Below are 413,220 nucleotides of genomic sequence, written 5' to 3'. Positions count from 1 at the left end.
GTCAATAATCCAATCCCGCCCAACCCAAGTCGGGCAAAAAAACCAGCGTCTCAGCCAATTTTCAGAGATTTTCAAGAGCGAAGGACTTCGTCGCTAGCAGCGCCGCCGCCCTCGTCAGTGAGCGGATGTATAGATTCGCTTCTCCAACCAGTCAACAGGCTGGTTTCACAAAAGTGCAAAAAAGTCGCCAACTGATTGATAATACGCGATTATTTTCTGGAGGCCCGTCTGGGGGTAACAAATGAGACTATCTGTGTCGGCATTTCTGCCCGCGTGAGCGTCCATCTCCTGCGCTTTCCTGCGGTCTTGCGCGTTTGCAAGCCATGCCGGCCTTGCTAGGGTCTGCCTCTCATTACCGGAGTCGACCCCTGATGCTCATTCTCGACCAGATCCAGACCAGCCGCTGCCTCGACTGGGACGCACTCATCACCGCATTGGCCGCCATGTTCCAGGGCGACTGTGTCATGCCCGTTCGCCACCATCATACTGTCAGCGTGCCCGGAGAGGCCGATGCGACACTCCTGCTGATGCCGGCCTGGCAACCTGGTCACTATATAGGTGTGAAGCTGGTCTCGGTGTTTCCCGACAATGCGACGCGGTCCCTGCCCGCCATCCATGGCAGCTATCTGCTTTCTTCCGGACAGACGGGCGAATTGCTCGCCGTCATCGACGGCGGGGAACTGACCGCCCGGCGGACAGCCGCCGCATCGGCACTCGCCGCGCGGCATCTCGCCCGAAAGGACGCATCGAACCTGCTCGTCGTCGGGACAGGTCGGCTTTGCGTCAATCTGGTGGAAGCTCATAGCCGTGTTCGACCGATCAGCCAGGTCTCCGTCTGGGGACGCGACAAGGAGAAGGCTGAACGGTCGGCAGCCGATGCCCGCGCGCTCGGTTACGCGGTCAAGGTTGTCAGCGATCTCGAAGCCGCCACGCGGGAAGCCGACATCATCTCCTGTGCGACGCTGTCGCGCGGTCCGCTGATCAGAGGCGAATGGCTGAAGCCCGGGAGCCACCTCGACCTGATCGGCGCCTTTACCAAAGAGATGCGCGAGAGCGACGACGAAGCCGTGCGACGGGCTCGTGTCTTTGTCGATACGCGCGCAGGCGCATTTGCAGAAGCCGGCGACATCCTGCAGCCGATCGCTTCCGGCATCATCTCGCGCGATCATGTGCAGGCGGAGCTGGCGGAACTCGTGCGGGGCGCCGAAGGGCGCACGAGCCCGGACGAGATCACCCTGTTCAAATCCGTCGGGGCAGCACTCGAAGATCTCGCCGGGGCTATCCTTGCCTATCAAACCGCCATGCGGGACAGCGCCGGATCGTGACCCTTCCTGCACTTCCCCTTCTTCCGGTCACGGACAAACTCGGGCCTCTTGCCGCGGCGCTCGAGGCTGGCAATCGTGCCGTGCTCTCGGCGCCTCCGGGCGCGGGCAAGACGACACTCGTTCCTCTGCACCTTCTGAAGCAGGCGTGGCGTGGCGACGGGCGCATCATAATGCTCGAACCGCGGAGACTTGCGGCCAGGGCTGCGGCATCACGCATGGCCTCGCTGCTCGGAGAGACGGTCGGGGAAACAGTCGGCTATCGCATGCGGCTCGACAACAGGATCAGCGGTCGGACACGGATCGAGGTGGTGACCGAAGGCGTCTTCGTCCGGATGATCCTCGACGACCCGGAACTGCGCGGCGCCGCGGCCGTGATCTTCGACGAGTTTCACGAGCGCTCTCTGGACGCCGATCTCGGCCTTGCACTCGCGCTCGACGCCCAATCGGCGCTCCGACCGGATCTTCGGCTCGTCGTGATGTCGGCGACGCTCGATGTCGATCGTATCGCGTCTCTGCTTTGTGAGCCGCCGGTGATCATCAGCGACGGGCGAAGCTATCCTGTAGAGATACGCCATCGCGACAGGCCCGGCGACGAACGTGTCGAAGATGCCGTGGCCGCGACGGTGCTCAAGACGCTCGCCGAAGAGACAGGGTCGATCCTCGCCTTCCTGCCGGGCCAGGCGGAAATCCGGCGGGTGGCCGAACGGCTCGAGGGAAAGATCGCGACCGATGTCATGATTGCTCCGCTCTACGGATTGCTCAGCCAGGCCGAACAGGACGCCGCGATCCGGCCCGCAAGGGCTGGCACGCGCAAGGTGGTCCTATCCACATCGATCGCGGAAACTTCGATCACCATCGATGGTGTGCGCGTGGTGATCGACAGCGGCTTGCAGCGGCTTCCCGTCTACGAGCCGTCGACGGGCATCACCCGGCTGGAGACGGCTCGCGTTTCGCGGGCATCCGCAGACCAGCGTGCAGGACGCGCCGGCAGAACGGAACCGGGTATTGCGATCCGGCTCTGGCACGCAGGACAGACGGCGGCGCTTCCCGCCTTCACGCCGCCGGAAATCCTCTCGAGTGATCTCTCCGGTCTCGCGCTGGACATGGCGCATTGGGGTGTTGCCGACCCAGGCCAGCTCCTGTTGCTCGACATGCCGCCCGAGGCGGCGCTCAAAGAGGCCCGGCAGCTCCTGGTGGGGCTCGGCGCGCTGGACGAGTCCATCCAGCTGACGGCCAAGGGTCGCCGCATGCGCAATTTCGGCCTGCCGCCGCGGCTCGCGGCCATGGTGCTCGGCGCTTCCGAACACGGCCAGGGACGGGCCGCCGCGGAACTGGCAGTGCTTCTCACCGAACAGGGGCTGGGGGGGAGCGATCTCGATCTCGACGAAAGATTGCGGCAGTTTCGCCGGGACAGGGGAGACCGGGCGCGCAACGCCCGCAATCTGGCCCAACGTCTTGCGGCGGGATTTGCCGATCACACGGATGATGCGACGGATGTGCCGACAAGTTCGGCCGGTGCACTCCTGATCCATGCCTTTCCGGACCGGATTGCACGGCAGCGTGGCGGACGCGGCCGTTTCGTCATGGCCAATGGGCGTGGTGCCGAGATCGGGGCCAGCGAGAGACTGGCGGGCGCCGAACTGCTGGTCATTGCCGATCTCACCGGAAAAGCCGCACAGGCGCGCGTGCTCGCGGCTGCCGAGATCACGCGCAGCGATATCGAACTGTTCACCCCGCATGCCATCCAGACCGCCGATGAAAGCGGATTCGATCCGGCGAGCCGGCAGGTGCGCGCGAGGCGGGTGACGCGACTGGGCGCGATTGTCTTTGACGAACAACCCCTCGCCAAGCCCAAGGGAGACGAGGCCGCCAGGGCGCTTGCCGACGGGGTCCGGATGGTCGGCCTCGCCGCACTGCCTTTCTCCAAGGCGGCTGAACAGCTCCGCCAGCGCCTGGGCTTCCTGTATCGCAGCCTCGGCGAGGCCTGGCCGGATACCAGCGACGAGGGTCTTCTGGCGCGGCTCGACGCGTGGTTCGTTCCCTTTCAATCCGGGGTAACGCGCTTTCCGGAGGTGACTGCCGGCAGCCTGCATGACGGTCTCATGGCGCTGGTGCCCGGGGGATCGCAGCGGGAGCTCGACAGGCTCGTGCCGACGCACTTCACGGCCCCGACAGGACAGTCGCACCCGATCCGCTATGATGGCGAAGAACCTGTCCTCCAGATCAGGGTGCAGGAGCTCTTCGGGTTGAAGTCGCATCCGACAATCGGCGGCGGCAAATTGCCACTGCTTCTGGAGTTGACCTCGCCTGCGCATCGACCCATTCAGACCACGCGGGATCTCCCGGGCTTCTGGGCCGGATCCTGGAAGGATGTGCGCGCCGAAATGCGGGGTCGCTATCCGAAACATCCCTGGCCGGAGGAACCTGCTTCTGCGCAGCCCACGGCACGAGCGAAACCCCGCGGGACCTGAGGACGCGGCAAGGAAGGCAATGGAAATGAGCATGGATCTTGCCGCCAAATTCGGTCCCAGCAGCCGGCGTCTTCGGCTCGAAACGCTGGTGAAGTTGCGCTGGGTCGCCGTCGCCGGCCAATTGCTGACCATCCTGATCGTGGCGCTGTGGTTCGATTTCACATTGCCGCTGATGACGTGCCTCGGCCTGATCGCGGCGCTCGCGGCCGCCAATTCGGCGCTCTCCGTCGCTTTTCCGTCGACCTATCGTCTGGAGCCGGCGGCGGCCTTTGCAGTGCTGGCGCTCGATCTCTTCCAGATGGGGGCGCTGCTCTTCATTACCGGTGGCCTGAACAATCCCTTCGCGCCGCTGATCTGCATTCCGGTCATCATTTCCTTCGCGTCACAGCCGAGCCGTCATTCGATTGCCCTCTTCATCACGGCGCTCGCCTTCATCACGCTTCTCGCCTTCACCCCCTATCCCCTCCCCTGGTTCGAAGGCCGGACACTCGAAGTGCATCCGCTGTTGCAGCTGGGCATGTGGAGTTCCATCGTGTCGATGACGGCCTTCGCCGCCTTCTATGCCTATCGCGTTTCGCAGGAGGCGAGCCTGCTCGCAGACGCCCTGACGGCGACAGAACTGATCCTTCAGCGTGAAAAACACCTGCATCAACTGGATGGGCTCGCCGCCGCCGCCGCCCATGAACTCGGTACGCCACTGGCGACGATCAGCGTGGTCGCCAAGGAAATGGAACGGGATCTGGGCCAGGACGAGCGGTACCGGGAGGACGTGCAGCTGCTGCGCAGTCAGAGCGAACGCTGCCGCGACATTCTGCGACGCCTGACGTCCCTGGCCTCGGACGGGGAGGCACATATGCGCGCGCTTCCCCTGTCATCGATGATCGAAGAGGTGATCGCCCCGCACCGGGAATTCGGCGTGAAGGTCGAACTGGTCGAGCTTTCCGAACGCGCGCGTGAGCCCATCGGGACCCGCAACCCCGCCATTCTCTATGGTCTCGGAAACCTGCTCGAAAACGCCGTGGATTATGCGCGTTCCAACGTGACGGTCAGTGTCGAACATACGGCAAGCGATGTGACTGTCACGATCGAGGATGATGGGGCCGGATTCTCCGCAGGGGTCTTGCAAAGAATTGGTGAGCCCTATGTTACCAGCAGGCAGAGCGACACCCGTGCCGGTGGCCTCGGGCTCGGATTGTTCATCGCAAAGACTTTGCTCGAACGGTCCGGTGGCACTCTCCGGTTCGAAAACCGCAGTCCCGAGGGTTCCGGGGCGCGCGTCGTGGTCAACTGGCCGCGCGAATACATGGAATTGAACACGTCGTTATGACTTTGCCTGTGGGGGCTTTGCCCGCATAAGGTAGACAGCGCAGTTTTTCGAACAGTCGCAGGAACAAGACAATGGCAGACGCAGCATCACAGGTGGCAAAACTCACCGCTGGCACGCAAGCAGCGGGCAATGGCGATCTTGGTCCTGATCCATCACTCCTGATCGTCGATGACGACGCACCGTTTCTGCGCCGTCTGGCGCGCGCCATGGAAAGTCGTGGCTTCGTGGTCGAGTTGGCCGGTTCTGTCGCCGAGGGAATCGCCAAAGCCAAGGAAGCCGCTCCGAGCTATGCGGTCGTTGATCTGCGGCTCGGTGACGGCACCGGGCTTGACGTGATCGAAGCGATCCGGGAACGCCGCTCCGATACCCGCATCATCGTCTTGACCGGTTATGGCAATATCGCGACGGCGGTCACTGCCGTCAAACTCGGGGCGCTCGACTATCTCGCCAAGCCTGCCGATGCAGACGATGTCTATCTGGCGCTGACGCAGCGGCCCGGGGAAAAGGCCGAGATCCCCGAGAACCCGATGTCTGCCGACCGCATCCGCTGGGAACACATCCAGCGCGTCTATGAAAGCTGCGAGCGGAACGTGTCGGAGACGGCGCGGCGTCTGAACATGCATCGCCGCACATTGCAGCGCATACTGGCGAAGCGGGCACCGAAATAATTCAGCCCGAGGTGAGCTGGGCCGCCCATTCGGCAGCGAGAAGCCTCTGTGCGGCTGCCCTCGAGAAATCCAGGGTCACTGATTTTCGCGTTGCGGGGGCGAGCCGATGTTCTGGTGCTTCCCTCAGCATATGGCCCGAGTATCCGTCCGACAGGAACAGGCCACAGTCTTCGGGGAAGATTTCCAGAGGCACGCCGGCATGCGTGGCGAAGAAGAGGCGGTCGCAGTAGCGGCGATAGTCGGGCCACTTCCTGTCGACGCGAAAGTCCTCGATCGAGGACTTGATCTCGATGATCCAGATCTCTCCCTTGTCCGACAGAGCGATCAGGTCGGCCCGCCGTCCGTTGGACAGCGTCAACTCCGGCAAGATGGCGAAGCGCATATCGGCCAGAAGGATCTGTACGCCGCGTCGAATCATCATCGCACGGTCGGACTGTCGTCCATCGATTAAGGGGTTGTTTACCGCGATAGAGACTAAGGTCATGGATAACTCCGCTCCGCGTGCTCAAGTCTGTTGCAAAAAAGCAATGCGGAGTCATTTTGCATCGCCGAAAACAATCGGCGGAAGTACGGCACTTGCGTTGCCGAGGTTAATCCAAAATAAACCATAATCAATGATGGTCACAAGACCATCTCCCCGCCATCACCCACGAGCTTTCTCATGCGCTTCCGCAATATACTGACCGCGCTCGGCCTGGTTACGTCTCTAGGCCTCGCGGGCTGCACGACGACGACCGGCGACAAAACCGAAGTCGCCGAAACCACGAAAGTCCAGATCTTCAGCGATTCCTACGGCTCCGTGACGGATGCAGGTTACGCCCTGCCCGCCATTCCGATCCAGAAGGTCGACAAGAAGTTTCATCGACAAATTGTCGATTATGCGACCACCGAAAAACCCGGCACTGTCGTCGTGAACACGCGCGAGCGCTTCCTCTATTACATCATGCCGCGTGGCAAGGCCGTTCGTTACGGTATCGGCGTCGGCAAGCAGGGGTTTGCCTGGCAGGGTGAAGCCTATATCGCCTGGAAGCAGGCCTGGCCGACTTGGCACCCGCCGAAGGAAATGGCCGAGCGCAAGCCTGAGGTCGCCAAATATGTCGAGAAGGGCATGGATCCCGGCCTGCGAAACCCGCTTGGGGCGCGCGCCATGTATCTCTTCAACGAGAAGGGCCAGGACACGCTGTTCCGCCTTCACGGCACGCCGGAATGGGCCTCTATCGGAACAGCGGCATCCTCGGGCTGCATTCGCATGATGAACCAGGACGTGATCGACCTTTATAACCGGGTGAAGCCGGGCCGTAATTCCAAGGTTGTCGTCCAGCAATAGACTGCTGGCATATGGATTGACAAAAAGACCCGCCGGAGCGATCCGGCGGGTCTTCTCGTTTCAGGTCTGCATCACGGATTGCCGCCGCTTCAGGCGGCAGCTTTCGCCTTGAGTTCGATGCGGCGGCGATGGAGGACCGGCTCGGTGTAACCGTTCGGCTGCTCCCGGCCCTTCAGGACGAGCTCAAGCGCCGCATGGAATGCGATCGAACCGTCATAGTCGCCGGCCATCGGCGTATAGGCTGCGTCGCCGGCATTCTGTCCATCAACGACGACGGCCATGCGCTTCATCGTCTCCACAACCTGTGCTTCCGTGACGACACCATGATGGAGCCAATTGGCCATATGCTGGGCCGAGATCCGCAGCGTGGCGCGATCTTCCATCAGCCCGACATTGTTGATGTCAGGGACTTTGGAGCAGCCGACGCCCTGATCGATCCAGCGCACGACATAGCCAAGGATGCCCTGGGCATTGTTGTCGAGTTCGCGCTGGATCTCCTCCGGCGTCCAATTGGGACGGGTTGCAACCGGAACCGAGAGAATATCGGCCAGTTTTGCGCGCGGCCGGGACGTCAAACTCTTCTGCACGTCGGCGACGTTGACGCTGTGATAATGAGTAGCATGCAGTGTCGCTGCGGTCGGTGACGGGACCCAGGCCGTGTTTGCGCCTGCCTTCGGATGAGCGATCTTCTGCTCCAGCATGGCTGCCATCAGGTCCGGCATGGCCCACATGCCCTTGCCGATCTGGGCGTGTCCGGACAGGCCGCATTCGAGGCCGATATCGACGTTCCAGTTTTCATAGGCCGATATCCAGGCTGCCTGCTTCATGTCGCCCTTGCGGATCATCGGTCCGGCTTCCATCGAGGTGTGGATTTCGTCACCGGTACGATCCAGGAACCCGGTGTTGATGAAGACGACACGGTCACGGGCGGCGCGAATGCACTCCTTCAGATTGACGGTGGTGCGGCGCTCCTCGTCCATGATGCCCATCTTGATGGTATTGGGCGCCATGCCGACGAGTTCTTCGACCGCCGAGAAGATCTCGCAAGCGAAGGCGACCTCTTCAGGCCCATGCATCTTCGGCTTGACGACATACATGGAGCCAGCGCGAGAGTTTTTGCGGCGGCCGTTCGGGCCGATGTCATGCAGCGCGATCAGGGCCGTGACGGCCGCATCCATGATGCCTTCAGGCACCTCGTTTCCATCGCCGTCGGTGATCGCCGGATTCGTCATGAGGTGGCCGACATTGCGGATCAGCATCAGCGACCGGCCGGGCAAACTGATGGAAGCACCATCCGGGCCCGTCAGCGTGACGTCGGCGTTCAGCGCGCGGGTGAAGGTCTTGCCGCCCTTCGAGACATCTTCCGTCAGATCGCCCTTCATCAGGCCGAGCCAATTCGAATAGATGACGACCTTGTCTTCCGCGTCGACGGCTGCGACTGAATCCTCACAGTCCATGATGGTCGTGATTGCCGATTCCAGGCGGCAGTCATTGATGCCGGCGGGATCGCTTTTGCCGATGACACCGGTCTTGTCGACGAGGATCTCGACATGAAGGGCGTTCTTGCGCAGGAAAATACTGGAAGGCGCGGAGGTCTCGCCGAGATATCCGGCAAATTGGGACGGATCGGCAAGGCCGGTCATGCCCCCATCTTCGAGACGAACCGAAAGCGCGCCGTTCTCGATCGAGAGCGTGGCGACCTTGTCCCAGGCGCCGGCCGCGAGCGGTGCGGAACGATCGAGGAAGCTGCGGACCCAGGCGATGACCTTGCCCCCACGGACGGGATTGTAGCCCTTGCCCTTCTCCGCACCCTCCGTGTCGGGAATGGCATCCGTGCCATAGAGGGCGTCGTACAGGGATCCCCAGCGAGCGTTGGCGGCATTCAGGGCATAGCGGGCGTTCATGACGGGGACGACAAGCTGCGGGCCGGCCGTGGTCGAGATTTCCGGGTCGACATTGGCCGTCGCAATCTTGAAGTCGGGCCCCTCGGGCAGGAGATAGCCGATCTCCCGCAGGAATTCCTCATAGGCGGCGAGATCGGACGGCGCACCGTTCTGGCGGTACCAGGCGTCGATCTGCGCCTGCAAAGCATCCCGCTTTGCAAGCAGCACCCGATTCTTCGGTGCGAGTTCGTGAACGATCTTCGAGAGGCCGGCGAAGAATGAGTCGGCCTCAACCTGCGTTCCAGGGATCGCCTGGGAAACGATGAAATCGTGCAGGCGCCTGTCGATCGAAAGTCCATGGGTTACAACTGATGTCATGACGTCACTCCTCGCACTCATGTCGCTGTGGCTTACAGCATCCCCGAAACGCATTTGCAGTCAATCTGGCATAAATTAGAAATATTCTTTCCAAATTGGAAAGTCAGCTACGGGCCGTTCTCGGCCGGCCCGTAGCCGTTGCCGTGACGCGCGCTTCCACCAGCTTGCGCCGCCCCTCGATTTCCGGGGCGTCGTGCTCTTCCTTGAGGAGCAGCACGACATCGATTGCGCCACTCGCCTCAGCCCTTGCACGCGCGAGTCCGGTTGCACGGTGGCGCGCGGCGACAAGGGCCTTTTCCTCGTCTGCGACGCGCTCGCTATCGCCGCCGCCGGTGATGATGAAGAGCCCTTCCTCCGGCGAGGTCACCGTCACAGCGACGCTGCTGCGCACCTGTCCGACCACAGCGCCCACGGCGTTGGCCACATCGGCATCTCCGGGCACGGCGAAATCGGAGGCCAGCATTTCGGCGATTGCCGGATAGTAGACGCCAGCGGACGCACCGAGGCCGATCAGCGGACGATCGAGGGAAAGGCTGAAACGAGCAATGCCCGACTGGCGCCGGAGGGCGCGGTCTATCAGTACGGATTTCGCAGGCTCGACGTCTGCGAGCCCATCTTCGGCAAGGGCCGCCGAGAGAATGACCTCCGCAGACTGGCGCGTCAGGCGGTCGACGATGAGCTGAGAAAGGACTTCAGCTGATTTGGCAATCGGTTGCCCCGCTCCATCTTTCTGGCGGATCGCCAGCAGCATGCCAAGTTCGGCGGCCTCACGGTTCCATTGGCCCTGACGCCCGAGGACATGCATGGCATCCGAGGGTGTAAGCCCGCAAATATGGACGAGGCCGCGCGCGACGAGCCGATCGAGTGTTGCCTTCTGCTGGGTGAAGCTGATCAGCTGGTCGAGCGGCAGCGGGACAGCGCCGATCTTCTGGAACAGCGCTGCCTCCTGTGGCTGGAGGCCGGCTGCGAGGTGATCGGGCACGCCGGTGCGCACGGCGAATCGCCCGTCATGCCGACCGAGATGCGGCGCGCGAAGCTGGCGCTCGAGCACGTCGGTGATGGCCGTTCCGTGCAGGGCTGCCGCGAGGCTCAAGGGAACGAGGCGCCGCGGGCCAAGCTCGATTTTCGCCGCGAGACCTCGGTCATCGAAACGGACTTCCGAATCGCCACCGAGGCCGAAAGTCCGCATGGCCACAGCTTCCACCATGGTCCTGTAACCACCGACCACCGCACCGTCCTGATCGAGGCTCGGTTGGCCCGCCTCCATAACGGCGACATCGGTGGTGGTGCCGCCGATATCGGACACAACGGCATCGTCGAGGCCGGTCAGGTGGCGAGCGCCCACAAGGCTTGCGGCAGGACCAGAAAGAATTGTCTCGATCGGTCGGAGGCGGGCTTCGCCAGCGGAAATCAGCGCACCATCGCCGCGCACGACCATCAGGGGTGCGTGAATTCCACGATCCAGAAGGTAACGCTCGGCCGAGCCAATCAACCGGTCGATCATGGCAACGAGACGGGCATTGAGAAGCGTGGTCAGCGCCCGGCGCGGCCCCCCGAGCTTCGAAGAGAGCTCGTGGCTGCAGGTCACCGGCAGGCCGGAATGGCGGCGGATAATGTCACGCGCCCTTTGTTCGTGCGCCGGATTGCGAACGGCGAAATAGCCGGCGATCGCAAAGGAGGAAACATTGGCCGAGAGTTCGGGAAGGGCGGCCTCCAGGGCAGCGGCATCAAAGGGCGTTTCATTGCCATGGACATCGTGGCCGCCGGCAATGAAAAGCACCGGATCATTGCCGAGCGCATCGGCCAGACCGTCGCGCTTCAGATCTTCCGGCCCGAAGCCGATCATGATCAGGCCGGCGCGACCACCCTGCCCCTCCACCAGAGCGTTTGTTGCGAGTGTCGTCGAGAGTGAAACCAGACCGATGGAAGTCGGATCAATCGCCGATTCGGACAGGACGCTTTCGAGTGCGCCCGATATGCCGATCGACAGGTCGTGGCGGGTGGTCAGAGACTTCGCCTTGGCGACAATCCCATGCTCCTCGCTGTAGATCACGGCGTCGGTATAGGTGCCGCCGGTATCGATGCCCAGCATGTAATCGGATGTCACGCAGTCTTCCCCATAGTGCCCGCCGGTATGGCGCCGCATCCCTTATGGCACAGGCCTCGGTTCGATTTCCAGCGAAGGAGCGGCAGGATGACGCCGCATTACGGCTTGCGCGGGATGATCCGCATCGGAAGCCCGCCGGCCGGCTGGGTGGTGAGCTTCTGCACGGGCCATGGATTCGTCTGCGACGTTGTCTCGAAGCGGAAACGGTGCATGAGAACGGCGAGCGCAATGACTGCCTCCTGCAGCGCGAAGGTGGCTCCAATGCAGACGCGCGGCCCTGCCCCGAAAGGCAGATACTGAAAGCGGCCGATCTTTTCCCGCTCCCCGGGCAAGAAGCGCGACGGATCAAAGAGCCTTGGCTTGTCCCAGTAGAGCTCATGGCGATGCAGCGTCCAGGGCATGACCAGGACCGTCGTCCCCTTGGCAATCTCCACGACTTCACCGTTGGGCGCCGTATATCGATCGTCGGCAATGGCGTCGCGGTTGATAGAGGGTGCAGGCGGATAGAGCCGCATGGCTTCCTCGAAAGAGGCCCGCACATGCGGCATCTGGTCGAGCCACTCCACCGGATCGACGCCGGATGCAGTGACGGTATCGATCTCACGCTCCATCGCCTCCCGGACGTCAGGGCAATGCGCTACGCAATAGAGTGTCCAGGCCAGGGCGCGCGCCGTGGTCTCGTGGCCAGCCCCTATAAAGGTCAGGATATTGTCTTCGATTTCCTCAGAGGTCAGGCCGTCGGGCCGCTCAAGTTCAAGCAGGAGCGTCAGGAAATCATCCGGTGCCTTTTCGCGCTCCGTTCTGATGATCGCACGACGATGATCCATCGTCCGGCGCACCAGCTCGCGAAACTTGCGAAGCACACCGAGACCCCGAATGCGGGTCAGACGCGGGATCCACTTGGGTGCCTTCAGCAGGTCCAGGGGGTCGATCCGCCCCATGCTGTGCAGCAGATCGTCGACATCCCTGGCGAAATCGCCCTGCTCGGAGACGATGCCGCCCGAGAACAGGCATTCGGAGAGGATTGCATAGGTGAGTTCAGTCATGTCGACAGCGACGTCACGAACAACACCTTGCCCATCCGATTGATACCGATCGAGGAAAAGCTCACTCTGTTCGCGCATCTGGCGTGCGAAGCCGCGCGCGTGGCGCGGGGTGAAGACGGGAGCCATAGCCTTGCGGGAACGCCTCCAGACAGGTCCCTCGGCCGTCAGCAGACCATCGCGCAAAATGGGTCTGAGCACGAGCTGGCGGATCTCGGACATTTCGTAGTTCGACGCATTGTCGACCAGCACATGCCGGATCAGGCCGGGATCATTGGCGATAATGGTAGTCTGGCCAAAGAAACGGGTGACAATCCACGGCCAGGTGTAGGACGGCGTGCCCCAGAGTTCGAGCGGATTGCGCAGCACAGTTCGGATGATTTCGAGCCGGCTGGGCGGGACCGTGCGCGGCACAGGTGCCGGCGGCTCAAAGGTCGATTTCCGCACACTGGCGTCCATGTCATGCTCCTTCGAGGGCTTAGACGCCCCCTCAGGAGTTAGAGCAGAGCCTCAAGCTCGTCCAGCCGATCGTTGATCAGCCAGCCATAATAGTTTTCCTCCGGCCAGTTGGCCGAACCACCCGCCCGCCGGGATGCAAGCGCCTGTGCACGCTGCTGCGAGCCACCAATGTTGAAAAGCGTGGCCGTGATGCCGGGGTTCCCGGAGATGTCGACATCCGCGATCTGACGGTAATCATCGATGGACTTGCGGATCACGGCAGCCATGAAGGCGAGTGAAATATCCGGATCCATGATCGCCTTGTAAACGTCTGCTGCATCATCTTCGTCCAGCTTCCGATAGCCGGATTTTTCATGCACCAGATCCGACAGCATCAACGCCGTCAGCGGATTGATCTGACCCAGACCGAAAGTCTGGCCGGCATAGAAGGGCTGGAAGAAGACGGCGCTGAAGCGATTGTTGGGATAGGACACACCGCTTACCGACTTTCCACGAAAGCTGTCCTCCCAGACATTCTCCCGGCAGGTCCACAGGCGATAGGAATCCGAAAAGCCGTTGCATTCAGCAAATTCCGACCGGCTGACGAAGTCGGAAATGCTTTCGTCCTTGTAGCCAAATCGGAAGGTGTTGCCAGCATAGGAAGCCGCCTTCACATAGTAGCTCTGCAGGCTGTCATAGGCGTCGACATTATAGGTATGTTCACCCACGATCGCCCCGACCATGTGAATGGGCGCAATACCGTATGCGGAGGCGGTCTTCTTGATCTTCCCAACGAGCGCGGAGTCCGTGCGCAGGAGATCCCGGACCTTTTCATACTTCACGTCGAAACTGGTCTTGCCGGCCTTGGTGCGTCGTACCGAGGCGCCCGGGATGGCCGGCTGCTCTGCATTGCGATTGCCCGAAGGCACCTTGTCGGCAGCGAAGGTCACTGCGGGAGCGAGCCCGGACAGCCCCAATGCGACGACGATGATCCTGGTAATGTTCAGCACGATGCGCGGCCCCTCGGACATTTGTCCTTGAACGGATTGGCGACGCATGGTGGCCGACACCCGACAGCGGCACTCCTTACATAAGGCCTGCCTGTATTGTCGATACGGGACGCTTTCACTTTCCCGGCACGTCCGGGGTGAAAGCGACCCATAGATGCACAAAGATCACAGGATAAAGCGGCTCAAGTCCGTGTTGGCAGCGAGATCGCCAACATGCTGCTGAACATAGGCCGAGTCGATCATGACAGCCGAACCGCCCCGATCCGGTGCATGGAACGAAATCTCGTCGAGAACACGCTCCATAACCGTCTGCAGGCGGCGGGCGCCGATGTTTTCGACCGTTTCATTGAGCTGGACTGCCACATCTGCAAGTGCATCGATTGCGTCTTCGGTGAAATCGAGGTTCAGCTCTTCGGTCGCCATCAGCGCTTTATATTGGCGGATCAGACTTGCTTCGGTTTCGGTCAGGATGCGGCGAAAATCTTCCTTTGTCAGCGGCTTCAGCTCGACCCGGATCGGCAGACGGCCTTGCAGTTCCGGCAAGAGGTCCGACGGTTTGGAGACGTGGAATGCGCCCGACGCGATGAAAAGGATGTGATCGGTCTTCACCGGTCCATACTTGGTCGCAACCGTCGTGCCTTCGACGAGCGGCAGCAGATCACGCTGCACGCCTTCACGCGATACGCCGGCGCCCATTGCGCCCTCCCGGGCGGCGATCTTGTCGATTTCGTCGAGGAAAACGATGCCGTCATTCTCGACAGCCCGCATCGCTTCGCGCTGGATAACTTCGTTGTCGATCAGCTTGTCCGATTCGTCACGGATCAGGTCGCCATACGACGCCTTGACCGTGGTCCGCACCTTCTTGGTGCGGTTGCCCATGGCCTTGCCGAACATTTCGGACAGGTTGAGGATGCCGATATTCGCACCCGGCATGCCGGGGACCTCGAAACCGGGCGCGCCGGAGCCGCTGTCGGCGACCTCGATGTCGATTTCCTTGTCGTCCAGTTCGCCACTGCGCAACTTCTTACGGAAACTGTCACGAGTGGCCGGTGATGCAGTCGCTCCCACCAGAGCGTCGAGCACGCGCTCTTCGGCCAGCTGATGCGCCTTGGCCTGGACTTCCTGCCGCTTCTTGTCACGGACGAGCGCGATGCCGATCTCCACCAGATCACGAATGATCTGCTCGACATCGCGGCCGACATAGCCGACTTCGGTGAACTTGGTGGCCTCGACCTTTATGAACGGGGCGCCTGCGAGCTTGGCCAGGCGACGGGAGATCTCCGTCTTGCCGACACCGGTCGGTCCGATCATCAGGATATTCTTCGGCATGACCTCGTCGCGGAGATCTTCCGAGAGCTGCTGACGACGCCAGCGGTTGCGCAACGCGATCGCGACGGCACGCTTGGCGTCATGCTGGCCAATGATGTGGCGGTCGAGCTCGGAGACGATCTCGCGCGGGGAGAAATTGGTCATTCAGGGTGCTCCTCACGATGCTGCAGAGCCGCGCATCGTCGCTTGCAGTGGGGTTTCCGGTAGTGGTCAGACGGCGTCCAGGGTTTCAACCACCATGTTGTTGTTGGTGTAGACGCAAATCTCGCCGGCGATGGTGAGTGCGCGTGTCGCGATGTCTTCCGCCGAGCGGTCGCTGTCCATCAGGGCGCGTGCGGCGGCAAACGCGAAGTTTCCCCCGGAGCCGATTGCAATCGTACCATGTTCTGGCTCCAGGACGTCGCCGTTGCCAGTGATTGCGAGCGTGATCGACTTGTCGGCGACCAGCATCATGGCCTCAAGATTGCGCAGATATTTGTCGGTGCGCCAGTCCTTGGCGAGCTCGACGGCGGCGCGCATCAATTGGCCGGGATACTGCTCGAGTTTCTTTTCGAGACGATCGAGAAGGGTGAAGGCATCGGCCGTCGCGCCGGCGAAACCGGCGATCACCTCGCCGCCCTTGCCGATACGGCGGACCTTGCGGGCATTGCCCTTCATAACGGTCTGGCCGAGGCTCACCTGGCCGTCACCCGCCATCACCACCTTGCCGTCCTTGCGTACGGTAATAATCGTTGTCATCAGTCACCTGTCACCCGCCCTGGCGGGCCTTGTGGAACGGGCTTTAAGCCCGGGTTTGTCGGTTCCTATGTAAGTGGGCTTTCAACGATTGCAATCTGCTGCAAAAGCTCCAGCGCCGCCTTGCGGCAGCGCAATGTAACTTCTGGATATTTCACCGCCCTGCTGTTATGGGAGGGCCGAGATCCTCATGGAGCAGCCAAATGGCAGAGCGTAAAGGCGAAGTTTCCCGCAAGACCAACGAAACCTCGGTCTCGGTTTCCGTCCATATCGACGGCACCGGAACGGGCAAGATTTCGACGGGCGTGGGCTTCTTCGACCATATGCTCGACCAGCTCTGCCGCCACTCGCTGATCGACATGGTCATCGACGTGACGGGTGACCTGCATATCGACGATCATCACACGGTCGAGGACACGGGCATCGCGCTCGGCCAGGCGATTTCGAAGGCACTGGGCGACCGCAAGGGCATCACACGTTATGCCTCAATCGACCTTGCCATGGACGAGACCATGACCAAGGCGGCCATCGATGTCTCCGGCCGGCCGTTCCTGGTCTGGAATGTCGATTTCAGCGCGCCGAAGATCGGCACATTCGACACCGAACTGGTGCGCGAATTCTTCCAGGCATTCGCCCAGAACGCCGGGATCACGCTGCATGTGCTGAACCATTATGGCGCGAACAATCACCATATCGCCGAGACCTGCTTCAAGGCGGTCGCGCGTGCCCTTCGGTCGGCAACCGAAGTCGACCCGCGGCAGGCAAACCGTATCCCCTCCACCAAGGGCACCCTGGTTTAAGGGGTATCTTCCCCGAGGGAAGCTGCCACCTTGCTCCGGTTCGCACGTTGAACCCGAACCGTCGAGCAGAAAGGACTGGAAGACATGCGTGTAGCTATCATCGACTACGGCTCGGGCAATCTGCGCTCGGCCACAAAAGCCTTTGAACGGGCCGCCCGCGAGGCTGGCCTCGACGCCGAGATCGAGCTTACGGACAAGGCCGAACGCGTTGCCACCGCCGACCGGATCGTGCTTCCGGGTGTCGGTGCCTATGCCGATTGTCGGCAGGGTCTCGATGCCGTACCCGGCATGCATGACGCCATCGCTGAAGTTGTCGAGGCAAAGGGACGCCCCTTCTTCGGTATCTGCGTCGGCATGCAGCTCATGTCCTCGCGCGGGCTCGAGAAGACAGTGACCAACGGCTTCGGCTGGATCGAAGGGGATGTCGTTGAAATGACGCCGTCCGATCCTTCTCTCAAGATCCCCCAGATCGGCTGGAATACGCTGACGCTCAATCGTCCGCATCCGCTATTCCAGGGCATTCCCACCGGGCCGGACGGGCTGCATGCCTATTTCGTGCATTCATACCATCTCGCCGCGCACAAACCCGAGGATGTGATCGCAACGACCGATTACGGTGGTGCCATGACCGCCTTTGTCGGGCGCGACAATATGGTGGGTGCGCAATTCCATCCCGAGAAGAGCCAGGCACTCGGCCTGAAGCTCATCGCCAATTTTCTGACCTGGACGCCCTGAAGGGCACGGATACTCCCATGATCCTCTTTCCCGCCATCGACCTCAAGGACGGCCAGTGTGTTCGCCTCAAGCTGGGCGACATGGAGCAGGCTACTGTCTACAATCCCGACCCGGCAGCCCAGGCGCGTGCCTTCGAGGACCAGGGCTTCGAATGGCTGCATGTCGTCGATCTCAACGGCGCCTTTGCCGGTGAAAGCGTCAATGGCGCTGCCGTCGATGCGATCCTCAAGGCAACCACGAATCCGGTGCAGCTGGGCGGCGGCATCCGCACGATCGACCATATCGAAAGCTGGCTGGCGCGCGGGTTGTCGCGCGTGATCCTGGGTACGGTGGCCGTGCGTGATCCGGCTCTCGTCATCGAAGCCTGCAAACGCTTCCCCGGACAGGTTGCGGTCGGCATCGACGCCAAGGGTGGCAAGGTTGCTGTCGAGGGCTGGGCCGAGGCATCCGAACTCGGGGTGATCGAACTTGCAGAGCGTTTCGAAGGCGCTGGCGTCGCGGCGATCATCTATACCGACATCGACCGTGACGGGATCCTGACCGGGATCAACTGGGCCTCGACACTTGAACTCGCCGCTGCCGTTTCGATCCCCGTGATTGCGTCCGGCGGCCTCGCCTCGATCGAAGACATCAAGCGCATGCTTGAGCCGGATGCGAGAAAGCTCGAAGGTGCGATTTCGGGCCGCGCGCTCTATGATGGGCGTATCGACCCCGCAGAGGCACTTGATCTGATCAAGGCTGCGAGAGGCTGAGGACAAGACCATGACACTCAAGGCCCGTGTGATCCCCTGCCTCGACGTCAAGGACGGCCGTGTCGTCAAGGGCGTCAATTTCGTCGATCTCATCGATGCCGGTGATCCGGTCCAGGCGGCCAAGGCCTATGACGCTGCCGGCGCCGACGAACTCTGCTTCCTCGACATCACCGCGTCTTCCGACAACCGCGACACGATCTTCGACGTGGTTGCCCAGACGGCGGACCATTGCTTCATGCCGTTGACCGTTGGTGGTGGCGTCCGCGCCGTTGCCGACATCCGCAAGCTCCTGCTTTGCGGCGCCGACAAGGTTTCGATCAATTCGGCAGCGGTGAAAAACCCCGATTTCGTCGCGGAAGCCGCCGACAAGTTCGGCAACCAGTGTATCGTCGTGTCGATCGATGCAAAGAAGGTTTCTGCAGCCGGCGAAGCGGATCGCTGGGAGATCTTCACCCATGGCGGACGCCAGCCGACCGGGATTGATGCGGTCGAATTCGCGTTGAAGATGGTTGAGCGTGGAGCCGGCGAACTGCTGGTCACATCCATGGACCGGGACGGGACTAAAAGCGGTTACGATATCGGCCTCACCCGCACGATCGCCGACAGTGTTCGCGTGCCCGTCATCGCGTCCGGTGGCGTCGGCAATCTCGATGATCTGGTCGCCGGCATCCGCGATGGTCATGCAACTGCGGTGCTTGCAGCCTCGATCTTCCATTTCGGCACCCATTCGATTGCGGAGGCCAAGGCCCACATGGCCGCAGCCGGAATCGCCATGCGTCTCGACTGACGCGGAAAGGCCCGCCATGACCACATTTACACTCGCCGATCTGGAAACGATCGTTGCCCGCCGCGCGGAAGCCGACCCGGGCGAATCCTGGACGGCGAAACTCGTGGCAGGCGGCCAAGGCAAGGCAGCCAAGAAGCTCGGTGAAGAGGCGATCGAGACTGTGATGGCTGCGGTCAGGCAAGACCGCGAAAACCTCGTCTATGAGAGCGCGGACTTGCTCTATCACCTGATGGTCGTATTGAAAATTGCGGACATCCCTTTACAAGCAGTAATGCAGGAACTTGAGCGCCGGACCGCTCAGACGGGCCTGAGCGAAAAGGCCAGTCGGCAGGATCCATGACGGTAGCTATGCGGGACCCCGAAACGCCAGACGTCCTCGATCATTTCCAGGCGAACGGCTATTCTCCCTATCACTTCTTCGGTTCCGAGGAATGGGCGCATTTCCGGGCTGACACCCCATTGACGCTGACAGCTGACGAAGTCCATCGCCTGCGCTCGATCGACGACCCGATCGATCTCGATGAAGTCAGGCGAATTTATCTCTCTCTGTCGCGTCTTCTCTCTTCGCACGTGGAATCCTCGCAGTTGCTGTTCGAGCAGCGCAACCGCTTTCTAAGCCTGTCGGATGTCTTCAAGACACCCTTCGTTATTGGAATCGCCGGATCCGTGGCCGTCGGCAAGTCAACGACCGCGCGTGTGCTGCAAGAGCTTCTTGCTCGCTGGCCGTCCAGCCCGAAGGTCGACCTCGTCACCACCGACGGTTTTCTCTATCCCAACGCTCATCTGGTGAAGAACGGTATCCTGAACCGCAAGGGTTTTCCGGAAAGCTACGATGTCGGCGCGCTGCTGCGCTTCCTGTCTGCCATCAAGGCCGGATTGCCCAACGTCAAGGCGCCCAGCTATTCGCACCTCACCTATGACGTGCTTCCGAACGAGCATCGGGTGATCGATCGTCCCGATATCCTGATCTTCGAGGGCATTAACGTCCTTCAGTCGCGCAACCTTCCGGCCGACGGCAAGATCGTGCCAATGGTCTCTGACTTCTTCGATTTTTCGATCTATATCGACGCCGATGAGAACGCGACACACCGCTGGTATGTCGATCGCTTCATGAAATTGCGTCAAACCGCATTCCGCGATCCCAACTCCTACTTCCATCGTTATGCGACGATCAGCGAGGAAGAGGCCAACGAGATCGCCGAGGGGCTCTGGACGAACATCAACCTGAAGAACCTTCGGGAGAATATCTTGCCCACCCGTCCACGCGCGGATCTGATTCTCCGCAAGGGCGCCAATCATCTCGTCGAGACGGTAGCGCTCCGAAAACTGTAGGCGATCGATCGCCGGCTATGGATTGACCCGGCGAAGCGTCAGGTTGATCCGGCCGCCGGATTTGAGCAGGGTCGACGTCCCGGGATAGATCCGATCAACGCCGTGGAAGCACAAACGACCTTCACCACCGAGAATGAACACGTCGCCGCTTTCGAGCTTCAAGGATCTCGTCCGGTCCGTCCGGGATAGACCGCCGACACGGAAAAGACAGGTGTTTCCAAGCGAGATCGAGAGGACGGGGGCCGAGAGATCAGCTTCGTCGCGATCCTGGTGCAGCCCCATCCTGGCGTCGTCGGCATAAAAGTTGACGAGGCAGGCCTCGGGGTCTTTCTCGAAACCGGAGAGCTCCCGCCAGAGGTCTAGCAGCACCTGCGGGATACCGGGCCAGGGGCGACCTGTCAGAGGATGCGTCGGCTGGTACCGATAGCCACGCTCCTTGTCGGTTACCCAGCCAAGCGGTCCGCAATTCGTCATGCGCACCGACATGGAACGACCGGAGCCGGGCATGACGGGAACATAGAGCGGTGCCTCGGCGACGATGGCGCGGATGATATCGACAAGGTTCTCCTGCTCGTCGCGCGAAAGACGTCCCGGCAGGTAGGAAAGACCGGGCTGGAGGCTGATCTCGGCTTTCGTTGCGGCCATGCTCAATCCCCCGACGGCTTGCCGCGCATCTTCTTCACATCCGAGCGGCCGGACTTTTCCTTGAGGCGCCGTTCGATCGAGCCCTTCGTCGGCTTTGTCTTCCTGCGGGGCGGCGGTGGCGGCTTGGCTGCCTCCAACAGCAGTTCCTTGAGGCGATCGCGGGCATCCTCGCGATTGCGGTCCTGGCTGCGGAAGCGGCTGGCCTCGATCATCAGCACGCCTTCCTTGGAAAGGCGCTTGCCGGCGAGCCTGACAGCGTTCTGCTTCACGCGATCATTGAGCGCGGGAGATCCGAGCAGATTGAAGAAGAGCTGGACAGCGGTCGAGACCTTGTTGACGTTCTGACCGCCCGGGCCGCCCGCCAGCACAAACTGTTCCGTCAGCTCCCAGCCGGCGATCGTGATGCGGTTGTTGATCTCTAGCGGTTCGCTTGCCATGTCATCGGTCTCTTTCTCGGCTTCCATATCGGCCGCAAAGACTTCAAAGGCAAGCCTGAAGCGAAAGAGGCCCGGCAACATGCCGGGCCTCTTCTTCATCGTCAAATCAGTGCATCATTCGGCCGCGAGACGGATGCCCGGGGCTGCGTCACGGACCTTGCCATCAACGTGAGCTTCGAACTTGGCGAAGTTGTCGATGAACATGCCGACCAGCTTTCTGGCTTGCGCGTCGTAAGCCGTACCGTCTGCCCAGGTGGAGCGTGGGTCGAGGATCTTCGTATCGACGCCAGCAACTGCGACCGGGACGGCAAAGCCGAAATTGGCATCCGTGCGCATTTCGACCTTCTTCAGCTCCCCGGTCAATGCAGCGGTCAGGAGGGCACGCGTTGCCTTGATCGGCATACGGTTTCCGGTGCCATAGGCGCCACCGGTCCAGCCGGTATTGACGAGCCAGCAATCGACTTCATGCCGTGCGATCAGGTCGCGCAGCAGGTTACCATATTCGGTCGGATGACGCGGCATGAAGGGTGCGCCAAAGCAGGTCGAGAAGGTGGCTTCCGGTTCTGTCACGCCCTTTTCAGTGCCGGCCACCTTCGCCGTGTAGCCCGACAGGAAGTGGTACATGGCCTGTTCCGGCGTCAGCCTGGCGATCGGCGGCAGAACGCCGAAGGCATCGGCCGTCAACATGATGATCGTCTTCGGATGCGGCGCGATGCCGGTCTCCGATGCATTTGGAATGAAATGCAGCGGGTAGGCGCAGCGGGTGTTTTCCGTCAGCGAGCCATCGTTGAAATCCGGGATACGGTTTTCATCGAGCACAACGTTTTCGAGCACCGTGCCGAAGCGCCTGGTCGTGGCGAAGATCTCCGGTTCAGCTTCTGCCGAAAGACGAATGGTCTTGGCGTAGCAGCCACCTTCGAAGTTGAAGATGCCGTTTTCGCCCCAACCATGTTCATCGTCACCGATCAAGGTGCGCTTCGGATCGGCCGAGAGCGTGGTCTTGCCGGTGCCGGAGAGGCCGAAGAAAACGGCGGCGTCGCCATCAGGGCCGACATTGGCCGAGCAGTGCATCGGCATGACACCCTTGGCCGGCAAGAGGTAGTTGAGGACGGTGAAGACCGACTTCTTCATTTCGCCAGCATAGGACGTGCCGCCGATGAGGACGATGCCATTGGTCAGGTCGCAAGCGATCACCGTCTCAGTGCGGCAGCCGTGGCGGGCCGGGTCTGCACGGAAGCTCGGCAGATCGATGATGGTGAGCTTCGGCAGAAAGCCTTCCAGGGCTGCGCGCTCCGGACGGATCAGGAGGTTGCGGATGAAGAGAGAGTGCCAGGCAAATTCTGTCACGACACGCGTCGGCAAGGCATTTTCCGCGTCTGCGCCACCAATGAGGTCCTGAACGAAGAGGTCCTTGCCTTCGACATGGGCCAGCATGTCCTGGTGCAGCACCTGGAAGTGCTCCGGCGACATCGGCTTGTTGTTGTCCCACCAGATCTGGCCATCGGTCATTCCATCGCGAACGACGAACTTGTCCTTGGCCGAGCGACCTGTGTGCTGGCCCGTCAGGGCGCGCAGGGCGCCATCTGCCGTCAACTCGGCCTCGCCCCGGCGAACGGCCTCTTCATAGAGAGCCGCCTCAAGGAAATTGTAGCGAATGCTGGCGGCCTTCCCCAAGCCGATATCCGTGATCCCCGCAACGGGGTTCCTCACGCCGAATTCCTCCATGGGTGCGCCTTCCTCTCACATGGGCCAGAACTGAATGCGCGAAAATTAAACGCCGGGACACCAAAACGCAAGGTGGCGCACCAAAAAAATCAATAATATCAATTATTTAATCGATTTAAAATGAGAAATGACCTTTTTAAATCGTTTAGTTCCGCTTCTATTCCATCGTGAAATGAAGCGATCGAAACAGCAAATCTGACATTTGGCCTGAATCTGCCCGGCACGCCCCTTCCCCTCTGCCACAATTTGTTCCACCTTTATCCCCATATCGCACTGCCATGGAACCAGAGCTGGGCTGGACAGACCAGGAGCAGCGCAACGATGACGGAGACGTATATCATGCAGACGATCGCCCTCGTGGATGACGACCGCAACATTCTGACTTCGGTGTCCATTGCGCTCGAAGCAGAAGGTTACAAGGTCGAAACCTACACCGACGGCGCCTCGGCTCTCGACGGCCTTATCGCCCGTCCGCCGCAGCTTGCCATTTTCGACATCAAGATGCCGCGCATGGACGGGATGGAACTGCTGCGCCGCCTGCGTCAAAAGTCCGACATTCCGGTGATCTTTCTCACATCCAAGGACGAGGAGATCGACGAGCTCTTTGGCCTGAAGATGGGCGCCGACGACTTCATTACCAAACCCTTCTCTCAGCGCCTGCTGGTCGAGCGCGTGAAGGCGATCCTGCGTCGGTCAGCGAGCCGTGAAAGCTTTGCGGCCGGCAACGGTCCTGCAAAGGGCAGCCCCGAGCAGCAGGCCCGGACGCTCGAGCGTGGCCAGCTCGTAATGGATCAGGAGCGCCACACCTGCACCTGGAAGGGTGATCCGGTGACGCTCACCGTGACGGAATTCCTGATCCTGCAATCTCTCGCGCAGCGCCCTGGTGTCGTGAAGAGCCGCGACGCGTTGATGGACGCGGCCTATGACGAGCAGGTCTATGTGGACGATCGCACGATCGACAGCCACATCAAGCGGCTGCGCAAGAAGTTCAAGATGGTCGATACCGACTTCGACATGATTGAAACCCTTTACGGCGTGGGCTACCGCTTCCGCGAAGCAGCATGAGATCTCGTCGACATGGCGCCTGACGACGAACAGGTGGGCTGTCGAGACGGGCGAAAGGCAAAGGTTTGACCCAGCAGGTTGACGAAGGACACATGGAGGAGCCGGATTCCGGCTCCGAACAGCGTCGGCTGTTCACCCATCCCTTCACGCTCATCCGGCGGATCTTCGGCCACGCGCTCTTTTCGAGCCTGACGCGCCGGATCGTCTTTTTCAACCTGGCCGCGCTCATCGTTCTGGTTGCCGGCATCATGTACCTCAATCAGTTCCGCGAGGGGCTGATCGACGCCCGCGTGGAAAGCCTGCTGACCCAGGGCGAGATCATCGCAGCGGCCGTCTCGGCCTCAGCCTCCATCGATACGAATTCGATCACCATCGACCCCGAAAAGCTGCTCGAACTTCAGGCTGGCCAGAGCATCACGCCGGTGCCGAAGGATGAGGATCTGGAGTTCCCGATCAATCCCGAGCGCGTGGCGCCGGTTTTGAGGCGCCTGATCTCGCCGACACGGATTCGCGCCCGCCTGTTCGACGCCGACGCCAATCTGCTGCTCGATTCACGGCATCTCTATTCGCGCGGTCAGGTGCTGCGCTTTGACCTGCCACCCGTCAACAACGATTCCAGCAGCTTCACCGACTGGATCACGCGACTCTTCAACACGATCCTGCAGCCTGGAAATCTGCCGGTGTACCGCGAGGCACCCGGCGGCGACGGTTCGATCTATCCCGAGGTCATGAACGCACTGACCGGTGTGCGTGGCGCCGTGGTCCGCGTGACGGACCAAGGTGAGTTGATCGTCTCCGTTGCCGTTCCCGTCCAGCGATCGCGAGCGGTCCTGGGCGTGCTGCTTCTGTCGACGCAGGCCGGCGACATCGACAAGATCGTGCATGCCGAGCGACTGGCCATCCTGCGCGTGTTCGGGGTGGCGACGCTTGTCAATATCGTCGTTTCGCTCTTGCTGTCGTCAACCATCGCCAATCCCCTACGCCGCCTTTCGGCCGCCGCCATTCGTGTGCGTCGCGGGGCGAGGGAGCGCGAAGAAATCCCGGACTTTTCCATCCGCCAGGACGAGATCGGCAATCTCTCGATTGCGCTCCGGGAAATGACGACTGCGCTCTACGACCGGATCGATGCCATCGAAAGCTTTGCCGCTGACGTCAGCCACGAGCTGAAGAACCCGCTCACCTCCCTGCGTTCCGCTGTCGAAACGCTGCCGCTGGCCAAGACCGACCAATCCCGGCAGCGGTTGATGGACATCATCCAGCACGACGTACGGCGCCTCGACCGCCTGATCAGCGATATTTCGGACGCCTCGCGTCTCGATGCGGAACTGGCTCGCTCGGATGCCAAGCCGGTCGATCTCGAAGTCCTGCTCTCTAGTCTCGTCGATATTTCGCGGGAAATCCGCAGTGGCAAGAAGGCCGTGAAGATCGAATATGTGATCGACCAGAAGCCCGGATCGAACCAGCATTTCGTTGTAAACGGTCATGATCTTCGCCTCGGCCAGATCGTCACCAACCTGATCGAGAACGCGCGATCCTTCGCGCCCGCAGACAGCGGCCGTATCCTCGTGAGGCTGTCGCGCAATCGAAGCCGCTGCCTTATCCAGATCGAGGACAACGGCCCGGGCATCCAGGCCGAGGATATCGACCGTATCTTCGAACGCTTCTACACCGACCGGCCGGAGGGCGAGAGCTTCGGCCAGAATTCGGGCCTTGGCCTGTCGATCAGCCGCCAGATTGCCGAAGCCCATGGCGGTACATTGAGAGCCGAGAATGTCATGGATCCGGCTACCGGGCGTATCACCGGTGCGCGCTTTATGCTCTCCCTGCCTGTCGAGACATCAACGTGAACACGGCCCCCGCCAACATTCACGGCACTGCTATTACCGTTGACGGCATCGGGCTCCTGTATCTGGGGCCGTCGGGTGGCGGCAAATCGGGCCTCGCCTTCGACTGTCTGGCAGAAGCTCGGCTGCGGCAGCTGCCCGGCGCGCTGGTTGCGGATGATCGTGTCCTTATTCTGCAAGACGAGGACAGGATCATCGCCAGTTGCCCCGATGCAATTCGTGGACTGATCGAACTCCGATATTCCGGCATCGTCTCTGTCGACTACGTTGCTGAAGCCGAGATTCACTTCGCGGTCTTGCCGGTTCCCTCCAACGAAGGTGATCGACTGCCGCCGGACAATGAGAAAGCCGATCTGGCTCCCGGCATTCGACTGCCGGCCATCCGGGTGCCTCTCTGGAGCCGATTTCCACTCAGCCTGATTTTCGCGCGTATCCAGACGCTGAAAGGGAACGGCTAGGCCACACGCTGTTTTGGCTTGCACTTCGCGCTTTCATGGACATGATGGCGTCCCACTGATGGACGAAACGCCAATCTTGAGCTATTTGGCGAGAGATACGCTAAGAGGCAGTTGAGAATGATCGGACTTGTGCTTGTCACACATGGCAAGCTGGCTGAAGAGTTCCACCATGCGGTGGAACATGTCGTAGGCCCACAGAAATGTATCGAGACCGTTTCCATCGGCCCCGAAGACGATATGGACCAGCGTCGCCAGGATATTCTTGATGCCGTGCTGCGTGCCGATGATGGTCACGGCGTGATCATCCTGACCGACATGTTCGGAGGCACGCCCTCGAACCTCGCCATATCAGTCATGAACACGGGTCGGATCGAAGTGATCGCCGGCGTGAACCTGCCCATGCTGATCAAGCTTGCCGGTGTCCGCGGCGACAATGACATGGACCGCTCCCTCATCGAAGCCTCGGAGGCCGGGCGCAAATATATCAATGTCGCAAGCCGTGTTCTCAGTGGTAAGTGACGTCATGATTGATCCGATCTCGCGCGATCTCCTGATCATCAACAAGCGCGGCCTGCATGCCCGAGCCTCCGCGAAATTCGTCCAGACGGTAAGCGGGTTCGATGCAAAGGTCAGCGTATCCAAAGATGGCACGACCGTGGGCGGCACTTCCATCATGGGGCTGATGATGCTCGCCGCGAGTCCCGGCTGCTCGATCTCCGTCTCTGCTTCGGGCAACCAGGCACACGATGTGATGGAAGCGCTCGCGACGCTCGTCGCCGATCGCTTCGGTGAAGAGATGTAAAGCATCGCGACATAAAGACATAAAGACTTCTTTATGTCAGATTGCGTCCGATGCCTTTCCCTGCTAGAAGACGAGACAAGCCCCGCAGACAAATCTGCGGGAGAGCCAGTCAAACCATCCGCATCAAATGCGGATCGGGTCGCATCCAGCCGGAGAATCCCATGAGCAAACATGATTACGTGATCGCAGATATCGGTCTTGCCGATTTCGGCCGCAAGGAAATCAGCATCGCCGAAACCGAAATGCCGGGCCTCATGGCCTGCCGTGAAGAATTCGGCGTCAGCCAGCCGCTGAAGGGTGCGCGCATTACCGGTTCGCTGCACATGACCATCCAGACCGCCGTGCTGATCGAGACGCTCGTCGCTCTCGGCGCCGAAGTGCGCTGGGCATCCTGCAACATCTTCTCGACCCAGGACCATGCGGCGGCTGCCATCGCTGCCGCCGGCATTCCGGTCTTCGCGATCAAGGGCGAATCGCTCACGGACTACTGGGAGTATACCGACAAGATCTTCCAGTGGACCGATGGCGGCCTGTCCAACATGATCCTCGATGACGGCGGCGATGCCACCATGTACATCCTGCTCGGCGCCCGCGCCGAAGCTGGCGAGGACGTTCTTTCCAATCCGCAGTCGGAAGAGGAAGAAATCCTGGTCGCGCAGATCAAGAAGCGCCTGGCTGCAACGCCCGGCTGGTTCACCAAGCAGCGCGACGCCATCCAGGGCGTGACCGAAGAAACGACGACCGGCGTTCATCGTCTGTACGAACTCGCCAAGAAGGGCCTTCTTCCCTTCCCGGCGATCAACGTCAACGATTCCGTCACAAAGTCGAAGTTCGACAACAAGTATGGCTGCAAGGAATCGCTGGTCGACGGCATTCGCCGCGGCACCGACGTGATGATGGCCGGCAAGGTCGCCGTTGTTTGCGGTTATGGTGACGTCGGCAAGGGTTCGGCCGCATCGCTCCGCGGCGCTGGCGCCCGCGTGAAGGTGACGGAAGTCGATCCGATCTGCGCCCTGCAGGCCGCCATGGACGGCTTTGAAGTGGTCACGCTCGAGGACGTCGTTTCCTCGGCCGACATCTTCATCACCACCACCGGCAACAAGGACGTCATCCGCATCGAGCACATGCGCGAGATGAAGGACATGGCGATCGTCGGCAACATCGGCCACTTCGACAACGAGATCCAGGTCGCATCGCTGAAGAACCTGAAGTGGACGAACATCAAGCCGCAGGTCGACATGATCGAGTTCCCGAAGGGCAACCGCATGATCCTGCTTTCGGAAGGCCGCCTTCTGAACCTCGGCAACGCGACGGGACATCCGTCCTTCGTCATGTCGGCCTCATTCACGAACCAGGTTCTTGGCCAGATCGAGCTGTTTACGAAGAAGGATGAATACAAGCCGGGCGTCTACGTCCTGCCAAAGCACCTCGACGAAAAGGTCGCTCGTCTGCATCTCGAGAAGCTCGGCGTGAAGCTGACACAGCTTTCCGACGAACAGGCGGCCTATATCGGCGTCACGGCACAGGGTCCGTTCAAGTCTGAACACTATCGCTATTAAATTATAGCTGGATAATATCTACATCTAGTAGGCGGCGCCTTGACAAGGGCGCCGCTTTCTTTTTTGGGGCCCGGCCTTCCCGACCCTATCCATCGAAGGTATTGTTTTTGGACTTGATTCGTGAACTGCACGAGCGGTCCGCGGATACGGATGTCTTGTCGACGATGCGGCACATAATAAGACGGAGACAGACCGAAAATGTCGGTACATCAACGAGCCCCGCGTCAGCGGGATACGGCTATGACGGCCGGTTCTCCAAGCCTCTGGCGGCCAGCTACAGACCTGACGACGAGTGTGCTGCGTAAAGTGGCACAGCGTCCCGCCGTGGCAGCAATGCGACGCTTGTTGACCTGCGGCAGCGCCCTTGCCGGCTTCCTCGCCCCTGGAATCGTTCTTGCACAATCTGCCGGCGCACCAGTCCCTGCCTTCGACAGCATCGATGTGGCGGGTTATGCGGTGCTTTTGGGCACGATTTCCGCTTCCCTCATCTTCGCCGCAGTGCTCCTTCGGCAGCGCAACAGGCTCGACGTCGAGGTCCGCGAACTGCGCTCCGCCTATTCCGACAGCCAGTACAAGATTTCCCGCTACCAGACCCTTATTGCCGACAAGAACCGGCGCACCGTGATCTGGGAAGGCCACAACGGCAAGGCAGAACTGCTCGGCCAGCTTCCCGCCGAAACGGGTGCCCCACAGCAGGATCCAGATTTCCTGGCATTCGGGCGATGGTTGAAACCGCAGTCAGCAACCGAGGTCGAACGCGCCATCGAAGCTTTGCGCCTGCATGCCAAATCCTTCGAGCTGGTGGTGGAGACCCAGCGCGGCGAAGTGCTCGATGTCCAAGGCAATCTCTATGGCGGCCGCGCCTATGCCCACTTCGTTGCTCTCGACAACCTGCGGGCGGAACTCGCCGAGCTGAAGATTGAACGAAATCGGCTCCGGAGCTCGATTGCGACCTTCGAGTCGCTGCTTGATTCGATCGAACAGCCGGTCTGGCAAAGAGATGCCGAAGGTCGTCTCGTCTGGGTCAACCAGGCCTACAGCGATGCCGCCGAGGCTTCCTCGCCCCAACTGGCGGTTCAGGAAGGACGCGAGATCTTGGGCACCCTGACCCGCGAGAAGATCAAGGCGTCGGCAACCCCGGAATCGCCGTTCCACGACACGGTCTCGACGGCGGTGCGCGGCGCGCGCACCTACTTCGACGTGGTCGATGTTCGTGGCCCGACGGGTTCCTGCGGCATGGCGATCGATGTCTCCTCGGCCGAGACCCTTCGGGAAGAACTCACCCGAACGCTCAAGAGCCATGCCGATACGCTGGACCATCTGGCCACGCCGGTCGCGATCTTCGACGCCGACCGCAGCCTGCAGTTCTACAACCAGGCCTTCCAGCAGCTTTGGGGCCTCGAAGCCAAATTCCTCGAAAGCCGGCCCGATCATGCCGAACTGCTCGACCGGCTTCGGGCAGCGCACAAGCTGCCGGAACAGCTGAGCTGGAAAGCGTGGAAGGAAAACTGCCTCTCGGTCTATCGCGCGCTGGAGACCCAGACGGATCTCTGGCATCTGCCAAACGGACAGACGCTTCGCGTGATTGCATCTGCGCACCCGCAGGGCGGCGCGACCTGGGTCTTCGAAAACCTCACAGAGCAGGTCAATCTGGAAACCCGCTACAACACGCTGGTCCAGGTACAAGGCGAAACCATCGACCATCTGTCGGAAGGCGTGGCCGTTTTCGGGCCCGATGGCCGGATCCAGCTCTCCAACCCCGCCTTCCGCGCGCTCTGGGGTATCACCGAGGCGCAGGCCGCCTTCGGGACGCATATACGCCTGCTCGAAGCGGCCTGCGGCCCGTCCTATGACAAGCCTGATGGCTGGAAGGCCTTCGGCAAGATGATCACGAGCTTCGAGGACGAGCGACCTTCGAGCCAGGGCACGCTGGAACTCTATTCGGGCCTCGTGCTCGATTACGCCGTAACGCCGCTGCCGAATGCGCAGACCATGCTGACCTTCGTCAACATGACGGACAGTGTTCGTGCGGAGCGGGCACTCAAGGAGAAAAACGAGGCGCTGCAGAAGGCCGACGAGCTGAAGAACGATTTCGTCCAGCACGTCTCCTACGAATTGCGCTCGCCTCTCACCAACATTATCGGCTTCACCGATCTGCTCAAGACCCCGACAATCGGCCCGCTCAACGAGCGTCAGGCCGAATACATCGACCATATCTCGACCTCGTCTTCGGTGCTCCTGACCATCGTCAACGACATTCTCGATCTCGCAACGGTCGATGCCGGCATCATGCAGCTCGACTATTCTGAAATCGATCTTAGTGACCTTCTCGATGATGTCTCGATGCAGATGACCGACCGTCTGCAGGAGGGCGGCGTGACGCTGGAGATCGCCGCTCCGGCGCAGCTCGGCAATATGATTGCCGACCGGCAGCGGTTGAAGCAGATCCTCATCAAGATCCTCACCAATGCCGTGAACTACGCCCCCGAAGGCTCGGTTGTCTCGATGAAGTGCTGGAGAGAAGCCGATGACTTCGTCTTTTCGGTCCGCGACAGCGGCTGCGGCATGAGCGCGGATCTCGTCTCCTCGGCCTTCGACCGCTTCTCGACAAGCGCAAGGGGCGGCAAGCGGAGCGGGCCAGGCCTTGGCCTTTCGATCGTGCAAAGCTTCGTCAATCTGCACAATGGCGACGTCAAGATCGAAAGCGAGCCCGGAAACGGGACGACGGTCTATTGCCGAATTCCCTCTGCCAGTCTACCGCAGTTGATCGCCGCCGCCGAATGAGCGCCGAGGCCACCCCGCTTACAATCCACCTCGCCGACGACCGTGCCACCGCACTGTTCGGCGAGGACTTGCTTCTCGCCCTCCAAGTCGGCGACTGCATCGCCCTGGAGGGTGATCTCGGCGCCGGGAAATCCACGCTGAGCCGCGCCTTGATCCGAGCCATCGCGGGGGACCCGGAATTGGAGGTTCCGAGTCCGACCTTCACTCTTGTCCAGAACTACAACCTCAGCATCCGCGTCGCGCATTTCGATCTCTACCGGCTGTCTGACCCAAGCGAGCTCGACGAGCTGGGTCTTGACGAGGCACTGGCAGACGGCATCTGCCTGATCGAATGGCCCGACAAGGCGGGCCGCGCGCTGCCGAAGAACCATGTCGGGATCACATTTCAATTCGCTCCGGACGGTGGGCGCAATCTGACAATCCAGGCACCGGAAGCGAAACTTGCCCGGCTGCGGCGTGTGATGGACATCCGCCGATTTCTCGAGGACAACGGTTACATCGGCATGCACAGGCGCCACCTCACCGGTGACGCATCCAACCGTGCCTATGAGTCAGTCTATCCGGCCAACGGGACCACGCGGCTTGTGCTGATGGATGCCCCAAAGCGGCCGAATGGTCCGCCAATCCGTGATGGCAAGCCCTATTCGCAGTTGGTGCATCTGGCAGAAGATGTCCGGCCCTTTGTCGCGATCGGACAGGCGCTCAGGGAGCGGGGTTTTGCAGCTCCCGCAGTGCTGGCGCAGGAACTCGATGCCGGACTGCTTCTGTTGGAAGACCTCGGAGAAGAGGGCATTCTGGACGATCTCGGCAAACCGATTGCCGAACGGTACCGTGCCAGCGCCGCCTGTCTTGCCGCCATTCATGATACGCCCTTCGAGCGCGAGATCATCATCCCCGGCGGGCACCACCACATCATCCCGGACTTTGATCGCGCTGCGATGAAATTCGAGGTCGAGTTGCTGCTGGACTGGCACCTCCCCTGGAAACGCGATGGCCAGGCGGTCTCGACGGCAGAGCGCGAACGCTATCTCGACATATGGGATCATCTGATCGACGAGCTGGCGAATGCCGACACATCGATCGTGCTCCGCGATTTCCATTCGCCGAACATCCTCTGGCGGGGGGATCGCGAGGGGCATGACAGGGTCGGATTGATCGACTTCCAGGATGCCATGATCGGGCCGGCGGCCTATGATGTGGTCTCGCTGGTCCAGGATGCGCGGGTCACAATCGAGCGCCCCCTCATGGATCTATTGATGGCCGATTATCTTTCTGCGCGAGCAAGGATATCGGGCTTCGATGAAGCCTCCTTCCTGAAAAGCTGGGCGATCATGTCTGCGCAGCGGGCCTGCAAGCTGAACGGGCTCTGGGTGCGTCTCAGGGATCGAGACGCAAAGCCCGGCTACATGCGCCATCTTCCCCGCACGCTCTGGCATCTCGCGGTGGCTTTCGAACATCCGGTCCTCGCCCCCTTGCGGAACTGGTGCATAGAGGCTGGAATCGAACTTCCCGAATCACCGGCCTGAAAGAGATGATCATCAAGCAAGCCATGGTGCTGGCGGCCGGACTCGGTACGCGGATGCGCCCCATTACAGAGACGATGCCGAAACCGCTGGTCCGCATCGGTGGAAAGCCGATGATCGATTATGTGCTCGACGCGCTGATTGCCGCCGGGGTGAGGACGATCGTGGTCAATGTCCACCATCATGCCGACCAGATGGAAACGCATCTGGCAAAGGAAAAGCGCGTCGAGATCAGGATCTCGGACGAACGCGACCGGCTGATGGACTCCGGCGGCGGCCTGGCGAAAGGGCTCAAATTGCTCGACCAGGATCAGCCTGCTCTGGTGATGAATGCCGACCTCTTCTGGGTCGGCGAACCGGACGGTGAGCCGGACAACCTTTCCAGGCTTGCGAAACAGTTCGATGCCTCTCGCATGGACATGTCGATGCTCTGCGTCGAACAGGACCAGACCACGGGTCACAACGGCAAGAACGATTTTTCGATGGCGCAAGATGGTCGGCTCACCCGCCATGTCCCCGGGGCCGCGAATCCGGTCGTGTATGCCGGGGCACTGGTGCTGATGCCGCATATGCTCGACGACGCGCCCAAGGGTCCCTTCAACCTCAACATCTATTTCGATCGTGCGATTGCCGCCGGTCGCCTGTACGGCTCAGGCCTCAAGGGTCAGTGGCTCACCGTCGGGACGCCTGATGCGATCGCGCCTGCTGAAGCTGTGGTCGCCCGATACGTCAGGAGCGCCTGAGATGATGGCAAAGGCGCCGCGTCTGCTGACAATCCCTCCGGGCCGGCCCTTTCTCAGGACACTGACGGAGGCACTGCTCGACGGACGTCTCACCGACGGCTTCCGCTACGATCCGGATGATCCCCTGGCGCTGGCTGCGGTGACACTACTCGTGCCGACCCGACGGGCGGCCCGCGTCCTGCGCTCGGAATTCGTGGACCTGCTGGGCGGCCGCGCTGCCATTCTGCCCGATATCCGGACACTCGGAGAAACCGACGACGACAGCGGCTTCTTCGATCTCAATGCTCCCTCTCTCATGGATCTCGCACCGCCCGTCAGCGGGACCGTCATGCTTCTGGAGCTGGCGCGCCTGATCCTCGCATGGCGCAACCAGTTGCCTGACATCGTGCGGTCGATCCATGCCGACACGCCGCTCGTCGCGCCCGCCAGCCCGGCCGATGCCGTCTGGCTGGCCCGTGCGCTCGTCGAGCTGATCGAAGCTGCAGAGACGGAGGGATGTGACTGGAGTGACCTAGATAAACTTCAATCCGCAGACTTTGGGTCCTGGTGGCAATTGACGCTGGAGTTTCTCAAGATCGCGACCAGTTTCTGGCCGGCGCGCCTGGAGGAACTGGTGCGATCCTCTCCGGCCCGCCATCGCGATGCCGTGCTCAGGGCCGAGGCAGAGCGTTTCCGCAGACAAGGTGCAGATGGCCCGGTCATCGTTGCGGGTTCGACCGGCTCGATCCCGGCTGCAGCCGAGTTGATCGCCGCAATTGCCGAACTCGACCACGGCGTCGTGGTGCTGCCGGGGCTCGATCTCGACATGCCGGACGACGACTGGGAAAAGCTGAACGATCGGGATATCTCTCTGATGCGACAGAGCCCGGCCGTACGGGGGCATCCGCAATATGGCCTTGCGCATCTGCTTCGCCACATGAAGCTCGAGCGCGCTGATGTCCAGGTGCTCGAACCCGCAATGCAAGCCCTCAGAGATCGAGCCGAGTTCCTGTCTCGTGCCATGGCGCCTGCGGAGGCGACAGACACTTGGAAAGCCTGGCGCGGGGGTATGGATGATCACCGAGTACTCAACGCTTTCCGCGATGTTGCGCTCATCGAGACGGCGAACGAGCGCGAGGAGGCAACCGCCATCGCGATCGCCCTTCGTCTAGGCCTGGAGCAGGCTTCGGACAATCCCGAAAGTCGCGTGGCGCTGATCACACCCGATCGCGCACTGGCGCGCCGCGTGATGTCCGAACTTGCGCGATTCGGAATCGAGGCGGATGATTCGGCGGGTACGCCGATGACCGGAACACAAGCGGCGATGTTGACCCAGGTGGTCGCCGAGGCATGCCTGCGTCCGGGCGATCCTGTGGCAATCGTGTCCCTGATCAAGCATCCGCTTGCGCGCTTCGGCTTCGCCGCCGAAGACATGCGCAAGGCCGCTGACACATTGGAACGGATCGCGCTGCGTGGTGGGCTGGCAACTCTCGATCTCGCGGAGATGGAGCCGCTGTTCGCAGGCGGGCTTGAACTGCATCTTGCAGACCGCCACAAGCCGCAGTGGCGTATCGCGATCAGCCCCGAGGAGATCGACCTTGCGCGAGAACTTGCCAAACGCGTGACGGCGGCGGTCGAACCGCTGGTCTCATCGCTTGTGCGGTCGCGCGATGGCCACATCCTCTCGCAAAGGCTCACCCTCAGCGACTGGGCAGAACGCACAGGACGCGTGCTGGAATCCGTCACCATTGACGAGCGCGCGGATCTCGCAGGTCTCTGGGGCGATGCGGCGGGCGAGGCACTTGCCCGGCTTCTCGCGGACGTTCTGGAGACGGATGGCCAGATCGAGGCAGACGGGGCGCAATGGGTCGACATCCTCACTGCGCTAATGGCAGGACAGGCGGTCAAGCCGCGGGCCATGCGGCATCCGCGTGTCTTCATCTTCGGCACGCTGGAAGCGCGCCTGCAGAATGTCGACATGATGGTGATTGGCGGTATGAACGAAGGCAGTTGGCCCGGCCAGACCAAGAACAATCCCTTCCTCTCACGCGTGATGAAGACTGAAGTCGGGCTTGAACCGCCGGAGCGGCAGATCGGCCAGGTGGCTCATGATTTTCAGATGGCTTGTGGCACCCGGAACCTGATTTTCTCACGTGCGCTTCGCCAGGGGTCCGCGCCGACGGTCGCCTCCCGCTGGCTGCAGCGCCTGATGGCGCTCGGCGGAACGTTGCTTGAAGACGCCATGAGAGAGCGTGGTCAGATCTATCGTCGCTACGCCGACCTGATCGACCAGGGGGAGAGCCAGGCTCCGGCGCAGCGACCGGCACCGCGCCCGCGTGTCGATCTGCAGCCGCGTTCCTTCAGTTTTTCCGAAGTCGGGCGGTTCAGGCGCGACCCTTATGCCATTTATGCGAGGCGGATCCTGCGCCTCGATCAGATCGACACCTTCAATCAGGATCCGGGTGCGGCCGAACGCGGAACACTCTATCATCGGATCGTTGAGCGCTTCATCCGCGAGGGACATGACCCCGATCGTCTCGACGCTCTGGAGATCCTCCACCGGATCACCGACGAGGAATTCCTTGCCGAGGCCCTGCCCCTTCATATCGATATCGTCTGGCGGCAACGTTTCTACAGCGTCGCCTCGGCCTTCCTCACCTGGGAGCGACAGCGCCGACCGGAAATCCGGCGATCGCTGACGGAGGTGCGGGGCAATGTGTTGCTGCGTCCGATCGACATCACCATCAGCGGCATTGCAGACCGCATCGACATACGAGGGGGTGGATTCGCCGACATCATCGACTACAAGACCGGCCTCAATCCAAGCGCCAACCAGGCGCGCAGCCTGCTCGACCCACAATTGGCACTGGAGGCAGCGGCCCTTCTCGAAGGCGCCTTCAAGCCGGCCGGTGACGTGAAACCCCTTAACCTCGTTTACGTGCGACTGCGGCCCGGCGACCGCTTTTCGACAGACCAGGTGAACAACGAGATGGCCACGCGCGGCGACAGCAAGAAATCGGCTCTCGAGCTTGCAACGCAATCCGTCGATGAACTCGGTCGGTTCGTTCAGGCACTGCAAAGCGGCGAGCGCGGTTATGTGTCCCGTCTCATCCCGGCGGAACAGAACAGCTACGGCGGCGAATACGACCATCTTGCGCGTGTCGCGGAGTGGTCGACGGCGGAAGCCGAAGAAGGAGCCGGGGATGAGTGACCTGCAATTTTCCCTGGATGCGCTTCCCACGGGCAGCGATCCGGCTACCTGGCTTGGCTGGACGACACTTGCCCAGTCACGTGCCTCGCATCCCGGCCAATCTGCCTGGGTGTCCGCCAATGCAGGTTCGGGCAAGACGCATGTCTTGACACAGCGCGTGATCCGGCTGCTGCTCGCCGGTGCCCGCCCCTCCTCTATCCTGTGCCTGACCTATACCAAGGCGGCTGCGTCTGAAATGTCGAACCGCGTGTTCGAGCGGCTTGCCGAATGGGCGACGCTGGACGATGCGGAGCTCGCGAAGCGCATCACCGCCATCGAGCAGAAGGAGCCCGACCGGGCGACACTTGCGGCTGCACGGCGGCTCTTTGCCAAGGCACTGGAAACGCCTGGTGGTCTGAAGATCCAGACGATTCATGCCTTTTGCGAAGCCCTGCTCCACCAGTTTCCGCTGGAAGCGAATGTCGCCGGCCATTTCAACGTGCTCGACGACAGAGCGGCAGTGACCGTGCTCGCCGAAGCACGTCGATCGCTGCTGACAGCGACCTCGACGGAGAATGACGCAGTTCTGGCGGAAGCCTTCTCGCAAGTCCTCAGCATCGCCGACGAAAGTGGGCTTGAAGCGCTGATCTCCGACACCGTGGCCAATCGGCATGCGATCCGCGCCTTCAGACAGCGTGCGGAACTGGCTGGCGGTCTGGACGCCGCTCTACGCACAGGGCTCGACATCGGCCCGCTGGAAAGCGAGGCCAGTCGCGCGGAAAACTACTGGCCCCTCGCCGGTCTGTCGGGCGGCAATTTCAGCCGCTATATCCAGCTCGCTCTCGAAAAGGGCGGCGAGAAAGTGCGCGCGGTAGCGGAGGTGCTGGAGAAGGCGCTCGTGGAAACGGATGGGGTGGAGCGGGCAAGACTGCTGGACCAGGCCTTCCTGACTGGCCAGGAGGCGCCGAAGGCCGACAGTTCGCTGATCGCGGCTGCCATGACCAAGGCCGCCCCTGACCTCAAGGATGCTGTGATTGAAGCGCGGGATCATGTCGTTGCCATGCGCGATCGGCTGCGGATCTTCAGGATGTACGAAGCGACGCGCTCAGCTCTCGCCCTCGCCTTTCGTCTCGACTGGGACTACGAGGAGCTGAAGAAGCGGCGCTCGCAGCTCGATTTCGAGGATCTGATCGTTCGCACCGCCCGGCTCCTGACGCGGGGCGATGTCGGCGCCTGGGTGCATTACAAGCTGGACCAGGGCTTAGACCACATCCTCGTCGACGAGGCGCAGGATACGAGCCCGGTGCAATGGGACGTCATTCGGTCCCTCAGGGAAGACTTCTTCACCGGCCTCGGTGCCCGGCCCGGCATCCGCACCTTCTTTGCAGTGGGCGATGAGAAGCAGTCGATCTACTCCTTTCAGGGCGCCCGGCCGGAGCAGTTCTCGCAGGAAGCACGCCAGACCGCACAGGCCGTGGCCGAGAGCGGGCAGAACTTCAACACGGTGCGTCTACCGCTCTCCTTCCGCTCGACGCAGTCGGTGCTGGCGGCCGTCGATCAGGTCTTCAGCTTTGCGGAAAACAGCCGGGGCCTGAGCGCCGGGGGCGATGCGGTCGTGCACCAGTCGAGCCGGATCGGGCATCCCGGGACGGTCGACGTCTGGGACATGATCGTGGCTGAAAAGCAGGAGAAGGACGAAGACTGGACCACTCCCTTCGACGCGACGCCGGAGAGTGCGCCCTCCGCCATTCTCGCCCGCCGCGTTGCATACCATATCAGCCAGATCGTGGCACGAGAGACGATCATCGAAAAGGGCCAGAAGCGGCTGATCCGCCCCGGCGACATTCTGGTTCTCGTGCGCAAGCGCGACGGGTTCGTCAATGCGCTGACCCGCGCCCTCAAGCGTCCGCACAACATTCCCGTTGCAGGCGCCGACCGCCTAAAGTTGACGAGTCACATTGCGGTCCAGGACATGTTGGCGCTCGGGCGCTTCCTTCTGCTTCCCGGCGACGACCTCTCGCTCGCTTCCTTGCTGAAAAGTCCCCTCTTCAACCACAGCGAAGAGGCATTGATGGATCTCGCGGCCGAGCGGCCGGAAGCCCAGAGCCTCTGGGCAAGACTGACCGAGCGCGCAGAGACCGACGGCGCCTGGCGAAAGACGCATCACCTGCTCGGCCTGTTCCTCGATCAGTCGCGGCAGCATTCGGTCCATGATTTCTATGCACGTGTTCTGAGCGTCCATGGTGGCAGACGGTGTTATCTGGGCCGCCTCGGCTCCGAAGTCAGCGACATTCTCGACGAATTCCTGACCTTTGCCCTGTCCTTCGAGACCAGCGGGCTGCCCGGCCTGCAGTCGTTCGTATCGACGCTCGAAATGGAAGCGCCAGAGGTCAAACGCGAGCAGGACAAGGAACGCAACGAAGTCCGCATCATGACGGTGCACGCCTCCAAGGGTCTGGAAGCACCCATCGTCTTTCTGATCGACGGGGGCTCAAAGCCGTTCAACTCCAATCATGTCGCGAAACTCAGGATCCTCGAAACGTCTCAATCGGTCCCGCTACCGATCTGGGTTCCGACCAAGGCGCTCGGCAACTCGATCTCCGCAAGCGATCTGGAAAGGCGCAAGGATCAGGCCGAGGAAGAGTATCGTCGCCTGCTCTATGTCGCGATGACCCGGGCTGCCGACCGCCTGATTGTGGGCGGCTATCGCGGGGTGCAGGACACGGGCGAGATCTGGCACAAAATGATCTCCCGCGCGCTCGGCGCGGATGAGGGCCGTTCGCGGCCCGCTGAGTTTCATGGTCCTGACGGCAGCTGGAGCGGATTGCGGTGGTCGCTCGGGGAGGCTGAGCGAGATTTGCCGCTGGTCGACCCGATTGCCGAGACCGAAGAAAAGCACAGCCTGCCGTCGGCCCTCGGAAAGTCGCTCCCACCACCGGTCAGCCTGCCGAGGCCGCTCAGTCCCTCAGGTGCGGGCAGCATCGTGGTGGATGACGACGAGGATGCGGTGACGGCGTCCGCACTGTTTGCAACCGAGGAAAAAGCCGATCTTGCCCTGCAGCGCGGGCGGCTCATTCATCGGATGTTGCAGAACCTCCCCGGAGTTACAGTAATAGAAAAGCGGGAGGCCGCAACGCGCTATGCGGAACGGGCCGCGCGGTTCTGGCCGGCCGAGCAGCGCGAGAAGCTCGTTTCGACAGTCATGTCTGTTCTGGAGGACGAGAACCTTGCTCCACTCTTCGGCCCAGGCAGCAGGGCAGAGGTTTCGGTCATGGGCACGATGCGGCTCAAAGGGGAGCTTCGCGCGGTGTCGGGCCGGATCGACCGAATGGCCGTGCTTTCTGACAGGGTCATTATCGCCGACTACAAGACGAACCGGAATCCGCCCTCGGATGCCGACCGGTCACCGCTCTCCCATCGGGTTCAGCTCGCGATTTACCGTGAAATCCTGCAGCCGCTCTATCCGGGTAAAGAGGTGGAATGCTGGCTGATCTATACCGAAAACGGCAGCCTGATCCGCCCCGACGAGGACTTGCTCCAGCGGTCTCTTGCCGACCTCGAGACATCGTGAGATACCGCATATTGAAATTGCTGCCGTGCGGCATCACATATCTTGTCAAATCCGTGTTTATGAAGGGAGAGCCCCATGGCTACCGTTAAAGTCGACAAGTCCAATTTCCAGGCCGAGGTTCTCAACGCTTCCGAACCTGTCGTCGTGGATTTCTGGGCCGAATGGTGCGGCCCGTGCAAGATGATTGCCCCGAGCCTCGAAGAAATCTCCAACGAACTCGCTGGCAAGGTGAAGATCGTCAAGCTCAACATCGACGAAAACCCGGAACTGGCCGCACAGTTCGGCGTTCGCTCGATCCCGACGCTTGCTGTTTTCAAGGGTGGCGAAGTGGCGGACATCAAGGTCGGTGCTGCACCGAAGACTGCGCTGTCCAGCTGGATCGCTGGCGCCGCCTGAGTTCCAAGCCATTGTAACAAAAGAAAAAGCCCGGTCTTCGCCGGGCTTTTTTCATGCCGGGACGGTGCCATTCTCCGCCAGCACATTGCCCGCGAGATAAAGTGAGCCGCCAATCATGATGCGCGGAGGGACCGATCCCTCCATCTTTTGCCGGATTGCATCGAGCGCTTCGCCCACGGAACTCATGGGCAAAGCCTTCAAACCCGCCTCGGCAGCGGATTGGGCCAAGGCTACGGGATCAAGCCCCACATCCGAGCCGAGGATCGGCACTGTGTAGACGTTGTGCGCAATATCGACGAAGGCGCGCAGGTAGCCGATTGGATCCTTGGTGTTGATCATGCCGATCACCAGACACAGCGGCCTTGCCTGACGCTCTTCCATGGAGACCATGGCTTCCGCGATCACCTCACCAGCCCCTGGGTTGTGGCCACCATCGAGCCAGATCTCGGACCCGGACGGCGCCCTTTCCACCAGACGACCTTCGGTCAGCCTTTGCAGGCGGCCCGGCCATTCGACCGACAGCATGGCCTTTTCGGCGACCTCTTCCGTCACCGGATAGCCGGCTGCCTTCACGGCGCGAATGGCAGTTGCGGCATTGCCGATCTGGTGACGACCTGGAAGCCGCGGCAGTGGCAGGTCCATCAGGCCGAACTCGTCCTGATAGACGAGCCGACCAAATTCCTCATAAGCGAGAAAATCCTGGGCAAAGACGGTGAGCGGACAGCCGAGGCGCTCGGCGGTGCCGATCAGCACATCCTTGGCTCCATCGAACTCCTGATGGCCGATCACCACCGGCACACCCCGCTTCATGATGCCCGCCTTTTCGGCGGCGATCAGCTCGACACGGTCACCGAGATAAGCCTGATGATCGAGCGAGATTGGCTGGATGATCGAGACCGCCGGGTTTTCGACCACATTCGTTGCATCGAAGCGGCCACCAAGACCGACCTCGATAACAGCAACGTCGGCTGGCTGCTCGGAAAAGAGAATGAACGTTACTGCCGTCAAAATCTCGAAAACGGTGATCGGTTTGCCGCCGTTGGCTTCGGCGACGCGGCGGAGCGCATCGGCGAACAGAGCATCGTCGACGATCTGTCCGCGGCCACCCTTGACCCCGATGCGATAGCGCTCGTGCCAGCGCACCAGATGTGGCGACGTGTGAACGTGGACGGAAAGTCCCTGAGCTTCGAGAAGCGCCCTGCAGAAGGCAGTGGCTGAGCCCTTGCCATTGGTCCCGGCCACATGAATGACCGGCGGCAGCTTCATGTGCGGATTGCCCAGCACTTCGAGAAGGCGGAGGATGCGGTCGAGCGAAAGATCATAGCCTTTGGGGTGCAGCCCCATGAGCTTTTCGATCTCGGCGTCGGCCAGGCTGACGATGGGGGCTGTCATCACATTCGTTCCGCTGCCGCGGCCTCACAGAACACGCAGATCAGGCCGAGGCCTTCTCAGCCGGCTTCTCCACCGCGGCGGGCACGGTGATGTCTTCGGCCGGGCGCTTGGTCATGATCTTCAGAACCCGCGCGAGCGTGTCGGGAATGTCATGGCGCTTGACGACCAAGTCGACCATGCCGTGCTCGAGGAGATATTCCGACGTCTGGAAGCCTTCCGGAAGCTTCTCGCGGATCGTCTGCTCGATAACGCGCTTGCCGGCAAAGCAGATCTCAGCGCCAGGTTCGGCGATGTGAAGATCGCCCAGCATCGCATAGGAGGCAGTGACGCCGCCGGTGGTCGGGTTTGTCAGAACGACGATATAGGGCTGGCCGGCTTCCTTGAGCATGTCGACAGCCACGGTCGTGCGCGGCAGCTGCATGAGGGAAAGGATGCCTTCCTGCATGCGCGCCCCACCCGAAGCCGGGAACATGACCAGCGGGCACTCTTCCTTGATGGCGCGCTCGAAGGCCTTCACGATCGCTTCGCCGGCGGCGATGCCGAGCGAGCCGCCCATGAAGTTGAATTCGTGGACGACGGCGACGAGCTTCAGACCCTGCACGCTGCCGACGCCTGCAACGATCGTGTCTTCCTGGTCGGTCTTGATACGACTGTCTCTCAGGCGATCCGTGTATTTTTTGGAATCGCGGAACTTCAGAGGATCCTGCGCCACCTTCGGCTGCGGCAGTGCCTCATACTTTCCACCATCGAAGAGATCGGTCAGGCGGGCCTTGGCCGGCATCTTCATGTGATAGCCGGAGGCCGGGATGACCCATTTGTTCTCTTCCAGATCCTTGTGGAAGACCATCTCGCCCGTTTCCGGGCACTTGATCCAGAGGTTTTCCGGAACTTCGCGGCGACCCAGCATGGAATTGATGCGCGGGCGCACATAGTTGGTGATCCAGTTCACGCGGCTTACTCCTGATGTTTCGGGCCCATATGGGGTGCTTATTCGGCGGCAGCAAGGCGCGCTGAGCGCACCCCGCTTGCCAGACCGCGCACCAGGGTGACGACAGCCTGAACCGTGTCCGCCGTCGCCTTTCCATCGGCTGTGAGATTGGTGGCAACCTGATTGACGATCGCGGTCCCGACCACGACGCCATCGGCATTGGCGCCGATCAGGCGCGCATGCTCGGCGGTCTTGACGCCAAAACCGACGCAGATCGGCAGGTCGGTGTGAGCCTTGATCCGCTGGACGGCGCCGGCGACGCGCGAGGGATCCGGCAGCGACGAGCCGGTGATGCCGTTCATCGAGACATAATAGACAAAGCCCGAGGTGTTCTGAAGAACGGTCGGCAGGCGCTTGTCGTCCGTGGTCGGTGTCGCCAGACGGACAAAATTGATGTCGCGGCTGCGGGCCGGAATGCAGAGTTCGTCATCCATTTCCGGCGGCAGGTCGACAACGATCAGGCCGTCGATCCCGGCAGCCAGTGCATCATCGAGGAAACGCTCGACGCCATAGACGTAGATCGGGTTGTAGTAGCCCATCATCACGATCGGCGTTTCATTGTCCGTCTTGCGGAATTCGCGCGCGAGATCGAGTGTGCGCACGAGGGTCTGGCCGGCCTTCAGTGCACGCTGGCCGGCGAGCTGGATTGCCGGGCCATCTGCCATCGGATCGGAGAATGGCATGCCAAGTTCGATGACGTCGGCGCCGGCTTCCGGCAGGGCCTTCATGATCGCAAGTGACGTGTCATAGTCCGGATCGCCGCCCATGAAATAGGTGACGAGTGCCGGTCGGCCTTCTGCCTTCAAGGCAGCGAAACGTTGGTCCATACGCGCAGTCATGATCAGAGCCCCATACCGAGAATCTTGCCGACAGTGAAGATGTCCTTGTCGCCGCGGCCGCAGAGGTTCATCACGATGATCTGGTCCTTGTCCATGTCAGGCGCGCGCTTGATGACTTCGGCCAGAGCGTGGCTCGGCTCGAGCGCCGGGATGATGCCTTCGGTGCGCGTCAGAAGCTGGAAGGCGGCGAGCGCCTCGTCGTCCCTGATCGGCACGTATTCGACGCGTCCCAGATCCTTCAGCCAGGAATGCTCCGGACCGATACCCGGATAATCCAGGCCAGCAGAGATCGAGTGACCTTCCTTGATCTGGCCATCGCCATCCTGCAGCAGATAGGTGCGGTTGCCGTGCAGAACGCCCGGAGATCCTGCTGTCAGCGAGGCGCAGTGCTCCTCACCCTCGAGACCCTTGCCCCCGGCTTCCACACCGACGATGCGGACACTCTCGTCGTCGAGGAAGGGGTGGAACAGCCCGATTGCGTTCGAACCACCGCCGACAGCGGCAACCAGCATATCCGGCAGGCGGCCTTCGGCTGCGAGCATCTGCTCGCGCGTCTCGCGCCCGATGATCGACTGGAAATCGCGAACCATCTCCGGGTAGGGATGTGGTCCGGCTGCGGTACCGATCATGTAATAGGTGTCGTCGACATTGGTCACCCAGTCGCGCAGCGCCTCGTTCATGGCGTCCTTGAGTGTGCCGTGGCCCGCCGTCACCGGCTTTACCTCGGCGCCCAGAAGCTTCATGCGGAAGACATTCGGCGCCTGGCGCTCGACGTCGGTTGCGCCCATGTAGACGACGCAAGGGATGCCGAAGCGGGCCGCAACCGTGGCCGAGGCCACACCGTGCTGGCCAGCGCCGGTTTCCGCGATGATCCGGGTCTTGCCCATGCGCTTGGCAAGCAGGATCTGGCCGAGGCAATTGTTGATCTTGTGCGAACCGGTGTGGTTCAGCTCATCGCGCTTGAAGTAGATCTTCGCGCCGCCGAGTTCTTCCGTCAGCCGTTCGGCGAAATAAAGCGGGCTCGGACGACCGGTGTAATGGGTGTTGAGATGCGCCAGCTCGGCCTGGAATTCCGGATCCGTCTTCGCCTTTTCCCATTCTGCCTGCAGGTCGAGGATCAGCGGCATCAACGTCTCGGCAACGAAGCGGCCACCGAAGATGCCAAAACGGCCGTCTTCGTCGGGACCTTCACGGAAGGAATTGGGTTTGGGTGACTGGTTCACTTGACACTCCCTGAAACCGGCTGCGCACGACTTGCTTCGGCAACGGCCGCAAAAAACTCGTCCATCATCTGCAGATCCTTGATGCCTGGCGCGGATTCGACGCCCGAGGATACATCGATGGCCCGCGCTCCGGTTTCCCGAAGCGCTTCCGCGATGTTGGCCTTGTTGAGCCCCCCGGAAAGCATGTATTCCACGCTGTCGTCAAGCGAACGCAGCAGGCGCCAATCGAAAGTAACACCATTGCCGCCCGGCAAATCTGATCCGGCAGGCGGCTTTGCATCGAAGAGAAAACGATCGGCAATCCCTATATAGGGCTCGATACGCCTCAGGTCATCGGCATCGCGGATGGAAAATGCCTTCATGATCGGAAGCCCGGTCACGGCTTTCACGGTCAACAGGCGTTCCGGGCTTTCGTGGCCATGGAACTGAAGGATATCAGGGCGCATCAACGCGATGATCTCGTCGAGATCGTCATTGTCGGCATCGACCGTGACGGCAACATTCTTGACACGACCGCGAACCCGGTCGGCGAGCACACCTGCGATATCGGGCTCGATGTTGCGCGGGCTTTTGTCAAAAAATATGAAGCCGATGTGGCTCGCGCCGCGCTCGGCCGCGCGATCGACCGCCTCCGGCGTCCTCAGTCCGCAGATCTTGATATCGGGTCTCATGGCAGCGAAGTCGCACGAAATCAAAAAAGAGTCGAGCCAATTTGCGACAAAGGCTGAATGGTCGCGGATCACTCAGGAAAAGTCGATTGCATGCAATGCTGAACCATGACGCTTCAGCCAGGCCTTGGCCTCGTCCATTTCGGGGCAGAGTTTGCGGCAGAGCGCCCAGAAGGCCGGACCATGGTTCATCTCGCGCAGGTGCGCAACTTCGTGAGCGGCGAGATAGTCGATTACAATGGGCGGCGCCATGACGATGCGCCAGGAAAAGCTGAGCTTGCCATCCCAGGAGCACGAACCCCAGCGGCTGCGGGTGTCCTTGAGGGTCATGCTCTTAACCGGCTTGCCGACATTCCTGGCATGATGTTCAACCAATCGCTCCAGATCGCGGCGTGCTTCCTTCTTCAGGAAATCGGCAACACGCCGCGAGAGGTGATCTTCAAGACCACTGACGCTAAGCACATGACCAATCTCGCTGTCGATCGACTGTGTGAGGCCGCGCAATTGTCCCGTATGAACGATCCGGTGGGGCACACCGCGCAGGAGGATCTCGCCGCCATCCTCGATACTACCAGCCGGTTTCTGCCGCTTGAGCTTCGTACTGAGCCAGCCCTGATGCCGATCTAGGAAGTCGTCGATGTCCTTTTCACGCAATCCGGGCGGTATGGTCATCTTCAGCGCACGGCCACCCGGTTCGATCCTGAGCGTGATGCGGGTTGCGCGGCTGTTCTTGCGAATGGTCAGCGGAATGGATCGTCCATCCACGGCAATTGCGCGGTCCAGCTGGATTGCCGGGGCTTTCTGCGGTCTCAGCTTCTTGAGCAGGGGAAACATGATGCGTGTTCTAGCCGATTCGTGGTCTCTGGCCGCTACAAAAAAGGCCGGCGCAACAGCGCCGACCTCGAACTCATCATTTGCGCATCCGTCGCGTCAGTTGCCGGTGAAGCCCTGAGTCGGACCGGATTCGCCCGCAGTCTTCATCTGCTGGCGGTCACGCATGAAACGGTCGAATTCTTCCTGGTCCTTCGCCCGACGAAGCTCGCGGGCGTAGTTGTCGAATTCGGCGCGCATCTCGTCGAGACGGCGACGTTCTTCATCAAGACGCCCGAGTTCTGCCTTGCGCCAGTCGTCAAAGGCGACATTGCCGGTCGAGCTGGGGGCGGTGTAGCTGTTGGAGCGGCACCAGGTGAAAGCGCTATCGGCCTTCTGATTGGCCTCCCGCTTGAAGTTCTGGAACTTCTCACCGAACAGGATGTAGGCAAGCATGGCCAGACCGAGCGGCCAGAAAACCATGAAGCCGAGCACCATCAAGGCGACGGTTGCCGGAGTCCAATCCGGCCGAAGCAGTGCTGACTGGTTCATCTTCGATAACCTCGTTTTCCGCGGACAGCGGAATGCCGTCCGATGGATTCGATGTGGGAAATGAAGCCCTGCCCTTCAAGAAAAAAGCGGATTCAATCGGAGAACCGACTGAATCCGCTACTTAAATTCGAAACATCGAAAGTATCAGAGAGACTTGCCACCCTTGATGACGCGTTTCACCGGCGTCGTTGCCTTCAGGCTCTTGCCGTGGGTCGTGGCGAACTGGACAATGCGCGGCGCGATTTCACGGCGGAAACGCGAGCCGTTGAAGACGCCATAGTGACCAACATCCGGCTGCATGTAGTGCATCCGCATATGCTCGGGAATGTTCGTGCAGATCGTCTGCGCCGCCTTCGTCTGTCCAAGACCCGAAATGTCGTCGTTCTCGCCTTCCACCGTCAGCAGAGCAACGTTGCGGATGGCGGTGGTATCGATGCGCTTCCCCCGATGCATCATCTCACCCTTCGGCAAGGAATGCTTGATGAAGACGGTATCGACAGTCTGCAGATAGAATTCCGCCGTCAGATCCATGACCGCCAGGTATTCGTCGTAGAAGTCGCGATGTTTTTCCGCGGAGTCCCCGTCATTCTTGACGAGATGCATATAGAACTCCTTGTGGGCGATCATGTGCCTGTCAAGGTTCATCGACATGAAGCCCGAAAGTTGCAGGAAGCCCGGATAGACGTTTCGCATGACCCCCGGCTGCGGCCACGGCACCTGCATGATGACATTGTCGCGGAACCATTCGAGCGGCTTGTCCTGTGCCAACTGATTGACGGCAGTCGGATTGATACGGGTGTCGATGGGCCCACCCATGAGCGTCATCGAGGCCGGAGCACAGGTGTCACCTTCGGCTTCCATCACCGCGACAGCAGCCAGAACCGGCACCGAGGGCTGACACACGGCGACGACATGCGTGTCCGGTCCGAGGTGGTGAAGCATGTCGATGACGTAATCGATGTAATCATCGAGGTCGAAGTCGCCTTCGGTGACCGGCACCATGCGAGCATCGATCCAGTCGCTGATGTAGACGTCGGCGTTCGGGAGCAAGGCTTCCACGGTACCGCGCAACAAGGTGGCATAGTGGCCCGACATCGGCGCCACGATGAGAATCCGCGGGCCTTTGTCTGCGCCGGCCGGCAGGTGACGCTTGAAATGGATCAGATCGCAGAAGGGCTTGCGCCAGACGATTTCTTCCTCGACCGTGACACTCTCGCCATCGACTGTGGTCGTCGGCAAACCGAAAGCCGGCTTGCCGTAGCGGCGCGTCACACGCTCGAAGACTTCGAAACCGGCGGAAAAGGTACGCCCGACGACGGTATGCGACCACGGATTCAAAGGGTTCTTCCAGGCAAGATTCATCGCGTCGGCGCTGGCCCGGAATGGTGCCATGAAAGCGTGGTTCAGTTCGTAGAGCTGATAGAACATGAAGTTGGTACCTCTGCCTCAGACCAAATTGGTCTGCGTTCATTCGCTAGACTAACAGACTTTGTGCATTGCAAAAGCTCGGATTTCTCCTTGACCAACAGCCTGATGTCAGTTGACTGCCTATGATGATGGCCAACAAGGCTTAAGGTTCCACCCTCAGCACTGAATTAATCTGTCATCACAGCGCTCGCCCGATCTTGCAGGCCCTGGCCTTTCCGAGGCTTGCGATCTTGTGTCTGTGCCCAGACGTTGTTCCAAAGACGCGCTTCAAGGAACATCATCACCGCCAGAACCACCGACAGCCGAATACAGTGTCGAGCCGATCTTCCTCGATCGATGCTCACCACGTGCCTTCGTCGGCAGCGTCTGCGTCCCAGGGAAACTCCGAACGCTCGCAAACCGCTGCCCGGGATCGCCTTCGGGGTCCACTTCCAGACTTACAAATTCATCGTTTCACGTGAATCACGTTAACCATGACGGCGGAAATGCCACTTCATAAAGAAAGGGCCGCGTCACCAGACGCGGCCCTCTTTTATTCGAGGTAAAATCGGATCAGATGTCGAGATTGGCAACGCTCAGCGCGTTTTCCTGAATGAAATCACGACGCGGCTCGACTTCGTCGCCCATCAGGCGCGAGAACAAACCGTCTGCATCGGTCGCGTCGTTGACCTTGACCTGCAGCAGTGAGCGAACATTCGGGTCGAGCGTGGTTTCCCAGAGCTGCTCGGCGTTCATTTCGCCCAGACCCTTGTATCGCTGCATGGAAAGGCCCTTCCGGCCCGTGGCGAAAATGGAGTCCAGCAGCGCACGCGGGCCCGACATCTCGCTGCGGCCATCCTTGCGGGTCAGCACCGGCGGTTCGGAATAGATCTCGCGCAGACGCGCGGACATCTGGTCCATGTGGCGCGCATCGGCGGAACCTATCAACGCCACGTCGACGGATGCCACTTCCTTGACACCACGGACTACGCGCTCGAAGCGAAGACCGCCTTCGTCGGTGACGAAACCCTGCCAGCCGCGCTCGGTCTCTTCGGCAATCATGTCGAGACGGCTTGCGACCAGAGCTGCAGTAGCCTCGGCCTGCTCGCGGTTTCCGGTCAGCTCCGGATTGAGAGCGCCGGCGATAGCCGCCTGTTCGATGACATTGCGGCTATAACGGGAGTGCAGGCCGTCGATCAGCGAGCGCAGACGCAGCGCATCCTGGATCACGTCTCGCAGGTCCGGCCCAGCGCGCACCTCGCCACTGGCAAGCGTCAGCGTGGCTTCCTCGAGACCCATTGTGATCAGGTAATCTTCCAGCGCCTTTTCGTCCTTCAGGTACTGAACGGACTTGCCGCGAGCTACCTTGTAGAGCGGCGGCTGTGCGATGTAGAGATGGCCGCGCTCGATCAATTCCGGCATCTGGCGGAAGAAGAAGGTCAGCAGCAGGGTTCTGATATGGGCGCCATCCACGTCAGCATCGGTCATGATGATGATTTTGTGATAGCGCAGCTTGTCGGCGTTGAATTCGTCCTTGCCGATCGATGTGCCCAATGCGGTGATCAGCGTGCCAATTTCCTGGCTCGACAGCATCTTGTCAAAGCGCGCGCGCTCAACGTTCAGGATTTTGCCTCGCAGCGGCAGGATTGCCTGGTTTTCGCGAGAACGGCCCTGCTTTGCGGAACCACCTGCCGAATCACCCTCGACGAGGAACAGTTCGGACTTGGCCGGATCACGTTCGGAGCAGTCCGCCAATTTGCCTGGCAGTGAGGCGATGTCCAGAGCGCCCTTGCGGCGCGTGAGTTCACGAGCCTTGCGCGCGGCTTCACGGGCCACAGCTGCCTCGACGACCTTGCCGACGAGGATCTTGGCCTCGGTCGGATGCTCCTCGAACCAGGTGCTAAGGGCCTCATTCACGAGGTTTTCAACAACAGGGCGAACTTCTGACGAAACAAGCTTGTCCTTGGTCTGGGACGAGAATTTCGGATCGGGAACCTTGACCGACAGAACAGCCGTCAGGCCTTCGCGGCAGTCTTCGCCCTGCAGCGAGACCTTTTCCTTTTTCGTGATGCCTGAACTATCGGCATAGGAAGTGACCTGACGGGTCAGCGCGCCACGAAACCCGGCCATATGCGTGCCGCCGTCGCGCTGGGGAATGTTGTTGGTGAAGCAAAGGACATTCTCGTGATAGCTGTCGTTCCACCACATGGCGACTTCGACAGTGATGCCGTCCTTCTCGCCCCTGATGGCAACCGGCTTGTCGACGAGCGGCTTCTTGGAGCGGTCGAGATAACGCACGAAGGCTTCCAAACCGCCGTCGTACAGCATTTCTTCCTGACGGATGTCCGACTTGCGCTTGTCGGTCAAAAGGATCCGAACGCCAGAATTCAGGAAGGCGAGTTCGCGCAGGCGATGCTCGAGCGTTCCATAGTCGAAATCGACATTGGTGAAGGTCTCGGTGCTGGGAAGGAAGGTCACTTCCGTTCCCGAGCGACCTTCATATTCGCCGATCACCTTCAGTGGCCCATCGGCCACGCCATGGGTGAAGGTGATCTCGTGCAGCTTGTTGTTGCGACGGATCTTCAAATTGAGCTTGACCGAAAGCGCATTGACGACCGAGACACCAACGCCGTGCAGACCGCCGGAGACCTTGTAGGAGTTCTGGTCGAATTTGCCGCCGGCATGGAGCTGCGTCATGATGACTTCTGCCGCAGATACGCCTTCGCCGGTATGAATGTCCGTCGGAATGCCGCGCCCATTATCGGTCACCGTAACCGAGCCGTCAGCATTCAGCGTCACGGTGACGATGTCGGCATGACCGGCCAGAGCCTCGTCGATCGCATTGTCGACGACTTCGTAGACCATGTGATGCAGACCAGAGCCGTCGTCCGTATCACCAATATACATGCCGGGGCGCTTGCGGACGGCATCCAGTCCCTTCAGAACCTTGATCGAGTCCGCGCCGTATTCGGCCGGTCCATCATTTTCCGCGATCGGCAAGTCGGTCATTCAGCAATCTTTCCAGTCAATTCTCAAAGGCCCGGCTGACCCGAATCAGCAGCTTCAAGTGGCACGACTATAGGGGTTTTGGCCTGAGTTCCAAAGGCGAGGGCGTTGTTTCTCGTGGATAGACAAGGCTTTTCAACCCCATCACGGCCGTTTTTTGGCGGTATCCAGAATATCCTGCATTTCTCGTATCACATCGGGAGAGAGCTGGCGAATCAGCTTGGCCAGATCATTGGCAAAGGCGGTGTATTCCGGCTTCATTCCGGAGGTATCGACGACGATCCGGGGATCGGACCGACCGGCGGTCGAGAAGAGCTCCTCGGCCTCGTCCCAGATGATGTTGAAGTATCCGGCCACGCGCTGCAGGAAGTCGAAGTTCGGAAGGCCGCGCTTGCCGTGCTCGAGTGCCGAGAGATAGGCGGGCGATACGCCGATGGCCGCCGCCATTTCTTTCTGTGAGACGCCCTTTCGCTTCCGCAAATGCCGCAGCGCATCGCCGAATGGTGTCATCGGCGATCCTGCCCGCGACGGGACAGCCGCACATAAAGGGCACCCTCCCCGCCGTGCTGACGACCGGCCGGTTCATAAGAGGAGATGATGAAACGAAACTCCGGCATGGCGAACCACAACGGAACTGCGCGCTTCAGCGCACCTTCGCTGCCGAGCGAACTGCCTTTGCCCGTGATGACCAGAACATGCCTCAGGCCACGCTCATGGGCACGAAGCAGGAAGTCCAGAAGCATGCCATGCGCTTCACTCTGGATCAGTCCGTGAAGGTCGATACGAGCTTCCAGTGCCAGGTGACCGCGGGAGAGCTTGCGTTTGACCGGCTTCTCCAGCGGATGATGCACATGCGGTGCAGGTTTACGCTCGGCTTCACCCTTGATTGCCGGCGACGACAAGGCGGCCCGGTTCAGAGCAGGCACATCCTTTTCCGCAACGGGCATCTCGAACTGTTCCTCGAAGCCCAGTAGTTCTTCCATGCGTCCAGGCATCGGGCGGGTCGAACGCGCGACCTTGCCCCAGAGGATCCGATCTTCCGAATTGAGCTTTGGTCCACCCGACACTCAGACAAACCTCTCTGCCGCCTGCTTCGGGATCAGTATATAGAAGTCAGCCGCATTGCGCACGGCACCGGCCAACAGCCCGGCCTCATCGCCCGACCCCGTAAAGATGTCGCCGCGGGCAGGCCCCACAATCGCGGAACCCGTATCGAGCGCAAGCATGGCGCGTGCGAAATCACGCCCGCCATCCATATGGGTCAGGCCTGCGGCATGGATGAAGAAGGGAAATCCGAAGGTATGGATCTGGCGATCGACCGCAAGAGACCGTCCGGCAATCAGTGGCACCTTGGCCGCCGCAATTGGCCCGCGCGACAGATCGTCCACTTCGGCTTCGCGAAAGAAAATATAGGACCTGTTGTGCCAAAGGATTTCGTCGACCCTATCAGGGTGTTCGGCCAGCCACGCCCGGATTGACTGCATCGAAATCTTCGCTTCCGGAATCTCACCGAGATCAATCAGGAGACGGCCGATCCCCGAAAAAGGATGTCCGGCCTTCGCGGCGTAAGTTATCCGCCTAAGCCGCCCATCGGGATATCGAAGACGGGCGGCGCCCTGAACATGGGCGAAAAAGACATCGACCTTCGAACGAGCCCAGGCGATTTCAAGATGCCTGCCCTCAAGCCAGCCCTGATCGATCGCCCGCCGGTCGGGATAAGGCACAAGCCCTTTATCCGTCTGCAAGGCGAAAGCGTATGACGGATCGAGGGCAGCACTCGTTCGACCGATGTCGTCTACATCCACGAGGTCGGTGGGGCGGCGGTAAAATGGATGGCGATATTCGTGATCCTGCGAACCACTGACATCCACCTCCGGCTCGTAGAATGCTGTGACGAGACCTGATCGTGAGCTGGTGGGCTCGATCAGAAAAGGACGGGTCTCGCCCTCGAAGAATGACCGCGCCTCGGCAGCATTGCGCGGAGCGGTCTGGCTTGCGAGTTCCAGTAGCGGCCGCAGATCCTCTGCGGTGAGCCCCAAAGCGCCCGCCTTGTATGATTTGACCGACTGCAGGTAATTCCGGCAGTCGGCCATGGCAGACCAGAGAGATGAAGGATCGTCGAGGCTCCAGCCCGGCAGATCCTGGAACGGCACCGGCTTCAGGCGAAAGGCAGAAGCAGCCTTGCTCATTGTTCCGCTTCGGTCGCGATCAGCTTCCAGTTCGGATCGCGCGAGCGAACGTCACGCGCGAACGTCCAGACGTCGTTGACCTCAGACACAGCCTCTGCGTCACCATCGATGATCGTGCCCTCCTTGTCGAAGGTCGCCGTGATCAACTGGCTGACGATGCGGACCGTCACCTGCTCCTCGTTGTCGCGTACGGACGCCTGGGTGATCTCGGACTTCTCGATGCCGACGAAAGTCGATTTTACGGTTTCGTCTCTGCTTTCGCGGTCCGCGATCGCGCTTTCAAAACCTTCAAACACTTCGCGGGAGAGAAGTCCCTTCAGCGTCTTTCGATCACCGTCTGCATAGGCCATGACGATCATCTCATAGGCAATTTTCGCGCCGTTGAGAAATTCCTTGGGATTGAAGCTCGGATCGTGACGCAGAAGCTCGCGAAGCTGATCGTTCAATGGGGTGCCGGCGGGTGCATAGGCATCGACCGCGATAAACCGTTCATCGCCATTTGCATCTTCACGGCGCGGCAACGTGACAACCTTGCCGTCGTCACCGGCTGCACCCTTCGCCAAATCGCGTTGGGTAAAGGGATCAAAGGGCGGCTTTTCGTTGCCCGTGCGGCGACCCAGAACGCTGCGAAGCTGGAAAAAGATCAGCACCGCGGCGACCAGGAAGAATAATGTAACGAAATCGCTAGATCCCATGAATACCGCCAGGCTTGATTGAATTTGGTTTTTCTATCTCCCATATAGTCTGCAGCGCCGCATCATTCAAATGGCGAGACGCATTCTTTGCAGCGAGTGTGCGCCGACTCTTGCGATATCCGGATCACAATGGCGTTTGGAGTCGTCTATGCGCCTACCCCTGGTGCTCTTTCTCATCGCACCGCTTGTCGAAATCGCCAGTTTCATCATCGTCGGTCAGGCAATCGGTATTCTTCCAACGCTCGGGCTGATTGTGTTGTCAGCCGTTGCGGGCGTGGTGCTCTTGCGCTTGCAAGGCGCAGGCATTCTTCGTCGGCTGCAGAGCGAGGCTCAGAAGGGTGTCGATCCAGGGCGTGAATTGGTTCATGCGGCTCTGCTGGCCGTTGCAGCCTTTCTGCTTATTGTGCCCGGCTTTTTCGGGGACATCATCGGCATCCTCCTCTTCATCCCCATCGTCAGGGACATCGCGTGGAAACTGATCAAGCCGCGGATCGTGGTGAGCAGCACATTTGCAAGCGGAGGCTTTCGCACGGCACGGCCAGCGGACGATACTGTCGTTGATCTGGAGGACGACGAGTTTCAGCGAGAGCCAGGCCCCAACTCGAAGAACCCCGACACACCGTGGCGCGGTCCCCGCATCGGCCGTGATTGACGCAGCGCGACCCTTGCCGGCCTCAGGGTTGTAAGGCGAAGGTTCAAATGTTAGATGGCCTTAGCATTTCATCTCGAAGGACAAGCCCTATGGCCGACAACAATCAGGGAACGACTTCTCCGTCCCTCAACATTCTCGCCCAGTACATCAAGGATTTCTCGTTTGAAAACCCGGGTGCACCGCGGTCGCTCCAGGCGCGCGACAAGGCGCCGGCCATCAACATCAATGTGAACGTCAACGCCAACCCGCTCTCGGACAACGACTTCGATGTCGTGCTGACCTTGAATGCGGAAGCCAAGGATGGTGACAAGGTCGTCTTCGTCACCGAGCTGGTCTATGGCGGCGTTTTCCGGATCGCTGGATTTCCGCAGGAGCACATGTTGCCGGTTCTCTTCATCGAGTGCCCGCGTTTGCTCTTCCCGTTCGCCCGTCAGATCATTGCCGATGCTACCCGCAATGGCGGCTTCCCGCCGCTGATGATCGACCCGATCGACTTTGCCCAGATGTTTGCTCAGCGCGTTTCGGAAGAACAGTCCCGCACAAAGAGCCAGGTATCGCCGAACTGAGTTTCAGCCACCCAATCATCGATATCAAAAGGGCCCGAAACGGGCCCTTTTTCATGCGCTGTATTTGGACCAGATGGCCTTGTCCTTCAGTCGGGCTACGAGTTTGGAATGGCTTTCAACCTCTGCCGCGGAGAGACGCGGCGACAAGGGCCTCGGTCGGCTGTAGCTGATTTCGGCGAGGTCGGAGATTTCCACCGACTGGTTCCGCCGGGTATCGACCGAGGTCAAGCCCAGGGCAGCCTGGCGACCGCCGAGCATCTCGATATAGACTTCCGCCAGAAGTTCGGAGTCGAGCAAGGCGCCGTGTTTCGTCCGGTGTGAATTGTCGATGCCATAGCGACGGCACAAGGCATCCAGAGAATTCGGACCCATCGGATGTTTGCGGCGCGCGAGCGCGAGTGTGTCGATCACCAGGTCCGACGGCACCGGCGGGATAGAAAGCCGATCGAATTCGGCGTTGATGAAGCCCATGTCGAACGTCGCATTATGGGCGATCCACTTGGCGCCTTCGAAGAATTCCTGGAGGTCTGCGACGATGTTCGCAAAAACCGGTTTGTCCTTCAGGAACTCATCCGTGATGCCATGTACCGCCAAAGCGTCCGGGTGAACCTTGCGGTCACCAGGGTTGATGTAGACATGGAATGTGCGACCTGTCGGAAAATGGTTGAGCAATTCGATGCCGCCGATTTCGATGACCCGGTCAGCCTTGTTGTCGAGGCCCGTGGTTTCCGTATCGAAGATGACTTCACGCATGGTTGGTCGGGCCCGCCTGTTTGCTCAATTCGCCGAGGATGGATTTCACCTGCGCACGCGCGCTGTCAATCCCATGCCCTGTGTTGATCACATAGTCTGCACGGGCGCGTTTCTCCGCATCGGGCATCTGACGCGAGAGCATGGTCTCGAATTTGTCCGGCGTCATGCCGGGTCTCGAAAGAACCCGTTGGCGCTGGATCTCGGCCGCGCAACTGACTACCACGATCTTGTCCATTCGCGCTTCACCTCCGGTTTCGAACAGGAGGGGAATATCCAGCACGACAATGGGCGTCTCCAGCTCGCGCTGAAGATCGAGGAAAGATTGCTCGCGAGCGCGCACCAGGGGATGAACGATGCTCTCGAGAATTTTGAAGTTAGCCGGATTCTTTGCCAGATTCTGCGAAAGCAACTGCCTATCCACGATACCGTCGACGACAACGTCGGGGAAAACTTCGGAGATCGGTTGCACCGCTTCGCGCCGGTAAAGTTCATGGACGACCTTGTCCGCATCGTTGACCGGGACGCCTTCGTCAGCGAAGAGACCCGCCGTTGTCGATTTGCCCATGCCGATTGATCCGGTCAGTCCGACGATGATCATGCAGGTGCCTCGATGTCTGCGAGTACGAGGTTCCGCAGTTCTTCGGTGACCTCGGGCATCCGGCCGAACCATTTCTCAAAGCCCGGGGCCGCCTGATGGAGCAACATCCCGAGACCATCAACGGTGCTCAATCCCGCCTCCTCCGCCTGTCGCAGAAAGGGTGTCTTCAAGGGGACGTAGACAATATCAGTCACGAGCGCATCACTCTTCATCTGTTCAAACGGGAGCAACGGGGCTTCGCTCCCATCCATACCAAGTGAACTCGTATTCACGAAGAGGCCGGCGCCATCGATCAGCGACGCCAAGGAGTCCATCCCGTGAGCTTCGATCGGTGCACCGAAGCGATGCGCGAGTTCGCGGGCGCGTTCCAGGGTGCGGTTGACGACATGGATCTCTGCGATTCCCCGATCGCGCAGGGCCTGAAGAACGGCACGGCTTGCGCCCCCTGCACCGAGAACCACCGCCCTCTGCGCGCGGTCCCAGCCAGGCTGGCGCGCGTCGAGATTGGCGAGGAAGCCATTACCATCGGTGTTCATCGCATGAAGGCGGCCTTCTTCACGCCAGAGGGTGTTTGCGGCGCCGAGTTCTTCTGCAAGGGGATCAACCCTGTCAGCAAGAAGGCAAGCGGCTTCCTTGTGCGGGATCGTGACGTTTCCCCCATAATAGGGAGAGGCACTCGTCTTCAGCGTAGCAATGAAGTCGGGAAAGTCGCTCGGGGTAACTGCGATCTTCTCGTAGGACCCCTCGATGCCATATGTGGCAAGCCAGTGACCATGGATCAACGGAGAGCGGGAATGCTTGATCGGGTAGCCGGCGACAAAAGCGCGGAGCCCAATTGTTTCACGTGAATCACGCATGGTTAATTCCATGTTGCCGCAGGGCAGCCAGGAGTGGCAGGAGTGGCAAGCCCAGGATGGTGAAGTAGTCGCCGGCGATGGCATCAAACAAATGAACGCCCTCCCCCTCCAGCTGGTAGCAGCCGACGCTGGATAAAATGGCTGGGCCGTTCCTCTCCAGATAGCCGGCCAAAAACGCGTCCGAGAAATCGCGCACCTGCATGCAAGCGCGCGACACATCGCTCCAGAGCACTCTGCCATCCTGAATCAGGCAGACTGCGCTGTTGAGAAAATGGGCTTGTCCACGCAAGCTTCTGAGCGTCTCACCAGCCTCGTCGATGGATGCCGCCTTGTGGAAGATCCGGGAGCCTAGTGACATTGTCTGGTCGCAACCGATGACCAAGGCGCCGGGGTTCAGCCGTGACACTGCCGTCGCCTTGGCGATCGCGAGATGTCTGGCGATCGTCACCGGATCTCGGTTCGCCACCGGCATGCGTTCTTCGATTGCCCGCTCATCAACCGATGCCGGAACCGCAACGAACTCAAGACCGGCGTTTTTCAAGAGCGTCTGGCGCGCCTTGCTGCCGGACGCGAGAATCAAGGGTAATCCCATTGTGGAAACCTTCGTTGGCTAGTTCTCCCGCTTAGCGCGGCTTGGGGCGAAGGGCAACGATTGCGGCGGCCGTCTCTTCTATCGAGCGGCGCGTCACATCAATCACCGGCCAATTGTTGCGCGCGCAAAGCGATCGCGCATATTTGAGCTCCTCAGTGATCGAGGCACGATCGACATACTCGCTCCGGTCATAACCCGGAGTGGCGCCGAGTATCCGATTTTCGCGGACCTGAGAAATTCGGTCTGATGTAGCAATTAAACCGACGATCAGGGGCCGCTCGGCCGCAAGCAGCGAGTCTGGCAATGGCACACCGGGTACAATCGGCAAGTTTGCCGTCTTGATACCTCTGTTCGCCAGATAGATGCTGGTCGGTGTCTTCGACGTACGGCTGATGCCGATAATAACCACGTCGGCCTCGTCATAGTTTTCCGTCGCCTGGCCATCATCATGATCCATGGTGAAGTTCAGAGCTTCGATGCGTGCGAAATACTCCGCATTCAGGACGTGCTGTGCACCCATTCGGCCCCGGGACGGTGCGCCCAGATAGGCCTGAAACTTCTCGATGATGGGTGCGAGAACGTTCACGCAAGGCAGACCGAGTTCGTGGCAACCGGTCTCGATCAGAGCTGCAAGGTCGTGGTCGACAATCGTATAGAGGACGATGCCGGGTTCGCGATCGATGGCCTCGATCAGCGCCTTGATCTGCTTCTTGCTCCGGATCAGCGGATAGACGTGCTCGATTGCATTCGAACCGCGGAATTGCGCGGCGGCCGCTCGGCCGGCCGAGATCAGAGTCTCCCCGGTGGAGTCAGATATCAGGTGGAGATGGAAGAAGTTTTTCCGGTTCTCCACGATGTTCTCCGTGCCCTGTTGATAGTTTGGGATAAACAGAGGTAGCGGCGGCAGGTCGCCGGGGGCAAGAGGAAAAGTGCCGATTTATCCACAATTCGACCTTCGGGGGCATCGCTTTTCCGCGGGCTGTGAATTGTGGTGATGACTGTCGTTAACGACGCAGCCATCGACTCCTCATCCCCAATTAACGGGCTGGCGACCCGGAGCCGAAATCCTTGAAACCACCGGTTAATTTCGACTTATCCCCATTATCCCCGGCTACTGCCCGCATCTCTGTATCGAGAACGGCAATTTCTCCCGAGGGAGGAACAAGCTGTGATCGAGGATTAATCCTTGATAGTCAGAGACTCTTAGAAATAGAAGAAGATTCAATATCTCTTTTCTTTATTGAAAGGGCTTGAGCTTTGAGCACGCCGAACCGTAAAGTCCTGGACGTTCTGAATGGGAAGACCGTCACTCCGCCTCCGATCTGGCTCATGAGACAGGCGGGCCGGTACCTTCCCGAGTATCGGGAAACGCGGCGGAAGGCTGGGAGCTTCCTCGATCTCTGCTATTCGCCGGAGTTTGCGACAGAGGTGACACTTCAACCCATCCGTCGCTATGGCTTCGATGCGGCCATCCTGTTCTCCGACATCCTGGTTATTCCCGATGCCTTGAAGCGCAATGTCACGTTCACGGAAGGCCACGGTCCGCAGATGGACCCGATCGATGTGGACGGAATTCTTCGCTTGTCTGCGGAGGCTGTCCTGGATCACCTGAAGCCCGTCATGGAAACGGTGTCGCGGCTTCGTTCCGAGCTTCCCGAAGAGACGACCCTGCTTGGTTTCTGTGGTGCGCCCTGGACAGTGGCAACCTACATGATCGCCGGACATGGGACGCCCGATCAGGCTCCTGCCCGTTTATTCGCCTATCGCCATCCTGAAGCGTTCAAACGCCTGCTTGACCTGCTTGCGGAAATCTCTGCCGATTATCTCGTCGCGCAAATTGATGCCGGCGCCGACGCTGTGCAGATTTTCGATTCCTGGGCGGGCGTCCTCGGAGAGACCGAATTTGACGCTTTCGCCGTGAAGCCGGTCCGACGCATCATCGAGTCGGTCCGAGCACGCAGGCCTCAGGCCAAGATCATCGCCTTTGCGAAGGGAGCCGGGATCCTGCTGAAGCGCTACCGTCAGGATACGGGTGCGGACGCGATCGGGCTGGACTGGTCGGTTCCGTTGAGCTTTGCCGCTGAGCTTCAGAAGGATGGGCCAGTTCAGGGCAATCTCGACCCAATGCGTGTGGTTGCTGGTGGCGCCGCGCTGCGGGACGGGATCGATGCCATCCTTCAGGTCCTCGGCCAGGGGCCACTGATCTTCAATCTCGGCCATGGGATCACTCCGCAGGCTGATCCTGCCCATGTGACCGATCTGGTGCGCCAGGTGCGCAATTTCCGGTGAAATGATGGAAAAGCAGATTGATGCAAATCCTGGCGCGCGGGCTGCACGAAAGGCTGCCGCTGCCCTCGCCTTCTTCGTGATTGTCGGAGGCGCGATCATGATTGCCGGCCCAGACCAGGCCTATCCCTGGATCAAGGCCCTGCACATTATCGCAATCATTTCCTGGATGGCCGGCATGCTCTACCTGCCCCGGTTGTTCATCTACCACGGCGATTGTGACCCCTCGTCGTCTCAAGCCCAGACCTTCGCCGTGATGGAAGCTCGGTTGATGAAGGTGATCATGAACCCTGCGATGATCGTATCCTGGGTCCTCGGGCTTTATCTCGCCTGGCAGGTTTTCGAGTTTCAGGGTGGCTGGCTTCATGCCAAGATTGCTGCCGTGATCGCGCTGTCTGGGGTACACGGCTATTTTGCCAAGGCGGTCAGGTCATTCGGTCGCGGTGACTACATTCGCACGCCGCGTTTCTGGCGGATGATGAACGAGGCACCGACTCTGCTGATGATCGTCATCGTCGTACTCGCGGTGGTGAAACCCTTCTGAGCCTTTCAAGTTCGCGCGCTTTATTTTGCCCATTGCCGGCTTTTCGCTTGCGATCGAATCGGTGAGTCGCTATTTTCGCGCCACCTCCTCTATTGGCTTGCGTATTATTCAGTCATTTGCGGCCTACGCGATCGTACCGAATTCCACCAGCTCGCCGTTCCCCTTGAAAATCTATCTGACGTGGTCCTCTCTTCATGGCTGAAATGAAGCTACAAGAACTTAAAAGCAAATCGCCGACCGATCTGCTGACTTTTGCCGAGTCGGTTGAAGTCGAAAACGCGAGCACGATGCGAAAGCAGGAGCTCATGTTTGCTATCCTCAAGATGCTGGCGAGCCAGGATGTTGAGATCATCGGCGAAGGCGTCGTGGAAGTTCTTCAGGATGGCTTCGGTTTTCTTCGCTCCGCCAATGCCAACTACCTGCCCGGTCCGGACGATATCTATATTTCGCCTTCCCAGATCCGTCGCTTTTCTCTGAAGACGGGTGACACGGTTGAAGGCCCGATTCGTGGACCGAAGGAAGGGGAACGCTATTTCGCCCTTCTCAAGGTCAACACGATCAATTTCGAAGATCCGGAAAAGATCCGCCACAAGGTTCACTTCGACAATCTGACGCCGCTTTACCCCAATGAGCGCTTCAAGATGGAATTGGACGTTCCGACGTCCAAGGACCTGTCAGCCCGCGTCATCGATCTGGTTGCGCCGCTGGGCAAGGGACAGCGTGGCCTGATCGTTGCGCCGCCGCGCACCGGTAAAACCGTTCTGCTGCAGAACATTGCCCATTCGATCACCGCCAATCATCCGGAATGCTACCTGATTGTTCTGCTGATCGATGAACGTCCGGAAGAAGTCACGGACATGCAGCGTTCGGTGAAAGGCGAGGTCGTATCGTCGACCTTCGATGAACCGGCTGTACGGCATGTGCAAGTGGCGGAAATGGTCATTGAAAAAGCCAAGCGCCTCGTCGAGCACGGGCGTGACGTCGTCATTCTGCTGGACTCGATCACGCGCCTCGGCCGCGCCTACAACACGGTTGTGCCGTCTTCGGGCAAGGTCCTTACCGGTGGTGTCGACGCCAATGCGCTTCAGCGACCGAAGCGTTTCTTCGGTGCCGCGCGTAACATCGAAGAAGGCGGATCTCTGACGATCATCGCCACGGCGCTGATCGACACCGGTAGCCGTATGGACGAAGTCATCTTCGAAGAGTTCAAGGGTACCGGCAACTCGGAAATCGTGCTCGACCGCAAGGTGGCAGACAAGCGTATCTTCCCGTCCATGGACATTCTCAAGTCTGGTACGCGTAAGGAAGACCTGCTTGTGCCCCGCCAGGATCTGCAGAAGATCTTTGTCCTGCGCCGTATCCTCGCCCCAATGGGGACGACCGACGCCATCGAATTCCTCATCGACAAGCTCAAGCAGACGAAGAACAATGGCGACTTCTTCGATTCCATGAACACCTGAGCTATCGACGGATCGCCTCTTCCGTATTCGGTGGCGGCTGCGGGGTGATCGGATGAGCACTCGTACTGAAACCATCTTCGCTCTGGCGTCCGGAGCACTCCCAGCCGGCGTCGCTGTCATCAGAATCAGCGGGCCGGCTTCGCTGTCCATGGTGCAGGCTCTTGTGGGCGAGCTGCCCGTCCCGAGGCATGCAGCCTTGCGCACAGTAAGTCAGTCTGACGGGCAATTCCTCGACCGCGGACTTGTACTGATCTTTCCCGGTCCAAATTCCTTCACGGGTGAGGACTGCGCCGAGCTCCATCTGCACGGGGGTAAGGCTGTCGTTCACGCTGTTCTCCAATCATTAGCCGGATTCGACAACGCCAGACTTGCGGAGGCCGGGGAATTTTCTCGGCGTGCCTTCGAGAACGGCAAGATGGATCTCGTCGAGGTGGAGGGATTGGCTGATCTGCTCGCTGCCGAGACGGAAATGCAGCGAAGGCTCGCGAGCGAACAGGCCGGGGGCAACCTATCGGCGATGTACGACACATGGCGCGAGAAGCTGATCTTTGCCCGCTCCATGCTTGAGGCCGAGCTCGACTTCAGCGACGAGGGTGACATCCCTGGTTCCGTGTCTGATCGTGTCTGGCAGGATGTTGCTGTTCTCAAGGAACAGATTGACCAGGCAGTCGCCAACCTGCGAGCCGGCGAGATCATCAGGGATGGCTTCAAGGTTGCTCTGGCGGGGCCCCCGAATGCGGGTAAGTCGAGCCTCATGAATGCGCTTGCGCAAAGAGACGTTGCGATCGTTACGCCGATCGCCGGAACAACGCGTGACATCATACGATGTGAACTCGACCTTGATGGGTACAAGGTCGACCTCTTCGACACTGCAGGGCTTCGTGATACGGAAGACCCGGTCGAGCAGGAAGGCATCAGACGGGCGCATCGCACGATCCATCAGGCCGATCTGGTTCTTCAGCTGGTCGATCTTTCAGACGCCAGCGCCGAGGCAGAAACCCTTGTTCCAGGGGCAGTCCGGATCGGAACCAAGATGGACCTGGTGGATCTCCGACAAGACACCGGCTCAATGCGGTGCGCGATCGGGGTCTCCTCTCTCACTGGCGAAGGGTTAGAGGCTCTACGCCAGCTTCTCGTGGATGAAGTCAGGCGCAGCACGAACTTGGGAAGTCTTGCAATTCCGAGCCGTTTAAGGCATGCAGAGCGCCTCAAGGCAGCGTCTTATTTCTTGAACGACGCTTTAAGTGAGCGTCTGAAGCCGTTGGAGCTTCGCGCAGAAGATTTGCGATTGGCATCCACTGAGCTTGCGCGGGTGACCGGTCGAATCGATACCGAAACGCTTCTGGGTAAAATCTTCTCGGAATTCTGCGTCGGCAAGTGATTCACGTGAAACAGGTTTATCAGAGCATGTCTGACAATACATACGATGTGATCGTGGTTGGTGGCGGTCATGCTGGCACAGAGGCTGCCGCTGCTGCTGCTCGCATGGGCGCAAAAACAGCGCTGGTGACGCATCGGGCTGATACGATAGGGGTAATGTCGTGCAATCCCGCGATTGGTGGACTTGGCAAGGGCCATCTCGTTCGGGAAATCGATGCGCTCGACGGCATCATGGGCCGCGCAGCTGATCAGGGCGGAATTCAGTTCCGCATGCTGAACCGGAAAAAGGGCCCGGCCGTCTGGGGTCCTCGCACGCAGGCTGACCGAAAGCTTTACAGACAGGCGGTGCAAAGACTCCTGTCCGAATATGAGAATCTTCACGTCCTCGAAGCTGGCGTTACCGGACTCGTTCGTGACTCCTCCGAAATAAAAGGAGTCATCCTTGATGATGGACGGTCGCTTCGTTCCGCCGCAGTTGTCCTGACGACGGGTACGTTTCTGAATGGTCTGATTCATATCGGAGACCGAAAAATTCCTGCAGGCCGCGCGGGCGAGCCCCCTGCCCTTGGTTTGAGCGCCGATCTGGCCGCTCTTGGTCTGAAACTGGGACGGTTGAAGACGGGTACTCCGGCGCGGCTGGACCGCAAGACGATCAACTGGGACATCCTGGAGATGCAGGAGGCGGATGCCGACCCTATTCCCTTTTCTTTCCTGACGGATTCAATCTCGACACCGCAGATTGCCTGCGGGATCACGCGAACGACCCCGTATACCCATCGTATCATTCGGGAAAACATGCATCGGTCTGCGATGTATTCAGGACAGATCGAGGGGGTCGGGCCGCGGTATTGCCCTTCCATCGAGGACAAGATCAACCGGTTTGGCGATCGCGATGGTCATCAGATTTTCCTGGAGCCAGAAGGCCTTGACGACGATACCGTCTATCCGAACGGGATCTCGACATCTCTTCCGGAGGAGGTGCAAAGTGCGTTCATTCGGTCCATTCCCGGGCTCGAATCCGTCGAAATTCTTCAGCCCGGCTATGCAATTGAATACGACTTCGTCGATCCGCAGCAGCTTGACCTTTCGCTCGCGGTCAAAGGCGCGCAGGGTCTCTTTCTCGCGGGGCAGATCAATGGAACAACCGGATATGAAGAGGCTGGTGCACAGGGTCTGCTCGCCGGTTTGAATGCTGCTCGTCTTGCGGCCGGCAATAATGCGATCTCTTTCAGTCGTACTGATTCCTATATTGGTGTGATGATCGACGATCTGACGTCACGTGGGGTTGCTGAACCCTATCGGATGTTCACCTCTCGTGCCGAATACCGGCTCTCGCTGAGAGCGGACAATGCCGATATGCGTCTTACGCCGCTCGGGATCGAGCTGGGCTGTGTGCGTTCCGAGAGACGACAGAAATTCAGAGATTACGAAACTGCGCGCCTGGAGCTCTATGCCAAACTCGAGACACTTGTCGCTTCCCCAGCAGAGATGACCGCGGCAGGCGTGCCAGTCAACCAGGACGGCCGGCGCAGGTCCGCGCGAGAGGTCTTGTCTTATCCGGATCGCTCCTGGGACGACATTGTTCGGATCTGGCCGGATCTTGCACGCACGGATCGTAAGGTCGCGGATCTGGTAGCGATTGATTGTCTTTATCACGTCTACCTGGAGCGGCAAAATGCGGATGTTCGCAGTGTGCGGGCGGAAGAAGACAGACCAATTCCCGGGGATTTTGACTATATGGCGCTGTCGGGTCTATCCAACGAGCTCAAGTCCAAGTTGGCAGCGCAGCGGCCATTGAATGTCGCGCAGGCTTCACGGATCGAGGGCATGACTCCGGCCGCCGTTGCGCTGTTGCTTGTACACCTCCGCAAGGTTCCTCCAATTGGCTTGGCTTCGTGAATGCAGAACTTCCCCGGCGCTGAATATAACCTCATTGTTTCACGTGAAACGCAGGAGCGGCTCGAACGCTTTGCAAAACTCTTCCTTAAATGGTCGAAAAGCATTAACCTGATCGCACCGTCGACGATCCAGCAGTTGTGGACGCGGCACATTGTTGACTCGTTGCAACTCCGTAACGTTATCGAGATTTCCGGACGCTGGATCGACCTCGGCAGTGGCGGTGGCTTTCCGGGAATCGTCACGGCAATCCTTCTGGCGGAAAATCAAGAGGGATGGATCGATCTGGTCGAAAGCAACCAGAAGAAATGCAGTTTCTTGCGCATGGCGCTTGCCGAAACCGGTGGCAGAGGTGCGGTTCATCCTGCCAGGATCGAGAGCGCCGCCAAAACACTTCCAGCCCCAGACTTCATCTCCGCGCGTGCACTGGCTGAACTTGATCAGCTTTTCGAGTACGTCCAGCCATGGACAACAAGAAAGCCCGACATCAAGCTGATCTTCCACAAAGGACGGGATTATCGATCCGAAGTCGATAAAGCGCGTGGTGGCTGGGACTTCGATCTGGTAGAACACCAGAGCGTGGTCGAGACGGACTCCGTAATCTTGGAAATTGCCTCGCTCATGCGCAGGGTTTAACGCTTCGGGTGCCAAATGAGTCTCGAAAAAAACCGCATCATCACCATCGCCAACCAAAAAGGTGGTGTGGGCAAGACGACAACAGCCATTAATCTGGCGACCGCTCTCGCAGCAATTGGCGAGCGCGTTCTCATTGTCGATCTGGATCCCCAGGGCAATGCAAGCACTGGTCTTGGAATAGACCGGCGTGCGCGCCGTCTTTCGTCCTATGATGTTCTGATCGGAACCCATACCGTATCCGAGGCTGTGCTCGAAACAGCCGTGCCGAACCTTTCCATCGTGCCTTCGACCATGGATCTCCTCGGTTTCGAGATGGAGATCTCGCAGCAGCCGGACCGGGTGTTCCGGCTCAAGAAGGCACTCAATCTGGATGACGCGCGTAGCTACAGCTATGTGCTCTTGGATTGCCCGCCTTCCTTCAATTTGCTGACCATGAACGCCATGGCCGCCGCCCATTCCGTGCTTGTGCCGCTTCAATGCGAGTTTTTTGCCCTCGAAGGGCTCAGCCAGTTGCTCGATACGATCAACCAGGTGCGTCAGACGGTCAATCCGACTCTCGACATCCAGGGTATCGTCCTGACCATGTTCGATTCCCGCAACAATCTGGCACAGCAAGTCGTCAGCGATGTTCGCGAACATCTGGGTGAGAAGGTCTATACGACACTAATCCCTCGCAATGTTCGAGTCTCTGAAGCGCCTTCATATGGTAAGCCGGCTATTCTTTATGACCTCAAATGCGCCGGCAGCCAGGCCTACCTGCAGCTCGCTTCGGAAGTCATTCAGCGTGAGCGGCAGCGCAAGGCAGCCTAAAATTCGTATAAGGGTGTATGAGTATGAGCGAAGACGTATCGAAAAGGCGCCTCGGCCGTGGACTTGCGGCACTGATCGGGGAAATGGATCAGCCTGTTCCGGTCGGTGAGCCCCGTTCGACGGTCAATCCCGATCGTACGATCCCCATTGAATTCGTTGCCCGCAGTCCAAAAAACCCCCGTCGATACTTCGATGAAGCAGAATTGCAGGATCTTGCTGGTTCGATTCGGCAACATGGCATTGTTCAGCCCGTCGTCGTGCGCACCATCAGCATGGATCGCTATGAGATCATTGCAGGCGAGCGGCGCTGGCGCGCTGCGCAGCTCGCCGGTCTCGTGGAGATCCCGGTTATTGTTCGTGATGTCGACGATCGGACCGCACTTGAGCTGGCTATCGTCGAAAACGTCCAGCGCGCCGATCTCAACCCACTGGAAGAAGCATTGGGTTACGAGCAGCTGATCGCCGAGCACGGCTATACCCAGAACGATCTCGGAGAGATCATCGGCAAGAGCAGAAGCCACGTCGCCAACAGTCTGCGCTTGCTGAAGCTGCCTGATCCGGTGCGTGACATGCTGGCGGATGGCAGCCTGTCTGCAGGGCATGCGAGAGCCTTGGTTTCGACGCCTGACCCGGTAACCCTGGCCAAGACGATCGCCCAGAAGGGCCTTTCCGTTCGCGATGCGGAGAAGCTGGCACAAAACCACATCAAGGCACAGCACGATCCAGCGCCCGCCGAAAACCGGGAGCCGAAGGATTCGGATACGATTGCGTTGGAACGGAGCCTCTCCGACCGGCTCGGACTTTCCGTCTCAATCAGCCACAAGGGCGGCGGCGGACAGCTGAAGATCAATTACAAGACACTCGATCAGCTGGAAGAGATTTGCCGGCTCTTGGAAGCGCGCTGATCAAGTTCGTCTATTGCGCCGCGCCGATTGCAGGGTCGTGGCGAGCAGTGTCTGGATCGCGACGTCGTCCTCGAGAGATGCGTTCTGCCGGCTTTGGAGGATTGCCGAATTCAAGCGGGCAGTCTCGCGCGCAAGGTCAGAACTGTTCCAGTTCCGTAACGCTTTCTCGACAACCGGCTTGCGCTTGAAATGAATGCCGCGCCCGAGCGTTTGCATGACCTGAGGGGCTTGCTGTTGCCGCTCCTCCATCTCAAGGCGCATCAATTCCAGGCTTTGCAATTGCTTCATCGTTCCTTGCAGAACGAGAAAAACCGCAGTCTTTGATGCGATGACCTTCTGTACGGCGTGCAGGAAGCCATCCGGATCGCCAGCAAGAACGGCATCCACGACTTCGTCTATCGAGACTGCGCTGGCATCGCCGACAATGTCGAGGACGTGAGCTTCGTCGATTAGCTCATCCTTCATGCAGTACAGGATCAGCTTCTGAACTTCGTTGCGAGACGCAATGCGATCGCCGCCAATCGAGTCGAGCAGCAATTGTCTTGCGGCGGGTGTGATCCGCATGTTTGACGCTGCCAGCTCTGTGTCGATCAAGCCGTTGAGTGCCCTTGCGTCATCCTGGTAGCAAGCGATACAGGCAATGCGGCGCTCACTCTCGGCGACCTTGCGAAGGGCCGAGCCCTTCTTGAGATCACCGGCCTCGACGAGCACATAACTACCCTCGGGAGGCTGCGAAGCTATATGCGCCAGACCGTCTACCAGCTGCTTTTCGTTCGCCGCCCCACGGATCCAGATGAGCTTTTCCCCTCCGAAGAGGCCGAAGGCATTGACTTCGTCGAGCAAGCGACCTGGATCGGACTGAATATCGGACGCATCGAGCTTGATCAGTGCAAACCCATCTGCCAGATCCACGCCCGTGGACTTCGCTATTTGCGCTCCGCGCTCTGCAACAAGACCGCGATCAGGACCATAGATGACGAAGATTCGGTAATGCCGGACCGATTTGTGCAAGAATCCTTCGAACTCGTGAGACTTGATTTCACTCATGGCCGCAGTCAGCGACCGAGCGCCATGGCAAGATCGGCATAGATGAGTTCCGCAAGTTCCCGCGCAGCACGAGTTTCCGCGTCGCGTGCGGACCGCAACTTTGCGAATTCCTGTTTCGGGTAATCGAAAAGCGCAACAGCTGTCCGCCTGCCGGTTTTCAGAACTGTGTCGTCTGAAATCCGCTTGAGCGTGTAGGTGCCGACAATGGCGGCACGTCCAGCATTGGGTGTATCGGCTCCTTCTTCGAGAAGGACCCCTTCGACACCACCGCTGACCGTCAGATCCAGGCTGTATTCGGGTGTCTTGGATTGATCACCGCCACTGGTGAGGAAGATCAGACGGTTGCGAGTCTCGAGCCCAACGCGGCTGGAGGCTTCGGAATAGGCTATTGCCGCCAGAGCGCCTCGCGCTTCACCATTCGCGTCCTGGTAAAGAGGACGCGCCTGGCAGCCTGCGAGAAGCAAGGCCGCACCAATCAGAAGCGAGCGCCGAAGCACTGTGGATGGCTTGAGTTCACAGGACAATATTCACGATCCTTAGCGGGACAACGATGATCTTCTTCGGGGCCTGACCGTTGAGGACGGCCTTGACGGCGTCGAGAGCCAACACGGCTTCCTGGACTGCATTCTGGTCTGCGTCGCGCGCGATTGTCAATTCGGCGCGCTTCTTGCCATTGATCTGCACAGGCAAAACAATCTCGTTTTCGGCAACCAGTGCTTCATCAAACTGCGGCCAGGCGGCCTGGGCAACAAGACCCTGATTTCCAAGGACGGACCAGGCTTCCTCGGCGAGATGTGGGGTCATCGGCGCTATGAGCTGGATCAGGATCTCCGCGGCGTTGCGGACAGCCGCAACATAGCTTGCATCACCCTGCCCTGCCGCGACATTCGTCAGCGGTGCAGCCAATGAATTCACGAGCTCGTAGATACGTGCGATCGCCTTGTTGAAGGCCAATTTGTCCAGATCACCCTGAACGGCCTTCAGCGTCTTGTGCGCGACCTGAGAGACCGGGAGCCCGTCCCCGTCCTTAGCCGGATTCGGAGCAACCGAGTTGAGACGTTCCGCTGCTTCTGAAATCAGTCGCCAGACACGCTGGACAAAGCGGTGTGCGCCCTCGACGCCGGACTCCGACCAGATCACGTCGCGGTCCGGGGGGGAGTCCGAGAGAACGAAGAAGCGTGCGGTGTCTGCACCATAGGAATCGATGATGTCATCTGGATCGACGACATTCTTCTTCGACTTCGACATTTTCTCGATCGAGCCGATTTTCGCTTCCTGGTCACTGCTCAGCAGGTAAGCGCGACGCGTTCCGTCGGTTTCGTCGATCCGCAGATCCGCCGGCGCCACCCATTCGCGCTGAAGTCCTTCTCCAATGCTGTAGGTCTCGTGAACCACCATGCCCTGGGTGAAGAGACCCTTGAAAGGCTCCTTCAGTCCGACATGCCCCGTTTCCTGCATGGCTCGAGTGAAGAAACGGGAATAGAGCAGGTGAAGGATCGCGTGCTCGATGCCGCCAATGTACTGATCGACTGGCAGCCAATGGCTGGCGACCGCCGGATCCGTCGGATTGTCTTCCCACGGGGCGGTGAAGCGGGCGAAGTACCAGCTGGAATCGACGAAAGTGTCCATCGTGTCAGTCTCACGACGGGCATCCTTGCCGCAGCAGGGGCAGGCGACATGCCGCCAGCTGGCATGGCGATCGAGCGGATTGCCAGGCTTGTCGAAGCTGACGTCATCCGGCAGCTTGACCGGCAGATCCTTCTTCGGGACCGGTACGACGCCACAATCGTCGCAATGGATGACGGGGATTGGGCAACCCCAGTAGCGCTGACGGGAGATGCCCCAGTCGCGCAGACGGAAGTTGACCTTGCGTTCGCCTTGCGGGGCGCCGTTCAGCTGCTGCGACGACAGTCGGTTAGCAACCTCTTCGAAGGCTTCGGTGGTCGAAAGCCCATCCAGGAAGCGCGAGTTGATCATCACCCCGTCGTCGGTGAAGGCAGTGTCCCCAATCTCAAAGCTTGCGGCATCACCATCCCCAGGCATGACAACCGCCACGACCGGCAAATCATATTTGCGGGCGAAGTCCAGGTCGCGCTGGTCTCCGGAAGGGCAGCCGAAGATGGCTCCCGTTCCGTATTCCATCAGGACGAAGTTGGCGACATAGACCGGCAACTCCCAGCTCGGGTCGAGCGGATGTTTCACGCGGATGCCGGTATCGATGCCCTTTTTCTCGGCGGTCTCAAGCGCTGCCAGAGACGTGCCGGCGTTGCGGCATTCCTGGCAGAAAGCGTCGATCGCTTCGTTGCGCGCAGCCACTTCCTTCGCCATGGGATGATCCGCTGCGATCGCCAGGAAGGAGGCGCCAAACAGCGTGTCTGGACGGGTTGTGTAGACGGTGACTTCGCTGGCTTCACTGCCGGATGCGACTTCCCAGCGCACCGCCATGCCTTCAGAACGGCCAATCCAGTTCTTCTGCATCAACCGGACCTTTTCCGGCCACTGATCGAGATCTTCGAGTGCGTCGAGCAGATCCTGGCTGAAGTCGGTGATCTTGAAGAACCACTGCGTCAGCTCGCGCTGTTCAACGAGTGCGCCGGAGCGCCAACCGCGACCGTCGATGACCTGCTCGTTGGCGAGCACGGTCATATCCTCGGGGTCCCAGTTGACCTTGGAATTCTTGCGATAAACGAGGCCCTTTTCCAGGAAATCCAGGAAGAGGTGTTGCTGGCGATGGTAGTAATCGACGTCGCAGGTGGCGAATTCGCGCGACCAGTCGAGCGACAGACCCATCGATTTCAGCTGACCACGCATGGTGGCAATGTTTTCATAGGTCCAGGCCTTGGGATGAACCTTGTTCTTCATGGCCGCATTTTCAGCGGGCATGCCGAAGGCGTCCCAGCCCATCGGATGAAGCACGTTGTAGCCGCGGGCACGCTTATAGCGTGCCACGACATCGCCCATCGCATAGTTGCGGACGTGACCCATGTGGATGCGCCCGGAGGGATAGGGGAACATCTCGAGGACGTAGTATTTCTCGCGCGGATCGGCATTGTCGGTCTCGAAGACCTTGTCTTCGGCCCATTTCGCCTGCCAACGGGGCTCGGCGTCGCGCGGATTGTAACGTTCGGTAGCCATGGATCGCATTTCCGGGAATAAGCATCAAAAAGAGAGGGCCGACCTTCATCATGAAACCGGCCAAGCGTCAAGTTTTTGAGGCATCCGCGCGGCCTTTCCGGGCGAGTGCTTGCCATAGCCGGAGCGAGCGATTACCCCCTTGTAGAAAGGTCTGGTGACGCCAGATATCGGTCAGGTAATGACGAGGGTAGGCATGACGGTTGAAGAGCGGCTTCAGGATGTTCGGAGCAAGATTGCAAAAGCGGCGGCGGAAGCCGGTCGTGAGCCGGATTCCATCTCTCTTGTTGCGGTATCGAAGACCTTTGATGCGGAGCACATCCGCCCAACCATCGATGCCGGGCAGCGGGTTTTCGGAGAGAACCGGGTGCAGGAGGCACAGGGCAAGTGGCCTGGGTTGAGAGCGCAAGCCCCGGACATCGAGCTTCACCTCATCGGTCCCCTGCAGTCCAACAAGGCGGCAGAAGCGGTGGCGCTGTTCGACGTCATCGAAACGGTTGACCGGGAAAAAATTGCGCGCGCATTGGCTGAGGAAGTCAGGCGGCAGGGTCGTGAGATCCGCTTCTACATTCAGGTCAACACAGGCCTTGAGCCTCAGAAGGCGGGCATCGCGCCTGACGATGTGGCTTCTTTCGTCGCGCTTTGCAGGGATGAGCTATCGATGCGGATCGAGGGCATGATGTGTATCCCGCCGGCCGACGAAAATCCCGGACCGCACTTTGCTCTGCTCGCCAAGCTCGCGGATGAGAACAGCCTGTCGAAGCTTTCCATGGGGATGTCGGGTGATTTCGAGACCGCCATCGGCTTCGGCGCAACGAGCGTCCGCGTGGGGTCGGCGATTTTTGGCGTGCGCTAGTTCGCCTTAGACCTTCGGCATAGCGCTTTGGTCTCTCTTCCCTCCCCTCCCCGTCGATCCTAAAATGATCGCAAAGGCGAAAGCCGATGCGTTGTCATGGGAGGATCGACATGCGCGAGAACTATCAGGACATCTATGACTCCTGGGAGGCGAACCCGGAGGGCTTCTGGGGCGCCGCTGCGGAACAGATCCATTGGTACAAGGCGCCCGAGGCCGTCTTCAACCCTTTGGAAGGTAGCTATGGCCGCTGGTTTACGGGTGGCGAGACAAATACCTGCTTCAACTGCATAGACCGACACATCGCGGCGGGCCGGGGTGCAGAGACGGCGGTCATTTACGACAGCCCGATGACCGGTCAGACGGCGCGCTACAGCTATGACCAGATGCTTGTCGAAGTTTCGGCGATCGCCGCTGTGCTGCGCAATCATGGAGTGGTCAAAGGCGATCGGGTGATCATCTACATGCCGATGATCCCGGAGGCCGTTTTCTCGATGCTTGCCTGCGCCCGCATCGGTGCAGTGCATTCCGTCGTCTTTGGCGGGTTTGCAGCGCATGAGCTTGCCACGCGCATCGACGATTCTGGTGCTAAGGTTGTCATCGGCGCGAGCTGCGGCCTCGAACCGGGACGGGTCGTTCCTTACAAACCTCTGCTGGACCAAGCCGTCGACATGGCGAAGGTCAAGCCGGATTACTGCCTCGTGCTGCAACGCGACCAATATCATGCGCCGCTGCGATATGAGCATGGCGACGTGGATCTTGCCCTGGCGATGGAGCAGGAGAAGATCAACGGCGTCACCGTCGACTGTGTGCCGGTTGCGGCAACCGACCCGCTCTATATTCTCTACACCTCCGGCACGACAGGCCAGCCCAAGGGGGTGGTACGCGACAATGGGGGGCATATGGTCGCCCTCAACTGGACGATGGCGAATATATATGGTGTCAAGCCTGGCGAGGTGTTCTGGGCCGCGTCGGATATCGGCTGGGTCGTCGGCCATTCCTATATCGTCTATGGCCCACTGCTGGCGGGCAATGCCACGGTCGTCTTCGAAGGCAAACCTGTGGGCACGCCGGATGCGGGCACATTCTGGCGGGTGGTGAGTGATCACGATGTGAAGGTTCTCTTCACGGCGCCAACAGCCTTTCGTGCGATCCGACGCGACGATCCCGAGGGTGACCATGTTGCCCGCCACGACTTGTCCGGGCTGAGAGCTCTTTTCCTCGCTGGCGAGCGGGCTGATCCCGAAACCTTGAAATGGGCCGAGCGGATCCTCAAGATCCCGGTGGTCGACCACTGGTGGCAGACGGAGACAGGCTGGGCGATTGCGGCCAATCCGGCGGGTCTTGGACTGCTTCCCGTGAAACATGGATCTCCAACGAAGGCCATGCCCGGCTATGCGCTCGACGTGCTTGATGATGCGGGACATCCCGTCGCAGCGGGGACGCTCGGAAACATAGTCGCCAAGCTTCCCCTACCCCCTGGGTGTCTCGTCACATTCTGGAATGCGGATGAGCGCTTCCGGTCGTCGTGCCTCGAAGAATTCCCGGGCTACTACAAGACGGCGGATGCCGGCGTCATTGACGAGGACGGCTATGTCTTTGTCATGGCCCGGACCGACGACATCATCAACTGCGCCGGGCACCGCCTGTCTACCGGGGGCATGGAAGAGGTCTGTGCCATGCATCCGGATGTGGCCGAATGCGCGGTCATCGGGATTGCCGACGAACTCAAGGGCCAGATCCCCTGCGGCTTTCTGGTGCTGAAGAAGAATGTGCATCGCGACCATGCCCTGATCGCGAAGGAAATCGTTCAGCTGGTGCGTGACGAGATCGGTCCCGTGGCGGCCTTCAAGATGGTGCTGATGGTCGATCGCCTGCCGAAGACCCGATCGGGCAAAATCCTGCGGGGTACCATGCAGAAGATTGCGGATGGTTTGCCCTGGAAGATGCCAGCGACGATCGACGACCCTGCAATCCTGGACGAAATCACCGCCGTTCTGCAGGCGCATGGACAGGTCTCTGCGTCGGCCACATCTGCCGCAAGCGCCTGAGCTTAACTTCGGGCAATAAAAAACCCCGGCCGCAATGAGCAGCCGGGGCAAAATACGCGTCGCAATTGATCAGTATTGATCGTCTTCCTCGTCGCTTGGACGATCGGATTTCAGCGACTGGAGCTTGGCAAAGACAGCGTTGGCGTCGATTTCCTTCTCTTCCTCGCGCTCATAGCTGAAACCGGCGTTCTCGGTTTCGCTCGTAGACTGGAGGGTCGCGCCGAGTTCGGCGGCGGTCGGGAGTGGCCGGCCCTTGGATGCCTTTTCCACTTCCAGGTCGAGATCGATCTGGCTGCAAAGGCCAAGGGTTACGGGGTCCATGGGCGCCAGGTTGGCGGAGTTCCAGTGGGTGCGGTCGCGGATCTGCTCGATCGTCGATTTCGTCGTGCCGACGAGGCGAGAAATCTGGGCATCCTTCAGTTCCGGATGATTGCGCACGAGCCAGAGGATGGCATTCGGGCGATCCTGGCGCTTCGAAACCGGCGTGTAACGCGGGCCACGGCGCTTCGAGTCGGGGACACGCACCTTCGGCTCGGAGATCTTGAGCTTGTAGTTCACGTCCTTTTCGGCCCGGGCGATTTCGTCACGCGACAGCTGCCCGGTTGCGATCGGGTCGAGACCCTTGATGCCCTGTGCTGCTTCGCCGTCCGCAATTGCCTTCACCTCAAGCGGGTGCAGCTTGCAGAACTGCGCAATCTGGTCGAATGACAGCGCGGTATTGTCGACGAGCCATACAGCGGTCGCCTTCGGCATGAGCAGTGTCTGGGCCATGGATACAATCCTTCTGAGGGTCCGCGCCGGTTGTCGCGGGCCGTGGGTTTAAACCACTATTTCCGGGAATTCGGCGTCCTTATAGCGATTATGTAACGAAATTGCAATTCGCGAAGTCACGAATGACCTTTGTCTAATTGCTGGCCGTTTTTCAGCTGCTATGAATGTCGGCGATAGGCCGGGGAGGACGGTCCTGGTCGCCAGTAGTGGCCCGTCAACATGAGGAGGAATTCATGTCAGCCAAAACCTATCCGGTGTTGAAATCGGCAAAAGCCCGCGCGCTGATCGATGAAGACAAGTACCAGAAATGGTATGAGGAGAGCATCGAAGACCCAGAAAAGTTCTGGGGCAAGCATGGCAAGCGCATCGATTGGTTCAAGCCTTACACGAAGGTCAAGAACACCTCATTCAAGGGGAGGGTCCCGGTCAAATGGTTTGAGGACGGCCTGACGAACGTCTCCTACAACTGTATCGACCGTCACCTCAAGACGCATGGCGAACAGACCGCCATCATCTGGGAAGGTGATAATCCCTATATCGACAAGAAGATCACCTATAACGAGCTGTACGAGCATGTCTGCCGCATGGCGAACGTGCTGAAGAAGCACGGCGTCAAGAAGGGCGACCGCGTCACGATCTACATGCCGATGATCCCGGAAGCTGCCTATGCAATGCTCGCCTGTGCGCGCATCGGGGCAATACATTCGGTCGTGTTCGGCGGCTTTTCGCCGGAGGCTCTGGCAGGCCGCATCGTCGACTGTGAGTCGACATTTGTGATCACCTGCGACGAGGGCGTGCGCGGTGGGAAGCCGGTGCCGCTCAAGGAAAACACCGATATCGCCATCGACATTGCAGCGAAGCAGTATGTCCTCGTCAACAAGGTTCTGGTCGTGCGCCGCACCGGCGGCAAGATCGGCTGGGCCCCGGGCCGCGACATCTGGCATCACCAGGAAGTGCACACGGTCAAGGCGGATTGCCCGCCAGTCAAGATGAAGGCGGAGGATCCGCTGTTCATCCTCTACACCTCTGGTTCGACGGGAAAACCCAAGGGTGTCATGCACACGACGGGCGGTTATCTCGTCTATGCTTCGATGACGCATGAATATGTCTTCGACTATCAAGACGGGGACGTCTACTGGTGCACCGCCGACGTGGGCTGGGTCACCGGCCACTCCTACATCGTCTACGGCCCGCTTTCGAACTGCGCCACGACCCTGATGTTCGAAGGTATTCCCACCTTCCCCGACCAGGGGCGGTTCTGGGAAGTCATCGAAAAGCACAAGGTCAATATCTTCTATACGGCGCCGACGGCTATTCGTTCGCTGATGGGGGCCGGGGACGATTTCGTCAAACGTTCGGATCGCTCCTCGCTGCGCCTTCTTGGCTCGGTCGGCGAGCCGATCAATCCGGAAGCGTGGGAGTGGTACTACAATGTCGTCGGCGAGCAGAAGTCGCCGGTCGTGGATACCTGGTGGCAGACCGAAACCGGCGGCATCATGATCACGCCGCTGCCGGGAGCAACGGCACTCAAGCCCGGCTCGGCATCCAAGCCGTTCTTTGGGGTGAAGCCGGAACTGGTCGACAATGAGGGCAATGTGCTGGAGGGGGCCACCGACGGCAATCTCTGCATCACCGACAGCTGGCCAGGTCAGGCGCGGTCCGTCTATGGCGATCACGATCGCTACGTGCAGACCTATTTCTCGACCTACAAGGGCAAGTACTTCACCGGTGACGGCTGCCGTCGTGACGAGGACGGGTACTATTGGATCACCGGCCGCGTGGATGATGTGCTGAACGTTTCGGGTCACCGCCTGGGCACTGCTGAAGTCGAATCGGCGCTGGTGTCGCACCATCTCGTGTCGGAAGCGGCGGTTGTCGGCTATCCGCACAGCATCAAGGGGCAGGGCATCTATTGCTACGTCACTCTGATGTCGGGACAGGAGGGCAATGATGCCCTGCGCGCCGACCTCGTGAAACACGTCCGCACGGAAATCGGCCCGATCGCAACGCCGGACAAAATCCAGTTCTCGCCGGGGCTGCCAAAGACCCGTTCGGGCAAGATCATGCGCCGCATCCTGCGCAAGATCGCAGAGGACGATTTCGGTGCGCTCGGAGATACCTCGACGCTGGCCGATCCTGCTGTCGTCGACGATCTGATCGCCAATCGCCAGAACAAGAGCGCCTGACGAAGATCATATCACCGGGGGCCCATAGGGCTCCCGGTGTTTCAGCATCCGATCACGCGGCGGATCTCGTTGACCTGCTCCCGTGTGGAGCAGACGTTTTCACAGGGAATGCCGTCACCATCCCCGTCCGCGCGCCGGTAGCCGTTGCACCATAGAATCACGGCGTCCTCACAGGTCGAAACCTGTTTGCAGGTTCGTGCGGCTGATTCTGCACTGGCTGCCCATGCACTGGTGGCAGGGCCGTGGAGCGCTAAAAGAAGCGAAAGCAGCAGAAATGCGAAGCGCTGCCGAAAATCTCGAACAATAGACATGTGGCGATAAAGCAGTCCCGGGCAGTGATTGTCCACAATCCATATACAACTTGTCAGCCGGGGCAGGCGGACCGGAGCTTTCGCTTTCCCTCGTAGGGTTCAGCCAGCCCACGTTCCATGAGCTCACGCGCGAGATCCCGGCCATCATCGGTCTTGAGGGTTGCGACGACCCTGCCAAAATACTTGTCGCCGGTGATTGCCGTCAGGGTCACACTCTCCCGGCCTTCGACCATTGTGATGAGCGCTTGCTTCGCCAGATTTGCCGATCGCCGAAACGCGGGGCACGGCGAATTCATCTCGGCGGAATCGATGCCGCGTAGTCGAACATAAGTCCTTATCCGCTGGTTCGGCCAAGGCAGCGCATCAACCAGGATGGTGTCGCCATCGATGACGCGGACAATGTCCGCCTTTACCGGGCCGTACAGATCGTGGGCTTCTGTCGAGACTGGCGATCCCAGGGAGACAGCTGCAAGAAATCGGATTAGAACGGCGCGGGGTCGGAACATAATAGGAACATATTCCGATCAGCTCCCGCGATCAATAGGTAATTCTTCCTGTCAGAAATCGATTGCGCGACCCTTGATCTCCCAGTCACCGAAGCGCGCAGGATCCGCACCACCGCGGCCACCGATCTCTGTGGGCATTTCGGCAGATGCTTGCCTGCGGCGTCGCTCCTCTGCTTCCGCGAGTGCCCGTTTTGCGGCTGGGTTCAGTTCACGCGGCTGTTCCTGCACGCCGCCGTGGTCGGCTTCACGATCTTCTGACATCACATCGTCCTCCGCTGAGACCCCATTTCATGCGCAAACATTGAAATTGGGGTCGCCGCTTTTTAAATCAACAGGCGAAAACGGCAACAGTATTGCCGGACGCACTGCTGTTAGAGGACCACGACATGAATACAATGCGGACTGCAATGCTGCTCGCCTTCATGACAGCCCTCTTCATGGGCGTCGGCTTTCTGATCGGCGGTGGGGGTGGAATGATGATTGCCTTCGTCGTGGCGGCGGGCATGAATATCTTCTCCTACTGGAATTCGGACAAGATGGTGCTGCGTGCCTATCGGGCACAGGAAGTCGATGAGCGTACAGCGCCAGAATTCTACGTCATGGTGAGAGATCTGGCGCGCAATGCCGGCCTGCCGATGCCGAAGGTCTATGTCTTCGACAATCCGCAGCCAAACGCTTTTGCGACGGGCAGAAACCCACAGAATGCCGCCGTTGCGGCATCGACCGGGCTCTTGCAGCGGCTGACACCGGAAGAAGTGGCCGGTGTCATGGCCCATGAACTCGCCCATATCGAGAACCGCGATACGCTCACCATGACGATTACGGCAACGCTTGCCGGCGCAATCTCGATGCTGTCGAACTTCGCCTTCCTGTTCTCCAGCGGCCGCGACGATCGCAACAATCCCTTCGGTTTCATCGGGGTCATGATCGCCATGATCGTGGCGCCGCTCGCGGCGATGCTGGTCCAGATGGCAATCAGCCGAACGCGGGAATATGCAGCCGATCGACGTGGCGCCGAGATCTGTGGCCAGCCCCGCTGGCTCGCATCCGCGCTACAGAAGATCGCGGGCGACGCATCGCAGATCGAAAACACGGCTGCCGAACGTAACCCTGCGACCGCCCACATGTTCATCATCAATCCCTTGAACGGCCAACGGATGGACAATCTTTTCTCCACGCATCCGGACACCCGGAACAGGATCGAGGCGCTGCTGGCCATGACCGATATCCGCGCGGGGGGATCGACGCCGCCTGAAGCCCCTGTTAAGGCAACGCGCACTGCGCGTTCCGTTCCGACCACCGGTTGGGGGCGCGGCAATGCCGAACCACCCAAGGGACCATGGTCTTGAGCGACACATCGACGGGCAAACCGAAAAACAGACAGGCGGGAAACAGGGGGCACGGGGAAAGATTGTCCCGACAGTCCATGAAGCCGGGGCTTGAGGCGCGCATCGCCGCGACCCGCATCCTGGCTGCCGTGATCGATCGCAAGACCTCGCTCGACGGTATGCTTGATCCGGAGCACGGCAATCCGGCCTTTCTGCCGCTGAACGATGCCGATCGCGGCCTCGTCAAGGCGATCCTGCAGAGTGCGCTCAGGCACTCGCCGCGGATCGATGCCATCATTGCACAGCTCCTGGACAATCCTTTGCCGGAGGGCGCGAGATCGCTTCACCACCTGCTGGTCGTGGCAGCCGCGCAGATGCTCTATCTCGATGTTCCAGACCATTCCGCGGTGGACCTTGCCGTGGAGCAGGCGTCCGGCGATCCGCGCAGCCGCCGCTTTGCCAAGCTTGTCAATGCCATCCTCCGAAGGATCGGACGCGAGAAGACCGGCCTGCTCACGTCGGTGGAGGATCTTCCCTGCATGCCCGACTGGTTCATGCAGCGACTGACGGCAGTGTATGGTCAGGAGCATGCGCAGGCGATCGCGGCGTCGCAGCTCGAGCCGCCGACGATCGACCTCACCGTCAAGAGCGACGCCAGCGCCTGGGCTGAAAGGCTCGGTGGACAGGTCATGCCGACCGGCAGCATCCGGCTCGATAGATTTAAGGGATCGATCCCCTCGCTCGAGGGCTTCGATCAAGGCGCCTGGTGGGTTCAGGACGCCGCTGCCGCTCTTCCTGCACAGCTGTTCGGGGATCTCTCCGGCAAGCGCGTCGCGGATCTGTGTGCGGCCCCCGGTGGCAAGACGGCACAATTGGTCATGGCCGGCGGCGATGTCCTTGCCGTGGAGCAGTCAAAGTCGCGGCTGAAGCGGCTTGAGGGCAATCTCGCTCGGCTGGGGCTGACGGCCGAAATCCGTTGCGTCAATCTGATGGCCATGGATGCGGCGGAGAGCTTTGACGCGATCCTCCTGGATGCGCCGTGCTCGTCTACCGGCACGACGCGGCGTCACCCGGACGTGCTCTGGACCAAGGAGCCCAGCGATATCACAAAACTTGCGTCCGTGCAGGAAGGCTTGCTTCGGCATGCCCTCACGCTCTTGAAGCCGGGCGGGCGACTGGTCTTTTCGAACTGTTCTATCGATCCGATCGAGGGGGAGGATGTGGTTTCGCGCGTTCTCGCTGATGATCCGAGCTTGATGTTGTTGCCGATCAATCCGGCGGACTGGCCGGGTCTCGAAGCTGCGATCACGCCGAAGGGGGAGTTTCGGACAACGCCGGCCATGTTGCCGGACCTCGGCGGCCTTGACGGTTTCTACGCAGCGGTCATTGCTAAAACTTAACTAATATCTGAATAAACTTGTTGGGAAGTTCGCTGTCCCCGCCGTCCCTGCTCTGCAGGCGCGGCGTATGTCGCTATGAAACGGAATTGCACTGCTGACTCCAGGTGTCAGATGTGAAACCGGCGGATCATTTCGATCCTTCCGACAGGATACAGAATGCGATTTGTCGATCGCCGCAAGTTGGTCACACTGCACGTCGCCGAAGGGTGGCGCCGGTTGCGGCTGGCTGCCGCGGTGTCCAGGCCATCGAGCCTGTCCTCCGGCAGCTTCCGGATTACACGTGTCATTGTCGCGCCCACCGATCTCAGGGCGGTGGATCCCTTTGTGGCAGAAGAAATCCTGAACGGGCGCTTTCCTCTGGCCGGCCGAGTGCTCGACACTGGTGTCCAGTCGCCCTTCACGCTTGAACTGCCATCACTGCAGTTTGCCCGGCGGCTGCACGGCTTCGGCTGGCTGCGCCATATGCGGGCGAACAAGACAGCCGACAACTGCGCCCACACGCGATCAATCGTGGACCAATGGATTGCCATGCATGGAGGCCGTGCCGCTGGCGTTGCCTGGGAGCCTGATGTCGTTTCACGCCGCATCATCAGCTGGCTCTCCCACTCCCCAGTTGTTCTGCACGATGCCGAGGCCGGCTTCTATCGCCGCTTCACGGCATCCCTCAGTCAGCAGGTCCGGTATCTGCAGCGCCGTGTCGGCTCGCTCCCCGAGGGATTGCCGAGGCTGACAGCACGGATTGCCATCGCCATGGCGTCCATCGCCGCGGAGGCGCGGCCGACGGCCGTGCGTCGCGCAGGGCGGATGCTGGATCGGGAGCTGGAACGGCAGGTCTTGCCGGACGGGAGCCACTACTCACGCAATCCGCAAGCCTCGGTGGAACTGCTTTTCGATCTTCTGCCGCTCCGACAGAGCTATATCAACCTTGGGCATGACGTTCCGCCGAAACTCATCCCGGTTGTCGATCGGATCTATCCCGCGGTGCGGTTCTTCCGGCATAGCAGCGGTGATCTCGCTCTGTTCAACGGGGCCTGTTCGTCACTCGCTACCGACCTGATGAGTGTCCTGCGCTATGACGAAACCGCGGGGCAGCCGTTCAAGGCCCTGCCCCATGGCGGCTATCACCGGCTTGCCGGTGGTGAAACAATCATCCTGGTGGATACGGGAATCCCGCTGTCGGCGCGTCTCTCTGCCACTGCGCATGCGGGCTGTCTGTCATTCGAGCTCTCCTCCGGGCGCAACCGCTTCATCATCAATAGCGGTTCACCGCGTTTTGCAGGTGAGCGTCTTCGCCAGCTTGCCCGAACAACGGCGGCACACAGCACGCTCTGCATCGGAGACATCTCTTCGGCGCAGTTCGCGCGTATGTCCCACCTCGGTCCTATCATGGCGACGGGGCCGAGCCGGGTCGGGGTCGACCGGCAGACCGGTCCTGACGGAGGCGACCGGTTATCGGCGCGCCATGACGGATATGTGGAGCGGTTCGGCGTTGTGCACGAACGCGAAATTCGCATCAACGAACAGGGCAACAAGATCGCGGGACGGGATCGACTGTTGCTTCCCGACGGGCTTCCCACTGCCAATCTTCCGGGTGCTGAAGTCGTCGCGCGCTTCCATATTCATCCGTCGATCACCATTGAGCGCGCGGACGAGCGAAAAGTTCGGCTCGTTGCCCCGGACGGAGAAAGCTGGACGTTTTCCATTCCCGTGGGCCAACTGGCCGTTACAGAGGATGTCTTCTTTGCCGACGTCTCGGGAATCCGCCAGTCGCAGCAACTCGAGATCGTCTTCGAGGGGCCGGAAATTCGCTGGTTTCTTGCCCATCACGCCTGAAGGCGACGATCTTGCGGTTTCATCGGGGATGAAGCTGTGCTAGGCGGCGGCATCGCGCCCGCTGCCGCTTCTCCGGGCGCCTGCCAGCTCGGAGTGTGAACCATGGCCGTCGTATCCAAGAAGATCCCCGCCCCCGACCTCGTGCGCATCCGCACCGCACTGCTTTCGGTCTCGGACAAAACCGGCATCGTCGAATTCGCGAGGGCTCTGCATGAGCGTGGTGTGCGCCTGCTGTCGACCGGCGGCACGCACAAGGCTCTGGCAACGGCCGGTCTGCCTGTAACCGACGTATCCGAAATCACGGGTTTTCCGGAAATTATGGACGGGCGCGTCAAGACCCTTCATCCGCTTGTGCATGGTGGCCTTCTTTCCATCCGTGACGATGCCGAGCATGTCGAGGCGATGAAAGCGCACGGTATAGAAGCGATCGATCTCTCGGTCATCAACCTCTACCCGTTCGAACAGGTTCGGGCCGCTGGCGGCGATTATCCGACGACGGTGGAGAACATCGATATCGGTGGGCCTGCCATGATCCGCGCTTCGGCGAAGAACCATGCCTATGTGACCGTTGTTACGGACGCGGCGGACTACTCCGAAGTGGTCGCAGCACTTGGCGAAAATGACGGCCAGACGACCTACGCCCTGCGCCAGCGACTGGCCGCCAAGGCCTATGCCCGAACGGCTGCCTATGATGCTGCAATCTCGAACTGGTTCGCCGAGGCGCTGGAAATCGAGATGCCGTCCTATCGCGTTGTCGGCGGTGTCCTGAAGGAAAAGATGCGCTACGGCGAGAACCCGCATCAGAGTGCCGGTTTCTACGTCAATGGCGACACTCGCCCGGGTGTTTCGACCGCCACCCTGCTCCAGGGCAAGCAGCTCTCCTACAACAATATCAACGATACCGATGCAGCCTTCGAACTCGTTGCCGAATTCCCGCCGGAGAACGGTCCGGCCTGCGCGATCATCAAGCATGCCAATCCTTGCGGCGTCGCGACCGGCGACAGCCTCGTCGAAGCCTACAAGCGTGCACTCGCCTGCGACAGCACGTCGGCGTTCGGCGGTATCATCGCCTTGAACCAGATCCTGGACGCCGAGACGGCTCAGGAAATCGTCAAGCTCTTCACCGAAGTCATCATCGCGCCGCAGGTGACGGATGAAGCCAGGGCAATCATTGCCGCCAAGCCGAACCTGCGACTGCTGACGACCGGCACCCTGCCCGATCCGCGCTCTCGCGGTATCATGGCGAAGACTGTTTCCGGCGGTCTGCTGGTGCAGAGCCGCGACAATGTCATGGTCGAGGACCTCGACCTGAAGGTCGTCACCAAGCGGGCACCAACAGCGACCGAGCTCGAGGATATGAAGTTCGCCTTCAAGATTGCCAAGCATGTGAAGTCGAATGCGGTGATCTATGCAAAAGACGGTCAGACGGCCGGCATTGGTGCCGGCCAGATGAGCCGCGTCGACTCGGCCCGGATCGCAGCTCTCAAGGCCGAGGATGCGGCAAAGGCACTCGGACTTGCCGAGCCCCTGACGAAGGGATCCGCCGTGGCTTCCGAGGCCTTCTATCCCTTCGCCGATGGCCTCCTGGCAGCGATCGCTGCCGGCGCCACTGCGGTTATTCAGCCGGGTGGCTCGATGCGGGATGATGAAGTGATCGCTGCGGCGGACGAACATGGCGTGGCGATGGTCTTTACCGGTATCCGCCACTTCCGCCACTGAGCGGCAGCCTGGAATGCTACAAAGGGCCGGCGGAGTGATCCGCCGGCCCTTTTGCGTTTTCAACCCGCGAGATCAGCGGTCGCTTGCCGGGTAGCTCGTCCGCCAAAGCATGACCAGACCGGTGACTAGGAAGATCAATAGCGTGGCCATGCCGGCACGCGCCGAGCCTGACCAGGCGGTGACAATCGAGAAGGAAAGCGTGGCGAGGAAGCTGGTCGCGCGTCCCGACAGTGAATAGATGCCGAAATAGCGGCCCGCCTCATGGAGTTCGACGCTTCGCGCAAGATAGGAGCGCGAGGAGGCCTGAACGGGACCAAACGAGACGCCGATCAGCAGTCCGTACAGGATATAGGCTTTCTCGGCCGGTGTGGCGAAGAGGCCTTCCGTGCTGATGACGGGAAGGCTGACCAATCCGAAAAGTGTGAAATCAACGCCGGTCGAGATGATGCCAAAGGTTGCGATAATCAGCAGGGAAAGGGCCAACAGGACGACCACCTTGGAGCCCATTGCCCGGTCCACGCGGCCAGCAATGAGGCAGCCGAAGATCGCGACGACGTTCAGGATGATCCCGTAGATACCGATTTCCATGGTCGACCAGCCGAACATGGCGGCGGCAAAAACCCCGCCCAGTACAAGAAGGCCGTTGACCCCATCCTGATAGACCATGCGCGCAATCAGAAAACGCAGGATATTGCTCCGATGCCGGAGTTCGCGCAGCGTTGCCCGGATCTCACGAAGGCCGGAACCGACGGCCAAACCGAGCGACTTTCCCTTAGCCGCATCGGGGGTGAACAGGAACATCGGCAGGATGAAGAGGAAGTACCAAACCGCCGAGATGGGACCCGTGATGCGCGCATCTTCCCCAGAGGCCGGATCGAGTCCGAAAAGGGGATCAATTCCGATCAAAGTCTTGCCGGTGGTCGGGCTGCCCGCGAGGAAGAGAACGACAAAGATCAGCACGATCATGCCGCCCATGTAGCCCAGTCCCCATGCGATGTTGGAGACCCGGCCGACATCCTGCTGGCTGACGAGACGCGGCATCATCGAATCGTTGAAGACGATGGAGAACTCTGCAGCGACACTCGCAAGGATGATCAAGAGCATTACAAAAGCCACGGATGAACCGGGAGCGGCCGTCCATAGCAGGGCAAGGCAGATGATCTTGACGACCGCGAAAACGGCAATCCAGGGCTTTCGGGCCCCGGATTCGTCCGCGATGGAGCCGAGGATCGGTGCGAGCAAAGCGATGATGACGCCGGAAATCGTCGCCGCATTGCTCCAGGCGGTCTGCGCGCTGACCGGATCATCGGTCATGCGCGCAACAAAATATGGGCCGAAGATGAAGGTCGTCACGACAGTAAAGAACGGCTGGGCCGCCCAGTCGAAAAACATCCAGCCACGGACCCCTTTGTCGATGGGGCGGTGGCTGGATCCTACGTTCACACTTGTCGTCACGCGCACCCCCAAAAGGCTCTCAGGCCCGGGACAGTGTCACCTCATGTGGTCTTGCGCAAGATCGCCAAGCAGCCCGGCGGCGACCGCAAGTTTGGAGATGCTCGGTTCACCGCTATCGACGATCGAAGCGAGTTCCTTGCCGATCCGTTCGACCCGGGTCCTGTCGGTGGCAATCCACGCATCGACCGGCTGTGCCTCTTTGCCATGGCTTGTCAGGGCTGTGCAGACGATCTGCCGGCGCGCCTGGCCGATCCGATCGAGACTGCGTGTCAGAGCCAGGCTGTCATAGTGATCCGTCGTCTGGATCCGACCGGCGTTCTCGACGATACGCCCGATGCGGAAGGCCTCCGACACGGCGAAGAAGCCGCGCATGGATGTCGCGAAGTCGGCTCCCGTCCGTTCGGCGATCTGCAGGATTTCCGGCAGGAGCTGCATGGTCTGGAGGTTGACCACTTCGGTGGCCAAGGCCGATGGCGCACCGGCCTCCATGAGCACCCCGATCTGGTCGTCGAAATGCTGCCGTAGCGGGGCAGGAACTGTCTTTTCGAAGACCGGTCCTGCTGCTGCCACGGCTGTGGTCAGCTGTGCGACAGCATCGCCGACTGGTCCCTTGGCGAGGCCAGTTTCCAGCAGGAGCCGGGTCATCGTCGAGTAGACCTCGGAAACGATCGCATAGAGCCTGTTCTGAGTGCGCCCCGGAATTCTGGCGTCCAGCGCGTCGATCTTGTCCCAGAGTGCAGTGAGGCCGAGGGCGTCACGTGTCACGAGCGCTGCCTTGACAACCTCGTCCGGTGAGCTGCCCGTCGCGTCGCAGACCGATACCACGAAGCCCGGACCACCCCGGTTGATCGCATGATTGGCGAGCACAGTCGCGATGATCTCCCGGCGCAGGCGGTGGCTGGCGATATCGGCGCCGAAGGTCTTGCGCATCGCGGCCGGGAAATAGTTGGCGAGCGTCGTTTCACAGTAGGGATCATCCGGCAGTGCGGATTCGGTCAGCTGGTCGAAGAGCACAATCTTCGCATAGGAGAGGAGCACGCCGATTTCCGGCCGGGTGAGGCCCTTGCCCGAGACATAACGCTCTGCAACGGCAGCGGCATCCGGCAGTGTCTCGACCTTGCGATTGAGGCGCCCCATGCCCTCGAGATAATCCATCAGCCGGCTCAGTTCCTCCCGGTTGCCCGCCTCCTTGGCTTCCGTCAACGAGATTGCCAGCGACTGGAGATAGTTGTTGCGCAGGACCAGATCGGCGACTTCATCGGTCATCTGGGCCAGCAGTACATTGCGCTCCTCGCGGGGCAGGCGCCCCTCCAGCATGGCAGGGCTCAGTGCGACCTTGATATTGACCTCGACGTCGGAGGAGTTCACGCCGGCCGAGTTGTCGATCGCGTCGGAATTGCATCGACCGCCGTTCAACGCATAGGCAATGCGACCCTTCTGGGTGACGCCGAGATTGGCGCCCTCGCCGATGACCTTGGCACGAACATCGGTCGCATTGATGCGGATTGCATCGTTTGCGCGGTCACCGACCTCGGCATCCGTTTCCGCTGCGGCCTTGATGTAGGTCCCGATGCCACCGAACCAGAGAAGGTCGACCGGTGCCTTGAGGATCGCGGTGATGATCTCCATCGGTGTGGTGGATCCACTGCCCAGGCCGATGGCAGCTGCGGCCTCCGGCGTCAGCTTCACGGATTTTTCCGCGCGCGAGATGATCATGGCGCCCGGAGACAGGGTCGAACGGTCATAATCCTGCCAGCTGGAACGAGGCAGGTCGAACACGCGCTTGCGCTCCGCAAAGGAGATGGCCGGATCTGGGTTGGGATCGATGAAGATGTCGCGGTGGTCGAAGGCCGCGATCAACCGGATCTTTTCCGACAGCAGCATGCCGTTGCCGAAGACGTCACCAGACATGTCGCCGACGCCTGCTACCGTGAATGGTGTCGTCTGGATGTCGGTGTCGATTTCGCGGAAATGCCGTTTGACCGTTTCCCAGGCTCCGCGCGCGGTGATACCCATCTTCTTGTGGTCGTAGCCGGCAGACCCTCCCGACGCGAAGGCGTCGTCGAGCCAGAAGCCGGCCTCCTGCGCGAGACCGTTGGCGGTGTCGGAGAAGGTTGCCGTGCCCTTGTCGGCCGCGACAACGAAGTAGGGATCGTCGCCATCCGGCCGAAGCGTATCGGATGGCGGGACGATTTCGCTGGCGACAATGTTGTCGGTGATCGACAGCAGAGTGCGGATATAGGTCTTGTAGGCCTCCGTTCCGGCGGCAAACCAGGCTTCACGGTTGCTGGCGGGCGGCAATTGCTTCGGGAAGAAGCCGCCCTTGGCCCCAACGGGCACGATGACGGCGTTCTTCACCTGCTGCGCCTTGACGAGACCGAGCACTTCCGTTCGGTAATCCTGGGCGCGATCCGACCAGCGGAGGCCGCCACGGGCGACCTTGCCAAAGCGAAGGTGCACGCCTTCGACCTCGACGCCGTAAATGAAGATTTCGCGGAAGGGGCGCGGCTCCGGCAGCCCCTCCAACTGGTGGGGATCGAACTTGAAGGCGAGCATGGGACGATCGCTCTGGCGGTAGCCCATCTGGAAGAAGTTGGTGCGCAGCGTCGCCTCTATCACGTTGATGTAGCGACGCAGGATGCGGTCCTCATCGAGGCTCTTGACGTCTGTCAGTTTGGTCTCGAGAGCCTGCAATAGCTCACTCTGCCTGCTTTTGCGGATCTTCTCTGCCAGCGCAACATCGAAACGGTTGCGGAACAGGGTGACGAGATCGGCGGCGATAGCCGGGTGCTTCGTCAGCGTTTCTGCCATGTAGGTGAGAGAATACACTGCGCCGGCCTGGCGCAGATAAGCGGCATAGGCCCTGAGAACTGATGCCTCACGCGCGTTCACGCCGGCTGCGAGAATAAGGCGATTGAAGGCATCGTTGTCGACGGCGCCGGTGAAGGCGGCGATGAAGGCTTCCTGCACCTGATTGCCATGCCGTGCCATGTCGAATGTGACGCCGTCTGGCGTTTGCAGCTCCATGTTGTGCAGGACAACGGTGGGCTGCGTCCCATCGGATTGCCTGACGTCAATGTCGAAGGTGCGCTCGCTGATGACGCGGAAGCCGAGGTTCTCCAAAAGCGGCACCCGGCGGGAAAGCGGCAGATGGTCCCCGGCGTGAAAGATCTTGAGATAGAGGAGTGGTCCCTGTTCGCCTGCGACCTGGTGGAATTCCAGTGAAAGCGGAGCCCCGGCCAGGCACGCCTTGATGTGCTTGAGGTCGCTGACGGCTTCTTCCGGGGTAAAGGCTTCCTGAAAAGCCTGGCCCACGTCGAGTGCCGGTGCTCCGGCACCGGCCAGCGCTGAAAACCGATCCGTCCAGCGGGCGGTGATCTCACGAACTGCGTCCTCAAGGGTCGCCTGGGGGATCTGCGGCGTGGCGCCCTCGCGCCGGCCAATGATTATGTGTACGCGTGCGACCCCGCCTTCCGGGAAGGCCGGGTAAAAGGCGGAAACATGGCCGTTGTAAACGGACTGGAAATAAAGGCCGATCTTTTCGCGGACCATGGAATTGTAGTCTTCGCGCGGCACGTAGACGATCAGAGACACGAAGCGGTCGAAATGGTCGATGCGCGGCAATACGCGGACGCGGGGGCGCTCTGACAGGTCGTTGATCTGTTCACAGAACTTCGCCAGAAGATCCGGGGTGATCTGGAAGAGGTCGTCGCGGGGATAGTTTTCCAGCGTGTTCTGCAGCATGCGCCCCGAATGGCTGCGCGGGTCAAAGTCGAAATAGGAGACGACCTTCTCGACTTTTGCCCTCAGGAGCGGGATCTGATTGATGGATCTGGTGTAGGCGGTTGCCGTGAAAAGACCGACGATGCGAAGTTCGCCGACAACCTTGCCGTTCGGACCAAAACGCTTGATCCCGACGTAGTCCATATAGGCGCGTCGATGAACGACTGATTTGACATTCGCCTTGGTGACGATGAGGAAGTCCGGTCCCTGAAGAAAGGCCAGAATCTCCGGCGTCGTCGTCACATGATTTTGACCCTGGCGCAGTACCAGAACATTGGGATCGGAAAGAATGCCGAGGCCACTGCCCTTGTCGCGCTCCACCGTCGCATTGGCGCCATCGCCCGAATAGACATATTCACGCATGCCGAGAAAGGTGAAGTTGTTGTTGCGCAGCCATTCCAGAAACGCGACGGCCTCGTCGCGCTCCGGTTCGTTCCTGCCGGCGGAGAGATCGCGCAGGTCCGAAAGCGCATTCTCCAGCAGGCTCAGCATCGGCTTCCAGTCGGTCGCTGCCATCTTGACTTGGCCAAGTACGTGCTGGAGCCTCTGGATGAGGTCGGTGGATTGTTCTTCAGTCAGCGGCGCGAGATGGAGCTGGATATAGCTCACCTTGATTGCGCCTTCGGGAACCGAGTCCGGGTTCGACAGTGAGATCTCACCGCGCGGAGTCACGGCAAGGATTGGATGCACCGCCATATAGATGTCGCGAAAGTGGCTGGTGACCTCGCCCATCAGCGAATCGTAGAGGAAGGACTTGTTGTGGTCGACGATCGACAACACGCTTACGGGTACGCCGAGGGGGCTCACGCCGTCGATGGCCTCGATCCGGATGTGCGGGGTCTGGCGATCCCAGCCCGCGATATCGCCAGCTGCCCTGGCTGCCGACCGTGCGAGCATGGATGCGTCATAGCGATCGATATCGTCGTTGCTGGCCCTGCCGAAGATCACGGCGGGTGCAAGGAATTCTCCACCGAGGCTGCGGGCCGTTTCCGCCGCCTTTTCCAGAAGTTCGTCCCGCTTGGTGATGCCCGTCCTGCCCATTTACCCCTCCGAAGCTTGCGTCGTTTCGCGTAATGTCGCGCAAATGATTTGCGAAAGTATGTATGGATCATGCATATGAAAAAATCAGGCAAAAATATGCGGTTGAATTTGTGCTTTCCGAGAAATTTTGTCAAAAATGGCCGATGTGACGGGCCTTATGACCGGTTGTGGAGCGGAATCGCGTAAAATGAACCGAAAACCCGATGGAGCCGTCATTGTCATTTCCAGTCATGTCGTTCGTGGATCGGTGGGGAACCGGGCGGCTGTATTTGCGCTGGAGACCCTCGGGCACCCGGTCTGGGCCCTGCCTACGATCGTCCTTCCCTGGCATCCCGGCCATGGGCCGTCCACGCGTCTGCAATTTTCCGATGACGACTTCGACCATGCCATCGACGATCTGATCAGGGCCCCGTGGCTCGGTGAAGTTTCGGCCGTTTTGTCGGGCTACTTCGGCTCGTCGCGCCAGCCGGTTGCCGTCCAGCGTCTCGTTGCGGCCGCCAGACAACAGAATCCTGATCTCATCTATGTCTGCGATCCCGTCATGGGAGATCTCGGAGGTCTTTACGTTCCCGTCGAGACCGCTTCGGCGATCCGCGACCACCTGATCCCGATGGCCGACATCGCTACGCCCAACCGATACGAACTGCAATGGCTGGCAGGCGGCGCCGAACTCGCGAGCAATCAGGCTATCATCGATTCTGCGCTGACGCTCGGCCCGAAACGCATGCTGGTTACCTCGGCCGTGCCCATGATGGCCGGTGGCACCGGCAATCTCCTGCTCAGTGGTCGCTCTGCCCTGCTTGCAGAACACAGGCTCATCGACAATCCGCCGAACGGCCTCGGAGATCTGCTTGCTGCGGTTTTCCTTGCGCGCCTTCTGGCCGGCATGGACGAGGAGAGGGCACTTCAGACGGCGACGGCCAGTGTATTCGAGATCCTTGCGCGTACCGCAAAGCGAGGCGGTGATGAACTCGCGCTGGAGAGTGATGCCTCAAGCCTTTCGACACCCATGGCCATGGTGCAAATCCGTCGTCTTATGCACCCGGCTCAACGGAAACCGGGCAGACCGCAGTGAAGCCTCCGTGGAAACGCCGTTTTACATGTGTTGCCATGCTCTTTCTTGCGCTGTAATCGATAGCTATGAGCCAATTTCCTTCTGCACTTCTCACCGGTTATCGCAACTTCATGGGCGGCCGATATCTCGACCAGCGCGATCGCTATCGGGCACTCGCAGAGCAGGGGCAAAAGCCTCACACGCTCGTGGTTGCCTGCTGCGATTCCCGCGCCGCGCCGGAGATGATCTTCGATTCCGTGCCGGGCGAACTCTTCGTCGTTCGCAACGTGGCGAACATGGTGCCACCCTATGAGCCGGACGGGCAGTATCACTCGACGTCAGCCGCGCTGGAATTCGCCGTGCAGGCGCTCAGGGTTCGTGACATCATCGTCATGGGACATGGTCGTTGTGGCGGTATAACGGCGGCCCTTGATCCAAATTCCGAGCCCCTGTCGCCCGGCGATTTCATCGGGAAGTGGATGAACCTGGTCGCACCGGCGGCGGAGCAAATCCAGGGCAACTCGCAGATGACCTCGGGCGAGCGTCAGACCGCGCTGGAACGGATCTCGATCCGAAACTCCATTTCCAATCTGAGGACATTCCCCTGCGTGCGAATTCTCGAGGGGCGCGGCAAGCTGCGTATCCACGGAGCCTGGTTCGACATCAGCAATGGGGAATTGTGGCTCATGGATCCGCAGACGCAGGATTTTGCCCGGATCGAGCCTGAGGAAAGCCTGCCTGTCGAAGGCCTGGACGCGACCTGACCATAAAACGATGACGGCGGCCCGAAGCCGCCGTTGAAGGTTCAATAGAGCCAGTCTTACTGGGCGTCGATCTGCGCGCCGATATGGGCGATGGCCTGCTGATAGACCTTTGCGGCATTCCAGCCCTGGATGGCAGCAAAGTTCGGTTCGCCCTGCTGATAGCCCGCGCCCGGCTGCCAGCCGTGACCCCTGAGGAAGTTCGCGGTCGATGCGAGCGCATCCGAGCGTGAGCGAACCATATCGATATGGCCGTCGCCATCCCCATCCGTGCCAAACCGTACGACGTTGCGCGGCAGGAATTGCGTCTGGCCGATCTCGCCATGAGCAGCGCCCTTGGCGTTCACGTCGAGATTTCCGGCCTGGACGAGTTCCAGAGCCGCATAGAACTGGTCGGTGAAGAATTCACTGCGGCGGCAATCGAAGGCCAGGGTGGCGACGGCAGACAGGGTGTGTTCCTTGCCGAGGAAGGAACCGAAACCCGTTTCCATGCCCCAGATCGCAATCAGTGGGCCGGCGGGAACACCGTAGCGCTGCTCAAGTCGCGAGAACAGAGCGGCGTTGTTCTTCTTCATTGTCTTGCCGCGATTGATGATCGTCTGGCCACCGCGCTTCTGCATGAACTGCTCGAAGGAAAGCTTGAAGCTCTTCTGGCCGCGGTCGGCGCTGATCGTACTGCGGCTGTATCTGACCGTCGAAAAGACCTTGTCGAGCATGCGCGGGTTGAAGCCCTGGGCCGCCGCTCCTTGCTTGAAGGCTGCGCTCCATTCCTCGAAGCCTGCTGAGGTGTTGCTGCAAGCGGCGGCGTCTGCCGATCCCGCGCCGGCCGTCAAGGCGACTACGGAAATCAGGGCTGCCGACAGGGTTGATGTCAGTCGCATTCATGCCTCGTTACGGACTGTGGATCTTGTCGATTCGGCCGCACCATGCCAGCGAAAGTGGATCGTGTCATCCATCCGACGCTAATGTAGGGCCTCGGAGGTCTCAATTTGGATCACATTCGCCTGAAGGGTCCGGTCGAGGCTTCCCGTTGTGTGAACGGGAAGCCTCGGCGATTGGCTGTCAGGCGGTCGCGCGCGGCTTGATCAGACCGCGATTGACCAGAAGTTCCGCGATCTGGATGGTGTTGAGAGCCGCACCCTTGCGCAGGTTGTCGGAGACGATCCACATGTTGAGGCCGTTCTCGACGGTGGCGTCTTCACGAATGCGGGAAATATAGGTCGCGTCTTCGCCAGCGCATTCGACGGGGGTGATGTAGCCACCGTTCTCATGCTTGTCGATGACGAGGCAACCCGGCGCTTCGCGCAGGATGTCGCGGGCCTGGTCTGCAGTGATTTCGTTTTCGAATTCGATGTTGACCGATTCCGAATGGCCGATGAAGACCGGGACGCGTACGGCGGTGCAGGTCACCTTGATCTTCGTGTCGAGCATCTTCTTGGTTTCGGCCAGGACCTTCCACTCTTCCTTCGTGTAGCCGTCTTCCATGAAGCTATCGATGTGTGGAATGACGTTGAAGGCGATGCGCTTGGTGAACTTCTTCGCTTCGACGGGATCGGCGACAAACACGGCGCGGGTCTGGGTGAAGAGTTCGTCCATGCCTTCCTTGCCGGCGCCGGAAACGGACTGGTAGGTCGAGACGACGATACGCTTGATCTTGGCGAAATCATGCAGGGGCTTCAGCGCCACGACCAGCTGTGCGGTCGAGCAATTCGGGTTGGCGATGATGTTGCGCTTCCTGAAGTCTACGATGGCGTCCGGGTTCACTTCCGGGACGATCAGCGGAACGTCGGAATCGTAACGCCAGGCCGAGGAGTTGTCGATGACGACACAACCCTGAGCGCCGATCTTCGGCGACCACTTCTGCGAGATCGTGCCGCCGGCCGACATCAGGCAGATGTCGGTGTTGGAAAAATCGTAGTTGTCGAGGTTCGAAACCTTCAGGACCTTGTCACCGAAAGAGACTTCGGTCCCCTGGGAACGGGCTGACGCGAGCGCCACGACTTCCGATGCCGGAAAGCCACGTTCGGAAAGGATGTTCAGCATTTCGCGACCGACATTGCCGGTGGCGCCTACGACTGCAATCTTGAAACCCATGTCAATGCTCTCTTTCTGTCTCTCCGCGGATGGTGAGGGGGAAGTTCGCGACGGGTGCGCAACCTTCCTTGTCCCCGGCCGTGCCGGGGAGAGAGCGGTGGCCGAAGACGTCAGACGGTTTTCGTCGTCGTTTTGGCCTTGGTCGTGGATGCAAGAGAAAGGCATGCGCAGCCTGCAGCGGAAAGCTGCAGGAGTTGGAAGACCGCAAAGGGTTGCCCGAAAGCGTGCATGGACCGAATTCCTCTTCGCGGCGAGGCATTACAAGGTTTTCGGCGCGAGTCAAGCCGAGCACCGGCGGGCTTCGTCGAAAAGCGAATGCCGACCGGTTGAGTGGCCTTTTATCACCACGACACGGTCGCGCTTGTCTCGACATTTCCGGCGTGAAAAAACAGTCGCAATCACCGGAGCATATTGCATGAGCCTTGAAATTCGTGAGTTGAGATCTGGGGACCTTCCCGCCGTGACGGAAATCTACGCCGACGCCGTCACCCACGGGACGGCGAGCTATGAGTTCACACCGCCTACCCTCGACGAGATGTCATCGCGGCATCGCGACCTCACGGAGAAGGGGTATCCCTACCTGGCTGCGATCGATCCTCGCGGGCAATTGCTGGGATACGCCTATGCATCGGCGTTTCGCACCAGACCTGCCTATCGATGGCTTGTGGAGGATGCCATCTACATTCACCCCTCGGCCCGTGGGCGCGGCGTCGGGAAAACCTTGCTCGTGACACTGCTCGATCAATGCGAGGCCCTGGGTTTCCGGCAGATGGTCGCCGTGATCGGTGGCGCGAGCGAGGCGTCAATGGCCGTCCATCGCAGTTGTAGCTTCGAACTCGCTGGCACTTTGAGTGCAACGGGCTTCAAGCACGGTCTCTGGCTCGACACCGTCTTCATGCAAAAAGCATTGGGCGAGGGCAGTGCGACCATGCCGGACCTGTCTGCCTATCCGGGCACGATGCGTTGAGCGTCAGTCCAGTGCCTTGAGCGCCTTGTCGAAGACCTTCAGCACCTGGCGCAGATCATGGCCGCGCTTGAGAATTCGTCCGTCTGTGGCGATGACGGAGAATGCGCCCTGCTTGGCGGCGAGCTTCGGATTTTTCTCAATTCGGTAGAGCGGAAACTCGCCCGACCGCTTGAAGACGGAAAATACCGCCTTGTCCTTCAGGTGATCGATCGCGTAGTCGCGCCATTCGCCCTCTCCGACCATGAGGCCGTAGATCCAAAGAATGGCGTCGAGTTCACGGCGGTGGAAGGTGACGGGTAAGGGGTCGAGCGCCTGTCTATAGACACCGAGATCAACGACAGAAGCGGCCGTCGTGTCTGCCCCCTCGTCGTCGTGGCGCTGCCCCTCCGGCTGCTCTGTCGTCAATGCTCCACGGGCTCCGATTTATGACGGATAGGTAACAGTGTGCCTGACATGCCCGAAATTGCAAGCATGTCGGGTGTTGCGACGTCCGGCGTCGGGGTCGTTTCAGCGCCCCCTGCTGAGGAAGTGACGGAGCAGGAGTTCGCGAAGCCGCGCAGCGATCGGCGACAGGCGCTTACCGCTGAGGGTGATCAGGTGATAGGGCGTAACCTCGATGGGCGTGTCCAGTCGCAGCGTGGTCAGATCACCGACGGGGGTCTGCCGGCAGAGAAGATCCGAGACCTCGCGTGACATGGGTGCGATCGCGTTCGACGAGGCCAGCATCGCAATCATGACAAGCAGCGAGGTCGTATTGACGATGTTGCGCGGGATCGGCACGCCTTCTTCGATGAAGACATTCTCCACCGCCTGGCGCAAGGGCGTCCCTGGAGCCTGCATCACCCAGGGGAAATGCGTCATGTCGGATATATTCAGGCTGTCGACGTTCACCAGGGGATGTGTGCGATGGACGACGATCTCCATCTCCTCCATCGTTGCCCCTTCCACGTGAAACTGGCGTGCGTCGATGCCCGCAGGAATCCGTCCCAGCACGAAGTCGTACTGCCCAGACAGCAGGTCGCGGATCATTTCGCCACTGGGCGCCACATTGACGTGGATGTCGACCGTCGATGTCTCCGCCTTCAGGGCACGGATTGCAGGGACGACATGCCCGACAGCGCCTCCCGTGACCGCTCCTATCCTGACCTTGCCCGTCAGCCCCCGCTGGATTGCTTCGACTTCGCGCGCCGCTTCGCGCATTTCTTCCAGTACGTTCTGCGCGCGGCGAGCCAGCGCGCTGCCGACGGCGGTCGGCTCCATCCCCTTGGGTGTGCGAACGAAAATGGGCGACCCGACGTAGCGTTCGATCTCTCCCAGCATGCGGGAAGCCGCCGGTTGGGTCAGCGCAAGCTCCTGAGCGGCCAGACTCAATTGGCCCAGTTCGGCAATGGAGCGAATGAGATTGAGGTGCTTCGGTTGCAAGCGATGAACGTGAATCTCGGCCATAAATCACATATCAACCATGGTATGGAGAAAGTCAAAATAATCATTTGATCGGTATATCGGCCGCGATAAGACTCGCCACGGAGCTGGGGGGCTGCTGGGTCAGCCGTCCGTTCTTGTTTCAGCGAGTGCCAGGAGGAGCTTGGCCCCGCACGGTATGACCAGGGAGGTTACCATGAAGAAACTTGGAGCCATGATTGCGTCTTTCGCAATCGGCATCGCATCCTTTACGCCAATGTCCTTCGCACAGGACAAGGGCATGGTCGGCATTTCCATGCCGACGAAGACGTCTACCCGTTGGATCTCGGACGGCGAGACCATGGAAAAGCTGTTCTCGGAAGCCGGCTACACCCCGGACCTGCAGTTTGCTGACGACGACATCCCGAACCAGCTTGCCCAGATCGAAAACATGGTCACCAAGGGTGCCAAGGTTCTCGTGATCGGCGCCATTGACGGCACGACCCTGTCCGACATCCTGCAGAAGGCTGCAGACGCCGGCGTAAAGGTCATCGCTTATGACCGCCTGATCCGCGATTCCGGCAATGTCGACTACTACGCCACCTTCGACAACTTCCAGGTCGGCGTTCTCCAGGCAACCAGCCTCGTGGACGGCCTCAAGGCCAAGTTCCCGGACACCAAGCCATGGAACGTCGAACTCTTCGGCGGTTCGCCGGATGATAACAACGCCTTCTTCTTCTACGACGGCGCAATGTCGGTTCTCCAGCCCCTGATCGACAGCGGCGACATCGTCGTCAAGTCGGGCCAGATGGGTATGGACCAGGTCGGTACCCTGCGTTGGGACGGCACCGTTGCCCAGGCGCGCATGGAAAACCTGCTGTCCTCGACCTACACCGAAGACAAGCTGAACGGCGCTCTGTCTCCGTATGACGGTCTCTCGATCGGCATCCTTTCGGCTCTTAAGGGCGTAGGCTACGGTTCGGGCGACATGACCATGCCTGTGGTCACCGGTCAGGACGCCGAGCTTCCGTCGATCAAGTCGATGCTCGCAGACGAGCAGTACTCGACCGTGTTCAAGGACACGCGCGAACTCGCGAAGGTCGCCGTTTCGATGGTCGAAGCCATCATGGAAGGCAAGACCCCCGAGATCAACGACGACAAGACCTACAACAATGGCGTCAAGGTCGTTCCGTCCTACCTGCTGAAGCCCGTCGCGCTTGACAAGGCCAATGCCAAGGACGTTCTGGTCAATGCCGGCTACTACACGGCCGATCAGATCGACAACTGATCCCTCGGATCATGTCCGGGTCCGCGATTCGTCGCGGACCCATTTTCTATACGCATTGAGGGAGCTCGCGTCGTCGGCTAGATCTTTCAGGGATCGCTGAATGGGCGCCGGAATTCTGCACATGGACAACATCATTCTCGAGATGCGTGGCATCACGAAGACATTCCCCGGCGTCAAGGCGTTGGACAATGTCAGCTTCAAGGTGCGCGAGGGCGAGATCCACGCACTGGTCGGCGAAAACGGCGCCGGCAAATCCACGCTGATGAAGGTACTGAGCGGCGTCTATCCCGCTGGAACCTATGACGGCGACATCTTTTATGACGGGAAGGTCCGTCGTTTCGGCCGGATTTCCGACAGCGAGGAACTCGGCATCATCATCATTCACCAGGAACTGGCTCTCGTGCCGCTCCTGTCGATTGCCGAAAACATCTTCCTCGGCAACGAGATCGCCCAGAAGGGTGTGATCCACTGGCCCCAGACCTTTGCGCGGACGAAAGAGCTGCTGGCGAAGGTGGGGCTGAAAGACGCGCCCTCGACGCGCATCACGGATATCGGCGTCGGCAAGCAGCAGCTCGTCGAAATCGCCAAGGCCCTGTCGAAGAAGGTCAAGCTGCTGATCCTCGACGAGCCGACGGCCTCGTTGAACGAAACGGATTCCGACGCACTGCTGACGCTTCTGATGGAGTTCCGCAAGCAGGGGATGACCTCGATCATCATCTCCCACAAGCTCAACGAAATCCGTAAGGTTGCCGACCAGATCACCATCCTGCGCGATGGTGGCACGGTCGAAACGCTCGACTGTCACACCCAGGAGATCACGGAAGACCGGATCATCAAGGGCATGGTCGGCCGGGACATGGAAGACCGCTATCCGAAGCGCCAGCCGAAGATCGGCGATGTGCTGCTCGAGGTGAAGAACTGGAACGTATTCCACCAGAACCACCGCGATCGTCAGTTCCTCCACGATGTCGCGTTCAACGTTCGTGCTGGTGAAGTCGTGGGTATTGCGGGCCTGATGGGTGCCGGGCGCACCGAGACCGCGATGAGCATTTTCGGCAAGTCCTGGGGCCACAGGATTACCGGTGACGTTTCGATGCACGGCAAGCCGGTCGATGTCTCGACGATCCCCAAGGCGATCGATGCCGGCCTCGCCTATGTCACGGAAGACCGCAAGCATCTCGGTCTCGTGCTGCAGAACAACATCAAGGAAAACACCACGCTCGCCAATCTCAATGGTGTGTCAAACGGCACCATCATCGATGACCGCAAGGAAGCCAAGGTTGCTGCCGACTATCGACAGAAGCTGCGGATCCGGTCGCACTCGATCTACCAGGAGGCCGTGAACCTTTCCGGCGGCAACCAGCAGAAGGTCGTGCTGTCGAAGTGGCTGTTTACGAACCCTGAAATCCTCATTCTCGACGAGCCGACACGCGGCATCGACGTCGGAGCCAAATTCGAAATCTATACCATCATCAACCAGCTTGCCGCCGAAGGTAAGGGCATTCTGATGATCTCGTCGGAGATGCCCGAACTGCTAGGTACCTGCGATCGCATCTACGTCATGAACGAGGGACGCATCGTCGCGGAACTGTCCAAGGAAGAAGCAAGCCAAGAGACCATCATGCGTGCCATCATGCGCTCTGGGGAGAAACACTAATGGCCATCGACACAAGAACCGAAACCCCCAAGGTCTCCGTAGGCGACTACCTGCGCAACAACATCCGCGAATATGGACTGCTGCTCGCGCTCGTCGTCATCATGCTGCTGTTCCAGTTTTTGACCAACGGCGTTCTCTTCCGCCCGGTCAACATTACCAATCTGGTGCTGCAGAACTCGTTCATCGTCATCATGGCGCTGGGCATGTTGCTGATCATCGTGGCGGGACATATCGACCTTTCGGTCGGCTCGATCGTCGCCTTCATTGGCGGCATATCGGCGATCATGCTTGTTAAGTGGGGCTGGCATTTCGCGCTGGTCGTGCCGCTGTGTCTGCTGCTCGGCGGCGTGATGGGGGCTGCCCAGGGGTACTGGGTTGCGTATCAAAAGATCCCGTCCTTCATCGTGACGCTTGCGGGCATGCTCGTGTTCCGTGGTCTGACCTATGTGGTTCTGGGTGGACGCCCAATCGGTCCGTTCCCCAAGGAATTCACACTTCTGTCGACTGGCTTCATCCCGGATTTCCTGCCGCTGACAGACGTGGAGACCACTGGAATCGCCAACCATGTCGCGATCGTCGTGATCGTCCTTCTTGTGGCGCTGGCGATCTTCAACGGGATGAAGAACCGCCGGCTCAACGAAGAGCATGGCACCGAGAACGAACCCTTTGTTTTCTTTGCCGTTCAGATGGGTATCATCAGCGTCGTCGCGGTCTTCCTTGGCTATCAGCTGGCGACCTATCGCGGTCTGCCGAACGTGCTCGTCGTCATGGGCGTCCTGATCGCGCTCTATTCCTTCGTGACGACGCGGACCACCGTCGGTCGTCGCATTTATGCCCTTGGCGGCAACGAGAAGGCCGCGAAGCTCTCGGGCATCAACACCGAGCGGTTGACCTTCTATGCCTTCGTCAACATGGGCGTGCTTGCGGCCCTTGCTGGCATGATCATCGCGGCTCGCCTCAATTCGGCGACACCGAAGGCAGGCGTCGGCTTCGAACTCGACGTTATCGCGGCCTGCTTCATCGGCGGCGCCTCGGCGTCCGGCGGCGTCGGCAAGATCACCGGTGCTGTCATCGGCGCCTTCATCATGGGCGTCATGAACAACGGCATGTCGATCATGGGTATCGGCATCGACTACCAGCAGCTCATCAAGGGCCTCGTGCTTTTGGCTGCTGTCTTCTTCGACGTTTACAACAAGAACAAAGCAGTCTGAGGATAGGCTTATGTTTCTCTCGCAATTGAAGACTGGCGGCGTCATTTGCCGCCAGGGTGAGGCTGCGCGCCTCGTCCCCGGTTTCAACTCCACTTACGACCTCGCCAAAGCCGCGATCGCCGCCGGCACAACCGTCGCGACCCTGGTCGAAAAGCAGGGCGCGGGTGACAGCGTGGACCTCGTTGTGCTCGCGGCCGAGGGAAAGCTTGACTGCCCGGTTCGCCATCCCGATCCGGCGCATATGTACCTGACCGGTACGGGCCTCACCCACACGGGTTCGGCATCCGCCCGCGACAGCATGCATGCTGACACCGCCGGCATGAGCGATTCGATGAAGATGTTTCGCATGGGCATGGAAGGCGGCAAGCCGAAGCCCGGCGAAATCGGCGTTCAGCCCGAGTGGTTCTACAAGGGCAACGGCTTCAACGCTGTTGCGCCTGGCGAAGATCTCGTCTCGCCCTCCTTCGCCCTCGATGGTGGTGAAGAGCCTGAAATGGCGGGTTACTACATCATCGGAGACGACGGTACGGCCCATCGTCTCGGTTTCTCGGTGGCCAATGAATTCTCCGACCACGTGACCGAGAAGATCAACTACCTGTTCCTCGCCCATTCCAAGCTGCGCCCCGCATCCTTCGGACCCGAGCTCCGTGTCGGCGCCTTGCCCGATCACGTCGAAGGAACCTCGCGCATCATCCGCAGCGGTCAGACCGTCTGGGAGAAGCCTTTCCTATCCGGTGAGGCCAACATGTCCCACACGATCGCAAACCTGGAGTATCATCACTTCAAGTATGCGCTGTTCTGCCAGCCGGGAGATCTGCACGTGCACATGTATGGCACGGCGACCCTTTCCGTCGCTGACGGCTTCGTCACCCAGGAAGGTGACGTGTTCGAAATCGTGTCCCCGCAATTCGGTCTTCCGCTGCGCAATCGACTTGCAAAGGCCGCGGCAGAGACCGTCAAGGTGAAGATGCTCTGAGCGGATCGGTCAACCGACCCGCCCATTTCCCAGAGACAGGACGAAAACCATGAGCAAGTTCAAACCGGCGGCCTGGCCGCGCCAACTGAGATCCCAGCACTGGTATGGCGGGACATCCCGCGACACGATCTATCATCGTGGCTGGATGAAGAACCAGGGGCACCCGCACGACCTGTTCGACGGTCGCCCGGTCATCGGCATCCTGAATACATGGTCTGACCTCACACCCTGCAACGGGCACCTGCGGGAACTGGCCGAAAAGGTGAAGGCTGGCATATGGGAAGCCGGCGGCTTCCCGGTCGAGATCCCGGTTTTCTCGGCGTCGGAAAACACCTTCCGCCCGACGGCGATGATGTATCGCAACCTTGCGGCGCTCGCCGTCGAAGAAGCCATGCGCGGCCAGCCGATCGACGGTGCCGTTCTGCTCGTCGGCTGTGACAAGACTACCCCCTCGCTGGTCATGGCGGCCGCCTCCACCGACCTGCCGTCGATCGTCGTCACCGGCGGTCCGATGCTGAATGGCTATTTCCGTGGCGAGCGCGTCGGTTCCGGCACGCATCTCTGGAAGTTCTCCGAAGCCGTGAAGGCTGGTGAGATGACCCAGGAAGAGTTCCTCGAAGCCGAGGCCTCCATGTCCCGCTCAAGCGGTACCTGCAACACCATGGGCACAGCCTCGACCATGGCCTCGATGGTGGAAGCGCTCGGCATGGCCCTCTCGGGCAATGCCGCGATCCCGGCTGTCGACAGCCGCCGCAAGGTGATGGCGCAGCTTTCGGGTCGCCGCATCGTGCAGATGGTCAAGGACGACCTGAAACCTTCCGACATCATGACCAAGGAAGCGTTCGAAAACGCCATCCGAGTGAATGGTGCGATCGGGGGCTCGACCAACGCCGTCGTGCACCTGCTCGCCATGGCGGGCCGCGTCGGCATCGACCTGACCCTTGATGACTGGGATCGCCTCGGCCGCGACATCCCGACGATCGTCAACCTGATGCCGTCGGGTCAGTACCTGATGGAAGAGTTCTTCTATGCCGGCGGTCTGCCCGTCGTCATCAAGCGCCTCGGCGAAGCCGGAAAGTTGCACAAGGATGCGCTGACGGTTTCCGGGGAAAGTATCTGGGACGAGGTCAAGGATGTTCGCAACTGGAACGAGGACGTCATCCTGCCAGTCGAGAAGGCGCTCACCCAGCAGGGCGGTATCGTCGTTCTGCGGGGCAATCTCGCGCCGAAGGGCTGTGTCCTGAAGCCGTCGGCCGCTTCGGCTCACCTGATGAAGCACCGTGGCCGCGCCGTGGTCTTCGAAGACATTGACGACTACAAGGCGAAGATCGATGACGAGGCCCTCGATATCGACGAGACCTGCGTCATGGTCCTGAAGAATTGCGGTCCGCGTGGTTACCCCGGCATGGCCGAAGTCGGCAATATGGGCCTGCCGCCAAAGGTGCTGCGCAAGGGCATTACCGACATGGTGCGCATATCGGATGCCCGCATGTCCGGCACCGCCTATGGCACCGTTCTCCTGCACACCTCACCTGAGGCCGCCCGCGGCGGTCCGCTCGCGATCGTCAAGAATGGTGACTTCATCGAGCTGGATGTCGACGCCCGTCGCATTCACCTTGATATTTCGGAGGAAGAGATGCAGCGCCGTCTTGCAGACTGGCGCCCGTCGGTCGAGCCGCCGGCCAGCGGTTATGCGAAGCTCTTCCATGATCACGTCGAGGGTGCCGATACGGGTGCGGACTTCGATTTCCTGAAGGGCTGCCGCGGTTCGCCGGTCGGCAAGGACGCACACTGAGGACCTTGACGATGGCAGATCGTATTCCGCTCGCGCTTGTCGGTATCGGCAAGATCGCCCGCGACCAGCACATTCCGTCGATCGAAGGCGGTCAGGACTTCGTCGTTGCCGTTGGCGTCAGCCGTCACGGCAAGGTCGAGGGTGCCGAGAACTTCACCGACTTCGAAGCGTTTCTGGCCGCGCGCCCGGACATCAAGGTCGTGTCGCTTTGCACTCCGCCTGAAGTCCGATTCGACATGGCCAAGGCTGCTATCGCCGCCGGTCGCCATGTGCTGATGGAAAAGCCGCCTGCAACGACGCTTGGCGAAGCCGAGGCTCTGTCGGAGCTCGCGACCAAGGCTGGCGTCACCTTGTTTGCAACCTGGCACTCGCGTTTCGCGCTCGGTGTCGAGCCGGCTCGCCAGTGGCTTTCCGACAAGGTCATCCAATCGATCTCGATCGTCTGGAAGGAAGACGTGCGCCGTTGGCATCCCGGCCAGGCCTGGATCTGGGAACCGGGTGGCTTCGGCGTCTTCGATCCTGGTATCAACGCCTTGTCGATCCTGACGGAAATCGTCCCGGATCCCATCATGGTGCAGAGCTCGGTTCTCGAGTTTCCCGAAAACAAGAAGCAGCCGATTGCCGCTTCCATCGCCATGCGCACCGTCGAAGGCGCGCCTGTTACGGCGGAATTCGACTGGCGACAGGAAGGTCCGCAGACGTGGGATATCACAGTCCAGACGAATGCCGGCGAACTGCGTCTTTCAAAGGGCGGTTCGGAACTCTATATCGGGGGTGAAGAACAGGCGTCCGGCCCCGATCGTGAATATGCGGGGATCTACGAACGCTTCGCCCAACTCATCCGCTCCCGCCAGAGCGACACCGACTATCAGCCGCTGCGCATTGTGGCGGATTCCTTCCTCTGCGGAGAACGAAAAATCGTCGCTCCCTTCGAAGACTGACAAAAAAAGGACGCCCATCTCATGGCCTATACACCGACTGGAAAACACCTGATCGCCGGTAACTGGGTTGCCAGCACGGATACCTTTGCCTCGTCGCCTGCCACGGGCTCCTCACACACCTTCTCCAAGGGTACCCCTGCCCTGGTCGATCAGGCAGTCAAGGCTGCTGAAGAGGCATTTGAAACCTACGCCTATTCCACGCGCGAAGAGCGAGCCGCTTTCCTTGACGCGATCGCCGAAGAAATCGATGCGCGTGGCGATGCGATCACCGAGATCGGCTCTCAGGAAACCGGCCTCCCGGAAGCGCGCCTGATCGGCGAGCGCGGCCGCACCGTCGGGCAGCTTCGCCTGTTTGCCGCCCATATCCGCAAGGGTGACTATCTCGACCGTCGTCATGACGAGGCCCTGCCCGACCGCAAGCCGCTGCCGCGCCCGGACCTGAAGATGGTTCAGCGCCCGATCGGTCCGGTTGCTGTCTTTGGCGCTTCGAACTTCCCGCTCGCCTTCTCCACGGCCGGTGGCGATACGGCTGCTGCTCTCGCTGCAGGCTGCCCTGTCGTCGTCAAGGCGCATGACGCCCATCCTGGCACGGGCGAAATCGTCGCCGCGGCCATCGATGCTGCGATCAAGCGCACGGGTGTCCATCCGGGCGTCTTCTCGCTCGTGCATGGCGGCAGCCGCGACGTGGGTCAGGCCCTCGTCCAGCATCCGCTGATCAAGGCTGTCGGCTTCACCGGCTCGCTCGGCGGCGGTCGCGCGCTCTTCGATCTTTGTGCCCAGCGTCCGGAGCCCATCCCCTTCTTCGGCGAGCTTGGCTCGGTCAATCCGATGTTCATGTTGCCAAAGGCTGTCGCGACCCGTGGCGAAACCACCGCCAAGGGCTGGGTGGGTTCGCTCACCATGGGTGCCGGCCAGTTCTGCACCAATCCTGGTATCGTCGTCCTGCTCAAGGGCGCTGAGGCCGACAGGTTTGTCGAGACGGCAACGGAAGCCCTTTCGGCCGTCGGTCCCCAGACCATGCTGACGGATGGTATTGCCGATGCCTATCGCAAGGGTGCGACCACGATCGCAGGCACCGAGGGTGTCCGCTCGTTGGTCACCTCCACTTGCGACCTGCGCAACGCCACGCCTTACCTTTTCCAGACGACGGCGAAGGATTGGCTCGACAACCATGTGCTGGGCGAAGAGGTCTTCGGTCCGCTCGGCTTGATCGTCGTCGCCGATAGCGAGGACGAGATGGTCGCGATGGCGCGTAGCCTGTCGGGTCAGCTGACGGCTTCGATCCATCTTGCCGATGGTGACGAAGCGCTTGGAAAACGTCTGATGCCGATCCTGGAGCGCAAGGCCGGTCGCGTGCTCGCCAACGGTTTCCCAACCGGTGTCGAAGTGGCCGATTCCATGGTTCACGGCGGCCCCTACCCGGCCTCCACAAACTTTGGCGCCACCTCTGTCGGTACGCTGTCGATCCGTCGTTTCCTGCGGCCGGTCTGCTTCCAGGATATTCCGGCGGCCCTTCTGCCGACCGATCTCGCCTGAGGACATGCCGTGACCGCATCACCGTTTGCCGCGCTCGTCGATTGGGGCACCAGCAACCTGCGTATCTGGCTAGTCGACAGCCAGGGCGCGGTCATCGGTGAACGACAATCCGAAGAGGGTATGGGCAGCCTGGACAGGGCTGCCTACCCCGCCGTTCTCGAAGGTCACCTTTCTGCGCTCGGTGCATCATCCGATCTGCCGGTGGTCATCGCCGGCATGGCAGGCGCCCGCACAGGCTGGCGTGAAGCACCCTATGTTGAGATCCCGGCGCCTCTCGTGGGTCTTTTCCAGCATGCCGTCCAGCCGGAAGGCGCAAGCCGGCCGGTCTTCATCCTGCCTGGTGTCTGCCAGCGCAAAGGCGGTGCGTATGACGTGATGCGCGGTGAGGAAACCCAGCTTGCCGGCGCTCTGGAACAGGGTTTGGACAACGCTCTGTTCTGCCTTCCCGGAACTCATTCCAAGTGGGCTCTCGTCGAGAATGGTCAGGTTAGTCGCTTCTCGACGGTGATGACTGGCGAGTTGTTCAACCTGATTAGCCGGCAGTCGATCCTCCGGCTGTCCGTGCCCGAGCATGGTGACGCAGAAGCGGATCCGGAGATCTTCGAGGCGGCTGTCTCACAGGCGCTCGAACCCGGCTTCGGGCTGACATCCGTCCTCTTTTCAATCCGTGCCGAGGGCCTGCTCGCGGCGGATGCCAAGACCAATCCTGCGGCGCGTCTCTCGGGCCTCCTGATCGGCGCCGAGATCGCTGCCATCAGAGATGACCTCCTGCGCCACGGAAAGGCCTATCTCATCGGCACTGGCAAGCTTACCCGGCTTTATGCGCGTGCCCTCTCCAAGGCCGGCGGGGAAGCCGTCCTGCTGGATGGCGGGGTGCTTGTGCGCCGGGGACTGCTCGCATCCGCCCTTTCGCTCTTCGATCACGAATTCAAGGACTGAGCCCATGACCGCCTCCGTTGCCTGGCCCGCGCTTCGCCGCAATCTCGTTGCCATCCTGCGCGGCATCAAGCCGGAGGAAATCGAGGCCACGGTCGATGTCCTGATCGAAGCCGGTTTCGAGGCAATCGAGGTGCCGTTGAATTCACCGGAACCCTTCGTCTCCATCGAAAAAGCGCGCAAACGCGCTCCGGCGAATGTCCTGATTGGCGCAGGGACGGTTCTGGAGGTTGCCCAGGTTGACCGCCTGAACGATGTCGGCGGCAATCTCCTTGTCACCCCGAATGTCGAACCCGACGTGATCCGCCGCGCGGTATCGCATGGCATGGTCGCAATGCCCGGAGTTTTTACGCCGACCGAGGCCCTGCTCGCGGCGAAGTGCGGTGCTGCAGCACTCAAGTTCTTCCCGGCAAGCGTGCTCGGACCGAGCGGCATCGCGGCCATCAAGGCCATCCTGCCGCCACATCTTCCGCTGGGCGCTGTCGGCGGCGTCTCAGACGCAAACTTCGCGGACTATTGGAATGTCGGCGTCCGTGCCTTCGGACTTGGCTCCAGCCTCTACAAGCCGGGTGACGATGCGAGCATCATCGCTGAGCGCGCCTTAAAGTCCGTCCGCGCTTACGACGCACTTCTGGCCTGATCCATCCCGCCTGTTTTCACCTACCGTCTCGACACAACTACGGCGTGCTTCTAGCGCGCTCTTCTGGTCGGCTGTGACCGTCGTCACGCGTCGACACGGATAAATGTGCCGATGCCCAAATTTGAACATACCGCCGCCGTTTTTTGAGATAGTATATAACTAACTTGGTTGGCGCGATGCGCCAAACGGTCCGGTCTGGCGCATTGACCCCTTACCCCCAGCCCCCCAATGCTTCCGGGCCGGACCACACCAAGTTCCTGCTTCCATAAGATCAGAGTGTTTTTGCCGTCGACATCATCACGGTGGCACCGATGATTCGGGACGGATTGCCGGCTTTGTCGGCAGCCTGAAGCAGAATGGCGATCCCGTCGCTCTTGTCGTCGCCCATGGGGTTTGCGGGAAGCGTCAGTTCGAGCGATTTTCCGTACCACATCCCAACAGTCTGGACGTCGTTCACGCTGTGCCAGTAGTCCAGTCTCTTCCCGAAGTTTTCGCCCTTGAGCACCTCGACAGTCTGGTTTTGGCTGAAATACACCACCACGACATTTGCCTTGCCGGATCCCTGACCAATCGAGATTGACAATTGGTCGTCGTGGCGAGAGGCCGTCACGGGGACGACAAGGCCTCTACCGCTTGAATTCATCCGGTCCAGGCGACGATTGACCTCGGCAGCATCGGTGCCCTTCAGGTGATCGCGTCCATTCAGAACCGCCTGGGGGGTGTAGACCCCGTTGCGGCCGAAGGCCTTGGCATAGGCGTATTGCCTTGCGGTGTTTTCCTTAGTTGCCAGTGTGTCGGCCCAGCCCAAGTAGTTCCAGTAGTCGACGTGATAGGACAGAGCGACAACCTTGCCTTCCCGGACCAGCTGCTCGAAGGCGCGGTCAGCAGGGGGGCAGGAACGGCAACCCTGTGAGGTAAAGAGTTCTACGACACCTTTCGGCGTGGCAAATTCGTCAGCCATCGCAACAGTTGTTGAGAGGCCGATGAACGGTGCCAGACACAGTGCGGCAAGCCTTGCCCACGCCGTCCGTCTGCCTGTCCTCGTCTTTGCCTGCAACATGCCGATGCTATGCCTTTCCTGAACGTTGAACTGATACCCTCTCCGCCCTCGAGCGCAAAGTCACGAAGGGGTGAAATTCTTGTCAACGCTCCCAATCCAGCAGCAATGAAAAAAGCCGCCGGTTGCCCGGCGGCTTTTCATCTGGTGTACAGAAACTTATCAGGCAGCGAGATCGCGCAGAACGGTCTGCAGAATGCCACCATTGTTCATGTAGGTGACCTCATCGAGCGTGTCGATGCGGCAGAGCAGGGGTACGTCCTTTACGGTGCCGTCCGAGTAGGTGATCTTGGCGATCTTCTTCTCGCGCGGCTTGATCTCGCCTTCCAGACCCTCGATCGTGACGACTTCGTCACCCTTCAGGTTCAGCGAGGCCCAGGTGGTGCCTTCCTCGAAGGTGAAGGGCACGATGCCCATGCCGACGAGGTTCGAACGGTGGATACGCTCGAAGGACTGGGCAATCACGGCCTTGACGCCGAGCAGATTGGTACCCTTGGCGGCCCAGTCACGCGACGAACCATTGCCATATTCGACACCGGCGAAGATGACGAGCGGGACGCCCTCTTGCTTGTACATCATCGCTGCATCGTAAATCGACAGCTCTTCCTTGGACGGATAGTGGATGGTGTAGCCACCTTCCTTGCCGTTCGGGCCGAGCATGTGGTTGCGGATGCGGATGTTGGCAAACGTGCCGCGCATCATGACTTCATGGTTGCCACGGCGGGTGCCGTACTGGTTGAAGTCCGGTACCGCGACACCGTTTTCGGTCAGGTAGGCACCTGCCGGCGACGCTGCCTTGATCGAGCCGGCCGGAGAGATGTGGTCGGTGGTGATCTTGTCGCCGAACAACCCAAGCACGCGGGCGCCCTTGATGTTCTTCAGGCCCGAGCCGGTCTTGCCCATGCCCACGAAGTAGGGCGGGTTCTGCACATAGGTCGACTTGTCGTCCCATGCATAGGTCTGGCCAGCGGGAACCTGAACGGCCTGCCAGTTGGCGTCGCCCTTGAACACGTCGGCATACTTCGATTCGTAAAGTTCGCGGGTGACGTATTTCAGGATGAATTCCTGAATTTCGTGCGAGGTCGGCCAAATGTCCTTGAGGTAGACCGGGTTGCCGTTCTGGTCTTCGCCGAGCGGCTCGGTGGTCAGGTCCTTCTGGACGGTGCCGGCGAGCGCGTAGGCGACGACCAGCGGCGGGGAGGCCAGGTAGTTGGCCTGAACGTCCGGAGAGATACGACCTTCGAAGTTACGGTTGCCCGAGAGGACGCCGGCCGTGATCAGCCCCTTGTCGTTGATCGTCTTGGAGATCGGCGCCGGCAGAGGGCCGGAATTGCCGATGCAGGTCGTGCAGCCGAAACCGACCAGATTAAAGCCGAGTGCGTCGAGCGAGACCTGCAGGCCGGACTTGGCCAGGTATTCGCCCACGACCTGCGATCCCGGAGCGAGCGAGGTCTTGACCCACGGCTTGGACTTCAGGCCCTTGGCAACGGCGTTGCGGGCGAGAAGACCGGCCGCAATCAGCACGCTCGGATTCGAGGTGTTGGTGCAGGAGGTGATAGCGGCAATGGCAACGTCACCGTGACCAATGTCATAATCGGTGCCTTCGACCGCGTAACGATTGGTCAGCTGGCCCGGCTTCTTGTAGTCGGTTTCCAGCGCGGTTGCGAAGTTGGGTGCGATGGTTTCGAGCGGCAGGCGGCCTTCCGGACGCTTCGGGCCGGCCATGGACGGAACAACATCGCCGAGGTCGAGCTCAAGCGTGTCGGTGAAGACGAGGTCCGATCCATCGCTGTCGCGCCACATGCCCTGCGCCTTGGAGTAGGATTCGACCAGGGCGATGCGGTCCTTGGTGCGGCCCGACATGGTCAGATAGTTGATGGTCTCGCCATCAACCGGGAAGAAGCCGCAGGTCGCGCCATATTCCGGACCCATGTTGCCGATCGTTGCGCGGTCGGCGAGCGACATCGAGTCGAGGCCGGGGCCGAAGAATTCGACGAACTTCGAGACGACGCCCTTCTTGCGCAGCATCTGCACGACGGTCAGCACGAGGTCAGTCGCGGTCACGCCTTCCTTCACCTTACCGGTCAGCTTGAAGCCGATCACTTCAGGCAGCAGCATGGAGACGGGCTGGCCGAGCATGGCGGCTTCGGCTTCGATGCCGCCCACGCCCCAACCAAGTACGCCCAGACCGTTGATCATCGTGGTGTGGCTGTCCGTGCCGACGCAGGTATCCGGATAAGCCGTTGTTTCGCCGTCCTCATCCTTGGTCCAGACGGTCTGGCCGAGGTATTCCAGATTGACCTGGTGACAGATGCCGGTGCCCGGGGGAACGACGCGGAAGTTCTTGAAGGCCTGCTGGCCCCACTTCAGGAAGCGATAACGCTCGCCGTTGCGCTGGTACTCCAGTTCAACGTTGCGGGCAAAGGCCGTCGGCGTGCCGAATTCATCGACGATGACCGAGTGGTCGATGACGAGGTCGACGGGAACCAGCGGGTTGATCTTTTCCGGATCACCGCCGAGATTGACCATGGCATCGCGCATGGCGGCAAGGTCAACGACAGCGGGAACGCCAGTGAAGTCCTGCATCAGCACGCGGGCCGGACGGTAGGCGATTTCCGCTTCGGCCAGCCCCTTGTTGGTCAGCCATTCGGCGACGGCCTGGATGTCCTTCTTGGTGACCGAGCGGCCATCCTCGTTGCGGAGAAGGTTCTCCAGCAGGACTTTCATGGAGTAGGGGAGTTTCGACACACCCGTCAGGCCATTCGCTTCGGCCTTCGGGATGCTGTAGTAGACATAGTCCTTGCCGTCGACGGTCAGGACCGACCGGCAATTGAAACTGTCGAGAGATTTAGCCACGGATAGAAACCCCGCATATTCTGATAGCCAACACAATCGTGCGGACGCCTATGCACTTCATGCACATCAGGATGCGGGTACGACCATTTCCGCTGTCCGCACGTGAACATCGCTCCTCGCAATGTCCAAGTTCGGCACAAGGATGAACTTCACGCCGGCCGCTGGCGTGGTTGCAGGTCTTATAGATAATTTCTAAGAAAGGCGCCAGACCGACGAAGGACGAAAACGGATTTTTTTATGAGGCAGGCCTCATCCTGCCAGAAGGCGATCATGATCAGGCTCAATGCCGAAAATCTCTCAGCGCGCCGTGGCGACGATCTGATTTTCGTTAATGTTTCCTTTACCTTGGCTGAAGGCGAAGCACTCGTATTGACCGGGCGCAACGGCTCGGGAAAATCGACCTTATTGAGGGTTCTCGCCGGCCTTCTTCGTCCGGAAACAGGGCATGCGGTTTGTATCTCCGAAGACGATGGCGAAACCCGGCCGGCTGGGGAATTCAGCCACTACCTCGGACATCGCAACGGGATGAAGCGGGAACTGACGGTCGCCGAAAATCTGGCTTTCTGGAAATCCTTTCTCGGTGACCTGGGTGCAGGGCAAAGCCTCGAGGTCGAGGCGGCGGCCTCTGCCGTCGATCTCGCCGGGATCACACATCTCCCCTATGGCTACCTCTCCGCCGGCCAGCAGAGACGCTTCGCCATGGCGCGGCTTCTCGTCGCGCACCGACCGATCTGGATACTCGACGAGCCGACGGCGGCCCTCGATCGCCGTGCTGACACGATGTTCGAGGACCTGGTGCGGCGTCATCGTCAAGCGGGCGGAATCGTTATTGCCGCAACCCACCAGCCTCTTGGCATGGAGGGCGCCAAGAGCCTGGAAATGCTCGGATTCGACGGTGTCGAGGAGGAGTATTCCGCATGATGGCACTGTTCCTCAGAGACCTGAAGCTTTCCGTTCGCGCCGGTGGTGGCGCGCTGATCGGTGTGCTTTTCTTCACGACCGTCGTCGCTGTCATCCCATTCGGCGTCGGTCCGGATCTCAACCTTCTTTCCCGCATTGGTCCGGCCATTGTCTGGATCGGAGCGCTATTGTCAGCCCTGCTTGGTCTCGACCGGCTCTTCCAGGCCGAGAGGGACGACGGATCGCTCGATATCTTGCTCATGCAAGAGACACCGCTCGTCCTCACCGTGCTTGTCAAATGCCTGGCGCACTGGGTGGCGACGGGGCTGCCTCTTGTCATTGCCTCTCCGTTGCTCGGCCTCTTCATGAACATGGACGAGGTTGCTATCGGCGCCGTCATGCTCACCCTGCTGGTGGGGTCGCCTGCGATCACGTTCATCGGAGCAGCCGGTGCCGCCGTCGCTGTTGCCTTGCCCCGAGGCGGTCTGCTGGTGTCGATCCTCGTGCTCCCACTTACCGTGCCAGTGCTGATCTTCGGCGTCAGTGCGTCCTATGCGGCGGTCGAGGACCCGGCACCTTTCCTGCCGCCGTTCATGTTTCTGTCGGCGATTACGCTTCTCTTCGCCGTAATCGGCCCCGTGGGTGCGGCGGCGGCTTTGCGCAGCGCGGCAGACTGAGACATTTCGGCTTGACCAGGATCAATTGCAGGCGGGATTGAGACAGGCTAAAACGCATCATGACTGACAACAGCCTTGCCATTACCAAAATCGGCGACCTCGCCAATCCGACCCGATTCCTGGCGCTCGTGGCCTGGGTGCTGCCCTGGTTTGCCGGCATCACGGTACTGCTTTTTGCGGCTGGGCTTTATCTGGGTTTCGCGTCGGAGACTGACTACCAGCAGGGCGATACAGTCCGCATCATGTATGTGCACGTGCCGGCCGCCTGGCTCTCGATGATGTGCTACTCCGTGATGGCACTGTCGGCGATCGGCACGCTCGTGTGGCGCCATCCTCTCGCAGACGTCAGTCACAAGGCTGCTGCACCCCTCGGTGCGGCCTTCACGCTGATCGCGCTGATCACTGGCTCCCTGTGGGGAAAGCCGATGTGGGGCACCTGGTGGGTCTGGGATGCGCGCCTTACCTCCGTTTTCGTGCTTTTCCTGATGTATCTGGGACTGATCGCGCTGAACCGTGCAATGGACGACCCATCGAAGGCGGCCCGGCTCAGTTCGGTTCTCATCCTTGTCGGCTTCGTCAACATTCCGATCATCAAGTTCTCCGTCGACTGGTGGAACACGCTGCACCAGCCCGCGAGCGTCATGCGCCTTGATGGGCCGACCATTGATCCGGAATTCCTCTGGCCGTTGTTGATCATGGCGCTGGCCTTCACCTTCCTTTTCTTCACATTGCATCTGATGGCAATGCGCAACGAGATCTGGCGTCGTCGCGTTGGTACGCAGCGACGCTTGGCAGCGCGCCAGGCCGGTCGGGAGCATGCGGGATGAGCCACATTTTTTATGTTGTCGGTTCTTATGCGCTGACGGTTGGAATATGTCTGGCCCTGACCATCTGGATCTATCTCGACGGTCGCGCGCGTCAGGCAGAGTTGAAGACGCTCGAAGCACAGGGGATCCGGCGCCGTTCGGCATCGGCATCGTCTACGCAGGACAGGAACGCATGACCCAGCAATCCGGGAGGGACCCTGCCGCGCCAAGAGGCCGCGGGCGTTACCTGATCGCAGCCTTGCCGCTCCTGCTGTTCGCGGGCCTCGCGGCGATCTTCATGACCCAGCTTCAATCGGGCCGTGACGTGTCGGAAATTCCTTCGGCGCTGCTCGGAACCAAGGCGCCGGCTCTGCAGCTCGCAGGGCTCGACGGCTCGGAGCGTCCGGCCCTCACCTCGGCGGTGATCAGTGGCAAGCTTACGCTCGTCAATGTCTTTGCATCCTGGTGCGTGCCCTGTCGGCAGGAACATCCCATGCTGCTGGAACTTTCCAAGGATCCGCGGGTCAATGTCGTCGGTATCAACTACAAGGACCGCAACGACAATGCGCTGCGGTTCCTGGGCGAACTCGGCAACCCCTATGCGGCCATTGGCGTCGATCCGAACGGCAAGGCTGCGATCGACTGGGGTGTCTATGGCATCCCGGAAAGCTACCTCGTCGGGTCCGACGGAACGATCCTCTACAAGAAGGTCGGGCCGTTCGATCCTGAAAGTTTCGAGACGCAGCTGATGCCGGCGATCGAGAAGGCCTTGCAGCGTTCCTGATCGTCAGAGTGCAGCCTGCCACGTTTTCACGACCTCTATCGGCCAGACCAGCATTACGACATTCAAAGTCAGATTGTCGCGGATGACGAATGCCGTGACAGCCTCGAATGCGAGTGCGATCACGACTGTCAGCCAGATCGGTACGCGCGCCGCAAAGAAGAAGCCGGCGATCATGGCCACCATGTCCATCCCGGAATTCAGGATGCTATCTCCGCTATAGCCGACAGCCATGGTGGCGGTCCGATAGCGGTCGATCACGAGCGGTGAGTTTTCGAGGATTTCCCACGCAGCCTCGATGAGTGCTGCAAGAGCGAGTTTCGCCGCAATTGGCTTCTTGCGCATGATCAGCCATCCGAGGCCATAGAACAGGAAGCCATGGATGATGTGGGAGGGCGTATACCAATCAAACAGATGCTGTGAATTGCCGGGTGTATTCACGCCTGGCTCGAAGAGCTTCACATAGCCGCATTCGCAGATCCAGAGGCGGCCCATCAGATATTGCGAGACGACCTGAACCAGGATGACGAGAAACGTCACCGCCAGCCAGAAACGTGTCGTCGAGTTGTCGTTACTCTGGCTGGTCACGTCGTTCACTGCTCTTCCTTCTCTTCCAGCGAGTGCTTCATGATCAGCGGCATCTGGGCCAGCGTGAAGAGGATCGTGATGGGCATGGTGCCCCAGACCTTGAAATTCACCCAAACGTCAGCGGAGAAGTTGCGCCAGACAACCTCGTTCAGGACCGCGAGGAAGAGGAAAAAGATGCCCCAGCGGAGCGTCAGCTTTCTCCAGCCTTCGGCATCCAGCTGGAAGGCAGCATTAAAGACATATCCGAGTAGCGAGGTGCCGAAGGCCAAGCCGCCAAGCAGCGTAACGCCGAAGAGCGTGTTGACGATGGTCGGCTTCATCTTGATGAAGGTTTCGTCCTGCAACCAGATCGAGAGACCGCCAAAGACCATGACGACGATCCCCGATACGAAGGGCATGACCGGCAGGTGCTTGAAGACGATCTTGGAAATGATCAGCGAAAGTACCGTTGCGGCCATGAACAGCGCGGTGGCGATCAGAAGCGGGCCGCCGATCGCGGTCAGTGCCGGAAAGGTCTTGGCCAGCCACTCGCCGCGCAAGTTTCCGAAGAAGAAGATCAGCAGCGGGCCGAGTTCCAATGCCATCTTCAACAGCGGGTTCTGTCTTTCGGCCTTGGACGCGTGTGTATCGGTGGATGTGTCCGACATTGATGTCGTTCCCTAAAGTTTTCGGCGCTCAGCGCGCGATGCCGGCAATGGCGCTGGCGAAATCTTCCGCCTCGAAGGGCTCGAGATCGTCGATACCCTCGCCGACGCCGATGAAATAGACGGGCAGCTTATGCTTGGCGGCGATGGCGACGAGGATGCCGCCACGGGCCGTGCCGTCGAGCTTTGTCATGATCAGGCCGTTCACCCCCGCAATGTTGCGGAAGATCTCGACCTGCTGCAGGGCGTTCTGACCCGTGGTCGCGTCGAGCGTCTGAAGAACCGTATGCGGCGCATCGGGATCGAGCTTGCCGAGGACGCGGACGATCTTCTCGAGTTCCGCCATCAGTTCCGTCTTGTTCTGCAGGCGGCCGGCGGTATCGATGATCAGGACATCGGATTTCTCTGCTTTCGCTTTTTCGAAGGCCTCGTAGGCAAGGCCGGCTGCATCCGCGCCGAGCTTGGTGCCGATAAAGGTTGAGCCGGTACGGTCGGCCCAGATCTTCAGCTGCTCGATCGCCGCTGCACGGAAGGTATCGCCGGCGGCCAGCATGACCTTGAGGCCCGAGCCAGAAAGCTTGGCTGCAAGCTTGCCGATTGTCGTGGTCTTGCCGGTGCCGTTGACGCCGACAACAAGGATGACATGCGGCTTGTGGCTGAGATCGAGGGCGAGCGGCTTAGCCACCGGCTTCAGAACCTTGACGATCTCTGCCGCCATGATCCTGGTGACGTCTTCGCCGGTCACATCTTTGCCGTAGCGCTCGGAGGCGAGGGTATCAGTGACGCGCAGCGCCGTTTCGACCCCGAGGTCGGCCTGGATCAACAGATCTTCCAGTTCCTCTAGCGTCTCGTCGTCAAGCTTGCGTTTGGTGAAGAGGGCGGTGATCTGGCCTGTGAGCTGCGAGGAGGTGCGAAACAGGCCGGCCTTGAGGCGCTGGAACCAGCTCAGCTTTTCAGAAGGGGCGGGGGCTTCCGGCTCGGCGGCCCCCAACTCGGCCGCCGCAAAACCCTTGGGCAGCACCGGAACGGCTGGTTCCGGACCATCGGCAGATGCGGCCGTGACACTGTCGCTTACGTCTGTGTCTTGCATAGTCTGGGGCTGCTGATCGCTGTCAGCCGGGACTTCTTCCTTCGTCTCGGCCTGAAGCAGCTCAAGCGGCTCCAGGGACAGATCTTCTTCTGAGAAGTCGTCGGAAGGACCCGCTGCAGTCTCCACTTCCGCCGAAATGACCGGATCCTCGGCGAGGGGCAGGTCTTCGTGGCGGTCTTTCGGTTCGCTTTCGGCGCCGATCGCAGCCTTTTCTTCCGCCGTCAGACGGGTCGGCGCATCTGCCGCCTTGTCCTTGCCGAAAGTGAAGACTTTTTTGATGAAGCCGAGGGCCATACTCACTCTATCCGTCTGTCAGGCTGCGGCGTTTGCCGCTGCCGCTGAAATCGTCAGATGACGGCCCGTATGGCCGCCGATCGAAACCTCGACGAAGCTGCCGGGTTTCATGCCGGGCGTCGCAACGAGGGTGAAGTCTTCCGTATGCGCCATTTCGTTGCGCTCGACCAGCAGCTTCTGGCGGGTGCCGACGCGCGAGGCGAGATGCATGGCCTGCAGTCGGTTGGCAATGCTGCGCAGTTCGGCAGCGCGCGTCTTGACCAGTGCCCGGTCGAGTTGCGGCATGCGGGCTGCCGGTGTGCCCGGGCGCGGGCTGTAAGGGAAGACATGCAGATGGGCGATGCCGATTTCCTCGGCGAGGCGGGCGGAATTTGCGGCCATCTCCGCCGTTTCGGTCGGGAATCCAGCGATCATGTCAGCGCCGAAGGCGAAGCCCGGGCGCAGGCGCCGGACCTGCTCGGCAAAAGCGATCGCATCGGTGCGGGAATGCCGGCGCTTCATGCGTTTCAGGATCATGTCGTCACCATGCTGCAGCGACAGATGCAGATGCGGCATGAAACGGGGCTCATCGGCAATCAGATCAAACAGATGGCCGTCTGCCTCTATGCTGTCGATCGAAGAGAGGCGCAGGCGCAGGATTTCGGGCACCTGTTTGAGCAGTGTCTTGGCAAGAAGGCCAAGCGTCGGCATACCCGGCAAATCCGCTCCGTAGCTGGTGGCGTCCACCCCGGTCAGCACGACTTCGCGATACCCGTTCTCAATCAGCTTGCGCGCCTGCTCGACGACGGCGCCCATTGGTACGGAGCGCGAATTTCCACGGCCAAAGGGGATGATGCAGAAGGTGCAGCGATGGTCGCAGCCGTTCTGCACCTGCAGGAAGCCGCGTATATGGCCGTCGATATGGGCGACCATCTGCGGTGCGGTCTCCGTCACGCTCATGATGTCGTTGACGGCAATCTTCTCTTCCGCCGAGATGCCGAAATCCGGCAGGCGACGGTAATATTCGGCCTGGAGCTTTTCCTCATTGCCGAGGACAGCGTCGACCTCGGGCATGGCCGCGAAGTTTTGTGCTTCCGTCTGAGCCGCACAGCCGGTGACGATGATGCGGGCTTCCGGGTTCTCCCGGCGCGCCCGACGGATCGCCTGACGCGCCTGACGCACGGCTTCCGACGTCACGGCACAGGTGTTGACGAGGATGGCATTGTCGAGGCCAGCTTTGGCAGACTCCGCCTTCATGACTTCGGACTCATAGGTGTTCAGGCGACAGCCGAAGGTGATGACCTCGACAGAACCCTTTTGCTCAGGAGTCACGGGGTGGCAGCCTCTGCGTCGGCGCTTGTATCTCGCTGCCAGCTACCGGTGGCCGGATCAACCATGCCCGACCACTCCCATTCAGCGGGACCGGTCATGACGACCTTGTCGTCTGCACGCCAGTCGATGGTGAGCGTACCGCGGCCCGGGCTGGACGCGACCGTGATCGTCACCTTGCGGTCGGTGCGGCCGGTGCGGGCCGCGGATACGCCGGCGGCGCAGGCGGCTGAGCCGCAGGCGAGCGTCAGGCCGGCGCCGCGCTCCCAGGTGCGCGTCACCATCGTTGTCTTCGAGGTAACCTGGGCAAGCGTGATATTGGCCTTTTCCGGGAAGATCGGATGGTTTTCGAGAAGCGGTCCGAAGCGTTCCAGGTCATAGGTCATCGGATCGCGATCGACCCAGAAGACGGCATGCGGATTGCCCATCGACATGGCCGAGGGCGAATGCAGGATCGGCGCGTCGATCGGGCCGATCTGCAGCTCGATGCGGCTGGTGTCGTGGAATTCTTCCGAGAGCGGGATCTTGTCCCAGGCAAAGACGGGCTTGCCCATGTCGACGGAGATCGTCCCGTCCTGATGCTCGACTGCGTTCAGGATGCCCGCGATGGTCTGGAAGGTGAAGCTTTTGCGGCCGGTCTCGCTGGCGAGTGCCTGCACAACGCAACGGGTACCGTTGCCGCAAGCCTGGGCCTTCGAGCCGTCGCAGTTCAGGATGTCGATATAGGCGTCGGTTCCGTCGACCTTCGGATCGTGGATCGCCATGATCTGGTCGAAGGCCGTCGATGAATCTGCAGCAAGCGCGATTGCAGCAGTCGGGGTCACCCGATCGGTCCGGCCGCGCATGTCGACGACCAGGATCTTGTTGCCAAGCCCGTTCATAACAGCGAATTCGACCCGATCCGACATCGTCACTCCATACAGGTGTATTTTCAGCCTATATGGCGGAAATGAAGCCGAATTACCAGTGGAGCGGCTCAAACCGGCGTTCTATGGTCAACGCCATTGCTCAGTCGTCCTTAGCCATTCGCGGGTTCGCTGTTCGGGGTTCGCATGCAGAGTTATGTCCGTTACGACGGCTGCGCTGTCTGCTCCGGCTTGGAAAACGCCCTGGAGCCGGTCGGGACGAAGCCCACCGATCGCAATCAGGGGCAGGGGGGCGATCTGTCCTTTCCAGGATGTGATGCGTTCAAGTCCCTGCGGTGCCCAGGGCATCTTCTTCAGGATCGTCGGATAGACCGGGCCGAGAGCGATGTAATTGGGCTCGGCGTCGAGGGCGGCATTCAGCTCTCCCTCGTCATGGGTTGAGAGACCGAGCCTCAGACCCGCGCCCCTGATCGCGCGGAGATCCGCCGACATCAGATCCTCCTGGCCGAGATGGACGAAGTCGCAGGCCTCATCAATGGCGATCTGCCAGAAGTCGTTGATAATCAACTGGCAGCCGTGATCGGCGCAGCATTGCCGGGCGCGGCGAATGTGCTGGCGAAGGGTGGCATCATCGACATCCTTCATGCGCAGTTGCACCAGCCTGACGCCCAGCGGCACGAGCCGCTCGATCCAGTCGGCGCTGTCGACGATCAGGTAAAAGGGATCGAGCTTCATGCGAAGACGCCCTTTCCGATTACAGGTGTAGAGGGAACCGCCATGTCGCGGGGTTCGAGCATGCCAGCCTCACGGGCCATATGCCCCGCCTCGATTGCGCGCGCAAACGCCTCTGCCATTGCGGCCGGATCGCCAGCACTGGCGACGGCGGTGTTGAGCAGGACGGCGTCATAGCCGAGCTCCATGACAACAGTGGCATGGGAGGGACGGCCGATGCCGGCATCGACGATCAGGGGTACATCTGGAAACTCCGCGCGCATGGACTTCAGCGCGGGCAGGTTTTGCGGACCCATGGCGCTGCCGATCGGGGCGCACCAGGGCATCAGGACCCGGCAGCCGGCAGCAAGAAGTCTCTCGCCGACCACCAGATCGTCGGTGGTGTAGGGGAAAACCTCGAAGCCCTCGGCGTTCAGGATTTTTGCCGCTTCGACCAGTTCGAAAACATTCGGCTGCAATGTGTCGTGATTGCCAATGACCTCGAGCTTGATCCAGTTTGTGCCAAAGACCTCCCGCGCCATCTTGGCCGTCAGCACTGCTTCCCGGGCGCTGTGGCAGCCGGCCGTGTTGGGCAGGACATGAACGCCGAGATCGCGGATCAGCTGGAAAAAGGCGCCGCCCGCCTTGCCGCCCGCAGTTTCCCGGCGGAGTGAGACCGTGACGATTTCGGTCTTCGACCGCCGCACGGCCTCCGCCAGGATCGCAGGCGAAGGGTAGCGGGCCGTACCCAGCAGAAGACGCGAGGAGACAGTCTTGCCATAGAGTTCGAGTGCCATGTCAGCCTCCCTGCATAGGCGAGAGGACCTCGATCCGGTCGCCTTCCTTCAAGGGATGGGCGGCTCTCTCCTCGCGGTGCACCAGGTCGCCATTAACGGCGGTTGCGAGCCACTCGCCTTCGTAGTCGAGCTTTGCGAGCAGATCGGCGAGGTTGCCCGCATCGAGCTCCTGGGTTTCTCCGTTGACGGTGAGCTTCATGCTGACCTCCTCTCGGGCGCTTCGATGGTCGTGAGCCTGTCTGCCGCCTGACGCGCCAGTGCCGGCGCGAGCAGAAAGCCGTGGCGGTGCATGCCGGCGACTGCCATGCCTTCGGAGGTTTCGATGAGGCGGGGCACATTGTCTTGGAAAGCCGGGCGGATGCCGGTGCCGGTTTCGATGATCCGCGCTTCGGCGAAGGCCGGGTGAAGGGCATAGGCGGCGTTCAGAAGCTCCATCATCGAACGCGCGGTGATCGGCCCGTCATTCGCCGTCTCGATCATGGTCGCGCCCAGCATGAAGCGCCCGTTGCCGCGCGGCACGATGTAGAGAGGGTGGCGGGGATGTAGAAGTCGCACGGGACGGGAGAGGGTGATATCGGCCGTCTCCAGATAGAGCATCTCGCCGCGCACGCCGCGCAATCCTTCGATCTCGCCGATCGCCTGTGGTCCGCGGCAGTCGATGACCGTCGCATAGTCTCCTGCATCACCTGCCTCCTCCCCGAAGCGGAAGGAGGCTCCCGCCCCCCGTGCCGCGTCGTAGAGACCCCGCAATGCCTTGCGCGGATCGAGATGGGCCTCCTCGGCGAAGAAGAGGCCGGTGCCGAAACGACCTGCCAGATCGGGCTCAAGTTCTGCGATTTCCTTCTCGCCCACCCAGCGATGCCCCCGTGTACGGCTTGCAAAGCGCTTGAGGTCAGCATGATCGCGGGCATTGGCGAGAACAAGCGTGCCGCGTCGCTGCACGAGACCGGGGGCGGCTTCGTCCCACCAGTCGGCGGCGCAGAGGCCGAGAGTGAGCACGATCTCTTCTGCCGCCTCCCGCTCGCAATAGGGGGCGAGCATGCCACCCGCCCAATGGGAGGCGCCAAGCCCGATATCGGCCCGGCGTTCCACGACCTCGACGGCTACATCCTTCCGGGCCAGTTCGAGAGCCGTGGCGAGCCCGGCAACGCCCGCCCCTTTCACGAGGATCGTCATGACCGCTCTCCGGTGTCGAGTGCCTTGATCTCGTCCGCCGTCATGTAGAGATCGCCGCCGGAACGGTATTTTTCTGCCATGGCGGTCAGGCCCTCCTTCTGGGCCTCGGCGCGGATGTCATGCGAGATCCGCATGGAGCAGAATTTGGGGCCGCACATCGAGCAGAAATGCGCGACCTTGTGCGCCTCCTTCGGCAGGGTCTCGTCATGCATGGAGCGCGCCGTCTCCGGGTCGAGCGACAGGTTGAACTGGTCTTCCCAGCGGAATTCGAAGCGGGCGCGTGACAGGGCATCGTCGCGCAACTGCGCGGCCGGATGCCCCTTGGCGAGATCGGCGGCATGGGCTGCGATCTTGTAGGTGATGACGCCGGTCTTCACGTCGTCGCGGTCGGGCAGGCCGAGATGCTCCTTCGGCGTGACGTAGCAGAGCATGGCCGTGCCGAACCATCCAATCATCGCCGCCCCGATCCCCGAGGTGATGTGATCGTAACCGGGCGCAATGTCCGTGGTGAGTGGTCCGAGCGTATAGAAGGGGGCCTCGCCGCAGGTCTTCAGCTGCTTGTCCATGTTCTCCTTGATCTTGTGCATGGGAACATGGCCGGGTCCCTCGATCATCACCTGGCAGTCTTTTGCCCAAGCGATCTGCGTCAGTTCACCCAACGTTTCGAGCTCGGCAAACTGGGCTGCATCATTGGCATCGGCAATCGAGCCGGGCCTCAACCCATCGCCCAGCGAGAAGGAGACATCGTAAGCGCGGCAGATGTCGCAGATCTCCTCGAAATGCTCGTAGAGGAAGCTCTCCTTGTGGTGATGCAGGCACCACTTGGCCATGATCGAACCACCGCGCGAGACGATGCCGGTGACGCGGTTGACGGTCAGCGGGATGTAATGCAGCCGCACCCCGGCATGGATGGTGAAATAGTCGACGCCCTGTTCGGCCTGCTCGATCAGCGTGTCGCGATAGACCTCCCAGGTCAGATCCTCGGCGATGCCTCCGACCTTTTCCAGCGCCTGGTAGAGCGGCACCGTCCCGATCGGCACGGGCGAATTGCGGATGATCCAGTCGCGGATGTTGTGAATGTTGCGTCCGGTCGAGAGATCCATGACCGTGTCTGCACCCCAGCGGATCGCCCAGACCATCTTCTCAACCTCTTCGGCCATGGAAGAGGTGACGGCCGAATTGCCGATATTGGCGTTGATCTTCACCAGGAAGTTCCGGCCAATGATCATTGGCTCGAGTTCGGGATGGTTGATGTTGGCCGGAATGATCGCCCGGCCCGAGGCAATTTCCTGGCGGACGAATTCCGGCGTCACGTGATCGGGGATCGCGGCGCCGAAGCTCTCGCCATCGCGCACAAGCGCTTCCTTTGCGGCCTTGCGGCCGAGGTTTTCGCGGATCGCTACAAATTCCATCTCAGGTGTGATGATGCCCGCCCGGGCATAGGCGAGTTGGGTCACAGCCTTGCCGTCCCGTGCGCGGAACGGGGGATGATTCACGGGAAACACCGGGGTCATCTTCTCGGCCGAGACGAAGCCGTTGTCTTCCGGCTTCAGCGCCCGGCCTTCATAGCGTTCGACATCGCCGCGCACCTCAGCCCAGGCCGTCCTGTGGCGGGGCAAACCCTGGTCTATGGTGATGACTGCCTGCGGAATGGTGTAGGGGCCTGAGGAATCGTAAACGGCAACAGGTGGCTCGCCGGATGTCGGGTGCAGCGTGATCTGGCGCATGGGCACCCGGATGTCCGGATGGATCTCTCCGGGCAGAAAGATTTTTGTCGAGGCGGGAAGCGGCCCGGTGGTGACGTCGGGTCTGTCGAAATGCGGGGCAATGTTCATCGTGGAGCTCCAAGTGTTCAGGTTGGAGACCCAGTCATGTCAGCCGGAATGATGGAAAGACGCCACGGGATTCGGAGTGCCGAATCGTCGTTTAGCAGCGCTTGCACCGTCCCTACGCCAGTATGAACTGGATCAGGTTCAACGGGTCACCGCGCTGCCATTTCGGCGTAGCGATATCTCAGCCCCTTGTCGGGACACCCCTGGTGAATGCGAGAAGTGTGGTCAAAAGTGCGTCCCGTGTCAACGTGGGATGCGACGCTCAGGCGCTGGCGCGCGGAACCTCGAACTGCTGGCCCGGACGCAAACCCCTGAAACGGTCCGTGCCAATCCCGGCGGCCGTCATGGCGGCCGCAAGTGCCTTCGGCGGGTCGTCTATTCCCTCGTTAGTCAGCTGGAAGGTGCCGAAATGATGTCCGATGCCGAAGGTGGCGCCGCTCAAGCCGAAGCCTGCAATTGCTTCCTGCGGATTCTGGTGCTGCGCCTTCATGAACCAGCGTGGCTCGTAAGCGCCGATCGGCATGATGGCCAGTCGGATGTCGCCATGCTTCTCGCGGAGGTCGCGATAATGCGTGCCGTCGGCATAACCAGTGTCGCCAATGTGGTAGATCTTGCCGCCTGACGTTTCGATGACGAAGGCGGCCCATAGCGCCATGCGCCGGTCGCCCATACCGCGGGCCGACCAGTGGTGGCATGGCTCGCAATGGATGGTTATGCCATTGCCCATATCCAACCGGTCGCCCCAGTCCGTCACGCTGGCATCGATCTGAGCAATGTCATCGCGGATAATCCGGTCGTTGCCAAGCGGGGTCACAATCCTTGGCTTGTCGCGTTCGACGAGGCGCTTCAGCGTCGCGATGTCCAGATGGTCGTAGTGATTGTGCGTTACGATGACAATATCGATGGTCGGCAGATCGTCGAAGGCGACGCCCGGCGGATTGGCGCGTCTCGGCCCGGCGAAGGAGACGGGGCTAGCGCGCTCCGACCAGACGGGATCCGTCAGGATGTTGAGGCCTGCAGTCTGTATCAGCAGCGTCGCATGGCCGACCATGGTCACCACGAGCCGTTCGCCATCCACGCGCTGCTCCGGCTTCGTCGTGACGAAGTCGGCAGCCATCACGGGCTTGGGCCATTCGATCTTGCCTCCACCGAATTGCCAGCGCAGCAGATCTGTAAACCCGCGCGGTTCCTCTCCACCCGGATTGAAGAAGATCTTGCCATCGAAATGATCCGAGACCGGGCCGCTGTAATAGCGGTTGCCCGCCTGCGCCTCACGCATGCCGAGGCCTCCTAATGTGGCGGCGACGAGCCCGAAGCCCGACCATTTGAGAAAGTTGCGTCTGTTCATGGCTCACTCATATGTGGTTTCGTCAATTCCACGACAAGATGCATGCTGCAGATCGCTGAAGGGAGGCAATGCCCCGGGAAATCGCTACTTGGCTTGACTTCGTGGTGGTTTTCCTGTTTATCCGCCGCAATCTGCGAAGAGACGAGAACTCTGAGCCGCCGACCGGGACCCGAAAAGGTATAAAGAGATCCCGGAGGTCAACACCCGACAGCGCGTTGCGCCCTCGGGTGGTTTTTGGCTTTGCGTCTTGTTTTCCGCGTGGAGAAGACCGAGGTTTGGGTTCCCCCGAACCATGCAAGGAAGAGCCGATGTTTGAAAACCTCCAGGACCGTCTTGGATCCATTCTGAATGGACTGACCGGCCGTGGCGCATTGTCCGAGGCGGATGTCTCGGCTGCTCTGCGCGAGGTTCGTCGTGCCCTTCTCGAGGCCGACGTTGCCCTCGAAGTGGTCCGCTCATTCACGGAAAAGGTGCGTGAAAAGGCCGTCGGCGCGACCGTCTTGAAGTCGATCAAGCCCGGCCAGATGGTCGTCAAGATCGTCCATGACGAGCTTGTCGACATGCTCGGCACCGAAGGTGTTTCAATCGACCTCAATGCGGCTGCTCCCGTCGTCATCATGATGGTCGGTCTGCAGGGTTCGGGCAAGACGACCACCACGGGCAAGATTGCCAAGCGCCTCACGGATCGCGACAAGAAGAAGGTCCTGATGGCCTCGCTCGACACGCGTCGGCCGGCCGCCCAGGAACAGCTTCGCCAGCTCGGTGCGCAGACCGGTATCGATACACTGCCAGTTATCGCCGGCCAGTCGCCGACGGATATTGCCAGCCGCGCTGTTCAGGCCGCCAAGCTCGGTGGCCATGACATCGTCATTCTCGATACCGCCGGCCGCACGCATATCGACGAGCCGCTGATGATGGAGATGGCCGAGATCAAGGCCCGCTCCAAGCCCCATGAAATCCTTCTCGTCGCCGACTCTCTGACCGGACAGGACGCGGTCAATCTCGCGCGCAATTTCGACGAACGCGTGGGCATCACCGGCCTTGTTCTGACCCGCATGGACGGCGACGGGCGTGGTGGTGCAGCCCTTTCGATGCGGGCCGTCACCGGCAAGCCGATCAAGCTGATCGGTGTCGGCGAAAAGATGTCGGAACTCGAAGAGTTCCATCCGCGCCGCATCGCCGACCGCATCCTCGGCATGGGTGACATCGTTTCGCTGGTTGAAAAGGCTGCTGAGAACATCGATGCGGACAAAGCCCGCGCCATGGCCGAGAAGATGGCCAAGGGCAAGTTCGACCTCAATGACCTTGCCGAACAGATCAAGCAGATGCAGGCCATGGGCGGCATGGGTGGCATCATGGGCATGATGCCCGGCATGGCCGGCATGAAGGATAAGATTTCTGCGGCCGGCCTCGACGACAAGGTCTTCAAGCGCCAGCTCGCCATCATCTCATCGATGACCAAGGCCGAGCGTGCCAATCCCGACGTGCTGAAGCACTCTCGCAAGAAGCGCATCGCAGCGGGTTCCGGCACCGATGCCTCCGATATCAACAAGTTGCTCAAGATGCATCGCCAGATGGCCGACATGATGAAAGCCATGGGCGGCAAGAAGGGCGGCGGCATGATGAAGCAGATGATGGGCGGTCTCGCTTCCAAGATGGGGCTGGGCGGCGGCATGGGCATGCCTGACCTGTCGAGCATGGATCCGAAGCAGCTCGAGGCGCTTGCCAAGCAGGCGGAAGCCGCCGGCATGAAGCCGGGTGGCTTGCCGGATCTCGGCGCCGGTGGTCTGCCCGGCCTTGGCGGACCGAAGCTCCCTGGCCTCGGTGGCGGCGGCTTTCCCGGCCTTCCCGGCCTGCCGAAGAAGAAGTGAGGAGCGCGCCCATGATCGATCGGTCCGTCAAGGAAAAGCTCTCTGATTACCGCCAGTCGATCGATAATATCGATGCCGCGCTGGTGCACATGCTGGCTGAGCGGTTCCGCTGCACCAAGGCCGTCGGCGTGCTGAAGGCCACCCACGATTTGCCGCCGGCAGACCCGGCGCGTGAAGAATACCAGATCGAACGCCTGCGCCGCCTGGCACAGGATGCCAATCTGGATCCGGATTTCGCCGAGAAGTTCTTGAACTTCATCATCAAGGAAGTCATCCGGCATCATGAAGCCATTGCCGCCGAACATGGCGGTGCAACCGAAAAGACCGTCTGACGGCGGCCTCAACAAGAAAATCAGGCATGCCCCGGCAGCCTGGATCGAAAACCCAAGGAGTTAATCACATGTCCCTCAAGATTCGTCTCGCCCGCGGTGGTTCCAAGAAGCGCCCGTACTACCAGATCGTCGTCGCCGATGCCCGCGCACCGCGCGACGGCCGTTTCCTCGACCGCGTCGGTTCCTGGAACCCGATGCTCGGCAAGGACAATGAAAAGCGCGTCGAGCTGAACGTCGATGCGATCAAGGCATGGGTTGCCAAGGGCGCCCAGCCGACCGACCGCGTCCTGCGCTTCATGGCGGAAGCCGGTATTGCCGAGCGCGCTGTTCGCAGCAACCCGGACAAGGCAAAGCCGGGCAAGAAGGCCCAGGAACGCACTGCCGAGCGGGCTCAGAAGGCCGCTGACGCAGCCGCTGCTGCTGCCGAAGGTTCCGCAGAATAATCCGGCTCCAGTCGATACCGGCGGGCGGTGGGTCATCCCACCGCCCGTTTTGCGTTTTCTTTCCGGTCACTTCCGCCTAAAAGGAATGTCGAACCGATGCATCTGCAGGACCGTTCCACCCCATGAGCACGCTTGAAAACCCGATACTGATGGCCGTGATCGGCGCCGCCCAGGGGCTCCGGGGGGAAGTGCGGGTCAAGACATTCACCGAGGATCCGCTGGGCCTTGGTGACTATGGTTTCCTCCATGCGGCCGACGGGCGCAAATTCGAGATCCTCGAAATCCGCGACGGCAAAACCGTCGCCATCGTGCGCTTCCGTGGGGTCAATGATCGCAACGCTGCAGAGGCCCTGAACGGGACAGAGCTTTTCGTTGATCGCGATGCCCTGCCGGACGATGATCTGGAGGACGACGAGTTCTATTATACGGATCTCGAGGGGCTCGAAGTCTATGACGCCGAGAATAATCACTACGGCGCCGTGACGGCTGTCTATGATTTTGGTGCTGGCGACCTCCTGGAGCTGAAAGGGCCTGGCAAGAGGCCCGTGCTCATTCCGTTTTCCGAAGCGGCCGTCCTGGAAATCGATCTCGAGGGCGGACGGCTGCTCGTTGACCCGATTGCAGCCGGACTCAAGGATGACGGCGAAGAAAAGCCTTATGGCAATGCCGGCGGCAAGCCGCGTCCCAACAACGGGCGTTGAGTGGCCATGCCCTTCAAGGCCTCCATTCTGACGCTCTACCCGGACATGTTTCCGGGCCATCTTGGCCTGGCGCTGGCGGGGCGCGCACTTGAACGGGGCGACTGGCAGATCGAGGCGCTGCAGATCCGGGATTTCGCCGAGGACAAGCATCGCAGCGTCGACGATACGCCGTCTGGCGGCGGGGCAGGAATGGTGCTCCGTCCAGATGTGCTCGCCCGGGCCATTGATTCCATAGCCGACGATGGAAGGCCGCGGCTGTTGATGAGCCCGCGTGGCCGACCGCTGACCCAGGACCGGGTCCGTGCGCTGGCCGCAGGCGAAGGCGTGGTCATCGTTTGCGGTCGCTTCGAAGGTGTCGATCAGCGGGTGATTGATGCGCGCCAGCTCGAAGAGGTTTCCATCGGTGACTATATCTTGTCCGGCGGCGAGCCGGCAGCACTGACGCTGCTGGATGCCGTGGTGCGGATCTTGCCGGGGGTTATGGGCAACCAGCTCTCCGGCGTGCATGAAAGCTTCGAAGGCGGGCTGCTCGAACATCCGCAATATACCCGCCCGCAGATTTTCGAGGGCCGGGAAATTCCTGAGGTCCTCACCTCCGGCAATCATGCCGTGATCGAGAAATGGCGGCATGATCAGGCTGTCGCCCTGACCTGCGAGCGACGCCCCGATCTGTTGCCGGCTCAGCCAGTGAAGAAGTAATAGGCGGCCAGCCCGAGCCCGGCGGCAACTACCAGCCAGCGCAGCAGATTCTGCGGCACCTTCCTGGCCATGGCGACACCCGCATAACCACCGGCGGCCACGGCCGGAATCATGATCGCCGCATGAAGCCAGGAGAGCGCGCCGGCGCTGGCGAAAACGACGATCGCGACGGCAGCGATCACGATCGACAGAAAATTCTTCAACGCGTTCAGTCGATGATAATCGCCGCCGCTCGCCAGGCCCAGAGATGCGAGCATCATGATGCCCATGCCGGCGCCGAAGAAGCCACCGTAGAAGGACGTAATTCCCTGCAAGGCGAGCCCAAGCGGGCTTGCCGGATGGCTCTCGCCCTTTGTCTTCGGTCGCAGTTTGGGGCCGGCGGCGAATATGGCGGTGGCACCGAGCAGCAGCCAGGGCACCATGGAGCGAAAGGCCGGATTGGACAGCGAGATGAGGAAGAGAGAGCCGCCGATGGCACCCACCGCCGAGACAAGGCCAAGCACGATCGCGCTGCGCTTCATCTCGCTCAATTCCTTGCGATAGGCGAGCGTTGAGGTGACATAGCCCGGGAACTGGGTGACGGAGGAGGTTGCATTGGCACTGATCGGGGGCAGGCCAGCAAGCGTCAGGGCCCCGAAGGTCAAGAAGGTGCCGCCGCCGGCGATCGCGTTCACCGCTCCCGAGAGAAAGCCGGATGCGAAGAGCAGTACAATCATGGCGACGGTCATCCGATGCTCCTCCTGATAGATCGAGGCGAAGTCTTAAGTGCAGATATCCGACGCAGCAAGGCGTCCAGGGGCCTCATCAGGCGCGAATTTTGTCACTCATGGGGTGACAAGCCAGCCATCTTGGTGTAATGGCCCCCTCGGAAATGGGCGTTACGCCCGTCTGCCAAAACAAAGAACTGCGCAATCGCTCCGACCCATCAGGGTCAATATCCTGCGGCATGGACCTAGGGATCCTTGTTGAGCGCTCTGGCTGTTTCAGAAGAAACCGAGGTTAGACATGAACATCATTCAGCAGCTGGAAGCCGAACAGGCCGCCAAGATCGAAGCCAAGCGCAAGCTCCCGGAATTTTCGCCCGGCGACACGGTCCGCGTGAACGTGACCGTCAAGGAAGGCAACCGTACCCGCGTGCAGGCCTATGAAGGCGTTTGCATCGCTCGTTCGGGCGCCGGCATCAACGAGAGCTTCACCGTCCGCAAGATCTCCTACGGCGAAGGCGTCGAGCGCGTATTCCCGATCTACTCGCCGCTCGTCGAAGGCGTCGAAATCGTTCGCCGCGGTAAGGTCCGTCGCGCCAAGCTCTACTACCTGCGCGATCGTCGCGGCAAGTCGGCTCGTATCGTCGAGAACACCGGCACCCGCGCTCGCAAGCTGAACGACGCCGAGCGCGCCGCCGTTGCCGAGGAAAAGGCACGTCTGGAAGCCGAGAAGGTCGCAGCAGCACAGGCACTGGCCGCCGAAAAGGCCGCAGCTGAAGCCGCTGAAAAGGCTGCCGCCGCTGAAGCCGCTGCCGCTGCAGAAGCTTCTGCCGAATAAGCAGTCGCTAAAGACATTGATGAAAGGCTCCGGTTTCGGAGCCTTTTTTCGTTTGTGGAGCCTCGATCCAGCCCGTCGATCCGGCGATCAGAGGCTGACGCTGATTGCGCCGCCGGCCACGATCAGGCAGGCGAGCAGCCTGCGGACCGTCAGCGGCTCGCCCAGGAGGAATGCTCCGATCAGCACGGCGAAGACGACGCTCGTCTCGCGCACCGCAGTGACAAGCCCTGCAGGAGCATAGGCGTAGGCCACCACCACGAGCCCATAGGCCAGCATGGCCACCACTCCGCCGGCGGCAGCCTTCCAGGTGAGCGGAGACCTCAAGTCGATCACCAAGCCCTTCCGTGTCACAGTGAAGGCAATCGTGATCATGATGCCGAAGAGGAAAAGCACCCATATCGCATAGGCAACGGGTTGTTCGACGAGTTTGACCCCACGCGAGTCGACCGTCGAATAACAGGCGATGATCAGGCCCGTTGTCAGCGCGAAGAGAATGGAGGAGGTGGCGGCACGGGTCCTGCCGAGCGACAGGCTCATGATGCCGGTGGCGATCAGAACGACGCCCAGCGTCTGCCAGGGACCCAGCACCTCGCTGAAGAAGAGGAAACCGCCGAGGGTTACCAGAAGCGGAACAGTGCCCCTGACGATCGGATAGACCTGCCCGAGCTCACCTTGGCGATAAGCTGCCACCAGAAACAGGCTATAGCCTACCTGCAGGCACGCCGAGAGCAGGATATAGGGCCAAGCGGCCGATCCCGGCATGGGCAGGATGAAGAGGATGGGCAGGCAGATAATGCTTCCCGCGAGGCTCATCACCGTGATCGACCACAGGCGATCCGCGCCGGTTCGAAGAAAAGCGTTCCAGCTTGCATGAAGAATTGCCGCGATGAGCGCCAGGACGACGGCAACAGTGCTCACGGCCGCGGCCTGCGGGCGGAAAACTCGAATTCGGTGATGTTCATGGGAAACCCGCGGGCGACATGTGACAGTTTTATGACGCCGCGACGATAACGCCTTCGAATGCCATTGCAACGCCCAGACAAAAAGAAACCGCCCGCTTTGAAGCGGGCGGCAGGTCTCACATCAAGCCTTGGAACGGCTCTTACCGCCAGTCGCGGATATCGACGAAATGGCCAGCGATTGCGGCGGCGGCGGCCATGGCCGGCGAGACGAGATGCGTGCGGCCCTTGAAGCCCTGGCGGCCCTCAAAATTGCGGTTCGAGGTCGAGGCGCAGCGCTCGCCCGGCTTCAGGCGGTCGTCGTTCATGGCGAGGCACATGGAGCAACCCGGCTCGCGCCAGTCGAAGCCGGCGGCCTTGAAGATCTTGTCGAGGCCTTCGGCTTCCGCCTGTTCCTTGACGAGACCGGAGCCCGGTACGATCATGGCCGATACGGTCGAGGCGACGGTCTTGCCTTCGACGACCTTGGCCACTTCGCGCAGGTCTTCGATACGGCCATTGGTGCAGGAGCCAATGAAGACGCGATCTACCGCGATATCGGTGATCTTGGTGCCCGGCTTCAGGCCCATGTAGTCCAGGGCGCGCCACTTGGAGGTGCGCTTGTTCTCATCCTGGATTTCATCCGGGTTCGGGACCGCGCCCTGGACCGAGATCACGTCCTCCGGCGAGGAACCCCAGGAGACGATCGGCGGCAACTTGGCGGCATCGAGCACGACAACGCGGTCGAAATGCGCGCCTTCGTCGGACTTCAGCGTCTTCCAATAGGCCAGGGCTTGCTCGAGGGCTTCACCCTTCGGCGCGCGGGGCTTGTCCTTGATGTATTCGAAGGTCTTCTCGTCCGGGGCGATCAGGCCGGCGCGGGCGCCGCCTTCGATCGTCATGTTGCAGACGGTCATGCGGCCTTCCATCGACAGGGCCTCAATGGCTTCGCCGGCGAATTCGATAACGTGGCCGGTGCCGCCAGCAGTGCCGATCTCGCCGATGATCGCGAGGATGATGTCCTTTGCGGTCACGCCTTCGGGCAACTTCCCGTCGACGCGCACCAGCATGTTCTTCGCCTTCTTCTGGATCAGCGTCTGGGTCGCGAGCACATGCTCGACCTCAGACGTGCCGATGCCGTGCGCCAATGCCCCGAATGCACCATGCGTCGAGGTGTGGCTGTCACCGCAGACGATTGTCATGCCCGGCAGAGTGAAGCCCTGTTCCGGACCGACGATGTGGACAATGCCCTGGCGCTTGTCGGAGGCCGAGTAATATTCAACACCAAACTCGGCTGCATTGGTGGCGAGCGCCTCGACCTGAATGCGGCTTTCCTCGTTCTTGATGCCGAGGTGCCTGTCCGGCGAGGTCGGCACATTGTGGTCGACCACGGCCAAGGTCTTCTGCGGGGCGCGGACCTTGCGGCCTGCCATGCGCAAGCCTTCGAAGGCCTGCGGCGACGTCACTTCGTGAACGAGGTGACGGTCGATATAGAGAAGACAGGTACCATCTTCCTGGCGATCGACAACGTGGTCGTCCCAGATCTTGTCGTAAAGGGTGCGAGGTGCGCTCATGGCTATGTTCCGTCCAGACTGAGGAAAGGATTTTGGAGTGTTCAGGATGCATCGGCGCCGCTCCTGCGGCGCGAGGCGCTCAGCCGCGAAGGCTCGCGAGTGCCCCTTGAACGCGCGCGAAGAACCGTGCCGGCAGACGCTTGTGGTCCTGCAGCACGATGAACTGGTTCGCGAGGCATCCGAATTTCGATCCCATGAGCGGCGTCATACCAGTTTTCATGAATGTCGGCAATTGGTTCGAGAGCCTTGTGACACGCGGCTGTCATGAAGCTTTCGCGCAAGCATGATTGATCTTCGTCCGTATCGCACCCCTTGGAGCCGTCGCCATGAACGAAGAGATCCACCGCATCAAGACCGAGCTTCTCGACAGTTTCGACGAGGAGCTGGAGCAGCAGCTGGACGAGGATCGGCTCGACCAGCTCGTCGCCGACGGCATGTCGGAACCCATGATCGACCGGAAGATCTATTTCCGCGAACTGTTTCGTCTCCAGCATGAGCTGGTCCGTCTGCAGGACTGGGTTCAATACAAGAAGCTGAAAATGGTCGTGCTGTTCGAAGGACGAGACTCCGCTGGCAAGGGCGGTGCGATCAAGCGCGTTACCCAGAGACTCAACCCGCGTGTCTGCCGGGTCGTGGCTCTGCCGGCGCCCACCGAGCGTGAGCGCAGCCAATGGTACTTCCAGCGCTATGTCCAGCACCTGCCCACAGCGGGCGAAATGGTCCTGTTCGATCGTTCCTGGTACAATCGGGCCGGTGTCGAGCGGGTCATGGGTTTTTGCGGACCCGACGAGCTGGAGGAATTCTTCCGCTCAGTACCGGAATTCGAGCGCATGCTGGTGCGTTCCGGCATCGTCCTGGTCAAATACTGGTTCTCGATCACGGACGAGGAACAGGAGTTTCGTTTCCGCATGCGCATCAACGATCCTCTGAAGCAGTGGAAGCTCTCGCCGATGGATCTGGAGAGCCGGGTCCACTGGGAAGACTACACCCGTGCCAAGGAAGAAATGCTGGAACGCACGCATATTCCCGAGGCACCCTGGTGGGTGGTGCAGGCGGTCGACAAGAAGAAGGCGCGGCTCAACATGATCGCCCATCTCCTGTCACAGGTGCCCTACGAACATGTGCCGAAAGAGGCGGTCCAGCTGCCGGCGCGTGTGCGAAACGATGACTATATCCGCCAGCCTGTGCCGCTGGAGATGTATGTGCCGGAACAGTATTGAACTCGTGTCAGCTACGGGTGCGCGTGCGCATCCGCTTCTCGAAGCCTCGCAAGAGAATCGACAATCCGATGGTCAGAACCAGATAGACATAGGCCACGATCGAGTAGGTCTCGAAAAAGCGGAAAGACCCCGAGGCATAGACCTTGCCCATCTGGGTGATGTCGGCGACGCCGAGCACGGAGACCAGCGAGGAGTCCTTCACCATGGCGACGAAATCGTTCGAGAGTGGCGGAAAGATGACGCGGATCGCCTGCGGGAAGACCACGAGCCGGAAGCGTTGGCTCCTGCTGAGGCCCAGCGCCTTGGCCGCCTCGATCTGCCCCTTGTCGATCGACTGTATGCCGGCACGGAAGATTTCCGCAATGAAAGCGGAATAGCCGATCGTCAGCGCTATGATGGTGCGCCACATCAGCGATACATCGCGCACGACCATGGGGTCGGTGAGGCCAGCCGATATGAGCGGGGTTGTGAGAATATTGTATAGCGCGACGAAGGCCGGGGCGCCCACGAAGGCGATGTAGAACAGGAGAACCAGGATCGGGATGCCGCGGACCACTTCCACATAGAAGCGGGCGATCTGGCGCAGGATAACACTATCGGACATGCCGAGAAGCGCAATCAGCAGGCCCAGCGCCGTTGCCAGGGCGAAACCGACCAGTGTGACAAAGATTGTCACCCAGAGGCCCTTGGACACGGTGTTGAACACCTGTGAATAGATGTCGCTGACAAAAATGACAGCAGCCAGGGAAAGCGCCAGAATCAGGAAGGCGACCAGCCACCAGGGCCGGTCGCCCTTCTCATCACCCTGGGGAAGGGTCTGAAATGCCATCAGTCTCCCGCCTTCAGGTCGCAGGGACGGATCTGGGTCATTCGCCCATTTTGTAGTCGAGGAACCACTTCTTGTTGAGTGCGTCCAGCGTGCCGTCGGCCTTCATCGCCCCGATCGCGGCATTGACCGGCGCCACCAGGTCGGAGCCCTTCGGGAAGATGAAGCCGAAGTCTTCCGAACCCAGCGGGCCGCCGATCAGTTTCAGGCCGCCATCCGAGGCGTCGACATAGCCCTTCCCGGCGGTGCCGTCCGTCAGCACGACGTCAACGTCGCCGGTCTTGAGGGCTTGCACCGTTGCGCCGAAGGTTTCGAACAACTTGATGCGTGGGTTCTGTTCGTTGCCGTCGAGGATCTCGTAGACGGCCGTATAAAACGGCGTCGTACCCGGCTGGGCGCCGACCAGCCCTTCCTGGAACTCACCGAAGCTCTTGCCATCGGTGAAACGGCTCTCGTCGCCGCGCACCAGCATGAATTGCTCCGAGCGCATATAGGGATCTGAGAAGTCTACCTTCTCCTTGCGGTCGTCCTTGATGGTGATCCCGGTCATGCCGATCTGGTACTGGTCATCAGAGACGGCCTGGATCATCGCGTCCCAGGAGGTGTTCTGGTATTCGACCTTGAAATTCAAACGCTTGGCGATCTCGTTCATCGCGTCATATTCCCAACCGATCTGCTGGCCCGTCTTCGGATCGACGAACTGCAGTGGCGGATAGGCATTCTCAGTCACGACCACAACCGCCTTGCCGGCGAGATCCGGCAGATCGCTGGCGTGGGTGGAAATAGGCAGCAGGGCGAGGGTGGACAGACCGGCAAGGACAGCGCGGCGGAACAGCATGGAAATCTCCCGAATTGTGGCAGGGCAGACTGTCACATCTTGTTCCGTGCTGGCAAGGACCGCCGGCCGCGCGTCAAGGCGCATCCGCAATTTTCATTACAGCAGAGGCTGGTCAGGCGCTTGTCTGGACCGCATCCGAGGTCGGATGCGGCCCATGCAGTCATGTCACACGTGAATCAGAAGCTGGCGGTCATCGGATCCGGACCAATGCGTGCACCTGCATCGTCCAGCGCGTTCAATATTTTCATGTCTTCTGCCGAAATCTTGAAATCGAAAACGTTGAAATTTTCGACGATGCGCGACGGCGTGACTGATTTCGGAATGACCACGAGGCCATTGTCGATGTGCCAGCGGATGATCACCTGGGCCGGCGTCCGGCCGAGCCTGCTCGCCATTTCTGCAATCACGGGATGCCCAAGCAGCTTGCCCTGCCCCAAGGGGCTCCACGACTGCGTCACGATCTTGTGTTTCTCGTGAAAGGCCCGCGTTTCGCGTTGCTGGAAGTCCGGGTGCAGTTCGATCTGGTTGATGACCGGGACAACGCCCGTTTCGGCGACGATCCTTTCGATATGCTCGGGACAAAAGTTCGACACGCCCATGGACTTCGCGCGCCCTTCCTCCTGCAGCTTGACGAAGGCCTTCCAGGTGTCGACGAAGAGTTCGCGATGCGCCGACGGCCAATGGATGAGATAGAGATCGACGTAGTCGGTTCCCAACCGCTTCAGGCTCGCATCAAAGGCCCTCAGGGTCTGGTCATAGCCCTGCTCGGTGTTCCAGAGCTTCGTCGTCAGGAAAATGTCCGAGCGCGCCGTGCCGGATTGGCGGATTCCTTCGCCGACACCTTCCTCGTTCTCGTATACGGCGGCTGTGTCAATATGGCGGTAACCTGCGTCGAGAGCAGCCTTGACGGCCGGTGCCGCCTCGTCGTTCGGGGTCTGCCAAACGCCGAGGCCCACCTGGGGAATGCGAGCGCCGTCGTTCAAAGCGATTTGAGTTTGATCAGTCATTTTTCGATATACTCCGGATCGGGAAAGGTAGGGGCGCGGTGCGCGAAATCGATGATGGGGACGAAGTAGCGCATGGAGCGCTGATCGCTTTTTGGTATGTAGGCCGGCTGCAGGATGATGAAAGAGGAACCATTCTCAAAATCCCTGAAAGCGTCGTCAGAGAACCTGAAGCACGGTCTTCCGTCCGAGATGTGGCAAGAGACGGCGCATGTCGCGGGGGCTGATCGCCACGCAGCCTTCTGTCGGGCTATAACCCGGTCTTGCGATGTGAAAGAAGATTGCCGAACCGCATCCACGCTTTCGCTGGCGCAGGTTCCAGTCGAGGACGATGCAGATGTCATAGAGCTCGTCTTCGCGCTGAAGCTTTTCATGGCTCGGCGTGAAGGGAGACCGAACGGGGCGATTGTAGTTCGCGTCGCTGACGGCGTCGCACCAGAGCATGTTCGGCTGGGTCCGGCGCATGGGAAGCCGCGTGGCAGGCCATAGGCCGCTGTCACCCCGTCGATAGGCAGAGAGTATAGGCATCACGGAAATCGGCGTTGCTCCGTCGCCCTCCCTTTTGCGGCTCGTGCGTCCACTACGTCCCAAGGCGGCGGCAAGTGTCAGTGGTCCCGCTTGCAGGATAGCTCGCCTCTGGTCGCGCGGGGCTGGCCGAACGATCAGTCGAGCGAGAGTACTGGAGGACTTTGGGCGCGCTTTTGGCCTCTTGGTCACGACTTTTTGCCTTGTTCGTGAATATTGTTGTATTCTTGGCCCTTAAAGAGCTGCGAGTAAGGCTTACATGCGGTGCAAGAGGGCAGCAAGGCCCCACCGATTGACCATTCTGGAAGGATGACGGATGACGACGCGGACCATTCTGCTGGTGGATGATGACGATGATCTGAGGCAGATCCTGGTCGAGCAGCTCTCGCTCTACGAGGAGTTTTCGATCCTTCAGGAAAGCAACGCTACCCGTGCCATGCAGACTGCAAAGTCGGCTCAGGTCGATCTCATGATCATGGACGTTGGCCTGCCGGACATGGATGGTCGTGAGGCCGTCAAGCTCCTGCGCAAAGGTGGGTTCAAGTCTCCAGTCATCATGCTGACCGGGCATGACACGGATTCCGATACGATTCTCGGTCTCGAAGCCGGCGCAAACGACTATGTGACGAAGCCGTTCCGCTTTGCCGTCCTGCTCGCCCGTATTCGTGCGCAGTTGCGTCAGTTCGAGCAGAGCGAAGACGCAACGTTCGGTGTCGGTCCCTATCTTTTCAAGCCGAGTCAGAAGCTGCTGACCACCGAGGACGGTAAGAAGATTCGGCTCACCGAAAAGGAATCGGCGATCATCCGCTATCTCTACCGTGCCGGTCAGAAGGTCGTTACGCGTGACGTCCTGCTCGAAGAAGTGTGGGGCTACAATTCCGGTGTCACCACTCATACGCTGGAAACGCATGTCTATCGCCTGCGCCAGAAGATCGAACGCGATCCGTCGAATGCAGAAATTCTGGTGACGGAAAACGGCGGATACAAGATCGTTCCCTGACCGTTCCAGCCCCCTTACGAGACCGGGGATGAGGATGACCAGCGGGTCGTCACTCACCCCGTTTTGCGTTATGGCTTTCAGTCTGTGGGCTCATCAACAGCCCATGCGCAGCAGGGGAAACACGCAATGGCACTGAGCGATGATATCGAGCTACTGGCTGCCTTGCCGTTGTTCTCAGGCCTCGACAATGACCAGCTCAGGCTCATTGCATTCGGTGCGGAGCATCGGCAGGTTGCTGCTGGGCAAGCGCTCTTCCGCGAAAAGGCGCCAGCCGAATGTGCCTATGTGGTCGCGCGCGGCGAGATCGAGCTTTATGTGATCGGACGGGATGGCAAGCCGCATCTGGAGACGCGCGTCGGACCCGGCGTCATGCTGTCGGAGCTCGCGCTCGTGACAATGGTCGAGCGAAAATATACGGCCGTCGCAGCGGTGGATGTCGATGTCATCCGCATCACGCGCGCGTTGTTTCATCGATTGCTCGAGGAATACCCGCAAATGGCGCGTCAGGTCGAAGGCCGCATCAAGCAGTCACTGGCTTCCCTGATCGAGGGCGCAGGCGCGCTGGCTCCCCGCTTCAGCTAGGCAGATATTTTCCATTGCAGGCTATGGGGCTTTGAAGCGGGCAGTCACCGGCACGTGGTCGGAAGGTTGTGTCCAGCCTCTGGCTTCCTTCAACACGGCAATGTCCTGCAAGAGCGGAGCCAGATCGTTCGAGGACCAGATGTGATCGAGGCGCCGGCCCCGGTCGGCAGCCGCCCAGTCCTTCGCGCGGTAGCTCCACCATGTGTAGAGCTTTTCCGTCTCAGGCACGTGCTGGCGCATGAGATCCACCCACCTGCCCTGCTGCATGACGTCCAGCAACCCTTCGGTCTCGACTGGCGTATGGCTGATGATCTTGAGCATCTGCTTGTGAGACCAGACGTCATGCTCGAGCGGCGCGATGTTGAGATCGCCGACGAGGATCGAGCCGGTATCTGGTTCCGCCTCTGCCGAAAGGGTCTTCATTTCCTCGATGAAATCCAGCTTGTGTCCGAATTTCGGGTTCACGTCACGGTTTGGCTCGTCACCGCCGGCGGGAACGTAGAAATTGTGCAGGCGGATCCGTCGTCCGGCCCATTCGAAGATCGCCGAGATGTGGCGGCTGTCTCCAACGCCGCAATAGTCCCGGCGGTGGTCTTCCGTCAGCGGCAGTTTCGAGCAGATCGCCACCCCGTGGTAACCCTTCTGGCCGTGAATGACGATGTTGGAATAGCCGAGGGCCGCGATCTCGGCGGCCGGGAATTGGTCATTCTGGCACTTGATCTCCTGCAGACACAGGATGTCCGGGTTCTCCTGCCGAAGAAAATCCTGAACGATCGGCAGGCGCAGGCGTACCGAATTGATGTTCCAGGTGGTGATCGAGAGTGTCATTGCGGCTGCCTTGCGAATACTCCCGCGTGTTTAGGCGATTTCGCGACGCATGAACAGAAAAAGGCGGCAACACCTCTCCGGTCCGCCGCCTTCTCCACAATTCGAACCGACTTTTTCAGCCGCCGCGCTTCTGGCCATGCACTTCGGCGTAGGGGATCTCGAAGACACTCGGATCGAACTGGACGCCATTCTGGACGTTGAAGATCATCACCGAGGTGTCCTTCTTCTGGACATCGGTGATCGTCCACTGGCGAAGCTCGAAGCTCTTCGGGTCAAACATCAGCGTGATGGTCGAATCGCCGAAAATGGTGCGGTCGCCGAGCACGATCGTGGTGAGGTCGGCTTCCTGCTTCACATCGCGAACCATCTGATTGCCGAGATCGATGCGCTCGGAGAGCAAGAGGCTGAGCGGCGTCTTGTTGAGCGGGTAGAGATCCCAGGTCTTGAGCTTCGTGTTTCCGATGACAACGTTCTTGCCATCCGAGATCACGCGCATCGGAGACGGCTTCTCATAGTTGAAGCGCAGCTTGCCGGGACGCTCGATGAAGAACTTGCCTCCTGTCTGTTCGCCGCGTGGGCCAAACTGGACGAATTCGCCCATCATTGTCCTGACGCTGGAGAAGTGGTCGGCGATCTGCTGGGCTGCGCTGGTGGCCGCGAAGCTTGGAAAAGGCATGGCCGCGCAAGCCATCAGGGCCGCGGTCCCAAGGACGAACTGGCGGCGGCTTGCCATCACCGGCATCCGGGCATCGCGTTCGGTTTTGTCAATCATGCGGTACTCCTTCATATGCTCACGGTCTCGCCGAAAAAGGCGGCGGCTTCATGACCATGAAGGTCAGTGCCGCTGCGGCAACTCGTCTCGAGGCGCTGTTGTTCCCTCGTGGAACCGGGACAATCGCTACTCTTCGGTCGGCACCAGGATTTCACGTTTTCCGGCGTGGTTTGCAGGGCCGATGATGCCTTCCTTTTCCATGCGTTCGATCAGCGAAGCGGCCCTGTTATAGCCGATGCCGAGACGACGCTGGACGTAGGAAGTCGAAGCCTTGCCGTCACGCAGGACGATGGAAACAGCCTGGTCATAGGGATCATCGGACTCGCCCAGATTGCCGGCGCCGGCGGGTCCACCGCCATCTTCCCCGTCTTCATCGTCATCGACAGTAATCGCTTCCAGATATTGCGGCGATCCCTGCGTCTTCAGATAGGCAACGATCTCCTCGACCTCATGATCGGATACGAAGGGTCCGTGGACACGCTGTATGCGACCGCCGCCGGCCATGTAGAGCATGTCGCCCATGCCGAGAAGTTGTTCTGCACCTTGTTCGCCCAGGATCGTGCGGCTGTCGATCTTCGAGGTCACCTGGAAGGAGATGCGGGTCGGGAAGTTGGCCTTGATCGTGCCGGTGATGACGTCGACCGACGGGCGCTGGGTTGCCATGATGACATGGATGCCGGCCGCACGCGCCATCTGGGCCAGACGCTGTACTGCGCCTTCGATATCCTTGCCGGCGACCATCATCAGGTCTGCCATCTCGTCGATGATCACGACGATATAGGGCAGGGGCTGCAAGTCGAATTCTTCCGTTTCATAGATCGCCTCGCCGGTCTGGCGGTCGAATCCAGTCTGGACGGTGCGGGTCAGAACCTCACCCTTTTCGAGCGCCTGTGCGACACGCGCGTTGAAGCCGTCGATGTTGCGAACGCCAATCTTCGACATCTTCTTGTAGCGCTCTTCCATCTCCCGGACGGTCCATTTGAGCGCCACCACGGCCTTCTTCGGATCTGTTACGACCGGAGAAAGCAGATGCGGGATACCATCGTAAACGGAGAGTTCGAGCATCTTCGGATCGATCATGATCAGCCGGCACTGCTCCGGTGTCATCTTGTAGAGAAGTGACAGGATCATGGTGTTGATCGCCACCGACTTACCCGAGCCGGTGGTACCCGCGACAAGCAGGTGTGGCATCTTGGCGAGGTCGGCAATGACCGGTTCGCCGCCAATCGTCTTGCCGAGCGCCATGGCGAGCTTCGCCTTGTTGCCGTCGAAGTCGCGGGAGCCGATGAGCTCGCGCAGATAGACTGTCTCGCGGGTCTGGTTCGGCAGCTCGATGCCGATCGCATTTCGGCCGGGGACGACAGCGACGCGCGCCGCGATCGCGCTCATCGACCTGGCTATGTCATCTGCGAGGCCGATGACGCGGGAGGATTTGATGCCCGGTGCCGGTTCCAATTCATAGAGCGTGACGACGGGACCCGGGCGGACATGGATGATTTCGCCCTTCACCCCGAAGTCGTCGAGGACGCCTTCAAGCAGGCGGGCATTGTGTTCGAGAGCATCGGCAGACAGCGTCGCGTCGCGTGCCACGGCTCGCGGCTCGGCGAGAAGATGGACCGAGGGTAGCTGGAAGCCTTCAGGACGCAGCAGCGACCCCTGGGCATCGCGATCGACCCGGGCCCCGGGCTTTGGCCGGGCGGCTGGGGCTACCACGCGCGGCGATCCGGTCGCGCGTACCGCTGCCGAACGCATGCCATCGTCCGGCAGAATGCCAGCCGGGCGCGGAATATCGTCGAGATCGTAATCGTCATCCTCGTCGTCGAAGCTTCCCGCCGACATCGGCGGGGGCGAGACAATCGATCGGCCCGGCGAGCGGATGCCTGCCCCATCCAGCGATGGTTCAACGCGGGCACTGAGCGGCGGTGCCTTTGCCCGAGCCGGCTCGTTCAGGGTGCCGAATTCATCATCGTTGAAATCATAGGGCTGTTCGAAATTGCGGTCCCGACGTTCGCTCGCCTTCAGTCCGAACAGCCGGCGCACACGGGCCCGTGTCGTATACCAGTTGTGAGCGACGGCCCCCATCATCAAGGCGATTGGGCCCCCTCGTTCGTCCTCCTCGTCATCTTCGGCGATGGCGGGCGTTTTCGGCTTGCTGCGTGCGATCGGAGCGACCGGCTCTTCGTCGTCCAGGGTTTCGGCCGGTTTGCCGAGGATGCCAGCTGCAAACAGCATGATCCACGCTGCCGGCACTGCCAGAATGCAGCCGAGTACCATGGCGAAAGTCGACGTCGGATATGCGCCGATGAAGAGTGCCGGAAAGCGCAGGATCAGGTCACCAAGTACACCGCCCGTGCCGCTCGGCAGGGGCCAGGTGGTGGGCGGTGGAAAGCAGCCGACTGCGGCTGCCGCAACCAGGGCGCCTACGACCCAGGCGCCGAGACGCGCGGGAATGCGGCTCAACCGGCGTCCGCCAATCAGCGCGAAGGACCAGGCGAGTACCGGGAGCAAGGCAAGAAGACTGCCAAGACCGAAGAACTGCATCATCAGGTCGGCAAAGACCGCGCCCGGCAGCCCGAGAATATTGGTCGGCGGATTGTCCGTCGCATAGGAGAGGCTGGGGTCAGAAACGTTCCAGGTCGCCAATGCCGCGACGGCAAGGATCAGCAACAGAAAGATTGCAAAGCCGCTCAGAACGAAAAGCTGTCGGAACAGGAACGCTGACAACGCGGAGCGGGTGGAATGCTCCGGAAGTGCTGCGGAATGGCCTCTGCTCATGGAATATCTGTCCGTCCTGTTGCTGGGATGCTTTCGGACTCCCGGTGTGGACCGGGATCGCCACCTGGCACCCTACAGGATGGAGGGTTAATGGCGCATTAACCATGGCGGGGGTGGTCTCCCCCAAGTCATTCGACAAAAAAACGCCCGGGCTATGAGACCCGGGCGCTGCCGCATTTTTTCGTTGGAGATCCCGAAGGACCTCAGCTGTGGTAGGCGGCTTCGCCGTGCGAGGCGAGGTCGAGACCTTCGCGTTCGGCTTCGACCGTGACGCGCAGGCCAACCACCATGTCGACGATCTTGTAGAGGATGAAGGAGCCGATACCGCACCACAGGAGGGTGACAACGACTGCGTAAATCTGGGTCATGACCTGGCCACCCATGGTCACGCCGTCAGCGTAGCCGATGCCGCCGAGCGACGCCGATGCGAAGACGCCGGTGGCGACGGCGCCGAAGAGGCCGCCGATGCCGTGGACACCGAAGACGTCAGCGGTATCGTCGTATCCGAACTTGTTCTTCACGACGGCGACGAAGAAGTAGCACAGCGGCGATACCATGAGGCCCATGACGATTGCGCCCATCGGGCCAGCGATGCCGGCAGCCGGAGTGATGGCCACGAGTCCGGAGATCATGCCCGATGCTGCGCCGAGCATGGAAGCCTTGCCGCGGGTGAAGGTTTCAACCAGGCACCAGGAGACGACGGCTGCTGCGGTTGCGACGAAGGTGTTCACGGTCGCGAGCATCGCGCCGCCGCTGGCTTCCAGGTTGGAACCGGCATTGAAGCCGAACCAGCCGACCCAGAGCATGGCCGCGCCGACCAGGGTGAGGGTCATGGAGTGCGGAGCCATCATATCCTTGCCATAGCCCGTGCGCTTGCCGAGCATGATGGCGCCGATCAGACCCGCGACGCCGGCATTGATGTGGACGACGGTGCCACCGGCGAAGTCGAGTGCGCCCCAGCCGAAGAGCAGGCCGTTGGCATCCCAGACCATGTGGGCGATGGGGAAGTAGACCAAGGTGACCCAGAGCAGGCAGAAGAGAACCGATGCGGAAAACTTGATGCGTTCTGCAAAGGCGCCGACGATGAGTGCCGGGGTGATGGCGGCAAACGTCATCTGGAACATGATGAAGATGTATTCCGGAATGACCGCGTCAGAGAAGGTTGCCGCAGTGCTGTCCGGCGTGACGCCGGAAAGGAACAGCTTCGCGAAGCCGCCGAAGAAAGCGCTTTCCGAGCCGCCGAAGGCGAAGGAATAGCCGTAGATGACCCATGCGAGCATGATGGTCGAGCCGATGACCGTGCACTGCATGAGAACGGAAAGCATGTTCTTGGCGCGAACCAGGCCGCCATAGAACAGGGCCAGACCCGGAATGAGCATGAAGAGCACGAGGATCGTGCAGAGGAACATGAAGGCGGTATCGCCCTTGTCCGGAACCGGTGCGGCGGCAACTGCTTCCGCAGCCGCCGGCGCGGTTTCCTGTGCGTAGGCGAGAACCGGCGCCAGCAGGCCTGCCGACGCGGCGCCAAGGCGCACGAGATTGGAATTCAACTTGGCAAATGACATCAGTAACAACTCCCCTAACAGCCGTTCTTACAGAGCTTCGGTATTGGTTTCGCCAGTGCGGATCCGCACAGCCTGGTCGATCGAGTAGACAAAGATCTTGCCATCGCCGATCTGGCCGGTCTTGGCAGCAGAAGCGATCGCTTCGACGGCCTTGTCGGCGAGTTCGGACGAGACGGCGATCTCGATCTTCAGTTTCGGCAGAAAGCTGACGGCGTATTCGGTGCCGCGATAGATTTCAGTGTGCCCCTTCTGGCGACCATAGCCCTTGACCTCGGTCACGGTCAGGCCCTGGATCCCCACAGCCGTCAAGGCTTCGCGTACCTCGTCCAGCTTGAACGGCTTGATGATAGCCATCACAATCTTCATCTGGTTTCCCATCCTTTGCTTGTCCTCGGCTCGGAGCCGACTCTCCTTGCCGCCGGCAGGAACTTTCGCGCAGCGACTGACGAGTAACATTCAAAAGGCGTGCCAGATTCAAAATTCTCTATAAGTTATTGAAATGTAAAGGGTCTGAAAAGTGGAGCTAATTAACGGGCAAATGAATGCGCAATGTGCGCATAAAAAATGAGCAGAAAAGTGAAAATGATAGCTTTTTAGTCATTTGCCCGTTTGCGGATCAGGCCCTCCTGAGCGACCGACGCAACAAGCCTCCCGTCTCGGGTGAATATGCTCCCACGGGTCATGCCGCGCGCACCGGCGGCGCTAGGGCTGTCCTGGGTGTAAAGCAGCCAGTCGTCCAGCCTGCAGGGTCTGTGAAACCACATAGCATGGTCGAGGCTCGCAACCTGTAGCTCCGGATCGAAGATCGAGGTGCCGTGGGCATAAAGCGAGGTGTCGAGCAAGGTCATATCCGAGAGATAGGCGAGGATCGCGGTCTGGAGGTGCCGGTCATTCGGCACCAATCCCGAAGCGCGCACCCATATATGGGCTTCGGGCTCCAGCTTCTCCCGTGACATATAATGCGTGAGGGACGTCGGGCGGATCTCGATCGGGCGTTCCCGACCCCAATATTTCTTTACCGTATCGGGAGCCTGGGCGAGGAAGGCGGCGCGGAATTCGGCTTCACCCATCAGGGTCTCTGGTGCGGGAACATCGGGGATCGTCACCTGATGGTCAAAGCCGGGTTCTTCGACCTGGAAGGACGCCGACATCGAAAAGATTGCCTTTCCATGCTGGATCGCGACCACCCGGCGAGTGGTGAAGGAAGACCCGTCCCGGATGCGTTCGACCTGATAGACGATCGGAATTGACGGATCGCCAGGGCGCATGAAGTAGGCATGCAGCGAATGGACGATGCGGTCCGGATCGACGCAGCGTTGCGCCGCGATCAGCGCCTGCGCAATCACCAGGCCGCCAAAGACCCGTTGCCAGCCGTTTTGCGGGCTGCTTCCGCGAAACAGGTTTTCCTCCAGCTTTTCAAGATCGAGACGCTCGATCAGGTCCTGCATGGGTTTGGTCTGTCCAACTGGCTGCGACATAATGCATTGCTCCGCTTATAGGCACCCGTTCAAGGCTGATCTATATAGGTGTCGTCAGGTCTACAATAACAAAGGAAATCGCCATGCTGGATGTGCTCGTCGTCGGCGGTGGCTATGTCGGTCTCTCCGCAGCCGTTGCCATGAAGCAGGCCGCGCCCCACCTTGCGATCGAAGTCGTGGAGGCTGCACCCGAGGAGGCCTGGAAAAAGGATCTGCGGGCGTCCGCGATCATCGCTTCCGCTACCAAGATGCTGGATGTTTTCGGCCTCTGGGATCGGATCGAGCCGGATGCCCAGCCGATCAACCGGATGATCGTCACGGATTCCAAGACGTCTGATCCTGTGCGTCCGGTCTTCCTGACCTTCGACGGTGCTATCGAGGATGGCCGTCCCTTTGCCCACATGATCCCGAATGTCAGCATGGTTGCGGCCTTGAGGGACGCTTGCGCTGAGCGCGGGATCACGATCCGTCACGGGCTGCGCGCCACCGGTTTCCGCGATACGGGCCCGAGCGCCGAGCTGACGCTTTCCGATGGCAGCGTCATGTCATCGCGGCTCGTCGTTGCCTGTGACGGGGTGCGCTCCAAGCTGCGCGATCTCGCCGGCATCAAGACTGTGACATGGCAATATGGCCAGTCCGGCATAGTCACGACCGTCGAACATGAGCGCCCGCATCAGGGCGTTGCCGAGGAGCACTTTCTCCCGGCTGGCCCCTTCGCCATCCTGCCGCTCAAGGGCAACCGCTCGTCGCTCGTCTGGACGGAACCCACCGAGGTTGCCGACAGGCTCGTTGCTTCCGACGACCTTGTCTTCGAAGCGGAACTCGAACGCCGCTTCGGGCACAAGCTCGGGGCCATCCGCGCCACCCAGGATCGCCGTGCGTTTCCCCTTGGCCTGACGCTTGCCCGTGCGTTCGTCGCGCCCCGGCTGGCGCTCGCCGGTGATGCGGCCCATGGCATCCATCCCATATCCGGGCAGGGGCTCAACCTTGGTTTCAAGGACGTCGCCGCACTCGCCGAAACGGTTGTCGAGGCAGACCGCCTGGGACTCGATATCGGATCCGTCAACGTGCTCGAGCGCTATCAGATCTGGCGCCGATTCGACACGTTCCGCATGGGGGTGACGACAGACGTGCTCAACCGACTGTTCTCCAACGACATGACGCCGATCCGCGTCATGCGTGACTTCGGGCTGGGCGTCGTCGATCGTATTCCGGCGTTGAAAAGCTATTTCATCCGCGAAGCGGCGGGAACGTCCGGTCGAGACCGACCACGCCTGCTGGGCGGCCAGAGCATCTGACCCGCGCGGTCTGGATTTGAACAAAATCGCGAGCAGGGCCCGTCTCAGGCCGGCATTTCGAGCTTGCGTGCTTCCGACACCAGCATGATCGGGATCCCGTCGCGGATCGGATAAGCCAGTCTCGCTTTTTCCGAGACGAGTTCGTTCTTGTCGCGATCCCATTTGAGGGTGCCCTGCGTCAGCGGGCACACCAGAAGTTCGAGCATCTTGGGGTCGACGAGGCTGGTTGGATTGTCGGCCATCCGGTCACTGCAACATGGTGTCGCCATCGCCGAATGTTCGGGCGAGCACGATTTCGGTAATGGCGATCAGGGTTTCGGCACGTGTCTTCAAGTCGGGCGCCTCGAGCAGCGCCTGCTTCTCCGGTGGCCCGAAGGGGGACATCATTGAGAGCGAATTCACCAAGGTCAGGTTCGATGCGCGCTCGACACTCTCCCAATCCGCTTCCAGCTTGTTGGCTTCGAGATAGGCCTTGAAAGCGGCCAGCAGGCCAGCTCGATCCACTTGCACCTCGTCGTCTGCGGTGGAGAGATCGGCAACGAAGGGTGCGATATGGAAACTCCGGAACGGTTTGCTGGTCGTCACCTCGTCCATGAGCCTGAAACGGCAGACGCCGGCGAGTGAAATGATGTAGCGGCCGTCGCCTGTCTCTGTGAAGGATGTCACACGCCCCAGGCAGCCGACCGGCGCCAGGTGCGGACGTTCAGGCAGGATATTGGCATGCACTTCTGTCATGGCAGGTTGAATCATCCCTATGAGGCGGTTGCCAGCCATCGCCGCATCGAACATTGCCAGATAGCGCGGCTCGAAGATGTTCAGTGGGAGTTGTCCGCCGGGGAGCAACAGCACGCCGGAGATTGGAAAGACCGGGACCGTCTCTGGGAGGTCCTCGGCCGTCAGATATCGGGCATTTCCCACTTGCATCGAAGCACATCCTGTCCGGAAGATCCGGTGTTCATTCCTTCTTCTATCTGGGTCGCGCCGACCAAAACTCAAGGCCGGAGGCGGCTCACGAAAAAAGGATCGAAGACAGCTTGCGCCGCGCCATGACCGTTGCCGGGTCCGTGGGACCCCAAACTTCGAAGAATTGCAGCAGCTGCTTGCGCGCGCCATCGTCGTCGAAAGTCCGATCACGCTTCATGATCAGAAGCAAATGCTCGGCTGCCTCCTCGCGACGTCCTTCGACATTGCGGATCTTGGCCAGTTTCGTGCGCGACTCGTGATCGTCGGGATTAAGAGACAGCGTGTGCTCAAGTGCCACAGGGTCGCCCAGCTTGCGAGCCTCATCAATCTGGTCGAGCCGCTTCAGCAGCGCCTGGACTTCCGGTGCCTTGGCGAGTTCCTCGGGCATCTGGGTCAGCAGTTCGCGCGCCCGCTGATGCTGGTTGGCGCCGATCATGCAGTCTGCGAGGCCGGCAATCGCCCGGGTATTGTCCGGGTCCGCCTGCAGAATGGCGGCGAAAAGCTGCGCTGCGCCATCAATGTCGCCGGTCGAGAGCAGGCCGGAGGCTTCCTCCAGGACTGCCGCGATCTCGGCGGCCTGGTCGGCACCGGCGGGGCCCGCCACCTTGTCGATGAAGGCCTTGACCTGGCTCTCGGGCAGCGCTCCCATGAAACCGTCCGCCGGACGTCCGTCGACGAATGCGACCACAGCCGGAATCGACTGGATGCCGAGCTGTCCGGCAACGGACGGATGGTCGTCAATGTTCATCTTGACCAGCTTGACGCGCCCGCCAGCCTCGTTGACGGCCTTCTCGATGATCGGGGTCAACTGCTTGCAGGGACCGCACCAAGGGGCCCAGAAATCGACCAGAACCGGCTGGTTGCGGGATTCGTCCATCACGTCGCGGGCGAAATTCGCCGTCGTTGTGTCCTTGATCAGATCTGCGGCCGGCGCGGAACCTTCAGGAGCGCCATTGAACTGGGCCTTGGCTGTCATGGTCTGGTTGCCATAGCCGCCGTAAGGGTTGCCGTATTCGCTCATCGTGCATCTCCCGCCTGTTTCGCAGCCTTCGCGCGGCCGCCGTCCTTGCCGATAAGATCGTATGTCAGGCCGTGACTTTCAAGACAAGCGGCGTGTGGCCGGTCGCTGCCATGAAGCGGATCAGGTCTTCACGGCCAATCGACGTCGTCGCATCGTTGGAGAGCGGGTGACAATTGATGATGTCGTGTTGCATCAGGGCCTCGTCGAGAACAAATGTGACGTTCCGGCCAGTGTCGTTGATCGCGCCGAAGGCGGTCACCGAGCCGGGCGCAACGCCCAGATATTCCATCAGCTTTTCCGGCTTGCCGAAGGATACCTTGCTCGCGGCGTCGATGATCGTGTGTACGGTTTTCAGATCGACCGCGGCATTTTCTTCGACCGTCAGCAGGAAGAAGTTGTCCTTCTTGTCCTTCACGAAGAGGTTCTTCGTGTGGCCGCCTGGGATCTCGTCACGCAGCGAAACCGATTCCGCCACCGTGAAGACCGGCGGATGGCTCTTCGTCTTGTGCGCTATTCCCAAATCATCCAGGAAACGGAAGAGATCGTCTGGTGTTTTCGGCGTCGTCATGGGGCCCCGCTTCGATTGTCTGTCGATTGGTCCGATCCTGTACCGGAATTTCCTTCGAGCGATAGGCCCAAGACCGACAAACTGCAATCTTTCCTGCAGCCGAAAACCCCGGAAAAGGTGAGCTTTCTCAGTCTCTTGTACCGCGGTTGAATTTTTTTCGCGCCGATCCGTCATTTCCCTGTTGCATTTGAAAATCGGTTGGGCCATATAGCGCCCGTCGCCGCAAGACGGACGGCCCACGATCCAGACACTACCCCAGGATCGAGGTTATGAGCGGGTGTAGCTCAGGGGTAGAGCACAACCTTGCCAAGGTTGGGGTCGAGCGTTCGAATCGCTTCACCCGCTCCATTCTTTCTCCACAAGAGACATTTTGGAATCATGCGCCGCGGTCCTGGCGCTGCTGGCTTCGTGCATGTTTTGCCGGCCGCAGGTTTCCCCGCAGCCGGCGGTCCTCGGCTCACGCCTTCGAGAAGTTGTAGTCCGTTTCCTGGCGCAGCACTTCACCGGGGCGCAGAACTGCGTTCGGGAAGTTCGGATGGTTGATCGCGTCCGGCCAGACCTGCGTTTCCATGCAGAAGCCGGCGAAGGCGCCGTAGCGGCGGCCTTCGAGGCCAGGAACGGCTGGAGCGACCTTGCCGCCGGCATAGAACTGAACGCCCGGTTCGGTCGTCAGGATCTCCATGGTCACGCCGGAATTGACGCTGCGCGCCAGCGCAACGCTGCGCTTGGCCACGCGGCTGCTGGAGAAGCAGAAGTTGTGGTCGTAGCCGAGTTGCGCGCCATCGACTTCGAGGCGGATCGGCCGCATCTCGCGGAAGTCGAAAGCCGTGTTTTCGACCGGGCGGATTTCGCCTGTCGGGATCATTCTGCCGTCGACAGGGGTGTAGTGATCGGCGGCGATCATCAGGTCATGACCCAGAATGTCGGGGCGGCCATCGAGATTGAAGTAGGCGTGGTGACAGACATTGGCGATCGTCGGCTTGTCGGTCACCGTTTCATAGACGGCTGAGAAAACACCCCCGGCTTTGAGTGCAAAGGTGGCGCGGGTGCGCGTGGTGCCCGGGTAGCCGGCGCGTCCGTCCGGATCGGTGATCTCCATCTGGACGACGTCGGGGCCGAATTCGAGGATCACCCAGTTCCGGCGCCCCATGCCGTCCGAGCCGCCATGAAGGTGACTGACACCGCGCTCGTTGAGCTCAAGCTGATGATCGACGCCATCAAGAGTGAATCGGCCATCGCCTATCCGGTTCGCACAGCGTCCGGGTGTCGCGCCGAAATAGGGTGAATGATCGAGATAGCCGGCAAGATCTTCGAAGCCGAGCACCAGAGGAGCGTCGTGACCTTCGAGACGCAGATCCTGCAACACAGCACCGAAGGTGAGGATCGAGGCGGTCAGGCCGCCTCCCTTCAGGACCACTTTCTCCACTGCGTCTCCCGTTGGCATCACGCCGAACACAGTCCTCGTCATCGCGTCGTTTCCTCGCTTTGTCTCATTGTTGTCTACTGTTTCGCGGTCACCGTGCCAGTTCGCGTGCGGCGGCTTCCAGGCCACCGAGCGTCAGGGCATGCATTCGGTTCCCAATCAGATTTCGAATCAAGCCCACCGACATCGTATAGTCCCAACGTGTCTCCGGCAGGGGATTGATCCAGAGATGCCGCGGGAAGTGATCTGTGAGCCGCGTCAGCCAGGTCGCGCCACTCTCGGCGTTCCAGTGCTCGACCGAGCCGCCCGGATGTGTGACCTCATAGGGGCTCATCGCCGCATCGCCGACAAAGATCAGCCGGTAGTCCGGCCCGAACGTGCGGATGACGTCGAGGGTCGCCATGGCATCTGCATGGCGTCGTTGGTTGTCCTTCCAGACCTTCTCGTATGGACAGTTGTGGAAGTAGAAATATTCCATGTGCCGGAATTCGGAACGTGCGGCCGAGAACAGCTCCTCGATCTCGCGGACATGGTCGTCCATCGAGCCGCCGATGTCGAAGAACATCAGCAGCTTCACGGCATTGCGCCGTTCGGGCCGGGTCTTCACGTCGAGATAGCCGTGTTCGGCGGTCGAGCGGATCGTGCCGGAGAGATCCAGCTCTTCTGCTGCTCCCTCGCGCACGAAGCGGCGCAATCGTCGCAGCGCCACCTTGATGTTGCGCGTGCCCAATTCGACGCGGTCATCGAGATTGCGGAACTCGCGCTGGTCCCAGACCTTCACCGCTTTCCGGTGCCGGCTTTCGTTCTGGCCGATGCGCACGCCTTCCGGATTGTAGCCATAAGCGCCGAAGGGCGACGTGCCGGCCGTGCCGATCCACTTATTGCCGCCCTGGTGGCGCTCCTTCTGCTCCGCGAGACGTTGCCTGAGGGTCTCCATCAGCTTCTCGAAGCCGCCCAGTGCCTCGATCAGCTTCTTGTCTTCGTCCGAGAGGTGCTTCTCGCCGAGGCGGCGCAGCCAGTCTTCCGGGATGATGCCCGCATCGATGCCCTTGTTGGCATCTCCACTGAAAATGCCGCCGAAAATCTCCGAAAAGACCCGATCGAAACGATCGATGAAACGCTCGTCCTTCACCAGCGTGGTGCGGGCGAGATAGTAGAAGCCATCCGGATCGAAATCGACAAGGCCCGCCTGAAGGCCTTGCAGCAGAGCGAGGTATTCCCGCAGCGTCACAGGAACCTTCTCTTCTTTCAATCGCAGGAAAAACGGCAGAAACATCGATCAGAATAGGCTCGGTTTATCGGCGGCCGCATCCTGTCACAGAGCGACCAGCCTGTCCCGCCAAAAACGGCCTCCATAAACGTGCGGTATCAGCGTGTTACACCGCTGCCGATCTCATTCAGGTCATAGGGCGTCATCTGGTAGATCTCATTGATCCAGTTGCCAAACAGCAGATGCGCATGGCCGCGCCAGCGGTTGAGCGGGGGGAGTGCGTCATCGTTGTGGGGGAAGTAATTGTGGGGCAGCTTGATCGGAATTCCGGCAGACTTGTCGCGGAAATATTCGTCGCCCAGCGAGGTCGAGTCATATTCCACGTGATTGAACATATAGAGGCGGTTGGCGCGCTTCTCCTGCACCAGGCAGACGCCCATCTCGTCGGATTCCAGCAGGATTTCCAGGTCCGATATCTTCTCGATGTCGGCGCGGCGAACTTCCGTCCAGCGCGAGACCGGCACCTGAAAATCGTCCGAAAACCCGTTGAGATAGACCGATGAGGGCGCGAGGTTTCGATGGCGATAGACGCCAAACGCCTTTTCCTTCAGCGGATGTTTCGGAACCTTGTGGAAGTGGTAGATGGCGGCCATGCCGCCCCAGCAAACATTCATGGTCGAATGCACGTGGGTCTCGGTCCAATCGAGGATCTGCTCGAGTTCCGGCCAATAGGTAACCTCCTCGAAGGGCAGGGTCTCGATCGGGGCGCCGGTGATGATGAAGCCGTCGAACTTGCGGTGCTTCACCTCGTCCCAGGTCTGGTAGAAGGACAGGAGATGGTCTTCCGGCGTGTTCTTGGCCTTGTGGCCGCCGACACGGACGAGTGTCAGCTCCACCTGCAGCGGCGAGGCGCCGATCAGCCGGGCGAACTGGACTTCGGTCTTGATCTTGTTCGGCATGAGGTTGAGCAGGCCGATCTGCAGTGGGCGAATGTCCTGGCGGATAGCCATGGTTTCGGTCATGACCCGCACGCCCTCATGCACGAGGGTCTCAAAGGCGGGCAGCGTATCGGGAATCCTGATCGGCATCTTACTCTCGACTTTCCTTGTCACGGCGGTCTTCGGACCGCGGAAACAAAAATACCGGCGCCTTCAATATCGCCACCGGTCCTCGGAAAGTCTGATAACTCGCCTCGGCCCTTTAGCGACTTATTTTACGTGGCTGCAAGCCGGCCGGCCAAATCACCACGGAACGAGGCGTTTTACCCCTGTCCGGACTGCGAATCAATGGGGTTCGGCCAGGTATGGAGGCACAGCCGGGCACCGCGCCGGAAAGCCAGTTTCGCCCTCGCCGGCTGTGTGGCGAGCTGGCTATTGCTCGCCGAGTTTCATCGACGGATCATAGTCCTTGCCATGCACGGTCTTCACCACGGCCTGGCCGCAATACATCTTGTTCTCGGCCGCATTGAAGGAGTGGCTCGGGGAGCCATGCAGTTCCCAACCCTTGTTGAGGGCATCGGTGACGCGGTGGCAGAAGCTGGAATCGTCAGGGCCGGTAAGGAAACGATAGACTTTCATGGAGACTTGTCCTTTCTGGCGTCGATCAGGGCGACCTTGGCGAGAAGGCGCGTCGCCTCCTCGGCATGCAGCTTCTCGATCATGCGCCCATCGATGTTGATGACGTTGAGGCCCGCATGGGCCGGGTCGGCGAAAGCATTGGCCACTATGCGGGCGTCGATGATTGCCGCCTCGTCGGGTCCGAAATGTTGGTTGGCGGGACTGATCTGGGCCGGATGGATCAGCATCTTTCCGTCGAACCCCATGCCGCGCCCTTGTGCGCACTCGGCCGACAGAGCTTCGAGATCGCGGAAATCGTTCGAGACACTGTCGATGACATCAAGTCCATAGGCACGGGCCGCGAGCACGACCTGCATCAGATAAGGCACCAGATAGGTGCGCCCCGGCGCATCCGGGATGCCGGTCGCCTTGCGCAGGTCGTTCAAGCCGACGACCAAGGCATCGAGCCGGCTGTCGCTCGTCCGGCCGGCGGAGGCGATCGCTGCACCGTTGAGGATGCCGCGCGGGGTTTCGATCATTGCCCAGATCCTGAGACCTTCCGCCGCAGCGTGCTCGCCGAGACGATCCGCAACGTCCTGGACCGTTACCGGCTCTTCGACCTTCGGGAGAAGGACGGCGTCGGGCGCTGCAGCAAGGATGAGGTTCATGTCCTCGAGAAAATGGGGTGTATCCGTCGCGTTGATGCGAATGATGCGCTCGCGATGTCCGAGGTCAGAATTTGTCAGGAATGTCAGAAGCTTGTCTCGCGCTTCCGCCTTCCGGTCTTCGGCAACCGAGTCCTCGAGGTCGTAGATCACCGCGTCGCAGTCGAGGCCGGGCACCTTTTGCAGGGCCCGTTCGTTGACCGCCGGCACCGTCAGCACGGACCGACGCAACCGAGAGGGGTGGTGAAAGCGAAAGGAGAATGGCTCTGAAGTCATGGGCGAGTTCTGGCAAGCTTTGGCCGACCACGCAAGATGACAATTGGGTGAAAGCCCCTTGCAATGCTGGAGAAGAAGGGCCACCTTGGCTGGCGAGAAAGGACACGATCATGCAAAATATCCGCTCCGCCGCCTATGCCATTGCCGGCCTTGCATTTGTCGGTATCGCAGCCGCTTTCGCGGTCTCGCTGACGCTTGTCATCGGGGCGCTCCTCACCGTGACACTCGGTGCTCGCATGCTGATGGGCAAGACGAAGCGCGCTCCGGTCTATGCGAAGGCAAAACCGAGCGAGGGCGTGCGCGTCTGGAACGACGGCAAGGGCACCATCATCGATCTCTGATCGTACAGGACTGCGATCCGTCTCCGACCCGCGCGCGGGTGAGAGGATAGACACGTGGGCAAATCCTGCGGGCCCGCATCCGTCATTTGCAAGAATCTCCTTCAATTTCTCGCGGTTTTGCTCTATGGGCGGGACACCAAACCCGCATTAGCCAGATCGAAGGCAGATTGATGGACAAGTTCGTAAAGCTCACCGGTGTCGCAGCACCGCTTCCGGTCGTCAACGTCGACACGGACATGATCATTCCGAAGGACTATCTGAAGACCATCAAGCGCACCGGTCTCGGCACAGGCCTCTTTGCGGAGGCTCGCTACAAGGAAGACGGTTCGGAGAACCCGGATTTCGTCCTGAACAAGCCGGCCTACCGCAATGCGCAGATCCTCGTTGCCGGCGACAATTTCGGCTGCGGTTCCTCGCGCGAACATGCACCCTGGGCCTTGCTGGACTTCGGCATCCGCTGCGTGATCTCAACGTCCTTCGCCGATATTTTCTACAACAACTGCTTCAAGAACGGCATCCTGCCGATCATCGTCAGCCAGAGCGATCTGGACAAGCTGATGGATGATGCCAGCCGCGGTTCGAATGCCGTGCTGACCGTCGATCTGGAAGCCTCGGAAATCACCGGTCCCGACGGCGGCCGGATCTCGTTTGAAATCGATGCCTTCAAGCGCCATTGCCTGCTGAACGGCCTCGATGACATCGGCCTGACCCTCGAAAAGGCATCGAATATCACGAGTTTCGAACAGTCCAACGCTGCGCAGCGCCCCTGGGCCTGAGACCAGCAGCGGATGTGAGACAATCAAGCCGGGCGTGAGCCCGGCTTTTTTATTGGTTCAGAGGAAGCGCGTGCGCCATGTCTCGAGTGACGCGAGCGACACGCCGATCCCGCCGCACACCTCGACGAGCGGCGCCTTGAAGCGCGACAGCAGATCGGCATGCACATCTGCAACGGCGAGTGCTGCACCGCAGGCTGGTTCGACCAGGATCCGCTGCGCATCGGCGAATTTCAGACAGGCCGCGACAGCCTGTGCATCGGTTACCGTGACGCTCTCGATCGGATGCGTGTCCAGCAAGTCGAAGACATGCTGTGCGACCTGCCGTGCGCCAAGCGAATTGGCGATCGAGGTGATCGCCGGCAGGGTCACGCGCTCTTTCGCAGCGACCGCAGCATTCAGGGAGGCCGCACCTTCTGTTTCGACCGCGACAACGGGGATGTCCGGCAAGCCATTGCGGCGCAGGCCCTCGACAATGCCGGCCAGAAGCCCACCGCCGCCGACGCTGGTGATCACGCAGTCGAAGGCTGCGCCTGATTTCACCACCTCATCGATCAAGGTGGCATGACCTTCCCAGAGCAGCGGGTGGTCATAGGGATGGACATAGGCCGCCCTGCGTTCGGCGGCGAGCGCAACGGCATGGGCATTGGCCTCATCGAAAACCTGCCCGTGGACGAGCACATTGGCGCCGGTTGCCGCGATGCGGGCACCAACCGCTTCGGATGTCGTTTCGGGGACGACGATGGTCACCGGGACCTGCAATGCGCGGCCCGCCACCGCGGCTGCGATCCCGGCGTTGCCGCCGGACGCGCAGAAGATCTCCTTCGCGCCTTTCGCAACCTCGTGCTGGCAGAGAAGGCCAACGCCTCTCAGCTTGAAGCTGCCGGAAGGCTGCAATGCATCGATCTTCAGCCAGAGCGGCAGGCCGCTGGCACTGTAGTCGGCGGCGGTTCTGAGCAGGGGAGTTTCGATATGGAGCGGCGAGAGCGGCATGTGGGATGGGTCCAATTTGCAGAGGCGCCTTTTTGGACCCGCAGCCGGTCTGAGGTCAACGGCGTTATCCCTGTCATGGCAGACCTCGATGCGTACCGTTTCCGGCCTATCTCGCTTGAAATGGCCGTGCCCCGGGCGTAAGAAGCCGCGACTTCTATTCGAGTGGAGGGTTTCCATGACGGCTCGCAATCTTCTTCTGCTGCCCGGTGACGGCATCGGCCCAGAGGCCATGACCGAAGTTCGCAAGATCATTGCCTATATGAATGAGGCGCAGGGTGCCGGGTTCGTGACGGACGAAGGTCTCGTCGGGGGCTCCGCCTATGACGCCCATGGGGCGGCGATTTCAGAAGAAGACATGGCAAAGGCGCTTTCTGCCGACGCCGTGCTGTTCGGTGCCGTGGGCGGTCCGAAGTGGGATGACGTGCCCTATGAGGTACGCCCGGAAGCCGGACTGCTGCGCCTGCGCAAGGATCTCGAGCTTTTCGCCAATCTGCGCCCGGCCATCTGCTACCCGGCGCTTGCCAATGCGTCCTCGCTGAAGCCTGAGCTGGTCGAGGGTCTCGATATCCTCATCGTTCGCGAGTTGACCGGCGGCGTCTATTTCGGTGAGCCGAAGACCATCACCGATCTCGGCAATGGCCAGAAGCGCGCCATCGATACCCAGGTCTACGACACCTACGAAATCGAACGGATCTCGGCCGTCGCCTTCGAACTGGCCCGGACCCGTGGCAACCGCGTCTGCTCGATGGAAAAGCGCAACGTCATGAAGTCCGGCGTCCTGTGGAACCAGGTCGTGACCGCGACGCACAAGGAGAAGTTCTCCGACGTCAAGCTCGACCACATGCTGGCCGACGCCGGCGGCATGCAGCTCGTCCGCGCGCCGAAGCAGTTCGACGTCATCGTGACTGACAATCTGTTCGGCGACATGCTCTCCGACGTCGCGGCCATGCTGACGGGCTCACTTGGTATGCTGCCTTCCGCCTCGCTCGGTGCTCCGGACGCGAAGACGGGCAAGCGCAAGGCACTCTATGAGCCGGTGCACGGTTCGGCCCCTGACATCGCCGGCACGGGTGTCGCCAACCCGATCGCCATGATTGCCTCGTTCGCCATGTGCCTGCGCTATTCCTTCAACATGGTTGCGGAGGCCGATCGTCTGGAGAAGGCTATCGCTAACGTCCTCGACAAGGGCATCCGTACCGGCGACATCATGGCCGAGGGTTGCCGTCAGGTTGGTACAGTCGAGATGGGCGATGCCATCCTCGCCGAGTTTCAGGCACTCTCGGCCTGAAAACACATTTCTGGCTCGACTTCAGCGGCGCGGGGTGACCCGCGCCGCTTTGCGTTTCGGCAACATTCCCTGCGGCGTGTCTCCCGCCAATCTCTCACTTTTCCGTGATCAGGCCTCTTCGGCCTGTGGTCGCAACCCTGCGCGTCAATCCGATGTCGCAGGGGGTGCGTAGTTGAGGTCAGAGAAGCAGAAGAGAGCGACGCAACCACCGCACCTGGCATTCTGTTGGAACCTGTCCGACGTTCAGCCGTTCAGGAAACAATGCCGGCAACAGGGCCTGCAACAGGCCTGCGGTCCTAGAGACCATGGAGATGTCCGATGAAAGCCATATCCGCTGACAGACACATCATCAAGTATGCCATGTCGCAGCCCTACCTGGAGCGTGAGGAAGAACTCGACCTTGCAATCCGCTGGAAGGAGCATGACGATCAAGGTGCGCGCAATCGCATCGCGCAAGCCCACATGCGCCTCGTCATCGCCATGGCGTCCAAGTTCCGCGGATTTGGATTGCCTCTGAACGATCTGATCCAGGAAGGGTATATCGGGCTTCTCGAGGCTGCTGCGCGTTTCGACCCGGGTCGAGAGGTGCGGTTCTCTACCTATGCCGGATGGTGGATCCGGGCTTCGATGCAGGATTACATCCTGCGCAACTGGTCCATCGTCCGCGGCGGGACAAGCTCCAGCCAGAAGGCGCTGTTCTTCAATCTGCGCCGCTTGCGTGCCAAGCTCGCCCAGGGCGACAATCGCCTTTCCGATCAGGCAATTCATCAGGAAATCGCATCCGCACTCGGTGTCAGCCTCTCCGATGTCCAGTCCATGGATGCGCGCCTATCCGGCAATGATGCCTCGCTTCAGACCCCCGTCGCCGGCAAGAACGGCGAAGGTACGGAGCAGCTCGAGATGCTGGAAAGCAAGGAAGCGCTACCGGACGAGCAGGTTACGTCGATCATCGATGGTGAACGCTGGAATGGCTGGTTGAGGGAGGCCATGAATCGCCTCAACGAGAGGGAAAGCCGCATCATCAAGGCCCGACGTTTGACGGAGGATGGTGCAACGCTCGAAGAACTTGGCGCCGAACTCGGCATTTCCAAGGAGCGGGTCCGCCAGATCGAGACGCGGGCGCTAGAGAAGCTGAAAGTGGCGCTTACCGACAAGGCGCCTAGCTCGGCGCGTCTTGAACTGGCGATGTGAGCGAAATCATGAAATTCCACGAAAGAGAGGCCGGTGGAGACGCCGGCCTTTGTGTGTTGTGCAAGGATGTTCCGGAATTGCCCGTGGCCGGATTATCGCAGATGTACGCCTTTTGAGGAAAGCATGTCGCGGGTGCGATCAGCCGCGGTCTGGTTTTCGCACAGGCTCGCGCGGGTGATCAACTCGACATGATATCCGCGCCGAAGTGCCGCAAGCGCAGTCCTGGCTACGCAATAGCTCAAATCCAGCCCTGCAATTCGAAGCGTTCCCACATCAAGCCGTTCAAGAAGTCGATCAAGCTCGCCTGTTTCGAACGCATCCTGGACTCTCTTGATCAAAACGTGGTCTGCAAGTCCTTCGAACGGCGCTGCGATCTGTGTTCCGGGCGTGCCCTCGACCGCCTTGCCCTGCATCGTCAGCTTGGCGATCACCTTCGTCGAGGGAATGGACCACTCTTGCCTCACGGCAATCACCGGTGAATCTGCAGCCTTGGCGGCGCTCACGGCGTTCAGGATGGCCGATTGAGCGGCTGCTTTTGCCGCGTCTTCGTAGTGGCCCTCATCCCAGAACACCGCCTGGAGATCGATCAGCAGCAAGGCCGTTCCAGGACGTTTGCCAATAGGCGTGCCATGACTGACCGCGCCGATCCTTCTAATCCCATCAGCGAGCCAAACGAGCAGCGCAAGGGCGGGCAGGAGCAAGAGATAGCCTGGCATCATGCCGATTGATCCTCTGCGTCAGCTTTCAACTTCGCAATCATCTCGGTGACGACGTTGAGCGCGGTGGCGATGTCCTCGGCGCGGATTCCTGTCGCCATGCGCTGCACGATGTGGTTCTCACGTGTGATCACCTCTTCGATCAGCCTTTTACCCTTGGGGGTCAAGGCGATCATCGTGGATCTCCTGTGGCGCGGATTGGGTCCGCCAACGGTAAGGCCTTCCGCCAGCGTCTCATTGACCATAACCTGGACATACTGTCGCTGGATTTCGAGCTTGAGCGCAATCTCAGGAACAGTGGCATCGCCATGGACGTGAAGTATCTCAAGGACCGCCCGCATCCGGACTGTCAAGCCGGTGCCATCAAGCGCCTGTTCGACACGCGCCTCTGCTGCCTGCATGAGCGGCCGCGACAACCAAATCAGACGGTAAAGCTGTTCCTGCTTGTTCATGACATTGTTCATGTCATGATGACATGCATCATGTCAATGTCGAGATGGATAGATCAATCCGGCGTGCCAACTCGGCGCACTACTCGGAAATGATCTTCACGCGCGCGCCGGGCTTGACTGTCGAGGTTGCACCCAGAGCGTTGATCATCCGGAAGAGCTCTAGCTTGCGGTCGGTGCCCATCATCCGAGCGGACAAGGTGCCGATATTGTCATTGGCACCGACTGTTACAACACGGACGCGCAGCGGCTTCAGCGAAGCCGCCTCCTGAGACGTGATGCGCCGGAAGGATGCTCGCAGCTGGGCTGCTGTCGTTTCCAGCGCCGGACTGCCCTTCGGCACGGCAGTCAGGAAGCGGAAAATCTGCGGACCGATGCGGATGACGGTTATGTCGAAGTCCCAGCGATCGGCAGACGCGCGGGCCGTTGCGGCTTCAAGCCCGTTGACGGTGATCGTCTGTATGGTGTCCGGCAGCAAGCCGGTGACCCAGCCGCTCGAGATGTAGTTCGGCAGACTGATCTTCTGACTGTCCGCCACGCCGTCGAACCGGATCGCGACATCGCCGGGACCGGTGGCAAGGACGGCTTCGACCTTGTTGTCGATTTGAAAACCGACCGGAACATCGAAACGGATGCCGAGCTGGCCGTGCAGGAAGGTCTGGCCACGCACGAAACCCTCCTGCGGGCTGTCGCCGTAGAGCAGGCCGTCGATGCCGTTGAGGTAATAGTCGCGGCCTGTCTCGCCATGCGTGCCTTCAGGGCCGAAGACGCGGGCGTGACGCTTGGCGAGCTCGACACGCTGCGGAGCGTTCGGATGGCTCGACAGGAAGTCCAGGCTCTGGTCAGCATCCGGATCGACCGAGGTGAACTGGCTGTAGCGCGCCATGGAGTCGAGGAAGCGGGCGGCGGCATAAGGATCATATCCGGCTTCGCCAAGCGTGCGAACGCCGATGACGTCTGCCTGCAGCTCCTGCTGGCGCGAGAAGGCGGCAAGCCGCAGCTTGCCGCGGGCCAATGCCTGCTTGCCGGCAAGATCGCTGGACAGCACTTCGGCCACGACGCGGCTCGCAATGACCTCTGCCTCTTCACGGCGCTGGCGTTCGATACCGTGGTTTGCGGTCACATGCGCCATCTCGTGGCTGAGCACGGCTGCGACTTCAGACGCGTCATTGGCGAGCGCCAGAAGACCGCGCGTGACATAGAGATAGCCGCCCGGCAGCGCGAAGGCGTTGATCGCGGGCGAGTTGAGGATGGTGATGCGATAGGACTGATTCGGGTTTTCCGAGACGGCCGTCAGCGCGCCCGCGATGCGGGCGACGAGACGTTCGGTCTTGGAGTCGGAGTATTCCCCGCCATAGGAAGCGACGATGCGCGGATGCTCGCGGGCCCCCATCTGGGCGCGCGGGTCGCCCTTCTGGACTTCGTCGACGATCTGCGGATTGCTGGATGGTGCGACAGACGGCTCGTAGGCTTGCTCGAACAGAGACTGGCAGGACGATAGGACCAGCCCCACAGAAATCAGCACGGCTACGCTCGACGCGAGCCTGAATGGCCGTCTCTGCCGATTCACTTCGGCAGCCATCGCGCTGTTCCGGCTCAAAAACTGCATCCTGCCCCTTCACCTGAGCCCGGACGATTGCCGATTTGGCCGACCGCCGGGTGCAGCATCAATTGCCCTCTGCCGCCATCGCCTCGCACCGATCCGGCAGTCCTTCACATAGTGCGAAAACACCGCATGCTCCAGAAGATAGTCACGCCAGAGGAAATGACCAATGGTCTTGCCGAAGGAACAACTATTCCTGACGCGCATGGCAGGCGTGGACGACCAAATTAAGGCGATTGGCGTGTAAAGGTATGCTCGCCGAGGAAGTTCTGCACGGCAGCAATGTCGTGGCTCTGGAAGAAGGTCATCTTGTCGGTCTTCGCGAGCACATGTCCATCATCGATGAAGGTGACATCGTCTGCCAGCCGCTCCACATCGCGTGGGTCGTGGGTGACGATCAGGACCGTGGCGCGGGTTTCGGCATGGAGGTCTACGAGCAGTTCGACCATCGCGGCACGCAAGCCTGGATCAAGGGCTGCAAATGGCTCATCGAGCAGCAGAACCGGGCGGTGGCGCACCAGCGCGCGGGCAAAGGCCACGCGTTGCCGCTCGCCACCCGAGAGCGAGCCCGGCAGACGACGTTCATATCCCGGGAGTCCGACGCGCGTCAGAGCATCTGAAATCGCCTTGCGGTCGGCAGGTGTCAGGCGCATTGCCGGATGGATGCCGAGCCCGATGTTTGTAAAGAGGTCGAGATGGGAAAACAGGTTGTTGTCCTGGAAGACCAGAGAAACAGGGCGCTCTGCCGGTGCCAGATCTGTCACATCACGTCCGGCGATCTCGATACGGCCGCTGTCCGGCCGCTCAAAGCCTGAGACGAGGTTCAGCAAAGTCGACTTGCCTGAGCCCGAGGGACCGACGACGGCTGTGATCCGTCCGCGCTCGAAACCGCAGTCGAAATGGAAGGCGCGGTTCCCCAGCGTCAGGTGGACGTCGTCGAGGCGGATGCCGGTCGAGGCTTCATCACGCATCGGTTCTCTCCCGTGGGTTGTTGGGGGCGATACGTGTTCCCGGCGCTCCGATCAGCGCCAGAACCAGACAAATTGCACCAAGAATAAGGGCGAGCCCATCGGCATCGGTGCTGCGATAGCTGCCCATCCGGGCATAGATAAGGGCGGGTAGGGTCAAGATGTTTTCAGAGCCGAAGAGAGCGACTGCCCCGAGGTCACCGAGCGACAGCGTCATGGCGAAGGCGAGTGCCGTCAAGAACGGCCGTTTCAGGACCGGCCAATCGACGCGGCGCAGGCGCTGGGTGACGGAGAGGCCGAGGCTTTCGGCCAAGTGTCCGGTGCCAGCCCGATGCTCTCGATAGGCGGGTTCCAGCACGCGCACCGCAAAGGGCAGTGCCATCAGGGCGTTTATGCCTGTGACGATGAAGGGTGCGAAGGTCGCGACCTCGCCCCGAGGTCTTAAAGCCAGGAACCAGCCAGTGGCGAGGACGCTGGTGGGGACGAGCAAGACCAGCGAGGAGACCGCGGCGAGCGCAAGCGAGAAGACGCGGTTGCCGGCATTTTGTGCGCGAGCCGTCGCGATGTCGGCGCGAGCTGCGATCACGCCATAGGCAAGCAGAGTGGCAAGCAGCCCGGCAGAGAGAGCCACACCCAGACTGGTGAAGGATGCCTGTTGAAAGGCCGCCTGGGAGAGAAGTCGACCGAGATCAGCCTGGAGGCCGGAGACGACCACCTGGCCGAGCGGCAGGATGAGGAAAAGCGTGGCAAACAACAGGAGCAGCCCGTCGGTGAGGCGGACAAGCGGACGCCGTCCGTCGAAGCGTGGGAAGTGTCGACCGCTGGTAACACCGGTATCAGGTGCTGCCGGCAGGAGACTCAGGCCAGCGAGGATCAGGCCTGTCACCGTGATTTGCAGGAGCGCCAGGGACACGGCGCGCTCCGGATTGAAGTCGAAGCGCAGCGCCTGGTAGATGGCAACTTCAATGGTCGTCGCCGCAGGGCCACCACCGAAGATCAGCACCAACGTGAAACTCGTTACACAGAGCATGAAGATCAGACCTGCTGCTCCGGGGATCACACGGGCCAGAACCGGCCACTCGATGAAGCGGAAGGTGGAAAACGGCGAAAATCCGAGGCTTGCCGACATGCGCCAGTATTCCGCCGGCACCCGCTCGAGGGCTGACAGCATCAGGCGGGTTGCCAGCGGCAGGTTGAAGAAGACATGGGCGACGAGGATGCCGGTCAGTCCGTAGATCGAGATTGGCTGGTCGAGGCCAAGTCCTGTCAGCGTATCGTTGACGATGCCGCTTCTGCCGAAGATGCCAATCAGCCCGAGCGCGCCGATCAGGACTGGCAATCCCATCGGCACGGCCATCAGCCGGATCAGCCAGATGCGACCTGGGAAAGCCGGCTGTCTGGCGAGTGCACTGGCGACCGGCAGGGCCAAGCCCACGGAAAGAAGCGTGGAGAGGAAGGCCTGCCAGAGCGTAAAGGATAGAACCGATCGGATGACGGGATCAGCGAAGGCGGAGAGAAGACCGCCCGACAATCGTCCCGCGAGGAGGGCCGTCAGCGCGATGCCGACGAAAGCCGTCACGACCATCAGAACGAAAAGGCCACCCGCAAGCGCGGGCAGCCTCTGTCGCCGTGACTGGTAAATCGGGCGGATCATACGAAACTATTTCAGCGTCATCGCTTTGAGCCATTCGTCGATCCAGGCCTGTCTGTTGGCCGCGACTTCGGGGGGTGCCATCAGAAAGGTCGTCTTCGGCTGGACCAGCTTGCCAAAGGCTTCCGGCAGAGGTTCCGACGTCGACGCGACCGGCATCATCCAGTTGTTGGTCGGGATCGTGTCCTGAAATCCGGGCTCAAGCATGAAGGCAAGAAACTGGCGGGCCAGTTCCTTCTCCGGCGCATTTTTCAGGAGGCCGGCGACTTCGATCTGGATGTAATGGCCCTCGGAGAATTCCGCCGCCTGGTAGCGGTCGGTTTCTTCGGCGACCATGTGATAAGCCGGCGAGGTGGTGTAGGAGAGCACCATCGGCGCCTCACCCTTGGTGAACAGGCCATAGGCTTCCGACCAGCCGGGCGTGACGGTGAGCACGCGGTCCTTGAGCTTTGCCCAGGCTTCCGGTGCCTTGTCGCCATAGACCGACTTCACCCAGAGCAGCAGGCCGAGGCCCGGCGTCGAGGTGCGCGGATCCTGAATGACGATCTTCTGCGACGGATCGCCCTCAACCAGTTCCTTCAGGCTTTTCGGCGGTGTCTTGATCGCTTCCGTGTCGTAGATCACGGCGAAATGGCCGTAGTCATACGGCAGGAAGACATCGTCGCTGAAGCCGCCAGGCACCTTCACCGCGGCGGCATCGACGCTGTGTTGTTCAAACAGGCCGGTCTGCTTGGCTTCCTCGACAAGGTTGGTATCGAGCCCGAGCACGACATCGGCCTTGGATGTCTCACCTTCCAGCTTGAGCCGGGTGAGGAGCGCGACGCCATCGGCAACGCCGACGAAAGTGACCGTGCAGTCACAGGTCTTCTCGAAGGCTTCCTTGACCTTGGGGCCGGGGCCCCATTCGGAGACGAAGCTCTCATAGGTGTAGACGGTGAGCGTCTTTTCGGCAGCTGCGGCCGGCAAAACGAAGCCGAGAATGGCGGTCGAAAGGCCGCCGATAAGCATGGAAACAGTCCTGGGTCGCATAGCGCCCTCCTCCTCAATCATCATTGCTGTCGGGATAGGGCGCCTGAAATCGTCGCGTCTAATCCCTCCGCCGGTCTTAACCGGATCAGGTTCCGCGGGTTGGCATGAAGCCTCTCAGCATTCCGGTTACGAAAACCGGAAGGCACCCCGTTAGAGCAGACTTGAGATAGCGCGCTGGGACTTTGAGCGCAAGGTGCGAACATTCAGTCGCCGCGGCCTTGATGTTGGGAGACGCCAAGCGTCGGATGATGGCGAGGAATTGAGGCCTTCAGCCCTCCAGTTCCTCACGCAGCATTTCGAGTTCCAGCCATTCCTCTTCCATGCGGGTGATGTCGGCGCGCAGCTTTTCCATTTCGGCGGCGAGCTTGTTGAAGCTTGCCGGATCCTTGGTGAAGAGGTTGGGATCAGCCATCTTCGCTTCGCGTGCGGCGATTTCTTTCTCCGCCTTTTCCATTTCCTTGGGTAGGTTTTCGAGCGCAAATTTCTGTTTGAAGGAGAGCTTGCCCTTACCCTTCGAGCCTGAGTCTGCGGGCTTGCCGCCCGATGCTTCCTGCGCCTTTGCTTTCTCGGCCTTTTCCACCCGCTTGCGCTCGTCCTCGACGCCCTTGCGCTGGGCGAGCATATCGGAATAGCCACCGGCATATTCGATCCAGCGGCCATCGGGCGCATCCGGATTTGCCGGCGCAATCGTCGAGGTGACCGTGCGATCGAGGAAGTCGCGGTCATGGCTGACAAGGATGACGGTGCCGGAATAGCCAGCAACGATTTCCTGCAGCAGATCGAGTGTCTCGATGTCGAGATCGTTGGTGGGTTCATCGAGAATGAGCAGGTTCGAAGGCTTGGCCATGATGCGCGCCAGCATCAGGCGCGCACGTTCGCCGCCTGACAGGTTGCGGATCGGGGTGCGAGCCTGTTCCGGCTGGAAGAGGAAGTCCTTCATGTAGCCGGTGACGTGCTTCTGTTCGCCATTGACCAGCAGATTCTCCCCGCGGCCGTCGGTCAGATAGTGGGAGAGTGTATCCTCCGGATTGAGGTCCTCACGCTTCTGGTCGAGCACGGCGATCTCGAGATTGGTGCCGAGTTTCACGACACCTTCATCTGGTGCCAGCTGGCCCGTCAGCATCTTGAGCAGTGTCGTCTTGCCTGCACCATTGGGTCCGATCAGACCGATGCAGTCGCCACGATGCACGCGGATCGAAAACGGTGCGACGATGGCACGGTCACCATAGGTCTTGGTGATCTTGTCGGCCTCGATGACGAGCTTGCCGCTTTCCTTGCCTTCTGTCGCGGACGCCTGAATTGTTCCCTGCGGTCGCTTGTGGCCGCGGTAATTGGCCCTCAACGTCTGCAGGTTGCCGAGGCGGCGCATGTTGCGCTTGCGACGCGCGGTCACGCCATAACGCAGCCAGTGCTCCTCCCGCTCGATCTGGCGACCGAGCTTGTGCTGCTCGATCTCTTCCTCTTCGAGGACTTGGTCGCGCCACTCCTCGAAATGAGCAAAGCCGCGGTTCAGCCGGCGTGACAGGCCACGATCAAGCCAGACGGTGGCGGTCGAGATCTTTTCCAGGAAGCGTCGGTCGTGGGAGATGAGAACAAGTGCGCTGCGGCTCTTCGACAGTTCCCCTTCCAGCCATTCGATCGTCGGCAGATCGAGATGGTTGGTCGGCTCGTCGAGCATCAGGATGTCCGGCTCCGGCGCCAGGACCCGGGCGAGTGCTGCGCGGCGTGCCTCGCCGCCTGAGAGTTGCTGTGGGTCTTCCTGGCCGGTGAGGCCGAGGTGTTCGAGCAGATAGGTGACACGATAGGGATCATCGCCCGGTCCGAGCCCCGCCTCGGCATAGGCCTGAACGCTGGAATAGCCGTCGAAATCCGGTGCCTGCTCCAGATAGCGGATCGTCGAGGACGGATGGCGGAAAACCTCGCCGGACTGCGCTTCGACAATTCCGGCGGCGATCTTCATGAGTGTCGATTTGCCGGAGCCGTTGCGGCCGACGAGGCAGATCCGGTCTCCCGGTTCGACCTGAAGGCCCGCGCCGGCGAGCAGCGGCGTACCACCGAAAGAAAGCTGGATGTCATCGAGTTTGAGAATGGGAGGCGCCAAGGTTTCAGGCTCCGGAAAGATCGTAAGGGCGGGCGAGCAGCATGGCCCGGCCACGGGAAAGGGAGACCGAGATCGGGCCCTCAGCGATGTTGGAAATCGTGCGCGACGAGCCGAAGGGCAACCGGAAATCCTGGAGCGGATAGCGCGCATTGCGGATTGTCAGGCCTTCGAGCATGGTGAAGCCGAGCACGGAGAAAAGCGCACCCTTGGGCAATTCGAGCGCGAGTTCGCTCTGTTCGACAAAGGGATAGGCCTCTTCCTCGCCTGAGGTGAGTACGACCTCGTAGCCGTCTTCGACCAGGCCGAGCGCGTTCAGGTAGTGCTGCAGTGCATGGTCGGACCGCTCGCCTCCGAGAGCGCCGGCGAAAATCAGCCGGGTGGCGCCGCGTGCGATTGCTTCGGCGACTGCGATTTCACCGTCTGTGACGGCCTTGGCGGCGGGGTAGGTTCGCCGTTCGACGTTAGGAAAGCGCTCGATCAGAGTGGTGTCGCTGCTGTCAAAATCGCCGACCCATAGCTCGGGTGTCACACCGAGTTTCGTCGCATGGCGCATGCCGCCATCGGCCGCGATCACGCGGCTTCCCTTGGTCAGCGCCCGCAGGCGGTCCGTGACGGCCAGGCTGCCGCCGAGCAATAGGGTGAAAGAGGTCAAAGTCATGGCCAGCCCATAGCGCATCTCTGCCCAAAAGGGAAAGGTCAATGCTGAGGGGAAGGCGCCCGCACTGGCGGGAGAGAGTCGCCCGGACAGACCTCTGCGAGGGGTCCGGGTCTTGTCTTCTCAGCGCTTCTTGGGGGCAGCTGACTCTGCATTCTTGATCTGGGTCGTGAAGGTCGAAACCGGGGCCGCGGACGGCTTGGACTTGTCCTGCTTCGGCTTCCTTACTTCGCGGTTCGAACGCTGTTGGCCTTTAGCCATGATGTGTTTTCCTTTTTCGGGGTGTTTGCAGGAGCCATTGCCCGGGCGGAGGCCTTGCTGCGGCTGGTATCAATGTCGGTTTCGGCGATGCAACGATCGAAGCTCTCGCTTTCAAAGCGGACCCGGTACTGGCGGCTTCCGCCTGTCTCGGGCAAGGTCGCCAGTACCTTGCAGGCGCCATTGCTGCGGGCAAGACGGACGGGGCCGTCCTTCAGAACCACTGTGTCGCCGATGGAATAGATGTGTCTGCTCATGGGTATCTCCTGCAGCGGGGAGGCTGCGGTCGTGGCAGGCGCCCAGATGACCGGCGGGTCGGACTTTAGTCCTTCCGTTCATGGGGCCCGCCATTGTGCGGGTCTTGGCCGCCGAACACGTTTGTCCGGACGGTGATAATGGGGTCGTGGAGAAGGTCGGTGATGTCCGGTGCCTGAAATTCCGTCCTTGGGGGATGGGGCGCTTGCAGACGGACACGCATCAGCGTTCGTGGAAAACAGCCTGCCAGATTGGCGCCAAAACACAAGCTTTATCTGGTGAATAGGGTGAAAGCCGTGACCGCGCTTGCACCCCTTGAGGCTCGTCATTAGGTTGCGCCCATGAATGAAAGAGGCTCATGCAAGATGCAGTTTCAGGGAACCGCCGACTACGTTGCCGACAAGGACCTGATGATTGCGGTCAATGCCGCGATCCGGCTGGAGCGGCCGTTGCTGGTCAAAGGGGAGCCAGGCACCGGCAAGACCGAGCTTGCCCGTCAGGTTGCGACCGCTCTCGGCCTCGACATGCTGGAATGGAACGTCAAGTCGACGACAAAGGCGCAGCAGGGGCTCTACGAGTATGACGCCGTATCGCGCCTGCGCGACAGCCAGCTCGGTGATGCCCGCGTCAACGACGTCAATAACTACATTCGCAAAGGCAAGCTGTGGCAGGCTTTTGTCGCTGCGCGGAAATGCGTTTTGCTGATTGACGAGATCGACAAGGCTGACATTGAATTCCCCAACGACCTGCTGCAGGAACTCGACCGGATGGAGTTTCATGTCTACGAGACCGGTGAAACGGTCATGGCCCGGGTGCGACCGATCGTGATCATCACCTCGAACAACGAGAAGGAGCTGCCAGACGCCTTCCTGCGCCGCTGCTTCTTTCATTACATCCGGTTCCCCGATCCAGAGACGCTGGAACGGATCGTCGAGGTCCATTATCCCGGTATCAAGAAGACACTGCTTCGCAACGCGTTGACCCAGTTCTACGAGATCCGCGAAACGCCAGGTCTTCGGAAAAAGCCGTCGACATCGGAAGCGCTCGACTGGATCCGGCTTCTGGTCGCCGAGGATGTCGATCCGGCCGACCTGCGCGGCGAATCGAAAAGCGCCCTTCCCAAGCTGCACGGCGCGTTATTGAAGAATGAGCAGGACGTGCATCTTTTCGAGCGACTGGCGTTCATGGCACGGCGGGACCGCTGATCCCCGGCGAGGATCGCGGGCGCGGCCAGGTCATCAGGACCTCGGAACAAAATGAAGCCCCGCGTGAACGGCTTCCCGAAATTGGAGGTCCAGTTTTCGGGTGTCCGTTCAGGACGGGGCCTCAGTCATTGGCTGCAACTGCAGATTATTCGGCGGAGTCGGCCGAATCTGCGTTGAGCTGGCCGTATTTCTCTTCGCCGATCTTGGAGAGAAGCTCGAGCTGCGTCTCCAGGAAATCAATGTGACCTTCTTCATCGATGAGGAGCTGTTCGAAGATCTTCATCGAGACGTAATCGCCAGCCTGGTGACAGATGTCGCGCGAGGCCTTGTAGGAGGTCCGGGCATCATATTCTCCGGCGAGATCGGCTTCCAGCACTTCCTTGACGTTCTGGCCGATACGGAGGGGAGCAACCTGCTGCAGGTTCGGGTGGCCTTCCAGGAAGATGATCCGGTCGATGATCTTGTCGGCGTGCTGCATTTCCTCGATCGATTCGGCACGCTCTTTCTTGGCGAGCTTCGTATAGCCCCAGTCGTTGAGCAGGCGGTAGTGCAGCCAGTACTGATTGACGGCGCCAAGCTCGAGAAACAGAGCTTCGTTGAGCCGTTCGATGACCTTCGGATCACCCTTCATGATGTTCATCCCTTTTGTTGAATTCAGAAGCGGCAACTCTAGCGCCGCTGTCTTCCCGTGTCGAGCCGCTTTAGAAGCATTCTAATTTTCGGGTGAGGGTCCGACGGTGCTGAATGGAACCGTGGCACAGGCCCCCGGTCTTCGGTTTCCATGAAAAAGGGCAGGTAAATCCTGCCCTGTGCGATGAAAGATCTGGAGATCAGCCGGCAGCCCGGCGCGCAGCTGCCATGGCCTGGCGGCGCTCTGCCAATGCCGCCTTCTGCTCTTCATGGAACTGCTTGAGCCGCTCCATGAAGTTGACGACCTTGGTTTCTTCGGTCTTGCGGGCGGCGTGATACTCTGCAGTCGTGCGAATGATGATATCGACGACATTTGGGAAACATCCACAACAACGGCCACGCTTGCTCATGGCGTGGTAGACCTTGCCAGGAACGATCAGCTGCCAACAATCATCATCGAGCATCTCGGTGATGACGGCCTGTATGTCCTTGTCGGTGATGTAATTGCAGCTGCAGACCAGCATGGTCGGGTCACTCGTCAAACATGACACTTACTCTCGCCTTTCTCTTAAACAAGATGGGCTTTGTCAAGAAAATTCGCAGGCAAAGGGCTGGGCGATCCGTCGGGCCCCAGAGTGGGTTTCAGTGGAAGTTACGGCCCTTGGGCATCAACTCGGCCATGGCGCTGCGTCTTGGATGTCCTGGGGGCGGTGCGGCGGCTGGCAGTGCAGGAGGTTGCTTTATCGGTTGGTTCAGGGCCTGTTTCTCGTGTCTTGCCTGACGCGGGTCGATGCCCGGCCGGCGGACCTCGTCAGCATGGGCAAGCGTATCGAAGGTCTTGAGGTCTTCGAGCAGCAGGCCAAGACGAGCGCTGGCATCGACGAGATGGTCGGCCACGACATGGATGACCCCATGTGCCTTTTGCAGTCGGCCGCGCAGGGCAACCAGCCTCGCGCCCATGACCACCGGTCGATAACGCTCGAAGGTTTTGGGCCAGACGATGGCGTTCATCGTGCCTGTTTCGTCCTCCAGGGTCATGAAGATCACACCCTTGGCCGATCCCGGGCGCTGACGCACCAGGACAAGTCCGGCGATCTCGACCTTTGCGCCATGGGCCAGGGTTTCGAGATCGGCCGCCGATTTGAGGCCGGCCCGATGCATGGCTTCGCGCAGGAAGGACAAGGGGTGAGCCTTGAGCGAAAAGGATAGTGTACGATAATCACTGAGCACTTCTTCGCCCGGCAGCATGCGGGGCAGGTCGACCTCGACTTCTTGCTGCAGATCCTGGCCCGGAAGCGCCAGGAAGAGCGGCAGATCTTCGACGGCCGCTCCCGCATCAAGCGCCTGGGCGGCCCAGAGGGCATCGCGACGGTTGAGACCGAGAGAGGAAAAACAGTCGGCATCGGCGAGTTTCTCGATCACCGTGCGGGGCAGGCGCGTGCGCAGCCAGAGATCACGGATGGAATCATAACCCGCAACGCGCCTCTCGACGAGCCGTGCCATCTCGCTTTCGGAAATTCCCTTGATCTGCCGAAAGCCGAGACGAACGGCGTGGCGGCTCTTGATCACGCCGGTCATGGAACGGTGACGGGATGCGATGCGGGCGGGGTCAAAGGCCGACTGCCCTTGCTCATCGCCTTCCAGCGTACAATCCCAGACGGAATGATTGACGTCGACGGGCCTCATCTCAACGCCGTGTTCGCGGGCATCGCGCACCAACTGACCCGGCGCATAGAAGCCCATCGGCTGGGAATTCAGGATCGCGGCGCAGAAGATGTCCGGATAGAAGGCCTTGAACCAACAGGAGACATAGACGAGCAGGGCAAAAGAGGCCGCATGGCTTTCGGGAAAGCCGTATTCGCCGAAACCCTCGATCTGGCTGAAGCAGCGAGCTGCGAATTCAGGGTCGTAACCGCGCTCGACCATGCCTTCGACCATACGCTTCTGGAAGCTGGAGACCTGGCCGGTGCGGCGGAAGGTGGCCATGGCGCGGCGCAGCCTGTCGGCTTCGGCGGGTGTGAAACCGGCGGCAGTGATGGCGATCTGCATGGCCTGTTCCTGGAAGAGGGGCACGCCCAGCGTGCGCTCGAGCACTTGCCGGAGTTCGGGGCTTGGATAGTCGATCGGGCGGCCCGCGAGCTTGTCTGCGCGGCGTTTGAGATAGGGATGGACCATATTGCCCTGAATCGGGCCGGGGCGGACGATGGCGACCTCAATGACAAGATCGTAGAAAACACGTGGTTTCAGCCGCGGCAGCATGCTCATTTGCGCCCGGCTTTCTATCTGGAAGACACCGAGGGTGTCGGCGCGACAGATCATGTCGTAGACTTCTGTGCGCTGATCTTCATTGACCGAGGCGAGGGTCTCGTGGCGGTCGTGATGGATGGACAGCAGCTTGAAGGCCTTGGCGAGGCAGGTGAGCATGCCGAGTGCCAGCACGTCGATCTTGAGGATCTTCAGCGTATCGAGGTCGTCCTTGTCCCATTCGACCATATAGCGGCCGTCCGCCGTGTTCATGATCGGAACCACTTCGTCCAGGCGGTCCCGGGTGATGACGAAGCCGCCGACATGCTGGGAGAGATGGCGGGGAAAATTCTGCAAGGCCTGCGCATAGGCGAGGACGTTCCGTGTGGTCGGATCCTTGAGGTCGAGCCCGGCGGCCTTGGCCTGGTCTTCGGTGAAATCGCTGGTCCACCAGCCCCAGATCGAACCGGCGAGTGCGGACTGAACATCATCCGACAGGCCGAAGGCCTTGGCGACCTCGCGACCGGCGGAACGGGCGCGGTAGCTGATGACAGCAGCGGTCAGTGCCGCATGCTCCCGGCCGTAAGTCTCGTAGATGAACCGGATCACCTCCTCGCGCTTCGCATGCTCGAAATCGACGTCGATATCGGGCGGTTCGTCGCGTTCGGTGGAAATGAAGCGATCGAAGAGCAGGGTCGTCTTTTGCGGGTCCACCTCTGTGATGCCGAGGCAGAAACAGACGGCGGAATTGGCCGCCGATCCGCGGCCCTGGCACAGGATACCCTCTTCGCGCGCATGGCAGACGATCCGGTAGACGGTGAGAAAATAGGGCTCGTAACGCTTCTCCGCGATCAGCTTCAGTTCGTAGTCGAGCAGGCCAAGGACTTTCCTCGGAATTTCGTCCGGATAACGTTTTCGCGCGCCTTCATAGGTCAGCCGGCGCAGGGCCAGAGCCGGGGATTCGCCATCGAAGATTTCGTCGGGATACTGGTGCGACAGTTCATCGAGAGAGAACCTAAGCCGACTAAAGAAACGGATGTTGTTGTCGAGTGCCACGGGCCAGGCGCTCAGAAGACGGGCCATTTCGGCGGGGCTCTTCAGGTGCCGTTCGGCATGGGCATGCAGGCGCAAGCCGGCTTCGGCGATGGTCACATGCTCTTTGATCGCGACGACAACATCGGCCACGGGTTTGCGTTCCGGCGCATGATAAAGGGCATCATTTGTCGCGATCAGGGGAAGATCGAGTCTTCTCGCTATCCCGTCGAGTTCGCCGAAGGTCTTCTGGTCGAAGCCGTCATAGCGAGGAACAAGGGCGAGGTGGAGCCGATCCCCAAGCCAGGGTCGAATATGGGCAAGACGGATCTCGAACCTCTCGACATCGGCAGCCTTGGGCAGTGAGGGAGGCATGGCGACGAAAAGAAGATGTTCCGACCAGTCGAGAAGATCCTTCTCCCAAAGCGTGCAGATGCCCTTTTTCGACCGCAGATTGCCCTCGCTCAGCATGCGGCAGAGATTGCCCCATCCCTTGCGGTTCATCGGATAGGCGAGAAGCTCGGGCGTTTCGTCGTCAAAGATCAGGCGGGCACCGGGTCGGAACTCGAGACCGTTCAGCTTGGCCGAGGCATGTAGACGCACGACACCGGCAACCGTGTTTCGGTCGGCGAGGCCGAGACCCGAGAGGCCGATGAGAAGCGCCTGCTGCACCAGTTCCTCGGCATGGGAGGCGCCGTCCAGAAAGGAGAAGTTGCTGCGCAGTCCGATCTCGTAAAAGGGGCTCGTGGTCATGGCGCGTGCCTCACGCAAAGAAGCCCTGGAGGAACCAGGTCGGGGTCACGGCCCGCCGCTCGTAAAGGCCCTGGCGATAAAGCCAGAAGCGCTGGCCGTCGGTATCCTCGATGCGGAAATAATCCCGGGGCGGGGCGTCCTCGCCATCGACCCACCATTCCGGGGCAAGGCGTTCCGGCCCCTCCGCCCGCAGGATGCGCCGCTGGACACGGCGCCAGCGAAAGCTCGCCGGCGGGCCGTCCGGAACGGCGGACATCACCTCGACCTGTTCGGGACGATCGAGCAGGCGCAAGGGGCGCAGGCCTCGAACCGGTCTCGCGACCACTTCTGTTCGCGCTGGCGGACGGTCGAGTTCCTTCAGCGCATCGGTGGTCGGTGCATGGATCGACGCTCTCTCCGGCCAATGGCTGGCAAGCGGCACGGGCAGACGGAGTGCGCGTTCACCCAAACGGGCCGAAACCTGATCGAGGAACCGCGTGAGGTCTTCGCGATTGTCCTCCTCGCTGGCAAGTTCGGCCTGGCTTGTGTCGTAAGTCTCGCTCAGGAGAACATTGAGGCGGACGAGTTCGAAGCCGAAACCAGCCTCGAGATCGTCGTGCAGGACAGAAAGTCGCTCCTCGAACAGTGCCTTGATGCGCGCGATGTCGCGCAAGGGAGCCGAGGCGCCGACCTCGATGCGGAAGACCCGGCCGTCGACCCGGAAGACGAGAAGCTCAAACAGCCGGCCCCCTTCGCCACGGGCCTCCAGCGAGGTCTTCAGGCCCGCAGCGAGGCGACCGGCGAGATCGATTACCTGATCCTCTGTCATGATCGGTTCCGCGAGCCGTCGTTCGGCCGACAGCAGCGGCAGATGGCGCCTGGGTGAGATCGGCTCACCCTCGCGTCCAAGGGCCTGGTCGAGGCGGAGCATCGGTTCCCGCCCGAAACGGCGGGTGATCGGCGGTCGCGGAGCCGCGAGAAGGTCGCCAACCGTCTTCAGGCCGACACGGGCGAGATCCATCACTGTTTGGGATTGGAGCCGCAGAGCGACGGTCGGCAGGGGGGCGAGCGCTGCCGAGGACTCTGAGGCTGCAATATGCCTCGGGCCGCCAAAGCGGCTGCAGGCACGGGCCAGACCCGGCGTCGGACCAACCGAGATGCGGACGGCAAGGCCGAAGGCGGTCAGGCGGCGATCTACATCCTCGACCAGCCTTTCTTCGCCGCCGAAGAGATGCGCGCAGCCGGTGATATCAAGCATCAGGCCGTCGTCGCCGTCCAGCGCCACCAGCGGTGTATAACGGTCGCACCAGTCGGCGACGGCGCCGAGCAGTGCGCGGTCTGCGGCAGGATCCGCCTCCACCACATCGAGGCTCGGACAAATGGCACGGGCTTCCGCCAGTCCCTGGCCGGTCCGAAGGCCAAAGCTTTCCGCCGTTTCATCCAGTGCCGTGATGCGCATGGCATTGGCGATCCGGCCGGCACAGGCCAGCGGGGGACGTTCAGGATGCGCGGTCGAGGCGTGGAGCAAACGCCAGGAGAGACCCCAGCGCCGCCTGGCGATGCGGTCGGTCGGAAGCTTTGGGAAAAAGAGCGACAGAATGCGGCGATCCGAGGCCGGATGGTTGGAACTGTTCGAAAAGGTGAAGGCGGCGGTCATCGGAATTCCACTCCAGAATGAGTTCGGGTGAGCCCGGGATGCGGGATTTCTCAGGGGTGATGCGAAAGACGGGAGACCCGATGCTGCCGCTTAGCAGGGATCCGTCGGCGAGATGGCGCGCCGCCGCCGGCGCGGGTTCGACAGACAGGCGAAGAAAAGCGCTGGAAGCCTCTTCCTCGCCGGCCTGGCGGAGGATCAGAAGCCTTCCACCGGTAGCACGCGCCTTGAGACTCAGGCGCCGGCTCTCGGTGAGGCCGAATTTCTTTGGATTGCCGTGCACTTCGAGAAGCACGGTGGAAAAGGCGCGCGAGGTGAGGGCTGCCTCGGCGAGCCACAACGCATCCTCGATGCGGCGCGGCAGGGCATGAACCAGTCCGGCAGTTGACATGCCGAAGTCGTGGAGGCCGGGTGCATAGGCAAGGCCGGCTTCGCGCACGACATGGGGGTCGGCGACCAAGAGCAGGCGCTGCCTTGCCTTCGCGTTCTTTTCCGCAGCCATGAGGGCAAGGGCCAGGCCGAAGCCGGCCACAGAGCCTGCCTGCTGTAACCGGAGACCCCTGAGTTCGACCAAAGTACCCGGGGCAAGGATTTCGTCCATCATGCCATCAAAGAGCCCCTGTCTCTCCAGCCTCTCCTCTGGTGTCGCTTCACCTGCCTCCGGGTGTAGGCCGGCTGTCAGGCGTGCGGCATGGTCCGGCTTTCCCTCGATCCGGGCAATTGCCTCTCGCAAGGCAAAAAGCGTCTCCCGCGCCTGAGGGCCCTCGCCCATGACGATCTCTCCTGATGAATTGTTCTCTATTTGTTCCTATGGATTCCAGAGCTTTGCGCGAGAGTCAACCCGATTCAAATGAGAATTTATTCCTCTGTTGAATTCACTCTCGAAATGCCGCTGCAAACATCCTATATCTGCGGTCAGTAAGGAGTATTCATGGCCCGCATAGACCAGAGCGAGGATTGGCATGAACGGCACGCCCCGACGATCAGCACGTTCGAGTCGCTGGCGATTGAGGCCTATGGCCACCTGCCGCAAGAATTCCGCGACCTGAGCAAGGATCTCATCATCGAGATCACCGACTTTCCGACGGATGAAGTGTTCGAAGACATGGCGCTCGAAACGCCTTTCGACCTTCTGGGCCTCTTCGAGGGTCAGGGTCTGTCCGAGCGATTTTCCATGGAAACGGGCACGATGCCGAACCGGATCACGCTCTATCGCCGGCCGATCCTCGACTATTGGGCCGAGAACGAGGAGACGCTGGGTGACATCATCACTCATGTGCTGATCCACGAAATCGGCCATCATTTCGGCCTGTCCGACGATGATATGGAGCGGATCGAGGAAAGCGCCGAAGAGGCTGCATCCGCCGAACGGTGAAATCGCGCCGCGATTCCGGGATGTTTGTGGATCGCCGCCACTACAGGCTCCATTTCTTTGCGGCTGATATTTCCCTGTGCGCCAGCGAAGCCATCTCAGGATCCCTGTGCAAAACGGGCTCGATAAGCTGCAGGGCTTGTGGAGAGGCGGGTGCGAAAATGGTGACGCAGCGTCGCCGGCGTGCCGAAGCCCGCGGCGACTGCAATGTCATCGAGCGACAGCCTTGCCTGCCGTTCCAGAAGATCGCAGGCGTGGCGCAGCCTGCGGGCAAGCAGAAACTCCCCCGGGCTCGTGCCGGTCGCGTCACGGAACCGGCGCTGGAATGTCCGTGTACTCATGCCGGCCCGTGCAGCCATTTCGGCGAGCGTCACCTCACGCTGCAGATTGGCGTCGATCCAGTCGATCAGGGGGCTGAGCCGTTGACCCTCGCGCTCCTGCGGCACCGGCCTGACGATGAATTGTGCCTGGCCGCCTTCCCGATGAGGGGGAACCACGAGGCGCCGGGCGACGCTGTTGGCCGCCTCTGCGCCAAAATCGCGGCGGACGACATGCAGGCAGAGATCAATGCCGGCCGCGCTTCCGGCGGCGGTCAGGATCTCACCCTCATCGACATAGAGCACATCCGGATCGAGGCGGATTTCGGGATGGCGTGCCGCAATCGCATCGGCATAGCGCCAATGCGTGGTGGCACGGCGACCGTCGAGCAGTCCGGTGGCGGCAAGCACTGCAACACCGGAGCAAAGTGACATCAGCCGGGCGCCTCGGCTATACGCGGCGCGCAAGGCCTGAAGCAGCGTCTTCGGGACAGGCTCGTCGATCCCACGCCAGCCGGGCACGACGATCAGATCCGCTTCTTCGAGGAGCGCCAACCCGCCGGTTGCCATCACGGTCAGTCCGCCGGCTGCGCGCAAAGGTCCGGCTTCGATGGCTGCCGTCGCATGACGATACCAGCCTTCCCCCATTTCGGGTCGTGCGAGACCGAAGACTTCCGCGGCGACGCCGAATTCGAAGGTGCAGAGGCCATCATAGGCCAGCGTCACGACGCGTGGGCCGATGAGCGGCGAGATGGCGAAAGGCGAAGTCTGCCGTGGGTCTTCGGACAGAGGCGCATCGATCGACCCGTCAGTTCCGTACCCGTCTGCGTCGTTACCGCGATGATGTTGCGCCATTGGCGTGATCTTTACGCATGTTGTCATTCAAGCCAGTTTCATCAAAGCTGGCAAAAATGCAACGTTCTTTCATCGTTCGAATGAAAGGATGCTGCCATGTCGAGCCTTGTGAGTGAAATCCCCGCTGCCGAACCTGCCCTCGTTGCTGCGCACTATGCTGCAAGGCTTTCCTTCGAAACCGATTGCTGGGATGTGCACGAATCCCTCAGCCGGGGTGATCCCGACTTCGTGCTGCTCGACGTGCGAGGGCCGAAGCTATTCGAAAAGTCCCATGTGCCTGCCGCAATCAACCTGCCGCATGGCAAGATGACCGAGCGGAAAATGGCGGAGTGGCCAGAGGACACGCTGTTCGTCGTCTATTGCGCCGGACCGCATTGCAACGGCACCGATCGGGCGGCGCTTCGGCTTGCGCGGTTGGGGCGCAGGGTCAAGGTGATGATCGGCGGCATGACCGGCTGGGCGGATGAAGGCTTCGAGTTCGCGAGCGGGGCGTGAGCGGACCGGAAGCTTCGTTTACCCTGCCAGGTGAGCGAACTCCGCAACGACCTCTTCGTAGACGCGGCGCTTGAAGGGCACGATTAAATCCGGCAGATCCTGGATCGGCTTCCAGTCCCAGGCATCGAATTCCGCCTCATGGCCGCCAGGCGGCGGATTGATGGCGATTTCGCTTTCATCGCCTTCAAAGCGGAAGGCGAACCAGCGCTGGGTCTGGCCGCGGAACTTGCCCTTCAGGCCGATGCCGATCAGTTCTGCAGGCAGGTCGTAATTGATCCAGCGGCTCGCCTCGGCCAGAAGCGAAACGGTCTTCATGCCGGTTTCCTCGTAGAGTTCGCGCATGGCGGCGGGCAGCGCATCTTCGCCGGGATCGATGCCGCCCTGGGGCATCTGCCAGAGTTGCGGTGATCCGTCATATTCGGAATTGCCTTGCGGAATGCGCCGGCCGGACCAGACCAGGCCCTCCCGGTTCAGCACCATGATCCCGACACAGGGGCGATAGGGCAGATCCTCGGCCTTAACCATGGGCTTCGTCGATACGGGGTCGGTCATGCGGTCCTCAGGGTCTGTTTTCATTGGCCAATGCCGAAACGCCGACAAATTCTATGCCGCGGGCAACGGCTTCGTCCCGCCATTCGCTGACAGCTGCAATCGTCTCGTCAAAGGCGGCGCCGACCCCGACGGCCTGGCCGTTGCGCCGGGCAATGCGTTCCAGCTCGTCGAGCTTGGCCAGGATCGCCTGGCGATCGACCTGCGCGTCGATCATGACGTCGGCATAGGCATGTGGGATGCCAATTGCCTTGGCGAAATCGCCGGACAGGGAGCGTGCCGTGGAGCCGTCGTCGAGGAACATCAGTCCACGTTCGCCAATATCGCGCATGACAGGGTCCATGGCCTTGTCATCGGCCAGGAACCGGGCGCCCATGTAGTTCATGATGCCTGTGTAATTGGTGATCTGCGCCATGGCCTGATGGAGGTTGGCGAGATTGCTGGCCGCCGCCTTTTCGGCGAGCAGAGTGCCGCGTCCCGGATCCATGGCGGGATAATCGAACGGTTCCATCGGCACCTGCAGGACGATTTCGTGTCCCTTGCGGCGCGCTTCCTGCATCCAGCGCTGCAAGCTGTTGCCGGTCGCGGCGAAAGCGAGCGTGATGTCCTCCGGCAGGTCGCGAATGGCTTTCTGGCTGCCTGTCTGGCTGAGGCCGATGCCGCCGATGACGATTGCAATGCGGGTGCCACGTGCGCCTGACCATGGACGGGCGTAGAAGTCGACGGGACGAAGACCGGAAGCGGAGACGGTGGGAAGTCCACCCGCGTCCGTCATTTCGATCAGTTCCTCGTTGGGCTGGTCGGCCAGACGCGGATCCTGGGTGGGGCTCGAGCCGATGACAACAGGGCCCTTGCGGGCATTGGGGCTGAACGTGGTCACCACATTGCCATCGGCCGTCGTCGTGCGGCGGATGACGGCACCGTCGTTCGGACCGCTTGTCGCAATGCCGGCAGGTCCATCCTTCGGATTGCGGTCAGCCTCGCTTTCGGCGATTTCACTTGCTTGCGGGGGTGTGGGCGTCAGGCCGATCGGTGGTTCGTTGCGCAGTGCTACGGGCGACAGGGCTGTCCAGGCAGACAGGCCGAACAGGGCGAGAACGGCAAACGCGGACGACACGGTAGACACGCGGAGGCGCGCCTTGCCTCGGCTCTTGTCCTTTCGCCCCTGACCGAGCGGTGCATGAAGGTCCATGCGAAACTTCCAGTGATGCCGGCGGCCCGGATACGAAGAGGCCGCCCGCGTATCCTGGATACGCGGGCGGCCGATTGAGGTCTTTACTGAAGCGACGCCTTCTGCGGATCGGCCGGGAAGGCCGGATCGTTCTTTACACCGCGCAGCAGATCGAGCGCGTAGTTGAGCTGGACATCGTCCTTGGCTTCCGGCGGCACGTAAGCAACGGAGCCCGAACCTTCCTCACCTTCGTCCTGCCCCTTGATGTGGCCCGGCAGCGAGGATTCGCCTTCCGTGCGAACCTTGCCCTGAAGTTCTTCCGGAAGCGGCTGATCCACCTTGATGTCGGGTTCGATGCCGGTCCCCTGGATCGATTTTCCAGACGGCGTGTAGTAGAGCGCCGTGGTGAGCCGCAGCGCACCCTTTTCGCCCATCGGGATGATCGTCTGAACCGATCCCTTGCCGAAGGAGCGCGTGCCGAGCACCGTTGCCCGCTTCAGGTCCTGCAGGGCGCCGGCAACGATTTCCGACGCCGAGGCAGAGCCGCCGTTGACAAGCACGATGACAGGCTTGCCATCGGTCAGGTCACCGGCCGTCGCGTTGAAGCGGCGGGTGTCCTGCGGATCGCGCGAGCGGGTCGACACCACTTCGCCACGCTCCAGGAAGGCGTCTGAAACGTAGATTGCCTGATCGAGAAGGCCGCCCGGATTGAGGCGCAGGTCGAGGACATAGCCTTTCAGCTTGTCGCCCGGCAATTCCTTCTTGATCTTTTCGATCGCGGCTTCCAGGTCGTCATAGGTCTTCTCGGTGAACGAGATGACGCGGAGATAGCCGACATCGCCCTCGACGCGCGACTTGACGGCGCGGATCGGAATGATTTCGCGGGTGACGGTGATGTCGAGCGGCTTGTCGGCACCTTCGCGCAGGATGGTCAGCTTGATCGGGGTGTTGACTGCGCCACGCATCTTCTCGACGGCTTCCTCGAGTTTGAGGCCGCGAACGGATTCACCGTTGATTTCCGAGATGAAGTCGCCGGCGAGGATGCCGGCCTTGGCGCCGGGCGTATCGTCGATCGGCGTAATGACCTTGACGAGTTCCTCTTCCATGGTGACTTCGATGCCGATGCCGCCGAACTCGCCACGCGTCTGGGTCTGCATGTCCGCCGCATCCTTGGCATTCATGTAGACGGAGTGCGGGTCGAGCGAGGTCAGCATGCCGTTGATGGCACTTTCGACCAGCTTGTTCTCGTCCGGCGGCGTGACGTATTGCGCACGAATGCGCTCGAAGACGTCTCCGAAGATCGAGAGTTCCCTATAGGTGGAGTTGCCAGCGGCTTGGGCCGGAACGCCTGCGGAATAGATGACGCTCATCGCAGTTGCGCCCATCAGTGCGCCGACGAGGAGAAGAGAGACCCTACGTATCATTCTGTGCCTTTCCAGAATCGCCTCCGACCCACCAGGGGCGGGAATCAACCGGTTTACCGTCTTTCCGAAGTTCAATGTAAAGTGTTGGCCGATCGGTTTCCAGCGCCAAAGCGGTGGCGCTGGCCACTCTTTTCTCACCCATGGTCGCCAGAGGCTCCCCGGAGAGCACGAACTTGCCTTGACTGGTGCTGATCCGGTCCATGCCTGACAGCACCATGTGATAGCCGTCGCCCGTGTTCAGAATGATCATCTGGCCGTAGCTCCGGAAATTTCCAGCAAACACCACCCATGCATCCGCGGGCGCAGTTACGAGCGCGCCGGGCTGTGAGGCAATGACGATGCCCTGAGCCTGGTGGCCTGTCCCGTCCGGGTCACCGAACTGACGCAGGGTTTCGCCGGCAATCGGCAATTCCAGTTTCTGCTTCAGATCATTGAAAGGATATGCTGGCGCAATACGGTTTTTATCGGGCAGTCCAGACTGGGCGAGCTCCAGAGCGCGGGCTCTCTGTTCCTCGCTCATCTGGCTGCGTCTCTCTTCTTCAGCCCGAGCAAGTTCGGCGGCCTGGCGGACAGAGGTGATCTCGTTTTCAAGCGAACGGATCAGTGCTTCCATCGTCGTGGCACGCTCCGCAAGTGCTTCTGATTGCTTGCGTTCCGCCTGAAGCTGAAGCGAATTGGTCCGAGCGACGCGTTCGTTCTCCGCAACCAGAAGATCCATTCGTCGCTCTTCTTCCTGGCGATTGGCGATGGCGACCACCATGGCGTCCATCTCCTTCTTTCCGGCTTCGCGGAGCGCGATCAACTCTTCGAGATCGGCGGCCAGCTTGTCGGTCTCGTGCCGGATGCCGGGCACGACCGCACCCAGCAGGATCGCCGTGCGAACCGATCCAAGTGCATCTTCGGGGCTGACGAGCAGCGCCGGGGGTGGATTGCGCCCCATGCGCTGGAGAGCTGCGAGGACCTCGGCAAGCATGGTCCGACGTTCCCGGAAGGAGGCTCTGATGTCATCTTCGCGCAGGCCGATATCGGCGAGACGTCTTTCGCCTTCGCTGATCTGCTTTTCAATATCCTTGCGACGCTTTGCGGACTCGATCAAAGCCGTCTTCAGGCTTTCCGAGGTTTTCTCGAGCTCCTCGATGCTTTGCTGAAGCTCGGTCGCTTTTTCCTCTGACAGCTTCATGCTGGCGGCAATGTCCCGCAATTCGGAGCTGACCTGGTCGCGTTTGGCGCGCAATTCGAGCGCGGGATCAGCCGTTTCCTGCGGCACGATCCGATCGACTGTCGCTGAGGGGAGAGTGGACAGCGTCTCGCTCGTCTCGCCTGCGCCAGGTGCGGGCCCCGTTGCGGGTGTCTCTGCCTGCTGGGCTTGCGTCGAATATGGAGCAGTGGACACCAGGAGACTGGCCATGACACAGGCCACAGCCAGAACGGCCCGCCTTTGGCGGGCTTTCGAGGCGTGGGTGGTGTCGGCTGCTGCGATGGGCAAGAGGTTCATCCGGTTCGGCGGGAAAATACGCTGATTTGCGCTCTAGGCAAAGCACCGCCTCGACGATCGGCCCCAGGCGTTCAAACGCGGTGGTAGGGGTGGCCCGTCAGGATGGTCACGGCGCGGTAGAGTTGCTCGGCGATCAGGATACGAACGAGCTGATGCGGCCAGGTCAGCTTGCCAAGATTGAGGACGAGGCGGGCACGATCGCGTAGCTCCGGGTCGATGCCGTCGGCCCCGCCGATGACGAAGGCCATGTCGCGCTGGCCGTTGTCGGCAGCGTCACCGACGAATTTCGCAAATTCGGCGCTGTGGAAGGCCTTGCCGCGCTCGTCGAGAACCACAATGAGCGCGCCGTCGGGGATCTGGCGGAAAAGCTCTGCAGCTTCCTCGCGCTTTCTCGTGTCGGTATTGCCGGCGCGGCTTTCATTCAGCTCCACGGAGCGCGTGAATTCGAGGCCGCATTGCGGTCCGGCCTTGGCGAGGCGGTCCAGATAGCGGGACGCGAGTTCCTTCTCCGGCCCGGCTTTCAGCCGGCCAACGGCATAGATGCCAATCTTCATGCGGGCGGTCCCAATTTCAGGTCACAAAACCATCTCTATCGGCAGGAAGTGCCCCGCCGTGTCAATCCGGCTTCGGGACCGTCCGACGGACGGCCGGCCGTTTTCAGTGCAGGCGGTCCTCGATGTCCGGAGTGGCCCACATCCTTTCGAGATTGTAGACCTCGCGAATTTCAGGTCGGAACACATGCACGATGATGTCTCCCATGTCGATCAGGACCCAATCGCCGGTCTCCAGACCTTCGACGCGGGCAGAACCCAGGCCTTCGTCCTTCAAGTCGGAAATGAGGTGTTCGCTGATCGCCGAGACATGACGGTTCGAGCGTCCGGATACGACTACCATGTAGTCGCCCAGCGCCGATTTTCCGGCAATGTCGATGGAGACGATGTCTTCTGCCTTCGAGTCCTCGAGGCTTGCGAGGACCAGCTCAAGTGCACGGGCTGCAGCATCGGCGCCACGTTCCATGCTCTTCGGGATAGCGCGGGAGGCACGTCCCTTGGTGTGTACTGTTGTCAGAGTTCGTCCTTTCCTTGGCAAAACAGAACAGCACGTCTGCGATTCTCATAACTCGGATCGCAGCTAAAAGGTGGCATCGATCCTTTAAATTTTCAAGGCATGGTCGGAAATGTGGCCCTCATCCCGTCATGGACGCGGCACGGTGCCCGCTGCCCGAATTGCCGACGAACTCAGCGCCGAGCGGGGCCCATGGATGAAGGTCCAGGCCGGCGCCCGCTTCTGCCAGAGCACACCGGCGTCTTCCTCATCGATCCGCGCGAAATCGAAGGTGCGCGCCATCTTCGACGAGAGATAGGCAAGCGTCGAGCCGGGACGGTCGATGACGGCAATCGGCAGGGTGGTCGCGATCTTCTGCCAGCGTTGCCAGTGATGGAAACCGGCCAGATTGTCGGCGCCCATGATCCAGATGAAATGAACATGCGGATTTCGGGACCGAATGAATTCCAGAGTTCTCGCCGTATAGCTCGTGCCGAGCGTTTTCTCGAATGCCGTCACCTTGATCCGTGGATCTCCAGCCAGCGCTTCGCAGGCGGCCAGGCGTTCGGCAAGCGGGGCCAGCTCCTTCTGATTCTTCAGCGGGTTGCCGGGGGTCACCAGCCACCATAGCTGGTCGAGACCCAGGCGACGCAGGGCGATCTCGGCCACAAGCAGGTGTCCCGGATGTGGCGGATTGAAGGAGCCACCGAAGAGACCGACCACCATGCCACGTTCGACATGAGGCATTACTGTATGGCGATGGGCGAGTTCCGCTTGCGCCACGTCAGGGACGGACCTGGCCATTGCCGCGGACGCGATACTTGAAGGAGGTCAGCTGTTCGACGCCAACAGGGCCTCGCGCATGCATCTTGCCGGTGGCGATACCGATCTCGGCGCCCATGCCGAATTCTCCACCATCGGCAAACTGGGTCGAGGCGTTGTGCAGCAAGATGGCCGAATCGATTTCGTTGAAGAAGCGCTCGACGACATCAGGATCTTCGGCGACCACCGCTTCCGTGTGGTTCGACGAATAGCGGGCGATATGATCGATCGCACCACCTATGCCATCGACCACGGCAACGGAGATGATCGCGTCGAGATATTCGGTGCGCCAGTCTTCTTCCGTCGCAGGCTTCAGGCCCGGAATGATGCGGAGCACCGTGGCCGAGGCACGGATTTCGCAACCGGCTTCCGTCAGTGCTTCAATCAGCGGCTGCAAATGGGTGGCGATTGCGGCGCTGTCGACGAGCAGGGTTTCGGCGGAACCGCAAATGCCCGTGCGGCGCATCTTGGCATTGACGATGATCTTCCTCGCCATGTCGAGGTCGGCGGAGCTGTCGACATAGACATGGCAAAGGCCTTCGAGATGAGCGAAGACCGGCACACGCGCTTCCTGCTGGACGCGGGCAACGAGGCTCTTGCCGCCGCGCGGGACGATCACGTCGATGGAGCCTTCGAGGCCTGAGAGCAGTGCGCCGACGGCTGCACGATCGGTGGTGGGCACGAGCTGGATCGCATCGGCCGGAAGGTCGGCGGCGACAAGGCCCTTGACCAGGCAGGCATGGATGGCGCGCGAGGAATGGGCGGAATCCGAGCCTCCGCGCAAGATGACGGCATTGCCGGCCTTGAGGCAAAGAGCGCCGGCATCGGCGGTGACGTTCGGCCGGCTCTCATAGATGACGCCGATGACGCCAAGCGGGGTGCGGACACGCTCTATATGCAAGCCGTTCGGGCGATCCCATTCGGTGATGATGGTGCCGACGGGGTCCGCAAGGTCGGCGATTTCGCGCATCGACTGCGCGATTGCCGCAACGCGGGTCGAATCGAGGGTCAGGCGATCGACGAAAGAGGCAGCAAGGCCGGCCTCTGCTGCATGCTTCAGGTCGAGCGCATTCGCCGCGAGGATATCAGCTTCGGCTGCGACAAGGGCGTCGGCCATGGCCAACAGCGCCGTGTTCTTGGCTTCGGCAGAAGCGATGGCCAGTGGTCGGGCAGCTGCGCGGGCGCGACGGCCGATGCCGAGCATCAGGCCTTCGACGGAATTCTGGTTCGACACGGTATCAAGCATGGGCTGCATCCTTCCGGTCTTCGGTACTGGCTTCGCGCTGCCCGAGTTCGGTCATGACGAGGTCGTCCCGGTGAATCATCGCGGCGCGACCGGCATAGCCGAGAATCTGCCCGATTTCGTTCGATTTGCGGCCGCAAATTCGCCGGGCCTCCTCGGCGTCGTAGCCGGCGAGGCCGCGGGCGATCTCGCGTCCCTCTGTTGTCACGATCGAGACGGTGTCGCCGCGGTGGAAAGCGCCAGACACGGATCGCACGCCAGCCGGCAGAAGGCTCTTGCCGGAACGCAACGCCCCCTCGGCGCCGATATCGACCTGCAGGGTGCCTGCAGGCTGCAGCTGACCCGCAATCCAGGTTTTCCGCGCGGTGACGGGGGACTTGGACGCCGCAAACCAGGAGTGGCGCGCGCCGTTCTCGATCGCCGAGAGCGGATTCTTCGTCTTGCCCGACGCAATGATCATGGCGCAGCCGGCGCTTGTCGCGATCTTGCCGGCGTCGATCTTGGTGCGCATGCCACCGCGGGACAGTTCCGATGCGGCGCCACCGGCCATGGCTTCGATTGCGGGCGTTATCTCCTCGATCGTTTCGAGGAACAAGGCATTCGGATCGAGATGCGGCGGGGCGGTGTAGAGGCCGTCAATGTCCGACAGCAGCACGAGCAGGTCGGCGCCGGCCATGGTGGCGACGCGTGCGGCAAGCCGGTCGTTGTCGCCGTAGCGGATTTCGGTGGTCGCGACCGTATCGTTCTCATTGATGATCGGCACAGCGCCGATCTTGAGCAACTGGTTCAGTGTCGCACGGGCGTTCAGATAGCGACGGCGCTCCTCCGTATCGCCCAGTGTCAGCAGAACCTGACCGGCGACGATCTGGTGGCGTGAGAGGCTCTCCGACCAATGCCGGGCCAGCGCGATCTGGCCAACCGCAGCACAGGCCTGGCTCGCTTCCAGCTTAAGGGCGCCCGAGGGCATGTCGAGCACGGTGCGGCCGAGCGCGATGGCGCCGGAGGAGACTACGAGCACATCCGTGCCGCGCGCCTTCAGGGCTGCGATGTCGTCACTGATCGCATCGAGCCAGTCCTTGCGAATGCCGGAGCCCCGATCGACCAACAGAGCGGAGCCGATCTTGATGACGACACGCTTGACGCGGGAGAGCGAGCGGAGCCGGGTTCCCATCAGTCGTCGCCTTCTCCGTCCAGTCCTGCCTCGAGATTGCCGTCGTCATCGCGGTTGCGACGATTTTTTTCGCGTTTTTCCGGCAGGGGCCGGTTGCCCTGGGCGGCGACAATGACGTCACGCAGGGCGCGAAGTGCATCCGTCATGCCCTTGTTGGTGATGGCCGAAAGCAGGAGGGGTGTCTGGCCGCAGGCCTTTTTCAGTTCCGCTGCCTTCTTCTTCAGCTCCACTTCATCCAGCACGTCGATCTGCGACAAGGCCACGATCTCCGGCTTGTCCTCCAGACCTGCGCCATAGGCATCCAGTTCGTGGCGCACGGTCTTGTAGGCCTTGCCGACCTCTTCTTCCTGAGAGGAGACCAGATGCAGGAGCACACGGGTCCGTTCGACGTGGCCGAGGAAGCGGTCACCAATGCCCACGCCTTCATGCGCACCTTCGATCAGGCCCGGGATGTCGGCGAGAATGAACTCGCGCTCGTCAATGGTCGCGACGCCGAGGTTCGGATGCAGGGTGGTGAAGGGGTAGTTGGCAATCTTCGGCCGGGCGCGGGTGACCGAGGCGAGGAAGGTTGATTTGCCGGCATTGGGCAGGCCGACGAGACCAGCGTCGGCGATCAGCTTCAGCCGCAGCCAGACAGTCTTGTCCTCGCCTTCGAGGCCAGGATTGGCCCAGTCCGGCGCCTGGTTGGTCGCTGTCTTGAAATGCGCATTGCCGAAGCCACCGTTGCCGCCCTTGGCGATGCGGAAGCGTTGGCCTTCGACCGTCATGTCGACGATCAGGGTTTCGTTGTCTTCCTCGAAGATCTGCGTGCCGACAGGAACCTTGAGCGTCACGTCTTCGCCATTGGCGCCCGTGCGGTTGCGGCCCATGCCGTGCGTGCCGGTCTTGGCCTTGAAATGCTGCTGGAAGCGGAAATCGATGAGCGTGTTGAGGCCGTTGACGGCCTCTACCCATACATCGCCGCCGCGACCGCCGTCGCCACCATCAGGACCGCCGAACTCGATGAATTTTTCGCGCCGAAACGAGACAGCACCGGCGCCACCGTCGCCAGAGCGAATATATACCTTAGCTTCGTCGAGAAATTTCATCTTGCTGCCGTCAATTCTTCTGTCAGGTTCTGCGCGGAGATTGCGGCCATCGATATAGCCGCTTGGCGCGGAGGTCAAAGAGTATCGTGAAGTTCGTGAGCTACAACATCCAGTATGGCATCGGGCAGGACGGGCGTTTCGACCCTGCGCGCATCGCCGAGAGCATGCGCGACGCTGACGTGATCGCCCTGCAAGAGGTCACCCGTGGCTATAGCCGGAATGACTATGCCGATCTGGTGGAGATCATGTCCGCGCTCTTTCCCGACTATTTCGCAGCCTTTGGTCCGGCCTGCGACGTCCTGGTGGACCACCAGATCGTCGACGGTCGCCTCCGCGAGCGGCGTTTTCAGTTCGGCAACATGGTGCTGTCGCGCTATCCGATCCGCGCCAGCCGCAACCTGCTTCTGCCGCGCAAACGAACTTTCGACAAACTCAATCTGCAGCGCGGGGCGCTCGAGACGGTCATCGATGCGCCGGGCGGTGCCTTGCGTGTCTATTCCGTTCACCTCGATCATGTCTCTCCGGACGAGCGGCTGGCGCAGATCGACTTTCTCAAGGACCGTGCCTGCCATTACGTGGACGAGGGTGGCCCATTGACCGGGGCCATCGAATTCGCGATCTCCGATCTGCCGGTGCCTGCGGACTTCCTCATCATGGGTGATTTCAACATGGAGCCGGAAAGCCCCGAATACATCGCCATGGTCGGTCGCAACGACGCCTATTACGGGCGCGCGCCGAGGGCCGGCTATCCGACGGATGCCGAGGCGCATTTGAGGTCCCGCCCGTCGGACGGCTACAGCTGGATCAGCGAGGATCAATCGCGTCGCATGCATCTGGACTATTGTTTCGTCAGTGGAGGCCTCGTCCATCGTTTGAAGGCCTGCCGGGTGGATAATTCCGCCGACGGCTCAGACCATTTTCCAGTCTGGGTCGAAATCGCGGAAACTTGAGCTCCGGGCGGCAAGCGCCCGGAGCATTGTCGGCTATGCTTTGCGCCGGCGCGCTGCAAAGTCTGCCTGCGAGAGCCGTGACTCCACCAGAGGTGACATGGCATTGCGTGCCCTGGAGAAGACATCCCGGACACCTGATATCCGAAAGCCCCGCGCCTCCAGCAGGCGAAGCGATGCCGGATTGTCGGCGAAGGCGCCACCGAGGATGTCGGCCTGCGGCATGCGCTGGAAGAAGCGCTCCAGTGCTGCTTCGACCGCTTCCGTCATCAGGCCACGGCCCCAGTAGAAGCGGTTCAGCCAGTAACCGATGTGCCAGAGGCCGTGCCGGAGCTCCAGGGAGGCAACGCCAACATGCACGCCGTCGAGCGTGATGGCGAAATGCCAGTCGGGCTTCAACCCTGACGTCACCATGTTCAGCCAGTCACGACCGTCTTCCCGATCATAGGGGGCCGGCACGCGCGTCAACATGCGGACGACGCTGAAATCGCTGAGCGATGCAGCGATCGCATCCGCATCCTGCATCCGATGGGGACGCAAGACGAGGCGCTCCGTTTCGATGACCGGGCAGGGGCCAGGTATTGCCGGCTTGAACGCCGGCCTTTCCGCCAGCATCGCGCTCATCGCATGTCTCCCCAGCTCTTCAGCGACAGCCAGGTCTTGCGGTCGAGCCGGTACCACTCGACGGGAACGGTGCCGCCCATGGCGAGGTTGCCGACCATGCCGGTGCCCTGGAACTGAAAGCCAGACTTCTGGATGACGCGCCGCGAGGCGATGTTGGTCACCCGGCATCGCGCATCGATCCGGCCCACCCATTCGCGGGTGCGGAATACCATGTCGATCAGCGCATGGGCCGCTTCTGTGGCACACCCCTTGTTCCAGTAGGGTTCACCCAGCCAATACCCCAATTCCAGTGTTGTATCGTCAACAGGATTGGGCTCCATCGCGCAGCAACCGAGGAACTCGCCATTGTCCGCTTTCGTGATGGCATAGACGCACTTGCCGATCTCGCCGATATTCGTGCGTCGCACGAAGTCGGCCGCGTCTTTCGCCGTGTAGGGATGCGGCATGCGCGCCACCATGGTGGCAATCGCGGCGTTGTTGGCGAGATGGGCAAGGGCGTCGATGTCTTCGATGTGGGGTGCGCGCAGGACGAGCCTTTGCGACAACAAGACGGGGCAATCGCTCCTTGGCCGATCAGGCCTTGGCTGTTCTTCGGGCGACCGTGATTGGTCATCCCTCAACATTAAACTTTGCATGGTTCAGTCTCCTTCGTTGGACAAGAAAAAAGGGGAGATGGCGCCCCATCTCCCCTTTTTTCTGAACTGAACCTGATGCGGTCAGCCGGGTCGATGAGACGCCGGCTGTTTTAGAGCGCTACCGGCTTATTCCGCTGCTTCGGCTTTCGGCATTACAGACACGAAGACTCGACCGTTCGACTTCGTACGGTAGTCCACATTGCCGGCCGTAAGTGCAAAGATGGTATGGTCCTTGCCCATGCCGACGTTCGCGCCCGGATGCCACTGGGTGCCGCGCTGACGCACGATGATGTTGCCCGGAATGACGACTTCGCCACCGAACTTCTTCACGCCGAGGCGCTTGGAATTGGAATCGCGACCGTTGCGCGAGGAACCGCCAGCTTTTTTGTGTGCCATGGGAGTTCTCCTTTAAACCTTGTTCTTAGACGCGCTTCAGGCAGCGACGATGTCGGTGATACGCACCACGGTGTGGTGCTGACGATGGCCGCGCGAACGCTTGGAGTTCTGGCGACGACGCTTCTTGAAGGCGATGACCTTCTTGCCGCGCATCTGCTCGACAACCTCGGCCGTGACCTTGGCGCCAGCCACGAAGGGCGCGCCGATGGTCGCTGTCTCGCCTTCGCCGACGATCAGAATCTCGGTGAATTCGATGGTTGCACCAGCTTCGGCTTCCAGCTTTTCGATGGTCAGCACGTCGTTGGCATTAACGCGGTACTGCTTACCGCCGGTCTTGATGACTGCGAACATTTTTTATCCTTTCATGTTCGTTCCGGCTCTCCACTTGCGAGGGGCCGTCTTTTTGCCAGTCGGAGGAGCGGAACCTTCGTTCCGCTGGTTCAGCTTCGCGTTTCGCGAAGAACACAAGGCGCAGTTCACCCACGCTTTTAGTCGAGCGTCGCATACGTGAGGCGCACCACTGAGTCAAGATGAAAGCGGGAAAATCTGACGCATTCATCGCAGCATGGGCGATGGGTTGCCACAGAGAGACACATCGCGGCATCAAATGCTGACCAAGATGCCTCCCAGAACATGGTGCGTTACGGTACTTTCCGGGGGGGGGGGTAAATCCAACCCTATCGCTTGTGGAGCAGTCCCTCGATGAGCGTCACAAGCTCTTTGGCGGCAAGGTCGAGCTCTCCGCTGTTGTCGATGGTGACGATATGCAGATGCAGCGGTAGAGGCTCGGATGATCGTGCAAGGCGCGCCTCGATGTCGGCCGCAGTCTCGCGTCCACGTGAGGCGAGGCGCTTGGCCAGGATCTCCGGGCGTGCGGTGACATTGACCACCACGAGGTGGGCGAATGCCGCGTGGAAGGCGTCGAGCGCCGAGCGGGATCCATTGGCGATGACGACATGGCCAGCGGCGAGATCGTCGTAGACGTCGGCGGGGATACCATAGCCGAGGCCGTGGGCCTGCCAGCTCACCGCGAAGGCTCCGGATTTCAAGAGATCCTGGAAAGCGTCTGATGTGACGGCGTGATGGTCTTCGCCAACGGCGTCCTCGGCACGGGTGATCACGCGGCGAACGAAGCGCAGGTCGTCTCTTCCGGCGAAATGGTGCCGGGCGATATCCATCAGGCTGTCCTTGCCGACACCGCTCGGGCCGACGACGGCGATCAGGGTGCCGCTTGCCGCCTTCGTCTCTGGCGCAACATCGTTTTCCACTTGCGTCATCAGGCCACCCGCCGCCCTTCCCGCCAAACGGCACGAACGACAGGAACGCCGTGGTCGCGGCGGACACGGACGAGGTCGGCCCGCAGACCGGATTCGATGCGGCCCCGATCAGACAGGCTGACGGTCCGGGCCGGCGTGGCCGTGACCATGGCAATCGCCTGCGGCAGTGAGATGCCATCGATCTCGTCGGCCAGAACGAAGCTGGCATGCAGCAGGCTGAGTGGCACGTAGTCGGAGGAGAGAACGTCCAGCACGCCGCGCTTGGCGAGATCGCGCGCGGCGATGTTGCCGGAATGGGACTTGCCGCGCACCACGTTGGGCGCACCCATGAGCACGCTCATGCCGGACTTGTGCGAGGCTTCGGCGGCCTCGAAACTGGTCGGGAACTCCGCAAGCTTCACTCCGTGGCCCCTGGCTTCCTCGACATGGGCGAGTGTGGCGTCGTCATGGCTCGCGACCGTAATGCCACGCTCCGCACAGGCCTTGGCCAGGGCGTTGCGATGAACAGTCGAGTAGCGCTCCGAAAGCGAAAGACGGCTTTCGACGAAGCGGGCGAACTGTTCGTCTGTCAGGCCGCGCTTGGTCTTGTAGTAGAGCGTGTACTGCTCCATCGTCTGGAACTGGCGCTGACCCGGCGAATGATCCATGAGCGAGACGAGACGCACATGCGGGTCTTTTTCGAAGTCGGCGAAATGATCGAGCACGTTGTCGGAGGCGACCTCGCAACGCAGGTGGATCAGATGCTCCGCCCGTAAGCGGTCGTCCCGTTCGGCGGCCTGGATGGCGTCTGCCATGTCGCGCATCTCGCCCTTGTCGAATCCGCCGTCTTCGTCTGAACCCATGCGCAGGCAATCGAAGACGGTGGTGATGCCTGACGTGACGATCTGGGCGTCATGCGCCTGGATGGCCGATGTCATGTGCCAGCGCACGCCCGGACGGGGCGAGTAGTGCGATTCCAGATGGTCGGTGTGCAGTTCGACGAGGCCCGGGATCAGGTAGTCGCCGCCGAAGTCCTCGCCGCTGCTGCTTGCGCCTTCATCGATTGCCGCGATCTTGCCGTTGCGAACGAGGACACTGCCGTCGACGATGCGGTCTTCGAGCACGATACGGGCGTTGGAAAAAATCTGTTCGGACATAGGGTCAGCCGTTCGGTTGGGCGGCTGTCAGCGGCAGCCGTGAATGGACAAGGAAAGGCGCGCCGCGCTCGGGCTCGATGAAAAGTGCCAGTCCGTCGATCCGGAGAGGGCGACCAATGAAGTCGGCAAAGCGCTCTTTCAGGAGGTTGGCCATGGCTGGTGCCTGGGCCGCGGGGACAGGGCCGGTCAGTGTCATGTGGAAACGAAATTCATCGAAAACGTAAGGGTAACCCCAGCGCATGAGGTTTTCGCGCTGGCGTGACGGCAGGCTATCGGGTTTCCGTCGCTCGATATCAGCCTCCGACAGCGGTGCGCGGAAGGGCTCGAAGACTTCGACGACGCTGGCTGCGAAATCCTGCAGCGGCGGGTGCGGCCGATCCGGAACCAGGGCGAAGAATGGCCCGAGTTGGCCGACGACCACGGCGGGGAGCTCGAACGCTGCCGTTCTCTCCGCAAAGGCGGCAAACGCGACCAGAAGATCGTCTTCGCTCATGCCTTCCGCCAGGTGAAAGGGGGCTTTCAGTGTTGCGTGAAAGCCGTATCGCCGGGGATCGGCGGTCAGTGCATCAAGCTCTTCCGCCGCAAATTCCCTCTCGATGCTTCTCGGATGCGCCCCGCCGGTGAATGCATCGCGCCCCAGCCATTCCGCTGCCGCTCGACTGAGCGGCGATTCGGCAGAAGGGACGAAGTAAAGAGCGTATCGCAAGGGCATGTCTTTCTATCTGCGGTGCGGGACGTATTTCCCGCACCGTGCAAGTCAGTGGCGGCTCTTGCCCATCAGGCGGGAGCGCAGGCTATTGGAGATGGCGTCGAATAGAAACACCACGATCAGGATCAGCAGAACCATATAGGCGACGTTCTCCCAGTCGGAATTGGTACGCATGGCTTCCCAGAGCTTGAGGCCAATGCCGCCGGCGCCGACAGCGCCGATGATGGTGGCCGACCGCGTGTTCGATTCCCAGAAATAGAGGGCCTGTGAGGCGAAAACCGGCATGACCTGTGGCAATACACCGAAGCGCTGCACGGCCGCTGACGGGGCGCCGACCGATTTCACGCCTTCGCGCTGCTTGTCGTCGATGTTCTCCAGCGCCTCGGAATAGAGTTTGCCGAGCGTGCCGGTGTCCGTGACGAAAATTGCGGAAATGCCGGCCAGGGGCCCGGGGCCGAAGGCGCGGGTGAAGAACAGGGCCCAGATCAGCATGTCTACCGAGCGGACGAAGTCGAAGAAGCGCTTCGTGATCTGATTGACCGGGCGGTTGCGGGTGATGTTGCGGGCGGCAACAAAGGAAAGGGGGAAAGCGATCAGCGAAGCCAGCAGCGTTCCCATGAAAGCCATGACAATGGTCTGGAGCAGCTTCGTCCAGACGTCGAGATGCTGCCAGGAGGCGTTGTAGAGGATGTTGTTCCAGGCAAGCGCCAGATTGCTCATCTTGGGGTCGATACGTTCTCCGGACGAGATCGACTGCCAGACTTCAGCGGAAGAGAGGCCGAAGAAGGGCGAGTTGGTATCGAAGATGAAGTTTTCCCAGCCAAAGAAGCGCTTGCGAACACGGATCCGATCGGACGAGATGTCGAGCCAGCCGGCCGATCCGAAAAAGGCGATCACGCGGCCGCCTTCAAGGCGTTGTTCCACCCAGTCGGGGTGGTCTTCGTCGATCGTCACGGTGTCCCTCTCGGGATCCAGCAGCAGGGTTACATATTCGTCGCCACGGACCAGCATGACACGCTCGCCTGTGATATCGATCCGGGCGCTTCCGGAGAGCGTTATCCGGGCTTCCGTGATCACCTCTTCGGTGGTCACTTGAGGCGTAGGGGCTGCTGCATCGGCTCCGCCCGTGGCGATGGATCCCTGTGGAGACGGAGGAGCCATGAAGCTGAAGGAGGAGCTGGGCTTCGGAGTTGCGGAAGCCGGGGCAGCTGCGGCCGGCGGTGCAGGTTCGGTCCGCGTGATCGTCTCGCGCGTCGTTTCGATCCAGTCGGGCTTCGGATTTGGACCGATCGGATCGAAGCGGGGATAAGTGATGGTCAGTGCACGGTCGCGATCGATCTCGAATTCGGGGCGGACCTCGTAGGAGACCCAATCGGCGAGATAGTTTCCGGCTATGCCCCAATTGGCTTCGGTCAGCGTCTTGCCGATGGCAAAGAACCACCAGCAGAACAGGAAGTAAAAGCTGAGGACCCCTATCGAAAAGGGGATCCGATAACGTTGCCAGAGGCTGCGCTCCAGCACCTGCGGATAGCGCTCGGCCAGACGGTTCAGTTCGGCGGTGTTGATCATGGACATCGAAACCTCACGTAACCGACTGGAAGGCCTGCTCGCCGACGAGCTTGCGGCGCAGCCAGGCCGAGAATTGGTCGACGGCGATGACTGTCGACAGAAGGAGAAGGATGATGGCGAGGGTCTTTGCTTCGTGGCCCTGGCCAATCGAAAGACGGAGCGCTTCGCCGATCCCGCCGCCGCCGACAGCGCCGATGATTGTCGAGGCGCGTACGTTGATCTCCAGACGCAGCAGGAAATAGCTCATGAAATTCGGCATGACCTGGGGCGTGATCGCGAACCAGACGCGCTCGAACCAGTTCGCGCCGACCGCTCGCAGGCCTTCGTCCGGCCGCATGTCGGCGTTCTCGATGACTTCGAAGAACATCTTGCCGAGCGCACCGATGGTGTGAACCGTGACTGCGATGATGGCCGGGATCGGGCCGAGTGACAGGATGGCCAGGAAGAAGCCGGCAATGACCACTTCGGGAAAGGCGCGCAGGATTTCCATGACACGACGTACCGGCCAGCGGATCCAGGTGTTCGGCATGGTGTTCCTTGCCGCGAGGAAGGCAAAGGCATAGCCGAAGATCATCGCAATCACGGTGGACAGAAGCGCGATGTTCACCGTCTCGAGCATCTTGTGAAAATATTCGGGGATGTAGAGGCTCTCGGTAACGTAGAACCGCCCTTCCGGGTAATTGTACTTGAGACTGCCATCATCATAGGGAGACGGCAGGTCGAACAGGGCGCGCCAGATCTCCCATCCGTCACGAGGGGCGAGGTCGCCGATGAAATCGAAGAGATAAGGCAGCCTGTCAAAAAACTTGCCGGCATTCGTATCGTTTGCGAACCAGAGCGAACCTGTCACGGCTAGCAACAGAATGACGGCACCGAGGCCTGTGTAGATACGCCGCTTCGCCGCGAGTTCCTGCCAATGGCGTTCTACGACCGCGCCGCGTTCGCTCAAGGGTGGCTGTGTCGCCGTCATGGCCATCGCCGCAAATTCCTCTGGGAAAGGCTTCAAGGAAAGACCGCCGGCGGTGGATCCGACCGGCGGTCTCATTGGTCTCGTCTGCGATCAGCCGCCGATGGTCGCCTTGCGGGCGTCGATGATCGGCTTGTAGAAATCGACGTTGACCTCGGTGAAGCCAGCGAAATCGCCGCCCTGGATGGCCGAGAAGCAGGCCGGGTCGGACTTCGGCAGATCCATCATGAACTGCTTGAACTTGGTTTTCATGTCCTCGTTCATCGAGGTGCGGACAACGACCGGGCCGTTCGGGATCAGCGGGGATTTCCAGACTTCGACGAGGTCATCCATGTTCAGGATGCCCTTGTCGACCATCTTGCGCAGGTTGCCGGAGGAGTAGCCGTCCTTGAACTCGCCAACGCCAGAGCCCCAGGTCGTGCCAGCGTCGAAGGTGCCCTTGACGACTTCGAGAACCAGGTTTTCATGGCCGCCGCCGAAACCGGTCGAAGCGACGACCTGATCAACCGGAGCGCCGAGAGCTTCCGGCAGGGTCACGAGCGGGACGAGGTAGCCAGAGGTGGAGTCCGGATCGGCATAACCCAGCTTCTTGCCCTTGATGTCTTCGATCTTGGTGATGCCAGAATCCTTGCGGGCCACCATGATCGAGTAGTAGCCACTGGAGCCGTCGGTCTGGACGGTGGTCAGGATCGGCTCGACGGCGTCGGCCTTGGCGAGATAGACCTTGGCGAAGGCCGAGGCGCCGAGTTCGGCATAGTCGAGCGTGCCACCGAGCAGGCCCTGAACGACGCCGTCGTAGTCGGCGGCCGGGAAGAGCGAAACCTTTTCGACGCCGAGGACCGACGGCAGCTTTTCGGTCATGCACTGGAAATTACGCAGGCGGTCGGCTTCGTTTTCGCCGCCGAGGATACCAATGCGGAATTCCTTGAGATCTTCGGCGTGAACGCCAGAAGCCAGAGCAACGAGAGCCGCCGTAGCGAGCAGGGTCTTCTTCAACATGAGTGCATCTCCTGTTTCATAGGATGGGAATGTCTTGACTTCTTGCCCTTGACGCAGGGCCTGCGATCGTCGTGGCTCAGGCCTCGGCAACTGCGAGAGGGCGAAGGCCAGCGGATGAGGTCTTGCGCTGTTCATTGTCTTGATGCGCAATGTTGATGCTCGTCGAGGTCATGGTCTCGTCGATGCCGGCGCCATGTTTGTCGGCGCCGTAGATTTCATGCACGGCTTCGGCCGTGAGTTCGTTCGGGGAGCCGTCGAAGACGACGCGGCCACGGGCCATGCCGATGATGCGCTCGCAGTAATTGCGTGCGGTATCGAGCGTGTGCAGGTTGGTGATGACGGTGATGCCTTCGCGCTCGTTGATGTCGCGCAGCGCGTCCATCACGATCTTTGCGTTGAGGGGATCGAGCGAGGCGATCGGCTCGTCGGCAAGGATCATCTTTGGCGACTGCATAAGGGCGCGGGCAATTGCGACGCGTTGCTGCTGGCCACCGGATAGCGTGCCGGCTGCCTGCAGGGCGGTTTGCTCGATACCAAGGCGTTCCAGGGCGGCGATCGCCATCAGACGCTCTTCGCGGGTGAAAACATTGAGGATCGAAAGCGCGGTCGACCGATGGTTCAGGCGACCGAGCAGCACATTGGTCAGCACGTCGAGGCGTGGCACCAGGTTGAACTGCTGGAAGATCATGGCGCAGTCGCGCTGCCAGTTGCGAAGCGCCGTGCCGTGAAGATTGGAGATCTCGAGATCGCCAAACATAATGCTGCCGGAGGTCGGATCGACGAGGCGGTTGATCATGCGCAGCAGCGTCGACTTTCCGGCACCCGAACGTCCGATCACGCCAACCATCTGGCCGGCCGGAATCTCCAGAGTCACCGAGTCCACGGCCTTGTTGGTCCCGAACTGGCGGGTGAGGTTGTCCAGCCTGAAAAGCATCGTCTTTCCTTCGCCGTCATTAATTGCGGTGCTGGGAATGCATTAGCGGTGGCCCGTGAAGCCGGAATGTCAGATTTGTGTAGGATTTGTTAAACCGTATAAGCTCTTGAAAATATTTATATTATCGGTGTTTTTCGAAAAAGGTTTCTGTGTCCATGTGACGAAAATCGTCGAGTGCGGCGAACAGCCGGTCGTGATCCCAGTCCCACCAGGCGAGTGCCCGCATGCGTTCGGCAACCGGTCCGGGTAACCGTTCGCGGATCAGCTTTGCCGGAACACCGCCGACGATGGTGTAGGGGGCCACATCGCGTGAGACGACGGCACCTGCGCCGACCACCGCGCCGTCACCGACGTTGACGCCGGGGAGAATTGTCGCACCATGGCCGATCCAGACGTCGTGTCCGATCACCACGCGGTTTCCCCGACGCCAGGCGAAGAAGTCGTGATCGTTTTCCGCACCATCAAAATAGTCGGCAGCGCGATAGGTGAAATGATGCAGCGTCGGGCGCCAGGTCGGGTGGTTGGTGGCGTTGATACGTACGGCCGCCGCGATATTGGCGAACTTCCCGACCGTCGCGCACCAGATGGAGCCATCCTGCATGATGTAGGAATAGTCGCCCATCTCCACCTCATCGAGGCGGCAGCGATCGGCGACTTCGGTATAGCGGCCGAGCGTCGAATTGATGACCCGAGCGGTCTCGTGGACGAGGGGTTCAATCCCGAGCTTTTTCGTCATGCTGCAGCCTTGCGGGGCGAAAACTGCATCACGTCGAGGATCCGGTCAGCAACCGCTTCGCGGACTTCCTCGTCGTGGAAGATGCCGAGCAGGGCAACGCCTGCTTCCTTCTTGGCGCGGATCATCGAGACAACCACGGCACGGTTCGTGGCATCGAGCGAAGCGGTGGGCTCGTCCAGCAACAGCACGGTATGATCGGTGATAAAGCCGCGCGCGATGTTGACGCGCTGCTGCTCTCCGCCAGAGAAGGTAGAGGGGGGCAGCTGCCAGAGATCCTGCGGCAAATTCAGCCGGTCCAGAAGTTCGCTTGCGCGTTCGCGGGCCTCTTCGACTGCGGTGCCGCGTGCGACAAGCGGTTCGGCGACGACATCGAGCGTCGAGACGCGTGGTACGGTGCGCAGGAATTGGCTCACATAGCCGAGCGTGCCGCGCCGGACTTCGAGCACCATGCGCGGATCGGCACTTGCAATATCGACGATGCGGCCGCCGTGATTGATCAGGATCTGTCCCTGATCGACGGCATAGTTGCCGTAGAGCATCTTCAGGGTCGAGCTCTTGCCGATGCCCGAGGGGCCGCCGAGCACGACGCATTCCCCGGCCGCCACCGAGAAAGATACGTTGGAGATCACCGGCAGGACGAGCCCGCCGCGCAGATGCATGATGAAGCTTTTCGCGACTTCCGAAACAATGAGGGGCGTGGCCATGAATATCTCCGTCAGACCTGCAGGATCGAGGATACGAGCAACTGCGTATAGGGTTCGCGGGGGTCGTCGAGGACGCGGTCGGTCAGGCCGTGTTCAATCACATTGCCATCCTTCATGACCATCATCCGATGAGACAGAAGTCGGGCCACGGCGAGATCGTGGGTGACCACGATGGCCGAAAGGCCGAGATCGTTGACGAGGCCGCGGACGAGATCGAGCAGGCGAGCCTGGACCGAGACATCGAGGCCACCGGTCGGCTCGTCCATGAAGACGAGGCGGGGGCCGGTCACGAGATTGCGGGCAATCTGCAGGCGCTGGCGCATGCCGCCGGAGAAGGCGCGCGGCTGGTCGTCGATGCGGTCGATGGAAATCTCCACCCGCTCCAGCCATTCGCTCGCTGTCTGGCGAATTTTTCCATAATGCCGGTCACCGATTGCCATCAGGCGCTCTCCGACATTGGCGCCGGCGGAGACCGTCATGCGCAGTCCGTCGGCAGGGTTCTGGTGCACGAAGCCCCAGTCGGTCCGCATCAGGAAGCGACGTTCGGCTTCACCCATATGGTAGAGCTCGCGATACTGGCCGTCGCGCATATGGTAGTCGACGCTGCCGGTCGTTGGCATGAGCCGGGTCGACAGGCAGTTCAGAAGGGTCGTCTTGCCCGAGCCGCTTTCGCCGACGATGGCCAGCACTTCGCCCGGCCACAGGTCGAAGGATACGTTCGAGCAGCCTATGCGCTTGCCATAGAACTTCGAGAGGTTGCGAACTTTCAGAAGCGGCTGGTCACTCATTCCGCGGCCTCCTTGGAGAGCTTTGGTTTCTGGGCGAGCATTTCGCCGACATGGCCCTCGGCCTGGCGCGTCTCGCAATGGTCGGTGTCGGAGCAGACGAACATTCGGCCACCCTTGTCGTCGAGCACCACTTCGTCGAGATAGACATTGTGGGCGCCGCAGAGCGCACAGGGCTTGTCGAAGGTCTGGATCTCGAAGGGATGGTCCTCGAAGTCGAGGCTGACGACGTCGGTGAAGGGCGGGACGGCGTAGATGCGCTTCTCGCGGCCAGCGCCGAAGAGTTGCAGGGCTTCCGACATGTGCATCTTGGGATTGTCGAATTTCGGTGTTGGCGAAGGGTCCATGACGTAGCGTCCCTCGACCTTCACCGGATAGGCGTAGGTCGTGGCGATGCGGCCGTGCTTGGCGATGTCCTCGTAGAGCTTCACATGCATGAGCCCGTATTCTTCGAGCGCATGCATCTTGCGCGTTTCGGTCTCACGCGGCTCGAGGAAGCGCAGCGGTTCCGGGATCGGGACCTGGTAAACCAGAACCTGACCTTCCTTCAACCTTTCCTCGGGAATGCGGTGGCGTGTCTGGATGATCGTCGCTTCACTCGTCTTTGTGGTCACGGCGACGTTTGCGACTTTCTGGAAGAAGGCGCGGATGGAGACGGCGTTCGTCGTGTCGTCGGCGCCCTGGTCGATGACCTTGAGCGTGTCGTCGCGGCCAATGATGGAGGCTGTGACCTGCACACCGCCGGTGCCCCAGCCATAGGGCATCGGCATTTCACGGCTGGCAAACGGCACCTGGTATCCGGGAATGGCGATCGCCTTCAGGATCGCGCGGCGGATCATGCGCTTGGTCTGTTCGTCCAGATAGGCGAAATTGTAAGTGGCGAGTTCGGTTGCCAGCGCGGTCATTCTGCCGCCTCCTTCAGGTCAGTCTGTTCGGTGCGGCTGGCCTCGTGCTTGGCCCGCATCCGGCGGACAAGGTCGAGTTCTGCCTGGAAGTCGACGTAGTGGGGCAGCTTCAGATGTTCGACAAAGCCGGTTGCCTGGACGTTGTCGCAATGGGAGATGACAAATTCTTCGTCCTGGGCAGGCGCGACGACGTCCTCGCCGAATTCCTCCGTCCGGAGCGCCCGATCGACGAGCGACATGGACATGGCCTTTCGCTCGCTCTGGCCAAAGACAAGACCATATCCGCGGGTGAACTGGGGCGGCGCCTTGGCCGATCCCTTGAACTGGTTGACCATCTGGCATTCCGTCACCCGAATTTCGCCGAGCGAGACGGCAAATCCGAGCTCCGGGACGTCGAACTCCACCTCGACGAGCCCCATGCGGATCTCGCCGACAAACGGGTGAGAACGGCCATAGCCGCGTTGTGTCGAATAACCGAGCGCCAGCAGGAAGCCCTCGTCGCCGCGGGCGAGCGCCTGGAGACGCAGGTCGCGTGGCATCGGAAATTCCATCGGTTCACGGGTTATGTCGCCTGCGATGTGATCTTCCGGCATCTCGCAGTCCGGCTCGATCAGGCCTTCGCCGTCGAGAATGTCCGAGACCCGCATGACATGTTCCAGGCCGCCCTCGCGCTGTTCGCCCGTCTCCACGGCATCATCCTCAAGCAGTGAAGGATCCAGCAGGCGATGGGTGTAGTCGAAGGTGGGCCCAAGCAGCTGTCCGCCGGGCAGATCCTTGTAGGTGGCGGAGACACGGCGCTCCACGCGCATGCCGCCTGTTTCGATCGGACGCGAGGTGCCGAAGCGTGGCAGCGTCGTGCGATAGGCGCGCAGAAGGAAGATTGCCTCGATCATGTCGCCGCGCGACTGCTTGAGGGCCAGTGCCGCGAGCGCACAGTCGTAGAGCGACGCTTCGGCCATCACGCGATCAACAGCAAGGCCCAGCTGGGCAACGATCTGGTCGATGGTGACGGATGGCAGCGCCCGATCTCCACGCCGGCGGTCTGCGAGCAGTTTGTGGGCGTTGGCGATGGCCTTTTCGCCACCCTTGACGGCAACATACATGGCTCAGGCCTCCATCTCACGGATCTTGGTGGTGCGCGGAAGGGCTACAAAGCGGTGGCCGCAGCTGAGGATGACATCGACCCCGCGCGGGAAGATCGCGCCATTGTCACTCCATTGCCGCAGGAAGGTTTCCGGCAGGCCTTTCGGTGCGATCATGGCTGTATCCAGGATACCAGGGCCCGTCAGATGCAGCGGTTGGCCATCGTCGAGTGCGGCAACCTCGATCACCAGCGTCGTCGACCGATCCGGATATTCCTGGGTGCCAGGGGAAAACTGCGTGAGCGAAGGAACCGGAGCCCCGGCTTCGACAAAGGCAAACCTGGTTTCAGATTTGTCGCTGGTCAGGCTCGCCCCCGTATGGAAGCTGATCCAGGCGGGCAGGGCCGATTTCGCAATGGTCGATGATACCCAGATGGGGGTGTCATGGTCGCAGAGTGTCAGCAGCAGAGCGCCGGCGGCAATGCCAAGCGGTGCGGGTGGCGCGACCGGCACCTGCACGAGGCCGAGGGTCCCGGGCCGGGCCATGGCATCCATGACGGCGCGAAAGATTTCCTGTGCATGTGTTGCGGCATCGGGGAAGCCGCCCTCCAGGGTTTCGGTGTGTTCAAGCATCAGTCTTCTCCGCGAACCATGGTGAAGAAATCGACCTTCGTGGCAGCCGTCTCGGTTTCCAGTCGTTCGGCCTCCGCTGCGAGGCGTGCCTCAAGTGGCGCGAAGAGTGCGGGCTCCAGCATGGCCAGGGCCGCTTCGTCTTGCGCCAGGGCGTCGAGCACGGCCGAGAGGTTCGCTGCCTTCCGGTTCGTGCCGAGGCGATAGCCGTGACCAATGCGCCCGTCGGCGAGCCGCACGCTTGCCCGGCTCACGGTCGCTTCGCCAAGATTGAAGGGCGCGCCGCCGCCGCCGATGCGACCCTTGACCATCACGAGTCCGGTTTCCGGACCGCGCAGCGTAGTGAAGCCCGGCGCGGGTTCGATCGTCGCGATGGCATCCTGCAGTTCGGCAAGCGTGGCCCTGGCCAGCAGATCGACGATCCGCTTTCGCCTGGCCTGTGCACCGGGTTCGATTTCGTTGGCTCTGTGCATTGTCAGTCCTCGAAATGTCTAGTAATGTAGACAACTATACAAGTTACTTTAGAAGTAGTCGCTGGTCGTGACAAGCTTGTGACAGGGAGCCCAATTCCAGTGATGCAGAGACAGAAGGGCGTTGCCCTGTGGCGCCAGATTTCCGACCGGATCCGCGCCAACATCCTGGCAGGTCTTTATGACAGGACAGGCATGGTGCCGGCCGAAACCGCCTTGGCACAGGAGTTCGAGGTCAACCGGCATACGGTGCGGGCGGCGCTAGCCGCCCTGCAACAGGAGGGGATCGTGCGTGCGGCACAGGGCCGGGGCACGATGATCATCCAGCGCGACAAGTTCGATTTCCCGATCAGCCGGCGTACCCGGTTCACGCAAGGCATCGGGGAGCAGGCGCGCGATCTCAAGGGTATTCTTCTCTCGTCCTCGCGCGAAGTGGCCACGCCGGACCTGATCGAGCGTTTGCAGTTGTCGCAGGGTGATGAGGTCTTGAGACTGGACGGGGTCCGAACAGCGGATGGACGGGCCGTCTCGCGCTCCACGATGTGGTTTCCGGCCGAGCGGTTCGCCGGCATCGACAAGACTTTTGCCGAGACAGGTTCGATCACCCGTGCCCTGTCGGCATGTGGCGTGGATGACTACTTGCGCGATGTGACGGAGATTTCAGCGGTGCATGCCGAGCCGGACGACGTCGCACATCTGGAATTGACGCCGGGTGCAATCGTGCTCGTCACGCACGCGGTGAACACCGATCCGGAGGGGCGTCCCATCCAATTCGCGGTCACCCGTTTCCCGGCAGACCGGGTCCAGTTCACCATTCGAAACTGAGATGAGGCCGGCCTTTGCCGACCTCATCCCGCAGACGTCAAACGGCCTGATAGGCGGCGAGAACCGCCGAGATCTGTTCAGGGCTCAGATTGTTGGACTGGGTCGCGCTGATCGCCCGCAACTGGGCCGGCGTCATGTTCGAGATCTGGCTCACCGTCAGGCCCGGAAGCGCCTGCTGGCTGATTGCCGCGATGTCATCGGTCGAGAAGGTTCTGAAGTTGGTGGCGCCCAGCGCCGTCAACTGCGCCGAATTCAGGCCGGCCACCTGTGCTGCCGTCAGGGCTTCCGCCTGGTCCGCCGAGAAAGCTCCGACCTGTGACACGGTCAAGCCACCGATTGCCTTGGGATCCATGGACGCGATCTGGCTGGTCGACATCCAGTTCAGCTTGTCGGTTCCAAGCGTCGCCAACTGGATGGCGTTCATCGAGCCGATCTGTGCCGTCGTCAGCGCCCCGACCTGATCCTGGGTCATCGCCCGAAGCTGATGATAGGTAAGACCGGCGACTTGCCCCGTGGTCAGGGCTGCGATCTGTTCGGGTTGCAGTGTTGCAAAGACCGCCGGTGCCAGACCGCCGATGGCGCTCGGGGACAATGCCGCAATGTCGGCAGAGGACAAGGTTTCGAGGGCGGCCGGGCTAAAGGCGGCCAGCTGGGTGGCGCTCAGCGCACCGAGCTGGACAGAGGTCATCGCGTCGATCTGGCTTGCCGTCAGTGTGGCGATTTGCGCACTACTCAGGCCGGCAATGGCCTTCGTGGAAATGGCTGCGATCTGCGTGGCCGACAGGGCCGAAATGGTTCCTGACGATAGCGAGGCGATCTGGGTTGCCGTGAGGGCGCCAATCTGCGTTGCGGTCATCACGCCGAGCTGGTCCGGCCGCAGTGCATTCAACTGATCGAAGGTCAAGGCGCCGACCTGTGCTGCCGTCAGCACCCCGATCTGCTCCTGGCTCAGGCCGGAAATGTTGGCGGCCGACAAGCCCGAGATCGCGGATGGTGCGATTGCAGCAAGCTCGGCGTTGGAGAGCGTCGCCAGCTGTGCGGACGAGAGTGCACCGATCTGCGTGGCCGTCAGTGCGGCAATCTGGGTCTGGCTGAGACTGTCGATCTGGGTTGTCGACATGGAGGCGATCTGGGCGGTGGTCAGCCCCGGAATAGCCTTGGCGTTCAATGCGGCGATCTTTTCACTCGTGAGGGTGGCCAGGCTGTCGTTTGACAGCGCGGCGACCTGGTTGGCACCCAGGGCGCCAACCTGTGTTGTCGACAGGAGGGTGACCTGTTGCGGTGTGAGGGCGCCGATCTGTGCCGGTGTCAGCGAGGCGATCTGGCTGGCCGTCAATGCGCTGATCTGGTCGGCTCCTAGTGCGGCAATCTGCTGGGTAGTCATGCCCCCGATCCCGGTGGCGCTGAGGGCAGCCAGTTTCGCGGTTGGCAGGCTGGAAAGCTGGGTCGGTGTCAGTGCGGCGACCTGCGCACCGGTCAATGCGCCCATCTGCGCCGTCGTCAACGCTTCGATCTGGTTGGTTGACAACGCGGCGATCTGGTTCGTCGAAAGCGCTGATATCGCGGACGCGCTCAATGCGGCGATCTGCTCCGGCGACATCGCCCCGAGGGAAGCCGTCGTCAGTGCCGCCGCTTGCGTTGCGCCAAATCCGGCCACCTGCTTTGCGCTCAAGGCATCCACCTGGGTCGGCGTCAGGGCGGCGACCTGTTCTGCACTCATTGCTCCGAGCTGAGCAGGCGTCAAGGCAGCAACCTGGTCGAGGTTCAGCGCAGCAATGGTTTCAGCATCGAGACTGGCGAATGCGCTCGTATTGATCGCCGCGATCTCTGCCGGCAGAAACGCGAGTATGTCGGACTTGCGCATGGCGCCAAGCTGGGCGGCAGTCAGACCGGAGATCTGGGTCGCCGTCATGGCGTCGATCTGATCCGCCGACATGGCGGCGATCTGATCGGTGCTCAGGGCGGAAATCGTGCGCGCAGAAAGGCCTGCGATCTGCTCACGCGACAGCGATGCTATGTTGCTCGGAGAGAGCGACGCGATCTGGGCGGTCGTGACGGCTTGCAGCTGGCTTGCAGTCAACGATGCAAGCTGGGTCGGCGTGAAGGCGACGACCTGTTCATTCTTCATGGCGGCGATCTGGCCCGTCGTCAGTCTTGCGATCTGTTCGAGGCTCAGGCTGTCGATCTTGTCGGCGGAGATGGACGAGATGGCGCTCGTCGAAATCGCCGCAATTTCTGCCGGAAGCAATGCTGCCAGTTGGGCTTTGGACAGTGATCCGATCTGTGGGCCGTTCATTCTCGCGAACTGTGCAGCGGTGAGACCGTCGATCTGGCTGTCTTCGAGCGCGGTTATCTGCTCTGTCGTCAGTCCCGTGATCGAGGCTGGCGAAAGCGCTGCGATCTGGGACGGTGACCAAGCCTTGACTGCGCTCACAGAAAGCGCGGAAATCTGGGCGGCGGTGAGGGCCGTAATCTGGCCATTCGACATCGCTTCCGTCTGGAAGGCGGTCAATCCGGCGATTTGCTCGGCCTTCAGAGCCTTGATCTGGCTGGTCGTGAGTGCTGCGATCTGGTCCGGACCAAGTGCTGCCATGCGTTCTGCTGTCAGACCAGTGATCGCCTTGGTGCTGATGGCAGCGATCTTCGCCGGGCTCATGGCGTCGATCAACTCTGCCGGCATGGCTTTGATCTGTGCGGCACTCAGGGCTCCGACCTGTGAGGTGCTCAGACCATCCAGCTGATCCATCGACATCGCGCCGATCTGGTCAGCCGTGAGGCCGGCCATGGCTCGGACGCTGAGCGCAGCAATCTGCTCGCCCGACAAGCTGGCGATCGCTTCGACCGGCATGGCGGCAATCTGGGTGCCGGTCAGGCCGCGTATCTGCGTCGCAGTAAATCCTGCGATCTGGTCGGGCGTGAAGACTGCCACCTGTGTTGCCTTGAGCGCCGAGATCTGGGTCGTCGACATGGCCGCCAGCTGGCTGAAGCTCAATGACGAGATCTGCGAAGAGGTCAGTCCGGTGACGGCCGCAGAACTGAAGGCACCGATCTGGGCGGGCGAAAGGCCAGAAATCTGGGCCGTCGAGAGGCTTGCCACCTGTGTCGCGGTCATGGCGGAGATCTGGGATGTGCTGAGGCTTTTCACCTGATCAACGCTCATCGCGGCAAGTTGCTCGGCATTCAGGCCAGCTACCGTCTTCGGCGTGAGTGCCGCGATCTGGGTCGTCGTGAAACCCGCGACTGTCGCTGGCGGCAGTGCTGTGATCTGGGATGCGCTGAGAGCCCTGACCTGTGTCGCGGTCAGGGCCGACAGCTGATCCTCGCTGAAGGCAGACATCTGCGTCCGGGTCAGCGCCGAAATCTGCGCGCCTGTCAGGCTCGCGACCTGCGTCGGTGACAAGGCCGCAACCTGATCTGTGGAAAGTCCCGAAATGGCGCGCGAATTGATGGCCGAGAGCTGACTGGTCGAGAAGCTGGCGACCTGCTCCACACTCAAGGCCGCAAGTTGCCGCGATGTCAGCGAGGCCATCTGGACTGTCGTCAGTGCCCCGATCTTCTCGTTTCCGAGTGCGGCGATCTGTGTTGTGCTCAGTCCGACGACGGCGCGTGCGCTGATCGCCGTGAATTGCGTCGTGGAAAGTGCTCCGAGCTGATCGGTCGTCAGAGCAGCAACCTGCGTTCCGCTGAGCGCCGCAATCTGCGTGTTCGAGAAGGCTGCGACCTGCTCAGGCGTCAACGCTGCAATCTGGGCGGGGCTCAATGCGGCGATCTGGGTCGATTTCAATGCCGCAATCTGGGTTGTCGAGAGCCCGGCGATCCTTTCCGGCGACTGCCCGCGGAGAGCAGCCGTATTGATGGCTGCCATGTCTTCAGCGGAAAAGGTTGCAAGGTCTTCGGCGCTGAAGGCGCTGAGCTGGGTCGCGGTCAGTCTGGCGATCTGCGCGGGTGTCAGTGCTTCCGACTGCTCCGTGCTCAAGCCGCCGAGCTGGGCCGCCGACATGGCCGCGACCTGGGTGGAGACCAGACTTGAGACATCTTCTGTCGAGAGCGCCGTGATCTGGTCCAGGGTGAGGCCGGTGATCGAACGCGGGGCAATAGCCTTGAGCTGTGACGTCGACAGCCCGGCCACCGCTTCGGTTTGCAGCGCGGATATCTGGGACGACGTCAGCGCGTTGACCTGCGAGCTCGAAAGCTGGCTCACCTCCTCGTCAGACCAGGAGTTCACCGTCGAATTGGGGAGCGCCCGGATCTGGGCAGGGCTGAGCAGGGAAATGGGCGACGTCATGTCTATCGGCCTCTTGTTTCAAACGAATGTGCTCAAAAGTATTTCACCGGTTTTCATTCCATCCGATCGAGGCGACGCATCTCAACCTTTTCAGCGTTCCGGCAGAAGGTCTCGCCCGGCAGGCTTGTGGAAGTCACCCGGTTTGACCCGGTTCTAGCCGCCAAGACTTGCCTGAGCCTGTGCTTCCACATCTCCCGGTTGGTTCAACAACAAAAAGCGCGAGGTGCTTTGATGGCGCGGCCGTACTGTAAAATTGTCATAGATCAAGGCGAGGTCTCTATTGGATCGACATGTTCGCCTTGGTCCGCAGCCATACGGTGCAGACAGCTGCAGGTGTTTCGGGCCTGTTCTTCCCATTACCAGATGAGAGATCACGCTTGATCGCAGAGGGTCCCAGATGACAGACAATCTTGAGGAACTGGCAGTGCACGCATTGCCGAAGGACGAAACCCTTCGGATCATCGGTTCGCAAAGCACAGGACTCGAAACGCCAGAGGCGGAGCGCAGACTTGCGGCTCATGGGCCGAACCGCCTGGTCGCGGCACCGAGCCGAGGCCCACTGGTTCGCTTTCTTTCTCAGTTTCACAACGTATTGATCTATGTGCTCATCGCCTCGGCCGTTGTAACGGCGTTCCTTCAGCACTGGATCGATACCGGCGTTATCATTGCAGTCGTGCTCGGCAACTCGGTTGTCGGCTTCTTGCAGGAGGGGCGAGCCGAGGAGGCAATGAATGCGATTCGCGGCATGCTGGCGCCACGTGCCGCGGTGCTGCGGGACGGCCGTCGAACATCTGTCGATGCGTCGGACCTCGTGCCGGGCGATATCGTCCTGATCGAGGCGGGCGATCGGGTGACGGCGGATATGAGATTGCTGGAGGCGCGTAGCCTCAAGCTCGAAGAGGCCGTCCTGACCGGCGAATCCGTTCCGGTCGACAAATCTACCGACCCGGTTGCAATCGATGCTGCGCTCGGTGATCGCAGTTCCATGCTCTATAGCGGGACACTCGTTGCGGCTGGCACCGGGCGGGGCATTGTGGTCGCAACGGGCATGGCGACAGAAATCGGCAAGATCAGTGGTATGCTGGAAAGGGTCGTAACCCTGTCGACGCCGCTCGTGCGACAGATGGACATTTTCTCGCGCTGGCTGACGCTCTTTATCCTTATCATTGCGGCACTGCTGCTCGCCTACGGACTCGTGGTCGGTCATCTGCCTTTTGCCGAACTCTTCATGATCATCGTCGGTCTTTCGGTTGCCGCCATTCCTGAGGGCCTGCCAGCCGTGATGACGATCACGCTCGCCGTCGGGGTGCAGGCCATGGCCCGCCGAAACGCAATCGTGCGCCGTCTGCCGGCGATCGAAACGCTCGGCTCGGTGTCGGTGATCTGCACGGACAAGACGGGCACACTGACCCGAAATGAAATGATGGTGGCGAACCTGGTCGCAGCGCGTCACATCTATCGCGTCGACGGTGACAGGTATGCACCCGGCGGCGCCGTCCGTTGGAACGAAGCCGATGCGAATCCGCGTGAACATGCCGTGCTTCTCGCGTTCGCCCGTGCGGCGGGCCTCTGCAATGATGCCGTTCTGCGCTCGGCCGATGGGGCATGGCAGGTCGAAGGCGATCCGATGGAAGGGGCACTGATGGCCCTTGCGGGCAAGATCACCGGGAACGGGGGCGATCCGTTCGCGGTGGGCTGGACGCGTGTCGACGCCATCCCTTTCGATGCGGCGCACCGGTATATGGCTGTGCTTCATCAGGACGAGGAGGGACGAAGGCATGTGCATGTGAAGGGTGCACCGGAGGCAGTTTTTGCGCTCTGCGCCGCCCAGTGCATGCCGGACGGCCAGACTGCGGCCCTCGACCTGGCCTATTGGGAGACCATGGTGGAAAGCCTCGCAGCCAAGGGGCAGCGCGTGCTCGCCGTGGCGGCCGGCGCTCCCTCGGACGACGAGCAGCCGCTGACGCAGGATGAACTCTCCGGCACGTTGATGCTGATCGGTCTCGTCGGTCTCATCGATCCTCCGCGTCCCGAGGCGATCGCTGCCGTTACCGAATGCCACCTGGCCGGGATCCGGGTGAAAATGATCACCGGCGACCATGCTGCAACCGCCCGTGCCATTGCGGGCATGGTCGGGCTGAAGAACAGCGAACTGGTGCTCACCGGAGCAGACATCGACCGCATGGACGACGCGACGCTGGCGCTTGCGGCGATGGAGACCGACATCTTTGCCCGCACTTCGCCGGCGCACAAGTTGCGGCTCGTCACCGCGCTTCAATCACAAGGGTTGACGGTCGCGATGACCGGTGACGGCGTCAACGATGCGCCGGCGCTCAAGCGTGCCGATGCCGGGATCGCCATGGGGGTCAAGGGGAGTGAGGCGGCCAAGGAGGCCGCGGAACTCGTGTTGGCAGATGACAATTTCGCGTCGATTGCCGCTGCCGTGCGTGAGGGAAGAACCGTCTACGACAATATCAAGAAGGTGATCAGTTGGACCTTGCCGACCAATGCCGGTGAAGCCACCACGATCATGATTGCGCTTTTCGTCGGCCTCGCCCTGCCGGTGACCGCTGTGCAAATTCTCTGGATCAATCTCGTCACTGCGATCACGCTCGGCCTCGCCCTCGCCTTCGAGCCATCTGAGGAAGGAACGATGCGGCGGCCGCCGCGCCGGCGCGACGAGCCGCTGCTGACGGGCGAGCTCATCTGGCACGTCGCCCTCGTCTCGCTGCTTTTCGCCGCTGCGGTCTTCGGTGTTTTCTTTTATGCGGTGGATAAGGGGCACTCGATCGAGCTTGCCCGGACGATGGCCATGAACACGCTCGTCGTCATGGAGATCTTCCACGTCTTTTTCATCCGCAATATTTACGGAACCTCGCTCACCTGGCGCGCCGTTCGTGGCACGAAGGTGGTTTGGATTTGCGTGATCTCGGTGACCATTGCCCAGTTTGCCGTCACCTATCTGCCCTTCATGCAGTCGTTGTTCGGGACCGAGAGCGTGCCCCTGCGCGAAGGGTTGCTGATCTTCGCCCTCGGATGGGTCTTCTTTGCCCTGGTCGAGATCGAAAAGCAGATGCGCCTGACGTTGCGGAAGCGTGGTTGAGCCGGCTGGGCTCACTCAGGACGCCGAAGGTGGCGCTTCCTTGCCCAGGAAATGCCGTCCAAGGTGGCCGACACCATCCTGGATGTCGGCCTCGATCGCCGCAGAGAGCGCCTCCGCATCGTCCCTGCGGATTGCAGTCAAGGCTTCGGCGTGGCGGTCTATGCGGTAGCTTTCCTCAAGCTTTGCCGTTGCAAGTCGCATGAACGGGCCGAGACGCAACCAGACCGACTCCATGAGGTCGAGCAGGACGCCGCTTGCACCTGGCTCGTACAAGGTGCGGTGGAAAAGGAAATTGAGTTCTGTCGAACGCAGGAGATCATCTGCACCATAGGCTTCGTCGATCATCGCATCGATCTCCTGCAGGCGCTTCAGCCGGTTGGAATCGATGTGCGGCAAGGCGCGGATTGCCGCGAGTGTTTCGAGCGCCGTGCGGGCGGCGATGATTTCCTCGAACTTCGATAGCGTCATTTCCGGAACGCGGACACGGCGATTGTCGAGATATTCCAGCGCGCCGTCGGCGACGAGGCGGTGCAGGGCCTCGCGAACGGGCATGGCGCTGACTCCCAGATCATCTGCGACGCCGTTGATGGTGATCGGCAGACCGGGGGCAACGGCGCCACACATGACACGGGCGCGCAGCGTCCGGTAAACCCGCTGCTTCAGCGATTCCTCCACTTTGCGCTCTTCGCTCGCCATGCTCGACGAAATTCTCCTGCCCTTGTCGGTTGCCAAACTTCGGAATTGTTCGATTTGGGCCTTCACCCTCTTGAAATTTGATCAAACTAACATTTGGTATAGTCTGACGGAGTGCAAGAGGAGAAACCCTCTTTTGCCATGCTGCAGGAACATCTCATGACCGCCAAGACCATCGGCATCCTCGTCACCGGCCATTCGCCTGCCGAACTCGCGAGCGAATACGGCAATTACGCCGACATGTTCGCTGCTCTGCTGGGCAAGTTCGACTTCACCTTCAAGCGCTATTTCGTGGTCGACGGCGAGTTTCCGGATAGCCCGACCGAAGTCGATGGCTGGCTGCTGACGGGATCGAAATTCGGCGTCTACGAGGACCATGAGTGGATTCGCCGGCTCGAAGATTTCATTCGTCAGGTGCATGCGGCCAAGGTTCCGATGGTCGGCATCTGCTTCGGTCATCAGGTGATGGCGAAGGCGCTCGGTGGCGAGGTGGAAAAATTCAAGGGTGGATGGTCCGCCGGCCCGGTCCGTTACAAGCGGTCCGATACGGGTGAGGAACAAGTCCTGCTCGCCTGGCATCAGGATCAGGTGACCCGCGTGCCGGAGGGGGCCGAGGTCGTCGGCAAGACGGATAGTTGCGAGAATGCGGTCATCCGATATGGCGATTGGGGGCTCTCCTATCAGCCGCATCCAGAGTTTTCACCGCGCTTCTTTGAAGGACTTGCCGAGGCCCGCAAGACGGCCATTCCCGAGACGCTTTTCGAAGACGTGAAAAAGGTCGAGGTCCCGATTGCGACCGACAAGATCGCGCAAGAAATCGGCGAGTTTTTGCGGCGTGACCGCTAAGCCGATCAGGAGGACTGGCCGCCGTCCCAGCTCTCCTTGACGAAGGCCTCGAAGAAGTCCGAGAACGTCGCGACCCGCAGGGGGAGCTGTTCGTAGGGCGGGTAGTATAGCGTCAGCCAGATTTCCGGCGTCGTCCACCCCGGCAGGACCTCGACCAGGGTGCCCGCCCGCAGGTCATCCTCGACAATGAAGCGTGGCAGCAAGGCAATTCCCTCCCCGGCGGCGGCCAGGCGGCAGAGAAAATCACCGTTGTTGATCGAAAAGCGGCCCCTGGCATCCACAGTTCGTGTCTGCCCCGGCCTGCTCAGCTCCCAGGTCTCGGTTTTCGAATGGTCATGGTAGCTCAGGCATTCGAGTGTCGCGAGGTCTTCGGGAAGCTTCGGTGTGCCGTGTTTGGCGAGATAGGATGGTGAGGCCACGAGAAGACGGGGCACGGGACGGATCTTGCGCCAGATCGTCGACTTGTCGGTCGGGGGCCCCGAGATCCGGATCGCCAGGTCGTAGTTCTCATCGAGGATGTCGACGAAACGGTCGGAGAGCTCGATTGCGACACTCGTCTTCGGATGAATGATCGCGAACTGTGACAATACGGTTGGCAATACCTTCAGGCCAAGCGACATCGGCGCCGATACGCGGATCGAGCCGGCAGTCACCTTTTGCAGATCCCGCGTTTCCTCCGCCGCCCGGGCAAGTCCCTCAACCAGTGGGGCGACGCGGGCGGCATAGGCGGCGCCGGCCGAGGTCAGCGAAACTTTCCGCGTGGTTCGCAGCAGAAGCTGAACGCCCAGCTGTTCCTCAAGTGCGGAGATGGTCCGGGTAACCGAAGCCGCTGTCATGCCGAGAAGGCGCGCAGCCGCACTGAAGCTGCTATGCTGTGCGACCGCCAGGAACGTCCGGATCGCCTCGACTTCGCCCATGTGATTGTTGCTCCAAATGTAACAATATTCGCAATATTACAGCCATTATCATGCATAAAACCATGACCTATATTCGATCCAACAGAACAAGACCGGCGTGAGTGTCGGGAAAGGATCAGAGCCATGCTTACCCAGATCAAAGGCCTGCATCACGTTACCTCGATGGCTGCGGATGCCCAGGAAAACAACAGCTTCTTCACAAAGACCCTCGGTTTGCGCCGGGTCAAGAAGACCGTCAACTTCGATGCTCCCGATGTCTACCATCTCTATTATGGCGACGAAGTCGGCAATGCCGGGTCGGTCATGACCTATTTCCCCTTTGCCAATATGGGCAAGGGTGGCCGCGGTGCCGGTGAAGTTTCGGAAACGGTGTTCTCCGTACCGAACGGCACGCTCGGCTTCTGGCAAGAAAGATTGTCGAAGGAAGGCGTGAAGGAGCTCGGTGCCTACTCCCTCTTCGGTGAGGATCGCCTGCGTTTTGCCGGTCCCGATGGCGACGGTTTTGCGCTTGCGGAAGTCGATGGTGACAGCCGCGTGCCATTTGCCGGTCCGGTCGGGATCTCCGAGGGGATCCATGGCTTCCGGGGTGTGACCATGCGGCTGCGCGATGAAGGTGCCACCGGCGAACTCCTGAAGTTCATGGGCTATCAGCCGGTTGACAAGCAGGGCGATTTCATTCGCTACGCGGTTCCAGGCGGCAATGGCGCCGACTATATCGATCTCGAAGTCCTGCCGGGTGCATCGCGTGCCATGCAGGGCGCGGGTTCGGTCCACCACGTTGCCTTTGCGGTCGAAGACCGTGCGGCACAGCTCGAAGTCCGCAAGGCGCTTCTCGACACGGGCTACCAGGTCACACCTGTCATCGACCGCGACTACTTCTGGGCGATCTACTTCCGCACGCCGGGCGGCGTGCTGTTCGAGATCGCCACGAATGAACCCGGTTTCAACCGAGACGAAGACACCGCTCATCTCGGTGAGGCGTTGAAGCTGCCGACCCGATACCAGCAGTATCGCTCGCAGATCGAAGCGCAACTGCCCCCGATCCAGGACTAATCGCACAGAGGGGACGATGCCTGAACTTGAAGGCATTGTCCCCTCTTGTGGAGGAACCATCATGGCAATCGACAGCTATATCCATCATTCCCAGGCCCCGCAGGGTGCTGCACCGCTGGTCTTCACCTTTCATGGTACCGGCGGAGACGAACATCAGTTTCCGGGCTTCGTGAACCGGATCCTGCCAGAGGCCGGCATCGTCTCGCCGCGCGGTGACGTCTCCGAATACGGGGCTGCCCGCTTCTTCAAGCGGGCCGGCGAAGGCGTTTACGACATGGCCGACCTCGCCCAGAGGACCAGCCAGATGGCCGCCTTCATCCGCTCCCACAAGGAGACCAACCCGGATCGCCCGATCTACGGGCTCGGTTACTCGAACGGGGCGAATATCCTGGCTTCCGTCTTGTTCGAAGCTCCCGATCTCTTCGATCGGGCGGTGCTGATGCATCCGCTGATCCCGTTCAATCCGCCGGCGCAGCCGCGGCTCGCATCACTTTCGGTATTGATCACTGCCGGCCAGCGCGATCCGATTTGCCCGTTGCCGCTCACCGAGCGTCTGACGGCCTACTTCGGGGCGCAAGGCGCCCGGGTCGAGACTTTCCTGCATCACGGCGGGCACGAGATCTCGCAAGGCGAGGTCGATGCGATCACCGCCTTCCTGCAGAAGGCCTGACATCAGACACAGCAATTGCGAAGGGCCCCGGCGAAGCTGCGGGCCCTTTCTTGCGTCTCGGCGATCAGCCGATCTTGATGAGAGCCTTGATCAGGCCCGATTTCTCGCGCGCCCAGCGCGGCAGATCCGTTGCGAGATCCGCCAGGGTCGTGCGGTGCGTGATCAACTGGTCGATCGGCACGCGTCCTTCGGCGATGGACTTGCGGACGTGATCGAAGTCGATGCGGGTCGCGTTGCGGCTGCCAATCAGCATCATCTCGCGTTTGTGAAATTCCGGATCGGAGAAGGTGATGTCCTCCTTCACGACGCTGACGAGCACGAGGCTTCCCCCGTGGGCAACGAAGCGGAAGGCGCGTTCCATCGAGGGTCGATAGCCCGTGGCGTCAAAGACAACGTCGAAGCCGTCTCCCCCGGTGAGTTCCTCGACCGAAGTTTCCAGGCCCTCATCGGCCAGCAGCCCTGTCGAGAAGCCGAGGCGATCGGCTGCCATTGTCAGGCGTTCCTGGCTGGTATCGAGCAGGGTCACCGCGTGTCCAGCTATGCGCGCGAAGATCGCCGTGCCAAGCCCGATGGGGCCGGCGCCGATCACCAGCGCCCGTGAGCCCGAGGGGGCCATGGATCGGCGGACGGCATGGGCGCCGATCGCCAGGAATTCGACCGTGGCGGCGGCTTCCGGTGAAAGATCGCCTGCCGGATAGAGATTGCCCGACGGTACCGTGATCTCCTCGCACATGGCGCCATCGCCATGCACGCCCAGCACACGAATGTTCGTGCAGCAGTTGGGTTTTTCCTTGCGGCAGGCGATGCAGGTGCCACAGGCGATGTAGGGGTTGACGATGACCTTCATGCCGGCCGGCAGGTCGACCCCTTCGCCAGCCTCCACGATGGTGGCCGAGATCTCGTGGCCCATCACGCGCGGGTATTCGAGGAAGGGGTGCTTGCCCTCGAAGATGTGGTAGTCGGTGCCGCATATGCCGACATGGCTGATGGCGATGCGGGCTTCACCCGCTCCTGGACGCGGCGCCGGAGCGCGATCGACGATTTCGAGACGGCCCGGTTCGACACACAATGCGGCCTTCATGTTGGTTCCTTTCGGCTGCCCGGCAAGATCTTGACAAAAAAAGGGGATGCCATTCGCGGCACCCCCACCTTGGGAAATTCTCAGCGGCTGCCACGGCGGCGGAGCTGGTCGAAGTAGACGATCAGGATAATCAGGGCACCGGTGATGATGCGCTGCCAGAAGGAGTTGACGTTCATCAGGTTGGCGCCGTTGTTGATCGTCGCCAGAATGAAAGCGCCGAGCAGCGGGCCCTGCACCGAACCGACGGCGCCGAAAAGGCTGGTACCGCCGATAACCGAAGATGCGATCGCCTGCAATTCCCAGCCTTCCGCCTGGGTGGCGTTGCCGATCCCGATGCGCGAGGCCAGCAGGATGCCGACAAAGGCCGCGCAGGTCGAGGACAGGATGTAAGCCATGTAGATCGTGCGGTTGACGTTGACGCCGGAGAGGCGGGCCGCTTCACCGTTGGAGCCGACCGCAAAGAGATAGCGTCCCCAGCGGCTCAGGTGCAGGAAGATATAGGCAGGCACGGCAACGACAATGACCATCCAGAACAGGCTGGGTACGCCGAGGAAATCGGCGCGAGCGAAGTTCGTGAATGCGTCATTGGAGATCGAGATGGTCGAACCGTTGGTGATCAAAAGACCGATACCGCGCAGCGAGGTGAGTGTGGCCAGCGTGATGATGAAGGCCGGCAGACCCATGCGGACGATGCCAAAGGCGTGGAAGCTGCCGATCGCGGCACCCATCAGGAGCGTCAAGATGATCGCAAGCCAGACAGGCAGACCGGCTGCCAGGAGCCAGGCCAAAATGACACTGGCAAAGCCGACGACGGCACCGACCGAAAGGTCGATGCCGGCTGTGATGATGACGAATGTCTGCCCGACGGCAAGGATCGCCGTCATCGAACCCTGGCGCAGCAGATTGCTGATGTTGTTCGGGGTCCAGAAGCTGTTGGTCGCAAAGCCGAGAAGCAGCCACAGGAAGAGCAGGAGCCCAAGCAGAGTGAGGCTGAAAAGGATGCTCATGCCCCTCTTCGGCGCGACCTTGGTCTCTGTAGTGTCGGTGCTCATCATTGTCCTCCCAGTCGTCTTTTCGTGTCGTTGTTTGCGGGGATCTCGTCTCAGACGCCGATCGCCTCTGTCAGCACGTCTTCATGCGATGCGCTTCGATAGTCGTGGCTCGCCACCAGCCTGCCCTGGCGGAACACGTGCAGACGGTCCGCCAGTTCATAGACCTCCGGCAGGTATGACGAGATCAGGATAATGCCGGCGCCCTGCTTCAGGAGCTCGGCGAAAAGGCGGTAGATTTCCGCCTTGGTGCCGACATCGACGCCCACGGTTGGCTCGTCGAAGATGAAGAGGCGCGCGCCATGGCTCAACCATTTGCCGATGACGATCTTCTGCTGATTGCCGCCCGACATGGCCGAGGCGAGTACAGCCCGGGTCGGGGTCTTGATCATGAGGTCATCGATTTGCTTGTCGGCATTCCCCGCTTCAAGCTTTCGACTGATGGTGAGGCCCCGGCTCAAGCGACCGAAGACCGGCAGGTTGATGTTGAGGCCGATCGGCAGATTGAGGCAAAGACCCTGGTCGCGCCGGCTTTCTGGTGCGAGCGCAATTCCGAGATCCATGGCCTTGCGCTCGGTGCCGATGACGACCTTCTTGCCGTCCCAGAAGACATCGCCGGCGCTGCATTTGTGGCGGCCATAAAGGCCGAGCGCAAATTCACTGCGGCCGGCGCCGATCAGGCCATAGAGGCCGACGATCTCCCCCGAGCGGACCGACAGCGAGACATCCGAAAATCCGGGACCGGAAAGACCCTTCGTTTCGAGAATGGTCTCGCCGATCGGCAGCTTTTCCTTGTGGTAGATCTGCTCGATCGAGCGGTTGATCATCAGCGAGATGAGTTCGGCATCGTCGGTCTCGCCAATCAGGCGTGTGCCGACATGGGTGCCGTCGCGCAGAACCGAGACGCGGTCAGCGAGTTCGAAGACCTCTTCCATGCGATGGCTGATATAGACGATTGTCACGCCTTCCGACTGCAGGCGCCGGATGAGGCGGAAGAGTTGGGCCGATTCCTGCCGAGTGAGGTAAGCCGTCGGCTCGTCGAAGATCAGGAAACGGATCCCGCGCATCGCGGCTCGGGCCGTAGCGACCAGTTGCTGCTGGCCGATCGTCAGATTGCCGAGGATCTCGCCGGCAGGAAGATTGAAACCGAGGTCGTCGAGCACGTTCTGCGCAGCGGTCGTCATGGCCCGTTGGCGCATGATGCCGCCTGAGGATAATTCGTCGCCCAGGAACATGTTCGCGGCAACCGTCAGGTGCGCACAAAGCACGACCTCCTGATGCACGGCGTTGATGCCGCGATTGATCGCTTCATTGGGTGTCGCCAGCCCCACGTTCTTGCCGCACCAGCGTATCTCGCCTGATGTGCGCGGGATGACACCGGTCAAAAGCTTGATGAGGGTGGATTTCCCGGCTCCGTTTTCGCCGACGATGGCATGGATTTCACCGGCCAGGAAGCTGATCGTTGCGGGCTTCAGCGCCTCCACGGCGCCATACTTCTTCTGCAGGCCGACGAGTTCGAGGATCGGCGTTCCCGGCGGGATGCGATCGGTCTCCCGCAGTTCCGGCTGGTCGTCGTGCCGGTGGCTCACATCGTGCAGCGAAGTCATGTCTATTCCTCCCTCAAGTCAGGGAAAGCGGCCGACGCCTCCCGCGCCCGCCGTTTCCGGTCCGGCACGCGCGACGGATGCCGCGCGTGCCGGCAGTTCGATCAGTTGACCTTCGGGTTCAGAAGGGCATCCATCTTGGGCTCAGCCATATTGGCCTGGGTCACGAGATTTGCGCCGGTGTCGACGAAGGTCTCGACCTTTTCGCCCTTGGACACGGCGAGCGCCGTCTTCACGCCGTCGTAGCCCATGCGGTAGGGATCCTGGACAACGAGGCCGGCGAGAACACCTTCCTTGAGGAAGCCGACGGTCTTTTCATCCGAGTCGAAGCCGATGACCTTGATCTTGTCGCCGAGCTTGTTTTCGGCGATCGCCTGGCCGACGCCCTGTGCCATGATCAGGTTCGAGGCGAAGACGCCAACGATATTCGGGTTGGCGGTGATCAAGTCGGTCATCATGTTGAGGCCGGTTGTAGCCTGACCATCGGCGAAGCGGTCGACGACGATCGTGATGCCCGGATACTTCGTCTTCATCTGGTCGAGGAAGCCTTCACGGCGCTGGTCGAGCGAACCGACGCCCGGCAGGCTGGTGATGATGGCGACTTCGCCTTCCTCCTTGCCGGTTGCTTCCTTGATTGCTGCAGCCAGGCCGTCAGCCGCGATGCGGCCGCCCTGAACGTTGTCGGTGGTCAAGAACGAGGTGAATGCCTCGGAATCCGCACCGGAATCGATGCCGATGATCGGAACCGACTTGGCAGCTTCGTCGATCGGCTTGCCGAGTGCCTTGAATTCGGTTGGCGAGATGACGACGGCTGCAGGGCTGCCAGCCACTGCATTCTCCAGGATGCTGATCTGACCGTTGATGTCGGACTCCGACTGAGCGCCGAGTTCAGGCACGCTCACGCCAAGGTCCTTGCCGGCCTGGCGAGCGCCGGCGAGCACGATCTGCCAGTAGAAGGACGTGGTGTCCTTGACGATGATCGGAATGGTCACGTCCTGGGCGAAGGATGCGGCCGGCATCATCGACGTCATCATTGCAGCGCCGGCGATCCCCATCAGGGCGCGGCGAGTCATGCTCTTTAGAATGGTCATTGTGGTTCTCCTCTCAACGCGTCCTGTTCCTCCGGTGAAATCAACCCGCAGCACGCAACCAGGTGGATCTTTATCGATAAAAAACATTTTATCGAGGCACGCTACTCCAGCATTCTGGAGAATGCAAGCGGACAAAAATGGTCTCCTCCGAAGCCCTTTCGCCCTTATTTTCAGGGTATTCCGCGCTTCTATCAGACCCGGTGAATTTCTTCGGGATACACGACGCCCTTCTTCAGGATGACGTTGCCGTAGATCCGTAATTCCGTGGTCGCGACGATGTAGGCCGCCGTTTGTGCGCGCTGGTAAAAGGCGAAGCGCTCAAGACTTTCCAGCTGTACGTCGCCGGCCAGTTTCGTGATCATGGCCTGGAATTCGGCGCAGATCTCCGGTACCGCATGCGGATCGCCGACGACCTGCATGCGCCAGGCCGCATCCTCGACGAACTGGTCGAGCGGCATGTGGGCAAGGATTGCCTCCAGGATCTCCACGGCGCCGACGCCATCGGCGCGGATTACCGGCGGCCCCATGGTGCTTGCCGGAAAATTGCCGTCGGCAATTACGATCTCGTCTCCATGGCCCATGGTCGCTATGGCGTGCAGCAGGTCGGGTCCGAGCAGGGGATGGATGCCCTTCAGCATGGCGCGCTCCTATTCTCTGACAGCGGCATCGCCGAGCGGCGGTGCAACGAGAGTGTGGGTTTCGAACGGGGCAAAGGCGGATCCCGGCAGTTCTTCGGTCGTCATTGCCATGTTGCGATCAAGGCTTTCCGGCTTTGCCGTACCGATGATGACGGAGGCGACGGCCGGATGATGCAGCGGAAACTGCAGCGCAAACTGGGCAAGCGGCTTGCCGGCGTTTGCTGCAAGTCCCTCCATGGCGCGCACCTTGGCGAGGACCTCGTCCGTTGCGGGGGCATAATCGAAATGGGCGCCCGGAACCGCGCCCGTCGCCAGGATGCCGGAGTTGAACACACCGCCAGCCGTGATCGACGTGCCGCGCTTCTCGCAGAGGGGCAGCAGTTCTTCGACGGCGGAGCGATCGAGCAGCGAATAGCGGCCCGCCATCAGGATGACATCGATGTCGATGTCGGCCATCATTTCCAGGCAGGCCGGCACCTCGTTGACGCCGAGACCGAAGGCCTTGATTGCACCTGAGGATTTCAGCTGGTCGAGGGCCTTGTAGCCACCGTCTCGCAATTGTTTCACGTAGCGGTCGTTGGCTTCGCGGCCGTGGGTATAGACGCCGATGTCGTGGACATAGAGAATGTCGATGCGGTTCAGGCCGAGACGGGCGTAGCTGAAATCGACCGAGCGCATGATGCCGTCATAGCTGTAATCATAGACCAGCTTGAAGGGCAGAGGATCGACGAAGCCGACATTCGGGATCTGGTCCTTCGGCACCGGTGCCAGGAGGCGGCCGACCTTGGTGGACAGCACATAGCTGTCCTCCGGCTTGTCGCGCAGGAAGTCGCCGACATAACGCTCCGCCTGGCCGAAACCGTAATGCGGCGCGGTGTCGAAATAGCGGATGCCATGATCCCAGGCCGCTTGCAGAGTCGCGATGCCAGTATCTCGGGGGCAGGGCCGGTAGAGGCCGCCAAGCGGTGCCGTGCCGAAGGAGTATTCTGTCACTTCGAGGGCAGTTTTGCCGATGCGTCTCGTTTTCATGCTGATATCCGGATCCCAGTTGTCGAGGTCAGAGCGTGGCACCCAGGTGCCACGGCACGAATTCGTTGTCGCCATAGCCGAAGAGTTCGCTCTTGGTCTTCTGGCCCGAGGCTGTGTCGATGATCAGGTCGAAGATGTTCCGGCCGAGGCCCGCGACGCTGGCATCACCCGTGGCGATGACGCCGCAGTCGATGTCCATGTCCTCTTCCATCGATTTATAGAGGGCGGTGTTGCTCGTCAGCTTGATCGAAGGCACGGGGCGTGAGCCGAAACAGGAGCCGCGGCCTGTGGTGAAGGCAATCACATTGGCGCCCCCTGCCACCTGGCCGGTTGCGGAGACCGGGTCGTAGCCGGGCGTGTCCATGAAGACGAGGCCATGTTCGGTGACGCGTTCAGCGTAATTGTAGACCGCTGTCAGCGGCGAGCGCCCACCCTTGGCGACGGCCCCGAGCGATTTTTCAAGAATGGTGGTAAGGCCGCCCTTCTTGTTGCCGGGAGAGGGGTTGTTGTCCAGCGAGGCGCCGTGCTGGGCAACATAGGCCTCCCACCAGGAGATCAGCCCGTCCAGCTTGATCGCGACCTGCTCGTTCACCGCACGGCTTCTCAGCAAGTGTTCGGCGCCATAGATTTCCGAGGTCTCCGACAGGATGGCCGTGCCGCCGGCACCGGCCAGGATATCGACAGCCACGCCGAGGGCCGGGTTGGCTGTGATGCCGGACAGACCGTCCGACCCGCCGCATTGCAGTCCGACGATAATCTCGCTGACGGAAATCGGTTCGCGGCGCATCGTGCCGACCTCGGCTGCGATCTCTTTGAGGATCGAAAGCGCGTTCTCGACCGCGCGACGGGATCCGCCGGCGTCCTGGATGTTGAAGTGGCGCTTGGAGGCTCCGGCGCCGCTCTGGCCGTACAGCGTCAGCTGATTGACCTCGCAGCCAAGACCAACCATCAGCACGCCGCCGAAATTCACATGCCTCGTGTAGCCGGCTATCGTTCTATGCAGCGTGCGCATGCCGTCGCCGGTCGAGCTCATGCCACAGCCCTGATCGTGGACGATCGGCACGAAGCCGTCGATGCCCTCGTAATGCGGCAGGATGGTGCGGTTCGCGGCTTCCGCGATTGCGCGGCAGACCGTGGTGGAACAGTTCACGCTGGCGATGATGCCGATATAGTTGCGGGTCGCGGCACGGCCGTCGGCGCGGCGATAGCCCAGGAAGGTGCGGCCCTTGTCGGCTGCCGTTGCGTCTTCGGGCTGGGCGAGCCCGGTGACGGACAGGCGATCTTCATCGAAGGCGAGATTGTGGGAATGGACATGCTCGCCTGCGGCAATGTCCGTGGTGGCACGGCCGATCGCCTGGGCATATTTGACGACAGGTTCGCCTTGGCGAATGGCTCTCACCGCCACCTTGTGGCCGGGATCAATCTTTGCCGCTGCCGGCGCGCCGCCTGGCAGGACATGCCCGGCTTCGATCGCAACAGTGGTCACGGCGACATTGTCGTCCTGCGACAGCAGGATGCAGGCTGGTTTCGACACCTGATGTTTCTCCCATGTGTCCGGCTGCACCGGATCCTGTGTTTTGTCTTTTATCGGCAATAGACAGTTTCTCGTCAATGGGTATGCTATCGATAAAGAACAATTTGCTCCAGCAGGGAGCGGGAGGGCGAAAACCCGAGAGCAGAGAAGGAAAGGCCACCGCAATCGGCGGTATTGCGCGGGCTCGCGTCTTGCGCCAAGAGGCGAAGGGCCAAAGCCCCGCATCACATCAACCCAGGCAGATTCATGGCCAAGCAGAACACCGTCTTCAAGGACGCCTATAATCGCACGCTGAAGCTGATCGAGGAGACGGATACGCTTCCCTCGGAACCGGAGCTCTGTGGTCTGTTGAGCGTGAGCCGCACGACCGTACGCACGGTGCTCACCCGGCTCGGCGAAGCGGGGCTCGTCGCCTGGGACAAGCGCTCCAAGACCGTACTGCGTCGGCCGATCGGGTCTGACTATTTTCCGGATGAGGAAACGAGTTCACTCTCCGAGATCATCGAGCGCAGTTTCATGCGCCGCATCCTCGCCGGCGGCGCACAGCCGGGCATGCAGATCAACGAGCTGGAACTTGCCCGTGAAATCGGCATCGGTACCACGAGCGTTCGGGAATTTCTCATTCGCTTCAGCCGTTTCGGACTCATCGAGAAGCGGCCGAACAGCCATTGGGTGCTCAAGGGCTTTACCCGAGAATTCGCGTTGGAACTGACAGAAGTGCGCGAAATGTTCGAGCTCCGGTCGGCGGCGAGTTTCGTCCATCTGGCCGAGGATCACCCGGCTTGGGCCGAGCTTCGGCTGGTCGAAGCGCAACATCATGCACTGCTTGCCGATATCGACAATCGCTACATGGACTTCTCGGAGCTGGACGAGCGTTTCCACCTGCTCGTCCAGAAAGCGTCGAGCAACCGCTTCATCATCGACTTCTACGACATCATCACGATCGTCTTTCACTATCACTACCAGTGGAACAAGACGAATGCGCGGGCCCGAAACCAGCGGGCGCTGGAAGAGCATCTCGATTACATCCAGGCGCTGTTTTCCCGCGACCCAGCGAAAGTCGAAAAGGCCTGCCGTCAACATCTCAAGTCGGCACGCGAGACGCTGTTGCAATCCATACAGGAGACCGTCTGAGCCATGAGCACGCCCATCCTGCAATTCGGCACGAGCCGGTTTCTTCAGGCGCATGCCGACCTCTTCGTCAGCGAAGCGATGGAGGCAGGACATGCAATCGGGTCGATCACCGTGGTCCAGACAAGCGGCGATCCCACGCGGGCGGGGCGGATAGGCGCGATCTCTGCGCCGGAGGGGTACCCGGTGATTATCCGGGGCCTCGAAGGTGGAACGCCGGTTGAGCGGGCGCTGCGCGTACGGTCGGTAACCCGATCGCTGTCCACAGCAAAGGACTGGGACGAAGTCACCCGGATCTTTGTCGAAGAGGCGAGGGTCGTGCTCAGCAATACAGGCGACACGGGGTATGCGCTTGTCGATGGAGATGGCGTCAACGGCGTTCCACGTTCCTTCCCGATGAAGCTTCTGGCGCTCCTCCACGCGCGCTTTCGCGGCGGCGGCATGCCGTTGACAATTCTGCCCTGCGAACTGATTTCGCGGAATGGCGAAGTGCTTCAGCGTCTCGTCGTCGATCTTGCAGGCCGTCACACGCCTGACGAGGCATTTATTTCCTGGCTGACGGAGCGGGTCGTCTGGGGCAACACGCTCGTCGATCGTATCGTGTCCGAGCCGATCGAGCCGGCGGGTGCGATTGCCGAGCCCTACGCGATCTGGGCGATCGAGCGGCAGACTGGCCTCATCCTTCCGTGCGAACATCCTTGCATCAAGGTGGTCGCTGATCTGACACCCTACGAGAGGCTGAAGTTGCATATTCTCAATCTCGGTCACACGGTTCTTGCCGATCGCTGGATGAGAGAAGCGCGACCCGAGGCGGAGTGCGTCAAGGACATCCTTGCCGACACGGCGATCCGCGCGGAACTCCAGCAGATCTATCGCGACGAGGTGGTGCCCGGTTTCCGGATGCATGAACTGGGTGATGAGGCCGAAGCCTATGTCGAAACGACGCTGGAGCGGTTCGGCAATCCCTATCTCGACCACCGGCTGCGAGACATTGCCGGACATCATCCGGAAAAGATCGTTCGTCGCATCATCGGTTTCCGCGACTGGTGCCCGGGTGTCCCCATGCCGAGACTATCCGTGATCGCCGATCGTTGATGCGAATGCCATTCAGGTCGGCGGAAGCCCCTTCGATCGCATGCGTCGGCGGAAGGCCTTCGGCTTTTCGCGGAAGCGACCGGCAAAGGCCTCATAAAAGCGAGAGGCCGAACCGAATCCACTCTCGAAGGCCACGTCTGTAATCGACAGGTCGGTTGAAATCAGCAGCGATTGCGCGGTGTCGAGACGATGGCGGACGATTGCCTGGTTGATGGTGTGCCCAACGGCCCGCTTGAAGATCGCCATCGCGTAATTCGGATGCAGGCCCACATCGCGCCCGACATCCTCTGACGAAATCTCTTCCAGTGCGTGTTCAGCGATGAAGCGCAGCATGCGTTCGATATGCTCGACGCGCTCGCTTTCATTGGTGCTGAAATTGGCAATTGCCGACCCTTCTTCGCGCAGATCGCGCCAGCCTTCCCGTTCGATCCTGAGCACACGCGCGGTCAACTCGTTGCGGACGATCTCCATCAGGTCGGGATCGCCAGCGAGCAGTTCCTGGCGCCAGCGCTCGAAGATGTCCCGATCATAGGAGCGGATCTCCAAGGCTTCGATCATGGCGCCCCGGAAGACTGCGTCGCGAAACCGGTTGAGGTTGGCCAGACCAAGGAAAACGGACATCGGTACATAGAGGCAGATGAACTGAGTGCCCTCCCGCCGGTCGATGACCTGATGCGGAATCATACCCCAGAAGAGGCAGAGCCTGCCCTCATCGACGGTCAGTTCACGGCCATCGAACCAGTAGGTCATGGCGCCTGTCAGCACGAAGTTCAGCTCGATCTGGCTGTGCATGTGCGGCCCGGCCATCTTGTGCACTGTCATGCTTTCGCCGGCGCAAAAGCGGTGGTCGCCGAAGACAACCAGGGGATGGCGCGGATCGTGATCGGGATGAACAGGAACGGATTCATCGCGAAGCACTGTCTCTAATGGTTCCAAATCTTAGGATCCCGGAAAACTTAGGCCGAAACTCGGTGGATTATTACGGGTTTGAGTCGGATGATCAAGGTGAGCTGACAATTCCGGTGGGATCCGGGGCCACAAGCTCCGCATATGGACTGCGTAACGGTCATAGGGAGGAAAACATGACCTTTTTCAAAAGCCTGAGCAGTATTGCTCTGGGTGCTGCCCTTCTGTCTTCCACCGCGTTTGCCGGTGAAATCGTTCTCAATTCCGACCAATCGGATCCGGCGCCGAAGAAGGCGATGGAAGAGTTGATCGCTGATTTCCAGAAGGCCAACCCCGATATCACGGTCAAGTGGAACAACTTCGACCACGAAGGCTACAAATCTGCCATCCGCAACTTCCTGACCGCTGACGCTCCCGATGTTGCCGCATGGTATGCCGGCAACCGCATGGAGCCCTTCGTCAAGGCAGGTCTGTTCGAAGACGTTTCGGATGTCTGGGAGGCCAATGGCCTGAACGACCAGCTGAAGTCGGCTTCCGCCTCCATGACCATCGACGGCAAGAAATGGGGCGTTCCCTACACCTACTACCAGTGGGGTATCTACTATCGTAAGGACATCTTCGCCGAACAGGGCATCGAGCCGCCGAAGAACTGGACGGAATTTCTTGCTGCTTGCGAAAAGCTGAAGTCTGCCGGCGTTACCCCGATCACCATCGGCACCAAGGCGCTGTGGCCGACGGGCGGCTGGTTCGACTATCTGAACCTGCGCGTCAATGGCTACGAGTTCCACATGGACGTGACCTCCGGCAAGGTTCCTTATACGGATCCGCGCGTGAAGGCTGTGTTCGAGAAGTGGGGCGAGCTGGTCAAGGCCGGATACTTCAACGAGAACCATGCCGCGATCGACTGGCAGGATGCCATTCCGCAGATGGTCCAGGGTCAGGCGGCCATGTATCTGATGGGCAACTTCGCCGTGGCCACGATGAAGGACGGCGGGTTGAAGGAAGACCAGATCGGCTTCATGCAGTTCCCGGAAATCACAGCGGGCATCCCGATGTCTGAAGAGGCTCCGACCGACACCTTCCACATCCCGTCGGGCGCGAAGAACAAGGAAGATGCGAAGAAGTTCCTCGCCTACCTCGCTTCGCCGGAAGCCCAGAGCAAGATGAACGCCACGCTCGGGCAGCTGCCGGTCAATAACCAGGCCGAAAAGCCGGCTGATCCGTTCCTGAAGGCCGGTTTCGAGATGCTGTCGAACGCTTACGCGCTCGCGCAGTTCTACGACCGCGACGCCAATGCCGAAATGGCAAAGGCCGGCATGGAAGGCTTCCAGGAGTTCATGGTCAAGCCGGATCGTCTGGACGCCATCCTGGAGCGGCTCGAAAAGGTCCGCGCCCGCGTCTACAAGTAAGCGATAAAGCTCCCTGCGCCGGGTGCTGTGGGTCTCCCTGGGCCCATGGCATCCGGTTGCCGTATCCTGTTTTCTCAGAGGTGCCGCCATGAGCAACACCGTTCCTTCATCGTCCGGCTTCTGGAAGCGAAACCAGCAGACGCTCGCGCCTTTCCTGTTCCTGGCGCCCGGCATGCTGATGTTCCTGGTCTACGTGCTTGTCCCGATCTTCGAGTCGATCTGGATCAGCTTCCACGATTGGGACGGTCTCGGCGCCATGACCTGGATCGGCGCCGGCAATTATGTCGAGCTCCTCGACGACGACACCTTCTACACGTCGCTCTACAACAACCTGATCTGGCTGGTGCTCTACCTGCTGTCGATCCCGGCGGGCCTTGCCGTCGCGCTCTTCCTCAATCAGACCGTCACCGGCATACGGCTCTACAAGTCGATGTTCTTCTTTCCCTTCGTGATCAGCCAGGTCGTTGTCGGCCTGATGTTCACCTGGTTTTATGCTCCGGATTTCGGCCTGTTTTCCAAGCTTACGGAAGTGCTGTTGGGCGAGCAGATCGCGGTGCTCGCCGACGAGCGTTACGTCACCTACGGTATCATCGTCGCGGGTCTCTGGCCGCAGACAGCCTATTGCATGATCCTCTACCTGACGGGTCTCAACAACATCAATCATGAGCAGGTGGAGGCCGCCCGCATGGATGGCGCCAAGGGGCTGAAGCTGCTCTGGTACGTGATCCTGCCGCAGCTTGCGCCGGCAACCTTCATTGCCATGGTGGTGACCGTCATCGGCTCGCTGCGCTCCTTCGACCTCGTTTCGATCATGACAGCCGGCGGCCCCTACGGCTCGAGTTCGGTGCTGTCCTACTTCATGTATGAGCAGGCGCTCTCCGAATACGGCTTCCGCATGGGCTACGGCGCGTCGATTGCGGTCGTGCTGTTCCTGATCATGATCGTCTTCATCTCGCTCTTCATCGTCCGCATGCTCGCCCAGGAAAGGAACGCCTGATGTTCCCCACTCCGATCCAGAAGGCCTCCCCGCTTGCGCAGATGGCCTACAAGATCCTGCTGCCGGTGGCGCTTTTCCTCTGGCTTCTGCCGCTGATCGGCGTCGCCATCACGTCGGTTCGCCCGGCCGGCGACCTCGCAGCCGGCAATTATTTCGGCATTCCCTCCGGGTTCGCCGGTTTCGAGAACTATTCGGCCGTCTTCAACAATTCGCCGATCGGCTACTACATCCTGAATTCGTTCAAGGTAACGATCCCGACGGTCATCGGGGCTGTCGCACTCTCCTGCCTCACCGGCTTTGCGCTCGCGGTCTACAAGTTCAAGGGCAATCTCGTCCTGTTCTTCATGTTTGTCGCTGGCAATTTCATCCCGTTCCAGATCCTGATGGTTCCGGTACGGGACATGACGCTGCGTGCAGGTCTCTACGATACCACGATGGGCCTCGTGCTGTTCCACGTCGCCTTCCAGACCGGATTCTGCACGCTCTTCATGCGCAATTTCATCAAGGGCCTGCCCTTCGCACTGATTGAGTCTGCCCGCGTTGAGGGCGTCTCGGAATGGCGGATCTTCCGCTACATCGTGTTGCCGCTGATGCGCCCGGCGATCGCTGCCCTGTCGGTGCTGATCTTCACCTTCGTCTGGAACGACTACTTCTGGGCGACGGTCCTGGTGCAGGGCCAGCACGCCATGCCAGTGACGGCGGGCCTCTATTCGTTGAACGGCCAATGGGTCGCCGCATGGCATCTCGTCTCTGCCGGTTCGATCGTCGCGGCCTTGCCGCCGGTTGCGATGTTTTTCCTGATGCAGCGCCACTTCATCGCTGGCCTTACACTCGGAGCGACCAAGGGATGAGCAAGATTGTCACCATCGATTCCGGCCAACTGGCGCTGAGCCTGCGCCTGCCGGAACTCGGCATGCCCGAAATCCTGTCGTTCGGAACAGAACCCGCAGAAACCGATCCGCTCTTCGAGATCGAGCGGTCGAACCGCGTCAACGGTATGGACGTTGCAGTGCCGTCAGCGGTTCTGCTGCCGACGGGTGGCATGGGCTTCTTTGGATGGCCGGCGATATCAGGCCATCGCGGTGGACGCGATTTCATCGCCCAGTTCGGCAATTGGGAATTCTCCCGGGACGGGCATCGCACCATTCTTGCGGGTCTCGACCCCGTGGCCAAGCTGTCGCTTTCGATTACGCTCACAGCCCACCCGTCAGGTCTCATATCGATGGCGACGAAGCTGACGAACCGGGGCGAGACGGACTACCAGCTGGACCGCTGCATGGCCGGGACATTTCTTGCGCCTGCGGGTGACTTGCAGGTGATGAGCTTCACCGGGATCTGGGGTCGGGAATTCCAGACGCGGCGTGAGCTTCTCGGCAATGGTACCTGGATCCAGGAAAACCGCCGTGGCCGCACATCACACGACCGCTTCCCGATGCTGTTCATCGAAAGCGAAACCCAGATCTTCGGCGTGACGCTCGGCGTCAGCGGCAACCACCAGATGGTGATCGACCGGACAGATGATGGCCAGCGCCTCGTGCATCTCGGAGAGTTGTTCGAGCCCGGCGAGATCATCCTCGCACCGGGCGAAAGCTATGATAGCCCGATTGCCTATGCCGGTGCCGATACGGAAGACTTCCACGCCTTCGTGCGCGAAGAACTGATCACCTGGCCGGGTGGCAAGATGACGCCGCGCCCTGTCACGCTCAACACCTGGGAAGGCAATTACTTCGACCACCAGATGGATTCGTTGAAGGCCCAGGCGACGGCTGCCGCTGAACTCGGAATCGAGCGCTTCGTGCTGGATGACGGCTGGTTTGGCAAGCGCGACGACGACACTACCAGTCTTGGCGACTGGGACATCGATGCGCGCAAATACCCTGATGGCCTGAAACCATTGGTCGACCATGTCACCGGGCTTGGCATGCAGTTCGGCATCTGGTTCGAGCCGGAAATGGTCAATCCTGTTTCGGATCTCTACAAGGCGCATCCGGACTGGGCGCTGACCATCGAGGGTCGTCCGGTTCTCGAATCGCGCACGCAGCTGGTGCTCGATCTGACGCGCGCTGAGGTCTCCGATTATCTCTTCGGCAAGATCGACGCGGTGCTCTCCCAGCACGCCGTGTCCTACATCAAGTGGGACATGAATCGCGATCTCACCCATGCTGGTGGTCGTGACGGAAAGGCGAAGATTGCCGCGCAGACACGTGCGGTCTATGCGCTGATGGATCGCATTCGCGCCGCCCATCCCGATGTCGAGATCGAGAGCTGCGCGTCGGGCGGGGGACGGATCGATTACGGTGTGCTCGCCCGTACGCACCGCGTCTGGACGTCGGACTGCACGGACGCACTGGAAAGGCTGGAGATACAGCGTGGTGCATCCGTCTTCGTGCCGCCGGAAATCCTGGGCAGCCATATTTCTGCGTCGCCCAACCATCAGACCGGGCGCCGCCACACGCTTGCCTTTCGGGCGCTGGTGGCGATGGGCTATCACCTCGGTGTAGAGCTCAACCCGCTGGACCTGACCGACGAAGAGCGCGCCGAGCTCAAGGTCTATATCGAGCGTTACAAGCAGCGGCGCCACCTCTTCCACGCGCCGGGCGCCGGTTTCCGGATGGAGCCTATCGATGGTCGATACGTCTGGGGTGCGGCTTCGGCCGAGAAGATCGTGCTTGTCGTGGCCCAGGGGCCGCAAATGGTTGGGGAACAGCCAGCACCCTTGCGCCTGCCCGAGCAGGTAACGCAGTTCGGCGGCCAATGGCAGATCAAGTCCGTGCTGCCGGCAGAGCCACAATTCATCCGTATCTCCGAGGGTCAGAAAGCTCTGCTTTCCGGGGCTGTCACTTTCGCGCTTTCCAGTGCCGGACTTGCCGGGCTGCCGCTGCCGATGCTGACACCCGAAAGTGCTCTTCTCCTCGAACTCGAAGCGATCAAGGGAGGCAAGACCCATGGCTGACGTAAGCCTGCGTAGCGTCAAGAAACAGTTCGGCGCGCTCAGCGTCATCAAGGGTGTGGATCTCGACGTGAAAGACGGCGAGTTCTGCGTCTTTGTCGGCCCGTCCGGCTGCGGCAAGTCCACGCTGCTACGCATGATCGCGGGCCTTGAAGACATCACTTCCGGAGTGCTGTCGATCGGTGGAAAGGACATGACCAGCGTCGGCCCCTCGGACCGTGGCGTCGCCATGGTCTTCCAGTCCTATGCGCTATATCCGCATATGACGGTCGAGGAAAATATCGGCTTCGGCCTGAAGATGACCGGCCATCCGAAAGCCACGATTGCGGAGCGTACCGCGATTGCGGCCAAGCTTTTGCAGCTTGAGCCGCTCATGCAGCGCAAGCCTGGCCAGCTCTCGGGCGGCCAACGCCAGCGCGTGGCCATCGGTCGAGCCATCGTGCGCAATCCGGAAGTCTTCCTGTTCGACGAGCCGCTGTCCAACCTCGATGCGGCGCTGCGCGTCCAGATGCGCACAGAGCTTTCAAAGCTTCATCAGGACATCAAGGCGACGATGATCTATGTCACCCATGATCAGGTCGAAGCCATGACCATGGCTGACAAGATCGTGGTGCTGTCGGCTGGCCTGATCGAACAGGTCGGCTCGCCGCTCGAACTCTATCACCGTCCGAACAATCTCTTCGTTGCCGGCTTCATCGGCTCGCCGAAGATGAATTTTCTCAAGGTGCAGGTGTCTTCTGCCGAGGGTGCTGCGGTGGTCCACCTGCCAGGGGTTGATATCTCGATCCCGACGCATGGGGCGAGCGTTTCAGCGGGCGAAATGACTTTCGGTTTGCGTCCGGAGCATATCGACGCGACCGGCAAGGGCGATGTCGTTGTCGAAGCGACGGTCAAGCTCGCCGAATATCTGGGTTCGGAGACGCTGTTCTTCGTCACGCTGGCCGATGGCTCGGAGCTTGCGGTCAAGGCCGACGGTCTTGCCAGCGAAAAGCCCGGCCAGACGCTGCGCCTCGGCATCAATGCCAAGGCCTGCCATCTGTTCGACAAAGACGGCAAGGCCGTCATCAATGGGGATCTGACACGATAATGCTGGGCGTCTGCTACTATCCGGAACACTGGGATGAAAACCGGTGGCGAACCGACGCGCGCCGGATGCGTGAACTCGGCATTTCCTTCGTGCGCATCGGTGAGTTTGCCTGGTCCCGCCTCGAACCTTCGCGTGGAACATTCACCTTCGAATGGCTCGACCGCGCGATCGATGTGCTGCACGAAGCCGGGCTTAGGGTCGTGCTCGGCACGCCGACCGCCACCCCACCCAAGTGGCTGGTGGACGAGTGCCCCGACATCATTCCCTATGACGAACAGGGCCGCCCGCGCGGCTTCGGTTCTCGCCGGCATTACACCTTCTCGTCGGAGACCTGGTGGAAGGAGAGTGCCCGGATCGTCGAGATCGTCGCCAAGCGCTACGGCGAACACCCCGGCATCGTCGGCTGGCAGACCGACAACGAATACGGCTGCCACGATACGACGATTTCCTGGGGACCCGAGGATCTGAAAAGCTTCAAACGCTGGTTGCGTCTGCGCTACCAGTCGACCGATCAGCTGAATGAAGCCTGGGGATCAGTGTTCTGGTCGATGGAATTGTCGAGCTTCGACGACGTCGCGCTTCCCAACCTCACAGTCACGGAGCCGAACCCGGCAACCCGTCTTGATTTCTGGCGCTTCCATTCAGATCAGGTCGCGGCTTACGACAAGATGCAGTGCGAGATCATCCGCAAGCATTCGCCAGGCCGCTGGATCACCCATAACTTCATGGGCTTCGTCTCGGATTTCGACCACTTCCAGGTCGGCGACAATCTCGATCTCGCCTCCTGGGACAGCTATCCGATCGGCTTCGTCGAGAAATTTCCGTTCACGGAAGAAGAGCGCAATCGCTGGGCCGAGACCTCGCACCCGGATATCGCTCCCTATCACCACGATCTCTACCGTGCCGTCGGCAAGGGCCGCTTCTGGGTGATGGAGCAGCAGCCCGGCCCGGTGAATTGGGCACCGTGGAACCCCGTGCCGAAGCCCGGCATGGTGCGGCTGTGGACATGGGAAGCGCTGGCGCATGGTGCTGACGTCGTCAGCTATTTCCGCTGGCGCCAGGCACCGTTCGCGCAGGAACAGATGCATGCTGGGCTGAACCTGCCGGGTCTCGACGAATGGTCGCCGGGCGGCCGCGAGGCCATGCAGGTCTCGGAGGAACTGGCGGCGCTCGGCGCGCTTCCTGAAACGAGCCAGGCACCTGTCGCGCTGGTCTTCGACTACCAGAGCTACTGGTCAACGATGATCCAGCCGCAGGGCAAGGATTTCCGCTACGAGGAACTGTGCTTCCGCTGGTACGAGGCGCTGCGCCATCTTGGCCTCAACGTGGATTTCGTTCGTCCGGGCGCTTCGCTGGAAGGTTACCCGCTTGTTGTCGTGCCCTGTATGACGGAAGTCAGCGAAGCGGCGCAGGCGGAACTCGAAAAAGCGAAGGGTGTCGTCGTCATCGGCGCCCGCACGGGTTCGCGTGACCGCAATTTCCGTATTCCGGACATGCTGCCGCCCGGTCCGCTTGGTGATTTGACCGGCAATCGCGTGATCCAGGTCTCCTCAATGCGACCGGGGCTCTCGGATGGTGTGTCCGGCGCCGTTTCGGGCCGGGCCATTCGCTGGCGGGAATATATCGAGACCTCGGCTTCGGTTCTCGCCACCTTCGAGAACGGTGATCCGGCGCTGACCGAAAAGGGCAAGACGCTCTATCTCGCCTGCTGGGCCGATGCTGAACTTCTGGCCGAGGTGTTGGAAATCGCGACGAAGAAGGCAGGCGTTGCGACCCTGCGCGTCCCAGATTCTATCCGTCTCCGACGCCGTGACGACCTCGTCTTCGCATTCAATTATGGGACCGAAAACTGGCCCCTTCCCGAGGGAGCTGATCCGCTGCTCGGGGAGGCGGTGTTGAAGCCGCAGGCGGTTGCCGTCTGGCGCGCCTGATCGGTGATCTCCAGATGGCCGGCACTATGCCGGCCATCTGTTTCATAGCGGCCATTCGCCCGGAACCCATCCATGACTCATCGGTTTGACCCTCGACACATCAACGAGGAGAAGACCCATGGCCGACTATCCGACACCTCCATTTTCGCAGAAAAAAGTTCCGATGCCGGGGCGCACCTCGGACATGACCCCGAGGCCGGATCATGGCGAGGAGAGTTACAAGGGTTCGGGGAAGCTCGAAGGGCTCAAGGCAATCATCACCGGCGGTGACAGCGGAATCGGCCGGGCGGTAGCGATTGCCTATGCCCGCGAAGGCGCCGATGTGCTGATTTCCTATATCGAGGAAGACGAGGACGCCCGAGACACTGCCCGCTGGATCGAAAAGGCCGACCGCAAGGCCGTGCTGGTCCGGGGCGACATCCAGAATGCGGGGCACTGCCGCGAGATCGTTGATACGGCGGTTCGTGAACTCGGCGGCGTCGATATCCTCGTCAACAATGCAGCCCATCAGGCGAGCTTCAGCGATATCTCCGAGATCCCTGACGAAGAATGGGAACTCACCTTCCGCGTCAACATCCATGCAATGTTCTATCTGACCAAGGCTGCCGTTGCGCACATGAAGAACGGCGGTTCGATCATCAATACGGCGTCCATCAATTCGGATAGCCCGAACCCCTCACTGCTCGCCTATGCGACGACCAAGGGTGCGATCCAGAACTTCACGGCGGGTCTTGCGCAGATGCTGGCGGACAGAAAGATTCGCGCAAATGCGGTGGCACCCGGCCCGATCTGGACGCCGCTCATCCCGTCGACCATGCCCGAGGAATCGGTGAAGAACTTCGGCAAGCAGGTGCCGATGAAGCGGCCTGGGCAACCGGCCGAATTGCAGACGGCCTATGTGATGCTCGCCGATCCGCTATCAAGCTACGTGTCCGGCGCGACCATCGCTGTCACAGGCGGGAAGCCTATAATCTAAGTCGGCCTTGCCTTTGGCGCGCGGCGTGGCAAGTTGCGCGCCATGAACAAAGTGATCCTGATCGTTCTCGACGGGCTGCGTTACGACGCGGCCCGTACCTGTCTCGGCTACATGGAAGGTCTCGTGGCTGCGGGGCGCGCCGATGTGCGCAAGCTGACCTGCGAGCTGCCGGCCATGTCCCGTCCCCTCTATGAGACGCTGATGACTGGGCGGAGGCCCGTGGACCACGGAGTCGTCAGCAATGGCGTGGTGCGGCGCTCGGTGGGAGACAATCTCTTTGCCCGCATCCGCGCTCAGGGAAAGGTCACGGCTGCGGCTGCCTATCACTGGGTTTCGGAACTCTATGTCTCCTGTCCATTCGACCGTCATCGCGATCGTATCCTGGTCGACGGCGCCGGCGACATCACGCATGGCCTCTTCTACTGGGACGATCACTATCCGGACAGCCATCTCTTTGCCGATGCAGAATGGCTGGTCCGCGCCAAGGCGCCGGACTTTCTGCTGCTCCATCCGATGAATGTCGATGATGCCGGCCACAAGCATGGGGGCGACAGCGTCGGCTACCGAAATGCCGCCCGGCTGCAGGGTGACCTTCTCGCGCGACATCTGCCGGGCTGGCTCGAGGCCGGCTACACGGTGATCGTCACCGCCGATCATGGCATGGGTGACGATGGCAATCATGCGGGGCCGACGCCAGTGGAGATCGAGGTGCCGTTTTACACGGTCGGGCTCCGGCTCGAGCGTGATGCGCCGATCAAGCAAACCGAAATTGCGGGGCTCATCTGCCGGCTGATGGAGATCGATCCCGGCCAGATGCCGGCCTTCCCGGGTACCGTTGTGCCCCTCTGAGACAATCTGTTCCTGATCCGGTCGGGCTGCCTGCCGTAATGGGTAGCATTGACCCTGCAGGAGCTAGCGATGCCCGACTTTTCTGGAATGACCACCCTCAACCCCGGCTACCGTGCACTTGTGCTCGGGTCGAGCGGAGGGATCGGGGGCGCTTTTGTCGCGGCGATCAAGGCTGACCCCGCATGTGGCTCGGTCGTGGAACTGTCGCGCAGCCGCGATGGCTTTGACATTACGGACGAGGCCAGCGTCGGTGCCGCCGCAGCCCGGCTCTCGCAGGCGGAGTTGAAGTTCGATCTGGTGATCTGCGCGACGGGTGCGCTCGTCATCGACGGCAATGGTCCGGAAAAGACGATCAAGGCGATCCAGGCCGATGTGATGGCAGCGCAGTTCGCGCTGAACGCGATCGGACCGGCGCTGGCACTGAAGTATTTCGCACCTCTGCTTTCCAATGAAGGCAAGAGCGTCTTCGCGACGCTGTCGGCGCGGGTCGGCTCGATCGGTGACAACAAGCTCGGCGGCTGGATTTCCTATCGCTCGGCCAAGGCGGCGCTCAACCAGATCACCCGAACCTCGGCCATCGAAATCGCCCGGCTTCGACCGAAGGGCGTGGTCGTCGCGCTGCATCCGGGGTCAGTGGATACCGGTTTTTCGGGTGGCTTTTCCAAGGGTCATGACCGGATCCAGCCGTCCGACAGCGTGGCCATGATGCTCTCCGTGCTGGATCGGCTCGAGCCGGCACAGACGGGTGGCTTCTTCGCCTATGACGGCCAGCCCGTCGAATGGTGACGCCTTCCCGCATTCATCTCGTTCTCGGCGATCAGCTGAGCCACTCGCTGTCTGCTCTTGCCGATGCGGATCCGGAGACGTCGATCATTCTCATGGCGGAGGTCATGAGCGAGGCGACCTATGTGAAGCACCACAAGAAGAAGATCGCCTTTCTCTTCTCCGCCATGCGGCATTTCGCCGAGGAGCTGAGGGTCAAGGGTTTCGAGGTGCGCTATGTGACGCTCGACGACCCTGAGAACTGCCAGAGCCTGAAAGGCGAGCTTGCGCGCGCGCTTGCCGAGAGCGGAGCATCCGCAGTCGTCGCGACGGAATGCGGGGAGTGGCGCCTTTCAGAGGACATGAGAGGCTGGGAAACGTGCCTGGGTGTGCCGGTCGAGATCCGGGAAGATGATCGCTTCCTCTGTTCGACCGAAGACTTCCGGGATTGGCGGAAGGGCCGCAAGCAGCTGCGCATGGAGTATTTCTATCGCGACATGCGCCGGCGTCATCGGGTGCTTCTGGAAGGGGAGGATCCTGTCGGCGGAAAGTGGAACTTCGATGCCGAAAACCGCAAGCCACCGGCCGAGGGGCTGAAAGGGCCGAGGCGGATCAGTCACGCCAAGGATGTGATCACGGCAGCGGTGCTGGCGATGGTCGAAGAGCGTTTTGGCGATCACATGGGCTCGCTCGAAAACTTCCACTTCGCGGTGACTGCGGCCGAGGCGGAGATGGAGCTCCAGCAGTTCATCGACGAGATCCTGCCCGGTTTCGGCGACTATCAGGACGCGATGGTCAAGGGCGAGCCCTATCTCTACCACGCGCTGATCTCGTCCTACATCAATTCCGGCCTGCTCCTGCCCATCGACGTCATCCGCCGGGCGGAGGCGGCGTGGTTCGAGGGGCGTGCGCCACTGAATGCCGTCGAGGGCTTCATCCGGCAGATCCTCGGCTGGCGCGAATATGTGCGCGGCATCTACTGGACCGAAATGCCTGACTATGCCGGGCTCAACCATCTCTCAGCCTCGCGCCCGCTGCCGCAGATGTACTGGACGGCCAAGACCGATATGGCCTGCATGGCCGGCGCCATCGGCGACACGATCGAACATGCCTATTCGCATCACATCCAGCGACTGATGGTAACAGGCAATTTCGCCATGCTCGCCGGGATCGATCCGGCGGAAGTCTGCGAATGGTACCTTGCGGTTTATGCCGATGCCTATGAATGGGTCGAGCTGCCAAACACGCTCGGCATGGCGCTTTACGGCGACGGGGGCATCATGGCCAGCAAGCCCTATGCCGCGAGCGGCAAGTATATCGACCGGATGAGCAATTTCTGCGGAGGCTGCCGCTACGATCCGAAGCTGACGACCGGGTCGAAGGCCTGCCCGTTCAATGCGCTCTACTGGGACTTTCTTGATCGCAACACGAACAAGCTCGCGCGCAATCCCAGGCTCTCCAACATGTATGCGATCTGGCGGCGCATGGATCCCTTCAAGCAGGATGCCATACGCAAGCACGCCGCTCAGGTACTTGAGACACTCGATACGCTGTGAGCAGCCTTGCCGTTCAGATCGCCGGGCTTGGCTCATCTTTCAACAGGCCACTGGTGCGCAGCAGCGACGTGAAGCGTCCGCCGAGCGCGCTCAGTTCGTCGTAATTGCCCATTTCGATGACCTGGCCGTGGTCGAGGAAGACGACAAGATCGGCCTCGCGAATCGTCGAGAGGCGGTGGGCGATGATGAAGGTTGTGCGGTTCTTGCGCAGCCGGTCGATTGCTTCCTTCACGCGAGCCTCGGTTTCGACGTCGAGCGCGCTCGTTGCTTCATCAAGCACAAGGATCGGCGCGTTCTTGAGGATTGCGCGGGCGATCGCTATGCGCTGGCGCTCTCCCCCCGACAGGCGGTTTCCGCGTTCCCCGACATGGGTGTCGTAGCCGATCATGCGGCTTTCGATGAAGTCGGTCGCTGCGGCCGCCTCTGCCGCCTGAATGATTTCTTCCTCGGTTGCGTCTTCGCGTCCCAGGCGGATGTTTTCCTTGATCGAGCGGTTCAACAGACCGGCATCCTGGAAAACGGTCGCAATCGCATGGCGCAGCGACTTGCGTGTCACCTTGGCGATGTCATGTCCGTCGATCAGGATCTGGCCCGCCTGGGGATCGTAGACGCGCTGCAGGAGGTTGATGAGCGTGGTCTTGCCGGCGCCCGTCGGGCCGACAATGGCGACCGTCTGTCCTGCACGGGCCTGGAAGGAAATGTTGCGTACGCCTTGCGTGGTGGAGGCGAAATCGAAGGAGACATCCCGGAACTCCACATCGCCGCGCACCTGCTCGAGGTCTGCCGCGCCGGCGCGTTCTTCGCGTTCCTGAACGGCATCCTCCAGCTTGTAGAAGTCTTCCAGCTTGGAGCGCGCCTCGAAGATCTGGTTGACGAAGGTGATCATCTGATCGAGGCGCCCGATCAGAAGGGTGGCAAAGCCGGTGAAGGCAATGATGTCGCCCACCTTCAATTCGCCCCGCTGGACCAGAAGTGTGCCGATCACGAGGATGACAAGCATCGAGAGCGTCGAGGCGATGCGGTTCAGGGCGCCGGCCAATGCCCACCAGTCGAGCACCGGATACTGGGCCGAGAGCAGCTTGGTCGTATATTCCTTCAGCGCTCGGGTCTCTGCCTCGATGCGGTTGTAGCTGTGCAGGACAGAGACGTTGCTGATCGAGTCGCTCACATGGGAAAAGACCGTGTGATAGTGCCCCTCGACCGAGGCCTGCCCCTCCTTGGTCTTCCCCATAACCGTTCGCCCAATGATGACGTAGAGGATGGCCAGCACCACCAGGACCGTTGTCAGCCGCACGTCCATCGAGAAGGCTGTCGGGAGCAGGAGGGTCAAGGCAACCGCAGTTGCCAGATGGGTCCGCATGAATTCCAGCCAAAGGCCGAACAGCGTCTCGCCTGCGCGCAACAGCGTGTGCAGAGCGTTCGAGGTGCCACGCTGGTGGTGCCAGCTGAGAGGCATGGAAATGATCTTGGCAAAGGATTCCGTCAGAAGATCGGCCCGGCGACCATGCGCCAGACGGTCTGCCTGGCGGGCGACGAGCACATAGGCGACGGTGTTGAACACGCCGAAGCAGCCCCAGGCGATCAGGATGCCAGTGGCATCCTTCTTTTCGGAGATCGCATCGACGATGCGCCCGAAGAGGATCGGCTCCAGGATCGTGATGACGGCAAGAACGATGTTCGCTGCGACGACGAGTGAAACCCGCAATCTGTAGCTTGTAAGGTATTTCAGGGCCTTGAAATATACTTGTAGCAGGGTCAACTGCATTCACCTTTGCGTGGGACCGCGATTTCCGCGTCGATTGCTGGGGCTCGTCAGTTTGGACGGCCCGCTAGGATGCCTAATGCGAGAGCCAGATCTTCGCAAGATCCGGCCCGCTTTCCAGTCTTTTTGGTCTTTGCATAGCGCGCTGTTGATCTGCCGTATCCAGTTTCCAAAAACCCCAATTGACGCTAAAACTTCAAATTGCTTCGAGTTGACGACAAAGACGCGGCTCGTGGCTTTTTAATGATATTTCAGCCGCGTAGTTCGGAGAGATTTTGTGAATATCAATCAATTATTGCATTTCCTGGTGGTCGTCGACGAGTTCCGATCGGCGGCCGAGGTGGTCTCCGAGCTCGAAAAATTGGTCCGCAGCTATGGCTTCCAGTATTACGGGGTCGTGCGCCAGCCGAAACCCGACGAGAACCCGATGAACCTGGTGCTGACGGGGGAGTGGCCCGATGGGTGGCCGCAGCTCTACATCGCCAAGAAATATGTCTTGATCGACCCCACCATCCGGTATCTCGGCCAAGCGCAGGCCGGCTTTCGCTGGCGCGACGCGCTGTACGCCTTCCGGGCTGATCCGCACCGCAAGCGCATGGAGCGCATGCTGAGCGACAGCATGCGTTTCGGTCTCCTGGATGGCTACATCTTCCCGGTCCACGGCCGCACAGGTCTGCTCGGCAACATGACCGTCGGCGGACGCCCTGTCGATCTGTCGCCCACCGAGATTGCCCTGTTCGATGCGGTGGCGAAGAAGGCCTATTGGCGGCTCGTCGAATTCAAGTTCGCGAATGAGATGGATGCGGTCAAACCGATGGATACGCGGATGACCCGGCGGGAAATGGAAGTGCTGAACTATCTGGCGGATGGTCTGACCTCCAATGAGATCAGCAAGATCCTGAAGATTTCCAATCATACCGTCGACTGGTACATGAATGGCATTCAGGACAAGCTGAATGCGAAGAACAGGCAGCATGTTGTGGCACTGTCCTTCCGACTCGGGCTGGTAACCTGAGCTCTGGGCCCGCGGAATCTTCACGGCGGTTGACCAAGGCAAATTGAACTTCCTAAAACAACGCGCTATGACTTTTCTTCGCAGGTGCACAATGCCCTGGCATATCGTTTTGGGGAGACCGAATTGCCAATATCCAAGATCCTTGTCGCCAACCGTTCGGAAATCGCGATCCGCGTCTTTCGCGCCGCCAATGAGCTCGGTCTGAAAACGGTCGCCATCTGGGCCGAGGAAGACAAACTCGCGCTGCACCGCTTCAAAGCGGATGAAAGTTACCAGGTTGGTCGAGGCCCGCACCTGGCGAGGGATCTCGGACCGATCGAAAGCTACCTCTCGATCGAGGAAATCATTCGGGTCGCCAAGCTTTCCGGCGCGGATGCCATCCACCCCGGCTATGGTCTCCTGTCGGAAAGTCCCGAATTCGTAGACGCCTGCAACGATGCAGGCCTCATCTTCATCGGTCCCAAGAGCGATACGATGCGGCAGCTCGGCAACAAGGTCGCCGCGCGCAATCTCGCGATCAGCGTCGGTGTGCCCGTCGTGCCCGCGACCAATCCGCTGCCGGACGACGAGGCCGAGATCCATCGCCTCGCCGCGGAGGTCGGCTACCCGGTCATGCTCAAGGCCTCCTGGGGTGGTGGCGGGCGTGGCATGCGCGCCATTCGCGACCCAAAGGACTTGCTGCGTGAAGTGACCGAGGGCAAACGCGAGGCCATGGCAGCGTTTGGCAAGGACGAGGTCTATCTCGAAAAGCTCGTGGAGCGTGCCCGCCACGTCGAGAGCCAGATCCTCGGCGACACCCATGGCAATGTCGTGCATCTCTTCGAGCGCGACTGCTCGATCCAGCGCCGCAACCAGAAGGTCGTCGAGCGTGCGCCGGCACCCTATCTCAACGAAGCGCAGCGCCAGGAGCTCGCCGACTATTCGCTGAAGATCGCCAAGGCCACCAATTACATCGGTGCCGGCACCGTCGAGTACCTGATGGATGCCGATACCGGCAAATTCTACTTCATCGAAGTCAATCCGCGCATCCAGGTCGAACATACCGTCACGGAAGTCGTGACTGGCATCGACATCGTGAAGGCGCAGATTCACATCCTCGACGGTCATGCGATCGGTACGCCCGGATCGGGCGTTCCCGATCAGGCGGATATCCGGCTCAACGGCCATGCCCTGCAATGCCGCATCACGACGGAAGACCCTGAGCAGAACTTCATTCCGGATTATGGCCGGATCACCGCCTATCGTTCGGCCGCCGGCTTCGGTATCCGTCTCGATGGTGGCACGGCCTATTCAGGTGCGATCATCACCCGCTATTACGACCCGCTTCTGGTCAAGGTGACGGCGTCGGGCAGTACGGCGCAGGAGGCGATCAGCCGCATGGACCGCGCGCTGCGCGAATTCCGTATTCGCGGGGTCGCAACCAATCTCACCTTCCTGGAAGCAATCATCGGCCATCCGAGCTTCCGCGACAATTCCTACACGACCCGCTTCATCGACACGACACCGGAGCTTTTCCAGCAGGTGAAGCGTCAGGACCGAGCGACGAAGCTCTTGACCTATCTCGCTGATGTGACGGTCAACGGCCATCCGGAAGTGAAGGGGCGGCCCAAGCCGCCGGCGGATGCTGCCGAACCGGTCGTTCCCTATATCGACGCAGACATCAAGCCGGGCACGAAACAGCTGCTCGACGAGCTGGGCCCGAAGAAATTCGGCGACTGGATGCGGAACGAGAAGCGCATCCTGATGACCGACACGACCATGCGCGATGGTCACCAGTCACTGCTCGCCACACGTGTTCGCACGCATGACATTGCCAGGATTGCCGACACCTATGCGCGGGCGCTGCCGAACCTCCTGTCGCTCGAATGCTGGGGTGGTGCCACCTTCGACGTTTCCATGCGCTTCCTGACGGAAGACCCGTGGGAACGTCTGGCGCTGGTTCGTGAGGGGGCACCGAACCTGCTCTTGCAGATGCTGCTGCGCGGTGCCAACGGCGTCGGCTACAAGAATTACCCCGACAATGTGGTGAAGTATTTCGTTCGTCAGGCCGCCAGGGGCGGCATCGACCTCTTCCGCGTGTTCGACTGCCTGAACTGGGTCGACAACATGCGCGTGTCGATGGATGCGGTCATCGAAGAGAACAAGCTCTGCGAAGCGACCATCTGCTACACAGGCGACCTGCTGAACTCTGCCCGTCCGAAGTATGATCTGAAATACTACACGGCGCTCGCTGCTGACCTGGAAAAGGCCGGTGCGCATATCATCGCGGTCAAGGACATGGCGGGCCTTCTGAAACCAGCTGCGGCCAAGGTGCTGTTCAAGGCGCTGCGCGAAGCGACGAGCCTGCCAATTCACTTCCACACGCATGACACATCCGGCATTGCCGCTGCGACCGTGCTTGCCGCCGTGGAAGCCGGGGTCGATGCGGTGGATGCTGCCATGGATGCCTTCTCCGGCAACACGTCGCAGCCGTGCCTCGGCTCGATCGTCGAGGCGCTGCGTGGTTCCGAACGCGATCCGGGTCTCGATCCGCATTGGATCCGCCGTCTGTCCTTCTATTGGGAGGCCGTGCGCACCCAGTATGCTGCCTTCGAAAGCGATCTGAAGGGGCCGGCCTCGGAGGTCTACCTGCATGAAATGCCAGGCGGGCAGTTCACCAACCTCAAGGAGCAGGCTCGCTCGCTCGGTCTCGAGACACGCTGGCACGAAGTCGCTCAGGCCTATGCAGATGCCAACCAGATGTTCGGCGATATCGTCAAGGTAACGCCGTCCTCCAAGGTCGTCGGCGATATGGCCCTGATGATGGTGAGCCAGGATCTCTCTGTCTCCGACGTCGAGGATCCGGCCAAGGACATTGCCTTCCCGGACTCGGTCGTCTCGATGCTCAAGGGTGATCTTGGCCAGCCTCCGGGTGGTTGGCCGGAGGCTTTGCAGAAGAAGGTGCTGAAGGGCGAGCAGCCGTATACGGCTGTGCCCGGCTCGCTGCTGCCGCCGGCGGATCTCGACGCCGAACGCAAGGTGATCGAGGAAAAGCTGGGTCGGGACGTGACGGATTTCGAATTCGCTTCGTATCTGATGTATCCGAAGGTCTTCACAGATTACGCATTGGCAGCCGACACATACGGCCCGGTCTCTGTCATTCCGACGCCGGAATATTTCTATGGCATGCCCGCCGGCCAGGAACTGTTCCTCGATCTCGAGAAGGGCAAGACGCTGGTCATCGTCAATCAGGCGCTCGGCCGCACCGATGAAAAGGGCATGGTCACCGTGTTCTTTGAACTGAATGGCCAGCCGCGCCGCATCAAGGTTCCGGATCGTGCTCATGGTGCTTCCGGCAGCGCTGTCCGCCGCAAGGCCGAGACCGGCAATGCGGCTCATCTCGGTGCGCCCATGCCAGGCGTCATCTCGACGGTTGCTGTTTCAGCCGGCCAGGTGGTCAAGTCGGGTGACGTGCTGCTCTCCATTGAAGCAATGAAGATGGAGACGGCACTGCATGCCGATCGCGACGGCACAATTTCGGAGGTCCTCGTCCATATCGGCGACCAGATCGATGCCAAGGATCTGTTGATTGTCTACTCGGCCTGACGGCCGACCCGCCATCGGACAAGAAAAAGGCCCCGCCATCGCTGGCGGGGCCTTTTTCGTTTTGGTTATTCGGCTGCCTTGACCTTCGGCTTTCGCGCGGGCTTCCTGGCCGGTGGCGGAGCGGACGGTCCGGGTGTGTCCTGGGTAGCCCCCTGGGGCTTGCCGTCGAGCGTCACGTCATAGCCAGTTGCGTTTCGCTTGACATCGACATCGATCGTGCGGCCATCGATCTCGACCTTTGCCCTGAAGCCCTGCCAATGCTCGGGCAGGCTGGGGCTGACCATGATGTCATTGCCCTTGCGGCGAATGCCAAGGAAGCCTTCCACGGCAAAGCGGTAAAGCCAGCCGGCAGAGCCCGTGTACCAGGTCCAGCCACCGCGGCCCGCATAGCCTTCGCCGCCGTAGATATCGGCTGCGACTACATAGGGTTCGACGCGGTAACGCTCGGCTTCCTCCGCCGTGCGGGCGTGGTTGACCGGGTTGAGCATTTCGAAGATGCGCCAGGCGTCAGCAAGACGGCCGGCCCTGACCAGCGATAGCCCCAGCCAGATCGCGGCGTGGGTATATTGACCACCGTTCTCGCGCACACCGAGAGGATAGGCGCCTATATAGCCCGGATCGATCAACGGTTTGTCGAAGGCCGGGATGAAAAGACGGACGATCCCGCTTTCCGTGTCCACGAGCCTGGAGACGGCTGCATCCAATGCCATGCCCGTATGGGTGGGGTCACCGACGCCCGATAGGACGCTCCAGGACTGCGCGATGGAATCGATCTGGCACTGTAGCGACTCGTTCGACCCGAGCGGCGAGCCATCGTCGAAATAGCCGCGACGATAGTGATCGCCGTCCCAGCCCGCCGTTTCAAGTGCTGCCTTGAGATTGACGACGTGGGCACTCCAGCGAAGGCTGCGATCGCGGTCGCCCCGTTTCTCGGCGTAGACATTGAAGCGTTCGAGCGTGGCGGCGAGCAGCCAGCCGAGCCAGACACTTTCGCCGCGGCCATCGATGCCGACACGGTTCATGCCGTCGTTCCAGTCACCACCGAGGATCAGTGGCAGGCCGTGCTCGCCGGTCCTGCTGACGGCAAGATCGAGCGCGCGGGCGGCATGTTCGTACAGATCAGCGGTCTCGGCTGCTGTGCTGGGCAGGAAGAAGCTGTCGTGCTGGCCCTCCGTCAGCTCTGGCCCGTCCAGGAACGGGATCTGTTCCGCGAGAATCTGATCGTCGGCCGTGGCGGTCACATACTGATCGACAGCATAGGCGAGCCAGACGACGTCGTCGGAAATCAGGGTGCGTACGCCGGCGCCCGTCTGTGGCAACCACCAGTGCTGAACATCGCCTTCGACGAACTGACGCGCTGCGGCCGTCAGGATCTGGCGACGGGCCAGTTGCGGCTCGACCGTGAGGAAGGCCAGCGTGTCCTGCAACTGATCGCGGAAGCCATAGGCTCCGCTCGCCTGGTAGAAACCGGCACGGGCAAAGATCCGGCAGGCGAGTGCCTGATAGGGAAGCCAGCGATTGACGAGGTTGTCGAAAGCCTTGTCGCCGGTTTCCACCGAGAGCTTGCCGGTAAAGCCGGTCCAGAAGTCGCGATTTGTCTTCAGGATCGTCTCGAAGCCCGCTGCGCGAACCGATTTCACCAGATCAGTCGCAGCTTCTGCCGTGTCGGTTTCTCCGAGCAGGAAGGTCATGTCGCGGGACTGACCGGGAGCAAGTTCTATGTCGAAGGCGATCGCCGCGCAGGGATCGCTCTCGCTTTCGATCGAACCCGCCAGGGTAGAAGCTCGGGCGACGGCCTGTGGCAGCTTGATCGTGCCGTTGCGACCGATGAATTCGCGGCGGCTCGTCGTATAGCCTTCCGGCTGTTCCGGGCCTGCCAGAAAGGCGAAACGGCCGGAGTAGTTGATGTCATAGGGGTTGGACGCGAGAAGAGTGCCGGTCTGCTCGTCGAAGGTCGAAAGAACAAAGGGGGCCGTGCGGGCCGGGTTGTTGCCCAGCACCCATTCCGCGTAGCCATAGACACGGAACTTTCGGGCTGTTCCGCTGGTATTCTTCAAACGGATCTTCGAGAGCTTGACCGGGCGGTCGCGATCCACCGTTTGTGTCAGTTCGATCTCCAGGTCACCGTGGCGGCTGGTGAAGGTCGAGTAGCCGAGGCCGTGACGCGCCTCGAACCTTGCTGCCGGATCGAGATTGAGCGCGCTCACAGTCGCATAGGCACGACCGCTGACGAGGTCCGATACGTAGAATGCTTCGCCTGGTCGGTTTATGACGGGATCATTGGTCCAGGGGGTGATCTGGTAGTCGCGGGAGTTCTGACTCCAGGTGAAGCCTGCGCCTTCCGCCGAGACGTGGAATCCGAAGCTCTCGTTGGCGATCACGTTGATCCACGGATGCGGGGTCGTGGCCGTGCCATCCAGACGTACCACGTATTCCGCGCCGTCCTTCGAGAAGCCTCCGATTCCATTCCAGAAGTCGAGGTCGGAGCCGTCCACATTGCCCGGTGTCTCGGCTGGCGCTGACTGCGCCGGCGGCAGGCCGGCCCATTCGACCTCGCCATCGATGGTGCGAGGTGTGGCGAAAAGCGAGACGGCGCGGTTCACCTGATCGACGATCTTGCCGTTGCGGGTGTGCAGAACGACGCGGGCTGCCGCAAGCACGGCGAGCGTCGCGCCCTCGTCCTGGAGATCGTCTCGGATGGTGAAGACATGCTGGCGGCCGCCCGGCAAACGATGGCGCAGGTTGTCTGCCATCTGGTCGAGCGCATGCTGCATGTCCTGGGCATAGGATGTCGCGCGTTCATTGATGATCGCGAGATCGGCGACGACGCCGCGGCGGCGGAGATACTCCAGGGCACTCATCGCTTCACGCGCAATGTCCATGTCCATGTCGTCGTTGATGCGCAGCGCGAAGATCGGATAGTCGCCAGAGATCGCCATGGGCCATAGGGCGGATTGCGACCGGAGACCCTTGCGGACCGTTTCAGGGTCTGCCCGCAGGTGGTTGTCCGGATAGACGAGATAGCGGCCGAGATGCTGGAAGGCGGCGGCCTGTTGCGAGGTGATGCCAATGTGGCGGAGCTCCACCTGGGCGCGGGTCCAGGCATGGATCAGCTCATGGCTGAAGGCGTCGGGATGACGGTAGCGTTCGATCGCCTGGTCGATTTCCTCGCGGTTCGGTGCGGCCATGGTCCAGAAGATGACCTGAACCTTCTTGCCGGCCGGCACGCGCACGACGCGGCGCAGGCTGAGGATCGGGTCAAGCGTGAAGCCCTCCGTTCCAGACAGGTTTGCGCCCGGATCGAAGGCTGCGGCTTCGCCGAGTGTCCGGCCGCGGCCGAGGAACTTGCGGCGATCGGTCTCGAACTCCGTCGGGCGGCCCTGGCCTGCGCTGTCGACCACGAGATGGGCGACGCAGATATCGGGATCCGACGGGCTGCGCTTGTTGCGCTCCGCGCGAATGACGTCCCGGCGGCGACCGAATTCGGTCTTCACGAACATGCGCGAGAAGAGCGGATGGGCGTTGTCGCTGTCCTCGAAGGCGAGAACTGGTTCGGTGTAGGAGGTGACTTCGATATAGCGGTCTTCGGTCCCGGTGTTCAGGATCGTCAATCGGCGGCCTTCGGCATCATGCTCGGTGCCAACGATGCATTCCACTGACGTCGAGATGTCGCCGACGGTCTTGAAGAACTCGGCCTTGTCGTCACCGAAGATGACCTTGGTCTCTTCTTCCGCGGCGCGCCGGGGTGCGGCTGTCGTCGACCACCACTGGTTCGAGCTCATGTCCCGAAGGAAGATGAATGTGCCCCAGCGATCTTCCGTCGTGTCGGGTTTCCAACGGGTGACCGATTGGCCGTTCCAGCGGGAGAAGCCCGAGCCGGTCGCCGTCAGCATCACCGAGTAGTGGCCGTTCGACAGGAAGACGACTTCCCGATCCTTCGTGATCGGATCTTCAACGGTCCGAATTTCGGCGCGCAGAAGATCGGCCTGGCCCTTGCCCGGCGTCTGCGGTTCGTATTTCGCGCTCATCACGGGGATTTCGCGCGGGGTCTTTTCCTGCAGGAGCAGTTCGGCCGCTTCGATCACCGGATCGGCATGGAAGAGCGCGCGCAGGCGACCGTTGAAGGCGACGTTGGCAATTGCCGCGATCGACATGCCATGGTGGTGGGCGTAATAATTGTAGACCACCGCGCATTTCTTGCCGTCGGGCAGGCGCGTCGGCGTGAAGTCGACGGCGTCGTGGAAACCATATGCTCCCAGCGCGCCGAGCTTACGCAGGCGCTTCAGGTTTTCGAGCGCGGCTTCCGGGTAATACTGGCTCGCCAGGATGGAGGCATAGGGCGCAATGACGGCATTCTGGCCGAGGCCACGCTTCAGGCCGAGCGTCGGCACACCGAAGTTGGTGTACTGATAGTTCATTTCGTGGTCGCGGGCATTGAAGGCCGCTTCCGAAATGCCCCAGGGAATGTTCAGCCGACGACCATGGTTCATCTGCTCGATGACGATCAGATTGTTGGTCTGGTTGAGAATGCCACCCTGGCGCTCCTGCATGACGAGCGGGGGCATCAGGTATTCGAACATCGAACCTGACCAGGAGATCAGCGCGGCGCGGGCTCCGATCGGCACGACCTGGCGGCCGAGGCGATACCAGTGTTCCGTCGGCAGGTCGCCCTTTGCGATGGCAAACAGGCTGGTCAGGCGGCACTCCGAGGCGAGCAGATCGTAGCAGGCCTCGTCCAGTTCGCGAGCGTCGACACGGTAGCCGATCGACAACAGGCGTCGCTCCGGGCGGAAGAGGAAGGTGAAGTCCATCGAGAAGGCGATGCTGCGTGCGCGCTCGGACAGCTGGCTCAAGCGCTGGCGCAGCGGATCGATGTTCGACAGGTCGAAGGCCGTGTCGGAGATATGGGCTTCGCAGACCGAGACGAGTGATTCCGTCCAGCGAACGACTTCGGCGCTCTGCTCCGAGCGCACTTCATGATGCAGGTTGGCTGCCAGTTTCTGGACGTCGCGCGCCAGAACCGCCAGATTGATGATGCGGATCGAGGCGAATTCATGCTCGCGCTTGACGGCGACCAGCGCGGTGTTGAAGCCGATGATGCGCTCTTCCAGGCGACGACGCAGGGGGCGTACCGTCTTGCGGTCATCGGGAAGCTGGCCAAGTATTTCCAGAAGGATGCCGCCGACATCGCCTATTCCGTCGAGATTGCCCTGGAGATGCGCTGACGGCGCCTCCGCCCATTCTCGGCAGGCAGAGGAAATCGCAATCAGGTGACCGGCAAGGTTGCCGCTGTCGACTGCCGAAACGTAGCGGGGGCCGAGAGTGTTCAGGGTGTCGGTATAATACCAGTTGTAGAGGTGGCCGCGATACTTCTCCATCCGTTCAACGGTGGAGATCGTCTGCTCCATCCGCTCGATGGTCTGCTCGAAGCTCAGCCAGCCGAAATGGCGGGCGGATACGACCGAGAGAAGGTAGACGCCGATATTCGTCGGCGAGGTCCGGTGCGCGATGATCGGCTCGGGCGTTTCCTGGAAATTGTCTGGTGGCAGGTAGTTGTCGCCGGCCGTGGTGAAGGTCTCGTAATAACGCCAGGTGCGGCGCGCGATCTTGCGCAGTTCGTAGGAGACGTTTTCCGGGACTTCCAGACTGTCTTCCGTCTCGGCCGACTGGCTGACATACCAGGCGAGCAGCGGGGAGAGAACCCAGAGGAAGGCGAAGGGAAGGCCGATCAGATAACCGTAGCCACCGGGCAGGGCGGCCACGCCGACCGACAGGATGGCCAGGATCGGAGCATGGCGCATGTTGTGATAGTAGGACGCGATCGTGCCCTGGGCCGCCGACTGCACGCTTGCGGCCGTGCGCCATTCGAGAAGCAGCTTGCGGCTCACCAGCATGCGGTAGAGCGAGCGAACGATGGCATCGGCCATCATGCAGGCATTGTCGGCGATGAACACGATGCGCAGCGCCACCTGGGCATTGATCGAACGGACTTCCGACCAGAGCGTCTGGAAATGGGCGGCCGGGACGATGTCGGTCTGACGCGGCACGATGCCGGAGAGGAGCGAGATCGTCGGGGCGACAAAAAGACTGAAAATCAGCAGCAACTGCCAGATGGTTGCGCCGACGGGTTCCATCGTGGCCCAGCCGAGAACCGAGGCGGCGTACCATGCGATCGGGGTCAGCGAGCGGCGCAGGTTGTCGACCATTTTCCAGCGGCCGAGGCTGGTGATGCCGCGGCTCGTATCGCCGATATAGGGAATGAGCTGCCAATCGCCGCGGGCCCAGCGATGCTGGCGCGAGATTTCCACCTCGTAGCGTGTCGGAAAGTCCTCGACGAGCTCGACATCGGTGACGAGGGCGCAACGGGCGAATGAGCCTTCCAGCAAATCGTGGCTGAGGACGCTGTTCTCGTCGATCCTGCCCTTGATCGCGGTCTCGAAGGCATCGACGTCGTAAAGCCCCTTGCCGGTGAAGGTGCCCTCGCCGGTGATGTCCTGATAGACGTCGGATACGGTGAAGACGTAGGGATCCAAGCCGCGGTTCATCGAGAAGATGCGCTGGAAAACCGAAGCATCCTTGCCAGTTGTCAGCGACGGCGTGACGCGGGGCTGCAGCACGCCGTAGCCGCTGATCACGCGACCCGTTGCCTCGTCATGCACAGGACGGTTGATCGGGTGGTGCATCTTTCCGACGAGCTTGGTGACGGCATCGCGCATCAGGCGCGTGTCGGCGTCGAGCGTCATAACGTACCGGATGTTTTCCGGCACGGTGTTCGCGCCCGGCAGATAGGAGGTGTCGCGGTCGCCACGCAGCAGCAGGTTCAACTCATGCAGCTTGCCACGCTTGCGCTCCCAGCCCATCCAGCAGCCTTCTGCTTCGTTGTAGAGGCGGCGGCGATGCATGAGATAGAAACGTGTCTTGCCAGCGAAGTCGTAGCGTCCGTTGAGATGGGCTACCTCGCGCTTGGCGTATTCGAGGACTTCCAGGTCGGCTGAGGATTCCTCTGTGTCGCTGTCCTTCCAGTCGCTGAGCAGGGCGAAGTAGATCTCGCCGTGTGGATTGGTCAGATAGTGAACTTCCAGATTGCGGACGAGTTCATCGACATCGTCGCGTTTGGTGATCATGCAGGGCACGACGACAAGGGTGCGCGCCTCTTGCGGGATGCCTTCCTTGAACTCGTAGCCGGTCAGGCGGAACGGTTTGACGAAGTACGTCACAAGCGTATTGAAGAGGCCAGTCGCCCCTTCCGATACAGGCAGGGAAACCAGGATCAGCAGGATCAGGACCAGCGAGGTCGGCAGACCTGCCTGGTCGAGGAAATAGCCGATGACAGCGAGCGCCGTGATCGTCAGCGCGACCACGGGTATGGCGATCGAGAACCAGTTCAGCCGCTTGATGAAGTCGGTTACGATGCGGGACAGGGGCTGGCTATAGCCAATGGCGTTTTCGAGCTCTGTACGGCGGCTGCCGACAAGATAGCTTCCAACGTCAAGCCGGCCGTCCGGGCCGGCTGCCTGCGTTGCCACATCGATCGCCGTCTGGGCGATCTCGATCTCGGACAGGTCGCACCGGCGCGCCAGCCTTTCGATCGTGTTTCGGTAGGTGTTGCGCGAGCCGAAGTCGAGCTGGCGGTAATCGGTATGCTGCCCAAGGACCCGGTCGACATGGCTGACATCCTCAACCCAGACCGACCACTCCTTGTCGTCGATCTCGCGCAGGCCACGAACAATGTTGCCCATGGTCACATTGCCGGAGGAAAGGCGGTTGTGCTCTGCGTCCATCGCCTCTTCGGCGGTCCGGCCGGCGGCCTCCAGGCGGCTTTCCAGCCATTCCACCGCGAAACTCGTGTTCTGCGAACCATTGCGCAGGCGATAGAGGAACTGGGTCGCAAACGTGTTGTCGTCGGCAAGCTGTTCGATCTGTCTGAGATAGGTCGCGGCTGCGACGGGATCGTTCAGACGGATGATCTCGTCGGCCACTTCGTTTGCGCGGCGGCGCATCCGTCGCGAGCGATCGACGCGGGTTGCAATGCGGCGAAGGTTTTCGACCAGCACGAAGCGCACGATGGACGGCAGAGCCCAGAGCTCACCGATCTCCAGCGTCTGATGTTCCTGGTATCCCTCGACCAGTGCCGTCATGCTTTCCTGGCTGACGGTGGAATGGGTATGGGCAACGTAGAGCCAGGCGAGTGCCATGGTCCGCGGAATTTCGCGCTGACCAACCTTCATCGTCGGTAGCTGGCGATAGAACTTCTTCGGGAAGTCGCGGCGAACTTCCTGGATTGCTTCCTCGATGATGTAGTGATTGTCCAGCAGCCATTCGGCGGCGGGCGTGATCGTGGCGCCGGCCTCGACGTCCGCAGCCGTTGCGCGGTAGACGCGCAGGATCTCGCGCTCGTTTTCCTTGTGACGGGCGGCGAAGTCGAAATCCATCAGGCCGGGCAATTCGGCTGCACCGTTCAGCGCGAGCGACGCGGCGCTCTCCCGCAACTCCTCGATCGTGAAATAGGCAGAGCGAATGGAATCGTTGTGGTCGATCTGCTTGGTTTCGAGGTCACGCGATGGGACATGCAGCGTCATGAAGAGTAAGTTCTCGGTTCGGTGGTTAAGTTGAAGGCCGCCGGGTTCGAACCGTCCGGACGTCGGCATGGCGCCTCATTGCACACAATCGGGCCGTTGACCAACAATCGAGGCAGAAAAAGGCCGTAATACGACGGGTTACCGGTTGCGATGGAACCTCTGTAGGCGACTTTGGCTTCTTGTCAGGTGAATTGGCATTTTTATGCCTTATTTCAAGCCTCTGGCCAAGGGGGGTGCGGGCCTGCACGCTGGCAGCGACGCCGCTTTCGCTCCGTCGGCCGCGACCGATCTGCCGCTGACGTCGGCGGACCTCAAATCAAGGCCTAAGCCAGGGCTCTCTCTCTCAGCCGCCACCGCATGACGGTTCGAGCGTCCCGTCTCGAAGCGACAGGCCGCCGAGCAAGGCTTCGACAGCGTCGAGCGCGATGTCTGAAAGGCGCCTTTCGTCGAAAAGATCGCTGGCCAGCGAATTTTCCAGCCACAAGCCGTCGATCAGCCCGTTGATGGCGACTGCGAGGTGTCGTCCTTCGGAGAAAGCTGGCTTGTGCTGGCAAGCGGTCAAGAGAGCATCCACCAATCCCTGGAGGATCCCGATGAAGATGAGGTAGTTCTCCCGATGAATACGGGCGAGTTCTTCGTCTGACCGGACCCGACCGACGAAGGCCGCCCAGAGGGACAGCGCCTTGGGATCAGCGATCGGTGGACTGACATTTGCAACGATGAAGTCGTGGAGGCGTCGCCGAGGGTCATCGCCGGCCTCTGCCATGGCATCCACCGCAGTCCCGGTCATGCCGGCCAGCATTTCCCTATAGGCCGTCTGAATCATCTCATCCTTGCCGGAGAAGTAATGTCGGATGAGGCCTCCGGTTACGCCGGCACGGGCCGCAATGTCGCGCACGGTCGCACCTTCCAGCCCGTGCTCGGATACGCTGTCCAGGGTCGCTGCGATCAGGTCTTTTCGACGCTCGGCCTCACCGGCACGCTGGAACGTGCGTCGTGTCATGCAGGTAACTCCGGCTCGGGATGGTGCGCGGCTTCCGGGCCGCGTCTCACTTTTTTACACGGTTGAACAGCTCGTCGGCAAGTGCCACAGTCGGTGCTTCCACGAACATCCCTGCAGACGACCGAAAGGTATTGCCCATGACGATCCAGGCTCCCAATGTGATGGCCGAAGTGCTTGCGACGCGCCACCATCTGCATCGGTTCCCAGAGATCGGCCTGTCGGAATTCAACACGTCGGACTATGTGGCAGAACAGCTGATCGCCCTCGGCTACGAGGTGACGCGCGGGCTTGCTACCACCGGCGTGGTGGCGACGCTGCGGAACGGGTCGAGTAACCGGAGTATCGGCATCAGGGCCGATTTCGACGCGCTGCCCATCCTCGAAGAGACCGGGTTGCCCTATGCCAGCGAGATACCGGGTGTCATGCATGCCTGCGGTCACGACGGCCACACCGCAATGCTGCTCGGCGCGGCCAAGATCCTTGCCGAGCGACGCAACTTCGACGGGGTGATCCACCTGATCTTCCAGCCTGCCGAGGAAAACTTCGGTGGTGCGCGCATCATGATCGAGGATGGGCTTTTCGATCGCTTTCCCTGTGACGCCGTGTTTGCGCTCCATAATGATCCGGACATTGCCTTTGGCCATTTCGCTCTGCGGGAAGGCCCGATCATGGCGGCCGTCGACGAGTGCAAGATCACCGTGAACGGCCGTGGTGGTCACGGTGCGGAGCCACAATCAACTGCCGATCCCATCGTCTGTGGCGCATCGATCGTCATGGCTCTGCAGACGATCGTCTCGCGCAACATCCATCCGCTTGACCCGACCGTGATTACCGTCGGCGGCTTCCATGCCGGTGCCGCGAGCAACGTTATTCCGGAAAGGGCAGAGATGGTGCTTTCAATCCGCTCCTTCGATCCCAAGGTTCGCGATCAGCTGGAGCAGCGGATCCGCGCGGTGGCCGAAGGTCAGGCGGCAAGCTATGGCATGGGCGTCACGATCGACTACCAGCGCGGTTATGACCCGACCGTCAACCACAAGGCGGAAACGGACTTCGTCCGCGATCTTGCCGTGAGCTTTGCCGGACAGGACAAGGTCTACGATCTGCCACGGCCAATGATGGGCAGTGAAGACTTCGGCTATATGCTGGCAGAGCGGCCGGGTACCTATTTCTTCCTGGGCACCCAGCGCACGCCTGATGATCCGCCGCTGCACCATCCGCGCTACGACTTCAACGATGACATCCTGCCTGTCGGCACCACCTTCTGGGTGGAGCTTGCGGAGCGTTACCTGTCGAGGTCCTGAGAGGGCATGCGTCGACGGGCGGCGAAGAGAATGATCAGGCCGGCGCTGGCAATGAGCACGGCGCCTGCCCAGACATTCGGACCGGGTACGTCACGCCAGATTGCGTAGCCGAGGATGAAGGCCCAGATCAGCGCAGTGTATTCGAGCGGCGCAATCACCGAGATCGGCGCGCGGCGCAGCGCCTCGAAGAAACTGATCTGGCCGAGCCCCCCGATGAAGCCGACGGCGAGCAGCAGGATTTGTGCGCCTCCGCTCGGCATGGTCCATGACATCAAAGCCATGGGTGTGGTCAGTATCAGGAAGAAGACATTGGTCATGGTCATCTGGACCATGCTGCTGGCGCTCTGGCTGGTGGTGCGGAGGAGGGTCGTCGCGATTGCCCAGCAGACGGCGGCCACCAGCGCGAGATAAACAGGCCAGCCAATGGTCAGCCCCGTCGGGTTGCTCGCGACGACAACGCCGACGAAGCCGGTCAGGACAGCGATCCAGCTGCTAGGCGGCGCTCTTTCGCCAAGGATCGGGATCGCCAGCAGGATCGCGGCGATCGGGGCCGCAAAATAAAGCGTCGTCAGGTCTGCAAGCGGCAGATGCTTGGCCGCGTTGAAGTAGCAGAGCCAGGCGGCGAGCAGGAAGAGGCTTCGCAACATCATTGGACGCAGTGCGGGGGAGGTCACCGTCTCGCGCGCCAGTGACCGGCCGCCCAGGATGAAGCATCCGAGCAGGATTACGATGCTCCGAGAAAACAGGATCTGCCAGACCGTGGTGGACTCCACGAGCAGCTTGATCATTGCGTCGTGCGTGGCGAAGCAGAGGTAAGCGAAACTGGAGAGCAGGATTCCAGCGCCAACTGCGGTTTTCACAAGGGGTATCTTTCAGGTGGGGCGGTGCCGAGCGATCATTGCATCGGACACCATGTGTCGGAGCTCTCCATCCGTCTGTCAATCCCGTCTGGCGGCCTTCCAATTGTTGTCGATCGAAACAAAAATTTACAATTCGGTTTGCGCTCCGAGATTGCCGTCTAAATCGATTTAATTACAGTGCGCCCGACTCTGGGAGCAGGCCATGAACGACATTTCACAGACTATCCAAACTTCGGCGTTACCGGCGCCCATCGTTACCCGGGAGAGGGTTGCGGTCGCGCTGCTGTTTTTCCTGAACGGCCTCGTCATCGGTGCCTGGGCGCCGAAGATCCCGTTCTTCTCTCAGGCGCTAGGCCTTACAGAGCTGTTGCTCGGTGTGATGATCTTCGTGTTCGGCATCGGCTCGCTGGTGATGATGCCAATCGCGGGCATGCAGATCGCCCGCTACGGGTCGCGTCGCGTGGTCGAGATCGCCACGCTGCTGTTCATCCCGACCATCGTGCTCGTGACGTTGGTTGACAATATCTGGACGGGCGCCGTTGCCATCTTCCTGTTTGGCGGCCTGACCGGGGCGATGGATGTGGCGATGAATGCGAATGCCGTCGAGGTCGAGCGCAACATGCGCCGTTCGATCATGTCTTCCTGCCACGCTTTCTGGAGCCTGGGTGGACTTTGCGGTGCCGCGACGGGCGGTTTCCTGATTGCCACGCTCGGCGCCTTCGGCCATGTGCTGCTGCTTGCGGCTGTTTGCCTCGTCCTGTTTCTTGTGGCACGCCCGATGATCCTGGCTGATGCGCCGCATGCCACCGATGAGCCGGCCAAGGCCAAGCTGCCGATGACGCCACTGCCCTGGCTAATCGGGACGATCGCCCTCTTCTGCATGATCCCCGAAGGGACCGTGCTCGACTGGAGCGCCCTCTATCTGCGCAACGAGCTGAATGCCTCGACCGAAATGTCCGGCTTTGCCTTTGCCGCTTTCTCCTTCACCATGGCCGTCTGCCGATTTGCAGGCGATTTCGTTCGAGACCGGTTCGGTGCGGTCAACACCCTGCGCTTCTGCGGTGTTGCGGCGATCATCGGCCTTGTCATCGCGGGTCAGTCCGGCGATGTGACGCTGGCGCTGATCGGTTTTGCCATCACCGGCATCGGGATCTCGAACATGGTGCCAATCGCCTTTTCCGCCGGCGGCAATATTCCCGGGCTTGCGCCGGGTGTCGGGCTCGCCGTTGTCACCACCATGGGCTATTCGGGCATCCTCTTCGCGCCCTCGTTGATCGGCTTCATTGCCGAATACACCTCGCTGTCGACGGTCTACACGGCGATCCCCTCGTTGCTAATCGTCGTTCTGGCTCTTTCCAGGCTTGCCCGCCATGCTGACAGGGCGACGGGCCACTGAGATGTGGCCCGACGGGCTTCAGGCCTGACATGCGGATGTGATTGCAGCTCGGGAGGCTGGCGGTTGACAAGCGAACGGCTTTGATCCACCTCCATGGCGATTGAGGCTTGCAGAGAAACAGCCATGACCGCACCCATCATCCAGCCCGCTGACATCTATGATCCGCAGCCGCGCCGTTCCTCGGTCGCAGTTGACGTTGGTGGGGTCATTATCGGCGGAGGCGCTCCGGTCGTCGTCCAGTCGATGACCAATACCGACACGGCCGATGTCGATGCGACGGTCGCCCAGGTTGCCGCGCTCTACAAGGCGGGCTCCGAAGTCGTGCGCATCACTGTCGACCGTGACGAGAGTGCCGCTGCCGTGCCGAAGATCCGTGAGCGCCTGTTGCGACTCGGCTTGGATGTGCCTCTGATTGGCGACTTTCACTATATCGGCCACAAGCTGCTCGCCGATCACCCGGCCTGTGCGGAGGCGTTGGCGAAGTATCGTATCAATCCGGGCAATGTCGGCTTCAAGGACAAGAAGGACAAGCAGTTTGCGGAGATCGTCGAGATGGCGATCCGCTACGACAAGCCCGTCCGCATCGGGGTGAACTGGGGCTCGCTTGACCAGGAGCTGCTCACCCGGCTAATGGATGAAAACGCAGGCCAGGGTTCGCCGTTGTCGGCCCGGCAGGTGACCCGCGAAGCGATCGTGCAATCGGCGCTGCTATCGGCCGAACTGGCCGAAGAGATCGGCTTGCCGCGCAACCGCATCATCCTGTCCGCCAAGGTCAGCCAGGTGCAGGACCTGATCGCCGTCTATTCGATGCTGGCGGAGCGCTCGAACCATGCGCTGCACCTCGGCCTGACCGAGGCCGGCATGGGCTCGAAGGGCATTGTCGCTTCCTCGGCTGCCATGGGATACGTGCTGCAGCATGGCGTCGGCGACACCATTCGCGTTTCCCTGACCCCCGAACCGAACGGGGACCGCACACGGGAGGTCCAGGTGGCGCAAGAGCTGCTGCAGGTCATGGGCTTCCGCCAGTTCGTGCCGGTGGTTGCCGCATGTCCCGGTTGTGGCCGCACAACCTCGACCGTCTTCCAGGAGCTCGCCCAGAAAATCCAGGGCGACTTGCGGAAGAACATGCCGGTCTGGCGCGACAAGTATCCCGGTGTCGAGGGGCTCAACGTCGCGGTCATGGGCTGCATCGTCAACGGCCCCGGCGAGAGCAAACATGCCGATATCGGCATCTCGCTTCCGGGGACCGGCGAAAACCCTGCGGCACCTGTTTTCATCGACGGCGAAAAGGCGATGACGCTTCGCGGTCCAGACATCGCGGCGGATTTCGAAACGCTGGTCGCGGACTATATCGAGAAACGCTATGGACAAAAGTCCGCGGCGGAGTGAGCTTGGCGGCAACTTTTTATTGCCGCAATTTCACGGTTGACGGATGATCAGCCGAATCCTGGAGGGACACCGAGCATGATCAAGAAGTTCGCTATCCTCGCGCTGTGCGCGACCTATCTCAGCGCCTGCACGACGACCGACCCCTATACCGGCCAGCAAAAGGTGTCCAACACCGCCGGTGGCGCTGCCATCGGTGCGGCGGTCGGCGCGCTCGGTGGTCTGGCCGTCGGCGGTTCGCCCGTTGGCCGTCGTAATGCGGCACTGATCGGTGCTGGCGTCGGTGCGCTCGCAGGTGGCGCGATCGGCAACTATATGGACCAGCAGGAGTCGGAACTGCGCGCCCAGTTGCAGGGCACCGGCATTTCGGTCACCCGCGTCGGCGACCGCATCATCCTCAACATGCCGTCGAATATCACCTTCAACACGGATCAGGATGCGGTGCTTCCGCAGTTCTACCCGACCTTGAATTCGGTTGCGATCGTGCTGCGCAAGTTCGACCGCACGCTGGTCGACATCAACGGCCATACCGATTCGACCGGCAGTCAGGCCTATAACCAGGGTCTGTCCGAACGCCGTGCCATGTCGGTTGCCGGGTATCTCAACAGCCAGGGCGTCGATCCCCGGCGCGTTTCGGCTGTCGGCTTCGGCCCGAACCAGCCGGTCGCTTCGAACGCCACACCGGATGGCCGCGCACAGAACCGTCGCGTGGAAATCCAGATCTCTCCGCTCACCCAGGGCTGAGATCTACCCACGTGCTGGAACAGAGGCGCTGCATCCGTGCGGCGCCTTTTTCGTTTCAGCGGAAGGTGAGCAGCTTGACGCCGGCCAAGGTGAAGAGGACGGCAAGCGTCCCGTCGATGTAGCGACGCGCTGCGCGGTAGATGCGGAGTGCGCCGGAGGTCGAGAACAGCAGCGCATAGCCCATGAAGATGGTGAAGCCGGTCGCGAGGCAGCCGCAGACGATGATGGCGACCGCGAGCGGCGTCGCGTCGGCCGGCAGGCCGAGCGAAATGATGGCCAGCCAGGCGAAGATCGCCTTGGGGTTCGTCAGGTGGATCGCATAACCCATGAGAAAGGTGCGCTTGAGGCTCGCTGTTGCCTTGCTGATGCGAAGCGGGTCGATCCGGCTTGCAGCGGAGCGGAACGCGCGCCAGGCGAGATAGAGCAGATAGAGACCGCCGAGGATCCGCATCAGGATCAGGGCCTGCGCATATTGCGAGAGTATGGCGGCAAGGCCGAGAGCGGCCGCGATCGCCCAGGTCATGGAGCCACAGAAGATGCCGGCTGCGATCGTCAGTCCGTGCCGACGTCCCTGGCCGAGTGAAGCAGACGCGATCGCCATGGTCGCCGGTCCGGGGCTCAGGACCGCGAAAAGATAAACGAGATAAGCGGCCACGACCTGCGGCCAGTGTTCAAGAATGACAGTCACGGCAAGGCTCCGGCTTACGCTGCGATAAGCCGGAGATTAGACGCTTGCGGCAATCGGCACACGTCAGATGATTTGATCGATTGCCTTCAGAAACTGATGGCATTCCTCTGTCGTGCCGATGGTCACGCGGAGAAAATCGGAAATGCGCGGCTTGTTGAAGTGCCGGACCAGAACAGCGCGCTCGCGGAGACCCTTCTGAAGATCGGCCCCCTCGTGCGCGGGGTGGCGGGCAAAGACGAAGTTGGTTTTGGACGGGAGGACCTCGAAGCCGCGCGATCGGAGCGCCTCCGTCACCATCTCGCGATTGGCGATGATCTTGCCACGGGCTTCGTCGAACCAGGTCTCATCCTCGATCGAGGCTGTCGCAGCCGCCTGGGCGATCATGTCGACCGGATAAGAGTTGAAGCTGTCCTTCATTCGCTCCAGCGCCTCGATCAACGGTCGTTGGCCAAGTGCGAAGCCGACGCGGAGGCCTGCGAGCGAGCGGGACTTGGAGAAGGTCTGGACGACGAGCAGATTCTCATGGCGCGGGATCAGCGACGCTGCGGTCTCGGCGCCGAAGTCGACATAGGCTTCATCGATGACGACGACCTGATCCGGGTGGGCGGCGACAAGCCTCTCGATGTCCGAGAGAGGCAGTGCGATACCGGTCGGTGCATTGGGATTGGCAAGGATGATGGCGCCGCAGGGGCGGTCGTAATCGCCGATGCGGACCTGCAGGCCGTCATCCAGCGCGATCTCCTCGACCTTCACCTCGAACAGCCGGGCATAGGTCTTGTAGAAGCTGTAGGTGATATCAGGGTAGAGCAGGGGTGCGTCGTGCTTGAGCAGGGCGGCGAAGGTAAAGGCCAGGACTTCGTCCGAGCCATTGCCGACAAAAACCTCGTCCATCGTCAGGCCGTAGCGCTTGGCGATTGCCTCACGCAGGCCCGTGGAGGCCGGATCGGGATAGAGACGTAGACGGTCGCCCGATGTCGCTGCGATCGCGTCCAGCACCTGTTGCGACGGTCCGTAGGGGCTCTCGTTCGTGTTGAGCTTCACGAGGCCTGGGATCTTCGGCTGTTCGCCGGCGACATAGGGCTCCAGCGCGTGGACGGCGGACGACCAGAAACGGCTCATCTTACTTCTTCCTGTAGGCGATGAAATGGGCGGCTTCCTTTAGCGGATCAGCTTCGGATCCGTAGGGATCGAGCAGCGCATTGGCCTCGGCGACAAGACGGTCCAGCTCCGCACGCGCCCAGTCCGTGCCCCTGAGACCGACGAGAGTTGCCTTTCCCCGAGCCGCGTCCTTGCCAGTTGCCTTGCCGAGGGTCGCGGCATCCGAGGTCACATCGAGGAGATCGTCAGCGACCTGGAAGGCCCGGCCGACGATCTCGCCGAACCTGCGCAAGCGATCGCGATCTTCTGCAGGCCGACTGGCGATGATGGCGCCCGCCTCGCAAGCAAAACGCAGCAGTGCACCCGTCTTCATGGCCTGAAGTCTGACGATGCCCTCCTCGTCCGGCTGTTCCTCGTCGGCGGCAAGGTCGAGCATCTGGCCACCGGCCATGCCCCCGATTCCGGCTGCGCGCGAGAGCTCGAGCACGAGCATCACCTTGGCAGCGTCAGGAAGGGGAGTTTCCGGCGACGCGATGATGTCGAAGGCATAGGTGAGCAGGCCATCGCCCGCGAGGATTGCGGTCGCCTCGTCGTACTGCTTGTGCACCGTCGGCATTCCGCGGCGCAGGTCGTCGTCGTCCATGGCCGGCAGGTCGTCATGAACCAAGGAATAGCTGTGCAGACATTCAAGTGCGCAGCCGACCTGCAAGGCGGCGTCATCGTTTCCGCCGAAAAGGCGCGTCGCCTGCATCACGAGATAGGGGCGCAGCCGCTTCCCGCCATTGAGGGCGCCATAATGCATGGCTTGGATCAACCGGCCGGGACGCGCGATCTCCGCCGGACGTGGACTTCCGTCCAACAGCGTGGCAAGCCTCGCCGCGACGATCTCGGCATAGGCGGACAAGCTCTGTTCGAAGGTCTCGGCGCTCTTGATCATGCCGGCTATTTGGCACGCTGCCCCCTGACTGGCAACGGGAAATTGACAGTGGAGAAGGGCTTCCGGCGGTGGCCCGTCTGGTCATTTCGTCGCGGGGCCGTTAAGAGGGATCATCATCGATCACGGCCCCACCTCATTGATACTGGAAGTCGAGGCATTGAAGCAAGACGAGCAGGTTGCGCCGGCGGCAGAGCGGAGGCGGCGGCCCCGGATCATCCGGGCCGCAGTCATCGCATTTCTTCTTTTGCTCCTTGGGCCCTATGTGCTGATCCTGCTGTACCGTGCGGAGTTTGTCCGTCCGGTGTCCACCTTGATGCTGGCAGATCTTGCGACATTGAAGGGGTATGACCGCCGATGGGTCGATTTCGAGGACATATCGCCCAATCTCGTGCGCGCCGTCATGATGTCGGAGGACGGTCAGTTCTGCAATCACGGCGGGGTCGACTGGAACCAGCTCCAGTCCGTCATCGACGACGCGATGGCGGGAGAGGCGACGCGGGGTGCGAGCACCATCCCGATGCAGACGGCGAAGAACCTATTCCTCTGGAACGGGCGATCCTTTGTCCGCAAGGGCCTGGAGCTGCCACTTGCCATGGCCGCTGACACGGTCTGGCCCAAGCAGCGCATGATGGAGATCTATCTCAATGTCGCGGAGTGGGGCCCTGGGATCTACGGGATCGAGGCTGCCGCGCGATACCATTTCAAAACCTCTGCCGCAAAGCTCAGCCGTCAGCAGGCGGCACTGCTTGCCGTCTCCCTGCCCAATCCGATCGACCGCGTGGCGAGCAAGCCGGGACCTGGTCTGAAGCGTCTGGCAAACGTCGTGGACCGTCGGGCCCGCGCTTCGGGTGATTACATCACCTGCCTTTATGATTGAGATCAGAAGCTTTCGTTGGTCCGCAACCGGACTTTGGGTCTAGGTTGGCGCTCAACTGTTCGGAGAGCGTCGTGGACGAGCTGACCCTTTACATCGCCAACAAGAACTATTCCTCCTGGTCGTTCCGGCCGTGGATCGCAATGACTGCAGCTGGGGTTCCGTTTCGCGAGGAACTGATCCCGTTCGGGCCAGGTGCTACCCATCCGCGGTTTTTGGAATTGTCGCCGACTGGGCGGGTGCCGGTGTTGCACCATGGTACGGTTCGTGTCTGGGAATCGCTTGCCATCATCGAATATGTTGCCGAGCTTTATCCCGATGCCGGGCTCTGGCCTGCAGATCGCGAGAGCCGCTCGCTGGCCCGCTCCATCGCCATGGAAATGCTGTCCGGCTTTCGGGCTCTGCGCGGTGCCTGTCCGATGAACCTGCGCCGCCCCATCAAGGCGATCGAATTGCCCGGCGGTGTCACGGCCGATGTTGCCCGGATCGAAACGATCTGGCGCGACATGCTTCATCGCTCCGGCGGCCCCTTCCTGTTTGGTGCGTTTTCTGCGGCCGACGCCATGTTTGCGCCTGTGGTCAATCGCTTCAGCGCCTATGATCTGGTTTGCGATGCCGAGACGATAGCCTATATGGATGCGATGCGTGCGCATCCGGCCTGGCGGGCCTGGGAAGAGGCGGCGCTTGCCGAGTCCTGGATTGTACCCGAGGACGAGGCCTGATCGGGCCTGTCCCAGATACGAAAAAAGTGACCTGGGGACTGGTCAAACCCACTTCGGCCATGTATAAGCCCGCCAAATTCCGAGTTCGAGACGGGTTTTTCCCGGCCTCATCGAGGCCGAATAAACCCGTTTTGCCCGTCACGTGGAGTAACGAAAATGGCTGTACCAAAAAGAAAAACAAGCCCGTCCAAGCGCGGTATGCGCCGCTCTGCTGACGCGCTGAAGGCATCGACCTATGTCGAAGACAAGAACTCCGGCGAACTGCGCCGCCCGCACCATATCGATCTGAAGACCGGTATGTATCGCGGTCGTCAGGTTCTGACGCCGAAGGAAAGCGCATAATTTCTGCGCTTTGACAGACTGTTTCGAAGGGCCGGCGCTTGCGCCGGCCTTTTCATTTCAGATTAGGCATAGTTAAATCGCGGGGACGATTGCCGCTCAACCGGGCGGGATCGTATTTCCAGGAAGGATCCCGCATGCTGATTGCCGTGCCGCTGATGATCGTCCCCTTCATCTTCTACAATGCCGTCATGCTCGGCAGCGGCGTCACCGCCTTTTCCGGCGTGATCATGACCGTTCCGATGCTGTCTGGGGCGGTATGGACGATGACGCTGGGTGATCTCGTGATCCTCTCCGCCCTCGTGTGCCTGTTTTTCGAGATGCTCAAGTCCACGCTGAGTAGTCGCGGTTCACTGATGAACCATATGCTGTCGATGCTGGTCTTTGTCGGGTTCCTGGTGGAATTCCTGCTCGTGCGCGATGCAGCCACACAGCTCTTCTTCAGCTTGATGGTCATCGCTTTCATCGATGTCGTCGCAGGCTTTACGATCTCCAACCGGGCAGCTGGCCGGGATGTATCGATCGGGCTCTGAGCCCGCCATCAAAGGCCCGTCGCGGGGCCTTTAGTTTCTTCAAAGATTGTCGAGCTTGTTCTGCAGGGAGCGCAACTGCTCCTTGAGTTCATCGATGTCCTTGGCTTCCGCCTTCTTTGTCTCCTTGGCAGGCTGCTGGCCGCCGAGGAAGGGCGAGAACATCTGCATGGCCTGCTGGAACATGTCGGTGTTGCGTTTCACCTGCTCTTCCAACAGCTGGATAGGCATTTGCATGTTCTTGGACAGTGGATGGTCGCCGAAGGCGTTGGTCATCTGCTCGCGCATCTGGGTCTGCTGCTCGGTGAAAGCCTTCATCGAATGCTCGAGAAAGCTCGGCACGACCATCTGCATCTGATCGCCATAATAGCTGATGAGCTGGCGCAGGAACGAGATTGGCAGCAGCGTGTTGCCGGTCTTCGATTCCTGCTCGAAAATGATCTGGGTCAGAACGGAATGTGTAATGTCATCACCGGACTTGGCGTCCTGCACCAGGAAGTCCTCCCCCTTCTTGACCATCTTGGCCAGATCCTCGAGGGTGACATAGGTGCTTGTCCCGGTGTTGTAGAGGCGTCGATTGGCGTATTTCTTGATAACGATTTCGCCATCGGCTTTTGCCATTTCGGTCTCCTAACCCGTCGTTTTCTGTTTGTTTTTGCTCTTCCCGGGGAGGAGTGTAAGCGCAAATTCAGTCTGGTGACAATCTCTTTGTGCGTTGCAGGATCGGCATTTGACGAAAGACAGGCAAGCGCAACCAAAGAACGAGATCGCGGGGTTTATCCTGTTTGACACCGACGACAGTCTTTGTCAGTTTCTTCTCAATCATAAAACCCGAGGAGACGTCCATGAGCACCCCGTCCATCGTCATCGCGAGCGCTGCCAGAACTCCGGTCGGATCTTTCAACGGGGCGTTGGCCTCCGTCGCGGCGCATGACCTCGGCGCCATTGCCATCAAGGCCGTGCTGGAGCGTGCGGGCGTCGAGGCCGGTGAAGTCGATGAAGTCATCCTCGGCCAGATCCTGACTGCAGGTCAGGGCCAGAACCCGGCCCGTCAGGCCGCCATGAAAGCCGGCATTCCCCAGGAAGCCACGGCCTGGGGGCTTAACCAACTTTGCGGTTCGGGACTGCGCGCCGTTGCTATCGGCATGCAACAGATCGCGGCTGGCGATGCCCGGATCATCATTGCAGGCGGTCAGGAATCCATGTCCATGGCGCCGCATTGCGCACATCTACGCAACGGCACGAAGATGGGCGACATGAAGATGATCGACACCATGATCAAAGACGGCCTGACGGACGCCTTCTACGGCTATCACATGGGCACGACCGCAGAAAACGTCGCCCGCCAGTGGCAGCTGACCCGCGAGGAGCAGGACGCATTCGCGGTCGCCTCACAGAACAAGGCGGAAGCCGCGCAGCTCGCCGGCCGTTTCAAGGATGAAATCGTTTCGGTTATAGTGCCGAGCCGCAAGGGCGACATCACCGTCGACCAGGATGAATACATCCGCCACGGTGCCACGCTTGAAAGCATGCAGAAGCTGAAGCCGGCCTTCGACAAGGAAGGCTCGGTCACGGCCGGCAACGCATCCGGCCTCAATGACGGAGCCGCCGCCTCTCTGCTGATGACCGAGGCCGAGGCATCGCGTCGTGGTATTGTGCCTCTCGCCCGGATCGTTTCCTGGGCCACCGCCGGCGTCGATCCGAAGATCATGGGCACGGGCCCCATTCCCGCATCCCGCAAGGCGCTCGAAAAGGCCGGCTGGAAGATTTCCGATCTCGACCTGGTCGAGGCCAACGAAGCCTTCGCGGCACAGGCCTGCGCCGTCAACAAGGATCTCGGCTGGGATACGTCGATCGTCAACGTCAACGGAGGTGCGATCGCGATCGGCCACCCGGTTGGCGCGTCGGGTGCGCGTATTCTGAACACGCTTCTGTTCGAAATGAAGCGCCGTGGCGCCAAAAAGGGCCTCGCGACGCTCTGCATCGGCGGTGGCATGGGCGTTGCCATGTGCCTCGAGGCTTTCTGATCCGGGCAGCCAGAATGGCACCGCTCACCAATGAACAGCGAACTCTGTCCCGGTTGGTAGCCGGGATGGTCAGACCATGCCGTTGCGACGGGAACCGCAGCGATTGATCCAGACGAAAACCATATAGAAAAAACGGGGAGGACAGCATGAGCAGAGTGGCTTTGGTGACGGGCGGCACGCGCGGAATAGGTGCAGCTATCTCGACCGCCTTGAAGAATGCCGGATACAAGGTGGCCGCAAACTTCGCCGGCAACGAGGAGAAGGCCAAGGCCTTCGAGGCGGAAACCGGCATTCCGGTCTTCAAGTGGGACGTCTCGAACTATCAGGCCTGCGTCGACGGGATCACTGCGGTCGAGGCGGCTCTCGGCCCGGTCGAGGTGCTGGTCAACAATGCGGGCATCACGCGGGACGCCATGTTCCACAAGATGACGCCGGACCAGTGGGGCGAAGTGATCAATACCAACCTGACCGGTCTGTTCAACATGACGCATCCGGTCTGGACCGGGATGCGCGATCGCAGCTTCGGGCGTGTCATCAACATCTCCTCGATCAACGGCCAGAAAGGGCAGATGGGGCAGGCCAACTATTCCGCCGCCAAGGCCGGCGATCTCGGCTTTACCAAGGCGCTGGCCCAGGAAGGGGCGGCGAAGGGGATTACCGTCAATGCCATCTGCCCGGGATATATCGGGACAGAAATGGTGCGCGCCATTCCGGAAAAGGTGCTGAACGAGCGGATCATTCCACAGATCCCGGTCGGTCGGCTCGGTGAACCGGAGGAGATCGCGCGTTGCGTCGTCTTCCTCGCCTCCGATGATGCCGGCTTCATCACCGGATCGACGATTTCGGCCAATGGCGGCCAGTTCTTCGTGTAAGCGACGGAGAGGGTGTGACTTCGAGGCCGGCCTTTCGCCGGCCTTGTTCGTTTCTGGGAAGCGCATGATTCAATCAGTCGTAGATCTTGAGCAATTTGCCGACCGTCTCACAAATGCTTGGTCGCGTGAGACCTCTAGCCTTTGGTCTTTGGACAATCCGGCGAGGGGCCAGTGTGCTGTCACTAGCCTTGTTGTCCAGGACGTATTTGGTGGCCAGATTTTGAAGACGCGCCTTCAACAGTTGCCGCACTTCTACAACCTAATTGATGGTTGCCGCTTCGACTTCACATCCCGCCAGTTTGCTGATTCGATCGACTACGAGGATCTACCCTCGGATCGGGAAGAAGCGATGTCCGATACCGATCCGGAACAGTATCGCGCCTTGCGCGGAAGGCTCGGGCTTCCTGTTAACGATTGAACCCTGCAACCGTGCGCGGAATTCCTAATATCCACCGCTCTCTATGGTTAACCAATTGTTATTAAACAATATATAGCAGTGAACAAACCGGGAAGATGATAGCGTCCGCGATTCGTCGTCGATTCGTTCCGGCTTTGATCGACAGGTTAACGCGGGGCACAAAAAAGCCGCCGAGCCCTGGGGATCGGCGGCTTTTCTCTCGTTATGCTTATTAGCGGCAGCGCGCTTCGTAGGTCTCGCCATAGCGGTTGCGGTAGACGCAGTAGCCGCGGCGTTCCTGCGAATTGCCGATAAGGGCGCCAGCAACGCCACCGACGCCTGCACCAATGGCTGCGCCGCGGACATTACCGGTTGCCACGCCGCCGATGACTGCGCCGGAAGCAGCGCCGATGCCGGCGCCACGTTCGGTCGCCGTGCAGCCGGCGAGTGGGGCGATCAATGCAAGTGCCAAAAGGGTCTTTTTCATCGTCTTAAACCTTTTCACGTCGAGTTGGTGTTACTTCAGGTCAAATTCGACCCATCAACATCAGGATGATGAGGATGAGAAGTACGAGGCCCAGGCCGCCGGACGGGCCGTAGCCCCAGCTGCGACTATGCCCCCAGGTCGGCAATACGCCGATCAGCAGCAGAATTAGAATGACGATGAGAATGGTGCTCATTGGGGGCCCTCTCCTAAGCCGTGGTGGATATTCCAGTCTTGTGCCGGAAGAACGCCACGGCTTGCGGATTGTTCCATCGGTCCTGCCAGGCTGCCAAGAAGCCGATGCAGTCCGGCGATTGCCGAGGCGCGCCGCGAGGCAGCCGCCAATGGGGCCGAGGCGGCCGGCATCGTCGAGAGACCGTAAAGGAAAGCCGAGATCGCCTGGTCTGTTCGGGCCTGATGTTCGACCATGGGAAGGTGGCCGCAATCGCGCAGGATTACGGTTTGTGCCTGAGGCAAAAGTTTCGAAACCCGTAGCTGGTGTGCCGGCGGAACGATTGCATCATTGGCGCCTACGAGGTTCAGTACCGGGACGCTGATGCGGGGCAGGTCTTTGACGAGCGTGGTCGCAGACATGAAGCGGATACAGGCTGCAATGTCTTCCGGGCGCGCTCTCTTGAGCTCGAGACGCACATCTTCCATCGCCTCGACCGCGCGATTGTCCTGCCAGGGACATCCCTTGTCATACACACATTCAATCGATCCCCAGCGAAACTGTTCCTGGGTCGCTATCCATCGACGAAAGAACTGACCGAACAGGAAGGCGCCGACACGCGGAACCCGGAGCAGCCGCGCGGGCAGCCGCTCCTGTCCCTCGAAACGTCCGCAGGCAAAGGCGCCGATCAGCGTGATCGACTTGACCAATTCGGGATGATGAAGCGCAAAGAGCAGCGAGACGAAGCCGCCGGTGGAGTGACCGATGAGGTTGACGGGGCGACCGCCGAAATCGCGACGGATTGCCGTCGCATAGGCTTCGACCACGTCATGAGGCCCGATCACCTGGCCAGGCTCGTCCAGAATCCACGGATAGTGCCCCGGAAGCGGGTAGGCTGCCGTTCGCCCGTGCCGGGCGAGCTGCGGGGCATAGGTCCGCCAGAAGGATGGTGCCATGACCATGCCATGAATCAGGACAAACTCCTGTCCTGCGTCAGTTATTCCGATCCAGTCCGGAGGTGGTGGTTGAAGTGTCATCGCAGTGTACCTCGGCCAAAGCAACGTGCGCCGCGGTGCGAATGTTCCATAGGTTCCACCTGCCATTCTGATCGGTGGAAGGACAGCGAAGTGGATTTATCGATTCAGGATATGGTAGGGATCATGGGGCAGGCCATCGACATCTAGCCGTGAACAAAGCCTGAATCTGGGCGAGTCGTTGATTCGTCGCTGATTCGTTCCCAGAGTGTTCCCGAAACCAAAAACTGATTCTGATCAAGGGTTTGGACGGAATTCTGGGGTGATCGCCACAAGCGCCTTGCCTTTGCCCCTGTCAGCCTCCATTTGTTGGCCAAGGGCGCCGGATTGCGGACGACGCGCGGTCCCGACAAGCGGAGCGGTCTTTGAATACCCAACCCATGATCCTGAGTGGCCGCGGCGTGAGTGCTGTGCTGGGGCCAACCAATACCGGCAAGACCCACTTTGCGATCGAACGCATGGTCGCGCACGGGTCCGGCATCATTGGATTGCCGCTGAGATTGCTTGCCCGCGAAGTCTATACGCGTGTCGTCGAACGGGTCGGTGCGCAGAATGTCGCGCTGGTCACCGGCGAAGAGAAGATTAGTCCCCCGAATGCCCGGTTTTCCGTCTGCACGGTCGAGGCGATGCCGCGCGAGACCAAAGCGGCCTTCGTCGCGATTGACGAAATCCAGCTGGCTGGCGACCTCGAGCGTGGCCACATCTTCACCGACCGCCTGCTGCACCTGAGAGGACGCGAGGAGACGCTGTTGCTCGGGTCGGCAACGATGAAATCGATCCTGATCCAGCTTCTGCCAGGGATTACCATCGTCGAGCGGCCAAGGCTCTCCCAGCTGTTTTATGCCGGCCAGAAAAAAATCACCCGCCTGCCGCAGCGCACAGCGATAGTCGCCTTCTCCGCCGACGAAGTCTATGCGATCGCCGAACTGATCCGCCGCCAGCGTGGCGGTGCAGCCGTCGTTCTCGGCGCGCTCAGCCCGCGGACCCGCAATGCCCAGGTTGGCCTCTACCAGGAAGGCGATGTCGAATACCTCGTTGCGACCGATGCCATCGGCATGGGCCTGAACCTCGATGTCGATCATGTCGCCTTCGCCCAGGACCGCAAGTTCGACGGATACCAGTTCCGCAATCTCAATCCGGGCGAGCTCGGCCAGATCGCCGGGCGAGCCGGCCGCCACATCAAGGATGGCACGTTCGGCGTGACGGGCCGTGTCGATCCGTTCGACGACGAGCTGGTGGAGCGCCTGGAAACGCATCAGTTCGATCAGGTCAAGGTTCTGCAATGGCGGACGGAAAAATTCGATTTTTCGTCGATTGCGGGACTGCGGCGAAGTCTCGATGCAGTGCCTCGCATCGAAGGATTGACCCGTGCTCTGCCGGCGACGGACCAGCAGGCACTGGAGTATCTGTCGCGCTATCCCGAGATATCCGACATCACCGACCGACCCGATCGCGTCGAAAAGCTCTGGGAGGCCTGTGCGCTGCCCGACTATCGGCGTATTACACCTGCACAGCATGCAGATCTGATTCAGAGCCTCTACTTCGATCTCGTCAGGCGCGGCACCGTCAACGAGGATTTCCTCGGCGAACAGGTACGCCGGGCAGATCGGACTGATGGCGAGATCGATACGCTGTCGGCGCGGATTGCGCAGATTAGAACTTGGACCTATGTGTCGAACCGACCCGGTTGGCTTGCCGATCCGACACACTGGCAAGAAAAGACGCGGGAAATCGAAGACCGATTGTCCGATGCGTTACATGAACGGTTGACGAAACGCTTTGTTGATCGCAGGACATCTGTGCTCATGAAGCGCTTGAGAGAGAATGCGATGTTGGAAGCTGAAATCAGTGTGAACGGTGATGTCTTCGTGGAAGGCCATGCCATGGGACAACTCGCCGGTTTCCGGTTCACGCCGATCTCCGGCATGGAGGGGCCGGACGCGAAGGCTGTCCAGGCGGCCGCCTACAAGGCGTTGGCGCTCGAGTTCGAAGCGCGCGCTGCGCGCCTTCATGCTTCCGGCAATAATGACCTCGTCATCGGATCCGATGGCCTTGTGCGTTGGCTGGGCGATCCGGTGGCGCGTCTCATCGGCACCGACCATATTCTTCATCCGCGCGTGATCCTGCTTGCCGATGAACAGCTGACCGGCATTGCGCGCGACCATGTCGCGGCGCGTGTCGAGCGCTTTGTGAATCACCATATCTCGACTGTGCTGAAGCCGCTCGACGACCTGTCGCGCGCAGAAGATCTGCAGGGTCTGGCCAAGGGCCTCGCCTTCCAGCTCGTTGAAAATCTCGGCGTGCTCTTCCGGCGTGACGTGGCAGACGATGTCAAGACGCTCGACCAGGATGGTCGCGCCTCCATGCGTCGCTATGGCGTGCGCTTCGGCGCCTACCACATCTTCATGCCGGCACTGCTGAAGCCGGCCCCGGCCGAGCTCATCACACTGCTCTGGGCGCTCAAGAACGACGGCCTCGACAAGCCGGGTTACGGCGATCTGATCCCCGTGCTCGCCGCTGGCCGCACCTCGGTGGTCACCGATCCGAGCTTCGAGCGCATGTTCTACAAGCTCGCAGGCTTCCGCTTCCTCGGCAAGCGTGCTGTTCGCATCGATATCCTCGAGCGTCTCGCCGACCTGATCCGCCCGCTCCTGCAGTGGAAACCGGGTTCGCCGGCGCGTCCTGATGGTGCCTATGACGGCCGCCGCTTCACGACGACGACGGCCATGCTCTCCATTCTGGGTGCAACGCCTGACGACATGGAAGAGATCCTGAAGGGTCTCGGCTATCGTGCCGACAGCGTTTCGGCCGAAGAGGCTGCTGCCTTCCTTGCTGCACAGACCGGCTCTGTGGCGGCTGAGGCTCCGGCGGTTGCCGAAAAGAGCGACGTTGCCGTCGATGATGCCGATCAATCCGCCGAGGCATCTGCCGAAGGCGAGGCGCCGGCTGCCGTGACCGAAGAGCCTGCTGCAGCGGTTGCCGCTGAAGTGGCTGAGCCTGCCGCTGCCGAAGAGCAGCCGGCCGAGCCGACTGAGCCGAAGCCCGTTCTTCTCTGGCGTCCGGGTGGTCGTAGCGACAACCAGCGTGGCGCCGGCCGTCCGGGTGGTGATCGTCGCCCGCAGGGCCAGCGCAATCCGGCGCCGCGTGAAGGTGCCGAGGCTGCTGGCGAGAATCGTGGCGAAGGCCGTCGCGACGATCGCCGTTCCGACAATCGCGGCAAGTCCGCCGGCAAGGGTGATCGTCAGGATCGGGGCGATCGCAAGGACCGCGGACCGCGTCCCGAGCGTGACAACAACAAGTCGCAGCCGTCCCGCTTCGAAGCAAAGCCACCGCGCAAGGAAAAGCCGCTCGATCCGGATTCGCCCTTTGCCAAGCTTGCCGCTCTCAAGGAGCAGCTGAAGAAGTAATGAAGGAGAAGCCACAGAGCGGTTCGCGTCAGCGCATCGACAAGTGGCTCTTCTTTGCCCGTGTGACAAAATCACGCAGTCTCGCGCAGGAGTGCGTGACTGCTGGCCACGTCAGTATCAATGGGCAGAAGGTCCGCCAGGTCAGTTATCAGGTCAAGCCCGGTGACAGGCTGGAGATTGCCATTTCTGAACGCAAACTCGTTCTTGTCGTGAAGCTGCCTGGCGACAGGCGCGGGCCCTATGAGGAAGCCAAACTCCTGTACGAGGACTTCTCGCCTCCACCTGAAAAGAAGCCCTTCACACCTTCTGAGCCGGGTGTTCGGGCTCCAGGAGCCGGGAGGCCGACCAAAAAGGAGCGCCGCGCACTTGATGATCTACGCGGCGAGCCGGATTGGTCTGCGGATTAGAAAATTTCTACAAAGCCGCCAGAATTGAGGGTGTTTATCCTTGCCTTGGCCGGGATTCCGCTTTAGCTCACATGCCGTCCGACAGAATTTTTCCGGCGGGGCGCGAGCCTTCCGAGCGGGGTGTCAGCCCTGACGGAATGACCCGATATTCGCCCCTCGCCTGCCGTTCGAGAACGTCATCCTGGAGTGCCGCATGACCTATATCGTCACCGACAACTGCATTCGCTGCAAATATACCGATTGTGTCGAGGTCTGCCCCGTCGATTGCTTCTACGAGGGCGAGAACTTCCTCGTCATCCATCCGGATGAATGCATCGACTGCGGCGTGTGCGAGCCGGAATGTCCTGCTGAGGCGATCAAGCCCGATACCGAGCCGGGTCTCGACAAGTGGCTGAAAATCAATGCCGATTACGCAAAGATCTGGCCGAACATCACGGTGAAGAAGGAGCCGATGCCGGAAGCCAAGGAAATGGACGGCGTCGACGGCAAATTCGAGCAGTTCTTCTCGGAAAATCCGGGCTCCGGAGACTGACAGGCCACCTCCTGTCGATGGCTGGCGCAGATCCTGCGTGCGATTCCATTACTTAAAGTCGGATTCGTTGTCCGGTGCGTCACGATTGTGGCGCACTGCACTAAAATATTGATTTCCTCGTCTTTTTGTGATAGCCTCTTGGAACTGTTCCACTTTGCGGCATAGCTATGCCCTGAACCACCACGAAAGCAACTTCACCAAAGCGCGATTTCCGTGACGTCGGCGACACTGCTCGTGTCGTGTCTCTGTCGCGACTAGGTGATGTTCAACTGCGTGACGGACTGGATCAGGATGACAAGTTTCGCAGTCTTGTCGTCTCATCCGGGCCTGACCGACCCGGCGCCGGCATCTCGCCGGGAGCAAAACAGGGAGTATTTGAATAGAATGACGACCCAGCAGAAAAAGAGTTCCTCGGCGCGCCACGGTTTCAAGACCGGCGAGTCGATCGTATACCCCGCCCATGGCGTGGGTACCATCACCGCCATCGATGAGCAAGAAGTCGCCGGCATGAAGCTTGAGCTTTTCGTAATCGATTTCGAGAAGGACAAGATGCGCCTGAAGGTTCCGGTCGCCAAGGCCGTGAGCATCGGGATGCGCAAGCTGTCGGAGACTGATTTCGTCGATCGTGCGTTGAAGGTTGTGCAGGGCAAGGCCCGTGTGAAGCGCACAATGTGGTCGCGTCGTGCGCAGGAATATGATGCCAAAATCAATTCCGGTGACCTGATCTCGATCGCTGAAGTTGTTCGTGACCTGTTCCGCGCCGAAAACCAGCCCGAGCAGTCTTACTCCGAGCGTCAGCTTTACGAAGCCGCGCTTGATCGTATGGCTCGTGAAATCGCCGCCGTGAACAAGATGTCCGAGACGGAAGCCGTTCGCCTTGTCGAGGTCAACCTCGCCAAGGGCCCCAAGCGTGGCAAGACGGTCGAGGAAGACGATACCCAGGAAGAAGAAGCCGCGTAAGCTGCTTCAGTGCATGGTCATGGAAAAACCTCCGGCGAGAGCCGGAGGTTTTTTTATGTCTGCAGCAGGCATGGGCCGTGGTGCGGGCAAAGAAAAACCCCGCCGAAGCGGGGTTTTCCAGAGGGTCGACCCTATCGACTACTCGCGGTTTCCGAGGAAGCGCAGCATGAACAGGAAGAGGTTGATGAAGTCGAGATAGAGACGCAGCGCACCCATGATGGCGTTGCGGCCTGCCATCTCGCTTGAGTGGCTCTCGTGGTAGGACTCCTTGATCGCCTGGGTGTCGTAAGCCGTCAGACCGGCGAAGATCAGCACGCCGATCACGGAGATCGCGAAGTCCAGGGCCGACGAGGCCATGAAAAGATTGACCAGCGAAGCGATGATCAGACCGAAGAGACCCATCATCAGGAATGAGCCCATGGCCGACAGATTACGCTTGGTCGTGTAGCCATAGAGCGACAGGGCGCCGAACGAAGCTGCGGTGACGAAGAAGGTCTGGACGATGCTGGCGCCCGTGTAGATCAGGAAGATCGACGACAGGGACAGACCCATCATAGCGGCATAGACCCAGAAGGTTGTCTGCGCGGCTGCGACACTCATCTTGTGGATGCGGAAGCTCAGGAAGAACACCATGGCGACCGGCGCCAGGATGACCACCCACTTCAACGGGCTCAGGAAGATGGCCTGGCCGAACGCGGTCAATTCGCCGTTGGAAACGGCCATCTGAAAGGTGGCGAAGGCTGCGATACCAGTGATGGCGAGGCCCAGTGCCATCAGGTTGTAGACCTTCAGCATATAGGCGCGCAGACCTTCGTCGATCATCGTGGCCGACTGGGTCTGACCCGTGCGGCTCTGATAGTTGCGAAGTTCGGACATGTTTTCCTCTCTCAAAGCTTCGATGTTGGACGGTAGAGCCATGTAATGACCCCCGCACCGCTGCGAAGCCCAGCATGCGTGGCCTTAATATGAGGGGTTCCCGTGTCATCGACAAGGGCCGCAAGCTTAAATCGCGGTAATCCTGGGCGGACTATGCCGGTGTCCGCCCTGGTCCTTTACAGCTCCCGCAGGACAGGTGCTGCCTTCTGACCCAAAATGCGCCACGTTCCGGCGAGGCCGATGCCGATCGTGACGACGAGCGCGATCACGAGCGTCATCAGCGCGACGTCGGGCAGGAAGCTCGACGGCAGGTTCATGATCTGGGTCAAGACGAACCATGCGATCCCGCCGCCTGCGATCAGGGCGAAGACTGCCGTCGCTGCGCCGAGCAGCATATATTCATAGGTGAAGGCACGGATCAGCATGGCACGCGTCGCCCCCAGCGTCTTGAGGATGACGGCATCATGTGTGCGTGCCCGGTTGCCCGCGGCAAGCGCGCCCGACAGAACGAGGACCGAGGCGATCAGGGCAATGGCGGCTGCGGCGCGGATTGCGGTCGCCAACTGCCCGACGAGACGATCCACGATGTCGAGCGCATCCTTGACGCGGACGGTGGTGATCGTCGGAAACTGCTGGGTGACAGAGCGCAGGATCGATGCCTCTTGGGCCGCGGTTGCATCCTGATCGATCAGGGTTGCGAGCCAGGCATGGGGCGCTCCGGCAAATGTGTTGGGCGAGAAGACCATGACGAAGTTCATCGACAGGCTCTCCCACTCGACCGAGCGGAAGTTGGCGATCCTTGCCGTGATGTTGCGGCCGAGCACATTGATCGTGATCGTGTCGCCGATCTTCAGGCCCAGTTCACGGCCTTCCTCCTCCGCAAAGGAAACCAGCGGCTCGCCGGTATAGTCATCCGTCCACCACTCGCCTTCGGTGACGGTGCTGTTCTCGGGAATGTTGCGCGCATAGGTGAGGCCTCGGTCACCGCGTAGAACCCAGCGTCCTTCCGGTGGTACCTCGACCTTGGCCACATCGACACCGTTGAGTTCGACAATGCGGCCGCGCAGCATCGGCACCTCGATCAGCTTGCCCTGTGGCGCCATGCTTTCCACCAACGTGCTGAAGCCTTCGATTTCGCCGCTCTGGATGTCGACGAAGAAGAAGTTCGGCGCACGCTCCGGCAGGTTTCCGGTCAGTTCACGTCTAAGGTTGCCGTCGATCAGCGCCAGTGCGACGAGCAGGCTGAGGCCGAGGCCGAGTGACAGTGTCACTGCGGGCGTCAGCGCACCGGGCCTATGAATATTGCCTACCGCCATCCTCAGAGCGGCCGAGTGAATCCGGGGGCTGCGCCTGGCGACCCAGGCAATTCCCATGGCGACCACCCGAAGCAGCACGAAGCCGGCCGCCATGGCCGCCAGGAAGATCGTCGCGATCCGTTGCTGTTCGGATGTGAAGATGGCCAGAGCCGCAAGTGCGCCGAGCGCCAGTGCCATGGCAAGCAGATAGGGCCAGGACGGCAGGCCGGCGGCTTCGAAGCCCTGTTCCCGGAACAGCGCGGTTGCCGGGACTTTCCTTGCATGTCCGAGCGGCAGGATCGCAAAGGCAAAAGTAACCAGCATGCCGAACACGGCCGCGAGAAGCAGGGCGCGTGGATAGATGGTCGCTTCAGCGGAAATGGGCAAGATTCCAGAGAGGTAGCTCGCGACGATCGGTGGTGCGATTACACCCAGCGCAAGGCCGGCCAGAATGCCGATCGATGCGACGAGTGTAATCTGGATCAGGTAGACCATCACCACGACGGAGGCCGGAGCGCCGACACATTTCAGCGTGGCGATGACCGTCCGCTTGGAGTCGAGGAAGGCGCGAACCGCATTTGCGACGCCGACGCCACCAACCACCAGCGCCGTGAGCCCGACGAGCGTCAGGAATTGTGAGAAGCGCTCGACATTCTCGGTGAGGGCAGGGGCTGCACGGTCGCTGCCGCGAATGGACCAGCCGGCCGTCGGGAACTCCGCCTGGGCCTGTTCGCGGATCGCCTCGGCCGTAGGCGCCGGCGCGGCGTAGCGGATCTTGTAAGCGTGTTCAATGAGGCTGCCGGTCGTCACGAGGCCGCTTGAAAGCAGTCCTTCACGGCTGGTCAGGAAACGCGGTGCAAATCCGAAGCCATCGGAGATCGAGTCGGGTTCAGTGACAATTGTGCCGTTGATCCGAAAGCGGGCGTTGCCGACCAGCAATTCGTCGCCGACCTTGATGTTCATGCGGTCGAGAAGGAGCGGGGCGACGACTGCGCCATAGGCTCCCCCGGTCGAGGCCAAAAGTTCGGCGAGCGGCTGATCGGGTTCGGCTACGAGGCTACCGTAGAGAGGATAGGCCTCGTCGACTGCCTTTATCTCCACCAGCGACTGATCGGAGCCGTCGGCGAGACGGGCCATGGAGCGCAGATTGGTCGTTACCGAGACCGCACCGAAACGCTCCAGGAAGGCCAGTTCCTCCGGTGTCGCCTCACGGTTGTCGAGTTCGAAGCGTACATCCCCGGCCAACAGCGTGCGGCCTTCCGATGAGATGGCGTCGGTGATCGCCGTCGAGACGGAGTTGACCGCAGCAATGGCGCCGGTGCCGAGCGCGATACAGGCGAGGAAGATGTAGAAGCCCTTCAGTCCGCCGCGCAGTTCGCGCAGCGCAATACGGAAGGCGACGGAGAAGCGCGTGCCGAACGATGTCATGCTGGCACCGAAGCGAGACGGGCCTGCTCGTTTCGGCTGTCGCCCGCGATCTGGCCCGAGGCCACACGGATCTGGCGTGTGCAGCGGGCGGCGAGTGACGGGTCGTGGGTCACCAGGATCAGTGTCATCCCGCGTTCGCTTTGCTTGGTGAAGAGGAGATCGGCGATCTGCCGGCCGGTTTCCGTGTCCAGGTTGCCTGTGGGTTCGTCGGCGATGAGAACGGCGGGCGAGGGTGCGAGCGCCCTGGCGATCGCGACGCGCTGCTGTTCACCGCCGGACAACTGGCCGGGATAGTGGCTGAGGCGCTCTCCAAGCCCGACGGCATCCAATTCCTTGCGCGCGATGTCGAAGGCGCCTTTCACGTTCGCAAGCTCCAGCGGAACGGCGACGTTTTCGAGCGCAGTCATGTTGGCGATCAGATGGAAGGACTGGAAGACGATACCGATGTTCTTGCCGCGGAAATCCGCAAGCCGATCCTCGCTCAGCGTATGGAGCGGTGTGTCACGGACATGGATCTCACCGCTGTCGAGGCGTTCCAGTCCGGCGAGCACCATCAAAAGCGTCGATTTTCCCGAGCCGGATGGCCCCACGATCCCGACCGCCTCGCCTTCTGCGATGGAAAGGTCGATGCTCTTCAGAACGTGAACGGAGGCTGCGGCATTGCCCAGGGTGAGATCGGCGCTTTTCAGTTCGATGATGCTGTTTCTCACACTCGGCCATCCTATATCTGACGAGACAATGCTCCGCTGCACTGCGGAACAACTGCCAATCTAGGGAAGGCACCATGACATTTAAAGCAGCGCTCCTTCATTTCGCCGTGATCCTGATCGCCGCGCTCGCCGGTCCCAGGTTTGCAGCGGCCGAGCCCCTGCAACTCGTCGGGTTCGGCGACAGCCTGATGGCAGGCTATCAGCTGCCTCAGGAGGACGCCTTGCCAGCCCAGCTTCAAAGGCAGCTGGTTGCCCAGGGGCATGAGGTGGTGATCACCAATGCCGGCGTCTCCGGCGACACGACATCCGGTGGTCTGTCCCGTGTCGACTGGTCGGTTCCCGATGGGACAGATGGCGTGATTCTTGAGCTTGGAGCGAATGACGCCCTGCGCGGGATTGCACCGGAGCAAACTGAAAAGAACCTCGAACAGATCATCATACGATTGAAAGAACGCAATATTCCGATCTTCTTCGTCGGGATGCTGGCTCCGCCCAACATGGGTGACGATTACGCTCGGACGTTCAATGCGATCTATCCGCGTCTCGCCGAAAGATACGATCTGCCACTTTATCCCTTCGTGCTCGACGGAGTGATCACCGAACGTAGCCTTTTGCTCGACGACGGCATGCATCCCAATACCGAGGGGCTGAAGCTGATGGCAGAGCGCATGTTGCCTCTCGCCGGAACATGGGTGGCGGGCATCAGGGGGCAGTCGAATTAAACGCTTGCGCCGGCGCCGTTGACTGACCGCCATGGACGCGACATCCGGCGTGAGGCAGTGGTTCATGCGACGCAAAGGCATTCTATCTGGCGCCGTGCCCACATGGCTGCTGCCCGCTTTTCGCTTGCGAACTCATTGGCGGAATGAAATTTCGGCAGCACGGGGACCACATCACGCTTCACCGTTCGACGCACGTGCTCGGGCTGGGTGGCGGAATTCTGGCCGCCACGGTGCCTGGTTCAAGCCCTTGAGGTGACTGAAGCTGCGCTGCCCGCCAATGTCCGCCTGGCTGGCGGAACACTGGTAGACGCGTTGCAGATCTCTCCTTCAAAATTTCCAGGTGAAGCCCGTCGCATCTTCGGACACGTCCCACAGCTTCGTCATCACGGGCTTGTCGTGAGCGTGGGGGTTCAATGTGCCCTTGCCGACCGGGCCGATGGCTTCCATGCGGCCCGTGGGACCATAGAGAGCGCGTTGCGCGGTCAAAGCCTCTTCGGTCGCACACATCACCTCGGGATAGGATCCTTGCTCGGCGGTCTGAACCATCGGCGTTTTGGTCATGAGCCACCAGATGAACCGCATCGTCCGGCTGCCGCTGGTGGTGATGAGCGATGTTGCAGAAGAGCCGGGATGGCAGACGTAGACCTTCACGTTGGTTTTGCCTGCCACCTGCAGCCTGTCTTGCAATTCGTAAGCAAACATCATCTGAGCCAGCTTGCTTTGCGAGTAGGCGGTGTTCGGGCCATAACCTTCTGTCCAGTTCATGTCGTCAAATCTGATCGTCTTGAGCCCCAAGTTGTAGCCAAGGCTGGCCACGACGACGATCCTGCCGTGTGACGCCTCGATCCGCTCGAAGAGCAGACCGCTGAGCAGGAAGTGGCCGTAATGGTTGGTGCCGAGCTGGCTTTCGAACCCATCCTCGGTCAGCTTGCGCTTCGGTACCTGGGCGATGGCGGCGTTGCAGATGAGCGCGTCGATCCGGGGAACGGTCTTTAGAATTTTGGCTGCGGCTTCTCGCACGCTGGCAAGCGAGGCGAGGTCCATGCGGACGAAGCTCACATCGGCGTCTCTGCCGAACTCGTTCTTCAGTTCCGCGACTGCAGCCTGTGATTTTTCGGTCGAGCGGTTCAGCATCACAACTTTGGCGCTCTTCTTAAGAAGCATCCGGGCCGCCTGGAATCCAGCACCCGCGTTCGCCCCAGTGATGAGGTAGGTCTTGCCGTCGAGACTGCCAATGCGGTCCGGGGTCCAGCCCTTGGGTCCGAATGTTGTGTCTGGCATTGTCTTGCTCCTTTGGTCGCCGGCCAACGCCGCGCGAGTTATGGGTCTCGTCCTGTCTTGAGATTGCAGATAACTCTCATGGGTGCTTTGAAACAGGCGAATGAATCGCGATTTCTTGCCTAATTGTATCAAGGTGGTTGCCAAGCGGGTTCTGGTCGCTAGACATGCTCCCATGTGCAAGACCCAGATCAAAAACCTCATCATCAGTCGAACTGACCGGGACGGGCTGACGGAGACTGGTATTCCCGGCGTGCGTCTGTTTCGGGCCACGGAAGCCATTCCGTGCATTCCGGTGGTCTATGACCCCTGCGCCGTGGCCATCGTCAGCGGGGCGAAGGAAGCCGTTTTCGACGGGCAAAGGTATGTCTACGACGACAGCGAATATCTGTGCTGCCCGATGTCGATGCCCGTCAAAGCCGGCACACCCGCAGCATCGCCTGAAGCGCCTCTCTACGGCGTCATGATCGCGCTGGACCCGCCCATCATGACCGGATTGGCGATGGAAATGGAGAATGCCAGCGGCGTCCTGCCCATGACCAAAGAAGCGTTGCGCGCTCAAGGGATCAAGCTCGCCAGATGGGATGATGGCTTTGCCGATGCGCTGCTGCGTTTGCTGCAACTCGTGGGAAGTCGGACGGATATTGCAGTTCTTGGCAAGGCGCGCTTGCTGGAGGTGTATTATGCAATCCTCAAGGGCGATGCGGGCCTCTTTGCGAGGCAAGCCTTTGGTACCGGAAATGCCATCGCGCGTTCCATCGCACACGTGTCGTCAAATCTGGATGCAACGATCTCGATCGATGACATGGCAAGCCGCGCTGGCATGAGCCGGGCCGTGTTTCATCGCAAGTTCAAGCAGGTCACGACGATGGCGCCGATCCAATTCGTAAAATCGATGCGCCTCAACAATGCTGCGATGAAGATCGCGGGGGGCATGACCGTGAGCGAAGCGGCCATGGATGTCGGATATGTGAGCCCGTCGCAATTCAGCCGGGAGTTCAAGCGCCTGTATGGCCAGTCGCCAAGGCAATGGGGAGAGGCCCAGCAGGCGCTGTAAACCGGACGCTTTGACACCGGTACCAGAGCGTCCCTGGCGGGGAACGGCCTTGCGCTTTCAAGCGTTTGCGCAGCAACCGCTGCTGCCTTGGCATTGCTGCTGTTTCGCACGAAGTCGTCGAGATCAAAGCCATCAGCCCGCCAGATCCCACGTTTTGACCGATGGGCGATAATTTTTACCATGCCCTTGCGCCTGATGTCATTGCGTGATTCGCTGTCATCACCTGCAAAAGATTCGGGGAGCGCTCCATGCCGAGATTGTTCACTGCCCTCGAAATTCCGCGCAACGCCGCCATGAGTCTCTCATTGCTTCGCGGTGGCCTCCCCGGAGCGCGCTGGATCGATGTGGAGAATTACCACATTACATTGCGCTTCATCGGCGACGTGGATGGCAGGACGGCGGACGAGGTCGTCGACAGGCTCGACCGGATCGATCGCCCCGAATTTTCCCTGGCTCTGAACGGCATCGGCTCCTTCGGTTCGAAGAAGCCTCATTCGATCTGGGCAGGCGTTTCAGGCGCGCCGGAACTCTACGCGCTTCAGGGCGAGATCGAACGGATCTGCCAGCGTATCGGCCTTGCTCCCGACCCACGCAAGTTTACGCCCCATGTGACACTGGCCAGGCTCAAGGCTTCGCGGGTGGAGGACGTCGTGCATTACCTTGGAGGCCGCGGGGATTTCCAGACCGCCCCGTTCCGGGTCGGACGCTTCGTCCTGCTCTCTTCCCGGGATTCGGTCGGCGGCGGCCCCTATCTGACCGAAGAGGTCTTCCCGCTCCGAGAGACGATGGGCTATTCGAATTTCGCAACGACGGCGCTGCAGCCCGAAAAGAGCATGCTGTAAACGGCCTCAAAGTCTTCCAGGTCACCGTAATAGGGGTCAGGCACATCCTGCCTTGTGCCGAATGCGAGATCGGCGAAAAGGTGCAGGCGAGCCGTTGCCTCGGCCGGCATCATGGTCTCCAGTCTCGCCAGATTGCTGTTGTCCATCGCAACCACCAGATCGAAATCGACGAAATCGTCGCGGCGGACCTGCCGTGCGCGTTGGTGCGCGATATCGATGCCTTTCGCGGCTGCCACCTTGATCGATCGCCGATCGGGCGGGTTGCCGACATGCCAGCCACCAATTCCGGCCGAGGCGATCACAGGCTTTTCGCTGGCAGCCTCCGTCAGGTGACGATAGATTCCTTCCGCCAGCGGTGAGCGGCAGATATTGCCAAGGCAGACGAAGAGAATTGAAGGTGCCGGCATGGATTGATCCTGGAAGGCAAACGAGGAGTGACGGCAGATGAAATACGAAAAACTGGATACGACGTCCATTGCGGCTCGTCTCGGAGAGATGCACGGCTGGACGGCGGGCAGAGACGGTGCTGCCATCGAAAAGCACTATGTCTTTCGCGATTTTCGCCAGGCCTTCGGCTTCATGACCGAATGCGCGCTTGCAGCGGAGAAGTTGGACCATCATCCGGAATGGTTCAACGTCTACAAGAAGGTCGACGTGATGCTGACGACCCATTCTGCCGGCGGTGTGACGGAACTGGATTTCAAGCTTGCCGTTCTCATGGATCTGGCTGCGGCTCGAAACGGATAACGATGTGCGGCGATTGAATTCGGTTCGCTCGCTTCACATATGATTGATCGGGTCCGAACGAAAGGATCGATGGGCTATGGATGATGTGAAGATCGGTGAGATCCTGCTTCCGGGCGACGAGAAGACGCAGGAAAGGCAGGAAGAGAAGGTGCGTAGCCGTTTCTGGCCCACCTTCAAGAAAGCCGCCCGGCAAATCCCTTTTTCTCGGGATCTGGTTGCTGCCTATTATTGCGCAACGGACCGCGAAACACCTTTTCGTGTCAGGGGCATCCTGCTGGCGGCCCTGGGGTATTTCGTCCTGCCAATCGATGTTGTGCCGGATATTCTCGCGGTTGTCGGTTTCACTGATGATATTGCAGTGCTGACGACGGCGATCGCCTTGATAAACAGGCATATCAAGGATCGCCACTACGACGAGGCCGACAGGGTGCTGGCTGACGACGCGCTTCCCACCTGAATGGTCTCGGGGCGGCCCCGGAGTTCAGGGCAGCCCAATTCTTGCCTTTTTCTTTCCATCTACATCATGCGTGAGATCGATGCCCGGAAAGCGTTTTTCGCGGCTTTCGGGGCGCCAGGCAGAATGTTGACGCCGATTATGACAACAAGGCGCGCACCGTTCATCGTTTGGTAAGGTAAATTAAGTCAAACTGAACACAGGTTTTGACGATGAGCGCCCGGCCGGATGGCCGGGTGATGGATGGAAACAACCGGCAGGAAGACATGTTCGTAAGAAGTAGCGTAACCGCACTGGCAATCCTCCTGGCGAGCAGCGGGCTCGCCAACGCGCAATCGCCCACGCGGATCGAGCAGTTCAAGGCCTGGGGCGCCTATTCCTACAAGTCGAATGGCGGCACCGTTTGCTACGTGCTGTCAGTTCCGACCGCAAAGGAACCGGCCAGCGTCAATCACGGCGACATCTTCTTTGTCGTGTCGCAGCGTCCCGGTCAGAACATCTCGTATGAACCGCAGGCGATGATGGGTTACCCGATGAAGGGCGACTCCAAGGTCAATGTGACGATCGACAGCAAGAGCTTCGTCTTGTTCGTCAAGGACAGCTCGGCCTGGGTCGAGAACGCAGCTGAAGAGCCTGCGCTCGTCGCTGCCATGAAGGGTGGTTCGTCGATGACGGTCAAGGCGACTTCGGCACGTGGCACCGCCACGAGCTACACCTATTCGCTGTCCGGTATTTCGGCTGCCCTGCAGAAAATCCAGAACTGCAAGTAAGTCCGGATCGGCAAATCTTTGTGTGAGGGGCCGGTAGCATCTACCGGCCCCTTTCATTTTCGCATAGCCGCATCGCAGGCAGTCGGGGTGACGGAAAGCAAAAAAGCTGCTATTGCCGCTGAAAAATAGGGCATTGGGTTCGAGCGACCCTGTCCGCCATGATCCATGAATTCATACCTGCCAGCCGAGACGCGCTCGATCCGAGCTTGCTTCTCCCTATGGTCCAGAGGTCCTGACGATGACTGCTACAGTGACGCTTCCCGAGCGTGGCCAGACGACGGCCCCGGTTCGCTCCAGCGCTTTTGCGGAAAAACCCAGCCTGATCGGCCTTGACCGAGAGGAGCTGGGCGAGGCTCTGCGCGACAAGGGCGTGCCGGAGAAGCAGATCAAGATGCGCGTGGCGCAGATCTGGAACTGGCTCTACGTGCGGGGCGTCTCCGACTTCGACCATATGGTGAATGTCTCCAAAGACATGCGCGGAATGCTCAAGACGCATTTCACCATCGCCCGTCCCGAGATCGTCGAAGAGCAGGTCTCCAATGACGGTACCCGCAAGTGGCTGCTGCGCTTCCCGCCGCGCGGGGCCGGCCGGCCGGTCGAGGTCGAAAGCGTCTATATCCCCGAAGAAGGCCGCGGCACGCTGTGCATTTCGAGCCAGGTCGGCTGCACGCTCACCTGCTCCTTCTGCCATACCGGCACACAGAAGCTCGTGCGCAACCTGACAGCCGAAGAAATTCTGGCCCAGCTCCTGCTCGCACGCGACCGTCTCGGCGATTTCCCCGATCGGGAAATCCCTGTCGGGACCATGATGCCGTCGAGCGATCGCAAGATCACCAATGTCGTCATGATGGGCATGGGCGAGCCGCTCTACAATTTCGAGGAAGTGAAGAAGGCTCTGCTGATCGCGACGGACGGCGATGGTCTGTCACTGTCCAAGCGGCGCGTCACGTTGTCGACGTCGGGCGTGGTGCCGGAAATCTACCGGACCGGCGAGGAGATCGGCGTGATGCTGGCAATCTCGCTGCATGCCGTGCGCGACGAGCTGCGCGATATGCTGGTGCCGATCAACAAGAAGTATCCGCTGAAGGAACTGATCGAGGCCTGTCGCAATTACCCGGGCCTCTCGAATGCACGTCGCATCACCTTCGAATATGTGATGCTGAAGGACGTCAATGACAGTCTTGAGGACGCCAAGGGTCTGATCCAGCTCCTGAAGGGCGTGCCGGCGAAGATCAATCTTATTCCGTTCAACCCGTGGCCGGGCACCAATTATCAGTGTTCCGACTGGGCGCAGATCGAGAAGTTTGCCGACTTCATCAATCAGGCCGGTTATGCCTCGCCGATCCGCACCCCGCGCGGCCGCGACATCCTCGCCGCCTGTGGCCAGCTCAAGTCGGAATCGGAACGCATGCGCAAGACCGAGCGTCTGGCGTTCGAGGCGATGATGATCGCCAATCATGGCGAAGACGACGAATAGGACCAACCGGGCGCTTTCGTCCGGTTATCCCTGCCGTCACTTGGCCTGGGTCATGAAAATCTTCAGCGCAAAAACGGAAAAGACGCCGGCAAAGGTGTAGTCGATGCCGCGCAGGACCCTGCGGTTCGCCTGCAGCCAGGTCGACATGAAGTCCGCCCCATAAACGATGCCAAGGCCAATCGGCAGCGACAAAATGATCGACCAGAGGCCCAGGAAGATCAGCTTGCCGGTGACGTTGGGATCGGTCGCGGTCACGAACTGCGGCAGGAAGGTCATGAAGAAGATGATGACCTTGGGGTTCAGGAGATTGACCCAGAGCCCGTTCAGGAAGGCCCCCTTTTTCGAGACGACCGCAGCGCCATCCGCCTTGATGACGAAATTCGATCCATGTCTGATGGCCTGGAGAGCAAGCCACAAGAGATAGGCGGCGCCGCCGGTCTTCAGCAGCAGAAAAGCTGTCGGGGAGGCAACGATCAGCGCTGAAATGCCAAAGGCAACCAGCATGGTGTGGATCGAAATTCCGAAACTCGTACCCGCCAGCGTCATCAGGCCGATGACGCGGCCATCGCGCAGGGAGCGGCTGATCCAGAGTGTCATGTCCGGCCCAGGGGTGATGGCAAGCAGCAGAAGCGCCAGGCTGAAGGCAAGAAATACTGGAAGGCTGGGGACGAAATCCATGAAAAACACCGCATGACAAGGCACCCGCGACTTGCGGGTGCTTCATCCTTAGCGGCCTTCACTGGCGTTGCCAATCAGCCTTTTGGGACCGATAGATACGTCTTGAAGGCGTCGGCGTATTCCGGATGCCAGCGCGAGAGCGGGGGACGATTCTCGATGATGTCGCCGGCGGCCCAGGCGATGCGCTTTTCGTCGAGCGCGCGGGGCACGTCGTTGTCCGGGCAGAGGATGTAGAAGTCGCCCCTGACCAGGCTTTCCAGCATGAAATCGACCGTTTCCCCCGGCGTCCACGCGCCGGCCGGCTTCTCCGTCTTGCCGTTGGCGGTGAGAGACGTGAAGACGAAGCCGGGGATGAGCAAGTGGGCAGTGACATTGCACTCCGCCGTGTTGCGCAAATCGTGCTGCAGCGCCTCGGTGAAAGCCTTCACGCCAGCCTTGGACACATTGTAGGCGGGATCACCGGGCGGGGTAGTGATGCCTTGCTTCGAGCCTGTGTTGATGATCAAGGCCGCATCCTTGTGCGCGACCATGCCGGGACCGAAGGTGCGCGTGCCGTTGACAACGCCCATCAGGTTGACGCCGAGCACATTCTCCCAGTTTGCCTGGGGACCGAAAAGTGCGCTGCCCGGCTGAATGCCAGCATTGTTCATCAGGACATGGACGCGTCCGAAACGCTGGATGACGGCGCGCTCCAGCGCTTCGAGTTCACCCAGCTTCGACACGTCCGCGCCGATCGCGACGACATCGGCCTCTCCGCCAGGGGCGATGGCCATGACTTCGCCTGCGGCTGCGGCCAGCCGGTCTCCCTCAAGGTCGACCAGGACGACGCAGAGACCCAGGGCCGCGAAGGCTTTGGCCGCGGCAAGGCCGATGCCGGAGGCGGCGCCAGTGATGACGGCGACATGGCCCTTTGCAAGAGCGGGATGCTGGATCGTCATGGGCAAATTCTCTCTAGGTCAATGGCTTTGGAAGTGAGGGCGATATGGTACCCGGATCCGGCTTCGTCAACATGGCGGCAAATCGGTTTCCGGCGTGCGCCGCTATCGGACCCAACCGATCTTGACCGCCACCTCGGCCGGTCGATGCCCTTGCACACCAGCGGAATCTCGCTAAAAGTGCCGCCATTCTTGATCCAGGCGGGGTTTGAGCCTCGCATCCTCCAGACGGAACGCATCGATATGGCACTCCCCAAAGACGTGAAGAAAGTCGTCCTCGCCTATTCCGGCGGTCTCGACACCTCCATCATCCTGAAATGGCTCCAGACCGAACTCGGTGCTGAGGTCGTGACCTTCACCGCCGACCTAGGCCAGGGCGAAGAGCTCGAGCCGGCGCGCAAGAAGGCCGAGATGCTGGGCATCAAGGAGATTTTCATCGAGGACGTGCGCGAAGAATTCGTCCGCGACTTCGTCTTCCCGATGTTCCGCGCCAATGCCGTCTATGAAGGTGTCTACCTGCTCGGCACCTCGATTGCCCGCCCGCTCATTTCCAAGCATCTGATCGACATTGCCAAGAAGACCGGTGCCGATGCCATCGCCCATGGCGCGACCGGCAAGGGCAATGACCAGGTCCGTTTCGAACTCTCGGCCTATGCACTGAACCCCGATATCAAGATCATCGCCCCGTGGCGCGACTGGGCCTTCAAGAGCCGCACCGATCTCCTGGCCTTTGCCGAGCAGAACCAGATCCCCGTCGCCAAGGACAAGAAGGGCGAAGCCCCGTTCTCGGTCGATGCCAACCTGCTGCACTCCTCGTCCGAGGGCAAGGTTCTCGAAGATCCCTCCGTCGAGGCCCCGGAATACGTGCATATGCGCACGATCTCGCCGGAAGCTGCCCCGGACAAGGCCACCATCATCAAGGTCGGCTTCGAAAAGGGCGATGCTGTCTCGATCAATGGCGTTCGCATGAGCCCGGCTACGCTGCTCGCCGAACTCAACACCTATGGACGCGACAACGGCATTGGCCGTCTCGACCTCGTCGAGAACCGCTTCGTCGGCATGAAGTCGCGCGGCGTCTATGAGACCCCCGGCGGTACGATCCTGCTTTCGGCACACCGTGCCATCGAGTCGATCACGCTCGACCGCGGTGCGGCCCATCTCAAGGACGAGATCATGCCGCGCTACGCCGAGCTGATCTATTACGGCTTCTGGTTCTCGCCCGAGCGCGAGATGCTGCAGGCCCTGATCGACAAGAGCCAGGAGCATGTCGAAGGCGAAGTGACGCTGAAGCTCTACAAGGGCAATGTCATGGTGATCGGCCGCGAGTCCTCGAAGTCGCTCTATTCCGACCAGCTCGTCACCTTCGAAGACGACCAGGGCGCCTACGACCAGAAGGATGCCGCCGGTTTCATCAAGCTGAACGCGCTGCGCCTGCGCACGCTCGCCAAGCGCAATCTCGGCAATTAAGTCCGCATCGTCATTCAAGATTGCCCGCCTTCCTCCTGGAAGGCGGGCTTTTTCATGCCCGGCGTTCAAGATGTCGGAGCCACAGGAAGCCTGCGACCGCGCTCAGTTCCATGAAGGGGATGATGATGCCGAAGGCAGTGAGTGGATTGCCGATCACGGCTGCAGCGACCCCGCCTGCAAAACCCGCGCTCATCTGAAGGAAACCCGTCAGGGCAGACGCCGATCCTGCAATGTGAGGGAACGGCGCCATGCTCATTGTCACGACATGGGGGCTCAAGAAGGCGAGCCCGAAGGTGCATATCGCCACAGGCCCCATGATCGAGAGGAAGAAGGGCGGCACGAGCGCGACCGACACTGCCATGACGAGGGCGCCGGTGCCGCAGAGTGCGATGCCGATCCTCGACGCCGTGAGCCCCGTGATCCGGCGAGAGGCGAGTTTCAGTGTGAGCGATCCCGTCAAATAGGCGCCTGACTGCATCAGCATGCCCAAGCCGAACTGTGTGGGTGTCAGGCCGACCTCGCCGATCAGCACGAAGGGCAGCATGGTCGACTGGGCGTAAAGGGCGCCGATGGTGCCGCTGAGCACGAGGGACGCCGCAATGAAGCGGGCATTGCCGGCGACTTCTATATAGTTGCGCCACAACTGGCCGGGTCGCAGGCGGCCCAGATCCGGTACAATCGTTTCCCGGAGCAGAAACAGCGTGAAGGCCATGGCCATCAGGCCAAAGGCGACCATCAGCAGGAACACGGCGTTCCAGCCAAAGGCCGCAAGGGTCAGGCCACCGAGGGTTGGCCCCATGGCCGGGCCGACTGCGAGAAAGATGCCGATCGTGTTGAGGATGCGTGCGGCATCGGCGCCCGTATAGAGATCGCGAACGATGGCACGCCCGACGACAACGCCGACCGATGCGCCGATGCCCTGCACGAGGCGGGCGGCGAGGATGAATTCGACGCTCGGTGCAAGAAAGGCAAGGAGGGAGCCGGCGAGATAGATCGCAAGAAAGATCAGTGTTGCCTTCTTGCGTCCCAGCGCATCGGCAAGCGGCCCGGCGACCAGCTGAGCAAGGGCAAAGCCTGCGAAGAACATCGAGAGACTGAGCTTGATCGCTGCGTCCGTGGTCTCGAAGGCGCGAACCAGCTCGGGCATTGCCGGCGTGTAGATCGCCATGGAAATGGGGCCGAGCGTCGTCAGGAAGGCGCCGAGAAATGCGGTGCGGCGCTCGCTCATGCGCATTTGGGTCATGAAAACTCGCTCAATGTATTGCGGCTGGCGCACCAAATCGGCCAGCGCCCTTGTGCACTTAGAGCGAATAGGTGTTCGGATCGAGTCCCGTGTTACGAGACGTAGCGACCATAACCATCAGGTGTTGCGGGCAAAGAAGTCCAGCACCTTCGAATAGGAGTCCGCCACATCCATGTCGCCGATCATTTCGGCGAGCGATTGCTGGGTCCTGTAGTATTCGGCGTAGTCGAATTGCGTGTCGTCGGTAAGCGTCGAAAGATCCGTGACGTTTCCGTTGCGGTCGACCATTTGCAAGGGTAGCTCGGTGGACAGTTCGCGATAGGTGTTTTCGTCGATCTCGTCGCGCTGGAAGCTCTCGCCTGCGATCTCACGCATCCGCCGCGGTGTCATGCTGGCAAAGACCGACAGAGCCTCTTCGAAGATGTCCGTATCGCGGCTGAGGGCCCTCTTCGGCTCGAGGTCGGAGAGGCGGACGTCGGTCTGGGAGTTGCTTTCTTTGACGCGGAGCGAGGAGACGCCGACCGGCTGGATCGGAAAGATTTCCATGGCCATGGACCGTCCTTTCATAGGATCCACCGATTTACGGGCCTATTCGAATATACGTCAATGTTGCAGGAATACGCTGCCGGAAAAATCTGTTCTTTTTCACTGATTTTTGCGTGCGCGTCCTCATTCGGCCGGGATAGCATGCGGCAAATCAGTGCGCCGCGCTCCCATGCGGCGCCGAAGGAGGTTTGTGAATGACTGAGTCGTCCGTATTCAATCCCGCTGTCATCGACTGGAAGGGCCCGCATGGCCTGCCGCAATTCGATCAGGTCGGTGACGACGATTATGCGCCGGCCTTCGAGGCGGCCTTGAAGGAACACGACGCCGAGATCGATGCGATTGCCGGCAATCCGGAGCCTGCGACTTTCACGAACACCATCGTGGCGTTGGAACTCGCGGGTGACGCGCTGTCGCGCGTGTCAGCCCTGTTCTGGAACCGCGCCGGTGCTCACACCAATCCGGGCATCCAGGCTCTGGAACGCGAAATCGCGCCGAAGATGTCGCGCCATTATTCAAAGATCGGGATGAATGCGGCGCTCTTCGCGCGGATTGATGACCTCTGGACCCGCTGCGCCGATCTCGAACTCACGCTCGAAGAGAGCCGGGTTCTGGAGCGCCACTGGAAGGGTTTCGTCAAGGCGGGCGCCAAGTTGCCCAAGGCGGAGCAGGAGCGTCTGGCCGCGATCAACGAGCGCCTGGCGAGCCTTGGCGCCAGTTTCGGCCAGAACGTGCTCGCCGACGAATCCTCCTGGATCCTGCCGCTGTCCGGTGAAGACGATCTCACCGGCATCCCCGCCTTCCTGCGGGATGCCATGGCTTCGGCCGCAGCCGCACATGGCGGCGCGCACGGCCATGTGGTTACACTCTCTCGCTCGATCATCGAGCCGTTCCTGACCTTTTCTGAGCGTCGCGACTTGCGGGAGACGGCGTTCAAAGCCTGGACCTCGCGCGGCATGAACGGTGGCGAAACCGACAACCGGGCGATCGTCAAGGAGACGCTGGCGCTCAGGGCCGAAAAGGCAAAACTGCTCGGGTACAAGGATTTCGCTTCCTACAAGCTCGACAACACCATGGCCAAAACGCCTGAGGCCGTAAACGGCTTGCTGATGCAGGTCTGGGAGAAGGCCGTATCGCAGGCTCGCGCCGAGGAAGCCGAACTTGCAGCGCTGATTGCCGAAGAAGGCAAGAACCACGCGGTCGCGCCCTGGGACTGGCGTCACTATGCCGAAAAGCTGCGGGCGCGGAAATTCAGCTTCTCGGAGGCTGAGCTGAAGCCCTATCTGCAGCTTGAGAAGATCATCGAGGCCTGTTTCGATGTCGCGGGCCGCATCTTTGGCATCCGCGCGGTGCCCCTTGCAAATGTCGTCGGCTATCATCCGGATGTGCGCGTCTTCGAGATCCGGGACCGGAACGATACAGTCGTCGCGCTCTTCCTCGGAGATTATTTCGCCCGTGCATCCAAGCGATCCGGTGCCTGGATGAGCAGCTTCCAGGCGCAGCATCGACTGACGTTGAAAAACGGCCGGCATGGCGAATTGCCGATCATCTATAACGTCTGCAATTTTGCGAAGCCCGAACCTGGCCGTCCGGCGCTTCTGTCTCTCGACGACGCGCGGACGCTCTTCCACGAATTCGGCCACGCGGCGCATGGCATGCTGTCGAATGTCACCTATCCCTCCGTTTCCGGCACGGGCGTCTCACGCGACTTCGTCGAACTGCCGTCGCAGCTCTACGAGCATTGGCTGACAGTGCCGGAAATCCTGAAGACTTATGCGGTCCACTACCAGACCGGCGAGCCGATGCCGCAGGCCCTGCTCGACAAGGTGCTGGCAGCCCGAACCTTCAATGCCGGATTCAACACGGTCGAGTTCACCTCGTCCGCCCTGGTCGATATGGCCTTCCACACGCAGGGCGCCGTCGAGGATCCGATGGCCGTGCAGGCCGAGGTGCTGGAGGCAATCGGCATACCGTCGTCAATCGTCATGCGTCATGCAACGCCCCATTTCCAGCATGTCTTCTCCGGCGACGGCTACTCGGCCGGCTATTATTCCTACATGTGGTCGGAGGTGCTCGACGCGGATGCCTTCGCCGCCTTCGAGGAAGCGGGTAATCCCTTCGATGCGGAGACGGCCCTCAAGCTCAAGACGCATATCTACGCGTCCGGTGGATCTGTTGATCCGGAGGATGCCTACAAGGCATTCCGCGGCAAGATGCCAAGCCCCGAAGCCATGCTGAAGAAGAAAGGGCTTGCGGCCTAAGCCTCCCAAGACCGGCCAAATTCGACGTCGGCGGTAACCATCGCCGGCGGATCGGGCGTTTCCCCCTTTCGCAAATGCAAAAAACAAGCTATGAGCGCGCCAAAGTAAATCGGCGCCTCTCTCCCGTATTGCGCCCCAGCTATCAGAGATCACAAACATGAAAATGCGCAACATCGCGATTATCGCGCACGTCGACCATGGAAAAACGACCCTTGTGGACGAGCTTCTGAAGCAGTCGGGCTCTTTCCGTGAGAACCAGCGCACCGCTGAGCGCATGATGGACTCCAACGATCTCGAAAAGGAACGTGGCATCACGATCCTGGCCAAGGCCACTTCGATCGAGTGGAAGGGTCACCGCATCAACATCGTCGACACGCCCGGCCACGCCGACTTCGGTGGTGAAGTCGAGCGCATCCTGTCGATGGTGGATGGCGCGATCGTTCTGGTCGACTCGTCCGAAGGTCCGATGCCGCAGACCAAGTTCGTCGTCGGCAAGGCGCTGAAGGTCGGTCTTCGCCCGATCGTCGCGATCAACAAGATCGACCGTCCGGATGGTCGCCACGAGGAAGTCATCAACGAAGTCTTCGATCTCTTCGCCAATCTCGACGCGACCGACGATCAGCTCGACTTCCCGATCCTCTATGGCTCTGGCCGCGACGGCTGGATGAACGTCAACCCGGAAGGTCCGAAGGATCAGGGTCTCGCCCCGCTGCTCGATCTCGTGCTCGAGCACGTTCCGGAGCCAAACGTCGAAGAAGGCCCGTTCCGCATGATCGGGACGCTTCTCGAAGCCAACCCCTTCCTCGGCCGCATCATCACTGGCCGCATCGCATCTGGTTCGATCAAGCCGAACCAGGCCGTCAAGGTTCTCGGCCAGGACGGCAGGACCGTGGAAACCGGCCGCATCTCGAAGATCCTCGCGTTCCGCGGCATCGAGCGTCAGCCGATCGAAGAAGCGCATGCAGGTGATATCGTCGCCATCGCCGGCCTCTCCAAGGGTACCGTTGCCGACACTTTCTGCGATCCTTCGGTCACCGAAGCCATGACTGCCCAGCCGATCGACCCGCCAACGGTCACCATGTCCTTCCTCGTCAACGACAGCCCGCTCGCCGGTACCGAAGGCGACAAGGTCACGAGCCGCGTTATCCGCGACCGCCTGTTCAAGGAAGCCGAAGGCAATGTCGCGCTGAAGATCGAAGAATCTGACGGCAAGGACTCCTTCTTCGTTTCCGGTCGTGGCGAATTGCAGCTCGCCGTCCTGATCGAAACCATGCGTCGCGAAGGCTTCGAGCTTGCCGTTTCGCGTCCGCGCGTCGTGATGCACAAGGACGAGGACGGCACCACCATGGAGCCGATCGAAGAAGTCGTGATCGACGTCGACGAAGAGCATTCCGGCGTCGTTGTGCAGAAGATGTCCGAGCGCAAGGCCGAGATGGTCGAGCTTCGTCCGTCCGGCGGCAGCCGCGTTCGTCTGCGCTTCTACGCACCGACACGTGGCCTGATCGGCTACCAGTCGGAACTGCTGACCGATACGCGCGGTACGGCGATCATGAACCGCCTGTTCCACGACTACCAGCCTTACAAGGGCGCGATCACCGGTCGCGTGAACGGCGTGCTTCTCTCCAACCAGTCCGGGGAAGCCGTTGCCTATGCGATGTTCAACCTGGAAGACCGCGGCCCGATGATCATCGAGCCGGGCGAGAAGGTCTATGCCGGCATGATCATCGGCATTCACACGCGTGACAACGACCTCGAGGTCAACGTGCTCAAGGGCAAGCAGCTGACCAACATCCGCTCTGCCGGCAAGGACGAAGCCGTCAAGCTCACTCCGCCGATCCGCATGACGCTCGACCGCGCCCTGTCCTGGATCCAGGATGACGAGCTGATGGAAGTGACGCCGAAGTCGATCCGCCTGCGCAAGATGTTCCTCGATGCGAACGACCGCAAGCGCATGGATAAGGCCAAGGCTGCCATCTGAGACTGAAGTCTTTGAAAATATGTCGCGTTTTGAAACCCCGGTCTGCAAGGCCGGGGTTTTGTTTGTGCATCGCTCTCCTCCTGCCTTGCGAGGAAGGTTAAAAAAGCGTTAAATTTTCCCCGTGGGACCGATGCAGGTCCAGGCTCCGCGCCTCGCCAGTCAGGCGCGCCAGGGGTGGGTTACGTTATGAAGACGTTGTCGATCGACATGCGTTTGGCAGGTCCGGGGGATGCAGCAGCCGTTGCGGATGCTCATCGCAGTGCCTGGACACACGCTTATTCCGGCATCATTCCCTACCGCGCCCTGACCCGGATGATCGAGCGACGCGGCGAAAGCTGGTGGCGCAAGGCGACCCGTGGCCCGGCCACAATTCTCGTGGTCGAGGTGGCCGGGATGGTCGCCGGCTACGCCTCTCTCGGATACAACAGGGCTCGCGTCTTGCCGCATGAAGGCGAGATCTACGAGCTCTACCTGCGCCCGGAATATCAGGGCATCGGCCTAGGATACCAATTGTTCCACGAGGCGCGGCGCATGCTGAAATCTCTCGGCTGCAACGGCATGGTGGTCTGGTGCCTCGAGGACAGCGAGATCGCTGCGAACTTCTTCCGCTCGAACGGCGGCGTCGATGCCGTCGAAGGTGTCGAAGATTTCGACGACGTACACCTGAAGAAGCTCGGCTTCATCTGGAACTGACTGCCATCGAATAGTCGAACGCGTTTCGACGGCCGGTTGTCGCTCCTCGCGGCGCCGATTGGTCCTTCCGGTTGGCACGCGGCTGATACCTCGGCTGCTCCTGTATCGCTGCGAGGGCGGAGAGGCTTCTCCCAAAGCCGTGTTGCATTGCGCCATATTTCCCATTAGGTAGCGCAGGAATTCAACACTCTACGGGGTCCAAAAATATGCGTATTGATGCAATCGCCATCGGCAAGAACCCGCCGGAAGACATCAACGTCATCGTCGAAGTTCCCGTCGGCGGCCAGCCGATCAAGTATGAGATGGACAAGGACGCCGGCACGCTCGTCGTCGATCGCTTCCTCTATACCCCGATGACCTATCCGGGAAATTACGGCTTCGTGCCGCATACGCTTTGCAAGGACGGCGATCCGCTCGATGTTCTGATCTGCAACACCCGCCCGCTCGTTCCGGGCTGCGTCATCAATGTACGCCCGATCGGGGTGATGATGATGGAAGATGATGGCGGCATGGACGAGAAGATTCTCGCCGTTCCGGTCCCGAAGCTGACGCGTCGCTACGACAAGATCACCAACTACACGGACCTGCCGGAAATCACACTCAAGCAGATCCAGCACTTCTTCGAGCACTACAAGGATCTGGAGCCTGGCAAGTGGGTGAAGATCGGCGACTGGCAGGATGTCGATTTCGCCAAGCAGATCATTCTGGACTCGATCCAGCGTGCCAAGGACGAAGACAAGTAAGCTCAGATCGCTGCGAGCGCGTCTATCTTCGATTTCAAATCCTCCGGGTCGCCATCGATCCGGAGGATTTTTTGTCTGGCGGTATCGCCGGAGACGACTGAAATCAACGACTTCGGTATCTTCAAGGATTTCGAGAGCAGGGCAATCAGTGCCTTGTTGGCCTTGCCCTTTTCCGGCACCGCGGACACACGTGCTTTCAGATGTGCCAGACCGTCGGCCGAAACATCCATTCCGTCGAACGCGTTGCGCCCGCCATTCGGTGTCAGCCGAACAGCGAGCAGTATATGGTTCTCGTGGAGGCAGATAAATTCGCTCAAGTCAGCGAAGCATCCTACTTAAATGGAAAGCGATATCAGAGGCGCATCAGCAAATTCTGCAGGAAGAAGATGACCACGAGTGCGATGATCGGAGAAATATCGATCCCGCCAAGATTGGGAATGAAGCGGCGAATTGGCCTCAGCACCGGCTCGGTGACCTGATACAGGAACTCGCCAATGCTCGCGACAAACCTGTTGCTCGAGTTGATGACATTGAATGCAAACAGCCAGGAGAAAATGGCACTTGCGATGAGAATCCATTTGAAGATCTCGAGCGCGTAAAAAATTGTGACAAGCAGAGCTTCGATGACGGGCATTCAGATCTCCATTTCTTAGTTGACAGAGATGTAGACATTGGCGACTTAACGGACAAGTGGATGGGGCCCACGCAATCCGAATCATGTTTAACGGCGGGCCTGCCCGCAGCTTAAGGTCTTTTCGATGCACCCGTCCTCGGCCGACGATCGTTTTGCGGCGTTCCGGCATTCCTCCTACACACGTTTCTTCTTCGCCCGCTTCCTCGGCGCCTTCGCGACCCAGATCCTGAGTGTCTCGGTCGGCTGGCAGATGTATGACGATACGGGCAATGTCTTTTATCTCGGGCTGATCGGCCTCGTGCAATTTCTGCCCTCGCTCTTGCTGATCCTGGTGACCGGCTCGGTTGCAGACCGCTACAATCGTCGTGCCATTGTCTCGATCTGCATGATCGTCAGTTCCCTCTGTGCAGGGGCGCTCCTGGGGCTGACAGTTGCCGATGCCTTCGAGCCGACGATCGTCTTTGCCATTCTCGTGATCTTCGGGATAGAACGCGCCTTTGCCGCGCCTGCGGTCCAGTCCCTCGCGCCCAATCTGGTGCCACAGAAGGATCTGTCGAACGCCGTCGCCTGGAATTCGTCATCCTGGCAGACCGCCTCGATCGTCGGACCGGTGGCCGGCGGTCTGCTATATGGCGTCAGCCCCGTGCTCGCCTATTCCATCTCTTTTGCCTTCTTCGCGGCGTCCGCCGTGCTCGTCTTCCTGGTCAAGCGTCCCCCGCAGCGCAAGTCCGAAAAGGCGGTCAGTCTCGACACTCTGTTTGCCGGCTTCCGGTTTATCTTCGGCGAGAAGGTGGTGCTGGGAGCAATCTCGCTCGATCTCTTTGCCGTACTTCTCGGTGGTGCCGTGGCGCTGATGCCGGTCTTTGCGCGTGACATTCTCGATCTTGGCCCCTGGGGCCTCGGCCTGTTGCGGGCTGCTCCCGGATTCGGCGCAATCATTGTCGCGATTGCTCTGGCAAGCTTCCCGATCCGCCACAATGCCGGGATGTTCATGTTCATCGGCGTCGCTCTCTTCGGCGTCGGGACCATTCTTTTCGGATTTTCGCAAACCGCTTGGCTCTCCATCATCGCGTTGATGTTGATGGGGGCGGCCGACATGGCGTCCGTCTATGTGCGCGAGACACTGATCGCGCTGTGGACGCCGGATGAGGTGCGTGGCCGGGTCAACGCCGTCAACATGGTCTTTGTCGGCGCTTCCAACGAACTCGGCGAGTTCCGCGCCGGCACCATGGCGCATTTCATTGGGCCGGTCCCGGCGGTCGTCCTGGGTGGCTTCGGCACGCTGGCCGTTGCTGTCATCTGGGCGCTCGGCTTCCCGCAATTGCGCAAGATCGACAATCTCGAGGCGCCGGAACGTCAGGATGCGCGCTGACCGGGATTGAAGGTCAGGTCGAGAAAGTCCGAAAGCCAGGCCCGCAGCGGCGCGTCGAAAATCATGCGCCCCTCGAGATGCTCGCGCCCCTGCTGTGCATTCGGCAGCACGAAGCGATGGGCGCCATGCACGATCCATCTGTGCATCATGGCGCGGGTGAGTTCGGCGTGGAACTGCACGGCCCATGCATTCTCGCCATATCGGAACGCCTGGTTGGGATAGATGTCGCTGGTCGCCAGAAGCTTGGCGCCATGCGGCAGGCTGAAGCCTTCGCGGTGGAAGTGATAGACCATTTTTGGCCAGTGCATCAGCAATCGGCCGTGTTCGGTCGGCTTGAGTGGATACCAGCCGATCTCGGTGCGCTCTTGCCGGTCGGCTTCGACCTTGCCGCCCAAGTGACGGACGAGCATTTGCGCCCCGAGGCAAATGCCGAGAAACGGCTTGTTTTCCTTCAGCGGCACTTCGAGCCAGTCGATCTCCGTGCGAATAAAGTCTTCCGGGTCGTTCGCGCTCATCGGACCGCCAAAGACCACAGCGCCGGCATGGTCCTTCAGTGTCTTTGGCAATTGCTGGCCGAGTACCGGTCGTCGAATGTCGAGCGGATAACCCTTCTCTTCCAGCATTTGTCCGACGCGCCCAGGACTGGAGCGTTCCTGATGCAGGACGATCAGCACGGGTTGCTTGCGATCGCGGGCTCGCGATCGTTCGTCAGGAGGCATCGTCGATTGCTCCGATGCCTGCGCGATCAGCTGCCTCCTGCCGCTGAACGATCCGTTCGCGACCCGAGACGCCGAGCAGGTCGGCAACGCGCCAGATCGCATGGTCTTCCATTTCGCTGCGGGTGCCATCGGCATAGACGATGTCCCAGAGGAGCCCGACAAGCTGATGGCGCTGTTCCTCGTCCAGCTGCCGCTTCAATTCCGTGGTGAAACGGTAGTAGTCGACAGCCTGGTTCTCTGCGTCCTGGCCTGCAGCGATCAATGCGTCGAGCGCTTCACCGTCCAGTTCGTACTGGTCCTTGAGGATTTCGCGGAGTTTCGCCCGTTCCGAATCGCGCACGATGCCATCGGCCTCCATGACCTGGAGGCACAAGGCTGCAACGGCGATGCGGGGGTCGTCAGGCGCGAAGATCGCCTTGGGGCGGTCTTGCATTACGGATTGGAAAAAGGCTTGCAAGCGGTCGAGCATGCGGGTCCTGTCAGAAGAGTTTCAGGCGCGTCTTGGGTTCCGACGATGTGAGTGCCGGGTCCTTGACGCCGGGATCGTCGGGCGGACGGCCGAAGAAGGGCTCGACAACGACGGCCTCCGTGACCGGCCCGCCGTCCTTTGCTGATACGGGCTTAGCTGCTTCCGATTTGGCCGCCTTCGCCGGAGCATCGGCCTCGATGACGAGGCCTTCGGTTTCGACGACCTTGGGCTCTGCGGTCTCGACTACCGGTTCCGGCTGCGGTGGCGTTTCGGTCCTGGTTACCGGGGGCAGTGAAGTCAGCGCTTTTTCCGCTTCGGAAACGCTGCCCTCCTCGATCGGCCCGGCCAGTTGGTCGAACGGTGTCTTCCATTCGAAGGCATCGAGACGCCCCGTGACCGGGGATATCGGCATCCAGCGCTCCGAGACATGGCCATCGGCCACCCAGGCGGGATCGCGCGGTGCCTTTAGCGCCTGACCCATCCAGTGGCGGATCCGGCCCTGATCACCTGTCTCTGCCTCTTCTATGTCTGCAAGCAGCAGATAGACGCGTTCGCGCGAATCGATGCGGGCTGCGGCCTCGGCCTTGAGGCGAGCCTTCTCGAACTCCTGTGCGTCGAGCGCCGCTTCTGCCACGGCAAGCAGGGATTCGTAATTATTGGGCTTCAGCGCCTCCAGTTTTTCAGCCTTTTTCAGGCGGTCGACTGCGCTGTCGCCCATGCGCGCCCGGACATAGGCGCGGGCGATTTCCGGATGTGGCTCGATCTTCCAGACCTGTTCGAGTGTGCTGGATGCCTTGCGCACATTGTCCTCGCGAACATAGGCCTTGGCGGCGACGATCGCTGCCGGCACCAGATCCTTGGCAAGCTTCAATGCCTTCAAGGCGCTATCGCGGGCGGCGGTCGGTTCAGCCTCGAGCTGGTCCTCGGCCTTGGCGGTCAGAAGTACGGCCTTCAGGCGTTCTGCCTCGTGACGCTCCAGGATATGGGCAATCTTCTGCTGGTCGAGCAGGCGAACCGCATCGTCCCAGTGCCCGGCGCGGCAGCGATATTCCAGCGTTGCCTTGGCGGCCCAGGGAAGATAGGGCGCAGCTTCTGCGGCGGTCTCCGCATATTGACGCGCGGCTTCGTGGGCGCCGAGACGATTTGCCTCCACATAGAGGCCGCGCAGGCCGAGTTCGCGGGTTTCAGGATCCTCGGACATTTCCTGGAAGAGGCGGCGGGCCTCGTCGTAGCGACCTTCGATCAGGGCTGCCTGGGCGTCCAGGACACGGATCAACGGTTCCTGGTCCGCGCGGATCAGGCCACGCGCACGGGCGCTCATTCGGCGCGCAAGGAGGGCATTGCCGGCACCAGCTGCGATGAGTCCCGTCGAAAGCGCCTGATAGCCGCGGTCTCGCTTGCGCGAGCGGAAGAAGCGGCGCACCGAATGCGGTGAGGTCCAGAGCGTCCGAAGCAGCCACCACGACAGCATGACGGCGGCGACAATCGCCACCAGAGCGGTAACGGCGACGATCAGGTCCGTCTGATACCGCTGACCTTCCCATTCGAGCCAGATGTCACCCGGACGATCGGCGATCCAGGAGAAGCCAAAACCGAGTGCGAGTATGAAAGCAAAAAAGAAGAGAATTTTGAAGATGGTCGTCATGCGTCAGCCCCCATTTCCGGCCACTGTCTGGGAAAGGGCAGCCGAAACGCGCTCTTCGGCCTCGATCCTGTTCTTCAGTTTCGTCGCGAAATCGGAGGAGGCCTGCTTGCCGGCGCCGGGCAGCAGTTCCCATTCGAGTGCTGCGCCCTTGAGGTCGCCGTTTTGAAGCTTGTTCTCGACGCGCGCGACGATTGCTTCAGGCGAGTCACCCTCGACATTGCCGACAGGGCGCACCTTGACCAGAGAGCGGGCACTGGCCATCAGTCGGTCCGTCCACCCTTCGCCCGCAGCCGGCTGGTTGATGGCAGCGAGGATGTCCTCTGCGACCTGGCCGAACTCCCGGGTGAGATCAGAGCGTGAAGGAACCCCGGTGCTGGCCAGTGGCGTCAGCGAGGCAACGGAGGGGTCCTCAGGCGAAACACTCTTCAGGGCATCCAGCTCCGACAGGAAAGGACCGCCGCGATCAATGGCCGTCTTCAGGCCGGCCAGCGCGATGGCGCGCGCCATTTCGATATCGCTGCGTGGTTCTTCCAGCTTGCGTTCAGCCTCGGAGAGGCGGGTGGCGCTCTCGTCCATTGCCTGCTTGTTGCTGGCGATTTCGCTTCGCAGGGATTCGATCGCCTGCTCGGCGGCCACGAGTTGCGTCTTCAGGGCTTCGACAGCGCCCGGATCGGCTGCAGGCGCCGTACTGGCATCCGCAATGCTTGCTTCCAGTTCGGAGAGGCGTTCTGCCAGAGCAGGATCCGCTGCCGGTGTGGCCGGCTGTGCCGCAAGGCGGGCGACCTCAGCCTTCAAAGCCTCGATTTCTGCCGGTTCGACGGTGGCTGTCTGGATGTTCTGGTCCGGTCCTACACCCGGCAAGATGCCGGCATACTGCATGCTGCCGGCCAGCGCGAGGGCGACAAGGCCGCCGAAAATTCCGGATGCAACCAGGGTCGAGGTGGCCGGGGACTGACGCACGGGACCGTGGCCAGCGGTCGTTTCCGTCTCCATTGCATTTTCGAGAATCGGTGGCGGCTCATCGGCAGGCGCCGACGCGTCCGGCGCATCTTCCGGCGGCGCCGACGGTTCCGCGGGGGTGTCGACTGGAGGTTCGTTGGCCACGTTGGCGCTTGCCACCGATCCGTCTGTCGCCGAGGTTTCCGGCAGCGGCGTTTCTGTTGCCCCGACGTCCTCCGGCTTTGCGGTTTCCTTGGCGGTCAAGTCGATCGTCACCGATTCATCGGGGGCTTTCGATCGACGGGGTGTTTTTCCGGAAACCATGGCAACCTCTTCATTTCGCGCGTACGGTTAAACCTAGTCAGTCCTGGTGGCGAAGGAAAGGCCTGAGGTCTCATTTCACGCGGCACTGCATCAGAGCAGAAGAATGAGCAGGTCCTCGCGAGGTTGCATCGGCCATTGGCTCGTGCGCCGAAATTCTTCGGGAAGAGCATTGGCAATCTTCTCGCTGAGGCAGAGAAAACGTGTTCGCGGCCATTCCAGCGACGACCGCATCCTGTCATGGAGTTCGCCCAGGCGCCGCGCCGTTTCCGATGAATAAACGAGGATCGCTTCCGGCATGGGTGTGAGCCTCTGCGCGATCTCGCTCTCCTGGTAGGCGACTGGAGACATGCGGTAGCATTCCCGTATTTCGACCGTGCACCCCGCGTCCGCCAGAGCCGCTTCGAAGTCTGAAGACCGTGGCGTGCCGGTCAGGTAAAGGATCTTCGCTTTCGGATCGCGTGTCGCGATCAGTCGTTTCGCCAGGGACAGGCCATCGCCATCGGCGACGGAGACAGTCTCGAAACCTGCTTCGTGCGCGGCCCGCGCGGTGGCGTGGCCGACAGCGAAAACCGGGAGGGAGAGAAAATGCCGGCTGGCTTCTTTCGAGCAAGCTACCAGCGCGCGCATCGCCTCAGCGCTGGTCACGGCCAATACGGTTGTTCCGGGCAGGGGGGCGCTCGCGAAGGCTTCAAGCTGGTGGGTGGCCTGCATCAAGGGCAAAAAGACAGGTACGTGACCTAGGCATTCGAGCGCAGCGGCGGTTTTGGCCGCTGCCGGCTCCGGGCGCGTCACCAGAACGCGCATGCGTCAGTTCCAGCTGTCGAAGAAGTCGCTGCCGGCCTTGTTGCGGACCGTGGCGCCGGCCTTGGCGCCGAGCATTGCGGCGTCCGCCCGGCTTCCCTCGATCTCCACATCGTGCCAGCAGCTGCCGTCGGGCGTGAGGATCATGCCGGCAAAACGGATTGCGTCACCATGCACCGTCGCATGGCCTGCAATCGGAGTCCGGCAGGAGCCGTCGAGGGCGCCCAGGAAGGCGCGTTCGCAGCTGACCGCATCGAAGGTGTCCCGGTGATTGATCGCCTCAAGCAGGTCATTCACCCTGGCATCACCGATGCGGCTCTCGATGCAGATCGCACCCTGGGCTGGTGCCGGCGGGAAATCGCTGGGATCGAGCAATTCAGTCGGAATCTCGGGCTTGCCCAACCGCTTCAGGCCGGCGAAGGCGAGCAGGGTCGCATCCACTTCGCCGTCGGCGAGCTTGCGCAGGCGGGTGTCGACGAGGCCCCGGAACGTGATGACGTTGATGTCAGGGCGGATGCGACGGATGAGGGCCTGTCGACGCAGCGAAGAAGAACCGACGGTCGCGCCTTGCGGAAGCTCCTTCAGCGTTGGCGCGGTGCGTCCGACGACCGCGTCGCGAACATCCTCGCGCGGCAGAAAGGCGGAGAGGAAGAGCCCCTCCGGCAGCCTGGTCGGCATATCCTTGGAGGAGTGCACCGCGAAATCGAGGTCACCTGCGAGCAGTTGCTCTTCGAGTTCCTCGGTGAACAGTCCCTTGCCGCCGATCTCAGACAAGGCTCGGTCGGTGATCCGGTCGCCCTTGGTTGACAGCACCACAATCTCGAACATGTCTTCCGGCAGGTCGTGCGCCACCATGAGGCGGGCGCGTGTCTCAGAAGCCTGGGCGAGGGCGAGCGGGCTACCCCGCGTGCCGATGCGGAAAGGTTTTGTTTGCATCCGAACTTGTCCGTTGTTACCGACAGATTTCGTAGACCGGTTTATCGGCGACCGCAATCAATGAACAGGTTCCATGACATCCAAACTGCGCATTCTCGGCATCGAAACGAGCTGTGACGAGACGGCCGCGGCCGTTGTCACCCGGCTGCCCGACGGATCGGCCGTGACCGAGGCGGATGTCGTGTTGAGCCAGCTCGACGAACACAGCGCCTATGGCGGTGTCGTGCCCGAAATCGCGGCCCGCGCGCATGTCGATGCGCTTGACACGCTGATCGAGGAGGCCCTGACGCGGGCCGGCATCACGCTCGCCGAGGTGGATGCGATCGCCGCGACCTCGGGTCCCGGGCTGATCGGCGGGCTGCTGGTCGGACTGATGACGGGCAAGGCGATTGCCCGCGCCACGGGCAAGCCGCTTTATGCCGTCAACCACCTGGAAGGCCACGCGCTCACAGCGCGGCTCACCGACGGCGTCCCCTTTCCCTATCTGATGCTGCTGGTCTCCGGCGGGCACACGCAGTTGGTCCTGATCAAGGGTGTCGGCGACTATGAGCGCTGGGGCACGACGATCGACGATGCGCTGGGCGAAGCCTTCGACAAGACGGCGAAACTGCTTGGCCTGCCCTATCCCGGCGGTCCCGCCGTCGAGCGGGCGGCGGCCGGGGGCAACCCTAAACGTTTCGCCTTTCCCCGGCCGCTGGTCGGCGAGGCGCGCCTCGACTTTTCGTTTTCCGGCCTGAAGACCGCCGTGCGCCAGGCAGCAGAAGGTATTGCGCCGGTGACCGAACAGGATATCGCCGATATCTGCGCCTCCTTCCAGCATGCCATTTCGCGCACGCTCAAGGATCGCATCGGTCGTGGCCTGAAGCGCTTCAAGGAGACGTATCCCGGTGTCGTCGAGCCTGCGCTGGTCGTCGCCGGTGGTGTCGCTGCCAATCAAGAAGTGCGCCAGACGCTGGATGCGCTTTGTGCCGAGTATCGCTTCCGCTTCGTCGCGCCGCCGCATCATCTGTGCACCGACAATGCCGTCATGATCGCCTGGGCCGGACTTGAGCGCATGGCGCTCGGCATGCCGGCAGATGATATCGCCGTCGCACCCCGGTCGCGCTGGCCCCTCGACCAGGATGCCAAGGCCTTGCTCGCCTATGGCAAGCGGGGAGCCAAGGCATGAGCGGGATGCCACGTATCTCTGTCATCGGCGCGGGTGCCTTCGGCACGGCGCTCGCCGCCGTGATCGCCCAGACGGGCAAGGCACAGGCGTTGCTGATCGGTCGCGATCCCTCGGTCATGGCTGATTTGCAGTCAGACCGTGTGCACGAGAGTGCGCTACCGGGCATTCAGCTTCCCCCATCCCTGGGGTTTTCGGCGCGGGCGGAAGATCTGAACGAGTCAGACATCGTGCTTTTCGCCATGCCGTCACAGTCGCAAATCGCGGCCGCCCAAACCTATGGGCCGCATCTGAAAGCCGGCGTGCCTGTCGTGATTTGCGCCAAGGGTATCGAGAAACAGACCTCGCGCCTTCTGACAGACGTTCTCGAGACTGCATTGCCGGGCCATCCGATTGCGATGCTCTCCGGCCCTGGCTTCGCGGCCGACATCGCCAAGGGTTTGCCGACGGCCATGGCAATTGCTGCGCAGGAACTGATGCTTGCCGAACATCTTGCCAAGGTGATCTCCGGCCAGACCTTCCGCCTCTACGCCTCCGACGACCGGATCGGTGTGCAACTCGGGGGCGCGTTGAAAAACGTGCTCGCGATTGCCTGCGGTATCGTGGAGGGCATGGGGCTCGGCGATTCGGCGCGGGCAGCCCTCATCGCGCGGGGCCTTGCCGAAATGTCGCGGCTCGTCGATGCCATGGGCGGTCGCGGGGATACGGTGCGCGGCCTGTCAGGCCTCGGCGATCTCGTGCTGACGGCCACCAGCCACCAGTCGCGCAATCTGCGATTCGGAATCGCACTCGGGCGCGGTGAACCAATTGCTGCCCAGCATGGCTCGCTCGTCGAGGGCGCTTTTGCTGCTGCGGTCTCTGCCCGCCTCGCGGAAGGTCACCAGATCGAGATGCCGATCACGCAGGCCGTTGCCGCGATCATCGACGGCAGGCTGGACATCCCGACCGCGATCACCCAACTGATGTCGCGGCCAATCACCACAGAATGAGCCCGCTCGAGAGACCCCAAGGAGAACCATGATGCTGTTTGCCGTCATCTGCGCCGACAAGCCTGAACACCTGAATCTTCGGATGGAAACGCGTCCGCCGCATGTCGAGTGGCTGAACGGGCTCAATGCCGCAGGCCAGTTGAAGATCGCCGGCCCCTTCCTCGATTCCGACGGCAAGCCCTGTGGTTCGATGCTGCTTATCGCAGCCGACGACATCGAGGCGGCAAGAGCACTTGCAGCGCAGGATCCCTATGCAAAGGCGGGGCTGTTCGAGAGCGTCGAGATCAAGCCCTATAACTGGGCCTTCAACAATCCCGAGGCTTAAAGACAATGGCATTCTGGCTCTACAAGTCCGAACCCTTCAAGTGGTCCTGGGAGATGCAGAAGGCCAAGGGTGCGGCCGGCGAAGAATGGACGGGCGTTCGCAACTACCTGGCGCGCAACAACATGCGGGCGATGAAGATCGGCGACAAGGGATTCTTCTATCACTCCAACGAGGGTCTGGAAGTCGTCGGCATCGTCGAGGTGTGTGCGCTCTCGCATCCGGATTCGACCGCCGAGGGGGATGCCCGCTGGGACTGCGTCGATATCAGGGCCGTCTGCGACATGCCGAAGCCCGTCAGCCTCAAGGACGTCAAGGCGAACGAGAAGCTTTCTAAGATGGCGCTCGTCACTTCCATGCGGCTTTCGGTCCAGCCGGTGACGGAAGACGAATATTTCGAGGTCTGCCGTATGGGTGGTCTCGACAATCCGCCCGTCTGATCCATCCGTGAACACCGATCCCGATCGTTTCATCCGTGAAAACACCAGCGTGCTTTCGCCGCCGCATGTGCCGGAGATCCGCCTCCACCTCGCGAGCGAGGTGCATGATCTCTGGCTGAAGACCGAGGAAGATCTCGAGGCGATCGGCTTGCCGCCACCGTTCTGGGCCTTTGCCTGGGCGGGTGGTCAGGGGCTCGCGCGCTATGTGCTCGATCATCCGGAAACGGTTCGGGGCAAGCGGGTGCTGGATTTTGCCAGTGGGTCGGGCATGGTCGCGATCGCCGCTGCGATGGCTGGCGCGGCGGATGTCGTCGCCGCCGACATCGATCCCTGGGCCAAAACTGCCGTGCGACTGAATGCTGCCCTGAATGGCGTGGCGGTTGATTTCACCAACGATGATCTCATTGGACGCTCGGTCGATGTCGATGTGGTCCTGGCGGGTGATGTTTTCTACGAGAGCGATTTCGCCCGATCGCTGGTCGCGTGGTTCTCTGCTGTCGCAAAGGACGGATGCGTCGTTCTCGTGGGCGATCCGGGGCGAAGCTATCGGCCTACCGAGCAGCTGGAAGAACTGGCAACCTATCAGGTGCCGGTTACGCGGGTGCTGGAGGACAGCGAAGTGAAGAAGACGACCGTGTGGAAATTTCTCTAGTTCTTCGGCCGGATAACGCAGACGCCAGCTTCGAACGAGCAGGCTTCTTCATGGTTTTCCGCTGAAATTTCAATGATTTTGGCCTTCGGTGCGCGGTAGGTCACGACTTTTGGTGTTGCGTCGCGATCAATGGCAATGAAGACACCGTTGCCCTTGATCCGCAGACCGGAGATGCTGCCGGCAAAAGTGCCGATGCCGGGGATGACGGATGGGAGGCCGTTGCTGCCGATGATCGCTTGTCCGCGTCCGTGATGATGGGACTGGTTGCGGCTGTGGCGTTCACCCGCTTCGGCTATGCCAGCGACGGATCCGAGCAAGACGGTCAGAGCCATCACGGCGAGACGATGCTTGAGCATGAGGGGGCCTCCTGAACGCGGTTAACAAATCGTTAACGCAGCATGCCGCATCAGGTTGCTAAAGTCATCCACTTCCACGCTTTTTTCGTAGTGAGAATATCGTTCGCCGTGGCACTAAAGTTCTATTCACGCGAATCGATTAAATTGAAATCGTCAGGCGAATGTGCTTGTCGTCCGGGAGTTCGAGGATTAAACGTCCCCCTGATGCAATGCACCACAAACGTTGTGACACATTGCAAACAGTATGTCCGTATGATCGGACCGCATCGAGACGCCGCGAGGTTTAGATGGCGAATGTGACTAAAAACCGGCCCCTGTCGCCGCACCTGCAAATCTACAAGCCCATTCCCACGATGATCATGTCGATCTTGCACCGTATCACCGGTGCGGCGCTCTATTTCGGCACGATCCTGGTTGCGTGGTGGTTGGTGGCAGCCTCGACGGGCGCCGACTACTTCGAGTGGGTCAACTGGTTCATGGGGACCATCATCGGTCGCCTCATCCTGTTCGGCTATACCTGGGCGCTTGTCCACCACATGCTCGGCGGTCTCCGCCACCTGATGTGGGATGTCGGCTACGGCTTCGACAAGCATTTCTCGACGAAGCTCGCCAAAGCCAACATCATCGCATCCGTCGTCCTGACGATCCTCGTCTGGGTCGTTGCCTATATCATTCGCACCTGAGGCACCCATCCATGGATATGCGCACTCCGCTCGGCAAGGTCCGCGGTCTCGGCTCGGCCAAGGAAGGCACCGAGCACTTCTGGCGCCAGCGCGTCACGGCCGTCGCCAATATTCCGCTGATCCTTTTCTTTGTCGGCTTCCTCGTCATGTACAACGGCGCGCCTTATGCCGAGGTGGTTGGCGCATTGTCGCACCCGCTCGTTGCCGTCGTCATGGCTCTGGTCGTGCTTTCGGCCCTGATCCATATGAAGCTGGGTATGCAGGTGATCATCGAGGACTATGTCCATGCACATGTCACCAAGCTGCTGCTTCTGATGCTGAACACGTTCTTCGCGATCCTGATCGGTGGCCTCTGTCTTTTCGCCATCTTGAAGATCGCATTCGTAGGATAAATCAACATGGCAACCATTCATAACTTCGCCCAGACAGGCAAGGCATACACCTATGTTGACCATTCCTACGACGTCGTGGTCGTCGGTGCCGGTGGCGCCGGTCTGCGTGCGACGCTCGGCATGGCCGAACAGGGTTTCAAGACGGCCTGCATCACCAAGGTTTTCCCGACCCGTAGCCACACGGTCGCAGCCCAGGGCGGTATCGCCGCCTCGCTGAACAACATGACGCCCGATTGCTGGCAGTGGCATCTCTACGACACCGTCAAGGGTTCCGACTGGCTCGGCGACGTCGACGCCATGCAGTATCTCGCCATGGAAGCGCCGAAGGCGGTCTATGAGCTTGAGCATTACGGCGTGCCGTTCTCGCGTAACGAGGAAGGCAAGATCTATCAGCGTCCGTTTGGCGGTCACATGCAGAACTACGGCGAAGGCCCGCCGGTGCAGCGCACCTGTGCTGCCGCCGACCGTACCGGCCACGCCATCCTGCACACGCTTTACGGCCAGTCGCTGCGCAACAATGCCGAGTTCTTCATCGAGTATTTCGCACTCGACCTGATCATGTCTGACGATGGCAGCCGCTGCACCGGCGTTGTCGCCTGGAACCTCGATGACGGCACGATCCATCGCTTCTCGGCCAAGATGGTCGTTCTGGCGACCGGCGGTTATGGCCGCGCCTACTTCTCCGCGACATCGGCGCATACCTGCACCGGCGACGGTGGCGGCATGATCGCCCGCGCGGGCCTGCCTTTGCAGGATATGGAATTCGTCCAGTTTCACCCGACGGGTATCTATGGTGCCGGCTGTCTGATCACCGAAGGTGCACGCGGCGAAGGTGGCTATCTGGTCAATTCCGAAGGCGAGCGCTTCATGGAGCGCTATGCGCCGTCGGCCAAGGACCTCGCCTCGCGTGACGTCGTCTCGCGCTGCATGACGATGGAAATCCGTGAAGGCCGCGGCGTCGGCAAGAACAAGGACCATATCTTCCTGCATCTCGACCACCTCGATCCGGCGGTTCTTCATGAACGCCTGCCGGGCATTTCGGAATCGGCGAAGATCTTCGCCGGCGTCGATGTGACCCGCGAACCGATCCCGGTTCTGCCGACCGTTCACTACAACATGGGCGGCATTCCGACGAACTATTGGGGCGAAGTGCTCAATGCCGATTCGAACAATCCGGAACGGGTGATCCCGGGCCTGATGGCTGTTGGTGAAGCCGGCTGCGCATCCGTGCATGGCGCCAACCGTCTGGGCTCGAACTCGCTGATCGACCTCGTTGTCTTCGGTCGTGCGGCCGCGATCCGGGCTGCCGAAGTCATCGATCGCACGTCGCCGATCCCGGCGCTCAACACCGCCGCCTGCGACAAGATCATGGACCGCTTCGACGCGACGCGCCATGCGTCCGGTCAAACGCCGACCGCCGTGCTGCGCGACAAGATGCAGCGCGCCATGCAGGACGACGCAGCGGTGTTCCGCACCCAGGAATCGCTCGAAAGCGGCTGCAAGCGCCTTTCGGCAATCTGGAAGGAACTGCCTGACGTCAAGGTCACCGATCGTTCGATGATCTGGAATTCGGATCTGGTCGAGACGCTGGAACTGCACAACCTCATGGCCAACGCCATCACCACGGTTTATGGCGCGGAAGCGCGCAAGGAAAGCCGCGGCAGTCACGCCCGCGAGGACTATGTCGACGGTCCTTTCGCCGGCCGCGACGACGTCAACTGGCGCAAGCATACGCTGGCCTGGGTCAGCGAAGCTGGCGACGTGAAGCTCGACTACCGTCCTGTCCACACGGAACTCATCGCCGAAGGCATCGATCCCTACAAGATCGCGCCCAAGGCACGCGTTTATTGATTTGAGAGGTATAGGACATGGTTGAACTTGCTCTTCCCAAGAACTCTCAGGTCACCGAAGGCAAGGTCTGGCCGAAGCCGGCCGGTGCCAAGAATGTTCGGGAATACAGGGTCTATCGCTGGAGCCCGGATGACGGCGCGAACCCGCGCATCGATACCTACTACATCGATGTCGACGATTGTGGCCCGATGGTTCTCGATGGTCTCTTGTACATCAAGAACAATATCGACCCGACGCTGACGCTGCGCCGGTCCTGCCGTGAAGGCATTTGCGGGTCCTGCGCGATGAACATCGACGGGACCAACACCCTGGCCTGCACCAAGGGCATGGACGAAGTGAACGGGACGGTGAAGGTCTATCCGCTGCCGCATCTGCCGGTCGTCAAGGATCTGGTGCCGGATCTGACGAACTTCTACGCCCAGCACCGTTCGATCGAGCCCTGGCTCAAGACCGTTTCCCCGGCGCCTGCCAAGGAGTGGAAGCAGAGCCATGAAGACCGCCAGAAGCTCGACGGTCTCTACGAGTGCATCCTGTGCGCCTGCTGCTCGACCTCCTGTCCCAGCTACTGGTGGAACGGCGACCGTTACCTCGGTCCGGCCGTCCTGCTGCAGGCCTATCGCTGGCTGATCGATTCCAGAGACGAAGCCACCGGCGAGCGCCTCGACAATCTCGAGGATCCGTTCCGTCTCTATCGATGCCATACGATCATGAACTGCGCGCAAGCCTGCCCGAAGGGCCTCAATCCGGCCAAGGCCATCGCTGAAATCAAGAAGATGATGGTCGAGCGCCGCGCCTGAGCGAAATTGTCAAAACTTCGAGAGGCCGCCCGGGAACCGTTTCGGGCGGCCTTAATTTATCCGTATAGTGCCGGCTATGGATCCGGGGCGATATGGAACTTGATTAACCATGTCGGCGTACCATAATTGTAGTGCAGTTGTACGGCAGGTTGCGGCACAGGTCGCGAGAGCGGGAGTATAATGATGAAATTCAGCCATGCAGTTACCGGAACAGCCATCCTTCTGGCGCTCGCGGGTTGCCAGCGGACCTCCTACAGCAGCATGAATGCCGCCAACAGTGCGCTTCCCCCGCTACAGGCGCAGCCTGTGCCTTCGGTCCAGTCGGGCCAGTTGCCGCCTCCAGGTGCGGGATCCCAGTTTCCGGCGGCGCCTGCAACGAACACGGCCGCCCTCAATCCCGCTGCTGGTGCGCCTGCGACCGCGCTCGACGTCACCAAGGAATCGATGGTCGGAAACTGGCGCGTCCAGAGCGCCGGATCCAGCTGCGATATGTTCCTGACCCTTACCAACCTCGGCAGTGGCTCGCGTGGTGGCACCCGTGGTTGTGCGGGCGAATTGACGGCGATGGGGTCCTGGGAAGTGTCGGGCAAGCAGGTCGTGCTCAAGGATCGCAACGGCAATACCATTGGCAGCGTCTACAAGACGGCCGATGCCCGCTTCGACGGCAGCACCGCTTCCGGTCAGCCGGTCAGCCTGAGCCGCTGATCCTTCCCTTATCCCTGCGGTGGCCTTTGCCGGGCCACCCACCCGGCGGGACATCATTCCATGCAGCCAGTTCCTGACTACGGCCTGAGCGTCGCCGAGCAGTTGCGCGCGATGACGGAGGCGGGGACACTTCAACCCGACCGGTACCAGTTCGAAGTTGCTGAAAAGCTCGACCGTATCCTGACGGAGTTCAAGGCGCGCAAGCCGGCCGCCAAAAAAAGCGCGCTGGGCTGGATGTTCGCTCAGAGGCGAAAGCAGGAGATCCCGATCAAGGGGCTCTATGTTCATGGCAGTGTCGGTCGCGGCAAGACCATGCTGATGGATCTGTTCTTCAAGCTCGCCCCGATCGAGAAGAAGCGCCGCGCCCACTTTCATGAGTTCATGGCCGATGTGCATGCCCGTATTCATGCGCACCGACAAAAGCTGAAGGCGGGCGAGACGAAGCAGGCGGATCCTGTGCCTCCGGTGGCTGCCGCCTTGCGTGAAGAGGCGCAGCTTCTGTGTTTCGACGAATTCACAGTCACCGATATCGCCGACGCGATGATCCTCGCGCGGCTCTTCACCGAACTGTTCGCCCGCGGATGTACACTGGTCGCGACCTCGAACGTCGCGCCGGATGATCTTTACCGTGACGGGCTCAATCGCGGCCTCTTCCTGCCCTTCGTCGAACTGCTCAAGAAGAATGTGAGCGTATCGACGCTCGACTCTCCGACGGATTACCGCATGGAGAAGATGGAAAGCCTGCCTGTCTATGTGGCGCCACTCGACGATGCGCCGAAGATGATGGACATTGCCTGGACACGTGTGACCGGGGGCGAGGCTGAAATGCCCGTCTCGATATCAATAAAGGGCCGCAGCGTCGAAGTTCCGCATGCGGTCGGCCGATCTGCTCGCTTCAGCTTCGGCGATCTTTGCGAGAAGCCATTGGGTGCGTCGGACTACCTCGCCATTGCCAAACGCTTCGATGTGGTCTTCGTCGAGAACATTCCGCATCTCGGGCCGGACAAGCGCAACGAGACGAAACGCTTCATCATCCTGATCGACACCCTCTACGATGCCAGCGTGCGTTTGTTTGCGTCTGCCGTCGCCATGCCGGAGGCGCTGCTGACGGAGAAGAAGGGAACCGAAGGCTTCGAGTTCGACCGTACCATTTCGCGTCTTTTCGAAATGCGAAGCACGGATTATCTCGCGCTGCACCAGTCAAAACGCAGCAAACATGACGAAGCGGTGACGAACTAATTGACGTTTACGTAAGAGTTTTATCTTCTAACCGATTGAAATTGATATACCAAAAATTATCGTTTGCGGTTTAGACCCTTTGCAGCTATGCGGTTTGTCCACAAGGGCAGGCTAACACTCGCCCTCGGCCTTGGTCGCGGATCCAAAAGGAAGTCTACAATGGCGCGCAAGAAGATCGCTCTTATCGGTTCTGGAATGATTGGTGGAACGCTGGCGCATCTCGCCAGTCTGAAGGAGCTGGGCGATATCGTCCTGTTCGACATTGCCGACGGCATCCCGCAGGGCAAGGGGCTCGACATTGCCCAGTCCGGCCCGGTCGAAGGCTTCAATGCCAAGCTGTCTGGTGCCAGCGATTACGCCGCCATTGAAGGCGCTGACGTCTGCATCGTCACTGCCGGTGTTGCCCGCAAGCCCGGCATGAGCCGCGACGACCTGCTGGGTATCAACCTCAAGGTCATGGAACAGGTCGGCGCCGGCATCAAGAAATATGCTCCGAACGCCTTCGTCATCTGCATCACCAACCCGCTCGACGCGATGGTCTGGGCGCTGCAGAAGTTCTCCGGCCTCCCGGCCAACAAGGTCGTCGGCATGGCCGGCGTGCTCGACTCGGGCCGCTTCCGTCATTTCCTCTCGGAAGAGTTCAACGTCTCCGTCCAGGACGTCACCGCCTTCGTTCTCGGCGGTCATGGCGATACCATGGTGCCGCTCGCCCGCTACTCGACCGTTGGCGGCATTCCGCTCACCGACCTCGTCAAGATGGGCTGGGTCACCAAGGAACGCCTGGAAGAGATCATCCAGCGCACCCGTGACGGCGGCGCCGAAATCGTCGGCCTCCTGAAGACCGGCTCGGCCTATTACGCTCCGGCCGCCTCGGCGATCGAAATGGCTGAGTCCTACCTCAAGGACAAGAAGCGCGTCCTGCCTTGCGCCGCCTATCTCACCGGCCAGTACGGCGTGAAGGACATGTATGTCGGCGTTCCCGTCGTCATCGGCGAAGGCGGTGTCGAGCGCATCATCGAGATCGACCTGAACAAGGCTGAAGAAGAAGCCTTCCAGAAATCGGTCGGCGCTGTCGCCAGCCTCTGCGAAGCGTGCATCAATATCGCCCCGGCACTCAAGTAATTGCCATTTCGCCCAAAACAGGGACACGACAATGAACATTCATGAATACCAGGCCAAGGCTCTTCTGAAGGGCTTTGGTGCGCCGGTCGCCGAAGGTGTGGCGATCTTCTCCGCAGAAGAAGCCGAAGCTGCCGCCAAGCAGCTTCCGGGCCCGCTCTACGTGGTCAAGAGCCAGATCCATGCCGGCGGTCGCGGCAAGGGCAAGTTCAAGGAACTTGGCCCCGATGCCAAGGGCGGCGTACGCCTCGCCTTCTCGATCGACGAAGCCAAGGCTCACGCCAAGGAAATGTTCGGCAACACGCTGGTGACGGCCCAGACCGGCGACGCCGGCAAGCAGGTCAACCGCCTCTACATCGAAGACGGCGCCGACATCGCCCGCGAACTCTACTGCTCGCTGCTCGTCGACCGCTCGGTCGGCCAGGTTGCCTTCGTCGTTTCGACGGAAGGCGGCATGGACATCGAAGCCGTTGCCCATGACACGCCTGAGAAGATCCACACGATCGCCATCGATCCGGAAGCCGGTGTGACTGCTGCGGATGTGGCTGCCATCACCAAGGCTCTCGAGCTTTCGGGGGCTGCCGCCGAAGACGCAAAGTCGCTCTTCCCGATCCTCTACAAGGCCTTCGTCGAAAAGGACATGGCGCTGCTCGAGGTCAACCCGCTGATCGTCATGAAGAATGACCATCTGCGCGTTCTCGACGCCAAGATGTCCTTCGATGGCAATGCGCTGTTCCGCCATGACGACGTCCGGGCGTTGCGTGACGAGACCGAAGAAGATGCCAAGGAAATCGAAGCCTCCAAGTGGGACCTCGCTTACGTGGCGCTCGACGGCAATATCGGCTGCATGGTCAATGGTGCCGGTCTCGCCATGGCGACAATGGACATCATCAAGCTTTACGGCAAGGAGCCGGCAAACTTCTGTGACGTCGGCGGTGGCGCCGGCAAGGAGAAGGTCGCTGCAGCCTTCAAGATCATCACGGCCGACCCGAAGGTCGAGGGCATTCTCGTCAACATCTTCGGCGGCATCATGAAGTGCGACGTCATCGCGGAAGGCGTTGTCGCCGCCGTGCAGGAAGTGGGCCTCAAGGTTCCGCTCGTCGTGCGCCTTGAAGGCACCAATGTCGAACTTGGCAAGAAAATCCTGAACGAATCCGGCCTTGCGATCACCGCAGCCGACGATCTGGACGACGCTGCCAAGAAGATCGTCGCGGCGATCAACGGCTAATCTGAGGGACCTATCTGATGTCTATTCTTGTAAACAAGAACACCAAGGTCCTCGTTCAGGGCCTGACCGGCAAGACCGGTACCTTCCATACCGAACAGGCGCTTGCCTATTATGGCACGCAGATGGTCGGCGGTATCCATCCGAAGAAGGGTGGCGAAACCTGGACCGGCTCGAAGGGCGAAAGCCTGCCGATCTTCGCCTCCGTCGCCGAAGCCAAGGAAAAGACCGGTGCCGACGCATCCGTGATCTACGTTCCGCCGGCAGGGGCAGCCGACGCCATCATCGAGGCCATCGATGCCGAGATCCCGTTCATCACCTGCATCACCGAGGGTATCCCGGTCATGGACATGGTGCGGGTCAAGGCTCGTCTCGACAAGTCCAAGTCGCGCCTGCTCGGGCCGAACTGCCCGGGCATCATGACGCCGGAAGAGTGCAAGATCGGCATCATGCCGGGTTCGATCTTCCGCAAGGGCTCTGTCGGTATTGTTTCCCGCTCCGGCACGCTGACCTATGAAGCCGTGTTCCAGACGTCGAACGAAGGCCTCGGCCAGACAACGGCTGTCGGTATCGGCGGCGACCCGGTCAAGGGCACCGAGTTCATCGACGTGCTTGAGATGTTCCTGGCCGATCCGGCCACGACTTCGATCATCATGATCGGCGAAATCGGCGGCTCGGCTGAAGAAGATGCGGCGCAGTTCCTCATCGACGAAGCCAAGAAGGGCCGCAAGAAGCCGATGGCAGGCTTCATCGCCGGCCGTACGGCTCCAAAGGGTCGCACCATGGGCCATGCCGGCGCTGTCGTTTCCGGCGGCAAGGGCGATGCGGAATCCAAGATCGAAGCCATGGAAGCGGCCGGCATCAAGGTTTCGCCTTCGCCGGCACGCCTCGGCAAGACGCTGGTCGAAGTCCTCAAGGGCTGAGACGTACAATCAGGCCAGGCGAAGGTTGGTCCGCCAATCCTTCGCCTGGATTTCGCATATGATGGACGATTCGCATCTGCGATCACGAGCGGCAGGCCGGGCATCCGGCCATCAATTCTAGTCGGGAGGCGAGCCGAGAGGTTCGCGAAGCACCATGGGTAGGCAAGAAGCCAACGAGCAGTTTCTGATCACGTCGTTCCTCGACGGGCAGAACGCGGCCTATATCGAACAGCTTTACGCACGATATGAGGAAGATCCCGCATCGGTATCCGACGAATGGCGGGCCTTCTTCAAGGCGCTCGCCGACAATCCGACCGACGTGCAGAAGGCCGCCAAGGGCGCCTCGTGGCAGCGCAAGAACTGGCCGATTGCTGAAGGCGGCGATCTCGTCAACGCGCTCGACGGCAATTGGGGCGTGGTCGAAAAAGTCATCGAAAAGAAGGTTCAGGCCAAGGTCGAGGCGACCGCTGCTTCGGCGGGCAAGGCCGTGTCAGAAGCCGAAGTCCTGCAGGCGACGCGCGATTCGGTTCGCGCCATCATGATGATCCGTGCATACCGCATGCGCGGTCACCTGCACGCCAATCTCGATCCGCTCGGGATTGCAGCACCTGTCGACGACTACAACGAGTTGTCGCCCGTTGCCTACGGCTTCACCGAAGCCGATTACGGCCGCAAGATCTTCATCGACAACGTGCTGGGTCTCGAATACGCGACGATCCCGCAGATGCTCGACATCCTGCAGCGAACCTATTGCTCGACGCTCGGCGTCGAATTCATGCATATCTCCAATCCGGAAGAAAAGGCCTGGATTCAGGAGCGCATCGAGGGACCCGGCAAGGGCGTCGAGTTCACGCCGAACGGCAAGAAGGCCATTCTGCAGAAGCTGATCGAGGCCGAGGGCTTCGAACAGTTCATCGACGTCAAGTACAAGGGCACCAAGCGCTTCGGACTCGACGGTGGTGAATCTCTCATCCCGGCGCTGGAGCAGATCATCAAGCGGGGTGGCCAGGAAGGCCTTGAGCAGGTTGTTCTCGGCATGGCCCATCGCGGCCGTCTGAACGTCCTGACCAATGTCATGGCAAAGCCGCACCGTGCCGTTTTCCACGAATTCAAGGGCGGTTCGTTCAAGCCCGACGAAGTCGAAGGCTCCGGTGACGTGAAGTACCACCTCGGCGCTTCCTCGGACCGCGAGTTCGACGGCAACAAGGTTCACCTGTCGCTAACCGCCAACCCGTCGCATCTCGAAATCGTCAACCCTGTCGTCATGGGCAAGGCCCGTGCGAAGCAGGACCAGATCGCCAAGACCTGGGAAGGTGACATCATTCCGCTCAAGGAGCGTGCCAAGGTGCTGCCGTTGCTGCTCCATGGTGATGCTGCTTTTGCCGGCCAGGGCGTCGTGGCCGAAATCCTGGGTCTGTCCGGTCTGCGCGGTCACCGCGTCGCCGGCACGATGCATGTCATCATCAATAACCAGATCGGCTTTACCACCAATCCGGCCTTCTCGCGTTCGTCACCCTATCCGTCCGACGTTGCGAAGATGATCGAAGCGCCGATCTTCCACGTCAATGGTGACGATCCGGAAGCCGTCGTTTATGCGGCGAAGGTCGCGACCGAATACCGGATGAAGTTCCACAAGCCGGTCGTGGTGGATATGTTCTGCTATCGCCGCTTCGGTCACAACGAAGGCGACGAGCCGAGCTTCACCCAGCCGAAGATGTACAAGGAAATCCGTGCCCACAAGACGGTCGTCAACATCTATGGCGAGCGGCTGATTGCGGAAGGCCTGATCTCGGAAGGCGAATTCGAAAAGATGAAGGCCGACTGGCGTGCGCATCTCGAACAGGAGTTCGAGGCCGGTCAAAGCTACAAGCCGAACAAGGCCGACTGGCTTGACGGCGTCTGGTCGGGTCTGAGGACTGCCGACAATGCCGACGAGCAGCGTCGCGGCAAGACGGCCGTGCCGATGAAGCAATTGAAGGAGATCGGTCGCAAGCTGTCGACCATCCCCGAAGGCTTCAAGGCGCACCGGACGATCCAGCGCTTCATGGACAACCGGGCGCAGATGATCGAGAGCGGCGAAGGTATCGACTGGGCCATGGGCGAAGCACTCGCCTTCGGTTCGCTCTGCCTCGACGGCCACAAGATCCGCCTGTCCGGTCAGGATTGCGAACGCGGGACGTTCAGTCAGCGCCATTCGGTTCTCTATGATCAGGAAACCGAAGAGCGCTACATCCCGCTCGCGCATCTGGCCCCGAACCAGGCACGCTACGAGGTCATCAATTCGATGCTCTCAGAGGAGGCCGTACTCGGTTTCGAATACGGCTATTCGCTGGCCCGTCCCAATGCGTTGACGCTCTGGGAAGCCCAGTTCGGTGACTTCGCAAACGGTGCCCAGGTCGTGTTCGACCAGTTCATCTCGTCGGGCGAACGCAAGTGGCTGCGCATGTCCGGTCTCGTCTGTCTCCTGCCGCATGGTTACGAGGGACAGGGTCCTGAGCATTCGTCGGCCCGCCTCGAGCGGTGGTTGCAGATGTGCGCCGAAGACAACATGCAGGTCGCCTATTGCACGACGCCGTCCAACTACTTCCACATTCTGCGCCGGCAGATGAAGCGCGACTTCCGCAAGCCGCTCATCATGATGACGCCGAAGTCCCTGCTGCGTCACAAGCGGGCGACCTCGAGCCTTGCCGAAATGGCCGGCGAAAGCTCGTTCCACCGCCTGCTGTGGGATGACGCGGAGGTGATCAAGGACGGTCCGATCAAGCTGCAGAAGGATGCTAAGATCCGCCGCGTCGTGATGTGTTCGGGCAAGGTCTATTACGACCTCCTGGAAGAGCGCGAAAAGCGCGGCATCGACGACGTCTATCTGCTGCGCATCGAACAGCTCTATCCGTTCCCGGCAAAGGCGCTCATCAACGAGTTGTCCCGTTTCCGTAATGCGGAGATGGTATGGTGCCAGGAAGAGCCGAAGAACATGGGTGCGTGGTCGTTTATCGATCCGTATCTGGAATGGGTGCTTGCCCATATCGACGCCAAGTACCAGCGGGTGCGCTACACCGGCCGCCCGGCTGCCGCCTCGCCGGCAACCGGCCTGATGTCGAAGCACCTCGCCCAGCTCGAAGCCTTCCTCGAGGACGCACTGGGCGGTTGATCCGCCCAGTCTTCTCCTCGCAGACCGAAACCTTCTCTGACCAACGGAATTGAGATCATGGCCACTGAAATCCGCGTACCCACCCTTGGCGAATCCGTCAGCGAAGCCACAATTGGCACCTGGTTCAAGAAGGTCGGTGACACCGTCAAGGCTGACGAACCTCTCGTCGAACTCGAAACCGACAAGGTGACCGTCGAAGTCCCGTCGCCGGTTTCGGGCGTATTGACCGAAATTGTCGCCCAGAACGGCGAAACCGTTGGCCTCGGCGCGCTGCTCGGCCAGATCGCCGAAGGCGCTGCCGGTTCGGCTGGTGCTTCCGCTCCGGCTCCGGCCGCAGCCCCGGCAGCCCCTGCTGCTGCGCCCGCACCCGCTGCGGCCCCTGCGGCAGCTCCCTCGGCCATGCCGGCTGCACCGGCTGCTGCCAAGCTCGCCGCCGACAACAACATCTCGACGTCTGATGTCGATGGCTCTGGCAAGCGTGGCCAGGTGCTGAAGGGCGATGTTCTCGCAGCGATCGCCAAGGGCACGGCAGCCCCGGCCGCTCCTGCAGCCCCGGCTGCTCCGCGTCCGGCCTCGTCGGCCGATGATGCTTCCCGCGAAGAGCGCGTGAAGATGACGCGTCTGCGCCAGACGATCGCCAAGCGCCTCAAGGATGCCCAGAACACGGCCGCCATGCTCACCACCTATAACGAGGTGGACATGAAGGCGGTCATGGACCTGCGCAACCGTTACAAGGACATCTTCGAGAAGAAGCATGGCGTGAAGCTCGGCTTCATGGGCTTCTTCACCAAGGCCGTGACCCATGCCTTGAAGGAACTCCCTGCCGTCAACGCCGAGATCGACGGCACTGACATCATCTACAAGAACTACTGCCATGTCGGCGTTGCCGTCGGCACGGAGAAGGGTCTCGTCGTTCCGGTCGTGCGCGATGCCGACCAGATGTCGATCGCCGAAATCGAGAAGGATATCGGCCGTCTCGGCAAGGCGGCGCGTGATGGCCAGCTCTCCATGGCCGACATGCAGGGCGGTACCTTCACCATCTCGAACGGTGGCGTTTATGGTTCGCTGATGTCCTCGCCGATCCTGAATGCACCGCAGTCGGGTATCCTCGGCATGCACAAGATCCAGGAGCGCCCGGTTGTCGTTGGCGGCCAGATCGTCATCCGTCCGATGATGTATCTCGCGCTCTCCTACGATCACCGCATCGTCGACGGCAAGGAAGCAGTCACCTTCCTCGTCCGCGTCAAGGAAAGCCTTGAGGATCCGGAACGTCTGGTTCTCGATCTCTAAGGAATACTCACGATGGAGCCGGTATCCGCTTCCGCTTCTCCGCTTGTCCTGCTCCTTGCCTGGAGCGTGGTCCTGCTGGTCGCCCATGTCCTGCTTCAGGGTATGTTCGCAACCAAGGAGTTGGGTACGGAGTGGAATGCCGGTCCGCGTGACGGCAACAAGCAGCCGGAGAGCAAGCTCGCCGGCCGCGCGGCGCGTGCATCTTCCAATTTCCGTGAAACCTACCCCGCCTTCATTGCGCTGGCGGCAGGGCTTCTTTTCACGGGCGAGACCTCGGGCCTTGGTCTGACTGGCGCGATCGTCTGGTTTGTCGGACGCATCGTCTACTACCCGCTCTATCTCGCAGGCATTCCCTATATCCGTTCGCTCGTCTGGCTCGGGTCCCTGGCCGGGCTCGGCCTGATGTTCCTCTCGCTGGCGTTTTGAGGTGAGGCATGGGCGCGTCAACCGGAATATCGGTTCTTCTTGCCGCGCTCGCGATCTCTCAAGCGGCGGTGGCCGCTGATTGCCGGATCGAGAAGGCAGTCTATCGCGAGGCCGATACGGGGCTCGAACTGGTCTTCACGGCTGCGAGTGGCGAGAATACACCGGTGACACATGGCTTCTCCACGATGATCGGCACGCTGCAGCTCGATGGCCATGTCATATATGATCCAGAGATTGAACGGCCTGTCGGCATGCTCATGAACGCCTGCCCCGAGGGTGATGTGACGGGCGCAGACATCGCAGCCTGTACGGTCTGGAAGGGCATCATCTATGGGATCGACGAGGCGACGGGCCATGCCGATCTTCTGCCGCCGGAAGGGGCCGAAGCTCCGGACGCCCTTCTGCTGCCTGGTTTCGGTCCATCCGTGCTTGCCTCTTCGGCGGGCAAAGGGCTGGAGGCCGGTCCCTGGGATGTCTTCGAATTCAAGGAGTGCACGCCATGAATTCTCGTAGACTTCTGCTGGTGACGGGTGGCAGTCGTGGCATCGGTGCGGCCGTGTGCGGCAAGGCTGCCGCTCAGGGCTATGACCTCCTGATCAATTACCGCTCCGACAGGGACGCTGCGGAAGCTGTTGCTGCCACTTGCAGCAAGCTTGGTGCCCATGCCGAGATCGTGCAGGGCGATACGGGCACGGAAGAGGGCGTAGCCTCGATCTTCTCCGCTGTCGACCGGATTGGGTCATTGTACGGTCTCGTCAACAATGCCGGCATCGTCGATGTGACGGCTCGGGTCGAGGACTTCGATCGCGCGCGGCTCGACCGCATGTTTGCCGTCAATGTCATCGGCAAGATCCGCTGCGCCACGGAAGCGGTGAAACGCATCTCGACCAGGAATGGCGGGCAGGGTGGCGTGATCGTCAACCTTTCGTCGATCGCGGCCGTGCTTGGTGCACCCGGCCAATATGTGGATTACGCTTCTGCGAAGGGTGCCGTCGATACGTTCACGCTCGGCCTCGCACGCGAGGTCGCGACCGAAGGTATCCGTGTGAATGCGGTCCGACCTGGTATCATCGACACCGAAATTCACGCCTCCGGCGGTCTGCCGAACCGGGCGCGTGACCTCGCTCCGATCGTTCCGATGCAAAGGCCGGGAACGGCGGACGAAGTGGCCGATAGCGTTCTTTATCTCCTCTCGCCTCAGGCATCCTATGTGACGGGTGCCATCTTGAATGTCAGCGGCGGCCGGTAACCGTCGAAAACGAAGGAAGCTTCCCATGTCTTATGATGTCATCGTTATCGGCTCCGGCCCCGGCGGCTATGTCTGCGCCATCAAGGCGGCCCAGCTCGGCCTGAAAGTTGCCGTCGTCGAGAAGCGCCAGACCTATGGCGGCACCTGCCTCAACATTGGCTGCATCCCCTCCAAGGCCCTGCTGCACGCCTCGGAAGTCTTTCACCATGCTGGCCATGGCATGGGTGATCTCGGTGTGGACGTCGGCGCGCCGACGCTGAACCTGCCGAAGATGATGGCGCACAAGGACGCGACCGTGAAGTCGAACGTCGAGGGCGTCGCCTTCCTGTTCAAGAAGAACAAGATCGACGGCATCCAGGGCACAGGCAAGGTTCTTGCCGCCGGCAAGGTCGAAGTCACCAATGACGCAGGTGAAATCCAGGTTCTCGAGACGAAGAATATCGTCATCGCGACCGGTTCCGATGTCGCCGGCATTCCAGGTGTTGCCGTTGATATCGACGAGAAGATCATCGTCTCTTCCACCGGGGGCATCGCGCTCGACAAGGTGCCGGGCAAGATGATCGTCGTCGGCGGCGGTGTCATCGGCCTTGAGCTCGGCTCGGTCTGGTCACGCCTCGGCGCAAAGGTCACTGTAGTCGAATATCTCGACGTCATCCTTGGCGGCATGGACGGCGAAGTCTCCAAGCAGTTCCAGCGCATCCTTGCCAAGCAGGGCATCGAATTCAACCTCGGCGCCAAGGTCACGGGCGTCGAAAAGTCGGGCGAGGGCGCCAAGGTCACGTTCGAGCCGGTCAAGGGTGGCGAGACCCGGACGCTCGAGGCCGACGTCGTTCTGGTGGCCACCGGCCGCAAGCCCTACACCGCTGGCCTTGGCCTCGAAGAAGCAGGCGTTGCCCTCGACAATCGTGGCCGGGTCGAGATCGACGGCCATTATCGCACCAATGTCGCCGGCATTTATGCCATCGGCGATGTGGTCAAGGGTCCGATGCTTGCCCACAAGGCGGAAGATGAAGGCGTGGCTCTCGCCGAAATCCTCGCCGGCCAGCATGGTCACGTGAATTATGACGTCATCCCGGGTGTCGTCTACACGCAGCCGGAAGTCGCCTCCGTCGGCAAGACCGAGGAAGAGCTCAAGGGCGCAGGCGTATCCTACAAGGTCGGCAAATTCCCGTTCTCGGCCAATGGTCGCGCTCGCGCGATGCTTGCCTCCGACGGCTTCGTCAAGGTTCTCGCCGACAAGGATACGGACCGGGTTCTGGGCGTACACATCATCGGCCTCGGTGCCGGCGAGATGATCCACGAAGCCGCCGTGCTGATGGAGTTCGGTGGTTCGTCCGAAGATCTGGGTCGGACCTGCCATGCGCACCCGACCATGTCGGAAGCCGTGAAGGAAGCGGCGCTGGCAACCTTCTTCAAGCCGCTGCATATGTGAGGCGTCGCGACCTGACATAGGTCAATTATTATATTTCGGTAAGGTTGAAGGCCGTTGCTTGTTCCCCGAGCGGCGGCCTTTATCATGTCTGGGCAATGCTTCGCTCGATCCTGACCAAAGGCAAAGACCATGACCACAGCCGCGCCCGCTTCCTACTCCATCCCGCAAAAGGCCCTGCATTGGCTTATGGCCTTGCTCATCCTCTTCAACCTCATCTTCTCTGATGTGATGAAAGAAGTGGCCGAAGCCTATGAGCGTGGCGAGGTTCCATCGCCCGAAGATCTGACCTTCGCCAACATCCATGCCTATGCCGGTATCATGGTCCTCTGTCTCGGATTGCTTCGGCTCGGTCTGAGGCTGGTCAAGGGCGCGCCGGCCGCTCCGCCGGAAGAACCGCCAGTCCTACGTCTTGCCGCCAAGCTGGCGCATGGCACGTTCTACGCTCTCTTCTTCCTGCTGCCGCTGAGCGGGATCGGCGCCTACTATTTTGCCAATGAAACGGCCGGCTTCGTGCATGGCGGACCCTTGAAGGCCCTGATGTGGCTTTTGATCGCGGTGCATATCCTGGCGCTTCTGGTACACCAGTTCTACTGGAAAACGCCGGTCGCATCGCGCATGAGCCGGGGCTGATCGCAAATCGGGGAAAGCAGATGGTTGTGGTTTCGAAGCAGAAGGTCGAGCTACCCCATCCGGATCTTGCAGAGGCCGACTGGGCGGACAGCTATAGCGTGAGGCTCGACCGAGCCGATCTCGATCCGATGCAAGTCGCCACGGCTCTCATGGGTCGAGCGCCCAGATGGGTCACTGCACTTCTTGGGATCCGCAACCGGATCGTCGGTCTCTTCGGCCTAAAATCGGCGGAACTCGCGTTGAGCGATCAGGACATGATCGGCGGCTTTCCGGTCATCGCGCATGACCACGAGCGCGTGGTTCTCGGATTCAACGACAAACATCTCGATTTCCGGATCATCGTGTCGGTCGAGCCTGAAGCCGCTGCCCACCAGCACGTCTCACTGACGACGCTGGTCAGGCGGCACAATCTGTTCGGCCGGCTCTACATTCTCGCCGTCACGCCGTTCCACAAGCTGATCGTGAAGACCTTCCTCAAACGATTTGCCGCTTCGTTCGACCTCAGCCGTCGACCCGCGTGACGGTATAGCCTTGGCGGCGGATGAGTTCGACGAGACCTTCCTCACCCGGCAGATGCAGTGCGCCGACAGCGATGAAGGCATTGCCCTTTTCCAGATGCGGCTTGCTGCCATCTGCCATGACAAGATTGCGGTCGCGGACGATGCGGCTCTCGAAGGCGGCATAGGCGCTTTCATCTTCTTCGCCGGGCGACGGGGCAACGGTCTTCAGCATCGGCATTGTCATGCCGATCTCACCCGCAAGATAAAGCTCGGTCATCGTCTCGATGACGTCTTCCATCTTGTCGCCGAGCTCGATCGTCTCGATCAGGGCCTTGAAGTGGAAATCGACCGGCAGGTCTGCCATGGCTTCGAGTTGCTCGACGAGGCTCTCGAGGCCCGCCACCGGCTTGCCGGCCTTGACGGCGTCCTCGGCGATCTGCTTGTCGAGGAAGGAGGCGCCAGCTGCCTTGCGTGACATCTCGCAGGCGGGCAAGGCCACGAAGCTTGCGAGGATCCAGGGCTTCATCTTGGCGACGGCGCCGAGGGCCAGACCACGTTGCCTTAGGCCGGACTCCAGCTTCTCCAGATCGGCGGCGTCGAGGTGATCCTTTACGGATTTGCCATCGGTGAACATGGTCAGTTCGGGATGCATCAGGAGGGAGGCCGCAGCCTTCTTCTCGTCGAGGATCTCGTCTGACTCGATGACGACCACATCGGCCGCGGCCGTTGCTTCTCGAGCGCCTTTCGGCATGGTGAGAACGCGAGGATCGGTGACGTGCATGGTGCCGAGCAGGTAGGACGGCTTCAAGCCCTGCTTTTCGATCTTCCAAAAGATGCCCTGACCATTCGCCACCTTGGCTGCTTCCGCGCGGATCGCTGCCAGTTCCTCGGGGTTCTCCTTTTCCATTGTCACGAGCAGGTTCTCGCCGTGGCATGCGATATCCGAGGCGCGGGCAGGGACAATTGTCAGAAGGGTGGCGACCAGCAGGGCCAGGAACGCCAGAGGCAGTGCGCCGGTGATCCAGAGAACCATCTCCGAGATCGAAGGGCGCGGCAGGTTCGGCCGCAGCGAGAAAAGGCGGTGGGCGTTCATGTCATCTCCTGTCACAAGCGATGAGAATAGGAGAGTGCGCCCTCACGTTCGATTAAGGATCTTGGTTAACGGCGGATCTGGGACGCTTCAGGCGCGCGGATGGGCACGGTCATAGATGTCGAGAAGCCGCGCGCTGTCGACGCCGGTATAGATCTGCGTGGTCGACAGGCTCGCATGGCCGAGCAGTTCCTGGATCGTCCGGAGGTCGCCACCACTGCCCAGAAGATGCGTCGCGAAGGAATGGCGCAGGGCGTGCGGCGTTGCCGAATCGGGCAGGCCGAGCGCCGAGCGCAGCTTCTGCATGTCGCGCTGGATGATCGCTGGCTGCAAGGGCCCGCCCCGCGCACCACGGAAGAGGGGAGCATCGGCTTCAAGGTGATACGGGCAAAGCTTGTAATAGGTTTCCACCGCTTCGGTCACGACGGGAAGCAACGGCACGAGCCGCATCTTGCCACCTTTTCCCGTGATGCGCAGGCTGGTCGGCCTGCCCTGAAAAGCGTTGGGCGTGAGCCCGAGTGCTTCGGAGATGCGAAGACCGCAGCCGTAGAGCAGGGACAGCACTGCTGCGTCGCGGGCAGCTAGCCAGGGTTCGTCATGCATCTGGGTGTCGATTGCGACCACCGCGAGCGCCTGGCGGCCACTCAGTGGCTTGGGCAGGGATTTCGGCTGCTTCGGTGAGCGGATCGCGCTTGCACCCGCCGCATTCACCAATCCCTTGCGTTCCAGATGGCGCAGGAAGGAGCGCAGGCCTGCCAGATGTCGACCGAGCGATCGGGCACCGGCACCTTCCTTGCGACGCTGGGCGAGGAAGCCGCGCAGATCCGCCGGCCGCAGAGCCTTGATGTCGTCGATCTGCACGGTGCCGCCGACATGGGCGGAGAGAAATTGCAGGAACTGGCGTGTGTCACGCTCATAGGCATCAAGCGTGTTGCCCGACAGACGGCGCTCTGCGCCAAGGCTTTCCAGCCAGGCGGCACGTTCGCCGAGAAGTTTTTCATCTGCCGGGATCAATTGCGCGCCTTTTGCGTTGTTGGCTGTTGGCAACCCCACCCACGATGGCGCGGGAGGGTTAACGAAAGACAAATGCCGGGGCCTGTCATGAACGGATCACAAATGGCTGCCAGAACGCCTCTGGATCTCTGGCGAGGTATTTGCTGATGCGCCGCTCTCCCGTCTCTACCTTTGCTAGCGTTACCGACACCTTGTCGCTTCTTTCTCAAGGTCGCCCCGGACATATTGTCGACACGCTGATTGCCGAGCGTGGGCAAAGGCTCGTCGAGCACCCTCTCTGGCCAGCCATGCGGCCTTTCCTCTACAGCGTGCTTCGCTACGACAAGGCAATCCAGTTTGCCAATGACGTGGCCAACCTTCCCGGACCGCAGGTCTTCGACTATCTGAGTGCTGCGCTTGGCCTCGATATCCAGGTGCGACATGCAGATCGCATTCCCTCGTCCGGCGGATTCATTCTGGTCAGCAACCATCCCACAGGCATTGCCGATGGCGTGGCGATGTATGATCTGCTCAAGGGCTGTCGCCCGGACATGACCTTCTTTGCCAACCGGGATGCCGTCAGGGTCAATCCCCGCCTGGCCGAGATCATCATTCCAGTCGAGTGGCGCGAGGAGCACAAGTCGAAGCTCAAGGCACGCGAAACGCTCAAGCTCACCACGCGCGCAGTCGAAGAGGGGCGCGCCACGATCCTCTTTCCCTCGGGTCGAATCGCCTACTGGGACGAGGGTCGGCTCAACGAACGGCCGTGGAAGACTTCTGCCATCTCGCTTGCGCGCAAATACAATCTGCCGATCCTCCCGGTAAACATGAAGGCCCGCAATTCCGGGCTGTTCTACTGGTTCGCCCGCTGGTCGACGGAACTGCGCGATATGACCGTCTTCTACGAGCTTTTGAACAAGCGCGGCGGTCGCTTCGATTTCACCGTCGGCAATCTTATTCCGGTCGAGGCGCTCGACGGTGATCCCGCCGAGGTGACCAAGGCGCTGGAAGACTTCACGGTCCATCAACTGCCAGCCTATCCCAACCGCAGTTTCCGCTGATCTCTCCACCCGCATAAAGGCGGTTTTCTTTCCGATCCTCAGGGGGCAAGTTGCAGCCCGATGAAGGACGATTCGAAAAGCCTGTTCGGGGAACTGTTCGAGATGCCGCGCCGCAAGGTGGTGCCGGTGCTCGTCCCCATGCCCGCGCCGACGGCTTATAGCTATGCGGTGCCGGACGGCCTGACGGTGGAGCCAGGCGCCATCGTGCAGGTGCCGCTCGGGCCAAGACAGGTGATCGGCGTGGTCTGGGATGGCGGCGAGGGGGCGTCCGTCGATCCGAAGAAGCTGCGGGAAATCACCAAGGTCTTCGATTGCCCGCCGCTGGACCAGCACATGCGCACCTTCCTCGACTGGGTGGCTGCCTATACGCTTTCTCCACCCGGTTATGTGGCCCGCATGGCGCTTCGCGCGCCAGCAGCCTTCGATCCCGAGCCGATGATCGAGGGGCTGCGCTATGCCGGCTACCAGCCGGAGCGTTTGACGCCGGCGCGGCAAAAGGTGCTGGAACTCGCCTCTGACGGTCTTTCATGGACGAAGAGCGGGCTTGCCCATGCCAGCGGTGTCTCGACGAGCGTCATTGACGGTCTGCTCAAGCAGGGCGTGTTTGAACAGGTCTTCCTGCCCCCGCCGCCGCTGGTCGCTCCTCCCGATCCTGATTATGCACAACACAGGCTGGCCGGGCCGCAGAAGGAGGCGGCCGACGAAATCCTCCAGAGCCTGCACAAGGGTGGCTTTGCCGTCTCCCTGATCGATGGCGTGACGGGCTCGGGCAAGACGGAGGTCTATTTCGAGGCAATTGCCGAGACGCTGAAACAAGGCAAACAGGTGCTGATCCTGCTGCCGGAAATTGCGCTCACCGCCAATTTCCTCGAGCGTTTCCAGGATCGGTTCGGCGCAAAGCCCGGCGAATGGCATTCCGATCTTGCGACCCGCACGCGTGAAAAGGTCTGGCGTCAGGTCGCGACCGGGGAGATCCGGGTTGTGGCCGGCGCGCGCTCGGCGCTTTTCCTGCCCTTCGAGAACCTCGGGCTCATCATCGTCGACGAAGAGCATGATCCGGCCTTCAAGCAGGAAGATCGCGTCTTCTACAATGCGCGCGACATGGCGGTGGTCAGGGCGCGAATCGCGGACTTCCCCGTCGTGCTTGTCTCGGCGACGCCGTCTGTCGAGAGCCAGGTCAACTGCATCTCCGGACGCTACACGCGCATTCATCTGCCGACACGCTTTGCAGACGCTGCGATGCCGGACCTGCATCTCATCGACATGCGGCGTGCTCCGCCGGAGCGAGGCGGCTTTCTCTCGCCGATCCTTCTGCGCTCTGTCGGCAAGGCCGTCGAGCGGGGAGAACAGGCACTACTCTTCCTCAATCGGCGGGGCTATGCGCCGCTGACGCTGTGCCGGGTCTGCGGCCACCGCTTCCAGTGCCCGCAATGTTCGAGCTGGCTCGTCGAGCACCGCTTTCGTGGCCAGATCCAGTGCCATCAGTGCGGCTATCACGAGCCGACACCCAACGCCTGCCCGGAATGCGGGACGCTCGATCATCTCGTCGCCTGCGGGCCGGGCGTGGAGCGGATCGCGGAAGAAGTGGAAAAGCACTTCCCCGAGGCGCGGACGCTGGTGCTCTCTTCCGACATCGGCGGTGTGAAACGGTTGAGGCTTGAGCTCGAGGCGATCGCCAATGGCGAGGCAGACATCGTCATCGGCACGCAGCTCGTCGCCAAGGGGCACAATTTTCCGCTGATGACCCTGGTCGGAATCATCGATGCCGATATCGGCCTGTCGAACGGGGATCCCCGCGCCGCCGAGCGAACCTTTCAGCTGCTCTCGCAGGTCACGGGCCGTGCCGGTCGCACGGGGCGCAAGAGTCTCGGACTTCTGCAGACCTTCCAGCCGCAGCATCCCGTGATGCAGGCGATCGTCTCGGGTGATGCTGCGGCCTTCTATGAACGCGAGATCAGCGAGCGCGAGCGGGCGCAGTTGCCGCCATTCGGCAGACTGGTCTCCATCATCGTCTCCGCGGATACGCGCGCAGAGGCCGAGGGGCATGCGCGCGGACTCCGCCAGGCTGCGCCGCAGGAAAACGGGATCATGATCCTCGGACCCGCCGAAGCACCACTTGCTCTCATTCGTGGCCGGCATCGCTTCCGGCTGTTGGTGCATGGGCGCCGCAACAGCGACATGCAGGCCTTCGTGCACAGCATGCTGCAGCGCGGGCCGAAAGAGCGGCGCTCGATCCAGGTGCAGGTGGATGTCGATCCCCAAAGCTTCCTTTGAGTCGTTTGACCCGGCCGGATGCGCCGGTTTCATTCTGACGCGCAAGGGCCATACCGCGACCGTCCATTTCGTGCCATAAGCCACCCGGTTTCTTTCACGCGGGTTGATCCATGGAATTCTACTTTCCCACTGAACTTGGCGAGCAAATGGCCTTCCTCGCCGCTGCGACTGCTGCCCTCATCGGATGCGTCGTGCTTTTCGCTCCCGGCCTGACGCTCAAGGCGCTCGCCCTGACGGCGAACGAGGGGCGTCCCGAGGGCCTGAGTGCGGTGCGCTCTGCCGGCGGCATGGTCGTCGGCTTTGCCGGAACGGCATTGCTCCTCGCACAGCCGACCGTCTATCTGGCTTTTGGTGCTGCCGTCGGCCTATCGGCCTTTGCCCGCATCCTTTCCATCATGTCCGATCAAGGCGGCACCTGGCGCAATATTCTCCTTCTGGTTGTGCAAACCGCCATCGCATCTCTGACGCTCGGTTATGTCTTTGGTCTGACTTAAGATCGGTTTGCGGCCGCAGCAGCGGCCCATCTCGTCGAATTGACTCGGTTTCGGACAAAAAAACGCAGCCGGGCCTTGCTCTCAAGGAGCAAACCTTTAATACGCGTGTTGCGAGTCTAGACCTGCTATGCTAGACGAACCGCGAAATTCGGAAAACGCAAGCACTAGACGCTTGTGTTTTTGGGGAAAACAAAACGATATCAGGAGTTTGAGAGGCCTCTTTCGAGGTGTCCGGCTACCTGGATCCAGATCAGGGAATTTTTTGCCCGTGGCAGACGCATCCCAAGTGATTTCAGGCGTGGCGGAGCGTTACGCATCGTCGCTTTTCGAGCTTGCGCTCGAAGCTGGCGCTATCGACGCCGTCGCTGCCGATCTCAGCCGCTTCCAGGCGATGATCGACGAGAGCGACGATCTGAAGCGCCTCGTACAGTCGCCTGTCTTCACGGCTGAAGACCAGGTCAAGGCCATTGGCGCGCTCGGCGAAAAGGCCGGTTTCAGCGCTATGGTGTTGAACTTCCTGAAGGTCGTCGCAAGCAATCGCCGCCTGTTTGCCGCTCCCGGCATGGTGGCTGCCTATCGCCAGGCTGTTGCCCGCCACAAGGGCGAGCTCACGGCTGACGTCACCACAGCTCATGCCCTGTCGGCTGAGCAGGAAACTGAACTGAAAGCGGCGCTGAAGAGCGTCACCGGCAAGGAAGTCTCGATCTCCGTTACGGTCGATCCCTCCCTGCTCGGCGGCCTGATCGTGAAGGTCGGCTCGCGCCAGATCGACACGTCTCTTCGCACCAAACTTTCCACCCTTAAGCTTGCACTGAAAGAGGTTGGCTGATGGATATCCGCGCCGCGGAAATTTCCGCAATTCTGAAAGATCAAATCAAGAACTTCGGCAAAGAGGCAGAAGTCTCCGAAGTCGGTCAGGTTCTGTCCGTCGGTGACGGTATCGCCCGCGTCTACGGCCTCGACAACGTCCAGGCCGGCGAAATGGTCGAGTTCCCAGGCGGCATCCGCGGCATGGCGCTGAACCTCGAAGCCGACAATGTCGGTGTGGTTCTCTTCGGCGCAGACCGTGGCATCAAGGAAGGCGACATCGTCAAGCGGACCGGCGCCATCGTCGACGTTCCGGTTGGTCCGGAACTGCTTGGCCGCGTCGTTGACGCGCTCGGCAACCCGATCGACGGCAAGGGCCCGATCAATGCTGCGAAGCGTTCGCGCGTTGACGTCAAGGCTCCCGGCATCATCCCGCGCAAATCGGTTCACGAGCCGATGTCGACCGGCCTCAAGGCCATCGACGCCCTGATCCCGGTTGGCCGCGGTCAGCGCGAGCTCGTTATCGGTGACCGTCAGACCGGCAAGACCGCCATCATTCTCGACACCTTCCTTAACCAGAAGGCTGTGCACGACAACGGTCCGGAAAACGAAAAGCTGTACTGCGTTTACGTGGCTATCGGCCAGAAACGCTCGACCGTTGCTCAGTTCGTCAAGGTTCTCGAAGAGCGTGGCGCACTGCAGTACTCGATCATCATCGCGGCGACCGCGTCCGATCCGGCTCCGATGCAGTACCTGGCTCCGTTTGCCGGTTGCGCCATGGGCGAATACTTCCGTGACAACGGCATGCATGCCCTGATCGCCTATGACGACCTGTCCAAGCAGGCTGTTGCTTACCGCCAGATGTCGCTTCTGCTGCGCCGTCCTCCGGGCCGCGAAGCCTATCCGGGCGACGTCTTCTACCTGCATTCGCGTCTTCTCGAGCGCGCTGCAAAGATGGGCGATGCTGCCGGTGCCGGCTCGCTGACCGCTCTGCCGGTCATCGAAACCCAGGGTAACGACGTTTCGGCCTTCATTCCGACCAACGTGATCTCGATCACCGACGGCCAGATCTTCCTTGAAACCGACCTGTTCTATCAGGGTATTCGTCCGGCCGTTAACGTCGGTCTGTCGGTTTCGCGCGTTGGTTCTGCCGCTCAGATCAAGGCGATGAAGCAGGTTGCCGGTTCGATCAAGGGCGAGCTTGCCCAGTATCGCGAAATGGCCGCCTTCGCGCAGTTCGGTTCCGACCTCGACGCCGCCACCCAGCGTTTGCTCAATCGTGGTGCGCGCCTGACGGAACTCCTGAAGCAGCAGCAGTTCTCGCCGCTGAAGACGGAAGAACAGGTTGCGGTCATCTTCGCTGGCGTCAACGGCTATCTCGACAAGATCGCGGTCAGCCAGGTTGGCAAGTTCGAACAGGGCCTGCTCTCCTACCTCCATTCGGAAGGCAAGGCCATTCTCGATGCCATCCGCACCGACAAGGCGATCAGCGACGATACCAAGGGCAAGCTCAAGGCGGCTCTCGATAGCTTCGCGAAGAACTTCGCCTAATTCAGGCTCAAGCCAAGGACGGATAACGGATGCCTTCACTTAAGGATCTGAAAAACCGGATCGCCTCCGTCAAGGCGACGCAGAAGATCACCAAGGCGATGAAGATGGTCGCCGCGGCGAAATTGCGTCGCGCTCAGGAAGCGGCCGAGGCTGCCCGCCCGTACTCGCAGCGCATGGGCGCCGTTCTGGCCAATATTGCGCAGGCAGTGGGTACGGACGACAGCGCGCCGCGTCTGATGACGGGCAACGGCAAGGACGACGTGCATCTGCTCGTCGTCTGCACCGCTGAACGTGGTCTCTGCGGCGGCTTCAACTCGTCGATCGCACGTTTTGCTCGTGACCACGCCCGCAAGCTGCTGGCCCAGGGCAAGACGGTCAAGTTCTTCTGCGTCGGCAAGAAGGGCTACGACAGCCTGCGTCGCGAATTCGCCGACATGATCGTCGAACGCGTGGACCTGCGCGAAGTGAAGCGTGTCGGCTTTACCGATGCGGATGCCATTGGCCGCAAGGTCATCGGCATGTTCGAGCGTGGTGAATTCGACGTCTGCACGCTGTTCTATTCCGAGTTCAAGTCGGTGATCAGCCAGATCCCGACCGCCCAGCAGATCATCCCGGCCGCTCCGGCCGAGGCTCCTGCCCAGGGCGGCGCGGCTGCTCTCTACGAATACGAACCGGATGCTGCGGGGATCCTCGAGGATCTCATTCCGCGCAACATCTCGGTTCAGATTTTCCGGGCCCTGCTCGAAAATGTCGCGGGTGAAATGGGCGCCAAGATGAGCGCCATGGACAATGCGACACGCAATGCCGGTGAGATGATCAACAAGCTGACGCTTTCGTACAACCGCCAGCGTCAGGCGCAGATCACCAAGGAACTCATTGAAATCATTTCGGGCGCGGAAGCGCTCTGAGGTTAAGGAAAGAGGGTAAGATACATGGCTAAGGCAGCTACCCCCAAGTCTAAGGCGGTGAAGTCCGCAGCCGGTGCTCTCGGCAAGGTCACGCAGGTCATCGGCGCCGTCGTCGACGTCGCGTTCGAAGGCGAACTGCCCGCGATCCTGAACGCGCTGGAAACCGACAACGGCGGCAACCGCCTCGTTCTCGAAGTGGCGCAGCACCTCGGCGAAAACCAGGTCCGCACGATCGCCATGGACTCGACCGAAGGTCTCGTTCGCGGTCAGCCGGTCACCGACACGGGTGCTCCGATCTCGGTTCCGGTTGGTCCGGAAACGCTCGGCCGCATCATGAACGTCATCGGCGAGCCGGTCGACGAAGCTGGTCCGCTGGTCACCGAAGGCCGTCGCGCAATCCACCAGGAAGCCCCGGCTTACGTCGAGCAGTCGACCGAAGCCCAGATCCTGGTCACCGGCATCAAGGTTGTCGACCTTCTGGCTCCCTATGCCAAGGGCGGTAAGATCGGCCTGTTCGGCGGCGCTGGCGTTGGCAAGACCGTTCTGATCATGGAACTGATCAACAACGTTGCGAAGGCTCACGGCGGTTACTCCGTGTTCGCAGGCGTTGGCGAGCGTACCCGCGAAGGCAACGACCTCTATCACGAAATGATCGAATCGGGCGTCAACAAGCACGGCGGTGGCGAAGGCTCCAAGGCCGCTCTCGTTTACGGCCAGATGAACGAACCGCCGGGCGCCCGCGCCCGCGTCGCTCTGACCGGTCTGACGATCGCTGAAGACTTCCGCGACAAGGGACAGGACGTTCTGTTCTTCGTCGACAACATCTTCCGCTTCACCCAGGCAGGTTCGGAAGTGTCGGCTCTGCTCGGTCGTATCCCGTCGGCCGTTGGTTACCAGCCGACGCTCGCCACCGACATGGGTCAGATGCAGGAACGCATCACCACCACGACCAAGGGCTCGATTACCTCGGTTCAGGCCATCTACGTTCCCGCCGACGACTTGACCGACCCGGCTCCGGCCACCTCGTTCGCCCACTTGGACGCAACGACCGTTCTGTCGCGCTCGATTGCTGAAAAGGGTATATACCCGGCCGTTGACCCGCTCGACTCGACGTCGCGCATGCTGGACCCGATGGTTGTCGGCGAAGAGCATTACGAAGTTGCCCGTAAGGTCCAGACGACGCTTCAGCGCTACAAGTCGCTGCAGGACATCATCGCCATCCTCGGGATGGACGAACTGTCCGAAGAAGACAAGGTGACGGTTGCCCGCGCCCGCAAGATCGAGCGCTTCCTGTCGCAGCCGTTCTTCGTCGCCGAAATCTTCACCGGTTCGCCGGGCAAGCTGGTTGCGCTCGAAGACACGATCAAGGGCTTCAAGGGCCTGGTCAACGGCGAGTACGACCACCTGCCGGAAGCTGCCTTCTACATGGTCGGCTCGATGGACGAAGCCATCGAAAAGGCCAAGCGCCTGGCTGCCGAAGCTGCCTAAGCAAACGGAATGCCGGCACGCGGGATGACCCGCGTGCCGCTCCATCCTTCATCAGAGAAGTGAACGACCATGGCCGACAATTTCAACTTTGAACTCGTTTCGCCCGAGCGCCTTCTGCTCTCCGAACAGGTAAGCGAAGTCGTCATTCCGGCAACGGAAGGCGAAATGACCGTCATGGCCAATCATGCGCCGACGATGACTACGATCAAGCCGGGCGTGGTGACTGTGAAGCTCGCCTCCGGTCAGGTGTCGAAGTATGTGGTTTTCGGTGGTTTCGCCGACATTCTGCCGACTGGCTGCACGCTGCTGGCTGAATCTGCCGTTTCGCTCGCCGACATATCGCCGGATACGCTGACGAAGCGCATCGACGAGGCCCGCAAGGAACTGGAAGGCGTCGAGCATCACGAACACCGCACCAAGCTCGAGCAGTATCTCGCCGAGCTGACCAACCTGAACGGTGTTCTCGTCGCCGCCTGATGGGCGGGTCACGACGGGCAAGTCTTGAAGCCGGGCTTTTCAGTCCGGCTTTTTTTGTGGCTTCTGTCAGGCGGATTGTGCGTCTTCCAGGATCATCGCCGCACCCTTTTCAGCGACCATCATCGTCGGGGCGTTGATGTTGCCAGCGGTGATGTTCGGAAAGATCGAGGCATCGACGATGCGCAGGCCCGGCACGCCGTGAACCCTGAGGCGGGCATCGACCACGGTCTCGCGCGGATCGCTGCCCATCGCGCAGGTGCCGCAGAGATGATAGATCGAGCCGCTGTTCAGGCGGAAATAGTCCAGGAGCTTTGCGTCGGTGTCGGCCGCGCTGGACGGCGAAACCTCCTCCGCCACCCAAGCTTCAAGGGCATTCGTGTCGGCGATCCGGCGCATCAGCCTGCTGCCTTGCAGAACCTCCTCCACATCGCGATCGGTCGACAGGTAGTTCGGCCGGATCAGCGGAGCGTCAGCTGCGTCAGGTGAAGCGATCGTGATCGTGCCCTTGCTGGTCGGGCGGCAGGCGTTGAACGCGATGAGGAAGCCTGGATAGGGTTCCGGGGTCAGCCCCGCACCCGGATTGTCCGGGATACGATAGGATAAGGGGTTGAAATAGACCTGTATGTTCGGCCTCACCTCCTCAGGCGCCCCCCGGAAGAACCCGCCGGCCTGGTTGACGCTCATCGCAAATGGGCCACGGCGCCGCAGAAGCCATGTCAGGCCGAAGCGCGCCTGACCGATCAGGCTTGCAAAGTCGCCATTCAGCGTCGGCAGTTTCGACCGATAATAGAAGCTGGCGCAGAGATGGTCCTGCAGGTTCCTGCCAACGGCCGGTAGCTGTTTGCGGGTCTCGATGCCTTGGGCGAAAAGGGTGGATCCGTCGCCGAGGCCTGAAAGCTGCATCAGCTTCGGCGTATCAACTGCACCGGCGGCCAGGATGACTTCGCGACGGGCTGTGAAGCTGCGCAAGCGCCCATGCTGCATTACCTCGATGCCGGATACCCGTCCATCTGCTTCAATGATCATACGGCGCGCATGGGCGCCACGCTCGATGGAGAGGTTCTGTCGCTTGAGCGCGGGGCGCAGATACTCCGCGCTGGAATGCGAGCGCTGGCCGCGACGGGTATTGACGTCGTAGACGCCGGCCCCCTCGAGCGTCGCGCCGTTGAAGTCCTCGTTGAGCGGAAGACCAAGTTCGTCGCAGGCGGTGAGGAAGGCATCGCTGACTGGATGGGTCGCGCCGCGCATCGGGGTCACATGGATCGGCCCCTTGTCGCCGTGCCAGGGGCTCTCGCCCCGGGCGTGGGTTTCCAGCTTGCGGAAATAGGGGAGCACGTCATCGAAACCCCAACCGGGATTGCCGGCGGCCCGCCAGTTGTCGAAATCCTCGGCCGCACCCCGCACGAAGACCATGGCGTTGATCGAGCCGGAACCACCCTGCACCTTGCCGCGCGGGGCGTAAATCCGCCGCCCGCCCAGTGCCGGATCCGGCTCCATCCGGTACATCCAGTTGACCTTGGGATTGTAGTAGCTCTTGGCGTAGCCGACCGGGATCTTGAACCAGAAGGACTTGTCCTCGCCGCCGGCCTCGATCAGCAACACGGAATGGCGACCGCTGTCACTCAGCCGACTTGCCACGATGCAGCCCGCAGAGCCCGCACCGACCACGATGAAATCGAAGATCATGGCTGTTCCTCAGCCCCTGGCCGGCGCGAAGGCTTTCACATCCATAGGCTCGGCGGTCATCTGCAGGTGCAGCCTGTCGCCGGTGTAGGGTGTGTGCCGCGCAATGACCTCGTGGTTCAGCTCGATGCCCAGCCCCGGCTCGCGCGAGGGGATGAGATAGCCGTCGTCGAAGTCGAGCTTCACCTTCAGCACCTCGGCATGGAAGCCGCCGAAATCCATGATCGCCTCGTGGATGAGGAAATTCGGGCAGGTTGCCGCGAGCTGGATCGACGCTGCTGCCCCGACCGGACCGTTATAAAGATGCGGTGCGATCTGCGCAAAAAAGGACTCGGCCATCCCGGCGATCTTCTTCGCCTCCAGCAAGCCGCCGACGCGAGCGACATTCATCTGCAGGATGGAGGCAGAGCCAAGCTGCAATATTCTCTGGAATTCGTATTTCGTGGTCAGGCGTTCGCCCGTCGAAACCGGGATCGAGGTCGCGCGGGCGACTTCCGCCATCGCCGCTTCCTGGCCTGGCGGCACAGGTTCCTCGAACCACAGCGGGTCGTACTTCTCCAGCCGCTTGGCCAGCCGGATTGCCGAGGAGGGCACCATTTGCCCATGCGTGCCGAAGAGAAGATCGGCGCGGTTGCCGATTGCATCACGGATCTTTTGGCAGAACTCCTCGCAGCGATCCATGACGGGCAGCGACAGTTGGTGACCGGAATAATTGGTATAGGGGCCGGCCGGATCGAACTTCAGCGCGGTGAAGCCGGCATCGACCATGCGGATCGCCTCTTCGGCGGCGAGATCCGGGTCGTTGTAATCATATTCGCCCGCTGCATTCTTCGGATAGAGATAGGTGTAGGCGCGCAGCTTCTCGAAGACGGGCCCGCCGAGTAGATCCGCGACCGGTCGCCCCGCCGCCTTGCCGATGATGTCCCAGCAGGCGATTTCGAGGCCGGAGATGATGCCGACCATGGTCGGATCCGGCCGCTGGGTGAAACCGCTCGAATAGGCCGCGCGCCAGAATCGCTCGATCTGGTGGGGGTCGTGGCCCTCCAGATAGCGGGTGAAGACGTCTTCGACCAGGACGGCGATGCCGGACGGGTGGAAAGCGGTCGAGTAGATTTCGCCAACACCCTTGATGCCACAGGCCGTCTCCAGCTCCACGAAGATCCAGTACATGCCGCCGATATGTGGCGCGGGCGTTGCGACGACGTGTGTCTTGAGTGATGCGATCTTCATGGATGCCCCCTGGTAACGCGTAATGATCAATGCTTGAGGATGACGAGGCGGGTCTGGGTGAATTCCAGCATGCCATGCTTGCCGTCATCGCCGCCAAGGCCGGAGCGCTTCCAGCCGGCGTGATAGCCCTGGTAGGGCTCGGCCGGGAAGCGGTTGATGTAGAGTTCACCCGCCTCGATCTCGTTCGCGGCCTTCATCACTTTGCGGTAGTTTTCCGTGAAGACGACGGAGGCGAGGCCGAACTGGTGGTCGCTTGCCATGGCCAGTGCGTCGTCGAAATCGGTATAGGGAATGACGCCAAGCACCGGGCCGAAGACCTCTTCCTGGATGATCTCCATGTCCTGGCGGCAAGCCGAAAGCAGTGTCGGCGGATAAAAATAGCCCTCGTCAGGCGGCAGGAAGCCACCGGTCTCGATGACGGCGCCATCGGCCTTGGCCCGCTCCACCATGTGGTGGATCCTCAATCGTGCGGCTGCATTGGCGAGTGGCCCCATGCGGGTCGGATCTTCGGCGCGGTCGCCATAGTGGCGGCTTTCGAAGGCGTCTTTCAGCTTGGCAAGCAGCGTGCCATGCACGGAGGCATGCACGTAGAGACGTTCGACGGAGGTGCAGACCTGACCGCAATGGGCCGACTTCGCTGCCAGCACGCTCCTGGTCACCACGTCGAGATCGGCATCGGGCTCGACGATCACGGGTGTCTTGCCGCCGAGTTCCAGCGAGGGCTTGGCGATGTTTGCCTTGCAGTATTCGAGTACGACCTGGCCAGCTGCGACGCTGCCGGTCAGTGTGATCATGCCGACGCTACGGCGCGTGCACATGACCTGTGCCACCTCATGGCTCATTGTCATGATGCTGACGAGACCGGCCGGAAGGTCCGCTTCACGGATCGCCTCGGCAAATGCGAAGGCCGAGGTCGGCGTGTTGTTGCTCGGGCGCACGACCACGGCGTTGCCGGTGATCAGCGCCGGCGCAATCTTGCGGACCAGCGTGTAGATCGGGAAGTTGAAGGGGATCAGGCAGGCAACGACGCCGATCGGCGCACGCTTCAGCATCAGCGTTTCGTCCGGGGTGTCGCTCTCGATCACCTCGCCTTCGACGCGGCGCGCCCATTCCGCGTGGTAGCGCATCAGCTCGATGCCGTATCCGGTTTCCGCCACGGCATCCTCGAGGCTCTTGCCGGATTCCAGCACCAGCGCCGCGCCGATCTTCTGCTGGTGGCGCTCGACGGCATCGGCAAGCCTGCGGAGCGCATCGCCCCGTTCGATCGCGGGCAGGCGGCCCCAGGCCTTCTGCGCCTCTGCAGCAGCAGTCACTGCCTCCACGACATCGGCTTCCGTCGCCGAGGTCACCGATGCGAAGGCGCGACCATTGGCGGGGTTCTTGACCTCGATCGTCTGTCGAGCTCCGGCCTCGCGGAAGGTTCCGGCGATGAAGTTCTGGAAGGTGGACATGGCAGGCGCTCCGGCAACGGTCATTCTGTGCCAAGTAGGAAGCCGCTACTCCTGCTTCGCAAGCGACTTATTGTCGGGTTGAGTATTCCAAAAAGGAATGTTTCAAGCGCTCGCCTGCTTGAGTGCCGGGACAGAACCTGCACCGATTTCCTGTTGCAGCCAGTGTTTGAGCGCCTCGACATGCGGCGACAGTGCCCGGTCGGTTCGTGTCACGAGCCAGTAGGATTCGTGGCCCTCGACCTCGACATCCAGCACCTGCGCAAGCGCGCCCGTCTGCATCAGCGGGGCGACCATCGAGCGATCCGCCACCGCAACACCGAGCCCGTTGCAGGCCGCTTCGATGACGAGATCGAGCAGGTCGAATTCCAGTCCGCCTTGTGTGTCGGTCTCGGTGAGGCCCGCTGCGTCCAGCCAGCGCTGCCAGGTCAGATAACGCTGGTCGGCAGAAGCCAGCACATGCAGGAAGGTGAAGCGGGAGAGATCGATCTCCTCGCTGTCACGCAGACCTTTGATGAGCGGCGGGGCGCAGATGGCAATGTGGCGTTCGGTAAACAGCCGCTCTGATCGCAGGCTCGGCCATTCTCCGTCGCCAAAGCGGATGGCGCAATCCAGTATGCCGCGCTCCGAGAGATTGTCTTCAAGATCGGTGGTAATGCTGACATCGACGTTGGGCAGGAAGGCGCGGAGACTGGTCAGCCGCGGCATCAGCCATCGCTTGGCAAAGGTGGGGGGCACGTTGATCCGGAGCCTTCGCAGATTGCTCTTCTCGCGAATGTTTCGGACCGTCGCCTCGACCGTGTGGAATGCCTGTTGCAGGGATTCGAGGAGTTCGGCACCAGAAGGGGTCAGCTCCAGGTGATGGTGCCGGCGAATGACCAGCGTCTCGCCCAACTGTTCTTCAAGATTGCGCACCTGACGGCTGACGGCGCTCTGGGTAAGATTCAGCTGCTCGGCCGCACGGGTGAAGCTACGGGTCTGCCCGACCACTTCGAAAACCTTCATGGCGGACAGGGCCGGCAGCCGTCTCATCTTTTCTCAAGCCCTCATTCAGAGTTTCAGATATTAAATCAGAGGCGTTCGGCCTGCGCCATGCGGTTCTCACGCGAATGTGTCAAGTTTTCCGGTATAGCTGGTTGATGTCGCGGGACGGCCGGTGACACACGGGTCAAGTCAGTTGTGCTTCTGGAGGAATTCACCATGAAAATCGGCATCGTTGGTGCAGGAATGGTTGGCAGTTCGGCCGGATATGCGTTGGCGCTGATGGGGCTTGCGAGCGAGATCGTTCTCATCGACCGCGACGAGGCGCTCGCCGTCGCGCAGGCCGAGGATATCGCCCATGCAGTGCCCTTCATGTCGTCGACCATTGTGAATGCCGGACAATACCACGATCTCGCAGGGGCCGGCGTGGTCATCCTCGCGGCTGGCGTCAGCCAGAAGCCCGGTGAGACCCGTCTTGAACTCCTGGAGCGGAATGCGGCCGTGTTCCGGGCCGTCCTCGCGGAGGTGCTGCCGGTCGTGCCGGGTGCAATCCTGTTGATTGCCTCCAATCCCGTCGATGTCATGACCCAGATCACCACCCGCCTGTCCGGCATGGATCCGCGGCGGGTTATCGGTTCTGGCACGATCCTGGACACGGCACGGTTCCGCAGCCTGGTTGGCCGCCATCTCGGCATCTCGCCACAATCCGTGCATGCCTATGTGCTGGGCGAACATGGCGACAGCGAGGTTCTGGCCTGGACGAGCGCACGGGCGGGCTCGGTGCCACTGTCTTCCTTCGCCGCCCAGGTCGGATCGCCACTCACCGCTGAAGTGCGTGCACAGATCGACGACGGCGTGCGCAATGCGGCCTATAGGATCATCAAAGGCAAGGGCTCGACCTATTACGGCATCGGTGCCGGGCTCGCCCGTATCGTCAAGGCGATCGCACGCGACCAGCGGGATGTCCTGTCTGTCTCCATCACGACCTCGGAGGTGGCGGGTGTGCGCGATGTTGCCCTGTCCATCCCCCGTGTAATCGGCGCCGACGGTGTTCTCGCCGACCTGTTTCCGGATCTCGACGACGAGGAGTATTCGGCTTTGAACCGCAGCGCTTCGCTTTTGAAGGAGCGCGCAGACGCCATTCCTTTGTAGGTCGGGCAACCTATATGATAGGAAGGGCTTTACGATATTCACCTTGCCGCCCCGTCGGACACAAGCCACGCGATTGCTGGATATTGCCATGAAGGAAACACCACTGACATCCGAGACCCTTGACGACTTCCTTTCGAAGGCACGCGAGGCAAGCGGATTGTTGAAGGCGCTTTCGCACGAGACGCGTCTCCTGATGCTTTGCATGCTCTGCCAAGGCGAGAAAACCGTCAGCGAGATCGAACAGTTTCTCGGGATCCAGCAAGCCGTCGTCTCCCAGCAGCTGGCGCGCCTGAGAGGCGACCAGGTGGTGCAGACCCGGCGCGAGGGACGCCAGATCTACTACCGCATCGCCGATCCGCAACTCGCCGAACTGATCTCCGTCCTTTACAAGATGTATTGCGGTCCAAAGGCAGCAAAGACGAGCGAAGCAGAGGCCCTTGCCGAAGCCTAGCAGCGCAGTCGTCATCGGAGAGCGGGCGGAGAGATGATCGACAAGCTGGAATATTTCATCGCGCTCGCTCGTCAGCAGCATTTCGGTCGGGCAGCCGACGAGTGCGGCGTGACGCAACCGACCCTGTCGGCCGGTATCCGCCAACTCGAGGAGCAGCTCGGCGTCATGCTCGTGCAGCGCGGTTCGCGTTTCCTGGGCCTCACGCCGGAGGGCCAGCGGGTACTCGAATGGGCGCGGCGGATCGTTGGTGACACGCGCACCATGCGCGAGGAAATGCGCGCTGCGCGCACGGGTCTTGCGGGGCATATCCGGATTGCGGCGATCCCGACAGCCCTTGCCATGGTTCGCAAGCTGACCGAACCCTTTCAGAAGCGTCATCCGGATGTCACTTTCACCGTCCTCTCACGCAATTCACTCCAGGTTCTGAGCATGCTGGAGGACCTGGAGATCGATGCTGGCATAACCTATCTCGACAACGAACCTCTCGGGCGTGTGACGAGTGTGCCGCTCTATTCCGAGCGCTACCACCTGATCAGCGCTTCGGGATCGCCTCTCGCCGATCGCGAAACCGTCACCTGGAAAGAGGTTGCGGAGATCAAGCTGTGTCTGTTGACACCCGACATGCAGAACCGCCGCATCATCAACCTCCACATGTCAGAGGTCGGAGTCACTCCGAAGTTGATGCTGGAGTCGAATTCGATGATCGTGCTCTTTTCCCATATCCGCACCGGTCAATGCGCTTCGATCATGCCGCGTAACGTCGCGGAATCATTCGGTTTTCCGGAAGAGATTCGAATGATTCCGATCACAGAGCCACATGCGGAGCACTCGGTCGGCCTCGTCGCCGCGCATCGTGAACCGCATACTCCTTTGGTATCAGCCCTTCTGCATGAAGCCCGTGCTCGCGCGGCCGCGCGGGACTTTGATAGAAATCTCCTATCGTCCGACGGAAGTTCGATATTGACCTGATTGGTCCATCCCACCCATTCTTGACACTACGCAAATGCAACGGGGCTGCCGGATGCGGTTATGCAGCGCACGGATCCGCTGCAAAGGTTCGTTTGATACGCATGACGACTCGGCTGCGTCGGTTTGGGAGGACTGACAATGGACACACGGGCGACCGTGGATGACGAGGTCACTCGGATATCCGAAATCATTGATCACTGTCGCAGCATGGAAGGACCCATGCTGCCGATCCTGCACAAAGTGCAGGAGGAGTTCGGCTTCATTCCGGAGGCCACCAAGCAGATCATTGCCAATGCCCTGAACCTTTCGCGTGCCGAAGTGCATGGCGTGGTCAGTTTCTATCATGATTTCAGGGCCCGTCCGGCGGGCCGCCATGTCTTGAAGCTCTGTCGCGCCGAAGCGTGCCAGTCCATGGGTGGCGAGCCTCTGGCCGACAGAATCAAGGCGAGGCTCGGCATCGACTGGCACGAGACGACGCCGGACGGAGCCGTGACACTCGAACCCGTCTATTGTCTCGGGCTCTGCGCCCAGGCGCCGGCTGCGATGCTCGACGGCGAGGTTTACGCCCGGCTCGACGATGACTGTCTTCCCGACATGCTGGCGGAGGTGCGCATATGAGCGTGACCGTCTTCGTTCCCCGCGATGCGGCGGCTCTGGCCGTCGGTGCAGACAGGGTGGCTGCGGCCATCGAGCGCGAGGCCGAGGCCCGCGGCTTAGACATCCAGATCGTGCGAAATGGATCGCGCGGCATGCTGTGGCTGGAAGTGCTGGTGGAGGTGCGGACCGACGAGGGGCGTGTCGCCTATGGTCCGGTCAAGCCGTCTGACGTGGCGTCGTTGTTCGATGCCGGCTTCCTCAGGGGCGGCGATCACCCGCTCTGTCATGGTCTCACCCGGGAAATTCCCTTCCTCAAGGGCCAGACACGGCTGACCTTCGCTCGTTGCGGTGTTACCGATCCGCTCTCACTTGACGACTACCGCCACTACCAGGGGCTCAAGGGTCTTGCCAACGCCATCGCCATGGCTCCCAGCGAGATTGTCCAACAGGTGACCGACAGCGGCCTTCGCGGACGCGGCGGTGCCGGCTTTCCGACCGGCATCAAGTGGAAGACGGTTGCGGATGCTGCAGCGGACCAGAAGTACATTGTCTGCAATGCCGACGAAGGCGACAGTGGCACTTTCGCCGACCGCATGATCATGGAAGGCGATCCCTTCGTGCTGATCGAAGGCATGGCGATTGCCGGTATCGCGGTCGGGGCCAGCAAGGGCTATGTCTATACGCGGTCCGAATATCCGCATGCGATTGCCGTGATGGAAGAAGCAATCGCCATCGCACGGCGTGAAGGCATCCTCGGCGCGTCGGTCTTGGGTTCGGCTTACGCCTTCGACATGGAAGTGCGCATGGGCGCCGGCGCCTATGTCTGCGGCGAAGAGACATCGCTGCTGAATTCGCTGGAAGGCAAGCGGGGCATCGTTCGAGCCAAGCCACCTTTGCCGGCCCTGCAAGGCTTGTTCGGCAAGCCGACGGTGGTCAACAACGTCATGTCGCTTGCCTCGATCCCGATCGTCCTGGATCGCGGCGCGCAATTCTACCGCGACTTCGGCGTCGGCCGGTCACATGGCACGATCCCGATCCAGCTCGCCGGCAATCTCAAGCATGGCGGGCTTTATGAAACCGCCTTCGGCTTGCCGCTCGGCCAACTAATCAACGAGATCGGCGGTGGCACGATCTCGGGCCGTCCGGTCAAGGCCGTGCAGGTCGGCGGGCCGCTCGGTGCCTATTTCCCGCCGTCGCTGTTCGACACGATCTTCGACTACGAGGCCTTCACCGCTGCCGGCGGCCTGATCGGCCATGCCGGTGTCGTGGTCTTCGACGACACGGCCGACATGCTGAAGCAGGCGCGTTTCGCCATGGAATTCTGTGCGATCGAGAGTTGCGGCAAGTGCACGCCCTGCCGCATCGGTTCGACGCGAGGCGTCGAGACGGTCGACAAGATCGCTCAGGGCATCGAGCCGGAGAAGAACAAGGTGCTGCTGGAGGATCTCTGCAACACCATGAAGTTCGGCTCGCTCTGTGCGCTGGGCGGCTTCACGCCTTATCCGGTCATGAGCGCCATGACGCATTTTCCCGAGGATTTCGCGCCGGTTCCGATCCAGGAGGCTGCCGAATGAGTGACACACCAAAGGTCAAGGGCCCGGCTTCCTACTTTCCGTCGATCGAGAAGACCTATGGAAAGCCGATCCAGCATTGGCAGGACCTCGTCCGGCAGCAGCAGGGCAAGGCGCACATGCAGATCGTCACCCTGCTGAAGACCGATCACGGTCTCGGTCATGGACATGCCAACGCCATCGTCGCGGCGACACTCGCCGAGACGAAATCCTGACGCAGACACGAACTTGTTCAGCGCGGCCTTGTCCGCAGCGAAAAGACCGACCCGGAGGTTTTGATGCCCCTCGTTCCAGAACTCGACTACGGCACGCCCGCCTCGCGCTCCGACAAGATGGTGACACTCACCATTGACGGCCGCGAAATCACGGTACCAGAGGGCACGTCGATCATGCGCGCCTCGATGGAGGCCGGTATCCAGGTGCCCAAGCTCTGCGCGACCGATATGGTCGATGCCTTCGGCTCCTGCCGTCTCTGTCTGATCGAGGTTGAGGGCCGCAATGGCACCCCGGCCTCCTGCACCACGCCGGTTGCAGCCGGCCTCGTCGTCCATACTCAGACCGAGCGGCTCAAGGCGATCCGCAAGGGTGTGATGGAGCTCTATATCTCCGACCATCCGCTCGATTGTCTTACCTGTGCTGCGAACGGCGATTGCGAGCTGCAGGACATGGCCGGGGCCGTCGGCCTGCGCGACGTGCGCTATGGCTATGAAGGCGAGAACCACGTCAAGGCACGTTCCGCCGAGGGTGGCATGAACGCCCAGTGGATGCCGAAGGACGAGAGCAATCCCTACTTCACCTATGATCCGTCGAAATGCATCGTCTGTTCGCGCTGTGTGCGGGCCTGCGAAGAGGTGCAGGGTACCTTTGCGCTCACCATCGAAGGTCGTGGTTTCGACAGCCGCGTGTCAGCCGGCGCGCATGAAGCCTTCCTCTCGTCCGAATGCGTCTCCTGCGGCGCCTGCGTGCAGGCCTGCCCGACGGCGACGCTGACGGAGAAGTCTGTCATCGCCATCGGCCAGCCCGAGCATTCGGCCGTCACCACCTGCGCCTATTGCGGCGTCGGCTGCTCGTTCAAGGCCGAGATGCGCGGTGAAGAACTCGTGCGCATGGTGCCCTGGAAGGACGGGCAGGCCAACCGGGGCCATTCCTGCGTCAAGGGACGGTTCGCCTATGGCTATGCAAGCCACAAGGACCGCATCCTCAATCCGATGATCCGCGAGAAGATCTCCGATCCCTGGCGCGAAGTGACCTGGGAAGAGGCCTATGCCCATGTGGCTTCCGAATTCCGCCGGATCCAGTACCAGTATGGCCGCGAAGCGATCGGCGGCATCACCTCGTCGCGCTGCACGAACGAAGAGACCTTCCTCGTCCAGAAACTCATCCGCGCCGGCTTCGGCAACAACAATGTCGACACCTGCGCCCGTGTCTGCCATTCGCCGACCGGTTACGGTCTCGGCCAGGCCTTCGGAACGTCGGCCGGCACGCAGAACTTCGATTCGGTCGAGCATTCGGATGTTGTCGTGGTTATCGGCGCCAACCCGACCGATGGTCACCCGGTCTTCGGTTCTAGACTGAAGAAGCGGCTGCGTCAGGGCGCCAAGCTGATCGTGATCGATCCGCGCCGCATCGACCTTGTGCGCACACCGCATGTCGAAGCCGCCTTCCATCTGCCGTTGAAACCCGGCACCAATGTCGCGGTTCTCACCGCGCTTGCCCATGTCATCGTCACCGAGGGTCTTTTTGCCGAGGCTTTCATTCGTGAGCGCTGCGACTGGTCGGAATTCGAGGACTGGGCGTCCTTCGTCTCCGAGCCTGCCCATTCGCCGGAGGAAACCGAAAAGTTCACCGGCGTTCCGGCTGCCGAACTTCGTGGTGCCGCCCGGCTGTTCGCCACCGGCGGCAATGGTGCCATCTATTATGGCCTCGGCGTTACCGAACACAGCCAGGGCTCGACGACCGTCATGGCGATCGCCAACCTTGCCATGGTCACCGGCAATATCGGCCGGCCGGGCGTGGGCGTGAACCCGCTTCGCGGCCAGAACAATGTCCAGGGATCCTGCGACATGGGATCCTTCCCGCATGAGCTGCCGGGCTATCGCCATGTCTCTGACGATGCGACGCGCGAGACTTTCGAAAAGCTCTGGGGTGTCGAGCTCAGCAACGAGCCGGGGCTTCGCATTCCCAACATGCTCGATGCGGCCGTCGATGGTTCCTTCAAGGGTATCTACATTCAGGGCGAGGACATCCTGCAGTCCGACCCGGATACCAAACATGTCTCGGCCGGTCTTGCCGCGATGGAATGCGTCGTCGTGCACGACCTCTTCCTCAACGAGACGGCGAACTACGCGCATGTCTTCCTGCCGGGCTCGACCTTCCTCGAAAAGGACGGCACTTTCACCAATGCCGAGCGCCGCATCAACCGCGTGCGCAAGGTCATGACGCCGAAGAACGGCTATGCAGACTGGGAAGTCACCCAGAACCTTGCCCAGGCCATGGGGCTTGCCTGGAACTACACGCATCCGTCGCAGATCATGGACGAGATCGCCGCGAGCACGCCGAGCTTCGCCGGCGTCTCCTACGAGTACCTGGAAAAGATGGGCTCGGTGCAGTGGCCGTGCAACGAGAAGTTCCCCGTCGGCTCGCCGATCATGCATGTCGACGGCTTCGTGCGCGGCAAGGGCAAGTTCATCCGCACCGAATATGTTGCGACCGACGAACGCACGGGCCCACGCTTCCCGCTGCTGCTCACCACCGGCCGCATTCTTTCCCAGTACAATGTCGGGGCGCAGACGCGGCGCACCGAGAATGTCGTCTGGCATGAAGAAGACCTGCTGGAGATCCATCCGCATGACGCCGAGCAACGCGGGATCAAGGAAGGCGACTGGATCAAGCTGGCAAGCCGCTCCGGGGATACGACACTCCGGGCGTTGATCACCGATCGCGTAGCGCCGGGTGTGGTCTATACGACCTTCCATCACCCCAATACGCAGGCCAACGTCATCACTACCGATTTCTCCGACTGGGCCACCAATTGCCCGGAATACAAGGTCACCGCCGTTCAGGTCTCGCCGTCGAATGGCCCGACGGAATGGCAGGAGGAATACGAAGAACTGTCGCGGCAATCGCGACGCATCCAGGGCAAGCTCGAGGCGGCGGAATGAACGCCATCATCGGCTCCGCAGCGCGCATGGTCGGCGGTCTCAAGGCGAGCGGTGGGCTCGTTTCGAACAGCAGCCGGATCGTGCCCGAAGAGGTGCCGATCGCCTTCTCCTATGGCGGCTCGACCCATGCCGTGATGATGGCGACACCTGCTGATCTTGAGGATTTCGCCGTCGGCTTCTCGCTCGCCGAGGGTATTATCGAACGTGCCGACGAAGTCGTGGCCATCGAGGCTATAGAGGCCGGCGAGGGAATCGACGTTCAGGTGACGCTCAAGGACATGACGGCGGAAGCGTTGGTTGCCCGGCGCCGGCGCATGGCCGGCCCTGTCGGCTGCGGCCTCTGCGGCATCGAGTCGATCGAGCAGGCCAGCCGGCCGGTGCGTCGGGTCGGCTCGGACCAAGTCCGCCTGACCGCACGCGAGATCGCCGATGCCACGGCGATGCTGGCTGCGGCGCAGGATCTCAATCGCCAGACCCGTGCCGTTCATGCCGCCGGCTTCTACTGCCCCCATGAAGGGCTGGTGGCAATCCGCGAGGATGTCGGCCGTCACAACGCGCTCGACAAGCTGACCGGCGCAGTGCTGCTCGGTGGCTGGACGGCCAGCCTCGGCGCGGTCGTCGTCACGAGCCGGCTGTCCGTCGAGATGGTGCAGAAGACGGCAGCGCTTGGTGCCCCGATCCTGATTGCAATATCTGCCCCAACGGCGCTGGCCATCCGTACCGCGATAGCGGCGGGCATCACCCTGATCGGGATAGCGCGTGACGAGGATTTCGAGATTTTTACCCGGCCGGACCGGGTGGCTGAAGGAGTACCGATGCATGTCTGAGACCAGCACCGACGCCAAAATCGTCCGAATGGCCAACCAGATCGCCACCTTCTTCCTCTCCCAGCCGGAGACCGTCCGCGCGGACGGCGTGGCCACGCATATCAACAAGTTCTGGGAAACCCGGATGCGCCGCCGCTTCTTCGACCTGATCGACGCGCCGGATGCCGGGTTCCTGCCGCTGGTCATCGAGGCGTCGACCCGGATCAAGCGTCCCGGAGAGCCGGATGCCGCAGCTGTGGGCGTCGGCGCCGAGGCTGCCGATGGTGCGCCGGGCGGCAAGGGCGTGGTTGCTGGCGAATCCCTGTCGGAGCCCAGCATCCCCGAGGCCACGACATAATTTCATCTTTTTCGACCGGTCGGCGGTCCAATTGGGTTTTCAAGAGGAGGACGGACTTAATGGCAGTTTCAGATGTTAGCGCTGGCATACCGAGTGATGTCGGCATACTGGACAAAGAAAGAATTATCGCAAAGCCGGGCTTCAACCGCTGGCTGGTTCCCCCGGCAGCGCTTGCGATCCATCTGTGCATAGGCATGGCCTATGGGTTCAGCGTGTTCTGGCTTCCGCTCAGCCGGGCGATCGCCAACCCCGATCCCAGCTGCTCTGAACTCACGCTGATCGGGGCACTCTTCACGACCGCCTGCAACTGGCGGGTCGCGGATCTCGGCTGGATCTACACGCTGTTTTTCGTCTTTCTCGGCTGCTCCGCCGCCATCTGGGGCGGTTGGCTGGAACGGGTCGGTCCCCGCAAGGCTGCTTTCGTTTCGGCATGCTGCTGGTGCGGCGGTATTCTGATCGCGGCTGTCGGTGTGATGACCCATCAGCTCTGGCTGATGTGGCTTGGCGCCGGTGTGATTGGCGGTATCGGTCTCGGTCTCGGTTACATCTCGCCGGTCTCGACGCTCATCAAGTGGTTTCCCGACCGTCGTGGCATGGCGACCGGCATGGCCATCATGGGCTTCGGCGGCGGTGCGATGATCGGCGCGCCTCTGGCCAACCTGCTGATGACCGCGTTCAAGACGGATGTCACAGTCGGCGTCTGGCAGACATTCGTGGTCATGGCTCTAGGCTACTTCGTCTTCATGATGGGTGGTGCCTTCGGTTATCGCATTCCGCCGGCCGGTTGGCGTCCCGAAGGATGGGCGCCGCCTGCATCGAAGAGCACGATGATCACCACACGTCACGTGCATCTGCGGGATGCGCACAAGACACCGCAATTCTGGCTGATCTGGGCGGTTCTCTGCCTTAATGTGTCGGCAGGCATCGGTGTTATCGGTGTCGCATCGCCCATGCTGCAGGAGATCTTTGCCGGATCGCTGATCGGGCTTCCAGACCTCACCTTCTCGCAGCTGGATACTGCCCAGAAGGCACAGATTGCGGCGATCGCTGCCGGCTTCACCGGTCTCCTGTCGCTGTTCAACATCGGCGGACGGTTCTTCTGGGCCTCCATGTCCGACAAGATCGGGCGCAAGAACACCTATTTCTGCTTCTTCGTCCTCGGCATCATTCTCTATGCTGCCGCACCGACGCTCGCAGGTCTCGGCTCCAAGGCCATGTTCGTGCTCGCCTTCGGCATCATCCTGTCGATGTATGGCGGGGGTTTCGCGACGATACCGGCCTATCTCGCCGATATCTTCGGGACGCAGTTCGTCGGCGCAATCCATGGCCGACTGCTGACCGCCTGGGCAACAGCCGGCATTGTTGGCCCTGTGGTGGTCAACTATATCCGCGAGGCGCAGATCACGGCGGGCGTTGCACCGGGGCCGGAACTCTACACCGGCACCATGTATATCCTGGCTGGCATGCTGGCGATCGGTCTGATTGCCAATGCCTTCGTGAAGCCCCTGGCGGACAAGTGGTTCATGTCGGATGAGGAAGTGGCAGCACTCCAGGCCAAGACGGCTGCGGCCAATGCCGGTCCATCGGGCTCCTTCGGAATCGGCAAGGGTGGCCTCGATGGCAGGGCGGCTCTCGCCTGGGCCGTGGTCGGCCTCCCGCTTCTGTGGGGTGTGTGGATCACATTGCGCAATAGCCTGGCGATTTTTGGCTGAGCCGGAGCTGCCAGGAAATCGAAACAAGCGAGAGGCGGCCTTCGGGTCGCCTCTTTGCATGAAGGCTTCTCAGTTCAGCCAGAGGTGAACGAGGGCAGCTTCCGGCGTTTGCATTCCGCCGTTTTCGATGCCCGTGCTCCAGAGCCCGGCACCGGCTGCATAGGCGCCGGGTGACAGGCCACCCGCTTCGCATTGGCTGACGGCGCGCAGGCGTTTGCCGCCTGTCACTGCCGCCGCGAGAACCTGAAGTATTTCCGGATCGTTCATCGCCGTTCCGGCCCCGAAAATCCGCAGCACGGCGCCATCAAGCGTGTCGAGAATGGCCTTCAACGCTTCCGCAGGAATGCCCGGGGAAAGCGTAAGGATCGCAAGTTTGCGGTCCTCGAAGATGGACCGTTTTGGTGGGCTGGGCATGGCCTGCGGCTGGGAGCGAAAGGCATCGGCATCGTGGCTCTGATGCTTGACGAGGCCATTGGCGCTCAGAAGCTTCCCGGCAAAGGCAAGGAAGACGCCAGGCTCCTGGCCTTGAGCGGCAGAGATCGCAAGGTCGAGATTGGCTTCGGCATCGCCTGCGTGACCCAGCGGCAGCATCGAGCCGCAGAGGATGACCCGGCGGTTCTCGCCGGCCAGCGCCTGGCTCAAGGCAGCGCCTGTAAAGGCCATGGTATCGGTGCCGTGGGTGATGATGACCGCTGCGTCCTGATGGTTGCGGACGGTCTCCAGCATCCTGTTCCAATGAATGCGGCCGACATCGGCGCTATCGAGCAAGGGTTCGAAAACGTCGGCGGTCAGAGCCGTACCGGCGGGCAGCCGTACCGCGATGGCTTCTTCCACGAGGCCCTTCAGGGGTGCCAGCCCCTCCGGCGTCTCGGCCATTCCGATCGTTCCACCCGTGTGAATAAGCAGCAGCTTCATCGTATCGCCTCCGAATTTCCGAATCTGGTAGGCCAGTGCGGCACCGGGATCAACCGGGTCGTGGAACGCAAAAGGGCAGCGCCATCAAGCGCTGCCCTTTTGAAACTGTAGTCCTTGCCTGATCAGGCGGCCAGGTCTTCCAGATCGCTGCCCTTGAACATCTTGGCGAGGTTCAGGAAGCAGATCATGCCGTTCTCGTTTGCGATGATGCCTTCCGAGAAGGTCTTGTCGAAGGAGGCCGAGACTTCCGGAACCGGCTGAACCTGGCTCGACGGGATGGTTAGGATGTCCGAGACGCGGTCGACCAGCATGCCGATGACCATGTTGTGGACTTCGGCCACGACAATGGCCGAACGCTCGTTGGCAACCGTGCTTTTCATGCCCAGCTTGTAGGCAAGATCGATGATCGGGATAACCGAGCCGCGCAGGTTCATGACGCCGATGACATCGGCCGGCGCATGCGGGATCGGCGTGGACGGTGCCCAGCCACGGATTTCACGGATGGTTGTCGTCTTGACGCAGAATTCCTGATCATGAAGCCGGAAGGCGATGATCTCGAGGGTCTCACTGCCGAAGCTGGTGGAGCTGATAGTTGCCATTAGAAATCTTCCAACCTTCCTGTCCCTTGGCGGTAGCGGCGCCACCTGCGGCGCGAGCGACACCCGCCATCACTTCGCGTCTGGAAACGGTTGATGACCAATTCGACGCGTTGTCATGACTTTATGCGAAGAGTGTTTCCCAATTCTAAATCACGCGTCGGGTTTCGGCCGGTGTCGATGGCTTTGCTCGGTGAAGGATCCGGGCCTCATCCGCCGCGTGTCGGACGATCGAGAATGCGCCGACCAAAGAGGCTGGCTGCCAGCTCCACCATGACGCGGGCGCTGCGGCCGCGATCGTCCAGGAAGGGGTTAAGCTCGACGAGGTCGAGGGAGGAGACGAGGCCGCTATCATGCAGCAGTTCCATGATGAGATGCGCTTCACGGAAGGTCGCTCCCCCGGGTACCGTTGTGCCGACGCCCGGTGCCACATCAGGATCAAGGAAGTCGACATCGAGGCTCACATGCAAAAGCGCATTGGCTTTGCGGACATCGTTGAGGATGCGCTTGACGATGCTGCCCATGCCTTCTTCATCCACAGCCCGCATGTCGAAGACGTTCACCGCGTTCTCCCGGATCATCCGGCGCTCCTCCTCGTCCACGGAGCGAATGCCGATCTGATAGACGTGTTTCGGATCGACGAAGGGGCGATCGGCTGGCAGAATCGGGGCAAGTTCCGCCTTGCCGCAGAAGAAGGCGACCGGCATGCCGTGGATATTGCCCGAGGGAGAGGTTTCCGGGGCATTGAAGTCCGAATGGGCATCCAGCCACAGGACATAGAGTGGCCGCTTCATGTCGGCCGCAAAGCGGGCCATGCCGGATACGCTGCCCATGGAGAGGCTGTGATCGCCACCGAGCAGAATCGGGACCGTGCCATTGCTGGCGGCCGTATAGGTTGCGGCTTCAATCGCGCGGGTGAAGGCACCCACGATCGGCAGGTGCTTGGCCTCTGCCTTTTCCGGCAGGTCGGCCGCCGGGGCAGGGCGCAGGTCTCCACGGTCCTCCACGGAGTAACCAAGCTCGCTCAGCGCCGAGGCAATGCCCGCGATCCTGTAGGCGGCAGGGCCCATGGCGCAGCCACCCCGCCCGGAGCCTTCCTCCAGCGGAACGCCGATAAGGGTCACGGTTTTTGTCTCGGCCTGCATGGGGTAACCTTTCCTGGATGTTCTGGCGTATCATCGGTCATTGCCTTGTTGGCAAAAAGATGGAACTTCGCCATAAAGCGCGATAGTTTATGCATATCGCAACCACCGTATGACGTTTTGACACATGGATGATCTAGATCGCGAAATCCTCGGTGCCTTGCGCCAGAATGCTCGTCTGCCGGTTGCGTCACTCGCGGCGATGACAGGCGCGTCCCGCGCGACCATCTCGGCGCGGATCGAGAGATTGGTCGCCAACGGTACGATCGCCGCCTTTACCATTCTGACGGGCAGCGAAATCCAGTCGAGCGGCGTTCGGGCGATCGTGATGATCGAGGTCGTTGGCAAGTTTGCGGACCGGGTGGCACATCAGCTGCGCGGAATGCCGCAGGTCAAGGCGCTTCACAGCACCAACGGGCGATGGGACTTCATCGCCGAACTCGAAGCGCGTGACCTTGCAGGTTTCGACGAGGCCCTGCGACGAATCCGTCTGATCGAGGGTATCAACCTGACGGAATCGAGCATTCTGCTGAAGACGAGCAAGATCGGCTGAGAGAGCATTGCGCCGCTGCGCCCCGGAGGCTCGTCAGTATTCATTCTCGTAGAAGATACCGCCTCCGGCACCCGCGCCGCCGGCTTCACCCTTCAGCTTCACGCCGCGGCCGATGTCGAGATTGATCACCGCCTTCGCCCCACCGCTGCCGCTCTGTTCCAGCTCGATATAGGTGCGGTCGTTGAGGTATTTTCCGGCGCTGATGCTGGTGCCGCCAGTTTCGTCGGTGGAGATGTCGAGATCGTCGACGCCGAGCGTGCTGCGCAGCGACTGGAACAGCGAGCTGCCGCTCCCGCCGGCGAGTTGCGCTGCGGCATCGGCAAGCTGTGCGATCTGCAGCGGCGAGAGCCGCGACAGCGACTGGCCGAAAATCAGCTGCGCGAGGATTTCGTCCTGCGGCAGGGAAGGTGTCGAACTGAAGCTGACCTGCGGATTGCTCGCAAGCCCGGTCAGGAGAATGACAATCGTGGCATCGCCCGAGGTCGTGGTCGCTTCGAGATCGAGCAAGGGCACGAGGTCGCCCCCAAAGGTGATGGTCGCCCGCGTGATGTCGAGGCGCTTCGTCAGGATCTGCATGCGGCCGCGTCGGAGATCAAAGGCTCCGGACACCGCGGGGGCTGCGGCGGTACCTGTCAGCCTGATCGTGCCGCCCAGCTCTGCGTCGATCCCACGTCCGCGCACAAAAGTCTGAGTGGGTGATGAAATCGTCAGATCGAGCACGATCGGTGCGCTGGAGCTGCGACCTTCCGCCGGATTTTTCTCACCCTGTTGTCGCAGGATCGCGGGGGGAGCATGCAGATGCACGATGTCCAGCTCGCGCAAGCTCGCGGGCTGGCTTTCAGAGAGCGTGATCGAGGTGCGCGAAAGGTTGATGCTGCCGGCGAGCCTTGGTCCGTTCAGCAGTTGTCCGGTGAGGGTCAGCTGGCCGTCTGCCGTGCTCGCGACGGTCGTTCCGTCGACATAGACGGCCTGGTCGAGATCGATGGTCAGATCAGCCGGCAGGCCTGGCGCCGTGATGTCGATGAAGCCGCGAGCAGAGACCCGGCCGCCCGCGGCGAGATTGCCGGTCAGACTGCCGATCTCGGCGCGCGTGCCTGTCAGGTTCACCGTCGTTGCGATCTGTTCGATCGCAAGATTGCGCCGGACGTCGATGACGCGGGCGCCACTGGTCGAGACCGTGCCGGTGATGCTCGGGGCAGAGCCGGTGCCGCCGATCGTCAGGTTCACAGTCGCATTGCCTTCGGCGACGAAGCCCTGGGCTCCGAGCTGGCCATTGGCGGCAGACAGAGGGACATCGCCCTGGATCCTGATATCGAGCCCCGGTCCATTCTGCAGGGAGACATTGCCGCCTGCCGTGAGCCCGATGCCGCCGCCGTTGATCCGGCTGTCGAGGGTAAGGCTCTGGTTCTCGAACCGTCCGTTTGCGGTGATCTTGAATGGCACGAGACCGGCACCGCGCGTCTGCGCAATCGCTGCGCCCTGCCAGTCGAGGTGGTAATCTGCGACCGGCGCCGAGGGCACGCCACCGACTTCAACAGTTCCCGAAATGGTGCCTTCCGGCGCGATCTCCGGCGCCAGGGCAGCTGCGAGCGAAGCCGGAAGTGCCCTTATATCCACGGAGAGATCGAGCGTGTCACCAACTGTGCCGGAGAGTGCGAGACGCCCGGAACCGGCAGTGATGACCGTCTCGGCAATGGAGACGGCACCATCGACAATCCGGATGGATGTCGGAGAGGCCAGCGCCAGCGCAATGCCGCGGGGCGCGGCGCGCAGTTCTTCGACGGCGACCAAGAGTTCCCCGCCGCCCTGGCTCAGAGCCCCGCGCAGAACCACAGGCGCGTTGTCGTATCGTCCGGAAAGATCGAAATCGGTGTCGGAGCCGGAGCGCGTGAATTCGAGCGCCAAGCTGTCCAGCCTGTTCGCACCGGAGGCGACGCCGTCTGCACTTATGGTGCCCTTGGCGGCGAGGGCCGCCATGTCGGTGACTGTCAGGTCGATGCGCGGTTCGGCGATCACGAGATCGCCCTGCGTGATCGTTGTGCCGGTCGCCTCGATATCGGCTGCGATCTGCCCTTGCTGGGATCGGATCGCGACCTTACCCTTGAGGTCCCCGCCCACGTTCTGGCCGGCGAGTGCGGCAAGCAGGCTGATGTCGGGGAAGTCGAATGACACATCGCCGCTTGGCAGCAGATTCTGCCCGAGATCGAGTGCGCCTGTCAGGCGGTTTGGTCCGATTGCGAGGTCGAGAGCATCGACCTTCGTCTGCCCGTCCGTGCTCATGACCCGTGCCTTGGCCTCAAGCGGTTTGCCGTCGATCTGGCCGGTCACCGTCAGATTTCCGCTCGGCGCCACACGGTTGGCCACGCCTTCGAGCTGGAGCGCGAGATCCTCGATCCGATAGCCCGCTGCTTCACCCTGCTCGACTGCGAGATTGACGGTCGCCTCCACGGCGTCCAGGGGACCGGAGGCCGAGAGGTTGAAGGACGCGGGTGCCCGAATCCGCTCGACAAAAAGTCCGATATCGCGAAGCTGGCCGGTCAAATCGGTGGCCAGAATACCGTCCTGGTCAATAGACAGCGATCCTTCCGCCTGGGCGATATCGGTGGACAGCACGATCTCCCTGAGGGCGACGGCGCGTGGCGCGACGAAATCAACGCGAGCGGACAGGTCTACCGGTCCCTGCAGGCGATCAGCCAGGGCGGGCGGCAAGAGGTCCGGTGCAGCTTGTACCGCGAGACGGCCCGAGAAGCCGCTCGTGTCGAGTGCGTAGCGTCCGGAGCCCTGCAGGTCGAGGCCATCGCTGTCGAAGGCCAGTTGCTCGAAGGTGATCGCCTCGTTCGAAAGGGTGAGGGGGGCGGTCAGCGCCAGCGGTCCGCGGATATAAGGTCGGATCTCGGCGTCGCGGATATCCGTGCCCTGCACGGACATGCTGATGTTGACAGGGCCCTCACGGTTGGCGATGTCAAAACTTTTACTGTCTGCGTCCAGCATGACGTCCGACAGGGTGCCCTGCGGAACGGTCAGCTCAGCCAGATCGGCGCGCAGTGACAGTGCGGTAGCCGGGGCCTCGCCGCTCACGGCGAGCTCGAGGCTCCTCAGCTTCAAGCCGCCGGTAAACTCGGCCGATTCCGCGGTGATGCTGACGGGCTCGCCCGTTGCCCGCGCCATGAGACGAATGTCGTTGTCGCCATTCGGATCATAGCGTCCAGCCGCCACCACTTCGGCAGAGGCTGTTTCGAAGCGACCTTTTTCGATCACGACCGATCCATCCGCCCCCAGTGCCGCTGCCACGTCGATCGCGGTTTCGCCGGCAAAGATGTCGCGCAGTGCCGGTGGCATCAGGCGAGAAAAGAAGCCGCCGCCCGCCGCCGTTACGGTTCGGGTCCCATCCGCCTCGAGCCGATGCGTGGCGTCGATGGTGATGGTTCGTTCACCGTCCAGCGATGCGATGACCTCGCCCGCCCAGTTGTCGAGCGGGCCGTCGCCATCGATCTCGATCGCGAGTGGCGGCTGACCGGGCAGTTGTAACTGCTGGCCGAGCAGGCCGGCTGCCGGTTCCTGGTAGTCGAGATTGACGCGCAGCTGGTTGTCGTTCGGCGCGTAGAGCAGGTCGATGACAGCATTGTTGCCCGGCTCATCCAGACGGGTCGCGGTCAACCGGCTGCCGATCGTGTCGCCGACAATTTGTAGCGACCCCTGGGCCGATAGCGCGAAGTCGCGCTCCGCGAGTGCTGCGCCGATATTGATCGAGGGCAGGTTGATGGTGGCAATGTCGATTTCGACCGGGAGCGAGAAAGGTTCGTCCGTTTCCGGCTCCGGTTCCGCAGACTGCATAGGCGGGCGGCTGACCGTCACCTGACGCGCGGATATGCGCTCGGCCGTGAAGCGCTTGCGGATCAGATCCCGCGGCGTCCAGTCGAGTGCGAGATCCTCGATCGAGGCATAGACCCCCTGGGCGTCGGAGACCGTGATGCGTTCCACGGAGAACTCGCTGCTGAGCAAGGGCCCGGTTCCGCTCAAGGTGATCTGGCGATTGTCGGTGGAGACGAGTGCGGCAATCCGGTCGGCGAGGAACTGGCTGCCAGTGCGCGAGAAGCCGCCGACCAGGATCACCACGACAAAAAGCGCAATCGATACGGCCACAAGACCGCCCAGGAGACGGAGCGTCCAGGTGAGGATGCGCTTCAACCAGATCATGTTTTCAATTGTCCTGTCTTGCTCGGTCAGAAGCTCTGACCAATGCCGGCATAGATGGCATAACGGCTGCCACCGTCGTAAGCATCCAGCGGCACTGCCACATCCAGCCGCAAGGGGCCGAATGGTGTCATGTAGCGCAGCCCGACGCCTGCGCCCATCTTGATGTCAGAGAAATCGGGCACGGTGTTGTCCGTCACGGTGCCAATGTCGAGAAAAGGCACGATTCCGATCGTGTCCGTCACATTGATGCGGGCTTCCAGATTTGCCGTCAGATAAGAGCGACCGCCGGTGCCCTCGTCCGCGGCATTGTAGGGCGTGATTTCCTGGAAGGAATAGCCCCGCACCGATCCGCCACCGCCGGAGAAGAATCGCCGGGTCGCCGGAATTGCGGAAAGATCTCCGCCACCGACCAGGGTGCCGCCGCTCAGGCGGCCGGCGAGCACGAACCGATCCTCTTCCCCGAAGCCGAGATAGGCAGAGATCGAGCCTTCGAACGAGGTGAAGAAGGTCTGGCCGAAGAAATCGTAGCTGGGTGTCAGCGTCGCCGTGCCGTAATAGCCCTCGGTCGCATTCAGCCGGTTGTCGCGGGTGTCTCTGACATAGCCGATCGGCACGCCGAAGGTCAGGTATTCGTTGCCGTCGCCAAAGGCGTCGTCGATGCTGTCATAGGCCAGTGAAACGCCGGCGCTGACGGTATCGACATCGGTCAGTTCGTAGGCATAGGACACCTTGCCCGTAATTGTGGCTGCATCGTAATAGTCGGTCTCCAGCGTGCTGCCCTTGATGCTGGCCTCAAGCGTTCCGGAGGGAACAAAGGCGCCTGGCTTGATGAAGGTGATGCCGGCCGTGTAGTCGAGCGAAGAGACATCGGAGATATTCTCGAGTTCGCCGAGCCCGCGCACCGCCCCCTCTATCCTGATCGATTCCGCCTGACCGAAAAGATTGCGGTGACCCCAATAGCCCTCGATGCCGCCGCCATCCACCGACGAGTAGCTGGCACCGATGCCGAAATAGCGGTGCTTGCCTTCCGAGACGACGATGCCCACCGGGAGCGATCCGTCCGCTTCGAGCCCCTCAGCTTCGTTGACTGTGACCGAAGAGAAGACACCAAGCGTGCGTAGTCTTTCTCCGGCCTTGCGCAATTGTTCGGGGGAGTAGGTCTGGCCGGGCCTCAGGCGCGAATAATATGCGATGAAGTTCGAATCCACGGCTCGCGCACCCTTGACGGTGACTGCGCCAAGAGGGGCGACCGGGCCTGCCTCGACCGCGATCGTCAGGTCGACCGTCTGCGTCTTGTGGTCGGCAATCACGTCGCGACGCGTCACTTCCGTCAGAGGGCGTCCCTCTTCCTTCAGTTGCAACGCGATTGCGTCAGCCGCCTTCAGAATCGTCAGCGATCCGGCCTTCTGCCCGCGCACGAGATCGAACTCGGCGGGGTCGAGACGGGCAGCATCACCCTCCAGCTTCACCTCGCCCAGCGTAAATGGTTGCCCCGGCTGGATCGCAATCGAGACAGGTACGGGACGCGAACGGTCGAACGTGGGATTGGGTGGCAGGCTGTCGATGTCTCTGCCATCGATCGTAACGGTGACGACGCCGCCATAGAGCGCGTTTTCGTAGAGTGTGGCAATCAGCCGATCGCGATCGTCGCGTGCCTTGATGACGAGGCCGAGATCGCCGGAAACGGGTTGCTCCTCGTCGGCCACCAGGAGAGAGGTGCGCTCCAGCGACTTCCTGAGCGCGCGGTCGGCATCACCTGTATCAAGCGTGATGGCATAGTCGACGGGATCGATAATGTCGCGATCGACTTCGTCTTCGCCGAAAAGGCGAATACCGAATATCTCGAAGGCCTGGGCCTGTGCGGTGATCCCGATGGACGATGTGATTGCGACGGTCAGGGCAAGTCCGAGCCGGAACGCATGACTAAACTTCGGCAATATACCCCATACCCCCACTCGGTCTTGGCATTTCGCTTTCGTCGCGATCTCTCATGCACTCCCCGCCCAGTCGACAACTTAGGCGTATTTGCGTGAAAACGCATACATTTTTTTGCTTGTTTACGTAAAAAGACGGGGAGTGTTGCAGCCCCGCCTTAGTTCTCACAGGTCTGATCGAGCCGAGATCAGTAGCTACGCGGGCAAGCGTCGATGTAGCGGTTGCCGTAGCGGTCGCGGTAGTAGCACTGACCAGGCTGTTCGGACACGCGGCCGATCACGGCGCCTGCAACGCCGCCGATGGCAGCACCGACTGCTGCGCCGCGGACGTTGCCTGTGGCTATGCCACCGATGATCGCGCCGGAGGCAGCGCCGATACCTGCGCCGCGTTCTGTCTGGGTGCAGCCTGCGACCGAAAGGCCGACAAGCATCAGCACAAGAGCTTTTTTCATCTTCATCTCTCCAAGTTCCACGCGTCCGGGCGAGCCGGTCTTGTTTTTGACAGCATGCCAAACCGCTAGAGCTCTGTCCCTGGGCGGCTTCAGGCTTCCATGAGCATAGCCTCGACCAAGGGAAAGTCCATGGTCGAGGCTCACACCCTAGCGGGTGGTTTTATTGCATGAGGCATTGAAGATGAACCCAGGATTTACAGGCGGTTTGATGCTGCAATGCGGTACACATAATTTTCGATTGCGACCTTCTAGACGGTTGCACATGTCACACAAAACTCACACCATGCCCCCGTGTCCGGGAGAGACACGAGGAGGAAAAACATGGCTAAAGTGACACTGACGGTGAATGGCCGGACAGTAAGCGGAGAGTGCGAGGATCGCACCCTGCTCGTGCATTTCATTCGCGACAAGCTTGGTCTCACGGGAACGCATGTGGGCTGCGACACCACCCAATGCGGAACCTGTGTCGTTCACATGGACGGCAAATCGATCAAGAGCTGTTCGATCCTGGCCGTCCAGGCCTCGGGATCCTCGATCACCACGATTGAGGGCATCTCTTCCGGTGGTGAGCTGCATCCGGTTCAGGCGGCCTTCAAGGAACATCACGGTCTGCAATGCGGCTTCTGTACGCCGGGCATGGTGATGACAGCGCTCGACATGATCTGTCGTCACAACGGTGCGCTCGACGAGGCCACCGTCCGCCAAGAGCTCGAGGGCAATATCTGTCGCTGCACGGGCTATCATAACATCGTCAAGGCCGTGCTCTCGGCCAATGAAGCGATGACAGCCGGCCGTCAGGCCGCCGAGTGAGGCGATGAGTGTACGTAGGCAATAGCCCATAGCCACTAGGAACGCTCTGTCAGTGTTGCCTTCCGGCACGGAAATTTGGTCGCGTCCAATGTCATGACGCTGCAAATCCAAACGCTACTGCCTGGTGCTTTAGACCTAATTCCTGTTTCTCTGGAGGAGAAGACAATGGGTGTTGAAGGAATCGGCGCACGCGTGGCGCGCAAGGAAGACAAGCGTTTTCTGACCGGCAAGGGCCGGTATACCGACGACATGGTCGTCCCCGGCATGAAATATGCCTATTTCGTCCGTTCGCCCTATGCGCATGCCCGGATCAAGTCGATCGATGTCTCTGCCGCGAAGGCCATGCCGGGCGTCATCGACGTTCTCGACGGCAAGCAGCTGCTGGCCGATGGCATCGGCAACCTGATCTGCGGCTGGATGGTGCATTCCAAGGATGGCTCGCCGATGAAGATGGGGGCCTGGCGGCCCTTGGCGCATGACATTGTGCGTTATGTCGGCGATGCCGTCGCCATCGTCGTCGCCGACAGCTTTGGCGAGGCACGCGACGCCTCCGAAGCCGTCATGGTCGAATACGAGGAGCTTCCCGTCGTCACCGGCGCCATCGATGCGCTGAAATCGGGCGCGCCACAAATTCATCCGGAAGCCCCCGGCAACCTGATCTTCGACTGGGAGATCGGCGACAGCGCATTGGCGGACGCCGCGATCGCCCGTGCCGCGCACGTCACCGAAATCGAGATCCTCAACAACCGGCTCTCGCCGAACCCGATGGAGCCGCGCGCGACACTTGGCATCTATGACACCGCGGAAGACCATTATACCTGCTACACCACCTCGCAGAACCCGCATGTCGCGCGCCTTGTCATGAGCGCCTTCTACAATGTCGCGCCGGAAAACAAGCTGCGCGTCATCGCGCCCGACGTCGGCGGTGGCTTCGGCTCGAAGATCTACATTTATCCGGAAGAGATCGTCTGTCTCTGGGCCTCGAAGAAAACAGGCGTGCCGGTCAAGTGGACGTCGGACCGCACCGAGGCCTTTCTCACCGATGCGCATGGCCGCGATCATGTGTCGAAGGTAAAAATGGCCTTCGACAAGGACAACAACATCATCGGGCTGAAAGTCGATACGGTCGCCAATCTCGGCGCCTATATGTCGCTCTTCTCGTCCTCCGTCCCGACCTATCTCTATGCCACCCTGCTCTCGGGCCAGTATGCGATCCCGGCGATCCACGCCAATGTCCGCACCGTCTACACCAATACCGTGCCAGTCGACGCCTATCGTGGCGCCGGACGGCCCGAAGCGACTTATCTTCTGGAGCGCACCGTCGAGACGGCGGCACGCGAACTGGGCGTCTCTCCGGCAGACCTCCGCCGGCAAAACTTCGTCCGGACCTTCCCGTACCAGACGCCCGTCATCATGTGTTACGACGCTGGCGATTACGACGCCTCGCTCGACGCGGCCATGGGTGCTGCCGACTGGAACGGGTTTGCGGGCCGAAAGGCGGAAGCTGCCCGGCGTGGCAAGCTGCGCGGCATCGGCATGAGCTGCTATATCGAGGCCTGCGGCATTGCGCCTTCGGCTGCGGTCGGCTCGCTCGGCGCAGGTGTGGGCCTGTGGGAATCGGCCGAGGTCCGCGTCAATGCGGTCGGTACCGTCGAAGTGCTGACCGGCTCGCATAGCCATGGCCAGGGCCATGAGACCACATTTGCCCAGCTTGTTACGGAACGTTTCGGCCTGCCGATCGACAATGTCTCGATCGTGCACGGCGACACCGACAAGGTGCAGATGGGCATGGGTACCTATGGCTCGCGCTCGGGCGCCGTCGGAATGTCGGCCATCGTCAAGGCGCTCGACAAGGTCGAGGCGAAGGCCAAGAAGATCGCGGCCCATCTGATGGAGGCGGACGAGAGCGACATCGTCATCGAAAATGGCGAGCTCAAGGTCGCCGGGACCGACAAGACGCTTCCCTGGTTCCAGGTGGCGCTTGCGGCCTACACCGCGCATAATCTGCCGTCCGGCATGGAGCCGGGTCTGAAGGAAGGCGCCTTCTACGACCCGTCCAACTTCACCTTCCCGGCCGGCTGCTACATCGCGGAAGTTGAGGTCGATGCCGAAACGGGCAAGACCGAGATTATTCAGTTCGTCGCAGCCGACGACTTCGGCAATATCATCAATCCGATGATCGTCGAGGGTCAGGTGCATGGCGGGATCGCGCAGGGCATCGGTCAGGCACTGCTGGAGGCCGTGCATTACGATCCGCAGACGGGCCAGCTGCTGACGGCGAGTTACATGGATTATGCCATGCCGCGCGCGGACGACCTGCCGTCCTTCAATGTCTCGCATCAGAACACCCCATGTCCGGGCAATCCGCTCGGCATCAAGGGCTGTGGCGAAGCGGGTGCGATCGGTTCTCCACCGGCGCTGATCAACGCGATCACGGACGCGATTGGCAACAACAACCTCAATATGCCGGCGACGCCGCTTGCCGTCTGGAGTGCGCTCCAGGCCAATGCGACCCGCCAGGCCGCCGAATAAGGGAGGACCAGGACCATGCACCTCTATTCCACCAGCTACCATCGGGCCTCGACGGTCGAGGATGCCGGCAAGCTTCTGTCCGGTGCCGAGGACGGCAAATTCATCGCCGGCGGCCAGACCCTGATCGCTGCGCTCAAGCAGCGCCTCGCCCAGCCGTCGGACCTCGTTGACCTCAGGCATATCGAGACCCTGAAGGGCATCAAGGTCGAGGGGCGGCGCGTCACGATCGGCGCTGCCGTCACCCATGCGGAGGTCGCCTCTTCGGCGGAAATCCGGGCGGTCTGTCCGGCGATCTCGAACCTTGCCGCGATGATCGGGGATCCGCATGTGCGCCATCTGGGCACGATCGGCGGCTCTGTCGCCAATGACGATCCGGCGGCGGATTATCCGTCGGCCGTGCTCGGCCTTGGTGCAACGGTCGTGACCAGCCGTCGCGAAATCGCGGCCGACGACTTCTTCGTCAGCCTGTTCGAAACGGCATTGGCCGAGGACGAGATCATCACGGCCGTCCGCTTCGATGCGCCCGAGAAGGCGGGTTATGCCAAGTTCGCCAATCCGGCTTCGCGGTACGCGATGACCGGCGTCTTCGTCTCGAAGGGGCCCGGTGGCGTCCGTGTCGCTGTCACCGGTGCCGGCTCTACCGGTGTCTTCCGCCATGCGGGTCTCGAAGCGGCGCTTTCTGCCAACTGGTCGCCGGATGCCGCCGCTGCCGTGGACATCGATTCGTCGGAGCTGATGTCGGATCTCCATTGCACCGCGGAATACCGTGCAAATCTCGTCCGGGTAATGGCCAAACGCGCAGTCCAGTCGTCCTGACGACGCTTCCGTTTCAGAAGGGCTGAAAAAGGGCGGCTTCGGCCGCCCTTTTTTACCGAGTTTGACGCAGATCAAGTTTGCGTTGGTGCAATCCGCTAGTATCTATGTGTGGCCGTTCTAATGTTCGCGCCATTTGTCGCAGTTTAGAATGAATTTACAATACCGGGCTTGACCCCGGCGCCCGAGAGACACAAAAGAGTTTCGTAGACTGGAGTTTAAGCATGGATTTCGAGGCGTTTTTCAAGGATCAGCTCGCGGGGCTTCACGAGGAAGGCCGGTACCGCGTCTTCGCTGATTTGGAACGCCAGCGCGGCAATTTTCCGCGCGCGACCCGCTACACCGAGAACGGCACCGAGGAGGTGACTGTCTGGTGCTCCAACGACTATCTCGGCATGGGCCAGAACCCTATTGTCATCGAGGCCATGAAACAGGCCATCGATGACTGTGGCGCGGGTGCGGGAGGCACCCGGAATATTTCTGGCACCAACCACTATCACGTTCTGCTCGAGCGCGAACTCGCCGACCTTCACGGCAAGGAATCGGCGCTGATCTTTACCTCGGGCTATGTCTCGAACTGGGCAGCGCTCGGCACGCTCGGTGCCAAGATCCCGGGCCTCATCATCTTTTCGGATGCCCTCAACCACGCCTCGATGATCGAAGGCATTCGCCATTCCAAGGCCGAGCGCGTCATCTGGAAGCACAACGACGTCAAGGATCTCGAAGCCAAGCTGGCCGCTGCCGATCCGCGCGCGCCGAAGATGATCGCGTTTGAGTCCGTCTATTCGATGGATGGCGATATCGCGCCGATCAAGGAAATCTGCGATCTCGCCGACAAGTATGGCGCGATGACCTATCTCGATGAAGTCCATGCCGTCGGCATGTACGGCGCCCATGGTGGCGGCATTGCCGAACGCGAAGGCCTGATGCATCGCCTGACGGTGATCGAAGGCACGCTCGGCAAGGCCTTTGGTGTCATGGGCGGCTACATCGCGGCCTCGACGGCGCTTTGCGATTTTGTCCGTTCCTTTGCCTCCGGCTTCATCTTCACGACGGCTCTGCCGCCGGCGCTGGCCGCCGGTGCCGTCGCCTCGATCCGCCATCTGAAGACCAGCCAGGTCGAGCGTTTTGCCCATCAGGAGCGCGTGCGCCGTCTGCGCTTCATGCTCGACAAGGCCGGCATTCCGCATGTGCAGAACCCGAGCCACATCGTGCCTGTGCTCGTCGGTGATGCCGCCAAGTGCAAGTGGATCTCCGACCTGCTGCTCGACAACTGTTCCATCTATGTGCAGCCGATCAACTATCCGACGGTCCCGAAAAAGACCGAGCGGCTGCGCATCACGCCGACGCCGCTGCATTCCGACGCCGATCTCGAGCATCTGGTGTCTTCGCTGCACCAACTCTGGTCGCGCTGCGCCCTGGCGCGTGCGGTGGCTTGATTGAACTAAAATCTCCAAACATTGAAAAACGGGCTGCGGCGACGCGGCCCGTTTCTGATTTGGGCTGGTCGCTTCAGGTCAGGCGGCCCGCCTTGCGATGACCTCTGCCGCCTTGCGGCGCGCTTGCCTGTCGGCCGCATACACGTCGGCAACGGTCTCGGCAGGCACGCCCTCGACCAGCGCGTCCATGACCGTCTCCACCACGTCGGCCATGTCCAGAAACCCTATCTTCTCCTCGACAAAGGCATTGAAGGCGGTCTCTTCTGCGGCGTTGAGGATCGCGCCCTGCAGGCCGCCGCGTTCCAGCGCCGTGCGGGCCAGACGGAGTGCGGGAAAACGGGTTTCGTCCGGGGCTTCGAAATCGAGCCGTGCGAGCTTGGCAAAATCCAGCCGGTCGACGTTGAGCGCCGGGCGCTTCGGATAGGTCAGCGCATAGCCGATGGCGGTGCGCATGTCGGGCACGCCGAGCTGGGCGATAACGGAGCCGTCTGTATACCCCACCATGGAATGGATGATCGATTGCGGATGCACGACGACCTCGATCTGGTCGGGGCTGACGTCAAAAAGGTGCTTGGCCTCGATCATTTCCAGCGCCTTGTTGAACATCGAGGCGCTGCCGACGGAGATCTTCAGGCCCATCGACCAATTGGGATGGGAGCGCGCCGTCTGCACTGTGACATTGGCCATCTGTTCGCGGCTATGGGTGCGGAAAGGGCCACCCGAGGCAGTGAGCACGATGCGCTCGAGCGCGTGGCGCTGGTCGGCTTCAAGACACTGGAAGATCGCCGAATGCTCGCTGTCGACGGGGATCAGCCGTCCGCCGCCCTTCTTCACCGCATCGACGAAGAGATGGCCGGCAGAGACGAGGCATTCCTTGTTGGCGAGCGCGATGTCGGCGCCGCGTGCTGCGGCTTTCAATGTGGGCGCAAGACCTGCCGTGCCGACGATCGCGGCCATCACCCAGCCGGCATCCATATCGGCGGCCTCGTCCAGGCCGCTTGTGCCGGCGGCCACGTCGATGCCCGATCCTGACAGGAGGTCCTTGAGCGTCATGTACTGGCTCTCGTCGGCGGTCACCGCGAGCTTGGCCCCGGTGCGCCGCGCCTGTTCGGCCAGCAGGTCGAGATTGCCGTTGCCGGTCAGCGCCATGATCTCGAAACTGTCGCGGCCGCCGAGCTGGTCAATGACGTCCAGCGTGTTCACACCGATCGAGCCGGTCGAGCCGAGGACTGAGAGGCGCCGGGGCCGGGCATTGTCGATCATGCTTCTTACGTCCGATTGCTTCATGCTCAGAAGGCTCTACAAGGGAAAGAGAAGACCAGCAAGAGAGGTCGGATTCGACCTTTCGCCAGCACCTCTGGAAAGGGAGAATGCCGGACTTGTTAAAGCCGACACGATTGCGTGAAAGCCTGCCGATCCTCCTCGCGGCGCTTGCCTTTGTCTGCCTTGTCGGCGGTGGGGTGTTCTTTCTTGCGGGCCAGTCCGACCAGGCGGCGAGGATCTGGTTCTTCGGCGGCGGTGCCGTGCTCGTCGCCCTCGTCCTCGATATCCTGCGTGCACTTCTGAACGGCCGGATGGGTGTGGATGCCATTGCCGCGCTTTCGATCGGCGTCGGCCTCGCGCTGGGCGAGAACCTCGCCGCCGCCATCGTTGCGGTCATGTATGCCGGCGGGCAGTTGCTCGAAAGCTTCGCCGAAGGTCGCGCCCGGCGCGATATGACGGCGTTGCTCGGACGTGTCTCGCGCACCGCCATGCTCTATCGGAACCAGAGCCTGGAAAGCGTACCCATCGAGGCGCTTCAGCCGCGAGATCGGATCCTCGTGCGCAAGGGCGAAGTGGTTCCTGTCGATGGCCGCCTGCTTGCTCCGTCCGCAGTTCTCGATCTTTCGGCGCTGACGGGGGAATCTCTCCCGGTGCCCATCCAGCGGGGCCATGAAGTGCCGAGTGGTGCCACTGTTCTCGGCGACGCCTTCGATCTGCTGGTGCTGCGCGAATCCGCGGAAAGCACCTATGCCGGCATCGTGCGTCTCGTCGAACAGGCGCAGGCCAGCCGGGCTCCGATGGCGCGCATGGCAGATCGTTATGCGCTTGTCTTTCTCGCCGTTACACTTCTCCTTGCCGGTGGCGCCTGGTGGTGGAGCGGCGATCCGACGCGAGCGCTCGCCGTGCTCGTTGTTGCCACGCCCTGTCCGTTGATCCTCGCCGTGCCGGTTGCCGTGATTGCCGGCATGTCGCGGGTCGCCTCCCATGGCGTGCTGGTGAAGACCGCCGGCGCACTGGAAGCGCTGGCCGCCGTCACAACAGTCGTGGTTGACAAGACCGGCACCATCACCTCGGCACGCCCCGAAGTCGGCGATATCAGGCCGGAACCGGGCTTCACCGCTGATGACGTTCTCGCACTTGCCGCCTCGCTCGACCAGGCCTCGGGCCACGTCGCTGCCGAAGCGCTCGTCCGGGCGGCGACCGCGCGCGGGCTTGCCCTGGTCCTTCCCCAGACTGTCGTCGAGGATGCAGGCCGCGGTCTGTCCGGTCTGGTGGGTGACCGTCGCGTCGCGCTTGGTGGCAGCCGGTATGTTCTGTCCCAGCTTTCGGCAGGTGAAGCCTTCACCCGTACCGGCGTCGACAGCGGCACCGCTATCGTCGCAGTTGGCATTGACGGACGGGCCGCCGGCCTCATTCTGTTGTCCGACCCCATTCGCCAGGATGCGGATGTCGCGATTGCCGCCTTCCGTGCCGGTGGCATCCGCCGCATCGTCATGGCGTCCGGGGACCGTACGGATGTCGCCGAGAAGGCTTCAGCCACGCTCGGCCTCGATGCCGTTGCCGGCGATCTCACGCCGGAAGACAAGCTGGAGCTCATTCGCCGGGAACGCCTCGACGGTGTGGTGATGATGGTGGGGGACGGTGTCAACGACGCGCCGGCGCTTGCCCTATCCGATGTCGGGGTGGCGATCGGGGTGCGGGGTTCCGCCGCCTCGTCCGAAGCGGCAGATGCGGTACTGCTTGCGGATGATCTGGCAAGACTGCCCTTGGCTTGCGGCATCGCCAGGCGATCGCGCAACATTGCCCGGCAAAGTGCCATTGCCGGGCTCGTATTGTCGGGCGGCGCCATGGTGCTTGCCGCCTTCGGCTACCTGACGCCGGTCCAGGGTGCGCTTCTCCAGGAAGTGATCGACGTCGCCGTCATCCTGAACGCCCTGCGCGCCCTTCGTGGCTGAGTTCGCCGGGCAGGCCTGCAGCATGTCAGGCCTGCGTCATGACGCTGCCTTCGCCTGATATCCGGATGCGCAGATTGTTCTGCACATGCTTCACACCACTGACACGTTCGACGCAGTCTTCGGCACGGCGCTTCTCGAAACGGTCGGTCACATGGCCGTCGAGTGTCACCTCGGCGTCCTTTACCGTGACCTCGATGTCCGACGCATCGATGGCCGGATCGTCGGCCAGACGGTCGTTGGCGTCTTCGAGAATGCGTGCGTCCGAGCGGCGATACCCCCTTGGACCCTTGCCGCGATGGTCGTCCATCTCGCGCCGGCGTGCCGCTTCCTCATCACCGAACCAGGATGCAACCTCATCGCTGGCGCGATCAACGAAGCCGCGCCCGTCGCCATGGTCCCGGTCCGGGCGGCCATAGCCGCCGCGATAAGAGGGTCTGTCAGAAGGGTAATAGGCGCGTCCGGCACCCCGGGCATATCGACCGGTGTCATCGCCATAGCCCCGGTCGCTCAATTCCCCGGCATATGCGAGGTCGTCGGTGGTCCAGTCGGCGCGTCCCATGCGTGGATATCGTGATCCACTCGCGCCATAGCCGCCGTCCATCCCGTAGTCGCGCTGGCGTTCCGCGTCATAGCGATCCGCATCCGGTCGGTTTTCGCCGTAGCCGCGCACAAAGCCGCTTTCGCCTGGACCATAGTTTCCCGTCGGCCCGCGGCGCTGACCTTCGCCACGTGGCTGTTCGTTGTCCCAGTTGTAGTTCCGGTTGACCATTGTGTCCTCCTTTCGGTCGGGAAGGCGGGTTCAGCCCGCCTCAGGCCAACTGAGATGTCGCTCGTTCGTTCCTTGTCTGTGGAGGAATAAAGCCAGGAACAAAGGGGCCACGGCGCCGGTTACTGGAGGCATTCACCAACCCCGAGGAGACAGACATCATGGCTACCAAGACACTCGAAGATCTTTTTCACGAAACCCTCAAGGACATCTATTATGCCGAGCGCAAGATCCTGAAGGCGCTGCCGAAGATGGCTCGCGGCGCTCAGAACGAGAAGCTGAAGGCCGCCTTCCAGCAGCACAAGGAAGAAACCGAAGGCCAGGTCGAGCGCCTGCAGCAGGTCTTCGAGATCATCGGCAAGCGCCCGCGCGCCAAGACCTGCCCCGCCATCGACGGCATCGTCGAGGAGGGCGAAGAGATCATGGAAGAATTCAAGGGTTCGCCTGCTCTGGATGCCGGCCTTCTGGCTGCGGCCCAGGCTGTCGAACACTATGAGATCAGCCGTTACGGTACCCTGCGCGCCTGGGCCCAGCAGCTCGGCTACAAGGATGCGGTGAAGCTGCTCGACGAGACGCTTGCCGAGGAATCCAAGACCGACGAACTGCTGACAGAGCTGGCGGAGCAGGCGGTCAACGCGGCGGCACAAAAGAAGGCGGCCTGATCGCTGTCTGCATCCTGATGGAAGGGCCGGTTCTGCCGGCCCTTTTTCAGTTTTTCCAGCAGTGCCTCAGGCCGGGATATCCTTTGCCGCCGGCTGGTTGCGCAGGAAGGCCATCAGCCTGTTTTCATCGACCCGCAACAGGGCACGGGTCGGCGCTGCACGCAGCTGCGCGCGCACTGTCTCGAGATCCGTTGCCTTGTCGGCGAGCGTCAGGATCGCCGGATGGACGTAGCTGGTGCGGCAGATGGTCGGTGTATTGTGCAGCCGGTCCGAAGCCACCTCACACATCTGGCGGATCGTCGGGCGTTCTCCGCCTTCGATCCGTCGCCAGGCTTCAGCGAAGGCCGCCACGCTGCCTCCCCAGGTGCGGAAGGTCTTGGCAGACAGGCTTGCCTTGGTGATTTCGCATAGATAGGCGTTCAGCCGGCCCGAATCGATGCGGTGCAACTGCCCATCCTGGTCCCGCCAGGAAAATAGATCGCGGCCCGGAAGGTCGGCGATTTCCTCCAGTATTTTCTGCAATCGCGGATGCCGCAGCTTTCGCCGCACCCTCGTTCCGCCCTTGGCAATGAAGCTCAGGCGAATGCCATCGGGCTCGAAGGTCAAATGGCGCTTCTGCAGGGTGGTTGCGCCATAGGTGCGGTTTTCCTCGGCATAAGCCCGGTTGCCGACACGCATATAGGTCACGTCCAACAGGCTGATCAGCGCGGATAGAAGGAAATAGCCCTCATCCTCGTGTTCGGCGAGATCGCGGGCAATCCGCCTGCGGATCCCCGGCAGTGCTTCGCCAAAGGCGATCAGCTCGCCGAACTTGCGTTCGCTGCGCCAAGCGGCCCAATCTGCGTGATAGCGATATTGCTTGCGGCCCCTGGAATCATAGCCGGTGGCCTGCAAATGGCTTCGCGGTTCCATGCTGATCCAGACGCGCTCATAGGCGGGCGGCAGGGCGAGGCTGCGAATGCGTGCAAGAAGGGTCGGGTCGTCCACCCGCATGCCGTCGGGAAGGTGGTAAGAGAAGCCCTTGCCTCTCTTCCGCCTGGAGATGCCCGGTTGGGCATCCGTACAATACACCAGCCCGATTTCAGCCAGTTCCGGGGCATCGTCCGGTGAAGGTGCCGAATCAGAGACCGCTGCGGTCGCGCCGTCCGTCTTTGTCATGCGACAGGGCTGTCCGTTCCCATTTCCCCGAGTTCCCGGCGCAGTTGCTGGCGGGCCCGGCTCAGGCGACTTTTCACCGTTCCAACGGCGCAGCCACAGATTTCGGCTGCATCCTCGTAGCGCTCGCCCAGCATGACAATGAGCACCAGCATTTCACGGTGATGTTCCGGAAGCCGGTTGAGCGCCCGCCGGACCTCATCGGCCTGCACCGTCCACTCCTGGCTCGGCTCCGTGGTCAACCGGGCCGTGACGGCATCCGGCAACCCTATCGTTTCGCGGCTGCTTTTCTTGAACCGTGTGCAAAACGTGTTGCGCATGATCGTGAAGAGCCAGGATTTCAGCCTCGTGCCCGGCTCGAACTTGTCGAGATTGGCAAGCGCCTTTGTCAGGGTCTCCTGAACAAGGTCATCGGCTTCTTCCGGTTTCTGGCAGAATGTCCGCGCAAAGGCGCGCAATGCCGGTATCAACTCGACCACTTCGGACTGTGCGGCAAGCTCGGCTTTACGGGTCGTCAAGGTCGCCATCCTCCAATGTCTGTGGCACAAGGCACAATGACGCGAAAACGCACGCCCCATGCCTTGGTTCCCGATAATGCGAACGGTCTGTGAAGCTGGCAAACATCAGCGACGGCCTGCACATCGGTTGAACCGGCCGCGTTTTTCATCTCTGATCTCATCCTGATGAAGAAAGGTGAGCTTGCTCTTCCCGAACGTGTCGAACACAACCTCGCATTCAACGGGATCCGACGTCCGATCCGGTTCTTTGAGATTGATTGTCTGACATGGGCTGCTCATCGGTTCCTCTCAACTCTCGCTCTCCCCCGGGAGCCCGTCGGAGGAACGTCCCGACCGGGCCGTGGTTCCAGAGGGGCGCCGCTTTTTTCGAGTGGAACTATGCCCGGAATCACGGGTTTTCAGGCAGGACGAATCCCAACGGAAGTGAGAGAACCATGACGCATGTGCAAAATGTCGATGGCCAGGGCCAAGTGCTTATCGGCGAGCTTCTCTCGCCCATCACCTATCATGTCGCGGTGGAGCGTCTTGGTTCGCACTATCGCGCCACGGTTGAAATGCAGGCGCCGCGCGACTGGTTGATCCGGCAGGGATTCAAGTCCCGCGCGACGCTGGTCCTGTTGTCCGGAGACCGGATCGAACTCGAACATGACGGCCCGGTGGATGTCTCCGACAGTCTGCGCGTGGTGCTTCAGGGCAAGGCGGTCGACTATGGCGATCGGGAAGCATTGGTTGCGGCCTTTCCAGAGGCTGATGAAAGCCTGAGCTAAGGCGAATGCCGAGATCAGCCGAATTGCTGTTGATCCGGCGCAAACCAGTCGTCGTATCGAGATTTATAGCGGAACATATGCGATGGTTCGCGAGAAGCATGAAGTCGGAGGCCTGAATGGAAAAACCGAAACTCACATCCATCGAGGCTCGCCGCGACCGCACGGGTGGGATCGTACGCGACAAACTCGATGCCCTCATGGAGGACACGCGTCGCGAGGCTGTGCCGCCGCATCTGGTCAAGCTTGCGATCGAGCTGCAGGCAGCGCTCGACGAAAAGCAGACGAGCGCCGAAACCGAAACCTGACAAGGTCGGAACCTTTTGTGCTTGCTTGGGTTGGCCTTGCTGGTCCCCTCAGCCACGAAAGGACACATCATGATCAATTATTTCTGGCTTGCCGTCGTCATGCTCGGTCCGGTTCTGCTCGGCGGTGCCATTTTCTATGCCATCATGAGGCAACGCCGGCTCAGCCGCGGTGAGCGCGTAAACAGCGATGCTGCAGCCCGTGAACTCTACCGGAAGGGTGAAAATGCAGACACTCGCCCCTTCGGTGGGCGTCAGTAGCACCCATGTGGACGGATCGCCGCTTCAACTGAAGCTGCCGCTGCTCGGATCATAGCGTTTGCCATTGGCAATGCAGGCCAGTTCGACGAGGTCGTCCTCGTCGTGAATGCCGCTTTTGACCAGGTACTGGACCAGAGCGGATGCATTTTGCTCCAGGTCAGGGTCCAGATGCTTGCGCCCATATAGGCGCCGGACGGCGCGTTCGACAATTGCGCGTTCGACGGTTGCGCTGTCTTCCTGATTCTTGCCGAGGGGGCTCGATGCCATGGCATTCCCTCCGTTCGAGGCCGACGATAAGAGAGTAAGCACCCGTCAGCGTGGCATGGACCATCATGCCGTATCACGGTTTGAACGCAACCCTAGATTCGCAATGGCGATAACTGACTTGCGTGAAATGGTGATCCCGACGCGATTCGAACGCGTGACCCTCAGATTAGGAATCTGATGCTCTATCCTGCTGAGCTACGGGACCACTTCCTCCTCCATACAAAAGCCGAGCCGGCAAGCCAAGCGGTTTTGCGTGATGCAATGACATGGCTCAGCGCGGCAAGCGCTGTTCGGCGAGGCGCACCCAATAGGAAATTCCCGCGGCGATCGCCTCGTCGTTGAAGTCATATGCCGGATTGTGCAGGCCGGCAGTGTCGCCGTTGCCGATCATGATGTAGGCGCCGGGGCGTGCCTGCAGCATGAAAGCGAAATCCTCGCCCGCCATGCTCGGATCGACTTCGGTGTCGACTTTGTCCGCGCCAACGACATCGATTGCAGCACGCGCCGCGTAATCGGTCTCGGCGGGATGATTGACGGTCACGGGGCAGGCGCGTTCGAATTCATATTCGATGGTGGCACCATGGGCGGAGGCGATGCCGGCTGCGATTTCGCCGATGCGGCGCTCGGCCAGATCGCGCACACCTTCGTCCAGTGAGCGGACTGTGCCGGAAATAAAGGCCTCTTCGGGGATGATGTTGTGGGTCGTGCCGGCATGGAACTGCGTCACGGATACAACCACGGAGCGGAGCGGATTGGCGTTGCGGGCCGCGATGGTCTGAAGGGCTCCGACGATTTGCGCACCGATGACGATGGTGTCGGCTGTGTTGTGCGGTTCGGCGGCGTGGCCACCAAGACCGGTCAGCTTGAGCTGGAACTTGTCGGGTGCGGCCATGATGCCGCCCTTGCGGATGGCAAAGGTCCCGACAGGTCTTCCGGGCATATTGTGCATGCCGTAGATCTCTTCGATGCCGAAACGATCCATCAATCCGTCTTCGACCATGGCGAGTGCGCCGCGCCCGCCTTCCTCGGCCGGCTGAAAGACAACGGCCACGCGGCCGGAGAAGTTGCGGGTTTCGGCGAGATGCTTGGCCGCCCCGAGCAGCATGGCGGTATGGCCGTCATGGCCGCAGGCATGCATGCGGCCCGTGATCGTCGATGCCCATGGCTTGCCCGTGATCTCTTCCAGTGGCAGGGCATCCATGTCTGCCCGAAGGCCAATGGTCCGGCCCGCGCCGCCCGATCCCTTGATGATGCCGACGACACCGGTGCGACCGAGGCCGGTCACGATTTCATCGACACCGAAGTCCCGAAGGCGCGCCTCGACGAAGGCTGCGGTGTTGTCGACGTCGTAGAGGATTTCCGGATTGGCATGCAGATGGCGGCGCCATTCGGTGGCCTCCGACTGAAGTTCGGAGGCTCGGTTCAGAAGCGGCATTCTCTCGTCCTGGGTTCATTCCTAGTCACGCATGACAGGCATCACGTGATTGTCGACCAAGAATGTGCGCCTTTCAATTGACGTATTCAATGGGCTTTGCCATTCCTTCCCTACATAAGATTTCGCCATGCTTTGGCGAGTGACCAGCCGAACAAGAGGATCGAAGTCGTGTTTACGAAACGTCCCCGCATGTTGTCTTCACCCGGATCCATCCGCCGACTGGCGGTCGCCGTCTCGCTGGTAGCCCTGGTTCTGCCAGGTGCCGCCGCCGCCAATCCGATGATGGTCGTCGATGTGGGCAGCGGCCGGGTCATCGCGCATCAGGAAGCCTTCCGAAAATGGTATCCGGCCTCTCTCACCAAGCTGATGACGGCCTATACGACCTTCCGCTCTATGCGATCAGGCGAGCTTTCGCCGGAAACGGTGGTCGTGATGAGCAAGCATGCCGCAGACCAGCCGGCCAGCAAGATGTATTTCAAGCCGGGTTCCAAGCTGACGCTCGACAGCGCATTGAAGCTCCTGATCATCAAGTCGGCCAATGACGTTGCCGTTGCGATCGGTGAAACCGTGAGCGGCAGCGAACCGGCCTTTGTTCAACGGATGAACCAGGAGGCGCAACGGCTCGGCATGACCTCCACCCGCTTCGTCAACCCAAACGGGTTGCCGGGCAAGGGTCAGTATACGACCGCCCGCGACATGGCGCTTCTCGCGGCGACCATCCGGCGTGAATTCCCGGAATATGCAGGTTATTTCGCGCTCGAAGGGGTGACGACGGGCAAGAAGGACTATCCGAACTACAACCTCCTCGTGGGACGGTTCCCCGGTGCTGACGGGATGAAGACCGGTTATGTCTGCGCCTCCGGCTTCAACCAGGTGTCGTCTGCCACCCGCAACGGTCGAACTGTAATCTCTGTCGTGCTCGGGGCCGACAGTCTGGGTGCGCGTGCCGATTTGTCCGCGGATCTCCTGCAGAAGGGGCTGACGACATCCGTCGCCGGCAGCCGGCTGGAGCAGCTCGCGCCTTATGGCGAGGGACAGGACCAAGTGACCGACATCAGCGCAGAGATCTGCAATCCGCAGGCCCGCAAGGTGCGCAGCGAAGGTCGGGACGAGGCCGGTCGCATGAAACTGCTCTCTCCCTATATTCGCGAGATGGGCCGGTCGCCGGCAATGAGTTACGCCGGATTGATTCCGGGCAGCGAACCCGTCCAGACCGCAAAGGGAGGCGGCATCGGCGAGATCGCCAATGTGCCGATCCCGAAGCCGCGTCCGACATTCTGAGAGAAGTCATGAGTCAGTCCCGCATTCCCGTCTCCATCCTCACCGGCTTCCTCGGGGCGGGGAAATCGACGCTTCTCAACCGGCTCCTCAAGGATCCGGAGATGAAGGATGCTGCCGTCATCATCAACGAGTTTGGTGAGGTCGGGATCGATCACCTGCTGGTTGAGGCATCCAACGACGCCGTGGTTGAACTCTCCGACGGCTGCCTCTGCTGCACGGTGCGCGGTGAACTGGTGGATACGCTGGCCGAACTGATCGACGGCATGCAGACTGGCAAGATCAAGCCTCTATCGCGGGTGGTCATCGAAACGACCGGGCTTGCCGATCCGGCGCCCGTCATGCAGTCGGTCATGGGCCATCCCTCGGTTGCCCAGCATTTCGACCTCGATGGCGTCGTGACCGTCGTCGATGCGGTGAACGGGCTCTCGACGATCGACACCTATCCGGAAGCCTATAAACAGGTGGCGGTGGCCGACCGGCTGATCCTGACCAAGAAGACGCTCGCCGACGAAGCGACCATCTCGGCGCTCACCCAGCGCCTGCGTCTGCTCAATCCGCGCGCTCCAATTGCCGACGGGGATGCCGAGGATGCGGGCTCGGCTGCGATGCTGGTCAACGGTCTCTACGACCCTTCAGGCAAGATCGCAGATGTCGATCGCTGGCTGAAGGATGAGATGGCGGCGGCTGCCGATCACCATCACCATGATCACCATCGCGACCATGGGCACCATCATGACCACGATCATCACCATGCCCATGACGTGAACCGTCACGGCGCTTCGATCCGGTCTTATTCCATCCTACATGACGAGCCGATCGATCCGATGGCGATCAACATGTTCATCGATCTCCTGCGCTCCACCCATGGTGAAAAGCTTCTCAGGATGAAGGCCATCGTGGCGCTCACCGACCGACCGGACAAGCCCCTGGTTCTGCACGGTGTGCAGTCGATCTTTCATCCGCCGGTGCGCCTGCCGTCCTGGCCTGACGGGTCGGATCGCAAGACGCGGCTGGTGCTGATCACCAAGGACCTGTCGGAGAGTTATGTGCGAGATCTGTTCGGTGCCTTTACCGGCAAGGTCGCGATCGACCGCCCCGACCGGGCCGCGATGATGGAGAACCCGCTGTCGATTCCCGGTTTCAAGTTCTAGTCAATCTCGGTTTCGCGCTTGCGAATGTGGAAGCGGTGGCCCGCATCGAGGCGCTCTTGTGTCACCAGCTCGTGGCCATCTTCCTTGCAGAAGTGCGGGATGTCGATGCCGGCGAGCGGATCGGTCGTTTCGACGATCAGTTCGTCGCCCGGCTGCAAGTCGGCCATGCGGCGGCGCGTCTTTAAAACGGGAAGGGGGCATTTAAGCCCCCTCAAATCATAAACGATTGCGTCGACCATCGCCCTACCAGAGCTTCCAGAAAGGCTTCTTCGGGGAGGCAGCCGGTGCCGCCTCAGCGGTCTGGGGAGCAGGGGCGAGCGGGTTGGGCTGCGGCACAGGCACAGCCGTCGTCGCCGGTGCCGCAACGGCTCCCGTCGAGGTTGCCGTCTGTGGTTGCGCGGTCTGCGGATCGCCGTTCGGGTTGGTCGCCATCTGATTGACGGCCGCGGTGCCATTGGCAGCCGTCTCCGGTGCCGGGATCACGTCGTCGATATCCAGCAGCTTGCCGGCCTTCAGGGCGGAACCCGTCGGTGCAAAAGCGAGATCGTGCGAGCGCGACTTGCGCAGGTCAGCCACCAGCGCCTTGCGCTCGGCCTCGGTCGGATCGTACCAGATCTTGCCGTCGTATTTCTTCAGCGCCTTGGAATAGGCGGTGTCGTAGGCCTCGTTATAGCCATTCAGCGCGACCGACAGTGCCGGTGGCGTGCTGATCGCCGGGCAGGCGCCCTGCGGATCGAAGCTGGACCCTGCCGGTGCCGTCTGGTTGAAGACGTATTTCTTCTCGCAGACATTGACCTCCGGCGGGCGCTTGGTCACTTCGAAGTGATCGTAGCCGACCTTCAGCGTCTTCCAGAAGTCGTAATGCGGGCTGTGGCGGTGTCGCGCCATGTTCTCCGCCGTCATGCGGAAGGGGAAGGCCTGGAGCTGGACAGCCTGCTGGCCACCCTTGAAGGCGTCACGCGCGAAGGCATAGATTTCCAGCATCTGGGCGTCGGTCATGGAGTAGCAGCCCGAAGACGAGCAGGCGCCGTGGATCATCAGATGGGATCCGCTGCGGCCGTTCGCCCGATCGAACTGGTTCGGGTAACCGGTATTGATCGCGAGGAAGTATTTGGAATTCGGGTTCAGGTGATAGGGCGTCAGCGGATAGAAACCTTCCGGCGCCTGGCGATCACCTTCCTTCACCTTGGGGCCGAGACGGCCCGACCAGGCACAAATGTCGTATTCCACGACCTTGTCGAAGCGATTATTGGTCTTTGCCTTCCAGACCTCGAGCTTGCCCTCTTCCTTGAAGATCCGGATCATGATCGGCGAGTTGCGCTCCATGCCCTTCTTCTGGATTTCGGCAATGAGGCGGGCGGGCAGCGGCTGCGCGACCTTGTTGGATACACGCGGCGTGTCATAAGCCGCACTCTCCAGCGCGTCGTTGCAGCCGGCGAGGGCGGCGGCGAAAATCAGGACCAGGGCCGTCGATGTCAAGCGCATGCGCAAACGCTCTTTCCAGTCTCGAAGTTGTGGCTCGCAATGAGCCGGTCAGGCGTAGTCTAGAACTGCTTTCTTCACAAATTATAAACCAATGACGGCCGATTTCGCCATTCGCATCCCGCCGCTAGTCCTTCAAAGCGGCGGAGTGATGGCAAAAGGCCACACAACGGCGCGGAAGCCTCAGAGATTCCGGCCGATATCCAGGAACTTCTTGCGGCGATCGGAGCGCAGCTTGTCACCCGGCAGGGGCGTGAGTTCTGCCAGTGCGCTGGCGATCACGTCGCCGGTCATGCCGATCACCCGGTCCGGGGCACGATGCGCGCCGCCGACGGGCTCCGGTATGATCGCGTCGATGATGCCGAGACCCTTCAGGTCCTCTGCCGTAATCTTCATGTTGGTGGCGGCTTCCTTGGCGCGGGTGGAATCGCGCCAGAGGATCGATGCTGCACCTTCCGGCGAGATGACCGAGTAGATCGCGTGTTCCAGCATATAGACGCGGTTGCCGGTCGCGATCGCAATCGCGCCGCCCGAACCGCCTTCGCCGATCACGACCGAGACCATCGGCACCTTCAGGCCGAGGCACGTCTCGGTGGAGCGGGCAATCGCTTCCGCCTGGCCGCGTTCTTCCGCGCCGACGCCCGGATAGGCACCGGCCGTGTCGATGAGCGTGATCACAGGCAGTCCGAAACGGTCGGCCATTTCCATGACGCGGATCGCCTTGCGATAGCCTTCCGGACGCGGGCTGCCGAAATTGTGCTTGATGCGCGACTTGGTGTCGTGGCCCTTTTCCTGACCGATCACGGCGACCGGCTGGCCGCGGAAGCGGGCGAGGCCGGCCTGGATGGCGGCATCTTCGGCGAACTTGCGGTCGCCGGCCAGCGGGGTGAAGTCGGTAAACAGCGCTTCGGCATAGTCGACGAAATGCGGACGCTGCGGATGGCGCGCGACCTGCGTCTTCTGCCAGGCGTTGAGCTTCGAATAAATCTCCACCATCGCCTCTTCGACGCGGCTTTCCAGCCGGCTGATCTCTTCCGAGGTGTCGATGCTCTCGTCCTCTTCCGCGATCTTTTTCAGGTCGCGGATCTTGGCCTCGAGGTCGGAGATGGGCTTTTCGAAGTCGAGATAGTTGTGCATGAACTCCGTTCCGATCGTTCGTTCCTGGCGCTCGCCGCCCGCAGGGAACCGGCTTTGCCGGTCCTAATCGGGGTTTTTGGCCTGTTTTGCAAGGGGGTGGTGCGTATGCACCAGTTGCTGCAGGCGCTCATCGAGCACATGCGTGTAGATTTGTGTCGTTGAAATGTCGCTGTGACCGAGCAATTCCTGCACGGCGCGCAGGTCCGCGCCATTGCCGAGCAGGTGGCTCGCAAAAGCATGGCGAAGCACGTGCGGGGACACGACATCCGCTGATAAACCGGCTCGGACGGCCAGGTCCTTCAGCTCGCGGGCGAAAACCTGGCGCGGAAGATAACCTTCCTTGCTGTTTGCCGGGAAGAGGAAGGGACTGTCTGCCTGTGCCGGATCGGCGCCCCGTGTTTTGCCGTATCGTGCCAAGGCCTCGATTGCCGTTCGCGACAGCGGCACCAGCCTTTCCTTGTCGCCCTTGCCGCGCACCAGCAGGAAGCGGCCTTCCTGCGTGAGAACCTTGACCGGCAGCGACACCAGTTCGCTGACGCGCATGCCCGTGGCGTAGAGCAGCTCGAGAAGGACAAGCCGCCGGATGCGCGCCGGCTGGTCGGGTCCCTCCAGGCTTGCCTCCTGCTCGGCAAGCGACAGCAGTCCCGTCACGTCCTCGACCGACAGCACCTTGGGCAGGGACCGTGGCTTCCTGGGCGCATCGAGGATGGCGGTGGGATCATCGCTGCGCAGCCCCTCGGCGTAAAGAAACTTGTAGAACTGGCGCATGGCCGACAGGCGTCTGGCCTGCGAGGTCGGCTGGAAACCGCGTCTTGCCAGATCGGAAAGATAGGCGGACAGGTCCTCTCGCGTCGCTGCGCCGAGGCTTACCCTTCTGCCGGAAAGAAAGTCGGAGAGGTCGTCCAGGTCGCGTTCATAGGAGATGAGCGTATTTTCGGCTGCCCCGCGCTCCGCGCTCAGCATTTCCAGGAAGGCTTCGACGCGGGCTTGGCTCAGATCCGACATCCTGGGTTCCTGCTATTGATCGACCGGATTGATCCGCTCGGATGGGATGCGCACCGTCACATCCCGCTCCCGCGGTTCGACGAAGACCGCGAACGACCACATTGTCAGATAGACCAGCCCGACGATGGTCCCGCAAATGAACAGGAAGCGAAACAGTGTGGGCATGGTCGGTCCTCGGGCAGTCGTTTGAATAAATAGGTCGAAACATGGAGTTTACCAAGGCCGGGACAGGCCTTGCGGAAATGCAGCCATGGCTTGACGCTAGCCTCCTATATGTCAATAGGTCATGAAACAGTCGTGAACAGGCCGATGACCGATACGATCCTCAACCTTGCTCCCAGTCTGGGCGAGCGCGCCAAGGCGGCGCTCGGCAAACGCAATCTCGTTCTCGTCGGCCTCATGGGTGCGGGCAAGTCGGCGATCGGCCGTATCGTGGCGCAGCAACTCGGCCTGTCCTTTGTCGATACCGATACCGAAATCGAGCGGGTCTCCCGGATGACCATCAGCGAGCTGTTTGCGGCCTATGGCGAGGACGAGTTTCGCGCCCTCGAGACAAGGGTCATCAAGCGCCTGCTGCGCACCGGCCCGCGTGTCGTTTCCACGGGCGGCGGCGCCTTCGTCAACGAGAAGACCCGCAAGCAGATCGAGCGCGGCGGGCTGTCCGTTTGGCTCAATGCAGACCTCGACGTGCTCTGGGAGCGGGTGAACAAGCGTGATCATCGGCCGCTGCTCAAGACGGAAAACCCGAAGCAGACATTGAAGGACCTGATGGACAAGCGCTATCCGATCTATGCGCTTGCGGATATCACCGTCCATTCGCGCGACGTACGCAAGGAAGTCATCGCCAATGAGGTTCTGACCTCGGTGATCGACTATATCGGCAAGGACAAGACGTTATGACGAAGCTCGAGACATCGGAACGCCTGGTGCATGTGCCGCTGGGTGAGCGCTCCTATGACATCCTGATCGGCCCTGGTCTCATGGCTCGCGCCGGCGGTGAGATCTCGACCCGCATCAAGGGCCGCCGTGCCGCCATCGTCACCGACGAGAATGTCGGATCGCGCTACCTCGACGGTCTGATGGACAGCCTGCAGACCGACGGCATCGAAGCCGTCTCGGTGACACTGCCGGCCGGCGAAAAGACCAAGAGCTTCGACCATCTTACCACTGTCTGCGACGTGCTGCTCGAGGCCCGCATCGAGCGCAATGATACCGTCATCGCGCTTGGCGGCGGCGTCATCGGCGACCTCACCGGCTTTGCCGCCGGCATCGTGCGCCGGGGTGTCCGCTTCGTGCAGATCCCGACCTCGCTGCTCTCGCAGGTCGACAGTTCCGTCGGCGGCAAGACCGGCATCAATGCCCGACAGGGCAAGAACCTGATCGGCATCTTCAACCAGCCGGATCTGGTGCTCGCCGATACCGACGTGCTCGACACGCTGTCGGAGCGCGAGTTTCGCGCCGGTTACGCGGAAGTCGCCAAGTATGGACTCATCGACAAGCCCGACTTCTTCGACTGGCTCGAGACGAACTGGCGCGAGGTCTTCGCCGGCGGATCCGCCCGCATCGAAGCGATCGCCGTCTCCTGTCAGGCCAAGGCCGATGTGGTCGCCGCCGACGAACGGGAGAACGGTCGTCGCGCCCTTCTCAATCTTGGCCATACATTCGGTCACGCATTGGAGGCCGCGACCCAGTACGACAGCAGCCGACTTGTGCATGGCGAAGGTGTCTCCATCGGCATGGTGCTGGCGCATCGGTTCTCGGCGCGCATGAACCTTGTCAGTCCCGATCTCGCGGATCGCGTCGAGGCGCATCTGAAGGCCGTCGGCCTGCCAACGCGCATGGATCAGATCCCCGGCGAACTGCCGCCGACAGACGTGTTGATGGACACCATCGCCCAGGACAAGAAGGTCAAGAGCGGCAAGCTGACCTTCATCCTCACCCGCGGTCTCGGCCAGTCCTTTGTCGCCGATGACGTGCCGACCTCCGAAGTTCAGCGTTTCATCGAGGAGATGCGCCCATCATGATCCAGCAAATCCTGGCCATTCTCGGCGAATACTGGCTCACACTGCTCGCCATCTTTCTGTTGATCTGCTGTTCGGGCTTCTTTTCCGGCTCTGAGACGGCGCTGACCGCCACGTCGCGCGCCCGCATGCACAGCCTGGAGGTCAACGGCGACGATCGTGCGGGCGTGGTGAATATCCTGATCGAACGGCGCGACCGGTTGATCGGAGCGCTGCTGATCGGCAACAACCTCGTCAACATTCTCGCCTCGTCGCTGACAACCAGCCTGTTTCTTGGGCTTTTCGGCGATTCCGGCGTTGCAATCGCCACGCTCCTGATGACCGTTCTGCTCGTCATCTTCTCGGAGGTCCTGCCGAAGAGCTGGGCCATTTCTGCGCCAGAGCGCTTTGCCCTCGTCGTTGCGCCCCTGGTCCGGCCCTTCGTTGCCGTCGTCGGTCCGCTTTCCAGCCTCGTCAACGGGCTCGTTCGCAAAATGCTTGGCATGTTCGGCGTGTCGATCTCCGGGGAAGCGTCGATGCTTTCGGCGCATGAGGAGCTGCGCGGCGCCGTGGCGCTGCTCCATCGCGAAGGATCCGTGATCAAGGCTGACCGCGACCGTCTCGGCGGGGTTCTCGATCTCGGCGAGCTCGAAGTCTCCGACATCATGATCCACCGTACCGCGATGCGGGCCGTCAATGCCGACGAGCCGCCGGAAGTGGCGATCCGCAACATTCTTGAAAGCCCCTATACCCGCATGCCGGTGTGGCGCGGCGCCACCGACAACATCATCGGCGTGATTCATGCCAAGGACCTGATCCGGGCGCTGGCCGAGCCACATGTCGAGCCGCAGGACATCGACATCGTCAAGATCGCCCAGAAGCCCTGGTTCGTACCAGACACCACCAATCTCAAGGATCAGCTCAACGCCTTCCTCCGCCGCAAGACGCATTTCGCCGTCGTGGTCGATGAATATGGCGAGGTCCAGGGCGTCGTGACGCTCGAAGACATCCTGGAGGAGATCGTCGGGGACATCTCGGACGAGCACGATCTGGAGATCCAGGGCGTGCGGCAGGACAGCGACGGCTCGATCGTCGTTGACGGGGGTGTGCCGATCCGCGACCTCAATCGCGCCATGGACTGGCTGCTGCCGGACGAAGAGGCAACGACGATCGCCGGTCTCGTCATTCACGAATCGAAGTCGATCCCGGAGGAGCGGCAGGCCTTCACCTTCTATGGCAAACGCTTCATCGTGCTGAAGCGCGAGAAGAATCGCATCACCCGGCTGCGCATCCGTCCGATCGATGCCGCCGTGCCGGAGGCCTGAGGGGCGAGCCTACTACCAGCGCGTCGCCTCTCCAGGGGCTGCCGGCTCGATTGCGAGCGCATGAAGGCCGGCATCCAGTTCCGGCTTCAGCACATCGGTGATCGCACGGTGGCGTGCAAGCCGGGTCATGCCCGAAAAGGCTTCGGCGACGATGCGGACCCGCATATGGGTCTCGCCGGTGCCGGTAATATCAGGCTGGTGACCTGCATGATGATGGCTCTCGTCGATCACGACGAGCCGCTCCGGGCCGAAGGCCTCGTTGAGACGGGTCTCGATCCGGCTCTTCACCGACATGGTCTGCCTCTTCCTGCTGCTTCGCAAAAAGCCCCACAAAGCGCGCAACAAACCGGTTTGTCAATTCTTGTCCGCCCCCTGCCGACGCCCCATAATTACCGGATGAAACTCGACTCGAAATACTTTGATGGGATCCGCACCCGGCGCAAGCGGGAGGCAGAGCCCGAGCCATCCAATCCTGTGTGCCAATGGGACGGCTGCGACAAGCCGGGGGCCCATCGTGCGCCGGTGGGGCGCCATGCCGAAGGCCAGTTCTTCCTGTTCTGCTTCGAACACGTCAAGGATTACAACAAGGGCTACAACTACTTCTCCGGTCTCTCCGATACCGAGATTGCGCGTTATCAGAAGGAGGCGATCACCGGACATCGTCCAACCTGGACAGTCGGCGTCAACAAGGCGGCGAAGGCAAGCCCGCTGCAATCGACAATGCGGTCGGGATCGGCTGCGTCACAGGCGCGCATGAAGGATCCCTTCGGCTTCGTTCAGCAGGGGCGCGGCGGGGCCTCCCGGTACCAGTCCTCGGACCGCAAACTCAAGACGCTGGAGGCAAAGGCACTGGATACACTCGGTCTTACCGTCAGCTCCACGCCGACCGATATCAAGACCCGCTACAAGGAGCTTGTAAAAAAACACCATCCTGACGCAAATGGCGGAGACAGGGCTTCCGAAGAGCGTTTTCGCGCTGTCATTGAAGCCTACAAATTGTTAAAGCAGGCCGGTTTCTGTTAGTCCGAACACACAGCAGCGATGAGATGCGGCCGGTCGGTGGCGCCCGGCATGGAGAAACGATGAGCAAAATTGATCTTGATATTACCAATCTCCCCGACACCACTGTGTCGGTGCGCGAGGTGTTTGGTATCGACAGCGACATCCGCGTCCCGGCCTATTCCAAGGGCGATGCCTATGTACCGGACCTCGATCCGGACTATCTTTTCGACCGGGAAACCACGCTCGCCATTCTCGCCGGTTTCGCGCACAATCGCCGCGTCATGGTCTCCGGCTTCCACGGCACCGGCAAGTCGACGCATATCGAGCAGGTCGCTGCCCGTCTCAACTGGCCCTGCGTGCGCGTCAATCTCGACAGCCATGTCAGCCGTATCGATCTCGTCGGCAAGGACGCCATCGTCCTCAAGGACGGCAAACAGATCACCGAATTCAAGGACGGCATCCTGCCCTGGGCCTACCAGCACAATGTGGCACTGGTCTTCGACGAATACGATGCCGGCCGCCCCGACGTCATGTTCGTCATCCAGCGCGTGCTGGAAAGCTCGGGCCGCCTGACGCTGCTCGACCAGAGCCGCGTCATCCGTCCGCATCCCGCCTTCCGTATCTTCGCGACCGCCAACACGGTCGGCCTCGGCGACACGACCGGCCTCTATCACGGTACGCAGCAGATCAACCAGGCGCAGATGGACCGCTGGTCCATCGTCACAACGCTGAACTATCTGCCGCATGACAAGGAAGTCGATATCGTCTCGGCCAAGGTCAAGAGCTTCGGTTCGACCGCCGAGGGTCGCGACACCGTCTCGCGTATGGTCCGCCTTGCGGATCTGACGCGCGCCGCCTTCGTCAACGGCGATCTTTCGACCGTCATGAGCCCGCGTACCGTCATCACCTGGGCGGAAAATGCCGAGATCTTCGGCGATGTCGCCTTTGCGTTCCGCGTCACCTTCCTCAACAAGTGCGACGAGCTCGAGCGCACGCTGGTGGCCGAACAGTATCAGCGCGCCTTCGGCGTGGAACTCAAGGAAAGTGCGGCCAATATCGTACTCGGCGCATAAGGACTGAGAAGCATGGCAGGGCGCGGCGACAATTCGAAGGCCAAGGCCACCGGCGGAGTGGACACCGAGCCGCTGCGCCGTGCCATCACCGGTTGCGTGCGGTCGATCGCGGGTGATCCGCAGGTCGAGGTCGCCTTCGCCAATGATCGTCCGGGACTCGCCGGCGAGCGTATCCGCCTGCCGGAAATCTCCAAGCGTCCGACCGCGCATGAACTGGCCGTGACCCGTGGTCTCGGTGACTCGATGGCCCTACGCCTCGCCTGTCACGACCAGAAGGTCCATGCCAGCATGGCGCCGCAGGGTGCCGATGCGCGCGCCATCTTCGATGCGGTCGAGCAAGCACGCGTGGAATCGCTCGGTTCGCTGCGCATGCCGGGCGTCGCCTCCAACATTCAGTCTATGAACACCGAGAAATATGCCAAGGCGAATTTCTCGACCATCAGCCGGCAGGAAGACGCGCCGATCGGCGAAGCGGTCGCCATGCTGGTGCGTGAAAAGCTGACCGGAAAGAAGGCTCCTGAATCGGCAGGCAAGGTGCTCGATCTCTGGCGTCCCTTCATCGAGGACAAGGCTGGCGCCGACCTCGACAATCTCTCCACCGTCATCGAAGACCAGCAGGCCTTCTCCCGCGTGATCCGCCACATGCTGTCGTCCATGGAAATGGCCGAGGACGTCGGTGACGACGAGGAGCAGGGGGAAGACGATCAGTCCACCGATGAGGAGCAGCCGCGCAGCGGCGAGCAGGACCAGGAAAGCGCCGAGGAAGAGGCAGGCCAGGAGTCCGCGCCTGCGGAGGAGAGCGAAGCGTCGCAGGAGCAGCTCGACGATGGCGAGATGGACGGCGCCGAGATCTCCGAAGAGGAAATGTCGGACGAGGGCGACGACGACAGCGAGACGCCCGGCGAGATGCGCCGACCGGCGACTCCATTCGATGATTTCAACGAGAAGGTCGACTACAAGATCTTCACCCAGGATTTCGACGAGGAAATCACGGCAGAAGAGCTCTGCGACGAGGCCGAGCTTGAGCGGCTGCGCGCCTTCCTCGACAAACAGCTCGCGCATCTCCAGGGTGCCGTCGGCCGGCTTGCCAACCGATTGCAGCGCCGCCTTATGGCGCAGCAGAACCGCTCCTGGGACTTCGACCTCGAAGAGGGTTACCTCGACCCGGCACGCCTGACGCGCCTGATCATCGATCCGATGCAGCCGCTCTCCTTCAAGAAGGAGAAGGACACCAAGTTCCGCGATACCGTCGTGACGCTGGTCATCGACAATTCCGGCTCGATGCGCGGACGCCCGATCACGGTTGCCGCCTCCTGCGCCGATATTCTGGCGCGGACGCTAGAGCGCTGCGGCGTCAAGGTCGAGATCCTCGGCTTTACAACCAAGGCCTGGAAGGGCGGTCAGTCCAGAGAAAAGTGGCTGGCGGGTGGCAAGCCATCGGCGCCGGGACGCCTCAACGACCTGCGCCACATCATCTACAAGTCCGCTGACGCCCCCTGGCGCCGGTCGCGCCGCAATCTCGGCTTGATGATGCGCGAGGGTCTGCTCAAGGAGAATATCGACGGCGAAGCATTGATGTGGGCGCATAATCGTCTGATCGGTCGGCGCGAACAGCGCAAGATCCTGATGATGATCTCCGATGGTGCGCCGGTCGATGATTCGACGCTGTCAGTGAATCCCGGCAATTATCTCGAGCGGCATCTGCGCGCCGTGATCGAGCAGATTGAGACGAAGTCTCCGGTCGAACTGCTGGCGATCGGTATCGGCCATGACGTCACCCGGTATTATCGCCGAGCCGTCACGATCGTCGATGCCGATGAACTGGCCGGCGCGATGACGGAGCAGCTCGCCTCGCTCTTCGAGGAAAAGCCCTCCGGTGGCTCAGGCCGGGCGCGCCTGCGTGCCTGAGCGATCCGCACGGATGCTGGGTGGTGTATGTGCCCTGTCGGTCCTTGTCGCACTCGCATCCTGCACGCCCGCCATCATCCCGCCCGGCGAGATGCTCCCCATCACGGTCGAAGGTGACGTGATCACCGAGCTTGGCGGCAACCCGACGCTGTCGCCGGGGCTCACATTCGTAGGTGGCGTCGAACTTTCGTCGTCCGAGCCGCTCTTCGGCGCGTTTTCGTCGATCCGCTTCCGCGACGCACAATCCTTCCTCGGGGTCTTCGACACCGGCTACTGGATCGAGGGCCGTCTGCAACGTAATGCCGAGGGCCGTATCTCGGGGCTCGAAGCCGTCCGCCTTGCGCCGCTCCTCGATGTTTCGGGACGAGAGAGCCCGAGCAAGTTCCTGGTCGATGCCGAAAGCCTTGCGCTGGATGGCGACCGCGCCTTTGTCGGCTTCGAGCAGCGGCATCGCGTGGTGACCTATGCGCCTCTTGCCGATCTCGGCAAGGCTTTGCCGTCTGACCCGCTCGCTTTCCCCTTCGACCTCGACATCCTTCATAGCAATGGCGGGTTCGAATCTCTCGTGATCGCGCCCAAGGGCAGCCCGATCGAGGGTGCCCTGGTGGCGATTACGGAAAAGAGTTTCGACGAGAACGGCAATATCTACGCGGCCATCCTCGGCGGGCCACGGGCCGGTCAGTTTCGTGTGCGGCCGCGTGACAACTTCGAGATAACCGACGCGGCTTACCTGCCTGACGGGGATCTTCTCCTGCTCGAGCGCCGCTTCTCGATCGCCACCGGTGTCGGCATGCGCCTGCGGCGGATCGAGGCGGTCAGTATTCTCCCGGACGCGGTTGTCGACGGGGAGATCCTGTTCGAGGCGAATTACCGGTCGCAGATCGACAATATGGAAGGCCTCGACGTCCTCCCCGAGCCCGATGGATCCGTCCGGCTGATCGTCGTCTCCGACGACAACCATTCGATCCTGCAGCGCACGCTCATGCTCGAGTTCCGGCTCGCGCCACAGGACTGATTTCGTCGTATTTCACAAATGAAAACAGCCCCGGTCTCCCGGGGCTGTGTCATTGCGTTGCTCGTGCTCGCGTCAGGTCGGGCGCGAAGCCGTCGGCATGGGGCGCACGACGCTCATCAGGGCGCCATAGGGCAGGAGCATGATCACGCCGATCAGCATCTTCACGCCGAAGTCGGCGATCGCCCAGGAGATCCAGCGCGGTGCTTCCGAAGCCATGACGCCGAGGATCGGGGCCGCAGCGATGGCGAATTCGTCGTTCGGCCCGATAAAGCCGAAGGCCGGCGCGAAGGAGAGCGAGAAGAAGATGAGCGTGTCGAGCACGGAACCGATCAGCGAACCCATCAGCGGCGCCTTCCACCAGGACTTCTGGCGAAGCCTGTTGAAGACCGAAATGTCGAGCAACTGGCCGACCAGGAAAGCCGTGCCCGAGGCAACCGCGATGCGCGGCGTGGCGAGCAGGATCGACAGGAGAACGCCGGCGATGAAGCCGACGAGGACCACGCGGCGTGCCGCCTGCGGTCCGAACTGACGGTTGGTCAGGTCGGTGACGAGAAATGCGATGGGATAGGTGAAAGCGCCGAAGGTCAGGAGATCGGCGAGATTGATGCCGGCCAGGACGCCGTTGACCGGGTGCTGGACGAGGAAGTTCGAGGCGACCACGACGGCCGTCATCAGCAGGCTGTAGAGAAGGAAATAGCGCTTGTTCAGCATTTTTTTATCCTGGGTGATGCCACCAGTTGGAGGGACAGGGATGTTGGTCTGGTGCGCGTGCCGGGCTTTCTGCCGTGCATGTTCACCCAAAACGAAAAGGCTTGCCCGGCGATCCGGTCAAGCCTTTCGAAAATCTGGCCGAATGGCGTAATTACGCGGCTTCAGCGGTCTTCTTGACGATCTGGCGACGCAGCAGACGAGCGCGCATGCTCAGATCGGTTTCGGAAGCCTTGAGCAGGAATGCGTCGAGGCCACCGCGATGTTCGACGGTGCGCAGGGCGGCAGCCGAAACGCGCAGGCGGAAGCGCTGGTTCAGAGCATCCGAGATCAACGTGACGTCGCACAGGTTCGGCAGGAACCGGCGCCTGGTCTTGTTGTTCGCGTGGCTTACATTGTTGCCCGACTGGACGCCCTTGCCGGTCAATTCGCAACTGCGGGACATGGTACACCTATTGTTTTTCTAGGCTATCGCATCGCTTCCGGCCAAATGCCGGCGAGGCAATCCAACAGCGTCTGATTGGAAAGTTGCGGTTCTATAGTCAGTGAGAACCGGCGCGTCAAGCCAAACCTTGGATTTTCCGGCTCTGGCCGATCTCTCGGATATTTTCTTGCCACAGTCCGTGGCAAGTATGCATGCTCGATTGCGCCGGCATTCCGGCGCTGCCCCCCCAAATGGAGATGGCGCCTTGCGTTTCATCGGCCTTTCCCTTGCCTTCCTCGCCCTGATGCCTCCAGGCGCCGGTGCCGAAGATTATCGATACCATACCAGCTACAGCGTGGCGCTGGGCATCCTGCCCATTGCGCGCATGACTTTCCAGACGGAAGTGATCTCCGATCGCTACACGATTTCCGGCCAGTTCCACTCTTCCGGGCTCGTCGACATCGTCCGCGAGGTCGCCGCCAAAAGCACGGTCAGCGGTACGATGACCGGTGGGCGAATGCTGCCCCGGCGTTATGCGCTGGATTACAAGAGTGGGAAGCGGGCAAGCACCTATGAAGTCCTGTTTTCAGGCGGCAATGTCGTGGAGACCCGCGTCAAGCCCGAGCGCCCCAAGCCGGGCTCCTGGGTGCCCGTGAAGGCCTCTGACCTCAAGGCGGTGCTGGATCCGATCGGGGCACTGCTGATCCCCGGCGATGCGGATGTCTGCGGGCAGACCCTGCCGGTCTATGACGGAGAGAGCCGCATGGATCTCGTCCTGTCACCGAACCGCTTATCCAGGTTTACGGCCGGCAGCGCGAAGGGTGAGGCGATCGTCTGCTCGGTCCGCTATGTGCCGAAGTCCGGCTATCGCAAGGGACGCAAGGACATCGAATACCTGAAGTCGGTCACCGGCATGGAGATCTGGTTTGCCAAGACGGCGACGCTGAAGCTATATGCTCCCGTCTATGCGAAGATCCCGACGCGTTACGGGACGGTGCATGTGACCGCAGAGAAATTCGACGGCTAGAGTGCAGCGGGCGAGCCCCGCCTCAGGGGGACTTCATGAAGACCAAGGCAACGCTCATCGGGTTCACGGCGATCCTGATGTGGTCCTTCCTCGCCCTCATGACGGCTGCCTCCGGCACCATGCCGCCCTTCCAGCTTTCGGCCATCACCTTTGCCATCGGCAGCCTGCCGGGCATTCTGCTCTTCATCGCCCAGCCTGCGCGCCTGAAGGGACTTCGCCAGTCGCCGAAGGTCTGGCTCGCCGGTGTCGGTGGCCTCTTCGGCTATCATTTCTTCTATTTTACTGCGCTTCGGAACGCGCCGGCCGTCGAGGCCGGACTTATTGCCTATCTCTGGCCGCTTCTGATCGTCGTCGGCTCGGCATTCCTGCCGGGCGAAAAGCTCGGCTGGCACCACATTGTCGGAGCGCTCTGCGGTCTTGTAGGCACCGCGCTAATCGTCGGCAAGAACGGCTTTGCCTTTGATCCGGCCTATAGCCTCGGCTATTTCACCGCCTTTCTCTGCGCCTTCACCTGGGCCGCCTATTCGCTCATCAGCCGCAAGTTCGAGAAGGTCTCCACGGACGTGGTGACCGGCTTGTGCCTGGCCACATCCCTCCTCTCCCTCGCTTGCCATCTCGTCCTCGAAACCACCGTCTGGCCCGACGATCTGGCACAATGGGCCGCCGTGGTCGGGCTTGGCCTCTTTCCCGTCGGACTGGCCTTCTATGTCTGGGACTATGGCGTGAAGAACGGCGACATCCAGATCCTCGGCGCATCCAGCTATGCCGCGCCGCTCTTTTCCACGCTGATCCTGATCCTGTCCGGTTTCGGCGAACTCAGTGTCAATATTGGCCTGGCCTGCCTGCTGATCACCGGTGGCGCCATGCTTGCCGCTCGCGATATGGTCTTCCGGAAAAGGGAACGGGCAACCTGACGGAGGGCTGAATGGCAAGTGCGACCAGTATTCTCTGGCTCTCGATCGCGCTCGGCAGTGGCTATCTCTGGATCCTGCCGCGGGACAAGACCGTCTTGCGGGCCGTGTGGAAGACGCTGCCGGTCCTTCTGCTCGCGCTCTACGCCTTTGCGGTCGACGCCCCACCCTTGCTGGTGGCCGCGCTGGCACTCGGGGCGCTTGGCGATCTATCGCTTGCCTTCGACGGTGAACGTGCCTTTATCGGCGGTGTCGCAGCCTTCCTGCTCGCACATGTTGCCTATGTCCTGCTTCTGATTTCCATCGCCGATCCGTCGATCGCTTTCGCTGCGCTCTGGCGCGTCGTTGCAGGCGGCCTCATCGCTGTCCTCACACTCGGCGTCCTCGTGCGCATCTGGAAACCGGCCGGGCGGCTTGCGCTTCCGATTGGCCTCTATATCCTGCTTTTCATGGCGTTTGTCTGGCTGACCCTTGGTCTCCAGAACCCGCTCGTCTTCGTCGGCGCCAGCCTCTTCATGCTGTCCGATCTCATCCTGACGATGCGGAAATACTGGTTCGGACCCGACCATCCGATGGATGGTGTCGCTGCCTATATTGTCTGGGTGACCTATTATGCGGCGCAAGTGGTCCTGACGCTTACGCTGTCCATCTACTGACCGGAGAAACTAGGGGCCAGGGGCCCATCCAGGCGGGGCCATTTCGAAGACGGAGAAGTCGAAGCCGGGTGCGACCGTGCAGCCGACGAGGGTGAAGGCGCCCAGACTCTCGGCGGACTGCCATTCATCCGCCGCGATGATCGCCTGGGGGCGCTGACCTGCGGCAAAGTCCAGGCCAAGCACCACGGTTTCCTGTGTGACCCCATCCTTCGAGCGATGAAGTGCGAGCGGCGCACCGGCATAGTAGTGCCAGGCCTCGGCCGCATCCTTCACCTTGTGCCAGTGCGATCGCTCGCCGGCCTGGAGGAGGTAGTAGATCGCCGTCGAATGCCCCCGCGATCCGCCGTTTGCGTCACGCCAGGTTTCCACATACCAGCCCCCCTCGGGATGGCGCTGCATGCCGAGGGTTTCGATGATGTCGGCTGGCTGCATCAAAACGTGTCCTTGCGCTTGCGGATATCGGCGAAGACCTCGTCATTGGTCGCGTCTTCCATGCCGAGCGTCCTGCGGACGTCCGGGTCGCCGGCGCGCAGGAAGGGGTTGGTCTCCTTCTCGAGGCCGATCGTCGTCGGAACGGTGAAATCGCCGCGCTTGCGCTGCATCTCGATCAGTTCTGCGCGGGATCTCAGCCGGGTGTTTTCCGGATCGATGGTCACCGCGAAACGTGCATTCGAGAGCGTGTATTCATGGCCGAAATAGACGATCGTTTCGTCTGGCAGTGCGGCGAGTTTCTGCAGCGAGTGCCACATGTCGAGCGCCGAGCGTTCGAAAAGCCGCCCGCATCCGAGCGCAAACAGCGTATCGGCAGCAAAGAGCAGCATGTCGTCGGGCAGGTGAAAGCAGATGTGACCTGCCGTGTGGCCCGGCGTCTCGATCACGCGCACCGGTCGCTTGCCGAAGGTGAACTCGTCGCCATCGCCGACGGTTCGGTCGATACCGGGGATCGCTGCAGCCTCGTTGCGCGGGCCGATGATCTCGCAGCCGTATTTTTCCTTCAGCGCCAAATTGGCATCGACATGGTCGCCATGATGATGCGTGGTGAAGATATGGGTGATCGTCCAGCCGTGTTTTTCGGCTGCCTTGACGATCGGATCGAATTCCGGGGCGTCGATCGAGGCCGTCTCACCCGTCTCGGGGCAATGAAGAAGTACGCCGAAGTTGTCACTTCGGCAGATGAAAACTTCAATCTGCAGAGATTTCATTGTCGACCCGCTTTTTATGTCCCACCTCTTTGCAGCGAATGTACCTGCTCACGTCTTGAAGTCCAATGATGGGCTGCTAACAATAAGTTCATGCATGTCGATATCGTCGATCTAAGGCAGTTTTATTATACGATGCTCGGCCGGGTTGCGGAGCAGTCGATTGCGCAGGCGTTGTCGTCGGTCTGGGCACGGCTGCCGCAGGAGCGGCTGGTCGGCCTCGGCTACTGCAGTCCCTTTCTCGATCGCTTCCGTGCCGATACCGAGCGCACGATGGCCTTCATGCCGGCCGGGCAGGGCGCGGTGAACTGGCCGGTCGGCGAACCCTCGGCCACGGCGCTGGTTTTCGATGAGGAACTGCCGCTGCCGGACAGTTCCGTCGACCGCGTGCTGATGGTCCATTCGCTGGAATTTGCAGAGAACCCGCGCGAGACGCTGAAGGAGGTCTGGCGGGTGCTGGCGCCGGGCGGGCGCCTGGTCATCGTCGTGCCCAATCGTCGCGGCGTCTGGGCCCGCATGGAGCATACGCCCTTCGGCTCGGGCCGTCCCTATTCGCGCGGGCAGCTCACCTCGCTCATGCGCGAAACCAATTTCACGCCCGGTGCCTCGGCGGAGGCCTTGTTTTTCCCGCCGTCGAAAATCCGGGCGATCTTGAGACTTCGGCGCGGTTTCGAGCGTCTCGGCAGCGTGCTCTGGCCTGCCTTTTCCGGTGTCATCGTGGTCGAGGCTCAGAAAAGGCTCTATCAGGGGCTTCCGGTCGCCTCGCGTGCCTCGCGCCGCGTCTTCGCCCCCGTTCTCGCGCCGCAGGGTGTGCCGACGACGCGCAACCGGCTGCCTCTGGTCTGACCCTTTGACATTGCATTCGTCACCGCGACGGGCTGCGGCGCTCGCCTGCCTCGACAAACGCTGCGTTCCGAAGTAATCCCAAGCCCCAAGTGAAGGGGTGGCCTCTTGCCGCCCGACGGCCGGGAATGAGCCTCATGAACGCCTCGATAAAGCCGGTACCCCGTCCGGGGGTTATGGAAATCGCCGCTTATGTTCCTGGCAAGGACCATGCGGGCGGCGTTGCGCGTGTCTTCAAGCTGTCGTCCAATGAAACACCTGTCGGCCCGAGCCCGAAGGCCATGGATGCCTTCCGCATCGCTGCCGAAACGCTCGAGATCTATCCCGACGGTCAGGCCCGTATGCTCCGGGATACGATCGCCGAGGTCCATGGCCTGAACCCGGCCAACATCCTCTGCGGCAATGGTTCGGGCGAATTGCTTGCCCTGCTTGCCAATATCTATCTTGGACCGGGCGACGAGGGCATCATCACGGAGCATGGATTCCTGCTCTACCGGATCCAGATCCTGGCGGCCGGTGGAACACCGGTGACGGTCAAGGAAAACGATCGGCGCGTCGATGTCGATGCGATCCTGGCCGCCGTTACCGGGCGCACGAAGATCGTGTTCCTCACCAATCCCGGCAATCCGACCGGCACCTATGTGCCCTATGCCGACATCAAGCGGCTGCATGCGGCCCTGCCATCGCATGTGATCCTGGTACTTGACGCAGCCTATGCCGAATATGTCCGCCGCAATGACTACGAGGCCGGAGTGGAACTCGTCTCTGCCAACCGCAACGTCGTGATGACCCGGACCTTCGCCAAGGTCTACGGGCTTGCGGCTCTGCGCATCGGTTGGATCTTTGGACCGGTCGACATCATCGATGCGATGAACCGGGTGCGTGGCCCGTTCAACATCAACACGCCGGCGCTCCTCGCCGGTGCCGCCGCCATGCGCGACCAGGCGCATGTGGCAAAGGCCGTCGAGCACAACGAGGTCTGGCGCGCACGCGTCTCCGAGGCATTCACCGCGCTCGGCCTCGACGTCACGCCTTCGGTCACCAATTTTCTTCTGATCCACTTCCCCAACCGGGACGGGAAGCGGGCCGCAGATGCCGATCGCTTCCTGACAGAACGCGGCTTCGTCTTGCGCGCCGTCTCGTCCTATGGTTTTCCAGATGCACTCCGCATGACGATCGGCAGCGAAGAGGCCAATATCGGTGTGATCGCCGCCCTCACAGAATTCATGGAACGCACGTGATGTCTGAAATCCTGTTCGACCGCATCGCCCTGATCGGTATCGGCCTCATCGGCTCGTCGATCGCCCGCGACGTCAAGAGGCTCGGTCTGGCGAAAGAGGTCGTCATCTCGACCCGCAGCGCCGAGACGCTGAGGCGGGCGGAAGAGCTGGAGCTCGGCACGGCTTACAACGCCTCCGCAGCCGAGGCGGTCAGGGACGCCGATCTTGTCATCGTATCCGTGCCCGTCGGCGCATCGGAAGCCGTCGCCAAACAGATTGCGCCGCACCTGAAGGCCGGTGCCATCGTCACCGATGTCGGCTCGACCAAGGCGTCCGTTATCGCGCAGATGGCGCCGCACATGCCAGACGGCGTGCATTTCATTCCCGGCCACCCGCTGGCGGGGACGGAAAAGTCCGGCCCGGACGCCGGTTTTGCGGGTCTCTTCAAGGGCCGCTGGTGCATCTTCACACCGCTCGAGGGCACCGACGGCCAGGCGCTCGCCCGCCTGCGCGGCTTCTGGGAAGCGCTGGGATCGATGTGTGACGAGATGGACCCGCACCACCACGACAAGGTGCTCGCCATTGTCTCGCACCTGCCGCACATCATTGCCTACAACATCGTCGGTACGGCCGATGATCTGGAGACGGTGACGGAATCGGAAGTCATCAAATATTCGGCGTCCGGTTTCCGCGACTTCACGCGTCTTGCCGCTTCGGATCCGACCATGTGGCGGGATGTGTGCCTGCACAACAGGGATGCCATCCTCGAAATGCTGGCGCGCTTTTCGGAAGATCTCGCCTATCTGCAGCGGGCGATCCGCTGGGGCGAGGGGGACAAGCTGTTCGAGCTGTTTTCGCGGACCCGCACCATCCGCCGCTCGATCGTCCAGGCTGGCCAGGACGTCGACGTGCCAGACTTCGGCCGCCACTCGCTGGACAAGTGAGCCAGTCCCGCGGCCTCAGAGCGGCGGGATCTGTCCAAGCGGGATGAAACCGAGGGCGGCCACGCCGTTCTGGATGGTGATTTCGGCCTCGCTGTTGTCACGGCCGAACGCGAGGGCCCGAAGCACGTTGGCGACATTGTCGATCATGTCGGCCTCTTCCGGATAGGCTGTTTTCATGGCATCGCGCCAGGCACGGACCTGTTCGACTTCGACCTTGATGCGCCCGGAAATCAGCCCGTCCTCGCCCACTTCGAAGGGGCCGCTCAGGGTCAGCACCCGGCCTTCACCGAGATCGACGACCATCCGGCGGATCTCGCCACGGGTGCCGTAGAGCCGCTGGTCCTGCGCCACCCGCGGGTCGAGCAGGCCCCCCTTGTCGGCAAGCGTCGCATCGAGGCTCGTCGAGATCGGCGGCAGTGCGATCTTTTCCCCCCCGACGGACACGACCATATCACGCACCAATGTCGCATAGTCGAGGTTGCCCTCGTTCTGGCGTACGTGCGACTGGGCGCTGGGCGCTGTCACCTGCAAAGCCAGACTGGAGGCTGTCGAGGTCACCGTCGCGTTCAGCCCCTCCAGCATCAGCGAGCTGCGCGACAGGCCGGAAAGGCCGATGCGGAAGCTCGACTGCATGTTGGTCCAATCGAGTGCCGTATTGAAGCCAAGCGCGGAGCGGATCTCGGCCGGTGCATCCATCTCCCAGACGATGTGGCCCGGATTGTAGATCTGGGCTGCCGCCCGCACCGGGCCGAAGGAGGCCGCGACGCCCTGGAAGTGATCGTCGACTGTGAGCCGCGAGCAATTGAGACGGAAGCGGAAGGGATAGCCGCCCATCGTTGCGTCTTCGCAGGATGCGGTGACGCCTGCCGGATTTCCGCCGCCGAAGAAGGCCAGAATGCGATTCTTCAGGAATTCTGCAGCGAAATACCACCCGACGCTATAGACAGCGATGACGAGGACGATCAAAACCCCGAGCCGGACGACCTTTCGGCTGATCGGGCTTTCCGGCGCGGTCGACATGGCCATGGTTGCTCCTCGTTGCGATCACTGCTGTGACTTGGATTGGCGTGCGATATGGACGAATTTTGGGTCTTTGGCTACGGCTCGCTGATGTGGAATCCGGGCTTCCCCTATCAAGAGCGGGTACTTGCCCATCTCGGCGGCTATCGCCGTGCGCTCTGTGTCCGGTCCTATGTCCATCGCGGGACGCAAGAGCGTCCGGGTCTCGTGCTCGGGCTCGACCGGGGTGGTTCCTGCAAGGGTGTCGCCTTTCGCGTGGCGCCTTCCGACTGGCAGTCCACGGTGGACTATCTGCGTGAACGCGAGCTGGTCACCAGTGTCTATCTCGAACGCCATGTCCGCACCCGTGTCGCCGATGGACGCGAGATCCGCGCCCTGACCTATGTCATCGACCGAGCCCATCCGCAGTATGCAGGCGCCATCACCGTCGAGGCGGCGGCCCGCATCGTCGAGGGCGCTGTGGGCCGGTCCGGTCCCAATCCGGTCTACGTCGCCAATACGGTCGCGCATCTGCGAGAACTCGGGATTCGCGACCACTGGCTCGAAAGCGTGGCATCGGCGATCGTCCCGGATCCGTCCGGAGACTGATCGTCTTCTTCCTAGGAATGCGTCTGGCGCGCTTCGAGTTCCTTCAGCCTGTTGACGGCGGTTGGCGGCAGCGGCAGATCAGGGTTCTCCCTCGCCGTTTTCACCAGCAATTCGTCGCTTGCCGCCTCCAGCCGCTGCATCAGCGTCTCATGGAAAACGTCGGGGTCGAGACCCGGCTCGATCGGTGGCAGGATGCGCACGACGAAATGTCCCGGAAAGCGCAGGAACTTGCGGCGCGGCCAGAACAGGCCGGGATGCATGGCAACCGGCACGACCGGCACATTGATGTCCCGGTAGAGGCGCGCGATGCCATATTTGTAGTCCGGCGCTGCACCCGGCGGGCGCCGTGTACCTTCGGGATAGATGATCAGCTGACGGCCGTTCGCCATTTCCAGCTTGGTGCGCTCGATCACCTGCGCCATCACCTTGCCCTTGGCGCCGCGATTGACCGGAATCATGCGCTGTTTGGCCACATACCAGCCGAAGATCGGGATCCACATCAATTCGCGCTTGAGAATATAGACCGGGTCATCCAGCCAGGGCAGCAGCGCATAGGTGTCCCAGAAAGACTGATGTTTCGGGGCAAGAATATAACCACCGCTTTTCGGGATGTTTTCCAGTCCCTCCACAGTGAAGGTCGTGCCGACGATCTTCTCCATCAGCCAGTGGTTGGAGCGCGCCCAGTCCTTCGGCACAAAGAAGGCCTTCTTGCGCGGCAGCAGGAAATAGATCGGTGACAGCACGATCATCCTGAGGATCAGATTTGCATAGAAGGCGATGTTGAAGAGGATTGAACGCAGTTGGATCATATCATGTGGCTCTCGAGGGCGGGCAAAGACGTGCTTAGAGGAAAACTGCGATGAGCAAAAGCGCTCGCTTGCGCTGATCCGTCAGGAGCTGCGGCCAGATTCGGTGATTTCGCCTTCCGGGCGCAGTCCCTGGTCCCGGCTCCAGCCGGTCACGCCCCGGACATAGGCGACAACCGTCTTGACATATTCCGCCAGCATGGTGCGCATCGCGTCCGGCTCGCTGTACCAGGCCCGGGTCTTCAGGTCGGCGTTCACCACGGGGTAGCCGATGAACTCGGTGTCTGGTGCGCCGCGCCGCAGTTCCATCAGGCTGCGGGCCAGATGGTAATTGCTGGTCACGACCAGAACGGAACCGTAGCCCTTGTCGCGGATCCAGATCGCCGTCTCGTTCGCATTGCCGATCGTGTCGATTGCACCGTAACCGATGTCCACGCAGCATTCGAAAACATCCGGCGAGGTTCGCGTCGCCTTGCGGATCTGGCCGGGCGTCGTTGCCGGATTGACGCCCGAAATCAGCAGTCTTTCACCGTAGCCGCGCTTCAAAAGGTCGATCGCCTGCTCGATTCGCTGATAGCCGCCGGTCAGCACAACGATTGCATCGGCCTTCACCGTCTCGGGCGGTCGCATGCCGGTGACCGAATCAGCAAAGACGAGGAAGCCAGCCACGAGCACGGCCGTGCACAGGATGACAAGCATGCCGCCATAGCGCAAAACCCTGCGGATCAGGCCTTTCCGCGCGAAAAGGCCGGCGTCCGAACGGGGCCGGTCGCCGTCTCGCAATGGTTGATTTGGCGTCATGCGATCCATGCTCATTGCCCGTGATTAGCCGGGATTTCCCACAGCGAACAGGCGGCTTTAAGGCAAGTCAACATGCGAGTTTTCGTTAGTCGTCCAGCAAGCCGTCGGTGCGGGCCGGATCCGAGCGGATCAGGTCGATTTCGTAGATCGTCCGCATCACCGTCAACCGTGCCGTGATCGTGGTCAAAAGCGCGATGACGACCATGGTCGCGAAAATGCCGACATAACCTCCCCAGCCAATGGTGAAGGTGCCGAAGAGCGCGGTCGCCTGGTCACTTTCCGGGGTCGCCAGCGAGCGACTCTGCCAGAAACCGGCCAGCGCGAAGAAGACTGCGGCGAGCAGGCCGCCGGCTGCCGCCCCCTTGAGGCTGATCTTCAGGAAGTGCTTCTGGAACTCCTGCGCGACGAAGCTTCCTTCGGCGCCGACGAAGTGCAGCACTTCGATGATGTGGCGGTTGCCGGACAGGGCGCCGCGGGTCGCGAAGACCACGGTCAGCACCATGGCCGTGAAGACGAGGATGAGGATGCCGGAGCCAATCAGCACCGTCGTGCTTGCCATCTGCACCAGTCGGTCGACCCAGGTGCGGTGATCGTCGAGGAATGCCTGCGGCACCTCCACCTTCAGCAGCGCGCGCATGGCCTCGAAATCCGGCGGATTGCTCTCGTCGATGGTGATGACGATCAGCCGAGGAACCGGCAGGTCCTCCAGGTTCAATCCGGTGCCCAGCCAGGGTTCGAGCAGGCGGGCCGTTGCGCTGTCGTCCATGATCTGGCCGTCGCGTGTGCCGACAAAGGTCAGCGCCAGGTCGCGGGCCTTGACGAGCGCTGCCCCCATGTCGAGCCCGTCTGCGGGCGTGATCTGGATGGTGATTTCGCGGGAAATCTCGCTTTGCCAGCTGGATGCCGTCGCGCGCACCATGGAAACGCCGCCAAGCGTCAGGCAGGCGAGGAAGGCCATGATGGCGATCACCACCATCAGGGCATTGCCCTGGATGTTCGACGGCGGCAGGATCGGGCCGGTCGGCCGCACTGTCATCTCGACGCGGCGCTTCTTCTGGCCGGGATTTGGGGTGATCTCATTCATAGATGTCGAGCCGCCCGTCGGTGAGGATCATCCGTCGCGCATCCACCTGGTCCATCAGCGCGAGATCGTGGGTCGCGATGACCACCGCCGTGCCGAGGCGGTTGAGTTCCAGGAAAAGGCTCAAAAGCCGGCGCGCCATGGGCGGATCGACATTGCCCGTCGGCTCGTCGGCGAGCAGGATTTCCGGCCGGTCGATCAGGGCGCGGGCAATCGCCACGCGTTGCTTTTCCCCACCCGAAAGCACCGGCGGCAGCACGTTGATGCGCTCGCCGAGACCCACCCATTTCAGGAGCTCGATGACATCCTGCTTGTAGGTCTGTTCCGCCTTGCCGCGCACACGCAGCGGCAGCGCCACGTTCTCATACGTGGTCAGATGGTCGAGCAGGCGAAAATCCTGGAAGACGATGCCGACGCGGCGGCGCAGCATGGGCAGTTCGCCGCGCGGAATGCTGGTGATGTCGCGGCCGAAGCTCTTGATCAGTCCGCGCGTCGGCTGCAGGGACATGAAGAGCAGCCGCAACAGCGTCGTCTTGCCGGCGCCGGACGGGCCAGTCAGGAACTGGAAGGACCCTTTCGGCAGGTCGAAGGTCAGGTCGCGGAGGATCTCCGGTCCCATTCCATAGCGCAGGCCGACATTTTCGAAATGGATCAAAGGGGGCCCAGTCTGAGATGTCCGAGGTTTGGGGCTCGTAAACGAAGATCGTCAACGGCCGGTAAACATGCTTCCCGATTCCAGGCTTTTCCGCCCGTGTTTCCGAAGCATTAACCATTTGAATTTACGTCTGGAGAGGATTCGTTTCAACCGCCGACTTTCGGGTATCCGATTTGGCTGTGCGAAAGGTCCGCACGCATGAGCGCTTTCCGTCATCAGAAGCAGGCCGCAGCTGCGGACCTCGACCTCCTGCCGCCGGATCGTGCCCGCCGCCGGATCGAGCCCCATCAGCGCATGGGGCGTGCCGATGTCGTCGATGCGCAATTCATCACCGTGCGCGAGACTCCGAAGCCGTCGCCGCGTCCGTCCGCCGCCCCGTTCTCGGCGCCGGCGCCCTCTGATCTCCGCGCTTTGCTGCGCAGGGGGATTGAACGCGTCGAAACCCGGCTTCAACAACTCTCGGATGTCGCCTTCTCGCTTCTGGTCGCCATCGCCTTCGTGTCCATGTTTTCCCTCGCCGGCCAGCTTGTTTTCGGCGGCGGCGAACATCCCGAGATCGCTGCCAAGCCGCTCGATTTCACCCATGTGAACCTCACGCCGCAGGATCGCAACGGCATGCGGGTTCTGCTGCTCAACGCCATCCTTGAGAACCGCACCGGCCGTGCGGTGACCCTGCCCAAGCTCCGGGCCGATCTCCTGCTCGATGGGCAGGTTGTCGCCAGCACCTATATAGAGCCACCGGTGGCAAGCCTCGATGGCGGTGAGAGCCGCGGGATCGTCACCCGGCTTCAGCATCCTGGTGGAAAAACGCCGGAAGTCCGGCTTTCCTTCGAAGAGGCGGGTGTCTAACAGGCTCCCGTGTGCTAAGGGCCTTGCCTTTCCGGCAGGTTGCCGGCTCAAGGACCTCAGGTCGACACGCTAGGAGTTTCCCATGCCCGTTGTTCGCGGAAAGAATATCGAACCGCTCTTTACCGCCGAGCAGATCCGGCAGCGCAATCTCGAACTCGCACAGGATATCATCAAGGGTCCCTGCGACGACCTTCTGGTCATCTCGGTGCTCAAGGGTTCCTTCATCTTCGCCGCAGACCTCATTCGTGCGTTGCATGACGTGGGCCTGGCGCCTG

Annotated in this window: 382 protein-coding genes, 2 tRNA genes, 1 pseudogene and 3 riboswitches (1 of these 388 only partly in view); of the genes and pseudogenes, 191 read left to right on the top strand and 194 right to left on the bottom strand. The window is 61.2% G+C overall.

Annotation, left to right across the window (positions count from 1 at the left end; genetic code table 11):
* The first annotated feature begins 371 nt into the window (after positions 1-371).
* The 4 genes from LJE98_RS11625 to LJE98_RS11610 all read left to right on the top strand — a co-directional run bounded on the left by LJE98_RS11625 (position 372) and on the right by LJE98_RS11610 (position 5,791).
* Entirely contained in the window at positions 372-1,325 is a 954-nt protein-coding gene (locus LJE98_RS11625; protein WP_229575369.1) for an ornithine cyclodeaminase family protein, read from the top strand.
* On the top strand, positions 1,322-3,796 hold the full coding sequence (hrpB, locus tag LJE98_RS11620; RefSeq protein WP_229575368.1) for an ATP-dependent helicase HrpB: 2,475 nt from the start codon (positions 1,322-1,324) through the stop codon (positions 3,794-3,796). Before LJE98_RS11625 ends, hrpB begins: the two co-directional genes overlap by 4 nt.
* 25 nt (positions 3,797-3,821) lie before the next feature.
* Complete coding sequence (locus LJE98_RS11615) at positions 3,822-5,123, top strand: ActS/PrrB/RegB family redox-sensitive histidine kinase (RefSeq protein WP_229575367.1); 1,302 nt, start codon at positions 3,822-3,824, stop codon at positions 5,121-5,123.
* Between the two features lie 71 nt (positions 5,124-5,194).
* Positions 5,195-5,791 (top strand): ActR/PrrA/RegA family redox response regulator transcription factor, encoded by a 597-nt coding sequence (locus tag LJE98_RS11610; protein WP_229575366.1) that lies wholly within the window; start codon positions 5,195-5,197, stop codon positions 5,789-5,791.
* A gap of 1 nt (position 5,792) precedes the next feature.
* Here the strand turns inward: LJE98_RS11610 and LJE98_RS11605 are convergent, their stop codons facing one another.
* Complete coding sequence (locus LJE98_RS11605) at positions 5,793-6,275, bottom strand: MmcB family DNA repair protein (RefSeq protein WP_229575365.1); 483 nt, start codon at positions 6,273-6,275, stop codon at positions 5,793-5,795.
* A gap of 177 nt (positions 6,276-6,452) precedes the next feature.
* Between LJE98_RS11605 and LJE98_RS11600 the strand changes: the two genes are divergently transcribed.
* Complete coding sequence (locus tag LJE98_RS11600) at positions 6,453-7,118, top strand: L,D-transpeptidase (RefSeq protein WP_229575364.1); 666 nt, start codon at positions 6,453-6,455, stop codon at positions 7,116-7,118.
* A gap of 89 nt (positions 7,119-7,207) precedes the next feature.
* Here the strand turns inward: LJE98_RS11600 and LJE98_RS11595 are convergent, their stop codons facing one another.
* The 6 genes from LJE98_RS11595 to hslV all read right to left on the bottom strand — a co-directional run bounded on the left by LJE98_RS11595 (position 7,208) and on the right by hslV (position 16,044).
* On the bottom strand, positions 7,208-9,379 hold the full coding sequence (locus tag LJE98_RS11595; RefSeq protein ID WP_229575363.1) for a malate synthase G: 2,172 nt from the start codon (positions 9,377-9,379) through the stop codon (positions 7,208-7,210).
* Between the two features lie 103 nt (positions 9,380-9,482).
* Positions 9,483-11,486, bottom strand: coding sequence for a hydantoinase/oxoprolinase family protein (locus LJE98_RS11590; protein ID WP_229575362.1), 2,004 nt, complete (start codon positions 11,484-11,486; stop codon positions 9,483-9,485).
* A 98-nt stretch (positions 11,487-11,584) separates the two neighbouring features.
* Complete coding sequence (locus LJE98_RS11585) at positions 11,585-12,988, bottom strand: cytochrome P450 (protein WP_229575361.1); 1,404 nt, start codon at positions 12,986-12,988, stop codon at positions 11,585-11,587.
* 38 nt (positions 12,989-13,026) lie between these two features.
* Complete coding sequence (locus LJE98_RS11580) at positions 13,027-13,998, bottom strand: DUF1402 family protein (RefSeq protein WP_229575360.1); 972 nt, start codon at positions 13,996-13,998, stop codon at positions 13,027-13,029.
* 144 nt (positions 13,999-14,142) lie between these two features.
* Complete coding sequence (hslU, locus tag LJE98_RS11575) at positions 14,143-15,450, bottom strand: ATP-dependent protease ATPase subunit HslU (protein ID WP_229575359.1); 1,308 nt, start codon at positions 15,448-15,450, stop codon at positions 14,143-14,145.
* A gap of 66 nt (positions 15,451-15,516) precedes the next feature.
* The gene (gene hslV, locus LJE98_RS11570) at positions 15,517-16,044 is read right to left on the bottom strand and encodes an ATP-dependent protease subunit HslV (protein WP_229575358.1); all 528 of its coding nucleotides are present in this window, start codon (positions 16,042-16,044) and stop codon (positions 15,517-15,519) included.
* 200 nt (positions 16,045-16,244) lie between these two features.
* Here hslV and hisB point away from each other — a divergent pair, with 200 nt between their 5' ends.
* The 6 genes from hisB to coaA all read left to right on the top strand — a co-directional run bounded on the left by hisB (position 16,245) and on the right by coaA (position 20,447).
* On the top strand, positions 16,245-16,841 hold the full coding sequence (gene hisB, locus LJE98_RS11565; protein ID WP_229575357.1) for an imidazoleglycerol-phosphate dehydratase HisB: 597 nt from the start codon (positions 16,245-16,247) through the stop codon (positions 16,839-16,841).
* A gap of 84 nt (positions 16,842-16,925) precedes the next feature.
* Positions 16,926-17,576 (top strand): imidazole glycerol phosphate synthase subunit HisH, encoded by a 651-nt coding sequence (gene hisH, locus LJE98_RS11560; RefSeq protein ID WP_229575356.1) that lies wholly within the window; start codon positions 16,926-16,928, stop codon positions 17,574-17,576.
* 17 nt (positions 17,577-17,593) lie between these two features.
* The gene (gene hisA / locus LJE98_RS11555; protein WP_229575355.1) at positions 17,594-18,328 is read left to right on the top strand and encodes a 1-(5-phosphoribosyl)-5-[(5-phosphoribosylamino)methylideneamino]imidazole-4-carboxamide isomerase; all 735 of its coding nucleotides are present in this window, start codon (positions 17,594-17,596) and stop codon (positions 18,326-18,328) included.
* A 10-nt stretch (positions 18,329-18,338) separates the two neighbouring features.
* Positions 18,339-19,115, top strand: coding sequence for an imidazole glycerol phosphate synthase subunit HisF (gene hisF / locus LJE98_RS11550; protein ID WP_229575354.1), 777 nt, complete (start codon positions 18,339-18,341; stop codon positions 19,113-19,115).
* 16 nt (positions 19,116-19,131) lie between these two features.
* Positions 19,132-19,455, top strand: a complete 324-nt coding sequence (locus LJE98_RS11545) for a phosphoribosyl-ATP diphosphatase (protein WP_229575353.1) — start codon at positions 19,132-19,134, stop codon at positions 19,453-19,455.
* Positions 19,452-20,447: a type I pantothenate kinase gene (gene coaA, locus LJE98_RS11540; RefSeq protein WP_229575352.1), complete on the top strand. Its 996-nt coding sequence runs from the start codon at positions 19,452-19,454 to the stop codon at positions 20,445-20,447. The genes LJE98_RS11545 and coaA overlap by 4 nt, the downstream gene beginning before the upstream one ends.
* 15 nt (positions 20,448-20,462) lie before the next feature.
* On the opposite strand, the gene LJE98_RS11535 is transcribed toward coaA, so the two are convergent.
* The 3 genes from LJE98_RS11535 to LJE98_RS11525 all read right to left on the bottom strand — a co-directional run bounded on the left by LJE98_RS11535 (position 20,463) and on the right by LJE98_RS11525 (position 23,254).
* Complete coding sequence (locus LJE98_RS11535; RefSeq protein WP_229575351.1) at positions 20,463-21,092, bottom strand: alpha-ketoglutarate-dependent dioxygenase AlkB family protein; 630 nt, start codon at positions 21,090-21,092, stop codon at positions 20,463-20,465.
* A gap of 2 nt (positions 21,093-21,094) precedes the next feature.
* A complete protein-coding gene (gene arfB, locus LJE98_RS11530) occupies positions 21,095-21,529 on the bottom strand; it encodes an alternative ribosome rescue aminoacyl-tRNA hydrolase ArfB (RefSeq protein ID WP_229575390.1) in 435 nt (144 codons plus the stop codon).
* A gap of 114 nt (positions 21,530-21,643) precedes the next feature.
* Positions 21,644-23,254, bottom strand: coding sequence for a phosphoenolpyruvate carboxykinase (locus LJE98_RS11525; protein WP_229575350.1), 1,611 nt, complete (start codon positions 23,252-23,254; stop codon positions 21,644-21,646).
* Between the two features lie 339 nt (positions 23,255-23,593).
* Here LJE98_RS11525 and LJE98_RS11520 point away from each other — a divergent pair, with 339 nt between their 5' ends.
* The 12 genes from LJE98_RS11520 (at position 23,594) to trxA (LJE98_RS11465) (ending at position 41,168) form a co-directional block, all read left to right on the top strand.
* Positions 23,594-24,319 (top strand): response regulator transcription factor, encoded by a 726-nt coding sequence (locus tag LJE98_RS11520; RefSeq protein WP_229575389.1) that lies wholly within the window; start codon positions 23,594-23,596, stop codon positions 24,317-24,319.
* Positions 24,320-24,384: 65 nt separating this feature from the next.
* The gene (locus LJE98_RS11515) at positions 24,385-26,166 is read left to right on the top strand and encodes a stimulus-sensing domain-containing protein (protein ID WP_420710141.1); all 1,782 of its coding nucleotides are present in this window, start codon (positions 24,385-24,387) and stop codon (positions 26,164-26,166) included.
* Entirely contained in the window at positions 26,163-26,621 is a 459-nt protein-coding gene (locus tag LJE98_RS11510; RefSeq protein WP_229575349.1) for an HPr kinase/phosphorylase, read from the top strand. Before LJE98_RS11515 ends, LJE98_RS11510 begins: the two co-directional genes overlap by 4 nt.
* A 117-nt stretch (positions 26,622-26,738) precedes the next feature.
* Positions 26,739-27,140: a PTS sugar transporter subunit IIA gene (locus LJE98_RS11505; RefSeq protein WP_148164974.1), complete on the top strand. Its 402-nt coding sequence runs from the start codon at positions 26,739-26,741 to the stop codon at positions 27,138-27,140.
* Between the two features lie 4 nt (positions 27,141-27,144).
* A complete protein-coding gene (locus LJE98_RS11500) occupies positions 27,145-27,423 on the top strand; it encodes an HPr family phosphocarrier protein (RefSeq protein ID WP_267499010.1) in 279 nt (92 codons plus the stop codon).
* Between the two features lie 161 nt (positions 27,424-27,584).
* The gene (gene ahcY, locus LJE98_RS11495; RefSeq protein WP_229575348.1) at positions 27,585-28,982 is read left to right on the top strand and encodes an adenosylhomocysteinase; all 1,398 of its coding nucleotides are present in this window, start codon (positions 27,585-27,587) and stop codon (positions 28,980-28,982) included.
* Positions 28,983-29,222: 240 nt separating this feature from the next.
* Positions 29,223-31,766 carry a PAS domain-containing sensor histidine kinase gene (locus tag LJE98_RS11490; protein WP_229575347.1) on the top strand — a complete coding sequence of 848 codons (2,544 nt, stop codon included), beginning with the start codon at positions 29,223-29,225 and terminating at the stop codon, positions 31,764-31,766.
* A complete protein-coding gene (gene tsaE, locus LJE98_RS11485) occupies positions 31,763-33,292 on the top strand; it encodes a tRNA (adenosine(37)-N6)-threonylcarbamoyltransferase complex ATPase subunit type 1 TsaE (RefSeq protein WP_229575346.1) in 1,530 nt (509 codons plus the stop codon). Before LJE98_RS11490 ends, tsaE begins: the two co-directional genes overlap by 4 nt.
* 5 nt (positions 33,293-33,297) lie before the next feature.
* Positions 33,298-34,032 carry a nucleotidyltransferase family protein gene (locus tag LJE98_RS11480; protein ID WP_229575345.1) on the top strand — a complete coding sequence of 245 codons (735 nt, stop codon included), beginning with the start codon at positions 33,298-33,300 and terminating at the stop codon, positions 34,030-34,032.
* A gap of 1 nt (position 34,033) precedes the next feature.
* Positions 34,034-37,222: a double-strand break repair protein AddB gene (addB, locus tag LJE98_RS11475; protein WP_420710140.1), complete on the top strand. Its 3,189-nt coding sequence runs from the start codon at positions 34,034-34,036 to the stop codon at positions 37,220-37,222.
* Positions 37,215-40,772 carry a double-strand break repair helicase AddA gene (addA, locus tag LJE98_RS11470; protein WP_229575344.1) on the top strand — a complete coding sequence of 1,186 codons (3,558 nt, stop codon included), beginning with the start codon at positions 37,215-37,217 and terminating at the stop codon, positions 40,770-40,772. The genes addB and addA overlap by 8 nt, the downstream gene beginning before the upstream one ends.
* A 75-nt stretch (positions 40,773-40,847) precedes the next feature.
* The gene (gene trxA / locus LJE98_RS11465; protein WP_136560009.1) at positions 40,848-41,168 is read left to right on the top strand and encodes a thioredoxin; all 321 of its coding nucleotides are present in this window, start codon (positions 40,848-40,850) and stop codon (positions 41,166-41,168) included.
* Between the two features lie 51 nt (positions 41,169-41,219).
* Here trxA (LJE98_RS11465) and LJE98_RS11460 read toward each other — a convergent pair whose 3' ends face one another.
* The 13 genes from LJE98_RS11460 to LJE98_RS11400 all read right to left on the bottom strand — a co-directional run bounded on the left by LJE98_RS11460 (position 41,220) and on the right by LJE98_RS11400 (position 54,937).
* The gene (locus LJE98_RS11460) at positions 41,220-42,560 is read right to left on the bottom strand and encodes a bifunctional folylpolyglutamate synthase/dihydrofolate synthase (RefSeq protein ID WP_229575343.1); all 1,341 of its coding nucleotides are present in this window, start codon (positions 42,558-42,560) and stop codon (positions 41,220-41,222) included.
* 40 nt (positions 42,561-42,600) lie between these two features.
* Positions 42,601-43,509: an acetyl-CoA carboxylase, carboxyltransferase subunit beta gene (accD, locus tag LJE98_RS11455; RefSeq protein ID WP_229575342.1), complete on the bottom strand. Its 909-nt coding sequence runs from the start codon at positions 43,507-43,509 to the stop codon at positions 42,601-42,603.
* A gap of 38 nt (positions 43,510-43,547) precedes the next feature.
* The gene (gene trpA, locus LJE98_RS11450; RefSeq protein ID WP_229575341.1) at positions 43,548-44,387 is read right to left on the bottom strand and encodes a tryptophan synthase subunit alpha; all 840 of its coding nucleotides are present in this window, start codon (positions 44,385-44,387) and stop codon (positions 43,548-43,550) included.
* Between the two features lie 2 nt (positions 44,388-44,389).
* Positions 44,390-45,610 (bottom strand): tryptophan synthase subunit beta, encoded by a 1,221-nt coding sequence (gene trpB / locus LJE98_RS11445; protein WP_229575340.1) that lies wholly within the window; start codon positions 45,608-45,610, stop codon positions 44,390-44,392.
* A complete protein-coding gene (locus LJE98_RS11440; RefSeq protein ID WP_229575339.1) occupies positions 45,607-46,281 on the bottom strand; it encodes a phosphoribosylanthranilate isomerase in 675 nt (224 codons plus the stop codon). Before LJE98_RS11440 ends, trpB begins: the two co-directional genes overlap by 4 nt.
* Before the next feature lie 72 nt (positions 46,282-46,353).
* Entirely contained in the window at positions 46,354-47,112 is a 759-nt protein-coding gene (locus LJE98_RS11435; protein WP_229575338.1) for a M48 family metallopeptidase, read from the bottom strand.
* Positions 47,113-47,208: 96 nt separating this feature from the next.
* A complete protein-coding gene (locus LJE98_RS11430; RefSeq protein WP_229575337.1) occupies positions 47,209-47,640 on the bottom strand; it encodes a DUF2852 domain-containing protein in 432 nt (143 codons plus the stop codon).
* A gap of 144 nt (positions 47,641-47,784) precedes the next feature.
* Positions 47,785-49,068: a polyhydroxyalkanoate depolymerase gene (locus LJE98_RS11425; protein WP_229575336.1), complete on the bottom strand. Its 1,284-nt coding sequence runs from the start codon at positions 49,066-49,068 to the stop codon at positions 47,785-47,787.
* Positions 49,069-49,620: 552 nt separating this feature from the next.
* Entirely contained in the window at positions 49,621-52,056 is a 2,436-nt protein-coding gene (gene gyrB / locus LJE98_RS11420; protein ID WP_229575335.1) for a DNA topoisomerase (ATP-hydrolyzing) subunit B, read from the bottom strand.
* A gap of 141 nt (positions 52,057-52,197) precedes the next feature.
* Complete coding sequence (locus LJE98_RS11415) at positions 52,198-52,563, bottom strand: helix-turn-helix domain-containing protein (protein WP_229575334.1); 366 nt, start codon at positions 52,561-52,563, stop codon at positions 52,198-52,200.
* Positions 52,560-53,120 carry a Smr/MutS family protein gene (locus LJE98_RS11410; protein ID WP_229575333.1) on the bottom strand — a complete coding sequence of 187 codons (561 nt, stop codon included), beginning with the start codon at positions 53,118-53,120 and terminating at the stop codon, positions 52,560-52,562. Before LJE98_RS11410 ends, LJE98_RS11415 begins: the two co-directional genes overlap by 4 nt.
* Positions 53,121-54,242 (bottom strand): murein transglycosylase A, encoded by a 1,122-nt coding sequence (locus tag LJE98_RS11405; RefSeq protein WP_229575332.1) that lies wholly within the window; start codon positions 54,240-54,242, stop codon positions 53,121-53,123.
* Positions 54,239-54,937: a Tim44/TimA family putative adaptor protein gene (locus LJE98_RS11400; protein ID WP_229575331.1), complete on the bottom strand. Its 699-nt coding sequence runs from the start codon at positions 54,935-54,937 to the stop codon at positions 54,239-54,241. Before LJE98_RS11400 ends, LJE98_RS11405 begins: the two co-directional genes overlap by 4 nt.
* A gap of 148 nt (positions 54,938-55,085) precedes the next feature.
* On the opposite strand from LJE98_RS11400, the gene LJE98_RS11395 reads away from it, so the two are divergent.
* Both LJE98_RS11395 and secB read left to right on the top strand, forming a co-directional pair.
* Positions 55,086-55,589: an FxsA family protein gene (locus tag LJE98_RS11395; RefSeq protein WP_229575385.1), complete on the top strand. Its 504-nt coding sequence runs from the start codon at positions 55,086-55,088 to the stop codon at positions 55,587-55,589.
* Positions 55,590-55,678: 89 nt separating this feature from the next.
* Entirely contained in the window at positions 55,679-56,155 is a 477-nt protein-coding gene (secB, locus tag LJE98_RS11390) for a protein-export chaperone SecB (protein WP_229575330.1), read from the top strand.
* 51 nt (positions 56,156-56,206) lie between these two features.
* Here the strand turns inward: secB and dnaQ are convergent, their stop codons facing one another.
* From dnaQ to LJE98_RS11365, 5 genes are read right to left on the bottom strand one after another with little or no spacing between them, the layout of a single operon-like run.
* Positions 56,207-56,908, bottom strand: coding sequence for a DNA polymerase III subunit epsilon (gene dnaQ / locus LJE98_RS11385; RefSeq protein ID WP_229575329.1), 702 nt, complete (start codon positions 56,906-56,908; stop codon positions 56,207-56,209).
* The gene (gene coaE, locus LJE98_RS11380) at positions 56,901-57,506 is read right to left on the bottom strand and encodes a dephospho-CoA kinase (RefSeq protein ID WP_229575328.1); all 606 of its coding nucleotides are present in this window, start codon (positions 57,504-57,506) and stop codon (positions 56,901-56,903) included. The genes dnaQ and coaE overlap by 8 nt, the downstream gene beginning before the upstream one ends.
* The gene (locus tag LJE98_RS11375) at positions 57,503-58,363 is read right to left on the bottom strand and encodes a shikimate dehydrogenase (protein ID WP_229575327.1); all 861 of its coding nucleotides are present in this window, start codon (positions 58,361-58,363) and stop codon (positions 57,503-57,505) included. Before LJE98_RS11375 ends, coaE begins: the two co-directional genes overlap by 4 nt.
* The gene (locus LJE98_RS11370) at positions 58,356-58,955 is read right to left on the bottom strand and encodes a Maf family protein (protein WP_229575326.1); all 600 of its coding nucleotides are present in this window, start codon (positions 58,953-58,955) and stop codon (positions 58,356-58,358) included. The genes LJE98_RS11375 and LJE98_RS11370 overlap by 8 nt, the downstream gene beginning before the upstream one ends.
* 31 nt (positions 58,956-58,986) lie before the next feature.
* Complete coding sequence (locus tag LJE98_RS11365; protein WP_229575325.1) at positions 58,987-59,808, bottom strand: pyruvate, water dikinase regulatory protein; 822 nt, start codon at positions 59,806-59,808, stop codon at positions 58,987-58,989.
* A gap of 404 nt (positions 59,809-60,212) precedes the next feature.
* Between LJE98_RS11365 and hemE the strand changes: the two genes are divergently transcribed.
* The 8 genes from hemE (at position 60,213) to LJE98_RS11325 (ending at position 68,872) form a co-directional block, all read left to right on the top strand.
* Positions 60,213-61,244, top strand: a complete 1,032-nt coding sequence (gene hemE / locus LJE98_RS11360) for a uroporphyrinogen decarboxylase (RefSeq protein WP_229575324.1) — start codon at positions 60,213-60,215, stop codon at positions 61,242-61,244.
* A 4-nt stretch (positions 61,245-61,248) separates the two neighbouring features.
* On the top strand, positions 61,249-61,785 hold the full coding sequence (gene hemJ, locus LJE98_RS11355; RefSeq protein ID WP_229575323.1) for a protoporphyrinogen oxidase HemJ: 537 nt from the start codon (positions 61,249-61,251) through the stop codon (positions 61,783-61,785).
* Positions 61,786-61,979: 194 nt separating this feature from the next.
* Positions 61,980-63,245 carry a transcription termination factor Rho gene (gene rho, locus LJE98_RS11350; protein WP_229575322.1) on the top strand — a complete coding sequence of 422 codons (1,266 nt, stop codon included), beginning with the start codon at positions 61,980-61,982 and terminating at the stop codon, positions 63,243-63,245.
* Positions 63,246-63,297: 52 nt separating this feature from the next.
* Positions 63,298-64,626 (top strand): tRNA uridine-5-carboxymethylaminomethyl(34) synthesis GTPase MnmE, encoded by a 1,329-nt coding sequence (gene mnmE / locus LJE98_RS11345; protein ID WP_229575321.1) that lies wholly within the window; start codon positions 63,298-63,300, stop codon positions 64,624-64,626.
* A gap of 26 nt (positions 64,627-64,652) precedes the next feature.
* Positions 64,653-66,524 (top strand): tRNA uridine-5-carboxymethylaminomethyl(34) synthesis enzyme MnmG, encoded by a 1,872-nt coding sequence (gene mnmG, locus LJE98_RS11340; RefSeq protein ID WP_229575320.1) that lies wholly within the window; start codon positions 64,653-64,655, stop codon positions 66,522-66,524.
* Positions 66,525-67,157, top strand: coding sequence for a 16S rRNA (guanine(527)-N(7))-methyltransferase RsmG (gene rsmG, locus LJE98_RS11335; RefSeq protein ID WP_229575319.1), 633 nt, complete (start codon positions 66,525-66,527; stop codon positions 67,155-67,157).
* 15 nt (positions 67,158-67,172) lie between these two features.
* The gene (locus LJE98_RS11330; RefSeq protein ID WP_229575318.1) at positions 67,173-67,967 is read left to right on the top strand and encodes a ParA family protein; all 795 of its coding nucleotides are present in this window, start codon (positions 67,173-67,175) and stop codon (positions 67,965-67,967) included.
* Positions 67,968-67,990: 23 nt separating this feature from the next.
* Positions 67,991-68,872, top strand: coding sequence for a ParB/RepB/Spo0J family partition protein (locus LJE98_RS11325; protein WP_229575317.1), 882 nt, complete (start codon positions 67,991-67,993; stop codon positions 68,870-68,872).
* Here the strand turns inward: LJE98_RS11325 and holA are convergent, their stop codons facing one another.
* From holA to leuS, 3 genes are read right to left on the bottom strand one after another with little or no spacing between them, the layout of a single operon-like run.
* A complete protein-coding gene (gene holA / locus LJE98_RS11320) occupies positions 68,873-69,919 on the bottom strand; it encodes a DNA polymerase III subunit delta (protein ID WP_229575316.1) in 1,047 nt (348 codons plus the stop codon).
* Between the two features lie 8 nt (positions 69,920-69,927).
* A complete protein-coding gene (locus LJE98_RS11315; protein ID WP_229575315.1) occupies positions 69,928-70,443 on the bottom strand; it encodes a hypothetical protein in 516 nt (171 codons plus the stop codon).
* Positions 70,433-73,054, bottom strand: coding sequence for a leucine--tRNA ligase (gene leuS / locus LJE98_RS11310; protein ID WP_229575314.1), 2,622 nt, complete (start codon positions 73,052-73,054; stop codon positions 70,433-70,435). The genes LJE98_RS11315 and leuS overlap by 11 nt, the downstream gene beginning before the upstream one ends.
* A gap of 193 nt (positions 73,055-73,247) precedes the next feature.
* Here leuS and LJE98_RS11305 point away from each other — a divergent pair, with 193 nt between their 5' ends.
* Positions 73,248-73,907 (top strand): YggS family pyridoxal phosphate-dependent enzyme, encoded by a 660-nt coding sequence (locus tag LJE98_RS11305; RefSeq protein ID WP_229575313.1) that lies wholly within the window; start codon positions 73,248-73,250, stop codon positions 73,905-73,907.
* Positions 73,908-74,017: 110 nt separating this feature from the next.
* Complete coding sequence (locus LJE98_RS11300) at positions 74,018-75,955, top strand: propionyl-CoA synthetase (protein ID WP_229575312.1); 1,938 nt, start codon at positions 74,018-74,020, stop codon at positions 75,953-75,955.
* 69 nt (positions 75,956-76,024) lie between these two features.
* Here LJE98_RS11300 and LJE98_RS11295 read toward each other — a convergent pair whose 3' ends face one another.
* On the bottom strand, positions 76,025-76,726 hold the full coding sequence (locus tag LJE98_RS11295; RefSeq protein ID WP_229575311.1) for a DUF1013 domain-containing protein: 702 nt from the start codon (positions 76,724-76,726) through the stop codon (positions 76,025-76,027).
* A gap of 233 nt (positions 76,727-76,959) precedes the next feature.
* On the opposite strand from LJE98_RS11295, the gene acs reads away from it, so the two are divergent.
* A complete protein-coding gene (gene acs / locus LJE98_RS11290; protein WP_229575310.1) occupies positions 76,960-78,912 on the top strand; it encodes an acetate--CoA ligase in 1,953 nt (650 codons plus the stop codon).
* Between the two features lie 364 nt (positions 78,913-79,276).
* Here the strand turns inward: acs and LJE98_RS11285 are convergent, their stop codons facing one another.
* The gene (locus LJE98_RS11285; RefSeq protein WP_229575309.1) at positions 79,277-79,729 is read right to left on the bottom strand and encodes a thermonuclease family protein; all 453 of its coding nucleotides are present in this window, start codon (positions 79,727-79,729) and stop codon (positions 79,277-79,279) included.
* A 51-nt stretch (positions 79,730-79,780) separates the two neighbouring features.
* Positions 79,781-79,990 (bottom strand): DUF1674 domain-containing protein, encoded by a 210-nt coding sequence (locus tag LJE98_RS11280; protein ID WP_229575308.1) that lies wholly within the window; start codon positions 79,988-79,990, stop codon positions 79,781-79,783.
* A gap of 125 nt (positions 79,991-80,115) precedes the next feature.
* Here LJE98_RS11280 and htpX point away from each other — a divergent pair, with 125 nt between their 5' ends.
* From htpX to purH, 4 genes are all read left to right on the top strand, one after another.
* Positions 80,116-81,078 carry a zinc metalloprotease HtpX gene (gene htpX, locus LJE98_RS11275; protein ID WP_229575307.1) on the top strand — a complete coding sequence of 321 codons (963 nt, stop codon included), beginning with the start codon at positions 80,116-80,118 and terminating at the stop codon, positions 81,076-81,078.
* Positions 81,069-82,457 carry an RsmB/NOP family class I SAM-dependent RNA methyltransferase gene (locus LJE98_RS11270; RefSeq protein ID WP_324255827.1) on the top strand — a complete coding sequence of 463 codons (1,389 nt, stop codon included), beginning with the start codon at positions 81,069-81,071 and terminating at the stop codon, positions 82,455-82,457. Before htpX ends, LJE98_RS11270 begins: the two co-directional genes overlap by 10 nt.
* Before the next feature lie 156 nt (positions 82,458-82,613).
* On the top strand, positions 82,614-84,290 hold the full coding sequence (locus LJE98_RS11265; protein ID WP_229575306.1) for a heparinase II/III family protein: 1,677 nt from the start codon (positions 82,614-82,616) through the stop codon (positions 84,288-84,290).
* Positions 84,291-84,392: 102 nt separating this feature from the next.
* A complete protein-coding gene (gene purH / locus LJE98_RS11260; RefSeq protein ID WP_229575305.1) occupies positions 84,393-86,009 on the top strand; it encodes a bifunctional phosphoribosylaminoimidazolecarboxamide formyltransferase/IMP cyclohydrolase in 1,617 nt (538 codons plus the stop codon).
* A gap of 72 nt (positions 86,010-86,081) precedes the next feature.
* Here the strand turns inward: purH and LJE98_RS11255 are convergent, their stop codons facing one another.
* Entirely contained in the window at positions 86,082-87,401 is a 1,320-nt protein-coding gene (locus tag LJE98_RS11255) for an MFS transporter (RefSeq protein ID WP_229575304.1), read from the bottom strand.
* A 99-nt stretch (positions 87,402-87,500) separates the two neighbouring features.
* A complete protein-coding gene (locus tag LJE98_RS11250; protein ID WP_229575303.1) occupies positions 87,501-92,288 on the bottom strand; it encodes an NAD-glutamate dehydrogenase in 4,788 nt (1,595 codons plus the stop codon).
* Positions 92,289-92,475: 187 nt separating this feature from the next.
* Between LJE98_RS11250 and pdxY the strand changes: the two genes are divergently transcribed.
* Together pdxY and LJE98_RS11240 are read left to right on the top strand one after the other, a co-directional pair.
* Positions 92,476-93,363, top strand: a complete 888-nt coding sequence (pdxY, locus tag LJE98_RS11245; RefSeq protein ID WP_229575302.1) for a pyridoxal kinase PdxY — start codon at positions 92,476-92,478, stop codon at positions 93,361-93,363.
* A 65-nt stretch (positions 93,364-93,428) separates the two neighbouring features.
* Entirely contained in the window at positions 93,429-94,106 is a 678-nt protein-coding gene (locus LJE98_RS11240; RefSeq protein WP_229575301.1) for a carbonic anhydrase, read from the top strand.
* Between the two features lie 56 nt (positions 94,107-94,162).
* On the opposite strand, the gene LJE98_RS11235 is transcribed toward LJE98_RS11240, so the two are convergent.
* On the bottom strand, positions 94,163-94,984 hold the full coding sequence (locus LJE98_RS11235) for a lytic murein transglycosylase (protein ID WP_229575300.1): 822 nt from the start codon (positions 94,982-94,984) through the stop codon (positions 94,163-94,165).
* Between the two features lie 181 nt (positions 94,985-95,165).
* Entirely contained in the window at positions 95,166-96,197 is a 1,032-nt protein-coding gene (locus LJE98_RS11230; RefSeq protein WP_229575299.1) for an aspartate-semialdehyde dehydrogenase, read from the bottom strand.
* Positions 96,198-96,612: 415 nt separating this feature from the next.
* Here LJE98_RS11230 and LJE98_RS11225 point away from each other — a divergent pair, with 415 nt between their 5' ends.
* Positions 96,613-97,164, top strand: coding sequence for a GNAT family N-acetyltransferase (locus LJE98_RS11225; protein WP_229575298.1), 552 nt, complete (start codon positions 96,613-96,615; stop codon positions 97,162-97,164).
* A 3-nt stretch (positions 97,165-97,167) separates the two neighbouring features.
* Here LJE98_RS11225 and LJE98_RS11220 read toward each other — a convergent pair whose 3' ends face one another.
* Positions 97,168-97,569, bottom strand: a complete 402-nt coding sequence (locus tag LJE98_RS11220; protein ID WP_229575297.1) for a DUF2794 domain-containing protein — start codon at positions 97,567-97,569, stop codon at positions 97,168-97,170.
* A gap of 102 nt (positions 97,570-97,671) precedes the next feature.
* Positions 97,672-98,610 (bottom strand): LysR family transcriptional regulator, encoded by a 939-nt coding sequence (locus tag LJE98_RS11215; protein ID WP_229575296.1) that lies wholly within the window; start codon positions 98,608-98,610, stop codon positions 97,672-97,674.
* Between the two features lie 190 nt (positions 98,611-98,800).
* On the opposite strand from LJE98_RS11215, the gene chvE reads away from it, so the two are divergent.
* From chvE to LJE98_RS11170, 9 genes are all read left to right on the top strand, one after another.
* Positions 98,801-99,853 carry a multiple monosaccharide ABC transporter substrate-binding protein gene (gene chvE, locus LJE98_RS11210; RefSeq protein ID WP_370660365.1) on the top strand — a complete coding sequence of 351 codons (1,053 nt, stop codon included), beginning with the start codon at positions 98,801-98,803 and terminating at the stop codon, positions 99,851-99,853.
* Positions 99,854-99,974: 121 nt separating this feature from the next.
* Positions 99,975-101,510, top strand: a complete 1,536-nt coding sequence (gene mmsA / locus LJE98_RS11205; RefSeq protein WP_229575383.1) for a multiple monosaccharide ABC transporter ATP-binding protein — start codon at positions 99,975-99,977, stop codon at positions 101,508-101,510.
* Positions 101,510-102,721 carry a multiple monosaccharide ABC transporter permease gene (mmsB, locus tag LJE98_RS11200; RefSeq protein WP_229575294.1) on the top strand — a complete coding sequence of 404 codons (1,212 nt, stop codon included), beginning with the start codon at positions 101,510-101,512 and terminating at the stop codon, positions 102,719-102,721. The genes mmsA and mmsB overlap by 1 nt, the downstream gene beginning before the upstream one ends.
* Before the next feature lie 10 nt (positions 102,722-102,731).
* Positions 102,732-103,697 (top strand): AraD1 family protein, encoded by a 966-nt coding sequence (gene araD1, locus LJE98_RS11195; RefSeq protein WP_229575293.1) that lies wholly within the window; start codon positions 102,732-102,734, stop codon positions 103,695-103,697.
* Positions 103,698-103,746: 49 nt separating this feature from the next.
* Complete coding sequence (gene araD / locus LJE98_RS11190; protein ID WP_229575292.1) at positions 103,747-105,492, top strand: L-arabinonate dehydratase; 1,746 nt, start codon at positions 103,747-103,749, stop codon at positions 105,490-105,492.
* A gap of 11 nt (positions 105,493-105,503) precedes the next feature.
* A complete protein-coding gene (locus tag LJE98_RS11185) occupies positions 105,504-106,433 on the top strand; it encodes a Gfo/Idh/MocA family protein (protein WP_229575291.1) in 930 nt (309 codons plus the stop codon).
* Positions 106,434-106,454: 21 nt separating this feature from the next.
* Positions 106,455-107,969 carry an aldehyde dehydrogenase (NADP(+)) gene (locus tag LJE98_RS11180; RefSeq protein WP_229575290.1) on the top strand — a complete coding sequence of 505 codons (1,515 nt, stop codon included), beginning with the start codon at positions 106,455-106,457 and terminating at the stop codon, positions 107,967-107,969.
* Positions 107,970-107,978: 9 nt separating this feature from the next.
* Positions 107,979-108,908, top strand: a complete 930-nt coding sequence (locus LJE98_RS11175; protein ID WP_229575289.1) for a 2-dehydro-3-deoxygalactonokinase — start codon at positions 107,979-107,981, stop codon at positions 108,906-108,908.
* A 4-nt stretch (positions 108,909-108,912) separates the two neighbouring features.
* Complete coding sequence (locus LJE98_RS11170; protein WP_229575288.1) at positions 108,913-109,545, top strand: 2-dehydro-3-deoxy-6-phosphogalactonate aldolase; 633 nt, start codon at positions 108,913-108,915, stop codon at positions 109,543-109,545.
* A 271-nt stretch (positions 109,546-109,816) separates the two neighbouring features.
* Here the strand turns inward: LJE98_RS11170 and LJE98_RS11165 are convergent, their stop codons facing one another.
* Together LJE98_RS11165 and acnA are read right to left on the bottom strand one after the other, a co-directional pair.
* The gene (locus LJE98_RS11165; protein ID WP_229575287.1) at positions 109,817-110,506 is read right to left on the bottom strand and encodes a DUF1223 domain-containing protein; all 690 of its coding nucleotides are present in this window, start codon (positions 110,504-110,506) and stop codon (positions 109,817-109,819) included.
* A 258-nt stretch (positions 110,507-110,764) separates the two neighbouring features.
* The gene (acnA, locus tag LJE98_RS11160; protein WP_229575286.1) at positions 110,765-113,458 is read right to left on the bottom strand and encodes an aconitate hydratase AcnA; all 2,694 of its coding nucleotides are present in this window, start codon (positions 113,456-113,458) and stop codon (positions 110,765-110,767) included.
* 273 nt (positions 113,459-113,731) lie between these two features.
* Here acnA and ccmA point away from each other — a divergent pair, with 273 nt between their 5' ends.
* Genes ccmA through LJE98_RS11135 form a run of 5 tightly spaced genes read left to right on the top strand, consistent with a single transcriptional unit; the run spans position 113,732 to position 116,625 of the window.
* Positions 113,732-114,379 carry a heme ABC exporter ATP-binding protein CcmA gene (gene ccmA, locus LJE98_RS11155; protein ID WP_229575382.1) on the top strand — a complete coding sequence of 216 codons (648 nt, stop codon included), beginning with the start codon at positions 113,732-113,734 and terminating at the stop codon, positions 114,377-114,379.
* Positions 114,376-115,035, top strand: coding sequence for a heme exporter protein CcmB (gene ccmB / locus LJE98_RS11150; protein ID WP_229575285.1), 660 nt, complete (start codon positions 114,376-114,378; stop codon positions 115,033-115,035). Before ccmA ends, ccmB begins: the two co-directional genes overlap by 4 nt.
* Before the next feature lie 59 nt (positions 115,036-115,094).
* Entirely contained in the window at positions 115,095-115,862 is a 768-nt protein-coding gene (locus LJE98_RS11145; protein WP_229575284.1) for a heme ABC transporter permease, read from the top strand.
* Complete coding sequence (gene ccmD, locus LJE98_RS11140; RefSeq protein ID WP_229575283.1) at positions 115,859-116,038, top strand: heme exporter protein CcmD; 180 nt, start codon at positions 115,859-115,861, stop codon at positions 116,036-116,038. The genes LJE98_RS11145 and ccmD overlap by 4 nt, the downstream gene beginning before the upstream one ends.
* Positions 116,035-116,625: a DsbE family thiol:disulfide interchange protein gene (locus LJE98_RS11135; RefSeq protein WP_229575282.1), complete on the top strand. Its 591-nt coding sequence runs from the start codon at positions 116,035-116,037 to the stop codon at positions 116,623-116,625. The genes ccmD and LJE98_RS11135 overlap by 4 nt, the downstream gene beginning before the upstream one ends.
* Positions 116,626-116,628: 3 nt before the next feature.
* Here LJE98_RS11135 and LJE98_RS11130 read toward each other — a convergent pair whose 3' ends face one another.
* The 11 genes from LJE98_RS11130 to LJE98_RS11080 all read right to left on the bottom strand — a co-directional run bounded on the left by LJE98_RS11130 (position 116,629) and on the right by LJE98_RS11080 (position 127,276).
* Entirely contained in the window at positions 116,629-117,219 is a 591-nt protein-coding gene (locus LJE98_RS11130) for a DUF2585 domain-containing protein (protein ID WP_370664160.1), read from the bottom strand.
* Positions 117,216-117,857, bottom strand: coding sequence for a septation protein A (locus LJE98_RS11125; RefSeq protein WP_229575281.1), 642 nt, complete (start codon positions 117,855-117,857; stop codon positions 117,216-117,218). The genes LJE98_RS11130 and LJE98_RS11125 overlap by 4 nt, the downstream gene beginning before the upstream one ends.
* A 28-nt stretch (positions 117,858-117,885) precedes the next feature.
* On the bottom strand, positions 117,886-119,238 hold the full coding sequence (gene ftsY, locus LJE98_RS11120) for a signal recognition particle-docking protein FtsY (RefSeq protein ID WP_229575280.1): 1,353 nt from the start codon (positions 119,236-119,238) through the stop codon (positions 117,886-117,888).
* An 18-nt stretch (positions 119,239-119,256) separates the two neighbouring features.
* Positions 119,257-120,549, bottom strand: a complete 1,293-nt coding sequence (mtaB, locus tag LJE98_RS11115) for a tRNA (N(6)-L-threonylcarbamoyladenosine(37)-C(2))-methylthiotransferase MtaB (RefSeq protein ID WP_324255826.1) — start codon at positions 120,547-120,549, stop codon at positions 119,257-119,259.
* Complete coding sequence (dapF, locus tag LJE98_RS11110; protein WP_229575279.1) at positions 120,546-121,454, bottom strand: diaminopimelate epimerase; 909 nt, start codon at positions 121,452-121,454, stop codon at positions 120,546-120,548. The genes mtaB and dapF overlap by 4 nt, the downstream gene beginning before the upstream one ends.
* 87 nt (positions 121,455-121,541) lie before the next feature.
* Positions 121,542-122,147 carry a thiamine phosphate synthase gene (locus LJE98_RS11105; protein ID WP_229575278.1) on the bottom strand — a complete coding sequence of 202 codons (606 nt, stop codon included), beginning with the start codon at positions 122,145-122,147 and terminating at the stop codon, positions 121,542-121,544.
* Positions 122,144-122,920, bottom strand: a complete 777-nt coding sequence (locus LJE98_RS11100; RefSeq protein ID WP_229575277.1) for a thiazole synthase — start codon at positions 122,918-122,920, stop codon at positions 122,144-122,146. The genes LJE98_RS11105 and LJE98_RS11100 overlap by 4 nt, the downstream gene beginning before the upstream one ends.
* A 1-nt stretch (position 122,921) precedes the next feature.
* Positions 122,922-123,119, bottom strand: a complete 198-nt coding sequence (gene thiS, locus LJE98_RS11095) for a sulfur carrier protein ThiS (protein WP_229575276.1) — start codon at positions 123,117-123,119, stop codon at positions 122,922-122,924.
* Entirely contained in the window at positions 123,116-124,096 is a 981-nt protein-coding gene (gene thiO / locus LJE98_RS11090; protein ID WP_229575275.1) for a glycine oxidase ThiO, read from the bottom strand. The genes thiS and thiO overlap by 4 nt, the downstream gene beginning before the upstream one ends.
* Positions 124,093-125,931 (bottom strand): phosphomethylpyrimidine synthase ThiC, encoded by a 1,839-nt coding sequence (gene thiC / locus LJE98_RS11085; RefSeq protein WP_229575274.1) that lies wholly within the window; start codon positions 125,929-125,931, stop codon positions 124,093-124,095. The genes thiO and thiC overlap by 4 nt, the downstream gene beginning before the upstream one ends.
* A 91-nt stretch (positions 125,932-126,022) precedes the next feature.
* Positions 126,023-126,143: riboswitch (TPP riboswitch) on the bottom strand.
* A gap of 47 nt (positions 126,144-126,190) precedes the next feature.
* A complete protein-coding gene (locus LJE98_RS11080) occupies positions 126,191-127,276 on the bottom strand; it encodes an MBL fold metallo-hydrolase (RefSeq protein WP_229575273.1) in 1,086 nt (361 codons plus the stop codon).
* 308 nt (positions 127,277-127,584) lie between these two features.
* Between LJE98_RS11080 and ffh the strand changes: the two genes are divergently transcribed.
* The 5 genes from ffh (at position 127,585) to trmD (ending at position 131,322) form a co-directional block, all read left to right on the top strand.
* Entirely contained in the window at positions 127,585-129,147 is a 1,563-nt protein-coding gene (ffh, locus tag LJE98_RS11075) for a signal recognition particle protein (RefSeq protein ID WP_229575272.1), read from the top strand.
* 11 nt (positions 129,148-129,158) lie between these two features.
* Complete coding sequence (locus LJE98_RS11070) at positions 129,159-129,479, top strand: chorismate mutase (protein ID WP_229575271.1); 321 nt, start codon at positions 129,159-129,161, stop codon at positions 129,477-129,479.
* A 68-nt stretch (positions 129,480-129,547) separates the two neighbouring features.
* Positions 129,548-129,922, top strand: coding sequence for a 30S ribosomal protein S16 (gene rpsP, locus LJE98_RS11065; RefSeq protein WP_229575270.1), 375 nt, complete (start codon positions 129,548-129,550; stop codon positions 129,920-129,922).
* A 122-nt stretch (positions 129,923-130,044) separates the two neighbouring features.
* Positions 130,045-130,623: a ribosome maturation factor RimM gene (rimM, locus tag LJE98_RS11060; RefSeq protein WP_229575269.1), complete on the top strand. Its 579-nt coding sequence runs from the start codon at positions 130,045-130,047 to the stop codon at positions 130,621-130,623.
* Between the two features lie 6 nt (positions 130,624-130,629).
* Positions 130,630-131,322, top strand: coding sequence for a tRNA (guanosine(37)-N1)-methyltransferase TrmD (gene trmD / locus LJE98_RS11055; RefSeq protein ID WP_229575268.1), 693 nt, complete (start codon positions 130,630-130,632; stop codon positions 131,320-131,322).
* Here the strand turns inward: trmD and LJE98_RS11050 are convergent.
* Positions 131,304-132,050, bottom strand: a complete 747-nt coding sequence (locus LJE98_RS11050; RefSeq protein ID WP_229575267.1) for a sulfite exporter TauE/SafE family protein — start codon at positions 132,048-132,050, stop codon at positions 131,304-131,306. The two genes, trmD and LJE98_RS11050, sit on opposite strands and share 19 nt — an antisense overlap.
* A 277-nt stretch (positions 132,051-132,327) precedes the next feature.
* Between LJE98_RS11050 and rplS the strand changes: the two genes are divergently transcribed.
* Positions 132,328-132,864 carry a 50S ribosomal protein L19 gene (gene rplS / locus LJE98_RS11045; protein WP_229575266.1) on the top strand — a complete coding sequence of 179 codons (537 nt, stop codon included), beginning with the start codon at positions 132,328-132,330 and terminating at the stop codon, positions 132,862-132,864.
* A gap of 87 nt (positions 132,865-132,951) precedes the next feature.
* On the opposite strand, the gene LJE98_RS11040 is transcribed toward rplS, so the two are convergent.
* From LJE98_RS11040 to LJE98_RS20150, 3 genes are all read right to left on the bottom strand, one after another.
* Complete coding sequence (locus LJE98_RS11040; protein ID WP_229575265.1) at positions 132,952-133,782, bottom strand: DMT family transporter; 831 nt, start codon at positions 133,780-133,782, stop codon at positions 132,952-132,954.
* 184 nt (positions 133,783-133,966) lie between these two features.
* Positions 133,967-135,376 carry a 3-isopropylmalate dehydratase large subunit gene (gene leuC, locus LJE98_RS11035; RefSeq protein WP_229575264.1) on the bottom strand — a complete coding sequence of 470 codons (1,410 nt, stop codon included), beginning with the start codon at positions 135,374-135,376 and terminating at the stop codon, positions 133,967-133,969.
* 79 nt (positions 135,377-135,455) lie between these two features.
* The gene (locus LJE98_RS20150; RefSeq protein ID WP_267499007.1) at positions 135,456-135,584 is read right to left on the bottom strand and encodes a hypothetical protein; all 129 of its coding nucleotides are present in this window, start codon (positions 135,582-135,584) and stop codon (positions 135,456-135,458) included.
* A 118-nt stretch (positions 135,585-135,702) separates the two neighbouring features.
* Here LJE98_RS20150 and ppk2 point away from each other — a divergent pair, with 118 nt between their 5' ends.
* The gene (gene ppk2, locus LJE98_RS11030; RefSeq protein WP_229575263.1) at positions 135,703-136,596 is read left to right on the top strand and encodes a polyphosphate kinase 2; all 894 of its coding nucleotides are present in this window, start codon (positions 135,703-135,705) and stop codon (positions 136,594-136,596) included.
* Positions 136,597-136,603: 7 nt separating this feature from the next.
* On the opposite strand, the gene LJE98_RS11025 is transcribed toward ppk2, so the two are convergent.
* The 4 genes from LJE98_RS11025 to LJE98_RS11010 all read right to left on the bottom strand — a co-directional run bounded on the left by LJE98_RS11025 (position 136,604) and on the right by LJE98_RS11010 (position 139,981).
* The gene (locus LJE98_RS11025; RefSeq protein ID WP_229575262.1) at positions 136,604-137,425 is read right to left on the bottom strand and encodes an amino acid ABC transporter permease; all 822 of its coding nucleotides are present in this window, start codon (positions 137,423-137,425) and stop codon (positions 136,604-136,606) included.
* 37 nt (positions 137,426-137,462) lie between these two features.
* Complete coding sequence (locus tag LJE98_RS11020; protein WP_229575261.1) at positions 137,463-138,260, bottom strand: transporter substrate-binding domain-containing protein; 798 nt, start codon at positions 138,258-138,260, stop codon at positions 137,463-137,465.
* A gap of 176 nt (positions 138,261-138,436) precedes the next feature.
* Positions 138,437-139,267: an aldo/keto reductase gene (locus LJE98_RS11015; RefSeq protein ID WP_229575260.1), complete on the bottom strand. Its 831-nt coding sequence runs from the start codon at positions 139,265-139,267 to the stop codon at positions 138,437-138,439.
* A gap of 156 nt (positions 139,268-139,423) precedes the next feature.
* A complete protein-coding gene (locus tag LJE98_RS11010; RefSeq protein WP_229575259.1) occupies positions 139,424-139,981 on the bottom strand; it encodes a L,D-transpeptidase family protein in 558 nt (185 codons plus the stop codon).
* Between the two features lie 124 nt (positions 139,982-140,105).
* Between LJE98_RS11010 and LJE98_RS11005 the strand changes: the two genes are divergently transcribed.
* Positions 140,106-140,789, top strand: coding sequence for a response regulator transcription factor (locus LJE98_RS11005; RefSeq protein ID WP_136559925.1), 684 nt, complete (start codon positions 140,106-140,108; stop codon positions 140,787-140,789).
* A 126-nt stretch (positions 140,790-140,915) separates the two neighbouring features.
* The gene (locus LJE98_RS11000) at positions 140,916-141,371 is read left to right on the top strand and encodes a cyclic nucleotide-binding domain-containing protein (RefSeq protein ID WP_229575258.1); all 456 of its coding nucleotides are present in this window, start codon (positions 140,916-140,918) and stop codon (positions 141,369-141,371) included.
* A 21-nt stretch (positions 141,372-141,392) separates the two neighbouring features.
* Here LJE98_RS11000 and LJE98_RS10995 read toward each other — a convergent pair whose 3' ends face one another.
* The 6 genes from LJE98_RS10995 to tesB all read right to left on the bottom strand — a co-directional run bounded on the left by LJE98_RS10995 (position 141,393) and on the right by tesB (position 148,789).
* On the bottom strand, positions 141,393-142,199 hold the full coding sequence (locus LJE98_RS10995; RefSeq protein ID WP_229575257.1) for an exodeoxyribonuclease III: 807 nt from the start codon (positions 142,197-142,199) through the stop codon (positions 141,393-141,395).
* Positions 142,200-142,314: 115 nt separating this feature from the next.
* Entirely contained in the window at positions 142,315-142,971 is a 657-nt protein-coding gene (locus LJE98_RS10990) for an outer membrane lipoprotein carrier protein LolA (RefSeq protein ID WP_229575256.1), read from the bottom strand.
* Positions 142,972-143,097: 126 nt separating this feature from the next.
* Entirely contained in the window at positions 143,098-145,746 is a 2,649-nt protein-coding gene (locus LJE98_RS10985; RefSeq protein WP_229575255.1) for an FtsK/SpoIIIE family DNA translocase, read from the bottom strand.
* Between the two features lie 203 nt (positions 145,747-145,949).
* Positions 145,950-147,311 carry an ammonium transporter gene (locus LJE98_RS10980; protein WP_229575254.1) on the bottom strand — a complete coding sequence of 454 codons (1,362 nt, stop codon included), beginning with the start codon at positions 147,309-147,311 and terminating at the stop codon, positions 145,950-145,952.
* Between the two features lie 27 nt (positions 147,312-147,338).
* Positions 147,339-147,689 (bottom strand): P-II family nitrogen regulator, encoded by a 351-nt coding sequence (locus LJE98_RS10975; protein WP_162760140.1) that lies wholly within the window; start codon positions 147,687-147,689, stop codon positions 147,339-147,341.
* A gap of 215 nt (positions 147,690-147,904) precedes the next feature.
* Positions 147,905-148,789, bottom strand: coding sequence for an acyl-CoA thioesterase II (gene tesB, locus LJE98_RS10970; RefSeq protein ID WP_229575253.1), 885 nt, complete (start codon positions 148,787-148,789; stop codon positions 147,905-147,907).
* A gap of 77 nt (positions 148,790-148,866) precedes the next feature.
* Between tesB and LJE98_RS10965 the strand changes: the two genes are divergently transcribed.
* Positions 148,867-150,087, top strand: coding sequence for a ubiquinone biosynthesis hydroxylase (locus LJE98_RS10965; protein WP_324255829.1), 1,221 nt, complete (start codon positions 148,867-148,869; stop codon positions 150,085-150,087).
* Between the two features lie 44 nt (positions 150,088-150,131).
* Here the strand turns inward: LJE98_RS10965 and LJE98_RS10960 are convergent, their stop codons facing one another.
* The 4 genes from LJE98_RS10960 to LJE98_RS10945 form a co-directional block, all read right to left on the bottom strand.
* Positions 150,132-150,329: a Trm112 family protein gene (locus tag LJE98_RS10960; RefSeq protein ID WP_229575251.1), complete on the bottom strand. Its 198-nt coding sequence runs from the start codon at positions 150,327-150,329 to the stop codon at positions 150,132-150,134.
* Positions 150,330-150,333: 4 nt separating this feature from the next.
* The gene (locus LJE98_RS10955) at positions 150,334-151,011 is read right to left on the bottom strand and encodes an LON peptidase substrate-binding domain-containing protein (RefSeq protein WP_229575250.1); all 678 of its coding nucleotides are present in this window, start codon (positions 151,009-151,011) and stop codon (positions 150,334-150,336) included.
* Between the two features lie 85 nt (positions 151,012-151,096).
* Positions 151,097-152,071, bottom strand: coding sequence for a thioredoxin (gene trxA, locus LJE98_RS10950; protein WP_229575249.1), 975 nt, complete (start codon positions 152,069-152,071; stop codon positions 151,097-151,099).
* Between the two features lie 64 nt (positions 152,072-152,135).
* Positions 152,136-152,639 (bottom strand): prolyl-tRNA synthetase associated domain-containing protein, encoded by a 504-nt coding sequence (locus tag LJE98_RS10945; RefSeq protein WP_229575248.1) that lies wholly within the window; start codon positions 152,637-152,639, stop codon positions 152,136-152,138.
* Positions 152,640-152,912: 273 nt separating this feature from the next.
* On the opposite strand from LJE98_RS10945, the gene LJE98_RS10940 reads away from it, so the two are divergent.
* Positions 152,913-152,987: transfer RNA gene (locus LJE98_RS10940), tRNA-Gly, on the top strand.
* A 109-nt stretch (positions 152,988-153,096) separates the two neighbouring features.
* On the opposite strand, the gene LJE98_RS10935 is transcribed toward LJE98_RS10940, so the two are convergent.
* The 5 genes from LJE98_RS10935 to LJE98_RS10915 form a co-directional block, all read right to left on the bottom strand.
* The gene (locus tag LJE98_RS10935) at positions 153,097-154,107 is read right to left on the bottom strand and encodes an aldose epimerase family protein (RefSeq protein ID WP_229575247.1); all 1,011 of its coding nucleotides are present in this window, start codon (positions 154,105-154,107) and stop codon (positions 153,097-153,099) included.
* 46 nt (positions 154,108-154,153) lie between these two features.
* Positions 154,154-155,338: a vWA domain-containing protein gene (locus tag LJE98_RS10930; RefSeq protein ID WP_229575246.1), complete on the bottom strand. Its 1,185-nt coding sequence runs from the start codon at positions 155,336-155,338 to the stop codon at positions 154,154-154,156.
* Positions 155,339-155,430: 92 nt separating this feature from the next.
* Positions 155,431-156,360 (bottom strand): homoserine O-acetyltransferase MetA, encoded by a 930-nt coding sequence (metA, locus tag LJE98_RS10925; RefSeq protein ID WP_229575245.1) that lies wholly within the window; start codon positions 156,358-156,360, stop codon positions 155,431-155,433.
* Positions 156,361-156,452: 92 nt separating this feature from the next.
* A riboswitch (SAM riboswitch) is annotated at positions 156,453-156,530 on the bottom strand.
* A 112-nt stretch (positions 156,531-156,642) separates the two neighbouring features.
* Entirely contained in the window at positions 156,643-156,849 is a 207-nt protein-coding gene (locus LJE98_RS10920; protein ID WP_229575244.1) for a DUF1737 domain-containing protein, read from the bottom strand.
* On the bottom strand, positions 156,846-157,769 hold the full coding sequence (locus tag LJE98_RS10915; protein WP_229575243.1) for an HpcH/HpaI aldolase/citrate lyase family protein: 924 nt from the start codon (positions 157,767-157,769) through the stop codon (positions 156,846-156,848). Before LJE98_RS10915 ends, LJE98_RS10920 begins: the two co-directional genes overlap by 4 nt.
* Before the next feature lie 110 nt (positions 157,770-157,879).
* Between LJE98_RS10915 and LJE98_RS10910 the strand changes: the two genes are divergently transcribed.
* Both LJE98_RS10910 and leuD read left to right on the top strand, forming a co-directional pair.
* On the top strand, positions 157,880-158,110 hold the full coding sequence (locus tag LJE98_RS10910) for a hypothetical protein (RefSeq protein ID WP_229575242.1): 231 nt from the start codon (positions 157,880-157,882) through the stop codon (positions 158,108-158,110).
* Between the two features lie 170 nt (positions 158,111-158,280).
* On the top strand, positions 158,281-158,886 hold the full coding sequence (gene leuD, locus LJE98_RS10905; RefSeq protein WP_229575241.1) for a 3-isopropylmalate dehydratase small subunit: 606 nt from the start codon (positions 158,281-158,283) through the stop codon (positions 158,884-158,886).
* A gap of 57 nt (positions 158,887-158,943) precedes the next feature.
* Here the strand turns inward: leuD and LJE98_RS10900 are convergent, their stop codons facing one another.
* Complete coding sequence (locus LJE98_RS10900; protein ID WP_229575240.1) at positions 158,944-159,876, bottom strand: pyridoxal-phosphate dependent enzyme; 933 nt, start codon at positions 159,874-159,876, stop codon at positions 158,944-158,946.
* 175 nt (positions 159,877-160,051) lie between these two features.
* Here LJE98_RS10900 and leuB point away from each other — a divergent pair, with 175 nt between their 5' ends.
* Together leuB and LJE98_RS10890 are read left to right on the top strand one after the other, a co-directional pair.
* Positions 160,052-161,164, top strand: coding sequence for a 3-isopropylmalate dehydrogenase (gene leuB / locus LJE98_RS10895; protein WP_229575239.1), 1,113 nt, complete (start codon positions 160,052-160,054; stop codon positions 161,162-161,164).
* Between the two features lie 318 nt (positions 161,165-161,482).
* The gene (locus tag LJE98_RS10890) at positions 161,483-162,355 is read left to right on the top strand and encodes an RNA polymerase factor sigma-32 (protein WP_229575238.1); all 873 of its coding nucleotides are present in this window, start codon (positions 161,483-161,485) and stop codon (positions 162,353-162,355) included.
* 92 nt (positions 162,356-162,447) lie between these two features.
* Here the strand turns inward: LJE98_RS10890 and LJE98_RS10885 are convergent, their stop codons facing one another.
* From LJE98_RS10885 to LJE98_RS10845, 9 genes are all read right to left on the bottom strand, one after another.
* Positions 162,448-163,074: a cysteine hydrolase family protein gene (locus LJE98_RS10885; protein WP_229575237.1), complete on the bottom strand. Its 627-nt coding sequence runs from the start codon at positions 163,072-163,074 to the stop codon at positions 162,448-162,450.
* Positions 163,071-163,523, bottom strand: a complete 453-nt coding sequence (locus LJE98_RS10880) for a MarR family winged helix-turn-helix transcriptional regulator (RefSeq protein WP_229575236.1) — start codon at positions 163,521-163,523, stop codon at positions 163,071-163,073. Before LJE98_RS10880 ends, LJE98_RS10885 begins: the two co-directional genes overlap by 4 nt.
* Before the next feature lie 79 nt (positions 163,524-163,602).
* Positions 163,603-165,129, bottom strand: coding sequence for a M48 family metalloprotease (locus LJE98_RS10875; protein ID WP_420710137.1), 1,527 nt, complete (start codon positions 165,127-165,129; stop codon positions 163,603-163,605).
* Positions 165,130-165,350: 221 nt separating this feature from the next.
* Complete coding sequence (locus LJE98_RS10870; protein WP_229575234.1) at positions 165,351-166,094, bottom strand: ATP-binding cassette domain-containing protein; 744 nt, start codon at positions 166,092-166,094, stop codon at positions 165,351-165,353.
* Complete coding sequence (gene thiP, locus LJE98_RS10865) at positions 166,087-167,745, bottom strand: thiamine/thiamine pyrophosphate ABC transporter permease (protein ID WP_229575233.1); 1,659 nt, start codon at positions 167,743-167,745, stop codon at positions 166,087-166,089. The genes LJE98_RS10870 and thiP overlap by 8 nt, the downstream gene beginning before the upstream one ends.
* A 6-nt stretch (positions 167,746-167,751) precedes the next feature.
* The gene (gene thiB / locus LJE98_RS10860) at positions 167,752-168,750 is read right to left on the bottom strand and encodes a thiamine ABC transporter substrate binding subunit (protein ID WP_229575232.1); all 999 of its coding nucleotides are present in this window, start codon (positions 168,748-168,750) and stop codon (positions 167,752-167,754) included.
* A gap of 66 nt (positions 168,751-168,816) precedes the next feature.
* A riboswitch (TPP riboswitch) is annotated at positions 168,817-168,931 on the bottom strand.
* 108 nt (positions 168,932-169,039) lie between these two features.
* Positions 169,040-170,872: an ABC-F family ATP-binding cassette domain-containing protein gene (locus tag LJE98_RS10855; RefSeq protein WP_229575231.1), complete on the bottom strand. Its 1,833-nt coding sequence runs from the start codon at positions 170,870-170,872 to the stop codon at positions 169,040-169,042.
* Between the two features lie 4 nt (positions 170,873-170,876).
* A complete protein-coding gene (locus tag LJE98_RS10850) occupies positions 170,877-171,530 on the bottom strand; it encodes a thiamine diphosphokinase (RefSeq protein ID WP_229575230.1) in 654 nt (217 codons plus the stop codon).
* A 221-nt stretch (positions 171,531-171,751) separates the two neighbouring features.
* Positions 171,752-172,042 (bottom strand): cold-shock protein, encoded by a 291-nt coding sequence (locus tag LJE98_RS10845; protein ID WP_229575229.1) that lies wholly within the window; start codon positions 172,040-172,042, stop codon positions 171,752-171,754.
* 363 nt (positions 172,043-172,405) lie between these two features.
* Here LJE98_RS10845 and LJE98_RS10840 point away from each other — a divergent pair, with 363 nt between their 5' ends.
* Positions 172,406-173,245, top strand: a complete 840-nt coding sequence (locus tag LJE98_RS10840; protein WP_229575228.1) for an AAA family ATPase — start codon at positions 172,406-172,408, stop codon at positions 173,243-173,245.
* Positions 173,246-173,390: 145 nt separating this feature from the next.
* On the opposite strand, the gene bfr is transcribed toward LJE98_RS10840, so the two are convergent.
* The 5 genes from bfr to LJE98_RS10815 form a co-directional block, all read right to left on the bottom strand.
* A complete protein-coding gene (bfr, locus tag LJE98_RS10835) occupies positions 173,391-173,876 on the bottom strand; it encodes a bacterioferritin (RefSeq protein ID WP_229575227.1) in 486 nt (161 codons plus the stop codon).
* A gap of 199 nt (positions 173,877-174,075) precedes the next feature.
* Positions 174,076-174,399 carry a (2Fe-2S)-binding protein gene (locus LJE98_RS10830; protein ID WP_229575226.1) on the bottom strand — a complete coding sequence of 108 codons (324 nt, stop codon included), beginning with the start codon at positions 174,397-174,399 and terminating at the stop codon, positions 174,076-174,078.
* A 118-nt stretch (positions 174,400-174,517) separates the two neighbouring features.
* Positions 174,518-177,904, bottom strand: a complete 3,387-nt coding sequence (locus LJE98_RS10825; protein WP_229575225.1) for an error-prone DNA polymerase — start codon at positions 177,902-177,904, stop codon at positions 174,518-174,520.
* A gap of 10 nt (positions 177,905-177,914) precedes the next feature.
* Positions 177,915-179,342, bottom strand: coding sequence for a Y-family DNA polymerase (locus LJE98_RS10820; RefSeq protein WP_229575379.1), 1,428 nt, complete (start codon positions 179,340-179,342; stop codon positions 177,915-177,917).
* Positions 179,343-179,382: 40 nt separating this feature from the next.
* The gene (locus LJE98_RS10815; RefSeq protein WP_229575224.1) at positions 179,383-180,309 is read right to left on the bottom strand and encodes an ImuA family protein; all 927 of its coding nucleotides are present in this window, start codon (positions 180,307-180,309) and stop codon (positions 179,383-179,385) included.
* Positions 180,310-180,468: 159 nt separating this feature from the next.
* Here LJE98_RS10815 and LJE98_RS10810 point away from each other — a divergent pair, with 159 nt between their 5' ends.
* Entirely contained in the window at positions 180,469-180,912 is a 444-nt protein-coding gene (locus LJE98_RS10810) for a metallopeptidase family protein (protein ID WP_229575223.1), read from the top strand.
* Positions 180,913-181,007: 95 nt separating this feature from the next.
* Here LJE98_RS10810 and ftrA read toward each other — a convergent pair whose 3' ends face one another.
* Entirely contained in the window at positions 181,008-182,081 is a 1,074-nt protein-coding gene (gene ftrA, locus LJE98_RS10805) for a transcriptional regulator FtrA (protein WP_229575222.1), read from the bottom strand.
* A 96-nt stretch (positions 182,082-182,177) separates the two neighbouring features.
* Between ftrA and LJE98_RS10800 the strand changes: the two genes are divergently transcribed.
* Positions 182,178-182,576, top strand: a complete 399-nt coding sequence (locus tag LJE98_RS10800; protein ID WP_229575221.1) for a rhodanese-like domain-containing protein — start codon at positions 182,178-182,180, stop codon at positions 182,574-182,576.
* Between the two features lie 18 nt (positions 182,577-182,594).
* On the opposite strand, the gene LJE98_RS10795 is transcribed toward LJE98_RS10800, so the two are convergent.
* From LJE98_RS10795 to obgE, 10 genes are all read right to left on the bottom strand, one after another.
* Entirely contained in the window at positions 182,595-183,128 is a 534-nt protein-coding gene (locus tag LJE98_RS10795; RefSeq protein WP_229575220.1) for an RNA pyrophosphohydrolase, read from the bottom strand.
* Positions 183,129-183,135: 7 nt separating this feature from the next.
* Positions 183,136-184,317 (bottom strand): divergent polysaccharide deacetylase family protein, encoded by a 1,182-nt coding sequence (locus LJE98_RS10790; protein WP_229575219.1) that lies wholly within the window; start codon positions 184,315-184,317, stop codon positions 183,136-183,138.
* 83 nt (positions 184,318-184,400) lie between these two features.
* The gene (locus LJE98_RS10785; RefSeq protein ID WP_229575218.1) at positions 184,401-185,720 is read right to left on the bottom strand and encodes a S41 family peptidase; all 1,320 of its coding nucleotides are present in this window, start codon (positions 185,718-185,720) and stop codon (positions 184,401-184,403) included.
* Positions 185,710-187,128: a murein hydrolase activator EnvC family protein gene (locus LJE98_RS10780; protein ID WP_229575378.1), complete on the bottom strand. Its 1,419-nt coding sequence runs from the start codon at positions 187,126-187,128 to the stop codon at positions 185,710-185,712. The genes LJE98_RS10785 and LJE98_RS10780 overlap by 11 nt, the downstream gene beginning before the upstream one ends.
* A 158-nt stretch (positions 187,129-187,286) precedes the next feature.
* The gene (rlmH, locus tag LJE98_RS10775; protein ID WP_229575217.1) at positions 187,287-187,769 is read right to left on the bottom strand and encodes a 23S rRNA (pseudouridine(1915)-N(3))-methyltransferase RlmH; all 483 of its coding nucleotides are present in this window, start codon (positions 187,767-187,769) and stop codon (positions 187,287-187,289) included.
* Positions 187,770-187,872: 103 nt separating this feature from the next.
* Entirely contained in the window at positions 187,873-188,232 is a 360-nt protein-coding gene (gene rsfS, locus LJE98_RS10770; protein ID WP_229575216.1) for a ribosome silencing factor, read from the bottom strand.
* A gap of 177 nt (positions 188,233-188,409) precedes the next feature.
* Positions 188,410-189,063: a nicotinate-nucleotide adenylyltransferase gene (locus LJE98_RS10765; RefSeq protein WP_229575215.1), complete on the bottom strand. Its 654-nt coding sequence runs from the start codon at positions 189,061-189,063 to the stop codon at positions 188,410-188,412.
* Positions 189,044-190,327: a glutamate-5-semialdehyde dehydrogenase gene (locus LJE98_RS10760; RefSeq protein WP_229575214.1), complete on the bottom strand. Its 1,284-nt coding sequence runs from the start codon at positions 190,325-190,327 to the stop codon at positions 189,044-189,046. The genes LJE98_RS10765 and LJE98_RS10760 overlap by 20 nt, the downstream gene beginning before the upstream one ends.
* Positions 190,320-191,495 carry a glutamate 5-kinase gene (gene proB / locus LJE98_RS10755; protein ID WP_229575213.1) on the bottom strand — a complete coding sequence of 392 codons (1,176 nt, stop codon included), beginning with the start codon at positions 191,493-191,495 and terminating at the stop codon, positions 190,320-190,322. Before proB ends, LJE98_RS10760 begins: the two co-directional genes overlap by 8 nt.
* Positions 191,495-192,583 carry a GTPase ObgE gene (gene obgE, locus LJE98_RS10750; RefSeq protein WP_229575212.1) on the bottom strand — a complete coding sequence of 363 codons (1,089 nt, stop codon included), beginning with the start codon at positions 192,581-192,583 and terminating at the stop codon, positions 191,495-191,497. Before obgE ends, proB begins: the two co-directional genes overlap by 1 nt.
* A gap of 86 nt (positions 192,584-192,669) precedes the next feature.
* Here obgE and LJE98_RS10745 point away from each other — a divergent pair, with 86 nt between their 5' ends.
* Entirely contained in the window at positions 192,670-193,533 is an 864-nt protein-coding gene (locus LJE98_RS10745; protein WP_229575211.1) for an endonuclease/exonuclease/phosphatase family protein, read from the top strand.
* 33 nt (positions 193,534-193,566) lie between these two features.
* Here the strand turns inward: LJE98_RS10745 and LJE98_RS10740 are convergent, their stop codons facing one another.
* From LJE98_RS10740 to phnG, 18 genes are all read right to left on the bottom strand, one after another.
* The gene (locus tag LJE98_RS10740) at positions 193,567-194,154 is read right to left on the bottom strand and encodes a GNAT family N-acetyltransferase (RefSeq protein WP_229575210.1); all 588 of its coding nucleotides are present in this window, start codon (positions 194,152-194,154) and stop codon (positions 193,567-193,569) included.
* A complete protein-coding gene (locus LJE98_RS10735) occupies positions 194,151-194,789 on the bottom strand; it encodes a GNAT family N-acetyltransferase (protein ID WP_229575209.1) in 639 nt (212 codons plus the stop codon). Before LJE98_RS10735 ends, LJE98_RS10740 begins: the two co-directional genes overlap by 4 nt.
* Before the next feature lie 126 nt (positions 194,790-194,915).
* On the bottom strand, positions 194,916-195,185 hold the full coding sequence (rpmA, locus tag LJE98_RS10730; RefSeq protein ID WP_112239648.1) for a 50S ribosomal protein L27: 270 nt from the start codon (positions 195,183-195,185) through the stop codon (positions 194,916-194,918).
* Between the two features lie 36 nt (positions 195,186-195,221).
* Positions 195,222-195,536 carry a 50S ribosomal protein L21 gene (rplU, locus tag LJE98_RS10725; RefSeq protein WP_076396955.1) on the bottom strand — a complete coding sequence of 105 codons (315 nt, stop codon included), beginning with the start codon at positions 195,534-195,536 and terminating at the stop codon, positions 195,222-195,224.
* 326 nt (positions 195,537-195,862) lie between these two features.
* Positions 195,863-196,462, bottom strand: a complete 600-nt coding sequence (gene phnN / locus LJE98_RS10720) for a phosphonate metabolism protein/1,5-bisphosphokinase (PRPP-forming) PhnN (RefSeq protein ID WP_229575208.1) — start codon at positions 196,460-196,462, stop codon at positions 195,863-195,865.
* The gene (locus LJE98_RS10715) at positions 196,462-197,598 is read right to left on the bottom strand and encodes an alpha-D-ribose 1-methylphosphonate 5-triphosphate diphosphatase (RefSeq protein ID WP_229575207.1); all 1,137 of its coding nucleotides are present in this window, start codon (positions 197,596-197,598) and stop codon (positions 196,462-196,464) included. Before LJE98_RS10715 ends, phnN begins: the two co-directional genes overlap by 1 nt.
* Before the next feature lie 4 nt (positions 197,599-197,602).
* Positions 197,603-198,304, bottom strand: coding sequence for a DUF1045 domain-containing protein (locus LJE98_RS10710; RefSeq protein WP_229575206.1), 702 nt, complete (start codon positions 198,302-198,304; stop codon positions 197,603-197,605).
* Positions 198,305-198,355: 51 nt separating this feature from the next.
* Positions 198,356-199,882 carry a phosphonate ABC transporter, permease protein PhnE gene (gene phnE, locus LJE98_RS10705; RefSeq protein WP_229575205.1) on the bottom strand — a complete coding sequence of 509 codons (1,527 nt, stop codon included), beginning with the start codon at positions 199,880-199,882 and terminating at the stop codon, positions 198,356-198,358.
* Between the two features lie 7 nt (positions 199,883-199,889).
* Complete coding sequence (gene phnE / locus LJE98_RS10700) at positions 199,890-200,852, bottom strand: phosphonate ABC transporter, permease protein PhnE (RefSeq protein ID WP_229575204.1); 963 nt, start codon at positions 200,850-200,852, stop codon at positions 199,890-199,892.
* An 84-nt stretch (positions 200,853-200,936) separates the two neighbouring features.
* Complete coding sequence (gene phnD, locus LJE98_RS10695) at positions 200,937-201,842, bottom strand: phosphonate ABC transporter substrate-binding protein (protein WP_229575203.1); 906 nt, start codon at positions 201,840-201,842, stop codon at positions 200,937-200,939.
* Between the two features lie 76 nt (positions 201,843-201,918).
* Positions 201,919-202,776 carry a phosphonate ABC transporter ATP-binding protein gene (phnC, locus tag LJE98_RS10690; protein ID WP_229575202.1) on the bottom strand — a complete coding sequence of 286 codons (858 nt, stop codon included), beginning with the start codon at positions 202,774-202,776 and terminating at the stop codon, positions 201,919-201,921.
* A gap of 121 nt (positions 202,777-202,897) precedes the next feature.
* A complete protein-coding gene (locus LJE98_RS10685) occupies positions 202,898-203,512 on the bottom strand; it encodes a DapH/DapD/GlmU-related protein (protein WP_229575201.1) in 615 nt (204 codons plus the stop codon).
* Positions 203,509-204,216, bottom strand: coding sequence for a phosphonate C-P lyase system protein PhnL (phnL, locus tag LJE98_RS10680; protein WP_229575200.1), 708 nt, complete (start codon positions 204,214-204,216; stop codon positions 203,509-203,511). The genes LJE98_RS10685 and phnL overlap by 4 nt, the downstream gene beginning before the upstream one ends.
* A gap of 11 nt (positions 204,217-204,227) precedes the next feature.
* Entirely contained in the window at positions 204,228-205,004 is a 777-nt protein-coding gene (gene phnK, locus LJE98_RS10675) for a phosphonate C-P lyase system protein PhnK (RefSeq protein WP_229575199.1), read from the bottom strand.
* Positions 205,001-205,906 carry an alpha-D-ribose 1-methylphosphonate 5-phosphate C-P-lyase PhnJ gene (locus LJE98_RS10670; protein ID WP_229575198.1) on the bottom strand — a complete coding sequence of 302 codons (906 nt, stop codon included), beginning with the start codon at positions 205,904-205,906 and terminating at the stop codon, positions 205,001-205,003. The genes phnK and LJE98_RS10670 overlap by 4 nt, the downstream gene beginning before the upstream one ends.
* The gene (locus LJE98_RS10665; RefSeq protein ID WP_229575197.1) at positions 205,903-207,009 is read right to left on the bottom strand and encodes a carbon-phosphorus lyase complex subunit PhnI; all 1,107 of its coding nucleotides are present in this window, start codon (positions 207,007-207,009) and stop codon (positions 205,903-205,905) included. The genes LJE98_RS10670 and LJE98_RS10665 overlap by 4 nt, the downstream gene beginning before the upstream one ends.
* Positions 207,010-207,012: 3 nt before the next feature.
* Positions 207,013-207,621, bottom strand: a complete 609-nt coding sequence (phnH, locus tag LJE98_RS10660; RefSeq protein WP_229575196.1) for a phosphonate C-P lyase system protein PhnH — start codon at positions 207,619-207,621, stop codon at positions 207,013-207,015.
* Entirely contained in the window at positions 207,621-208,091 is a 471-nt protein-coding gene (gene phnG / locus LJE98_RS10655; RefSeq protein WP_229575195.1) for a phosphonate C-P lyase system protein PhnG, read from the bottom strand. Before phnG ends, phnH begins: the two co-directional genes overlap by 1 nt.
* Before the next feature lie 102 nt (positions 208,092-208,193).
* On the opposite strand from phnG, the gene phnF reads away from it, so the two are divergent.
* Positions 208,194-208,913, top strand: a complete 720-nt coding sequence (gene phnF, locus LJE98_RS10650) for a phosphonate metabolism transcriptional regulator PhnF (RefSeq protein WP_229575194.1) — start codon at positions 208,194-208,196, stop codon at positions 208,911-208,913.
* 37 nt (positions 208,914-208,950) lie between these two features.
* On the opposite strand, the gene LJE98_RS10645 is transcribed toward phnF, so the two are convergent.
* Positions 208,951-213,198, bottom strand: a complete 4,248-nt coding sequence (locus tag LJE98_RS10645) for a hypothetical protein (RefSeq protein ID WP_229575193.1) — start codon at positions 213,196-213,198, stop codon at positions 208,951-208,953.
* Between the two features lie 397 nt (positions 213,199-213,595).
* Here LJE98_RS10645 and LJE98_RS10640 point away from each other — a divergent pair, with 397 nt between their 5' ends.
* On the top strand, positions 213,596-216,301 hold the full coding sequence (locus LJE98_RS10640; protein ID WP_229575192.1) for a cation-transporting P-type ATPase: 2,706 nt from the start codon (positions 213,596-213,598) through the stop codon (positions 216,299-216,301).
* A gap of 15 nt (positions 216,302-216,316) precedes the next feature.
* Here the strand turns inward: LJE98_RS10640 and LJE98_RS10635 are convergent, their stop codons facing one another.
* Positions 216,317-216,997, bottom strand: a complete 681-nt coding sequence (locus LJE98_RS10635) for a GntR family transcriptional regulator (RefSeq protein WP_229575191.1) — start codon at positions 216,995-216,997, stop codon at positions 216,317-216,319.
* A 156-nt stretch (positions 216,998-217,153) separates the two neighbouring features.
* Between LJE98_RS10635 and LJE98_RS10630 the strand changes: the two genes are divergently transcribed.
* Positions 217,154-217,840: a type 1 glutamine amidotransferase gene (locus tag LJE98_RS10630; RefSeq protein ID WP_229575190.1), complete on the top strand. Its 687-nt coding sequence runs from the start codon at positions 217,154-217,156 to the stop codon at positions 217,838-217,840.
* A 5-nt stretch (positions 217,841-217,845) separates the two neighbouring features.
* On the opposite strand, the gene LJE98_RS10625 is transcribed toward LJE98_RS10630, so the two are convergent.
* Positions 217,846-218,757 (bottom strand): LysR family transcriptional regulator, encoded by a 912-nt coding sequence (locus LJE98_RS10625; protein ID WP_229575189.1) that lies wholly within the window; start codon positions 218,755-218,757, stop codon positions 217,846-217,848.
* Between the two features lie 123 nt (positions 218,758-218,880).
* Between LJE98_RS10625 and LJE98_RS10620 the strand changes: the two genes are divergently transcribed.
* Together LJE98_RS10620 and LJE98_RS10615 are read left to right on the top strand one after the other, a co-directional pair.
* Entirely contained in the window at positions 218,881-219,810 is a 930-nt protein-coding gene (locus LJE98_RS10620; RefSeq protein ID WP_229575188.1) for a ring-cleaving dioxygenase, read from the top strand.
* A gap of 61 nt (positions 219,811-219,871) precedes the next feature.
* Positions 219,872-220,480: an alpha/beta hydrolase gene (locus tag LJE98_RS10615; RefSeq protein ID WP_229575187.1), complete on the top strand. Its 609-nt coding sequence runs from the start codon at positions 219,872-219,874 to the stop codon at positions 220,478-220,480.
* Between the two features lie 64 nt (positions 220,481-220,544).
* Here LJE98_RS10615 and LJE98_RS10610 read toward each other — a convergent pair whose 3' ends face one another.
* The 7 genes from LJE98_RS10610 to LJE98_RS10580 form a co-directional block, all read right to left on the bottom strand.
* Entirely contained in the window at positions 220,545-221,561 is a 1,017-nt protein-coding gene (locus LJE98_RS10610) for a zinc-binding alcohol dehydrogenase family protein (RefSeq protein ID WP_229575186.1), read from the bottom strand.
* An 80-nt stretch (positions 221,562-221,641) separates the two neighbouring features.
* Positions 221,642-222,613 (bottom strand): ABC transporter permease, encoded by a 972-nt coding sequence (locus tag LJE98_RS10605; RefSeq protein ID WP_229575185.1) that lies wholly within the window; start codon positions 222,611-222,613, stop codon positions 221,642-221,644.
* A gap of 50 nt (positions 222,614-222,663) precedes the next feature.
* Positions 222,664-224,217: a sugar ABC transporter ATP-binding protein gene (locus LJE98_RS10600; protein ID WP_229575184.1), complete on the bottom strand. Its 1,554-nt coding sequence runs from the start codon at positions 224,215-224,217 to the stop codon at positions 222,664-222,666.
* Between the two features lie 101 nt (positions 224,218-224,318).
* Positions 224,319-225,305, bottom strand: a complete 987-nt coding sequence (locus LJE98_RS10595) for an ABC transporter substrate-binding protein (protein ID WP_229575183.1) — start codon at positions 225,303-225,305, stop codon at positions 224,319-224,321.
* Between the two features lie 191 nt (positions 225,306-225,496).
* The gene (locus tag LJE98_RS10590) at positions 225,497-225,943 is read right to left on the bottom strand and encodes an RbsD/FucU family protein (RefSeq protein ID WP_229575182.1); all 447 of its coding nucleotides are present in this window, start codon (positions 225,941-225,943) and stop codon (positions 225,497-225,499) included.
* A 9-nt stretch (positions 225,944-225,952) separates the two neighbouring features.
* Positions 225,953-226,972: an aldo/keto reductase gene (locus LJE98_RS10585; protein ID WP_229575181.1), complete on the bottom strand. Its 1,020-nt coding sequence runs from the start codon at positions 226,970-226,972 to the stop codon at positions 225,953-225,955.
* Between the two features lie 28 nt (positions 226,973-227,000).
* Positions 227,001-228,506, bottom strand: a complete 1,506-nt coding sequence (locus tag LJE98_RS10580) for a UxaA family hydrolase (RefSeq protein WP_229575180.1) — start codon at positions 228,504-228,506, stop codon at positions 227,001-227,003.
* Positions 228,507-228,752: 246 nt separating this feature from the next.
* On the opposite strand from LJE98_RS10580, the gene LJE98_RS10575 reads away from it, so the two are divergent.
* Entirely contained in the window at positions 228,753-229,640 is an 888-nt protein-coding gene (locus LJE98_RS10575; RefSeq protein ID WP_229575179.1) for a GntR family transcriptional regulator, read from the top strand.
* A 3-nt stretch (positions 229,641-229,643) separates the two neighbouring features.
* Complete coding sequence (locus LJE98_RS10570; RefSeq protein WP_229575178.1) at positions 229,644-230,732, top strand: mannitol dehydrogenase family protein; 1,089 nt, start codon at positions 229,644-229,646, stop codon at positions 230,730-230,732.
* Between the two features lie 12 nt (positions 230,733-230,744).
* On the opposite strand, the gene LJE98_RS10565 is transcribed toward LJE98_RS10570, so the two are convergent.
* The gene (locus LJE98_RS10565) at positions 230,745-231,554 is read right to left on the bottom strand and encodes a helix-turn-helix domain-containing protein (protein WP_229575177.1); all 810 of its coding nucleotides are present in this window, start codon (positions 231,552-231,554) and stop codon (positions 230,745-230,747) included.
* 260 nt (positions 231,555-231,814) lie between these two features.
* On the opposite strand from LJE98_RS10565, the gene LJE98_RS10560 reads away from it, so the two are divergent.
* The 10 genes from LJE98_RS10560 (at position 231,815) to LJE98_RS10515 (ending at position 244,155) form a co-directional block, all read left to right on the top strand.
* On the top strand, positions 231,815-233,047 hold the full coding sequence (locus tag LJE98_RS10560; RefSeq protein WP_229575176.1) for an ABC transporter substrate-binding protein: 1,233 nt from the start codon (positions 231,815-231,817) through the stop codon (positions 233,045-233,047).
* A gap of 88 nt (positions 233,048-233,135) precedes the next feature.
* Positions 233,136-234,044 carry a carbohydrate ABC transporter permease gene (locus LJE98_RS10555; protein ID WP_229575175.1) on the top strand — a complete coding sequence of 303 codons (909 nt, stop codon included), beginning with the start codon at positions 233,136-233,138 and terminating at the stop codon, positions 234,042-234,044.
* Positions 234,044-234,895 carry a carbohydrate ABC transporter permease gene (locus LJE98_RS10550; RefSeq protein WP_229575174.1) on the top strand — a complete coding sequence of 284 codons (852 nt, stop codon included), beginning with the start codon at positions 234,044-234,046 and terminating at the stop codon, positions 234,893-234,895. Before LJE98_RS10555 ends, LJE98_RS10550 begins: the two co-directional genes overlap by 1 nt.
* Entirely contained in the window at positions 234,892-236,997 is a 2,106-nt protein-coding gene (locus LJE98_RS10545; RefSeq protein WP_229575173.1) for an alpha-galactosidase, read from the top strand. The genes LJE98_RS10550 and LJE98_RS10545 overlap by 4 nt, the downstream gene beginning before the upstream one ends.
* Positions 236,990-238,081, top strand: a complete 1,092-nt coding sequence (locus tag LJE98_RS10540; protein WP_229575172.1) for an ABC transporter ATP-binding protein — start codon at positions 236,990-236,992, stop codon at positions 238,079-238,081. Before LJE98_RS10545 ends, LJE98_RS10540 begins: the two co-directional genes overlap by 8 nt.
* Positions 238,081-240,012 carry a beta-galactosidase gene (locus tag LJE98_RS10535; protein ID WP_229575171.1) on the top strand — a complete coding sequence of 644 codons (1,932 nt, stop codon included), beginning with the start codon at positions 238,081-238,083 and terminating at the stop codon, positions 240,010-240,012. Before LJE98_RS10540 ends, LJE98_RS10535 begins: the two co-directional genes overlap by 1 nt.
* A gap of 118 nt (positions 240,013-240,130) precedes the next feature.
* Positions 240,131-240,988 carry an SDR family oxidoreductase gene (locus tag LJE98_RS10530; RefSeq protein ID WP_229575170.1) on the top strand — a complete coding sequence of 286 codons (858 nt, stop codon included), beginning with the start codon at positions 240,131-240,133 and terminating at the stop codon, positions 240,986-240,988.
* Positions 240,989-241,030: 42 nt separating this feature from the next.
* Entirely contained in the window at positions 241,031-241,837 is an 807-nt protein-coding gene (locus LJE98_RS10525) for an alkaline phosphatase family protein (RefSeq protein WP_229575169.1), read from the top strand.
* A gap of 69 nt (positions 241,838-241,906) precedes the next feature.
* On the top strand, positions 241,907-242,623 hold the full coding sequence (locus LJE98_RS10520) for an SDR family oxidoreductase (RefSeq protein WP_229575168.1): 717 nt from the start codon (positions 241,907-241,909) through the stop codon (positions 242,621-242,623).
* Positions 242,617-244,155 carry a cryptochrome/photolyase family protein gene (locus LJE98_RS10515; RefSeq protein ID WP_229575167.1) on the top strand — a complete coding sequence of 513 codons (1,539 nt, stop codon included), beginning with the start codon at positions 242,617-242,619 and terminating at the stop codon, positions 244,153-244,155. The genes LJE98_RS10520 and LJE98_RS10515 overlap by 7 nt, the downstream gene beginning before the upstream one ends.
* 13 nt (positions 244,156-244,168) lie before the next feature.
* On the opposite strand, the gene LJE98_RS10510 is transcribed toward LJE98_RS10515, so the two are convergent.
* Positions 244,169-245,920 carry a glucan ABC transporter ATP-binding protein/ permease gene (locus LJE98_RS10510; RefSeq protein WP_420710135.1) on the bottom strand — a complete coding sequence of 584 codons (1,752 nt, stop codon included), beginning with the start codon at positions 245,918-245,920 and terminating at the stop codon, positions 244,169-244,171.
* A gap of 274 nt (positions 245,921-246,194) precedes the next feature.
* Here LJE98_RS10510 and LJE98_RS10505 point away from each other — a divergent pair, with 274 nt between their 5' ends.
* Together LJE98_RS10505 and pyc are read left to right on the top strand one after the other, a co-directional pair.
* Entirely contained in the window at positions 246,195-246,932 is a 738-nt protein-coding gene (locus tag LJE98_RS10505) for a LuxR family transcriptional regulator (RefSeq protein WP_229575165.1), read from the top strand.
* A gap of 123 nt (positions 246,933-247,055) precedes the next feature.
* Positions 247,056-250,517 carry a pyruvate carboxylase gene (gene pyc, locus LJE98_RS10500; RefSeq protein ID WP_229575164.1) on the top strand — a complete coding sequence of 1,154 codons (3,462 nt, stop codon included), beginning with the start codon at positions 247,056-247,058 and terminating at the stop codon, positions 250,515-250,517.
* 65 nt (positions 250,518-250,582) lie between these two features.
* Here the strand turns inward: pyc and LJE98_RS10495 are convergent, their stop codons facing one another.
* Complete coding sequence (locus LJE98_RS10495; protein WP_229575163.1) at positions 250,583-259,096, bottom strand: GH36-type glycosyl hydrolase domain-containing protein; 8,514 nt, start codon at positions 259,094-259,096, stop codon at positions 250,583-250,585.
* Between the two features lie 343 nt (positions 259,097-259,439).
* A complete protein-coding gene (locus LJE98_RS10490; protein ID WP_229575162.1) occupies positions 259,440-260,099 on the bottom strand; it encodes a TetR family transcriptional regulator C-terminal domain-containing protein in 660 nt (219 codons plus the stop codon).
* A gap of 137 nt (positions 260,100-260,236) precedes the next feature.
* Between LJE98_RS10490 and LJE98_RS10485 the strand changes: the two genes are divergently transcribed.
* Positions 260,237-261,400, top strand: coding sequence for a M20 aminoacylase family protein (locus LJE98_RS10485; RefSeq protein ID WP_229575161.1), 1,164 nt, complete (start codon positions 260,237-260,239; stop codon positions 261,398-261,400).
* On the opposite strand, the gene LJE98_RS10480 is transcribed toward LJE98_RS10485, so the two are convergent.
* Positions 261,382-262,260, bottom strand: coding sequence for a DMT family transporter (locus tag LJE98_RS10480; protein ID WP_229575160.1), 879 nt, complete (start codon positions 262,258-262,260; stop codon positions 261,382-261,384). The two genes, LJE98_RS10485 and LJE98_RS10480, sit on opposite strands and share 19 nt — an antisense overlap.
* Positions 262,261-262,462: 202 nt before the next feature.
* On the opposite strand from LJE98_RS10480, the gene LJE98_RS10475 reads away from it, so the two are divergent.
* The 3 genes from LJE98_RS10475 (at position 262,463) to LJE98_RS10465 (ending at position 265,786) form a co-directional block, all read left to right on the top strand.
* Positions 262,463-263,656, top strand: a complete 1,194-nt coding sequence (locus tag LJE98_RS10475) for an MFS transporter (protein WP_229575159.1) — start codon at positions 262,463-262,465, stop codon at positions 263,654-263,656.
* 123 nt (positions 263,657-263,779) lie between these two features.
* A complete protein-coding gene (gene ispG / locus LJE98_RS10470; RefSeq protein WP_229575158.1) occupies positions 263,780-265,045 on the top strand; it encodes a flavodoxin-dependent (E)-4-hydroxy-3-methylbut-2-enyl-diphosphate synthase in 1,266 nt (421 codons plus the stop codon).
* Between the two features lie 75 nt (positions 265,046-265,120).
* The gene (locus LJE98_RS10465; RefSeq protein ID WP_229575157.1) at positions 265,121-265,786 is read left to right on the top strand and encodes an OmpA family protein; all 666 of its coding nucleotides are present in this window, start codon (positions 265,121-265,123) and stop codon (positions 265,784-265,786) included.
* Positions 265,787-265,841: 55 nt separating this feature from the next.
* Here LJE98_RS10465 and LJE98_RS10460 read toward each other — a convergent pair whose 3' ends face one another.
* The 3 genes from LJE98_RS10460 to LJE98_RS10450 all read right to left on the bottom strand — a co-directional run bounded on the left by LJE98_RS10460 (position 265,842) and on the right by LJE98_RS10450 (position 268,509).
* Entirely contained in the window at positions 265,842-266,474 is a 633-nt protein-coding gene (locus tag LJE98_RS10460; RefSeq protein ID WP_229575156.1) for a LysE family translocator, read from the bottom strand.
* A 63-nt stretch (positions 266,475-266,537) separates the two neighbouring features.
* A complete protein-coding gene (hisC, locus tag LJE98_RS10455; protein ID WP_229575155.1) occupies positions 266,538-267,593 on the bottom strand; it encodes a histidinol-phosphate transaminase in 1,056 nt (351 codons plus the stop codon).
* A gap of 1 nt (position 267,594) precedes the next feature.
* Positions 267,595-268,509, bottom strand: coding sequence for a polyprenyl synthetase family protein (locus LJE98_RS10450; protein WP_229575154.1), 915 nt, complete (start codon positions 268,507-268,509; stop codon positions 267,595-267,597).
* A 157-nt stretch (positions 268,510-268,666) separates the two neighbouring features.
* On the opposite strand from LJE98_RS10450, the gene mtgA reads away from it, so the two are divergent.
* The 4 genes from mtgA (at position 268,667) to LJE98_RS10430 (ending at position 270,977) form a co-directional block, all read left to right on the top strand.
* Positions 268,667-269,386: a monofunctional biosynthetic peptidoglycan transglycosylase gene (gene mtgA / locus LJE98_RS10445; RefSeq protein ID WP_267499006.1), complete on the top strand. Its 720-nt coding sequence runs from the start codon at positions 268,667-268,669 to the stop codon at positions 269,384-269,386.
* Between the two features lie 71 nt (positions 269,387-269,457).
* Complete coding sequence (locus tag LJE98_RS10440) at positions 269,458-270,105, top strand: glutathione S-transferase family protein (RefSeq protein WP_229575153.1); 648 nt, start codon at positions 269,458-269,460, stop codon at positions 270,103-270,105.
* Between the two features lie 156 nt (positions 270,106-270,261).
* Positions 270,262-270,447, top strand: coding sequence for a 50S ribosomal protein L32 (rpmF, locus tag LJE98_RS10435; RefSeq protein ID WP_006724402.1), 186 nt, complete (start codon positions 270,262-270,264; stop codon positions 270,445-270,447).
* Positions 270,448-270,581: 134 nt separating this feature from the next.
* Positions 270,582-270,977 (top strand): hypothetical protein, encoded by a 396-nt coding sequence (locus LJE98_RS10430; protein ID WP_229575152.1) that lies wholly within the window; start codon positions 270,582-270,584, stop codon positions 270,975-270,977.
* Positions 270,978-271,016: 39 nt separating this feature from the next.
* Here LJE98_RS10430 and phaR read toward each other — a convergent pair whose 3' ends face one another.
* On the bottom strand, positions 271,017-271,595 hold the full coding sequence (gene phaR, locus LJE98_RS10425) for a polyhydroxyalkanoate synthesis repressor PhaR (protein ID WP_229575151.1): 579 nt from the start codon (positions 271,593-271,595) through the stop codon (positions 271,017-271,019).
* A gap of 224 nt (positions 271,596-271,819) precedes the next feature.
* Here phaR and LJE98_RS10420 point away from each other — a divergent pair, with 224 nt between their 5' ends.
* The 3 genes from LJE98_RS10420 (at position 271,820) to LJE98_RS10410 (ending at position 274,291) form a co-directional block, all read left to right on the top strand.
* Positions 271,820-273,001 (top strand): acetyl-CoA C-acetyltransferase, encoded by a 1,182-nt coding sequence (locus LJE98_RS10420; protein WP_229575150.1) that lies wholly within the window; start codon positions 271,820-271,822, stop codon positions 272,999-273,001.
* A gap of 146 nt (positions 273,002-273,147) precedes the next feature.
* Positions 273,148-273,873 (top strand): beta-ketoacyl-ACP reductase, encoded by a 726-nt coding sequence (locus LJE98_RS10415; protein WP_229575149.1) that lies wholly within the window; start codon positions 273,148-273,150, stop codon positions 273,871-273,873.
* A gap of 64 nt (positions 273,874-273,937) precedes the next feature.
* Positions 273,938-274,291, top strand: a complete 354-nt coding sequence (locus tag LJE98_RS10410; RefSeq protein ID WP_229575148.1) for a YunG family protein — start codon at positions 273,938-273,940, stop codon at positions 274,289-274,291.
* A 211-nt stretch (positions 274,292-274,502) separates the two neighbouring features.
* On the opposite strand, the gene LJE98_RS10405 is transcribed toward LJE98_RS10410, so the two are convergent.
* From LJE98_RS10405 to LJE98_RS10395, 3 genes are read right to left on the bottom strand one after another with little or no spacing between them, the layout of a single operon-like run.
* Positions 274,503-274,757, bottom strand: a complete 255-nt coding sequence (locus tag LJE98_RS10405) for a glycine zipper domain-containing protein (RefSeq protein ID WP_054150342.1) — start codon at positions 274,755-274,757, stop codon at positions 274,503-274,505.
* A gap of 40 nt (positions 274,758-274,797) precedes the next feature.
* Positions 274,798-274,950 carry a DUF3309 family protein gene (locus tag LJE98_RS10400; RefSeq protein ID WP_229575147.1) on the bottom strand — a complete coding sequence of 51 codons (153 nt, stop codon included), beginning with the start codon at positions 274,948-274,950 and terminating at the stop codon, positions 274,798-274,800.
* Complete coding sequence (locus tag LJE98_RS10395; protein WP_229575146.1) at positions 274,947-275,963, bottom strand: alpha/beta fold hydrolase; 1,017 nt, start codon at positions 275,961-275,963, stop codon at positions 274,947-274,949. The genes LJE98_RS10400 and LJE98_RS10395 overlap by 4 nt, the downstream gene beginning before the upstream one ends.
* A 377-nt stretch (positions 275,964-276,340) precedes the next feature.
* Here LJE98_RS10395 and LJE98_RS10390 point away from each other — a divergent pair, with 377 nt between their 5' ends.
* The 4 genes from LJE98_RS10390 (at position 276,341) to LJE98_RS10375 (ending at position 281,266) form a co-directional block, all read left to right on the top strand.
* Positions 276,341-279,367 carry a helicase-related protein gene (locus LJE98_RS10390; RefSeq protein WP_229575376.1) on the top strand — a complete coding sequence of 1,009 codons (3,027 nt, stop codon included), beginning with the start codon at positions 276,341-276,343 and terminating at the stop codon, positions 279,365-279,367.
* The gene (locus LJE98_RS10385; RefSeq protein WP_229575145.1) at positions 279,367-279,774 is read left to right on the top strand and encodes an RNA-binding S4 domain-containing protein; all 408 of its coding nucleotides are present in this window, start codon (positions 279,367-279,369) and stop codon (positions 279,772-279,774) included. The genes LJE98_RS10390 and LJE98_RS10385 overlap by 1 nt, the downstream gene beginning before the upstream one ends.
* Before the next feature lie 193 nt (positions 279,775-279,967).
* A complete protein-coding gene (fdxA, locus tag LJE98_RS10380; protein WP_102021031.1) occupies positions 279,968-280,306 on the top strand; it encodes a ferredoxin FdxA in 339 nt (112 codons plus the stop codon).
* A gap of 384 nt (positions 280,307-280,690) precedes the next feature.
* Positions 280,691-281,266 (top strand): CarD family transcriptional regulator, encoded by a 576-nt coding sequence (locus tag LJE98_RS10375; protein ID WP_229575144.1) that lies wholly within the window; start codon positions 280,691-280,693, stop codon positions 281,264-281,266.
* A gap of 138 nt (positions 281,267-281,404) precedes the next feature.
* Here the strand turns inward: LJE98_RS10375 and LJE98_RS10370 are convergent, their stop codons facing one another.
* The 3 genes from LJE98_RS10370 to LJE98_RS10360 form a co-directional block, all read right to left on the bottom strand.
* The gene (locus tag LJE98_RS10370; RefSeq protein WP_229575143.1) at positions 281,405-282,142 is read right to left on the bottom strand and encodes a Bax inhibitor-1/YccA family protein; all 738 of its coding nucleotides are present in this window, start codon (positions 282,140-282,142) and stop codon (positions 281,405-281,407) included.
* Between the two features lie 176 nt (positions 282,143-282,318).
* Positions 282,319-284,865 (bottom strand): ABC transporter permease, encoded by a 2,547-nt coding sequence (locus LJE98_RS10365; protein ID WP_229575142.1) that lies wholly within the window; start codon positions 284,863-284,865, stop codon positions 282,319-282,321.
* Entirely contained in the window at positions 284,862-285,575 is a 714-nt protein-coding gene (locus tag LJE98_RS10360) for an ABC transporter ATP-binding protein (protein WP_229575141.1), read from the bottom strand. Before LJE98_RS10360 ends, LJE98_RS10365 begins: the two co-directional genes overlap by 4 nt.
* 74 nt (positions 285,576-285,649) lie before the next feature.
* Here LJE98_RS10360 and LJE98_RS10355 point away from each other — a divergent pair, with 74 nt between their 5' ends.
* Positions 285,650-286,297 (top strand): arylesterase, encoded by a 648-nt coding sequence (locus tag LJE98_RS10355; protein ID WP_229575140.1) that lies wholly within the window; start codon positions 285,650-285,652, stop codon positions 286,295-286,297.
* Between the two features lie 327 nt (positions 286,298-286,624).
* Here LJE98_RS10355 and LJE98_RS10350 read toward each other — a convergent pair whose 3' ends face one another.
* Positions 286,625-287,578 carry an SDR family oxidoreductase gene (locus tag LJE98_RS10350; protein ID WP_229575139.1) on the bottom strand — a complete coding sequence of 318 codons (954 nt, stop codon included), beginning with the start codon at positions 287,576-287,578 and terminating at the stop codon, positions 286,625-286,627.
* A 172-nt stretch (positions 287,579-287,750) separates the two neighbouring features.
* Between LJE98_RS10350 and LJE98_RS10345 the strand changes: the two genes are divergently transcribed.
* Together LJE98_RS10345 and thpR are read left to right on the top strand one after the other, a co-directional pair.
* Positions 287,751-288,632, top strand: a complete 882-nt coding sequence (locus LJE98_RS10345; protein WP_229575138.1) for an AraC family transcriptional regulator — start codon at positions 287,751-287,753, stop codon at positions 288,630-288,632.
* Between the two features lie 248 nt (positions 288,633-288,880).
* The gene (thpR, locus tag LJE98_RS10340; RefSeq protein WP_229575137.1) at positions 288,881-289,474 is read left to right on the top strand and encodes an RNA 2',3'-cyclic phosphodiesterase; all 594 of its coding nucleotides are present in this window, start codon (positions 288,881-288,883) and stop codon (positions 289,472-289,474) included.
* On the opposite strand, the gene LJE98_RS10335 is transcribed toward thpR, so the two are convergent.
* Positions 289,423-289,881: a low molecular weight protein-tyrosine-phosphatase gene (locus LJE98_RS10335; RefSeq protein WP_229575136.1), complete on the bottom strand. Its 459-nt coding sequence runs from the start codon at positions 289,879-289,881 to the stop codon at positions 289,423-289,425. The two genes, thpR and LJE98_RS10335, sit on opposite strands and share 52 nt — an antisense overlap.
* Positions 289,882-289,918: 37 nt before the next feature.
* Here LJE98_RS10335 and LJE98_RS10330 point away from each other — a divergent pair, with 37 nt between their 5' ends.
* The 4 genes from LJE98_RS10330 (at position 289,919) to rlmN (ending at position 292,922) form a co-directional block, all read left to right on the top strand.
* On the top strand, positions 289,919-290,221 hold the full coding sequence (locus LJE98_RS10330) for a 4a-hydroxytetrahydrobiopterin dehydratase (protein ID WP_229575135.1): 303 nt from the start codon (positions 289,919-289,921) through the stop codon (positions 290,219-290,221).
* A 76-nt stretch (positions 290,222-290,297) separates the two neighbouring features.
* Positions 290,298-290,678 carry a YkvA family protein gene (locus tag LJE98_RS10325; protein ID WP_229575134.1) on the top strand — a complete coding sequence of 127 codons (381 nt, stop codon included), beginning with the start codon at positions 290,298-290,300 and terminating at the stop codon, positions 290,676-290,678.
* 263 nt (positions 290,679-290,941) lie between these two features.
* Positions 290,942-291,445: an invasion associated locus B family protein gene (locus LJE98_RS10320; protein WP_229575375.1), complete on the top strand. Its 504-nt coding sequence runs from the start codon at positions 290,942-290,944 to the stop codon at positions 291,443-291,445.
* A gap of 238 nt (positions 291,446-291,683) precedes the next feature.
* The gene (rlmN, locus tag LJE98_RS10315; RefSeq protein ID WP_229575133.1) at positions 291,684-292,922 is read left to right on the top strand and encodes a 23S rRNA (adenine(2503)-C(2))-methyltransferase RlmN; all 1,239 of its coding nucleotides are present in this window, start codon (positions 291,684-291,686) and stop codon (positions 292,920-292,922) included.
* Positions 292,923-292,958: 36 nt separating this feature from the next.
* On the opposite strand, the gene LJE98_RS10310 is transcribed toward rlmN, so the two are convergent.
* On the bottom strand, positions 292,959-293,600 hold the full coding sequence (locus LJE98_RS10310) for a LysE family translocator (RefSeq protein WP_229575132.1): 642 nt from the start codon (positions 293,598-293,600) through the stop codon (positions 292,959-292,961).
* A gap of 74 nt (positions 293,601-293,674) precedes the next feature.
* Entirely contained in the window at positions 293,675-294,538 is an 864-nt protein-coding gene (locus LJE98_RS10305) for an SDR family NAD(P)-dependent oxidoreductase (protein WP_229575131.1), read from the bottom strand.
* Between the two features lie 240 nt (positions 294,539-294,778).
* Between LJE98_RS10305 and LJE98_RS10300 the strand changes: the two genes are divergently transcribed.
* Positions 294,779-296,002 (top strand): argininosuccinate synthase, encoded by a 1,224-nt coding sequence (locus LJE98_RS10300; protein ID WP_229575130.1) that lies wholly within the window; start codon positions 294,779-294,781, stop codon positions 296,000-296,002.
* Positions 296,003-296,054: 52 nt separating this feature from the next.
* Here the strand turns inward: LJE98_RS10300 and LJE98_RS10295 are convergent, their stop codons facing one another.
* The gene (locus LJE98_RS10295) at positions 296,055-297,245 is read right to left on the bottom strand and encodes a multidrug effflux MFS transporter (protein WP_229575129.1); all 1,191 of its coding nucleotides are present in this window, start codon (positions 297,243-297,245) and stop codon (positions 296,055-296,057) included.
* 117 nt (positions 297,246-297,362) lie between these two features.
* Positions 297,363-297,797 carry a hypothetical protein gene (locus tag LJE98_RS10290; RefSeq protein ID WP_229575128.1) on the bottom strand — a complete coding sequence of 145 codons (435 nt, stop codon included), beginning with the start codon at positions 297,795-297,797 and terminating at the stop codon, positions 297,363-297,365.
* Between the two features lie 188 nt (positions 297,798-297,985).
* Between LJE98_RS10290 and LJE98_RS10285 the strand changes: the two genes are divergently transcribed.
* From LJE98_RS10285 to ppa, 4 genes are all read left to right on the top strand, one after another.
* Entirely contained in the window at positions 297,986-300,049 is a 2,064-nt protein-coding gene (locus tag LJE98_RS10285) for a M3 family metallopeptidase (protein WP_229575127.1), read from the top strand.
* Positions 300,050-300,206: 157 nt separating this feature from the next.
* Positions 300,207-302,027, top strand: a complete 1,821-nt coding sequence (gene typA, locus LJE98_RS10280) for a translational GTPase TypA (RefSeq protein WP_229575126.1) — start codon at positions 300,207-300,209, stop codon at positions 302,025-302,027.
* Positions 302,028-302,213: 186 nt separating this feature from the next.
* Entirely contained in the window at positions 302,214-302,720 is a 507-nt protein-coding gene (locus LJE98_RS10275; protein WP_229575125.1) for a GNAT family N-acetyltransferase, read from the top strand.
* 206 nt (positions 302,721-302,926) lie between these two features.
* Positions 302,927-303,463: an inorganic diphosphatase gene (gene ppa, locus LJE98_RS10270; protein WP_229575124.1), complete on the top strand. Its 537-nt coding sequence runs from the start codon at positions 302,927-302,929 to the stop codon at positions 303,461-303,463.
* A gap of 2 nt (positions 303,464-303,465) precedes the next feature.
* Here the strand turns inward: ppa and LJE98_RS10265 are convergent, their stop codons facing one another.
* Positions 303,466-303,780: a DUF167 domain-containing protein gene (locus tag LJE98_RS10265; RefSeq protein ID WP_229575123.1), complete on the bottom strand. Its 315-nt coding sequence runs from the start codon at positions 303,778-303,780 to the stop codon at positions 303,466-303,468.
* Between the two features lie 35 nt (positions 303,781-303,815).
* Positions 303,816-304,088 carry a YggT family protein gene (locus LJE98_RS10260; RefSeq protein ID WP_229575374.1) on the bottom strand — a complete coding sequence of 91 codons (273 nt, stop codon included), beginning with the start codon at positions 304,086-304,088 and terminating at the stop codon, positions 303,816-303,818.
* 133 nt (positions 304,089-304,221) lie between these two features.
* Between LJE98_RS10260 and LJE98_RS10255 the strand changes: the two genes are divergently transcribed.
* The gene (locus tag LJE98_RS10255) at positions 304,222-305,469 is read left to right on the top strand and encodes an MFS transporter (protein ID WP_229575122.1); all 1,248 of its coding nucleotides are present in this window, start codon (positions 304,222-304,224) and stop codon (positions 305,467-305,469) included.
* Here the strand turns inward: LJE98_RS10255 and LJE98_RS10250 are convergent.
* From LJE98_RS10250 to hemC, 6 genes are all read right to left on the bottom strand, one after another.
* Entirely contained in the window at positions 305,454-306,188 is a 735-nt protein-coding gene (locus tag LJE98_RS10250) for a glutamine amidotransferase (protein ID WP_229575121.1), read from the bottom strand. The two genes, LJE98_RS10255 and LJE98_RS10250, sit on opposite strands and share 16 nt — an antisense overlap.
* On the bottom strand, positions 306,178-306,657 hold the full coding sequence (locus LJE98_RS10245; RefSeq protein ID WP_229575120.1) for a TerB family tellurite resistance protein: 480 nt from the start codon (positions 306,655-306,657) through the stop codon (positions 306,178-306,180). The genes LJE98_RS10250 and LJE98_RS10245 overlap by 11 nt, the downstream gene beginning before the upstream one ends.
* Positions 306,658-306,667: 10 nt before the next feature.
* Complete coding sequence (locus LJE98_RS10240; protein ID WP_229575119.1) at positions 306,668-308,302, bottom strand: heme biosynthesis protein HemY; 1,635 nt, start codon at positions 308,300-308,302, stop codon at positions 306,668-306,670.
* Between the two features lie 3 nt (positions 308,303-308,305).
* Positions 308,306-309,565 carry a mitofilin family membrane protein gene (locus tag LJE98_RS10235; protein ID WP_229575118.1) on the bottom strand — a complete coding sequence of 420 codons (1,260 nt, stop codon included), beginning with the start codon at positions 309,563-309,565 and terminating at the stop codon, positions 308,306-308,308.
* 90 nt (positions 309,566-309,655) lie between these two features.
* Positions 309,656-310,369 (bottom strand): uroporphyrinogen-III synthase, encoded by a 714-nt coding sequence (locus LJE98_RS10230; protein ID WP_229575117.1) that lies wholly within the window; start codon positions 310,367-310,369, stop codon positions 309,656-309,658.
* 3 nt (positions 310,370-310,372) lie between these two features.
* On the bottom strand, positions 310,373-311,302 hold the full coding sequence (gene hemC / locus LJE98_RS10225; protein WP_229575116.1) for a hydroxymethylbilane synthase: 930 nt from the start codon (positions 311,300-311,302) through the stop codon (positions 310,373-310,375).
* Positions 311,303-311,375: 73 nt separating this feature from the next.
* Here hemC and tsaD point away from each other — a divergent pair, with 73 nt between their 5' ends.
* Genes tsaD through LJE98_RS10200 form a run of 5 tightly spaced genes read left to right on the top strand, consistent with a single transcriptional unit; the run spans position 311,376 to position 314,870 of the window.
* Positions 311,376-312,470, top strand: a complete 1,095-nt coding sequence (gene tsaD, locus LJE98_RS10220) for a tRNA (adenosine(37)-N6)-threonylcarbamoyltransferase complex transferase subunit TsaD (protein ID WP_229575115.1) — start codon at positions 311,376-311,378, stop codon at positions 312,468-312,470.
* Positions 312,467-313,456, top strand: coding sequence for an NAD(P)H-dependent glycerol-3-phosphate dehydrogenase (locus LJE98_RS10215; protein ID WP_229575114.1), 990 nt, complete (start codon positions 312,467-312,469; stop codon positions 313,454-313,456). Before tsaD ends, LJE98_RS10215 begins: the two co-directional genes overlap by 4 nt.
* 31 nt (positions 313,457-313,487) lie before the next feature.
* Entirely contained in the window at positions 313,488-313,781 is a 294-nt protein-coding gene (locus LJE98_RS10210) for a YciI-like protein (RefSeq protein ID WP_229575373.1), read from the top strand.
* A 5-nt stretch (positions 313,782-313,786) separates the two neighbouring features.
* Positions 313,787-314,218 (top strand): EVE domain-containing protein, encoded by a 432-nt coding sequence (locus LJE98_RS10205; RefSeq protein WP_229575113.1) that lies wholly within the window; start codon positions 313,787-313,789, stop codon positions 314,216-314,218.
* Positions 314,219-314,225: 7 nt separating this feature from the next.
* On the top strand, positions 314,226-314,870 hold the full coding sequence (locus LJE98_RS10200; RefSeq protein WP_229575112.1) for a class I SAM-dependent methyltransferase: 645 nt from the start codon (positions 314,226-314,228) through the stop codon (positions 314,868-314,870).
* Here the strand turns inward: LJE98_RS10200 and LJE98_RS10195 are convergent.
* Positions 314,867-315,226, bottom strand: a complete 360-nt coding sequence (locus tag LJE98_RS10195) for a hypothetical protein (protein WP_229575111.1) — start codon at positions 315,224-315,226, stop codon at positions 314,867-314,869. The genes LJE98_RS10200 and LJE98_RS10195 overlap by 4 nt on opposite strands.
* A 287-nt stretch (positions 315,227-315,513) precedes the next feature.
* Between LJE98_RS10195 and sdhC the strand changes: the two genes are divergently transcribed.
* The 17 genes from sdhC to LJE98_RS10110 all read left to right on the top strand — a co-directional run bounded on the left by sdhC (position 315,514) and on the right by LJE98_RS10110 (position 332,859).
* On the top strand, positions 315,514-315,909 hold the full coding sequence (gene sdhC / locus LJE98_RS10190) for a succinate dehydrogenase, cytochrome b556 subunit (RefSeq protein ID WP_229575110.1): 396 nt from the start codon (positions 315,514-315,516) through the stop codon (positions 315,907-315,909).
* An 11-nt stretch (positions 315,910-315,920) separates the two neighbouring features.
* Positions 315,921-316,301 (top strand): succinate dehydrogenase, hydrophobic membrane anchor protein, encoded by a 381-nt coding sequence (gene sdhD / locus LJE98_RS10185; protein WP_229575109.1) that lies wholly within the window; start codon positions 315,921-315,923, stop codon positions 316,299-316,301.
* 6 nt (positions 316,302-316,307) lie between these two features.
* Positions 316,308-318,152 carry a succinate dehydrogenase flavoprotein subunit gene (gene sdhA, locus LJE98_RS10180; protein WP_229575108.1) on the top strand — a complete coding sequence of 615 codons (1,845 nt, stop codon included), beginning with the start codon at positions 316,308-316,310 and terminating at the stop codon, positions 318,150-318,152.
* Between the two features lie 17 nt (positions 318,153-318,169).
* Positions 318,170-318,949 carry a succinate dehydrogenase iron-sulfur subunit gene (locus LJE98_RS10175; protein WP_102020997.1) on the top strand — a complete coding sequence of 260 codons (780 nt, stop codon included), beginning with the start codon at positions 318,170-318,172 and terminating at the stop codon, positions 318,947-318,949.
* Between the two features lie 183 nt (positions 318,950-319,132).
* Positions 319,133-319,654: a protease inhibitor Inh/omp19 family protein gene (locus tag LJE98_RS10170; protein ID WP_229575107.1), complete on the top strand. Its 522-nt coding sequence runs from the start codon at positions 319,133-319,135 to the stop codon at positions 319,652-319,654.
* 60 nt (positions 319,655-319,714) lie between these two features.
* Positions 319,715-320,893: a cell division protein ZapE gene (gene zapE, locus LJE98_RS10165; protein WP_229575106.1), complete on the top strand. Its 1,179-nt coding sequence runs from the start codon at positions 319,715-319,717 to the stop codon at positions 320,891-320,893.
* Between the two features lie 159 nt (positions 320,894-321,052).
* Positions 321,053-322,015 (top strand): malate dehydrogenase, encoded by a 963-nt coding sequence (gene mdh / locus LJE98_RS10160; protein WP_229575105.1) that lies wholly within the window; start codon positions 321,053-321,055, stop codon positions 322,013-322,015.
* A 31-nt stretch (positions 322,016-322,046) separates the two neighbouring features.
* The gene (gene sucC, locus LJE98_RS10155) at positions 322,047-323,240 is read left to right on the top strand and encodes an ADP-forming succinate--CoA ligase subunit beta (protein ID WP_229575104.1); all 1,194 of its coding nucleotides are present in this window, start codon (positions 322,047-322,049) and stop codon (positions 323,238-323,240) included.
* Between the two features lie 17 nt (positions 323,241-323,257).
* Complete coding sequence (gene sucD, locus LJE98_RS10150) at positions 323,258-324,160, top strand: succinate--CoA ligase subunit alpha (protein ID WP_229575103.1); 903 nt, start codon at positions 323,258-323,260, stop codon at positions 324,158-324,160.
* Between the two features lie 154 nt (positions 324,161-324,314).
* Positions 324,315-327,311 carry a 2-oxoglutarate dehydrogenase E1 component gene (locus LJE98_RS10145; protein WP_229575102.1) on the top strand — a complete coding sequence of 999 codons (2,997 nt, stop codon included), beginning with the start codon at positions 324,315-324,317 and terminating at the stop codon, positions 327,309-327,311.
* Between the two features lie 57 nt (positions 327,312-327,368).
* Positions 327,369-328,601 carry a 2-oxoglutarate dehydrogenase complex dihydrolipoyllysine-residue succinyltransferase gene (gene odhB / locus LJE98_RS10140; RefSeq protein ID WP_229575101.1) on the top strand — a complete coding sequence of 411 codons (1,233 nt, stop codon included), beginning with the start codon at positions 327,369-327,371 and terminating at the stop codon, positions 328,599-328,601.
* Positions 328,602-328,613: 12 nt separating this feature from the next.
* Positions 328,614-329,027, top strand: coding sequence for an MAPEG family protein (locus LJE98_RS10135; protein WP_229575100.1), 414 nt, complete (start codon positions 328,614-328,616; stop codon positions 329,025-329,027).
* Positions 329,028-329,035: 8 nt separating this feature from the next.
* The gene (locus tag LJE98_RS10130; RefSeq protein WP_229575099.1) at positions 329,036-329,530 is read left to right on the top strand and encodes a hypothetical protein; all 495 of its coding nucleotides are present in this window, start codon (positions 329,036-329,038) and stop codon (positions 329,528-329,530) included.
* On the top strand, positions 329,527-330,276 hold the full coding sequence (locus LJE98_RS10125) for an SDR family oxidoreductase (RefSeq protein WP_229575098.1): 750 nt from the start codon (positions 329,527-329,529) through the stop codon (positions 330,274-330,276). The genes LJE98_RS10130 and LJE98_RS10125 overlap by 4 nt, the downstream gene beginning before the upstream one ends.
* Positions 330,277-330,301: 25 nt before the next feature.
* Positions 330,302-331,708 carry a dihydrolipoyl dehydrogenase gene (lpdA, locus tag LJE98_RS10120; RefSeq protein WP_229575097.1) on the top strand — a complete coding sequence of 469 codons (1,407 nt, stop codon included), beginning with the start codon at positions 330,302-330,304 and terminating at the stop codon, positions 331,706-331,708.
* A gap of 129 nt (positions 331,709-331,837) precedes the next feature.
* Entirely contained in the window at positions 331,838-332,338 is a 501-nt protein-coding gene (locus tag LJE98_RS10115) for a cytochrome b (protein ID WP_229575096.1), read from the top strand.
* A 20-nt stretch (positions 332,339-332,358) separates the two neighbouring features.
* Positions 332,359-332,859 (top strand): DUF2867 domain-containing protein, encoded by a 501-nt coding sequence (locus tag LJE98_RS10110; RefSeq protein ID WP_229575095.1) that lies wholly within the window; start codon positions 332,359-332,361, stop codon positions 332,857-332,859.
* Here the strand turns inward: LJE98_RS10110 and LJE98_RS10105 are convergent.
* Both LJE98_RS10105 and LJE98_RS10100 read right to left on the bottom strand, forming a co-directional pair.
* On the bottom strand, positions 332,840-333,931 hold the full coding sequence (locus LJE98_RS10105) for a TraB/GumN family protein (protein ID WP_229575094.1): 1,092 nt from the start codon (positions 333,929-333,931) through the stop codon (positions 332,840-332,842). The two genes, LJE98_RS10110 and LJE98_RS10105, sit on opposite strands and share 20 nt — an antisense overlap.
* Before the next feature lie 87 nt (positions 333,932-334,018).
* A complete protein-coding gene (locus LJE98_RS10100) occupies positions 334,019-334,942 on the bottom strand; it encodes a tyrosine recombinase XerC (RefSeq protein ID WP_229575093.1) in 924 nt (307 codons plus the stop codon).
* A gap of 146 nt (positions 334,943-335,088) precedes the next feature.
* Here LJE98_RS10100 and LJE98_RS10095 point away from each other — a divergent pair, with 146 nt between their 5' ends.
* From LJE98_RS10095 to LJE98_RS10060, 8 genes are all read left to right on the top strand, one after another.
* Positions 335,089-335,982: a GNAT family N-acetyltransferase gene (locus LJE98_RS10095; protein ID WP_229575092.1), complete on the top strand. Its 894-nt coding sequence runs from the start codon at positions 335,089-335,091 to the stop codon at positions 335,980-335,982.
* A 60-nt stretch (positions 335,983-336,042) separates the two neighbouring features.
* A complete protein-coding gene (locus LJE98_RS10090) occupies positions 336,043-338,256 on the top strand; it encodes a primosomal protein N' (protein ID WP_229575091.1) in 2,214 nt (737 codons plus the stop codon).
* Between the two features lie 110 nt (positions 338,257-338,366).
* Positions 338,367-338,750, top strand: coding sequence for a DUF4345 domain-containing protein (locus tag LJE98_RS10085; RefSeq protein ID WP_229575090.1), 384 nt, complete (start codon positions 338,367-338,369; stop codon positions 338,748-338,750).
* Between the two features lie 262 nt (positions 338,751-339,012).
* Complete coding sequence (locus LJE98_RS10080) at positions 339,013-339,579, top strand: F0F1 ATP synthase subunit delta (RefSeq protein WP_229575089.1); 567 nt, start codon at positions 339,013-339,015, stop codon at positions 339,577-339,579.
* Complete coding sequence (gene atpA, locus LJE98_RS10075) at positions 339,579-341,108, top strand: F0F1 ATP synthase subunit alpha (protein ID WP_229575088.1); 1,530 nt, start codon at positions 339,579-339,581, stop codon at positions 341,106-341,108. Before LJE98_RS10080 ends, atpA begins: the two co-directional genes overlap by 1 nt.
* Before the next feature lie 29 nt (positions 341,109-341,137).
* Complete coding sequence (locus LJE98_RS10070) at positions 341,138-342,016, top strand: F0F1 ATP synthase subunit gamma (RefSeq protein ID WP_229575087.1); 879 nt, start codon at positions 341,138-341,140, stop codon at positions 342,014-342,016.
* Between the two features lie 24 nt (positions 342,017-342,040).
* Complete coding sequence (gene atpD, locus LJE98_RS10065; protein WP_229575086.1) at positions 342,041-343,504, top strand: F0F1 ATP synthase subunit beta; 1,464 nt, start codon at positions 342,041-342,043, stop codon at positions 343,502-343,504.
* A gap of 69 nt (positions 343,505-343,573) precedes the next feature.
* The gene (locus LJE98_RS10060) at positions 343,574-343,981 is read left to right on the top strand and encodes a F0F1 ATP synthase subunit epsilon (protein ID WP_229575085.1); all 408 of its coding nucleotides are present in this window, start codon (positions 343,574-343,576) and stop codon (positions 343,979-343,981) included.
* A 66-nt stretch (positions 343,982-344,047) separates the two neighbouring features.
* Here LJE98_RS10060 and LJE98_RS10055 read toward each other — a convergent pair whose 3' ends face one another.
* From LJE98_RS10055 to LJE98_RS10040, 4 genes are all read right to left on the bottom strand, one after another.
* On the bottom strand, positions 344,048-345,667 hold the full coding sequence (locus tag LJE98_RS10055) for a GMC family oxidoreductase (protein WP_229575084.1): 1,620 nt from the start codon (positions 345,665-345,667) through the stop codon (positions 344,048-344,050).
* Between the two features lie 9 nt (positions 345,668-345,676).
* Positions 345,677-346,894 (bottom strand): mandelate racemase/muconate lactonizing enzyme family protein, encoded by a 1,218-nt coding sequence (locus LJE98_RS10050; RefSeq protein WP_229575083.1) that lies wholly within the window; start codon positions 346,892-346,894, stop codon positions 345,677-345,679.
* A gap of 26 nt (positions 346,895-346,920) precedes the next feature.
* On the bottom strand, positions 346,921-348,345 hold the full coding sequence (locus tag LJE98_RS10045) for an aldehyde dehydrogenase family protein (RefSeq protein WP_229575082.1): 1,425 nt from the start codon (positions 348,343-348,345) through the stop codon (positions 346,921-346,923).
* Positions 348,346-348,447: 102 nt separating this feature from the next.
* Complete coding sequence (locus LJE98_RS10040) at positions 348,448-349,374, bottom strand: LysR substrate-binding domain-containing protein (protein WP_229575081.1); 927 nt, start codon at positions 349,372-349,374, stop codon at positions 348,448-348,450.
* 168 nt (positions 349,375-349,542) lie between these two features.
* Here LJE98_RS10040 and LJE98_RS10035 point away from each other — a divergent pair, with 168 nt between their 5' ends.
* From LJE98_RS10035 to LJE98_RS09990, 10 genes are all read left to right on the top strand, one after another.
* The gene (locus LJE98_RS10035; RefSeq protein ID WP_229575080.1) at positions 349,543-350,475 is read left to right on the top strand and encodes an L-lactate dehydrogenase; all 933 of its coding nucleotides are present in this window, start codon (positions 349,543-349,545) and stop codon (positions 350,473-350,475) included.
* A gap of 88 nt (positions 350,476-350,563) precedes the next feature.
* Positions 350,564-350,926, top strand: a complete 363-nt coding sequence (locus tag LJE98_RS10030) for an ArsR/SmtB family transcription factor (protein WP_229575079.1) — start codon at positions 350,564-350,566, stop codon at positions 350,924-350,926.
* Between the two features lie 33 nt (positions 350,927-350,959).
* Positions 350,960-351,895, top strand: a complete 936-nt coding sequence (locus LJE98_RS10025; RefSeq protein ID WP_229575078.1) for a LysR family transcriptional regulator — start codon at positions 350,960-350,962, stop codon at positions 351,893-351,895.
* 138 nt (positions 351,896-352,033) lie between these two features.
* A complete protein-coding gene (locus tag LJE98_RS10020; RefSeq protein ID WP_229575077.1) occupies positions 352,034-352,513 on the top strand; it encodes a formate dehydrogenase subunit gamma in 480 nt (159 codons plus the stop codon).
* On the top strand, positions 352,510-354,066 hold the full coding sequence (locus LJE98_RS10015; RefSeq protein WP_229575076.1) for a formate dehydrogenase beta subunit: 1,557 nt from the start codon (positions 352,510-352,512) through the stop codon (positions 354,064-354,066). Before LJE98_RS10020 ends, LJE98_RS10015 begins: the two co-directional genes overlap by 4 nt.
* A complete protein-coding gene (locus LJE98_RS10010) occupies positions 354,063-354,278 on the top strand; it encodes a DUF4287 domain-containing protein (protein WP_229575075.1) in 216 nt (71 codons plus the stop codon). The genes LJE98_RS10015 and LJE98_RS10010 overlap by 4 nt, the downstream gene beginning before the upstream one ends.
* A gap of 63 nt (positions 354,279-354,341) precedes the next feature.
* Complete coding sequence (gene fdhF, locus LJE98_RS10005) at positions 354,342-357,224, top strand: formate dehydrogenase subunit alpha (RefSeq protein ID WP_229575074.1); 2,883 nt, start codon at positions 354,342-354,344, stop codon at positions 357,222-357,224.
* On the top strand, positions 357,221-358,051 hold the full coding sequence (fdhD, locus tag LJE98_RS10000) for a formate dehydrogenase accessory sulfurtransferase FdhD (RefSeq protein ID WP_229575073.1): 831 nt from the start codon (positions 357,221-357,223) through the stop codon (positions 358,049-358,051). Before fdhF ends, fdhD begins: the two co-directional genes overlap by 4 nt.
* Positions 358,044-358,388 (top strand): formate dehydrogenase subunit delta, encoded by a 345-nt coding sequence (locus LJE98_RS09995; RefSeq protein WP_229575072.1) that lies wholly within the window; start codon positions 358,044-358,046, stop codon positions 358,386-358,388. The genes fdhD and LJE98_RS09995 overlap by 8 nt, the downstream gene beginning before the upstream one ends.
* A 59-nt stretch (positions 358,389-358,447) precedes the next feature.
* The gene (locus LJE98_RS09990) at positions 358,448-360,100 is read left to right on the top strand and encodes an OFA family MFS transporter (RefSeq protein WP_229575071.1); all 1,653 of its coding nucleotides are present in this window, start codon (positions 358,448-358,450) and stop codon (positions 360,098-360,100) included.
* A 69-nt stretch (positions 360,101-360,169) separates the two neighbouring features.
* On the opposite strand, the gene LJE98_RS09985 is transcribed toward LJE98_RS09990, so the two are convergent.
* From LJE98_RS09985 to rocF, 3 genes are all read right to left on the bottom strand, one after another.
* Positions 360,170-361,015, bottom strand: a complete 846-nt coding sequence (locus LJE98_RS09985) for an asparaginase domain-containing protein (protein WP_229575070.1) — start codon at positions 361,013-361,015, stop codon at positions 360,170-360,172.
* A 122-nt stretch (positions 361,016-361,137) separates the two neighbouring features.
* On the bottom strand, positions 361,138-361,614 hold the full coding sequence (locus LJE98_RS09980; protein ID WP_006724495.1) for a chemotaxis protein CheW: 477 nt from the start codon (positions 361,612-361,614) through the stop codon (positions 361,138-361,140).
* Positions 361,615-361,820: 206 nt separating this feature from the next.
* A complete protein-coding gene (rocF, locus tag LJE98_RS09975) occupies positions 361,821-362,756 on the bottom strand; it encodes an arginase (protein WP_229575069.1) in 936 nt (311 codons plus the stop codon).
* A gap of 124 nt (positions 362,757-362,880) precedes the next feature.
* Between rocF and LJE98_RS09970 the strand changes: the two genes are divergently transcribed.
* Positions 362,881-363,306 carry an Lrp/AsnC family transcriptional regulator gene (locus LJE98_RS09970; RefSeq protein WP_229575068.1) on the top strand — a complete coding sequence of 142 codons (426 nt, stop codon included), beginning with the start codon at positions 362,881-362,883 and terminating at the stop codon, positions 363,304-363,306.
* A 33-nt stretch (positions 363,307-363,339) separates the two neighbouring features.
* Here LJE98_RS09970 and LJE98_RS09965 read toward each other — a convergent pair whose 3' ends face one another.
* The 3 genes from LJE98_RS09965 to LJE98_RS09955 all read right to left on the bottom strand — a co-directional run bounded on the left by LJE98_RS09965 (position 363,340) and on the right by LJE98_RS09955 (position 369,889).
* Positions 363,340-367,503: a translocation/assembly module TamB domain-containing protein gene (locus tag LJE98_RS09965; protein WP_229575067.1), complete on the bottom strand. Its 4,164-nt coding sequence runs from the start codon at positions 367,501-367,503 to the stop codon at positions 363,340-363,342.
* 26 nt (positions 367,504-367,529) lie between these two features.
* Entirely contained in the window at positions 367,530-369,458 is a 1,929-nt protein-coding gene (locus LJE98_RS09960; protein WP_420710130.1) for an autotransporter assembly complex protein TamA, read from the bottom strand.
* 167 nt (positions 369,459-369,625) lie between these two features.
* Positions 369,626-369,889 (bottom strand): glycine zipper domain-containing protein, encoded by a 264-nt coding sequence (locus LJE98_RS09955; protein ID WP_006724501.1) that lies wholly within the window; start codon positions 369,887-369,889, stop codon positions 369,626-369,628.
* A 321-nt stretch (positions 369,890-370,210) separates the two neighbouring features.
* Here LJE98_RS09955 and LJE98_RS09950 point away from each other — a divergent pair, with 321 nt between their 5' ends.
* The 4 genes from LJE98_RS09950 (at position 370,211) to hemA (ending at position 375,483) form a co-directional block, all read left to right on the top strand.
* Positions 370,211-370,699: a (2Fe-2S)-binding protein gene (locus tag LJE98_RS09950; RefSeq protein ID WP_229575065.1), complete on the top strand. Its 489-nt coding sequence runs from the start codon at positions 370,211-370,213 to the stop codon at positions 370,697-370,699.
* Between the two features lie 165 nt (positions 370,700-370,864).
* Positions 370,865-373,231 carry a xanthine dehydrogenase family protein molybdopterin-binding subunit gene (locus tag LJE98_RS09945; protein ID WP_229575064.1) on the top strand — a complete coding sequence of 789 codons (2,367 nt, stop codon included), beginning with the start codon at positions 370,865-370,867 and terminating at the stop codon, positions 373,229-373,231.
* 15 nt (positions 373,232-373,246) lie between these two features.
* Positions 373,247-374,047: an FAD binding domain-containing protein gene (locus tag LJE98_RS09940; protein WP_229575063.1), complete on the top strand. Its 801-nt coding sequence runs from the start codon at positions 373,247-373,249 to the stop codon at positions 374,045-374,047.
* Between the two features lie 221 nt (positions 374,048-374,268).
* A complete protein-coding gene (hemA, locus tag LJE98_RS09935; RefSeq protein WP_229575062.1) occupies positions 374,269-375,483 on the top strand; it encodes a 5-aminolevulinate synthase in 1,215 nt (404 codons plus the stop codon).
* 78 nt (positions 375,484-375,561) lie between these two features.
* On the opposite strand, the gene dxr is transcribed toward hemA, so the two are convergent.
* Positions 375,562-376,746, bottom strand: coding sequence for a 1-deoxy-D-xylulose-5-phosphate reductoisomerase (gene dxr / locus LJE98_RS09930; protein WP_229575372.1), 1,185 nt, complete (start codon positions 376,744-376,746; stop codon positions 375,562-375,564).
* Between the two features lie 107 nt (positions 376,747-376,853).
* On the opposite strand from dxr, the gene LJE98_RS09925 reads away from it, so the two are divergent.
* Entirely contained in the window at positions 376,854-378,701 is a 1,848-nt protein-coding gene (locus LJE98_RS09925) for a heavy metal translocating P-type ATPase (protein ID WP_229575061.1), read from the top strand.
* Between the two features lie 25 nt (positions 378,702-378,726).
* On the opposite strand, the gene LJE98_RS09920 is transcribed toward LJE98_RS09925, so the two are convergent.
* On the bottom strand, positions 378,727-379,470 hold the full coding sequence (locus LJE98_RS09920; protein ID WP_229575060.1) for a BON domain-containing protein: 744 nt from the start codon (positions 379,468-379,470) through the stop codon (positions 378,727-378,729).
* Between the two features lie 158 nt (positions 379,471-379,628).
* Between LJE98_RS09920 and LJE98_RS09915 the strand changes: the two genes are divergently transcribed.
* Entirely contained in the window at positions 379,629-380,129 is a 501-nt protein-coding gene (locus LJE98_RS09915; RefSeq protein WP_229575059.1) for a ferritin-like domain-containing protein, read from the top strand.
* A 66-nt stretch (positions 380,130-380,195) separates the two neighbouring features.
* Here the strand turns inward: LJE98_RS09915 and LJE98_RS09910 are convergent, their stop codons facing one another.
* Both LJE98_RS09910 and LJE98_RS09905 read right to left on the bottom strand, forming a co-directional pair.
* Positions 380,196-381,287 (bottom strand): DNA topoisomerase IB, encoded by a 1,092-nt coding sequence (locus LJE98_RS09910; protein ID WP_229575058.1) that lies wholly within the window; start codon positions 381,285-381,287, stop codon positions 380,196-380,198.
* A complete protein-coding gene (locus LJE98_RS09905) occupies positions 381,284-381,811 on the bottom strand; it encodes a sigma-70 family RNA polymerase sigma factor (protein ID WP_229575057.1) in 528 nt (175 codons plus the stop codon). Before LJE98_RS09905 ends, LJE98_RS09910 begins: the two co-directional genes overlap by 4 nt.
* A gap of 425 nt (positions 381,812-382,236) precedes the next feature.
* Between LJE98_RS09905 and LJE98_RS09900 the strand changes: the two genes are divergently transcribed.
* From LJE98_RS09900 to LJE98_RS09890, 3 genes are all read left to right on the top strand, one after another.
* Positions 382,237-382,569 (top strand): hypothetical protein, encoded by a 333-nt coding sequence (locus LJE98_RS09900; protein WP_229575056.1) that lies wholly within the window; start codon positions 382,237-382,239, stop codon positions 382,567-382,569.
* Positions 382,570-382,685: 116 nt separating this feature from the next.
* A complete protein-coding gene (locus tag LJE98_RS09895; protein ID WP_229575055.1) occupies positions 382,686-382,874 on the top strand; it encodes a hypothetical protein in 189 nt (62 codons plus the stop codon).
* Positions 382,875-382,943: 69 nt separating this feature from the next.
* On the top strand, positions 382,944-383,132 hold the full coding sequence (locus LJE98_RS09890) for a hypothetical protein (protein WP_229575054.1): 189 nt from the start codon (positions 382,944-382,946) through the stop codon (positions 383,130-383,132).
* A gap of 24 nt (positions 383,133-383,156) precedes the next feature.
* Here the strand turns inward: LJE98_RS09890 and LJE98_RS09885 are convergent, their stop codons facing one another.
* The 3 genes from LJE98_RS09885 to LJE98_RS09875 form a co-directional block, all read right to left on the bottom strand.
* Positions 383,157-383,399: a hypothetical protein gene (locus LJE98_RS09885; protein ID WP_229575053.1), complete on the bottom strand. Its 243-nt coding sequence runs from the start codon at positions 383,397-383,399 to the stop codon at positions 383,157-383,159.
* 128 nt (positions 383,400-383,527) lie between these two features.
* Positions 383,528-383,604 (bottom strand) — tRNA-Arg (locus LJE98_RS09880).
* A gap of 66 nt (positions 383,605-383,670) precedes the next feature.
* Complete coding sequence (locus tag LJE98_RS09875) at positions 383,671-384,834, bottom strand: M20 aminoacylase family protein (protein ID WP_229575052.1); 1,164 nt, start codon at positions 384,832-384,834, stop codon at positions 383,671-383,673.
* A 189-nt stretch (positions 384,835-385,023) separates the two neighbouring features.
* Between LJE98_RS09875 and LJE98_RS09870 the strand changes: the two genes are divergently transcribed.
* On the top strand, positions 385,024-386,115 hold the full coding sequence (locus tag LJE98_RS09870) for a D-alanyl-D-alanine carboxypeptidase family protein (RefSeq protein ID WP_229575371.1): 1,092 nt from the start codon (positions 385,024-385,026) through the stop codon (positions 386,113-386,115).
* A gap of 8 nt (positions 386,116-386,123) precedes the next feature.
* Positions 386,124-387,266 carry a CobW family GTP-binding protein gene (locus LJE98_RS09865; RefSeq protein ID WP_229575051.1) on the top strand — a complete coding sequence of 381 codons (1,143 nt, stop codon included), beginning with the start codon at positions 386,124-386,126 and terminating at the stop codon, positions 387,264-387,266.
* On the opposite strand, the gene LJE98_RS09860 is transcribed toward LJE98_RS09865, so the two are convergent.
* The 5 genes from LJE98_RS09860 to LJE98_RS09840 form a co-directional block, all read right to left on the bottom strand.
* A complete protein-coding gene (locus LJE98_RS09860) occupies positions 387,263-387,505 on the bottom strand; it encodes a sulfurtransferase TusA family protein (protein WP_229575050.1) in 243 nt (80 codons plus the stop codon). The two genes, LJE98_RS09865 and LJE98_RS09860, sit on opposite strands and share 4 nt — an antisense overlap.
* 4 nt (positions 387,506-387,509) lie before the next feature.
* Positions 387,510-388,751 carry a L,D-transpeptidase family protein gene (locus LJE98_RS09855; protein ID WP_229575049.1) on the bottom strand — a complete coding sequence of 414 codons (1,242 nt, stop codon included), beginning with the start codon at positions 388,749-388,751 and terminating at the stop codon, positions 387,510-387,512.
* A 180-nt stretch (positions 388,752-388,931) separates the two neighbouring features.
* Positions 388,932-389,885: an acetyl-CoA carboxylase carboxyltransferase subunit alpha gene (locus LJE98_RS09850; protein ID WP_229575048.1), complete on the bottom strand. Its 954-nt coding sequence runs from the start codon at positions 389,883-389,885 to the stop codon at positions 388,932-388,934.
* A 63-nt stretch (positions 389,886-389,948) separates the two neighbouring features.
* A complete protein-coding gene (xerD, locus tag LJE98_RS09845) occupies positions 389,949-390,890 on the bottom strand; it encodes a site-specific tyrosine recombinase XerD (protein WP_229575047.1) in 942 nt (313 codons plus the stop codon).
* 12 nt (positions 390,891-390,902) lie between these two features.
* Positions 390,903-391,055 (bottom strand): hypothetical protein, encoded by a 153-nt coding sequence (locus tag LJE98_RS09840; RefSeq protein ID WP_229575046.1) that lies wholly within the window; start codon positions 391,053-391,055, stop codon positions 390,903-390,905.
* Between the two features lie 144 nt (positions 391,056-391,199).
* On the opposite strand from LJE98_RS09840, the gene LJE98_RS09835 reads away from it, so the two are divergent.
* Genes LJE98_RS09835 through LJE98_RS09825 form a run of 3 tightly spaced genes read left to right on the top strand, consistent with a single transcriptional unit; the run spans position 391,200 to position 394,215 of the window.
* The gene (locus LJE98_RS09835) at positions 391,200-391,790 is read left to right on the top strand and encodes a shikimate kinase (protein ID WP_229575045.1); all 591 of its coding nucleotides are present in this window, start codon (positions 391,200-391,202) and stop codon (positions 391,788-391,790) included.
* On the top strand, positions 391,787-392,914 hold the full coding sequence (gene aroB / locus LJE98_RS09830) for a 3-dehydroquinate synthase (RefSeq protein WP_229575044.1): 1,128 nt from the start codon (positions 391,787-391,789) through the stop codon (positions 392,912-392,914). The genes LJE98_RS09835 and aroB overlap by 4 nt, the downstream gene beginning before the upstream one ends.
* Positions 392,911-394,215 (top strand): HlyC/CorC family transporter, encoded by a 1,305-nt coding sequence (locus LJE98_RS09825; protein WP_229575043.1) that lies wholly within the window; start codon positions 392,911-392,913, stop codon positions 394,213-394,215. Before aroB ends, LJE98_RS09825 begins: the two co-directional genes overlap by 4 nt.
* Before the next feature lie 12 nt (positions 394,216-394,227).
* On the opposite strand, the gene LJE98_RS09820 is transcribed toward LJE98_RS09825, so the two are convergent.
* Positions 394,228-394,509 (bottom strand): BolA family protein, encoded by a 282-nt coding sequence (locus tag LJE98_RS09820; protein ID WP_229575042.1) that lies wholly within the window; start codon positions 394,507-394,509, stop codon positions 394,228-394,230.
* A gap of 102 nt (positions 394,510-394,611) precedes the next feature.
* On the opposite strand from LJE98_RS09820, the gene LJE98_RS09815 reads away from it, so the two are divergent.
* Genes LJE98_RS09815 through LJE98_RS09800 form a run of 4 tightly spaced genes read left to right on the top strand, consistent with a single transcriptional unit; the run spans position 394,612 to position 399,213 of the window.
* Positions 394,612-395,238 carry a J domain-containing protein gene (locus tag LJE98_RS09815; protein WP_229575041.1) on the top strand — a complete coding sequence of 209 codons (627 nt, stop codon included), beginning with the start codon at positions 394,612-394,614 and terminating at the stop codon, positions 395,236-395,238.
* A 59-nt stretch (positions 395,239-395,297) separates the two neighbouring features.
* On the top strand, positions 395,298-396,290 hold the full coding sequence (gene cobS, locus LJE98_RS09810; protein ID WP_229575040.1) for a cobaltochelatase subunit CobS: 993 nt from the start codon (positions 395,298-395,300) through the stop codon (positions 396,288-396,290).
* 12 nt (positions 396,291-396,302) lie between these two features.
* Entirely contained in the window at positions 396,303-398,198 is a 1,896-nt protein-coding gene (cobT, locus tag LJE98_RS09805) for a cobaltochelatase subunit CobT (protein ID WP_229575039.1), read from the top strand.
* Positions 398,191-399,213 (top strand): esterase-like activity of phytase family protein, encoded by a 1,023-nt coding sequence (locus tag LJE98_RS09800; protein WP_229575038.1) that lies wholly within the window; start codon positions 398,191-398,193, stop codon positions 399,211-399,213. The genes cobT and LJE98_RS09800 overlap by 8 nt, the downstream gene beginning before the upstream one ends.
* A 72-nt stretch (positions 399,214-399,285) precedes the next feature.
* Here the strand turns inward: LJE98_RS09800 and LJE98_RS09795 are convergent, their stop codons facing one another.
* Together LJE98_RS09795 and rpmB are read right to left on the bottom strand one after the other, a co-directional pair.
* The gene (locus LJE98_RS09795) at positions 399,286-399,924 is read right to left on the bottom strand and encodes a queuosine precursor transporter (protein ID WP_229575037.1); all 639 of its coding nucleotides are present in this window, start codon (positions 399,922-399,924) and stop codon (positions 399,286-399,288) included.
* Between the two features lie 151 nt (positions 399,925-400,075).
* Complete coding sequence (gene rpmB / locus LJE98_RS09790; protein WP_229575036.1) at positions 400,076-400,366, bottom strand: 50S ribosomal protein L28; 291 nt, start codon at positions 400,364-400,366, stop codon at positions 400,076-400,078.
* 283 nt (positions 400,367-400,649) lie between these two features.
* Between rpmB and LJE98_RS09785 the strand changes: the two genes are divergently transcribed.
* The 3 genes from LJE98_RS09785 to LJE98_RS09775 are packed head-to-tail and all read left to right on the top strand — an operon-like array spanning position 400,650 to position 402,939.
* On the top strand, positions 400,650-401,372 hold the full coding sequence (locus LJE98_RS09785) for a DUF3108 domain-containing protein (protein ID WP_229575370.1): 723 nt from the start codon (positions 400,650-400,652) through the stop codon (positions 401,370-401,372).
* A gap of 35 nt (positions 401,373-401,407) precedes the next feature.
* Positions 401,408-402,286, top strand: a complete 879-nt coding sequence (locus LJE98_RS09780; RefSeq protein ID WP_229575035.1) for a DMT family transporter — start codon at positions 401,408-401,410, stop codon at positions 402,284-402,286.
* A gap of 11 nt (positions 402,287-402,297) precedes the next feature.
* Positions 402,298-402,939 (top strand): lysoplasmalogenase family protein, encoded by a 642-nt coding sequence (locus tag LJE98_RS09775; protein ID WP_229575034.1) that lies wholly within the window; start codon positions 402,298-402,300, stop codon positions 402,937-402,939.
* 9 nt (positions 402,940-402,948) lie between these two features.
* Here LJE98_RS09775 and LJE98_RS09770 read toward each other — a convergent pair whose 3' ends face one another.
* Together LJE98_RS09770 and gloB are read right to left on the bottom strand one after the other, a co-directional pair.
* Positions 402,949-403,371 (bottom strand): cupin domain-containing protein, encoded by a 423-nt coding sequence (locus LJE98_RS09770; protein WP_229575033.1) that lies wholly within the window; start codon positions 403,369-403,371, stop codon positions 402,949-402,951.
* Positions 403,371-404,141, bottom strand: coding sequence for a hydroxyacylglutathione hydrolase (gene gloB, locus LJE98_RS09765; protein WP_229575032.1), 771 nt, complete (start codon positions 404,139-404,141; stop codon positions 403,371-403,373). The genes LJE98_RS09770 and gloB overlap by 1 nt, the downstream gene beginning before the upstream one ends.
* Before the next feature lie 90 nt (positions 404,142-404,231).
* Between gloB and LJE98_RS09760 the strand changes: the two genes are divergently transcribed.
* The 3 genes and pseudogenes from LJE98_RS09760 to LJE98_RS09750 form a co-directional block, all read left to right on the top strand.
* Positions 404,232-404,984 (top strand): class I SAM-dependent methyltransferase, encoded by a 753-nt coding sequence (locus tag LJE98_RS09760; protein WP_229575031.1) that lies wholly within the window; start codon positions 404,232-404,234, stop codon positions 404,982-404,984.
* Positions 404,985-405,118: 134 nt separating this feature from the next.
* The gene (locus tag LJE98_RS09755; RefSeq protein ID WP_229575030.1) at positions 405,119-406,222 is read left to right on the top strand and encodes a pyridoxal phosphate-dependent aminotransferase; all 1,104 of its coding nucleotides are present in this window, start codon (positions 405,119-405,121) and stop codon (positions 406,220-406,222) included.
* Positions 406,198-407,145: pseudogene (locus LJE98_RS09750) on the top strand (prephenate/arogenate dehydrogenase family protein); the annotation flags it as partial. The gene LJE98_RS09755 and the pseudogene LJE98_RS09750, both read left to right, overlap by 25 nt.
* A gap of 15 nt (positions 407,146-407,160) precedes the next feature.
* Here LJE98_RS09750 and LJE98_RS09745 read toward each other — a convergent pair.
* Positions 407,161-408,171 (bottom strand): DUF2125 domain-containing protein, encoded by a 1,011-nt coding sequence (locus tag LJE98_RS09745; protein ID WP_229575029.1) that lies wholly within the window; start codon positions 408,169-408,171, stop codon positions 407,161-407,163.
* A gap of 48 nt (positions 408,172-408,219) precedes the next feature.
* On the opposite strand from LJE98_RS09745, the gene LJE98_RS09740 reads away from it, so the two are divergent.
* Positions 408,220-408,753, top strand: coding sequence for a gamma-glutamylcyclotransferase (locus LJE98_RS09740; protein WP_229575028.1), 534 nt, complete (start codon positions 408,220-408,222; stop codon positions 408,751-408,753).
* A gap of 11 nt (positions 408,754-408,764) precedes the next feature.
* Here the strand turns inward: LJE98_RS09740 and LJE98_RS09735 are convergent, their stop codons facing one another.
* The 4 genes from LJE98_RS09735 to ftsE all read right to left on the bottom strand — a co-directional run bounded on the left by LJE98_RS09735 (position 408,765) and on the right by ftsE (position 412,096).
* Entirely contained in the window at positions 408,765-409,562 is a 798-nt protein-coding gene (locus LJE98_RS09735; protein WP_229575027.1) for a lysophospholipid acyltransferase family protein, read from the bottom strand.
* 81 nt (positions 409,563-409,643) lie between these two features.
* Entirely contained in the window at positions 409,644-410,369 is a 726-nt protein-coding gene (locus LJE98_RS09730; RefSeq protein WP_229575026.1) for a YdcF family protein, read from the bottom strand.
* Between the two features lie 76 nt (positions 410,370-410,445).
* Positions 410,446-411,444: a cell division protein FtsX gene (locus tag LJE98_RS09725; protein ID WP_229575025.1), complete on the bottom strand. Its 999-nt coding sequence runs from the start codon at positions 411,442-411,444 to the stop codon at positions 410,446-410,448.
* Positions 411,437-412,096 carry a cell division ATP-binding protein FtsE gene (gene ftsE, locus LJE98_RS09720; protein WP_229575024.1) on the bottom strand — a complete coding sequence of 220 codons (660 nt, stop codon included), beginning with the start codon at positions 412,094-412,096 and terminating at the stop codon, positions 411,437-411,439. The genes LJE98_RS09725 and ftsE overlap by 8 nt, the downstream gene beginning before the upstream one ends.
* A gap of 198 nt (positions 412,097-412,294) precedes the next feature.
* On the opposite strand from ftsE, the gene LJE98_RS09715 reads away from it, so the two are divergent.
* Positions 412,295-412,945, top strand: coding sequence for a hypothetical protein (locus LJE98_RS09715; RefSeq protein WP_229575023.1), 651 nt, complete (start codon positions 412,295-412,297; stop codon positions 412,943-412,945).
* Between the two features lie 82 nt (positions 412,946-413,027).
* On the top strand, positions 413,028-413,220 hold the 5' portion of the coding sequence (hpt, locus tag LJE98_RS09710) for a hypoxanthine phosphoribosyltransferase (protein ID WP_229575022.1). Its footprint extends 350 nt past the window's final position; the window shows 193 of its 543 coding nt (coding positions 1-193); its start codon is at positions 413,028-413,030; its stop codon lies beyond the right edge, outside the window.

Origin of the sequence: Rhizobium sp. 'Codium 1' (assembly GCF_020889605.1) — a bacterium.
Lineage (GTDB): Bacteria > Pseudomonadota > Alphaproteobacteria > Rhizobiales > Rhizobiaceae > Allorhizobium > Allorhizobium algae.
This window is presented reverse-complemented; position numbering and strand designations above follow the sequence as displayed.

Coding starts and splice junctions, on each gene's coding strand:
- LJE98_RS11625 (WP_229575369.1), top strand. CDS start 372: ATGCTCATTCTCGACCAGATCCAGACCAGCCGCTGCCTCGACTGGGAC.
- LJE98_RS11615 (WP_229575367.1), top strand. CDS start 3,822: ATGAGCATGGATCTTGCCGCCAAATTCGGTCCCAGCAGCCGGCGTCTT.
- LJE98_RS11610 (WP_229575366.1), top strand. CDS start 5,195: ATGGCAGACGCAGCATCACAGGTGGCAAAACTCACCGCTGGCACGCAA.
- LJE98_RS11605 (WP_229575365.1), bottom strand. CDS start 6,275: ATGACCTTAGTCTCTATCGCGGTAAACAACCCCTTAATCGATGGACGA.
- LJE98_RS11600 (WP_229575364.1), top strand. CDS start 6,453: ATGCGCTTCCGCAATATACTGACCGCGCTCGGCCTGGTTACGTCTCTA.
- LJE98_RS11595 (WP_229575363.1), bottom strand. CDS start 9,379: ATGACATCAGTTGTAACCCATGGACTTTCGATCGACAGGCGCCTGCAC.
- LJE98_RS11585 (WP_229575361.1), bottom strand. CDS start 12,988: ATGGACGCCAGTGTGCGGAAATCGACCTTTGAGCCGCCGGCACCTGTG.
- LJE98_RS11580 (WP_229575360.1), bottom strand. CDS start 13,998: ATGTCCGAGGGGCCGCGCATCGTGCTGAACATTACCAGGATCATCGTC.
- hslU (WP_229575359.1), bottom strand. CDS start 15,450: ATGACCAATTTCTCCCCGCGCGAGATCGTCTCCGAGCTCGACCGCCAC.
- hslV (WP_229575358.1), bottom strand. CDS start 16,044: ATGACAACGATTATTACCGTACGCAAGGACGGCAAGGTGGTGATGGCG.
- hisB (WP_229575357.1), top strand. CDS start 16,245: ATGGCAGAGCGTAAAGGCGAAGTTTCCCGCAAGACCAACGAAACCTCG.
- hisH (WP_229575356.1), top strand. CDS start 16,926: ATGCGTGTAGCTATCATCGACTACGGCTCGGGCAATCTGCGCTCGGCC.
- hisA (WP_229575355.1), top strand. CDS start 17,594: ATGATCCTCTTTCCCGCCATCGACCTCAAGGACGGCCAGTGTGTTCGC.
- hisF (WP_229575354.1), top strand. CDS start 18,339: ATGACACTCAAGGCCCGTGTGATCCCCTGCCTCGACGTCAAGGACGGC.
- LJE98_RS11545 (WP_229575353.1), top strand. CDS start 19,132: ATGACCACATTTACACTCGCCGATCTGGAAACGATCGTTGCCCGCCGC.
- coaA (WP_229575352.1), top strand. CDS start 19,452: ATGACGGTAGCTATGCGGGACCCCGAAACGCCAGACGTCCTCGATCAT.
- LJE98_RS11535 (WP_229575351.1), bottom strand. CDS start 21,092: ATGGCCGCAACGAAAGCCGAGATCAGCCTCCAGCCCGGTCTTTCCTAC.
- arfB (WP_229575390.1), bottom strand. CDS start 21,529: ATGGCAAGCGAACCGCTAGAGATCAACAACCGCATCACGATCGCCGGC.
- LJE98_RS11525 (WP_229575350.1), bottom strand. CDS start 23,254: ATGGAGGAATTCGGCGTGAGGAACCCCGTTGCGGGGATCACGGATATC.
- LJE98_RS11520 (WP_229575389.1), top strand. CDS start 23,594: ATGCAGACGATCGCCCTCGTGGATGACGACCGCAACATTCTGACTTCG.
- LJE98_RS11505 (WP_148164974.1), top strand. CDS start 26,739: ATGATCGGACTTGTGCTTGTCACACATGGCAAGCTGGCTGAAGAGTTC.
- LJE98_RS11500 (WP_267499010.1), top strand. CDS start 27,145: ATGATTGATCCGATCTCGCGCGATCTCCTGATCATCAACAAGCGCGGC.
- ahcY (WP_229575348.1), top strand. CDS start 27,585: ATGAGCAAACATGATTACGTGATCGCAGATATCGGTCTTGCCGATTTC.
- LJE98_RS11490 (WP_229575347.1), top strand. CDS start 29,223: ATGACGGCCGGTTCTCCAAGCCTCTGGCGGCCAGCTACAGACCTGACG.
- tsaE (WP_229575346.1), top strand. CDS start 31,763: ATGAGCGCCGAGGCCACCCCGCTTACAATCCACCTCGCCGACGACCGT.
- LJE98_RS11480 (WP_229575345.1), top strand. CDS start 33,298: ATGATCATCAAGCAAGCCATGGTGCTGGCGGCCGGACTCGGTACGCGG.
- addB (WP_420710140.1), top strand. CDS start 34,034: ATGATGGCAAAGGCGCCGCGTCTGCTGACAATCCCTCCGGGCCGGCCC.
- addA (WP_229575344.1), top strand. CDS start 37,215: ATGAGTGACCTGCAATTTTCCCTGGATGCGCTTCCCACGGGCAGCGAT.
- trxA (WP_136560009.1), top strand. CDS start 40,848: ATGGCTACCGTTAAAGTCGACAAGTCCAATTTCCAGGCCGAGGTTCTC.
- LJE98_RS11460 (WP_229575343.1), bottom strand. CDS start 42,560: ATGACAGCCCCCATCGTCAGCCTGGCCGACGCCGAGATCGAAAAGCTC.
- trpA (WP_229575341.1), bottom strand. CDS start 44,387: ATGACTGCGCGTATGGACCAACGTTTCGCTGCCTTGAAGGCAGAAGGC.
- LJE98_RS11440 (WP_229575339.1), bottom strand. CDS start 46,281: ATGAGACCCGATATCAAGATCTGCGGACTGAGGACGCCGGAGGCGGTC.
- LJE98_RS11435 (WP_229575338.1), bottom strand. CDS start 47,112: ATGTTTCCCCTGCTCAAGAAGCTGAGACCGCAGAAAGCCCCGGCAATC.
- LJE98_RS11430 (WP_229575337.1), bottom strand. CDS start 47,640: ATGAACCAGTCAGCACTGCTTCGGCCGGATTGGACTCCGGCAACCGTC.
- LJE98_RS11425 (WP_229575336.1), bottom strand. CDS start 49,068: ATGTTCTATCAGCTCTACGAACTGAACCACGCTTTCATGGCACCATTC.
- gyrB (WP_229575335.1), bottom strand. CDS start 52,056: ATGACCGACTTGCCGATCGCGGAAAATGATGGACCGGCCGAATACGGC.
- LJE98_RS11415 (WP_229575334.1), bottom strand. CDS start 52,563: ATGACACCATTCGGCGATGCGCTGCGGCATTTGCGGAAGCGAAAGGGC.
- LJE98_RS11405 (WP_229575332.1), bottom strand. CDS start 54,242: ATGAGCAAGGCTGCTTCTGCCTTTCGCCTGAAGCCGGTGCCGTTCCAG.
- LJE98_RS11400 (WP_229575331.1), bottom strand. CDS start 54,937: ATGGGATCTAGCGATTTCGTTACATTATTCTTCCTGGTCGCCGCGGTG.
- LJE98_RS11395 (WP_229575385.1), top strand. CDS start 55,086: ATGCGCCTACCCCTGGTGCTCTTTCTCATCGCACCGCTTGTCGAAATC.
- secB (WP_229575330.1), top strand. CDS start 55,679: ATGGCCGACAACAATCAGGGAACGACTTCTCCGTCCCTCAACATTCTC.
- dnaQ (WP_229575329.1), bottom strand. CDS start 56,908: ATGCGTGAAGTCATCTTCGATACGGAAACCACGGGCCTCGACAACAAG.
- coaE (WP_229575328.1), bottom strand. CDS start 57,506: ATGATCATCGTCGGACTGACCGGATCAATCGGCATGGGCAAATCGACA.
- LJE98_RS11375 (WP_229575327.1), bottom strand. CDS start 58,363: ATGCGTGATTCACGTGAAACAATTGGGCTCCGCGCTTTTGTCGCCGGC.
- LJE98_RS11370 (WP_229575326.1), bottom strand. CDS start 58,955: ATGGGATTACCCTTGATTCTCGCGTCCGGCAGCAAGGCGCGCCAGACG.
- hemJ (WP_229575323.1), top strand. CDS start 61,249: ATGGAAAAGCAGATTGATGCAAATCCTGGCGCGCGGGCTGCACGAAAG.
- rho (WP_229575322.1), top strand. CDS start 61,980: ATGGCTGAAATGAAGCTACAAGAACTTAAAAGCAAATCGCCGACCGAT.
- mnmE (WP_229575321.1), top strand. CDS start 63,298: ATGAGCACTCGTACTGAAACCATCTTCGCTCTGGCGTCCGGAGCACTC.
- mnmG (WP_229575320.1), top strand. CDS start 64,653: ATGTCTGACAATACATACGATGTGATCGTGGTTGGTGGCGGTCATGCT.
- rsmG (WP_229575319.1), top strand. CDS start 66,525: ATGCAGAACTTCCCCGGCGCTGAATATAACCTCATTGTTTCACGTGAA.
- LJE98_RS11330 (WP_229575318.1), top strand. CDS start 67,173: ATGAGTCTCGAAAAAAACCGCATCATCACCATCGCCAACCAAAAAGGT.
- LJE98_RS11325 (WP_229575317.1), top strand. CDS start 67,991: ATGAGCGAAGACGTATCGAAAAGGCGCCTCGGCCGTGGACTTGCGGCA.
- holA (WP_229575316.1), bottom strand. CDS start 69,919: ATGAGTGAAATCAAGTCTCACGAGTTCGAAGGATTCTTGCACAAATCG.
- leuS (WP_229575314.1), bottom strand. CDS start 73,054: ATGGCTACCGAACGTTACAATCCGCGCGACGCCGAGCCCCGTTGGCAG.
- LJE98_RS11305 (WP_229575313.1), top strand. CDS start 73,248: ATGACGGTTGAAGAGCGGCTTCAGGATGTTCGGAGCAAGATTGCAAAA.
- LJE98_RS11300 (WP_229575312.1), top strand. CDS start 74,018: ATGCGCGAGAACTATCAGGACATCTATGACTCCTGGGAGGCGAACCCG.
- LJE98_RS11295 (WP_229575311.1), bottom strand. CDS start 76,726: ATGGCCCAGACACTGCTCATGCCGAAGGCGACCGCTGTATGGCTCGTC.
- acs (WP_229575310.1), top strand. CDS start 76,960: ATGTCAGCCAAAACCTATCCGGTGTTGAAATCGGCAAAAGCCCGCGCG.
- LJE98_RS11285 (WP_229575309.1), bottom strand. CDS start 79,729: ATGTTCCGACCCCGCGCCGTTCTAATCCGATTTCTTGCAGCTGTCTCC.
- LJE98_RS11280 (WP_229575308.1), bottom strand. CDS start 79,990: ATGTCAGAAGATCGTGAAGCCGACCACGGCGGCGTGCAGGAACAGCCG.
- htpX (WP_229575307.1), top strand. CDS start 80,116: ATGAATACAATGCGGACTGCAATGCTGCTCGCCTTCATGACAGCCCTC.
- LJE98_RS11270 (WP_324255827.1), top strand. CDS start 81,069: ATGGTCTTGAGCGACACATCGACGGGCAAACCGAAAAACAGACAGGCG.
- LJE98_RS11265 (WP_229575306.1), top strand. CDS start 82,614: ATGCGATTTGTCGATCGCCGCAAGTTGGTCACACTGCACGTCGCCGAA.
- purH (WP_229575305.1), top strand. CDS start 84,393: ATGGCCGTCGTATCCAAGAAGATCCCCGCCCCCGACCTCGTGCGCATC.
- LJE98_RS11255 (WP_229575304.1), bottom strand. CDS start 87,401: ATGTTTTTCGACTGGGCGGCCCAGCCGTTCTTTACTGTCGTGACGACC.
- LJE98_RS11250 (WP_229575303.1), bottom strand. CDS start 92,288: ATGGGCAGGACGGGCATCACCAAGCGGGACGAACTTCTGGAAAAGGCG.
- pdxY (WP_229575302.1), top strand. CDS start 92,476: ATGAACCGAAAACCCGATGGAGCCGTCATTGTCATTTCCAGTCATGTC.
- LJE98_RS11240 (WP_229575301.1), top strand. CDS start 93,429: ATGAGCCAATTTCCTTCTGCACTTCTCACCGGTTATCGCAACTTCATG.
- LJE98_RS11235 (WP_229575300.1), bottom strand. CDS start 94,984: ATGCGACTGACATCAACCCTGTCGGCAGCCCTGATTTCCGTAGTCGCC.
- LJE98_RS11230 (WP_229575299.1), bottom strand. CDS start 96,197: ATGGGTTTCAAGATTGCAGTCGTAGGCGCCACCGGCAATGTCGGTCGC.
- LJE98_RS11225 (WP_229575298.1), top strand. CDS start 96,613: ATGAGCCTTGAAATTCGTGAGTTGAGATCTGGGGACCTTCCCGCCGTG.
- LJE98_RS11215 (WP_229575296.1), bottom strand. CDS start 98,610: ATGGCCGAGATTCACGTTCATCGCTTGCAACCGAAGCACCTCAATCTC.
- chvE (WP_370660365.1), top strand. CDS start 98,801: ATGATTGCGTCTTTCGCAATCGGCATCGCATCCTTTACGCCAATGTCC.
- mmsA (WP_229575383.1), top strand. CDS start 99,975: ATGGACAACATCATTCTCGAGATGCGTGGCATCACGAAGACATTCCCC.
- mmsB (WP_229575294.1), top strand. CDS start 101,510: ATGGCCATCGACACAAGAACCGAAACCCCCAAGGTCTCCGTAGGCGAC.
- araD1 (WP_229575293.1), top strand. CDS start 102,732: ATGTTTCTCTCGCAATTGAAGACTGGCGGCGTCATTTGCCGCCAGGGT.
- araD (WP_229575292.1), top strand. CDS start 103,747: ATGAGCAAGTTCAAACCGGCGGCCTGGCCGCGCCAACTGAGATCCCAG.
- LJE98_RS11185 (WP_229575291.1), top strand. CDS start 105,504: ATGGCAGATCGTATTCCGCTCGCGCTTGTCGGTATCGGCAAGATCGCC.
- LJE98_RS11180 (WP_229575290.1), top strand. CDS start 106,455: ATGGCCTATACACCGACTGGAAAACACCTGATCGCCGGTAACTGGGTT.
- LJE98_RS11170 (WP_229575288.1), top strand. CDS start 108,913: ATGACCGCCTCCGTTGCCTGGCCCGCGCTTCGCCGCAATCTCGTTGCC.
- LJE98_RS11165 (WP_229575287.1), bottom strand. CDS start 110,506: ATGGCTGACGAATTTGCCACGCCGAAAGGTGTCGTAGAACTCTTTACC.
- ccmB (WP_229575285.1), top strand. CDS start 114,376: ATGATGGCACTGTTCCTCAGAGACCTGAAGCTTTCCGTTCGCGCCGGT.
- LJE98_RS11145 (WP_229575284.1), top strand. CDS start 115,095: ATGACTGACAACAGCCTTGCCATTACCAAAATCGGCGACCTCGCCAAT.
- ccmD (WP_229575283.1), top strand. CDS start 115,859: ATGAGCCACATTTTTTATGTTGTCGGTTCTTATGCGCTGACGGTTGGA.
- LJE98_RS11135 (WP_229575282.1), top strand. CDS start 116,035: ATGACCCAGCAATCCGGGAGGGACCCTGCCGCGCCAAGAGGCCGCGGG.
- LJE98_RS11125 (WP_229575281.1), bottom strand. CDS start 117,857: ATGTCGGACACATCCACCGATACACACGCGTCCAAGGCCGAAAGACAG.
- ftsY (WP_229575280.1), bottom strand. CDS start 119,238: ATGGCCCTCGGCTTCATCAAAAAAGTCTTCACTTTCGGCAAGGACAAG.
- dapF (WP_229575279.1), bottom strand. CDS start 121,454: ATGTCGGATCGGGTCGAATTCGCTGTTATGAACGGGCTTGGCAACAAG.
- LJE98_RS11105 (WP_229575278.1), bottom strand. CDS start 122,147: ATGAAGCTCGATCCCTTTTACCTGATCGTCGACAGCGCCGACTGGATC.
- LJE98_RS11100 (WP_229575277.1), bottom strand. CDS start 122,920: ATGGCACTCGAACTCTATGGCAAGACTGTCTCCTCGCGTCTTCTGCTG.
- thiS (WP_229575276.1), bottom strand. CDS start 123,119: ATGAAGCTCACCGTCAACGGAGAAACCCAGGAGCTCGATGCGGGCAAC.
- thiO (WP_229575275.1), bottom strand. CDS start 124,096: ATGACGATCCTCGTGAAAGGGGCGGGCGTTGCCGGGCTCGCCACGGCT.
- thiC (WP_229575274.1), bottom strand. CDS start 125,931: ATGAACATTGCCCCGCATTTCGACAGACCCGACGTCACCACCGGGCCG.
- LJE98_RS11080 (WP_229575273.1), bottom strand. CDS start 127,276: ATGAACAGACGCAACTTTCTCAAATGGTCGGGCTTCGGGCTCGTCGCC.
- ffh (WP_229575272.1), top strand. CDS start 127,585: ATGTTTGAAAACCTCCAGGACCGTCTTGGATCCATTCTGAATGGACTG.
- LJE98_RS11070 (WP_229575271.1), top strand. CDS start 129,159: ATGATCGATCGGTCCGTCAAGGAAAAGCTCTCTGATTACCGCCAGTCG.
- rpsP (WP_229575270.1), top strand. CDS start 129,548: ATGTCCCTCAAGATTCGTCTCGCCCGCGGTGGTTCCAAGAAGCGCCCG.
- rimM (WP_229575269.1), top strand. CDS start 130,045: ATGAGCACGCTTGAAAACCCGATACTGATGGCCGTGATCGGCGCCGCC.
- trmD (WP_229575268.1), top strand. CDS start 130,630: ATGCCCTTCAAGGCCTCCATTCTGACGCTCTACCCGGACATGTTTCCG.
- LJE98_RS11050 (WP_229575267.1), bottom strand. CDS start 132,050: ATGACCGTCGCCATGATTGTACTGCTCTTCGCATCCGGCTTTCTCTCG.
- rplS (WP_229575266.1), top strand. CDS start 132,328: ATGAACATCATTCAGCAGCTGGAAGCCGAACAGGCCGCCAAGATCGAA.
- leuC (WP_229575264.1), bottom strand. CDS start 135,376: ATGAGCGCACCTCGCACCCTTTACGACAAGATCTGGGACGACCACGTT.
- LJE98_RS20150 (WP_267499007.1), bottom strand. CDS start 135,584: ATGACGCCGCTCATGGGATCGAAATTCGGATGCCTCGCGAACCAGTTC.
- ppk2 (WP_229575263.1), top strand. CDS start 135,703: ATGAACGAAGAGATCCACCGCATCAAGACCGAGCTTCTCGACAGTTTC.
- LJE98_RS11025 (WP_229575262.1), bottom strand. CDS start 137,425: ATGGCATTTCAGACCCTTCCCCAGGGTGATGAGAAGGGCGACCGGCCC.
- LJE98_RS11020 (WP_229575261.1), bottom strand. CDS start 138,260: ATGCTGTTCCGCCGCGCTGTCCTTGCCGGTCTGTCCACCCTCGCCCTG.
- LJE98_RS11015 (WP_229575260.1), bottom strand. CDS start 139,267: ATGACTGATCAAACTCAAATCGCTTTGAACGACGGCGCTCGCATTCCC.
- LJE98_RS11005 (WP_136559925.1), top strand. CDS start 140,106: ATGACGACGCGGACCATTCTGCTGGTGGATGATGACGATGATCTGAGG.
- LJE98_RS11000 (WP_229575258.1), top strand. CDS start 140,916: ATGGCACTGAGCGATGATATCGAGCTACTGGCTGCCTTGCCGTTGTTC.
- LJE98_RS10995 (WP_229575257.1), bottom strand. CDS start 142,199: ATGACACTCTCGATCACCACCTGGAACATCAATTCGGTACGCCTGCGC.
- LJE98_RS10990 (WP_229575256.1), bottom strand. CDS start 142,971: ATGATTGACAAAACCGAACGCGATGCCCGGATGCCGGTGATGGCAAGC.
- LJE98_RS10985 (WP_229575255.1), bottom strand. CDS start 145,746: ATGAGCAGAGGCCATTCCGCAGCACTTCCGGAGCATTCCACCCGCTCC.
- LJE98_RS10980 (WP_229575254.1), bottom strand. CDS start 147,311: ATGTCATTTGCCAAGTTGAATTCCAATCTCGTGCGCCTTGGCGCCGCG.
- LJE98_RS10975 (WP_162760140.1), bottom strand. CDS start 147,689: ATGGGAAACCAGATGAAGATTGTGATGGCTATCATCAAGCCGTTCAAG.
- tesB (WP_229575253.1), bottom strand. CDS start 148,789: ATGTCGCAGCCAGTTGGACAGACCAAACCCATGCAGGACCTGATCGAG.
- LJE98_RS10960 (WP_229575251.1), bottom strand. CDS start 150,329: ATGGCCGACAATCCAACCAGCCTCGTCGACCCCAAGATGCTCGAACTT.
- LJE98_RS10955 (WP_229575250.1), bottom strand. CDS start 151,011: ATGCAAGTGGGAAATGCCCGATATCTGACGGCCGAGGACCTCCCAGAG.
- trxA (WP_229575249.1), bottom strand. CDS start 152,071: ATGAGCGAATACGGCAACCCTTACGGCGGCTATGGCAACCAGACCATG.
- LJE98_RS10945 (WP_229575248.1), bottom strand. CDS start 152,639: ATGACGACGCCGAAAACACCAGACGATCTCTTCCGTTTCCTGGATGAT.
- LJE98_RS10935 (WP_229575247.1), bottom strand. CDS start 154,107: ATGACGAGGACTGTGTTCGGCGTGATGCCAACGGGAGACGCAGTGGAG.
- LJE98_RS10930 (WP_229575246.1), bottom strand. CDS start 155,338: ATGTTTCTGCCGTTTTTCCTGCGATTGAAAGAAGAGAAGGTTCCTGTG.
- metA (WP_229575245.1), bottom strand. CDS start 156,360: ATGCCGATCAGGATTCCCGATACGCTGCCCGCCTTTGAGACCCTCGTG.
- LJE98_RS10920 (WP_229575244.1), bottom strand. CDS start 156,849: ATGAAAGTCTATCGTTTCCTTACCGGCCCTGACGATTCCAGCTTCTGC.
- LJE98_RS10915 (WP_229575243.1), bottom strand. CDS start 157,769: ATGACTTCAGAGCCATTCTCCTTTCGCTTTCACCACCCCTCTCGGTTG.
- LJE98_RS10910 (WP_229575242.1), top strand. CDS start 157,880: ATGCAAAATATCCGCTCCGCCGCCTATGCCATTGCCGGCCTTGCATTT.
- leuD (WP_229575241.1), top strand. CDS start 158,281: ATGGACAAGTTCGTAAAGCTCACCGGTGTCGCAGCACCGCTTCCGGTC.
- LJE98_RS10900 (WP_229575240.1), bottom strand. CDS start 159,876: ATGCCGCTCTCGCCGCTCCATATCGAAACTCCCCTGCTCAGAACCGCC.
- leuB (WP_229575239.1), top strand. CDS start 160,052: ATGACGGCTCGCAATCTTCTTCTGCTGCCCGGTGACGGCATCGGCCCA.
- LJE98_RS10890 (WP_229575238.1), top strand. CDS start 161,483: ATGAAAGCCATATCCGCTGACAGACACATCATCAAGTATGCCATGTCG.
- LJE98_RS10885 (WP_229575237.1), bottom strand. CDS start 163,074: ATGATGCCAGGCTATCTCTTGCTCCTGCCCGCCCTTGCGCTGCTCGTT.
- LJE98_RS10880 (WP_229575236.1), bottom strand. CDS start 163,523: ATGAACAAGCAGGAACAGCTTTACCGTCTGATTTGGTTGTCGCGGCCG.
- LJE98_RS10875 (WP_420710137.1), bottom strand. CDS start 165,129: ATGCAGTTTTTGAGCCGGAACAGCGCGATGGCTGCCGAAGTGAATCGG.
- LJE98_RS10870 (WP_229575234.1), bottom strand. CDS start 166,094: ATGCGTGATGAAGCCTCGACCGGCATCCGCCTCGACGACGTCCACCTG.
- thiP (WP_229575233.1), bottom strand. CDS start 167,745: ATGATCCGCCCGATTTACCAGTCACGGCGACAGAGGCTGCCCGCGCTT.
- thiB (WP_229575232.1), bottom strand. CDS start 168,750: ATGCTTATCGGCGGCCTTTCGACCGCCATTCTCGGCTTCGTTTTGCCG.
- LJE98_RS10850 (WP_229575230.1), bottom strand. CDS start 171,530: ATGACTTTGACCTCTTTCACCCTATTGCTCGGCGGCAGCCTGGCCGTC.
- LJE98_RS10845 (WP_229575229.1), bottom strand. CDS start 172,042: ATGAGCAGACACATCTATTCCATCGGCGACACAGTGGTTCTGAAGGAC.
- LJE98_RS10840 (WP_229575228.1), top strand. CDS start 172,406: ATGCAGTTTCAGGGAACCGCCGACTACGTTGCCGACAAGGACCTGATG.
- bfr (WP_229575227.1), bottom strand. CDS start 173,876: ATGAAGGGTGATCCGAAGGTCATCGAACGGCTCAACGAAGCTCTGTTT.
- LJE98_RS10830 (WP_229575226.1), bottom strand. CDS start 174,399: ATGCTGGTCTGCAGCTGCAATTACATCACCGACAAGGACATACAGGCC.
- LJE98_RS10825 (WP_229575225.1), bottom strand. CDS start 177,904: ATGACCACGAGCCCCTTTTACGAGATCGGACTGCGCAGCAACTTCTCC.
- LJE98_RS10820 (WP_229575379.1), bottom strand. CDS start 179,342: ATGCGCATCACGGCACTGGATGAAACGGCGGAAAGCTTTGGCCTTCGG.
- LJE98_RS10815 (WP_229575224.1), bottom strand. CDS start 180,309: ATGGGCGAGGGCCCTCAGGCGCGGGAGACGCTTTTTGCCTTGCGAGAG.
- LJE98_RS10810 (WP_229575223.1), top strand. CDS start 180,469: ATGGCCCGCATAGACCAGAGCGAGGATTGGCATGAACGGCACGCCCCG.
- ftrA (WP_229575222.1), bottom strand. CDS start 182,081: ATGGCGCAACATCATCGCGGTAACGACGCAGACGGGTACGGAACTGAC.
- LJE98_RS10800 (WP_229575221.1), top strand. CDS start 182,178: ATGTCGAGCCTTGTGAGTGAAATCCCCGCTGCCGAACCTGCCCTCGTT.
- LJE98_RS10795 (WP_229575220.1), bottom strand. CDS start 183,128: ATGACCGACCCCGTATCGACGAAGCCCATGGTTAAGGCCGAGGATCTG.
- LJE98_RS10790 (WP_229575219.1), bottom strand. CDS start 184,317: ATGGACCTTCATGCACCGCTCGGTCAGGGGCGAAAGGACAAGAGCCGA.
- LJE98_RS10785 (WP_229575218.1), bottom strand. CDS start 185,720: ATGATACGTAGGGTCTCTCTTCTCCTCGTCGGCGCACTGATGGGCGCA.
- LJE98_RS10780 (WP_229575378.1), bottom strand. CDS start 187,128: ATGGCCAGTCTCCTGGTGTCCACTGCTCCATATTCGACGCAAGCCCAG.
- rlmH (WP_229575217.1), bottom strand. CDS start 187,769: ATGAAGATTGGCATCTATGCCGTTGGCCGGCTGAAAGCCGGGCCGGAG.
- rsfS (WP_229575216.1), bottom strand. CDS start 188,232: ATGGAACGTGGCGCCGATGCTGCAGCCCGTGCACTTGAGCTGGTCCTC.
- LJE98_RS10765 (WP_229575215.1), bottom strand. CDS start 189,063: ATGGCCAGGTCCGTCCCTGACGTGGCGCAAGCGGAACTCGCCCATCGC.
- LJE98_RS10760 (WP_229575214.1), bottom strand. CDS start 190,327: ATGCTTGATACCGTGTCGAACCAGAATTCCGTCGAAGGCCTGATGCTC.
- proB (WP_229575213.1), bottom strand. CDS start 191,495: ATGGGAACCCGGCTCCGCTCGCTCTCCCGCGTCAAGCGTGTCGTCATC.
- obgE (WP_229575212.1), bottom strand. CDS start 192,583: ATGAAATTTCTCGACGAAGCTAAGGTATATATTCGCTCTGGCGACGGT.
- LJE98_RS10740 (WP_229575210.1), bottom strand. CDS start 194,154: ATGAGCGCGATGCTGGCGGAAAGGCCGGCGTTCAAGCCGGCAATACCT.
- LJE98_RS10735 (WP_229575209.1), bottom strand. CDS start 194,789: ATGCAAAGTTTAATGTTGAGGGATGACCAATCACGGTCGCCCGAAGAA.
- rpmA (WP_112239648.1), bottom strand. CDS start 195,185: ATGGCACACAAAAAAGCTGGCGGTTCCTCGCGCAACGGTCGCGATTCC.
- rplU (WP_076396955.1), bottom strand. CDS start 195,536: ATGTTCGCAGTCATCAAGACCGGCGGTAAGCAGTACCGCGTTAATGCC.
- phnN (WP_229575208.1), bottom strand. CDS start 196,462: ATGACGCAAGTGGAAAACGATGTTGCGCCAGAGACGAAGGCGGCAAGC.
- LJE98_RS10715 (WP_229575207.1), bottom strand. CDS start 197,598: ATGTCCGAACAGATTTTTTCCAACGCCCGTATCGTGCTCGAAGACCGC.
- phnE (WP_229575205.1), bottom strand. CDS start 199,882: ATGTCCATGATCAACACCGCCGAACTGAACCGTCTGGCCGAGCGCTAT.
- phnE (WP_229575204.1), bottom strand. CDS start 200,852: ATGGCCATGACGGCGACACAGCCACCCTTGAGCGAACGCGGCGCGGTC.
- phnD (WP_229575203.1), bottom strand. CDS start 201,842: ATGTTGAAGAAGACCCTGCTCGCTACGGCGGCTCTCGTTGCTCTGGCT.
- phnC (WP_229575202.1), bottom strand. CDS start 202,776: ATGCTTTTCAGGCTGGACAACCTCACCCGCCAGTTCGGGACCAACAAG.
- LJE98_RS10685 (WP_229575201.1), bottom strand. CDS start 203,512: ATGACGAAAAAGCTCGGGATTGAACCCCTCGTCCACGAGACCGCTCGG.
- phnL (WP_229575200.1), bottom strand. CDS start 204,216: ATGGCCACGCCCCTCATTGTTTCGGAAGTCGCGAAAAGCTTCATCATG.
- phnK (WP_229575199.1), bottom strand. CDS start 205,004: ATGAGTGACCAGCCGCTTCTGAAAGTTCGCAACCTCTCGAAGTTCTAT.
- LJE98_RS10670 (WP_229575198.1), bottom strand. CDS start 205,906: ATGACCGCGCTGGCAACCGAACTCGCCACTTACAATTTCGCCTATCTG.
- LJE98_RS10665 (WP_229575197.1), bottom strand. CDS start 207,009: ATGTATGTTGCCGTCAAGGGTGGCGAAAAGGCCATCGCCAACGCCCAC.
- phnH (WP_229575196.1), bottom strand. CDS start 207,621: ATGCTTGAACACACCGAAACCCTGGAGGGCGGCTTCCCCGATGCCGCA.
- phnG (WP_229575195.1), bottom strand. CDS start 208,091: ATGCACAGAGCCAACGAAATCGAACCCGGTGCACAGGCCAGGCGAAAG.
- phnF (WP_229575194.1), top strand. CDS start 208,194: ATGCAGAGACAGAAGGGCGTTGCCCTGTGGCGCCAGATTTCCGACCGG.
- LJE98_RS10645 (WP_229575193.1), bottom strand. CDS start 213,198: ATGACGTCGCCCATTTCCCTGCTCAGCCCTGCCCAGATCCGGGCGCTC.
- LJE98_RS10640 (WP_229575192.1), top strand. CDS start 213,596: ATGACAGACAATCTTGAGGAACTGGCAGTGCACGCATTGCCGAAGGAC.
- LJE98_RS10635 (WP_229575191.1), bottom strand. CDS start 216,997: ATGGCGAGCGAAGAGCGCAAAGTGGAGGAATCGCTGAAGCAGCGGGTT.
- LJE98_RS10630 (WP_229575190.1), top strand. CDS start 217,154: ATGACCGCCAAGACCATCGGCATCCTCGTCACCGGCCATTCGCCTGCC.
- LJE98_RS10625 (WP_229575189.1), bottom strand. CDS start 218,757: ATGGGCGAAGTCGAGGCGATCCGGACGTTCCTGGCGGTCGCACAGCAT.
- LJE98_RS10620 (WP_229575188.1), top strand. CDS start 218,881: ATGCTTACCCAGATCAAAGGCCTGCATCACGTTACCTCGATGGCTGCG.
- LJE98_RS10615 (WP_229575187.1), top strand. CDS start 219,872: ATGGCAATCGACAGCTATATCCATCATTCCCAGGCCCCGCAGGGTGCT.
- LJE98_RS10610 (WP_229575186.1), bottom strand. CDS start 221,561: ATGAAGGCCGCATTGTGTGTCGAACCGGGCCGTCTCGAAATCGTCGAT.
- LJE98_RS10605 (WP_229575185.1), bottom strand. CDS start 222,613: ATGAGCACCGACACTACAGAGACCAAGGTCGCGCCGAAGAGGGGCATG.
- LJE98_RS10600 (WP_229575184.1), bottom strand. CDS start 224,217: ATGACTTCGCTGCACGATGTGAGCCACCGGCACGACGACCAGCCGGAA.
- LJE98_RS10595 (WP_229575183.1), bottom strand. CDS start 225,305: ATGACCATTCTAAAGAGCATGACTCGCCGCGCCCTGATGGGGATCGCC.
- LJE98_RS10590 (WP_229575182.1), bottom strand. CDS start 225,943: ATGCTGAAGGGCATCCATCCCCTGCTCGGACCCGACCTGCTGCACGCC.
- LJE98_RS10585 (WP_229575181.1), bottom strand. CDS start 226,972: ATGAAAACGAGACGCATCGGCAAAACTGCCCTCGAAGTGACAGAATAC.
- LJE98_RS10575 (WP_229575179.1), top strand. CDS start 228,753: ATGGCCAAGCAGAACACCGTCTTCAAGGACGCCTATAATCGCACGCTG.
- LJE98_RS10570 (WP_229575178.1), top strand. CDS start 229,644: ATGAGCACGCCCATCCTGCAATTCGGCACGAGCCGGTTTCTTCAGGCG.
- LJE98_RS10565 (WP_229575177.1), bottom strand. CDS start 231,554: ATGACAGTGCACAAGATGGCCGGGCCGCACATGCACAGCCAGATCGAG.
- LJE98_RS10560 (WP_229575176.1), top strand. CDS start 231,815: ATGACCTTTTTCAAAAGCCTGAGCAGTATTGCTCTGGGTGCTGCCCTT.
- LJE98_RS10555 (WP_229575175.1), top strand. CDS start 233,136: ATGAGCAACACCGTTCCTTCATCGTCCGGCTTCTGGAAGCGAAACCAG.
- LJE98_RS10550 (WP_229575174.1), top strand. CDS start 234,044: ATGTTCCCCACTCCGATCCAGAAGGCCTCCCCGCTTGCGCAGATGGCC.
- LJE98_RS10545 (WP_229575173.1), top strand. CDS start 234,892: ATGAGCAAGATTGTCACCATCGATTCCGGCCAACTGGCGCTGAGCCTG.
- LJE98_RS10540 (WP_229575172.1), top strand. CDS start 236,990: ATGGCTGACGTAAGCCTGCGTAGCGTCAAGAAACAGTTCGGCGCGCTC.
- LJE98_RS10535 (WP_229575171.1), top strand. CDS start 238,081: ATGCTGGGCGTCTGCTACTATCCGGAACACTGGGATGAAAACCGGTGG.
- LJE98_RS10530 (WP_229575170.1), top strand. CDS start 240,131: ATGGCCGACTATCCGACACCTCCATTTTCGCAGAAAAAAGTTCCGATG.
- LJE98_RS10525 (WP_229575169.1), top strand. CDS start 241,031: ATGAACAAAGTGATCCTGATCGTTCTCGACGGGCTGCGTTACGACGCG.
- LJE98_RS10520 (WP_229575168.1), top strand. CDS start 241,907: ATGCCCGACTTTTCTGGAATGACCACCCTCAACCCCGGCTACCGTGCA.
- LJE98_RS10515 (WP_229575167.1), top strand. CDS start 242,617: ATGGTGACGCCTTCCCGCATTCATCTCGTTCTCGGCGATCAGCTGAGC.
- LJE98_RS10510 (WP_420710135.1), bottom strand. CDS start 245,920: ATGCAGTTGACCCTGCTACAAGTATATTTCAAGGCCCTGAAATACCTT.
- LJE98_RS10495 (WP_229575163.1), bottom strand. CDS start 259,096: ATGACGCTGCATGTCCCATCGCGTGACCTCGAAACCAAGCAGATCGAC.
- LJE98_RS10490 (WP_229575162.1), bottom strand. CDS start 260,099: ATGACACGACGCACGTTCCAGCGTGCCGGTGAGGCCGAGCGTCGAAAA.
- LJE98_RS10485 (WP_229575161.1), top strand. CDS start 260,237: ATGACGATCCAGGCTCCCAATGTGATGGCCGAAGTGCTTGCGACGCGC.
- LJE98_RS10475 (WP_229575159.1), top strand. CDS start 262,463: ATGAACGACATTTCACAGACTATCCAAACTTCGGCGTTACCGGCGCCC.
- ispG (WP_229575158.1), top strand. CDS start 263,780: ATGACCGCACCCATCATCCAGCCCGCTGACATCTATGATCCGCAGCCG.
- LJE98_RS10465 (WP_229575157.1), top strand. CDS start 265,121: ATGATCAAGAAGTTCGCTATCCTCGCGCTGTGCGCGACCTATCTCAGC.
- hisC (WP_229575155.1), bottom strand. CDS start 267,593: ATGAGCCGTTTCTGGTCGTCCGCCGTCCACGCGCTGGAGCCCTATGTC.
- LJE98_RS10450 (WP_229575154.1), bottom strand. CDS start 268,509: ATGATCAAGAGCGCCGAGACCTTCGAACAGAGCTTGTCCGCCTATGCC.
- rpmF (WP_006724402.1), top strand. CDS start 270,262: ATGGCTGTACCAAAAAGAAAAACAAGCCCGTCCAAGCGCGGTATGCGC.
- LJE98_RS10430 (WP_229575152.1), top strand. CDS start 270,582: ATGCTGATTGCCGTGCCGCTGATGATCGTCCCCTTCATCTTCTACAAT.
- phaR (WP_229575151.1), bottom strand. CDS start 271,595: ATGGCAAAAGCCGATGGCGAAATCGTTATCAAGAAATACGCCAATCGA.
- LJE98_RS10420 (WP_229575150.1), top strand. CDS start 271,820: ATGAGCACCCCGTCCATCGTCATCGCGAGCGCTGCCAGAACTCCGGTC.
- LJE98_RS10415 (WP_229575149.1), top strand. CDS start 273,148: ATGAGCAGAGTGGCTTTGGTGACGGGCGGCACGCGCGGAATAGGTGCA.
- LJE98_RS10410 (WP_229575148.1), top strand. CDS start 273,938: ATGATTCAATCAGTCGTAGATCTTGAGCAATTTGCCGACCGTCTCACA.
- LJE98_RS10405 (WP_054150342.1), bottom strand. CDS start 274,757: ATGAAAAAGACCCTTTTGGCACTTGCATTGATCGCCCCACTCGCCGGC.
- LJE98_RS10400 (WP_229575147.1), bottom strand. CDS start 274,950: ATGAGCACCATTCTCATCGTCATTCTAATTCTGCTGCTGATCGGCGTA.
- LJE98_RS10395 (WP_229575146.1), bottom strand. CDS start 275,963: ATGACACTTCAACCACCACCTCCGGACTGGATCGGAATAACTGACGCA.
- LJE98_RS10390 (WP_229575376.1), top strand. CDS start 276,341: ATGATCCTGAGTGGCCGCGGCGTGAGTGCTGTGCTGGGGCCAACCAAT.
- LJE98_RS10385 (WP_229575145.1), top strand. CDS start 279,367: ATGAAGGAGAAGCCACAGAGCGGTTCGCGTCAGCGCATCGACAAGTGG.
- fdxA (WP_102021031.1), top strand. CDS start 279,968: ATGACCTATATCGTCACCGACAACTGCATTCGCTGCAAATATACCGAT.
- LJE98_RS10375 (WP_229575144.1), top strand. CDS start 280,691: ATGACGACCCAGCAGAAAAAGAGTTCCTCGGCGCGCCACGGTTTCAAG.
- LJE98_RS10370 (WP_229575143.1), bottom strand. CDS start 282,142: ATGTCCGAACTTCGCAACTATCAGAGCCGCACGGGTCAGACCCAGTCG.
- LJE98_RS10365 (WP_229575142.1), bottom strand. CDS start 284,865: ATGACATCGTTCGGCACGCGCTTCTCCGTCGCCTTCCGTATTGCGCTG.
- LJE98_RS10355 (WP_229575140.1), top strand. CDS start 285,650: ATGACATTTAAAGCAGCGCTCCTTCATTTCGCCGTGATCCTGATCGCC.
- LJE98_RS10350 (WP_229575139.1), bottom strand. CDS start 287,578: ATGCCAGACACAACATTCGGACCCAAGGGCTGGACCCCGGACCGCATT.
- LJE98_RS10345 (WP_229575138.1), top strand. CDS start 287,751: ATGTGCAAGACCCAGATCAAAAACCTCATCATCAGTCGAACTGACCGG.
- thpR (WP_229575137.1), top strand. CDS start 288,881: ATGCCGAGATTGTTCACTGCCCTCGAAATTCCGCGCAACGCCGCCATG.
- LJE98_RS10335 (WP_229575136.1), bottom strand. CDS start 289,881: ATGCCGGCACCTTCAATTCTCTTCGTCTGCCTTGGCAATATCTGCCGC.
- LJE98_RS10330 (WP_229575135.1), top strand. CDS start 289,919: ATGAAATACGAAAAACTGGATACGACGTCCATTGCGGCTCGTCTCGGA.
- LJE98_RS10325 (WP_229575134.1), top strand. CDS start 290,298: ATGGATGATGTGAAGATCGGTGAGATCCTGCTTCCGGGCGACGAGAAG.
- LJE98_RS10320 (WP_229575375.1), top strand. CDS start 290,942: ATGTTCGTAAGAAGTAGCGTAACCGCACTGGCAATCCTCCTGGCGAGC.
- rlmN (WP_229575133.1), top strand. CDS start 291,684: ATGACTGCTACAGTGACGCTTCCCGAGCGTGGCCAGACGACGGCCCCG.
- LJE98_RS10310 (WP_229575132.1), bottom strand. CDS start 293,600: ATGGATTTCGTCCCCAGCCTTCCAGTATTTCTTGCCTTCAGCCTGGCG.
- LJE98_RS10305 (WP_229575131.1), bottom strand. CDS start 294,538: ATGACGATCCAGCATCCCGCTCTTGCAAAGGGCCATGTCGCCGTCATC.
- LJE98_RS10300 (WP_229575130.1), top strand. CDS start 294,779: ATGGCACTCCCCAAAGACGTGAAGAAAGTCGTCCTCGCCTATTCCGGC.
- LJE98_RS10295 (WP_229575129.1), bottom strand. CDS start 297,245: ATGACCCAAATGCGCATGAGCGAGCGCCGCACCGCATTTCTCGGCGCC.
- LJE98_RS10290 (WP_229575128.1), bottom strand. CDS start 297,797: ATGGCCATGGAAATCTTTCCGATCCAGCCGGTCGGCGTCTCCTCGCTC.
- LJE98_RS10285 (WP_229575127.1), top strand. CDS start 297,986: ATGACTGAGTCGTCCGTATTCAATCCCGCTGTCATCGACTGGAAGGGC.
- typA (WP_229575126.1), top strand. CDS start 300,207: ATGAAAATGCGCAACATCGCGATTATCGCGCACGTCGACCATGGAAAA.
- LJE98_RS10275 (WP_229575125.1), top strand. CDS start 302,214: ATGAAGACGTTGTCGATCGACATGCGTTTGGCAGGTCCGGGGGATGCA.
- ppa (WP_229575124.1), top strand. CDS start 302,927: ATGCGTATTGATGCAATCGCCATCGGCAAGAACCCGCCGGAAGACATC.
- LJE98_RS10255 (WP_229575122.1), top strand. CDS start 304,222: ATGCACCCGTCCTCGGCCGACGATCGTTTTGCGGCGTTCCGGCATTCC.
- LJE98_RS10250 (WP_229575121.1), bottom strand. CDS start 306,188: ATGCCTCCTGACGAACGATCGCGAGCCCGCGATCGCAAGCAACCCGTG.
- LJE98_RS10245 (WP_229575120.1), bottom strand. CDS start 306,657: ATGCTCGACCGCTTGCAAGCCTTTTTCCAATCCGTAATGCAAGACCGC.
- LJE98_RS10240 (WP_229575119.1), bottom strand. CDS start 308,302: ATGACGACCATCTTCAAAATTCTCTTCTTTTTTGCTTTCATACTCGCA.
- LJE98_RS10235 (WP_229575118.1), bottom strand. CDS start 309,565: ATGGTTTCCGGAAAAACACCCCGTCGATCGAAAGCCCCCGATGAATCG.
- LJE98_RS10230 (WP_229575117.1), bottom strand. CDS start 310,369: ATGCGCGTTCTGGTGACGCGCCCGGAGCCGGCAGCGGCCAAAACCGCC.
- hemC (WP_229575116.1), bottom strand. CDS start 311,302: ATGCAAACAAAACCTTTCCGCATCGGCACGCGGGGTAGCCCGCTCGCC.
- tsaD (WP_229575115.1), top strand. CDS start 311,376: ATGACATCCAAACTGCGCATTCTCGGCATCGAAACGAGCTGTGACGAG.
- LJE98_RS10215 (WP_229575114.1), top strand. CDS start 312,467: ATGAGCGGGATGCCACGTATCTCTGTCATCGGCGCGGGTGCCTTCGGC.
- LJE98_RS10210 (WP_229575373.1), top strand. CDS start 313,488: ATGCTGTTTGCCGTCATCTGCGCCGACAAGCCTGAACACCTGAATCTT.
- LJE98_RS10205 (WP_229575113.1), top strand. CDS start 313,787: ATGGCATTCTGGCTCTACAAGTCCGAACCCTTCAAGTGGTCCTGGGAG.
- LJE98_RS10195 (WP_229575111.1), bottom strand. CDS start 315,226: ATGCTCAAGCATCGTCTCGCCGTGATGGCTCTGACCGTCTTGCTCGGA.
- sdhC (WP_229575110.1), top strand. CDS start 315,514: ATGGCGAATGTGACTAAAAACCGGCCCCTGTCGCCGCACCTGCAAATC.
- sdhD (WP_229575109.1), top strand. CDS start 315,921: ATGGATATGCGCACTCCGCTCGGCAAGGTCCGCGGTCTCGGCTCGGCC.
- sdhA (WP_229575108.1), top strand. CDS start 316,308: ATGGCAACCATTCATAACTTCGCCCAGACAGGCAAGGCATACACCTAT.
- LJE98_RS10175 (WP_102020997.1), top strand. CDS start 318,170: ATGGTTGAACTTGCTCTTCCCAAGAACTCTCAGGTCACCGAAGGCAAG.
- LJE98_RS10170 (WP_229575107.1), top strand. CDS start 319,133: ATGAAATTCAGCCATGCAGTTACCGGAACAGCCATCCTTCTGGCGCTC.
- zapE (WP_229575106.1), top strand. CDS start 319,715: ATGCAGCCAGTTCCTGACTACGGCCTGAGCGTCGCCGAGCAGTTGCGC.
- mdh (WP_229575105.1), top strand. CDS start 321,053: ATGGCGCGCAAGAAGATCGCTCTTATCGGTTCTGGAATGATTGGTGGA.
- sucC (WP_229575104.1), top strand. CDS start 322,047: ATGAACATTCATGAATACCAGGCCAAGGCTCTTCTGAAGGGCTTTGGT.
- sucD (WP_229575103.1), top strand. CDS start 323,258: ATGTCTATTCTTGTAAACAAGAACACCAAGGTCCTCGTTCAGGGCCTG.
- LJE98_RS10145 (WP_229575102.1), top strand. CDS start 324,315: ATGGGTAGGCAAGAAGCCAACGAGCAGTTTCTGATCACGTCGTTCCTC.
- odhB (WP_229575101.1), top strand. CDS start 327,369: ATGGCCACTGAAATCCGCGTACCCACCCTTGGCGAATCCGTCAGCGAA.
- LJE98_RS10135 (WP_229575100.1), top strand. CDS start 328,614: ATGGAGCCGGTATCCGCTTCCGCTTCTCCGCTTGTCCTGCTCCTTGCC.
- LJE98_RS10130 (WP_229575099.1), top strand. CDS start 329,036: ATGGGCGCGTCAACCGGAATATCGGTTCTTCTTGCCGCGCTCGCGATC.
- LJE98_RS10125 (WP_229575098.1), top strand. CDS start 329,527: ATGAATTCTCGTAGACTTCTGCTGGTGACGGGTGGCAGTCGTGGCATC.
- lpdA (WP_229575097.1), top strand. CDS start 330,302: ATGTCTTATGATGTCATCGTTATCGGCTCCGGCCCCGGCGGCTATGTC.
- LJE98_RS10115 (WP_229575096.1), top strand. CDS start 331,838: ATGACCACAGCCGCGCCCGCTTCCTACTCCATCCCGCAAAAGGCCCTG.
- LJE98_RS10110 (WP_229575095.1), top strand. CDS start 332,359: ATGGTTGTGGTTTCGAAGCAGAAGGTCGAGCTACCCCATCCGGATCTT.
- LJE98_RS10105 (WP_229575094.1), bottom strand. CDS start 333,931: ATGAACGCCCACCGCCTTTTCTCGCTGCGGCCGAACCTGCCGCGCCCT.
- LJE98_RS10095 (WP_229575092.1), top strand. CDS start 335,089: ATGCGCCGCTCTCCCGTCTCTACCTTTGCTAGCGTTACCGACACCTTG.
- LJE98_RS10090 (WP_229575091.1), top strand. CDS start 336,043: ATGAAGGACGATTCGAAAAGCCTGTTCGGGGAACTGTTCGAGATGCCG.
- LJE98_RS10085 (WP_229575090.1), top strand. CDS start 338,367: ATGGAATTCTACTTTCCCACTGAACTTGGCGAGCAAATGGCCTTCCTC.
- atpA (WP_229575088.1), top strand. CDS start 339,579: ATGGATATCCGCGCCGCGGAAATTTCCGCAATTCTGAAAGATCAAATC.
- LJE98_RS10070 (WP_229575087.1), top strand. CDS start 341,138: ATGCCTTCACTTAAGGATCTGAAAAACCGGATCGCCTCCGTCAAGGCG.
- atpD (WP_229575086.1), top strand. CDS start 342,041: ATGGCTAAGGCAGCTACCCCCAAGTCTAAGGCGGTGAAGTCCGCAGCC.
- LJE98_RS10060 (WP_229575085.1), top strand. CDS start 343,574: ATGGCCGACAATTTCAACTTTGAACTCGTTTCGCCCGAGCGCCTTCTG.
- LJE98_RS10055 (WP_229575084.1), bottom strand. CDS start 345,667: ATGATCTTCGATTTCATCGTGGTCGGTGCGGGCTCTGCGGGCTGCATC.
- LJE98_RS10050 (WP_229575083.1), bottom strand. CDS start 346,894: ATGAAGATCGCATCACTCAAGACACACGTCGTCGCAACGCCCGCGCCA.
- LJE98_RS10045 (WP_229575082.1), bottom strand. CDS start 348,345: ATGTCCACCTTCCAGAACTTCATCGCCGGAACCTTCCGCGAGGCCGGA.
- LJE98_RS10040 (WP_229575081.1), bottom strand. CDS start 349,374: ATGAGACGGCTGCCGGCCCTGTCCGCCATGAAGGTTTTCGAAGTGGTC.
- LJE98_RS10035 (WP_229575080.1), top strand. CDS start 349,543: ATGAAAATCGGCATCGTTGGTGCAGGAATGGTTGGCAGTTCGGCCGGA.
- LJE98_RS10030 (WP_229575079.1), top strand. CDS start 350,564: ATGAAGGAAACACCACTGACATCCGAGACCCTTGACGACTTCCTTTCG.
- LJE98_RS10025 (WP_229575078.1), top strand. CDS start 350,960: ATGATCGACAAGCTGGAATATTTCATCGCGCTCGCTCGTCAGCAGCAT.
- LJE98_RS10020 (WP_229575077.1), top strand. CDS start 352,034: ATGGACACACGGGCGACCGTGGATGACGAGGTCACTCGGATATCCGAA.
- LJE98_RS10015 (WP_229575076.1), top strand. CDS start 352,510: ATGAGCGTGACCGTCTTCGTTCCCCGCGATGCGGCGGCTCTGGCCGTC.
- LJE98_RS10010 (WP_229575075.1), top strand. CDS start 354,063: ATGAGTGACACACCAAAGGTCAAGGGCCCGGCTTCCTACTTTCCGTCG.
- fdhF (WP_229575074.1), top strand. CDS start 354,342: ATGCCCCTCGTTCCAGAACTCGACTACGGCACGCCCGCCTCGCGCTCC.
- fdhD (WP_229575073.1), top strand. CDS start 357,221: ATGAACGCCATCATCGGCTCCGCAGCGCGCATGGTCGGCGGTCTCAAG.
- LJE98_RS09995 (WP_229575072.1), top strand. CDS start 358,044: ATGTCTGAGACCAGCACCGACGCCAAAATCGTCCGAATGGCCAACCAG.
- LJE98_RS09990 (WP_229575071.1), top strand. CDS start 358,448: ATGGCAGTTTCAGATGTTAGCGCTGGCATACCGAGTGATGTCGGCATA.
- LJE98_RS09985 (WP_229575070.1), bottom strand. CDS start 361,015: ATGAAGCTGCTGCTTATTCACACGGGTGGAACGATCGGAATGGCCGAG.
- LJE98_RS09980 (WP_006724495.1), bottom strand. CDS start 361,614: ATGGCAACTATCAGCTCCACCAGCTTCGGCAGTGAGACCCTCGAGATC.
- rocF (WP_229575069.1), bottom strand. CDS start 362,756: ATGCAGGCCGAGACAAAAACCGTGACCCTTATCGGCGTTCCGCTGGAG.
- LJE98_RS09970 (WP_229575068.1), top strand. CDS start 362,881: ATGGATGATCTAGATCGCGAAATCCTCGGTGCCTTGCGCCAGAATGCT.
- LJE98_RS09965 (WP_229575067.1), bottom strand. CDS start 367,503: ATGATCTGGTTGAAGCGCATCCTCACCTGGACGCTCCGTCTCCTGGGC.
- LJE98_RS09955 (WP_006724501.1), bottom strand. CDS start 369,889: ATGAAAAAAGCTCTTGTGCTGATGCTTGTCGGCCTTTCGGTCGCAGGC.
- LJE98_RS09950 (WP_229575065.1), top strand. CDS start 370,211: ATGGCTAAAGTGACACTGACGGTGAATGGCCGGACAGTAAGCGGAGAG.
- LJE98_RS09945 (WP_229575064.1), top strand. CDS start 370,865: ATGGGTGTTGAAGGAATCGGCGCACGCGTGGCGCGCAAGGAAGACAAG.
- LJE98_RS09940 (WP_229575063.1), top strand. CDS start 373,247: ATGCACCTCTATTCCACCAGCTACCATCGGGCCTCGACGGTCGAGGAT.
- hemA (WP_229575062.1), top strand. CDS start 374,269: ATGGATTTCGAGGCGTTTTTCAAGGATCAGCTCGCGGGGCTTCACGAG.
- dxr (WP_229575372.1), bottom strand. CDS start 376,746: ATGATCGACAATGCCCGGCCCCGGCGCCTCTCAGTCCTCGGCTCGACC.
- LJE98_RS09925 (WP_229575061.1), top strand. CDS start 376,854: ATGCCGGACTTGTTAAAGCCGACACGATTGCGTGAAAGCCTGCCGATC.
- LJE98_RS09920 (WP_229575060.1), bottom strand. CDS start 379,470: ATGGTCAACCGGAACTACAACTGGGACAACGAACAGCCACGTGGCGAA.
- LJE98_RS09915 (WP_229575059.1), top strand. CDS start 379,629: ATGGCTACCAAGACACTCGAAGATCTTTTTCACGAAACCCTCAAGGAC.
- LJE98_RS09910 (WP_229575058.1), bottom strand. CDS start 381,287: ATGACAAAGACGGACGGCGCGACCGCAGCGGTCTCTGATTCGGCACCT.
- LJE98_RS09905 (WP_229575057.1), bottom strand. CDS start 381,811: ATGGCGACCTTGACGACCCGTAAAGCCGAGCTTGCCGCACAGTCCGAA.
- LJE98_RS09900 (WP_229575056.1), top strand. CDS start 382,237: ATGACGCATGTGCAAAATGTCGATGGCCAGGGCCAAGTGCTTATCGGC.
- LJE98_RS09895 (WP_229575055.1), top strand. CDS start 382,686: ATGGAAAAACCGAAACTCACATCCATCGAGGCTCGCCGCGACCGCACG.
- LJE98_RS09890 (WP_229575054.1), top strand. CDS start 382,944: ATGATCAATTATTTCTGGCTTGCCGTCGTCATGCTCGGTCCGGTTCTG.
- LJE98_RS09885 (WP_229575053.1), bottom strand. CDS start 383,399: ATGGCATCGAGCCCCCTCGGCAAGAATCAGGAAGACAGCGCAACCGTC.
- LJE98_RS09875 (WP_229575052.1), bottom strand. CDS start 384,834: ATGCCGCTTCTGAACCGAGCCTCCGAACTTCAGTCGGAGGCCACCGAA.
- LJE98_RS09870 (WP_229575371.1), top strand. CDS start 385,024: ATGTTGTCTTCACCCGGATCCATCCGCCGACTGGCGGTCGCCGTCTCG.
- LJE98_RS09865 (WP_229575051.1), top strand. CDS start 386,124: ATGAGTCAGTCCCGCATTCCCGTCTCCATCCTCACCGGCTTCCTCGGG.
- LJE98_RS09860 (WP_229575050.1), bottom strand. CDS start 387,505: ATGGTCGACGCAATCGTTTATGATTTGAGGGGGCTTAAATGCCCCCTT.
- LJE98_RS09855 (WP_229575049.1), bottom strand. CDS start 388,751: ATGCGCTTGACATCGACGGCCCTGGTCCTGATTTTCGCCGCCGCCCTC.
- LJE98_RS09850 (WP_229575048.1), bottom strand. CDS start 389,885: ATGCACAACTATCTCGACTTCGAAAAGCCCATCTCCGACCTCGAGGCC.
- xerD (WP_229575047.1), bottom strand. CDS start 390,890: ATGTCGGATCTGAGCCAAGCCCGCGTCGAAGCCTTCCTGGAAATGCTG.
- LJE98_RS09840 (WP_229575046.1), bottom strand. CDS start 391,055: ATGCCCACACTGTTTCGCTTCCTGTTCATTTGCGGGACCATCGTCGGG.
- LJE98_RS09835 (WP_229575045.1), top strand. CDS start 391,200: ATGACCGATACGATCCTCAACCTTGCTCCCAGTCTGGGCGAGCGCGCC.
- aroB (WP_229575044.1), top strand. CDS start 391,787: ATGACGAAGCTCGAGACATCGGAACGCCTGGTGCATGTGCCGCTGGGT.
- LJE98_RS09825 (WP_229575043.1), top strand. CDS start 392,911: ATGATCCAGCAAATCCTGGCCATTCTCGGCGAATACTGGCTCACACTG.
- LJE98_RS09820 (WP_229575042.1), bottom strand. CDS start 394,509: ATGTCGGTGAAGAGCCGGATCGAGACCCGTCTCAACGAGGCCTTCGGC.
- LJE98_RS09815 (WP_229575041.1), top strand. CDS start 394,612: ATGAAACTCGACTCGAAATACTTTGATGGGATCCGCACCCGGCGCAAG.
- cobS (WP_229575040.1), top strand. CDS start 395,298: ATGAGCAAAATTGATCTTGATATTACCAATCTCCCCGACACCACTGTG.
- cobT (WP_229575039.1), top strand. CDS start 396,303: ATGGCAGGGCGCGGCGACAATTCGAAGGCCAAGGCCACCGGCGGAGTG.
- LJE98_RS09795 (WP_229575037.1), bottom strand. CDS start 399,924: ATGCTGAACAAGCGCTATTTCCTTCTCTACAGCCTGCTGATGACGGCC.
- rpmB (WP_229575036.1), bottom strand. CDS start 400,366: ATGTCCCGCAGTTGCGAATTGACCGGCAAGGGCGTCCAGTCGGGCAAC.
- LJE98_RS09785 (WP_229575370.1), top strand. CDS start 400,650: ATGCCTCCAGGCGCCGGTGCCGAAGATTATCGATACCATACCAGCTAC.
- LJE98_RS09780 (WP_229575035.1), top strand. CDS start 401,408: ATGAAGACCAAGGCAACGCTCATCGGGTTCACGGCGATCCTGATGTGG.
- LJE98_RS09775 (WP_229575034.1), top strand. CDS start 402,298: ATGGCAAGTGCGACCAGTATTCTCTGGCTCTCGATCGCGCTCGGCAGT.
- LJE98_RS09770 (WP_229575033.1), bottom strand. CDS start 403,371: ATGCAGCCAGCCGACATCATCGAAACCCTCGGCATGCAGCGCCATCCC.
- gloB (WP_229575032.1), bottom strand. CDS start 404,141: ATGAAATCTCTGCAGATTGAAGTTTTCATCTGCCGAAGTGACAACTTC.
- LJE98_RS09760 (WP_229575031.1), top strand. CDS start 404,232: ATGCATGTCGATATCGTCGATCTAAGGCAGTTTTATTATACGATGCTC.
- LJE98_RS09755 (WP_229575030.1), top strand. CDS start 405,119: ATGAACGCCTCGATAAAGCCGGTACCCCGTCCGGGGGTTATGGAAATC.
- LJE98_RS09745 (WP_229575029.1), bottom strand. CDS start 408,171: ATGGCCATGTCGACCGCGCCGGAAAGCCCGATCAGCCGAAAGGTCGTC.
- LJE98_RS09740 (WP_229575028.1), top strand. CDS start 408,220: ATGGACGAATTTTGGGTCTTTGGCTACGGCTCGCTGATGTGGAATCCG.
- LJE98_RS09735 (WP_229575027.1), bottom strand. CDS start 409,562: ATGATCCAACTGCGTTCAATCCTCTTCAACATCGCCTTCTATGCAAAT.
- LJE98_RS09730 (WP_229575026.1), bottom strand. CDS start 410,369: ATGGATCGCATGACGCCAAATCAACCATTGCGAGACGGCGACCGGCCC.
- LJE98_RS09725 (WP_229575025.1), bottom strand. CDS start 411,444: ATGAATGAGATCACCCCAAATCCCGGCCAGAAGAAGCGCCGCGTCGAG.
- LJE98_RS09715 (WP_229575023.1), top strand. CDS start 412,295: ATGAGCGCTTTCCGTCATCAGAAGCAGGCCGCAGCTGCGGACCTCGAC.